The following is a 456,879-nucleotide window of genomic DNA, read 5'->3' on the forward strand; positions in this document are numbered from 1 at the left end:
GGCCTCGCTTCAGCAAATTGGGTATGTGATAGTTTCGGTGTTTTGTGAGATTCGAACTTTCGGTTCGTTTCGTCTTCACACACCGCAATCTGGCCTCTTTCGAGTTCACAAATTGCTTGGGTGTTATATGGTCAAGCCTCACGGGCAATTAGTACAGGTTAGCTCAACGCCTCACAGCGCTTACACACCCTGCCTATCAACGTCGTAGTCTTCGACGGCCCTTCAGGGGACTCAAGGTCCCAGTGAGATCTCATCTTGAGGCAAGTTTCCCGCTTAGATGCTTTCAGCGGTTATCTTTTCCGAACATAGCTACCCGGCAATGCCACTGGCGTGACAACCGGAACACCAGAGGTTCGTCCACTCCGGTCCTCTCGTACTAGGAGCAGCCCCTCTCAAATCTCAAACGTCCACGGCAGATAGGGACCGAACTGTCTCACGACGTTCTAAACCCAGCTCGCGTACCACTTTAAATGGCGAACAGCCATACCCTTGGGACCGGCTTCAGCCCCAGGATGTGATGAGCCGACATCGAGGTGCCAAACACCGCCGTCGATATGAACTCTTGGGCGGTATCAGCCTGTTATCCCCGGAGTACCTTTTATCCGTTGAGCGATGGCCCTTCCATACAGAACCACCGGATCACTAAGACCTACTTTCGTACCTGCTCGACGTGTCTGTCTCGCAGTCAAGCGCGCTTTTGCCTTTATACTCTACGACCGATTTCCGACCGGTCTGAGCGCACCTTCGTACTCCTCCGTTACTCTTTAGGAGGAGACCGCCCCAGTCAAACTACCCACCATACACTGTCCTCGATCCGGATAACGGACCTGAGTTAGAACCTCAAAGTTGCCAGGGTGGTATTTCAAGGATGGCTCCACGCGAACTGGCGTCCACGCTTCAAAGCCTCCCACCTATCCTACACAAGCAAATTCAAAGTCCAGTGCAAAGCTATAGTAAAGGTTCACGGGGTCTTTCCGTCTAGCCGCGGATACACTGCATCTTCACAGCGATTTCAATTTCACTGAGTCTCGGGTGGAGACAGCGCCGCCATCGTTACGCCATTCGTGCAGGTCGGAACTTACCCGACAAGGAATTTCGCTACCTTAGGACCGTTATAGTTACGGCCGCCGTTTACCGGGGCTTCGATCAAGAGCTTCGCGTTAGCTAACCCCATCAATTAACCTTCCGGCACCGGGCAGGCGTCACACCCTATACGTCCACTTTCGTGTTTGCAGAGTGCTGTGTTTTTAATAAACAGTCGCAGCGGCCTGGTATCTTCGACCGGCGTGGGCTTACGCAGCAAGTGCTTCACCCTCACCGGCGCACCTTCTCCCGAAGTTACGGTGCCATTTTGCCTAGTTCCTTCACCCGAGTTCTCTCAAGCGCCTTGGTATTCTCTACCCAACCACCTGTGTCGGTTTGGGGTACGGTTCCTGGTTACCTGAAGCTTAGAAGCTTTTCTTGGAAGCATGGCATCAACCACTTCGTCACCCAAAGGGTAACTCGTCATCAGCTCTCGGCCTTAGAATCCCGGATTTACCTAAGATTCCAGCCTACCACCTTAAACTTGGACAACCAACGCCAAGCTGGCCTAGCCTTCTCCGTCCCTCCATCGCAATAACCAGAAGTACAGGAATATTAACCTGTTTTCCATCGACTACGCTTTTCAGCCTCGCCTTAGGGACCGACTAACCCTGCGTCGATTAACGTTGCGCAGGAAACCTTGGTCTTTCGGCGTGGGTGTTTTTCACACCCATTGTCGTTACTCATGTCAGCATTCGCACTTCTGATACCTCCAGCAAGCTTCTCAACTCACCTTCACAGGCTTACAGAACGCTCCTCTACCGCATCACTTACGTGATACCCGTAGCTTCGGTGTATGGTTTGAGCCCCGTTACATCTTCCGCGCAGGCCGACTCGACTAGTGAGCTATTACGCTTTCTTTAAAGGGTGGCTGCTTCTAAGCCAACCTCCTAGCTGTCTAAGCCTTCCCACATCGTTTCCCACTTAACCATAACTTTGGGACCTTAGCTGACGGTCTGGGTTGTTTCCCTTTTCACGACGGACGTTAGCACCCGCCGTGTGTCTCCCATGCTCGGCACTTGTAGGTATTCGGAGTTTGCATCGGTTTGGTAAGTCGGGATGACCCCCTAGCCGAAACAGTGCTCTACCCCCTACAGTGATACATGAGGCGCTACCTAAATAGCTTTCGAGGAGAACCAGCTATCTCCGAGCTTGATTAGCCTTTCACTCCGATCCACAGGTCATCCGCTAACTTTTCAACGGTAGTCGGTTCGGTCCTCCAGTTAGTGTTACCCAACCTTCAACCTGCCCATGGATAGATCGCCCGGTTTCGGGTCTATTCCCAGCGACTAGACGCCCTATTAAGACTCGCTTTCGCTACGCCTCCCCTATTCGGTTAAGCTCGCCACTGAAAATAAGTCGCTGACCCATTATACAAAAGGTACGCAGTCACCCAACAAAGTGGGCTCCCACTGCTTGTACGCATACGGTTTCAGGATCTATTTCACTCCCCTCTCCGGGGTTCTTTTCGCCTTTCCCTCACGGTACTAGTTCACTATCGGTCAGTCAGTAGTATTTAGCCTTGGAGGATGGTCCCCCCATATTCAGACAAAGTTTCTCGTGCTCCGTCCTACTCGATTTCACTTCTAAGATCCTTTCGCGTACAGGGCTATCACCCACTATGGCCGCACTTTCCAGAGCGTTCCGCTAAAATCAAAGAAGCTTAAGGGCTAGTCCCCGTTCGCTCGCCACTACTAAGGGAATCTCGGTTGATTTCTTTTCCTCAGGGTACTTAGATGTTTCAGTTCCCCTGGTTCGCCTCTTGCACCTATGTATTCAGTACAAGATAACCATCTTATGATGGCTGGGTTCCCCCATTCAGACATCTCCGGATCAAAGTCTGTTTGCCGACTCCCCGAAGCTTTTCGCAGGCTACCACGTCTTTCATCGCCTCTGACTGCCAAGGCATCCACCGTATGCGCTTCTTCACTTGACCATATAACCCCAAGCAATCTGGTTATACTGTGAAGACGACATTCGCCGAAAATTCGATCTTGCTCATGAGAGCAACTCACAAATTTTACCTTAGCCTGATCCGTTACCAGTGAAAGTAACGTTCAGTCTATCTTTCTATCACATACCCAAATTTTTAAAGAACGAACTAGTCAAAGACTAGAAATCAACATTCACCATCGTACTGATGGAATGCTCATTTCTAAGCTTTATACAATCGAAGCAGTAGTGGTGGAGCCAAGCGGGATCGAACCGCTGACCTCCTGCGTGCAAGGCAGGCGCTCTCCCAGCTGAGCTATGGCCCCGTATTTCTACAGGCGTTTCCCACACAAAATTGGTGGGTCTGGGCAGATTCGAACTGCCGACCTCACCCTTATCAGGGGTGCGCTCTAACCAACTGAGCTACAGACCCAATTTCGGGCTGCTTCTTTCGTCTTCTTCAATGAATCAAGCAATTCGTGTGGGAGCTCATGAAGCAGCTGCGGTCGTCGATTAAGGAGGTGATCCAGCCGCAGGTTCCCCTACGGCTACCTTGTTACGACTTCACCCCAGTCATGAATCACACCGTGGTAACCGTCCCCCCGAAGGTTAGACTAGCTACTTCTGGTGCAACCCACTCCCATGGTGTGACGGGCGGTGTGTACAAGGCCCGGGAACGTATTCACCGCGACATTCTGATTCGCGATTACTAGCGATTCCGACTTCACGCAGTCGAGTTGCAGACTGCGATCCGGACTACGATCGGTTTTGTGGGATTAGCTCCACCTCGCGGCTTGGCAACCCTCTGTACCGACCATTGTAGCACGTGTGTAGCCCAGGCCGTAAGGGCCATGATGACTTGACGTCATCCCCACCTTCCTCCGGTTTGTCACCGGCAGTCTCCTTAGAGTGCCCACCATTACGTGCTGGTAACTAAGGACAAGGGTTGCGCTCGTTACGGGACTTAACCCAACATCTCACGACACGAGCTGACGACAGCCATGCAGCACCTGTCTCAATGTTCCCGAAGGCACCAATCCATCTCTGGAAAGTTCATTGGATGTCAAGGCCTGGTAAGGTTCTTCGCGTTGCTTCGAATTAAACCACATGCTCCACCGCTTGTGCGGGCCCCCGTCAATTCATTTGAGTTTTAACCTTGCGGCCGTACTCCCCAGGCGGTCAACTTAATGCGTTAGCTGCGCCACTAAGAGCTCAAGGCTCCCAACGGCTAGTTGACATCGTTTACGGCGTGGACTACCAGGGTATCTAATCCTGTTTGCTCCCCACGCTTTCGCACCTCAGTGTCAGTATCAGTCCAGGTGGTCGCCTTCGCCACTGGTGTTCCTTCCTATATCTACGCATTTCACCGCTACACAGGAAATTCCACCACCCTCTACCATACTCTAGCTCGACAGTTTTGAATGCAGTTCCCAGGTTGAGCCCGGGGATTTCACATCCAACTTAACGAACCACCTACGCGCGCTTTACGCCCAGTAATTCCGATTAACGCTTGCACCCTCTGTATTACCGCGGCTGCTGGCACAGAGTTAGCCGGTGCTTATTCTGTCGGTAACGTCAAAACACTAACGTATTAGGTTAATGCCCTTCCTCCCAACTTAAAGTGCTTTACAATCCGAAGACCTTCTTCACACACGCGGCATGGCTGGATCAGGCTTTCGCCCATTGTCCAATATTCCCCACTGCTGCCTCCCGTAGGAGTCTGGACCGTGTCTCAGTTCCAGTGTGACTGATCATCCTCTCAGACCAGTTACGGATCGTCGCCTTGGTGAGCCATTACCCCACCAACTAGCTAATCCGACCTAGGCTCATCTGATAGCGCAAGGCCCGAAGGTCCCCTGCTTTCTCCCGTAGGACGTATGCGGTATTAGCGTCCGTTTCCGAGCGTTATCCCCCACTACCAGGCAGATTCCTAGGCATTACTCACCCGTCCGCCGCTCTCAAGAGATGCAAGCACCTCTCTACCGCTCGACTTGCATGTGTTAGGCCTGCCGCCAGCGTTCAATCTGAGCCATGATCAAACTCTTCAGTTCAAACATCTTTGGGTTTTGAGAAAACCCTAAACTTGGCTCAGCAATCGTTGGTTACATCTTTGATTTCTCGCGGAGTAACTTGTGATGCTGATAATCTGTTGACTAGCAGTCTGACTCCACAAGCACCCACACGAATTGCTTGATTCAGTTGTTAAAGAGCGGCTGGCTGAGTCTTTCGTCTCAACCGAGGCGCGCATTCTACAGCGCCCCGTGTATCTGTCAAGCGGTTATTTTCAGAAGTTTTCAAAGTTTCCTTTGCAACTTCAACCACTTGCGCTTCCGATCTCTCGTTAGCGGGAGGCGAATTCTACAGCGTTACTCGCTGCTGTCAACACCTCTTTTTCACCGCTTTCGACCGAGAAGATCGAACCGCCGATAGAGCCAAACAACACCGCTCTACCTGCTCCTTCCGGGCTTCGATGAACTGAAGCCCAACACCTTCGAAACTTACTTAACTCATTGAATCTCAAGGAGTTTTCCGTTTCGACTGCGCCGGAAGTGGGGCGAATTATAGACTTCCAGAATCTGCCGTCAACCCTTAATTTGATTTTTCTATCTATAATCCGAAACCACACTTAAATCTGCCCGGTATATAGACGGAATCGTCGCACATGCGCAATATACTGCTCAATGCAGCCTCCCCCGCCTTTATTCTGGACGACACTTCGTAATGACACCCCCTCCACATCGCAGCCTGGCCTCCACCCTGTATCCGGTTGCCCTGCTATTAATAGCCATGGCCTCCATCCAATCGGGAGCCTCCCTCGCCAAAAGCATGTTCCCGGTAGTGGGCGCACAGGGCACAACGACGCTGCGACTCATTTTTGCCAGCCTCATCATGCTGTTATTGCTACGTCCCTGGCGCGCCAAGCTCACCGCCCAATCCCTGCGCACCGTGATCGTTTATGGAATGGCACTGGGCGGCATGAACTTTCTCTTCTATATGTCGGTTCGTACCGTTCCACTGGGCATTGCCGTGGCACTGGAGTTCACCGGGCCCCTGGCAGTTGCCATTTACGCCTCACGCCGGGCAATCGACTTTCTCTGGATCGCCCTGGCAGTCGCTGGCCTGCTTCTGCTTATACCGACCGGAGCGACCAATGCCGGTATTGACCTGCTTGGAGCCGGCTATGCGCTGGGCGCAGGTGTTTGCTGGGCGTTGTACATCCTGTTTGGCCAGAAGGCTGGCGCGGACAATGGTGTGCAAACCGCCGCATTAGGGGTGATGATCGCCGCCCTGTTCGTCGCACCGATTGGGATCGTGCACGCAGGCGCCGCACTGCTCACACCGAGCCTGATTCCAATCGCCATCGGCGTCGCCATTCTGTCTACGGCCCTGCCCTATACCCTGGAAATGATCTCCCTGACCCGAATGCCAGCCCGCACTTTCGGCACTCTGATGAGCGTCGAACCGGCAGTCGCGGCCCTGTCGGGGCTGGTCTTTCTCCAGGAGTACCTGTCCTTGGCCCAATGGCTAGCCATTACCTGCATTATCCTCGCGTCGGTCGGCGCAACGATGACCATGGCCAACACCGCAAAGCCTGCCGTCGCGGCAGATTGAAGCAGGATTTAACGAAGGTCTGGTATTTGCCACGCATTTAGGCCATGTTTAGACCGCTAACCCAATGTCAGACATGGATTTTTCATACAGGACGTCATGAACGCTTCAAGCAAGAGCGAACACAATCGTACGTGGACACAAGATCCACGACGGTTATAAGGATGGGAATGAAACGAATTTTGATACTGATCGCCGTACTTGCAGTAGCGGGCTGTGCGGCAACATCGAAAACTGAAGTCAAGCGCGGTAAAAAAGGCCTGCACATCAATTGCTCCGGCCTGTCCTCATCCTGGGATCAGTGCGCCGCCAGCGCTGCCAACTCATGTGCTCCCAAGGGTTACAAGGTCATTGCCAAGTCCGGCGATGCCGTCGAGGAACCCGGGGATTATCCCTTCGGGCTCAACCCCGCTGGCTATACCAGCCGCAGCATGATCGTCATCTGTAAATAGGCCATGTCAGTCGAGCCCTTGCTCGGCCATTCGGCGCCTGATCTCCTCATGACTGGACTTGAGGACGTCACGCTGGACCTGCGGCGTGACCAGCATCCGCGCAACGACCAATGCTCCCACGCATTGAGACAGGATGGCCCAGGCCAGACTGTCGCTTCCCAATATCCGCGCCCAGCTTTCGTGCAAACGACATATCCATGTTTGCGCCGCCTCCCTCACCTCGACATCCGATCGCGCGATCTCGGCACCCAGTACTGGCAACGCACACCCTGCTTCGGGCTGCTCAACGTGGCCCATGCTCAAGTACTGCTTGAGGCAGCGCTCCAGCTTCATTGAGTCCATGGCACCGTCGCCACTCAGACGATCCAGGCTTTGGGCCAACTCCCGCTCAACAATGGCCTTGAAAAGCTCATCCTTCGATGAGAAGTGGCTATAAAACGCACCGCCGCTCAACCCGATCGCTTTCATCAAGCCATCGACACCGACCGTGGAGAAACCCGACTTCTTGGCAGAGACGGCACTGCTGGCGAGCAGCTTCTCGCGGGTTTCCATTTTGTGATTGGCTGAATATCGCATGGTCCTGCCCCTGATTGCTCACCTTGACGCTTGCCGGATCTTAGCATAACGTCCGTTCAGTTAACGATCGTTTACCAATGAGGCTGACCATGAATAACAAGAAGGTCGTACTGGTTGTTGGCGCAGGCGATGCCACGGGTGGCGCGATTGCCAGACGCTTTGCACAGGAAGGCTTTGTTGCCTGCGTTACCCGCCGTAGCGCCGACAAGCTCGCGCCACTGGTGGATGGAATCCGCGCCCAAGGCGGCGAAGCCCACGGGTTTGCCTGTGATGCGCGTAAAGAAGACGACGTGATCGCACTCATCGAACAAATCGAGAACCAGATCGGCCCGATCGAAGCCTTTGTGTTCAACATCGGCGCCAACGTCCCCTGCAGCATCCTCGAAGAAACCGCACGCAAGTATTTCAAGATCTGGGAAATGGCCTGTTTCTCAGGCTTTCTCAATGCACGGGAAGTGGCCAAGCGCATGGTCAAGCGCCAGCGCGGGACGATTCTGTTCACCGGGGCAACGGCGGGATTGCGCGGCGCTTCGGGGTTTGCCGCATTCGCGGGCGCCAAACATGGCATCCGGGCACTGGCCCAGAGCATGGCCCGTGAGTTGGGGCCGCTGAATATTCATGTGGCCCATGTGGTGGTGGACGGCGCCATCGACACCGACTTCATCCGCGATAATTTCCCGGAAAAATATGCCACCAAGGATCAGGACGGCATCCTGAACCCTGAACACATCGCCGACAATTACTGGTACCTGCACAGCCAACCCCGCGACGCCTGGACCTTCGAACTGGACCTGCGGCCCTGGAGCGAACGCTGGTAAACCCTCCCCTCACAACAACAAGAGAGCAGATCCCATGAGCAAATCGGTGGAGTTTTACTTCGATTTCGGCAGCCCGACCACGTACCTGGCCTACACCCAGTTGCCGACGCTGTGCGCGCAGACCAACAGCCAGTTGATCTATCGTCCGATATTATTGGGCGGCGTCTTCAAGGCAACCGGCAATGCATCACCGGCGACAGTGCCGGCCAAGAACCCTTACCTGTTCAAGGATCTGAATCGCTTCGCCAAGCGCTACGGGGTCGCCTTCAAGTTCAATCCACACTTTCCCATCAATACACTGCAACTGATGCGCGCGGTGACTGGCATGCAGTTGCGCCAACCTGAACGCTTCGAGGCCTTCGTCGATTGCCTGTTCCGCGCCTTTTGGGTGGATGGCCGCAACCTCAATGACCCGACGACTGTCGCAGCGGTCCTGAACGAGGGCGGTTTCGATGCCGTCTATGTGCTGGCCTTGACGAACGACGAGCAGGTCAAGCAAGCACTCAAGACCACCACTGAAGAAGCCGTCGCACGGGGCGTGTTCGGCGCCCCGAGCATGTTTGTCGGCAACGAGTTGTTCTTCGGCCAGGATCGGTTGGACTTCGTCCGTGAAGCCCTCGCCTGACCCTCTACTTCAAATCGCCATCGTTCGCGTGTTGAGCCACTGCAGTGCGTCACCGTCCAGCAACGGGCTCAAGCGACGCTGAACCTCGGCGTGGTAGGCGTTGAACCAGTCTTTTTCGTCCTGGGTCAGCAGCGAAGGTTCCAGGCAGCGGGTGTCGATCGGGCACAGGGTCAGGGTTTCGAACTCAAGGAACTCGCCGAACTCGCTGCTTCCTGCTTCACGGTTCAACACCAGGTTCTCGATGCGCACACCCCAGCGACCGGGACGATAAGTGCCCGGCTCGATGGAGGTGATCATGCCAGCCTGCATCGCCGTTTGCGGCGCGGCAGCGGCTTGATAGGCAATCACCTGCGGGCCTTCGTGGACATTGAGGAAATAGCCGACGCCATGGCCGGTGCCGTGGCCGTAATCCACCTGCTCCGCCCAGATCGGTGCACGGGCGATAGCATCCAGCAACGGCGAAAGGATGCCCCGCGGGAATTTGGCCCGGGACAGGGCAATCACGCCCTTGAGCACGCGTGTGCAATCACGTTTCTGCTCAGCAGTGGGTGTGCCAACCGGCACCATGCGAGTGATGTCGGTGGTGCCTCCCAAGTACTGGCCGCCGGAATCGATCAGCAACAGACCATCACCTTCGATGACCGCATGGGCTTCTTCCGTGGCGTGGTAATGAGGCATCGCGCCGTTGGCGTTAAAGGCGGCGATGGTGTTGAAACTCAGGGAGACGAAGTCCGGCCGGCGCGTGCGGGCGGCGGTCAGGTGCTCGTCGATGGTCAACTCGGTGATGCGCTCGCGCCCCCAGCCCCCTTCCAGCCAGGCGAAGAACTCACAGAGCGCCGCGCCATCCTGCTCCATGGCCCGACGGATGTGTTCGGCATCGGCCAGGCTTTTGCGGGACTTGGCCAGCGTCGTTGGATTGAGACCTTCGACCAGCTTCACGCCGCTGCCCAGGTTATCCAGCAAGCCGACCGTCACCCGCGCCGGATCGATCTGCAGGCTTGCGCCGTCCGGCACTTCACGCAATGCGGCATCGGCTTCGCTGTAATCGCGCAGGGCCACGCCATCCTGTTCAAGAACGGCACGCAGCGCTGCGTCAACCTTGTCCAGGGCCACGAACAGCGTTGCCTGTTGCTGGCTGATCAAGGCGAAGGAGACGAACACGGGGTTGAACGACACATCCGCGCCGCGCAGGTTGAACAACCAGGCGATGTCATCCAGCGTGGCGATGAAATGCCAGTCGGCACCACGCTCCTTGAGGGATTCGCGCAGCTTGGCGAGTTTCTCGACCCGGCTGACGGTCGCCTGGGGAGGCAAATGGGCATAGACCGGCTGATCCGGCAAGCTTGGGCGATCGCTCCAGACCGCCTTGAGCAGATCGATGTCGGTGCGCAACCGTGCGCCGCGTTCCGCAAGCTTGCCGCCCAGGGTGCGGGCCGATGCCACGGCCATGACCGCACCGTCAACGGCGACCACTCCACCCTCAGGCGTTTGTTCCGCCAGCCAGTCCAGAGGCCCAGGCTGGCCGGGAATGAGCTTGACCAGCTCGATACCACTGCCCTCCAGCTCCTTGGTGGCCTGCTCCCAATAACGGCTATCGGCCCAGACGCCAGCGAAACTGCCGGTCACGATCAAGGTACCCACCGAGCCGTGGAACCCCGACAGCCATTGCCGCCCCTGCCAATAGCCCGGCAGGTATTCGGACAGATGCGGGTCGGCCGATGGCACCAGCAGCGCATGAATGCCCTCTCGGCTCATCAGTTGGCGGATTTGGGCCAGGCGCTGGGGAACCAGTCCATGGGACAAGGGCTCGGTGCTCATTGTTTCTCCTGCTCATTGATATTGTTGTTCGATGCCGAAGACGGCTTATGGGGTCGTGGCCCAGAACGCCGGCGCTGTCGCGCACGCCGCCTGGATCAGCCGCACCGCCTCGTCGATATCCTGTTCGGTGGTAAAACGGCCCAGGCTCAAGCGAATGGTCCGCCCGGCCGCGCGCGCATCGTGCCCCAGGGCCAGCAGCACGTGGGACGGGCTGTTCTGCGCCGAATTGCAGGCCGAGGTGGCGGAAAATGCAATCGATGCGCCCAACGTCGCCGGGTTGAACTCACCTTCGTTGAAGGTCAGGCTCAGCGTGTGGGGAATCCGACGGCTCGCACTGCCGTTTATACGCACACCGGGCAAGGCCAGCAGCGGCTCAAGCAAACGATTGCGCAACCGGGCGATTTTTGCGAGTTCTTCGTCGAATGCCTCGGCTGCGAGTTCGAATGCGGCGCCCATGGCTGCGATCTGGTGGGTCGCCAGGGTCCCGGAGCGCAAACCGCCTTCATGCCCACCGCCGTGAATCTGCGCCGACAACCGTGGCCGGGCACGGTCGCCGACGTAGAGCGCACCGATGCCCTTGGGGCCGTAGATCTTATGCGCGGAAAAAGACATCAGGTCCACCGGCCAACGAGACAGGTCGATCTGCACCTTGCCGGCGCCCTGGGCCGCGTCCACATGAAACAGCGCACCGTGCTCGCGCACGATCTCGCCGATGGCGATGACATCGTTGACGGTGCCCAACTCATTGTTCACCAGCATCAGCGACACCAGGAACGTGTCTTCGCGCAGCGCCTCGCGAACCGCTTGCGGACTGATCAGGCCCTCGGCGTCCGGCGCCAGCCAGGTCACCGCGACGCCGCTCTCTTCAAGCTGGCGCGCCGTGTCGAGAATCGCCTTGTGTTCGATCAGACTGGTGATGACATGGCCGGCGGAACCACCGCGCGCCTGGGCCACCCCTTTGAGGGCCAGGTTATTGGATTCGGTAGCGCCGGACGTCCAGACGATCTGTTCGGGCTGAGCCCCGACCAGTTGCGCCACCTGCTGGCGGGCGCGCTCTACCGAGCGCCGGGCTTCCTGGCCAAAGGCATGGGAACTGGAAGCCGGGTTGCCAAAGTTGCCGTCAAAGCCCAGACACTCGACCATGACCCGGATGACCCGCTCATCCACCGGCGTGGTGGCGGCGTAGTCGAAATACAAAGGACGTTTTTTCATAGGAAACTCGCAGAGCCTGCTCCGGGATCAGGCGCCCTCGTTGGGTTCGAGACTAGCAATACCTGATCAAAGACCTTAAAGAAGTCGGACTTCGTTTAAAAGTGCGTAGGAACGCTCCTGAACAGCGAGCTTAGCAGGCATCGCGGCGAAGCTCAGCCCTCAACTGATGCTTTCGAGCAACAACGGATACAGCGAAGCGACCAACAGCAGCGCCATGCCCCAGTTGAACACGCGTAGCCAGCGACGATCACGCAACAGGTTGCGCAACAGGCTGCCGCACACCACCCACAGGCTCACGCTTGGCAGGTTGATCAGGGCAAACACCGCCGCAATCACCAACACGTTGAAGAAATAACCCTGGAGTGGCGTGTACGTACTGATGGCACCGATGGCCATGATCCAGGCCTTGGGATTGACCCATTGGAACGCCGCTGCGCCCCAGTAGCTGATCGGCGTATTGTCTCCCGGCTGGTTTTCCGAAACCGGACCGGAGTGGGCGATTTTCCACGCCAAGTACAACAGGTACGCCGCGCCGATGTAGCGCAGCGCGGTATAGAGCAGTGGATAAGTCTGGAACACCGCGCCCAGGCCAAGGCCCACCGCCAGCACCAGGGAAAAGAAGCCGCAGGTAATACCCAGCATGTGAGGAATGGTGCGGTTGAAACCGAAATTGACACCCGAGGCCAACAACATGGTGTTGTTAGGGCCAGGCGTGATCGAGGTCACCAGGGCAAACAGGGCGAAGCCCAGCAGCAGGTCAAACGAAAGGGTCATGTCAGGTCAGTCCATCAGGGCAGGTCAGTCAAGTCATGACCCTACCCCACGCCTTGGCGCAAACCCACGGACAGTTGGGCAAAACTTTAAGCGGTACAGTCCCTCAGCTTGACCGGCCTGGCTGTTGCACGACCCGCTCGGCACTCATCTGGCCCTGATCGTCGAAACCCACGTTTTTCTGCGACGAACCAAGCAGCTCGGCTTTTTTCGCGTGGTACTCATCGAACGAGAGGCCGCGGCGATTCAAGGCCTCAAGAGCCAGTTCGCGGGTCTCGTCGGCGGTGTAGGGGCGCAGCTCCGGGGAAGAACTGGCGCAACCACCCAGGAGGGTGGCGGTCAACAGCAGCAAAACAGCAAAGGTACGGTTCATGGCAAGTGTCCGGTGTACTGGAGTTGGGCGATGAACAAAGGCTACCCGCCAGCCCTGCGCGGCAGAAATCAACCCTCTCAATAGTGGCTATTGCCTTTGCGGATCAGCCGCTGCACTCAGTCGACCAACTGGCAATGCAGCGCGTTGTCCGGGCTGCGCTCGATGTTGCGCAGCACTTGGAACGAGCCGAACGTCACGGCTTTGGCTCGATGAGCCTGGATCAGCCGCCAGAAATCCTGCTCGCCACTTTCGAAGCTTTGAAGCGCCGCCTCGCCTGCCTCGCGGGTTTGCCACTGCAAATAGTTGAGCACCCGCCGACCATCCTCGCTGGCCTGGATACTGGCACTCAGGAACCCCTGGTGATCCCGAGCCAGGCGCTCGGTTTGTTCCGACAAGGCGGTTACCAGCGCCTGCTGCCATTGCGGTTCGATATCGAATTCCATCAACTGGGTGAAGCTGCGATTGTTCCTTGGTAATTGCATGAAAGGTCCCCTCTGCACGTAAGGCGGATCTTGCGACCCGAACGCGTGCAGGGTAAAACCTCAAGTTAACTTTAGGTCAAGCAGTGAATTGAAGCGATGACGCAGATCGAAATCCACAAGGAACTCACCGTCGGCCAAGTGGCCGCCCGCAGCGGCGTGGCGGTCACGGCCCTGCACTTCTATGAATCCAAGGGGCTGATCAAAAGCACGCGCAACCAGGGCAACCAACGTCGCTATTCACGGGCAGTATTGCGCCGCGTGGGGCTGATCAAGGTTGCCCAGCGCCTGGGCATTCCCTTGGCGGAAATCGGCGAGGCCTTGAAAAACCTGCCGGACGACCGTGCGCCAACGGCCGCCGACTGGCAGACCTTGTCGGCGCAGTGGAGCCGGGACCTGGACGAGCGCATCAACCAATTGGTGGCGCTGCGTGATCGACTCAACGGCTGCATCGGCTGCGGATGCCTGTCGATGGAGGCTTGCCCGCTGCGCAATCAGGGCGACGTGCTGGGAAAACACGGGCCAGGGGCTCACCTGTTGGAGCAGCCGTGAAGCGTTCGTCGGGACATGAGCCCGTCCACGGCGGCTGGCCTATAGTGGATGGGCGCAAAACCGACGAAGACTCTCTTCGCCTCCCATAACAACAAGGAGAACCGTCATGGGCGTCAAAGCCATTCCCGAAGGTTTCCATAACATCACGCCCTACCTGGGCATTCAAAAAGCTGCCGAAGCCATCGACTTCTACAAAAAAGCCTTCAATGCCACCGAGGTCATGCGCCTGGCCATGCCCGACGGCGGCATCGGGCATGCCGAACTGCGGATCAACGGATTTCCGATCATGCTCGGCACGCCTTGCGACCAAGGCCCGCTGAGCAATCCGGACAAATCGCCATCGGTCGGCCTGCATTTATATGTCGAGGACGTGGACAGCGCATTTACCCAGGCCATTGCTGCCGGTGGCACAGTGATTTCAGAGGTCAAGGACCAGTTTTACGGCGATCGTACCGGCACCTTGAAAGATCCCTATGGGCATCTGTGGTTCCTGGCGACGCACAAGGAAGATCTGAGCCAGGAACAGATCGAGCAACGGGCCAGGGAGATGTTCCAACAGCAAGGCTGATTTGCCCTTGCTCCCGCAGGGTTTCGCCCCGTCGGAGCTGTGTAGGAGCTGTGTAGGAGCTGTCGAGTGCAACGAGGCTGCGATCTTTCCCCAGTCACTTGAATCTCAAGCGAAAGATCAAAAGATCAAAAGATCAAAAGATCAAAAGATCGCAGCCTTCGGCAGCTCCTACCACGCGAAACATTTTCTTTCATCTTCCCCTTCAGGATTGCGATCGCTCGTTCGTCTTAATTAGATGCAGCAGGCCGCGTCGGCAAAAGCCACGGTCTGCTTTTTACGGTTCACGGTACTGCGAAGCCCGTAATACCGAACCTTTCATCGAATCAAGACGTTCAATCATGTCGAAGAAGTCCCGCTCCAAACTCTGGTTCCTGGTCCATAGCTGGCTGGCATTGCCCATCTGGTTTTTCGTGCTCATCGTTTGCGTCACTGGCACCCTCGCGGTGGTCAGCCAGGAGATTGTCTGGCTGGTCAACCCCGACATGCGCGCCAGCAAGCCCTCGGACGATGCCCAACTGCTCAGCTATGACCAGGTGATCGCCGCGATCAAGCAAACCCAGCCGCACACCCAGGTGCAAGGCATCGTCCGCCCGGACGAGTCGCACTTTGCGCTGGAGGTCAGCGTCACCTACCCCGACGGACGCCCCGACAAGGTCTACGTCAACCCCTACAGCGGCGTCATCCAAGGCTCGGCGCCGACATTCAACTTCAGGGGGTTTACCCGTGCCCTGCATGGCTGGTGGCTGGTGCCGTTCACCAACGGCTACAGCTGGGGCTGGTACCTGGTGTCCTTGTTGGGGCTGCCGTTGCTGGCCTCGTTGGTGACCGGGCTGGTGGTCTACAAGCGTTTCTGGAAAGGCTTTTTCCGTCCGACGCTGCGGATCCGCCACGGCGCCCGAATTTTCTGGGGGGATTTCCACCGACTCAGTGGTATCTGGTCGATCTGGTTCATCGCGGTGATTTCCGTTACGGGCACCTGGTTCCTGATCGAAGCCTTGCTATCGGACAACCAGATATCCATTTCCAGCGAGCCGGTCATCCCGGTGGTGGCCCGTGAAAACGTTCCGTTGTCAGCCGATGGTCTTGCACCGCAGCAATTGAACCTGGACCGGGCCATTGAAATCGCCCAGCAACGCATCCCGGGCCTGGAAGCGAGTTTCGTCAGCCTGCCCGGCAATGCCTACAGCCATCTCGAAGTCGGCGGCCGCGGTTGGTATCCACTGATGTTCCAGACCGCCACCATCAATCCCTACACCGGTGACGTCGCCGCCTCACGACTGCTGTCCGACCGCACGACCCTGGAATTCGTCACCGAATCCATGCGCCCGTTGCACACCGGCGACTTCGGTGGCCTGTGGATCAAGCTCATCTGGTTTTTCTTCGGTTTGGTCCTGAGCATGATGGTTCTCAGCGGGCTGCTGATCTGGACCAAACGCACGGCCCTGGCCACCGCCAATGCCCTCAAGCGTAGCCAGAAACCCTCCCGTGAAACCCGCATCGCGCAGGCATTGCAGCCGTCGGTCCACCGTGAGTCGTCGGAGGGCAGCCTGTGAATCCGTCCAATACCACTTCATCACCGTCACGCCTGAGCCTGTTCTGGCATAAATGGCGCTTCCACCTCAACGTGCTGTTGTTGCTGATCCCCTTGGGGTTCATGCCCAAATATTTATCCGAAGCCGCGCTGTTTCGCGGGGACGCCGGGCTTGGCGAGCGGGAAGTCGGCGAAGTCCAGGTCGGACCCTGGAGCCTGCGCCTGGCGGAATTTCGCAACGAAGCCCCACGAGTCCAGGGGCCTGCCGGGCCCATGAAGCATTTCAACGCGGCCCTGTGCGAACGCTGTATCGGTCAGGTCAAGGCCACCTACCTGCGCGTCGGCAAACCTCGCAGCCTAAGGGCCGCCGGGGTGATTTTCTTCGGCTCGCCCTATCGCATGAGCGCCTTGTTGCCGGTCCCGCCAAAGACCCAGCCCGATGCCGAACTGTGGATAACCCTCGAGGGTTGGGACGGTTCGATGCACCAGGCCTCCATTCCCCTGAGCCAGGCCTCCCCGGCCACCGTCGCCTGGCTGAAGAACCAAGGACCCAAACCATGACCTTCCGCGCCTTATCCAACGGCCTGGCGTTGCTGTTCTGCGCAGGCGCAAGCACCAGCGCCCTGGCCCACAACCCGATGTGCGAATGCAAGGCCATCGACGCCGAGCAGATCCAATGCACCGGCGGTTTTTCCGACGGCAGCGGCGCGCCCGGAGTGACCCTGGACGTGATCGGCTATGACGAGACCATCCTCGTCCCGGGCAAGCTCGGCGCCGATTCGAAGCTGACCTTCAAGAAGCCGGACGCTGAGTTCTACGTGCTCTTCGACGCCGGCCCCGGCCACGTGGTGGAAATCGACCAAGCCGACATCGAGGCCCCATGACCAACACCACGACTCAAGTCATCCGCCCCGCTGGCGCGGGCCATGAAACCCTGTATGTGTTGCTGCTGTGCCTGGTCATCGTGCTGGTCGCCGGGTCTGTGGTGGCCTGGCATGGCAAAGCCGAAGACACCACGCACCTGGCCTCGAACCAGCTCGACGCCCGCCGCGACCTCAGCGCCGCCGAGCAGGGCATCTACGCTGACCTGCGGGTGACCCTGGATGAAATCCGCTTGCTGCGCGAAGACCAATCCACCCTGCCCGGCCCGCAAACCCTGGCCGAAGAAGGCTTCGCGCCGTTCGCCCAGGACGCCAGCGCTGTCAGCCGGGGCGGCCACGCCTGGCAACTGCTGCAGGACCAGGCCTACTTCGGCGCCAGTGCCAATTCTTCCGTCGCAGGTTCGTTTCTGATGCGCATCGGCGAAGCGTCCGACGCTGCGCCGGACATCTGGCTCAACCGCAGCAATGGCCTCGCGACACCTACCGCGCTGGACGACGCCGCTTTGTCCGCCGCCGGCTGGCAACAGATCGTCGCGCAATTCGATGCCGGCGTAACCCGCCAGCACCGGCACTGACCCCACGCCTTCATTCGAGAGAAGACCGTTTGCCCATGCCTATTGCATCCCAACGCCGCCCCTTGCTGCGCCTGCTGCTGATCGGCCTGCTGGCCTGCCTGTTCACCTCGCCGGTGAGCGCCGAAACAGCCAAGCGCCTGCGCATCGGCATCACCCTGCACCCTTATTACAGCTACGTGGCCAACATCGTCGGCGACAAGGCCGAGGTCGTGCCGCTGATCCCGGCCGGTTTCAACCCCCATGCCTATGAACCACGGGCCGAGGACATCAAGCGCATCAGCGGCCTCGACGTGATCGTGCTCAACGGCGTGGGCCACGACGACTTCGCCGACCGCATGATCGCCGCCAGCGAAACCCCGAACGTGAAAGTGATCGAGGCCAACGAAAACGTGCCCCTGCTGGCAGCCACCGGCACGGCGGCCCGTGGCGCGGGCAAGGTCGTGAACCCGCACACGTTCCTGTCCATCAGCGCCTCCATTGCCCAGGTCAATAACATCGCCCGGGAGTTGGGCAAGCTCGACCCGGACAATGCCAAGGCCTACACCCAGAACGCCCGCGCCTACGGCAAGCGCCTGCGGCAGATGCGCGCCGCTGCCCTGGCGAAGCTGACCCAGGCCCCCAATGCCGAGTTGCGGGTCGCCACGGTGCATGCCGCCTACGACTACCTGTTGCGCGAATTCGGCCTGGAAGTGACCGCCGTGGTCGAGCCGGCCCATGGCATCGAACCGAGCCCGAGCCAGTTGAAGAAAACCATCGACCAACTGCGCGAGCTGGACGTGAAGGTGATCTTCTCGGAGATGGATTTCCCGTCCACCTACGTCGACACCATCCAGCGTGAATCGGGCGTGAAGCTGTACCCGCTCTCACACATTTCCTACGGCGACTACAGCCCCGAGAAGTACGAAAAGGAAATGGCCGGCAACCTCGACACCGTGGTCCGGGCCATCCAGGAGTCTGGCGCATGACCGTCCAGGAAACCCTCACTCTGCAGCGCGTCGGGCCCTTGATTGAGTTCGCCGACGTCAGCCTGAACCTGGGCCGCACCACCATTCTCGACAGCGTGGCGTTTCAGGTCGAGCCCGGCAGCATCCATGCCTTGGTGGGCCCCAACGGTGGCGGCAAGAGTTCGCTGATCAAGACCTTGCTGGGGCAGATGCCGCACCAGGGACGCTTGAGCCTGCAATGGCCAGGCGAGCCCGGTGTGATCGGCTACGTGCCCCAGGCGCTGGAGTTCGACCGGGGCCTGCCCTTGACGGTGGACGATTTCATGGCGGCGATGTGTCAGCGGCGGCCGGCCTTTCTCGGCTTGAGCAAGCACTACGCCGGCGCCATAGAACAGGCCTTGGAGCGGGTCGGCATGCAGGACAAGCGCAAGCGGCGCATGGGCGCGCTGTCCGGCGGCGAGCGTCAGCGAGTGTTGCTGGCCCAGGGGCTGATTCCCTCGCCGCAATTGCTGGTGCTGGATGAACCGATGTCGGCCCTGGACGAGGCCGGCATCCAGGTGTTTGAACGGTTGCTGCAGGACTGGCGCCAAGCCGGGATCACCGTGCTGTGGATCGAACATGACCTGGAAGCCGTCGGGCGTCTGGCCGACCGTGTCACCGGCCTGAACCGCCGGGTGCTGTTCGACGGTCCGCCCCGTCAGACCCTGACTCCAGAACGCCTGCTGACGCTGTTTTCCACCCATCCGCGCACGAACGGGAGCGCTGCCTGATGAGTTATGAAGCCTTTCGTCTGATGGTCCAGGGCTGGGCTTCGGCCGGTTATCTGCCCGAAGCGCTGGCCTATGGGTTCGTGGTCAATGCCTTGCTGGCCGGGCTGTTGATCGGCCCGGTGCTGGGCGGTCTCGGCACGCTGGTGGTGGTCAAGCGCTTCGCGTTTTTCTCCGAGGCGGTGGGCCATGCGGCGCTGACCGGCGTGGCCATCGGCATCCTGCTCGGCGAACCCTACACCGGGCCTTACGGCAGCCTGTTCGGCTACTGCCTATTGTTCGGCATCCTGCTCAATTACCTGCGCAACCGCACCGGCCTGGCGCCCGACACGTTGATCGGCGTCTTCCTGTCGGTGTCCCTGGCCCTGGGCGCCAGCCTGCTGTTGATCCTGGCAGGCAAGATCAACGTGCACATCCTGGAGAACGTACTGTTCGGCTCGGTACTGACGGTCAATGGCAATGACCTGCTGGTGCTGGCGGTGGTCGGCTCGCTGGTGACGGCCCTGGCCTTGCCGCTGTACAACAGCATCATGCTTGCCAGCTTCAACCCGCAACTGGCGGCGGTGCGCGGGGTGGCGGTCAAGACGCTGGACTACTTGTTCGTGATCCTGGTGACGCTGATCACCGTGGCGGCGGTGAAAGTCATTGGCGCCATTCTGGTGGGCGCGTTGCTGGTGATCCCCGCTGCGGCGGCGCGCTTGCTCAGCCAATCATTGAAAGGCTTTTTCTGGTGTTCAGTGCTGATCGCCACCGCCAGCACCTTGTGCGGGATTCTCGCGCCAATTGTGTTCGACCTGCCGATCCCGTCCGGCGCTGCGATCATCCTGGTGGCCGGCATCGCCTTCGCCCTGAGCGCCATCGCCCGCGGTGTCGTCCCCAGCCTCAAAGGGAATCTTGGATAAATGGTTTTTTCATTGCGACAACTGATCCTGGCCGTGGCGTTGTGCGGCGTGGCCGTTACTTCGTCATTCGCCAGCGAAAAGGTCCGTCTGCTGGCATCGCTGCCGGTCACCTACGGATTGGGCGAGGCCTTGCTCAAGGGCACCGAGGTCAGCCTGGAGCGGGCCGCGCCCGCCAATCTGCCTGGCACCCGGCAGAGCGCCTACTTCAGCGGCCGTGGCGCGCCGGCGTTGAGCAAACTGGCCAGCGATGCTGACGGGGTGATCGGGCTGCGCTCGCTATGGCCGGGCGATCCGCTGTACCCCATGGCGCGACGCAGCAATATCCGCATCGTCGAGGTCGATGCCGCGCGCCCGGTGGACGGTGCCCTGCCCGGTATCGCCGTGCAACCGGGCATGGCCGACGGCCTGGCGAGCCAGCCGTGGATGGCCAGCCATAACCTGGGGCGCATGGCCGACGTGATCGCCGCCGATCTGGTGCGCCTGGCCCCGGCGGACAAACCGAAGATCGACGCCAACCTGGCAACCCTCAAGCAGCGCCTGCTCAAACTCAGCGCCGACAGCGAAAAACGCCTCGCCAGTGCCGATAACCTGAGCGTGGTCAGCCTGAGCGAGCATTTCGGCTACCTGATCAGCGGGCTCAACCTGGACGCAATCAGCACCGATACCCGGCCCGACGCCGAATGGACAGCCGAAACCCTCAAGCAGTTGAGCGCGACGTTGAAAGACAATGACGTGGCGCTGGTGCTGCATCATCGCCAGCCTTCGGATGCGCTGAAGGCAGCTATCACCGAAGGAGGTAGCCGGCTGCTGGTGTTGAGCACCGATGGCGCCGATCCGGTGGCGGAACTGGAAAGCAATGTAGGACTGGTGGTCACCGCACTGACGGGAGGCTGACGGCCATCCCTTGTGGGAGCGAGCTTGCTCGCGAAGAGGCCGGCACATCCAACATTGATATCGGCTGACACACCGCCATCGCGAGCAAGCTCGCTCCCACAGGTTTGATCGTGGATGTTCGAAGATTCTGTGTTCACCACACATCCACTGTGGGAGCGAGCTTGCTCGCGATGAGGCCGGCACATCCAACATTGATATCGGCTGACACACCGCCATCGCGAGCAAGCTCGCTCCCACAGGGTTCAACTCAGCTCGGGGCTTGCCCCGGCACCCGCACAAACCCTTCCATCAACACCCGCGCGCTGCGGCTCATGATGGCTTTTTTCACGACCCATTCGCCGTTGACCTGGCTGGCCTCGGCGCCGACGCGCAGGGTGCCGGAGGGGTGGCCGAAACGCACGGCGTTGCGTTCGATACCGCCGGCTGCCAGGTTTACCAGCGTGCCGGAGATCGCTGCGGCCGTGCCGATGGCGACCGCTGCGGTGCCCATCATGGCGTGGTGCAGCTTGCCCATGGACAGCGCCCGTACCAACAGGTCAACGTCCCCGGCCGCCACGGCTTTTCCGCTGGATGAAACGTAGTCCGCCGGCGGCGCGACGAACGCCACTTTCGGTGTGTGCTGGCGCTGGGCGGCTTCGTCCAGGTGCTTGATCAAGCCCATGCGCAGAGCGCCGTGAGCGCGAATGGTTTCGAACATGGCCAATGCCTTGGGATCGCCGTTGATGGCGCCCTGCAATTCGGTGCCGGTGTAACCGACGTCCCGGGCATTGATGAAAATCGTCGGGATCCCGGCGTTGATCAGCGTCGCCTTGAAGGTGCCAACACCGGGCACTTCCAAGTCGTCCACCAGATTGCCGGTGGGAAACATCGAACCACCACCGCCCTCTTCCTCGGCGGCCGGGTCCATGAATTCCAATTGCACTTCGGCCGCCGGAAAAGTCACGCCGTCGAGTTCGAAGTCACCGGTTTCCTGCACCGCGCCGTCGGTGATCGGCACATGGGCGATGATGGTCTTGCCGATGTTGGCCTGCCAGATCCGCACCACGGCCACGCCGTTCTGTGGGATGCGACCGGCGTCCACCAAACCACTGCTGATAGCGAATGAACCGACCGCCGCCGACAGGTTGCCGCAGTTGCCACTCCAGTCCACGAACGGCTTGTCGATGGACACCTGGCCGAACAGGTAATCGACATCGTGGTCGGCCCGGGTGCTCTTGGACAGGATCACAGTCTTGCTGGTGCTGGACGTCGCACCACCCATGCCATCGATCTGTTTCTCGTACGGATCGGGGCTGCCGATCACCCGCAGCAACAGGGCATCCCGGGCCGGGCCAGGGACACGAGCCGCTTCGGGCAGGTCTTGCAGGCTGAAGAACACGCCTTTGCTGGTGCCGCCACGCATATAGGTAGCGGGAATTCTGATTTGCGGTGCGTGAGCCATGATGCTCCTCAAGCGGACACGCCGGGTGTCCGCAGCTTTGATTTAGACGGCAACCGCCGATTCAAGGAAGTCCTGGGCAAAGCGTTGCAGCACGCCCCCGGCTTCATAGATCGACACTTCTTCAGCGGTATCGAGGCGGCAGGTCACTGGCACTTCGACGCGCTCGCCGCTCTTGCGAGTGATGACCAGGGTCAGCGTCGCACGCGGGGTGCGTTCGCCGATCACGTCATAGGTTTCACTACCGTCGATGCCCAGGGTCTTGCGATCGGTGCCGGGCTTGAACTCCAGCGGCAACACGCCCATGCCCACCAGATTGGTGCGGTGGATACGCTCGAAACCTTCGGCGGCGATCGCCTCGACACCAGCCAGGCGCACGCCCTTGGCCGCCCAATCCCGGGACGAACCCTGGCCGTAGTCGGCGCCGGCAATGATGATCAGCGGCTGCTTGCGCTCCATGTAGGTCTCGATGGCTTCCCACATGCGCATGACCTTGCCTTCCGGCTCGACCCGGGCCAGGGAGCCCTGCTTGACCTTGCCGTTTTCCTGGACCATTTCGTTGAACAGTTTCGGGTTGGCGAAGGTGGCGCGTTGCGCGGTCAGGTGGTCGCCGCGGTGGGTCGCGTAGGAGTTGAAGTCCTCTTCCGGCAGGCCCATTTTCGCCAGGTATTCGCCGGCGGCGCTGTCCAGCATGATGGCGTTGGACGGCGACAGGTGATCGGTGGTGATGTTGTCCGGCAGCACCGCCAGCGGGCGCATGCCCTTGAGCGGTCGCGCACCGGCCAGCGCGCCTTCCCAATACGGCGGACGACGGATGTAGGTGCTTTGTGGGCGCCAGTCGTACAGCGGCGTCACTTTCGACCCGGTGTCTTCCTGGATGGCGAACATCGGGATGTACACCTGGCGGAACTGCTCCGGTTTCACCGAGGCCTTGACCACCGCGTCGATTTCTTCGTCGCTCGGCCAGATGTCCTTGAGGCGGATTTCCCGACCGTCCACCACACCCAGTACATCCTTCTCGATGTCGAAGCGGATGGTCCCGGCGATGGCATAAGCGACCACCAGCGGTGGCGAGGCGAGGAACGCCTGCTTGGCGTACGGGTGAATGCGCCCGTCGAAGTTGCGGTTGCCCGACAACACGGCGGTGGCGTACAGGTCGCGGTCGATGATTTCCTGTTGGATCACCGGGTCCAGCGCGCCGGACATGCCGTTGCAGGTGGTGCAGGCGAACCCCACCACGCCGAAGCCCAGCGTCTCGAGTTCGGACGTCAGGCCCGCCTCATCCAGGTACAGCGCCACGGTTTTCGAACCCGGCGCCAGGGACGACTTGACCCACGGCTTGCGGACCAGGCCCAGGCGGTTGGCGTTGCGCGCCAGCAGGCCGGCGGCGATCACGTTGCGCGGGTTGCTGGTATTGGTGCAGCTGGTAATGGCGGCGATGATCACCGCACCGTCGGGCATTTGCCCCGGCACATCGTCCCATTGCCCGGAAATGCCTTTGGCAGCCAAATCCGACACCGCGACACGGGCGTGCGGGTTGCTGGGACCGGCCATGTTGCGCACCACCGACGACAGGTTGAAGCTCAGGCCCCGCTCGTATTGCGCGCCCTTGAGCTTGTCGGCCCACAGGCCTGCCTGCTTGGCGTAGGTCTCGACCAGTCGCACCTGCTCGTCTTCACGGCCAGTGAGCTTCAGGTAATCGATGGTTTGCTGGTCGATGTAGAACATCGCCGCCGTGGCGCCGTATTCCGGGGCCATGTTGGAAATGGTCGCGCGGTCGCCTAAGGTCAGGGCACTGGCGCCTTCGCCGAAAAACTCCAGCCAGGCACCGACGACTTTTTGCTTGCGCAGGAATTCGGTCAGCGCCAGCACCATGTCGGTGGCGGTGATGCCCGGTTGCAGCTTGCCGGTCAGCTCGACGCCGATGATCTCCGGCAGGCGCATCCACGAGGCGCGGCCGAGCATGACGCTTTCGGCCTCCAGGCCACCGACGCCGATGGCGATCACGCCCAGGGCATCGACGTGGGGCGTGTGGCTGTCGGTGCCCACGCAAGTGTCGGGGAACGCCACACCGTCACGCTGCTGGATCACCGGGGACATTTTTTCCAGGTTGATCTGGTGCATGATCCCGTTGCCCGGCGGAATCACATCGACGTTCTTGAAGGCCTTCTTGGTCCAATTGATGAAGTGGAAGCGGTCTTCGTTGCGCCGGTCTTCGATGACGCGGTTCTTGGCGAAGGCTTGCGGGTCGGAACCACCGCTTTCCACCGCCAGGGAGTGGTCGACGATCAGTTGGGTCGGCACCACCGGGTTGACCTGCGCCGGATCACCGCCCTGCAAGGCGATGGCGTCGCGCAGGCCAGCCAGGTCCACCAGCGCGGTCTGGCCGAGGATGTCATGGCACACCACGCGCGCCGGGAACCACGGGAAATCCAGGTCGCGCTTGCGCTCGATCAGTTGCAGCAACGACTCGCCCAGCGTAGCCGGGTCGCAGCGCCGTACCAGGTTCTCCGCCAGCACGCGGGAGGTGTACGGCAGGCCGTCGTAGGCGCCGGGACGAATGGCATCCACGGCCTCGCGAACGTCGAAATAATCCAGCGAAGTGCCGGGCAGCGGTTTGCGAAATTCTGTGTTCATCGTCAGGACTCGGGTCACGGTGGTTTCAGAAGGTTGGCGCCGGACTTGAAGCGCCCCCGGCCACTGTGGGAGCGAGCTTGCTCGCGATAGCGGTGTATCAGTCGACATTAATGTTGAATGTCAGTGCGCAATCGCGAGCAAGCTCGCTCCCACAGGGTTTCGGGGGTATCCAGTTCCTGCGGCTAGAACCCTCCAGCTCAGCGTTGTTCGATTGGCACGAACTTGCGCTGTTCGACGCCGGTGTATTCGGCGCTCGGTCGGATGATGCGGTTGTTGGCGCGTTGTTCGAACACGTGGGCGGCCCAGCCGGTCAGGCGCGAGCAGACGAAAATCGGCGTGAACAGCTTGGTCGGGATGCCCATGAAGTGGTACGCCGAGGCATGGTAGAAATCGGCGTTGGGGAACAGTTTCTTCTGTTCCCACATGGTCTTGTCGATAGCTTCGGAGACCGGGAACAGCACCGTGTCGCCCACTTCATCGGCGAGTTTTTTCGACCAGCCCTTGATCACCTCGTTGCGCGGGTCGTTGTCCTTATAGATCGCGTGACCGAAGCCCATGATCTTGTCCTTGCGCGCCAGCATGCCGAGGGTGCCCTCGATGGCCTCCTGCGGCGAGCTGAAGCGCTCGATCATTGCCATCGCCGCTTCGTTGGCACCGCCATGCAGCGGGCCGCGCAACGAGCCGATGGCGGCAGTGATGCAGGAAAACAGGTCCGACAACGTGGAGGCGCAAACCCGGGCGGTGAAGGTCGAGGCGTTGAATTCGTGCTCGGCGTAGAGGATCAGCGAAACATTCATCACCTTGACGTGCAGCTCGCTCGGTTTCTTGCCGTGCAGCAAGTGCAGGAAATGGCCGCCGATGGACACTTCGTCGGTCACGCATTCGATGCGCTGGCCTTCGTGGCTGAAGCGATACCAGTAGCACATGATCGCTGGGAACGCGGCCAGCAGGCGGTCGGTCTTGTCGTGCTGCTGGGAAAAGTCTTCCTCGGGTTCCAGGTTGCCCAGGAACGAGCAGCCGGTGCGCATGACGTCCATCGGGTGGGCGTCGGCGGGAATGCGCTCCAAAACCTCTTTCAGGGCTTGGGGCAAGTCCCGCAACTGGCGCAGTTTACCGGTGTAGGCGTCCAGCTGTGCCTGGGTCGGCAGCTCGCCGTACAGCAGCAGGTAGGCCACTTCTTCAAATTGCGCATCTGCCGCCAGGTCGCGAACGTCGTAGCCACGATAGGTCAGGCCGGCGCCCGACTGGCCTACGGTGGACAATGCGGTTTGCCCGGCCACCTGGCCACGGAGCCCGGCGCCACTGAGTACTTTTGCTTCGGCCATTTGCTGTCTCCATTTTTTAGATTTGTAGAGATTGGAAAAAGATCGCAGCCTCGTTGCACTCGACAGCTCCTACACAGCTCCTACGCGGCCCCACCCTGTAGGAGCTGTCGAGCGAAGCGAGGCTGCGATCTTTTCATTTCTTCGCCGCGAACAACGCATCGAGCTTCTGCTCGAAGGTGTGGTAGTCGATGCGATCGTAAAGCTCCATGCGGGTCTGCATGGTGTCGATGACATTCAGTTGCGTGCCGTCGCGGCGGATCGCGGTGTAGACGTTCTCGGCCGCTTTGTTCATGGCCCGGAAGGCCGACAACGGGTACAGCACCAGGGACACGTCGGCACCGGCCAGCTGTTCGGTGGTGTACAGCGGGGTCGCGCCGAATTCGGTGATGTTGGCCAGGATTGGCGCTTTCACGCGGCTGGCGAACAGCTTGTACATCTCAAGCTCGGTGATGGCCTCCGGGAAAATCATGTCGGCACCCGCCTCGATGCAGGCCGCGGCGCGGTCCAGGGCTGATTCCAAGCCTTCCACCGCCAGGGCATCGGTACGGGCCATGATCACGAAGCTGTCATCGGTGCGGGCATCGACGGCGGCCTTGATGCGGTCGACCATCTCTTGCTGCGAGACGATTTCCTTGTTCGGGCGATGGCCGCAACGCTTGGCGCCGACCTGGTCCTCAATATGAATGGCCGCCGCGCCGAACTTGATCATCGACTTGACCGTGCGCGCCACGTTGAACGCCGAGGAACCGAAACCGGTGTCCACGTCCACCAGCAGCGGCAGGTCGCACACGTCAGTGATACGGCGCACATCGGTCAGCACGTCATCCAGGCCGGTGATGCCCAGGTCCGGCACGCCGAGGGAGCCGGCCGCCACGCCGCCACCCGACAGGTAGATCGCCTTGAAACCGGCGCGTTTGGCCAGCAGCGCGTGGTTGGCGTTGATCGTGCCCACCACTTGCAACGGATGCTCGGTGGCGACCGCATCGCGGAAACGCTGGCCTGGCGTGCTCTTGCTGGAACTCATGACTCACCTCGTTCAGTGGCGGCGCTGTCCTGGAAATGACGCGCAATGTTGCGTTTGGACGCACCGATGTGCCGGCGCATCAATAATTCAGCCAGTTCGCCGTCACGGTCGGCGATGGCGTCTAGAATCCGGTGGTGCTCGGCAAAGGCCTGGCGCGGACGGTTGGGCGTGGTGGAAAACTGGATGCGGTACATGCGCACCAGTTGGTACAGCTCGCCGCAGAGCATCTGCGTCAGGGTGCGGTTGCCGCTGCCCTGGATGATCCGGTAATGGAAGTCGAAATCGCCTTCCTGCTGGTAATAACCGACACCGGCCTGGAACGCCGCATCGCGCTCGTGGGTTTCCAGCACCCGGCGCAGCTCGTCGATTTCTTCCAGGGTCATGCGTTCGGCCGCCAGGCGGCAGGCCATGCCTTCGAGGGATTCACGGATTTCGTAGAGTTCCAGCAGCTCGGCATGGCTCAGCGACACCACCCGGGCACCGACGTGAGGCACCCGCACCAGCAGGCGCTGGCCTTCCAGGCGATGAATCGCCTCGCGCAGCGGCCCGCGGCTGATGCCGTAGGTGCGCGCCAGCTCGGGCTCGGAGATCTTGCTGCCGGGGGCGATCTCGCCTTTGACGATGGCGGCCTGGATACGTCGGAAGACGTTCTCGGAAAGCGTCTCCGAATCGTCTTGGGCCATCACCGGGGTTTCGAGCTGATCGAGCATATTGTCGACACCTTGCAAATCAATACGGCAAAAACTAACCAATAGCGGCGTTAACGTCAAAGCAAAAATCAACATTGTCGACAATCGTCTAATAAGCTCACCCGCCATAACCGCTCGTTTGAATGCGTCGTAGCGTCCGGCCAGCGGTGGCGTCAGAAAACCACCGTGCTAGAATGCCGCGCGATTTGCCGCTCTCCTTTTATAGGGAAGGCTGCCCAGGGAGCTTGTGCAGTAATGCCAGGGCCTGAACCGATAAACGGAACGCTGCGCACCAGGATCTATGACACTCAAGCCCTTCACCGCTGCTCTTTATTTCGTGTGCCTGCCGGGGCTTGCCGTGGCGGGTGAAAAAACCGTGTACGGCCTCAACGAATATGCCGCCCTGCAGGGCATCGACCTGGAGGTCGCCGCCAAGCTCGACACCGGCGCCAAGACCGCGTCCCTCAGCGCCCGGGACATCAAGCGCTTCAAGCGCAATGGCGAGTCCTGGGTGCGCTTTTACCTGGCCATTGACGCGGCCCACTCGCACCCCATCGAACGTCCGCTGGCCCGGGTCAGCAAGATCAAGCGCCGCGCCGGTGACTACGACCCGGAAGAAGGCAAGAAATACACGGCCCGGCCGGTCATCGAACTGGACATCTGCATGGGCTCGGCCCTGCGCAGCATTGAAGTGAACCTGACCGACCGTAGCGCCTTCCAATACCCGTTGCTGATCGGTTCCGAGGCGCTCAAGCGCTTCGACGCGCTGGTCGACCCCAGTCTTAAATACGCTGCCGGCAAACCCGCCTGCGCCAATGCCGCTCAAACCGCAGAGTAATTCCAATGCGCTCCCTTACCCTCCATCTGAAAATGCTGATCGCCATCCTGGTGGTGCTGGGCCTGTCGGTGACGGCCTATCAGATTTTCGTGCTCGGCATTCCGGTCACCGAAGACGCCACCGACGACTTGTGGAACATCGACGCCAAGGTCGAGTTCGTGCCCAATGCCAAGGACCCGGTGAAGATCCAGATGTTCGTGCCACCGCTGAGCCGCGACTACGTGAGCCTCAACGAGAGTTTCATTTCCAATAATTACGGCGTAGCGGTGAACCGGGTCGACGGTAACCGCAAGGTGACGTGGTCGGCCCGGCGCGCCAAAGGTAACCAGACCCTGTATTACCGCCTGGTGCTGACCAAGCGCTACAGCGCCGAGAAAACCAAGGTCAAGGGCCCGACCTTCCGCGACAGCATCGCCGTCGAAGGCCCGGAGAAACTGGCCGCCGAAGCCCTGCTCGCGCCGATCCGCCAGCATTCGGCCGACGTCGAGACGTTCATCAGCGAAGCCATCAAGCGGGTTAACAACCTCAACGACGACAACGTCAAGCTGTTGCTGGCCGGCGACCCGTCCTCGGCCAACAAGGCGCGCATCGTCGAACTGGTGCTGTCCATCGCCCACGTGCCGGTGGAAAAGGTCCACACCATCCGCCTGGTGGCCGAGCAGCCGCAGACACCTGAGCTGTGGCTGCGCAGCTTCAACGGCACCGACTGGCTGTATTTCAACCCGGACACCGGCGAACAGGGCCTGCCCACCGACCGTCTGCTGTGGTGGACCGGCGATGAAAACCTGATCACCGTCGATGGCGGCAAGAAAGCCACCGTCACCTTCAGCATGAACAACAGCGAAATGAACGCCATTCGCCTGGCCAAGCTGACGGACGAGAACACCGACGCCAACTTCCTCGAATACTCGCTCTACGGCCTGCCGCTGCAAACCCAGCAAACCTTCATGATCATGGTCATGATCCCGATCGGCGTGCTGGTCATCCTGATCCTGCGCAACCTGATCGGCCTGCAGACCCTGGGGACTTTCACCCCGGTACTGATCGCCCTGGCCTTTCGCGAGACCCAACTGGGTTTTGGCATCATCCTGTTCTCGGTGATCACCACGCTGGGCCTGTCGTTGCGTTCGTACCTGGAGCACCTCAAGCTGCAAATGCTGCCGAGACTCTCGGTGGTGCTGACGTTCGTGGTGGTGCTGATCGCCGCCATCAGCCTGTTCAGCCATAAGCTTGGCCTGGAGCGCGGCTTGTCGGTGGCGTTGTTCCCGATGGTGATCCTGACCATGACCATCGAACGCCTGTCCATCACCTGGGAAGAGCGCGGCGCCGGCCACGCTATGAAAGTCGCCATCGGCACGCTGTTCGCCGCGTCCCTGGCACACCTGATCATGAGCGTGCCGGAACTGGTGTACTTCGTGTTCACCTTCCCGGCGATCCTGCTGATCCTGGTGGGCTTCATGCTGGCCATGGGTCGTTATCGCGGCTACCGCCTGACCGAACTGGTACGGTTCAAGGCCTTCCTCAAGGCAGACTCCTGATGTTCGGCTTCTGGAAGACCTGGAAGGCCCTGGAAGCCCGGGGCATCATGGGCATCAACCGGCGTAACGCCGACTACGTGCTCAAGTACAACAAGCGCAGCCTGTACCCCATCGTCGATGACAAGATCATCACCAAGGAACGGGCCATCGCCGCCGGCATTCATGTGCCGGAGCTGTACGGGGTGATCTCCACCGAAAAGGAAATCGACAAGCTCGACGAGATCATCGGCGGGCGCACCGACTTCGTGATCAAGCCGGCCCAAGGCGCTGGCGGCGACGGCATCATCGTCATCGCCGACCGCTTCGAAGGCCGCTATCGCACGGTGTCCGGCAAGATCATCAGCCATGAGGAAATCGAGCACCATGTCTCCAGCATCCTCACCGGCCTGTACTCCTTGGGCGGGCACCGTGACCGGGCACTGATCGAATACCGCGTGACGCCGGACCAGATCTTCAAAAGCATCAGCTATGAAGGCGTGCCGGACATCCGCATCATCGTGCTGATGGGCTATCCGGTGATGGCCATGCTGCGCTTGCCAACCCGCCAGTCCGGCGGCAAGGCCAACCTGCACCAGGGCGCCATCGGCGTGGGTGTCGACCTCGCCACCGGCCTGACCCTGCGCGGCACCTGGCTGAACAACATCATCACCAAACACCCCGACACCACCAACGCGGTGGACGGCGTGCAACTGCCCTACTGGGACGGTTTCATGAAACTGGCCGCCGGTTGCTATGAGCTGTGCGGGCTGGGCTACATCGGCGTCGACATGGTGCTGGACCAGGAAAAAGGCCCGTTGATCCTGGAATTGAACGCCCGGCCAGGCCTGAACATCCAGATCGCCAACGACTGCGGCCTGACCTTGCGCACCCACGCGGTGGAAGCCCACCTGGAAGAACTCAAGGCCCGCGGCGTTACCGAAACCGTGGAAGAGCGCGTGGCGTTTGCCCAGGCGTTGTTTGGGCATATTCCGCCGGTTGAAGGCTGACGGCTGACGGCTGACGGCTGACGGCTGAAAATTGAACCTTGCTCCCGCCGGGTTCTGTAGGAGCTGGCGAAGCCTGCGATCTTTTGATCTTGATCTTGATCTTGATCTTTCGCTTGCGACTCAATTGTCTGGGACAAGATCGCAGCCTCGCTTCGCTCGTCAGCTCCTACACAGCTCCTACGGGCGCAATCCTGCGGGAGCAAGCTCCCTTGCCACAGATATCGTCGATCCTTCCAGACATGCCCATCTCCGACATCCCTCTAGGAGCAAATCCTACAGAGGGATTACAATCGCTCCCCCGCCTGAACGGCTGACCTGCCCCGCCCATGCCAACCTGCTCCGTACACCCGCTGCCCTACCGCGCCAACCCTGCCGAGTATTTCGCGGCGATCCGTCATGCCCCCGGCAGCGTGCTGCTCGACAGCGGCCGGCCGAGTGCCGAGCGCGGGCGTTACGATCTGCTCAGCGCCTGGCCGCTGGCGCAACTGGCGGTGTTGCCGGACGAGAGCGGTAGCGACTTCTTGCAACGCCTGCGCATTCAACTGACACAACTGGGCGACGCGGTACTACCGACCACGGTGCAATTGCCCTTTGCCGGCGGCCTGATCGGCTATTTGAGCTATGACTTCGGCCGTCACCTCGAAACCTTGCCGTCCCACGCCAAGGACGACCTGCAACTGCCCGACGCGCGTTTTGGCGTGTACGACTGGGCGCTGGTCAGCGATCACCAGGCCGGCACCAGTCAATTGGTCTTCCACCCCCATTGTGGCGAAGGCGAACGCCAGCGTCTGATCGCGCTGTTCAGCCAGCCGACTGCGGCATCCGTTGGCGTCTTCAGCCTCGAAGGAGCGATGACCCCCGACCTCAGCGCCGAAGCCTATCGACAGGCCTTCGAGCGTATCCAGGCGTATATCCAGGCGGGTGACTGCTACCAGGTCAACTTTGCCCAGCGCTTTCGCGCGCCCTGCCAGGGCGATGCCTGGGCCGCTTACCAAGCTCTGAGGGCGGCGTGCCCAACACCGTTTTCCGGCTTCCAGAGCCTGCCCGATGGCGGCGCGGTGCTGAGCCTGTCCCCCGAGCGCTTCGTCAAGGTCAGCGAAGGCCAGGTGGAAACCCGGCCGATCAAGGGCACCCGGCCCCGCGGCACAACACCCAGCGAAGACGCGGCCCACGCCGCCGAGCTGCTGGCCAGCCCCAAGGACCGGGCGGAAAACCTGATGATCGTCGACCTGCTGCGCAACGACCTGGGCCGCACCTGCCGCATCGGCTCGGTGCGGGTGCCGGAGTTGTTCAGCCTGGAAAGCTACCCGAACGTGCATCACCTGGTCAGCAGCGTGACCGGCGAGTTGGCTGTGGATAAAGATGCTCTCGACCTGATCGCTGGTAGCTTTCCCGGCGGCTCGATCACCGGGGCGCCGAAAATCCGCGCCATGCAAATCATCGACGAACTCGAACCGACTCGACGCGGCCTGTATTGCGGCTCGTTGCTGTACCTGGACGTGCGCGGGGAAATGGACAGCTCCATCGCCATCCGCAGTTTGCTGGTCAAGGATGGGCAGGTGTGCTGCTGGGGCGGCGGCGGGATTGTCGCGGACTCGGACTGGGAGGCCGAGTATCAGGAGTCGATTACCAAGGTGAAGGTGCTGCTGGAAACCTTGCAGAACCTCTGAACAGCCCCCTGGCCTGACCCAAGACCTTGTGGGAGCGAGCTTGCTCGCGATTGCGTTGGGCCAGCAGCCTTTGTGCTAACTGATACACCGCTATCGCGAGCAAGCTCGCTCCCACAGGGGTTGGGGTTACAAGCTCAGGCTGCGGTTCGAAGCCTTGAGGAATTCCTGCTTCAACTCGGCAAAGCTATGCACCGCCGGGAATTGCGGGAATTCACGAATCACGTTTTCAGGCGCATGGAACAGAATCCCGGCATCGGCTTCGCCCAGCATCGTGGTGTCGTTGTAGGAATCTCCCGCGGCAATCACCCGGTAGTACAGGCTCTTGAAGGACAGGACCGACTGGCGCTTGGGATCTTTCTGACGCAACTGGTAGCCGGTCACCCGCCCGCTGTCATCAGTAATCAGCCGATGACAGAGCAATGTCGGGAAGCCCAACTGGCGCATCAATGGCTGGGAAAACTCGTAGAACGTGTCGGAAAGAATCACCACCTGGAAGCGCTCGCGCAGCCAGTTGACGAACTCGATGGCGCCGTCCAGCGGCTTGAGGGTGGCGATGACTTCCTGGATATCGGAAAGCTTGAGGCCGTGTTCATCGAGGATGCGCAACCGTTGCTTCATCAGCACGTCGTAGTCGGGAATGTCCCGAGTGGTTGCCCTGAGGGAGTCAATCCCGGTTTTTTCAGCGAAGGCGATCCAGATCTCCGGGACCAGTACACCTTCCAGGTCGAGACAGGCAATTTCCACAAGACACTCCCATTTTTTCTGATGTTTATTGGTTGAGCGAACAAAAGGCTTGCCGACTCTAGCCATTCGTCGAAGCCTGCGCAACGCACAGGAACGCGCCAGCCCCGACAGCTTTTGTTACCATCAGCCCTATATAGAGCGCCCAGCGCCACCGACCTGTAGGAAACCGCCCTGATGAGCCCATCGTTTGACGTCGTGGAACTCGCCACGACCTATGCCAACAAGTCCCCGCAGGACATCCTCAAACTGGCCTTCGCCGAATTCGGCGACGAGCTGTGGATATCCTTCAGCGGCGCCGAAGACGTAGTGCTGGTGGACATGGCCTGGAAACTGAACAAGAACGTCAAGGTGTTCAGCCTCGACACCGGCCGCCTGCACCCGGAAACCTATCGTTTCATCGACCAGGTGCGCGAGCACTACAAGATCGACATCGAGCTGGTTTCGCCGGACTACACGAAACTTGAACCCTTCGTGAAGGAAAAAGGCCTGTTCAGCTTCTACAAGGACGGTCACGGCGAGTGCTGCGGCATCCGCAAGATCGAACCATTGCGGCGCAAACTGACCGATGTCCGCGCCTGGGCCACCGGCCAGCGCCGCGACCAGAGCCCCGGCACCCGCAGCCAGGTGGCGGTGTTGGAAATCGACACGGCGTTTTCCACCCCGGAGCGCACCCTGTACAAGTTCAACCCCCTGTCGCAGATGACCAGCGAAGAAGTCTGGGGTTACATCCGCATGCTGGAACTGCCTTACAACAGCCTGCATGAACGCGGCTTCATCAGCATCGGCTGCGAGCCCTGCACCCGCCCGGTGCTGCCAAACCAGCACGAGCGCGAAGGCCGTTGGTGGTGGGAAGAAGCCACGCAGAAAGAATGCGGGCTGCACGCCGGGAACATCATCGCCAAATCCAAGACCGTCTAAGCGCCCGCCGCACCCTGTACACAAAAATGTCACTGCAAGTGGCATTTTTGTGTGCACTTATTACGTTACTGCCCCCAAAGGTTACACACACCTTCCCGCCTCGCCTGCCCTCCTTACTCCAGTGGCGTTCGCCAAAAAATAAATACCTGTTTAAACGGTCAGTTTTAAATCACGGTATTTCAGTTACTTATTCAAAGATCATAACGAAACGAAATTAGCGCTTCTTCGGATAGATCCGTAAGTGGCATAGATCTGGCTTGAGTCGACACGTGTTTTGTATACAACTTATATAAAACATACACACACTTTAGATCCGCAAGCCTGAAGCGCCCTATCCCGTACAGGCTGCAGATGCCCCGTAATCAATGATGCTCGACCGCCGCGACGAAGATTTGTCGAGCCCCGCGCTCATGCACAGTCATCGCTGCGCCGAGAATCAGGAGCCTGCCGGAATGCGTACAAGTCTCTCCAATAACATCGCGCTGGATCTGCCCTCCACCACCACGGCCCTCGACGACAACACTGCCGCGTCCCTGGCCCTGAGCCCGAGGCTGCACAACAAGGACCTGGCGCCGACCAAGGCCGAAGGTCGACGCTGGGGTCGCTACAGCATCTTTGCCCTGTGGACCAACGACGTGCACAACATCGCCAACTACTCCTTCGCCATCGGCCTCTATGCCCTGGGCCTGGGTGGCTGGCAGATCTTGCTGTCCCTGGGGATAGGCGCGGCGCTGGTGTATGGCTTCATGAACCTGTCCGGCTACATGGGCCAGAAAACCGGGGTGCCGTTCCCGGTGATCAGCCGGATCAGTTTCGGTATCCACGGTGCGCAGATTCCTGCCTTGATCAGGGCGGTCATCGCCATTGCCTGGTTCGGTATCCAGACCTACCTGGCGTCGGTGGTGTTTCGCGTATTGCTGGTGGCGATCCACCCGGGCTTCGCCGACTACGACCACGATTCGATCCTCGGCCTGTCGAGCTTGGGCTGGGTGTGTTTCGTGGCGATCTGGTTCGTGCAACTGGTGATCCTGGCCTACGGCATGGAAACGGTGCGCCGCTACGAAGGTTTTGCCGGCCCGGTGATCCTGGTAACCGTCGCGGCCCTGGCCGGTTGGATGTACACCCAGGCCGACGCCACCATTGCCTGGTCGATCCGCGAACCGCTGACCGGTGGCGAGATGTGGCGCAATATCTTTGCCGGTGGCGCGCTGTGGCTATCGATCTACGGCACCTTGATTCTCAACTTCTGCGACTTCGCCCGCTCCTCGCCGTGCCGCCGGACCATCGTCGTCGGCAATTTCTGGGGCCTGCCGGTGAACATCCTGGTGTTTGCCGGGATTACCATCCTGCTCTGCGGCGCGCAGTTCCAGATCAATGGGCAAATCATTGAAAGCCCGACCCAGGTGATTGCCTCGATCCCCAACACCTTCTTCCTCGTGTTGGGCTGCCTGGCGTTCCTGATCGTCACCGTGGCCGTGAACATCATGGCCAACTTCGTCGCCCCGGCCTTCGTGCTCAGCAACCTGGCGCCCAAATACCTGACCTTCCGTCGCGCCGGGTTGATCAGCGCCGCCATTGCCGTGCTGATCCTGCCGTGGAACCTCTACAACAGCCCGTTGGTGATCGTGTATTTCCTGTCCGGCCTCGGCGCCCTGCTCGGGCCGCTGTACGGGGTGATCATGGTCGACTACTGGCTGCTGCGAAAAGGCCGCATCAACGTGCCGCAACTGTATAGCGAGGACCCAAACGGTGCGTATTTCTACAGTAATGGGGTCAACCTGCGGGCGGTGGCGGCATTCATTCCGGCGGCGCTGATCGCGATTATCCTGGCGCTGGTGCCTGGTTTTGACAGCGTGTCACCGTTCTCCTGGCTGATTGGCGCTTCGATTGCAGGGCTGCTGTACCTGATCATCGCCAAGCGCCAGCCGTATTACGAGGACGTCAGCGGCGAATCCATCGCTGTGGATAACGTCAATCATTGATCGCTCGAACGGCCCGCCAGGTTCGGGCCGCTTACTTTTATGTGTTAAGGAGGACAGTTCATGCGAATTCTTGTGGTCAACGTCAACACCACCGAATCCATCACCCAGGCCATCGCCCGCCAGGCCCAGGCCGTGGCCGCGCCGGGCACCGAGATCGTCGGGCTCACGCCGCATTTCGGTGCCGACTCCATCGAGGGCAATTTTGAAAGCTACCTGGCGGCCATCGCGGTGATGGACCGCGTGATGTCCTACGACCAGCCGTTCGACGCGGTGATCCAGGCCGGCTATGGCGAACACGGTCGTGAAGGCTTGCAGGAACTGCTGAACGTGCCGGTGGTGGACATCACCGATGCCGGCGCGAGCACCGCCATGTTCCTCGGCCACGCTTATTCGGTGGTCACCACCCTGGACCGCACCGTGCCGCTGATCGAAGACCGGCTCAAGCTGTCCGGCCTGTTCGACCGCTGCGCCTCGGTACGGGCCAGTGGTTTGGCGGTGTTGGAACTGGAGCAGGATCCGCAACGGGCGGTTGAAGCCATCGTGCAACAGGCCGAACTGGCAGTGAGCCAGGACAAAGCCGAAGTGATCTGCCTGGGCTGCGGCGGCATGGCCGGGCTCGACGAGCAGATCCGCCAGCGCACCGGCGTGCCGGTGGTCGATGGGGTGACGGCGGCGGTGACCATTGCCGAAGCGCTGGTACGGCTGGGGTTGTCGACCTCGAAAGTGCGCACCTACGCGACGCCTCGGCCCAAAACCATCATTGGTTGGCCGGGGCGGTTTGGGCGGTGAGTTCATGACTTTAGACTGAGGTGCCTCGAATCGCGAGCAAGCTCGCTCCCACAGGGTTGGTTGTGTTCACAAAAATCAATTGTGGGAGCGAGCTTGCTCGCGATTCGGCCCAACGCGGTCCAGAGCCCAGCTCAAACCGCACTAAACCGCCGCGCCAACCCCTGCTCGGCAAACTGCTCGATGATGAAATCCACAAACGCCCGGGTCTTGCCTGGCAACAGCTTGTGTTCGGCGTAGTAGATGGAGATGTTGCCATCGTCGACATACCAGTCCGGCAGCACCCGCTGCAGTGCCCCGCTTTCCAGAAAAGGAACGGCGATCGGCATGCTCACCAGACCGATACCCAGGCCTTGGGTGGCGGCCGCGCAGTCGGCTTCCGAATCGCTCATGGTCATGCGCGTCTTGAGCGTCAGCGGGCTGTGTTCCCGATTGCGACTGGTCAGTTGCCAGGAACGCACGCGCCCGGTTTGTGGGGAACGAATCAGGATGCCTTGATGCTGTGACAGATCGTCCGGCTCTGTCACCGCGGCATGGGTTTGCAGGTAGCCGGTCGAGGCAACCAGCACCCGATGAGCCACCGTCAATTTGCGCGCCACCACCCCCTGGGGCAGCTCGAAACCGCCGCCGACGGCGGCATCGAAGCCCTGGCCGATCAGGTCCACCTGGCGATTATCGAAATGCCAGTCCGGGTTGATCGCCGGATAACGTCGCAGAAATTCCCCCAGCAACGGCACGACATACAATCGACCGAACGCCGTGCCCATGCTCACCTTCAGCGTCCCCGCCGGTTGCCCGCCGGCGCTGGCCAGAGTGGCGACGGCGTTCTGGATGGTGTTGAAGCTGCTGCCAACTTCTCCCAAGAACAACTGGCCGGCTTCGGTCAGCCTCAGGCTGCGGGTGCTACGCTGGAACAGGCGTACGCCCATTCGCGCCTCCAGCTTGGCGACGCTTTTACCCACCGCGGCCGGGGTCACGCTCAGACGTCGCGCCGCCTCGGCAAAGCTGCCGACTTCGGCGCTGCGCACGAAGCATTCGATACTGTTGAAGGTCTCCATGAGCCTCACTCTAAACTTTTGGTTTAGACAGACTATAGCAATGACGGTCTACACAGCCCACGGCACCTTCTTGATACTCGCCCCATCACCGCGGCATCTCGCCCCGGCACTTTTTGGAGATCATCATGAGTAACCAAGCACTGAGCGGTAAAGTCGCCTTGATCCAGGGCGGTTCTCGCGGCATCGGCGCCGCCATCGTCAAACGCCTGGCAGCAGAAGGCGCCGCCGTGGCCTTCACCTACGTCAGCTCTGGCGCAAAATCTGAAGAACTGCAGAACAGCATCACCGTAGCAGGCGGCAAGGCCCTGGCGATCAAGGCCGACAGCGCCGACGCCGAGGCCATCCGTAACGCCGTCGCGGCCACCGTCGAGGCTTTTGGCCGGTTGGACATCCTGGTCAACAATGCTGGCGTGCTGGCGATAGGGCCGCTGGATGAATTCAAACTCGAAGATTTCGACCAGACCCTGGCCATCAACGTGCGCAGCGTGTTCATCGCCACCCAGGCCGCTGCGCCGCACATGGGCGAAGGGGGTCGGGTCATCAACATCGGCAGCACCAACGCCGACCGCATGCCCTTCGCCGGCGGTGGGCCCTACGCCATGAGCAAGGCCGCACTGGTTGGCCTGACCAAAGGCCTGGCCCGTGACCTCGGCCCGCGTGGTATCACCGTCAACAACGTGCAGCCCGGCCCGGTAGACACCGACATGAACCCGGCCGACAGCGATTTCGCCTCCAGCCTGATGTCGCTGATGGCCGTCGGGCGCTACGGCAACGTCGATGAAATCGCCAGCTTCGTCGCTTACCTGGCAGGGCCGGAGGCCGGTTACATCACCGGTGCCAGCCTGACCATCGACGGTGGTTTCGGCGCCTGATCCAGGCATGAAAAAACGCCGGTCATGGCTTTAACCATGACCGGCGTTTTGCTGTGTAACGCGACAGTGTCAGGCCCACTCCAACTCCGGCAGACCGCAAAGGCTCGGCTGGAACATTTTCAAGGAGCGAATGATCCCGTCGGCGTGGGCGTATTTTTCATCCGCCATGGCCGAATCCGGAATGGCAATGGCGGTCATGCCAGCGGCTTTCGCCGCCGTCACGCCGAACGGCGAATCCTCGAACACCAGGCAGTCGCGCGGCTCGACACCCAGGCGCCGGGCAGCCGTGAGGAAGATATCCGGCGCTGGTTTCGCCGCCCCGACCTCAGGGTCATCCGCCGTCACGATGAAGTCGAACAGCGCGAACCAGTCCCGATGCAAGGTGGTTTTCAGTGCGAAGGTCGGGCTCGACGAACTGGTGCCCACCGCAATGGGAACGTTGTGGGCTTTCAAATGCCGCACCAGCTCCTCGGCGCCGGGCATCCCCAGGGCATGAGGAAAACGCTCGCGCATCAAGGGCTCGCGGATGACCAGGAACTCTTCGGGGGTGATCGGCAATTCCAGCGCCTGGACGACGTAATTGGCCAGGTCCGTGGCCCCGCGCCCGATGATGTTCTGCTTGACGCTCCAATCGAACGTGCGCCCGTAGCGCTCGGCGATGATGGACGTGACCTCGGTGTAGATCCCCTCGGTGTCCAGCAACAGTCCATCCATGTCGAAAATCACAGCTTTGATCGGGCCAAACTCTTTCAGCGGTGCATTCATCGCATCTGATCCGTTATCAACACAACATTCCAGGGATGGCTCAGGTGCGGCCAGGGCAGCGTGTTCGCCTTAAAGGATTCAGCAGGATAACGAAGGGGGCTTGGAGGCGGCAATGGGCAATCTATGAATGGGTTTTTGTGGCGAGGGAGCTTGCTCCCGCTCGGGTGCGCAGCGACCGTTGGATCGTGGGGTCGCTTCGCGACCCAGCGGGAGCAAGCTCCCTCGCCACAGAAAGCGGATGGGTGTGGAGGGATGGTTATTGACCCGAGCTGCCGGAGCCGCCCGATCCCGAGCCACTGCTGCCCGAGCTGCCGCCGCTGTCGCGGGTACCGGTTCCTCCGTTGCTCCCACCGCCGGCGTCGGCACCGCCCATCGTGCTGCCTCCACTCATCGAACCGCTGCCGGTACCGGGGCTGGTGCTGCTGCCGTTGGCATCGCCGCCGTTCCCGCCGCTCACAGAGCCCGGGGGCAAGGCGTTACCGTTGGCACCGGAATTGGAGCCGGCCTCCATTTCCGTGGAAGGTGGCATCCCGCCCTTGTCCACGGGGGGCGTGCCGCCCGAAGATTCTGCCAAGGCAGCCAGTAAACTGAGCGAAAGAATCCCGGCGAGTGTCAGCGCTGTCATGTTGGACTTCATCATGGTGAGTCTCCTTTTCAAGATCCTTACCTGATGTGTGGCACGCGTGGCGGGACGATGGTGCCGCTGAATCGACAGACGGGCCTGCGATCAGCTCGGCTTGCCGGAGGCATCGTCACCGGCGATGTCCGGGTCATCCGGGCTCGCTTCGATCTCCTCATCGTCGCTGGGGACCTGCTCGACGCCCGCATCGTCATCGGGTGGACGCTGGTCGCGGCTCAGGGAGTTGGTGGGCGAAGGCAGCGGGTATTCCGGGGTTTCATCCTCCTCGATCAAGGGAACTTGGGCGTCATCCATCAGGGAACCGGGGTCTTCATTACCTGGGTCATTGACGACAGGCGTGCCCGAGGAGTCGTTCTCGTCCTTGTCTTGCGTTTGCGGCGTCATGGTACACCTCGCAATTGTTGATGGATGTATGAGTTCGAAGCGGGGGGATGGCAATCGTTCCGGAGATTTTGATTTGCCGTTCTGGGGGGTATGTTTCAGTGGGAGTGTATATCCATTTCCTCGGTAACGGCCGCGTATGGTTCCGCTCTTACAGCGGCTCACTTTTGAGAAGCCCGGGAGCCGGCCCAGTCAAAAGTAAGCAAAACGCTCATGCCCCACCGCGAGGCGGCCTGACAGCCGATCTGGTTCTTGATGGAGACCGCGTTTCTCCTGTGGGAGCGAGCTTGCTCGCGATAGCGGTATTTCAGTTACATAGATGTTGAATGTGCCGATGTCATCGCGAGCAAGCTCGCTCCCACAGGTTTTGTGGTGTAAGTGGATTTTGTGTCTGCTGAAGATCCAATGTGGGAGCGAGCTTGCTCGCGATAGCGGTAGTGCAGTTGCATAGCGGCTGGACTTGCCTGCTGGACTTGCCTTGGGTACTTAGCCCGCCAACCCAAAAAAGCCCAAAAAAAACGGCGCTTCCCATTGCTGAAAGAAGCGCCGTTTTTTCCAAGCGAACAGCATCACGGCACAAGGCCGGGTCTATTCATCCAAGCATCCGCTTAACGATGCTTTCTCTTGTGCTTGTACTTCTTGCCACTGGAGTGACGGTCGTTGTCATTGGACAGGTTGCTGCCCAACGCGCCGCCCGCCGCGCCGCCGATGCCTGCGCCGATGGTGGAACCGGTGGAGCCGCCCAGACGGTTACCGACAACCGAACCACCGGCCGACCCCAAGCCACCGCCAATGGCCGCTTCGGTGCGGCTGCCCTTGCGAGCGCCTACGGCACTGCCGGCTGCGCCGCCAACGCCCGCGCCAATCGCGGCGCCGGTGCTGCCGCCCATCTGCTGGCCGACCACGTTGCCCAATACACCGCCCAGACCACCGCCGACCGCGGCGGTACCATCGCCGGCAGCCATCGCGCCCTGGGCAACCACCAACCCCAGTACCAAGGTGGACAAAGTCAAACGCATGATAGAAACCTCAAAAATGCCGCATCGGGGAGAAATGGCCGGTGCGCGCGGGCGCGAGTTTACGCCAGACAGCGTCAGCCATGATGGTTGGACAACGAAACGGGGGTTTATTTTATGACAGGCAAAAAAAAGCCCGCTGGGGAAACGGGCAGGTACTGCTTTCTAACGGATGAGCTGAGACTACGTACCTGCTTGTGAAAGAAACGTGAAAGAAAATGCCAGTTGAGAAAAGATGAAAAATATTTACGCAAAAGCCGAAATCGCCCTGTAGGAGCTGCCGAAGGCTGCGATCTTTTGATCTTTCGCTTGAGACTCAATTTGTCTGGGGAAAGATCGCAGCCTCGTTGCACTCGACAGCTCCTACGCAGCCCGGCGGGAGCAAGCTCCCCTACCACGATCCGCCGTCACTTTCTGACCGGGACCCTGGGCAAGAACTTGGCCTTCTCCCCTCGCTGTACTTTGGCCACCTTCGTCCTGATGGACTTGATCGGCTCGTCACCGAAGTCCGCATGATAGGCCGACTGGCCACACTGCAACCCCTCATTGATCGGATACGCGGCAGTGTTCTCCTCGCTGTACGGTGTTCCCATTGCCTTTCCCCTTTCATCGAGGCCCATACCGGCAACAACCGGTTGCCTGACAATATCGACCCTCACGACAATGAGACTAGTCGGTCATCAACAGACTGTTGATTCAACAAAGCCGTTGGCCGACGAATGGAACTCACTGTTTCAGAAAGGAAACACTCATTCAGCCCCCAGGATCGTCCGGTTTAAAACCCGGGAAACCTGATCGGCCGAATAGGGTTTGGACAAGAATTCAAAGCCCTCATGGCCGCTGTGGGCCAACTCTTCGCTGTAACCAGAAGTCAGCACAACCGGCAAATCCGGGCGCCGCTGGCGCAGTTCCCTGGCCAGGGCAATGCCGCTGATGCCGGGCATCACCACGTCAGAAAATATCGCGTCGAACGCCATCGCATCCGGGCCGACCATTTCCAGCGCTTCTTCGGCGTTGGTCGCCCAGGCGGTTTCGTAGCCCAGGTCCTGGAGGATCTGGTTGGCAAAACGCCCCACCTCCAGGTTGTCTTCCACGATCAATACCCGACGCTTGCCCTTTTCCGGCAGCAGATGCGTGTGTTCTTCCCGGACAGGCTCATGGTTTTTCTCGGGCGCCACCTCCGGCAGGTACAAGGTGAACACCGTGCCCTCGCCCACCACGGTCGAAACATCGACGTTGCCACCGGACTGCTTGGCAAAGCCAAACACCTGGGACAAGCCCAGCCCCGTGCCCTTGCCCACTTCCTTGGTGGTGAAGAAGGGTTCGAAGATGTGCTCGAGCACTGGCGAGTCAATACCGGTACCGGTGTCCGCCAGGGTAATGGCAGCAAAGGATTGCCCGGCCCCGGCATGACCACGGATCGGCGGCATGCCACCGCCGCAACTGAGCCGAAGCCACAGCGTGCCCTGGCCATTCATGGCATCCCGGGCATTGAGGGCCATGTTGATCAGCGCCGTCTCGAACTGACTCAGATCCGCGCGGATGTAACAGGGCCGATCGCACAGCTCGACGTGGACCTGGATCCGCGCCCCGGTGACGGTTTGCAGCATGTCCCCCAGGCTCTGCACTTGCTTGCCCACATCGATGACTTGCGGCTTCAACGGCTGGCGCCGGGCAAACGCGAGCAACTGGCTGGTCAGCTTGGAGGCGCGCTCCACAGTTTCGGACACCGCCGTCATGTAGCGTTGCCGACGTTCCTCGGACAGGCTGGGCATGCGCAGGAAGTCGACCGAAGAACGAATGATCGTCAGCAGGTTGTTGAAGTCATGGGCCACACCGCCGGTGAGCTGGCCGATGGCTTCGAGCTTTTGCGATTGGCGCAGCGCCGCTTCGGTCTGTTTCAAGCGCGTGGTGCGCTCCTCGACCCGTTCTTCCAGCGTCGCGTTCAATTCGGCCAGGGCCGCCAGGCCTTCGCGCACGGCAGCGTCGGCACGGGCGCGCTCGATGTGGGCCCAGGATCGCTCGGTGACCTCCATCAGCAGCGCCAGGTCGTAGGATGACCAGACCCGCGGCGCTTTATCGTGGATCGCCATCAACGCGGTCAATCGCCCGCCCTTGATCAACGGCACGCAGATGGTGGCCGCGATGCCAATGGCCTGGAACGTCGCCGCTTCCTCCGGCGCCAGTTCCTTGAGGTTATCGTTGATCACCAGCGGCTTGCCGGCCCGCAGGTTAGTGACTGCCAGTCGGCCAAAATCAGCCAGTCGATAATGCCCAAGGATATGCGGCGAGCCCACCCTGGCCCAATCACCACGAATGGTAAAGCCGTCCTCGTCTTCATCCATGTCCGCGTAGGCACAATTGGACAGGTTCAGGTGCGCCGCCAGGATCCGTGTGGTGGCCGCCATGATGCTTTGCGGGTCGGTGGCATTCGCCACGGCATTGCCGATGGCATCGAGCACCGCCAGCCGCTGGGTCATGAACACCGTGGACGTGGTCTCGGTAACCGTATCCAGCATGCCCACGACCTTGCCGAACTGGTCACGGATGGGGCTGTAGCAGAACGTGAAATAAGCCTGCTCAGGACCGCCGCCGCGCTCGATGACCAGGGGGAAGTTCTCTATATAAGTCGCTTGCCCATCGAAGGCGCCCTGCACGATCGGCCCGATATCGCTCCAGACCTCCTGCCAAACCTCATCGAACGGCCGCCCCAGCGCCTCGGGCTTGCTGCCGAGGATCTGCAGGAACGCATCGTTGTACAGCGTAATCAGGCCCGGCCCCCATACGATGGCCTGGGGAAAATGCGAGGCGAGGCTCAGCGCCACGGTGGTCTTCAATACATCAGGCCAGTGGGCAAGCGGCCCGAGCGGCGTGTCCTCCCAAGGATGGCGGCGAACCCGCTCAGCCATTTCTCCATAGCTCTGGAGCCAATCTGTCATTGCGTTCGATCCTTCTGAGCCGCCAATACCAACGAGGGGGAAAAGCTTGTGACCCCAAGCAGGACTGTATTATCCCGCGCCGGGTGGGAATGCGCGATTGGATTGTGGGATGTGTCGGGGGGCAAATGGGAGATGAAAGGCGAAAATGGGGGGTGTGGCTACAGAAAGGTCCTACATATCGTTGGGAATTGGCCTGCCTATCCATCTATTGCGTCGTTTTTGTGGGGGAGTCTATAGTTTTGCCGTCGCCCAGATGGCGACCGGGTTTGGCGACCCGCAGTGGGCAAAACTATCCAGTGGAGCTTACTTATGAACCGATATATGGGCCTTACCAGCAACACCGACGACCAACCCCTCTACGTCGACACCACCGCCCCGCTACACATCCTGCTCGACTCAGCCGCTTACCGAATCCGTGCCGCTACCCAGTTCCTGGAAAATTTGGCGATGCGCGATGAACAGACGATCGACCCCGCGACCTTGCAAGATCTGGCGCAGCTTTGCTGCATCCCACTGCGTGATGGGTGCGACGTGATGGATGTGATTGCACGACGCTTGGATGCGGCACCGGCAGGTTCCACTCTATAAGCCTGCCAGCCGACAACCTGTGGCGAGGGAGCTTGCTCCCGCTTGAACTGCGTTGTAGGAGCTGTCGAGTGCAACGAGGCTGCGATCTTTTCACTGCCAATTGAGTTCGGAGCGAAAGATCAAAGGATCGCAGCCTCGTTGCACTCGACAGCTCCTACACAGCTCCTACAGGGCCCCTGACTCATCAAGGGCTGGTGGTCCCACTTTGGTTTGCATACTAGCCTTCCAAATGCCCGCACAAGGACGTGGAGAAAACCATGCCTGACCGCAAACAACTCCACCAAGACGGCTACGCCCTGCTCCGTCAAGCAATCCCGACCGAGTGGCTGGCCGACCTTCGTGCAGTGTTTGATGCGGGCGTGAAACCGTCGGATCAATGGCCAGTGCCCCGCGGCATGGACTGGCGCTATTCGATGCTGGATGACGATTCAACAATTCAGGCCGTGTGTCGTCTACCCCAGCTACTGTCGGTGGCGGGAGAGTTGATCGGCGAGCGATTCTTCCTCTCCCAAGTGGAAGGCCGCGAGCCTCTTGCCAGTGGCGGCCACCAACAACTGCACCGCGACTTGTCGGCCCAACGGCCAGGCGACATCGCCATCGCCCTGGCTTTTTTCGACGATTACGGCCCCGAGAACGGCGCGACACGGATCGTCCCCGGCAGCCATCGACCTGAGCCGGGCGCCCCACCTTTCGACTTCAATGACGAGTCACGCGCCGTACAGCTTTCCGGCTCTGCCGGTGACATCCTGGTGTTCGATGTCGATCTGGTGCACGCGGGCAGCCTGAACGTGATCGGCGCACGCCGTCGTTCCATTCTGATCAGTTATTTCTCGGAGTCGCTCTACGCGTCACACCTGGAAACCGTGGTACTGCGCAATATTCGTATGGACACCAGCGACCGGTTCGCCCCTTCGGAGTTTGCTTTCGGGGGCGAGGTTTTTGGTCGATAAAAGTTGTGCGCAGCGGTTCGAATCTGAGCTTTAATGCCCATGCTTATCGACACCCCCATTCGTCTAATCAAGGAAGAAACGACATTGAAAACAGCTTTCGGCGCCCTGTTGTTGGCTTGCCTGACAACTACCGCATTTGCTGACGAAAACCCCGTCGGTTTCCAATCCTCCACCCTGCCGGATCCGCATAATGGCCGCGCACTGGAGATGGTCGTTTGGTACCCCAGCGCAACGACCGAAACCCCGCAACTGATCGCCGATAACGCGGTGTTTGTCGGCGCTGCTGCCGTGCGTAACGCACCACCCGCTGCCGGCGAACATCCATTGGTGGTGCTCTCCCACGGCTACAGGGGCAACTGGAGCAACCAGATCTGGCTGGCCAGCTCGTTGGCCCAGAAGGGTTACATCGTCGCCGCCATCAACCACCCCGGCAGCACCACCCATGACCGCAGCCCGCAAGCAGCGGCGCAGTTATGGCAGCGGCCCGGCGATCTGCGTCGAGCCATCGATGCGGTCACGACTCAGCCTGAAAAATTTGGCCGGGTCGCCAATGGCCGAATTGCAGCCGTGGGCCATTCACTCGGTGGTTGGACCGCCCTGGAAATCGTCGGCGCTCGCTTCGACCCAGAGCGCTTCGCCCAAGACTGCAAAGCCCATTCGCAGTTATCCAGTTGCTCCGTTTACGAACAGATGAACCCCGCCAGCACCGCTGAATCAAAGGCCGAACTGGCCGCCGATTGGCGTGATAAACGCGTTACTGCGGTGGTGACATTGGACCTGGGCCTTTCACGGGGCATGACCGATAAAAGCTTGACCGCGCTGCCTGTCCCCGCCCTGGTGATCGCGGCTGGCGTACCGTCGCGAGAACTTCCCGCCGAGTTGGAATCTGCCAACCTGGCCAAGCGCCTGCCCTCGGCGTCAAGCCGTTACATCGAGATCAAAGACGCAAGCCACTTCAGCTTCACGTCGATGTGCAAACCTGGTGCGCAGGGGATGCTCGAAGAGGACGTGCCGGGGGATGGAATCATTTGTCGGGATGGTGATGGCGGTCGTGCTCGCGGGGTGATTCAGCAGCAGGTTGTATCGCTGATCGCGGAGTTTCTGGCGCAATCACCTGCAGACAAAAAAGACAGTTTGTAACCGGTGGAACTGACTCGCTGCGGCTTAACGAAAAGGCCGTGGCAGTCATTTGGCATTCATGGAGGATTCTGATCGATGGCACGCGTGGGTTTGATACTGACACCCGGTTTTGCGGACTGGGAATATGCTTTCATCGCTGGAACTGCGTCCCCTTTTTACGGGATCGACGTCAGGTTTTTCGCTCCTGCTACGGGGCAGTTCCGTTCCCAGGGTGGATTGGCCGTAACGGTTGATAGCAATTTGCATGAATGCCTGGACTGGAAACCGGACGTTGTCGTGGTCATTGGTGGAATGGTCTGGGAACGTGCAGAAGCGCCCGATATTGGCGATTTTCTTCAGGCGAGTCGATCACGTGGAGCGACAATTGCCGGTATCTGCGGAGGAACGCTGGCACTGGCCAGGGCTGGGCTTCTCGACACGGTTCCTCATACCTCGAACAGCGCCGACTTCTTGCAAAAGAATGCCGTGGGTTATGAAGGCAATGAGTTTTATCGAAGCAGCCCAGTAGCTGTGGTTGCGGACCGCATCATCACGGCTCCAGGCCCTGCTCCCGTGAGCTTCACCTGCGCAGTGTTCGAAGGTGCCGGGTTATCTTCAGAGATCATTGCTCAGTTCAGATCGATGTTGGCAGCGGAACATGGGTAAGCGCTTCGCCCCACGTGAGCGTCTGTCAAAGTCACGTGCCCGACCCGGCCGGATTTGTTTTATGGAAGTAAAAGTAAATCCCCCTTTTCCACCACTTTTCCCACAGGCATGCTCGGCACATTAAGCCCGACTTTCACACGGTCCAGCGCCACGATTGTCTTGAACCAGGTAACGTTGGAATTTTCGGCAAACAATCGCCGCGCCAACGCCTGGTATTCGTTCATGCTGGCAACGGTTAATACCAGGACGAAATCCACTTCGCCGGTGACGTAGTAGCACTGCTGAACTTCGGGCACCGCGAAGTGTGCCTTCATCGCCTCCAGTGCCTCGATGCTGGTGCGCTCTGCCATCACTTCCACAATGATCGTGATCGGCCGTCCTACGGCGGTGGGATCCACGATGGCTACGTTGCCCGTGATGACGCCCCCCGCTTCCATCCGCTTGATGCGACGCTGAACGGCGGCCGTGGAAAGATTGACCTGCTCAGCCATGAGGCGCAGCGGCATCGTGTTGTCGCGCTGGACGAGGTCCAGGATGGCCCGGTCGAACTTGTCCAACGATTCAAGTGCTGCGTCGTTTTTGGCCATGGTAAACCCGTGAGAAATTTTCTCGAAAACTAACAGAAAACCGCACCCCTTTATCTAGCCAAGAGAAATATTATCTTGCCAGCAGTCTGCGTACGCAGCCTTAGTCGCAACACACACAGGATATTATTGGCATGCTCGCACTGTTCCATCTTTCCCCTGTCCTGTTGGTGACAGCCATGCTCGTGGTGCTGCGCCGGCCACCCGTGCACGCCGCCATTGCAGGCACTGCATTAGTCATGGTGCTCTGGCTCGCCGGTGCTGCTGACGCGTGGCGCCTAGGCAGTATGGTGGCCGCTGCTCAAGATACGGCCGTGCTGTTTGCAAGTACGGCTTTCGTGATCGTTCCAGGTCTGGTCTTCGTGATTTTTATCGAGCGCATGGGCGTGAACCTGGCGCTTAGCCAATGGGTGCGGTCGCTGGGGCTTGGACGCGGCGATCAAGTCGTGTTTATCGTTCTTGGACTGGCACCGTTGCTCGAAGCGATGACCGGCTTCGGCGTGTCGTTGATCGCCACGGTGCCCCTGCTGCTCAGTCTCTTCGAACGTCGGGTCGCGCTACGAATAGCACTGACCGGCATGGCAATCATGCCCTGGGGAACGCTGGGCCTGGCATCGGTCATTGGTGCTTCGTTGGTTCACCTGGACGCACCCACGCTGGCGTCGACCTCGGCACTGACCAGCGCACCGGTTTTTTTGGTCCTCAGTGCAATCGCGCTATTTCTTGCAGGCGTTCGTGACTCGCGGGAATGGAGGGCGCTGGGCGCTTTCTGGCTGCTGTTTGTGGGCGTGCTTTACAGTGCCAGTCGGTGGCTGGGGCCGGAAGTGGCCGGCGTGGCCGCGGGCCTGGTGACGGCCGCAGCGGTACTCTCTGCGGGGCTGTGGCGCTTGCGCCGCAACGATAGCGAGCGCGGTACGGTGCAATGGCCGCGCCAGGCATGGCCGTATCTGGTGCTGATTGTCTGCATTGTCGCGTTGAAGATGGTGTGGGCGATCACCTCTTGGCAGGATCACTGGCTTGTACAGGGCGCCCAGGTCACCTGGAAGCCACTCGCCTCACCAGGCCTGGCACTGGTTCTGGTGCTGATCGGGCTAGGGTTTCACACACGCCACACCCAACACCAGACAGCACTCGACGTCAGCATGCCTGCTGCGTTGGTGGCGCGGGCGAAGCGACCACTGTTGACCATTTTCTTCTTCCTCGCGATGTCGCAGATGATGGTGAAGGCCGGCTTCCTCGCGGGTTTGATGCAACTGCTGGCGGGCCTGTCGCCCGCCGCCGCGACGTCGCTGGTTGCCCTGTTTGGCGCGCTGTCAGGCTACATGACCGGGTCGAATGTTGGCGGCAATGCGATCTTCATGCCGGCCATCGCGATGTTGCCCGAATCCTCTCGCCTGTTGCTGGCTGCCGTCCAGAACAGCTCGGCCGGGCATGCTGCGCTGGGCTCGCTGTCGGTTGTCATGCTGATCCTGGGACTTGCCAAGACCCAGGCCAAGGAGGAAGGCGAACTGGTAAGGTTTGGCTTCACGCTGGTCTGTCTCAATACCGCGTTAGTCGCGTTGGGCGCGGCGGTGCTGAGTGGATGGTTTGGATAGCGGGGTATTGGCAGATGGGCACCCCTTTCTGCCATTGTTCGAGTCCCCTTTTTTCTCTTTCCCAAGAGTTTCTGACTTAACTATCCTACGCCCCCACCCCAAACGGATTCGCCACGATGTATCTGCGTTCAAGCGTGTTGTGCCTGTGCCTTTTCAGCAGCCTGAGCCAGGCCGCTGTTAACTGTTCGGCCCTGGCGGAAAAGATCTCCGGAACGGTGCCTGAGTTTCATCCGTCAGTGCAAGGCAAGGTCATTGGCACCGGGCGCCTGCATTTCCACGAAGCGCCGGATGAAGCCTGTGCCAATAAGAAGATTTTCGTCATACCCGGCGACTCTCTCACCGTTTACTCCAGCCTTGAAGACGAATCATGGCTGGAAGTGAACTTCATCGCCAAGAGCGGCGACGACTATACCGGTTGGGTAAAGGCTGATCGGGTCGAGATTGGCGCACCTTATGGGGCACCAGCGGAGGATGCCGACGATGAGCCGGCGGGTGATGCCCAATAATTGTCTTTTTCATTTTTGAAGCGCAGGAGAAACGATGACGGGTTCGCCAGAAGAGAACGGTCAATTCCCGGCCAGCACACCCGGCGACCTAGACGTGGCTGATGGCACGGGTTTCGACGCCTGGGCTCGCGTCTGGGCGGAGCTTGGCGTCGGATGCGCGTCACGAGAGGCGTACGAAGAACTCATTCGGCATTACTGCGAGCCCCACCGCGCCTACCACAACCTCCAGCATCTGAAGGAATGCCTTCAAGTGCGCCGATTCGTCAACGCGGCCTGCCAGGCCCCCGCCGAAATCGACCTCGCGCTGTGGTTCCATGACGCGATCTACGACCCCCTTCGCAGCGACAACGAGCTGCGCAGTGCGCAATGGTTGGACGACGTGGCACGTGATAGCGGCCTGGGCGATGAAACGCGACGCAGGCTTTACGACCTGATCATGGTGACGCGACACGATGGCGCCCCGAAGTCGGCAGACGAAGCGGTGTTGGTGGACACGGATCTGGCGATCCTTGGAGCGTCGTTCGAACGGTTCGAGGAATACGACCAACAAATTCGCCACGAGTACCAGTTTGTGCCTCTGCCTGTGTACCGCCAAAAGCGGCGCCAGGTCCTGGAGGGATTCCAGGCGCGCGGGCGGATCTATACGACCGCAGCGTACTTCGACGCATTCGAGCAGCAGGCACACGCAAATCTTGCACGCGTCATCGGCCGCCTCGACTGAGGACTGGATTCAAGCGGCGAAGGGATAACTTACTCCCCTGACTGCACTCGCTTCATCGCTTCGAGAAGCAGGCCCTCAAAGTACTCGCTCCCATCTCGTTCCTGCTCTTTTTAGCGGCCAATACAGTTACCGTCAGTTTGCCCGCGCCGAGAGTCGTATCGTGCTAGATCTACCCGGTTGCCTGCACTTGAGCATCACGCTGCGTCAATGCCTGTTGCAACCGCCAAACCACCGCTACACCAGGACAATACGTTTCAGCTTGGCGTTCAGTGCGGCGAACGCCGCTTCGGTACTGGCCTTGTGGTTGGTGATGAGCACGTCGATGCGTTCTGGCGGGCAGAAAGCGACGCGGCTCTCCACGCCAATCTTGCTGTAATCGGCGAGGATGACTACGCCTTCGGCATTGTCGGCCATGGCGCGCGCCACTTCGGCTTCGCGGTGGTCGTAGTTGCTGGCACCGCGCTGGGCGTCGATGCCGACCGGCGACAACAGCGCCAGGTCGGCTCGATAGCGGGCAATTTCCGCCACCGTGGTGCTGCCGACCGTCGCCGGCGCACGATCGTCGAGTGAACCGCCCAGTACGAGCACCTCGTTATGCCGACCGCCCGACGCAGCGGGGTTGCGCAGTTGCAGTGCCACGTTGAACGAGTTGGTGATCACGGTCAGCCCTCCCAGCTTGGCCAGCTCTTCGGCAAGGATGACGGTGGTGGTGCCCGCGTCGATGAACACTGTCTGCCCATGTGACAGCAGACTGACTGCGGCGCGCGCGAGGTCACGCTTGAACTTGACGTTGCTTTGCGCCCGCTCGGCGATGGGCGCTTCGTCCTCGACGCGGATGGCGCCGCCGTGTATCCGCTTCAACTCTCCCTGTTCTTCCAGAGCGACCAGGTCGCGCCGCACTGTCTCGCGAGAAACATTCAGGTCCGTGACGATGCGGTCGGTGGTGACGCGCTGCAAGGTCGATAGCAGTGCGCGGATCCGCTGGTAACGCTCTTCTTGCCACATACCGTGTGTCCCTGCTGTTCGAGCACGCATTGTGGAGGGGCGTCAGTCGCTGTCAAGTTTGGCGCGGCCCCAGGATCAATGCGCTGACACGGTTTGCGCGGCATGCTTGTGTAATATTGAGGCAATATTGTTTTTTTGTGTATTTGGAGCTAGCCTCGTGGCCGGACGGTCTCTTCCCCTCGTCCGTATTTCGAAACACGCTTTCGCCATCGCCTCGGTTGCAACCTCTCGTCTAGAAGTAGGAGCTATGCCATGCAGCGTCGCCAGTTTCTGAACACCCTCGCCACCGTTTCCGTCGTCTCTCCACTGTTGTTGTCATCCCGCATAACGCAAGCCGCCACGCCTGCGGCCACACCGAGTGCACTGGACCCAGCGCGCTGGTCGCCGCTTAACCAAAAGCGTCTGCAAGCAGTGATCGATCAGCACGGCGTAAAAAGCGCGTCCTACCGTCCTGACCAGCGCCCATACGCGGTGTTCGACTGGGACAACACCTGCATCATGAACGACTGTGAAGAAGCGCTGCTGGTCTACCAGATCAATCATTTGCAGTACAAGCTGACACCTGATGAGTTCGCTGCCGTGGTGCGTCAGGACGTGCCGAACGGCGCGTTCATGAAGGACTACACCACGGTGGACGGCAAGCCGGTCAAGATGGAAGACATCGCCAGCGATGTGGAAGCGGATTACCGCTGGTTGCACGCCAACTACAAGGGGCTCGCTGGCGACAAGAGCCTGGAAGAGATCCAGACCAGCGAGCAGTACAAGGATTTTCTCGCCAAGCTCTACTTCATGTACGACGCGATCTGCGAAAGTTACCCGGTGGAGATCGGCTACAAGTGGATTCTGTATTTCTACAAGAACATGACCACGGCTGAGTTGCAGGCGATGGCCGAGGCTTCCAACAACTACGCCATCGGCGACGCGCTGCGCAAGGTCAAGTACGAGAGTTCGCGCACATTACCGGGCAGGGCCGGGGTGGTGGCCGATACCCACTTCCATGGCATTCGTATCCATGAGGAGATTCGCGGCCTGATGCACACGCTGCGCGCCAACGGCATCGACGTCTATATCAGCACCGCCTCGATCGACGATGTGGTACGCGTATTCGCGGGCAATCCTCATTACGGATACGGCGTGCCGCCTGAGAACGTGATCGGCCTGCGCATGGCGATGGAAGACGGCAAGTACACCACTCGTTATCAGCCAGACTGGCACTTCAATTACGGTCCGGGCAAGACCGTCGGCATCAAGAACGTAATGGTTAAACAGAAGGGCTATGGCCCGGTGTTGGTGGCTGGCGACAGCGATGGCGATGCCTGGATGCTGCGCGACTTCAACGATACGGCGGTGGGGGTGATCGTCAACCGCATGAAGAAGGGCGAGATCGGCGCCGACAGCCAGCAGGCCGCTACCCAACTGGGCAAGCCGGACGCCCGCTTCGTCCTGCAGGGGCGCGACGAGCACACCGGCCTGATGATTCCAGACGAGAAATCGCTCAAGTACGGTAAAGACGAGCTTAAGCTGCTGGCTTGATGGCACGGGCTCGCGGGTGGCCGGCGGCCATCCGCGAGCAGCAGTGCAACTCGCCTTGTATCTGCGGGAATGATGATTCTGCGTCGGAAAATCGCTACCACTGCCGGCCCGAGGGAGTCTGTAAGTAGGACACTACCTTGGGGCTGGCACACTCGTCCCGTCCCGCACCTGCATCAGCGCAAACCCCAGCAGATTCAAGCCTTTCCACAGATTAGGATTGTTCGCATCCGCGTTGTCCTGTGCGAGCCCTATACCCCAGATGTTATCAACCGGGCTGGCTTCGACAATAACGCTCGAACCAGTTTGTAGAAGGTATTCGTGCAACTGCGGATTCTGAGAGAACTTGGCCTGGTTCGCTCGAACGACGATGTCGTATCGGTGTTGCAGCCAAACCTTATCATTGAAGCCGCGCACGTTGCGGCCCAGTGCTTTGGCGGCATTAGGAGTAGGAGCGTGGAGCACCTGCGCACGAATGTCCTGATCGCCGAACAAGGCCGCTTTCTCGGCCATCATGAAGTGTTCGGCTGTCGGGTAATGTTGCCCCTCGACAATGAACCCGGCCTCGAACCATTGGCTGAAGCACGAAGCCGTAACGGCAATTTTGCTGCGCTGGTGCCCCCAGAAAAACGTAAACGTCAGATGTTCTCCAGAGTTGAAACGGACGCACAGTTCTTTCACATGTTCAGAGTCGTTCAATGAGATGTCCTTGCTGACTGAAGATCGAAGTTACAGCTACTGTGCTGACCAAGGCCGCTTCGTGTCTATAGCGCCCACTTGCATCGCTCATAGCTTACGAAATGGTGGCGACGGCTTGGGAAGTAGAGGTAAACAGCCTCCAGGGAACAAGACCGGAATTCATCCACCCAATCAGTCTTCAGATCAACCGATCCACAACCCTCGTATTCCACAATTCCCGATACCGCTCCCGCCACCCCGGACTGCCCTTATCCAACCACTCCAACGTCGCCTCGATACTCTCAGGGCTGATCATGAAGTGATTGATATGCTCCTCGATCCGCTCTTGCGATAAATGCAGCGAATCCAGATAGCCATTGAAAGAATCCGCCAGCACCACGTACTCATCGCCCTGCTGACGGCGACCGGTCCAGGCAGGCAAGCCCGCGACCATCGCCGCCACGTCCTGGCGCCCTTCCCGCAGGTCCAGCAGCAAGATACTCGCGCCGCCGTCGCGACCGATCGGCAGCAATCCCGTTGCGGGGAAGCCGGGCTGGGCCCGCAGTTGCTCCAGTTCGAAGGGGTTGGATTCATACTCTTTGTCCGGGTCCAGCCCGTACAGCGAAAAACTAAGCAGTTCCTCGTCGCCATTGGCCAGGGTCGCCAGCACATCGTATTCCACGTAGGCGCCGTTGCAGGTCTTGAGGAACTGGCGATAGTCGTCCGGCAAGCGAGCCCCCAGGCTGCTTTCCAGTTGCGTGATGGCACGCTCGGTGGCGCCTTCACGGGTGTCTTCGAGGATGAGTCCGCGGTAGTCAGTCATTGATGTCTCGAAAAGGTATTGGGTCCTGAAGGTCTTGAAACACGCCGCGCCGCACAATCAGTCCGACACGTCGATAACAAGTGCTCCGCTCACTCGCTGGCCAGATGTCTCTCGATCAGCCTCGCCGCCTCATCTGCGTGAGTAAAGCCCAGGCTGTGATCGGCGCCAGGGAAAACGTGCAGTTCAGCACGGGGCAATAGTTGGGCAAGGTACTGGCCGACGCGAACGGGGCTGATCGGATCAGCGTCGCCCCAGAGCAGCAGGACCGGCATGCGCAACTCGACCAAGCGGGACGTGAGGTCAGTGCGGTCGTCGAGAAACCAACTCGGCAGCGTCGAGTTGGCCGCCGCAAAATCCGGGCGCCAGTCCTGCGCGCCCAGCGCCGACATGTCCACCCCGCCCGAGGTGACGGTCAGCACCAGGTGGGTGATCAGCTCAGGGCATTCAAGTGCTGCGAGCACAGCGACGATACCGCCCATGGATTGCGCCACCAGCGCTGTGGGTCGGTCGATCTCGGCCAGCACACGCGCCACCAGGTCACTCATGCCGGTCACGTCAGGCACGGGCGGCGTGTCTCCAAAGCCGGGCCAGCCGATGTGTACTTGCTGCGCCGGGTGGGCCAAGCGCTCGGCGACCGGACGCCAGAACTGGGTGTTGCCTGAGGCGCCGGGCAGGAAGATGAGTTTGGAGGGGGATGCGGTCACGGGTTCGTCCTTGAAGATGGGGTTGAAAGAGTCAGCAGGAGGCCAAAGGGATACCGCCAGGTTCTATGATCGCTTCGGAACGAGAGCTGTCATCCATAGCTACCCTTCGTGAAAGAGAGATCGTGGACGACAGCAGCCATTGCGGCTTTCGTTTTGGTCAGTGAGGCCGAATCCTTCTATGCTCAGCCATTATGCGCAAGGAATTACCTTGATGGGTTACCTGATTCGAAACGCTATGGCTGCCGATGCCCCGGCCATCAGTCAAACGATCATCAATGCTCTGCGCCAGTCCAATGCCCAAGACTACTCATCCGAAATTATCGATCAAGTGGCGCAAAGTTTTTCTCCCTTGGCAATTCTTCAATTGTTGGCTCAACGTCAGGTACTCGTAGCAATAGTCGACAATCATATTGTTGCAACGGCGAGTCTTGATCAGGACGTTGTCCGAAGCGTGTTTGTCGAGCCGAGCTATCAAGGGCAGGGTCTCGGGAGACACCTGATGGAGCGGCTTCAATCGATCGCCATAGATGCAGGTCTGAACCTGCTACGGGTTCCCTCTTCAATCACCGCAGAAGGCTTTTATGCTTCGCTTGGCTTTATAAAAGTCAGGGATGAGTTTCACAAATCTGAGCGCACGATCATCATGACGAAAATCTTGGACCTGTAGCACTGCAGCGACCCATCGGCATCGGGGACAGACCACGATATTGATGACGCTGATAATCCGTAAGGCGTCGCTGCTGCCCTTCGAGACAGACTGAGATCGGCCAGAAGCGGACCATCGAAGATATCCGCGTTGATAGATATATTGATAACGTGTGTAATTGCGTCGTCACTCGCCTACTGTTCAATAATATGCACCTCAGCGCACTCACCTTTGCTCGAATGAACCGCCCAGGTTCCTCATCGGACGGGTGTACCTCCACTGAGCGTACCTACCTGGACTTTCGCATCAACGGGCGTTCCGTTCTGGATCTCCTTACGACGGCTGACGGTGGTCACTCTGATTTCATGACTCGCTTTGTCGGAGGCTTTCCCCAGCAAAGCCAAACATTTGTCGCCAGCCTTCTAGTCTGCGACCTACCCAGAGGGGGGGATGCCCGAGTCGTCATTTATATCTGCCCGGAGTGCGGAGACATTGGATGCGGAGCTTACTCTGTCGAGATTCACATGAGTGATACCCGCATTGTCTGGGATTCATTTGCTTATGAGAACGGGTATGAAGCCCCCCGCCCAATTTACGACGTCGGGCCGTTCGTGTTCAACACTGACGAGTACAAGCGGGTCATCATCGGAGCACCAGAACTGTGCTGAGGGACTTCTCTTGGATATCGACAGGTTACTGAAAAAGCGGCAACTGAACGTTCAAGAACAGAATACGATCACTGCACATGAAATCGCGATGACCGCTAGCGTTTGGCGGGACCGGGAAATTCCTGCTTGCCTGGCCGAGTACGCCGAAGAACAAGGTGTAGTCTGGTCAGATACCATCGTCCTCGAATTGGAAATAGATTTTCCCGGCATGCCCCGCCTATTCGGGCTACTGCTCACTCAATCCGAACGATTCATTGCGTTCGAGATTGACACCGATATCGCACACCGAAAGCTTCAAACGGTGGAGCGCTGGGAGGACATCTCTGCTCATCAGGACTACTCAGTGTCGAAGAGAGGTGTGAGAAAAGGATTCGCAGCTATAGCACTGGACGTAAGGCGGCAACTCATTGCGCTGCCGCAAGACTCCGCCATCCGACACACAACTTGATATCGCATGAGGTCTTTGACCGAAGTGAGTCTAGGGGCCCGCTTTCAGCCGATCGTGTTGAAAAAGTCGGTTTTTCCAGGCTGCCCGCGTATTGACTGCTGAAAACGCCTTTCTTGCGCGCAGCTACGTGAAATCTGAGCCCCACCTTACTCAAAATAAAAAGTTCAATCTCAGGCGCGTACTTTTCTGCAGTGAAAACGGTGGCCGACTTTTTCAACAGAATCGGCCAGAGGCGGTCAGTGGATTTAGGGTGCTTGCGCCTCTAGTTGTAGCTTTGTAGGATCCTGCGAGCGCACCGACAATAGCGGTTCACATGGACAGCACGTCAAGTCTGGAAATCGAGGGCGTTGATTTAAATTCCAGACTGCGATTGCGCTGCTATCAGATATGGAGATTCTTCTACTTTGAATTATGGACAAGCTGTTGCAGTCGTCGAAGCCTTTCAAAATCTTGCACACAGAATTGACATTGAATTTCCAGAGCGCCTCGCAGCACTCATGGGAATAGCGCATACACCCCCTTCAAAGGCTGCACTGAGTAGCCTTGTAGATTTTCACTGGCTCGATGCCGAAGAAGCCGAACGAGAAATCAATGAGTGGCTTAACCCTGATGACCAACAAGGTCGAACCTTTCTTCCCTTTGCGGCTACAGGCGGCGGTGAGCCTTACTGCCTGGTTCGATTGGAAAACGGGACTTCGGGGATTGCTCAGGTACTTCATTTTGCCCAGCCATCTCCACTTGCCCATGCCGACATCTCGTCGTTCGTGACAAGGGAATACGTGCGCGTCGCTACGGACTTATCTTGGCTACCGCCTCAGATGGACTTCAGTATCGCACTGAAAAGTGAAGTGGCATTGATCGAAACGGCTCTACTACCCGCAGACTATGCGTTTCTTGAGGCCCTGTTTAGTCGACAGTGTGTCGCCATAAATTACCAGGCTGGCGCTCGAGGCATCTCGAAAATTGTCAAAGCCTTCATCTCTCAAGAAGAAGAGGAATCGTTAGCCGCCCGACTACGCCATCCCAACCCAACCGAGTTCGAAGCTCTTCGTGCTTGGATGCGCTGATGTGTTTCCACTAGGAACCAAGCCAGTGCCGGCCAACACTCACCACTTGCCAATATCCGTTTTGGGTTGTTGCTCGTCCCAATAGACAACAATCGGCCAAGAGCGCTCATTCCACAAGCGCTTCGAAACGCACCCTGAGAGGGGCGCCTTCCCCTATTCAGTGGGGCGTATTCGAGTTGAGCCAATGGACAGCAATGTGGATATCGGAACAGACCTTATGAGCCAGCGTTACACAACCAAGGTAGAGCAGCTGTGGACGGTCAAGGCTAAATAATATGTACGATTCATCTACGACCTTGTGCAAGCGCTAGGTGCAAAAACGATAAGAAGGCGCCGAACCGCATCAAAGCACCGCAAACACCTATTCACACGAAATTTTTCAGGTATATAATCTCGCAAACCGAAACCTGAGCACGACTAAATGACCCCCAACCCAGATGCTATCGCCGCTTTGCTAATCGCCAACGTTCCGCGTGACCTTGTGATGGGTGTCGAAGACGCCTTCGCCGCCGGTGCGCTACAAGCCTTCGGGTTGACGAAAGAGGTCAGTAAAAAGCAGCGGAAAACTGCGCTGGGGTACATGCGGCACATCCAGATGAACGAGCGCTTCAGTGATTTGCTGGAAGCATCCAACGCTGAGCTGATTTCCTCCCAAGGCAACCGCGTGATCGTGGGCGAGGCTGGGATGTTCAAATTTGCGCGCTTGAACATGAGTACGACGAACTGGAATCGCCCCACTCGTAGCACCATCCGACGTTCGCTGGCTGAAGCGAATGAAGCCATGAGCCAACTGGTGCAGCCGTCTCTTTTTGGGCCACAGGATGTGACCTCGGGGGCGTTTTTCTTCGTCGCACGCTTCAGTGGATCACTGCATCACCATCCCGAGAAGCCACTGCAGATCTACATCGCAGTGCCCAATCCGAAAATGGACGGGTGGCTGTTTCGGGAACCTTTGTGCCAGTTCCTGGATCGCTATGAGGCGGCTCCGAAACAGGCCGACAACGCAACAGTAAAACTCAAAACGGGCTTCATCGAGCTCGGAGGACAGGAAGAAACATGAGCCGGGGCATTACAGATTTTCAGCCAGGTCGATTGATTCAAGCATTGGCTGCCCGCGCGCTTTCGCAAGTACAACTCGCTGCCATGGTCGGCGTATCGCCGGCCACGATCAGCAAGTGGAAGTCTGGGCAGCAGGCACCCGAAGCGGAGGCGCTAAATAGCCTCTCCAAGGTCATCAATGTCAGCCCTGAATGGTTCACCCGTCCTCTTCCTAAGAAAGGGTCGCTGCCTCTTTTCCGAAGCAATGCGTCTGCGCACGTCTCTGCGAGGGCGATGCTGGAAGCCCGGCTAGAATGGACGCAGGACATCGTCTTGGCGATGAACGAATTCGTGGACTTTCCGGACGTAAATCTTCCGGTCAGATCGTTCATCGATCCTCAGCAAATCGCCAATTCCGACATCGAAGAAGCGGCCAGTGAATGCAGAGACTTCTGGAGTCTTGGCCGTCGTGCAATTCCTGATTTGGCACTGGCTGTGGAGGGTGCCGGCGTTATCGTAGTACGGGAAGAAACAGGTATCGCGCCGATCGAAGGCCTTTCTGCATGGAGCTACGAACTTCAACGGCCACTGATACTTCTGTCAGCCGATAAAGGTAATGGATTTCGCAGTCGATTTGACTTGGCGCACGAGCTCGGCCACCTCATCCTTCACAAAGGCATAGACCGCTCAACCGATCCCGAGCGCTACAAGTTGATGGAGTCACAGGCTCACCGGTTCGCCGGAGCTTTCCTACTGCCAGCAGAATCGTTTGCAGCCGATGTGAGGACTCCGGTCACACTTGATAGCCTACTATTGCTCAAGCAGCGCTGGGGCGTCTCCGTTGCGGCCATGATCATGCGCCTCGAAGCGCTCAAGATCATAGATGCTGACGAAAAACTTGTTTTGTTCAAGCGCCGCTCTGCCAGATGGGGAGCTAAATCAGAGCCAGGTGATGATGCACGCGCGCCTGAACAACCTCGGCTACTCAAGCGCACCATTGAGTTGTTGTCGTCTTCTGGGGTTATGCCGATCGAGTCGGTATCGAGCTATATCGGTTTGGCTGCAAATGATGTCGAAAAGCTGGCGGGCTTGCCGGAGCGTTATCTGTCGGGGAAGGCTTCTGTTTTCCATCTAGCGAAGCTTAAGTCCATGGTGAGCGGCGACTCGGCGGTTAAGTCTGACGACAGTGCTGTAGTGCTCCCCTTCAATCGGGGTAAATGATTCAAATCCGCCGCTAGACGAACGCCCACTGTTGGGCGCTCGTGTCATTGTTTGAAATTCTGACCAGGTTATTGCATATGTTGGCCAAGAAGCCTGCGGACTAGAGACGCTGGGGTTACGTCATGCGTGTGATTTGCAAGAAACGGGCTCCAGCGCTCCAATCCCCACCAGGGCCAAGCTGATGAAGAGATAGGTAAACGACGACATGGGCTTCACGATGGATCTAGATAAAATGCAACAGAATGCTCGGCACGCCGCTGCCGCGAATATTTTTGCGACCATGTCGTCGGAAGAAAAAAGTGAGCAGCTTCTTGCGCAAATTCGAGCGCAGACCGATGCTCAGATTGAGCTCACCGCCCGCATCGAAGGCATACCCGCCGAGCAGATGGACATCTATCGTGCCATGATCCGAGGTGAAGATAACGCCTTCATCCAAGAGGCAACCAGCGTCGACGGTCTGCTGCATCCGGGGGACATTATCCTGTGCACAGGTAGTACGTTTGGCGCAAAAGTCATCACGAAAGGGCAAAAGTATGCTTACGAGCACGCTCGCTCAAGCCATGTGGCGCTGATTCATGCGGACTATGTTTGCATTGATGCCATGCCAGGCGCCGGCGTGTCTAATCGGCTGATTTCCGAAGTCTTGACCGATGTGAAACCAGACTGGCGGGTGATCCGCTGTAAAAAGCTAGTTCCTGAGCACACCGATGCTGTCTACCGGGCCTGCGCGTTCTACCTCGCTCAACCCTACAAGATCCTCCCAGCTAAAAAGCCGATGAAGGCGGCAGCCTATTGCTCCGAGCTCGCACGCAAGGTTTTCTTGCACACGGGCATCACCGGCATCGGAATCCCCAATGACAGCGTTCTGAGCCCAGGGCGGTTTGATGCATTGGCCGACAATCACTCTGAATGGGACGATGTCACCGAGCATGTTAGACCGGCGATCGGGTTCTGCATGAAGTACCCCCAACTCATGAAGGGTGCCTCACGGCTGATGATCGAAGGGCTAAAGTTGAATCGAAAGCGCTTTGAGGAGCGTAGGGAGCAAGTCAAAGAGATCCAGCGTCTGGCAAGCAAGAAACTGATCAATAAGGATAAAGCCAAAGAGCTCGTGAAGAAGATCCGGGACATCGAAAACAACATGAATCACGCGTTTTGGGATCATTCTAAGTAAGCATGGCCGGTCGAGCCGAGCCCTCATCTCACCGTAGGGTCTAGGTGAATTCGCCGGACACTTGCTGTCAAGGCACGCAAGCCCAAGGGTCAGCGGGACAGATGCGGCAAGGCCTCCGGGGGGTTCGACGCAAATCATCTGAGGCCGAAGAGAACGGTCGAGTGGCTAGGTGGCTTCCACGCTTCATAATGGCACTGTAGAATCAATCGTGAAGGGGTGGGTATTTCCTCTCGTGCGAACGAGGGCGGTTCTGATAATTAACAGCTTCGGCTGTTGGGTTTCGGCCCACTGATCCCTACGGGATGTTCAACGGTACTCAAATCCCCCACCCCTTCACCCCTTTCTATGGAGAGATGTGCGTGAAAAAGGACAGCGTCTGGTTCACTTACAAGGCACGCATTCAGGCTCATAAGCGCCTGGAGTGGCTAGACTTTCACTCGCAACTCTTGCTGGTATGGTACGCGATCCTCAGCACAGCGCTGGGTGTGCTGACAATCAGACACAGCACTATCCTTGGCCCCGATACAGATGTCGTTGCGACGATCCTTTCGGTTGCTCTGCTCGGCATTTCGCTTGCGGTTGCGAACCGTGACTTTCGAGGCCGAGCAATGCTAATGCGCACCAACTATCTGGAGCTGCAGAAGCTCCATCGGGGACTGCCTGATGGCTCACCGACCGCTATATCCCCTGCGCCAACGCCGGCACAGGTCACCAGATATGACGAACTGTTGGCTGAATCGGAAAATCATCGGGAAATCGATGATCGGATCGCACGCGTTTTTGCCAGCGGCCTCACCACTCGAATGCCCACAGGCTTTGAATACATTGCTGCCATATTTTGGCTGACGATGCGATTACTGATCACAGCGTTGCTCTATGCACTCCCGGTACTGGCAGGCCTCTACTCTTTCTGGAACAAGCCATGAGCGCGGCGAGAAGCTTTAAAAAGGTATTTACCCGAAAGCGTCTCCAGGAAATCTACACCGATAAAATCAAAAACTCCGGGGCCATCGGCCTCGACCGAATGCGTCCGGCTAACCTCGATAAGCAGTTAAGCGCGGAGCTTGATCACATCATTGAGAAGGTTCACCAGGGTGAATATCGCTTCACTGCCTACAAGGAAAAACTGATTCTCAAGGGGGCCTCGTCGCCGCCTCGGCAGATATCCATTCCAACCGCCAGAGACAGGATCGTCCTACGTGCGTTGTGCAATTGCCTATCTGACGTTTTCCCCATGGCGAAACTCACCCTCCCCCAGACCGTCATCGATTCCCTGAAAACTGCGCTCCATTCCGGCGTGTATGCCGAATACGCCAAAATTGATCTTAAAAGCTTCTACCCATCCATTCCTCACGAATTGGTCGCCGCCGCCACGCGAAAAAAAATTCAGAAACCCGAGTTCAGACAGCTGATTACCGACGCGCTCACAACGCCCACGGTTCCTGAATCCAGGGGAAGTAAAGGAGCCGATCGTCCTACAGTCGGAGTTCCGCAAGGCCTCGCGATTTCAAATGTGCTCGCGGAGATTGCGCTGCAAGGCATTGATACCCTCTTCGAGTCTCGGACGGGGATTTGGTACAAGCGTTACGTTGACGACATCCTGATCTTGGGGCCGGCAGGAGTGGCGCGCTCTACGGCTAATGAGCTCATCGCAGAATTGAAGGCCTTGAAGCTCAATCCGCACGACTTCGAACCGGGATCGAAGTCCAAGGTAGAGAGCTTAACCGACCCCTTCAGCTTTCTGGGGTACCAGATCGAGGGCGGCCAGGTGCTCATTCGCCACGAGAGTATTCTCAGATTCGAGTCATCGATCGCCAAAATCTTCACGGCATACCGGCACAAACTGACGACAGCCCGACGTCCTGCTGATAAGGAGCGCGCCCTGGCCTACTGCCAGTGGAAGCTAAACCTGAGGATTACTGGCTGCATATTCAAAGGCAAGCGCCTCGGCTGGGCTGCCTATTTCTGCCAAATCACCACGACTTCCCAGCTGCGTGCCATCAATCACACGGTCAGGAAGCTCACAGACCGCTTTTGCCCAAGCGGTGAGATCCATCCGAAGTCTCTGATCAAGACTTTCTACGAGCTGCAGCGGGGCATGAAAGCGAATAACGGATACATACCGAACCTCGATGCTCTCACGATCAGCCAGAAGCGCGAGAAACTTGCCATGTGGCTTGGCGATGACGCGCTGAAGCTGAGCGACGCGGAGGTGGAACGCAGGTTTGAAATCAAAGCCAGCAAGGCTGTGCGAGAGCTAGAAGAGGATATCGCTCAAACCTCCTGACCACGCTAGCCGCTGGAGAGATTAGGTGTCGATACCGGGGCCTGGATCAAAGTTTCGCACTGGCGGCAGGGCCAGTTTCCGCGCACATGCTGTTCGACGGTGAACACACCGGGCGTGTAATCGAGCTTCTCGCTGGTGTCCTCGCCGATGCGCTGAAGCTGGCAGCCGCAGGCGCACTGGGTGTTGTCCGGCTCGTGGCGGATCACGGTGCGCGGGAACTGCGCAGGCAGCGGAGCACACTTGGGCTTCTCACGTGGCTCGGCCCGTGCAGGTGACGGATTGACCGCCTTTAGCTCGGCTTCGATGGCCGCAAGATCGGTATCGAGCAGATCGTCGAGGAGGCTGCCTTAGTCAGGGCTCAGCTGTTCACTGGGCCTGGCAAACTTGTGCCGCTTGAGGATTGCGATCAATCTTACTTCTCTGGTTTGCATGGCTTGAATCACTCGTCATTCCTTAAACGCTGTGAACGCTGCCATTCGCCCCCAGTATTAGCAATGTTCTTGCCCGCGGAAGATGTAGGTGGTGGCCCTGCTGATTTGTAAGACGTACAGCTCGGACGCTTACGATTATGGCAACGTCCTACATATGATTGGGAATCCCCTTCCCTATCAATCCCTTGCGTATTTTTTACTGTGGCGACTATAGTCTTGGCGTCGCCCAAATGGCGGCCGGGTTTGGCGACCCGATTGACACAAGTGCAACGGTGCTTTCTGCTGTGGCAGAAGCACCCTTGTGCTCACAGAAACTGCTTTATGGCAGCTGTGCGCGGGAGACCTTCGGGTCTGCCGGCTCCTTGTGTCTCCGGTTCGCCAACCTGCGTACAGCTGTCACCCTTTGTTTGGCGACAAAGCGTGACAGTTCATTCATGACACAAGGAATAGATATGAACCGATATATGGGCCTTACCAGCAACGCCGACGACCAACCCCTCTACGTCGATACCACCGCGCCGCTACACATCCTGCTCGACTCAGCCGCCTACCGAATCCGTGCCGCTACCCAGTTCCTGGAAAATTTGGCGATGCGCGATGAACAGACCATCGACCCCGCGACCTTGCAGGATCTGGCACAACTTTGCTGCATCCCCCTGCGTGATGGGTGCGACGTGATGGATGTGATTGCACGACGATTGGATGCGGCCCCGGCAGGTTCCACTCTATAAGCCTGCCAGCCGACAACCTGTGGCGAGGGAGCTTGCTCCCGCTGGGCTGCGGAGCAGCCCCTTTTGTGAGCGCTTCGCACTCAAGCGGGAGCAAGCTCCCTCGCCACGCATTCATCGCTCTTAAGTGCGCATTACAGAGCTGTAGGTAGAGAGCTTTCCAATGACCCAAACAGCTACTGATAGCGGTCCGAAAGCTTGCTAAAGCCCACGATGGAAGCTTCGTATCGGGGCGCTTTTGGCTGGATGCTATCTAGGGCAAAGAATTGCTTCGCCCCATGGACCAGAAAGAGGTATCACTTATGCGTTAGAGTCTTGAGCAGCACGAAAAGCCCAGTCACGCGCAACTTTCAATCCAAACTCGTCACTCAAGAAATTACTGTTGGTAGTAAAGCTCTCGAGCCTCCTCTCTCAGACGTATAGCTTTTTCGTGATTGGTTTCGCTACCCTTATTCTTGATCACCGTCACGCCCGGAACTTTCGGTTTCAGGCTGTCGAGGTATTCCTCCTGAGCCCTTAAGCGTCGCTTGATACGACCATCCCTTGTATCTTCATCAGCGGAATCCCGAACTACAGTCGACGAGTTAGCAGGCAAATTCCGATCTACGCGTTGGATTTTTCGTTGCTCAGATGATGGTTTGATGGGCTCCCCCATGTTGTTGATTTTCAGCTCCTGTAGTTCTGCGCTCCCGCTTGCGGTTCCGCACCCGAAGTTCGAGAAAACCACGTGACCATCCGGGGTCGTGCATTTGTACACATCCGCAGCTTGGACAATGGAGCTACAAAGGACCGCGAGTGCCAAGTGCGAAGTCCATTTCATGACTCACTCCCAAAAAGACTAGACGACACAGTGATCTGCTGTGACGCTCCCAGTTTCTGAATCCAATAATAAAAAAGCACAGTTACATGATGATAGCCGTAATGACCAAGATCGCTGTCGGGTACGCACTATTATTGGAAAGGGAAGGACGAGCTTTCGGAGGTTCTCCTCTGGCAGGTGGCTGCCCCTCAGGGAGCGCCGCAATCGAGCCGAAGCAGGCTGTCAGATTCCTGTGCAACGGTATGTCTCGGGGTATGAAGCTCTGTTTAAAGAGGCGCTACCTCGTAACACTAAGGCGGATTTGTGCGCCATCGGGTAAACCGTCGATTTCCTCAGCAAGGTAGCCTGAAACTGCCACCAGCTCATGAAGTGAGATGATCGCCAGATTACTCTCCTCGTACTTCCCACCCAACACGGCAGGGATTTTCAGACAGTACTTGTACCCAGGACGAAGCAGGCCGAGTTTATCCCTTGCCTGGTTGACCAACGCCTCCATGTACCAATCATGCAAAAACTCCTGACTCTGAGCGAGTGCGTCAAACTCCGCGCGATCATTGGCAACACGATTGCAGCAAAGATCTTCGGGACACAGGCGCCAGTAACTACCTGCTGCATCTTTGATGATGAGGTTGCCAAAATCGTTATCCCCAATAACTACTGCAGGTTTGAGCCCAACCCAGCCCCATGCTTTTTCGATTTCTTCAATCAATTCCATGGGTGCTTCACTGTCCTTGAATATCCAATGCGACGGTTAGTCCGCTTCTAATCAATTGCCGCTAAGCCTCACACCACACTCGCCCGATGCAGGCTGCTCATATGCCCAACACCCGCCGCCTGCAAACGGCTCACCAGATCCTCCCGCGCCGCTCGCCCGCCGGAACGCACATACTCCAGCTCCGCCGCCGTAATCAATACCACCGGCACCAATCTGACCGGAGACAAGGGCATGTCATCCAGTTGGGTAGGAAAATCCGGTGCCGGCGCGCCGAGCAGAACGCCGGTGGAGTCGTCATCGGTCACGAAGAGCTTGGGCAGTTGATCGCTCATGTGATGCGATTGGCTGAGCCCGGGCAGCTCAAGGGATAGCGTCCCGTATTGGTCGAGTTGGTGGGTGATGCCGCCAGCGTCGGCCACCGTTTTGGCGACGTGCTCCAGCAGCTCGAAGGCCCAGCTGCCTTTGAAAGGATCGACCTCCCCCACGGGGCCATAGGCGTGCTCGGGGATATCCGCGGTTTCGACGAACAATTCCATCTCGAAGCCGTTGCCCATGCCTTCCGTATCATCGAACGGATCGGACAGGCCTTCAGTGGCGAGAATGATCGTGTCGCCACGGCGAACCACACGGTAGGCCTGGCGGGTCGAAGGCCAGTACGGGCCGCCGGAAAAAGTCGGGCTGATCAGGTAGGCAAGGACATCCCGCTCGACCGTGCCGACAGCGCTCCAATGACGATCCAGGCACGCTGCACCGGCTTCTCGAACGGCCAGATTGGCCGCTTCAGCCTCGGTCAGGTCGCCAAGCTCGTGGGGTTGCGGCGCGGGCTGGTCGTCTTGGGTTTCAGGGGTTTTCGATGAACCGAAGAGCTTCTTGAAGAAATTCATGGGCGTTCCTTGCTGGATGTTCGCTCAGCCTCACCCGTGACAGCGCTCGCTGATCCGATGGCAGGCGTTGGGCGCATTGTGGCGTGTTGGCGTTGATATGAAAACGCGGGCAGGCACTTGCGAGCAGTTTCGACGAAAGGCGTGACAATCAGGCTATACACCGTCAGGTAACGCTGGTGGTCCTGTTCTCCGGTGCCGAAACGCAAGTGCTCAGGCTGCGAGTTGGTGACATAGAGCGTGCCGAACATCCAGTCCCACAGCGACAGGTTGACGCCGAAATTGCGGTTGAAATGACGCGGTGCATCGCTGTGGTGAATCTGGTGCTGGGCCGGACTGTTCAGCACATGTTCCAGCACCGGGCCAAAGGACAGCCAGACATGGGTGTGACGCAAGTTGGCCGCCAGGCTATTGAAGATGAACACCAGGTACGTCACGCCGAACAATGTGTAGCGGCTGATCTCACCACCACAGGCGTACCAGAAGCCACCCGCGAAGAGGCCCATGCAGGCGGTGATGCCGAGCTTCTCGACGATCTTTTCCAAAAAATGCATCCGACTGGCCGTAGCCGGCACCAGCACTGGCGCCGAGTGATGAACCTTGTGAAACGCCCAGAGCCAGCGTGAATGAAACGCCCGGTGCGCCCAGTAGTGGACGAAGTCCTTCACCAGGAACACCCCCAGCCCATAAAGCAACGCGAGCGAAAAATTCTCGCCGAGGCGCGGACGCGCGCCCCAGAGGTTGCTGAAAAAAGCCGAGTAATCTCCGGAGCGCAGGATGTACGGATCGACCAGATGAACAATGGGCAACACCAAGGCAATCTTGAGAATCGCCCGGACGAAGTAGTAGCGATAGTCCAGCAACGCCGAACGATGCAGGTAAACCCCACGACCACCGATGAATTGCCAGAACGAACGAGCGTCAGTCAGGCCACGGTGTTTTCTGAAACGGAACAGGCCATAGGCGACACCGTAGGAGGCGCAGAGAAACAGGACGCCGAACCGACCGTTCAAGTTGAAAATGTCGAGGAACTGCTGGGTGATGGGGGAGATTACCCATGCGCCCAGGTGTTGATAGACAAGGGAAAACGCATCCACGAAAGGCCGGTCTCTGTCGAAGGAGCGGCATTGTAAATCAGTCGCGTTGGGCTGGGCTTGGGTTTTCAAGCATTTTCTGGGGGTAGCCGCTCAAAAGAATCTAAGGTCGACCCGATCTAACGCGACGCATGTGGATGAGTGCGGTTCTACGATTATCTGGAGAAACTCGCTCTTCGACAGCGAAGGGCAAAAAGCCCAGCTTTGGATAAAGCAGCAAGCCTGCCGTGTTTTCATTGAAACACGATACCTGCACCTCAGTGGCGTCATAGCGGTCGAACGCCAGGGCCGTCATCGTTTCCACGAGAAAACTGGCAACACCTTTACCTCGAGCCTCTTGGGCAACGATGACATTACCGATACAGCAAACCCCACCTGTTTCAGCCCGATAGAAGTTAGCAAAACCAATGACACGGTTCCCTGCCTCGATGACCGTCGAATCGAATCGTCGAGCGATAGCTTCAGACAACTGAGCCTCAGTCAGAGGGTATTGAGCTTTCGGGAACATATAGAACAGTTCCCGAGCGTCCTGCGCAAAGCTACAGAGGGTCTTGATGTCATCAGCCATCACTGGCCTGCTTTGCAATATCATTGGGCGTCCTTGAGATCTATGCACTTAGTGCCCTGGCTCACCAGATTTTGCTCAAACATCTGTCGGGGCGCCAGGACCGGACCGATTCCAAAAGGATGAATATGACATTGACGGTCGAACGTTTGGTCAGGATAGCAATGACCAATCCAATCAACGCGCAGATCACCTCGCGCTTGCCTTCACTCGGGTTGAATCAATGCATACTTACGGCTGGCTGCCTGTTCCAAGCCGTCTGGAATCATCAGTCGCAACGGCCACCCGCTTGGGGCGTGAAGGATTACGATGTTTTTTACTTCGACCCTGACCTGTCTTGGGAAGCCGAGAATGAAGTCATCAACGCCGCCCAGCGTCTCTTTCAGGACCTGGACGTCAACATCGAGGTCAAGAACCAGGCCCGCGTCCACCTTTGGTACGGTCAGCGGTTTGGCAAACCTTATCCTCAGCTTCAGTCGGCCAAGGATGGCATTGATCGTTACTTGATTGCGGGAACGTGTATTGGGTTGGATGTTGAAACCGGTGACGTCTATGCGCCCTATGGCCTGGACGACATAGAGCAAGGTGTTCTTCGTATCAATCCAAAGAACCCCCAGCCAGATCTGTTCGGTGAGAAGGCGAAGAGTTATCAAGCTCGCTGGCAGTGGCTCCGAATCATGGATGACCTTCACTGATCCGACTCACTCCAGGAGCGAAGCCGACTTGAGCAAATCGTAAAGTCCTTCAGGCACCAGCGGTGATAGGGCGGTGAAACTGGCACTGGAGCACCACGTTGCTCTGAACGATGCACCGTCGCTTTCAAAGCCTTCCAACCAGGTTTTTTCGTAGAGATCAGCGTCGTCGAACCTTGCGTCATAGACCTGGACGATCTCGTGCCCAGGCTTGCCGGCGTAGGTAAAAATGCTTTCCAAAGTGCCAATCAGCCGAAGGTCACTGATCGAGGCACCCAGTTCTTCTTGCACTTCTCGGACAATGGCATCGTGGCTCCTCTCGCCGAATTCAATACCACCACCAACGGGACGAAAAAACATCTGCTGTTTGTTGGCGTCGTAAAACTGGTTGACCAGTATTTTTCCATGATGATGAAAGATACAAAGAGCTAGGGGGCGAATGCGTTGCTCCGACATGAATAAAACTTCCTTTTGATTTAATGATTCACAACGTCCTGCAAATCCCAGTATCAGGGTTAGAACACCCGACTCAGCCTTGACTCATCGTCCCCGAAAAACTCACCTCCACCGGCCCGATAAGAAAGACCGCCCCCACGCCATCCCATTGCACGGTCACACACCCGCCATCACATTCAACCTCGACGGTGCTGTCCAACAACCCACGACGAATCCCATTAACAACCGCACCGCACGAACAGGACCCCGAACCCAGCGCAATACCCGCCCCGCGTTCCCAGATGCGCAACCGAATATGCGTGCGATCAATGATCTGGACGAAATGCACATTGGTCTTGAGCGGGAACAGCGCGTTGGTTTCGATGGCCGGGCCGATGGTCGCGATATCAACGCTAGCCAGGTCATCGACAAAATAAGTGCAGTGGGGATTTCCCATGCTGCACGCGGCTGGACTGCCGGCAAGTGGCAAGGCGGAGGTGTCCAGTTCTTGCGCCAAAGGAATGTCCGACCAGCCGAAAAGCGGCGCGCCCATATCGACGGAAATGTCGCCGGTTGGGGTACGTTCGCACGTGAGCAGACCACGGTTAGTGCGCAGCACCAGCGAAGTAATATTGGCTTCGCGCATGAGCAGGTCCGCCGCCCCCCGCGTCGCGCTGCCGCAAACATCCAGCGCAGAGCCATCGGCGTTCCAGAACATCACGCGCGCATCGGCATCGTCGCAATCGAGCAACACCGCGAGTTGGTTGAAGCCTACGCCCCGGTTACGGTCACCCATTCGCTGGGCCATGGCACCCGTCACCGGGCTGGCTGCATTGCGCGAATCGACAATAACGAAGTCATCGCCATTGGCATGCATCTTATGAAAGCTCAGTGGCATGCAAACGCTCTGCTGGCGATGGAAATGGAATGAACGTAATGAAAATTGCAGGTCGCTTGAACGTTCCGGGCATACAACATGGTTCGATTGAGTGACGGTTGCATGGGTTCTTCCTTGATCATTGTGGGTGTTGCGCCTGCTCATATGCCTTGGTCATGACCTCCCAGGTCTTGGCGTCGGCAGGAATCAGATGCTCGATACGCAATGAGCTCATCGTGATGTCGAGCGGCATGCCGAAGGTGGTGAACGTTGACATGAACTTCAGCTCCCCATGGAGAGACTCGACTCGCGTCAGTAACAGCGGAGGCAGCTCGTTAACCAGCGCCGCAGAGCTGTATGGGGCCGGCAGGCTCTTCAGAATCTCAGCCAACGCGGGATTACTCAAGGCTTCCCGAGATGCCCGTTGCCAGGCCACTAATCTTATTTCCTCGGCGTTACTCAAATGATCGCCCAAGCCACCGGGTTGCAGCAGTGTCACCAAGAGGTTGAGCCCATCGGCTGCATCCCTGGCAAGACCCACCAGATCGAACAGAACACCCGCGCTGGTGTTGGCTGCAAGGATGTCCCATTGGGCACCCAGAACAATCGCCGGAGCGGGGTTATTGGCGTGAAGTACATGATTAATGGCATCACGTACCACTTCCATTGACGAAGACGTGAGCGGCGTCGTTTCGTAGCGAGGGGCATAGCCACTGGCAATGAAGATGTCGTTGCATCGCTCCAAAGGTACATCCAGGGCAGTCAACAAGTTATGCAGCGTGCCGGGGCTTGGTTTGGCGCGCCCCGTCTCGATGCAACTGAGGTGACGCTGAGAGATACCTGTGATCAGTGCGCAGTCCAGCTGACTCAGTCCGGCCTGTTGGCGCAAGTGACGCAGTTGTTCACCGGCTGAGGTTGCTGGCGTTGTTCGAGAAAAAGGTCGACTGGTCATCCGTTGACTCTGGCATTGCGGGGGAGCGGCGTCGATGACCTCTGAGGTCATTGAAACCATGACGGTCAAATCACTAGCCTACCTCCACTGATCAATGAACTTGTCCAAGGAGGCAACGTGAAGAAACCTTACATCGCACTTGTCACGCTGCTGTTTTTTTCCGTGTACACGGCGAGTACTTTGTTTCTCGCCGAGCAATCGCTCCTGGCGTTCGGCATCAGGCTCATGTCTAGCCCGGACACCACGCAGGTAGTCATTGATCTCTATTTGCTCGCTTGCATGGCGTGCATCTGGATGTACCGGGACACCCGTGCGAAAGGCAGGTCGCTCACATCGCTGCTGCCTTACCTCGTGATCACGGCCATCTTCGTATCAATCGGTCCACTGTTGTACATCGTCGTTAACGGATTTGGACGTCAATCGCCGGTGACAGGTACTCATGATTACCCACCGTCTTAAGCAATGCACCACAGCGGCCCCATCATGCGCATGCCTCCAGGCGCTCTAGCACTTCAAACCGCTCGATCATAACCGCACAGGACAACTACCGCTCAAGGCCAATCAACGAGCACCGCTTTCGGATCCCCCTGACGCATCTGGGCCAGTTCAGCATCCGCCTTGGCTTGCGTCGCGTGGCAGAACTCGAAGGCGTTCTGTTTCTTGCCGGTCGGCCCCTTGGCCTCGGCCATGCACACAACAGCGCCCGGTGCGCAAATGGCACTGTTGAGTTTGAAATCACCCCAAACGCCGGGCTGTTCCTGCTTCACCTTGGCGATGTAGCTCTTGAGCGACGGTTGCATGTCGCTCGCGGCCCCGGCGATCAATTTGACCGGGCTGACGCTAGCGCCGTACGTATGCTGGGTGGACAGCACGGCGGTGCAGTACATTGCAGCGGCCGGGATCATCGCCGTGGCACCGTTCGCCATCACCGTCGGGGTCACCGAGACTTGAGTCCCGCCAGGCCCCACCAGAACCGGAACGATGCTGAACGCGTTGTTTCGCCAGACTTTCAGGTTGACCCGCGAGCCGATTGGCGCTTTTGCAACGGCCACCCTGAAATCGATTGAGTCGGCAATAAGCCCGTTGTCCACCGCCACGATCACGTCTTGAGACAAGATCCCGGCCTGTTGCGCACCGCTCCCCGGAACAGTCGCCAAAACCACAACCCCAGCGGGGGGAAGTGACAGGGCCATGGCCCGCTTCGGATCGATGGTGTCGATGTTGGCGCCGATCCGACCGCGAGGCAAATTGGCTGGCTGGCAACTTTTTTCAAGCCATACCTGGCTGGCCGCTTCTTTTCGAGCCGTGGCGACCTGCTTCATGATCGGCTCAGCGCTCGCCTGGTACATCGGCACCTCGCTGAGGGACATTTCGATGTACTCACAGGATTTGGAGCGATACCGGTCTGGCGTTTCCCGGGTCACCAGTTTTTGCAGGTCAATGGGAGGCAGGCCTTGGGGCGCAGCGATGGTGGAGGTCGCGGGAGAGACACTGGCGGAGTCCGCTGTCGCGACCGAGGAAACCACGTAGGCGCCGGCCGCCAGGCCTACGGCACTGGTCATTACGCTGGTGTCGACTCCACCCGGCATGGGAAGGAGCATCGCACCGACTACCGCAGCCTCACCGAGACCGCCATCAGAGGCACAGCCAGCCAAGGCAGTGAATGACAGCGCAACGGCGAGCCTGGTGCTTGATTTGAAGGCAGGAGCAGACATTTCGCTTCTCAGTGATGGATTCGAATGGATCGTGCCGCATCATGGCAAAGTGCCTTTAAGTTGTATATCGAATGCATGTTTGCCCGAATGCCGCTCGTCTCAATCACCACGCCAGCGAAGCGCCTGGTTGCGGTTGGACAGGATGATGGCCAAATAGTACCTTGCCTGGACCCACCTGAACGCCCCGATCTCAGAGAAGCCCATGTCAACAAAATGCCTTGCCGCAATACTGGTGCTCTCCCCTCTCCTGGCGTCTTGCGTCAACCCCATGTACAGCGCCGCCGAGCGAGCCGAAACAGCGGAATACCTGCGCAAGGTCAGAGACCCGGCGACCTACTACGCCATGGATTGTGAGACGTTCCTGGCCACCAAACGGGGCTGGGAAAAATACCCCAACATGGCGGCCGACCCCGTCAACCTGGTGATCCAACAGGTCGCCACACAACGCGACTGTTCAGCCAGCGGCGCTCCTGTGCCCAGCGCGGCTGCAGTGCAACCGACGCCCGTGACGCCAGCGGCAATGCCCGCACCGGTGTCCAATCAGTCAGGAGCCTTGGGCCTGCACATCACCCCTGTTACACCGACGGTGGCTCGGCAATTCGGCTTAACCGGCGTCAGCGGTGTATTGGTCGTAGGGCCAGTGCCAGGAAGTGGCGCGGAAAAAGCAGGCATATTGGCCGGCGATATCGTTTTGCAAATTGCCGGGACCCTGGTCAATAGCCCGGCCGAGCTGACAGCTGTCGCCAACCGTATTCGACCTGGTTTCACCGCGCCACTGAAGGTATGGCGCAATCGGACCCCCATCGACGCGCTGGTGGAAATAGGCGAATCATCGGGCTTGGCACCCTCGGTAGCGACTGCGCCTCCGGCGGCTGCCGCACCGACGCTCCCCTTGGCTGCTCCCGTTACATCGCCAGCAAGCAACAGCGCGACCAATACTTCGTTCTGTTTTGCCCTGTTCGAGGCCAGACAAGTCCAGGGGCTGAGCGACTATCCATCAAGAGGCCTGATCACCCCCGTCTGGCAAGGCCCGGCATTGAGCGGTACGCCGGCTCGGCTCGCCATGCCAGAGTTCCAGGCATTCACTCGGGCCCAAGGCTACGACGTAAAAATGCAACCGATGTTCTGCCAGCCAATCGGTGCCAGCGAACAGTGCCAGGCGCTGGGGTCGGAGAGCTTCATGCTGACCGACCGCAGCTTTACCGCGATGGTCAATTGCACTGAAACCTTGCAGGGCGTGGAAACAACGCGTGGTCTACTGCTCAAACAGTGGCCTTATCTACAGACCACGGCGTGGCGTCCTTTGGCGGGTAAATAATGGCTATCTCTCAAGCCAATCTTCCCGCGTCATTTCCCAGACTTCCTTAAGCAACGTCCCACAAACGAAGTCCCCCTGCTGCGTCGCAATCATGCGCATGCCTTCATGTTCCGAAACTTTACGTGAAGCCTGGTTGCCCACTGCCTTGGGCACCTGCATGACGGGGCGCCCCAGGGTTTCAAACCAATAGGTGTTGATCGCCTCGCACGCTTCGCGCATGTAGCCTTTCCCCTGCCACTGCGGCGACAACCAGAAACCCCGGTTGTTGCCAGGCTGGTCGTAGAGGCTGATGCTGCCGATGCTCTGTATCGGCTCTTCGGCAATACGGATCATCCAGTGCCACTCGCGTCCGGCTGCCATAGCGGGGAGCGCATGGTCGCGCACGTAGGCCAGCGCGCCGTCATCCGGGTAAGGCCAGGGTACGCGGCTGTCCAGGTAACGGACCACTTCCCAATGGGGAAATAGCTGTTGGATCGCCGGTGCATCTGTCAGCTCAAGGGGGGTTAGGATGAGGCGGCGGGTTTGGAACGTGGGGATGGGGCTCATGCTGAAACTCCTTTTTCAACGTTATGGCGTCCTTGGAAAACCCTCCACGCTAAAAGTTATCCGTCATCCTGCACAGCTTGCTGTCCTCCAAGGATAAAGGGGGAAGCTCAGTCGTTTTCACGGACAGTTGCTTGAGAGTCACCGTGCACTTGTATCGCCCCGCGGCGTCCAGTTGGTAGTCCGCCCCTGCTTTAGGGACAAAGCGGAACATGTTGTAGCATTGAGCACCGATGTAATGAAACGCGATGGGCTGCCCGGCAGGCACCAGCAACTCAGTCATCACCGTGGAAGATGAGTGTTTATCGTCATCTGGCATGCCCAGGCTTTCGCCATTGCGATTGGCGTAACCATCGCGGAACGCCACCATGACCCCGGCGCCCGGCAGGCGGAAGTCCACGCAATCGGACTTGGGTACAGCCCTGACCATGCCATCGCTGATCACCCGCAAGCGCGCTGTCTCACCACCGTCTGGCGTTGAATAGGGCGTGGAGAAAGAGCGGACATCCGACAGCGCTCCACAGCCGGTGAGCAGGGTCAGTAAGGTGAAGTTCCAGGTCTGTCGCAGGACGCGGGACGTAATGCGCGGGCGAATGTCAGTTCGGGAGTTGAGGGGGCGTGGCGATTGGCTCACGATGATGCTCCATGCGGGTCAGATATCCATGGCCAACGACGGTCGAGATGAACGCGATGCCAGCGCGAGATTTTATAGAGGGTTCGGGGATTGGCTGCAATGGCCGATGTATCAGGGCGCGTGTCATCCTGAACTTCCGTGAATCGACAACCAACCCCGCCCCTTGATCAGCAGATGATTGCCCTACCCCTTATCCGGTTCTTTGGCTGTCTTTCTGCGGCCGTTCGAAGTCACCACGTTGTATTCACTGGCACCGGCCTCTTCAACTGAATATGCGACCGGAGAGCCCTCGTGCAAAACGTAATGAGCTGAAGTGTTACTAACGGAAAGAGGGACAGTTTCGATATGAGCCGTCACCTTTGCTGAGGCCGCGGTCAAGAAAGCACTCGGCTCCATCGCAAACTGCAGAAGCTGCAGACGGATAGCACCATCAACTTTTCTAAGCTCCTAGAGTGCCTTCGGATCCCATTCGACATCGTAATCAACGCCCATTGACGATATCAGCCTCAGCCTCGCCAATAAGCTCGTCAAAAGACACCCGAACAGGTGTTTCGTTGGCCTCGATGCGTGCCTTGACCACTTGCGCCAATTCCAGTTCTTCCAAGCGATCAACCATCGCCTCGTAGACACTAGCCGGGACCATGTAGCCCATGACCCGGTTATGGTTCAACACCGCCACCGGCGCGCCGTTGGCGCCGTTAAGGACGGATGATGGGTTTTTTTTGAGTTCGGATACGCTGACGGCCACATCAGCCAAAACGATTTGCATGGAGGCGGCTCCCGCTTAAATAGGTCGTTATTTTGGTCTTTATTGACTGATCGAGCAAGCACAGCCATCGCACACCTGAGACCTACCTGCCGCCCCCTAGCTCAACAGAGCACATCCATCAATTTGACCGCAACGCCGCAACTCTTGCGCCTCACCCCGTCACACCACCCTGCGGCACCTTCCCAGCAAAACTATCCACCAGACTCGCCACCACCATCTCCCCCATCCGCGTGCGGGTCTGCAACGTCGCGCTCGCGCGGTGGGGTTGCAGCACCACCTGTTCATTGCCAAACAATGCCTCAGGCACATGCGGCTCATCGACAAACACATCCAGCGCCGCACCGGCGATTTCACCAGCGGTCAGCGCCGCGACCAGGTCGGCCTCGTTGACCAGTTTGCCCCGGGCCACATTGATCAGATACCCACCCTGGCCCAAGGCGCGCAGCACCTCGGCATCGATGATGGCTTCAGCCTTGTCTGCGGCGGCCGCGAGGATCAGGGCATCGCTGTCGCGGGCCAGTTGCTTGAGGTCGGCGACGAAGGTGTGGTTCACGTCGCTCATGGGTTGCAGGTCGGTGTAGCTGATCGGGCAACCGAACGCGGCGGCGCGGGTTGCCACGGCGCGGCCGACCCGGCCCATGCCAACGATGCCGATGCGCATGCCGGACACCTGCCGGGCCAATGGCAGCGGGGCCAGTGGCGTCGGGCTCTGGGGCCATTGGCCGGAGCGCACGTAACGGTCACCGGTGCACAGCCCGCGACACACCGCAATCAATAGGCCAATCGCCAGGTCGGCGACATCCTCGGTCAGCGCGCCGATGGTGGCCGTCACACGGATTCCGCGATCCCTGGCGTAGGCCAGGTCCACGGCATCGGTGCCTACGCCGTTGACTGCCACCACTTCCAGCTTGGGCAGTTGGGCCATGAGCGCCTGGCTGATGCCGGTATGCCCGCCAGTGATCACACCGCGAATATTGGCACCGTGTTCTTGCAGATAGGCTTGTTTGTCGGCCTGCTCGAAATAGCGCCGCATCGTGAACAGCTCGTTGAGCCGGGCGTTGATTTCAGGGATCAGGATCGGGCTGAGTTGCAAGACTTCTGGCTTCATGTAGACCTCGTAACAGAATAAAAAAGACTGGCTCAACCGCGACCGGCAAACGGCATGGCCGTGGCCATGACGGTCATGTTCAGGACGTTGGCCGACAACGGCAGGCCGGCGATGTAGCGCACCGCATCGGCGACGTGCTTGACGTCCACCATCGGCTCCACCGCGATGCTGCCGTTGGCCTGGCGTACGCCCTTGGTCATGCGCACGGACATTTCAGTGAGGGCGTTGCCGATGTCGATCTGGCTGCAGGCGATGTTGTATTCACGTCCGTCCAGGGCCAGGGATTTGGTCAGCCCCAGCACCGCGTGTTTACTGGCGGTGTAGGCGCTGCTGAGCGGTCGTGGGGTGTGGGCCGAGATCGATCCGTTGTTGATGATGCGTCCACCCTGGGGCTGCTGCCGGCGCATCAGGCCGAAGGCACCACGGGCGCAAAGGAAAACGCCGTTGAGATTGGTGTCGATCACGTTTCGCCACTGCTCGAACGTCAGCTCATCCAACGGCACGGCGGGCGCGTTGACCCCGGCGTTGTTGAACACCACGTCCAGGCGTCCATAGACCTCGGCGATGGTTGCAAACAACCCATCGACACTGACCGGATCGCGCACATCGGTGGGCACCGCCAAAGCTTCGCGACCCTGGCTGGCCGCCAACTCGGCCAATGCCTGCAAGGGCTCTGGCCGGCGACCGGCCAACACCAGTGTGTAGCCGTCCTCCATCAGGCCCAGGGCCACCGCACGACCAATCCCGCTGCCGGCGCCAGTCACCAAAGCCACTTTCAATGTGTTGGACATGTGGGTTCTCCTTTCTCGAATTCAGTAAGACAAACGCGGACCGACGCGCATTTCCAATTCGCCAATGCCATCGATGCCGGCCGTGATGACATCACCCGGCTGCAATACATCGACGCCTGCCGGACTGCCAGTCATGATCAGGTCGCCGGCCCGCAGCGCCACCGATTGGGAGATGCGGGCGATCACTTCACTGACCGACCAGATCTGGCTGTCGAGGCTGTCGCGCTGGCGCTCCTCGCCGTTCACGTTCAGCCACAACTCGCCATCGGGGTGCCCCGCCCGGGAGACCGGGACGATGGCGGTCATTGGCGCGGCGCCGTCGAACACCTTGGCGCCCTCCCACGGCAAACCGTTGCGCTTGGCCATGCGCTGGACATCACGCCGGGTCAGATCCAGACCCGCCGCGTAACCCCACACATAAGCCAACGCCTGGCTCTCAGGGATGTTGGCGCCGCCCTCACCGATGGCCACGACCAATTCGATTTCGTGGGCAAACTCCTCGGTTACCGATGGAAACGTCACCTCACCCGCCGCTTCCACCACGCAGCTGGCTGGCTTCATGAAGAACACCGGTGGCACTCGGGATTCACCCTGGGTATCAGGCCAGGGATAGTTGCGACCCACGCAAAAGACCCGGCCAACGGGAAAACGCTGCGGGGTGCCGACAATAGGCAAGGTCACTGGCAGGTCCGGGGTAAAGACATACTCGGGCATGTTCATCCTGATAAAAGTCCTGTTGGAAGGGTCAGCGTACGGCGGCAATCCCTGGCGAAGTTGGAGGAATACCGCCTCGTGTTGGAGAAAAACGGTTTTTTCCGCGTTCAGCGCACCTTGAGTTCAATGCGATACAAACGGCCAAGCAGCAACGAATAGGACAAGGTGCCGATCAGCGCCACGCCGCCGATGAACCAGAAGGCCAAGGCGAATGAGCCGGTCTTGTGGACGATTGCGCCAATCACGATGGGGGTGACAATCCCGCCGATGTTGGCCGCCAGGCTGGTGATCCCACCGGTCAGCCCGATCAGTTCCTTGGGCGCCACTTCCGACACCGCCGCCCACGAGGATGAAGCGATGCCCTGGGCGAAAAAAGCAATCGTCAGCACGGCGATGCAGAACACGTTCGAGTCGGTGAAATTCACCAGGACGATGGACATGCCCAGCATCGACCCGACCACCAACGGCAACTTGCGGGCGAAGGACAGCGAGTAGCCACGGCGGATCAGCAGGTCGGACACGATCCCGGCGAGCAGGATGCCCACCGTCGCGCCCACGAACGGCAGCACGGCGAAGATCCCGGCCTTGATCATGGTCAGTTGACGCTCTTCGATCAGGTACGTGGGGAACCAGGTGAGAAAGAAGTACAGCGCCGACGTGCTGGCGAACTTGCCGATGCAAATCGCCCAGACCTGCCGATAGCTGAACAGCTCGGCGATCTGCCGCCAGTTGAAGCGGGTGCGCTCCTGGCTGCTCTTGACCAGCCCTCCCCCGGCTTCGATGTACTTGAGTTCTTCCTTGCTGACTTTCTTGCAGTTCATCGGGTCGCGATACAAGAACAGCCAGGCCACACCGAAGACGATGCCGAGTGCGCCGGTGCTGTAGAACACATGGCGCCAGTCATAGGTGGTGGCCAGCCAAAGCAGCGCTCCGGTAAACAGCGCCGTGCCCAAGTACTGGCCGCAGACATAAATGCTACTGGCCAGGCCCCGCTCCCGCGCCGGGAACCACACCGTGACCGCCCGGCTGTTGGCCGGAAACGCCGGCGCTTCCATAGCGCCGACGGCCAGGCGCAGACCGAACAGCGAAGCGAAGCCCGTGGCCAAGCCCTGGCACACGGTGACGGTCGACCAACTGATCAGCGACACCCCGTAGGTGAACCGGGAACCGAAGCGATCGGCGATGAAGCCGGCCGGCACCAGTGCGATCGCGTAGGTCCAGGCAAACGCGGAAAAAATCAGGCCCATCTCGATCTTGTCCAGGCCCAGGTCCTTGGCGAGGAACGGCGCGGCAATCGAGATATTCACCCGGTCGATGTAGTTGATGATCGTCGCGATCAACAGCAACGACAGCATGAACCAACGCCGCCGCGACGGCAGACGCTCTGGCACTGCGGCGTCCCGGGCGCCGGCAACCACCGGTGCGGCGGCGGTCTGGGAGGTGTGGGAATTCGACATGAGTGGACCTCGTTATTGTTAGAAGCGTCGAAATGTTTACGAGCAGCCGAAATCAATGCCCTCGATGCCGGGGCAGAACAATCGCTACTGGAATGAGAGGTACGAACAGCCGGTGTCAGGTGTTCGAAGAGGCCTTGCAACAGGATCTGTTGCAGGAGCGGTCGGGAGGGTCAGCGTGAAGCAGGAACAGGTTCATGATGTGCGCACCTTTTGATTGTTTTTGGATGGAGGGTCGGGTTGCGTGGCTCAACAGTGGTCGTACAACAACTCAAAATCAACTGAGCTGTTAGATCATTTTCCCCGTTTAAAACCGCGTCCAAGGAACCTGTCCAAAAAAATCAGATTGGTGAATTTTTTATCATTCCTGCTACAACAAACTTAACTATTTGTTTTTAAAAGATAAATTAACAATCTAAAACTTATCGTTTTTGGACAAGCGCCCTCCATTTTCGAGAGGCAGAAAATTAACGCCAATAGCTTTGTCATCGTATGACTTCTTGAAAATCATCCAGATGCACCGTCACAATCGTCATCACCGTCATGCACCGCAAAGGATTCCCAGGAGATGTCATCACCGAGCCGAGTCCCCACCTACGTCATGCAGCAACGCAGCGAATTGACGGATTTCTACATCCGCGACAAAAAGGGCCGGCGCGCCGAAACCAGCCCGCACCGCCACGAGTACTTCCAGATCCAGATCAACCTTGGCGGCGACACCGTGCAACACATTGGCAACGTCGAACGTCCGTTTCCGCGCAACACCCTGGCCTTCATCCTGCCCCACCGCGTGCACGTGATTCCGCACCCGGCCGAGAGCAACTTCATGGTGATCAATTTTTCCCAGACGTTCCTGCTGCCGCATTTGCAGTGCGACCCGATGGACCTGGAAGAGGTCTCGATTCTGCTGGCGCCGGAACTGTCGCCGTTCCGTTTCCAGGAACACTTGGACTTCATTCTGGGGGATGAGGATTTCGCCAAAGCCTGCGCGCTGATCGAGCAGATGCGTGGCCTGGACCAGAACCGTCAGTTCGGCACCCGCGAGATGCTCAAAGGCTTGTTGCTGCAACTGATCGGCAGCGTCTGCGCCTTGTACGCCGAGCCGCTCAAGCGCTTGGCCGAAGAGAACGCCGCCGAAGTCAGCCGACGCGATGCGCTGGGCCGGATGTCCGAGTACCTGCGCAAGAACATCGCCGATCCTGACCTCAACCTGATCAAAGTGGCCGCGGCGACTTACTTGTCGCCGACGTACCTGACCCACTGGCTGCGCAAGGAAATCGGCAAGACCTTCACCGAACTGGTGCTCGAACGCCGGATGCATGCGGCGCGCAATTACTTGCTCAATGGCACCCGCCCCGTAGGCGAAGTGGCGAGGTTGTGCGGGTTTGCCGACGAGGCATATTTTTCCAGGCGGTTTCGCCAGATACATGGGCAGCCGCCGGGGCAGTTCAGGCGGCAGCAGTTGAATCCGGACAGTCCGCAGTTGCCGTTGAACACATAAGCCGACAGTCGCGGATACGGGTCACCGCAAGATCAACACCGCGGCCACCGCAATCACGGCCACCACACCAAAGACCATCCGCGCGATCCAGGGCGCGGTGAGCCAGACGCCGGTCACCCCGGCAATCTGCCCCACGTTCTTTTCGGTCAGGCGGAAACTCGGCTCCCGGAAAGGATTGCCGCAATGTGGGCAGGCGTAGGCCTTGTCGGAAATTCGGGAAGCGCATTCAGGGCAATCGATCAGACTCATGTGCGACCTCAGGGAGAGACGAACTTGGGGTACTGACAAAGACCACGCATTTCCGGTTTTTGTTCTGAATCGAGTAGACCTTTTGAAGAGCACGCTACGCAAAAGCGAACTGCTTCACAGCCAACAAGATAGCCCAGCCACTACTGTGGGGGTTTTACGCGCCGCATAAGATCGTTCAACACGTAGGTGTCCAGGAAGGCTGTGACTTCAATGACCTGACCATTCTTGAAGGTCATGTGCCACAGGTAGGTGTTGTTGTAGGGTTTGTGATCAAGCGCCGTGGCTGTTCCATTCCACAGAACAACCACGACATCATTCTGGGCAACGATGCTCTGCACCGTGGGGACAATCGGTGTTGTCAGTCGCGCAGTAATCGGCCGCACGACTTGGGCCAGCTCAGCCTTGCTGTTATAGACACCGGAAACAGGACTCGTCCCGGCCACGGTCCATTTCGCATTGGGCGCCAGCAGATCGAACACCGTGCCTTTGCCCTGCTGCCAGTGAGTGAACGCCTGGCGGACCAGAGTCGCATTCGCGTGCTGGGTGTTTTCCGAAGCCCAGACGTTGTTCGTAAAAAATATTAAAGACAGTGCAAGCGCCTGGACGCGCCAAGCAAAATTCATCCATCTGGTCATGATGTTCTCTCACAGCAATGCAGTTGATAAGGCGCTCTTCCAGGAGGACCTTAACGGCATGTGCCCAGAAACCTTTGCCCGATACTGCTGTGAGGTTGTCTGATGCTGTTTGGTAATCAGGCCACTGTGGGAGCGAGCTTGCTCGCGATAGCGGTGGATCAGTCACTTTGATGTTGGATGTATGGCCGTCATCGCGAGCAAGCTCGCTCCCACAGGGGGGCGGTGCTTATTCCTGGATACTCCACATGCCTTGTGTATTTTTCAGACGGCAGAAACCACAAAACCCCTGGTTTTCTTGGAAAACCAGGGGTTTTGTGTGTATCGAATGTGGCGGTGAAGGAGAGATTCGAACTCTCGATACAGTTTCCTGTATACACACTTTCCAGGCGTGCTCCTTAAGCCACTCGGACACTTCACCGTATCTCGGCAAACTGTTCAGTCTGTCGAGGCGCGCTAATGTAGTCGAAAGCTTTTCCGATGGCAAAGGTTTTTTTCAGAATTTTCATGCGGTTAAGCTTGGTCGGGCATTTCAAACACGCCTGGGCATGGCAAACCGGCCAATCTTCGGGGCTATGCAGGCGCTGCTCTATAGATGAAGGCGAAGCAGGATGGGCGGGCCAGGCTGTTTGCAGAGCCTGAGGCTGACCGGTGAGTCAGTCACGGCGCTTTACCTGACCTGCGGCGGTGGGTAACGTCTGCGTCACTTCTCTTACAAGGAATAGCGTCATGAGCGACTTGATTGCCTACCATCTCGACGACGGTATCGCGACCCTGACCTTGAACAACGGCAAGGTCAATGCCATCTCGCCAGATGTGATTGCCGCGTTCAACGCTGCGCTGGACCAGGCGACGGCGGATCGGGCGGTGGTGATCATTACCGGGCAACCGGGGATTTTGTCGGGCGGTTACGATCTGAAGGTAATGACCGCCGGTCCCAAGGAAGCGGTGAACCTGGTCACAGCCGGCTCGACCCTGGCCCGTCGCCTGTTGTCGCACCCCTTCCCTGTCGTTGTCGCTTGCCCGGGGCATGCGGTGGCCAAGGGTGCGTTCCTGCTGCTCTCGGCGGACTACCGCATTGGCGTGGAAGGGCCGTTCAGCATCGGGCTGAACGAAGTGCAGATCGGCATGACCATGCACCACGCTGGTATCGAGCTGGCCCGTGATCGCCTGCGCAAGTCGGCGTTCCATCGCTCGGTAATCAATGCCGAGATGTTCAATCCGCAGGGTGCTGTGGATGCCGGCTTCCTCGACAAGGTGGTGTCGGCCGAAGAACTGCAGGGCGCGGCCCTGGAAGCGGCGCGTCAGTTGAAGAAGATCAACATGTCCGCCCACAAGAACACCAAGCTGAAAGTGCGCAAGGCTCTGCTGGAAACGCTGGACAGTGCGATTCTCCTGGATCAGGAGCATATGGGCTGAGGCTTGTAGGAGCTGTCGAGCGGAGCGAGGCTGCGATCTTTTGATCCTTCGCTCCGGACTCAATTGGTAATGGAAAGATCGCAGCCTCGCTCCGCTCGTCAGCTCCTACGGGCCCACCGAGAGCAAGCTCCCTCGCCACAGGTGCAGTCCTCCCCTAGAGCCGGGCTTTTTCCTACGCGCGTCGTTTAAAAGTCCGCAACCGCTCTAGGCCGCTTCTGTCGCCTTATTTCGCAACATGCGCTTAAACATCGTCCATTTCCTACATCTATAGGGGCAATTGCCGAAAACAGTGCACATCCGTACACTGCGCCACCTTTTGTCCCGATGGGGCCTGTAGATGCTGTTTGTATTGCGTATGTTGTTGATGGGCCTGCATTTTGTATTGGCTGGCGTGCTCGGGGTGATTGTGGGCCTGTGCCGGCCGTTCAACCCGGACAACAGCCGTTTATGCGCAAGGTTGTACGCGTTGCCAGCGATGTGCATTTTGCGCCTGCGGGTCCGGACGCAAGTCGACACGCTGGTGAACAAGCCCAATGGCTGCGTTATCATCGCCAACCACCAATCCAACTATGACCTGTTCATGTTCGGCAACGTGGTGCCGCGCCGTACCGTGTGCATCGGCAAGAAGAGCCTGAAATGGGTGCCGCTGTTCGGGCAATTGTTCTGGCTGGCGGGCAACGTGTTGATCGACCGCGGCAACGCGATCAAGGCCCGAAAGTCGATGCTGACCACCACCCATACGTTGCAGCATGAGGACACCTCGATCTGGGTTTTTCCGGAAGGCACGCGCAATCTGGGCAAAGACCTGCTGCCCTTCAAGAAAGGCGCCTTCCAGATGGCAATAGCCGCCGGAGTGCCGATTGTTCCGGTGTGCGTGAGCAGCTACATCAAGCACATGCGCCTCAATCGCTGGCGCAGCGGTGACATCCTCATACGTTCATTGCCGGCGATTCCTACGGCCGGATTGAGTATGGATGACCTGCCCCGGCTCATTGCCCAATGCCGTGAACAGATGCGCGAGTGCATCGCGACAATGGACCGGCAGCTGCAAACCGCCTGAATGGAAACCCGCCCCCTCGGCGGGTTTTCTTTTGCCGCCGAACTCCGCAGATTTTGCTGACTCTCAAGCTACAGGGCGCGTTAAGCTGGACGCTGCCTGCCACTGCCATTTTCAATAAGAAGTGAACCACCATTATGGGTAGAGTCGTTGCTGCTGCGGTCTACAGCGCCGGTAAGAAAGTCACCAATATCACCCTCGACGAAGGCAGCGCCTGGGCTGCCAAACCTGGTCATTTTGTATGGATCGGTCTCGAAGAGCCCAGCGCCCTGGAGCTGACCAACCTGCAGCGTCAATTCAACCTGCACGAACTGGCGATCGAAGACGCCATGGAGAAACACAGCCGTCCCAAGTTGGAGACCTTTGGCGATGCGCTGTTTATCGTCACGTATTCGCCGATACGCAAGGACGGCAAGCTGCAGTTCATCGAAACCCATATCTTTGCCGGCAAGGGCTACATCATCACGGCTCGCAACGGCCATTCCGCGTCCTACGCCCACGTCCGGCAGCGCTGTGAGGCGCGTCCGCTTTTGCTGAAACACGGGGAAGATTTCGTTCTCTACGCCATCCTTGATTTCGTGATTGAAAACTACCAGCCAATGGGTGAAGCCATTCACGCCGAAATCGATGAGCTGGAACACAATGTCATGTGCAGCTCCCTGAACGAACGGGACATCCAGAACCTGCACAGCTTGCGCCGCGACGTATTGCGCCTGCGCCGTTATGCGGCGCCAATGGTGGAGATCAGTGAAGAGTTGCAGCGACTGGACTTCCCCTTCATCGACAAGAACATGAGCCCGTATTTCCGCGACGTGCAGATTCATGTCACGCGGCAAATGGAAGACCTGACGACCCTGGCCGACATCGCCAGCCAGACCATCGAAGTCGGCGTGTTGCTCGAAGCGTCGCGCCAGAGCGTGGTGCAGCGCAAGTTTGCAGCTTGGGCGGCGATCCTGGCGTTTCCCACGGCTGTGGCCGGGATCTATGGGATGAACTTCCAGGACATGCCGGAGCTGAGTTGGCAATACGGCTATTTCGCGGTGCTGGGGGTTATTGCGGTGGGCTGCTCGTCGCTGTGGTGGAGCTTCAAGCGATCGGGTTGGTTGTAGGCGAACAGTGGAATTTGTGTGGGATTCATCGCGAGCAAGCTGAACTGGCCTAATAATTCCGGACACCTCTTAAGGGCGATATGATTTCGCCAATTTGGAGGTTCCATGAAAGAAAGAAGAGTCTTTTCCCGCGAGTTCAAACATCGTGCGGCCAGCATGGTGATTGATGACAACTGTTCAGTACAGGAAGTCTGCGCGTCGCTGGACATCAGTGCTACCGCGTTACGACGGTGGGTGGACCAGGTTCGCAAGGAACAAAAAGGTCAGCCAGTTCAAGGCACCAAGGCCATTACTGAGGATCAACGGCAGATTCAGGATCTGAAAGCCAAGATCAAACGCATGGAAATGGAAGCCGAAATCTTAAAAAGGCTACCGCTCTCTTGATGTCGGATCCCGATCGTTTTCGATGATCGCGGAGCTAAGAGAGTCATTCCCGACCGCCATCCTGTGTCGCGTTTTCGATGTGAAGCGCAGCAGCTTTTACGAATGGCTACAGCGGCTCTCGCGGCCTAAGATCGAGCGCGAAGAACTCAAGGGGAAGGTGGTTGAACTGCACAGCGAAAGCCGGGAAGCCATGGGGTCCAGAACGATCAGCAAGCATCTGAAGGCCCAAAACATAGCGGTCGGCAGAAGCCTTGTTAGAACACTGATGAGGGAAGCCAACATTGTCAGTAAACAACGCCAGCCTCATCCATTCAGGTCCAAAGGAGTTGAAGCATTTGTCGCACCCAATCTGCTCAAGCGTAATTTCAAGCCGACCGTGGTCAATCAGGTCTGGTGTGGCGACGTTACAAGCTTGATGGTGGGTAAACGCTGGGTTCATCTGGCCATCGTGATCGACTTGTTTGCTCGCCGGGTCATTGGTTGGGCATTTTCGCTGGTCAATGACGCCAACCTGGTCAGCAAGGCGTTACGCATGGCGATAGAGCTTCGAACATGCCCACCTGGATTGATGTTTCATTCGGATCAGGGCTGTCAGTACACCAGCCGCAAGTTTCAAGAAGAGTTGATGCGCAATGGCATTTTGCAAAGCATGAGTCATCGCGGGCAGTGCTGGGACAATGCTCCAACAGAACGTTTTTTCGGCACCCTGAAGTCAGAATGGGTCCCTCGCAACGGTTACAGCACGAGCGAGGAAGCACAAACCGATATGGTGCGCTTCTTCATGTACTACAACCGCACCAGGCTCCACAGCTACAACGACTACCTATCGCCAATAGCCATGGAGCAAAAAGCAGCATAAACACCGTAACTGGTGTCCGGATTTACTTGACCAGTTCAAGCTCGCTCCCACAGGGGATTTGCGTCGTACACAGATCCAGTGTGGGAGTGAGCTTGCTCGCGATAGCGGTGGATCAGTTGGCCTGATGCTGGATGTGCCGCCGTCATCGCGAGCAAGCTCGCTCCCACATTAGAGAGTGGTGATCTTTAGCCTTGGGTGGCTTCGGCCTGCGGCTTGTGAGCGACGAAACGCATCATCCACTCCGCCACCGTGGTGCCGTGGTGCTCGTGGGCAAGGCTCGCCACGCCCTGGCTATAGATCTGCTCGCCGAGGTGCTGCTGGCGAATCTCCAGCAAGGCCCGGGAATAATCGTGGATGAACTCTGGGTGACCCTGGAAGCACAGCACCTGGTCGTTGATGTGGTAGGCGGCAAACGGGCAGAAATCGCTGGAAGCGATGACCGTCGCGCTTTCGGGTAATTCGGTGACCTGGTCCTGATGGCTGATCAGCAAGGTCAGTTCTTCCATCACCGGGCTCATCCAAGGTGCCTTGGCGGCGAGTTTGTAGCGATGGGTGCCGACACCCCAGCCTTGGGTGGCACGCTCGGTCTTGCCGCCCAGCAACAACGCCAACAGTTGGTGACCAAAGCACACACCGAGCAATTTATCGCCGCGCTGGTAACGCTCCAACAGGTAAGTCTTGAGGGTTTGAATCCAAGGGTCGGTGCCGAAGGAGTCAGCCTTGCTGCCGGTCACCAGATAAGCGTCGAACTGCTCGTCATCGCTGGGGTAATGCCCCTCCATCACGTTGTACACAACAAATTCGGCCGCAATGGGCTGCTGCGAAAACAGGCGCTGGAACATCTGCCCGTAACCCTGATATTGGTCGACCAGTTCCGGACGCAGGATATCGGTTTCCAGAATGCAGATGCGTAGCGACATAAAAAATACCTGACACGATGATGGGAATATTGCACACCCCAGAGCCTGCCCTGAAACACGGTCCCAAGGCAAGCCCCTTCCCGGGTCTGTCAGAACAGTTCGTGGCGGGCGGCTTTCTCCAGCAACAAGGCCGGCGGTGAGAAGCGCTCGCCATATTGCTCGGCCAGATACTGGGCGCGACCGACAAAGTCTTGCAGGCCGTATTGATTGATAAACTGCAGCGCACCACCGGTCCAGGCGGCGAAACCGATGCCGAAGATCGAGCCGACGTTGGCGTCGGCCGTCGAAGTCAGCACTCCCTCCTCCATGCAGCGCACGGTTTCCAGGGCCTGGATGAACAGCAGGCGATCGCGGATATCCTGCGGGGAAATCTGCCCGTCGGCTTTCTCGAAGCGGCTTTTGAGCGCCGGCCACAGGTACTTTTGCCCATCGGCCGGGTATTCATAGAAACCGGCACCGGCGGCCTTGCCCGGTCGCTTGTATTCGTTGAGCAGCAAGTCGATCACGGCGAACGCCGGGTGCTCAATCGGCGCTTTCTCTTCTGCGCGCAGGTCCTTGGCAGTTTGCGCGCGGATATGGCTCATCAGGCTGAGGGAAACTTCGTCAGAGATCGCCAGAGGCCCGACCGGCATCCCGGCCTTGCGCGCTTCGGTCTCGATCATCGGCGCACTCACGCCCTCGCCGAGCATGGCGATGCCCTCGTTGGTAAAGGTGCCGAACACCCGCGACGTAAAGAAGCCGCGACTGTCGTTGACCACAATCGGCGTCTTGTTGATCTGCAGGACAAAATCGAACCCCCGGGCCAGGGTCGCGTCACCGGTGCGTGCGCCCTTGATGATCTCCACCAAAGGCATTTTCTCCACCGGGCTGAAGAAGTGCAGGCCGATGAACTTCGTCGGGTCTGGCACAGCCATGGCCAGGCCGGTGATGGGCAAGGTCGAGGTGTTGGAAGCGATCACCGCATCCTCGCCCACCACCGCCTGGGCGGCGGCCGACACACTGGCTTTCAGGGCGCGATCTTCAAACACCGCTTCGATGATCAGGTCGCAGCCGGCCAGGTCGGCGTTGCTGTCGGTGGGGTGAATCCGCGCCAGCGTGGCTTCGCGTTGCTCGGCGGTGAGTTGACCGCGTGCGACCTTTTTATCCAGCAACGCCGCCGAACGGGCCTTGCCCTTCTCGGCCGCCGCCAGATCGACATCCTTGAGTACCACTGCGATGCCGGCCACGGCGCTGACATAGGCGATACCCGCCCCCATCATGCCCGCGCCGAGCACGCCGACTTTTTTCGTCAGATAAGGCGCAAAACCCTGTGGGCGGGAACCACCGTCCTTGATCTCGTTGAGCTGGAACCAGAAGGTGCCGATCAGGTTCTTCGCCACCTGGCCGGTGGTCAGTTCGGTGAAGTAACGGGTTTCGATCAGGTGCGCTGTGTCGAAATCAACCTGGGCGCCCTCCACCGCTGCGCAGAGGATTTTCTCCGGTGCTGGCAGGCAACCCTGGGTCTTGTTGCGCAGGATCGAAGGGGCAATTGCCAGCATTTGCGCAACTTTCGGGTCAGACGGCGTGCCGCCCGGCAGTCGATAGCCCTTTGCATCCCAGGGTTGGATGACGCTGGGGTTGGCAAGAATCCAGGCCCGGGACTTGGCCAGCAGCTCGTCACGATCCTTCGCCAGCTCATCGATCAAACCGGCCTGCAGCGCTTGTTGCGCATTGACCTTCTTGCCCTCGAGCAGATACGGCAAGGCCTTTTCCAAACCGAGCAGGCGCACCATCCGCACTACCCCGCCGCCACCCGGCAACAGGCCAAGCGTGACCTCCGGCAAGCCGAGCTGCAGCGACGGCAGGTCCAGGGCCACGCGATGATGGCAGGCCAGGCAGATTTCCCAACCACCGCCGAGGGCCGCGCCATTGATGGCCGCCACCACGGGTTTGCCCAGGGTCTCCAAGGCTCGCAGTTGCGCTTTAAGCAGCAGGACCATGTCGTAGAAAGCCTTGGCCTCGGGCTTGCCGACCTTGATCAATTCGTTGAGGTCACCGCCTGCGAAGAAGGTGTGCTTGGCCGAGGTGATGATCACACCGGCAATCGAGTCCTTTTCAGCCTGCAAACGGGCGACGCAGGCGGCCATGGCCTCACGGTACACCGCGTTCATGGTGTTGGCGCTCTGGCCCGGCATGTCCAGGGTCAGGACGACGATCCGGTCCTGGCCGGTTTCGTAACGAATGGCATCGGTCATGAAAAAGTGTTCCTTGAAGTCGGGCTCAGAGGCGTTCAATGACGGTGGCAATGCCCATGCCGCCGCCGACACAGAGGGTCGCCAGGCCATAGCGCAGGCGACGCACCTCCAATTCGTCGAGCAACGTGCCAAGGATTGCGCACCCCGTGGCGCCCAAGGGGTGCCCCATGGCGATGGAGCCGCCATTGACGTTGACCTTGGCGGGGTCGATGGCCATGTCCTTGATGAACTTGAGCACCACCGAGGCGAAGGCTTCGTTGACTTCGAACAGGTCGATGTCCTCCACCCGCAACCCGGCCTTGGCCAGGGCCTTGCGGGTAGCCGGCGCCGGGCCGGTGAGCATGATGGTCGGGTCGGTACTGGTGACAGCGGTGGCGACGATCCGCGCCCGGGGCTGCAGGCCCATGGCGCGCCCCTTGGCTTCGGAACCGATCAACATCAGTGCCGCGCCGTCGACGATGCCGGAACTGTTGCCCGGTGTGTGCACGTGATGGATTCGTTCGACATGACTGTAGACACGCAGCGCTGTGCCATCGAAGCCCATCTGGCCCATGGCCTCGAAGCTTGGCTTGAGCTTGCCCAGGCCGTCGAGCGTGGAGTCGGCGCGGATGAATTCGTCGTGGTCCAGCAGCACGATGCCATTCTGGTCCCGCACGGCGACCAGGGATTTATTGAACGAACCGTCACCCCGGGCACGCGCCGCTTTTTGCTGGGAATGCAGCGCATAACCGTCGACATCCTCACGGCTAAAGCCTTCCAGCGTGGCGATCAGGTCGGCGCCGATGCCCTGGGGAACGAAGTGACCGTGCAGGTTGGATTGCGGGTCCAGCGCCCACGCACCGCCATCGCTGCCCATGGGCACCCGGGACATGGATTCGACGCCGCCGGCCACCACCAGGTCTTCGAAGCCGGAACGCACTTTCATGGCCGCCAGGTTCACCGCTTCCAGGCCCGAGGCGCAAAACCGATTGAGTTGCACACCGGCCACGCTGACATCCCAATTGGTCACCAGCGCAGCGGTCTTGGCGATATCGGCCCCCTGTTCACCCACCGGGGTCACGCAACCGAGCACGATGTCATCGACCTGGCTGGTGTCCAGATCCATGCGCTGCTGCAAGGCGCTGAGCAGGCCGCCCATCAGGTTCACCGGCTTGACGCTGTGCAAGGCACCATCGGCCTTGCCCTTGCCGCGGGGCGTGCGTAATGCGTCGAAAATCAAAGCTTGGATCATGACGTCCTCGAAACCACGGGGTAATGCGATGCCTTCAACCATAAGCCCAGCGGCGCCGGATTCAATGACCACAGCGCTCAATGGCGTTGACGGCCACGCTCAGACGAACGGTAGCGAGCTATCGGGTTAACCGATTCAGGAGGGCAAGCTGTCTAGCAAAAGGGCCGGCAGGAAGGTGGCAATAGGCCTCATACCTTTTTTAGAGCAACCTGTACCAAGCTGATATGAATTGGATCTAAGCCAAGGCCGCCGCGGCCCCTAATGTAATCCTTGTACAAGAAAGTCGTCGGGTTTTGCCGAGGCGCTTGTCGAACAGGAAGTGCAACGCCAGCCGCCATGGATATGCAGGCTGGCTTCTAGGAAATAACAATAAAGGCGGGTCAGCCATGTTCAAACATTCGAAAGTTCGCCAAGCCGGACTCATTCTCTTTGCCACGACGCTGCTGTTGATTTTGCCGAATATCACCAAGGTGATTGGCTGAATCCTGCGCGAGGGCATCTGCATCATCCATTAGTTGTGTCGCCAAAAAATGTAACGGGTTCTCTGTTCGAGCCGCGATGGCTGTGCCAACCTTTGCGGCCCCCCCCTCGACATGGAAGGCGATCGACTTGAAAGCTCTTATTGTGTTCGGGGCGTTGCTGCTCAGCACGCCCCTTTATGCCGCGCAACTGGTGCTGGAGTTGGGCGCGGGCACGCGCACCTGGCAAACCGAAGAACTGCTCAAGCACCCGGACGCTCAAACGGTCCAGATCGCTGATGACGCTTCCTACAAGAAACCGATGAGCTATCGAGCCGTGCCGCTGACGGCACTATTGACGGGCGTCCAAGCGGACGACCACCTGCAAGCCGTGGCCCTGGACGGCTTCGCTGCCGAAATGCCTGCGGCACCGTTACTCAACAAGAGTGGGGCCCGGGCCTGGCTGGCGATCGAGGACCCGGCCAAGCCATGGCCGTCGCTGGGGGAAGGCAAGCACAGCGCCGGGCCTTTCTACCTGGTCTGGACCGATCCGCAGGCTGGCCATATAAGCCCGGAGCAATGGCCCTACGCGGTGGCGACTATCAAGCGCCTGTCGGCCGTGGCCGAACGCTTCCCCGCCCTGCTGCCGGCGCCCAGCCTGGCCAAGGACGACCCGGTCAATAAAGGTTTCGAACTGTTCCAGAAAAACTGCCTGGCGTGCCATCGGCTCAATGGCGCGGGTGATGCGCAGTTCGGCCCGGACCTGAACATCCCTTTCAACCCGACCGAATACTTCTCCGGGGATTTCCTCAAGCGCTACATTCGCGACCCGCAAGCGCTGCGTCACTGGCCCCAGGGCAAGATGCCCGGGTTCTCGGCTGCGGTGCTGGCGGATTCGGAGCTGGATCTGCTGGTGGGTTATTTGAAGCATATGGCGGGACGCAAGCAGCCATTGGCCCCGTGAGATTGCTTTTTTTGTGGCGAGGGAGCTTGCTCCCGCTGGGCTCTGTAGGAGCTGCCGAAGGCTCGGGCCGCGTTCGGACGATCTTTTGATCTTTCGTTTGAGATTCAAGTGACCGGGGAAAGATCGCAGCCTCGTTGCACTCGTCAGCTCCTACAGGGCGCAGCCCAGCGGGAGCAAGCTCCCTCGCCACAAAAGCTCCCCCTCTGGAGAGTTATTGCTGTTGCACCGTAATCACCGGCGCCGGTGGCACGACCAGCTTGGCATGCATCTGCTCACAACCGCCGCCACGGCGCATGCCACGCACCGGGCAGGCGTCCAGGTAATCCAGGCCCACGGCCAGCTTCAGGTGGCGCTCCGGACGGGCCAATTGGTTGGTCACGTCGAAGCTGTACCAGGCGTCGTCAAGCCAGGCCTCCGCCCAGGCATGGCTTGCCAGGTGTTCGCTCTCTTCGCTGAACAGATACCCCGAGACATACCGCGCCGGCACCCCCAAGCTACGGGCGCAGGCCAGGAAGGCGTGGGTGTGATCCTGGCACACCCCGCTACGTCCGGCAAAAGCCTGGGCCGCACTTGTCTCCACTTCAGTGGTGCCAGGTGTGTAGATCATGTGCTGGTTCAGCCCGTGCATCAGGTCGATCAGCGCCGTGCGATCGCGACGCTGCTGGCACTGCTGCGCAGCGAAGGCTCGAAGGGCCTCGTCTGCTTCCGTTAGCCGGGTGAAGCGCAGGAACGGCAGCGCCGATTGGCTCTCGTGCTCGGCTTCACGCAACGGATCGATATCCACCTGTCCACGGGCGCCGATGATGACCGTTTCGTGGGGTTCGTCCAGGGTCAGTACGTGAAGGATGTTGCCGAACGGGTCCAGCTGCGCCCGCACCGGCCGGGGCAAATCCAGTTGCCAGCTCAGCACATGCTGGCGTTCGCTGTCGTGGGGCGTCAGGCGCAGGTACTGGATGCTGGCGCGCACCTGATCTTCATAGTGGTAGGCCGTTTCGTGGCTGATCGAGAGTCTCATATGACCTCCAGGTAGGAACTGTGAATGGCATTGCCCAGTTCACGGACCAGTGGGATGAATTCGGTGAGCCAGGCATGCAGGCCCCCGTCGAGGATTTCGTTGATGCCGGTGTAGCGCAGGCGCGCGTCCATTTCCGCCGCCAGCCGTTGTGCCTGCCGACCGTTGGTGCCCGGCAGGCTCGCGAGGATCTGGTTGATTTCTTCGGTACAGGCGCGCAGCGAACGCGGCACGTCGGCGCGCAACAGCAGCAACTCGGCCACATGCCGAGCGCCCGGGGCGTCACGGTAGATCTCGGTGTAGGCCTCAAAGGACGACAAGGCCCGCAACAAGGCGCTCCATTGGTAATACGCGTGGGCCGTGCCATCGCTGACCGTGTCGGCCTGGTCACCGGCCATTTCGTAGCGGGCGTCGAGCAAGCGCAGGGTGTTGTCGGCCCTTTCGATGAAGGTCCCCAGGCGAATGAAGCGGAACGCGTCGTTACGCATGATGGTGCCGTAGGTTGCGCCACGAAACAGGTGGGATCGCTCCTTGATCCACTCACAGAAACGGCTCATGCCGTAGCGATTCAAGCCTTGCTCGGCGATACCGCGAATTTCCAGCCAGGTGGCGTTGATGTTCTCCCACATGTCGGCGGTGATTCGCCCACGTACCGCGTGGGCACTGGCTCGCGCGGCACCGAGGCAGCTGTAGATACTGGCCGGGTTGGCCGCTTCCAGGGCAAAGAAATGCAGCAGGCGCTCGGCGTGCAGCTCGCCGTGTCGCTCCCGGTAATCATCCAGCGTGCCGGTGATCAGCAATGGCATGGCCAGCTCGTGCAGGCCGTCGCCACGCCCGTCCTGGGGCATCAGTGACAACGAATAGCTGACGTCGAGCATCCGTGCGAGGTTTTCCGCACGCTCCAGGTAGCGCGACATCCAGTACAGGTCCGAGGCGGTTCTACTCAGCATGGCAGCACCTCAATCCTCGACGACCCAAGTGTCCTTGGTCCCACCGCCCTGGGATGAATTCACCACCAGGGAGCCTTCGCGCAGCGCCACCCGCGTCAGCCCACCAGGCACCACGCGGGTCTCGCGCCCCGACAGCACAAACGGCCGCAAATCGATGTGGCGCGGAGCGATGCCGTTTTCGACAAAGGTCGGGCAGGTCGAGAGCGACAGCGTCGGCTGGGCGATGTAGGCGTGCGGCTTGGCCTTGATCCGCTCGCGGAAAGCATCGATCTGCGCCGTCGTCGCGGCCGGCCCCACCAGCATTCCATAACCGCCGGAACCCTGGGTTTCCTTGACCACCAGGTCGGGAAGATTCGCCAGCACGTGGGAAAGCTCGGCAGGATTACGACATTGCCATGTAGGAACGTTCTTCAGGATCGGCTCTTCGTCCAGGTAAAAACGGATCATGTCGGTGACGAACGGGTACACCGACTTGTCGTCCGCCACGCCCGTGCCGATGGCATTGGCCAGCACCACGTTGCCGGAACGGTAGGAGGACAACAGGCCCGGCACCCCGAGCATCGAGTCCGGATTGAAGGCCAGCGGATCGAGAAACGCGTCGTCGAGGCGACGGTAGATCACATCCACCGCTTTCGGGCCGTCGGTGGTGCGCATGAACACTTTGTCATCGCGTACGAACAGGTCGGCGCCTTCCACCAACTCCACGCCCATCTCCCGGGCCAGGAACGCGTGCTCGAAGAACGCGCTGTTGAAACGCCCCGGCGTGAGCACCACGACGCTGGGATCGTCCAGCGGGCTGGAGCTTTTCAGGGTGTCGAGCAGCAGGTTCGGATAATGGTCGATGGGGGCAATGCGCTGGGCGGCGAACAGTTCGGGGAACAGGCGCATCATCATCTTGCGGTCTTCGAGCATGTAGCTGACGCCGCTGGGCGTACGAAGATTGTCTTCGAGCACGTAGTACGTGCCGTCACCGTCGCGCACCAGATCGACACCACAAATGTGCGCGTAGATGTCACGGTGCAGATCCAGCCCCTGCATCGCCAATTGGTACTGCTCGTTGGCCAGCACCTGCTCGGCGGGAATGATGCCGGCGCGGATGATCCGTTGTTCGTGGTAGAGATCGGCCAGGAACATGTTCAGCGCCTTGACCCGCTGGATGCAGCCACGTTCGACCACCCGCCATTCACTGGCCGGGATGCTGCGCGGGATCGTGTCGAAAGGGATCAGCCGCTCGGTCCCCTGCTCGTCGCCGTAGAGCGTGAACGTAATGCCAGCACGATGGAACAACAGGTCGGCTTCGCGCCTGCGTTGCGCCAGCAGCTCGTCAGGCGTTTCAGCCAGCCAGCGGGCAAACGCCTGGTAATGCGGACGGACCTGGCCGTTGGCATCGTACATTTCATCAAAACCGCTGCGGATCATGCCGTGCTCCTTGTCACCCTGGCAGCAAGGCTTCGCAAGCCCCGTGCCATCGGCATAAACGCTTTATGATCAACGGGTTGGATTCTCCTCTGAGAGGCCGTGCACTTTTCTAGTGCAACAAATGCCCCCACCCCGCTGCCCCCGCTTCATTGCGACGCAGGGGCGTCGCTCTGCTGAGCATAGTCTCGGAAAAACGACGCGGCTTGATCTGGATACAGTTAGGTACAAAACCTGGCGGTTGTGGTGTTGGCGGGTGCATGACATTCCCTGTGGGAGCCGAGCTTGCTCGCGATGGCGTCGGCACATTCAACATTGATGCAAGCTGACCCGCCGTCATCGCGAGCAAGCTCGGCTCCCACAGGATTCTTGCGGAGTTCACAGACATGAAAACGGCCGACACAAAGGTCAGCCGTTGCTGTGGTTGCGGTGAGTAACTGTCAGGCCTGCAGGCGCCGGATCTCTTGCTTGACGCCCCAGCCCTCGATCACACCACCCAAGGGTTCGACGACTGCCTCAAAGTCTTGCTCGAAGTCTCCTATGTCATCGTAAGTGGCGTACATCACCCGGCTCAGTTCCAATGACCAAGCCCCGTCGTCCCGTGCACTGATCTGCGCGTTCAGCGACTCTCCCCGAAAATGACCTGCCGCCCTGCGCGCCCGCTCCTCGTCCGGGAAAATGGCGTAGAACTCAATGGGATGGAATCGGGAAAAATCGAAACCGCCTTCTTTCATGCGGCGCAACACGCTGGTGCTGATGTCTTCTTGATAGGCTGTGCTCATGAAACGTCCTCCTGAAACCAATGGATAGACTTTCCGTCTTCCCGTGCGTGAAGCCCTCAGGCTGCAAGCGGTACGGCATCAAATGGCCGTCGGGACACAAGCATGTAGCTGACAAGACCGGACCTTGGCGATCCTTTCGCTGATCTCAATTGCAGAGTAGCCGTAAGTGGCAGCCGCTGCCAAGCGAGACCAGGCACCGTTTCATGAAATCGGTGTAATGCTGATGATTTCAATGCTGTGCTGGGACTTGAGGTTCTTGACGGTGGGATCCTCAGTACGACCTTCCAGGTCGTTGAGGTCCAATTGGGCGGAAACGGGCAGCAATTTTTCGCGAATCAGTTGTGCAGCCTGCTCCATCGTAGGCTCCTGCTCGTAGTCGAACTGCTCGGCGATGGCTTCGCCATGATCATCCACGAAAGTGATTTCCCACTTTTGCATCGGTGTCTCCTTGATCAATTCAGGGCCTGGCTTACCTTTATCTCGACATTGAGGGCCGGACAATCGTTCCGCCGGGCGTCTGGACGGCACACATGAAAAGACCGCCTCTGGGGCGGTCTCTTGCAGTGCAGCCGTGGCCGATCAGTTCTCGGCGCGTTCCTTCAGGGCTTTCAAGGTGTTGAACGGTGCATCCACCACGAACTTGTTCGCCAGCCAGGACGGCACGTCACCCCCTGGTTCGGTGTGGACCTGATAGGTCACTTCGATCTGGTCAGCGCCCTTTGGCGTGAACTTCCAGAAACCGTCGACCTGGGTCACTCGCACGAAACCTTGCTCTTCGGGCAGGTATTTCGGCACACCCTTGAGCTTGCGGGTCAGGCTGCCATCGGCGCCCTCCTCGGTGGTCACTTCCAGTATCGAGTCCCGGGACGTCACCGGCCACGGCGTGTTGAACTGAGTGTAGGTCCAGCTCTGATTGCCTTCGTGCTTGAGCAGTTTCTGGCTCTTGCATTCATGAATCCAGGCGCAGGCACCGGAAACGTCTTCCTGCAGGGCCCGCAGCTTGGCCATGGTGGTTTTCATCACCGTCACGCCGCGATAGGCCTTGTACTTGGAGCCCGCCACCTCACTGAGGGAAACCTTGATACCGTCCTTCTCCTTGGCAACCTGCCAGTCCTCTGCCTGAGCGGTGGCCGTTGCCAGCAACACGGTCAACCCACACAACACAGCCATACGATGCAGCGAACCCATAGTTCTTTTCCTTATTGTCCAAGTTCGTTCAGTTAGGATCCGTTCATTGACTCATTACGCTGCCGTAATTTGCTCCCACCAACCGATCAGCCGGATGGCCTCTTCACTGCTGCTGCCGCAAACCTCGATGTCGGCTTCGAACGCCGAGCACACCGCCGGACGCTCCGGCTGGCCGAAGATCCGGCACAGGTTATCGACCGACAATTGCGCGCAACGTTCTCCCGCCGGCTTGCCTTGGGGCATGCCAGGGATAGGTGAGCTGATGGAAGGGGCGATGCAACAGGCGCCACAGCCTTCACGGCATTTCATGACGACAACATCCTCACGACAGGTAATGGTTAGTAACAGAACACAGAGTAACGGCTAAAACACTCGTTTTAAATTACCGTCTGCGTGTTTTTTTGACCACGGCGGGATGACCGAATGGTCAGCGACGAACTGCAGGCCTGCCGAAGGCTTATTGCTTGAATTCAAAATCCAGCGCCGCGCCTTCCACCTCATTACGCTCCTGGTTGCGCAGTGGCAGCTGCATTTCATTGCTCAACAAACGGCCATTGAGCTGAAACGGCCCAGGTTTCTCACCGAACATCGACGGCAAGAGGGGTTCACGCTTGAACTGCATCACCTTACCCGGCGGTTGCAGTTTATCGACCATTTCATGGGGCAAGCTCAAATCCAGCTTGGCCGGCGGCAATGGGGTCTTGGCGACCTCGTGGGCGGATTTGCTCTTGGAGGCGATGGGCGCGCGTTTTTTTTTCGCGGGTGCCACCTTCTTGGCGGAAGGCTTCTTGGTCGCTGTGGTTTTTTTCGGCGCATCCTTCGTGGCACTGGCAGCCGGTTTTTCCTGCGCTGGCGCTGCCGCGACGACGCCTCCCATGTGGAAGACGCTCAACAGGCCGATCAAAATCCAGGCAGCAGGAACAATGGCTTTCATAGATACAACGGCATTGACGGCAGAGACCCCCATGCTCGCCTGATAATGAGGCGCTGACAAGCACATCGAGCTAAGCCACTGACGTCTAAAGAAATCCGTTGGCCGTCTCTTGGCACAATTGAGTGGCCAACATCCCGAGCGTCATCAGGGCTCGCTCCGCCTCACGGTTCCAGGGCGTACCGCAGTTCAAGCGAATGCAGTGGTTGAACTGCTCGGTGTTACTGAAAATCAGCCCTGGCGCGATGCTGATGCCTTGTTGCAACGCCCGCACATGCAACTCCTGGGTATTGACCCGCCCCGGCAGGCTGACCCACAGGATGAAGCCTCCAGTGGGACGGCTCATCTGCGTGCCTTCGGGGAAGTACTGCTGCACCGCCAGCTGAAAGGCGCTGAGGTTCTTGCGGTACTCCTGCCGGATATAGCGCAAGTGCCGGTCATAGCCGCCGTTTTCCAGGTACGCGGCAATGCCCATCTGCGTGACGCTGCACGCCGAATGCGTACTGAAGGTCTGGAGCCGCTGGATTTCCTGCTGGAATTTCCCCGCGATCATCCAGCCGATGCGCACACCCGGCGACAACGTCTTGGAAAAACTCGAGCAGTAGATGACCCGATCCAGTCGGTCGTAGGCCTTGAGGGCCTTGGTGCGCCCCTGCTCGAACATCAACTCGCCATAGATATCATCCTCGACGATCTGGATGTCGAAGTCCGACGCCAGGCGCAGCAGTTGCTTTTGCCGCTCTTCCGGCATGGTGCCGCCAAGAGGATTGCTCAGGCGCGTGGTCAGCACCAGCGCCTTGATCGACCATTGGTTGGCCGCCAACTGCAAGGCCTCCAGGCTCATGCCGGTGACCGGGTCGCTGGGGATCTCGATGACCTTGAGGCCCAACAAATCCGCCAGTTGCAGCAAGCCGTAATAGGTCGGCGACTCGGCGGCGATCAAGTCCCCCGGCCGCGTCAGCACCCGCAAGGACATCTGCAAGGCATCGACGCAACCGTGGGTGATCACCACCTCGGAAGGGTCCACCACGACGCCGGCATCGCGCATGCGAATCGCCACTTGGCGGCGCAATGGCTCGAAACCCGGGCTGAACATGTAGCTGAACGCCCGCGGGCTGTGGAAGCGTGTGACCTTGGCCAATTGCTGATGCAGGGCCCGGACCGGCAGATAGTCGACGCTCGGCACCGCCGCTCCCAGGGGAAACACCCCTTCGCGGCGCGACTCGACCAATACTTGCTGGATGATGCTGCTGCGCGTCACCAGCCCCGGACGCTCGACCCGGGCAATGTCCGGCGTCGGTGCCGTCAGGGCCGGCGTCTGGTGCACGTAGTAGCCCGACTGCGGCCGCGCGCGGATCAGCCCCTGGTCTTCAAGGTTGGCGTAGGCCTGCAGCACCGTGGCATGGCTGACGTTGAGCTGCGAGCTCATCTTGCGCACCGAAGGCACGCGTTCACCGGGCTGATACACACCGCGCCGGATATCTTCAGCCAGCTGTTGAGCAATACGTTGATAGAGCAGAAGGTTGGTCATGACGCAGCACTCGATTTCACGGGCATTTTATTCTTGTCGGAAACGATACCGGAACAGTTTAGAAGTGTACTGGGACAGTTGCCAGATTACTCGACAGTACAGTGGAGTGACAGCTCTAACTGTACTCATCGTGCATCGATTGCAGGGCCAAAAAAACCCGGCGCCTTTTGCAGGGGCCGGGTTTTCCAGTGACGCAGCCCTCAGCGGGCGGCGCCGAGCTGGCCTTTTTCGTCGGAGAACACAATTTCAACGCGACGGTTCTGTGCCCGGCCGCGCTCGGAAGCGTTGACGTCCACCGGGTATTCATCGCCGTAGCCTTCGACCTGGATACGCTTTTCGTCTATCCCCAGGTCCACCAGCACATCCGCGACCGCTTGGGCGCGGTCGCGAGACAGCTTGAGGTTTTCCTGCTTGCCACCGGTGCTATCGGTGTACCCCTCGATACGGACCACACGCTTGGGGTTGAGCTGCAGGAACTGCACGATCTTGAGCACGACCCGGTTGGCCGAGTTCTTCAGTTCCGCTTCGCCGGTATCGAACAGCACGTCACCCAGGGTCATCACCAGGCCGCGATCGGTTTGCGTGGTCGCCATCGCCATGATCTGTTCTTCAAGCCATTTGCCCTGCTGCTGCACGCTCAGCAACTTGGATTCACGCAGGGCCAATTGCAGGCGCTGGCGTTCCAGTTCGAGCTTAGCGGCACGTTCTTCGTTGACCACCTGGTTGCTGTGCTCCCGGGCGATCGCACTGTAGCGCTGGCTGAGGTAGGCGTAATGCTGCACATCTTCGCCGCTGCCCCAGTAGCTGGACAAACGATCAGCGCGGGCCAGGGATTCGCCAGCGCGGATCACGTCCCGGGGCGCGGCACGCAATACGTTCGCGTCTTCCTTGACCTTCTGGAAGTCGGTGCTGGCCTGCTCAAGCGCCGCTTCGCTACGCTGGCCGGCGCAGCCATACAAGCTGGCCACGCCGACGAGGACCAGGCTGCCCAATACGTGGGAGTGCTTCATTGGGCATCCTCCCGCAATTGTTTGTGCAAGCGCTTGATGCGGGTGTCGAGCACGTTCAGTTGCTCCTGGCTCTTGAGGGTCAGCACCTTCGCTTCGGCCAAGCGGGCGTCGAGTTCGGCCTGCTCGGCCCGCATGCGCGCCTTCTTGTAGGATTCGTCGGCCATGTTGGATTTGGCGCGGGCGAACTTTTCTTCTGCCAGTTTCAATTCGGGCACTTCGTCGGCAGTAGCGCCAACGGCCCGGGCTTGCTCCAGTGCCTGTTCGGTCAGGCGGATCTGTTCATTCGGCGCCGGATCGGCTGCGCAGCCCGCCAGAGCCAGAACGGCCAGGGCAGCGAAAAGAGGTCGAATAGTCACTAATGTTCCCTACTGTTTTGGGGCACTGACAGATGGCTGCAACTGTGTATTCCAACGTTCGAGATTGCGTTGCAACACAGCCTCCGCCAGGCCGGACGCGGCCAATTCTGTCATCTTTTGCGCCAGCTGTCCGCGTAACCATGGGTCATTGCAGGCGGAGTTATGGGAAATCGCGAGGAACAGCCCGGGTTTGTCCACCGGTTGCGGTGCGGCTTGCAGGTCGTTGGCCATCCCCAGTGTCTGCGCCATTGCCAAGCCCGAGTAGCGCCCCGCCAGGACATATTCCACCTCGCCCAGCAGCAGTTTCTGAAAGGCCTGGGTCAGGTTGGGCGTGCGCACCAAGGACAATTGCTGCTCGGCAAAGATACCGAATCCCTGGGTCATGCGGGCCTTTTCCGACAAGGCCCCGGGATGACCGTGAAGGTCTGCGGGCTGGTTGATGACCAGCGTCGAGTCCTTGCGGGTCCAGACCAGGTAATCGTTTTCGAGCAAGGGCGGATGAACGTAATCCAGCACTTCAAGCCCGGTAACGGTCAGTGGCGCGTCGGTGAGCAGGTCCATGCGTCCGCTGCGCACTTCGTCCAACGCCTGGGCGCGCTTGCCGGCATACAGCAGTTCGATCTTGATCCCCAGTTCTTGCGCGACGTGCGCCAGCAGGTCGGCACCGGCGCCAATCAAGTGCTTGGGGTCCTGGGGGTCCTGCCAGAGATAGGGCGGTGCATCCGGGCTGCCGGTGGCGATCAGTCGTTCACATTTGCCGGCGGCAACAGACAGGCCTGGCACGAACGCCAACGTCCACAACCACGACCAGCCAGCCAAACGACGCAGATCCATGGCAATACGCTCCTCTGAGGCAGAAATAAAAAGCCCGGCCAAAGGGCCGGGCTCTTTATAAGTGAAGACGCCGGATTAGACCAGCTTCTCCAGCTCAGGGATGGCTTCGAACAAGTCCGCCACCAGGCCGTAGTCGGCCACTTGGAAGATCGGTGCTTCTTCGTCCTTGTTGATCGCAACGATCACCTTGGAGTCTTTCATGCCAGCCAGGTGCTGGATCGCGCCGGAGATACCGACGGCGATGTACAGCTGTGGCGCAACGATCTTGCCGGTCTGGCCGACCTGCATGTCGTTGGGTACGAAACCGGCGTCGACCGCGGCGCGGGAAGCACCGACGGCAGCGCCTAGCTTGTCGGCCAGGGCGTAGAGGTGCTTGAAGTTGTCACCGTTCTGCATGCCACGCCCGCCCGAAACGACGATCTTGGCGGCGGTCAGTTCAGGACGATCGGACTTGGCCAGTTCTTCGCCGACGAAGCTGGAAATGCCGGCGTCATGGGCAGCGCCTACCGCTTCAACGGCAGCCGAGCCACCTTCGGCGGCAACCGGGTCGAAACCGGTGGCACGGACGGTGATGACCTTGACCGCAGCGTTCGATTGCACGGTGGCAATGGCGTTGCCGGCGTAGATCGGACGCTTGAAGGTGTCGGCGCTTTCTACCGAGATGATTTCGGAGATCTGGTCGACGTCCAGTGCAGCGGCCACGCGCGGCAGGATGTTTTTGCCGTTGGAGGTGGCGGCAGCCAGGATGTGGCTGTAGCCCTTGCCAAGCTCGGCAACCAGTGGCGCAACGTTTTCCGGCAGCTGGTGAGCGTAGGCAGCGTTGTCAGCCGACAGCACTTTAGCCACGCCAGCGATTTTCGCAGCGGCTTCAGCCACGGCGCCAGCGCCTTGGCCAGCGACCAGCACGTGAATATCGCCACCGATTTTAGCGGCAGCCGCAACAGTGTTCAGCGTGGCCGGAGCCAGCGCCTTGTTATCGTGTTCGGCGATTACGAGGATAGTCATGATCAGATCACCTTCGCTTCGTTTTTCAGTTTCTCGACCAGTTCAGCCACCGACTTGACCTTGATGCCCGCGCTGCGTGCAGCCGGCGCTTCGACCTTGAGGGTCTTGTTGGTGGAAGCGGTGGAAACGCCCAAAGCGTCAGGCGTCAGCACTTCAAGCGGCTTCTTCTTGGCTTTCATGATGTTTGGCAGCGACGCATAGCGCGGCTCGTTCAAACGCAGGTCGGTAGTGACGATCGCTGGCAGTTTCAGGGAAACGGTCTGCGCGCCGCCGTCGATCTCGCGAGTCACGGCAACGCTGTCGCCGGACACTTCGACTTTGGACGCGAAGGTGCCCTGACCGTAGCCGCTCAAAGCAGCGAGCATCTGGCCGGTCTGGTTGTTGTCGCTGTCGATGGCTTGTTTGCCGAGGATCACCAGCGATGGCTGTTCCTTGTCGACAACAGCCTTGAGCAGCTTGGCCACGGCCAGGGAGGTCAGGTCTTCGGCGGATTCGACGAGGATGGCGCGATCGGCACCCAGTGCCAGCGCGGTGCGCAGTTGCTCCTGGGCGGTGGTCGGGCCGATGGAGACGACGACGATCTCAGTCGCCACGCCTTTTTCCTTCAGGCGTACGGCTTCTTCTACAGCGATTTCGCAGAAAGGGTTCATCGACATCTTGACGTTGGCGAGGTCGACGCCGGAGTTGTCCGCCTTGACGCGAACCTTGACGTTATAGTCGACCACTCGTTTGACAGCTACAAGAACCTTCATGGATTCCTCGTTACTCTCCGGTGAAAAAAAGTCGCCTAGGCGAACCTGGCGGTTGATGCTCATGGGCGCAAGGGCACCTCTAAAAACGCCGGCATGAACCACACATGACCCAGCTCACGGGAGTGAAGACCATTCGTCAGTGATGACTGATGAGTCATTCATTATCGCGGCGTGTAAACTGCGCGTCGGAACCACGCAATGCGTCACTTTGTGCTGCCTTCGCCCTGTTTTTAGAGGTGCTCTTGAAACCAACAGTCAGCCTACGGCGAGCGCAAAACCGCCCGTATCTTGACCGGAACGCCTATTCCGGTCAATACGGCAAAATGGTCAGTCATAAGCCGTACGTCTGTGATTTATCTGGGCTGCGGCAATTTCAAACAAACGTTTGTATTGGACCCTGAGAGTGGTGTAGATATAATGCGCCGCTTAAGAGAGACACGCGTTTCATCCATTGTCGCTTTCGTCGCTTTTCGCGAAGGAAACAACGGATGCAACGCCAAACCTCCAATTAGAAAAAACTGTGAGCCTTGAGTAGGAGATAGCCCTGTGGAACGCGAATACATGGAATTCGACGTGGTAATCGTCGGTGCCGGCCCCGCTGGCCTGTCTGCCGCTTGCCGACTGAAACAGAAGGCCGCCGAAGCCGGTAAGGAAATCAGCGTCTGCGTGGTCGAAAAAGGCTCCGAGGTCGGTGCGCACATCCTCTCCGGTGCGGTGTTCGAGCCCCGCGCCCTGAACGAACTGTTCCCGGACTGGAAAGAACTCGGCGCCCCGTTGAACACGCCCGTCGTGCGCGATGACATTTATGTCCTGAGAAACGCCGAGGCCGCGAGCAAAATCCCTGACTTCTTTGTGCCCAAGACCATGCACAACGAAGGCAACTATATTATTTCCCTGGGCAACCTGTGCCGCTGGCTGGCCCAGCAGGCCGAGAACCTGGGCGTGGAAATCTACCCGGGCTTCGCCGCCCAGGAAGCGCTGTTCGACGAGAACGGCGTGGTTCGCGGGATCATCACCGGCGACCTGGGTGTCGACCGCGAAGGCCACCCGAAGGAAGGCCTCTTCACCCCTGGCATGGAACTGCGTGGCAAGTACACGCTGTTCGCCGAAGGCTGCCGTGGCCACATCGGCAAGCAACTGATCAAGCGCTTCAACCTCGACAGCGAGGCCGACGCCCAGCACTACGGCATCGGTCTGAAGGAAATCTGGGAAATCGATCCGGCCAAGCATCAACCCGGCCTGGTGGTGCACACCGCCGGCTGGCCGCTGGACATCATGGGCACCGAGAACACCGGCGGCTCCTTCCTCTATCACCTGGAAAATAACCAGGTGGTGGTCGGCCTGATCGTCGACCTGTCCTACAGCAACACCTTCCTGTCGCCGTTCGACGAGTTCCAGCGCCTCAAGCATCACCCGGTGCTCAAGCAGTACCTGGAAGGCGGCAAGCGTGTCAGCTATGGCGCTCGTGCATTGGCCAAGGGTGGTATCAATTCGCTGCCAAAAATGGTCTTCAAGGGTGGCGCATTGATCGGCTGCGATCTGGGCACCATGAACGTGGCCAAGATCAAGGGTAGCCACACCGCGATGAAATCCGGCATGCTCGCCGCCGAGGCCGTGGCCGATCGCCTGTTCGCCGAGTCCGAAGGCGGTGATGAACTGACCAACTACGTCGACAGCTTCAAGAGTAGCTGGCTGTATGAAGAGCTGTTCGCCAGCCGCAACTTTGGCCCGGCGATGCACAAGTTCGGCCCGATTATCGGCGCCGGCTTCAACTGGTTCGACCAGAACATCCTTGGCGGCAAAATGCCGTTCACCCTGCACGACACCAAGCCGGACTATGCCTGCCTCAAGCTGGCAGCCGATTGCAAGAAAATCGACTACCCGAAACCGGACGGCAAGATCAGTTTCGACAAACTCAGCTCGGTGTTCATCTCCGGTACCAACCATGAAGAAGAACAGCCTTGCCACCTGAAGCTGACCGACCCGAGCATCCCGATCAGCAAGAACCTGCCGCTGTACGACGAACCGGCCCAGCGCTACTGCCCGGCCGGCGTGTACGAAGTGGTGACCAAGGAAGACGGCGAGAAGCGCTTCCAGATCAACGCCCAGAACTGCGTGCACTGCAAGACCTGTGACATCAAGGACCCTTCGCAGAACATCACTTGGGTGTCGCCGGAAGGCGCTGGCGGACCGACTTACCCGAACATGTAAGCCGTTGCGCTGAACATCAAGGCTCCCGTAATGGGGGCCTTTTTGTTGCCTCCGATTCAAGCAACACAACAGTCCAAATGTGGGAGCGAGCTTGCTCGCGATAGGGATTTTTCATTCAACACAGATGTCGACCGACACACCGCGATCGCGAGCAAGGGATTTTCAAAGACTCAGGCGGCGCGCTCTTCCCCGGGGTTGCGCTCGAAGTAGCGCTTGTACTCCCGACTGAACTGCGACGAGCTCTGATACCCCACCTGGTGCGCGACCTGGGCCACGCCCATGCCCTCGGTGATCAACAGCCGCTGGGCCTTGAGCAGGCGCAAACGCTTGAGGTACTGCACTGGCGACAGCAAGGTGCTGCGCTTGAAATGCTCATGGAAGGTCGAGGCGCTCATGTTCGCGCAACTGGCCAAGGTCTCGACGTTCAGCGGCTCAGTGAAGTGCGCATGCAAATGGCTCAGGGCCGCGGCAATCCGGGCGAATTGACCTTGCTGCTCCACCAGCGCCCGCAACACATCGGCCTGGGGCCCGCGCAACGCGACGAACAGCAACTCCCGCAGCCGCGCCTGGCCCATGACCTGGCACTCCAGTGGGTCGTGCAAGCAACGCAACAAGCGTTCGACGCACCCACGCATGGCGTCATCGAGCACGGCGCAGGTCATCGATTCCAGCGTCTGCGGCGCCAGGCTCCGCCCCGGCACCAGCCCCATGGCCAGTACCAACTCCCCAAGCAGCGCCCGATCGATCGCAACGGAAACCCCAAGCAGCGGAGCATTGGGCATGGCGTAGGTTTCGCATTCGAAGGGCACCGGCAAGGCCTGGATCAGATAGTGCCCAGCGCCATATTCCAGTGTCCGCGGCCCCAGGTACGCCAATTTGCTGCCTTGGGCGATGATCACCAGGCTCGGCTCATAGAGCTGCGGGCCACGGGCGACGTCCTGGCTGGCCCGCAGCGCATGTACGCCGGGCAGTGGCGTCGGGACGAAGCCGTCACGGGTCGCCAGGGGTTCTATCAGTGAAACCAGCGTGGCGTTGGCATCAAGATGACGGGTCAACAACATGGGCAAAAACTTCACGAAAAATGGGATGAAACCATCATCGCAGGTCTGGCGTCACATAGGATCAGATCCTGGCCAAGACCGGAGGATTAGGCATGACACGCGGAGGAATCGCCATCGCCGCCGGCCGCCAGGACTCCCAGAATGGAACCCCTCACCGTTCACTGCTTAGCGAGGTCCATCATGTACACAGCCATCGGATATGCCGCCCAGTCGGCCACCACTCCCCTCGCCCCCATGAAGTTCGAGCGTCGCAGCCCGCGAGCCGACGATGTGGCGATCGACATTCTCTACTGCGGCGTCTGCCATTCCGACATCCACCAGGCCCGCAATGAATGGGGCATCGCCGTTTACCCGCTGATGCCCGGCCATGAAATCATCGGCAAAGTCACCGCCGTCGGTGCGAATGTCACCCGCTATAAAGCAGGCGATTTGGTCGGCGTGGGCTGCATGGTCGACTCTTGCCGCGAGTGCGAAGCTTGCCGCGCTGACCTGGAGCAATACTGCCTGGAAGGCATGACCCAGACCTACGCCAGCCCGGACCGCGTGAGTGGCGGCCACACCATGGGCGGTTACTCCAACAGCATCGTGGTCAGCGAACACTTCGTACTGCGCATTCCGGCAGCACTCGACCCGGCCAGCGCCGCACCACTTCTCTGCGCTGGCATCACCACCTACTCGCCCCTCAAGCACTATGGCGTGAAGGCTGGCGACAAGGTTGGCGTGCTGGGCATGGGCGGCCTGGGCCACATGGGCATCAAGTTCGCCAAGGCCATGGGCGCGGAAGTCACGTTGTTCACCCGCTCGGCGAGCAAGGCCGAAGAAGCCCGTCGCCAGGGTGCAGACCATGTGATCGTGTCCACCGACGCCGCACAGATGGCCGCCGCAGCCGGACGATTCCACTTCCTGCTGGACACCATTCCGGTGCAGCACGACCTCAATCCCTACCTTGACACGCTGCGTTTCGACGGCGTGCACATCATCGTGGGCCTGGTCGAGCCGATCGATCCGCCGGTACACGCGGCAAAACTGATCATGGGTCGCCGCGTCCTCGCCGGCTCGCTGATCGGCGGTGTCGCAGAAACCCAAGAGGTGCTGGATTTCTGCGCCGAACACAACATCAGCTGCGACATTGAAATGCTCGACATCCGCCAGATCAACGAGGCCTACAGCCGCATGATCGCCGGGGATGTGAAATACCGCTTTGTCATCGACATGGCCACGCTCAAGGCCTGACGCTCGTCAAGCCTTGGCGCCCAGTTCCGCCGACAGCCGGGCTGTGACCCCTTTGACCAGGGGAATCAGCTCGGCCATCTTTTCCAGCGGCATGTACGGCACGGTGCTGGCGATGCTGATACCGGCAACAATGCGCTTGCCGGCGTCACGGATCGGCGCCGCCACACAGCGAATCGACGGTTCGTTGTCTTCCAGGTCGAAGGCATAGCCCCCTGCCACGTACTCCACCATCCGTTGCTGGAACTGTTCCCAGGATTGTTCCTGATGCTGGGGCCAGAACTGATTCTTCCCACCCGCTGGCAGGCTGATTTCATACAGCCGCTTCCATTGTTCCTGCGAGTCATCGAGCATCAGCGCCTTGCCGATCCCGGTGCGCGCCAACGGCATGCGATGGCCTACGCGCGAGCGCATTTCCGGACCGTTGCGCCCTGGATTTTTCAGCAGGTACAAGACTTCGTCGCCCTCGCGAATCGCCAAGTGCACGGTGTCCCCGGTGAGCGCCGACAGCTCGTCCAGGTACGGCCCCGCCAGGCTCACCAGTGGCAACTCTTCCCGGGCCTGAAAGCCCAGTTCGATCAGTTTCGGCCCCAGCAGGTAACCCACTTGCGGCACCACGCGCAGGTAACGCTCGTCCACCAGGCAACTGGCCAGGCGATGGGTGGTGCTGCGGGTGGTGCCGATCAGCCGGGCGATTTCCTTCAAGTCACGGGCGCCGCTGGCGACCGCCTGGACCACACCCAAGCCACGCAACAATGTCTGCGTGCCTGTGGGCGCGGCGTCCTTGGTGATTTTTGGATCGTCTTGCTGCATAGCCGGCCTTCAACAGTGAGCGGGGAACGGGCGGCATTATGGTCGCCCGCCCCGTCGGACTACAACTCGATGCGCTCGACCTTCCCGACCAGCAGGATGTAGGACAGCGCGCCAGCCAGTGCCAGGACAGCGATATAGGTGATGGCCGGGGCAAACGAATCGCCGCTGGCGAGGAAGCCAATGACGATCGGCGTGGCGATGGCCGCCAGGTTGCCGATGAAGTTGAACACCCCACCGGTCAACCCGAGCAGTCGCGCCGGCGCCAGTGTGGAGACCAGCGACCAGGTGATCGACGCCAGGCCATTGCCGAAGAACGCCAGGGCCAGGAAAGCGATCACCAACGGCGTCGACTCGACAAAGTTGGCGCCGATGATCGAGGTCGAGATCAGCAAGCCGCCAATGATTGGCAGCTTGCGCGCGAACCCCACGGTCGCGCCGCGGCGAATCAGCCAGTCGGAAAAGAACCCGGAGCACAGCACGCCGACAAACGCCGCGAGGAACGGCAACGACGCCAGCAAGCCGGACTTGATGAAGTCCATGCCGCGATATTTCACCAGGTAGGTCGGGAACCACGTCAGGAAAAACCACAGCGTGGAGTTGAGGCAGAACTGCCCCAGGTAAATGCCCCACAACTTGCGTTGGGTCAGGACGATGCCCAGGTCGGTCCAACTGAATTTCGCCTTGACCTTGGCGGTATCGGCCTGGATATCCACCAGCCCGCCGCCTTCGCGGATCAATTCGATTTCGGCGGCGTTGGCGCCTTTGAAATCCCGTGGCTCGCGATACACCGCGTACCAGATCGCCGCCCAGAGAATGCCCACCGCGCCCGTGGCGACAAACACCATGTGCCAACCGAAGGCGTGTTGCAGCCAGGCCAATACCGGGGTCAGGAAGGCCAGCCCGACAAACTGCCCGGAGGTATAGAAACCGATGGCCGTGGCCCGCTCGCGCTCAGGAAACCAGGTGGTGACCACGCGGCTGTTGATCGGATAAGCCGGCGCTTCCAGGGCACCGACCGCCATGCGCAGCACGAACAGCGCGATGAAACTGGCGGCAAAACCCAGCATTACCGTGGCCACCGACCACAACAGCAGTGCCACGCTGTACAGAATGCGCGGCGGCACTCGATCTACCAGCCAACCACCGGGGATCTGCATGGCAGCGTAGGTCCAGCCGAACGCCGAGAAAATCAGCCCGACGTGGATCGGATCGATGCCCAGGTCGCTGGTCAATGCGGGGGCGGCGATCGAGAGGTTGCTGCGGTCCAGGTAATTGATCACCACGGTGATGAACAGCAGGACCATGATGAAAAAACGCTTGCGGCTGGGCGTCACCAACGACGCCTGCGCGCTCAGGGTGTGCGCTTGCATGTGAGGTGCCTCTTTTTATGTTTATTGAGGAGTCGAGCACGCCCGATCGTTCCCACGCTCTGCGTGGAAACGCCTCTACGGACGCTCCGCGCTCGGCTCTTGAGGGACGCGGAGCGTCCCTGGCTGCATTCCCACGCAGAGCGTGGGAACGATCAAACCAAGAGAGTCAGGGCTCACTCACCACTCGGCAAAACTGCCATCGGCATGCCGCCAGATCGGGTTGCGCCAGCGGTGGCCGATGGCTGCGCGTTCGATGACGTATTCCTCGTTGATCTCTATGCCCAGGCCCGGACCATTGGGGATTTTCACGAAGCCCTTGTCGTAGTCGAACACCTGTGGATCCTTGATGTAATCCAGCAGGTCGTTGCTCTCGTTGTAGTGGATACCCAGGCTCTGTTCCTGGATGAACGCGTTGTAGCAGACCGCATCCAGTTGCAGGCACGCCGCCAGGGCGATCGGGCCCAGCGGGCAGTGCAATGCCAGCGCCACGTCGTAGGCCTCGGCCATGTTGGCGATCTTGCGGGTTTCGGTGATGCCGCCGGCGTGGGACGCATCCGGCTGGATGATGTCCACGTAGCCTTCGCTGAGTACGCGCTTGAAGTCCCAGCGCGAGAACAAGCGCTCGCCCAGGGCAATCGGGGTGCTGGTCAGCGGCGCCAACTCCTTGAGGGCTTCGTAGTTTTCACTGAGCACCGGCTCTTCGATGAACATCAGCTTGTAGGGGTCGAGTTCCTTCATCAACACCTTGGCCATGGGCTTGTGCACCCGCCCATGGAAGTCCACGCCAATGCCGACGTTCGGCCCCACCGCATCGCGCACCGCCGCGACGTTGGCCAGGGCCAGGTCGACTTTTTCATAGGTGTCGAGAAACTGCAGCTCTTCGGTGCCGTTCATCTTCACCGCCGTGAAGCCCCGCGCCACGGCTTCTTTCGCCGCCCGGGCGGTGTCCGCCGGCCGGTCGCCGCCGATCCACGAATACACCCGGATCTTGTCGCGCACCTGGCCGCCCAGCAGGTCGCTGACCGACACGCCCAGGGCCTTGCCCTTGATGTCCCACAGCGCCTGGTCGATACCGGCCAGGGCACTCATGTGAATCGCCCCACCGCGGTAGAAGCCGCCGCGATAGAGCACGGTCCAGATGTCTTCGATGTTGCGTGGGTCTTTGCCGATCAGGTAGTCGGACAATTCCTCGACGGCAGCCGCCACTGTGTGGGCACGCCCTTCGACCACAGGCTCGCCCCAACCGGTCACGCCCTCGTCGGTCTCGACCTTGAGGAAGCACCAGCGCGGCGGAACGATAAACGTGGTCAGCTTGGTGATTTTCATCTTGTTGTCTCTCTTGTCAGATGCAGCGCACGGGGCGCTGGAAAAGTCTTCAGTTCAAGGCGTTCCATGCGGCCACGTAGGCCTTGGCCCGCACCGCCACTTCATCCGCTGTCAGGCCCGGCTTGAACAGCCCGGAACCGAGGCCGAAACCCTTGACACCGGCTTCGACAAACACCGCCATGTTGTCCGGCGTAATCCCGCCCACCGGCACCAACACAGTCCCGGCCGGCAGTACCGCGAGCCAGGCCTTGACCACCGCCGGGCCCATTTGCTCGGCGGGGAACATCTTCAGTACATGGGCCCCTTCAGCCAGCGCGGCAAAGGCTTCGGTGGGCGTGGCGACGCCTGGCGACAGGTACAAGCCCGCCGCTTTCGCCGCGCGCAGCACCTTCGGATCGCTGTGGGGCATGACGATCACTTGGCCGCCAGCGGCTTTCACCTGCTCGACCTGTTCGGGCGTGAGCACGGTACCGGCACCGATCAGGCAATCGGCGGGCAAGGTATTGCGCAGGATGCGGATGCTTTCGTACGGTTCGGGGGAATTGAGCGGCACTTCGATGACGCGAAATCCGGCGCTGTACAGGACCTCGCCGATGGCTGCCGCCTCTTCGGGACGCAGACCACGCAGGATCGCGATCAGCCCGTTGTGCGCCAGTGCTTGTGTGAGCATGTGAGACCTCCAGTCAGGTTCAGGGGACGGTGGAATCGAGCAACCCGGCCGCTACGGCCAGTTGCCACAAACCGCGTTCGGTGGCCTGTTCGGCCAAGACCACCCGGGCGAAGCCGCAGGCGTCTAGGGCCCGTTGATAACGGACACAGAGTTGGGAGTTGCCGATCAGCACCACCGTCGGCAGGTGCAGGCTGTCGCGGCGACGGCGTTGCACCTCGGCCAGCGCCGTCAGCTCATGGCCGATCAGCAGGCCCGAGAGGTAATCGGCCTGGGCGCTGGCCTCCAGTTCGCCGGTCAAGCCCAGGCTGCGAGCGCTGAACACCGTGGACAACGGCCCGATCCGGCCGTCCACCGACAACGCCACCTGTACGCCACGATCAAAGGCCACGCCATCGAAGGTCGTACTCCGTTGCTGGGTGCGGCCAAGAATGCTGTGGTCACTGAGCACGGCGAAGATCTCGCCGGTCATGAAGGTGTCGAAATGCACGATGCAGCCATCGGCCACTTCCACCCATTTCGAATGACTGCCGGGCAAACCGATCAGCACCGCTTCGTCCGGCAGGCTGTGCAAGGCGCCAAGCACCTGGGTTTCTTCACCGCGCATGACATTGGGCAAGCGTGAACGCTGAATCACGCCGGGCACAATGTGCACATCGACACCGCGAAGGCTGCGAACGGTTCGTAGGGAATGTCCGAGATTGGCGACGTTGGCGGGTGTGTCGCAGTACGGCGCTTCACGCCAGCCCTGAGCGCTGCCGACCATGCCGCAGGCAATGACAGGCAAGCCAGGCTGCGCATCGAGCCAATCGCCGCAGGCCTCGTCGAAGGCCAGTTCGAAACCGTCGATGCACACCCGGCCGGCCACGGTTCGCGGCCCGGAAGGCAACTGCATGATCCCCGATGACAGCGAGCGCTGCTCGAGCACCTCGCCACCGGCTGCGAGTTTGTAAGCCCGTAATGAGGTGGTCCCCCAATCGAGCGCGATCAATTGCGCCTGCATCCGCTTCACCTGTTCTGTTTTTTGGCAGTGAGTGGAACGGACTATAAACCTGGGCGCGACAATATCTCAATATATAAATATCACTCCCATATATTGGGATCTAGTAAACCAACCACAAAGCCAATCGCCATCCGTCCAAGACCCTGCTACGTTTCTGAACGGACGCCAAACAACTCAGGGAAAAAGTGATGGGACAACAGCTGAAAATCCTCGGCCGCACTTCCTCGATCAACGTCAGGAAAGTGCTGTGGACCTGCCAGGAACTGGAAATCGCCTACGAGCGCGAAGACTGGGGCATTGGTTTTTCTTCGACCCAAGACCCGGATTTCCTGGCCTTGAATCCCAACGCCCAGGTGCCGGTGATCATTGATGAGAACGGTGTGCTCTGGGAGTCGAACACCATTTGCCGCTATCTGGTGGGCAAACATGGGCGCAACGACCTGCTGCCTGTCGAACCTGCCGCACGGGCGCGTGTCGAGCAGTGGATGGACTGGCAAGCCACAGAGCTCAACCCGTCATGGGGTTACGCATTCCACGCCCTGGTACGCAAGAATCCGGACTTCCAGGACCCACAGCGAATCGCCGCCGGCGTCAAAGGCTGGAACGAGAAGATGGGTTTGCTGGAGCAGCAGTTGAACCGCACCGGCGCCTACGTGGCCGGTACGGCGCTTTCCCTTGCGGATGTGCTCATCGGCTTGTCGGTGCACCGCTGGCGCCAGGCGCCCATGGAGCGTCCCGACTATCCGGCCGTGGCGGCCTACTGCAAACGCCTCGAACAGCGACCGGGGTTTGCCGAGTACGCATCCGCCGCGCACTCATGAAGTGCTCAGTTGCCGTTAGCGAAATCCCGTAGCACCTTGCCGTCCATTCGGTAGCGCACCCACTCTTCCTGTGGTTGCGCGCCGAGGGATTTGTAGAACTCGATGGCCGGCGTGTTCCAGTCCAGCACACTCCATTCGAAACGCCCGCAATCGTTGTCACAGGCAACTTTCGCCAAATGGCGCAGCAACGTCTTGCCCGCCCCGCCACCGCGCTGGTCAGGCGTGATGTACAAGTCTTCGAGGTACAGGCAGTTGCTGCCCAGCCAGGTGGAATAACTGAAGAAAAACACCGCGAAACCGATTGGCACGCCATCACGCAGGCAGATCAACCCGTGGGCCGTTGCGCCTTCGCTGAACAGGCTGCGCTCGATGTCCGCCACACTGGCGATGACTTCGTGGCGGGCCTTTTCGTAATCGGCAAGCTCGGTGATGAAGGCAAGGATTTGAGGCGCATCGCTGGGTTGCGCAGGACGGATCTCGATGGACATGAACAGGCCTTGTAGCCAATTGAAAGCGCCATACTAAGCCGCCACGGGGCGCTCGTCACATATGAAAATGAACATCATCCACGAACCCACGAAGTACCGACATACAAAGGATCTGTCATGACCGCTGCCGTCTTTGCACCTTTTCAAACCGTCGCTGCCCAGTTGCTGCCTCACGCACTGGAGCCATCGGAGGATGGCGCTCACGATCTGTCACACCTGCAACGGGTCTGGCACAACGTACGCTTGCTCCACCGTCATGAAGGCGGTGACCTGCTTATCCTGCTGGCGGCAACGTTGCTGCATGACTGCGTGGCAGTGGAAAAGAATTCACCGCTGCGCGCCCAAGCCTCTCGCCTGGCAGCGGATAAGGCATCGACACTGTTGTCGACACTGAACTGGCCAAACGAAAAAATCAGCGCCGTTGCCCATGCCATCGAGGCTCACAGTTTTTCGGCCAATATCGCAGCAATCACACTCGAAGCCAAAATTCTCCAGGACGCCGACCGCCTAGACTCATTGGGCCTGCTCGGGGTGGCGCGCACATTCTATGTGGCCGGACGCATGGGCAGTGCGCTCTATGACCCTCAGGATCCGCAGGCCAAATCCCGGGATTACGATGATCGACGTTTCTGCCTCGATCATTTCCAGACCAAATTGTTGCACCTGGCCGACGGTTTCCAGACTGCCACCGGGCAACACATGGCGCTGACCCGTCACGAAAAACTAAAAAACTTCATGGAGCAATTCATGGAAGAAGCCGGACTCGACGACTAGACCATTCGTCGCACCCGAGGCACCAACCCAAATCCAGCGAGGCCCAAGATCAGGTAAGCATTCTGAAAAATGGAGGCGACACCCATGATCACTTCAAGGCTGACCGCGTTCACCTTCGCCGCGTTGCTGTCCTCGGTAGCCTTCGCGGCTTCGACCTCCGGCACCGGGCCGACCGATCCCGTGCAAGCGCCCAACTCCCCCGCCACGCAAGGCCTGCCCAAATTGAACACCGACGGTACCGGCGGCGGCCTGAACAATGGCCAGCCACCCGCCACCGGCACTGATCCGCGCGTGCAGGGTAATGACACGGGTCGTCAGGGCGGCATGAATACACCGGACTCGACAGCGCCTGATAACGCCGAGACCGGGGTGGGCTCGAAAACCACGACCGGTGGTTCGGGCTCCGAAGGTGGCTCCGCCAGCCAATAGCCTCTGCCCGGACATTTGAGGAGGAACATCCCATGCCTCGTGGAAGCAAAGACAAATACACCGCCGAGCAAAAGCGCAAGGCCGCACACATTGAAAAAAGCTACGAGAAAAAAGGTGTGTCCGAGAACGAAGCCGAGGCACGCGCCTGGGCGACCGTGAACAAGCAGTCCGGTGGTGGCGAACGCTCCGGTGGTTCGGGCAAGGAAAAGCCGGCAACGGCCAAGAAAACCGACCGCAAGGAATCGGCCCGCCGCGCCGCCAAGACCCGCGAAGGTCACCCGCGTACCAGCAAAGCCTCCCATGCGACTCAGACGGTGGACAGCCTGATGAAGGAGGCGCGGGCGAAAAACATTCCCGGGCGCTCGAGGATGCGTAAGCAGGAATTGGTTGAGGCGTTGCGCAAGGCGGGGTGATTGGTGGCGTCAGGGAGGACGCTATCGCGAGCAGGCTCGCTCCCACACTGGGTTCTGTGCTGTGTCGAGGTTAAAAGGGGGTGGGGGGGGTGTTTGGGGTTCTGCGCCCTGGCACAAAAACCTGTGGGAGCGAGCTTGCTCGCGATGGCGGTGGATCAGGTTAGAAGGTGTTGAATGTACCGACGCCTTCGCGAGCAAGCTCGCTCCCACAGGGGATCTGTGCTGTGCCGGGGTTCTGCGCCCTGGCACAAAAACCTGTGGGAGCGAGCCTGCTCGCGATGACGGTAGATCAGTCGCCGGTAATCCTGCCGTCTAGCGCTGTTTCAAGCGGTCGATCACCACCGCCAGCAGCAGGATCGAGCCGCGGATGACGTATTGGTAGAAGGTGTCGATGTTCTTCAGGTTCATCGCGTTTTCGATGATCGCCAAAATCAGCACGCCAGCGATGACGTGGCGAATCATGCCAATGCCACCGCTCAACGACACCCCGCCCAGCACGCAGGCCGAAATCACCGTCAGTTCGAAACCCTGGCCGATCATCGGCTGGCCCGAGGTCATGCGCGACGCCAGGATGACCCCGGCCAGAGCGCCGATCAAACCATGCACGGCGAAGATGATGATCTTGGTGCGATCAACGTTCACCCCCGCCAACAACGCTGCTTCCTGGTTGCCACCGATGGCCATGGTATTGCGCCCGTAGGTGGTGTAATTCAGCAGCCAACCGAAAAACAGAAAGCAGGCAATGGTGATCAGGATCGGCACCGGTACGCCGAACAATTGGCCGTTGCCGAACACGAAGAACGATTCCTGCGACACACCCACCGCTTTGCCGTTGGCAAAGATGTAGGCCAGGCCGCGGACGATCTGCATCGTTGCCAGGGTGGTGATCAACGCGTTGACCCGCAGCTTGGCGATGACGATGCCGTTGATCAGGCCGACGATCAGCCCCATCACCAGCGCTGCGCTGACGCCGAGGAACACGCTGTTGGTGTCGCGCATCACCACCGCCGCGACGACGCCGGCACAGGCAATCACCGAACCGACCGACAAGTCGAAGTGCCCGGACGCCAGGCAATACAACATGGTGCAGGCCGCGATGCCGGTGGTGGAAATCGCCAGGCCCAGGCCGCGCATGTTCAGCGGCGACAGGAAGTTGTCGATCATCAGGGTGCAGAGCACGAAGATGCCGATGGCCGCCAGCAGCATGACCCAGTCATCCAGGAAACGGCGCAGGTCCAGGGGTTTGCGTGCCGTTGGCAGTGCATTGTTTTGAATGGTCATGATTTACCTCTCAGTTCGCCGCGTCGGCAACGCGTTGGCGCGGCAGCGCCAGTTGCAGCAGGTTGGATTCGTTGGCCTGGTCACGCGGCAGCTCGCCGCGCATGGCCCCTTCGCAGAGCACCAGGATTCGGTCGGAAATGCCCATCACTTCCATCAGGTCGCTGGACACCACAATCACCGCGATACCGTCGGCTGCCAGGTTGTGGATAATCTGGTAGATCTCCGCCTTGGCGCCGATGTCGATGCCGCGAGTAGGCTCGTCCAACAGCAGGACTTTCATCGGCATCGACAACCAGCGACCAAGAATCGCCTTCTGCTGGTTGCCGCCGGACAGGTACATGATTTTCTGGCTGGCCGCCGGGGTCTTCACTTTCAGCGACTTGATCTGCTTGTCGGCATTGCCCCGCTCCCAGTCGCCACGCAACAGGCAGCCGAGCGTGGAATGAGACGGGCGCGCACTGATGTTGATGTTCTCGCCCACACTGCCCAACGGGATGATGCCTTCCTTCTTGCGATCCTCCGGGCAGAGCAGCACGCCCGCGGCGATGGCATCCCGAGGTGAACGCAGTTTCAGTTCCTTGTCGTGCAGGACGAGACTTCCTTCGCGCTGACGCTCCAAGCCACTGAGCAAGCGCAGCAGCTCGGTACGACCGGCGCCGACCAGCCCGAACAAGCCGAGAATCTCGCCCTTGTGCACCTGGAAACTCACCGGTTCGCGCAAGCCCGGCCCCAACAGGCCCTTCACGTGCAGCGCCACATCGCCGCGCTCCCGAGGACGGTAGTCATAGATGTCCTGGATATCGCGACCGACCATGCACGTGACGAGTTGATCATGGGTCAACTCGCTCATGTTCTCGAAGGTCCGCACGTAACGACCGTCCTTGAACACCGTCACCGCATTGCAGATGCGAAACACCTCTTCCATGCGGTGGCTGACGTAGAGCACCACTTTGCCCTCGTCTCGCAGCCGGCCGATGATCGCCATCAAACGGTCGATTTCCCGGGCAGAGAGGCTGCTGGTGGGCTCGTCGAAAGCAATGACGTGGGCACCACGAGACAAGGCCTTGGCGATTTCCACCAATTGGCGCTGGCCGAGGGACAGGCGACCGACTTTTTCCTGGGGGTCGATTTCGTCGGCCAGGCCTTTGAGCAGTGTCAGCGCCTGTTGGCGCAGCACGCCACGATTGACCAGGCCGAAACGTGCCGGCAAATGGCCAAGAAACAAATTCTCAGCGACGGTCATTTCCGGCACCAGGTGCAGCTCCTGGTGAATCACTGCCACACCGCTGGCGATGCTGTCAGCAGTGCCTTTGAACGCCATCGTCTGTTCGCCGATCTGCAAGTCGCCGCTGCTCGGGATGTAGGCACCGCCCAGGATCTTGAGCAGCGTGGACTTGCCGGCGCCGTTTTCACCCATCAAGGCATGGACCTGCCCCGGATGGGCCACGAAACTGATATTGGCCAGCGCCTGCACGCCGGGAAAGGACTTGCCGATCCCGTTGAATCGCAAGCTGCCGCCGATGTTGTGTTGCCGTGTCGCTGTTTGCGCTTGCATAACCACCTCGAACTTACAGAGATCAAGCGACCCCGCCACTCAAGTGACCAGGGCCGCTTTTGAATCAACCGGCCGTCAGTTCCACAGGCCGATTTTTTCCAGCTCTTGCTTGAAGTTCTCCCGGGTGATCAGCGTCACCTCGTCCATGGCGGTGTACTTCGGCGGCTCCTTGCCGGTGGTGATCCACTCGTACATCATTTCGGCGGTCTTGTAGCCTTCGATGTGCGGGCTTGGCAGCATCGAACCGAAGAAGCCGCTGTCAGGTTTCTTCAATTCACCGATAGCGTCGGTGCCGTTGATGCCGATGCCGATCACGTTCTTGGCATTGAACCCGGCGGCTTCGGTGGCGCGCACGCCGCCCAGCACGGTGTTGTCGTTCATGCCGCCGATGATCAGGTTTTTCGCGGCGCTTGGCAGCTTCACCAAGGCCGAGTTGGTGGAGTCCATGCTGCCGGGTACGTCGAGGGTTTTCAGGGCTGCTGTGAGGATGTGATCTTTCGGCATACCGGCATCTTCAAGCGATTTGATCGAACCGTCGGTGCGCTTCTTGCCAGTGTCCAGTTCGTTGTAGGTGTTGATCACCGCATAGGTTTCTTTCCAATCCCAGCCGCGTTTTTTCGCTTCAGCGGCCATGGCGGCGCCCTGCTTCTGGCCGACTTCGAACGCGGCCATGCCCAGGTACGGTACGTCTTCCATGAACTTGCCATCGGAACCGACGAAGCGGTCGTCGACAGCGATCACTTTCATGTCATTGAGCTTGGCCTTGGCCACGATGGCCGGGCCGAGGGATACGTCCGGCGGGCAGATCACGAAGCCCTTGGCACCGTTGGCGGCCAGGCTGTCGATGGCCGAGAGGGTTTTCTCGCCGTCGGGTACGGCGATCTTGATCAACTGGAAGCCTTTATCCTTGGCCGCCTTCTCGGCAAACGCCCATTCGGTCTGGAACCAAGGCTCCTCGGCCTGCTTGACCAGGAAACCAATTTTTACCGCCTCGGCCGCCAGCAAGTGGCTGCTGAGGCTGACGGCGGTAACCGCCAGGGCGGCGCGACACAGGGAACGGATCCCACGACGATGTTTCATAGTTGACTCCTTGTTTTTTTTATTGAAAGCCAAACGTCCAGGTTTCTGCTCCACCGTCGGTGGAAATGCGCAGGCTGGGCGGTTACATCAAGTTGCTACACAGCATAGGCCTGAATAGTCATATCGTATGATGATTGGATTACAGGCGAAGTTTCCCACTGCAATCCAGGAATATTCAGTCGTGGTACATGACCGAACGTCCCCCATCGATGGTGATGCATGAGGCATTGATAAACGGTGCTTCGTCACTGGCCAGGAACACGGCCGTCATTGCCACTTCGATCGGTTGCCCGACGCGCCGTGGCGGGTGCAGATCCAGCGCACGCTGGCGTTCGGCATGGGGATCGGCAAAGCCGTTCCAGTAGTCGACGTTCAGTTGGGTTTCGATATAACCCGGGGCGATGGCGTTGACGCGTACCCCTTTGGGCGCGTATTCGATGCCCAGGGCGCGAGTCAGGCCGAGCAGGCCATGCTTGGCCACCGGGTAAGGGAAACAGCCGGGAATGATGTGGGACGAATGGACCGAGGCAATGTTGATGATGCTGCCCACGCCCTGCTCGATCATCTGTGGCAACACCGCCTTGCAACCGTACCAGGCGCCATCCAGGTCGATGGCGAAGCAGCGACGCCAGTCCTCTTCGGTCATTTCCAGTGGGTCGCGGAAGACATTGACGCCAGCGCAGTTGACCAACACATCGATGCGACCGTGCAGCTCAAGGGCGCGCCGGGCCATGGCCTGCAAGTCCTGCGGCTTCGACACATCGGCCTGCAGCGCTTGCACATCGGCCCCGCGCTCACGCCAGTGGGCGGCCACCGCCTCGACCTTCTGCGCCTGGATATCACTGATCACCAACCGGGCCTGTTGCGACGCGAACGCCGCGACGATGGCCTCGCCAATGCCTTGGGCGGCACCGGTCAACAGCACGACCTTGTCTTTCAGGCGCTCGCCCTTCGGTGGCTCCGGCACGGGGGGCAAGACCAAGGGCTCAGCCATGGTTTACGCCTCCTGCTCGCGGGCACGACAAAAACCGGGCATCCACGGATGACCGGCGCAAAGACGCTTGAAAAAACAGTGGCCGGCGTACGCCACCGGGGCGTACGGGGAAAGATCGTTGCATCACTTCACCTGTTTTGTTTTTTTAGTGTGAGTGCGTATTGCCGATGGAGCCGACTATAAACCCGGCCACCAAATAATCTCAATATATATATTTACATCCCATATTTTGGGATTCAGCCTGCAAACCTTGTACACGCCACGCCAGGCACATCGACACGCATCGACAGCACGGCACCGTCCAGCGGATGACCCAATGGGCTCGCCGCGCTGGTGATGTACAGCGTCTTGAGGTCTTCGCCGCCGAATACACAACTGGTCGGGCGGCTGACGGGCAGTTCGATCACCCGATCGACCTGTCCATCCGGGCTCAGCCGCAGCAGGCAACTGCCGTCCCAGCGAGCGTTCCAGATATAGCCCCGGGCATCCATCGCCGAGCCATCCGGGCCGCCACGGGGATGGGGGCCGAACCAGACCTCGGCAGGCGCCAGGTTGCCCTCAGGGTAGATAAAGTGCCGATACAACGTGCCATCCAGGCTCTCGCCGAAATACACCGTGGTGCCATCGGGGCTCCAGAGCAACGTGTTCGGAATACCCAGCCCGCGCAGCAAGGGCATGACCCTGCCATCACCGGCGACGCGAAACAGCCCGCCGGAACGCCGCTCGATCGGCAAGTCCTCGCCTTCGTCACCGATATTGTTCTGCATGGTGCCGAGCCAGAGTTGACCCAGGGCGTCGCAACGGGCCTCGTTGGGACGATTGCCTGGCTGGGGATCGGCCATGCACAGCAGCGTCAGGCGCGGTTCCAGGCCCGGAGAATCGAGATCAAGGCGGTAGACCCCACTGCTCAGGGTCACCAAGGCGTCGCCACTCTGGGTCGGAATGAAAGCGGACACATGCTCGGGCATCTGCCAGATCTGTACGTTGGCGCCGATCAGCCGCAGTGCCTGCTTGCCGGCGATATCGACCCAATACAACGCCTGGGTCGGCTCGTCCCAGAAGGGCCCTTCGCCCAACTTCGCCCGGTGTTCCGTCACAGCCGTCCACTTCATTGAAACCTCCCGTTCCCGGCTTGCCCGGCAGCGTCTGTTCGACCGGCCATGACATTGGGGTAAAAGCGTTTGATGGCCAGGTCAGCGTTATCGATCAGGGTCATGCAGGCCCAGACGCCCCGCGCCGCGTCACGGGCGGCGATAGCGTCAGCGATGTCCTTGTGGATGGGCAAAGTGCGGCGCAGCTCATCCGGGTCGGCCGCCGATACTTCGAACGACACCGCCAGCAGCGCTCCGAGGGCCGGGACCATTTGCTCGATGAACTGATTATGGCTGGCCGCGAGGATGCACTCATGGAAAAACTGGTCGGCACGGTTGTAATCGGCGCCGCTGTCCACGGCGCGCTCCAGCGCATGGTAGGCCAGGCGGATCGCCTGCACCTGATCAGCCGTGGCCCGCTCACAGGCCCAGCGCACCGCCATCGGCTCGATGGTGCGACGCAGGTCCAGCAAGTCATCGACAAAATTTTCCGGCAGGCCGCTGCGTGACAGCCAGCCAACCACTTGGGGGTCGAACAGGTTCCAGCGCCGCACCGGCAATACCCGCGTGCCGACTTTCGGCCCGACTTCCAGCATGCCTTTGGCCACCAGGGTCTTGATCGCCTCGCGAATCACCGTGCGACTGACGCCCAGTTGCTCGCCCAAGTCCGCTTCGACCTTGATGGTTTGCCCAGGCTTGACCTGGCCGGCGGCTATCCAGCCCCCCAGCCAATCGACGGTCGATGCATGAAAACTGCTGGACATGAAAACCCCGCGGGCCGCTCTTATTGGAGGCCCACGCTAATCATCATACGATTGAGTGTCAATTTGAATTTTGCATACCCCTGTGGGAGCGAGCTTGCTCGCGATAGCGGTGGGTCAGTTAAGGAGGTGTTGGATGTGCCGGCGTCATCGCGAGCAAGCTCGCTCCCACAGTAGATTCCGGGCGTTCACATTGTTTGTGTTCACCACACATCTGGTGTGGGAGCGAGCTTGCTCGCGATAGCGGTAGGTCAGCTGGAGAAGAGGTTGGATGTGCCGGCGTCATCGCGAGCAAGCTCGCTCCCACAGTAGATTCCGAGCGTTCACATTGTTTGTGTTCGCTACACATCTGATGTGGGAGCGAGCTTGCTCGCGATAGCGGTGGGTCAGTTAAGGAGATGTTGGATGTGCCGGCGTCATCGCGAGCAAGCTCGCTCCCACAGTAGATTCCGGGCGTTCACATTGTTTGTGTTCGCTACACATCTGATGTGGGAGCGAGCTTGCTCGCGATAGCGGTGGGTCAGTTAAGGAGATGTTGGATGTGCCGGCGTCATCGCGAGCAGGCTCGCTCCCACAGTAGATTCCGGGCGTTCACATTGTTTGTGTTCGCTCACATCTGATGTGGGAGCGAGCTTGCTCGCGATAGCGGTGGGTCAGTGGAGAGAGGTTGGATGTGCCGGCGTCATCGCGAGCAAGCTCGCTCCCACAGTAGATTCCGGGCGTTCACATTGTTTGTGTTCGCTACACATCTGGTGTGGGAGCGAGCTTGCTCGCGATAGCGGTGGGTCAGTTAAGGAGATGTTGGATGTGCCGGCGTCATCGCGAGCAGGCTCGCTCCCACAGGGGTTATGGTTCCAGGCCTATGGGGAAAAATTCGCCGCTGCTCCACACGCCCAACCAGCGCTGCCCGTCGATCTCGCGGCTGACCGCCAGCTCTACCAGTTGGTAGAAGACATTGCGATGGATCAGCGCTTCGAGATTGCTGCGCACATGCACGTAGGGCGCAGGTTCCTGGGTCTGGGGATCGATCACCACCCGCAGCGGATGCTCGGCACCGGCCTCGGTGGTTTCCTCGACATTGGTGGTGAAGCGCAACAATTGCCCTTCCCCCTGCCCTTCGACCTCAAGGGTCACGGCCACGAACGGCGCGTCATCGACCTTGATGCCGACTTTTTCCACAGGGGTAATCAGGAAGTAATCATCGCCGTCGCGGCGGATGATGGTGGAGAACAGCTTGACCATCGGCTTTCGCCCGATGGGCGTACCCAGGTAGTACCAGGTGCCGTCCCGGGCGATGCGCATGTCGATGTCGCCGCAGAAGTCGGGATTCCACAAATGGACCGGCGGCAGGCCTTTGGTCTTGGGGATCTGCCCCAGCAAGTCATTGGCTTTTTGCGGTCCGCTCATGGTGACTCCTGATTATTTATTCGTCGCTCATCCCCAGCAGGCTACGGGCATATTCACGCAAAGGCGTGGCGATGAGGTCTTGTGGCTGCTTGTCGTGCAACGTCAGTAAACCGCCACGACTCTTGATCCGTGCAGTATCAATCAAATACTGGGTGCTGGTCTCGATCAACATGATTTGAATCACGCTGGTATCGACACCCAAGCGATCCAAGGCTTCTTCATCCTGCCATTCGTCAGTGTTGCCGATGCGGTTGTCAGCCTTGGCGAAGCGGGTGTACAGCAAATAATGGGCGCCGGCGGAACGGGCCTCGCCCATGGCCTGGTCGAGGCCTTCGGGAACGCGGGCGCGACGGACCATGGGGAAATATTCGATGAAGCCATTGAAGGCTTCTTCGGCCACGACGTTGGGACGCGGATAAGCGCTGCCTGGCGGAGCGAAAGCGCCCTGGGCGATGTAGATGAACGAGTCGGGCTGAATACGCAGGTTGTTCACACGACGGCTGTCGCTATGGTCCAGCAGGCCGGCGTCGCTCATGTGATAACGAACGCCCTCTCCCATGTCGCTGACATTCATGCAGCCACCAAGCGCCAAAATGGCCAGCAGCAAAACCAGGCTACGCATCCTACCCTCCAAAGAACCGGTGTCGGAAAACCGGCGAATGGTCGTGGGATGCAGCTTTTGCGCCAGCTTGCAGGATGAAGGTGCGCAGTAACCCGTAGGAGCTGCCGAAGGCTGCGATCTTTTGATCTTGATCTACTGGGCGTTCACTCACGACTCAATGGTTTGGGTAAAGATCGCAGCCTCGTTGCACTCGACAGCTCCTACAGCTCCTACAGCTCCTACAGCTCCTACAGCTCCTACAGCTCCTACAGCAGAGTGCACCTGGTCGAGTCGGTCAGCCGCCGATGATTTTCATGATGGTCGCCCCGCCGGAGAATGCCACTTCCTGCTTGTCCCCCAACGCCTTGACCAACAAGCGCTGAAGCGCCGGCAAGGCCTGGTGGCGGGGCTTGTCCAGCAGATCGCCGACGAAGTGACGGTTACTCGACGACAGGCAGCCATGCAGCCAACCCGTGGAAGACAACCGCAACCGTGAGCAGGTACGGCAGAAAGGCACGCTTTCGTTGGCGATCACGCCAAAGTGCCCCAGCCCCGGTATCTCATAGCGCACCGCGGTAGCATCTACCGGCGCATCGGCTTGCAGGTATTCGTACTGATCGCCGATCAGGCTGAGCAGTTGCTGGAGGCTGACGAATTGTTGCAGGAAGGCGTTGGAGTCGCTGGCCAGGTGTCCCATGCGCATCAACTCGATGAAACGCAACTCATAGCCACGTTCCAGGCAGTATTCGAGCAAAGGCATCACCTGGTCCAGATTCTGCCCGCGCAACGGCACCATGTTGACCTTGATCTTCATCCCGGTGGCCCGGGCCTGCTCCATACCATCAAGCACAGTCGCCAGGTCGCCGCCACGGGCGATACTGCGAAACGCGGCAGGGTCCAGGGTGTCGAGGGAAACGTTGATGCGACGGATACCGGCGTCTACCAGCAAGGGCAGTTTTTTCGCCAGCAACTGGCCATTGGTCGTCAGGCTGATGTCCTCCAGGCCCATCTGCCCCACCGCCATCATGAAACGTTCGAGCTTGGGGCTGACCAACGGTTCGCCGCCAGTGATGCGCAGCCGCTCGATGCCGGCGGCCTCGATCAAATAGGCCACGCCACGCGCCATGGCCTCGGCTGACAGCTCATCCTGCGCAGCCACCAACCGCTTGCCGTCAGGCACGCAATAGGTACAGGCGTAATTGCAGGCTGAGGTCAGGCTTATCCGCAGATTACGGAAACGCCTGCCTTGACGGTCAACGATCATGGATCACTCCGGCACGAGAAAAAACGGACTCACGAAAATTGACCTAGAAATCAAGATTTCGCAAGACCCAAGCCCGAGTATATTACTGGGACACTGCGCCATGTAAGCGGACATGGCGCAATAAGACAGCTGAATGTCTTGGCCTGTGCGGCCTTAGCTGCTCGGGACGTCAGTATCGCGCTTGCGCTTGTTGCCCATGCGCACGCCGATGTCCATCAGGAACTGGAAGAAACCTTCCTGGTCTTCCAGCACGTTGCTCCAGAACGGCGAGTGATACAGCGCCACAGCGCCGTGCACCAGCGCCCAGGCAGCGCAGTAATGGAAATAAGGCGGCACGTCTTCGAGCTTGCCTTCGCTGATCCGGCCCTTGATCAGCAGGGTCAGACGTTCGAAGTTCGAGGCGCGGATCTTGTGCAGCTCCTCGACCATCTCCGGCACCTGGTTGCCCTTGACCACCTTCTCTTCCAGGCGATCGAACAAGCGGTAGCGCTGCGGGTCGCGCATGCGGAACTCGAAGTAGGCCCGGGACAGGGCCTCCTTGTCCTTGTCCACATCGGCCGAGTGCAGCAGCTCGTTCAAATCGCGCTCGTAGTCGAGCATCAGGCGCAGGTAGATCTCCGCCTTGGATTTGAAATGTTTATAAATCGTGCCTTTGCCGATACCCACGGCATCCGCAATCATCTCGACGGTGACACTGTCTTCACCCTGGTCGAGGAACAACTTGAGCGCGGTGTCGAGAATTTCCTGCTCGCGGCGGCGAAACTCACGGACCTTACGGGGTTCTTTGTGCATAAGAAAAAGGTCTGAAGGGTCAAAATTCGAAGCCGGGTATTATGCCTAACTTACGCAAAAATGCACGGATCATCCGTTCTCGGCCACTGTTCTTCACAAAACCGTACACACCCGGCTCGCCGTTTCCCACGCCAATGCGCCGCGCCTGCGAGCTTTGGCGACAGTGAGAACTTATCCGAAGCGAGCGTATTCCAAATTTGTTTAAAAACCGCCCCGGCCAGACTGGACGGGTTGGCATACTGATCAATACTTGAACTGTCAGCGCGACATCTCCCCCAAGTGACGCGCTGATGAAGGTACCAACGGACCGCGTACCTTTGTTTTACTCCTAATGGTCTTAACCCGGATTCACCCCCCAGAACCCGGGTTTTTTTTGCATGGAATTCAGGCTTGCGCCGCACGCACGTGAGCCAGTGGAAACAATTGCTTAAAATTTTCCGTCGTCTGCTCGGCAAACCGTTCGTAGGACTCACCGCGCAGCATCGCCAGGAACTCTGCCACTTCCCGTACGTATTGCGGAAGGTTCGGCTTGCCACGATAGGGAATGGGCGCCAGGTAAGGCGAGTCGGTCTCCACCAACAGCCGATCAGCCGGCACCTTGCTGGCTACGTCGCGTAATGCATCGGCATTGCGGAACGTGACAATCCCGGACAAGGAAATGTAATAGCCCATGTCCAGGGCGGCCTTGGCCATGTCCCAGTCTTCGGTGAAGCAATGCAGCACCCCGGCCTGGGGCAGCGCGGCGTCACGCAGCAAGGCCAGGGTGTCGGCCCGGGCGCCACGGGTGTGGATGATCACCGGCTTGCCGGTTTGCCGGGCGGCCTCCAGGTGCAGTCGGAATGACGCCTGCTGCACGTCGGCAGCTTCCGGTTCGTAGTGATAGTCCAGGCCGGTTTCGCCGATGGCGACTACCCGTGGATGGTCCAGCTCACGCAACAGCCAATCGAGCGCCGGCGCGGCATCGGGCTGGACATCCAGCGGGTGGACACCGACCGAGCAATCGACATCGGCATAACGTTCGGCCAGGGCCTTGACGTCGGCGGCGTTGTCGACGGTGACGCCGATACACAGGAAATGACCGACACCCCGCTCACGAGCCGCGTCCAACGCAGCATCCAGGGAGCCGCCATGGGCAGCGAGGTCGAGACGGTCAAGGTGACAATGGGAATCTACAAGCATAAAAGGCCGGGCTACATCGTATGAGTGGAACGGTCGGACTTCAGGGAGCCGGCCAAGTGGGTTTCGATCTGATTGCGGGCGGAATTGTCGCCGTCGCTGAATTGCACGCCGACGCCGGCGGCCCTGTTGCCCTGGGCGCCTTTGGGGGTTATCCAGATCACCTTGCCGGCGACCGGGATCTTTTCCGACTCATCCATCAGGCTCAAGAGCATGAACACTTCATCACCCAAGCGATAATTCTTGTTGGTCGGAATGAACAGGCCGCCGTTCTTGATGAAGGGCATGTAGGCGGCGTAGAGCACCGACTTGTCCTTGATGGTCAGGGACAGGATGCCGTTGCGTGGCCCGGGACTGACAGGTTCGTTCATGCTGATCTCCGCTGCGATTGAGCTGAGTTTAGGCGGTACCTGTCAGTTTCGACCAGGCAAACTCGCCCACTGCACCAACAGCGCCTCGAGCAACAGCACCCGGTTGAGGTTCGCTTTGCCCAGCACCTTCTGACGTTGGGCAAGAATCCAGTCCTGAATGTTCAAGATTTTATCCTGGCTGCTTTTTTGCGCCAGGTACTGGATCACCTTGCGCATGTCCGCCAACCCCAAGCCTGTCTCGTCCTCGGTCAATTGGTAACGCAGGATCAGGCTCGACCAGTCGCAGAACCAGTCAAACAGCAAGAGCAACGGGATCGCGTTCCAACCCTCGGCCAGTTGCGTGGGGGATTGCTGCTGCTTGAGCAGTTTCTTGACCCCGTCCACCACCAAAGCTCGCTGCTCCCGCACGCCCTGGGCCTGAAGGCTGACAGCCGCCAGGGGCGAGCCGGCCGCCAGGGTCAGCAGCTCGACACGCTCTTCGTCGCTGCTGTCGGGCAAGGCCTGGGCCAGCCACTGCAAGCTCATCGCCTCGCTCGGCAGCGGGCAGGCCTGTTGCACGCAGCGACTCTTGATGGTCGGCAGCAAGCGACTCGGCTGGTGGCTGACCAGCAACAGCACGGTGTCGCCAGAAGGTTCTTCGAGACTTTTGAGCAAGGCGTTGGCAGCGTTGATGTTCATCGATTCGACGGGTTCGATCAGCACCACCTTGCGCCCGCCCATCTGCGAGGTCTGGACCACGAAGCTGACCAAGTCCCGAACCTGGTCGACCTTGATCGCCTTGTCCGCTTCTTCCGGTTCCAGCACGTAATTATCGGGATGGCTGCCCGCCTTGAGCAGCAGGCAGGACTTGCACTCGCCGCAGGCATTCGAGACACCCGGGCGCTGGCACAGTAGGCTGGCCATCAGGCGCTCGGCCAGTGCCCGCTTGCCGATGCCGGCCGGGCCGTGCAACAGATAGGCATGGGCATGCTGGGCACGACCGGCCAGTTGCTGCCAGAGGCTGTCTTGCCAGGGATAGGCTTCAGCCACGGACACGCTCCAGCAAACGCGGCAGCAAGCCGTCCAGGGACTGCTGGACCTGGGTCAGCGGTTGCGCGGCATCGATCAGCAGGTAACGTGCCGGATCGGCCTTGGCGCGACTCAGGAAGGCACTGCGCACGGCATTGAAGAAAGCCTGGCCCTCAAGCTCGAAACGATCCAGGCGACCACGGGCACTGGCGCGGGCCAGGCCGATTTCCACCGGCAGGTCGAACACCAGGGTCAGGTCTGGTCGCAGGTCACCCTGGACGAAGGTTTCCAACGCGGCGATGCGCTCCACGGACAAGCCCCGGCCGCCGCCCTGGTAGGCATAGGTCGAATCGGTAAAGCGATCGCAGAGCACAACGGCGCCACGGGCCAGCGCCGGGCGAATCACCTCGGCCAGATGCTGTGCCCTGGCCGCGAACACCAGCAACAGCTCGGTGTCGGGGTTCATGACCTCTTCAATGGGTGCCAGCAGCACCTCGCGAATTCGCTCGGCCAGCGGCGTACCGCCCGGCTCGCGGGTCAACACCACCTCGATGCCGGCAGCCCGCAGGCGTTCGGCCAGGTATTCGCGGTTAGTGCTCTTGCCGGCGCCTTCCGGGCCTTCCAGCGTTATAAACAAGCCAGTCACAGGCGATCCTTAATCAAAGTCATTGCGGGCTCGGCGGCTCGCTGGCATCCGGTTCGGGAGCAGGCACTTGGGGCGGCACCTGGGGCACGGCTTCCGGCGCCGTGTCGGGTGATGCCGCGGGAATGGGTGCCTGCTCGTCCGGTGTTGCCGGGGCCGGACTGGAGCGGTAATCGGCACGGCGCTTGAGTTGGAATTCGCGCACCGCGTTGTTGTGCGACTCCAGGTCATCGGAAAACACGTGGCTACCATCACCGCGCGCGACGAAGTAAAGGCTATTGCCCGACGCCGGGTTCAATGCCGCATGAATCGCTTCGCGCCCCACCATCGCAATCGGCGTCGGCGGCAAGCCCGGGATCAGGTAGGTGTTATAGGGGTTTTCTTCTTTCAGATGGGCGCGGGTGAGTTTGCCGGTGTAGCGCTCGCCCAGGCCATAGATCACCGTGGGATCGGTCTGCAGCAGCATGCCCAGGCGCATGCGCCGAACAAAGACGCCGGCAATCTGCCCGCGTTCCTGGGGTACGCCGGTTTCCTTCTCCACCAACGACGCCATGATCAGCGCTTGATACGGCTGGGTGTAAGGCACATCGGCGGCACGCAGTGCCCACTCCTTGGCGAGCACGTCTTCCAAGCGGTCGTAGGCTTTTTGCAGCAGGTCGACATCCGAGGTGCCGCGCACGAAGCGATAGGTGTCGGGGAAAAACCGGCCTTCGGGAAATATCCCGGAGTGACCAAGACGGTCCATGACCTGGGCGTCGCTCAAGCCGGTGAGGGTCTGCTGGAGCTTTTCATCCTTGGTCAGCGCGGCGCGCACCTGACGGAAATTCCAGCCCTCCACCAGCGTCACGCTGTACTGCACCACTTCGCCGCGTTTCCAGACGCCGATCAGGCCCTCCATGGTCATGCCCGGCACCATCCGATATTCACCGGAATGCAGTGGCTGGTCGGCAAGATTGAAGCGCCAATAGATCCGCAGCCAGAAGGCGTCCTTGATCAGGCCATCGGCTTCGAGGCGCTTGAGGGTTCCGGTCGGGGTGGTCCCGTTGGGCACGTCCAGCAATTCTTCCTGGGTGATGTTCAGCGGCTGTTGCAGCGCCGAATGAATCTTCCAGGCCGAAGCGCCCAACAACAGCCCTGCCAGAACCAGTCCGGTCTCCAGCAGCAGCAAGAATTTACGTCTCACGAATCAAACATCCAATAGCGCACGGGCAAGGGTTTGCAGTTTACGGGTGAGCGGGCCAACCGACCAGCGCGCCGAACTGCATCCGCGTACCGGCCACACGCCATAAACGCTGTTGCAGACGAAGACTTCATCAGCCTGGTGCAGCTGTTCGAGACTGATGTCCGTGATTTGCGTGGCGATGCCCAGGGACTTGGCTTGAAACAATAATTCTGCACGCATCACGCCGGCCACGCCGCAACGGCTCAGGTCCGCCGTGAACAACACGCCATCGCGCACCAGGAACAGGTTGCTGAACACACCTTCGATCACCCGTCCGGACGTATCCAGCATCAAGCCTTCGGCGTACTGCCCATCGTTCCATTCGGCACGGGCCAGCACTTGTTCCAGGCGATTGAGGTGCTTGAGGCCGGCGAGCAAGGGCTGCTCGGACAACCGCACGCTGCAGGGAAACAGCAGAACGCCTTGTTCGGCATGGGCGGCGGGATAAGCGGCGGGTGGGCTCCCTTGCAAGATGCGTCGGGCCGGGGTCGAGGGATCTGCGGCATAACCGCGCAGACTGTCACCACGGGTCACGATCAGCTTCAGCACGCCGGCGCCCAGGCAGCGGGCATAGGCATTCAACTCGGTGCTCAACGCGCTCATGTCGACGTTGAGCGCCAACCGCTGGCAACCGGTTTCCAGGCGTTGCAGGTGACGCTCCAGCAACACTGGCGCGCCATCGTGCACGGCGAGGGTCTCGAACAACCCATCGCCGTAAGCCAGGCCGCGATCTTTCAGCGACAGGACGTCGGCCGGCTGACCGTCGACCCAGCTTTCCATCAACCGGCGAACCGGCGGAACACCAGCGAACCGTTGGTCCCGCCAAAGCCGAAGGAGTTGGACAGCACCACATCGATGTCCATGCTACGGGCAGTGTGCGGCACGAAGTCCAGGTCGCAGCCTTCGTCCGGCTCATCGAGGTTGATGGTCGGCGGCGCTGTCTGGCTGTTGATCGCCAGGACGCTGAAGATCGCTTCCACCGCCCCAGCCGCACCCAGCAGGTGACCGGTCATGGACTTGGTCGAGCTGACCGCCAGCTTGTAGGCGTGTTCGCCGAACACGGTCTTGATCGCCTGGGCTTCGGCCAGGTCGCCGGCCGGGGTCGAAGTGCCGTGGGCGTTGATGTACTGCACCTGCTCGCCGTTGAGTTTCGCATCACGCAAGGCGTTGGCGATGCAACGGGCAGCACCGGCGCCATCGGCCGGTGGCGACGTCATGTGGTACGCATCGCCACTGGTGCCAAAACCGATCAGCTCGGCGTAGATGGTCGCGCCGCGCGCCTTGGCGTGCTCCAGCTCCTCGAGCACCAGCGCACCGGCACCGTCGGACAGCACGAAGCCATCGCGACCCTTGTCCCACGGCCGGCTCGCGCGGGCGGGCTCGTCGTTGCGGGTCGACAGCGCACGGGAAGCACCAAAGCCACCCATGCCCAGGCCGCAAGCCGCCATCTCGGCGCCACCGGCAATCATCACGTCGGCTTCGTCGTACATGATGTTGCGCGCGGCCATGCCGATACAGTGGGTACCGGTGGTGCACGCCGTGGCAATGGCGTAGTTAGGTCCCTGGGCACCCAGGTGGATGGACAGGAAACCGGAAATCATGTTGATGATCGAGCCCGGCACGAAGAACGGAGAAATCCGTCGCGGCCCCGATTCGTGCAGCGTGCGGCTGGTTTCTTCGATATTGGTCAAGCCGCCAATACCCGAACCCATGGCCACGCCGATGCGTTCACGGTTGGCGTCGGTGACTTCCAGCCCGGCGTTGCGCACTGCCTGGAAACCGGCTGCCAAGCCGTATTGAATGAACAGGTCAAGCTTGCGAGCTTCCTTGACCGACAGGTATTCCTCGACATTGAAGCCCTTTACCGAGCCGCCAAAACGGGTGGAATAGGCAGAAAGGTCGGTGTGTTCGATCAGACCAATGCCACTGCGGCCAGCCAGAATGCCCTGCCAACTGCTCGGCACATCCGTGCCCAGTGGCGACAACATACCCATACCGGTGACTACGACGCGTCTACGCGACACAGCACTCTCCTTTTTCTAATGACGACTTTGCATCAGGCCTAAAGAAAAAACCGCACGCCGTGATGGCAGTGCGGTTTTTCCATGACAGCTAGCGACGACTAAAAACGATTACGCCTGGTGGCTGGTAACGTAGTCGATAGCAGCTTGTACAGTAGTGATCTTCTCAGCTTCTTCGTCAGGAATCTCGGTCTCGAATTCCTCTTCCAGAGCCATCACCAGCTCAACAGTGTCAAGGGAGTCGGCACCCAGGTCTTCAACGAAGGAAGCGGTGTTCACAACTTCTTCTTCTTTAACGCCCAGTTGCTCGGCAACGATTTTCTTGACGCGCTCTTCGATGGTGCTCATACCTTGTTTTCACTCCTAATGGACAAATTCAGGCAGCTGGCCGGTGGGTAAGTGTATAGAAGAACTTTTCGGTTTTTCAACCGAAAGCTTCACTCCTCAAACCCTGCGGCCCGCCGTCTATAAATTGATTGCAGCTTTATAACGGATTTTAGACAGCTCGTATGACATTTTTTTGAAGCAATCCGTCACATTTAACTCATGTACATCCCGCCGTTTACCGGGATTGTAGCCCCGGTCACGTATGCCGCACCGTCCGACGCAAGAAAAGCGACCACGGACGCGATTTCTTGAGCTTGCCCCAGACGACCCAGGGGAATCTGCGTCAACAAGGCTTCACGCTGTGCTTCTGGCAGTTCACGGGTCATGTCGGTGTCGATGAAACCCGGTGCAACCGAGTTTACCGTAATCGAGCGCGAACCCACTTCACGCGCCAGCGCACGGCTGAAACCTTCCAGACCGGCCTTCGCCGCAGCATAGTTTACTTGGCCTGCGTTGCCCATGGCACCCACAACCGAACCGATACTGATAATTCGACCCCAGCGAGCCTTGGTCATGCCACGCAAAACGCCCTTGGACAGCCGGTACAGACTGTTCAGGTTGGTGTCGACGACATCGAACCATTCGTCATCTTTCATGCGCATCATCAGGTTATCGCGGGTGATACCGGCATTATTGACCAGGATCGCCGGCGCACCGAACTGCTCCTGAATGCTTGCCAGCACCGCCGCAACGGATTCGTCGCTGGTGACGTTCAGCTCAAGGCCGGTGCCTTGAATGCCGTTTTCCTTCAGGGTCGCAGCGATACGCTCGGCGCCCGAAGCGGAAGTCGCGGTGCCGATAACGATGGCGCCTTGACGACCCAGTTCCAGGGCGATGGCCTGGCCGATGCCACGGCTTGCACCGGTCACCAGTGCAACTTTACCTTGCAGACTCATGCAAGCTTCTCCTGTTCAGGCCTGCGCTGCACGGGCGGCAGCGAAGGCGTCTGGGGTGTTGAGGTTGGAAGTCGACACGCCTTCGGCGCAGCGTTTGTTCAGGCCTGCCAGCACTTTGCCAGGGCCGCATTCGACCAGCTCGGTCGCGCCCTTGGCCGCCAGGGCCTGCACCGATTCGACCCAGCGAACCGGCTTGTAGAGTTGCTCCAGCAGATCACGCTTGAGGGTCTCGAGATCCGGCGCCACGTTGGCGCTGACGTTCTGCACCACAGGGATCTGCGGGGCCTTCCAGTCGATGGCGGCAATGGATTCGGCAAAGCGCTCGGCAGCCGGACGCATCAGCTCGCAGTGCGACGGCACGCTAACCGGCAGTGGCATGGCGCGCTTGGCACCACGGGCCTTGCAGCCCTCGATGGCGCGCTCGACAGCAGCCTTGGCGCCGGCAATGACCACTTGGCCCGGGGAGTTGAAGTTCACCGCACTGACCACATCGCCTTGCGCCGCTTCGGCACAGGCGGCCAGCACATCGGCGTCTTCCAGGCCGAGGATCGCGGCCATGCCGCCCTGCCCGGCCGGAACCGCTTCCTGCATCAACTGGCCACGACGCTCCACCAGTTTCACGGCGTCGCCCAGGCTCAGGCTGCCAGCGGCTACAAGGGCGCTGTATTCGCCCAGGCTGTGACCGGCGACGAATGCCGGACGCGCGCCGCCTTCAGCCAGCCACAGGCGCCACAATGCGATCGAGGCGGTCAGGATGGCTGGTTGGGTTTTATCGGTTTGATTGAGGCGCTCTTCCGGCCCTTGCTGGGTCAGTGCCCAGAGGTCATAGCCGAGCGCAGCGGAAGCTTCTTTGAATGTTTCGAGGATCAGCGGGTATTGCGCGCCCAGCTCGGCCAGCATGCCGAGGGACTGCGAGCCCTGTCCTGGAAAGACGAATGCGAGGGAAGCAGACATGAAAACAAAGCCCCTAATGATCTTGTCGTCAAAAATTGACGCCCCTGGGGGCGTTAGCAAACTGAAAGTTGGATGGCGGCTTGAACCGACCGGTCACATTTAAGCATTGTCGGACGAAAACGCCTAAGTTAACAAATCCTCGAGGCGACCGTGCAGGCGCTCCGGCAGGTTTTCCTGGATCTCGATCACCGCCCGGTTGATCGCGCTCTGGAAACCCTGCACGCCCGCCGAACCGTGGCTCTTGATCACGATCCCCTGCAACCCGAGGAAACTCGCACCGTTGTGCCGCGCCGGCGCCAGGTCGGCCTGCAACCGACGCATCAATGGCAGCGCCAGTGCGCCGACTGCCCGCGAGGCGAAGCTTTGCTTGAACAAGGCCTCGATGCGCTGGCCGATCATGGTCGCCAGGCCTTCGCTGGACTTGAGCAGGATATTGCCAACGAAGCCATCGCACACCACCACATCGGCCTCGCCACGGTACAAGCCATCGCCTTCGACGAAGCCGATGTAGTTGATGCCGCGCGCGCCCTGCAGCAGCGTGGCCGCCAGCTTGACCTGCTGGTTGCCCTTGATGTCTTCGGTGCCGATGTTCAACAACGCCACACGAGGACGCACGATGCCCAGGGTTTCCGCCGCGACCGAGCCCATCACCGCAAATTGCAGCAAATGCTCGGCACTGCAATCGACGTTGGCCCCCAGGTCGAGCAACTGACAAAACCCACGCTGGGTCGGGATCGCCGCCACCATCGCGGGCCGGTCGATACCCGGCAAGGTCTTGAGTACGTAGCGCGACAGCGCCATCAGCGCACCGGTATTGCCAGCGCTGACGCATGCCTGGACCTTGCCATCGCGCAGCAGCTCAAGGGCTACCCGCATCGAGGCGTCAGGTTTGCCGCGCAGGGCCTGGGCCGGCTTTTCGTCCATGGTGATGATTTCGGACGCCGGAGCAATCGTCAGGCGCGCGCGATCGACAGCCGATTGGCCGCTGAGCATTTCTTCCAGGAGGGAGGGTTGACCGACGAGGGTCAGGTGCAGCGAGGGCGTAGCATTCAGACAAGCAAGGCTGGCCTGAACAATGCTGCGGGGACCGAAGTCCCCGCCCATTGCGTCAATCGCGATGACTTGAGCGGACAAGTGATTACTCGTCAGCGCCCTTGTCGATCACTTTACGGCCACGGTATACGCCTTCTGGCGATACGTGGTGACGCAGGTGAACTTCACCAGTGGTTTTTTCTACGGACAGGGTGCTAGCCTCGAGAGCGTCGTGCGAACGGCGCATGTCACGGGCAGAGCGGGATTTTTTGTTCTGCTGAACAGCCATAATTGATTAACTCCTAAACGTTTGGGTCACGCTTTAACTGCGCCAATACACTGAACGGGTTGGACCGCGTTACCTCGTCCTCGCTCGGTTCGGGCTCATCTGCTCCCGCCGGCTGCTGGCATTCTTCCGGATGATGAGCAGGCACAATGGGCAAGGCGAGCAGAAGCTCCTCCTCGATCAGTGACTGCAGATCCAATGGATCTTCGCCCAGTTCCAGCACGTCATAACCTTTCGGCAACGACTGGGTATTCGCACCCTCCTTCACCACGGCGTAACTGCATTCGCTGTGGATCGGCAGGGTGACCAGCTCAAGACAACGCTGGCAAACCATTTTGACTTCAGTGTCGATAAAGCTGTGGATTACCACAGATTTACGTTCATCTCGTTCAAAAACGAATTTGGCCTGGACCGTACCGACATTGTCGGAAAGCGGGTCGCAGAGTCTCTTCAAATCGGCCAGCAGCAGTTCACCTTGAAGGGTGGTGCCACGGTCAGCCAATTTGCGCGGGTCAACGTGAGGTGGAATCGGGTCATTCAACATAGGCGCAGCATTATAGGGATGCCCCCGGCCATGTCAAAGGAAATTCAGCCCTGTCCGTCACTTGCGCGCCTCGCTAGAATTCGCCCCTGCCTTTTGGAGCCACCCATGCTGCCTTTATTACTTGCCTCAAGCTCGGTCTATCGCCGGGAATTGCTTGCCCGCCTGGGACTGCCGTTCGTCTGCTGCTCACCCGACATCGACGAAAGCCATCGCCCCGGCGAGCTCGCCCTTGAACTGGTCAAGCGCCTGGCCCGGGAAAAAGCCCTGGCACTGGCCGACAGCCACCCGGCACACCTGATCATCGGTTCAGACCAGGTCGCCGTGCTCGGCGAACGCATCCTGGGCAAGCCTCACACCTTCGAGAACGCTCGCGAGCAACTGCTGGCTGCCAGCGGTACCAAGGTCACGTTCCTGACCGGCCTGGCACTGCTCAACAGCCAGACCGGCGCCTGCCAGGTCGACTGCATTCCGTTTACCGTCACCATGCGCACCCTGGACCCAGAGCGCGTCGAACGCTACCTGCGGGCCGAGCAGCCTTACGACTGCGCCGGCAGCTTCAAGGCCGAAGGACTTGGCGTGAGCCTGTTCCAGAGCACCGAAGGGCCAGACGCCACCAGCCTGATCGGCCTGCCGCTGATTCGTCTTGTGGATATGTTGCTGGCCGAGGGCGTGCAGATTCCCTGACCTGAGAATCATCCGTGGCGAGGGAGCTTGCTCCCGCTCGGTTGCGCAGCGACCGCAGAAATTTGGGGCCGCTTCGCAGCCCAGCGGGAGCAAGCTCCCTCGCCACAAGGGCCAGCACCAGCCGCCCCCTGCATTGAAGCTCCCAATACGATCAGCGCAACGCAGGCCCCTGGAAGCCCATCCACATCGCCAGATGCTCGGCGATGCTTGCCCCCAGCTTTTTCGAGAAGCGATCGAACGGTGACTCTTCGATCGTGAAGTCCACCAGATCCTTCTGACCAATCACATCCCGCGCCACCGAACTGGCACTGCCCAAGCCGTCGATCAGACCCAGCGGCAACGCCTGCTCCCCCGACCAGACCAGCCCGGAGAACAACTCAGGATGCTCTTTGTCCTTCAGGCGCTCGCCCCGGCCTTTCTTGACGCTGGCAATGAATTGCTTGTGAGTGGTGTCGAGCACGCTCTGCCAAAAAGCGGTTTCTTCAGGCTTTTGCGGCTGGAACGGATCAAGGAAGGATTTATGCTCGCCGGAGGTATACACCCGACGCTCCACGCCCAGCTTCTCCATGGTCCCGACAAAGCCATAGCCGGCCGCTGTCACACCAATGGAGCCCACCAGGCTGGCCTTGTCGGCATAGATCTGGTCCGCCGCACTGGCAATGTAATAGGCACCGGAAGCACCGAGATCGGAAATGACCGCATACACCTTGATATCCGGGTGCAATGCGCGCAACCGCACGATCTCGTCGTAAACGTATCCCGATTGCACCGGGCTACCACCGGGACTGTTGATGCGCAGCACCACGCCCTTGACCTTCGAGTCCTCGAAGGCAGCCCGCAAGCTACCGACAATATTGTCGGCGCTGGCAGGCTCTTTGTCGGCGATCATGCCCTCGATATTGATCAAGGCGGTGTACGCCGAGCCGGCGACAGCGCCTTTCTCCATGTCCATCAGCGGCGTGAACAACGCCAATGCAACAAAGAGATAAGTAAAGGTCAGCAACTTGAAGAAAATACCCCAGCGACGGGAGCGACGCTGTTCCTGCACGCTGGCGAGCAAGGTTTTCTCCAACAGCTTCCAGCTTTTGTCATCCCCGCTCTCGGCGCTCGCCTTGACAGGTGCTTTCCATTCATCGGTCATGCGCGAATCCCCAGCAAAACTTAAAGAGCCCGCTGGCTCAGCCAGGCGTGCAACTCAGGAAAATGATCAATGGCCAGTCGCGGCTCGAATGCCCGTAGCGCCTCGATCGGTTGAGCGCCGTAGCTGACCGCCACCGACCCCATGCCGGCGTTGTGCGCCATCTGCAGGTCGAATGACGAATCCCCCACCATCAGCGCCTGCTCCGGTCGCACGTTGCAGTGCGCCAGGATCTGCTCGAGCATCAACGGGTGCGGCTTGCTGGCGGTTTCGTCCGCAGCACGGGTGATATCGAAATAATCCTCCCAACCATGGGACTTGAGCACTCGATCCAGCCCGCGACGAGCCTTGCCGGTCGCGACAGCCAGGTGATAGCCCTCGGTACGCAGAGCCTCCAGCGTACCCGCCACGCCATCGAACAACGGTGAAGGCTCGGCGTCCAGCGCGATGTAGTGATCAGCGTAATGCTGGCGAAAAACCACCAGCTCATTGTCGTCAATTTCCGGATACAGGCTGCGAATGGCTTCTGGCAACCCGAGACCGATGATGCCCTTCACTGCCAAGTCGTCGCACCGGGCAAACGCCATGCGGTCCGAGGCGACATGCATCGCCTCCACGATCCGACCAATGGAGTTGGCCAGAGTGCCATCCCAATCGAAAATCAGCAGCTTGTAGTCAGGATGCACTCAACCGCTCCACGGTCTTGGCCCACATGTCATCCACCGGGGCCTGCAATTTCAGCTCGCCACCATCGGGCAGTGGCACAGTCAGCATGTAAGCATGGAGAAACAGGCGCTTGCCGCCCAGATCGCGGATTTCCTTGGTGAAATCGTCATCGCCGTATTTGCTGTCGCCGGCAATGCAATGCCCGGCATGCAAGGTGTGGACACGGATCTGGTGAGTACGCCCGGTCACGGGCTTGGCCTCGATCAGGGTGGCGAAGTCGTCGAAGCGGCGCAGCACCTTGAACACCGTCAGCGCCTCCTTGCCCTCCTCGTTGACTTCGACCATGCGTTCGCCGGAACGCAGGTTGCTCTTGAGCAACGGCGCACGGACTTGCTTGATGGAGGTTTCCCAGCGGCCACGCACCAGCGCCATGTAGCGCTTATCGATGCCGTCGCCGCGCAATTGCTCGTGCAGGTGGCGCAACATGCTGCGTTTCTTGGCGATCATCAGCAGGCCGGAGGTGTCGCGGTCGAGGCGATGGACCAGCTCCAGCTCCTTGGCGTCCGGACGCAACTGACGAAAGGCTTCGATCACACCGAAATTCAGGCCACTGCCGCCGTGAACCGCAATGCCCGCGGGCTTGTTGATCACGATCAGGGCTTTGTCTTCATAGATAATCGAGGCTTCAAGGCGTTGCAGCAGCCCCTGGGCCAGGGGCACCGGCTCATCGCGCTCGGGCACGCGAACCGGCGGCACGCGCACGATGTCACCGGCCTGGAGCTTGTACTCGGGCTTGATCCGACCTTTATTCACCCGCACTTCGCCTTTGCGCAAAATGCGGTAGATCAAGGTCTTGGGCACGCCTTTGAGCCGGGCCAGCAGGAAGTTATCGATTCGTTGGCCGGCATATTCCGGCGAGACCTCGAGCAGTTGAACGCCAGGGGTCGAAGGGGCAGTAGTTGTCATGGCGGCGATCATAACAATTTTTTATGGAATTGAAGCACTTAATCATTGCTGCTATAGTCGCGAACGCCGCCAAAAGTGGCTGGCCAGTGGACTAACGGTCAAAAACCGGCCCTGACCAACGCAATTCACGAGGACGAGAGGCCGTCCTACGGGGCTTTCGCTACGTAACGGTAGAGTTTTCAGGTGTAACGAGCGCAGGTGACATGAGGCCTGAAATACGCCGCAAAGCAGAGTTTTGACTCGCCTTGCGCGCCACATTCACGGCCAGTTCACAAAGTGCAGTCAGCTGCGGACGACCCCGAGCGAATGCTTCGGAAACAACGCCTAAATTAGCCATGATGCGTGACCTCCCCTTCCGGAGCTCACGGTAAATGCCAACCCGCTGCGGATTCTGCGCGCGGCAGCACCCGAATTATCAGGGATACGTGTAGGGTGGAGATGTACAACCGTCGGACTGTGTAGCACTAGGCTTATATTTAGACGCTTCATCTCGTCCACAGGCGCCGGTTGATTCCTCCTCCTGACTGAGTGCTTGAGTACCAGCAAGCAGGACGCGTCCGTCGCGACTTCGCCATCATTGGGTCGAACTCGCTGGACACTGGAGTGGCCTTGCCATCTCCAGGACGCACCTGACACCGACCGTGAGAAGTCGTGTGTGCCGAACGCCGTTTCCGGCAGCCCGGAAACCGACGGTACTACATGAAAAGAATGCTGATTAACGCAACTCAACCCGAAGAGTTGCGTGTTGCACTGGTAGACGGCCAGCGCCTCTACGACCTGGATATCGAATCCGGTGCACGCGAGCAGAAGAAGGCCAACATCTATAAAGGCCGGATTACTCGCATCGAACCAAGCCTTGAGGCTGCCTTTGTCGATTTCGGCTCCGAGCGCCACGGCTTCCTGCCCCTCAAAGAAATCTCCCGCGAATACTTCAAGAAGGCCCCTGAAGGCCGCGTCAACATCAAGGACGTCCTGAGCGAAGGCCAGGAAGTCATCGTTCAGGTCGAAAAAGAAGAACGTGGCAACAAGGGCGCCGCCCTGACCACTTTCATCAGCCTGGCCGGCCGTTACCTGGTCCTGATGCCGAACAACCCTCGCGCCGGTGGCATCTCCCGCCGCATCGAAGGCGAAGAGCGCAACGAACTGCGTGAAGCCCTGAACGGCCTGGTTGCCCCGGCTGACATGGGCCTGATCGTGCGCACTGCCGGCCTGGGCCGCAGCAGCGAAGAAATGCAGTGGGACCTCGACTACCTGCTGCAACTGTGGACCGCCATCAAAGAAGCCTCGCTGGATCGCTCCGCGCCGTTCCTGATCTACCAGGAAAGCAACGTGATCATCCGCGCCATCCGCGATTACCTGCGCCAGGACATCGGCGAAGTGCTGATCGACAGCGTCGAAGCCCAGGACGAAGCCCTGACCTTCATTCGCCAGGTGATGCCGCAGTACGCCAGCAAGATCAAGCTCTACGAAGACAGCGTTCCGCTGTTCAACCGTTTCCAGATCGAAAGCCAGATCGAGACCGCCTTCCAGCGCGTCGTCGAACTGCCGTCCGGCGGCTCCATCGTCATCGACCCGACCGAAGCCCTGGTGTCCATCGACATCAACTCGGCCCGCGCCACCAAAGGCAGCGACATCGAAGAAACCGCCCTGCAGACCAACCTTGAAGCGGCCGAAGAAATTGCCCGTCAGTTGCGCTTGCGCGACATCGGCGGCCTGATCGTCATCGACTTCATCGACATGACGCCGGCCAAGAACCAGCGCGCCGTGGAAGAAAAGGTCCGTGAATGCCTGGAAGCCGACCGTGCCCGCGTACAGGTCGGTCGCATCTCGCGCTTCGGCCTGCTGGAAATGTCCCGTCAGCGCCTGCGTCCATCCCTGGGCGAAAGCAGCGGCATCGTGTGCCCGCGTTGCAACGGCACTGGCATCATCCGTGACGTCGAGTCGCTGTCCCTGGCGATCCTGCGCCTGATCGAAGAAGAAGCCCTGAAAGACCGCACCGCCGAAGTTCGCGCCCAGGTGCCGATCCCGGTGGCCGCGTTCTTGCTCAACGAAAAACGCAACTCGATCACCAAGATCGAACTGCGCACCCGTGCCCGTATCGTCATCCTGCCGAACGATCACCTCGAGACGCCGCACTTCGAAGTGCAGCGCCTGCGCGATGACAGCCCGGAAGCCCACACCAACCAGTCCAGCTACGAAATCGCTGCTGCCGCTGCCGAAGTGGAAGAAGTCCAGCCGGCCGCCGCCGCCACTCGTACCCTGGTTCGCCAGGAAGCCGCGGTCAAGACCGCTCCGGCCCGCGCCAACGCTCCGGTTCCGACCGAAGTGGCCGCTCCGGTTGCCGCCCCGGCCGCTGCACCAGAGCCAAGCCTGTTCAAAGGCCTGGTGAAGTCGCTGGTCAGCCTGTTCGCCACCAAGGAAGAACCTGCTGCCCCGGCCGTCGTCGCCAAGCCTGCCACGACCGAGCGCCCTGCCCGCAACGAAGAACGTCGTAACGGTCGCCAGCAGACCCGCAACCGCAACGGTCGTCGCGACGAAGAACGCAAGCCTCGCGAAGAACGTGCACCGCGTGAAGAACGTGCGCCACGTGAGCCGCGTGAAGAGCGTCAGCCGCGCGAAGCCCGTGAGGAAGCGCCAGCCGTAGCCCGCGAAGAACGTGCACCACGTCCGCCGCGTGAAGAACGTCAGCCGCGCGCACCGCGTGAAGATCGCAAGCCACGTGGCGAGCGTGAAGAACGTGTTCGCGAACTGCGCGAGCCACTGGATGCCGCCCCGGCTGCTGCCGCCACCGCCACTGCCACTGCCACCGCTGAAGAGCGTCCGGCCCGCCAGCCTCGTGAAGAACGTGCACCGCGTCCGCCACGTGAAGAGCGCCAGCCACGCGCCGAGCAGGCAGCCGCCGCTGCCAGCGAAGAAGAAGTGCTGAGCACCGAAGAGCAGTTGCAGGAAGACGGCCAGGACACCGCCGAAGGCGATCGTCCACGCCGCCGCTCCCGTGGCCAGCGTCGTCGCAGCAACCGTCGTGAGCGTCAGCGCGACGCCAACGGCAACGTGATCGAAGGTTCGGAAGAGTCCGAGTCCACCGAGAACGCCGAAGCGCCAAGCGCTGCGGACCTGGCCGCCGGCCTGGCCGTGACTGCGGCCGTTGCCAGCAGCGCAATCAGCGCCCCGGCCGAAGCCCAGGCTCACGAACAAGCCGAACGCGCTACCGCGGCGGTGGAAAGCGCGCCGGTTGAAGCGCCTGTGGTCGAAGCCACTACCCCGGTAGAAGCCACTGCTTCGCCAGAAGTGGAAGTCGCCCCAGCCCGTGAAGCCCAGGTTGCTGAAACTGAAGTGGTCGCCGAGCCTGCACCGGTCGTCGAGCAGCCAGTGGTAGCCGCTGAGCCGGCCTTCGAAGCACCGACCGAGGAAAAGGCCCCAGAGCCTGCCCGCGAGGAGCAGACTGCGTTCAACTGGACCGCCGAGCCAGCTGCACCGGCACCTGTTGTCGAGCCAGAACCGACACCAGAGCCCGTGAAAGCGGTCGAGCCTGAAGTGGTCGAGCCTGCTCCAGTGGTCGAGGCACCCGTGGTTGTCGAAGTACCTGCCCAGGTTGAAGAGCCAGAACCTGCCAGCGCCTTGACCGCGAATGGCCGCGCGCCGAACGATCCGCGTGAAGTGCGTCGTCGCAAGCGTGAAGCCGAGCGTCTGCAGAAGGAAGCCGAACAAGCTGCCGCTCAAGCGCCTGCTGCCGAGCCAGCTCCAGCCGTGGAAGAAGTCGCCGAGGCAGCCCCTGCCCCGGTCGCCGAGACCCCGACTGAATCGACTCCGACATTCGACGAACCTCAGCACACCGCTGAAGAAGTCGCGCCGCGTCACACTGAAGCCCTGGAAAAAGAGCACGAGCCTAAACCTCACGCCTGATTCCACCGCCCAGTAAAAAGCCCCGCCTGGTCATGCCAGGCGGGGCTTTTTTATGCCTTCATACTTATCCACAGTGGATCTGAGCCCAGGCACAAGACTTATGCCAACTGAAAATCCAATGTGGGAGCCGGGGCCGGACACAAGTCTTATATACACTGAAGATCCAATGTGGAAGCCGAGCTTGCTCGCGATGGCGCCGGATCAGCTTGCATCAATGATGAATGCCAGGCCGCTATCGCGAGCAAGCTCGCTCCCACAGGGCGCCCTGGGTCGGATACAAGATTTATGCACCACCGAAGATCCAATGTGGGAGCCGAGCTTGCTCGTGAAGGCGCCGGGTCAGCTTGCATCAGTGTTGAATGCCAGCTCGCTGCCACAGGGTTCTGCGTCGTTTGTTATTTGAAGGCCAGTGCCTCTGGCACATCGACATCCCACGTCACGCCTGGGTCATCCACCGGAACTTCGACCACTTGCGCGCCGGCAAACAATACCTTGGCCCCTCGATCGCCGGTCAATGCCATCAGTTTCGGCCCAAACCCACGACCGAATCCCACCGGATGCCCGTACTCCCCTGCAAGGACCGGCACGCTGATGCCGTCCGCACGGATCCCCGCCACCACCTGTTCGATGCTCGACGGCAGGATGAAGGGCATGTCGCCCAACACCATCAGCCAGCCATCAAGGTCCGGGCAGGCCTGGACGCCTGCGGCAATGCTGTCGCCCAGGCCGGGCGAGTCCAGTTCCACGAAATCGCAGCCATAGGCCTGGGCCATGCGAATGGCTTGCGGCCGGTCCCTGCTCGTCACCAGCACGCGCTTTTCCAGGGAGGCAGGCAGATTCACCAGCACCTGCTCGATCACCGACCGCACGGCACCGTCACGCCCTGTGCAATCAGCCAGCAATTTATCCTTGTCCGGACCTGCAATACGGCGGAAACGGCTGCCCGATCCGGCCGCCAGAATGATCACGCCAATCGACTCACTCATACGCCCTCCTCGCCCACGGCTTACAGCGACTTTTTCTGCCGCAGTTCAACGCCATTCTTGATGGCCACGATTTCGGCCAGCAGCGACAAGGCGATTTCCGCCGGGGTGTGGCTGCCAATGTGCAAGCCGATGGGTCCATGCAAGCGTTCAATGGCCTCTGCTGACAAGCCTAGCTGAGCCAGGTTATCCCGGCGCTTCTGGCTGTTGACTCGCGAGCCCAGGGCACCGACATAAAAAGCCCTGGAGTCCAGGGCCGTGAGCAGCGCCATGTCGTCCAGGCGTGGGTCATGGGTCAAGGCCACAATGGCGGTGCGCTCGTCGGTCTGGATGCTCAGCACCGCTTCGTCGGGCATCCCCGAGACGAAGCGGCCATGCTGCTCTTCCCAACCGTAGACAAACTCCTTGCGCGGATCGCAGATCAACACTTCGAAATCCAGCAACCGGGCCATTTCCGCCACGTAGCGCGACAGTTGCCCGGCGCCGATCAGCAGCAGCCGCCAACGTGGACCGTATATGGCCCGCAGGACCTGCCCATCGAACACCAGGGCGTCGGTCTTGCTGGCGGGGGTCAGGACCACGTTGCCGCTGGTCACCGTTAGCTCACGGGCAACAATCTCATGGGCTTCGCAACGTTCCAGCAATTGCGCAACCCAGTGTGGATCGCCCACCCGCTCTTCGGTCAGGCGCAGGGTGCCGCCGCACGGCAGGCCGAAGCGCGCCGCTTCTTCGCGGGTGACGCCATAGGTGATCAGTTGCACCGGCGGACCGTCCGCCGGAATGCGACCGTCGTGCAGCCGGGCGATCAGGTCATCCTCGACACAACCGCCCGACACCGAACCAATCACCACGCCATCTTCGCGCAGGGCCAGCATCGCCCCCGGCGGCCTTGGCGCTGTGCCCCAGGTCTGGACCACAGTGAACAGCACCACCCGCTGCCCGGCGCGGCGCCACTCGAGCACGCTGCGCAGGACGTTCAGATCAACGCTGTCCATCAGGCCTTCGCCTGCTGCCAGCCCTGCAGCTGATAGCGCACAGGCAGGCTACGAATACGCTTGCCAGTGGCGGCGAAAATCGCGTTGCACAGCGCAGGCGCAATCGGCGGCACGCCCGGCTCGCCGACACCGCCCAACGGCACCTCACCCGGCGGCGTGACCAGATGCACCGCCACTTCCTTGGGCGCCAGGGACATGCGCGCCACTTCGTACATATGGAAATTGTCCTGCTGCACCTTGCCGTCCTTGAAGCTGATTTCGCCTACCATGGCATTGCCCAGGCCCATGACGCAGGCGCCCTCGAACTGGGAACGGATGCGCTCTGGGTTGATCTGCGGACCGCAATCCACGGCGATGTCCGCCTTGTGCACGATCACCGTGCCGTCGTCCTTGACCTCCACTTCGATCACCGCCGCCACGTAAGTGACGAAGCTGTAGTGCACCGCCAACCCCAGGCCACGGCCCTTGGGCAGCTCCCGCCCCCAACCGGCGGCCTTGGCAGCGGTTTCCAGCACCGTGCGAATCCGCGCGGTATCAATCGGATAACGCTCGGGGGATTCGCCATAGTTCCATTCTTCGCTCAAGGTACGCGGATCGATCTTACGGTCCGGCCCGAGCAATTTGACCTGGTACTTCAGCGGATCCTGGCCGGCCTTGTGGGCCAATTCGTCGATGAAACTCTGGATCGCGAAACCATGGGGGATGTTCGACACCGAGCGATACCAGCCCACCCGGGCATGGGCCACCGCTTCGGGATTCTCCAGGCGCAGGTTCGGGATGGCGTAGGCCATGTTGGTCACGCCCATGCCTATTTCGAACGGCGCCTCGTGGGTCATGCCCGGCGCAAACAGTGCGGTGATGCTCGGCGCTACGGTGCGGTGCAACCAGCCGGACGGCATACCGTCCTGGTTCAGGCCGGCCTTGAGGTATTCGGCCGATACCGTGTGGAAATACGAGTGATGGATGTCGTCCTCGCGGGTCCATTGCACCCGTACTGCCTGGCCGGGAAACTCCTTGGCGAGCACGGCCGCTTCGACGACAAAATCGGGTTTTGACTTGCGTCCGAAACCGCCGCCCAGCAACGTGATGTTCACCGTGACCTTCTCGAAAGGAATGCCCAGGCGTTCAGCGACACGTTCACGGGTTACCTGCGGGGCCTGGCTCGGTGCCCAGGCCTCGCATTGGCCGTCCTTGAACCGGGCAACGGCAACCATCGGTTCCATCGGTGATTGGGACAGGTGCGGCAGGTAATACGATGCTTCCAACGTCGAATCAGCCTTGGCCAGAGCGTCGTCGAGATCGCCGCTGCTGCGCACGACTTTTCCGGGCTTGAGGGCCGCCGCTTCCAACTCCTTGCGATAGGCAATGGAGTCATAACCGGCATTCGGGCCGTCGTCCCATTGGATTTTCAGTGCTTCGCGGCCCTTGATCGCCGCCCAGGTGTTCTTCGCCACCACCGCCACGCCGCCCAACGGCTGGAATTCCGAGGGCAGCGGGCGCCCTTCGATCTGCACCACCTTGACCACACCCGGTACTTTCAGCGCCGCGCTGCTGTCCACGCTCTTGACCTTGCCACCATAGACCGGCGGACGCGCGATGACGGCATAGAGCATGCCGTCGAAATGCACATCAGCACCAAACACAGCACGGCCATTGACGACGTCCGCGCCATCGATGGCCCGGCTCGCCTCCTTGCCGATGTAGCGGAACTCCGATGGCGACTTGAGGCGCAGGCTGTCACGCCCCGGTACCGGCAAGGCACTGGCAGCAGCGGCCAATTCGCCATAGCCCAGTTCACGCCCCGAAGGCTGGTGCAGCACTTTGTGCAGTTGGGCATGGCATTCACTCACTGGCACCTTCCACTGCGCAGCGGCGGCCAGTTCCAGCATGGTCCGCGCAGCGGCACCGCAACGGCGCATCGGCTCGTACCAATGACGCATGCTGCGCGAGCCGTCGGTGTCCTGGTTGCCGAAGCGCGCCTCATCGGCCGGCGCCTGTTGCACCTTCACACGCGCCCAGTCGGCCTCCAGCTCATCGGCCACGACCATGCTCAGGCTGGTGCGCACACCCTGGCCCATTTCCGAACGGTTGCAGATCACGGTCACGCTGCCATCGGCGGCAATGCTGACGTACACCTTCGGGTCGTCGACCGCGCCATGGGGCATGCCCTCGGCACCGAATTTCTTTTCCTCGGCAAAGGCCTCCGGCAGGCCCCACGTGGCCGCCAGCACCAGCACACCGGTGGCACTCGCGCCTTTGAGGAAGCCGCGACGGCTGAGGTTGCTCAGGACAAAATCATTGGGCAAGCGGCTCATGCCTTGGCCTCCTTCAGGTGAGTGGAGGCCTGGCGAATCGCGGTCTTGATCCGGTTGTAGGTGCCGCAACGGCAGATGTTGCCGACCATGGCTTCTTCGATCTGCTCATCACTCGGGTTGGGGTTGGTCTTGAGCAAGGCGGTCGCCGACATGATCTGCCCGCCCTGGCAGTAACCGCACTGGGCCACCGCCGTGTCGAGCCAGGCCTTCTGGACGATTTGCCCAACCGGATCGACATGAAGTTCGTCGATGGTGCTGACATTTTGCCCATTCACAGAACCGATTGGCGTAATGCAACTGCGCGCCGGGGCGCCGTCGATGTGGATGGTGCAGGCGCCACACAGGCCCATGCCGCAGCCGAATTTGGTGCCGTTGTAACCGGCCACATCCCGGATAGCCCACAGCAGCGGCATGTCCTCGGTCACATCCAGTTGATGGTCTTTTCCATTGAGTTTCAGGGTAATCATGGGCACGCCCGCATAGTGATCGAGTTATGGGGTCGAGCAATCTGCCGCCGGGTTGACGGTTCGGTTGTCGCAGACTGGCTCAGGCTGATCGGGCTCTCTTATGCCGGCGCACGCAGGCGTCTGCATCGGGCCTTTAGGATGCAATGGTCGCATCGTTAGGAAGCTAAATTAACCCAGGATCACGCAAAACGCCCTGCACAATCCTGCACAAATGCTTGTGTGCAGGGTGTGCAGGGCGTTTTTTCAGACGCTTGCGTGAAAGTCGCTCAGTACCGATTGGGTTCCATTTCCAGCTCGACCTGGAAACGCTCGGCAATGTCTTTCTGGATGCGCAGGGCCAGGTCCAGAAGTTGCGGGCCCGTGGCGTTGCCGTAGTTGACCAGCACCAACGCCTGCAACTTGTGCACCCCGGCATCACCTTCGCGAAAGCCCTTCCAGCCGGCGCGCTCGATCAGCCAGCCGGCAGCGATTTTCATCTGCCCTTCAGGCTGTGGATAAGCCACCAGGTCAGGGTATTGCAGCTTGAGGTGTGCTACGTGCGCGGCCGGCACCAGCGGGTTCTTGAAGAAGCTGCCGGCATTGCCCAGCACGGCCGGGTCCGGGAGTTTCTCGCTGCGGATGCTGCAAATGGCCCGGCTCACATCGGTGGGTGTCGCCTGCTCGATGCCCTGCTCGGTCAACCGCTGGCGAACCGGACCGTACTCCAGATGCAAGTGTGCGGCGCGGCTGAGGGCGAAGCGCACCCGCAGGATCAACCAGCGACCTGCTTGCTGTTTGAACAGGCTGTCGCGATAAGCGAACCGACAGTCTTCAAGGCTGAAATCGCGCAGCTCACCGGTCTGGCGATCCAGCGCGGTGAGGCCGGCGAAGACGTCCTTGATCTCCACACCGTAGGCGCCGATGTTTTGCATCGGTGCCGCGCCCACAGTGCCGGGGATCAGGCTGAGGTTCTCCAACCCGGACCAGCCCTGCGCCAGCGTGTGCTGGACGAACGGGTGCCACGGCTCCCCTGCTTCGGCTTCGACCACTACGCGTTCGCCGTCATCGCTGAGCAAGCGAATACCGTGGCTGGCCATGCGCAGCACCAGCGCGTCGATGTCGCCGGTCAGCAGCAGGTTGCTGCCGCCGCCGATTACCAACAATGGCACGGCATGTTCGGTGGCATACGCCAACGCCTCGCGAACATCACCATCGCTACGGGCTTCGGCGAACAACCGGGCAGTGACGTCCACACCGAAACTGTTGAAGGACTTGAGGCTGACGCCCGCCCGAACCTGCAAGGTCATAACCGCCCCTTCAATTCGATCACCAGGCGATCGGTAGCGCGTTCGATCAAGTCCAGCACTTGCTCGAAGCCTTGTTCGCCGTCGTAGTACGGGTCCGGCACATCGTCGAGCTCGGCTTCGTAGCGCCGCAGGAACAGGTCCAGCTCGGCCCTGCCATTGGCCGGTTGCAGGGCCTTGAGGTTGCGCAGGTTGCTGCTGTCCATCGCTAGGATCAGGTCATAGGCAGCGAAATCAGCGCGGGTCACCTGTTGCGCACGCTGGGCCGACAAGTCGTAGCCACGCTTCAGGGCCGCCGCCTGGCTGCGCTTGTCCGGGGCCTTGCCGACGTGCCAGTCACCGGTGCCGGCGGAAGCGACTTCCACCTGCCCGGCCAGCCCGGCCTCACGCAACTTGTGGCGCAGGATACCTTCGGCGGTGGGCGAGCGGCAGATGTTGCCGAGGCAGACAAACAGGACCCGCATCAAGCCTCCAGCAGGCGACGAACGCGCTCGAGGTCTTCGGCGGTGTCGACACCGGTCGGCGGGGCGATCAGCGCATCGGCGACGTGGATCCGCACGCCGTGCCACAGGGCCCGCAACTGTTCCAGGGCTTCAGTGTTTTCCAGCCAGCACGGGCCCCAGGCGACGAAGTCCTGGAGGAAGCCGGCGCGGTAGGCATAGATGCCGATGTGGCGGCGGTATGGCACGCCTTCCGGCATCACGTCACGGCTTTGGGCGAATGCGTCCCGCGCCCAGGGCAACGTCGCGCGGCTGAAGGTCAACGCCAGGCCATTGAGGTCACTGACCACCTTGACCACGTTGGGGTTGAACAGGGTCTGCACATCCTCGATAGGCTCGGCCAGGGTGGCCATGCGCGCCTCGGTGTGGGCCGCGAGGTTGGCGGCGACCTGATCGATCACGCTCGGCGGGATCAACGGCTCGTCACCTTGCACATTGACCACGATAGCGTCGGCGGCAAGACCGAGTTTCGCCGCGACCTCAGCCAGGCGGTCAGTGCCGGAATTATGGTCTTCACGAGTCAGCACGACTTCGGCGCCAAAGCCTTTGCAGGCCTCGACGATGCGCGCATCGTCAGTCGCCACCACCACACGCTGGGCGCTGCTTTTGCAGGCCTGCTCCCAGACATGCTGGATCATCGGCTTGCCAGCAATCGACAGCAACGGCTTGCCGGGCAGGCGCGTCGAAGCGAAACGCGACGGAATGACAACGGTAAAGGCTGCGGTCATTTATCCAGGCGCTCGTCGGTGGTCAGGGTGCGAGCTTCGCTTTCGAGCATCACCGGGATGCCGTCGCGAATCGGGTAAGCCAGGCCGGCACCCTTGCTGATCAGCTCGGTCTTGTCGGCGCTGAGCTTGAGCGGGCCTTTGCAGATCGGGCAGGCCAGAATATCGAGCAATTTGGTGTCCATGGAATTCCCCTGGATAAAAGGTTTTAAGGCAAAAGCCGATCCGGCAACAGGCGCATCAACTGCGTATCGAACCAGGCCGCGAAGGCCGGCGACGGCGCGGCGTCTACCGCCAGGTACCACCAGTCGGGTGCGGCGAAGGCACGGCATTTGACTGCGTCCTTTTCCGTCATGACCACCGGCAGCGATGGCGTGAAATTCAAGGCCTGGGCGTTGTATGCGGCGTGGTCGGCAAACCCATGCGGTATTGGCCGCCAGTGTAGCGTTTCGAGGGTCTTGAAGAAACGCTGGGGATTGCCGATTCCGGCCACGGCATGCAGGGCCTGGCCGGGTGGAAAATGCTCAAGGGAGCACCGCTCGCCGCTGGCCAGGTTCACCAGCGCGGTGGGGCGCAATTGGAAGGCGAAACCGTCTTCGCGGTCGGCACTGGCGCCGTTGTACAGCACGGCGTCGACCGATTGCAGGCGCTCGACCGGCTCGCGCAATGGCCCTGCAGGCAGGCAACGGCGGTTGCCCAGGCCACGGGCGTTGTCGATCAACACCAGCTCGAGGTCGCGGGCCATCCGATAATGCTGCATGCCGTCGTCGGACAGGATCAGGTCCAGCGGCTCGGCCTCCAGCAGCGCCTGGATCGCGCGACTGCGATCAGGGTCGATCATCAACGGCACACCGGTGCGCTGGACGATCAACAGCGGTTCATCACCAGCGACGTCGGCGCCCTGCTCGGCCGTTACCCGCCAAGGCAGTTGCGGCGGCTTGGCGCCGTAACCCCGGCTGACCACCCCGACCCGCAGGCCACTGCGCTGGCAGTGCTGGATCATCCACAGGATCAACGGCGTCTTGCCGGTGCCGCCAACCGTGATATTGCCGACCACGACCAACGGCACGGGAGGCTGGTAGATCTGGCCTTCACCCGCCAGGAAACGCTCGCGCTTGCCCACCACCACCCGGCGGTACAACCACTCCAGCGGCCGTAGCAAGGTCAGCGCCGGGTGACCTTCATACCACGCGGCAAGCAATCGATCGGACATGGCCATCAGGGTGCGGGGGCCGCCTCGACCGTGGTCATGCGCAGATGGCTGAAACCGAGCTTGCCGGCCGCGTCCATGGCGGTGATCACTGATTGATGAGGGGTCTTGCCGTCGGCGCTGATGGACAGCGGCAGGCTGGTGTCGCCGCCAGACTCTTTCTGCAAGGCATCGATCAGGCTCGCCAGGTCGCTCTTGGGCAGCAATTGGTTGTTCACCGAGAACGCCCCTTCGGCGCTGATGGTGATATCCAGGTTCTTCAGTTGCTGGTCTTCGGCCGGCGAGCCGCTGATGGCCTGCGGCAATTCAACCTTGAGCTGGGTTTCCCGGGTGAACGTAGTGGTCACGACGAAAAACAGCAGCAGGATGAACACCACGTCGATCAGCGACGCGAGGTTGATCTCGATGTTTTCCCGTGGCTTGCGGCGGAATTTCACTTCTTGCCCCCAGCCAGGTCCACGTCACGGTCACCTTGCACCACCTCGACCAGCTTGATCGCTTCCTGCTCCATGCCGACCACCAACTCGTCGACGCGGCGTTGCAGGAACCGATGGAAGAACACGGCCGGAATACCCACCATCAGGCCGGCGGCGGTGGTGATCAATGCCTTGGAAATACCCCCCGCCAGTACTGCGGCGTTAGTGGTCATGCCGGAGCCGGTAAACGCACTGAAGATGTCGATCATGCCCAGCACCGTACCCAGCAGGCCCAGCAGCGGGGACATGGCGGCGATGGTGCCCAGGGTATTGATGTAGCGTTCCAGCTCATGGATGACCCGCGCGGCAGCCTCCTCGATGCACTCCTTCATGATCTCGCGACCATGCTTGGAGTTCGCCAGGCCGGCGGCGAGGACTTCCCCCAAGGGCGAACTGGCTCGCAGCTCCTTGAGCTTGTCCTTGTTCAGCTGCTTGTCCTTGATCCAGACCCAGACCTGCCCGAGCAGATGCTCCGGGGTCACGCGGCTGGCCCGCAGGGTCCACAGGCGTTCGGCAACGATACCCAGTGCCACGATGGAACTCAGAATGATCGGCAACATCATCCAGCCGCCGGATTTGACCAATTCCCACACAGTGACTGCCCCCTCGAAAAAGTGCGCCACTTTATCACACAGACTCGCCTTGCAGACCCGCCCCACCGATAAGCGCATCAGCCGATTGCGCTGGATCAATATTGCCCCGCTGGCCCGACGGCTGGCGGATCACGCCAGTAGCGGCGATGCCCGGCCTCGGTGCGCGGCAGTTCGAAAGCGCCCAGTTGCAGACGAATGGCGCCCTGCTCGGCGCTGTCGTAGACCGCCAGGCCCGAGCGTCGATACCGAGCCATCACCTGGGGATGTGGGTGGCCGAACGCGTTGCCCTGCCCTCGGGAGATCAATACCGAATGCGGCTGGAGACGCGACAGCAACGCCATCGACGACGAACTGCGGCTGCCGTGATGCGGCGCGGCCAGCCACTGGATCGGCACCGCCAGGGCCTCGTCGAGCAAGGCGCGCTCGGCCGGGGTGTCGATATCGCCGGTCAGGAGCAGGCGTTCACCGCCGGCCTCCACCAGCAAGACGCAGGACTTCTGGTTGCTCTCGACAGCAGAGGCCCACCGCCACAGCTCGAACCTGACCCCGTCCCATTCCCAGCGTCTGCCACTGTCGCAAGGCCCGGCCAGCAGCTCGGCGGGCAGCGCGTCGGGATCGCCGCTGATCACCTCCATCGTCGGCAGCCCATTGCGCACGGCGCGGGCACCGCCAGCGTGATCGGCGTCGGCATGGCTTAGCAACATCAGGTCCAAGCCGCGCACACCCAGTTTGCGCAAGGTCGGCAGTACGACCCGCTCGCCCGCGTCAGCCTCGCCAAAGCGCGGCCCGGCGTCGTAAAGCAGGGCGTGCCGCCGGGTCCGCACCAGCACCGCCAGCCCTTGGCCCACGTCCAACTGCCAGATCTCGGCGTGCCCTTGCGGCAGGTGTTCTTGCGGTGGAAAAACCATCAGCAACACCATCGGCCACCCCAGTACACGTAGCGGCACACCTTTGGGCAACAGCAGCAAAAAAGCACCGAAGGCGGCGATACCCAAGGCCCAGGGCGGGACTGCGGCAGGAACCCACGCCGGCATTCGTCCGGCAACCAGCGTCAGCCCCTTGAACAGCAGATCGAGCAGCCCGCCGGCGATCCACAACAGGCCTTCGCCCATGAACGGCACCGGCAACAACGCCGTGCCAAGCAGCGCTGGCGGCAATACCAACAGGCTGATCCAGGGCACCGCCAGCAAGTTCACCAACGGCCCGCTGAGGCTGACCGGCAAGCCCACGATCAACAACAACGGACACAGGCCAAGCGCAACCAGCCACTGGGCACGGGTCCAGGTTTGCCACCAGCGCCAGGGCCCCAGGCGAGCGCCAAAGGTGAACATCAAGATGGCCACGGCTGCAAACGACAACCAGAACCCCGGCCGCAAGCTGGCAAGCGGGTCGAACACCAGCACCCCGACGAAGGCCAGCAGCCATGCCCACCACGGATCTGGCTGTTTGAAACGCAAGCGCCACAGCAACACCAGGCCGATCATCGCGCAGGCCCGCCGCACCGGCACCTCGAAGCCGGCGAGCAAGCCGTAGCCCAGGGCGGCACAGAAGGCCAGCCCACAGGCCCAAGGCAACCAGGCCAGACCCACCGGCCACAGGCCATAACGCGCCGCACCGGCCACCAACAAGTACACCAGGCCGGCAAGCAGGCCGATGTGTTGCCCAGAGATCACCAGCAAGTGGACGGTGCCGGTGTCTTGCAGCACCTGCCAATCCTCGCGACTCAACCCGCCGCCGTCGCCCAGGACCAGCGCCGCCAGCGCACCGGAGCGGCCATGGGCATCGACCTGTGCCAGGGCCTGGCGCACCTCATCGCGCCAGGCCCCCCGGGCCGCTTGCAGGAGATGGCCATCTTTGATCGTACCGGTCGCGCCGATGCCGCGGCTCAACAACCAGGCGGCATAGTCGAAGCCGTGCGGGTTCAGCAGCCCGCTGGGCCGCTTGAGCTTCACCGCCAATCGCCATCGTTCGCCGCTGTTGACCGGCGGCCCACCGAACCAGGCGAGGCGCATCGCCGTCGGTAGACGGCTACGGCGTGAATGGACATCGGCCAGTTCGAAGCGCACCACGCCTTCGCCCTGTTGCGGCAAACCGACCACTCGCCCCTCGACCCAGCGGGTTTCGCCGTCAAGCGCGATGGGTAACCGGTCGTCCAGCGCAAACTGCGCCGACAGGCAGGCCCAGGTCAGCCCGAACAGGAAAAAACCCAGAGGGTAGCTTCGAAACGGCAACGCCATCAGCGCCAGCACCGGCATGGCTGCAATCAGCCACAACGGCGGCAGTGCCGGCAAAAAAATCGGGGCCAACAGCCCCAGTGCAAGCGCGACTAACCCTGTGCGCATAACCCGTCCTTGAGAGTGCCCTCTTCAGGCATAGACGGTCTACGGCACCGCTGGCGTTATCAATTGTCACAAAGTCTGAATCTGTCAGCCGTAGAATCCGGACATACTTGCGGCCTTACTGCGTTGAACCGACCGAGAAGCCTTATGCCCCGGCGCCTTTTCAAACGTTACATGCCAGACCCAGAGAGCATTCGGGAACATAAATCCTTACGTTTTCTCGGCACCCTGCTGCACGATCCCAACCTTTGGCACCTCAATCGGCACTCGGTCGCCCGGGCGATGGCTGTTGGCCTGTTTGCCGCCTTCTTGCCGATCCCGTTGCAAATGTTGCTGGCCGCCGCACTGGCCATCACGGTGCGCGGCAACATGCCGATTGCGGTGAGCCTGGTGTGGCTGACCAATCCGATCACCATGCCGGCGGTGTTCTTCTGCACTTACCAGACCGGCGCCTGGCTGATGGACGTGCCCGCCCGGACGCTGCCCGAAGAGCTGACCTGGGAATGGATCAGCGGCCAGTTGTCCACCTTGTGGCAGCCGTTCCTGCTCGGCTCGGTTGTGACCGGCCTGGTACTCGGCGCCCTCGCCTACTTCGTCACCATGAGTTACTGGCGCTGGTGGGTGGCCCGACAGTGGAAGCGGCGCAAGAAAAGCCGGATGTGAAATGCAAAAAGGCCTCCTGGGAATGGAGGCCTTTTTTTGTGGAGTTCGTACTGACGCCATCGCGAGCAAGCTCGCTCCCACAGGGGGATGGGGTCAGGTACGCATCCCGCGCCCGCTGACCAGCAACCGCGCGCAACCGATGTAAAGCACCAAGGTCGCCACCAGCATGAAGGTAATGGCGATGCTGATCTTGATGTCCGACACCCCGAGAATGCCATAGCGAAAGGCGTTGACCATGTGCAGCACCGGGTTGGCCAGGGACACGGTCTGCCAGAACGGCGGCAGCAGGGAAATCGAGTAGAACACCCCGCCCAGGTAGGTCAGCGGCGTGAGCACGAACGTCGGGATGATGGAGATGTCATCGAAGTTGCGCGCAAACACGGCATTGATGAAACCCAGCAGCGAAAAGATCGTGGCCGTAAGCACCACCACCAATACCGTCACCCCCAGGTGATGCACCTGCAAATGGGTGAAGAACAACGACAGCAGGGTCACGATCAGACCCACCGCCAGGCCGCGCAGCACACCGCCCAGGGTGTAGCCGATGAGGATCGTATGGGGCGACACCGGCGAGACCATCAGTTCTTCGATCGAACGCTGGAACTTGCTGCCGAAGAAACTCGACACCACGTTGCCGTAGGAGTTGGTGATCACCGACATCATGATCAGCCCCGGCACGATGTAGTCCATGTACGTGAAGCCGCCCATATCGCCGATCTGCCGGCCGATCAGGTTACCGAAGATCACGAAGTACAAGACCATGGTGATGGCGGGCGGCAGCAGCGTCTGCGGCCAGATCCGCATGAAACGCCGAACCTCACGGTAAACGATGGTATTGAGGGCGATGAGGTTGGGGCGCAATTCGGAACTCATGCTCATACCGCCACCTTCGCCAGATTTTTCTCCACCAGGGACACGAACAACTCCTCGAGGCGATTGGTTTTGTTGCGCAGGCTCTGCACTTCAATGTTCTGCAGGGCCAGTTGGGCGAACAGCCCGGTGATCCCCACGGCCTTGTCCACCTGGACTTCCAGGGTGTGGCTGTCTACCAGGCGGGCCGGATAACCCATGAGCTGGGGTGCCGTCGCCAGGTCGTTTTTCAGGTCCAGCAGGAAGGTTTCCACATGCAGTTGGCTGAGCAACTGGCGCATGCTGGTGTTCTCGACGATGGTGCCGTGGTCGATGATGCCGATGTTGCGGCACAACTGCTCAGCCTCTTCCAGGTAATGGGTGGTGAGGATGATGGTGATGCCTTTCTGGTTCAGTTCGGTGAGGAAGGTCCACATCGAACGACGCAGTTCGATGTCCACGCCGGCAGTCGGTTCGTCGAGGATCAGCAGACGCGGCTCATGCACCAGCGCGCGGGCGATCATCAGGCGACGCTTCATGCCGCCGGACAATGAACGGGACGGCACGTCGCGCTTATCCCACAGGCCCAGCTGGGTCAGGTACTGCTCGGCGCGCTCGTTGGCGATCTTCGGCGGGATGCCGTAGTAACCGGCTTGGGTCACGACGATGTCGAAGGTCTTTTCGAACTGGTTGAAGTTGAATTCCTGGGGCACCACGCCAATGCAGCGCTTGAGGGCGGCAGGCTCGCGGTCCAGGTCATGGCCGAAGATATTCACCGTGCCGCTGGTCTTGTTCACCAACGTGGAAAGAATACCGATGGTGGTGGATTTGCCGGCACCGTTGGGGCCGAGCAAGGCGAAAAAGTCACCTTCGGCGACGTCCAGATCGATACCACTCAAGGCCTGGAAACCGTTGCCGTAGGTTTTGGTTAGCTGCCGGATGGACAGAGCGGAACTCATATCGGATTACGCACCAAGAAGGGAGGGAGGAAAAGAATAGATAAGGGCGGGCGGCGAGCAATGCAACCACGGCGCACGAAGGCAATGGTGCTTGGCGTCGCCGCACAAGTACAGTCAAGTGTGTCGATAGTAAGTATTAAGTCAACGCGGTCATGACAGCCTTGCGGTAGGCCGCACGCTCCTGCAACCGCGCGTACCAGGCCTGCACGCCAGGTAGCTCGGCGCGCTGGATGGGCATCTCGAACCAGGCATAAATGAAACTGCCCAGGGGAATGTCGCCCATGCCGATTTCAGCACCCGACAGGTAGGGCTGCTCACTCAAGGTCTGCTCGACCATCGCCAGCAAGCCGTCGCACTCTTTGATCGCCGCGTCGATGGCCGCCCAGTCCTGTTGCTCGGCCGGGGTGCGCAAGACGCCCCAGAACACCGTGCGAAACGGTGCGGCAAAACTGGAGGTGGTCCAGTCCATCCATTTTTCAGCCTGGGCACGTGCCTGTACGTCAGCGGGATACCAGGCCGAACCCGACGCATGGCGAGCAGCCAGGTAACGCACGATGGTGTTGGATTCCCAGAGCACGAAGCCGTCGTCTTCGATCATCGGCACCCGGCCATTGGGGTTTTTCGCACGGTACTCGGGCGTGTCCACCACACCGAATGCCCCGCCCGCATCAATGGCCTCGTAGGCCAGCCCCAACTCTTCTGCGCACCACAACGCCTTGCGCACATTCGATGAATTTTTCCGGCCCCATATCTTCAGCATCACGGCGTCCTCGATGGATAAATGCCGCAGCAGCATACGCCGGATCAGGCGCGACTCAAATCGCCCTGCAGGTCGCCGAGCAAGCGCGGCACCTGCGCGCCGAACAGGTGCGGGTAGCATTTCTCCAGGTGTTCGAAGAAGAACGCTTCGGGCACATCGGCGAACTGGCCGTGGTCGGTGAGGTACTCCATCAGCTTCGCCCCTTGCCGATTAAATGGGTGGAACACGCTGTCGTGGCGACCGTCGAATTCCAGCGGGGCCACGTCGAACAACTCGCACAGCCCCTGGTTGAATGCCGGCGTGGCCTTGACCCAGCGGTCGTTCAGGTACAGCTCGGTATAACCGTGCATGGCGAACACGTCGCTCCTGAGCAATTCCAGCAAGCGCGGTGTGGACAAGTGATTGCGGACATCCGCCAGGCCGATGCGCGCCGGGATGCCGCAATGCCGGGCGCAGCCGGCCAGCAAGGTGGCCTTGGGCACACAATAGCTTTCGCCGACAGCCAGCGCGTAACTGCCGCGCAGGGTCGCCGGGTCGCGACTGAAAGTGTAGGGGTTGTAGCGCACTGCCTCGCGCACGGCGTAATACAGGCTGACCGCTTGCGCCAGCGGGTCGCGGTCGGTGCCGCGGTGGGTTTCGGCGAAGTCGATGACCGCGAGGTGATCGCTGTCGATGAAGGGGCCGGGGTTCAGGTATTGCTGCATAAAAGGAAGGCCTCTGGAGAAACATCACCGCTTGCCTCGAGTTTATCCACAGCCCTCAGCCAACGATAACGGCATTCCGGCCAAACAATGGCGTTTTCTCACCTTGTTAACGAACGATTTCCCACGGCTGTTGCCAACCAGACTGGCGCAATGCACCCAGGGTTTCCCACGAAATCAATCACATCGCGCTGACCGCCGGTTTTGCAGATGCCGTCTAAGCTCTGAAGGTCGGTTTTGCCTTGGTTCACGGAGGATTACATATGCTGTTGTTGTGGATACTGGTCCTGGTCGTCGGGATCGCCTGGCTGGCGCATCGGCGCACCGACCCGCTGCCCGCGCTGGGTATCGTCGCGGTCTATCTGTTGGCCATGGGTATTTTCAGCCATGCGCCCGGCTGGCTGCTGCTGATCCTCTGGGTGGTACTCGCGGCTGTCGCCGCCCCGCTGCTGCTACCGGACCTGCGCCGCAAATACTTCAGTGCACCGATGTTCGAGTGGTTCCAGAAAACCCTGCCGCCCATGTCCGAGACCGAGCGCGACGCCATCGACGCCGGCACGGTGTGGTGGGACGGCGAACTGTTCAGCGGCCGCCCGGACTGGGACTTGCTGCTGGCCTACCCCAAGGTGCAACTGACCGAGGAGGAGCAGGCGTTCCTCGACGGCCCCACCGAAGCCCTCTGCGCAATGGTCAGCGACTGGCAGATCGGCCAGGCCATGGACCTGCCGCCTGAAGCCTGGGCTCATATAAAGGAGCACGGGTTCTTCGCGTTGATCATTCCCAAGGAATACGGCGGCAAAGGCTTTTCTGCCTACGCCCATTCCCAGGTGGCAATGAAACTGGCCACGCGCAGCGGCGACCTGGCCTCCACCGTGATGGTCCCCAACTCCCTTGGCCCGGCAGAACTGCTGTTGCACTACGGCACTGATGAGCAACGCGACCATTACCTGCCGCGACTGGCCCGTGGCGACGATATTCCCTGCTTCGCCCTGACCGGGCCGCTGGCCGGTTCCGACGCCGGGGCGATGCCCGACACCGGCATCATCTGCAAGGGTGAATGGGAAGGCCAGGAAACATTGGGCCTGCGCCTGAACTGGGAAAAGCGCTACATCACCCTCGGTCCGGTAGCCACCCTCCTGGGCCTGGCCTTCAAGGCGTATGACCCCGACCACCTGCTGGGTGAGGAAGAAGACCTGGGCATCAGCCTCGCCTTGATTCCCACCGACACCCCTGGCGTGCATATCGGCCGCCGTCACCTGCCCCTTGGCGCCGCGTTCATGAACGGGCCGAACTGGGGCAAGGACGTGTTCATCCCGCTGGACTTCCTCATTGGCGGCCAGGACATGCTCGGCAAGGGCTGGATGATGCTGATGAACTGCCTGTCGGTCGGGCGTTCGATTTCCCTGCCGGCGGTGGGCACCGGTGCGGCGAAGTTCACCAGCCTGGTGACGGGCCAGTACGCCCAGGTGCGCGAACAGTTCAACGTACCGTTGTCGGCGTTCGAAGGTATCCAGGAAGCCATGGCGCGCATCGGTGGCAACGCCTGGATGATGGATGCTGCGCGCATGCTTACCGCCAACGCCGTGGACCTGGGGGAAAAGCCTTCGGTGCTGTCGGCCATTCTCAAGTACCACCTGACCGAACGCGGCCGCGAGTGCATCAGCCACGCCATGGACGTGCATGGCGGCAAGGGCATCATCATGGGCCCGAACAATTACCTGGGTCGCAGTTGGCAAGGTGCGCCGATCTTCATCACGGTCGAAGGCGCGAACATCCTGTCGCGCAACCTGATGATCTTTGGTCAGGGCGCCATTCGCTGCCATCCGTTCGTGCTCAAGGAAATGGCCCTGGCAAGCCGTGAAGACAAGGACCAGGCGCTGGTCGAGTTCGACGCCTTGCTGCTCAAGCACATTGGTTTTGCCGTGAGCAACGCCGCCAGCACCCTGGTGCTCAACCTCGGCCTGGGGCATTTCGAGAAGGCCCCCGGCAATGGCTTGAGCCAAGGTTATTTCCGCGCCCTCAACCGGCAGGCTGCGGCGTTCGCCCTGCTGGCGGACCTGAGCATGATGCTGCTGGGGGGCGAACTCAAACGCCGGGAACGCTTGTCGGCCCGCCTGGGCGACGTATTGAGCAACCTGTACCTGGCGTCCGCAGCGCTCAAGCGCTATCACGACCTGGACTCGCCGGACCACATGACACCGCTGTTCACCTGGGCCATGGAGGAAAGCCTGGGCCAGTCGGAGCGTGCGCTGGATGAACTGCTGGACAACTTTCCGAACCGGGTGCTGGGCTGCCTGTTGCGCCTGGTGGTGTTCCCCTTCGGTCGTCGTCACAAGGGCCCGAGCGACAGGCTCGACGCCGAGGTGGCGGCGGTCATTGGTCGGCCCAAGGGTGACCCGACCCTCGAAGAGTTGCTGCAGGGCTGCTATCGCCCACAATCAGCCGACGACCCGGTGGGCGCCCTGCAACACGCCGCCGACCTGCTGGCCGCCGCCCATCCGCTGCACAAGAAACTGCACGTGGCGCTCAAGCAGGGTCAGCTCAACCCAGCGCCGGGCGAACCCCTCATCGACGCAGCCCTGGAAGCGGGTGTGCTGCAAGCCGGTGAAGCGCAGACCTTGCGCGCGGCCGAGGCGGCGCGGCGCAAGGTCATCGATGTGGATGACTTCGATAAGGAGGAGTTGACGCTGGCGCAGGACAAGGTCCGTTGATCCTGACGACAGGCTACGCTCGTGAGCTACAGCTCTTCACCTATAAAAGCCGGCGCAAGGGCTTTATACTCCTGCGCCCGTTTTGCTCTTGAGGACTTATCTCGTGTCCAATGTCGTTGCCGATCACCTTGTCTTGCTTGACCACTTGCGCAGCATCCTGGTCGCCGTGGGTGAGGCCGAACAGGTGCCCGAAGAAAGCCACGCCCTGTTTCTGGAGCGCTTCGACGAGTTGCGCGCGCAACTGCCCGTCGACCCGATCGAAAGCCAGTACCTGGGCCAGGATCTCCTGTGCCAAGTGATCGTCCGTTATCCACAAATTGCCCACCTGGTGCCTCGCGACCTGCTCTGGTACTTCGCCGGCGACTGCCTGCACTACATGCCCGACGAAGAAATCGCCCTGTACCAGGCCCTGGAGGAGCGTCGTTTCGAAGCCGAGCAAAACGACGAGCCTTTCGACTGGAACCAGGAAAAGCAATTGCTGGCGATGTCGGAGCAGGACAGCAAGCACTGATTACGATCCGTCATGCAAAGGCCCGCACGGTTAACCCGGCGGGCTTTTTTTTGCCTTGCCAAAGTGTGTTGCCTGGACGGACCTCATCGCGAGCAAGCTCGCTCCCACAGTTGGATCGGTGTACGACTGAGAGAGCCTGGTCGGCTGCCAGGCCGCCTCGCGAGCAAGCTTTGCTCCCACAGATCGGAAGGGTGTACGACCGCAAGAGCCAGGTCGGCTATCAGGCCGCCTCGCTTTTGCTTTTGATCTGGAGGCCCCGTTAACCACGATGGCCGAACGCAGGCATTGTGGAGTGGGCAACCCGGCATGGATGCCGGGATAGCCGCGCTGGGCCATGGATGGCCCTTCGCGGCGGGCCCACGGAGCAATGCCGGAGAGAGGGCATGCCGAGCCTAGGCGAGGCACCGAGTGGTGGGGCAAGCCTTTTTTGCTTACTTTTTTGGCGTCTGAAAAAAAGTGAGCCGCCGTAAGGGCTGAACCCTAAGTAGCCGTTACCGCAGCAACGGATATGTACCTGGTCAACAAAATCCATGTCGACTGACACCCCGCCATCGCGAGCAAGCTCCCCACTGGTTTGTGGTTGATCATAAAACTCATGTACGCAGCGGCTTCTGTGGGAGCGAGCTTGCTCGCGATGAGGCCGGTCAAAACAACCCATCACTCTCCGGCAACTCATAACCCGTCGCGACCTGGCTGGGGCCACTCCCGCCGCCCACCGTGCTCAAGGTCGGCTCTTTCTCCAGGCACGCCACCAGATAATCAATGAACACCCGCAGCTTGGGCGGTAGGTAACGAGTCGGTGAATGCAGCAACCACAAGCCACCGTGGTAGGAAGCCAGGAACGTCCAGTCGGCCAATACCTGCACGATCAAGCCTTGCTCCAAGGCATGACGGGCGGTGAAGTACGGCAGGCTGCCAATGCCGATGTGCTGCAAGACGGCCCCCAACCGCACGCCCGTGTGATTGGCCGCGTAGCGCCCATGCACGCCGACGGTGACGGACTTGCTGCCTTTCTTGAATTTCCAGCGCGCGTCGTTCGGGGTTGCCCCCAGGTAAATGCAGCTGTGTTCCAACAAGTCGTGAGGATGCGTGGGCGTACCGTGTTCGGCCAGGTATTGCGGCGTGGCGCAGAGCAGGTGATCGATGGTCAGCAACTGACGCCCCACCAGCCCGACCGGAGGTTGATCGGTAATCCGGATGGCCAGGTCGACATGATCGTCGATCAGGTCAACCTGCCGATCCTCCAGGAACAGCTCCACATCGACCTTCGGATAACGACGCAAGAATTCGGGCATGTGCGGATGAATCACGAAACGCCCCACCGCCTTGGGTACGCTGACGCGGATGCGGCCTTCAGCCTCCTGGGTGAACTGCCCGCTGATTTCCATCACCGACCGAGCGGCAGCGACCATTTCCTGACAGCGCTTGAACACCTCTTCCCCACCATCGCTCAAACGCAACTTGCGGGTGGTGCGTTGCAACAAACGGGTCGCCAGGGCTTTCTCCAGGCGAGAAATACTGCGGCTGATGGCCGATGGTGATGAACCTGACTGGCGGGCCGCCTCGGAGAAACTGCCGGTCTCCACGACCTTGACGAAGATGGCCATTTCGGCCAGCAACGGCAATGGTAGATTTGTGCTCATGGCGCAACAGTCCTTTGAAATTTGAACGGATTATCACCCTTTTATGCCCTACTTATAATCCCGTCACAATTTCTGATGTGGGTATGGCACATGACGCTTCGCCTCTTTTTCCATAGCGATGACCTCAAGGCCAACGTGGAAGTCCTGGATTGCAGCCCCCGGGAACATGAATTTGCCGTGGTGCTGCACGCCACGCTGTTCCATCCCCAGGGTGGCGGTCAGCCCTGCGACACCGGATGGATCGGTGAAAGCCAGGTGCTGCGCGTGGTCCAGGAAGGGCCACAGATCGTCCATTACGTCGACCGCCCGGTGGCCTTGGGCACGGCTGCGATCCGCGTGGATGCGCAGCGCCGACAGTTGAATGCGCGTCTGCACTCGGCTGGGCATCTGATCGGCCATTTCGCCGAGACCCGTGGCTGGACGCCGATCAAGGCCCATCATTGGCCCGGTGAAAGCCGCGTGCAGTTCCAGCCAGGGGAAAATCCTCAGGAACTGGACATCTCGATCATTCAGCAAGGCATCGACGAATGGATTGCCAACGACCTGTCGCGCTTGATCACGTTGCGCGAGGGCCTGCGCGAAGTCGGTTTCGGTGAGCTGGCCGCCTACGGTTGCGGCGGCACTCACGTGCAGCACCTGCAGGAACTGGGAACCGTCACCATCGCCTCGCTTTCGCAAAAGAAAGGAACACTGTCAGTGCACTACCACGTGGCCTGATATCCGCCAGCCCCTGCGACCCGCAATGGCTCGCAGGCCTCGCCTCCCCCTGTCAGGTCTGGCTCCTGCAAATCCCCTTCACAACACAAAAAGACAGATTATTGACGCCCGCTTGCGCGAGTTTTTCCCTTCCGTCACTTTTTAGTCATTTTTTTTATTTAAGGCGTGGCGCTTTGCCATGCTTGAACTACCGTCAAACAGAAGCGATGACAGGGTCGGCAAAACGCTCCTGAAGCGACCTGATCGACACCGTCTTTGCCTTCGTAAATCCCGGATCCCCCGGGTACCGAAACGTTGTTTGCAAGCAGCCTGTCGTTCAGTCAGGCCGGTGAAATGCGCCCGTTTGCTGGTAAGCGACGCGGCCTGAAACCGGAACCAATGAACGATCAGGTTAGATGGAAAGGGGTAGCCCGGGCCTCTTAAGTGATCCGCGGCAAATAGTTAAGCCTAGGGATGGTCTCTTCATCGAGGATCACTTCATGACCCATCGTACTGCTCCCGTTCTAAAACATTTCCTTCATGGCCTGTTCTGGATGGGTCTTGGCTTGGATGCGGCCCAGGCCGCAGCGGCAAATTGTTCGCAGCTGGACAATTTGCCGGCAACCTTCGAGGTCGGCCAAGGGCTCCAGAGCGAACTGCGCATCCTCGCCCCCGTGACGAAGTTGGCCGTCGGCGACCCAAAAATTGCCGATGTGCAGCCCAGTGGCAACGATGCCTTTATTCTCACGGGCCTGGCGCCCGGCGCCACCAGCCTGATGGTCTGGACCGACTGTTCGAAAATACCGCGCCAGAGCATGGTCTTTGTCAAAGGCCGGGCCACCGAGGCGCTGACCGGCGCGGCGAGCATCCCGTCCGAAGATCCGATGCTGCTTGCCCAGGTACAGACCGACATTCGTTTCGTTGAAGTCAGCCGGACCAAACTCAAGGAAGCCTCGACGTCGATTTTTGGCAGCCGTGGCAACTTCCTGTTCGGCTCGCCGAGGACCTTGCCCACCGTCGGCGGTATTGTCCGGCCTTCATTGCCGGTCAATAACGACATGTTCAACCTGTCTTTTGCCACCGGTAAAACGCTGTTGATGATCAACGCACTGGAAGGCAGTGGTTTCGCCTATACCCTGGCGCGGCCGAGCCTGGTGGCCCTCAGCGGGCAAAGCGCGAGCTTCCTGGCCGGCGGCGAAGTGCCGATCCCGGTGCCCAGTGCCGGCAGCGACAACGTGTCAATCGAGTACAAGGAGTTCGGCATTCGCCTGACCCTGACCCCCACCGTCATCGGCAAGAATCGCATCGCGCTGAAGGTGGCGCCGGAAGTCAGTGAGCTGGACTTCACCAACGCGGTGAACATCGCCGGGACACTGGTGCCTGCACTCACGGTGCGTCGTACCGACACCAGCATCGCCTTGGCCGATGGCGAAAGCTTCGTCATCAGCGGCCTGATCAGCACCCGCAACAGCTCCCAGGTGAACAAGTTTCCGGGGCTGGGCGATATACCGATTCTCGGCGCGTTCTTTCGCGACAACTCCATCAACCGCGAAGAGCGCGAGCTGCTGATGATCGTCACGCCGCACCTGGTCCAACCGTTGGCCGCCGACGCGCAACTGCCAACGTTGCCGGGCGAGCAACTGCGTAATTACGACCCGAATTTCTACCGCATGTACTTCCTCGAACATGGCGAGTTCGACAACCGCAGCGGGCTTTCCCAATGAGCCGGCGCCAGACGTGCGAAGCACCTATTGTCCAACGGCTTGCCAAGGGGCATTCAATGAAAGCAGTGATCGCAATAGCGGCGACCTTGATGCTCGCCGGCTGTGCCAGCAACGGCGTAGTGGCTTCACGCTCGACCCAGTGCGCCAAGCCCGAATCCGACCAGGAACTGGCCCTGAACATGGCCGAAGACATGGCCAACGAAGGTCGTTTGTACGCCAGCCTGGCGAACCTCGAACGCTTGCCCGATGACTTGGTCCAGGTCCGCCTGCGCAAGGCTCGGGTGCTGCGCCTGATGGGTCGCAACGAGGCCGAACCGTTGTACAAAAGCCTGCTCGGGACATGCCTGGCCGCAGACGGTGAACATGGTCTTGGGCAGTTGGCGGCTGCCAGAAATGACAATGCGACGGCTACGCAATACCTCGAACGCGCAGCGAAAATGGCCCCGACCGAAGGCAAGATTCGCAACGACCTGGGGGTCGTCTACCTCAACCAACGACGCATTTCAGAAGCCCGCTTCGAGTTCATGACCGCGATGGAGCTCCAGCAGTCAGACACGCTGGCAGCGCTCAACATGGTGACCCTGCTGATCTACCAGGACAACTGGAAGCAGGCCGCCGAGCTCGCGAACATGGCCAAGCTGAGCCCCCAACAAGTGGCAGATGCCCAAGCCCGTGCGGAAAAAATCAGGGGTTCGGCCGCTAACGCCGTGACGTCACAAGCCAACCGCCTGACCGAGGTTGTCGACGCCTCAACTGGCGCGGTCAAGTAGAGCGTTACGAGGAGTCCAAGAAATGATGACCAAACAATTGATGATTGCATGCATGGTGAGCCTTTCCAGCAGTGCCTGGGCCATTGACCCGGGCCCCTCTTCGCCCGCACAGCAAGGCACCGAGAGCTGGATGCAACTGCAGATTCGCGGCGTGGTGGCCTCCACCAACCTGCAAACCGCCTCGGCCGCCGAACGCGAGATGGCCATGCAGCGTTGGCTCAACAGCTTCAACTACCCGATCCCGGAATTCTTTGACCAGGACTCGGCAGGAGAAATCACCAGCAGCAAATGAAGCATGCTGGAAACGAAAGACCGCGGCCTCTGGAAGTACCTACATTTGATCCGATGTAGGTACTTCCGGAGGCTGCGGTCTTTTGGCTTGAACGGTCGGCTGACTAAAGGCGCAAGATTGTAGGAATAAAAAACCTGTGGGAGCGAGCTTGCTCGCGAAGAGGCCTTCATATCCAACATCCATGCAAGCTGACCCACCGCTATCGCGAGCAGGCTCGCTCCCACAATGGATCGGGGTACGACCGGGAGAGCCAGGTCGGCTGTCAGGCCGCCTCGCGAGCAAGCTTTGCTCCCACAGATCTGATGGCTCCCACAGATCTGATGAGGTGTACGACCGGGAGAACCAGGTCGGCTGTCAGGCCGCCTCGCGAGCAAGCTTTGCTCCCACAGATCTGATGGTTCCCACAGATCTGATAAGGTGTACGACCGGGAGAACCAGGTCGGCTGTCAGGCCGCCTCGCGAGCAAGCTTTGCTCCCACAGATCTGATGGTTCCCACAGATCTGTGGGGTGTACGACCGGGAGAGCCAGGTCGGCTACTAGGCCGCCTCGCGGTGGACGTTGATCTCGGGCGCCCCGTTAACCACGCTGGCCGAACGCAGGCATTGCGCAGTGGGCATCCCGGCATGGATGCCGGGATAGCCGCGCTGGGTCATGGATGGCCCTTCGCGGCGGCCCACGGAGCAATGCCGGAGAGAGGGCATGCCGAGCCTAGGCGAGGCACCGAGTGGTGGGGCATGAAGCGTTTTGCTTACTTTTGACTGGGCCGGCTTCCGGGCTTCTCAAAAGTGAGTCGCCGTCAGGGCGAAACCCTAAGCAGCCGTTACCGCAGCAATGGATATGTACTCGATCAACAAAACCCTGGCCAACTGTCAGGCCGCCATCGCGAGCAAGCTCGCTCCCACAATGGGACTGTGGTGAACACAAGCCCCATGAACACCCACCGATCTACATATTCCCGAAGGCCCTGAACACACCGATCATGGCCGGACCAATGGCAACCAGGAAGAAGCTCGGCCACAGGCAGAAAATCAGCGGAAAGATCAGCTTGGTGCCAATCTTGGCCCCCATTTCTTCGGCAGCCTGGGTACGCCGGTCGCGAAACTCATCGGCGTAGATCCGCAGGGTATCGGCCACGCTAGTGCCGAAACGGATGCTCTGCGCCAGCAGGCTGACCAGACCCTGGATATCCTCCAGGCCGGTACGCACGGCCAGTTGCTTGAGGGCCTCGGTGCTGGTGATGCCCGCCCGGATCTGCGCATTGACCAGCGCCAGCTCCTCGGCCAGTTCAACCTGGCTGACCGACATCTCTTCAGCCACCCGCTCGATCGTCGTGGGCAGGGCCAGGCCCGACTCGACGCAAACCACCATCAGGTCCAGCGCATCCGGGAATGCGGCACGCAGCCGGCCTTGCCGTGCCTCCTTGCGTTTGCCGACGTAGATCGCCGGCAGCAACCAGCCAATGCCCGCCACAAGGGTCACCGCCAGCAGGCCGATGGCCACTGAAACCTTGACCATCGGCAGCAGCAACAACGCAACGCCGACCATCAACAACGGCAACATCAGGCGCACCGCCCAATACATCTGCACCGCCGAGGCAGACCGGTAACCGGCATGGGTCAGCAAGGTCTGGGTCGCGGACGTGTGGGCCTGATCGGTCGAGGCAAAGCGCTGGCCAACCCGTTCCAGCAAGAGCTGCAGGTTACTGGGCGCCTCCTGCCCCACAGTGTTGCCAGCGTAACCGCGCTTGATCAGCGCCAAGCGCCGCTGCACCGGATCCTGCAAGCCCAACATCAATAGCATGAGCGCGACGACCGCCAACACCGTGCTGACGCCGACCACGGTGACGAACAACAGGCGTGCCAGCTCTTCGTTGCCGGTAAACCGACTCAACAATCCGAGCAAAAAGTCCATGACTGAAACCTCTCGGCGCAACAGCGCTTATACCTGGATCCGGATGATCTTTCTTATCCAGAAAATCCCGATCAACATGGCGCAGAACGCGCCGATGATCAGCTTGTGCCCTATGGGGTCATTGATCAGTACTGGCATGTAGCTGGGGCTGGTGAGCACGATGGCGATCGCCAGCACGAAGGGGATCGCCACCAGCACCCAGGCCGACATGCGCCCTTCCGCCGACAGCGTCCTGATCTTGCGCTGGAAACGAAACCGCCCACGAATCAAGCGACTCAGGCGCTCCAGCACTTCGGTCAGGTTGCCACCGGTCTCACGGTGGATCAGGATCGAGGTCACCAGCATCATCACCGTCATGCTCGGCATGCGCTCCAGCAGGCCGAGCATGGCCCGGCGCACATCGTTGCCATAGTTGATGTCGGAAAACGTCATGCCGAATTCCTGGGCGACCGGTCCTTTGTGCTCCTCGGCGACCAGGCGCAGGGTTTCGTTGAACGGATGCCCGGCGCGCAGGGCCCGGCACATGGCGTCCAGCGCATCCGGCAAACCCTCCTCGAACGCGGCGAAACGCTTGTTGCGGTCACGCAGGATTTTCAGCACCGGCACCCAGGTCAGCGCAAATGCCGCCAGCAGCGCCAGCCACCAGACGGGCGAGACCATCAGCACCAAGGCACCGGCCGCCGCCCCCAGGATCAGACCGAGCAGCATGACCCGATAAGCCCGGTATTCATGCCCGGCCTGCTCGATCAGTTGGGTCAGGTTGGCCATGAACGGCAGCTGTTCCAGGCGGGCCTCCAAGGGTGACAGCCGCGTCAGGTATTTCTGCCGCAACACGGTCTGCATGTTGGGCAAGTGGTTGGCTTTCTCCAGCACATGCAGGCGCCCGCGAATGCGCTTGCGCATCTTGCCGGCTTCGCCGAACACCGGCACCACCACGCCCTGGGACAGCAGGAATACGGCGATGAACACCATGCCGAGGAAAATCAGGATGAATTCACTGGGGATATTGCTCATGACGTCCGGCCCTCCATCCACTCAGGGCGAAACAGGGTCAGTGGCAGTTCGATGCCGCGCTTGGCCAGCACATCGCGGAAGGCCGGGATCATGCCACTGGGCCGATACTCCCCAAGCACCTCGCCGTGCTCGCCGATGCCCTGGCGCACGAAGGAGAAAATTTCGGTCATGGTGATGATCTCTCCTTCCATCCCGTTGATCTCTTGCATGCTCACCACGCGTCGCTTGCCGTCTTCTTGACGCTCCAGTTGGATCACCACATCAATGGCCGAGGCAATTTGTTGACGCATGGCCTTGATCGGAAAAGTCGCCCCGGTCATCGACACCATGTTCTCGACTCGCCCCAGGGCATCCCGCGCGGTGTTGGCGTGAATGGTGGTCAGCGAACCATCGTGACCGGTGTTCATCGCCGTGAGCATGTCCATCGCCTCGGCGCCGCGCACCTCGCCAATGACAATGCGGTCCGGACGCATCCGCAGGCTGTTGCGCACCAACTCCCGCTGGCTCACCTCGCCGCGCCCCTCGATGTTCGACGGCCGGGTTTCCAGGCGTACCACGTGGGGTTGCTGCAGTTGCAACTCGGCCGAATCCTCGATGGTGACGATGCGTTCGTTATGGGGAATGAAACTGGACAGCACGTTGAGCATGGTGGTCTTGCCGCTGCCGGTCCCGCCGGAGATCAGCACGTTCAGGCGCCCGCGAACGATGGCCTTGAGCAGCAAGGCAATGGCCGGGGTCATGGTGCCGACCTGGATCAGGCTGTCGGTGTTGAGCAGGTCCACGGCGAAGCGCCGGATCGACATGCTCGGACCGTCGATGGCCAGCGGTGGAATGATCGCGTTGACCCGCGAACCGTCCTTGAGCCGGGCGTCCACCAAGGGCGAGGACTCGTCGATACGTCGCCCCAGGCTGGAAACGATGCGGTCGATGATGTTCAGTAAATGCTGGTCGTCGCGAAAACGCACGTCGGTGCGTTGCAACTTGCCGAAGCGCTCGACGTAGACCGAGGCAAACCCGTTGACCAGGATGTCGGACACGCTATGGTCGGCCAACAGCGGTTCCAGCGGCCCGAGGCCGAGCACTTCATCGGTGATCTGCTTGATGATCAGTTGCCGGCTGACGGTACTCACCGGCGCCGAATGTTCCTCGAGCAGGCGCTGGCAGATATCGCGTATCTGCCGCGTGGCCTCGACTTGTTCCAAGGCATCGAGCAACGACAGGTCCATGACCTTGAGCAGTTGCTGGTAGATCTTTTCCCGCCACTCGGCCTCCACCGGCGTGACCTGGCTGCGGGTTTCGTAAAGCACGTCGGGGATGGCCTGCTCCCAGGCCATTAACGCGTCTGTCGGGTCAGGCAGGCCGTCGCCGGGCTGGGCGCCCACTGAAGCACCAGGTTTGGCGGGCTGTTTGCGCAAGCGGTTACGAAAGTCGCTGATCATGGGTCATCCCCCGAAAAAACGGTTGAAGGCACGTTTAAGCAGGCCCTTGTCTGTGGCCATCTGGTGACCGACCAGGTCTTCGGTCAAATCGCGCAGGGCGGCGGTGATTGCCGCCTTCGGCGCATGCAGCCCCAACGGCACGCCAGTGTTCTGACTCTGGCTGACCAGGTTGAAGTCATTGGGCAATTTCGACAGGTTCGTGCAACGCAGGGCCTCGCCGATATCCTTGAGACTGACAGCAGCGTTTTTGTCATAGCGGTTGATCACGATCTGCAATTGATCCCCGCGCACGCCCAGGTCTTCGCGCAGGATCCGCACCAGGGCGCTGGCATCGCGCAGGTGGCTGACGCTCTGTTGCACCACCACGTACACCCGGTCCACCTGTTCCAGCACCGAACCGGTGAGGTGATCGATCTGCCGCGGCAGGTCCACCACCACCCACTCATAACTGGCGCGGGCCAGTTGCAACAGGGCGTCAAGCTGTTCCGGTTGGGCGTCCTGGGGCAGGCACAATTCGCCAGCCCGGCCACCCAGTACGTGCAGGGTCGGGCTGAAGTGGCTGCAAAAACCCCGCAGCGCGACGCTGTCCATGTCATCGATCTGCTGCAGTACTTCCAGATGGCTGTGGGACTGCGCCACGTCCAGGTAATGGGTCACGCTGCCAAATTGCAGGTCCATGTCCAGCAGCAAGGTATTGCCTGCCCGGGCGCTGAGCTGCTGGGCCAGGTTGCAGGCCACCAGGGTTCCGCCGGAGCCGCCCTTGGCGCTGATCACGGCGACCAGCTTGCCTTCGTTGCCGTTGCCGAGGCGGACTTCCGTCACCAGGCGATTCAGCGCCGCTACCAATTCGGTATCGGCGATAGGTTCAGGCAGCACATCCCGGGCGCCGGCCTGCATCGCCAGGCGCATGCCCTCCTGCTCACCCAAGGGACCACATACCAGCATCGGCGGACGTTCATGGGCCGGACGTTGCAGCAACGCCGACAGTTCTTCGCGCCACAGGTGGCTGACGCGTAGCAGCAGCAGATCGGGCATGCGGTCCAGGCCGTAGAGCGGGTCGACATGGCCGTTGCTGACCAGGCGCGTGCTCACTTCAAGGCCAGGCATGCGCTGGCAGACGCATTGCAGGTCGCGCAGCGACGTGGCATCGCGACTGCTGATCAGTATCCGCAGCCCGCCTCTGCCAGTCGCGGTCGAAAGCGGAGTTTCCTTGGTGTTCAGCATGGTGTGATCTCCCCGGAATCGGAATGACGCCCAAGGCTTTCGCGTGGCAAGGTTGCCCTGAACGTGGGCAAGGTGATGGGCACGCCTAAGCCGGGAATGAACAGGTTGAAAACGAAGTTCTGCACGCTCAGCCGGACATAGCGGATGGCTCTAAAGCCGGTGGTGCCGGTGGTGTTGGCGGGGTTCGCCACCACCGCTCCGTTGACGTCCAGGTAGGTCAGCGCCAGGTTCGAGGTCGCCAGGCTACTGATCAGTTGACTGGTACCGGCGTCCGTCGCGGCGTTGAAGATGGCCCGGCGTAACACTACCGGGTCGCTGATATTGCACACCGCCGCCAAACGCACACCACGACGCGCGGCTTCATCCAGGGCGTTGACCGTAAAGTACAGCCGGCCCATTTCCACCACGCCAAACAGCAGGATGAAGACCAGCAAACCCACGAAGGAGAACTCCACGATGTAAGTGCCGCGCATGTGTTTGTTATTCATCACAGCGCCCTCATGACAGTGGTTGCGACCAACTGGATGCCCAGTGGAATGGCATTGCCGAAAAATCCTGGAATCGAACCCGTGCAGTTACCCGCACCAATCACCGGGCAGAAGGTATAGGTAATAGTGACGCGCACATGATCGATGCCCACGGCGGCGACCTGCACGTTAGCCGTGGTCAACCCTGACACCGCGGCGGTGCCGGCAGCGCTGGGCACGCCATACACCGCAACGTTTTTTGTCTGGGTCAGCAACGTGTTGTTCAGCGTGATACCGCCCAGGGTGGTATTCCACGCCTGGCTGGCGACGAAGCGGTCGGCATCGCGACTGGCCTGCAGCAGCACGTTGTACTGGTAGAGCATGCGACCGAACTCACCGAAGGCCAGCAGCAACAACAGCAGCAATGGCAGCACCAGGGTGAACTCCACCAGCGCCACGCCTTGCTCGGCTTGCGGTGGCTTGAATCGGGCAAGTCTCATGACGCCTCCTACGAGTCGGTGCTCGGAGTGCCGCTGCCGTTGAGATAGGTTTTGTAGAGCTGGATGATCTGCGGGCCGGCATCGCTGGACGGCGTGGGGCCGGGGACGTTATCGCCCTCGCACTCCTTGACGAACTGGCCAAAAACCAGGGAGTCCGAGCCCCCGCCATCCACCGGCTGCACGACGAAATAGCAGCCGAACCCCAGGACCGGAATCGAGGTGGAACCGCCCTGCTTGCCGGTGCAATTGCCAATCACGATCTTCAGCATCCGACGTTCGAAAACCCCGTTGCTTTGGCAGCCGCTCGCCCCTCCCGCTACACAGGCGGCAACCTTGGTCCGCCAATCGTTGTAGTCCTGTATCGCCTCGCCGCCCGCCGAGAGATCGCCGTTGCTCGAAGTGACGGCTTTGCCTTTGTATTGCGCCTGGGAGAGCACATCGTTGTAGGTCATCGCCGGGGTGCTCGACGTAGTGACCAGGTCCGGTGGGTAGTCCGAAGAACTGACCGGACCGTTGTAGATACCGAAGCGCGTGTTCATGCCTTGGGACGTTGGGCCGGCTTTATTACCTGGTGCAGTCTGGACGTTGTCGCCGACACTGCGGCAAACCGAGCCACCGCCGGCAAGATCCTCCCGGACTGCACTGCCGCCTGAGCCGAAATCCAGCAGTTGGAAATTCCCCGGGCCGATGGGCGACGAGTTCCCCGCCGCCGTTTTCAAGACTTCCAGGTCGCCAAATTGATACCCCCAGAAGTTGCCGGCGGCCGGGTTGTATTGAGTGGCATCGCCACAGACCATCAACGGCGCCAGGTCACAAGGAGAGGTCGGACTGGGACCCGCAGTGGCAATCGCCGCCACGCGCTTATTGCCCAAGCCGGCGCTGCCCATCGTTTGCACGAAACTCCAGAAGAACCCGCTCAACTGATAGCTGGACACCGACACCCGTACGTATTTGGCATCGGTAGGCCCGGGATAGGAGAACGGGCCGTAGACGCTGCTGGAGAGCTCCACCACGGCAAACGCACCCGGGTTGCCGGCGACGGCGGTTGCCAGCTCGGTGTTGCCGGCGGCGTTGGCGTTTCTGTTGAGCGTGTCCAGGGCCGCCGCGCGGGTGCTGCTGGCCATGTTGATGCCGCCACTCACCTGGCTCAGGGTCTTGGCGCCGCCCAAGGCCGCGGCATCCACCGCATTTTGCAGGCGCGTCTTGTTCAGCAGCATGTGCCCGCCATCCAGGGCCAACGCCGCCATCATCGAAATCGCTACCAGCGCGATCACCATCAGTACACTCACCGCCCCTCCCTGGCGCCGGATATTGGCATTCATCATCGAGCCCTCATACAACGTTTGAGGATCGGCATCGCCACGGCCCGTAACGGCCTGGCATGGAGGCGTCACTCAGCGAACATTGATCACGCTGCTTTCAATCCCACGGATCAACGTGATCGCCCCGCCTTGCGGCTTGGCACTGCGCAGCACCACAGGTTTTGGCACCGGGGCCGCCGCCATCGCCATGACCGGCGCAGGGGCTGGCGGCGCAACGGCCACGGCCTTCTTCTCCAGGTTCAACGGGTTGCGCAAGGCCAATTGCAACTTGCCCTCGGTCTGCGCAGTGACCAGCAATTCCGCTTCGGTGGCGGACATTTCCAGCGTCACGGCCCGCACCACTACGGGTTGGGTCTTGTCCGTGCCTGCGGTCTGGTCCACGGCCAGTACCCGCAGGTTTTCCAGGAGAGTCCGGGATGTCGCACTGTTGCTGCCGGCACTGGTGGTCTTGGTCGCCAAGACATCGACTCGGTTGCCGGGCAAGAGGAAGCCACCCACGCCGACCACATCATCCACACGCACCGATATGGCCCGTTTGTCCGGTGCGATCAGCGAAGCCAGGGTGCTGCCGCCCAAGTGCTCGCTCAGCCGCGCACCCCGCACGATGTCGCCGCGCAGGATGTCGAAGGTGGCGATCTTGCCCACGGCCTGTTCGCTGGAATCGAAGGCGTCGTCCGGGATCGTGTCCATGGGCATGCGCACGGTCGTGACTTGCTGGGCCTCGACCATTTGCCCGAAGGGGATTTCCACCGTGGCGACCACCACGCTTCGCAAGTGATCGTCGGGGGTCGCGTTGAGTCGCGCGCTCAGCCAGGAGTCAGCCATCCATGCGGCACCAAGGCCCATTACCAGGGAAATGCCTATCAGCGGAAGCGTACGAGAGCTCATGTCGGTATCTCCAGATCAAAGGAAGTCGAGCTGAACGAAATAGTTGTGCCAGGCCCATTCCAGCTCTTGCGGCGACAGGGGCCCGGAACCGCCCAGGTAACGCTGGCGGTCGAGCGCCATGTTCAACAGGTCACGGGGATGGCAAGGCACCAGCGGCATGCCTTCGGCTGCATACAACCGCTGCAGGACATAGCGCACCAGCAGCGGGTCATAGGGGATGCCCAAGCGTTCGCACTCCTGGCGCCAGATCTGTTCGTATTCCTCGGGCTTGAGGTAGCCGAACTGCACCTTGTAGCCAATGCGCCGCAGGAAGGCCTCGTCGGCCAATTCGAGGGGATTGAGGTTGGTGGAAAACACCAGCACCAGGTCGAACGGCAATTCGCAATGCCGGCCGCCGCCCAGGTTGATGAAGTCGCGCTTCTCCTCCATGGGCACGATCCAGCGATTGAGCAATTCGGCCGGGGCCATGCGCTGGCGGCCCATGTCATCGATGATGAACAGGCCATTGCTGGCCTTGAGCTGCAACGCCGCCTGGTATTGCCGGGTGAACGGGTCGTAGCGCACGTCCAGCTGTTCCATGTTCAGCTCGCCGCCGGTAATGACGATCGGGCGTTTGCAGCACAGCAGCCGGCGGTCGATGCCTTCGTTGAGCATCAGGTTGTTCGATTGGCCGTTGTCATCCAGGCGCTGGTGCACCTGCGGGTCGTAGATCTCGATCACCGACTCGTTGATGACGATGGCATGGGGCACCCAGATCGCCTCGGCGAACAGCCGGATCAATCGGCTGCTGACATAGGTTTTGCCCGTGCCCGCCGGGCCGTAGATCATGATCGCCCGCCCGGAATTCAGGGCGACGCCCAACTGATCGAGCATGCCTTGGCTCAACACCATGCCGGCCAGCGCCTGGTGCATGTCCTTGGCGGTGATGCGGCCATGGTGAATGGTCTGGATCTTGATCAGCGAGCGATAGGTGCTCACCGGGAACGGCGCCGCGCCGATGTAGCCGCTACGGGCCAGGGCGTCACGCGCCGAACTGCGGCCGCGCTCGGTCAGGCCATAACGCAGCGTCTGCCCGCCTGATTGCCCCAACTGGCCCAGTACTTCGACGCGACCGTCCTTGCGCAGGAACGCCAGGACTTCTTCCAGTACCGCGCCGGTCAGGGCCAGGCGCTCCACCAGCCGCGACATGTCCAGCACACCGGCATCGTGCAGGTGCTTGCACACCAACTCACCCAGGAAGCTGTCGGTCAGGCCGGTGTCGCGAATGGTGCAAGGTTGTGGCGCCAGGCGTTGGACCGCTTCCCGTTCGCTGGGGTAGGCATCGCTATCGTTGATGACGTGCATGACTAGACTCCCCAGCCGCCGGCAACCAGTTGCCAGTAAACGCTGTTCAAAGTACCGATCAGGATCGCAATCGAATAAGGAAAGGGTTTGCCGGCCACCTCATCGGAAGTCGGCGCCAGGTAGGCCTGGGCTCGCACAATCAACCAGTAGCGCCCCAGGGTCTGGAGCAATTGGCCCCGGGCCAGGACGATCAGGAAACCGCACACACCGCCGGCGATCAGGCTGAACAGCGCCGCCCACAGTGCGTAATGAAAAGGCAGGAAGCTGCCGACCATGGTCATCAGCTTGACGTCACCGGCGGCCATGCCACCGACCGCGTACATAGGCAGGAACAGCCCGAAACAGATCAGCATGCCCAACAGGCTGTCGCCCAGGCCACCGATCCCATCGGCGTACACCTGGCCGGCCAAGCCCAGGGCAAGGCCCAACAGGACCAGGGTGTTGGGGATGCGGTGGCGAAGCAGATCGCTCACCACCGCCACACCCAGCAGTCCTAGCAGCAGTACCGTCGACACCAGCAGTTCCATGGACATGATGCATCTCCCTAGTGTGATTAGCGTTAGCAGGCGACGTTGCTATTGACGACCTGGCACAGCGCCCGGATCTTGGTATCCACGGCGCCGCCCAGAAGGACGAATGCCGCCGCCACCAACACCGTGATCAAGCCACCCGCCACCGCGTATTCAACAATGGTCAGGCCGTCTTCATCTTTGGCGAACTTGCTGATCGAAGTGCTTATTGTCTGGAGAGTCATTTCATGAACCTCACGCTGGTAAGAAGTACTGCTAGAACCTGGTTGGAGGGGGACAGCGCGAAGTCCATTTGATTTATTCGTTGTACTCACTGCAAAAGAGTCGCAAGCGTTATTCCTTGAAAGTTACCGTGTCCCCGTCACCGCAAGTTGTCGCTGTCAGCAGGCAACGTTGCCGTTGACCGCCTGGCACAGTGCACGGATCTTGGTATTCACGGCACCACCCAGAAGCACAAAGGCTGCGGCCACCAATACGGTGATCAACCCACCGGCCACGGCGTATTCCACAATGGTCAGGCCGTCTTCATCTTTGGCGAACTTCAGTACCGAAGCCTTGATAGTTTGAAGAGTCATTTCGCACACCTCATTGGGGTTGTTTTTCAAAGAGGCAGTACATTGCGAACTGCCTGATGCAACCCTAGTCAGCAGGTGGTCATAGCCGTTAGGAGGATTTTGCACATCGCTAGGATTTTTTTGCGGGGGATGAGAAACGCCAGGAGGTCGGAAAATCCATCCGTGCCGCAGCGCAAACGGGCGCCCGCGAGCGTCTCGTGGCAGGGACGGCGCTAAAAGACCGGGTTTTTATAAAAATTTATTCGGCGAAGTGATAGCACTGTGACAATACTGCTAGCTAAAGGGCAGGAAGAACCTCTGGGTAGTCGTCCTATGGCGCCAAGTCTGACTGAAAAACCAAAGCTGTTATGGTTCGATCTGACTCACGATCGGTCCACCCAGGAACTCGTCTCCCAGTTCCAGGACAGCTGCGACTGCACGCTGGCAAAGAACGCCATGCTGCCCAGCGGGGAACAGGTCGACATGATCTGCATCCACTTCGATCGCCCGGACACGCCGGGCCTGCGGCGCCTGTTGGAGATCAAGCGGACCGTTCCGGCCATCCCCATCACCATGTTCACCGTGCAGCACTCCGAAGAACTGGCGGTGTGGGCCATGCGCTCCAGCGTCTGGGAATACATGGTGGTGCCCCTGTCTACCGCCGAGAGAAGGCGCTACCTGACGGCCGTGGTGCAACTGTGCGAGTTGCGTCGCAATACCAATGGCCGGGCAAAGACCTCGCAGATCGACCACTCCCCGACCCTGCCGGACAGTATCCGCCTGACCTCCGGGCACCAGAAACACCAGGCCCTCAGCCACATCATGCTGTACATCGACCAGCATTTTCGCGAAAGCATCGATCAGCGCGATCTGGCCAAGCGCTGCGGCATGACCACATTTCGCTTCAGCCGGGTGTTCAAGGAAGCCAACGGGCTCGGCTTCACCGACTACGTGCTGAACAAACGCATGAGCTTTGCCAAGGAACTGCTCGACAACAGCCAGATGCCCATCACCAGCATCGGCTACGAGGCCGGCTTCAAGGACCCGTCCTACTTCGCCCGCGCCTTCAAGCAATACGCCAGTTGCACCCCCAGTGAGTACCGTCTTGCGTACCAGGTACGCAGCGCACGTCCTGCGCCATCCTCTGTGGATGAAGCGGCTCTGGAAGCGATTGAAAACCTGGTGCACAGTCTTGAGGGGTGAGCCCTATTTGTTTAGCAAGGCACGTAGTCAGTGCGCAGCACCCAGGCTCATGGGGCGAGCTTTCTTCTCTCGATAGGAATGGACAGGACAATGCTGGTCCGCGTCTCTCCGTACGCGTTGATTTTCGCAATGATGTCCTCGATTTCAGCCATGGATCTGGCGTAGATCCGGATCAGATAGGAGTCGTTTCCCGTGATGTGCAGGCACTCGACGACTTCGGGTATGTCGGTGAGCGTCGCGATCAGTTTGGATTTCGCCGGCTTGAGGGTGGTGATGCCGACGACAGCCGATATGCCGTACCCCAGCTTGGTGGGATCTAACTGAGCGCAATAGCCCTTGATGACCCCTGAGTCTTCAAGTTTACGCAACCTGTCATTGGTGGCAGGAATAGAAAGACCTGCGTGCTTGGAAAGCTCTGTGATGGAAATGCGACCACAGTCCTGTACCTTACCCAGGATTTTGACGTCTATACGATCCATGTGCGTTTTCCCCGGTTAAAAGTATAAATTTTAATGAAAAGCGCGCGTTTTTCATTAAAAAAAGCATGCACCAAAATAAAGCAGGACGCTAGTCTATTTCCAGCCTGAAAGCCGAGGGCAATCAATAGCCCTGCTCTTTAGCGTGACGCACTCATAATAAAATATTCTCTCCAGGGATGGTATTCGCATGGAAGATGAAAAGATAAAGTGTGGAAAAAAGTCATACTCTTTCACCCAGCACATTGGCACGCAAGTGCTAAATCTTCGCCGCTTCAAGAAGGACCAGATCCTCATGTACTTGACGGGGGTCGGCTTCTTTTCGCTGGGTGCCAAGTGCTTCATCATCAGTCAACTGGGTACCGATCCATTAGACGTCTTGATCATTTCCATCGATAAAATACTTATGCTTGGCATGGGCATTTGTTCGGCTATCGTGTCCCTCTTCTTCCTCACATGGTGGATGCTCTGGAACAAAAAATACCCGCCGATAAGTCCCTTTATTACAACAACACTGACCGGTCTGTTGATTGATCTCTGGTCATGGTTGGGGCTCGGAGAGTATTTGATCGCGAGAATGAATGAGTACACGTTATTGGCGACGGGACTGATGTTATGTGCCTACTCCTCCGCGTTGATCATCATGAGCGGTATTGGAATCAGAATCATGGACCTGGTGGTCCTGACCATGGTCTCCAAGTGGGGCTGGTCATTCACCAAAGCCAAAATGATCATTGAAATCGGCATCTTTTCGAGCGGATGGCTTTTAGGCGGCCCGTTCGGCGTGGGAACGATTGCATTCCTGCTAGTGATCGGCCCGCTTATTCAACCCTTCATGAACATGAATGCCAAGCGCTTTTCTCTCAAGAACTATGGATTGATTCGCGCTTCATCCGCCTACTAATACCCATAAAGATAGTTGCCATCCATGGCAGCGGGATTGTTTCGCCTCGACTTTTTCAACCGATGATATTGATAGCAACTTCCGTGATGAGGACTGAGAAAGATGGACACTACAAAAAATAAGAACTGGACCTTGGAAAGCAGCCCGGCAAAACTGGAAGAAATACTTCCGGGGGGCGTCGTCAAGTGTCATCTCTCCCCACGAAACTGTGTCATACAGGAGGGCAAGGTAGGTTTTTGCAAAGTGCGCGGAAACCGCGGCGGCAGACTCGTTACATTGAACTACGGCAAAGGCGTTCACAGCACGGAAGAAACGATTGAGACCGAAGCCGTTTTCCACTTTGCCCCTGGAGAGCGGATCCTGTCCCTGGGCAATATCGGCTGCATGCTCAACTGCGGTTATTGCCACAACTGGAAGACCTCGCAAGCCAAGTACGTCACCGACAAAGACGTTTACTACTACACCCCTGAACAAGTTGTGGAAACCGCACTCAAGCACGGAATACGCGTCATTTCCTGGACGTATAACGATCCCGTTGTCTGGCATGAATTCATCCTCGACACGGCAAAGTTGGCCAAGGAAGCGGGCCTGATCAACCTGTATAAATCGGCGTTCTTTATCAGTGAAGAAGCCATTGATGAATTACTGCCGGTCATCGATATTTTCTCGATTTCGCTGAAATCCATTTCCCCGGAATACTACCGCAAGGTCACCACCGGCTGGGTAGAGCCAGTCCTGGCAGGTATCAAGAAGGTCTACGACGCCGGCAAATATGTCGAGGTCAGCACCTTGATGGTGACCGACATCAGCGACGACGAGGAAACGGCCCGGAAAATCAGCCAGTGGGTATTGGATGAACTGGGCCCGAATGTGCCGCTGCACTTCGTCAGGTTCCACCCCGATTACAAGATGAGCAACAGCATCCGTACCCCTGTGGACCGGCTGCTGAAGGCTCGGGACGTTGCTCGGAGCATGGGCGTTGAGCATGTCTACCTGGGCAACGTGAATGACGTCGAGGGAACCAATACCAGCTGCAACAAATGTAACGCCCTGCTCGTCACCCGCTACGGTTTGAACGCTGAAATCATCGGGCTGGACAGCAAGGGTTGCTGCTCTCAATGCGGGCACGATGCGCATTTCAAATTGCTCGGCGAGCATCAGGCGAACGCCCCTGTCGAGCTGCGCGAGGACGCGCTGAGCGCTTACGAGAAACGCAAGTTCGAGTGGCATGGGGATATCGTGTCGCTGCACGCCCAAGTGCTCAATACCGAAGATTTCGAACAGACCGTCTACCTGCGGCGCAACTATACGGACGGGCACAACAGCGATTGGAAATCACTGACGCTGCGGCCACACGAAAGCTATCGATTCATTATTGCCAAGGCACGCATCGATGAAACCGGTCCTGAGGTCTGGCTGCCCAACGGGGTGAACTCGAACCTTCATGAAGTATTCGACAGGGCTCACTTCCCCACGGAATCGATTGAAGAAATTGGTATTTCGCAAAACGACATTACCCCGACCATTGGTTACGAGGGCAAGCAGAACATGTATGAACAGGTCATCAAACTGGTCAGCCAGGCATGAAAGTGTCTACTGAAATACTTCATATCAAGGTCGATGACCGGGACGCGCGCCCTTCGGTCACGCCTATTTATCAGTGCAGCGCCTTCAGCGCTGACTCGGCCTTCTTCTACTCAAGGAAGGCCAATCCCAATGTGAGTGAATTGGAACAGGTTGTCGCATCCTTGGAGGGCAGCGAATATGCCCTGGCCTACAGCACCGGGATGAGCGCCATCTACATGGTGTTGGAACTGTTGAAACCGGGTGCTTCACTGGTCATCAACAAATACATCTATGGCTGCTCTTATAAATTGTTCCAGCGGTATGCGGCACGTATCGGCGCAGACCTGACGATTCTGGATCTCACCACGGCAGACGGGTTGAAGGCATTGCCGGCGAACGTCGACATGGTCATTTTCGAAACACCGACCAATCCGTTCCTGAAAGACATTGATATTCATGCAGTCAGCCGGGCCGTCAAGCAAATCAACCCGCAGGCGCTGGTAGTCGTTGACAATACCTGGGCCACGCCGATATTCCAGAAGCCGTTGAATTTTGGCGCCGACATTTCCCTGTACAGCGCAACCAAATACTTCTCTGGGCATAGCGATGTCATGGGCGGCCTGGTTCTGGTCAACAACGAGAAGATTTATAACCGCCTGCTTGAAGGTCGCTTTTACTCAGGCACGATATTAACCCCCAATAGCGCATGGCTGCTTCGCAGAAGCATGCAGACGTTCAACCTGCGCATGGAGAAACACAGCCAGACGACATCCAGCATGCTCAACTATCTGCGCGAGCTGCCTTTTATTGAGCATGTCTATTACCCACGCGTCGATGGCAAACAACTGACCGGTTATGGCGGCATTGTGTTTGTTGATATTCGGCCCGATCTGGTTCCCTTCTACAAAACGTTCACCAGCGCGCTCAAATGGTTTGGCACGGGCACTGGGATGGCCTGCGTGACATCAATGGTTGCCCAGCCCTTCAGTGGCAGCCATGCCTCGATGACGGATCGGGAAAAAGCGGACATGGGCATCGAGAAAGGCCTGGTTCGATTGTGCTTTGGCCTGGAGGACCTGGAAGACCTCAAGGAGGACCTGCTGCAAGCATTCGAAGCCACGCAGAGCAAGGTCGATCAAGAACGCTCACTCGATCCTGCGTAGCGGGTGTTGATCATGAGCAACGGGCCTTCAATGGCTCGTTGCTTTTTTTATGGAGAAGCGAAGTGTCCAGCGCATTCGAAAACACGATATTCGACGACCCCATCCTGAACGTCATCCACCTACTGAACTCCATTGCCCAAGAAAACCCGGAGGCCATTTCACTGGCCTCCGGTCGACCCGATGATGAGCAGTGCGACCCTTCGCTCATCGACAGGGGCCTGGCCCAATACAAGGATCACGTTGCCGGCACCGAACAGTCACTGGCGACGCTGCTTTGCCAATATGGAAAAACCTCTGGAATCATCAATGAAATAATCGCCAACCATTTGCAGGTGGATGAAGCGATCAACGTTTCCAACCCTGAAAGCATTGTGGTGTGCATGGGCTTTCAAGAAGCCTGCACCTTGACGCTCCTGTCCATTTTTGAAGGCGGTGGGGTTTTATTGGTACCTGACCCGGTGTTTTCCGGGATCACCGGCATCGCAAAATTGCTGGGGATAAAAGTAGCCCCCGTCCCCATGGCTGCCTTTCTTGATCCGATCGCCCTGCGCAGGCTCATCGAAGCACTGGAATCCAGAGGTGAAAGAATCAAGGCGCTTTATGCAATTGCGGACTTTAGCAATCCTACCGCCGACAGCCTTTCCCATGACAACAGGAGAGCCATGCTCTCCCTGGCCGATGAAAAGAATTTTTTCATCCTCGAAGACACCGCCTACCGTTACTTCAGGTACGACGGCGATGCCATTGCGTCCATGAAGTCCATCGACAGCCGTCGGGTATTCTTGCTGGGCTCGTTTGCCAAATCGATTTTCCCGGGCTTGCGCATGGGCTATGTGGTCGCCCCAGAGGGCACGGGGGTCATGTCCTTCAGCGGCCGATTGAGCAAGGCCAAAAGCCTGATCACGGTGAATACCCCCGCTCTGTGCCAAGCGGTTGTCGCAGGCTTGCTGATCGAGCACGACTACTCGTTGAAAGGGCTGAACCAACCCAGGGTGTTGTCTTACACAAAGAAAAGAAATCACATGCTTGAATGCCTTGAGCGCGAATTCCCATTCAAGGTCGGCGCCCAAAGAGCGGTCAGCTGGAATCATCCGGCAGGCGGCTTCTTCATCAACGTGCAGCTGCCTTTCGCCTTTGGATATTCTGAAATGCGCGAATGCGCCAGGTTGTTCAAGGTGATTGTATTTCCCACCACCTTGTTTTCGCTGATGAATGAGGCCACCACCCAGGTCAGGCTGTCGTTCAGCAATGCAACCACCTCGCAAATCACCCAGGCGATAGGCCGTTTCAGGGCGTACGTCGAGTTCAAGCTGCAATAAAACGTCTGCGTGTATTGCAGGGGGAATACCAAGGCTTATGCCTCGCTCAGCGAGGCATAAGCTCCGGGTCAGGCTCCCGTGGCCAGCATGACGCCAGTGGCGACCTGGTAGGCCCCCAGGACGGTGATGGTTGCCCCTGAAAAGTAGTTGATCAGCCTTAGCTTTGATTCGGCAATCCGCGCCTTGAAAATGGAGGAGAACCCACTCAACCCCAGCCACCAGGCAGCCGAGCCCAGGAAGATACCGGTCACCATCGGCAGCAAGGCGTGCTGGCCGCCTTGGTCACTGGCCATACCATCACTCAACGCGGCAAATATCGCGATAAACGACAAGATGGTCATGGGGTTGGAAAGCGTCAGGAACAGCGTCGTCGAGTAGGCTTTGAACATATTGGCCCGCTCACCCGCCATGGCCGTCGAGCCGCCCTTCGATCGTATTGTCTGATAACCAATGTAGGCGAGGAACAACCCACCAAAAATACACAACCAGGGTTTAAAGCTGATGAGCGTCGCAATGATGGCGGTGACACCCAGGGCACCGATGAATCCATAGATCGAATCGGCTGTGGCCGCGCCCAATCCCGTCGCGAAACCGGCTCTCCACCCAAGCATCAGACTTCGCTGTATGCACAACAGCCCAATGGGTCCCACAGGGGCTGCAATGCACAGCCCAATGACCATCGATTTAACGAATATCAGCATAAATGCATCTCCAGAAGGGGTACTGGAAGGTTAGGAGAAGTGCATTTCTTTAGGAATGAACTATTAATCTTACTAAGCGTTTTCCCTTAAATTTTGCAGGAAGTATTCTCCACTCCCCTTCAATATTAAGGAAAATCGTCGCCAGCCCCCTCATACAAGGCAAATCGCTGGTTAAAGGCCCTTGAGCGCCGGATACATAACCCTGGGCATTGAGATGGCTTTTTTACGCGCATAAAAAAACGCCGCTCAAATGAGCGGCGTTTTTTTGAATTTGGAGCGGGAAACGAGACTCGAACTCGCGACCCCGACCTTGGCAAGGTCGTGCTCTACCAACTGAGCTATTCCCGCAAATGGCGTCCCCTAGGGGACTCGAACCCCTGTTACCGCCGTGAAAGGGCGGTGTCCTAGGCCACTAGACGAAGGGGACACGCTGCCCGGAACACATGGTGTGTGTTCCAGTGCCCAGATCCGCCTCCGAAGATTTGGCTCTGGTTTCACTCAGCGCTGCCCGAAAGCAACGCTGTTTAAAATTGGAGCGGGAAACGAGACTCGAACTCGCGACCCCGACCTTGGCAAGGTCGTGCTCTACCAACTGAGCTATTCCCGCATTGGCGTCCCCTAGGGGACTCGAACCCCTGTTACCGCCGTGAAAGGGCGGTGTCCTAGGCCACTAGACGAAGGGGACACACGTACAACATTCACTGCTTAGAGCGTTTAGCTGAGTGCTTTACGCTGTAAGTGGCGCGCATTCTATGGATGGATTGAAGGGTCGTCAACCCCCAGATATAAATTTATTTAAATCAATGACTTCGCCCGGTTTGGGGGCAATCCGGACATTTTGTCCGCCCGGTCTCTGACGCCTATATTCTGTCAGCCGCCGAGACGCTATAGTCGCGCCCGGCAAATGATGGCAATGTGCATCCACCCGTTTATGCTTCCTATAAACAGCACGACGCCCGTCTAATCGCGTCGCTCGGGCCTATGCGCTTAAAAGCCAAGCCACTACACTGATGACATGCGTACCACAATAAAGAGGTCTTACCGGTGACACCACTCATGATCACCCTGCTCGTCGTAGCCGGGATCGCCCTGTTGATCGCCATTGGCTACATGAACCACGTGGTGGAAAACAACAAGCTGGAAAAGGCCCGCACCAAGGTAGAACTCAACGACCGCATGCGTCGCTGTGGCGAGCTCACCGAAACCTTCCCCGGGCAGTTGATGACCCCTGCCCTGAAGTTGTTGATGACGCGCCTTGAGATGAACGCCTGCCAGCGTTTGCTGAACCTGGACAAGACCAATTCCGCGGTCAAGGCACGCCTGGACGAATTGAGCGCACTGGCCGCCCAAGGTGAATCGATCCCGGTGAACAATCCACCGGCACCGATCCTGACAGAAGCCAAGGCCAAGGACGTACGTTTTCTGCTCGAGGCCTTGCACGGCCAGATCACTCGCGCCGCCCAGGACGGTTTCCTGCCGTCTAACGAAGCCAAGCGCTGGATTCGCGAAGTGCGGCACATCCTGGTACTGCTGCACATCGAGTTCTTCAACAACCTCGGCCAGCAAGCCCTGCAGCAGGAACAACCCGGGCAGGCCCGCCTGGCCTTCGAGCGCGGCGTGCAGTACCTGCGCAAGCAACAGGAACCCCAGGTCTACGCCGAACAACTGGCCTACCTGGAGAAACTCCTGGCCCGCGCCAATGCCCAGGTCCTGGCCAGCACCCAGCCGGTCGAAGGCGAGGTCAACCAGTTGACCGAAGGGCTGAAGGACGCCGAAGTCAACGACGAGTGGAAGAAGAAGAAGGTTTACGACTGAGATTACTTGGCTGGATCAAGCACCCTTGTGGCGAGGGTGCTTGCTCTCGCTGGGCCGGTCCGACGCCGCGGGCTTCGGGCGTAGCAGCTCTTTAATGATGAGTGCTCCGCACTCAAACGGGAGCAAGCTCCCTCGCCACAGGGTATATGTCGAGCCACCACCGGCTCACAACTTGAAATGCCCCACCATCCCTTTCAGCTCAACCCCCAACTGCGCCAGCTCGATGCTGGAAGCGGCATTGCCGCGCATCGCCAGGGACGATTGATCGGCGCTGGCGCGAATGCTGGTGACACTGCGATTGATCTCCTCGGCCACCGAACTCTGCTGCTCGGCCGCCGCCGCGATCTGTTGGTTCATCTGCTGGATCAGCGATACCGCCGCCGCAATACTGCCCAAGGCGCTTTCGGTCTGCAGTGCATCGCTGACCGCCATCTTCACCAACTCGCCGCTGCTCTGGATCTGCTGCACGGAAGCCTGGGCCGCTGAACGCAGGGCACTCACCAGTCGCTCGATCTCCTCGGTGGACTGTTGCGTGCGCCTGGCCAACGCCCGCACCTCATCGGCCACGACCGCAAAGCCCCTGCCCTGCTCCCCGGCCCGGGCCGCCTCGATAGCGGCATTGAGTGCCAACAGGTTGGTTTGCTCGGCCACGCTCTTGATCACACTCAGCACCGTGCCGATGTTCTGGATCTCGGCGCTGAGGCTCTCGATGCTGGAGCTGGCCGACGTGGCCGAATCGGCCAACTGCTCGATGCGCACCATGCTCTGCCGCACCACCTGCTGGCCACTTTCGACCTTGTCGTCGGCGGTCTGGGCCGCTTGTGCGGCTTCCTCGGCGTTGCGTGCCACATCATGCACAGTCGCCGTCATCTGGTTCATCGCCGTGGCGACCTGCTCGGTTTCCTCTTTCTGGCTGCTGACTTCCAGGTTGGTCTGTTCAGTCACGGCCGACAGCGATTGGGCCGAATTGGCCAACTGCTCGATGCCGGCCTGCAGGCCGCTGACGATACTGCTCAGCCCCGCGCCCATCTGTTGCATCGCCTGCATCAACTGACCAATTTCATCCCGGCGCGTCACCTCGACCGTGGCGCTCAAGTCACCCGACGCAATCTGCCGGGCCACGCGAATGACACTGCGCAGCGGCGTCACGATCAGCCGGGTTATGACCCACGCCGCGATCAATCCCACCAGCAACGCCAAGGCCGACGAACCGATGATCAGCAGCGAATTTTTCTTCAGCTCGGTCTGCATGGCCTGGTCTTCGGCACTGAAGGCCTGGTCAACCCGCGCCACCACTTGGTCGGCCCGCTCGTGCAGTTGCTGGTAGACGACTTTTTCCTTCGCCAGCAGGCCGGTGTATTCGGCCAATTGTTCATTGAACCCGGCGATATGCCCGGCCACTTCATTCAGCACGGTCTGGTAACCCGGGTCCTTGACCGTGGTCTTGAGCACTTCGGCCTGTTTCATCGCCTGCTCGGCCTGTTCGATGCTGCCTTCTCCGGCGCCCTCGACATTGCCTTTGCGGCTCTGGTCCAGGCGGACCCGTGCTTCGTTCATGGCCTGCAACATCAAGCGTGATACTTCGCTGACCTGGTTAGCCTGCTCGATGAACTCGGCACCCTCCTTGCCCTCGGAATCTTTCAAGGTATAGGCGCCGTCATCCGCCAGCCCGGCCTGCAACACATCCAGGTTATTGGCGACACTGGACACCGACCAACTGGCCATTTCCAGCGCCAGGTCCTTGCTCTGGCTCAACCCGACAAATTCGTCGAACGCCTTGCGATACGCGGCCAGCGCCTGCTCCACGTCGTTCATCACTGGCACGTTGGCAGCCGACTGCACCTTGAGTTCGTTCGCCTGGGCCACCAGCCCATCGACGCCCTGGCGCAGGGCGTCGGCCGTCTTGGGATCGGAGCGCGAGGCGTATTCCTGCTCCAGCAGCCTGACCTTGAGCAACCCGCTGTTGAGGGAGGACATCTGTTTCAGGCCATCGAAGCGATAGCTGATGGTCTGCAGGGACCAGACACCGATGGCCGCGACCACTGCGGTCAGCAACAGCACCAGGACAAATCCGATACCCAGTTTCTTTGCCATACCGAGGTTGGCAAAACGTCCTTGCACGGCCGAAATCATTGCGCTCAGTCCTCTGCCAGCGTGTGTTGATTGCAGATTCGCAACGAGACGCCCTGCAACACAAGATGCTGGCGTCGGAATAATGGCAAAAAGCTACAGCCGCGTCGTTTTCAGGACACTAGAGGTCGATCCAGAGCCGCGGCCCGGAAGAACGCCAGCGCCCTGGGGTCACGGGCATACGCCACGTTGATCCGTAGCCAGTCGCTGTCGGCGCCCGAAGGGCTGAACGCGGTACGCGAAGACAACAGCACGCCGAACCGCCTGGCCAGACGTTGTACTCCAGCGTAGTCACACAATGGCGGTCTTGCCCAGATGAAAAGCCCACCGACCGGTTTGCCAAAGACCTCCCAGTCGGCGTCTTCCAGTACCTGCAACAGCGCCGCCATATCGGCACCCAGACGCTGCCGCTGGCGCTGGACCAGCTTGCGATAGGCACCATTGGCCAGGAGGCAGGCAAGGACCGACTCACAGAACCGCGAGCCACCCATGCTGGTAATGCCCTTGACCTCGCTCAGGCGCGCGATGATGGAAGGCCCGGCCACCACGAAACCGACGCGCAACGAACTGCTCAGGGTTTTCGAGAAGCTGCCCACGTAGACCACCTCCGGATCCAGTGCCGCCAGCCGGGTCCGTGCCGAGCTCTGGAAATCGCCATAGGCATCGTCTTCGATCACCAGTACGCCGTGTTCCTTCGTTAATTGCAGCAGCCGTTGAGCGACGGCCGGAGCCAGGCTGGTGCCGGTCGGGTTATGGCAGGCGCTGTTGACGAACAGCGCAGTGGGCCGGTGCATCGCCAGCAGGTCTTGCAGCGCATCGACGTCCGGGCCGCGCGGGGTCCTGGGCAGTTCGATCATGTCGATGTCGTGCAACCTGAGCAGGTCGAACAGGCTTGAATAGCCGGGGCTCTCCACGACCACGCAGGAACCCGGCGGCAACAGTGTCCGTACGATCAGGTCCAGCCCGTGGGTCGCTCCGGTGGTGGTCAGGATCAGGTCTTTATCGGCCTCGATATTGAATTGTTTCAAGCGCCTGGACAGTTGCTCACGCAGGGCAGGCAGCCCCAACGACGTGCTGTAGTTGAACAATCCCGCCATGTCGGTGCGAGTGACCTGACGGATCGCGTAGCCCAGGTCATCGCTTTCACGCCAGCTCTCGGGCAGCCCGCCACACCCCAGCTTCAATTCCCATTGCGAGCTGTCGCCCCCGTCGGTGAACGTGTCTTGCTGTCGATTCTGATCGGTGGGCTCGGGCGGAGGGGGTGGGGCGACAAAAAAGCTGGAACCATGGCGGGACGCCAACAGGCCTTGGGCGACCAGGCGTTCACACGCCTCATTGACGCTGGACTGGCTGAGCAGGTTCTCCCGCGCCAGTTGGCGCACGGATGGCAGCCGAGTTCCCGGTTGCACCGCATCCTGTCGGATCCAGCCGGTCAGCGCGTCAACGATTTGCTGCACGACAGGCACCAGGGCCTGTCGGTCGATTCTCAACTCCATGAGTAACCAAGCTCCTAAGCGTTTGTTTTATTTCCGGAAACAGTTAAGCACAGGCCGCTACGGGACGATGTACGACAACGTCGCCAAAACCGTCGATTCTCACCCTTTGAAACACATTGAGGGCCGTTCCGAGGTTTTTTCGGCCTCACACGAAAAAGCCCGCAACCAGTGCGGGCTTCGTCCTACAAGCTAATGGGCACGACCTCAGAACGCTGTGACGCCGCCGTCCACCGCCAGGGAATGGCCCGTGGTGAAAGCCGCTCCGTCGCTGCACAAATACAGCACGGCGCTGGCGATCTCCTCGACTTTGCCGATACGCCCCACCGGGTGCATGGCATTGGCGAACTCGCCCTTCTTCGGGTCTGCTTCATAGGCACGACGGAACATGTCGGTGTCGATCACCGCCGGACAGACTGCATTGACGCGGATTTTCTTCTTGGCGTATTCGATGGCGGCCGATTTGGTCAGGCCGATCACGGCATGCTTGGACGCCGCATAGATGCTCATCTTCGGCGCTGCCCCCAAGCCCGCCACCGAGGCGGTGTTGACGATCGCCCCGCCACCCTGGGCCAGCAGCAATGGCAGTTGGTATTTCATGCACAGCCAGACGCCCTTCACATTGACCCCCATGATCGCGTCGAACTCATCGAGGGTACCGTCGGCCAACTTGCCCTTCTCGATCTCGATCCCGGCGTTGTTGAAGGCGTAGTCAAGGCGACCGTAGGTCTTGATCACTTCGTCCATCAGTTGCTGCACATCGTTTTCCAGCGTCACGTTGCAGCGCACGAACACCGCTTCGCCGCCCGAATCACGAATCGACTGCACCGTGCCCTCGCCGCCCGCCACGTCCAGGTCGGCCACCACCACTTTCAGGCCCTCTGCCGCGAACGCCAAGGCAGTGGCCCGGCCGATACCAGCGGCAGCGCCGGTAACCACGGCGACCTGTCCGGAAAACGTCATGCTCATTGTCTGTTCCTCGAAGAATGCGGGAGATGCCGCCAGTCTAGTCACAGGTCCCGAGGGCGCGGCAGCACTATCCAACTGCCGTTTGAGCACTCATGGGCGCCAGTGATAAGGCCCCCAGGCGAACTATCACTGGGTTGGATCGAACTGCATTCGCTATGTCAGCAAACCTTGCGACAAGCGCTTCGAAGGTCTATCAACAAGGCTTCATTCATCTTGAGTGCCCGCCATGACTGCCCAGACCAATCGCCAGTTCCTGCTCGCCAAACGCCCGATAGGCGCGGCGACCCGCGAGACTTTCACCTATCAGCAAGTACCGGTCGGCGAACCGGCAGCCGGCCAGATCCTGGTGAAAAACGAATACCTGTCCCTGGACCCGGCCATGCGCGGCTGGATGAACGAGGGCAAGTCCTATATCCCGCCGGTCGGCATCGGCGAAGTGATGCGGGCATTGGGTGTCGGCCAGGTAATTGCCTCCAACAACCCGGGGTTCGCCGTCGGGGACTACGTAAACGGTGCGCTGGGGGTGCAGGATTATTTCCTCGGCGAGCCAAGAGGTTTCTATAAGGTCGATCCGAAACTGGCACCGCTGCCACGTTATTTGTCCGCACTGGGCATGACAGGCATGACCGCCTATTTCGCCCTGCTGGACGTCGGCGCGCCCAAGGCTGGCGAGACCGTGGTGCTCTCCGGTGCCGCCGGTGCGGTGGGCAGCATCGCCGGGCAGATCGCCAAGATCAAAGGCTGTCGCGTGGTGGGCATCGCCGGCGGGGCCGACAAATGCAAGTTCCTGGTCGATGAACTGGGTTTCGACGGCGCCATCGACTACAAGAACGAAGACGTCCACGCAGGCCTCAAGCGCGAATGCCCCAAGGGCGTGGATGTGTATTTCGACAACGTCGGGGGCGACATCCTCGATGCCGTGCTCAGTCGCTTGAACCTCAAGGCCCGCGTGGTAATTTGCGGCGCAATCAGCCAGTACAACAATAAAGAAGCGGTAAAGGGTCCCGCCAACTACCTGTCGCTGCTGGTCAATCGGGCGCGCATGGAAGGCTTCGTGGTCATGGACTACGCCGCGCAGTTCGCCGCCGCCGGGCAGGAAATGGCCGGCTGGATGGCCAAGGGGCAGCTCAAGAGCAAGGAAGACATTGTCGAAGGCCTGGAGACATTTCCCGAGACACTGACCAAATTGTTCAGTGGGGAGAACTTCGGGAAGCTAGTGCTCAAGGTCTGACACAAAACCACTGTGGGAGCTCGCTCCCACAGGTTCACTCCCACACCAAGGGATCTTCGGGGTCAGGTCAGGCCAGTTCAGCCACGACCGCCGCCAGCGCCCTGGCCGGATCGGCGGCCTGGCTGATCGGACGGCCGATCACCAGGTAATCGGAACCGGCGTCCAGCGCCTGGCGCGGAGTCAGGATGCGACGCTGGTCGTCCTGGGCGCTGCCCGTCGGACGAATCCCCGGCGTCACGAGTTGCAGCGACGGGTGAGCCGCTTTCAGGGCGCTGGCCTCCAGGGCCGAACAGACCAGACCGTCCAGGCCGGCCTTCTGCGCCAGCGCCGCCAACCGCAGCACCTGCTCCTGGGGCTCGACGTCCAGGCCGATCCCGGCCAGATCCTCGCGCTCCATGCTGGTCAGCACGGTCACGCCGATCAGCAACGGTTTCGGGCCGCTGCGCTGATCCAGCACTTCACGGCAGGCCGCCATCATGCGCAGGCCACCGGAGCAATGCACGTTGACCATCCACACGCCCATCTCCGCAGCGGCCTTGACGGCCATGGCGGTGGTGTTGGGAATATCGTGGAACTTCAGGTCCAGGAACACTTCGAAACCCTTGTCGCGCAGGGTCCCGACAATTTCCGAAGCACAACTGGTGAACAGTTCCTTGCCGACTTTGACCCGGCAAAGCTTGGGGTCCAACTGGTCGGCCAGCTTCAGGGCGGCGTCACGGGTGGGAAAATCCAGGGCGACGATAATGGGCGTCTGGCAGGCGGACATGAGCGGGCTCTCAGGCAAGTCGAAATCGGCGCGCATTGTAGCGGAACGAGCGCCCGTGCGGGACCCGATGATCGGTAAATCTCATCATCCCCCCAGCAGCATGGACGATACCGGCCTTTGTGTCGAAGCCGATACATTCATGACATGCGTACAACACGTCGACACGCTACCGTCCGCCACCGCAACCCGTCCTTTCAGCGCTTCACGCCTCGCGGCACGAAGCCTATGCTGAGGGCTCAACCTCGCCACCTGCTTTGCGGTTGGCAGCCTACCTGGCAGATGATGCATCCATGCAGAACACCCCTGTTGCAAATTCTGGCGATCAAAAAGTACCCGACGATGACAAGCGCTGGAACACCCGCGCGCTGATCGTCGATGACGACGTGCCGATCCGCGAGCTGCTGGTCGATTACCTGGCCCGCTTCAGCATACGCGCCAGCGGCGTGACCGATGGCGCGGCCATGCGCCAGGCAATGCAGGCCGAGCACTTCGACGTGATCGTGCTCGACCTGATGCTGCCAGGTGAAGATGGCTTGCAGTTGTGCCGCTGGCTGCGCGCCGAATCGGACATCCCGATCCTGATGCTCACCGCCCGCTGCGAGCCCACCGACCGCATCATCGGCCTGGAGCTGGGCGCCGATGACTACATGGCCAAGCCGTTCGAACCCAGGGAGCTGGTGGCGCGTATCCAGACCATCCTGCGCCGGGTGCGCGACGACCGCAGCGAGCAGCGGGCCAATATCCGTTTCGACAACTGGCGACTCAACAGCGTGCTGCGCCAACTGATCTCCGCCGATGGGCTGGTGGTGCCGCTGTCCAATGCCGAGTTCCGCCTGTTGTGGGTCTTCATCGAACGGCCACGCCGAGTGCTCAGCCGCGAACAACTGCTGGACGCGGCTCGCGGGCGCTCCATCGAGGCCTTCGACCGCAGCATCGACCTGCTTGTATCACGCCTGCGCCAGAAGCTGGGCGACGACCCCAAGGCCCCGCAACTGATCAAGACCGTGCGCGGTGAGGGCTATTTGTTCGACGCGCGGGACATCGGTTGATGCAACTGCGCCTCGACTCCCTGTTCGGCCGCCTGTTTGGCGTGCTGTTGCTGGCGATTGTCCTGGCGCATCTGTTGGCGTTTGCCTGGTTTTCTCACTACGACAGGCCGCCTCCCGGGCCTGCGCCGGAATTTTCCCGACAAGCCGAAGGCCCCCCGCGCTTCGGTCCGCCCCCCAGCCGCCCTCCGCGGCCCTGGTTCGGCGGGCCGGTGGTGCCACTGACATTTCAGTTCGTGTTCCTGATCATCGCGGCCTGGTACGGCGCCAAGCTCCTGACCCGACCCATCCAGCGCCTGAGCGATGCAGCCGAACGCCTGAGCGAAAACCTCGACAGCCCGCCGCTGGATGAAAACGGTCCCCGTGAGGCGCGACAGGCAGCCCATACGTTCAACCTGATGCAGCAACGGATTCTCGAGCAGGTGCAGCAGCGTTCGCGCATGCTCGGCGCGGTGTCCCATGACCTGCGCACGCCGCTTTCGCGGCTCAAGCTGCGCCTGGAGCAGATCGATGACATCAAGCTGCAAGGCCAGATGCGCCAGGACCTGGACGACATGATCGGCATGCTCGATGCCACCCTCACCTACTTGCATGAACAGCGCACCAGTGAAGCGCTGCAATGGATGGACGTGCAGGCCTTGGTGGAATCGTTGAGCGAAAACGCCCAGGACCAGGGCGCCGATGTGCAGGTCAGCGGTACCTGCGCGCCGCTGCAGGTGCAACCGATGGCGCTGCGTTCGTGCCTCAACAACCTCATCGACAATGCCCTGCGCTACGCCGGCCGTGCCTTGATTAGCCTGGACGACCAACACAAGCAGGTGCTGATTCGAGTCATCGACCATGGTCCCGGTATTGCGGCGGACAAACGCGAAGCGGTGTTCGAGCCGTTCTTTCGCCTGGAAGGCTCGCGCAACCGCAACTCCGGCGGCGTCGGCCTGGGCATGACCATCGCCCGGGAAGCCAGCGAACGCCTGGGCGGGCAATTAACCCTGGAAGAGACACCAGGGGGTGGGTTGACGGCGGTGATCAGCCTGCCTCGTCTCTAAGCCCTCTTATCTCCCCTGTGGGAGCGAGCTTGCTCGCGATAGAGGCCTGTCAGGCACATCAAGGTGGACTGATACACCGCCATCGCGAGCAAGCTCGCTCCCACAGGGGCGAACGCTGTGTATTTCTCTCGGTACAAACTCCACATACCCCCGACAACTCCCCCGCAGAGGCTGCATAAGCCGGTGCACCCACCGGCTATCCCAGCCCAAGGAGAGCGCCCATGATTGGTAGCGTCAGCAGTTACTTGACCCATACCAGCACCAGCAGTACCACCACCAGCAGTGCCCGCAGCCAGCAGTTTCAAAAGGAACTGCTGAGCAAGCTCGACAGTGACGGCGACGGTTCGGTCAATCAGGAAGAGTTGAGCACCGCCCTGTCGCAAAAAAGCGACGATGGCATCCTGGTCAGCCTGAGCGACAATTTCGGCGACCTGGACAGTGACGGCAGCGGTGACCTGAGCAGCGAGGAAATGGCCGCAATGGCGCCGCCACCTCCACCGCCACGGGACCAGGCGCCGAATACCGAACTGGCCGATGCGCTGCTCAGTGTCCTGGACACCGACGGTGATGGCGTGGTCAGCAGCGATGAGTTGAGCAACGGCCTGGCCAGCACTGGCAGCGATGCCGACAGCCAGCAAGTGTTCTCGGCGTTGGACAAGAATGAAGACGGCACTGTCAGCCTCGACGAACTTGCCGCCAGCCTTGCGCCACCGCCACCACCGCAACAGGCCTCCAGTGAAGAGCTGTTCAGCCAGCTCGATGCCGATGGCGACGCCACCGTCACCGCCAGCGAACTGAGCAGCGCCTTGCAGGCCGGTCGCCGCAGCGACAGCTCCACCGAACAGGCCAATGTCAGCGAAGCGTTGAACAGAATGATCGCCAACCTCAGCCGGCAATACTCGCTGGATAACGTCGCCACTGTAGGGAAACACCTGAACGTGGCGACCTGATTCACTCGAACCTGGCCCTTCGGGCGCCAGGTTGGCGGTTGATGGGTCGACAATAACCCTGTGGCGAGGGAGCTTGCTCCCGCTGGGCTGCGCAGCAGCCCTGAAGCCAGCCGACACGGTGCATCAGACGGATCGAGGTCATAGGTTTGGGGTCGCTTCGCAACCCAGCGGGAGCAAGCTCCCTCGCCACAAGTGTTCGGGCCACAGGTACTCGGCATTCAAGCTATCGCGCCTGGCTTTTGCTCCAGTCCGTCAACAGGCTATACGCCACCGCCAGCAGGGTCGGGCCGATGAACAGGCCGATGAAACCGAAGGCAATCAACCCGCCGAACACCCCCAGCAGCACGATGACCAAGGGCAGGTTTCCGCCACGGCTGATCAGGTAAGGCTTGAGCACGTTGTCCACGCCACTGATGATGAACGTGCCCCAAATGCCGAGGAACACCGCCATCCCGTACTCACCCTTCCACGCCAGCCACGCCGTGGCGGGGATCCACACCAGCGGTGGCCCCATGGGGATCAGGCTCAACAGGAACGTGACGATACCCAGTACCAGCGCCCCCGGGACCCCGGCGATCAGAAAGCCTATCAGCGCCAGCACGGCCTGGGCCGCCGCGGTGCCAATCACGCCGTTGACCACCCGTTGCACCGTACCAGCCACCAGCTCGATGTAGTAACCGGCACGGTCGCCGATCAGACGCTCCAGCAACCCGTGGACGAACACCGCCAGGCGCGGGCCGTCGCGATAGAAAAAGAACACGAACACGATGCTCAGGGTCAGCTCGAGTATGCCGCCGCCAATCTGCGCACTGCGCGCCAGCAGCCAGTTGCCGACCTGCCCCAGGTAAGGCCTGGCGGACACCATCAGCGCGGCCCCCTGCTGGTCGATGCTGTTCCAGATGCCGACCAGCCGTTCGCCCACCAGCGGTACACCGGCCAACCAGGTCGGGGCTTCGGGCAAGCCGTCGACCTGTGCGTCCTTGATGAACGCGGTGGCATCGCGCACATGGTCAGCCAGGTTGAAACCCAGCCACACCAGCGGCACCGCCACCAACAACATCCAGCCGACTGTCAGCAGCGCCGCCGCCAGGGATTCGCGACCATTGACCCAGCGGGTCAGCAGGCGCATCAGCGGCCAACTGGCGAACGCCAGCACCGCCCCCCAGAACAGCGCCGACCAGAACGGCGCCATGACCCAGAGGCTTGCGCCGAACAACACCAGGAGCAGGATCTGCACCAACAGCCGATCGTTATTGATCATGTAGGGTCTCGAAAAAATGAACAGGAGCGCGGCAGCGGCGTGAAACCCGCTGCCCCGAGACAGCTTAGCGCAGCAACTCCAGGTGCAATCCCGCCGCCTCGCCGCTGGCGGCCTCCATGCGCGCCGCCCGAACGCCCTGGCCCGCCAGAGCCTCAATCCAATCCTCAGCCCGGGGACCGGCGATATTGACCCGCAAGCCCGTGTCCAGGTTCAGCGCCCGGGACAACAGGCGCAACCAGGTGTCGTCTGGCTCACCGGCAAGACGCGGCAAATCCAGGACCCCAGTGTCCTTGAGCTGGCGCAGCAGCGTGGCCGACGTCGGCAGCAAGTCCCCCAGCGCTGCGTTCGCCTCGAACTGCTCGACATGCAGGTAGGCCTTGCGATTGCCGCGGGTGATGGCATACAGCGCAATCAGTGTGCTGTCCGCCGGTGGTGCCAGGCGCAACAGCAGGAAGGCCTGGTCGTTGTCGGCGCCATAGAGCTTGGAGTTGCCGAAGACGTCGTTGGCCCACAGGCTGCTTTCGCCGCAATCGCGGGCCTGGCACCAGAACAACAGCTCGGCGCCCTGTTTCTGCAACGCTTCGCGCGCTGCGGTAAAGGCCTGGGTGGCGGAATGTTCCGGCGGCAGTTCGTAAGTAACAGACGTGACGTTCCCACGGGCATCGACCTGGCCGTCGAAACGCAACTGGCCGCTGATCTTGCGGATCGAGCCCATGGGATAGACGCGTTCCATGTCGCTGGTTTGCCGGTAATCGACAATCTGCGCGTCGGGCATGCGCGGCACACGCTCCAGGTCGCGACTGCCTGGCACATCGACGGCGAACGACGCCGGGCTGAAGCAGGCCAGCACCAGCAGGACGAGTGAGTGAACGGATAATTTCATCGGGTCGGCTTGGCCTGGGACGCTTGGACGCAACGGGCGTCGTCGATGCACCGCGAGGCTGATAAACAGAGGTCTGTCATGGTTGTCTCCCTTTCAACCCGCCCAGCCTCGACAGTTGCCCGCCGCAAGTCAAGGAACGGTGAAGAACCGATTGAAACAGTCTGCTACAAGCGTGGCACCGACCTCGTCGTTCAGATGTAGATGATGGCCGCCGGGCAACTGCTCATGACTGAAGGGTAGACGCTCCAGCAACTCCGGGTGCTGGGCGAGCATGCCGTCGGCTGCCACCACCAGATGCGCCGGACAACCGACCCGCGCCACGAACGCCATGGCCTGTTCATCGGTCAGGCGCAAAGGCGATGGCAAGGTCAGGCGGTTGTCGGTGCGCCAGGTATAGCCCCCGGGCACCGGCATCAGGCCGCGCTGGGCCAGCAATTCGGCGGCCTCGCGACTGACCGCCACCAGCCCCTTCATCCGTGCTTCGATGGCCCGTTCGAGGGTTTTGTAGACCGGCTTGCGTTTCTGCTGCAGATCCAACTGGGCTTGCAGGGCCATGCCCATGCGCTCGGCCGAATTATCGCCTTTGGCTGTCGGAGGAATGACCCCGTCGATCAGCCCCAGGTGCGTCACCCGCTCCGGCAGGGAGCCGGCCAGCACCAGCGAGACAATGGCACCCATGGAGTGCCCCAGCAGGGCGAAACGCTTCAAGCCCAGTTGCTCGGCGACTTGCAGCACATCATGGGCGTAGTCCCAGAGGGCATAACCGGCACCGGGCGGCCGATGCCCGGAGTGACCGTGGCCGGCCATGTCCAGGGCAATCACCCGCAGGCCCTCGAGCCTGGGCGCCAGGCGGGCGAAACTGTTGGCGTTGTCCAGCCAACCATGCAGGGCAATCACCGGCAGCCCATCTTCCGGCCCGAACAGGTGGGCCGCCAGTTCGATGTGCGGCAGGCTCAGGCGGACTTCCTCGACCACACTCATGCGCTGTGCCCTTCCCAGCGCTGGAACAGGTTCTTGAGCAGGTTGGCCGTGTCCTGTGGACGTTCGAGGGGGAACATATGGCCGCCGGGCATGCTCAGGGATTCGCCATGGAGCATACGCCCCACCGAACGGGTGTGATGACGCATCACCACGCGACTCTGCCGACCGCGCACCACGGCCAGCGGCACCTTGAGCTTACGGGGCCGCCCGGGGCTGGTGTGCGGCACGCCGCGGTAAATGCTGATTTCGGTGGCAGGGTCGAAGCGCAGCCGTAACCGGTCGCCGACTTGTTGCAGACCGTGTTGCAGGTAGGCGTCGAAGCAATCCGGATCAAAGCTGCGGAACAGGGTCTTGCCGGCAAAATACTGCCGGGCCGATGCCAGGTCAGCGAACTCCTCACGCCGACCCAGGGTCCGGCCCGCTGGCGTCAGGCGGTCAATGAAGCCCAGGCGCTTGGCGGCCAGGATCACCCACTGGTCGGTACGGGTCAGCAGCGGCGAATCGAGCATGACCACGCCCCGATACAGCTCCGGGCAGCGCAACGCCGCGTGCAGGTGCAGCACGCCGCCCAGTGAGTGACCGACGCCCCACACAGGCGTCGGTTGCTGCTCCAGGTGATGGATCAGTTCGTCCACCAGGTTGTGCCAGTTATCGTCCACCGGAAAACGCGGGTCATGGCCGTGCAACTCCAGATGCGCGACCTGGTACTGCGGCGCCAGCGCGGCGAACAGCTTGCCGTAGGTGGCCGAGGGAAAACCGTTGGCGTGGGCGAAAAAAATCTGTTGCGACATGACAGCCGATCCATTGGGGAACTGGGGCAGATTGTCCGCAGAACCCGACGGCACGGCAATGACCGTAACTGACAGGAATGATGACAGTCGGGCTTGGGCTATGGGGTTGTATGAGCGATGAAAACCTGTGGCGAGGGAGCTTGCTCCCGCTGGGCTGTGTAGGAGCTGTCGAGTACAACGAGGCTGCGATCTTTCCCCAGGCACTTGAGTCCCAAGCGAAAGATCAAAAGATCGCAGCCTTCGGCAGCTCCTACGGCGCAGTCCAGCGGGAGCAAGCTCCCTCGCCACAAGAGCTTCCCCGCCACAAATGCATTCGGGTTCAACGCGCCGGCGGCTGCTCGCCCAGCGGCACCACGGCCATGGTCAGGCGCGACACGCAGTTGACCTTGCCCTCGTCATTGACCAGGCGGATGTCCCAGACCTGGGTGGTGCGGCCCAGGTGGACCATCCGGGCCGTGGCGGTCACCCGTCCGCTGCGCACACCGCGCAGATGGTTGGCATTGATCTCCAGGCCCACGCAATAGAACTTGCTGGCATCGACACAGAGATAGGCCGCCATGGACCCGACCGTTTCGGCCAGTACCACCGAGGCACCGCCATGCAGCAGGCCGAACGGCTGGTGGGTGCGATGATCGACCACCATGCTGGCGGTCAGGGATTCGTCGTCGAAAGACTCGAAACGAATGTCCAGCATTTCGCTGATGGTATTTTTACCGGCAGCGTTCAGTTGCTCGATGTTGGGGGTGGTGCGCCACAGACTCATCGTTGCCCTTCCTGTGTGGTTGTTTATTGCATTCAATCCTGCACAGCACTGAGGGAGCAAGGCTTGCCCGCGATGCAGACGCTGGGGTGGATCAGGTATTACAGACGCTTGAGCGTCATCGCCCCGGCCAGCGGCATGTCGCCTTCCAGCTCGGCCAGGCCGGCGGTTTGCACCTGCTCGGGGTGTTGCAGATGGCCGTGCTGCAGAAAGCCCAGCAGGCTGCCCACCAAAGGGTTATGGCTGACCAGCAGCACATTGTCCTGGTCCTCGAGGCGTTCCAGGACTTTTTGCGGCCGGGTGTCCGGCGTGAGCCAGTTCACCGTGATCAGCTCAGGCTGAAAACCCAGTGCCTCGCGCACCAGTTGTGCGGTCTGCTGGGCGCGCAGATAGGGACTGGCGTAAATCGCGGTCAGGGGCTGGCCGATCAATTGCGCGGCACTGCGCAACACCTCCTCGCGACCGTGAGCCGTCAGGGCCCGCTCTGGATCGGGACGGGCACCGTACGGCTCAGCCTCACCATGACGCAACACCCACAATCTCATAGCTTCGGCTCCTCGTCCCGGGCCGGATGCGGGGCCGGCGCCACAGTGTGAGGCGCTTCACCTTCAGGCGTGCGCGGGGTCGGCCAGTCCGCGAACGGCCAGGGTTTCTGATCGCTGTGAAAGGTACCGAAACGACCGATCTGGGCCAGGAACTGGCTCAGGCTGTCGCCGAAATTCATCAGGCTGGCACTGGGAGCGCCGTAGATCAGCCGATAGATCAACTGCACCAGTACCACGGCGCCGAGGATGAATTGCGCCACCTGCCAGACCAGCAGGTAAATCACCATCCACAGCACACGCAGCAGGATGGATTCGTATTGGGGTTGTCCTTGCGGATCGTTCATGGCTCGCTCCTGCTTGCGGTCAATAAAGGTTCAGTTGAAACCGCTGGTGGAAATGAAATCGACGTCGGTCTTCGGTTCGCCACGCATCAACAGCTCGATCACCTGTTCAAGCGTGCGCCCTTCGAACAGGATCGCGTGCAGCCCGGCGACCAGCGGCATGTACACCCCCGCCTCCTGGGACTTGGCCTTGAGCACCTTGAGGGTATTGACCCCTTCGGCCACTTCACCCAGGCGCGACACGGCCTCGTCGAGGCTCAAGCCTTGGCCGAGGGCAAAACCGACCTGGTAGTTGCGGCTCTTGGGCGAGGAACAGGTGACGATCAGGTCGCCCACGCCGGCCAACCCCAGGAAGGTCATCGGATTGGCGCCCTGGCTGACGGCAAAGCGAGTCATTTCCGCCAGCGCACGGGTGATCAGCATGCTCTTGGTGTTCTCGCCCATGCCCAGCGCCACCGCCATGCCGGCGATGATGGCATAGACGTTCTTCAACGCCCCGCCCAGCTCCACACCGAAACGGTCGGCACTGGCGTAGACCCGAAAGGTGCGGCCATGCAAGGCCGCCTGGACCCGCTGGCAGAGCTCCTCATCCTCACTGGCGACCACGGTGGCGGTCAGCGCGTGCTCGGCGATTTCCCGCGCCAGGTTCGGCCCGGAGATCACACCGATCCGAGCCTTGGGCGCGATTTCTTCGAGAATCTCGCTCATCAGCTTGAAGGTCTTGGCTTCGATGCCCTTGGTCAGGCTCACCAACAGCTTGCCGCTCAAGCGTTCTGCGTAGGGCGCCAGCACCGAACGCAAGGCGCTGGATGGCAAGGCGACGAAGAACAGGTCGCTGCCCTCCAGGGTTGCCTGCAAGTCAGTCACCGGTTCCACTTCCGGGCGGATCTTGATGCCCTTGAGGTAACGCGGGTTCTCGCGATTGACCCGGATGGCCTCGGCCTGCTCCGGGTCACGCATCCACTGGCGCACCGGGTGACCATTCTCGGCCAGCAGGTTAGCCACGGCGGTGCCGAAACTCCCGCCTCCCAGGACCGCAATCGGGCGCTGTTCAGTCATATGCAATCCGTTCATCCATACCAAGTGGCAATGCGGGGCATTATACGGAGCGGCCAGAGCGCGACCAGCCCCGGCAACAATTACCACCAGCTGTAGGAAGCTGACCATCAATTCCTAGGAAAATGCTGTCAACGCGAATGGAAAAGTCGTTCAGCTCGGTTAACATGCCCGCCATCCACCCTATCTCAAAGGCTGTGCCGTGTCCGTTGGCCCTTCCCGTCCAGGCTCGTCCCTGCTATTGGCACTGATCATCAGCCCGCCAGTGCTGGGCGACGACCTGTTCGTGGACAGCCAGCCCATGCCCCAGGTGCTGACGGCCACGCGCCTCAAGCAATCACCAGCGGCAGTGCCAGGCAGCATGACCGTGCTCGACAGCGAGTTGATCAAGGCCAGCGGCGCCCGCGATATCAGCGAACTGCTGCGCCTGGTGCCGGGCATGATGGTCGGCAACATCAGCGGCAACCAGGCCGCGGTGAACTACCATGGCACCAACGCCAGCGAAGCCCGCCGCATGCAAGTGCTGATCGACGGCCGCTCGGTGTACCGCGCCGGCCTGGCCACGGTGGACTGGAGCGATATTCCGGTGGCCATGGAGGACATCGAGCGGATCGAAGTCTTCCGCGGCCCCAACACCGTCAGCTACGGCGCCAATGCGCTGATGGCGGTGGTCAACATCATCACCCGTGCCCCGGCCGACAGCCACGGCACCCGGTTGAAAATCACCCGTGGCCAACGCGGCATCAGCGACTGGTACGCCAGCCAGGGCAGCGGTTGGGACGGCGGCGACCTGCGGTTGTCGTTGTCCGGCCAGGAAGACGATGGCTTTGACAGCGACCGCAACGGCGCCGATTACCGCGACAGCCGCCGCCTGAACCGCGTCAACCTGTCCGTCAGCCAGACGTTGAACGAGCAGCAAAGTATCGATTGGCAGTTGAACGCCAAGGACGGGACCAATCAGCGGCCCTACACCTACCACCCGGTGTTCGCCGGGATTACCGCCGCCGGCGACAATTCCGACGTCATCGCCAAGGACTACGCCGGCTCACTGCGCTGGAACCTGGACCTGGACCCCGACCACAGTCTTTATGTACAGGGCTCGATCCAGCACTGGGATCGCCAGCAGACCTGGCGCGCCTGCGACGCCGAGGTGTCCTTCAGCCCGCAATTGACCGACCTGTGGCAGCTCAACCCCTACTATGCCGAGAAGCTGGCGCGCAATATCCCCAGCTACATCAGCAGCGGCGCGCCAGCCGGCACGCCACAGGAACAGGCGTTGGCCAATCAGGTACTCGACCAGTGGCGCAACGGTGCCTCGCAAACCCTGTGCGGCGACATCGACCAGAGCGCCCGGGAATCGCGCTACGACCTGGAGATCCAGGACACCCTGAGCCTGTCCGACAGCCTGCGACTGGTCACCGGCGCCAACTATCGCTATGACCGGGCCGATTCGCAGACATACTTCAACGGCACCCTGGACGACACCACCTGGCGCCTGTTCGGCCAGCTCGAATGGCGGGCCACCGAGCATTGGTTGTTGCAGGGCGGCGCGATGTTCGAAGACACCCGCCTGACCGGCAGTTCGCTGACCCCACGGGTCGCGGTCAACTATCTGATCACCCCGCGCCACGGACTGCGGGCGGTGTACTCCGAAGCCGTGCGCTCCCCGGACATGTTCGAGAACAACGTCAACTGGAGCTATCAAGTCACCAACCTGCAACCCGCCGCCTTCGGCCAGAACAGTGCCCGTTACTTCGTCCGGACCCGCGGCCCGGGCAACCTGGAACAAGAGCACATGCGCTCCCGGGAATTGGGCTACAACGGTTATTTCGTGGACCTGGGGCTGGCGGTCGACGTGAAACTGTTCCATGACGAAATCACCGACATGATCAGCGAACCGTTGCGCAACAATCAGTACATCGCCAGCAACAGCAACGAATCGCAATTCTCCGGGGCCGAAACCCAGGTCGACTGGCGCGTGACCAGCGCCGACCGCCTGCGCCTGACCTATGCCTATGTCGACGCCCAGGCCAGCAACCCCCTCGACGAACAACTGACCGCCCGCAACAGCGGTTCGGCCGGCTGGCTACGGGACTGGGGCCAAGGCTGGAACAGTGCGCTGTTCTATTACGCCGCCGACGCCCTCAATGGCTATCGCTACGAACGGGTAGACACCCGCCTTGCCCGACGCATTCCCCTGGGCAAGGCCAGCCTGGAACTGGCAGGAGTCCTGCAGCAGCGCCTGGACAACCAGCCCACCACGTTTATCGACAATCGCTACGACTCCCGCCATGTCGTGTACTTCAGCGCGGAGTTGTCTTTCTAGATGTCCCGACGCCCACCCCGCAAGACGCCATTTCATGGCCGCCTGACGCTAGCCCTATGCCTGGTGTTTGCCGGTTGGCTGGCGACCATCGAGGCCCAGGCCGCCGAGATCCTGCTGACCGGCGCCGAGGACAGCCCCGGCGTGCAATCTTTCACCCATGCCCTGAAAACCCTGCGCCCTGAAGACAGCGTGCGGTTTACGCCGCTGGCCAACCTGCCAGCACCAGACAAGCTGCCGGGCAATGTCCGCCTGATCCTGCTTGACCTGCCCAGCCTCGACTGGCGCCTGCAAGACGCCCGGGGCCCGGCCACCCTGGTGCTGCGCATCAGCCGCCAGCAAGCCCGTGATCGCCTGGGCGAAGCAACGCCTGCGCACCTGAGCCTGCTGTGGAGCGATCCACCGATGGCGCGGCAATTGCGGCTGATCCGCGCCATCCTGCCGCAGGTGCGACGGGTCGGCGTACTCTACGACACCCACAGCGAATTCCTGCTCAAGGACATTCAACAGGCCGCGGCACCGCTGGGCCTGACCCTCGTCAGCGAACGCTGGGACGACACCAATGACAGCCGTTCCCTGCAAAACCTGCTGGGCCAGAGCGACGTGCTGCTGGGTCTCGATGACCCCGACTTGTACAACCCCAAGACCGTGAAGAACCTGTTGCTCAGCAGCTACGCCCGGCAACGCGCCCTGATCGGGCCCAGCGCCGCATTCGTCAAGGCCGGCAGCCTGGCCAGCACCTATAGCGACCAACAAGACTGGCTGGCGATTCTCGACGAGTTGCTCGACCGCCCCGCCACCACCTGGCCGCGCACCCTGTATCCGGACCGTTTCAAGGTCCTGGGCAACCGGCAGGTCTCCCGCTCACTGGGGATCGAACCGATTGATGCCGAATCCGTCGCGGCAACGTTGGCCGAAGGAGAACACCGCCCATGACCTTGCGTCGCCGTTGGGACATCAACACCCGAACCCAGCTCATCGCCCTCGGCCCGGCGTTGCTGCTGACTGTGCTGCTGATCAGTTTCTTTACCTTCGTGCGGATCCAGGACTTGCGCCAGGAACTCAATCACACCGGGCAACTGATCGCCAACCAACTGGCCCCCGCCACGGAATACGGGGTGATTTCCGGCAATAAAGAAGTGTTGGAAAGCCTGCTCACCGCCACCCTGGCGACCCCACACGTGCGCTTCCTGGAGATCCAGGACAGCACCGACAAGGTCCTGGTGTACGTCGAACAACCCGAGCAAACCCGCAGCCGTGGCCAGCAGGTTGAAGTCTTCCAGGCCCCGGTGCGCCTGCAGCGCATCGCCCTGAACAATGATTTCCTGCAGGGCAACAGCCCATCCGTGGAGGCCTCCGGCGAAGATTACCTGGGCCGCGTGATCGTCGGCATGTCCAGCGACGCCTTCAGTCAGCGGCAACAGGAGATTCTGTTCAAGGCCGCGATCCTGGCGTTGTTCGCCCTGCTGTTCACCTTCCTGGTGGCGCGCCGGCTGGCGACCAACCTGTCCCGGCCGATCCGCGACATCGGTAACGCGGTCAAGGCCATCCAGCAAGGCGACTACAGCACCCCGCTGCCCATCGTCGATGACGCCGAGCTGGGGGCCTTGTCGCGGCACATCAACAACCTGGCCGATGGTTTGGGGCAAGCCAGCCGCGAACAGCACCAGGCCATGGCGCAGTTGATCAAGACCCGTGAAGAAGCGGAAAAAGCCAACAGCGCCAAGTCCGAATTCCTGGCGATGATGAGCCATGAACTGCGCACGCCCATGAACGGCGTACTGGGCATGCTGCAGTTGCTGGAAACCACCCGCATGACCGACGAACAGCACGAGTACACGGCGCTGGCCTCGGAATCCACCGAACACCTGCTGAAGGTGATCAACGACATCCTCGATTTCTCGCGCATCGAACGCTCGGCCCTGGAGCTGGAGCACATCCCGTTCAACCTGGCAGAACTGGTGAGCAGTTGCGCGCAGTCGTTCCAGCACAGCGCCGCGCAGCGCAAACTGGGCCTGGACCTGCTGGTCCCGGACGACCTGCAGGCCTTGCAGGTCCAGGGCGATCCGACACGGATACGGCAGATCCTGGTCAACCTGATCGGCAATGCACTGAAATTCACCGAGCAAGGCCGTGTCACCGTGCAATGCCAGTGGCAGGCCCTGGACCACGAACTGCTGTGGTTCACCTGCGCAGTGCGCGACAGTGGCATCGGAATCCCGGCCGAGAGCCTGGAGCGCATGTTCGACGCCTTCCAGCAGGCCGACAATTCGATCTCCCGGCGCTACGGCGGCACCGGCCTGGGCCTGCCGATCGCCCGTACCCTGGCCGAGCGCATGGGCGGGACGCTGCGGGCCCAGAGCGAAGAAGGCCAGGGTTCGGTGTTCACCCTCGAAATCCCGCTGGCCCTGTCGCGCCAGACGCCAGTGACCCTGGCGCCGCGCCTGCCTATCGGCAGCGGCGATGGCGAAGGCGAAGGCCGCAACGTATTGCTGGTGGAAGACAATCCGGTCAACCAGACAGTGGTCGAAGCCATGCTGCGCAGCCTGGGCTTCACCGTCAGCATCGCCACCGATGGCGCCCAGGCTGTACGCAGCGCCGAAAGCCTGATTTTCGAGGCGATCCTCATGGATTGCCGTTTGCCCATCATCGATGGCTACGAAGCCACGCGGCAGATCCGTCAGTTGCCGGGCTGCGGCGAGGTGCCGATCATCGCCCTGACGGCCAACGCCTTGCAGGGTGACCGCGAAGCCTGCCTCGCGGCGGGCATGAACGATTACCTGGCCAAGCCGTTCAAAAGGAACGACCTGCAGCAGATTCTGCAGCGCTGGGTGAATTAGAACAGGTCACTGGACCATCTGTGACTGGCGTGAAAGGCGAAAGTGCGGCAGTCTTAAGCACCCGAACAAGCCTCGATTGGGGCTTGAATAAAAATTTCAGTGCACAGGTGTACATTCATTTCCCGTGTGCTGTGACTTTCACTACAACGCAATAGTCTATGAGTAGGCTGTCGATTCGAGGCATGAACGCTTCGGTCGGCCGGGAAGATTTGCCCCACCCTGCCGCATGGGACTATTGAGGAGCTCGCATGACCAAACAAAACGCCTTTACCCGGGAAGATCTGCTGCGCTGCAGTCGCGGTGAGCTGTTCGGCCCAGGTAACGCGCAACTGCCCGCCCCGAACATGCTGATGGTGGATCGCATCACCCATATCAGCGAAGAGGGTGGCAAGTACGGCAAAGGTGAATTGGTCGCCGAGCTGGATATCACTCCGGACCTGTGGTTCTTCGCCTGCCACTTCGAAGGTGATCCGGTCATGCCGGGCTGCCTGGGCCTTGACGCCATGTGGCAACTGGTCGGTTTCTTCCTCGGCTGGCAAGGCCTGCCGGGTCGCGGTCGCGCCCTGGGCTCGGGCGAAGTGAAGTTCTTTGGTCAGGTCCTGCCGACCGCCAAGAAAATCACCTATAACATTCATATCAAGCGTGTCCTCAAGGGCAAGCTGAACATGGCCATTGCCGATGGTTCGGTCGCCGTGGATGGTCGCGAGATCTACACCGCCGAAGGCCTCCGGGTTGGCGTTTTCACCTCCACTGACAACTTCTAAGGGTTATCCGCATGCGCCGCGTCGTTATCACTGGTCTGGGCATCGTTTCGTGCCTGGGCAATGACAAAGAGACCGTCTCCGCTAACCTGCGTGCAAGTCGCCCTGGCATCCGGTTCAATCCGGAATATGCCGAAATGGGTCTGCGTAGCCAGGTTTCCGGCTCCATTGACCTTCCCCTCGAAGAGCTGATCGATCGCAAGATCTACCGTTTCGTCGGCCACGCGGCGGCTTACGCCTACCTGGCCATGAAGGACGCCATCGCTGACTCCGGGCTGACCGAAGAGCAGGTTTCCAACCCGCGCACCGGCCTGATCGCCGGTTCCGGTGGCGCCTCCACCTTGAACCAGATGGAAGCGCTGGACATCCTGCGCGAGAAAGGCGTCAAGCGCGTTGGCCCGTACCGCGTCACGCGGACCATGGGCAGCACCGTTTCCGCCTGCCTGGCCACGCCGTTCAAGATCAAGGGTTTGAACTACTCGATCTCCTCCGCTTGCGCCACCAGTGCCCACTGCATTGGTAATGCGGTCGAGCAGATCCAGATGGGCAAACAAGACATCGTGTTCGCCGGTGGCGGCGAAGAAGAACATTGGAGCCAGTCGTTCCTGTTCGACGCGATGGGCGCCCTGTCCAGCAAGCGCAACGACACCCCGGACAAGGCTTCCCGCGCCTACGATGCAGACCGTGACGGCTTCGTCATCGCTGGCGGCGGCGGCATGGTGGTGGTCGAGGAGCTGGAACACGCCCTGGCCCGTGGCGCCAAGATCTACGCGGAAATCGTCGGCTACGGCGCCACTTCCGACGGCTACGACATGGTCGCACCAAGCGGTGAAGGCGCCGTGCGTTGCATGCAGATGGCCATGTCCACCGTTGATGCACCGATCGACTACCTGAACACCCACGGCACCTCGACTCCGGTCGGCGACGTCGCGGAAATGAAAGGTGTGCGCGAAGTGTTCGGCGACAAGGCCCCGGCCATCAGCTCCACCAAGAGCCTGTCGGGTCACTCCCTGGGCGCCGCCGGCGTTCACGAAGCGATCTACTGCATGCTGATGATGGAAGGCAACTTCATGGCCGGTTCCGCCAACATCGACGAACTGGATCCGGAAGTGGCCGACCTGCCAATCCTGACCAAGACTCGCGAAAACGCCACCATCAATACCGTGATGAGCAACAGCTTCGGCTTCGGCGGCACCAACGCCACCCTGGTCATGCAGCGCTGGCAGGGCAAGTAAGCCCCGTCGCTACGCCACACACAAAAACGCCCCGACTGGTTCGGGGCGTTTTTTTGCCTGGCAAATATGCCTGAGCTCATTGTGGGAGCGAGCTTGCTCGCGATAGCGGTGGATCAGCCTGCATCAATGTTGAATGTGCCGCAGCCATCGCGAGCAAGCTCGCTCCCACAGTGCTCCCTCAATCAGCGCACGACAAACCGCTGCTGCGTCAGCAGCCGATCCCCCTGGAACACCATGAACCGCCACTCGCCCGGCACCACTTCGTGGCTTTCGGTGAATTCGTAGGCCATGACATCCTGAGGCGCGCCGGGCACCAGTTTCTGGATGACCTCGAACTTGTCGTGGCGCACGCCATCGGGGGTGCGGATGCCGGGAGTGAAGTACAACAGAGTCAACGGCTGGTCATCCGCGACCTTGCCGGCCAACTGGTAGCGCATGCCGAACTTGGTGCCCAGCTTCGCCGGCACGCTCTCGGTCTGGCGGATCTGCTCGTTGCTGCGCCGCAGGACCCGCTCTCCCGATTGCAGCTCGGCTTGCGGCCCGTCGAAAACACCGTACTCCACCGGGCCTTCGACACGGACTTCGGCCTGTGCCAGGCCGCAGGTCAACAACAGCGCGACCAGTGCGCTTGAACGGGTGAGGTGCATAGTGCGCTCCTTGATTGAGATGAGCGCGAGGGTATGACGCGGGAGTGACAGGCTGATGACAAAGCGATGTTGGCCATGCCAGCTATAACTTGGGGATAGGGTTGACCTGTGGCGAGGGAGCTTGCTCCCGCTCGACTGCGCAGCAGTCGCCAGATTTGGGGCTACTGCGTAGCCCAGCGGGAGCAAGCTCCCTCGCCACAAAAGCGGACTCAGCGGGCCACTGAGCGCGGCAATACCGAAAGAAAGTTATCCCGCGCCACCTTCCGCGCCACGTCTTGCGGCAAGGCATCGAGAAACGGATCGAAGCTGCGCAGCTCCTTGCCCAACTTGTTGAACCGTCCGACGACATCCGAACCCACCATGAAGCGCTCAGGAAAGCGCTCCACCAGCGTTAGCCACTCATCCCGCGGCTTACCCGCCTCGTCCAGCAAGTACGGCGTGAGCACGCTCCAGGACAGGTCTATGTACAGATTGGGGTAAGCCTCGAGCATGCGGGTCAGGGTCGGCAACAGAAAATCCAAGCGGGTCTGGTGGCGATGGATCTCCATGCTGGTACCGGCGTGAGCCCAGATGAAGCGCGTATGCGGATGATTGCGCAACGGCTCCTCGATTTCTGCCAGGTACAGCGGATTTTTCTCACGCTTGGAAGTGATGTTGGAATGCAGCATCACCGGCAAGTCGTTCTCGGCCGCCAGGTGATAGATCCGCGTCATGGCTTCATTGTTGGCCCGCGGGGTGTCGCCCGAGGTCAGCGCCGTCAGGTCGTCGTGGCGGGTGAAGACCTCGCCGATGCCTTGCCACAAACCCGGGTAGAGATCGAGCATGCGCTGGATATGGGCGGCGGAGTTCTTGTCGTTGGGGTTGAAGCCCGACAGGAAGGGATGAAAGTGCCGGCGCTGCTCGTCGGTCAGCTTGCTCACCGCCGCGGCGACAATCACGTCGGTGGCGCTATACCAATAGGCATCCGCATCGTCACCGGCGTAATAGCGCGGACGCTTGGGCTCGTCCTCATGCCATTTCTTGGCCACCGGCACACCGGAAATCATCACATGCTCAATGCGATTGTCCGCCATCGCCTGGAGCAACTTGGGCATGCCGGCGGTTTCCTGGAAGAAATCGACGTAATGCAGGTGCGCATCGCTGTAGGCATATTCGCGAGCCACGGCGCCGCTGCTGGAAACGACCAGTAGCCAGGCGCAGATCAAACGGTTCAGGGGCACGGGCAGTCTCCAGAAGCCTTGAACAGCGTAGACCCTAACCGTCCCGCCTGGGTTCAAGGCGTATCTGCCGTGTCTGCCGACGACGGGTTATGCTTCGTGCAACCGTTGTTCAACCTGGAAGACAACATGAGCACTCCCCTGACCGTTCGCCCCCGCGCCGAAGATGTCGAAGGCCAGCCGATTCTTCGCCCGCTGCCGTCCGCCAAATGCCGCAGCGTCGGGCCTTTCGTGTTCTTCGATCACATGCTGCAAACCACCTACCCGGCCGGCAGAGGCATGAACATCCGCCAACATCCGCATATCGGCCTGTCCACCCTCACCTACCTGTTCCAAGGAAAACTCCAGCACAAGGACAGCCTGGGTTCCGACCAGGTGGTGGACGCCGGGGATGTCAGCTGGATGACCGCCGGCAGCGCCATCGCCCACGTCGAGCGCACCCCAGAGTCATTGCTGGGCAGCGCATTCGTCATGCATGGGTTGCAAGTCTGGCTGGCCTCGCCCAAGGCCCACGAACAAGGCCCCGGGCACTACAGCCATCACCCGGCACACAGCCTGCCGGTCAGCGAGAACCTGGGGGTCAGCATCCGGATGATCGCCGGGTCAGGCTTTTGCCTGGAATCGCCGGTGCCGGTGCTGTCGCCAACGCTGTATGCCGAGTTGATGCTGCAAACCGCGACGACCTTGCTGATTCCCACCGAACATGCAGAGCGGGCCCTGTATGTGCTGAGCGGCGAGGCGTCATTGGATGGCGAGCCGATAGAAGCCCATTCCCTGGTGATCCTGCCGACAGGGGAAGAAATGACGCTGTTTGCCGACAGTGACTGCCATGCCGTGCTGTTCGGCGGTGCGCCCCTGGACGGACCGCGACGGATCAACTGGAACTTCGTTTCCAGCGACCCGGCCCGGATCGATGAGGCCCGCCGGCGCTGGGCCGCTGGAGACTGGCCGACGGTGCCGGGGGAAAGCGAGCGGATCGAGTTGCCCTAGCTTCATAACATCCTGTGGCGAGGGGGCTTGCTCCCGCTTGGCTCTGTAGGAGCTGGCGAAGCCTGCGATCTTTTGATCTTGATCTTTCGCTTGAGGTTCAAGTGACTGGGGAAAGATCGCAGCCTCGTTGCACTCGACAGCTCCTACACAGCTCCTACACAGCTCCTACAGGCCCAGCGGGAGCAAGCTCCCTCGCCACAGGTTCAACTTGAAGCATTCAGCCCCTGAACACTTCATCCAACAAATTATGCATCGACCTGAACGCCCGCCCGGCGACCTTGGCGTTGTACATCATCTTGCCCGGCACATTGGCCTGCGGGTCGGTGAACGAATGCACCGCACCGCCGTAGCTCAGCAGTTGCCAATCCACCCCGGCGGCGTTCATTTCATCTTCGAAGGCCGGTAGCTGCTCTTTCGGCACCAGCGGGTCCGAGGCGCCATGCATGACCAACACCGCGCCCTTGATGTTCTGCGCGTCGGCCGGGGTCGGTGTATCCAGGGTGCCGTGGAAGGAAATCGCCGCCTTCAGCGGTGCGCCGCTGCGGGCCAGTTCCAGGGCGCAGCAGCCACCGAAGCAAAAGCCGAACGTGGCCAGCCTGGAAGCGTCGACCTGCGCTTCGCCCTGGCTCTGCAGTTGCTCGAGCGCCGCCTGCATGCGCTTGCGCAACAACGCCCGGTCGTTCTTGAGGGGCATCATCGCCGCTCCCGCCTCATCGGCATTGCTCGGGCGAACCGCCTGCCCGTACAGGTCGGCGATCAACACCACATAACCGTTCGCCGCCACCGATCTGGCGATGTCCTCGGCCCCCGCCCCTACGCCCATCCAATTCGGCGCCATCAGCAAACCCGGGCGCGAGCCCTGTTGGCTGACGTCGAAGGCCAGGCGACCTTCATAACTTTGACCATCGATCTGATAGACCAGCGAACGAACCGTAACCTGACTCATGACGGACTCCTTTTTGACTGAACACCAGAAATGAAAAAACCCGCCGAAGCGGGTTTTTCCTGCACTTACTTTAAGCTGACAGCTCAACCAACAGCTTGTTCAGGCGACGCACATACGCCGCCGGGTCCTTCAGGCTGTCGCCAGCCGCCAGGGCCGCCTGGTCGAAGAGGATGTGCGACAGATCGCCGAAACGCTCTTCGCTCTGCTCGTTGTCGAGTTTTTCCACCAGCGGGTGGGCCGGGTTGAATTCGAAGATCGGCTTGGAGTCCGGGACTTTCTGGCCGCTGGCTTCGAGGATCTGGCGCATTTGCAGGCCCAGGTCCTGCTCACCGATGGCCAGGATCGCCGGGGAATCGGTCAGGCGGTGCGAGACACGCACTTCGCTGACAGCATCGCCCAGGGCCGCCTTGATTCGCTCGACCAGGCCTTCCTTGCTCTTGGCGACTTCTTCGGCGGCTTTCTTGTCTTCTTCCGAATCCAGGTTGCCGAGGTCCAGGTCACCACGGGCCACGTCGACAAAGCTCTTGCCGTCGAACTCGCTGAGGTAGCTCATCAGCCATTCATCGATGCGGTCGGTCAGCAGCAGCACTTCGATGCCTTTCTTGCGGAAGACTTCCAGGTGCGGGCTGTTCTTGACCTGTGCATAAGTTTCACCGGTCAGGTAGTAGATCTTGTCCTGGCCTTCCTTGGTGCGGGCCAGGTAATCGGCCAGGCCAACGATCTGCTCGCCATCGTCACCCTGGGTCGACGCAAAACGCAGCAGGCCGGCGATCTTCTCTTTGTTGGCGAAGTCCTCGGCCGGACCTTCTTTCATCACCTGGCCGAAGTTTTTCCAGAAGCCCTTGTACTGCTCGGGCTCGTTCTTCGCCAGTTTTTCCAGCATGTCCAGCACGCGCTTGGTCAGTGCCGACTTCATGGAATCGATGATCGGATCTTTCTGCAGGATTTCCCGCGAAACGTTCAGCGACAAATCGTTGGAGTCCACCACACCCTTGATGAAGCGCAGGTACAGCGGCAGGAACGATTCCGCCTGGTCCATCACGAACACACGCTGCACGTACAGCTTCAGGCCGCGTGGCGCTTCGCGCTGATACAGATCGAACGGCGCACGGGCCGGCACGTACAGCAACGAGCTGTACTCCAGCTTGCCTTCGACCTTGTTATGGCTCCAGCTCAGCGGGTTCTCGAAGTCGTGGGCGATGTGCTTGTAGAACTCCTGGTATTCCTCGTCTTTCACCTCGGTGCGCGGACGGGTCCACAAGGCACTGGCGCGGTTGACGGTTTCCCATTCCACTTCAGGCTTTTCTTCGCCTTCGGCAGCGGTGACTTCCTTCGGCAGCTCAATTGGCAGCGCGATATGGTCGGAGTACTTCTTGATGATGTTGCGCAGACGCCAGCCATCGGCGAACTCGTCTTCACCGGACTTGAGGTGCAGCACAATGCGGGTGCCGCGATCAGCCTTGTCGACGGTGGCGACTTCAAACTCGCCCTCGCCCTTGGACGACCAGTGCACGCCTTCGCTCGCCGCGAGGCCGGCACGGCGGCTGAACACTTCAACCTGGTCGGCAACGATGAACGCGGAATAGAAACCGACGCCGAACTGACCAATCAGGTGGGAATCTTTCTTCTGGTCACCGGACAGGTTCTTCATGAAGTCGGCGGTGCCGGACTTGGCGATGGTGCCCAGGTGCGTGATCACCTCTTCGCGGCTCATGCCAATGCCGTTGTCTTCGAGGGTGACGGTTTTCGCGTCCTTATCGAAGCTCACACGGATTTTCAGCTCAGCGCCGCCTTCCAGCAATTCTGGCTTGGAAAGGGCTTCGAAACGTAATTTGTCGACAGCGTCAGAGGCGTTCGAAATCAACTCGCGAAGGAAAATTTCCTTATTGGAATACAGCGAGTGAATCATCAGGTGCAGCAGTTGCTTCACCTCGGTCTGGAAGCCCAGGGTTTCCTTTTGAGTTTCCACGCTCATGGTCATCAAACTCCAAGTGGATGGTGGTGTCCGCCTCGCTGAGATTGGCGGCGGGATGTCCTCAAGGTGGGGGCAACGCTGATGATTTCAAGGGCGATCCGGTTTTGACGGCTCCTGGATCTTGAAATGCGCCCGGGCGGTGGCGATGGGTTGTGCCTCGGCGTCTTGCCAGGCGGTGATCGCGACGTTGGCGACCCGCCCCTGGCACCTGGCCGGGTGCTGACGGAATGTGTTGCGAAGAAATTGCCTGAGCCACGGATAATCGCTGCTTTAATACCCGACGGCGGTTCACGAAGAACAATGGCCGAGTAAAAAGGAGCGTCAATGCATCAGGTAAAGCTGCCATTAGGTGGAGCATTATGGATGGCAGCAAGCCTGCTTTCATTCATAGGCATGGCTGTCGCGGCACGAGAGCTTTCCAAGTTCATGTCGATCTTCGAGATCCTGTTTTTCAGGTCCCTGGTCGGACTGATCATTGTTTTTCCGGTTATTTACCAACAGCGCGCCAAGCTCAAACAAGCCCGAGACCTGGGTCTGCAGATTGGCAGGAACGCGGTTCACTTCGCCGGACAATATGCCTGGACCATTGGCGTGGCATCGCTTCCGTTGGTTAAGGTCTTTGCCCTGGAGTTCACCACCCCGATATGGGTTTCCCTCCTGGCGTTTTTATTCTTGAAGGAAAAACTCTCCACCGCCAGGGTATTCGCCGCCATCGGCGGTTTCCTGGGTGTCCTGATCGTCCTAAGGCCCGGCCTTGATAGCATTGAACCCGCCGCGTTCATCGTTCTTCTGGCCGCCATGGGCTACGCGACATCCATCATCATGGTGAAAAAACTGACGTTGACCAGCAGTCCCGCCATCATCGTGATCTGGATGGTGCTTCTACAATTGCCCTTGGGCCTTGGTCTGTCCCTGGCACAATGGCGTACCCCTACGCTCGCCTGTCTCCCCTGGATCCTGCTGTTGGGTATAACGGGTTTAAGTGCGCACTTCGCCATGGCCAAGTCACTGAGCGTCATGGAGGCCTCCATTGCCATCCCGATTGATTTTTTCAGGGTGCCCCTCATTGCCGTCGTTGGTTTTTTTCTCTACGGCGAGCCTCTCGAAATCTGGGTATTGGTCGGCGCGGTGATTATCTTCGCCTCAAACTATCTGACCTTCCGGGTCGAACAAAAGAACATGCCATCGTCAACTTCACCAAGCCCCGAGTGATCAGCTCAAGGACGATCCGGTTTTGACGGCTCCTGAATCTTGAAATGCGCCCGGGCGGTGGCGATGGGTTGTGCCTCGGCGTCTTGCCAGGCGGTGATCGCGACGTTGGCGACCCGCCGGCCCTGGCGCCAGACCTGGCATTTGGCATAGGTGTCGCGAAACTGTCCGGTGCGCAGGTAATCCAGGGAGAAATCGATGATTTTCGGTATGCCCGGCGTGCCAGTGGCGATCAACAGATGCACGGCAGCGGCCAGTTCCATGAAACCGGCGATGACCCCACCGTGGATGGCCGGCAGTAAAGGGTTACCAATGTTGTCTTTGTTGGCCGGCAGGCGAAACAACAAGTCGTCGCCCTGGCGCGTGCATTCGACGCCGATGAGTTGGGCATAGGGAATCGAGGCGAGCAGCAGCGCATAGTCGCCCTGCTCGCAGGCGCGGCGCAGTTGTTCCTGGAGGATATCGGTCATGGCTGGCCCACAGCGGTCATCGGAACGCCCTTCCCCATTCCCCTGGCATGCTGGCCCAGGCGCATGAATGTCCCCACCACATGGGCGATGGGTTGCTCGGGATCGTCCTGGTAGGCGAAACCCCGGGTGAAGATCACGTCCGGGGTCACTCGATAGCATTGCGCGAAGCCGTAGACGTCCTTGTGGGGCTCGGCAGCGTGCATGTAGTCGATGCGCAGGTCGAGGGTGGGACAGACTTCGAATTGCGGCAGCACACACAAGGTCGACATGCCGCACGCGGTGTCCATCAACGAGGTCAACGCCCCGCCGTGGATGATGCCCGTCAGGGGATTGCCGACGATTTGCGGGCTGAACGGCAGGATGACCGTCAGCCCGTCACGACTGGCACTGTGCAACTTCAAGCCCAGCACCTGGCAATGCCTGAGTGCGGATAAAAAACGTGTTGCACGCTCAAAAACGGGGTCTTCGGCCATTCGATTAACGCTCCAATGAGTGACGAGACCTGACCACAGGCGCGATGCACAAAGTTCCATCGCAGTGCAAAGTTATATATCTGTTACACAACAGGAACTTAATCCGAGGGGAGGCGTTCAAAAGGCCAGTAGTTATTTCCATAAGGAGAAACACCCCATGCGTAAGACTTTTGCTATTGCCTTGATGTTGGCCGCTTCCCTCGGCCTCGCTGCCTGCGATAAAAAATCCGAGGACAAAGCTCAAGATGCCCAACAACACGCTGAGCAAGCTCAGCAAGACATGAACAAAGCACAGGATAAAGTGAACGACGCGGCGAAAGAAAACGCCGAAGCCGCCAAAAAGCAGGCTGAATCGAACGAAGCGGCCGCGAAAGAAGCAGCCCCAGCTACTCCAGCGACTCCAGCTAAAACCAACTGATACGGTTTTAGCAGCAAAAGAAAACCCGCCTGGTGCGGGTTTTCTTTTGCCTGCGATTTGGCGGCGCCGCCTGTCAGGCTGCTTCCTTGCCCACCTCGGACACGGGTGCTTCGGTGGGGGTATAGACCATCACGTCCAGTACATCGGAGTGAAACTCGCGCTGATACAGCACGAACACCACGCCAGCACTCATCAACATGAATAACCAGGGGCTGACGAACCACGCCAACATGGTCATGCCGAAATAATAGGCACGCAGGCCGAAGTTGAACTGGTTGGCGGCCATGGAGATCACTCGCGCTGCCCTCAGCGCAAAGGCCTTGCGCTCCTGCTCCGACACATGGCGCTCGCCGATCATCGGTGCCGAGCCAATCAGGACCGCCGCGAAGTTGTACTGGCGCATGCACCAACTGAACGTGAAGAACGCATACACGAACACCAGTGCCAGGCACAGCAACTTGACCTCCGCCATGCCCTGGGACGCCTGCTGCACCATGGGTATGTCCGCCAGCAACGACACCGCCCGATCGGACGCCCCGAGTACCGTCAGGATACCGGCCAGGATGATCAATGTGCTGGAGGCAAAGAAGGATGCGTTGCGCTCCAGGTTGCCGATCACGCTGGCATCGGCGATACGGTTCTCACGCAGCAGCATGCGGCGCATCCAGTCTTCGCGGTACAGGTGCATCACGCTGGCCAGGCACGCCGTGTCGCGCGCCTTCCAGGTGGCATAACGGGTGTAGCCCGCCCAGCAGATGATGAACCAGGCGGCGGCAAGCAGGTGGATCAGGTTGGCTTGGATGAATGACATTCGATTTCCTGTGTGTCTAAAAACATGACGTCTAAAGCCAGACTTGCCTTGAAATGCCGACCTGTGGGAGCGAGCTTGCTCGCGATGGCGTCGGATCAGTCAGCCATGAGGTAGCTGATAGACCGCTATCGCGAGCAAGCTCGCTCCCACAGGGTTCTGTGCAGGTTTTTCAAGACACTGCTTCGACGTTAGCCCACGGAAAAAGACACTGCACTCAAAAAAAATGCCCCGTATCGATTGATACGGGGCATTTCAGTTCTTGCCGATGGATCTGCCAGTAGGCCGCTTAAGCCAACGCTTCGCTGCGCTTGCCCAGCAGGCGATCGCACACCACCGCGACCGCCAGGGTCATCACCGAAGGCACCAGCCAGGCCAGGCCCTGCTCGCTCAGCGGCAGGTGGGCCAGTTGCGCCGGCATCCAGTCCGCCAGGCCAGCGCCCTTGAGCGCATCGATCAGGCCAAACAGGAACGACACCAGCATCACCGGGCCAACGATGCGCCCCTGCTCGTGCCAGAAGTCCTTGCAGAAGCTCAGGGCCACCAGGGCGATGCACGGCGGATAGATCGCGGTGAGGACCGGAATCGAGAACGCGATCAGCTTGGTCAGGCCCAGGTTGGAGACCAGCAGCGAAAAGGCCGCCAGGATCACGACCAAGGTCTTGTAGGACAGCGGCAGGACGCGGCTGAAGTACTCGGCGCAGGCGCAGGTCAGGCCAACTGCGGTCACCAGGCACGCCAGGGAGATGAGTACGGCGAGGAAACCACTGCCCAGGCTGCCGAAGGTGTGTTGCACGTAGGCATGCAGCACAGCGGCGCCGTTGGTTGCGCCCACTGCCACCTCATGACTGCCCGAACCCAGGCGGAACAGGCTGACGTAGACCAGCGCCAGGCCCACCCCGGCAATCAGCCCGGCGATGATCGCATAGCGGGTGATCAAGGCCGGCGACTCGACGCCCCGGGAACGGATCGCGTTGACGATGACAATACCGAACACCAAGGCGCCCAGGGTATCCATGGTCAGGTAGCCGTTGATGAACCCTTGGGAGAACGGTGCCGCGATGTACTCGGGGGTCGCCACGCCGACATCGCCGGCGGGCAAGGCAAACGCCGCGATGCCGAGCACGGCCAGGGCGATGATCTTCAGTGGCGCGAGGAAGCGCCCGACGGTGTCCAGCAGGCGGCCCGGGTAGAGCGAGATGAAAAACACCAGCAGGAAATACGCTGCGCTATAGAGGAACAGCGCCAGCGGGCTTTCACCGGTAAACGGCGCCAAGCCGACTTCGAACGAAACGGTGGCGGTACGCGGCGTGGCGAACAACGGGCCGACGGCCAGGTAGCACACCGCCGCCAGTACACCACCGGCGAGCTTGCCGATTGGGCTGCTCAAGGCGTCCATCGCACCGCCCACCTTGGCCAGTGCAACGACCGTGATGACCGGCAGCCCGACCGCCGTGATCAAGAAGCCCAGCGCCGCCATCCAGACATGAGGTCCGGACTGCAAACCGACGATAGGCGGGAAGATGATGTTGCCGGCCCCGACGAACAGGGCAAATGTCATGAAACCTAGCGCCAGGATGTCCTGGCCTTTCAACACTTTCATTAAGGAAACCACACTACTGAATCGGAATTTAGAGAGGGATTTCCCTTATGGATGAGGGAAATGCTGCCGATCCGTATGGGACCGACCCGTTTAGCGCGGCGCTTCCTTGTGGGCAGCGGTCGCAAAAATGGCTGCTAGCCTAACGAATTTAGCGAGAAAGCGCACTGTTAAGGGGCGAACTATCCGATGCACGACGTTCGTGTGTCGCGTTTACGCATCTATTTTTCCGGGTCGCTCTAGCGTGTACAGGCCGCAGCAGTACCCTTGTGGCGAGGGAGCTTGCTCCCGCTGGGCTGCGCAGCAGCCCCAATACAGGCAACCGGATCTATTCAGGTAAAACGGTACTGTCTGGTTTACGACTGCTGCGCAGCCGAGCGGGAGCAAGCTCCCTCGCCACAAGAGCCCTCGGCGGCTGCACAGGCATAGGGCCAGAAACGACAAAGGCCACCCGAAGGTGGCCTTTGTTGCTGGAACGAAAAGGTCAGCCGAAGCTTACTTCTTCATTTCCCAGCCAGTCAGCTCGGCCAGGGCCTTGCCGATGTCTGCCAGCGAACGCACGGTTTTCACGCCTGCGTCTTGCAGTGCAGCGAATTTCTCGTCTGCAGTGCCTTTGCCGCCAGAGATGATTGCGCCAGCATGGCCCATGCGCTTGCCCGGAGGAGCAGTCACACCAGCGATGTAGGAAACAACCGGCTTGGTCACGTTGGCCTTGATGTAGGCAGCCGCTTCTTCTTCAGCCGAACCGCCGATCTCACCGATCATGACGATCGCTTCGGTCTTCGGGTCTTCCTGGAACAGCTTCAGGATGTCGATGAAGTTCGAGCCTGGGATCGGGTCACCGCCGATGCCGACGCAAGTCGACTGACCGAAACCGGCGTCAGTGGTCTGCTTCACAGCTTCGTAGGTCAGGGTGCCGGAACGGGAAACGATACCGACCTTGCCTGGCAAGTGAATGTGACCTGGCATGATGCCGATCTTGCATTCGCCTGGAGTGATCACGCCTGGGCAGTTAGGGCCGATCAGGGTGATACCCAGCTCGTCGCACTTGACCTTGGCTTCCAGCATGTCGATGGTCGGGATGCCTTCGGTGATGCAGACGATCAGCTTGATGCCGCCGAACGCCGCTTCAAGGATGGAGTCCTTGCAGAAAGGAGCTGGAACGTAGATCACGCTGGCGGTGGCGCCAGTGGCGGCTACAGCGTCTTTCACGGTGTTGAACACTGGCAGGCCCAGGTGCTCGGTGCCGCCCTTGCCCGGTGTTACGCCGCCAACCATCTTGGTGCCGTATTCGATGGCTTGCTGGGTGTGGAAACTACCTTGCGAACCGGTAATACCCTGGCAGATAACCTTGGTGTCTTTATTGATCAGGACGCTCATTATTTGCCCTCCGCAGCTTTGACAACTTGTTGAGCAGCGTCGGTCAGGCTGGTAGCAGCGATGATGTTCAAACCGCTTTCTGCCAGTACTTTAGCGCCCAGCTCAGCGTTGTTGCCTTCAAGGCGAACAACAACCGGGATTTTCACGCCAACTTCTTTCACGGCGCCGATGATGCCTTCGGCAATCATGTCGCAGCGAACGATGCCGCCGAAGATGTTGACCAGTACTGCAGCGACGTTGGTGTCGGACAGGATGATCTTGAACGCTTCGGTTACGCGTTCCTTGGTAGCACCACCGCCCACGTCGAGGAAGTTGGCTGGCTTGCCGCCATGCAGGTTGACGATGTCCATGGTACCCATGGCCAGGCCAGCACCGTTGACCATGCAGCCGATGTTACCTTCCAGGGCTACGTAGTTCAGTTCGAACTTGGCAGCGTGCGCTTCGCGCGGATCGTCTTGCGACGGATCGTGGAAAGTCTTCAGCTTAGGCTGACGGTACATGGCGTTGGCGTCGATGTTGATCTTGGCATCGAGGCAGTGCAGGTCGCCGTCGGCCTTGATCACCAGCGGGTTCACTTCCAGCAGTGCCAGGTCGTGATCCTTGAACAGCTTGGCCAGACCTACGAAGATCTTGGCGAACTGAGCAACTTGCTTGCCTTCCAGGCCCAGCTGGAATGCCAGCTCGCGACCCTGGAATGGCTGTGCGCCAACCAGTGGATCGATGGTGGCCTTGAGGATTTTCTCAGGGGTATCGTGAGCGATTTTCTCGATGTCCACGCCACCTTCGGTGGAAGCCATGAACACGATGCGGCGGCTCGAACGGTCAACGACAGCGCCCAGGTACAGCTCTTTAGCGATATCAGTGCACGATTCAACCAGGATCTTGGTGACTGGCTGACCGTTGGCGTCAGTCTGGTAAGTCACCAGACGCTTGCCCAGCCACTGCTGTGCGAAGGCTTTGGCGTCTTCTTTGCTGCGAACCAGCTTGACGCCGCCCGCTTTACCGCGACCACCGGCGTGAACCTGGGCTTTGACAACCCATTCGCTGCCACCGATTTTGTCGCAAGCTTCTGCTGCCGCTTCCGGGGTGTCTACCGCGTAACCGGTGGATACTGGCAGGCCGTACTCAGCGAACAGCTGCTTACCCTGATACTCGTGAAGATTCATGCTTATTACCGTCTTCGTTAGGTACTGCGCATTCGGTGCTGCACCGTTCTGGTGCCGCACCACCTGTGACTGCTGCTTGCGTAGCGTTCCAGTTAACCGGTTCGGCTACGCAAGGCTGCGTCCAGCGGATATTCCGCGGTGAGTCTTGCTCGCAAGGCTCACGACGGGCCATACCGCCGTGGTTTCTTATTGTCTATTAACGCTTCTTGCGGTTGGCCACGTGAATGGCGCCGCCATTTACGGCCAGGGCCGCTTCGTGCAAGGCTTCGGACAGGGTCGGATGGGAGAAGACCATCATGCCCAGATCTTCAGCGCTGGTGCCGAATTCCATGCCGATCGCGCCTTGCTGTACCAGCTCGGCAGCGCTTGGGCCAATGACGTGAACGCCCAATACGCGATCCGTCTTGGCATCGGCGATGACTTTCACGAAACCACCGGTATCGTTGGCTGCCATGGCACGGCCACTGGCTGCAAACGGGAAGGTGCCGACGTTAACTTCAACGCCTTCGGCTTTCAAGGCCTGCTCGGTCTTGCCAACCCATGCGATTTCCGGGTGGGTGTAGATAACCGAAGGGATCAGGTCGTAGTTCATCTGGGCTTTGTGGCCCTTGATGCGCTCGACAACCATGATGCCTTCTTCGGATGCCTTGTGTGCCAGCATCATGCCGCGAACCACGTCACCGATGGCGAAGACGCCCGGTACTGCGGTTGCGCACTGGTCGTCGACGGCAATGAAGCCGCGCTCGTCGATTTCCACGCCGCTATCGGCAGCCAGCAGGTCGGTGGTCACAGGACGACGGCCGACCGCGACGATCAGCTTGTCGAAGGTGATGGTCTGTTCGCCGTTGGTGTCGGTGTAGGTCACCACGACTTCTTCGCCGTTGACCTTCGAACCGGTGACGCGAGCGCCCAGCTTGATGTCCAGGCCCTGTTTGGTCAGGGTTTTCAGCGCTTCCTTGGAAACCGCAGTGTCAGCGGCCATCAGGAAGGTGTCGAGGGCTTCCAGTACGGTGACTTGCGCACCCAGGCGCGACCATACCGAACCCAGCTCGAGGCCGATCACGCCAGCGCCGATCACGCCCAGGCGTTTTGGCACGGTCTGGAATTCCAGGGCACCGGTGGAATCGACGATCACGTTCTGGTCGACCGGAGCCGGTGGAATGTCGATCGGACGCGAGCCTGGCGCCAGGATGACGTTCTCGGCTTCGATCACTTCAACCGAGCCGTCTGGCTTGGTCACTTCGACTTTCTTGCCCATCAGCAGCTTGCCGTGGCCCTGGATCGAGGTCACGCCATTGGCCTTGAACAGGGTGGCAACACCGCTGGTCAGGTTCTTGACGATGTTGGCCTTGCGACCCACCATCGCTGGCACGTCCATCTTCACGTCGCCCGTGCTGATGCCGTGGATCGCGAAGCCGTCTTGGGCTTCGTGGAACTTCCAGGAGCTGTCCAGCAGCGCCTTGGAAGGAATGCAACCGACGTTCAGGCAAGTACCACCGAGGGCCAGTTTGCCCTCCTTGTCGGTGTATTTCTCGATGCAGGCAGTGGTAAGGCCCAGTTGCGCAGCCTTGATGGCCGCTACGTAGCCGCCAGGGCCCGCACCAATCACTACCACGTCGAATTTCTGAGTCATGAGTCATTCCTTTTCGAATCAAACCGGACGATCACTTGTGATGACCGTCGAGGGACGAAACCGGTTGTTTCAGCAAGAGGCCGGTCAAAACAGACCGGCCCTCGCGGCGAAAATCAGATATCCAGCAGCAGACGAGCCGGATCTTCAAGCAGGTTCTTGATGGTTACCAGGAACGTCACGGCTTCTTTACCGTCGATCAGGCGGTGATCGTAGGACAGTGCCAGGTACATCATCGGACGAATCACGACCTGACCATTGATCGCCATCGGACGCTGCAGAATGTTGTGCATGCCCAGGATAGCCGCTTGTGGCGGGTTGACGATCGGGGTCGACATCATCGAACCGAATGTACCACCGTTGGTGATGGTGAACGTACCGCCGGTCATCTCTTCGATGGACAGCTTGCCGTCACGGGCCTTCTTGCCGAAGGTGGCGATGCCGCCTTCGATTTCGGCCAGGCTCATCAGTTCGGCGTTACGCAGTACTGGAACCACCAGGCCACGGTCGCTGGAAACAGCAACACCGATGTCGGCGTAGCCGTGGTAGACGATGTCGGAACCGTCGATCGACGCGTTGACGGCCGGGAAGCGTTTCAGCGCTTCGGTGGCAGCCTTGACGAAGAACGACATGAAGCCCAGGCGTACGCCGTTGTGGGACTTCTCGAACAGATCCTTGTACTTCGAACGCAGGGCCATGACTTCGGTCATGTCGACTTCGTTGAAGGTGGTCAGCATCGCCATGTTCGACTGGGCTTCTACCAGACGCTTGGCCACGGTAGCGCGAACGCGGGTCATCGGAACGCGTTTTTCAACGCGATCACCGGCAGCGAACACCGGAGCGGCAGCGGCAGGTGCGGCAGGCTTGGCTGGCGCGGCGGCCGGAGCGGCTTTCTTGGCGGCAACGGCTGCAACCACGTCTTCCTTGGTCACGCGACCACCCTTGCCGGTGCCGGCAACGGAAGCGATGTTGATGCCGTTCTCTTCAGCCAGCTTGCGAGCAGCAGGGGCAGCGACCGGATCGTCTTCACCACCAGCGGCTGGAGCAGCAGCCTGGGCGGCAGCCGGTGCAGCAGCGGCGGCTGGAGCGGCGGCGGCGCCGCCCTCTTCGATCGAGCCCAGGACCTGGTTCGACAGAACGGTAGCGCCTTCCTCGGCAATGATTGCGCCCAGCACGCCGTCAGCTTCGGCCAATACTTCCAGCACGACCTTGTCGGTCTCGATGTCGACGATCAGGTCGTCACGCTTGACGGCCTCGCCTGGTTTCTTGTGCCAGGTGGCAACGGTGCCATCGGCAACCGATTCCGGGAATGACGGGGCTTTGATTTCGATAGCCATTATCTGTGGGTCCTTAAAATTCGGTTTCAGTCAGCGCGAAGGCGTTAAACAGTGAAGGCATCTTGCAGCAGTTTTTCCTGCTGCTCGGCGTGCATCGACGCATAACCACACGCAGGTGCAGCAGAAGCATCACGGCCGGCATATTCCAGGCCCAGGGCCTTGTTGTGGTTGCCGATGCTGCGACGCAGGTGATGCTGGCTGCTGTACCACGCGCCTTGGTTCATCGGTTCTTCCTGACACCACACCACGTGGGTGAGGTTGGTGTAAGGCGCGATGGCCTCCATCAGGTCTTCTTCCGGGAACGGGTAAAGCTGCTCGATCCGCACGATGGCGATGTCTTCGCGGCCTTCGGCACGACGTTTTTCCAGCAGGTCGTAGTAGACCTTGCCGCTGCACAGGACCAGGCGAGTGACCTTCGCCGCGTCCAGGGTGTCGATTTCCGAAATAACGGTCTGGAACGAGCCTTCGGCCAGATCCTCGAGCGTGGAGATCGCCAGTTTGTGACGCAGCAGCGACTTCGGTGTCAGCACGATCAGCGGCTTGCGCAGCGGACGGATGACCTGACGACGCAGCAAGTGGTAGATCTGTGCTGGCGTGGTCGGTACGCAGACCTGGACGTTGTGCTCGGCACACAGTTGCAGGTAACGCTCCAGACGCGCCGAAGAGTGCTCCGGCCCCTGCCCTTCATAACCGTGTGGCAACAGCATGGTCAGACCGCAGAGACGGCCCCACTTGTGCTCGCCGCTGGTGATGAACTGGTCGACAACCACCTGGGCACCGTTGGCGAAGTCGCCGAACTGGGCTTCCCAGATCACCAGCGCCTCAGGCGTGGTGGTCGAGTAACCGTATTCGAACGCCAGCACGGCTTCTTCGGACAGGAACGAATCGTACAGGTCGAAACGTGGCTGGCCCTTGTACAGGTTTTGCAGCGGGACGTAGGTACCCGCGTCTTTCTGGTTGTGCAAGACAGCGTGACGGTGCGAGAACGTACCGCGACCGATGTCCTGACCCGTCATGCGAATCGGGTGACCTTCGAACGCCAGGGTCGCGTACGCCATGGTTTCGGCGTAACCCCAGTTGATCGGCAGGCCGCCGGCTTGCATCTTCTGCCGGTCTTCGTAGATTTTCGCGACCTGGCGCTGAACCACGAAGCCTTCCGGAATTTCCAGCAGCTTGGCGGACAGTTCCTGCAAGGTTTTCAGATCGAAGCGAGTGTCGTGACGCGCGGTCCAGGCGTGGCCCAGATACGGACGCCAGTCCACGAACAACTCTTTGTTCGGCTCTTTGACCAGGCTTTTTACCACGTGCAGACCGTTGTCCAGCGCGTTGCGGTATTCGTCGACTTTCGCCTGAACACGCTCAACGTCCAGCACACCGCTCTGGGTCAGATGATCGGCATACAGCTCACGGGTGGTGCGCTGTTTGGTGATCTGCTGATACATGATTGGCTGGGTGCCGCTTGGCTCGTCGGCCTCGTTGTGACCGCGACGACGGTAGCAGACCAGGTCGATCACCACGTCACGCTTGAACTGCATGCGGTAGTCGATGGCCAGCTGGGTCACGAACAACACGGCTTCCGGATCATCACCATTCACATGGAGGATCGGCGCCTGGATCATCTTCGCAACGTCGGTCGCATACTCGGTGGAGCGCGAGTCCAGCGGGTTGCTGATGGTGAAACCGACCTGGTTGTTGATCACGATGTGCACGGTGCCGCCGGTCTTGAAACCGCGGGTCTGCGACATCTGGAAGGTTTCCATGACCACGCCCTGACCGGCGAATGCCGCGTCACCGTGGATGGAGATCGGCAGTACCTTCTCGCCGGTAGGGTCGTTACGACGATCCTGACGGGCGCGAACCGAACCTTCGACCACTGGAGAAACGATTTCCAGGTGAGACGGGTTGAACGCCATGGCCAGGTGCACTTCGCCACCTGCGGTCATCACGTTGGACGAGAAGCCCTGGTGGTATTTCACGTCACCGGAACCCAGCTCGACCTTCTTCTTGCCTTCGAACTCGTCGAACAGCTCGCGCGGGTTCTTGCCGAAGGTGTTGACCAGGACGTTCAGGCGACCACGGTGGGCCATGCCGATCACGATTTCCTTGGTGCCGTAGGAACCGGAACGCTGGATCAACTCGTCGAGCATCGGAATCAGGCTCTCGCCGCCTTCCAGACCGAAACGCTTGGTACCCGGGTATTTGGTCCCGAGGTATTTTTCAAGGCCTTCGCCGGCGGTGACGCGCTCAAGCAGGTGGCTCTTGATGTCGACAGAGTACGTCGGACGGCCGCGCACGCTTTCCAGACGCTGCTGGAACCACTGGCGCTGCTCGGAATCGGTGATATGCGTAAATTCAGCGCCGATGGTGCGGCAATATGTCTGCTGCAACGCTTCGTGAATTTCGCGTAGGCTCGCTTCCTCTTTGCCGATGAACAGGTCGCCGGCACGGAAGGTCGTATCAAGATCGGCATTGGTCAAGCCGTAGTGATTGATCGACAGGTCTGCAGGTGCAGGACGCTGCCACAGCCCCAGCGGGTCAAGCTGGGCTGACTGGTGGCCACGCATCCGGTAGGCCTGGATCAGTCGCAGCACTTCAACTTGCTTCTTCTCGTGTTCACTGCTCACGCTGCCGGCAGATACCGGTTGAGCGCGGCGCTGGTTCTTTGCCAGCAACACGAAATGATCGCGAATCGTCGAGTGCGAAACATCAGTGGCAGAGTTACCGTCAGCCGGCAACTTCTGAAAGTAGGTGCGCCATTCTTCTGGCACAGCGTTAGGGTCGTGCAGGTAGAGCTCGTAAAGCTCTTCCACATAGGCAGCGTTACCACCGGAAAGGTGGGCACTGTTCCACATGCGCTGCATCACGCTTTCTTGCATGCTTGGTCACCCTCGATTAGGGGAACACCACCGGCGAAAACACCGAGCAAACTTGCAGAAGTCCGAGTGCAGCGACTAAAACAAGCCACTTAGGATCACGCTGATAGTCCGGGTACCAGCCCGGATGCCCCTGCTTGTCTCATTTCTTCAAAATAAGAACCGCCGCTTTGTGAGCGGCTGTTCTGGTTATAGCCTGAGCGCGGGTTGAAGCCCGCGCCTGGCCTTCTACGGGTAAAGCGGTCCTACGGGTACAGCAGCTGAATCACACGCCGCTTTGCAGCAGCATGTTACGAATGTGACCGATGGCCTTAGTCGGGTTCAGGCCTTTCGGACAGACGTTGACGCAGTTCATGATCCCGCGGCAGCGGAATACGCTGAACGGGTCATCCAGCGAAGCCAGACGCTCGGACGTCTTGGTGTCACGGCTGTCTGCCAGGAAGCGGTACGCTTGCAGCAGGGCGGCCGGGCCCAGGAACTTGTCCGGATTCCACCAGAAGGATGGGCACGAGGTCGAGCAGCAAGCGCACAGGATGCACTCGTACAGACCGTCGAGCTTCTCACGCTCTTCAGGAGTCTGCAGACGCTCGATGGCCGGAGCCGGCGTGTCGTTCTGCAGGAATGGCTTCACCTTCTCGTATTGCTTGTAGAAGATGCTCATATCGACGACCAAGTCACGGATAACCGGCAAACCTGGCAGCGGACGAACGATCAGCTTGTTGCCCTTGACCACGGCAGACAGCGGCGTGATGCAAGCCAAGCCGTTCTTGCCGTTGATGTTCATGCCGTCGGAGCCGCAAACGCCCTCACGGCAAGAGCGACGATAGGAGAAACCCTCGTCCTGCTCCTTGATCAGGGCCAGCACGTCCAGCACCATCAGGTCTTTACCACCGGTGTCGACCTGGAAGTCCTGCATGAACGGCGCAGCGTCCTGATCAGGGTTGTAGCGATAAACACTGACTTGCAACATAGCGGTCACCCTTAATAAGTCCGGACTTTTGGTTCGAAAGTCGGAACAGTCTTCGGCGAGAAGTTCACGGCACGCTTGGTGACGCGCTTATCACCCGGGAAGTACAAGGTGTGGCACAGCCAGTTTTCGTCGTCACGGTCTTCGAAGTCTTCGCGGGCGTGGGCGCCACGGGACTCTTTACGCACTTCTGCGGCGATGGCGGTGGCTTCGGCCACTTCCAGCAGGTTCTGCAACTCCAGCGCTTCGATACGGGCAGTGTTGAACGCCTGCGACTTATCGTTGATCTTCACGTTGGCGATTCGTTCACGCAATTGCGCCAGCTGGGCAATACCCTTCTGCATGTATTCGCCGGTACGGAATACACCGAAGTAGTTCTGCATGCAGTTTTGCAACTCGCGACGCAGGGTCGCCACGTCTTCGCCTTCGGTACGCTCGTTCAGAGCGGACAGACGCGCCAGGGCGGCTTCGATGTTGGCGTCGGTGGCATCGTCATATTCGATACCGTCGGACAGCGCTTTTTCCAGGTGCAGGCCGGCAGCGCGACCGAAGACCACCAGGTCGAGCAACGAGTTGCCGCCCAGACGGTTGGCACCGTGGACCGATACGCACGCCACTTCACCCACTGCGAACAGGCCAGGGATGATTGCGTCCACGCCTTCGGCGTTCTGGGTGATTGCCTGGCCATGAATGTTGGTGGCAACGCCGCCCATCATATAGTGGCAGGTTGGAACTACTGGAACTGGCGCGACGACCGGGTCGACGTGAGCGAAGGTCTTGGACAGTTCGCAAATACCTGGCAGGCGGCTGTGCAGCACTTCCTCGCCCAGGTGGTCGAGCTTGAGCATCACGTGGTCGCCATTCGGACCGCAACCGTTGCCAGCGATGATTTCCTTAACCATCGAACGGGCAACCACGTCACGACCGGCAAGGTCCTTGGCGTTCGGAGCATAACGCTCCATGAAACGCTCGCCGTGCTTGTTGATCAGGTAACCACCTTCACCACGGCAACCTTCGGTCACCAGTACACCGGCGCCGGCGATGCCGGTTGGGTGGAACTGCCACATTTCGATGTCTTGCACCGGAACGCCAGCACGCAGGGCCATGCCAACGCCGTCACCGGTGTTGATCAGGGCGTTGGTGGTGGATGCGTAGATACGGCCTGCACCGCCGGTCGCCAGTACGGTGGCCTTGGCGCGGATGTAGGTGGTTTCGCCGGTTTCGATGCAAATCGCGATCACGCCGACGAAGGCGCCGTCCTGGTTCTTCACCAGGTCAACGGCGTAGTACTCGTTCAGGAACGTGGTACCGGCTTTCAGGTTGCCCTGGTACAGGGTGTGCAGCAGCGCGTGACCGGTACGGTCGGACGCCGCGCAAGTACGCGCAGCCTGGCCGCCCTTGCCGTAGTCCTTGGACTGGCCACCGAACGGACGCTGATAGATACGACCTTGCTCGGTACGCGAGAATGGCATACCCATGTGGTCCAGCTCGAACACTGCGGCCGGGCCTTCCTGACACATGTATTCGATAGCGTCCTGGTCACCGATGTAGTCGGAACCCTTGACGGTATCGTACATGTGCCAGCGCCAGTCATCGTTCGGGTCGGCCGAAGCGATGGCGCAGGTGATGCCACCCTGGGCGGAAACAGTGTGCGAACGGGTAGGGAAAACCTTGGTGATCACGGCAGTCTTGTGACCGCCCTGTGCCAGTTGCAGCGCTGCGCGCATGCCGGCACCGCCACCACCAATGATGATAGCGTCGAAAGAAATCGTTGGAATGTTAGCCATGGATCAGATACCCCAGAGAATCTGCACACCCCAGACGAAGTAAGCGAACATCGCAACGCCGCATACTGCCTGGAAGAGGAAACGTACGGCAGTCGCCGACTTGCCGAACGCCATTGGCGTCAGGTAGTCGGTCGCGATGGTCCACATGCCGACCCAGGCGTGAGCGCCCAGTGCGACAAGTGCCAGCAGACTGAAGATACGCATCCAGTTGTTTGCGAACAGTTCATGCCATTGGGCGTAGCCCAGGCCTGGGTTTGCTACGACATATCCGATCAGGAAGATGAAGTAAGCCGCGAGAACGACCGCAGACACACGCTGCGCCATCCAGTCATAGAGGCCCGAACGCGAAAGGTTCGTGACGTTGGTTACCATATCCAGACTCCTGCCAGAACGATCAGCACCGCAGACACGGCGATAATGATTTTCGAGCCCAGCTTGCCGCCTTCCAGCGTCTCACCGATGCCCATGTCCATGATCAAGTGGCGCACACCGGCAACCAAGTGATACAGCAAGGCGGACAGGATGCCCCAAATCACTAGCTTGGCTAGCGGACTGGTCAGACACGCTTTCACCTGACCGAAGCCTTCTTCCGAATCGAGCGACTTGTCCAATGCATAAAGCATGATGGCCAGGCTGACGAAGAGGATGACACCGGAAATACGGTGAAGAATGGACGTGTAAGCAGTGACTGGGAGTTTGATGGTCCTTAGGTCTAGGTTTACAGGTCGTTGGCTTTTCACGGCTTTTTTTTCACACTGAAGAGCCCCTAACAATCAGGGCAAAGTTGTTGGGGCGCGCACTGGTCAGGTACTCACCACCCAGGGAGTGACGACCCCCAAGAAAGCAGGCCCAAAAGCCCCTGGCGGTCGGTGGCCGAGTATAGACAGTTAGGCTACTAATGACAACGCGTTCACCTTCCCCTAATAGCGCATTGCACATACGGCGCAAAAGGCGTAAACGGCAGGTAATTTCGCGGAAAAAGTCCGGTTAAAGCCTTCTGGAGCAAGACTTTAGGCAAATTGACATTCGGATTTATCTCACTATAGTGGTGCGGGCCCTGCGTGGGGGGTCTGTCTGATGATTCCAAGCATTAATAGGAGGCCACATGGCTGACAAAAAAGCGCAGTTGATCATCGAGGGCGCAGCCCCCGTCGAGCTGCCCATTTTAACCGGCACCGTTGGTCCCGATGTAATCGACGTACGGGGCCTGACGGCCACGGGCCGTTTCACCTTTGACCCAGGTTTCATGTCGACCGCCTCGTGCGAATCGAAAATCACCTATATCGACGGCGACAACGGCATCCTGCTGCACCGCGGCTACCCGATCGAGCAACTGGCTGAAAAATCGGACTACCTGGAAACCTGCTACCTGCTGCTCAATGGCGAGCTGCCAACCGCAGAGCAAAAGGCCCAGTTCGTCAGCACCGTGAAGAACCACACCATGGTTCACGAGCAGTTGAAGACCTTCTTCAACGGCTTCCGTCGCGATGCCCACCCGATGGCCGTGATGTGCGGCGTTGTCGGCGCCCTCTCGGCCTTCTACCACGACTCCCTGGACATCAATAACCCCCAGCATCGCGAAATCTCCGCGATCCGCCTGGTGGCGAAGATGCCGACCCTGGCAGCCATGGTCTACAAGTACTCCATGGGTCAGCCCATGATGTACCCACGCAACGACCTGACCTATGCAGAGAACTTCCTGCATATGATGTTCAACACCCCGTGCGAGATCAAACCGATCAGCCCGGTGCTCGCCAAGGCCATGGACCGGATCTTCATCCTCCATGCCGACCACGAGCAGAACGCCTCCACGTCCACCGTGCGCCTGGCCGGCTCCTCGGGTGCCAACCCGTTCGCCTGTATCGCCGCCGGTATCGCCGCGCTCTGGGGCCCAGCCCACGGCGGTGCCAACGAAGCGGTACTGACCATGCTCGATGAAATCGGCGATGTCTCGAACATCGACAAGTTCATCGCCAAGGCCAAGGACAAGAACGATCCGTTCAAGCTGATGGGCTTCGGTCACCGGGTCTACAAGAACCGCGACCCGCGCGCCACCGTCATGAAGCAGACCTGCGACGAAGTGCTCAAGGAACTGGGGATCACGAACGATCCGCAACTCGAACTGGCCATGCGCCTGGAAGAGATCGCCCTGACCGACCCGTACTTCATCGAACGCTCGCTGTACCCGAACGTCGACTTCTACTCGGGGATCATCCTCAAGGCGATCGGCATTCCAACCAGCATGTTCACCGTGATCTTCGCCCTGGCGCGGACCGTCGGCTGGATCTCCCACTGGAAGGAAATGCTCTCCAGCCCGTACAAGATCGGCCGCCCGCGCCAGCTGTACACCGGCTACGAGTCGCGTGACATCACCCAGCTGGAAGACCGCAAGTAAGGCCTTCCTTGCTATAGGTCCCAAGCTGTACTGAAACAGCCCCTGCTTCTTATATAAGAGCAAGGGCTGTTTTGTTTGTGCCCTCTTTGATATCTGCTGCGACTGGTCCGACACCTTCGCGAGCTAGCTCGCTCCCACATTGGACCCTGTGTATGACGCAAATCCCCTGTGGGAGCGTAATGTTGTTCACTTAAGGAAACGGCGCTTTTCCGAGGGAGCGCCGTTTCCTTTGGGGTTGGGTTGGATTGGATTGGGTACATATCCGTTGCTGCGGTAACGGCTGCTTAGGGTTCCGCCCTGACGGCGGGTCACTTTCGAAAAGCCCGGAAGCCGGCCCAGTCGAAAGTAACCAAAGCGCTCATGCCCCACCACTCGGCACCTCGCTTAGGCTCGGTGTGCCTGAACGAAGGCATTGCTCCGTGGGCCGCCGCGAAGGGCCATCCATGGCCCAGCGCGGCTACCTCGGCATCCATGCCGAGGTACCCACTGCGCAATGCCTGCGTTCGGCCAGCGTGGTTAACGGGGCGCCGAGATCAACGTCCACCGCGAGGCGGCCTGGCAGCCGACCTGCCTCTGGCGGCAGTACTTCAATCCAACTGTGGGAGCGAGCCTGCTCGCGATAGCGGTTTCATAGTCGATGGAGATGTTGGATGGGCCGGCGTTATCGCGAGCAAGCTCGCTCCCACAGGAGAAACGCGATCACCCAGAGCCAGGTCGGCTATCAGGCCGCCTCGCTTCTGATCTTGATCTGGGGCGCCCCGTTAACCACGCTGGCCGAACGCAGGCATTGCGCAGTGGGCATCCCGGCATGGATGCCGGGATAGCCGCGCTGGGCCATGGATGGCCCTTCGCGGCGGGCCCACGGAGCAATGCCGGAGTGAGGGCACACCGAGCCTAAGCGAGGTGCCGAGTGGTGGGGCACAAGCGCTTTGGTTACTTTCGACTGGGCCGGCTTCCGGGCTTTTCGAAAGTGACCCGCCGTCAGGGCGGAACCCTAAGTGGCCGTTACCGCAGCAACGGATATACACCCTTCCCCCAATGCCTTAAGTGAACAGCATTACCTGTGGGAGCGAGCTTGCTCGCGATGACGACAGCCCTGCCCCCCCCCTTAAACCCGGCACAAAAAAATACCCCAGCCTCTCGACCGGGGTATTTCCTCAAGCAATACGCTTGCAACTTACCGTATCAGTGGTTAACCGCCCCACTCGCCCCCAGGCCCGTCTGCGAACGCACGAACTGCGGGAAGAACAGCGCCCGCTCGTTTGCACCTTCAGCCGACTTGTCGGTAATGGAGAAGAACCAGATGCCGACGAAGGCGATGGCCATCGAGAACAGCGCAGGGTATTCATACGGGAAGATCGCCTTCTCGTGACCCATGATCTGCACCCAGATGGTCGGGCCGAGGATCATCAGGCCCACGGCACTGACCAGGCCCAGCCAACCGCCAATCATGGCGCCACGGGTGGTCAGCTTCTTCCAGTACATCGAAAGCAGCAGTACCGGGAAGTTGCAGCTCGCCGCAATGGAGAACGCCAGGCCGACCATGAACGCGATGTTCTGCTTCTCGAACAGGATGCCCAGGCCAATCGCCAACACCGCCAGGGCGATGGTGGTGATTTTCGAAACGCGAATCTCGTCCTTCTCGTTGGCCTTGCCTTTCTTGATCACGCTGGCATACAGGTCATGGGACACCGCCGAGGCACCGGCCAGGGTCAGGCCCGCTACCACCGCCAGGATGGTGGCAAAGGCTACCGCCGAGATGAAGCCCAGGAAGATACTGCCACCCACAGCGTTGGCCAGGTGCACCGCCGCCATGTTGTTGCCGCCGAGCAAGGCACCTGCCGCGTCCTTGAAGGCCGGGTTGGTGCTGACCAGCAGGATCGCGCCAAAGCCGATGATGAAGGTCAGGATGTAGAAGTAGCCGATGAAACCGGTGGCATACAGCACGCTCTTGCGCGCTTCCTTGGCGTCGCTCACGGTGAAGAAGCGCATCAGGATGTGCGGCAGGCCTGCGGTACCGAACATCAGCGCCAGACCCAGGGAGAAGGCCGAGATCGGGTCCTTCACCAGGCCGCCAGGGCTCATGATCGCCTCACCTTTAGGGTGAACCTTGACCGCTTCGGCAAACAGCATGTTGAAGTCGAAGTTGACGTGTTTCATGACCATCAGGGCCATGAACGAAGCACCCGACAGCAACAGCACCGCCTTGATGATCTGTACCCAGGTGGTGGCCAGCATGCCGCCGAACAACACGTAGAGGCACATCAGGATACCGACCAGGATCACCGCAACGTGGTAGTCCAGGCCGAACAGCAGCTGGATCAGCTTGCCGGCACCGACCATTTGCGCGATCAGGTAGAACGCCACCACGACCAGCGAGCCACAGGCGGACAGACTGCGGATCTGGGTTTGCCCAAGGCGATAGGACGCCACGTCGGCAAAGGTGTATTTACCCAGGTTACGCAGGCGTTCAGCGATCAGGAACAGAATGATCGGCCAGCCCACCAGGAAGCCGATCGAGTAGATCAGGCCGTCGTAGCCGGAGGCGAACACCAGTGCGGAGATCCCCAGGAAGGACGCCGCCGACATGTAGTCACCGGCAATGGCCAGGCCATTCTGGAAACCGGTGATCCGCCCGCCCGCCGCATAGTAGTCAGCGGCCGACTTGTTGCGCTTGGAGGCCCAGTAAGTGATGCACAGGGTCGCACCGACGAAAACCACGAACATCACGATGGCCGAGACATTCAGAGGCTGTTTCTGCACGGCACCGGTCAGGGCTTCAGCCGCCCAGGCGCCCGGGGCAAACGCTGCGATGCTCAATAGAGCCAGTAGACGCCGGATCATTGCTGAGCCTCCTTGAGAATCGCATTGTTCAGGTCGTCGAACTCGCCGTTGGCGCGTCGTACGTAGATAGCGGTCAGGACGAAGGCCGAGACAATCAGGCCGACACCGATGGGAATGCCCCAGGTGATGGTGGACTCAGGCGTAATCTTGGCCCCGAGAATGTGTGGCCCGTAGGCGATCAGAAGAATGAAGCCGGAATACAGCCCAAGCATGATCGCCGAGAGAATCCAGGCGAACTTTTCCCTTTTTCTCACCAGCTCCTTGAAGCGCGGGCTGTTTTGAATCGAGAGGTAAATGCTGTCGTTCATTGTTTTTATCCTCGCAGCACAGATTTAATTGGAACAGCCCTACTCTATGCGGCTCAAGGCCAGGTTCCAGACGACCTTAGTATTAGAACGACATGACGGTTTTGCCAGTTTTCCGCAAAAAAACCCAAGCCCCTCCCCTGTGGGAGCGAGCTTGCTCGCGATGGCGGTAGCACAGTCAGTGTAGATGCAAGCTGACACACCGCTATCGCGAGCAAGCTCGCTCCCACAGGGGGTTGGGGGAAACAGGAATTTCGGGCACAAAAAAACCGCATGACACACGGTCATGCGGTTTTTCGGAACAGCTAAACCAGGCCGATTATTTGCCGGTCCACTCCTTCACGCGATCCGGGTGCTTGGCAACCCAGTCCTTGGCGGCGGCGTCAGGCTTGGCGCCTTCCTGGATCGCCAGCATGACTTCGCCGATCTCGTCTTTCGAAGCCCATTGGAATTTCTTCAGGAAGGCGACCACTTCCGGTGCCTTGGCCTCCAGTTCCTTGCTGCCGATGCTGTTCACGGTTTCAGCCGCGCCGTAGACGCCTTTCGGGTCTTCCAGGAAGCGCAGTTTCCACTTGGCGAACATCCAGTGCGGCACCCACCCGGTGACGGCAATGGATTCGTTTTTCTTCTCGGCACGGGTCAGCTCGGCAATCATGCCGGCGCCGGAACTGGCCTTGAGTTGATAACCGGTCAGGTCGTAATCCTTGATGGCCTGTTCGGTCTTGAGCATTACGCCTGAACCGGCGTCGATGCCGACGATGCGTTTCTTGAAGGAGTCGTCGGTCTTGAGATCCTCGAGCGACTTGGCCTTGACGTACTCCGGCACGATCAGGCCGATTTTTGCGTCCTTGAAGTTGGGGCCATAATCGACCACGTTGTCCTTGTTCTTGGTCCAATAGTCGCCGTGGGTCACCGGCAGCCAGGCCGAGAGCATCGCGTCGAGTTTACCGGTGGCCACACCTTGCCACATGATCCCGGTCGCGACCGCTTGCAGCTTCACATCGTAGCCAAGCTTCTGCTGGATGACTTCGGCGGCCACGTGAGTGGTCGCGACGCTGTCGGACCAGCCGTCAACGTAACCGATGCTCAAGGTTTTGTTTTCGGCGCTGGCCAGGGTGGAGCTGATCGCCAGTACCAGTGCGGCACCTGCGCCCAAGAGTCGTCGCATCTTCATCGTTACTTCCCCGAAAGTGCTGCGCCCGACGGATGTCGGGCAGCGTCAACGTATTGTTATGGTGCACAGCGCCCCCATCACGTTCGCCTGAAACCAGCTCGAACGCCAGTGGAGTACTGACTCGTTGATCATCGACCTGCGCCGATCCGGAACCTGCTCTGTCTGCGACGTCGAGGCAACGAGAAACGACATCAGAACGCCAGCTTTCAGTTCCGGGCATTTGTAGCTCCGTCACACGTGAAATTTAGCGGTCAAATCCGGCAAACGCCAGATAACTAGCCGCCAGCACGCACGACCGTGTATCGTCCCGCTACTATCGCGCCCCGTCCGTGCCTGTTTTGTGCCCATCATGGCACTTGGCTCTGCTTCGGTGGTCATAGCCTGCGAACCTCATTCGGCACCTTCCTCTAAGGGATCCAGTCATGCTCCGTTCCTTGCGCTTCGCTGCCCTTCTCGGCGGCCTTATCCTGAGTGCGTCCGCGCTGGCGGCAGATATTGACGCCGCCAGCTATGGCTACCCCTTGACCAACCCGTTCGAGGCGACCATCGCTACCACGCCACCGGACCTGCGCCCGGAGTTGCCGCTGATCGAAGACATCGACCAGGCAGACCACAGCCTGACCCTGCGCCCGGAACGCGAGTTCATCCTGCCGGACAACTTCTGGCCAGTGAAAAGCCTCACCTACCGCATGGCCACCCAGGACAAACCCGCGCCGCTGATCTTTCTCATCGCCGGCACCGGTGCGCGCTTTGACAGTAGCATCAATGAATACCTCAAGCGCCTCTACTACAAGGCCGGCTACCACGTGGTGCAGTTGTCCTCGCCCACCAGCTTCGACTTCATGAGCGCCGCTTCGCGCTTCGCCACGCCAGGCATTTCCAAGGAAGACGCCGAAGACATGTACCGGGTGATGCAAGCCGTGCGCGCGCAGAACCCCAAGCTGCCGGTGACCGAGTATTACCTGACCGGCTACAGCCTAGGTGCCCTGGACGCGGCCTTCGTCGCACACCTGGACGAAACCCGGCGCAGCTTCAATTTCAAGAAGGTGCTGCTGCTGAACCCGCCGGTGAACCTCTACACCTCGATCACCAACCTGGACAAACTGGTCCAGACCGAGGTCAAGGGCATCAACAACACCACCACCTTCTATGAGCTGGTGCTGAACAAGCTGACGCGCTACTTCCAGCAAAAAGGCTACATCGACCTCAACGATGCCCTGGTCTACGACTTCCAGCAGTCCAAGCAACACCTGAGCAACGAGCAGATGGCCATGTTGATCGGCACCTCGTTCCGTTTCTCGGCGGCCGACATCGCGTTCACTTCGGACCTGATCAATCGGCGCGGGCTGATCATCCCGCCCAAGTTCCCGATTACCGAAAGCACCAGCCTGACGCCGTTCCTCAAGCGCGCGCTGCAATGCGATTTCGACTGTTACCTCACCGAGCAGGTGATTCCGATGTGGCGCGCGCGTACTGACGGCGGCAGCCTGTTGCAACTGGTCGACCAGGTCAGCCTGTACGCGCTGAAGGATTACCTGCACGACAGCCCGAAGATTGCCGTCATGCACAATGCCGACGACGTCATTCTCGGTCCGGGCGACCTGGGCTTCCTGCGCAAGACCTTTGGCGATCGCCTGACGGTTTATCCGCTGGGCGGCCACTGCGGCAACCTTAACTACCGCGTCAACAGCGACGCCATGCTGGAGTTCTTCCGTGGCTAAATATCTGCTGCTTATCGCTGCGTTAATGAGTGCGGGCATGGTCCACGCCGACAACAGCAAGGCCAATGCGCCTGTGGTGGTGGATTCGGACGGCTTCAAGGAGCCGTCGAGCAAGCTCAAGTTCAACCCGGGCCTGGACCAGCGCGAATTCGAGCGCTCGACCCTCAACGCCCTGAACGTCTATGACCCGTTGGAGTCCTGGAACCGCCGCGTCTACCACTTCAACTATCGCTTCGACCAATGGGTATTCCTGCCCGTGGTCGATGGCTACCGCTACGTCACGCCAAGCTTCGTGCGCACTGGGGTGAGCAACTTCTTCAACAACCTGGGGGACGTGCCAAACCTGATGAACAGCCTGCTGCAATTCAAGGGCAAGCGTTCGATGGAAACCACGGCGCGCCTGCTGCTCAACACCACCGTCGGCATCGCCGGCCTGTGGGACCCAGCCACCGCCATGGGCCTGCCGCGCCAGAGCGAAGACTTCGGGCAGACCCTGGGTTTCTACGGCGTACCGGGCGGCGCCTACTTCGTGTTGCCGATCTTTGGCCCGTCGAACTTGCGCGACACCTCAGGCCTGCTGGTGGACTACACGGCCGAATCGGCGATCAACTTCCTGAACGTCTCGGAAGTCAGCTCCAACCACCCGGAGCTGCTGCTTCTGCGCGGCGTGGACAAGCGCTACCAGACCAGCTTCCGCTACGGGCAACTGAACTCGCCATTCGAGTATGAGAAGGTGCGCTACGTGTACACCGAGTCGCGCAAGTTGCAGATTGCCGAATAACTTTCGGCCACCCCAAAACCCACTGTGGGAGCGAGCTTGCTCGCGATAGCAGTCTGTCAGGCAACATTAATGTTGGATGCCAGGCCCTCATCGCGAGCAAGCTCGCTCCCACGGGGTTATGAGTTGTCAGTTTTAGCCTTTGAGCGTCTTCCAGATCTTGCCCACCGCCAGCACACCGACCAACACCACCGCCCCCGCGACAATGCCCGCCACCGCATTGAGCAACGTCGGCACGATAAACCCGGCACCACCGGCGCTGGCCGTCACGCTTTCGATCCAGTGATGCACCGCTGGCACGCCATGGGTCAGGATGCCGCCGCCCACCAGGAACATCGCTGCCGTGCCGATCACCGACAGGCTTTTCATCATATAGGGCGCTGCACTCAGGATGGCGCCGCCGATGCTTTTGGCGGTCTGCCCTGGCTTTTGCGTCAACCAGAGCCCCAGGTCATCGAGCTTGACGATCCCGGCCACCAGGCCATAGACGCCAATGGTCATGACGATGGCGATGCCCGACAGGACGATCACTTGCTGGGTCAGCGCGGCGTCGGCAACAGTGCCGAGGGTGATGGCGATGATTTCCGCTGACAGAATGAAGTCGGTGCGTACCGCGCCCTTGATCTTGTCCTTTTCAAAGGCCACCAGATCGACCGCCGGATCCGCCACGGCCTCGACCAGTTGCGCATGTTCAGCCTGGTCTTCGGCCGGGCTGTGGAGGAACTTGTGGGCCAGTTTTTCGAACCCTTCGAAACACAGGTAGGCGCCGCCCACCATCAACAGCGGCGTCACCAGCCAGGGCACGAAGGCGCTGATCGCCAGCGCCGATGGCACCAGGATCAACTTGTTGATGAACGATCCCTTGGCCACCGCCCACACCACCGGCAGTTCCCGCTCGGCCCGTACACCAGAGACTTGCTGGGCATTGAGCGCCAAGTCATCGCCGAGCACGCCAGCGGTCTTCTTGGCGGCCATTTTGGTCATCAGCGCAACATCGTCGAGCACGGTGGCGATATCGTCGATCAGTACCAGCAAACTGCTTCCGGCCATGGAGGGGCTCCTTGAATAATAATGCCGCGCAGCATACCGCGAGCCGCAGCGCCTTGTGGCCTGTACTGTTAATTCGAGTACTCAAATTCGAGTGCCAGTGCTTGCCAGGCAAGGCGCCATGACGAGTCGTAGCCCGCTACGGCGAGGAATGGTAACGCAGCTTGGCAAGCACTGGCGCCGAAGTTGAGTGCACGAATTAGCCACACAGGCCACCAGGGGCATTCTTGAGCGCCGCGCGAGGCCGGTGCTACCATGCGCCACCGCCAGAACAGGCAAGGAACCCCTGGGTTTATGAGCACTATCCGCGAGCGCAACAAAGAATTGATCCTGCGTGCCGCCAGCGAAGAGTTTGCCGACAAGGGCTTCGCCGCGACCAAGACCAGCGACATCGCGGCCAAGGCAGGCCTGCCCAAACCCAACGTCTACTACTACTTCAAATCCAAGGAAAACCTCTACCGCGAGGTACTGGAAAGCATCATCGAGCCGATTCTCCAGGCTTCGACACCGTTCAATGCCGACGGCGTGCCCGGCGAGGTACTGAGCCACTACATCCGCTCCAAGATCCGCATCTCCCGCGACCTGCCCTTCGCCTCGAAAGTCTTCGCCAGCGAAATCATGCACGGCGCCCCCCACCTGAGCCCCGACCTGGTGGACCAACTCAACGCCCAGGCCCGGCACAACATCGACTGCATCCAGACCTGGATCGACCGCGGCCAGATCGCCCCCATCGACCCCAACCACCTGATGTTCAGCATCTGGGCCGCCACCCAGACCTATGCCGATTTCGACTGGCAGATCAGCGCCGTGACCGGCAAGGCCAAGCTCGATGAGGCGGATTACGAAGCGGCGGCGCAGACGATTATTCGGTTGGTGTTGAAGGGGTGTGAGCCCGACTGATGGACCGAGCTGCCTTCATCGCGAGCAAGCTCGCTCCCACAGGGGACCGCGGTGCCCTTGTGGGAGCGAGCTCGCTCGCGATTGAAGACAACTCGATTTCAAGTCAAAGCCAAATGGCATCCCACAGCGGATAGTCGCCAAGTCGCTCTACCAGGCCTGCCCGCAGTGGATTTGCCACAACATAGCGAGCCAGCTTTACCAAATCCTCTTCCCGCCGCAAAGCTCGATCGTGGTAACCCGGTTGCCAAAGGCTGCCTCTGTGCCCTGTGGACATGTTTACCGCCCGAGCACTCAAGGACTTGGTTTTTTGCATCAACTCATTCAGCGAGCCTTGCTGCAATTCAATCAACCAATGGAAATGGTCAGGCATGATCACCCAAGCCAATGACTTCGCCCATCTCTCATCCTGGGCACACCTAAATTGCTCAACGACCAATCGACCTAAAGCGAAATCCTTGAAAATCGGCTTTCGCTCTGCCGTCTTAGTGGTCAATAAATAGATTCGATTCAACTCACCGTAACGACCGGTGTGCAAGCGATGTGAAGCAGGTAGATCAGGCATTCCTTCGCCTCTCCAATGATCAGGTCATCAAAGGCTAGGCCTGTAGATTTTTGAATGCCGGACAGACTCTTGGCTGGATGTGTCTGGTAGATCGTCATCGCGAGCAAGCTCGCTCCCACAGGGGATTTGCGACGTTCACACATTTTGTGTCGATCACCAGGCCCTGTGGGAGCGAGCTTGCTCGCGATGACGTCAGTCAATTCACCGCAAAATCAAACAGTACCCCCCGCATCCGCCCTCAACCGCAGCGCCTCCACCGCCCTGACCGCCACCTGCTCATCCACATCCGAAACATCACCACTGACACCAATCGCCCCCAGCACCTTCCCATCCTGATCCCTGATCAATACCCCACCCGGGGCCGGTACGACGTTGCCCTGCCCCAGCCCGTTCAATGCCGCGAAAAACGCTGGGCGTTGCTGGGCGTCCTGGGCGAGCAGGCGTGAGCCTTTGCCCAGGGCGATGGCGCCCCAGGCCTTGGCGATGGCGATCTGCGGGCGAAGCAGGCTGGCGCCGTCTTCGCGTTGCAAGGCAACCAGGTGCCCGCCGCTGTCCAGGACCGCGACGGTCAGGGGTGCTGCGCTGATTTCACGACCGGCGACAAGGGCTTGCCCGGCCAGGTTGACGGCGATTTTCAAGGTTAGAACGCTCATGGGTGCTGTCCTTCTTTTGTTATGGGAGAGCCTTGTGGGCTTCACTTTCAGCAAAACCGAACACAACAAATAGAACACAACAATGCATATTTTTGTATACAATAATTTTCATAAAGCACCTTAATCGATGGAAGACCGCAGCAAAACCTGGCCTTCCGACGAATGAAACAGCTGCTTGAGGAAATGGATTGACCTGCGCCGTTTACCGTGAATACACTCTGCGCAAAGCCACTTGTATACAATTACAAAACGTAAGAGGCACAAAACAATGAGCAAAATGAGAGCAATCGAAGCCGCCGTTCTGGTAATGCGCCGTGAAGGCGTGGACACCGCCTTCGGTATCCCGGGTGCCGCGATCAACCCGCTGTACTCCGCCCTGCAGAAGGTGGGTGGCATCGATCACGTCCTTGCTCGCCACGTTGAAGGCGCCTCGCACATGGCCGAGGGCTACACCCGCACCAAGGCTGGCAATATCGGCGTGTGCATCGGCACCTCGGGCCCGGCCGGCACCGACATGGTGACCGGGCTCTACAGCGCCTCGGCCGATTCGATCCCGATCCTGTGCATCACCGGGCAAGCCCCCCGCGCCCGTATGCACAAGGAAGACTTCCAGGCTGTGGATATCACCAGCATCGTCAAACCCGTGACCAAGTGGGCAACCACCGTGCTGGAGCCCGGCCAGGTGCCGTATGCCTTCCAGAAGGCGTTCTTTGAGATGCGCTCCGGCCGTCCGGGCCCGGTGCTGATCGACCTGCCGTTCGACGTGCAGATGGCCGAGATCGAATTCGACATCGACGCCTACCAGCCACTGCCCCTGGCCAAACCCGCGGCCAACCGCGTGCAGATCGAGAAAGCCCTGGCGATGCTCAATCAGGCCGAGCGTCCATTGCTGGTGGCTGGCGGCGGCATCATCAATGCCGATGCCAGCGAACTGCTGGTGGAGTTCGCCGAGTTGACCGGCATCCCCGTCATCCCAACCTTGATGGGCTGGGGCACCATCCCCGACGATCACCCGCTGATGGTCGGCATGGTCGGCCTGCAAACCTCCCATCGCTACGGCAACGCCACCTTGCTCAAGTCGGACGTGGTGCTGGGCGTCGGCAACCGCTGGGCCAACCGTCATACCGGTTCGGTGGACGTCTACACCGAAGGCCGCACGTTCATTCACGTGGACATCGAGCCGACCCAGATCGGCCGCGTGTTCACGCCCGACCTGGGCATCGTCTCCGATGCCGCCTCGGCCCTGACGGTGTTCATCGAAGTGGCCCGTGAATGGCAAGCCGCCGGCAAGCTGAAAAACCGCGACGCCTGGTTGCAAGACTGCCAGCAACGCAAAGCCAGCCTGCAACGCAAGACGCACTTCGACAACGTACCGGTCAAGCCACAGCGTGTGTACGAAGAAATGAACCAGGTGTTCGGCAAGGACACCTGCTACGTCAGCACCATTGGCCTGTCGCAGATCGCCGGGGCGCAGTTCCTCCACGTCTACAAGCCACGCCACTGGATCAACTGCGGCCAGGCCGGGCCGTTGGGCTGGACCATTCCGGCCGCGCTGGGGGTGGTCAAGGCCGATCCGAGCCGCAAGGTCGTGGCGCTGTCGGGCGACTATGACTTCCAGTTCATGATCGAAGAGCTGGCGGTGGGTGCGCAGTTCAAGCTGCCCTACATCCACGTCGTGGTGAACAACTCCTACCTGGGCTTGATTCGCCAGGCCCAACGCGGGTTCGACATGGACTACTGCGTGCAGCTGTCCTTCGACAACCTCAACGCCCCGGAACTCAACGGTTATGGCGTGGATCACGTTGCCGTGGCCGAAGGCCTGGGGTGCAAAGCGCTACGGGTGTTCGAACCGTCCGGTATCCAGCCAGCCCTGCGCCAGGCCCAGGCCATGATCGAGGAGTTCAAGGTGCCGGTGATCGTCGAGATCATCCTGGAACGGGTGACCAACATTTCCATGGGCACCGAGATCAACGCCGTCAATGAATTTGAAGATCTGGCGCTTGTGGGCAACGATGCACCGACTGCCATTTCGCTACTCGACTGACTGCCGACGCCCTCCTGTGGGAGCGAGCTTGCTCGCGATAGCGGTGGGTCAGTGCCGGTGATGTTGGCTGTACTGCCTTCATCGCGAGCAAGCTCGCTCCCACAGGGGTGCGTTCACATTATTTAAGGAGACCACCATGCCGCGTTTCGCCGCCAACCTGTCCATGCTGTTCACCGAGCAGGATTTTCTCGCCCGTTTCGAAGCCGCCGCCAAGGCCGGTTTCAGTGGTGTCGAATACCTGTTTCCTTATGCCTACAGCTCCGCCGAACTCAAGGCCTTGCTCGACGCCAACGGCCTGACCCAGGTGCTGTTCAACCTGCCGGCCGGCGACTGGGCCAGGGGTGAGCGCGGCATTGCCTGCCTGCCGGACCGGGTCGAGGAATTCCGCGCCGGTGTCGACCTGGCAATCGCCTACGCCCAGGTGCTGGGCAACACCCAGGTCAACTGCCTGTCGGGGATTCGCCCGCAGAACTGCAGTGAAACCCTGGTGGAAAAAACCTTCGTCGCCAACCTGAAATACGCCGCCGAGAAGCTGCAGGCCAAAGGCATCAAGCTGGTGATGGAAGCCATCAACACCCGCGACATTCCCGGCTTCTACCTGAACAACACCGCCCAGGCCCTGTCGATCCGCGAGCAGGTGGGCAGCGCCAACCTGTTCCTGCAATACGACATCTACCACATGCAGATCATGGAAGGTGACCTGGCCCGGACCCTGTCGGCGCACCTGGGCGAGATCAACCACGTGCAACTGGCGGACAACCCGGGACGCAACGAGCCGGGCACGGGCGAGATCAACTATCGCTTCCTGTTCGAACACCTGGACCGCATCGGCTACACGGGTTGGGTCGGCTGCGAATACAAGCCGCTGACCACCACCGAAGCGGGATTGGGCTGGCTGAAAACCTTGTGGGAGCGAGCCTGCTCGCGATAGCGGTAGTCCAGCCCACATCGTTGTTGAATGTAGAACCGCCATCGCGAGCAGGCTCGCTCCCACAAAAAAACCGTCTCCCATTTGCTTGAAGCAGCGATAACAACAAGAGGATTTCCCCATGGCTAAAATCGGATTCATCGGCACCGGCATCATGGGCCACCCCATGGCACTGAACCTGCAAAAGGCCGGTCACAGCCTGTTCCTGTCCCAGCACCACGACACGGCCCCGGCCGACCTGCTGGCGGGCGGCGCGGTAGCGTTGGCCAACCCGAAGGAAGTGGCCCAGGAAGCGGAGTTCATCATCGTCATGGTTCCGGACACCCCGCAGGTCGACGACGTACTGTTGCGCGCCGACGGCGTGGCGGCGGGCGTGGGCGCGGGCAAGGTGGTGATCGACATGAGCTCGATCTCCCCCACCGCCACCAAGGCCTTCGCGGCGAAGATCAATGAAAAAGGCGCGCAGTACCTCGACGCTCCGGTATCCGGCGGTGAAGTCGGCGCCAAGGCCGCGACGCTGAGCATCATGGTCGGTGGCGACAGCGCCGCCTTCGAGCGTGCCCTGCCGCTGTTCCAGGCCATGGGCAAGAACATCACCCTGGTGGGCGGCAACGGTGATGGCCAGACCGCCAAAGTCGCGAACCAGATCATCGTTGCCTTGAACATCCAGGCGGTAGCCGAAGCGTTGTTGTTCGCCTCGAAAAACGGTGCCGACCCGGCCAAGGTCCGTGAAGCGCTGATGGGTGGTTTCGCTTCGTCGAAGATCCTCGAAGTGCACGGCGAACGCATGATCAAGGGCACCTTCGACCCGGGCTTCCGCATCAGCCTGCACCAGAAGGACCTGAACCTGGCCCTGCAAGGCGCCAGGGAACTGAACATCAACCTGCCCAACACCGCCAACGCCCAACAAGTGTTCAGCACCTGCGCGGCCATTGGTGGCAGCAACTGGGATCACTCGGCGTTGATCAAGGGGTTGGAGCACATGGCCAATTTCTCCATCCGCGATAACTGACACACCAAAGAACCCTGTGGGAGCGAGCTTGCTCGCGATAGCGGTGGATCTGCCTGCATTGATGTTGAATGTAAAACCGCTATCGCGAGCAAGCTCGCTCCCACAGGTAACCAAGTCGCCTCAGCCAATAATAAAAATCGGGAGCCCGCCATGTCGGTCGATCCGCAACAACTGCTGCGCGAGCTGTTTGCCACAGCCATCGACGCGGCCCATCCGCAACACGTCCTTGAACGCTACCTGCCCAGCGACCGCAGCGGTCGGGTGATCGTCATCGGTGCCGGCAAGGCCGCGGCGGCCATGGCGCAAGTGGTCGAGCGCTGCTGGCAGGGCGAAGTGTCTGGCCTGGTGGTGACCCGCTACGGCCATGGCGCGCCCTGTCAGAAAATCGAAGTAGTGGAAGCCGCCCACCCGGTGCCTGATGCCGCAGGCCTGGCCGTGGCCCAGCGGGTGCTGGAAATGGTCAGCAACCTCAGCGAAGACGACCGGGTGATCTTCCTGCTGTCCGGCGGCGGTTCTGCCCTGCTGGCCTTGCCCGCCGAAGGCATCACCCTGGCCGACAAGCAATCGATCAACAAAGCCCTGCTTAAATCCGGCGCGACCATCGGCGAGATGAATTGCGTGCGCAAGCACCTCTCGGCGATCAAGGGCGGGCGCCTGGGCAAGGCCTGCTGGCCGGCGACGGTGTACACCTACGCGATCTCCGATGTGCCCGGGGATCTTGCCACGGTCATTGCCTCCGGCCCCACCGTGGCCGACCCCAGCACGTCGGCCGAAGCCCTGGCGATTCTCCAGCGCTACCGGATCGAGGTGCCGGCCTCAGTGCGCAACTGGTTGCACAGCCCGGCATCGGAAACCGTCAAGCCCGGCGACCCAAGCCTGGCCCGCAGCCACTTCCAATTGATCGCCCGCCCCCAGCAGTCATTGGAGGCCGCGGCAGTGAAGGCGCGCCAGGCCGGTTTCAGCCCATTGATCCTCGGTGACCTGGAAGGCGAATCCCGGGAGGTGGCGAAAGTCCACGCCGGCATCGCCCGGCAAATCGCCCTGCACGGCCAGCCACTGGCGACGCCGTGCGTGATCCTCTCCGGCGGCGAAACCACCGTCACCGTGCGCGGCGACGGTCGTGGCGGGCGCAATGCAGAATTCCTGCTGAGCCTGACCGACAGCCTCAAGGGTCATCCTGGCATCTACGCGCTGGCCGGCGACACCGACGGCATCGACGGTTCCGAAGACAACGCCGGTGCCCTCATGACCCCGGACAGTTATCGCCGCGCCGCCGCGCTGGGCCTGTGCGCCAGCGACGAGTTGGACAACAACAATGGCTACGGCTACTTCGCCGCCCTGGATGGGCTGATCGTCACCGAACCGACCCGCACCAACGTCAATGACTTTCGCGCCATCCTGATCCTCGAGAACCCCGAACATGACGCCTGATAAAAAGGTCAAGATCCTCGCGACCCTCGGCCCCGCCACCCGCGGCATCGATGACATCCGCGCGCTGGTACAGGCCGGCGTGAACATCTTCCGCCTGAACTTCAGCCACGGCGAGCATGCCGACCACGCCCAGCGCTACCAGTGGATTCGCCAGGTCGATCAGCAGCTCAATTACCCGCTGGGTATCCTGATGGACCTGCAAGGCCCGAAGCTGCGGGTCGGCCGGTTCGCCGACGGCAAGGTCCTGCTGCAACGCGGCCAGGCCCTGCGTCTGGACCTGGACCCGACGCCCGGCGATCAACGCCGGGTCAACCTGCCCCACCCGGAGATCATCGCGGCCCTGGAGCCCGGCATGGACCTGCTGCTGGACGACGGCAAGTTGCGCCTGCGCGTGACCGCCAGGCACAGCGACGCCATCGACACCGAGGTGCTCAACGGCGGCGAGCTGTCGGACCGCAAAGGCGTGAACGTGCCCCAGGCCGTGCTTGACCTGAGCCCGTTGACCAGCAAGGACCGGCGCGACTTGAGTTTCGGCCTGGAGCTGGGCGTGGACTGGGTGGCGTTGTCGTTCGTCCAACGTCCCGAGGACATCCGCGAGGCCCGGGCGCTGATCGGCGACAAGGCGTTCCTGATGGCAAAGATCGAGAAACCGTCGGCGGTGACCCAACTGCGGGAAATCGCCGAATTGAGTGACGCGATCATGGTTGCTCGCGGTGACCTGGGTGTCGAAGTCCCGGCCGAGAGCGTGCCGCAGATCCAGAAGAACATCATCGGCACCTGCCGCGCCCTCGGCAAACCGGTGGTGGTGGCGACGCAGATGCTCGAGTCGATGCGTTTCTCCCCGGCGCCCACCCGCGCCGAAGTCACCGACGTGGCCAACGCCGTGGCCGAGGGGGCCGATGCGGTGATGCTGTCGGCGGAAACCGCTTCAGGGGATTACCCCCTCGAAGCCGTGCAGATGATGAGCAAGATCATCCGCCAAGTGGAAAACGGCCCCGACTACCAGGCGCAATTGGACGTCAGCCGGCCGAAAGCCGAAGCCACGGTGTCGGACGCGATCAGTTGCGCGATCCGGCGTATCAGCAACGTGCTGCCGGTGGCGGTGCTGGTGAACTACAGCGAATCGGGCAGTTCCAGCCTGCGGGCGGCGCGGGAACGGCCGACGGTGCCGATCCTCAACCTCACGCCGAACCTGCAGGCCGCTCGCCGCCTGACAGTGGCCTAGGGCGTGCACTCGGTGGTCAACGATCGGTTGAAGCAAGTGGATGAAGTCTGTTCCACCGCCCTGGAAATCGCCCAGGCCCAAGGCATGGCCCAGCGCGGCGATACCTTGCTGATCACGGCGGGCGTGCCGTTCGGGCAGCCGGGGTCGACCAATTCGCTGCGCATTGAGACCCTGATCTAGCGGCTCTACTGGCCCCATCGCGAGCAAGCTCGCTCCCACAGGGTTTTGTGAATGCCACAAGTCCAGTGTGGGAGCGAGCTTGCTCGCGATGAAGTCGACTCAGTCCCTCTGACACACCTACTATGCCCAACACCCCCTGCCCCGACTGGGCCACCGCCCTGCTCAACGGCTTCAGCCAAGTCTTCCTCCAGCGCCATCCGTTGTGCGGCCTGCTGTGCCTGCTGGCGATCCTGCTCACTGCGCCCGCTCTGTTCGGCGGTGCGTTGCTGGGTGGGGTGGCCGGGTTGCTCACGGCCCAGCGACGCGGTTACGCCAAGGCCGACCGGCAAGCCGGGCTGTTCAGCTACAACGGCATCCTGCTGGGCTTGCTGCTGAGCCTCGCGTTGCCCTGGTCCGTCCTGTTGCCACCGTTGATCCTCGCCACAGGCGGTCTCAGCGCGATGCTGACCCAGCAATGGCTCAAGCGCACCCGAGGCCCTCGATGCCTGCCCGCCTACACCGCGCCTTTTGTAGGGTTGGCTTGGCTGCTGATGAGTTTCACCCTGCCGCCGCCCCCAACCACCTCGATTGAAATGACAGTACCCAACCTGCTGGCCGCGCATTTGAGCGGTCTGGGCCAGGTCATGTTTCTTGGCCACCCGGCGGCGGGTGCGCTGATCGCGGCGGGCCTGCTGCTGGCCGACCGTCGTGCCGCCGTTTGGGCATTGTTCGGTTCCGCCGCCGGCCTGGCCTTCGCCTTGTCGCAACATGAAAACGTAACCGCCCTTTGCGGGCTGGGTGGCTACAACCCGGTGTTGGTGGCGCTGGCCCTCAGCCAACAGCGCCGCCATGCCTGGCTGCCACTGGCGGGCATTCTCCTGGCGCTCATGCTTGCCCCAGGTTTTATCACCCTCGGCCTGCCTCCCCTGACGGCACCGTTCATCCTCGCGTGCTGGTTGATCCAGGCCACCGGCCGGGCGTGGCGCCAGGCCAACCTCGACAGCGCGCCTTGCGCTCTGCAGGGCAATCGCCCTAGGCTTCGCTGATTCCGGTTCAGGCGACGATTATGCAAAGCAGCAACAACTGGCGCGAACGCCTCTACGTGATCATTTTCCAGACCGACACCGTCGCCGGTCGACGCTTCGATAGCACCTTGCTGTTGATCATCCTCGCCAGCCTGGTGATCGTGATGCTCGACAGCATCGACAGCGTGCACAAAAACTACGCGGCCCTGCTGGCCGGTATCGAGTGGGGCTTCACCTTCGTCTTCATCGTCGAGTACGGCCTGCGCCTGTACTGCTCGCCCAAGCCGCTGCGCTATGCCTTCAGTTTCTACGGGCTGGTGGACCTGCTGGCGATCGTGCCGGGAATCCTGGCGCTGTACTACAGCGATGCCCAGTACCTGTTGATCATTCGGATCATCCGCATGCTGCGGATTTTCCGCGTGCTCAAGCTCAGTCCTTACCTCAAGCAAGCCAATTACCTGATGGCGGCGCTGCGGGGGAGCAAGCAGAAAATCATCGTGTTCCTGGTCAGCGTCTCGACCCTGGTGACCGTCTTCGGCACGCTGATGTACGTCATCGAAGGTCCCGAGCATGGCTTTACCAGCATTCCCAAGGGCATCTATTGGGCTATCGTGACACTCACCACCGTGGGCTTCGGCGACATCGTGCCCAAGACGCCGCTGGGCCAGGTGGTGTCATCCCTGGTAATGATCACCGGCTATTCGATCATCGCCGTGCCGACGGGTATTTTCACGGCTGAACTGGCCACCGCCATGCGCGGCGACCAGCTCCAGCACGATTGCCCGGTGTGCAGCAAAAACAACCACGAACACGGTGCCGCTTTCTGCTCCCGTTGTGGCAATGCGCTGTTTAAGAAATTGGAATAAGCAAAGCACTTTTTGATGCTTGAAGGTCTATAGGCTTGCAGCTAGTGTGCTGGCTAATTGCCCGGAACCCCCGTTGATAAAAAGGAATTCGTAGTGAAGAACTTCTTTGGCGCCGCCCTTCTCGCCACTGGCCTGACCTTTGGCAGCCTGGCCCACGCCGCCCCGACCCTGCTCAACGTTTCCTACGACGTGATGCGCGATTTCTACAAGGACTACAACGCAGCCTTCCAGAAGCACTGGCAGGCCGAGCACAACGAAAACATCACCGTGCAAATGTCGTTCGGCGGCTCCAGCAAGCAGGCGCGCTCGGTGATCGACGGCCTGCCGGCAGATGTCATCACCATGAACATGGCGACCGACATCAACGCCCTGGCGGACAACGGCAAACTGGTGCCCGAGAACTGGGTCACCCGCCTGCCGAACAACAGCGCGCCGTTCACCTCGGCCACGGTGTTCATCGTGCGCAAAGGCAACCCGAAAGCCTTGAAGGACTGGCCTGACCTGCTCAAGGACGGTGTGCAGGTGATCGTGCCCAACCCGAAAACCTCCGGCAACGGTCGCTACACCTACCTCTCGGCCTGGGGTTACGTGCTGAAAAATGGCGGTGACGAGAACAAGGCCAAGGCCTTCGTCGGCAAACTGTTCAAGCAGGCGCCGGTACTGGACACCGGCGGTCGCGCCGCGACGACCACTTTCATGACCAACCAGATCGGCGACGTGCTGGTGACCTTTGAAAACGAAGCAGAAATGATCGCCCGCGAATTCGGCCGCGACCAGTTCGAGGTGATCTACCCGAGCGTTTCCGCCGAAGCCGAGCCACCGGTCAGCGTGGTCGACAAAGTCGTCGAGAAAAAAGGCTCCCGCGAAGCCGCCGAAGAGTATCTCAAGTACCTGTGGTCGCCCGAAGGCCAGGAAATCGCCGCCGCCAACTACCTGCGCCCACGGGACCCGGCGGTACTGGCCAAATACACCGACCGCTTCCCGAAAGTGGACTTCCTGTCGGTGGAAAAAACCTTCGGCGACTGGCGCACGGTGCAGAAGACTCACTTCAATGACGGTGGGGTTTTCGACCAGATCTACAGCGGGCAGTGAGGCGCTGATTCGAATAAAAGGGCGACCTCCGGGTCGCCTTTTTCATTCATCGGTGGGTAGGGAGGCTTTTGTGGCGAGGGAGCTTGCTCCCGCTGGGCGCGCATCGGCCCCATTCTGGCGGTTGCTGCGCAACCGAGCGGGAGCAAGCTCCCTCGCCACAAGAGCACTCCCTTATCTCCTGTGGTGCTGCCTATCATCAACCGCAGGCATGACAGCTATCGATCACAAGCCCTGTTCCTGCCCCCTCTAAGTCTTTAGCCTCACGCCATCCTTCCAATTGATCGACGAGATTGCCATGAGTGCTCATTCACCTACCTCACCCGGCAGCCCGCTGACCCGCGGCATGGTCCTGCTCTTCGCCTTCTGCTGCGGTGCCATCGTCGCCAACATCTACTACGCCCAACCGATCATTGAACTGATCGCTCCCGACGTCGGCCTGAGCAGCACCATGGCCAGCCTGATCGTTTCGCTGACCCAGATCGGTTATGCCTTGGGCCTGTTTTTCCTGGTGCCACTGGGGGACTTGCTGGAAAACCGTCGGCTGATGATCATCACCACCGTGGTGGCGATTGCCAGTTTGTTAGGGGCAGCGTTCACCGATCAACCGAACGTATTCCTGCTGGTTTCGCTGTTGGTGGGGTTCAGCTCGGTGTCGGTACAAGTCCTGATTCCGCTGGCCGCACACCTGGCGCCGGAGGAGACCCGGGGTCGGGTCGTGGGTGGGATCATGGGCGGCCTGCTGTTGGGGATCCTGCTGGCGCGGCCAGTCTCCAGCGTGGTGGCCGATCACTTCGGCTGGCGGGCCATGTTCATCATCGCCGCCGCGTTGATGGCCGCCATCTGCATCGTCCTGGCACTGACCGTGCCCAAGCGCCAGCCCGACCACAGCGCCTCTTATGGCCAACTGCTGGGCTCGCTCGGCACCCTGCTGCGTCAACAACCGCTGTTGCGGCAACGGGCGTTCTACCAGGCCTGCCTGTTTGCCACGTTCAGCCTGTTCTGGACCGCCGTGCCGCTGGAACTGTCACGCAACCATGGCCTGTCCCAGACTGAAATCGCCTTGTTCGCCCTGGTCGGTGCCATTGGTGCCATCGCCGCGCCCATCGCCGGTCGCCTGGCGGATGCCGGCCATACCCGCATCGCATCGCTGCTGGCGATGCTGTTCGCCAGCCTGAGTTTCCTGCCGACGTTCATCCATCCGCTCTACAGCGTGATCGGCCTGGCGGTGACCGGCGTGGTCCTGGATTTCTGTGTGCAGATGAACATGGTCCTGGGCCAGCGCACCATCTATGCCCTCGATGCCAAGAGTCGCAGCCGGCTGAATGCGCTGTACATGACCAGCATCTTCGTCGGTGGCGCCTTCGGCTCATCGATTGCCAGTGCGGTGTACGAACACGGCGGCTGGTTGTGGGTGGTGATTGTCGGCAGTGCCTTCCCACTGTTGGCCTTGCTGCGCTTCTTGAGCACCTCGCGCAAGCAGTCCCTGGCTACGGCCTGAATACCCCACGCATAAAAAAGCCCGGTCGCCTTCAGCGCCCGGGCTTTTTGGTGGAGCGTGTCAAATCCGCACGTTGCCACGCGGCCCGGCAATCGCCCAGATGATCAGGCCCAGTACCGGCAACAGCAGGATCAGCAGCACCCAGAGGATTTTCATCCCGGTTTCCGCGCCACTCTTGAGTACGTTGATGATCGCCCAGATATCGAGCGCCAGGATGATCAGGCCGACCAGGCCGTTGAAAGTGGAACCCATGGTGTCGCTCCCAAATGGTGATGTGCACACTTAGGATAGCGGGCCCCAGGCAAGGGTTCCGTTTTATTGCTTCAGACGTGGACCGCGACCTTGAGGGCTTCCAGGGACGGCGTGGCAGCAATGCCGACCTCGGCACACAGCTCCAGCACCCGCGGCACGTCGTTGCCGTACACCAGCACCATTTGCAATTCATCGTCGAGCAATTGGCTGAAGTTCATCAGCACGTAGCCGCCGTTTTCCTTGTTCAGGCTGCTCATCTGGATCTGGATGCGGTTCAGCGCGGTCAGGGCTTCGGTTTTCGCCAGTTGCTTGGGCTTGAGGTTGAACGCCACGCCGGGGCCGAACGAGGCGACGATCTGTTCGAACAGGTCCACGTAGGTGTCGGCCTGGAACAGCACGGTGTCCGGCAGGCTGCCCACCACGATCCACTCACCCAACGGGATCGGGAACGTGTCGTCGTAGTTGATATCGGGGTTGGCCGCCAGGAAAGCCATCGGATCGGCGTAGGCCTGGGCCGCTTCGTCAGCGATTTTCGCGATGTCCGCCTCGCCGAGGCAGCCGGAGCTGATTTTACCGATGAGTTCGATGAGGGCGGCTTTCATGGGGTGAATCCTGTGGCGAAGGGTGTTTTGAGGGCGGGCAGGATAACGCATCATATCGGTCCGTAGGAGCTGCCGAGCGAAGCGAGGCTGCGATCTTTTGATCTTTCACTTGAGATTCAACTGTCAGGGAAAAGATCGCAGCCTCGCTTCGCTCGGCAGCTCCTACAGGGCCAACAACTTTTCCAACTGCGCCGTGGTGTCCACCGCGCCCATGGTCTTGGCGGCATCGAGAGCCGAGACGCCGTTGGCATCCTTGGCTTTCGGGTCGGCACCTTTGCCGATCAGGTAGTCGACGATTTCCACGCGGTTGAACATCGCCGCCATCATCAGCGCGGTACGACCATCGAAGGAGGCGCCTTCCACTTGCGCGCCGCCATCCACCAACGCCGAAACCACTGCCAGGTCGCCCTTGAATGCCGCGCCGGCAATCGGGCTCTGGCCGTTGTCGTTGCGGATTTCCGGATCGGCCTTGTGCTCCAGCAACACCTTCACCGTTTCCACATGCCCGTGGTAAGCGGCCAGCATCAACAAGGTGTCGCCCTTGTGGTTACGCAGGTTGGGCGGCAGGCCCTTGCTCAGCAACGCAGCCATCATGGCCGCATCACCCTGGCGTGCGACGTTGAACACCTGCTCGGCAAACTCCGCAGCCTCTTCCGGGGTCATCTGGCGGCTTGTATCGGACATGGGAAACTCCACTCGGGTCTTCGCAAAGCGGCTAGTTTCCCGAGGGACCCGGGCGCTGTCATCCCTTTTTTCACTGTGCCCGTCATAGCCAGAATCAATAACGCAATTGTCCGCCCTGAATCCGAACGGCCAACTGCCGATCCACCCGCACGTAAGTATCGGTGCCCGGCAGCCAGGCGAAGATCGGCTCATCCCCGGTAACGCATGGGTCGAACGCTTCGGCCTTGAGGCGGGTCTTCTGGTACTTGAAGGTGCCGGTGGTGTCCATTTTCACCTTGATACGCAGGAACAGCGGCACGGCATAGGCAGGCAGCTTGCATTGCAGAAACTGCAACAACTCGCTGAAATCCAGGGTCGCCAGGGATTCGGACGGGGTGATTGCCGCCATGCCGGCACGGCCATTGGTGCCATTGATCTCCACGCCATAGGCCACCGCCTCGGCCACCTGCGGATGTTGCAGCAGCACATTTTCAACTTCCGTGGTGGAGACGTTTTCGCCTTTCCAGCGATAGGTATCGCCGAGTCGATCAACGAACTGCCCATGCCCGAAACCAATGTTGCGCAACAGGTCTCCGGTATTGAAGTAACGGTCGCCCGGGGCAAAGACATCCCTGCAGATGGTTTTTTCGGTCAAGGCCTGATCGGTGTAGCCATCCAGTGGCGCCTTCTCGTCGATCCGCGCCAGCAACAGGCCCGGTTGGCCCCTGGGCACTTTTTGCATGCGACCTTGCAGGTTGCGCACCGGCAGGCCGCTGGCATGGTCGTACTGCACCAGCTCCCAGCCCATCAGGGAAAACCCGATGGTGTTGTCGAAATTCAGGATGTTGGTGAAACCGATATTACCGTCGCTGGCGGCATACAGCTCACAGATATGGTCGATGCCAAACCGGATCTTGAAGGTCGACCAGGCCCCGGGCCGCAGGCCGTTGCCGATCATTTTCTTCACACCGTGGTGACGGTCATCGGCAGCGGCAGGCTGGTCGATCAGGTAGCGGCACAACTCACCGACATAACCCAGCGTGGTCGCCCGGTAACGGCGCACGTCGCTCCAGAACTGACTGGCGCTGAACTTGCGCCGAATCGCGAACCCCGATGCCCCACAGATCGCCGCGCCCCAGCACACGCACAGGCCGGTGGCGTGGTACAGCGGCAACGTGCAATACACGACATCGTCGGGCTGCATGTCCAAGGCGATCAGGCCGAAGCTGGTGGACGTGCGCATCCAGCGACCATGGCGAAACACCCCGGCCTTGGGCAGCCCGGTGGTGCCCGAGGTGTAGAGATAAAAACACGGGTCGTTGCAGAAGACCTGCCGACTGCACGCCGGGTTATCGCTTGGGTAATCCTCGCTGCCAGCCATCAGGTCGATGAAACCGGACGGGGCATAAGACGAGATTTCGACCCTGTCCTGATCCGCCAGCCACCAGGTCCTGCTGCTCGACAGAGTGGTTCGCTCTCGTATGTCGTTGAAGGCCGCAACCCGTTCATCCCCGACCACCACCGCGACCGGGTTGACCAGGGCCAGGCTGTGCACCAGTGCGTCGCCGGTTTGCGAGGTGTTGAGCATGGCACTGACCGCGCCAACCTTGGCCATCGCCAGCACGCTGATCAACAGCTGTGGCCGGTTCTCGATGAATATCGCCACGCAATCGCCCTTGCCGATGCCTTGGGCCAGCAGGTAATGGGCGATGCGATTGGCCTGCGCGTTGACCTGTGCATAACTCAACACCGTCTCGCCGCACAGCAGTGCCGGGCCCTGGGGATTGCGTTGCGTGGCCTGTTCGAAACACCAGCCCAGGCCGCAAGGCTGGGTCGAGTCCTGGACGTTGGCCTGCTTCATGCCCTTGACGATCCGGGGGACGGCTTTGGCAATGGCAGGCAGCTTGCGCAGCATCATGCCCCAGGTAATCGCGTCGCTGGGTGTTCGACTCATGGTGATCTTCCCCGTTCGACCGCGTGGGTCTCGGTTCTTGTTGTCGGGCAGCAGGTGATTGGGCTCGAAAGTACGCCGGCGATTGCGGCGCTGTACACGCGGTTTTTGCAATGTTTTGTATCCGCTGCCCGATATAGGCGAAGCGTGAGCGCCGCAAAACGATTTGGTTCCAAAAATCATTGGCCGACCACGCAAAATGCAGGATGCACGATGGCTATTCATGCAAGATGCACGAAATCAAAAATGCAGGAAAAATATAACTAACTGTTTTTTAAGGGTTTTATACAAAGCCGAATGCTGGCACAGACAGTGCAACTTCCCCTCCACGGTTTGCCATACCATGGAGCAGTCAACTATGAACATGATTCAAGAAAAGTTTGCGTCCCTGTTTTCCAACTACGAAGTGACCACCCAGCCCCGCCCGGATGGCGGCATTCTGCTGACCTTGCGCAATAGCGACGGCAAGCTGTTCAAACGCACGATTTCCTATGCTCAACTGCACGCTGGGGATCAGTTGTCCTGGGCGATCAGCGCGATTCGTCGTGACCTGGCTGAACAGGCTAGCGAGTTGCCACAGATCACCTTGTTGCAGAGCCAGCATCGGTTTGCTTTGCCGACTTACCATAGCGCTTGAGCCTGCTGGAAAAACGCGGTGCTGCTTGCTTGAAAAAACGGCGCTTCTTTCAGAAATGGGAAGCGCCGTTTTTTTTGCGCATTCTTTTGGGCGAGCCCGCTTTTGGTTTTAGTGTGTATATCCGTTTCTTCGGTAATGGCTGCTGACGGTTCCGCTCTTACAGCGGGTCACTTTCGAAAAGCGCGAAAGTAACCAAAGCGCTCATGCCCCACCACTTGGTGCCTCGCCTAGGCTCGGCATGCCCTCACTCCGGCATTGCTCCGTGGGCCCGCCGCGAAGGGGCCATCCATGGCCCAGCGCGGCTATCCCGGCATCCATGCCGGGATGCCCCTCCACAATGCCTGCGTTCGGCCAGCGTGGTTAACGGGGCGCCCGAGATCAACGTCCACGCCGAGGCGGCCTAACAGCCGACCTGGCTCTCCCGGTCGTACACCCGTTAGATCTGTGGGAGCAAAGCTTGCTCGCGAAAGCGCTGGGTCAGTTTGCGGTGATGTTGGATATTGCCGGCCTCATCGCGAGCAAGCCCGCTCCCACAGGGGATCTTGGATGTTCATGAGTTATGTGTTCACTGCAGCCCATTGTGGGAGCGAGCCTGCTCGCGAAGGCGCTGGGTCAGTTTGCGGTGATGTTGAATGTGCCGGCCTCATCGCGAGCAAGCTCGCTCCCACAGGGGATCTTGGATGTTCATGAGTTATGTGTTCACTGCAGCCCATTGTGGGAGCGAGCCTGCTCGCGAAGGCGATGTCACAGTCGATGAAGATGTTGGATGTGCCGGCCTCATCGCGAGCAAGCTCGCTCCCACAGGTTTTGCGGTGCACATGGATTTTGTATCTGATGAAGATCCAATGTGGGAGCGAGCTTGCTCGCGATAGCAGTAGCTCAGCCACATAAAAATGCCGGACATGCCCCGCTCTTGCTTTGCTTTGGATCTCGATCTTGATCTTGATCTGGGCGCCCCGTTAAACCACGCTGGCCGAACGCAGGCATTGCGCAGTGGGCATCCCGGCATGGATGCCGGGATAGCCGCGCTGGGCCATGGATGGCCCTTCGCGGCGGCCCACGGAGCAATGCCGGAGTGAGGGCATGCCGAGCCTAGGCGAGGTGCCGAGTGGTGGGGCAAAGCGTTTTTGCTTACTTTTGGCGCTCTTCCAAAAGTGAGCCGCCGTAAGGGCGGAACCATAAGCCGCCGTTACCGAAATAACGGATATACACACCCCCTAAGAACGCAGGTCAATCCTCCAAACGAGGAAACCGCCGAGCAATATCATCCCCCGTAACCTCAGCAACCAACCCCTGCAAATCACCAGACAAACGAATCGTAACGAAATGCGGCCGCTCCCCCCCGTCAAACCAATGCGGCATACCAGCTGGCACCGTTATCAAGTCGCTCCTTTCACACAGCACCGCATAGACATAATCCCCAACGTGCAGGTTAAACAAGCCACGACCAGCAACGAAAAATCGCACTTCATCCTGGCTATGGCGATACTCATGGAGCTCCCCAGCCTGTTCCGGATGATCACTGCTGACACTGACGACATCGACTGCCACATAACCCCGCTCAGTCATCAACCCATCGATCCGAGCCTGGTAAGCCGCAATGATGCCCTCCTCACTGGCACCCGGCTGGATTTTCACCGCAGCTTCCCAACGGGCAAAGTGGATACCTTGTTCAGCCAGGGTCGCGGCGATGTCCTCGACGTGGGTCAACACCTTGTTCGGGATGTCAGGACTCGAAACGTGATAGACGGACAGGCTGCTCATGACAAAGGCTCCAGCAAATTAACGGTTCGAAGGCTCATGGCCGGTCCTCTTGCATACGTGTGGCAATGATAACGGCTGCCGCGAAAGCCGCGAGGCTGGCGAGACTGAACGTCCAACTGGCACCCAAGGTGTTCCAGCTATAGCCGGAATACAACGCGCCCAAGGCCCCGCCCGTGCCGGCCAGCGCCGCATATAGCGCCTGCCCCTGGCCTTGCTGGCGAGGCCCGAAGCTGCGTTGCACAAAATGGATGGCCGCGGCGTGAAAGCTGCCGAAGGTCGCCGCATGCAGCACCTGGGCGAACAACAATACCCAGAGAAACTCGGCCAGCGAGCCCAACAACAACCAACGCAACGCCGCCAGCAGGAAGCTCGCCAGCAGCACCCGGCGCACGGAAAACCGCGTCAGGATCCGGCTCATCAGCAGGAAGACCAAAACTTCCGCCACCACGCCAAGGGCCCAGAGCAGGCCGATCAACCCGCGACTGTAGCCCAGGTGTTCGAGGTGCAAGGTCAGGAAGGTGTAATACGGCCCGTGGCTCACCTGCATCAGGCCCACACAGGTATAGAACGCCAGCACGCCAGGGTTGCGCAGTTGCCGCAGGAAGCCCTCCCCCGCGATGCGCGGCCCCTGCAGTGGCTGGGCGTTGGGCACCCAGAAGCTGGCGAGCACGATGCCGGCCATGATCAACACCAGCGCCACCGGGTAGATATCCAGGCTCAGCCATTCGAACAAGCGGCCGAGCACGACCACGGTGATGATGAAACCGATGGAACCCCACAGGCGGATCTGGCTGTAGCGCGAGGCCTGCCCGCCCAGATGGGCCAGGGTAATGACTTCGAACTGCGGCAACACCGCGTGCCAGAAGAACGCATGCAGCGCCATGACCATCGCCAGCCAGGCGTAGCTTTTATCGATGAAGATCAGCGAGAAGGCCAGCAGCGTGCAGATCGCGCCAAAACGCACGATCGCCAGGCGCCGGCCGGTGTAGTCCCCCAGCCAGCCCCAGATGTTCGGCGCCACGCAGCGCATCAGCATGGGAATCGCCACCAGCTCGCCGATGCGCGCCGCACTGAACCCCAGGTGATCGAAATACAGCGCCAGGAACGGCGCCGTCGAACCGAGCAGCGCGAAATAGAACAGATAGAAACTGGAGAGCCGCCAGTACGGCAGTGCCGCCACGGTCGTCAGGCCACGGCGGTCGGCAGGCCAACCATCAAAGCTGCCCCAGCACCGGAGTGCTGACGCGAACGTCGGCGTTCTGGCCGCGATGACGCAGCAGGTGATCCATCAGCACGACGGCCATCATCGCCTCGGCGATGGGCGTGGCACGGATGCCGACGCACGGGTCATGACGGCCCTTGGTGATGACGTCCACCGGGTTGCCATGGATGTCGATGGAGCGGCCCGGCGTGGTGATGCTGGACGTTGGCTTCAAGGCCAGGTGCGCCACGATTGGCTGGCCCGAGGAAATGCCGCCAAGGATGCCGCCGGCATTGTTGCTCAGGAAACCTTGCGGAGTCAGTTCGTCACGGTGCTCGGTGCCGCGCTGGGCGACACAGGCGAAACCGGCGCCGATCTCCACGCCTTTTACCGCGTTGATGCTCATCAGCGCGTGGGCCAGCTCAGCGTCGAGGCGGTCGAAGATCGGCTCGCCAAGGCCCGGCATCACCCCTTCAGCGACCACGGTGATCTTCGCACCGACCGAATCCTGGTCCCGGCGCAGTTGGTCCATGTAGGCCTCGAGTTCCGGCACCTTGTCCGGGTCGGGGCAGAAAAAGGCGTTCTGCTCCACCGAGTCCCAGGTCTTGAACGGGATTTCGATGGGGCCCAACTGGCTCATGTAGCCACGGATGACGATGCCCTGGCTGGCCAGGTATTTCTTGGCGATCGCCCCGGCCGCCACGCGCATGGCGGTTTCCCGCGCCGAGCTGCGACCGCCGCCACGGTAGTCGCGCTCACCGTATTTGTGGTGGTAGGTGTAGTCGGCGTGGGCCGGGCGGAACAGGTCCTTGATGGCCGAGTAGTCCTTGGACTTCTGGTCGGTGTTGCGAATCAACAGGCCGATGGCGCAGCCGGTGGTGCGCCCTTCGAACACGCCGGAGAGGATTTCGACTTCATCGGCTTCCTGGCGCTGGGTGGTGTGGCGGCTGGTGCCGGGCTTGCGGCGGTCCAGGTCACGTTGCAGGTCGTCCAGGGAAATCTCCAGGCCCGGCGGGCAGCCGTCGACAATGGCGACCAACGCCGGGCCATGGCTTTCGCCCGCGGTGGTGACAGTGAACAGCTTGCCGTAGGTATTGCCGGACATGCAGGGTGCTCCGTGAAATCGCTGAGAGACTCAACCTTGGATTCGTAATGCGCGCCAGTATACGCAGGCTCCCCGCGTAGTTCATCCTCGAACCTTATCGGCGACCACCAGTCCAACCGGCACCTTCGCAACTAATGGCGTGATGATGTTAAAGCTGCTTGCCTTAAGCCTTACTTTGTTCACCGGCCTGTTTTGCGGCCTGGCCCAGGCCACGGTGCTGCAACGCCCGATCAGCCTCGACACGGGCAATGGTGAGCTTTTCGGCTCGTTGTTGCTGCCCAAGTCCGACACGCCGGTGCCGGTTGTCCTGATCATTTCCGGGTCAGGTCCTACGGATCGCGACGGCAACAACCCCGAGGGCGGGCGCAACGACAGCCTCAAGCGCCTGGCCTGGGTCCTGGCCAGGCACAACATTGCCAGCGTGCGTTATGACAAGCGCGGCGTAGCGGCCAGCCTCGCGGCGACACCGGACGAACGCAACCTGAGCGTCGAGGCCTATGTGGCCGATGCCGTGGCCTGGAGCCACAAGCTCGCCGCCGATCCGCGCCTGGGCCCGTTGATCCTGCTGGGCCACAGTGAAGGCGCGTTGATCGCCAGCCTCGCCGCGCCCCAGGCCAACGCGGCGGCGGTGATTTCGCTGTCTGGCAGCGCCCGGCCGATCGACCAGGTGCTGCGCCAACAACTGAGCAACCGCCTGCCACCGCCGCTGATGTTGCGCAGCAACGAGTTGCTCGACAGCCTCAAGGCCGGTCGGCTCGACGATAACGTGCCGGCACAGTTGCAGGTCATTTTCCGCCCCAGCGTACAGCCCTACCTTATCTCGTTGTTCCGCCAGGACCCGGCCCGGGCCTTCGCAGCATTGAAAGTGCCAGCCTTGATCACCCAGGGCAGCAACGATATCCAGGTCAGCGTCGATGACGCCAGGCAGTTGAAAGCCGCCAAGCCCGACGCTGAATTGGCGCTGATCGAGGGCATGAACCACGTGATGCGTATCGTGCCCAACGACGTGAAACGGCAACTGGCGTCCTACAAGGATCCCAATCTGCCCCTGGCGGCCGAGCTCGGTGCGCGAGTTCTGCGTTTTATTGACTCGTTAGCCGCGCGTTAGGCGGTTTTAGTCGATTTAGCTTCAGGACTGGCAAAAACGGCCGATAGCCCGGTGTCGGGCAGCGCTATGGCTGCCGACCAGCCGGCCTGGACAGGATTTTGCCGTTATGACTGAAACTCAAGCTTCCCCCGACACCGCCGCCGAAGCCCCCGCCTCGCCTGCGGTAGAGCTGCCGTGGGCCGACGTGCATACCGAGCATCACAAAATGCTCCGGCTGGCGCCGCTCAAGACCGACCGCGCCACCGGTGCGCGGCCATTGCGGTTTGTCGAGTTCAGCTATGCCGAGCGCCACAGCAAGGAACGCAGCCTGCTGCGCATGAGCATCCTGTTGCCGAACCAGCGCGTGCGCAAGGAACAGAATCACTTGGACGTCTGGGCCGACCACGTCGAGAAACGCTTGTTTTTTTCCCCGGACAACCTGCAAGTCGAGCCGTCCAACCGTGGCATCGGCCGTTTCCTGGCGGCCCAGGGTATTACCTGGGCCAAGAAACGCTGGTCGGCCTACCAGGTGCACGGCACCGACCTGGATAACAAGGACGCCCTGAACGAAGACACTCGCCTGCGCCGCGACCGCTTTCTCAAGGCCCTGGGTTTCGAGGTGGTCTACGCCGACGCCCAGCACCTCAAGGGCAGCGTCAAGCCAACCCACGTTGGCGACCTGCTCGGAGACTGGAACACCGAGAAGCTGCAGTTCGTGGAAATCCTTGAAGCGGCGCAGATGCTGCAACAGGCCGAGCAGAACCTGGCGGAACAGGAAGTCAAACTCAAGCAGCAGGACGAAAAGGTCACCAAGTTCAAGCGCGAAGACGCCGGCCTGCGCTTCACCATCACCTGCCTGGTGGCCTTCGCCATGTTCCAGGCGGGATTGCTGATCTGGATTGCGACACGGCACTAAGCCCGACAGCGCCTGAATAACCCTGTGGGAGCGAGCTTGCTCGCGATAGCGGTGAATCAGCCAACTTCAATGCTGCTGATCCGACGCCATCGCGAGCAAGCTCGCTCCCACAGTGGGTGTGTCCAGATGGATAAGGGGGATCAAACCCGCGAAGCAAACAATCCCTGGTGCTGGCGGCACTGTTCGGCGCTGAGCATGAACACGCCATGGCCACCGCGTTCGAAGTCGAGCCAGGCGAAATCGACTTCCGGGTACAACGCCTCGACGTGCACCTGGCTGTTGCCCACCTCGACAATCAACAATCCCTTCTCGGTCAGATGATCGGCCGCCTCGGCCAGCATTCGGCGCACCAGGTTCAAGCCGTCATCGCCACAGGCCAGGCCCAGCTCCGGCTCATGCTGGTATTCCTGCGGCATGTCGGCGAAATCTTCCGCATCGACGTAGGGCGGGTTCGACACGATCAAGTCGAAACGTTGCCCCGGCAGACCGTCGAAGCCATCGCCCTGGACCGTGAACACGCGCTCGTCGACGCCATGGCGCTCGATGTTCTGGTTGGCTACTTCCAGCGCTTCGAACGACAGGTCGGCCAGCACCACCTCGGCCTCCGGGAACTCATAGGCACAGGCAATGCCAATGCAGCCGGAACCGGTGCACAGATCAAGAATTCGTGCCGGTTCCTGGCCCAGCCACGGCTCGAAATGCTTTTCGATCAACTCGCCGATGGGTGAGCGCGGAATGAGCACGCGCTCGTCGACGATGAAAGACATCCCGCAGAACCAGGCCTCACCTAACAGGTAGGCTGTCGGGATGCGCTCGGCAATACGCCGACGCAGCAGACGCTGCACATGGACCAACTCTTCGTCTTCAAGACGGCAGTCCAGGTAGCTGTCGGCAATTTCCCATGGCAGGTGCAAAGCGCCCAACACCAGTTGCCGGGCTTCGTCCCACGCATTGTCGGTGCCATGACCGAAAAACAGATCCTCCCCATGGAAACGGCTGACGGCCCAACGGATATGGTCGCGCAGGGTACGGAGACGGGAAGTGATCACGGCGGCAAACTCCAGAAAAATCGACGGGCGAGTCTACCAGCCAAACGCGGCCCCACCCAAACACGCCCCGATGACGAACGAAAAACCCCGGACCAATCGTAGGAATTATCCGTTTTTTGATCCGCCTATTGAACAAGACGAGCATCTTGACAAGGCTGTAGGCCAGCAACGGCGGCCCTTGCGATGGAAGCGATTCACAGAACCGCTCAGCCAGAGGAGAATGTCGCAAAAGCCCCACTCGAAGGAGCCCCAGAATGTCCGTTCCAAAAACGATGTTTCAACTCAGCGGCCGTGGTTATGCAGCGGCCAACCTGAGTCAAGCGACCCTGATCATCATCGATGCCCAGAAAGAATACCTCGCCGGCCCCCTGGCCCTGAGCGGCATGGATGCAGCCGTCGCGAACATCAAGCAATTGCTCGGTGCGGCCCGTGCAGCCGGTCGGCCGATCGTGCATGTGCGCCACCTGGGCACCCATGGCGGGCTGTTCGATCCACAAGGCGAGCGCGGGGAGTTCATTCCCGGCCTCGAACCCCAGGCCGACGAAACCGTGATCGAAAAGCTGCTGCCCAGCGCGTTCCACGGCACCGAGTTGAAAAAGCGCCTGGAAGACTTCGGCCCCCTGGACCTGATCGTGTGCGGGTTCATGAGCCACTCCAGCGTCAGCACCACCGTGCGTGCCGCCAAGAACCTGGGCTTTCGCTGTACCCTGGTGGAAGATGCCTGTGCCACGCGCGACCTGCCGTACAAGGGCGGCGTCCTCAGTGCCGAACACGTTCAGCAGACCGAAATGGCGATCATGGCGGACAACTTCGCCACCCTGGCGTTGACCCGCGACTTCACCTGATGTCCTTCGATGAGCGGCCCGTGACGCCGCTCATCCGCAAAAGCCTCTCATTTGCCGCAATTACCGGAGTATCAGGAACAACCCGAACATCTTCCGGTCGAAGGGCCGATACCCATTGAGGAAGGTCGGAATGAAGTTATCCGATGGTTTTGACGCACGTCGCTTGCGGCCCAAGGGCCCGAGCAACTGGCGGTTTCGTTTTGGCGCGGCGATCGCCGCGCTATTGGCAACACTCGGGGTACTGCTGGCCATGGCCGGTGCCGCCAGCCTGCTGGGCCGCCCGCCCGCACTGGGCGAGTTGAATGCCACCCCAATGGGTTCGGCGATCATCCTGGCAGTCGGTCTTTTCGTGTTGTTGCTGGGCGTCTGGCTCTGGCGCCGCTGCCGCCGTCGCGCCCGCCAATCCCTGGAGCTGGCCATGGCTCCGCACCTGATGAGAAAGCACGACTGACCCGCCATCCGACGTTTTGTCGCGCCTGATCCCGCCAGAGTTGGGTAAACTGGCCGGCTTCGCGGAGGCTGACATGCAAGACGATGACTTTTCCCTGTTCAAAAGTGCGATTCAGGGCGTAAAACCGATCAAGCACGACCGTGCCGAGACCGGCAAGCCCAAGGCCGATCGCGCGCAAATCGCCAAGCTGCGCCAGGCCGCCACCGTGCGTACCGACGCCACGACCGTGGATGGCTTGTCCGATCAGTTCGTGATCGACGTCGGGCCGGAAGACGAGTTGATGTGGGCACGCGACGGTGTCCAGGAAAGCCAGATGCGCAAGCTGAAGGTCGGCCAGATCCCCTTCGAGGGCAGCCTCGACCTGCACGGCATGAGCGTTGAAAAAGCCCGGGAAACCCTTTGGGCATTCCTGGCCGAAGCCACCAAGTTCGAAATCCGCTGCGTGCGCGTCACCCATGGCAAAGCCGTGCGCCTGGACGGCAAGCGGCCGATGATCAAGAGCCACGTCAACACCTGGCTGCGCCAGCACCCGCAAGTGCTGGGCTTCACCTCCTGCCAGGCAAAACACGGCGGCGCCGGGGCGGTCTACGTGATGCTCAAGCGCACCATGATGGAAGGTCGCGACGAATAGCCCTCGATTGCCGAGCTTGCAGCGCCGTGTCCGCCACCGTACCCTTGCCCTTTGCGTAAAATCCCACAGGTAGTTTCATGTCTCTGGAACAGAATTACACCGCGATTCTCGGCCAACTGGGCGAGGACGTTTCCCGCGAGGGCCTGCTCGACACGCCCAAGCGTGCTGCCAAGGCCATGCAGTACCTCTGCCGCGGTTATGAACAGACCCTGGAAGAAGTCACCAACGGTGCCTTGTTCAGCTCCGACAACAGCGAGATGGTGCTGGTCAAGGACATCGAGTTGTACTCGTTGTGCGAACATCACCTGCTGCCTTTCATCGGCAAGGCTCACGTGGCCTACATCCCGAGCGGCAAGGTGCTGGGGCTGTCGAAAGTCGCGCGCATCGTCGACATGTACGCGCGTCGCCTGCAGATCCAGGAAAACCTCAGCCGCCAGATCGCCGATGCGGTCCAGCAAGTGACTGGCGCCCTGGGCGTGGCGGTGGTGATCGAGGCCAAGCACATGTGCATGATGATGCGTGGCGTGGAAAAGCAGAATTCCTCGATGATCACCTCGGTGATGCTCGGTGAGTTCCGGGAAAACGCCGCCACTCGCAGCGAATTCCTCAGCCTCATCAAGTAATCCGCCGCATGAAGAAAACCGGCATTGATCGCCGGTTTTTTTTCGCCTGTGAAAAATCAGGTAAGCTGCGCGCCCTCTTCTTCCCTGCCGCGAGGCTTAATACCGTGATCGTCAAAGCGCTTCGGGTTGGCTTGGGCCAGCTCATCATCTTCATCGACTTCATCACCCGCCCGGGCAAGCAAAAGCGCCCGGCCGAGGCCCAGGCGCAGGTCGAGCAGGCCGCTCGCAGCCTGACGCTGTATCAGTTCCACGCCTGCCCGTTCTGCGTGAAGACCCGCCGCACCCTGCGCCGCCTCAATGTGCCGGTGGCCCTGCGCGATGCGAAAAACAACGAACAGGATCGCCAGGCACTGTTGGAGCAAGGTGGCCGGATCAAAGTGCCGTGCCTGCGGATTGAAGAAAATGGCGAGACCACCTGGATGTATGAGTCCAAGGTAATCATTGATTATCTGGATAAGCGGTTCTCTGCAGCCTGATAGTTTTCTGGTGTGGCGACTGGCCTCATCGCGAGCAAGCTCGGCTCCCACAGGGGACAGTGGTGGATGGCCCACTGTGGGAGCGAGCTTGCTCGCGATGGGGCCCGGACAGCCACCGGCAAAGCCCCCTGATATCAGGCTGCTTTTGCAGCCAACGCCTCCCGCACCACCCCCGCCAACCGCTTGAGCCCTTCATCCAACCGCGCCGGATCGATGTGGCTGAAGTTCAAGCGCAAGTGCCCCGGGTGCTGGTCCGGTTCAGGAAAGAACGGCTCCCCTGGCATGAACGCAACGTCGGCCGCCAGCGCAGCGGGGAGCAAGGTGCGGGTGTCCAGCGGCTGCCTGAGGGTCAGCCAGAAAAACAACCCGCCCTGGGGCACATTCCAGTCCGCGATATCAGAGAAATGCTTTTGCAATGCCGCCTGGAACCGATCGCGACGGTCCCGATAGAAATCCCTCAACTCACTCAAATGGCTGCGGTACTGCTCGGTGCCGATCCATTGCAGCGCCTGCCACTGACCGATGCGATTGGTGTGCAGGTCCGCCGACTGCTTGAGTCGCAGCAGATGCGGGAACAGATCCGGGCTGGCGATCAGGTAGCCCACCCGTAGCCCCGGCAACAGGGTTTTCGACACGGTGCCGGTGTAGATCCAGCTGGCCTTCTTCAAGCGACTGACAATCGGCGTGGCACTGCCGCCATCGAACGTCAGCTCGCGGTAGGGTTCGTCCTCGATCAGAGTCACGCCAAACTCGTCCAACAGCGCCGCCACCGCATTGCGCTTGGCCTCGCTGTAGCGCACCGCCGAGGGGTTCTGAAACGTCGGGATCAGGTAGATGAACGCTGGCCGATGCTGCTCCAGCCGGGCCCGCAACTGTTTCAGGTCCGGGCCGTCGGCCTCCAGGGGCACGGTGATGCAGTCGGCGCCGAACAGCTGGAAAATCTGCAACGCCGCCAGATACGTCGGCGCTTCGAGCATCACTGGCGTGCCGACGTCGATGTGCAGCTTGGCCGCCAGGTCAAGGGTTTGCTGCGAGCCGCTGACCACCAGCACCTGACTCGCCTCACAGGCCACACCCAGCGCCCGCGCCTGGGCCGCCAGGGCTTCGCGCAGGGCGGGTTCGCCTTCGCTCATGCCGTACTGGCCCATGGACAACGGCATAGCCGCCCATTCCACTTTCGGCAGCATGGCTTCGGCCGGCAGGCCGCCGGCGAACGACATCACTTCAGGGCGCTGCGCCGCCGCGAGGATTTCTCGAATCAAAGAACTTTTGAGGCGCGAGACACGTTCGGAAAAAGCCATGGAGGTCACCTGTAGCGGGGCACGGGAGGAATGAGTCAAACTGGTTGACCGAAATTACGCCGACCTCCGTGGATACGTCAATATGCTTGACCTTAAAAATCCGACTTCCCAACAAATGGCCATGGAAGCGTTCTTCTTCGGTTACCAGGCGTTCACCGCCAAGGCCGATGAAATGCTCGAGCGCCGCGGGTTGAGCCGGGTGCACCAGCGCATCGTTTTCTTCATCGCCCGCTACCCATCATTGAGCGTGAAGGAGCTTCTGGCATTGCTCGGGGTAAGCAAGCAGGCGCTGAACATGCCGTTGCGGCAGCTGATGGAAATGCACCTGGTGAACAGCGTCGCGTCCGAGACCGACAAGCGCAAGCGACTACTGGAACTGACGGCCGAGGGCGAACGCTTCGAGCAGGCGTTGCGGCGTGAGCAGGTGAAATTGCTGGAGCGGGTGTTTGCCGAGGCCGGGGAAGCGGCGGTGGATGGGTGGCTGGCGGTGAACCTGGCACTGGGGAAATCCAGTGATTGAAGGCGCCTGATCCGACGTCATCGCGAGCAAGCTCGCTCCCACAGGGTTCATTCCTGCATTTCACCACAGTCCACTGTGGGAGCGAGCTTGCTCGCGATAGCGCCCTCAAGGGCGATATACCCCTATCGCCCGACATTTCGTCGACAACATAGAAAACATTATTTGCTTTATTTGTATACAAAAGCATAATTCGCTTCGTGCGAGTTCCTGACCATCAGGTCAACATACTTCGCCAGCCTTACCTGCCTCAGCGCATCGCAGCCACCCCAGGGCGTATGCGGTGCTGGAAATAACAATAAGACTCTTGAGGAGTACTCGCTGTGGAAAGCCGCAAACCCGAAGCCCGGACGCTGGACCTCTCGCCGCCACTACGCAGTGGCTGGCTGGAGCGCATCTTCAAACTCAGCTTGCATGGCACCACGGTGAAGACCGAGCTGATTGCCGGCCTGACGACCTTCATCACCATGGCCTACATCATCTTCGTCAACCCCAACATCATGGCCGACGCCGGCATCGATCACGGCGCCGCATTCGTCGCCACCTGCATCGCCGCGGCCCTGGGTTGCCTGCTGATGGGCCTGTACGCCAACTGGCCGGTGGGCCTGGCGCCAGGCATGGGCCTGAACGCCTTCTTCACCTACACCGTGGTCGGCACCATGGGCTACAACTGGGAGACTGCGTTGGGCGCGGTATTCGTCTCCGGTGTGTTGTTCATGGTCCTGACCCTGTCACGGGTACGGGAGTGGCTGCTCAACAGCATTCCGGTAAGCCTGCGGTTCGCCATGGGCGCGGGGGTCGGGTTGTTCCTCGGGCTGATCGGCCTGAAAACCGCCGGGATCATTGTCGACAGCCCCGCCACCCTGATCAAGCTCGGCTCGTTGCGGGAGCCCGGCCCATTGTTGGCCGCGGTGTGCTTCCTGATGATCGCCGTGCTCAGTTATCACCGCGTGTTCGGCGCGATCCTGATCAGCATCATCGCCGTGACCCTGGCCGGTTGGGGCCTGGGATTGGTGCAGTACAACGGCGTCATGTCGACACCGCCGAGCCTGGCCCCCACCTGGATGGCGATGGACGTGGCCGGTGTGTTCAACGTCAGCATGATCAGCGTGGTGCTGGCCTTCCTGTTCGTGCACATGTTCGACACCGCCGGCACCCTGATGGGCGTTGCCCAGCGCGCCGGCCTGGTGAAAGCCGATGGCAAGATCGAGAACCTGTCCCGCGCCCTGAAAGCCGACAGCGCCTCCAGCGTATTTGGCGCCATGGTCGGCGTGCCGCCGGTGACCAGCTACGTGGAAAGCGCCGCCGGCGTGGCGGCAGGTGGCCGCACGGGGCTTACCGCCGTGACCGTCGGTGTGCTATTTATTGCCGCCATGTTCTTCGCACCGCTGGCCGGGATGATCCCGGCCTACGCCACGGCCGGGGCCTTGATCTACGTTGCCATGCTGATGATGGGCGGCATGGCCCACATCGAATGGGACGAGGCGACTGACAGCATCCCGGCCATTGTCACGGCCATCATGATGCCCCTGACGTTCTCGGTCGCCGACGGTATCGCCCTGGGTTTCATCACCTATGTGGTGCTCAAGGCCGGCACCGGTAAACACAAGGAAATCTCCGTCAGCCTGTGGGTGCTCTGCGCGATCTTCATCGCCAAGTTCATCTTCTTGTAAGCGACAACATATCCACCCGCCTCACCCAATGGGTGAGGCTTTTGTACATCAGGAGCAAAGCAATGAATCTGGAAACCTGGCTGTTGTTCAGCGGTGCCGCCTTGGTGGTGATCCTCATCCCCGGCCCGTTGTCGCTGTTGATGATCGGCAATAGCCTGAACTACGGCCTGCGCCGCTCGTATCCGGCATTCCTGGGTGGCGTGATCGCTTCGATCTGCTTGCTGAGCGCCTCGGCGCTGGGGCTCGGTGCGTTGTTGATGGCCTCGGAGCAGCTGTTCAGTGCCCTGAAGATTGTCGGGGCCCTGTACCTGTTTTACCTGGCCTGGCAGAGCTGGCAGCAATCACGCCAACCGTCCCAAGGCGCCGACGTGCCCCAGGCCGCCGCCGTCCCGCGCTTTCGCGCCCTCTTCGGCCGGGCGTTCGTATTGGGCGCCAGCAACCCGAAGGACATCCTGTTCTTCGCCGCGTTCCTGCCGCAATTCTTGAGCGCCGAACAAGCGTTCCTGCCACAACTGCTGATCATGATCGCCACCTGGACCGTACTCGACCTGCTGTGCAAATTGGCCTACGGCCTTGGTGCCCATGGCGCCGCGCGGTATCTGCGTACGGGTAAGGGCCAGGGCTGGTTCAACCGGGTCAGTGCCGGGTTGTTTGGCGGTGCGGGGGCGGCGTCGTTGTTGAGCCGCTAAAAAAGCAAAAGCAAAAGCATCGCGAGCAAGCTCGCTCCCACAGTTTTTTTGTGAGCGGCAAAATCCAGTGTGGGAGCGAGCCTGCTCGCGATGAGGCTCTCCAAGACGCCACATATCCACGGACGAAAAAAAGCCCGCAGTGTGAGCGGGCGAAAAACCAAAGAAGCGCCATGCGCAGTCGCTTCCAGGACAAGGCAGCCGCTTGGGGTCAGCTGCCTCGATAGGTGGAATAGGCGTAAGGCGAAATCAGCAGGGGCACGTGGTAATGATCCTGCTCGGCCGAAATGCCGAAGCGCAGCACCACCACATCCAGGAACGCCGGCTCGGACAACTGGACACCACGGGCGCGGTAGTAATCGCCGGCATGGAATTGAATCTGATAGACGCCCGAACGGTAGTCATCCCCTTGCAGCAGCGGCGCGTCGCAGCGACCGTCGCTGTTGGTCAGCGCACTGGCGACCAGCTGCAGTTGCGAACCTTCCACGCGGTACAACTCGACCTTGATTGAGCTGCCCGGGCAGCCGTGTGCAGCATCCAAAACGTGAGTAGTCAAACGTCCCATTGATTGTGCGCGCCTCGCTGCTATGCAGTCCGGCCCGACGCCTCCTGAATCAGTTGAAAGACAGGCCGCACCGTTTCGGAGCACGAAACGCCACGGCGATGAGAGAATTAAGACACTTTAAAAGAAAATTGTACACAATAAAAAACAGATATTTAGTCCACGCGCGTTCCGACAAAGGTTCCTGCCCAATCTTAAGCCAAACCAACGGATACGCCATTCTTGAAGCCATTAATTGACCAGGTGGGCAGGTTTCTTGCAGTGTAGACAAACCAGGGACAGCGGTGAAAAATGCAAAAAATCAGGCTTACAAATCGCACATAAAGTTGTATACAATCACTCCATCGTCGTGACGCCAGCCTATGATCCATCGCCAGGGCGCCACCCACATGGTTCGAACAAGAAGGAAAACTGCAGTGAGCGCTGACTACCCACGCGACCTGATCGGTTACGGCAGTAACCCTCCCCATCCCCAGTGGCCGGGCAATGCCCGCATCGCCCTGTCCTTCGTGCTCAATTACGAAGAAGGCGGCGAGCGCAACATCCTGCATGGCGACAAGGAATCCGAGGCGTTCCTCTCGGAGATGGTCGCGGCGCAACCGCTGCAGGGCGAGCGCAACATGAGCATGGAATCGCTGTACGAGTATGGCAGCCGCGCCGGGGTCTGGCGGGTCCTCAAGCTGTTCAAGGAATTCGATATCCCGCTGACCATTTTCGCCGTGGCCATGGCCGCCCAGCGCCATCCGGACGTGATCCGCGCCATGGTGGCCGCCGGTCACGAAATCTGCAGCCACGGCTATCGCTGGATCGACTACCAATACATGGATGAGGCCCAGGAGCGCGAGCACATGCTCGAAGCGATCCGCATCCTCACCGAAATCACTGGCGAGCGTCCGTTGGGTTGGTACACCGGTCGCACCGGCCCCAATACCCGCCGGCTGGTCATGGAGGAAGGCGGTTTTCTCTATGACAGCGACACCTACGACGACGACCTGCCCTACTGGGAACCGAACACACCCAACGGCAAGCCGCACCTGGTGATCCCCTACACCCTCGATACCAACGACATGCGCTTCACCCAGGTGCAGGGTTTCAACAAGGGCGACGATTTCTTCCAATACCTCAAGGACGCCTTCGACGTGCTGTATGCCGAAGGCGCCGAAGCCCCCAAGATGCTCTCCATCGGCCTACATTGCCGGCTGATCGGCCGCCCTGCCCGCCTCGCGTCCCTCAAGCGCTTCCTTGAATATGCCAAGGGTCATGAACAGGTCTGGTTCAGCCGCCGCGTCGACATCGCCCGCCACTGGCAACAGACTCACCCGTGCCCGCAAGCTTCGAAACCAGGAGCTTCGAAATGACGGCCTTCCAGACTCTCAAGCCTTCCACCTTGAACCGCGAAGCGTTCGTTAAAGCCTTCGCTGATATCTACGAACATTCGCCATGGGTCGCCGAAAAGGCTTTCGACCTGGGCCAGGCCCCGTCGATCGACCAGATCGAAACCCTGCACCAGCGCATGAGCGACATCCTGCTCAGTGCCGATCACGCCAGCCAACTGGCGCTGATCAACGCTCACCCGGACCTGGCAGGCAAAGCCGCCGTCCAGGGCCAACTGACCGAAGCCAGCACGAACGAACAGGCCGGCGCCGGTATTCACCAATGCTCGAGCGATGAGTTTCAGCGCTTCACCGAGCTGAACGACGCCTACAAGGCCAAGTTCAAGTTTCCCTTCATCATGGCGGTAAAAGGCAGCAACCGGCATCAGATCCTCGCGGCGTTCGAAACGCGCATCCATCACTCGGTAGACACCGAATTCAAATGCGCGCTGGCAGAGATCAACAAGATCGCGTTGTTCCGATTACTGACCCTTTAGCGAGCAGCCCTGCTACCCCAGGTCCTGCAAGCATCCCCAGCCAACTTATTTAAAGGCAGACAAGAAGAATGAAAGCTTACGCCGTACCTTTCGAGAAGTTCGTCAACCTGGCCGACGCCCGCCTCGGCACCAAGATCATTTCGGTCACCGATGACTGGTTCGCCGACGCCAACCGTTTGTTCCAACCGACCCCAGCCGTATGGAAGGAGGGCGTGTTCGATGACAACGGCAAGTGGATGGACGGCTGGGAATCGCGGCGCAAGCGCTTCGAAGGCTACGACAGCGCGGTGATCCGCCTGGGTGTGGCCGGCTCGATCAAAGGCGTGGACATCGACACCTCATTCTTCACCGGTAACTACCCACCGTCGGCCTCCCTGGAAGCCTGCTTCCTGACCGAAGGCGAACCAGACGAAAACACCCAATGGACTGAAGTGCTGTCGGCCGTCGAGTTGCAAGGCAACAGCCACCACTATCACGAAATCAACAACGACCAGGCCTTCAGCCATCTGCGTTTCAACATCTACCCCGATGGCGGCGTGGCCCGGTTGCGGGTCTACGGCATTCCGTACCGCGACTGGTCAGCCGTGGGTGACAACGAACAGATCGATCTGGCCGCAGCCCTCAATGGTGGCCGTGCCCTGGCCTGTTCCGACGAACACTTCGGCCGCATGAGCAACATTCTCAACCCGGGTCGTGGCGTCAACATGGGTGATGGCTGGGAAACCGCCCGTCGTCGTACCCCGGGCAATGACTGGGTCATCGTCGCCCTGGGCCATGCCGGCGAAGTCGAGAAAGTCATCGTCGACACCCTGCACTTCAAGGGCAACTACCCCGACAGCTGCTCGATCCAGGGCGCGTTCGTCAAGGGCGGCACCGACAGCCAGATCGAAACCCAATCGCTGTTCTGGCGTGAGCTGTTGCCCAGCCAGAAACTGGAAATGCACGCCGAACACACCTTCGCCGAGCAGATCAAGGCCCTGGGGCCGATTACTCACATTCGCCTGAACGTGTTCCCGGATGGTGGTGTGAGTCGCCTGCGGGTGCTTGGCAAGGTATCGAAGTAAACGACGCACCTGTGGCGAGGGAGCTTGCTCCCGCTGGACTGTGCAGCAGTCCCATTTTTTGAAAAGCGGGGTCGCTTCGCAACCCAGCGGGAGCAAGCTCCCTCGCCACAAAAGCTGAACCACAACACAGAATTTTTGGATAAGAAGACCAGCATGCGCACACTCAAGATCGAACCGTTGACCAAAGAAGCCTTCGCCCCATTCGGTGACGTGATCGAAACCGATGGCAGCGATCACTTCATGATCAACAACGGTTCGACCATGCGCTTCCATCGCCTGACGACGGTGGAAACCGCCACGCCAGACGACAAGGCGATCATCAGCATTTTCCGCGCCGACGCGCTGGACATGCCGCTGACCGTACGCATGCTGGAGCGCCATCCGCTGGGCAGCCAGGCGTTCATTCCGCTGCTCGGCAACCCCTTTCTGATCGTGGTCGCGCCACTTGGCGATGCACCTGTATCAGGTTTGGTCCGCGCCTTCGTCACCAACGGCAGGCAGGGCATTAATTACCATCGCGGCGTCTGGCACCACCCGGTGCTGACGATCGAAAAGCGGGATGACTTCCTGGTGGTTGATCGCAGTGGCACAGGCAATAACTGCGATGAGCATTTTTTCAAAGAGGATGAGTTATTGATCCTCGCCCCCCACCAATAAGAGAAGGTCCGATCACGCAAAAACAAGCGTGACGGGCGAGAGGTAAAGACTGTGGAAGCACATATGCTGGAATGGCTGAACCTGAGCGTACGCTGGGTTCACATGATCACTGGCGTGGCCTGGATCGGCGCGTCGTTCTACTTCGTCTGGCTGGAAAACAACCTCAATCGCGTCAACCCCAGGAGCGGTCTGGCCGGTGACCTGTGGGCCATCCACGGTGGCGGTATCTACCACCTGGAAAAATACAAACTCGCGCCACCGTCCATGCCGGACAACCTGCACTGGTTCAAGTGGGAAGCCTACTTCACCTGGATGTCGGGCATCGCGCTGTTGTGCGTGGTGTTCTATTGGAACCCGACTGTCTACTTGCTGGCTCCCGGCAGCAGCCTGAGCGGCCCCGAAGGCGTCGCCCTGGGCCTCGGTTCGTTGCTCGTCGGCTGGTTCGTCTATTCCTTCCTCTGCGACTCGGCCCTGGGCAAGCGCCCTGCCCTGCTCGGCGTGATCCTGTTCGTGCTGTTGATCGCCGCGGCCTACGGGTTCAGCAAGGTGTTCAGCGGTCGCGGTGCCTACCTGCACGTCGGGGCGGTCATCGGGACGATCATGGTCGGCAACGTGTTCCGCATCATCATGCCGGCCCAGCGTGCGCTGGTGGCGGCCATCGCCGAGAACCGCACGCCCGATCCTGCACTGCCGGCCAAGGGTTTGTTGCGTTCGCGCCACAACAACTACTTCACCCTGCCAGTGCTGTTCATCATGATCAGCAACCATTTCCCGAGCACCTACGGCAGCCAGTACAACTGGCTGATCCTGGCCGGGATCGCCGTGGCGGCGGTGTTGGTGCGCCATTACTTCAACACCCGCCATGACAGCAACCGGTTTGCCTGGACGCTGCCAGTCGGTGCCCTGGCGATGATCTGCCTGGCTTACGTTACCGGTCCCAAGCCCATCTCCAGCGCACCCGACGTGGCCAAGGCACCCGCCGCCATCGAGTACCAACCGCTACCGGAAACGGCGGTGGGTGGTGGCGCGAAACCGGCGACAGCCCCCGCCGCACCGACAGCGGCGCCCACCCAGGCCGCCAACGCCCAGGGCCCGTCGTTCGAAAAGGTCCATAGCGTGATCCAGGAACGCTGCTCGGTCTGCCATTCGGCCAAGCCCACCAGCCCGCTGTTCAGCGCCGCGCCGGGTGGAGTGATGTTCGATACGCCAGAGCAGATCCAGCAACAGGCCGCGCGCATCCAGGCCCAGGCCGTGACCAACCAGATCATGCCCTTGGGCAACATCACCCAGATGACCCAGCAGGAACGCGATCTGATCGGCGCGTGGATCAACCAGGGCGCGCGGACCAACTGAACCTCGCGCGCCAATAACGTCACACGTCATACCGCTGACAGGCCGGCCGGCACACCACCGGTCGCCCGTCAGCGACTGCCTGCGCCTCAACAATAAAAACAAGAGGAAAGCACCTGATGATCCAGTCCCGCCAGTACGCCCCAAATTCGCCACGGATGCGCCGTTGCAGGGCACTTGAGCCCCTTAAGGCAAGCCCGTATCCTGCGCGGCCGTTCGAAACCGGCCGACACAAAAACCCCCTCCGATCCTGACCGGCCCGCCAACTTATCCAGGCGCCGGCGGATAGAATAAGCGCCCTTCTGAACACACCTTTTTCGACTGTTCCAAACAGCTGGATGAGTCTTTTCCGGGTTTGCCCCGGCCTTGGCTCAGCTCTTGCTATCAGCATTTGCCACGCGCAAAAAGCTGACCGAACGGATGTTTTTTATCCGAGGAAAAAGGCGCCACACCAGAGCGCTGACCTGAAAAAAAAGCGGTACCACTTACCTTTGGGAGCAAACCGAATGAAACGTACGTGCACCAGCCTGATACTCGCAGGAGCCTTGTTGGCCGGGGGCCAAGCGATGGCCGACGACCTGTTCCAGTGGCAGAACAACAGCCTGACCTACCTGTATGGCAAGGATTTCCAGGTCAACCCGCGCATCCAGCAGACCGTGACCTTCGAACACGCCGACGCCTGGAAATACGGGGACAACTTCTTCTTCCTCGATCGGATCTTCTACAACGGCCAGGACGACAGCCAGTCCGGCCCGAACACCTACTACGGCGAGTTCAGCCCACGCCTGTCGTTCGGCAAGATCTTCGACCAGAAGCTGGAACTGGGCCCGATCAAGGACGTGCTGCTGGCCATGACGTATGAATTCGGCGAAGGCGACAACGAGTCCTACCTGATCGGCCCGGGGTTCGACCTGGCGATTCCCGGCTTCGACTACTTCCAGCTGAACTTCTACAACCGCCAGACCGAAGGTCCACGCGCCGGCGACAACGTCTGGCAGATCACCCCGACCTGGGCCTACACCATCCCCATGGGCTCATCCGACCTCCTGATCGACGGTTTCATCGACTGGGTGGTGGACAACGACACCAATTCCAAGGGCACCTACCACGCCAACCTGCACATCAACCCGCAGATCAAATATGACCTGGGCAAGGCGTTGAAGCTCGGTGCCAAGCAGTTGTATGTGGGCGTGGAGTATGACTACTGGAAGAACAAGTACGGGATCGAAGACAGCGACGGGTTCAAGACCAACCAGAGCAATACCAGCTTCTTGCTGAAGTACCATTTCTGATCCTGGGATCTACATCCGCAGCAATACCCTGTGGGAGCGAGCTTGCTCGCGATAGCGGTGGGTCAGCCTGAGTCGATGCTGAATGTGCCGCCGTCATCGCGAGCAAGCTCGCTCCCACATTGGTTGTGTGTTGGGCTCAGTTTAAGCGTCCACCGCAAACCCCTTGTGGGAGCGAGCTTGCTCGCGATAGCGGTGGACCTGCTTGCATCAGTCAGGACAACCCCAAAAACCGACTCAACGCCTCACGCTGCGCCAACGCATCCTGGCGTCCCAGCTCGATCAGTTCGCTGCAATAGCCCGACTCGAACAACAGATAACTCAGCACCCCCGCGCCGCTGGTCTTGGTCGCGCCCGGTCCGCGCAAGAATAACCGCAGCGCACGGGGCAGTTCCTGGCGATGGCGGGCGGCGATTTCGTCGATCGGCTGGCTTGGGGAAATCACCAGCACGTCCACCGGCGCCGCGCCGAGGGCGTGGGCCGGTACGTCGTCGGGTAGCAGGTGACTGAACCCGTTCAGACGCTCAAGCAACTCGATGTCGCTTTCCAGGCTGTCAATGAACGTGCTGTTGAGCATATGGCCGCCGATCTGCGCCAGGGTCGGTTGCAGGCCGGTGTAGCTGCGCTCGGCGGGATCCTGCCCACCAGCGCCACGGGGGTTGCCGCTGACACCGATCACCAGCACCCGATTGGCCCCCAGGTGCAAGGCCGGGCTGATGGGCGCTGATTGCCGTACCGCGCCGTCACCGAAGTATTGCGGGCCGATCCTGACCGGCGCGAACAACAAGGGAATCGCCGAGCTGGCCAGCAGGTGCTCCACTGATAACTGCGTCGGCACCCCGATACGTCGATGTCGCAGCCAGGCATCGATGGTCCCGCGCCCTTGGTAGAACGTGACGGCCTGGCCGGATTCATAGCCGAATGCCGTCACCGCCACCGCGCGCAGTTGCTGCTCGGCGATGGCCAGTTCGATACCCGAAGCGTGGAATTGGGCCTGGAGCAGCTCGCGCAGCGGCGAGCTGTCGATCAGCGCCACCGGCAACTTGGCCCCCAGGCCCAACAGGCTGTGGCTGATGAAACGCATCGCCTGGGCGATCACGCCTCGCCAGTCGCTGCGCATGACCTGATGGCTGTGCACCGCTTGCCAGAACGCCGTCAGCCGCTCGATGGCGGTCTTGAAGTCCATCGCCCCGCTAGCCAGGCTGACTGCGTTGATCGCCCCGGCCGACGTACCGACGATTACCGGGAACGGGTTGTCCGCACCGTCCGGCAACAATTCGGCGATGGCCGCCAGTACGCCTACCTGATACGCCGCTCGAGCCCCGCCGCCGGAAAGAATCAAACCTGTAACCGGTTCAGCTGGGGTCATCGCAATGCTCCGTGCTCAAGGTGCTGCTGAAAAATGGCGGACTACCGGCTCAACCGCGTTTGTCGTACAGCTTCGGCTCGCCCGGCGGACGGCTCTTGAAGCGCCGGTGGGCCCAGAGGTATTGCTCGGGACAATCACTCACCGACTGCTCGACCCACTGGTTGATGCGGATGCAATCGGCTTCCTCGGTCTCGCCCGGGAAATCCGTCAGCGGGGCCTGGATCACCAGGCGATAACCGCTACCGTCGGCCAGGCGTTCCTGGATGAAGGGCACCACCAGCGCCTTGCCCAGGCGGGCGAACTTGCTGGTGGCGGTGACCGTCGCGGCCTGGATGCCGAACAACGGCACGAACACGCTCTGCTTGGCGCCGTAATCCTGGTCCGGCGCATACCAGATCGCCCGTCCGGCCCGCAGCAGCTTGAGCATGCCGCGCACGTCGTCACGCTCCACGGCCAGGGAGTCGAGGTTGTGCCGCTCGCGGCCGCGGCGCTGGATGTAGTCGAACAGCGGGTTCTTGTGCTCGCGGTACATGCCATCGATGGTGTGCTGCTGGCCGAGCAACGCCGCGCCGATTTCCAGGGTGGTGAAATGCAGCGCCATCAGGATCACACCCTTGCCCTCGCGCTGGGCCTGCTTGAGATGCTCCAGCCCTTCGACATGGGCCAGTTTCGCCAGGCGCGAACGCGACCACCACCAACTCATGGCCATTTCAAAAAAGGCGATGCCGGTGGAGGCAAAGTTTTCCTTGAGCAGACGCTTGCGCTCGGCGGCGGACTTTTGCGGGAAACACAGCTCCAGATTGCGGCGGGCGATGCGCCGTCGGTCGCCGGCCACTCGATACATCAGCGCACCCAATGCGCGACCGACCCGCAGCAACAGCGGATAAGGCAATTGAACGATCAGCCACAACAGGCCCAGGCCGCACCACAGCAGCCAGAAACGCGGATGAAAAAATGCAGCTCGAAAACGCGGGCGATCCATTACAGCTTCCATTAAGACATGGGCCGCGCATTCTACATTGTTCGACCCGGGTTGCGGCTGGCGGACGATCTCGTTATAAGTCTCGGCACTTTTAGTGACAAGCCGTTGTACGCCGACCATGAGCCAAACCGAACCGCTAGACCAAGATCCCGTGTTCCAGTTGAAGGGCAGCATGCTCGCCATTACGGTGCTGGAGCTGGCCCGCAACGACCTGGAAGGCCTCGACCGGCAGTTGGCGGCCAAAGTCGCCCAGGCGCCGAACTTCTTCAGCAATGCACCACTGGTGCTGGCCCTGGACAAACTGCCGGCCGGCGAAGGCGCGGTGGACTTGCCAGGCCTGATGCGCGTTTGCCGCCAACACGGCCTGCGCACCCTGGCGATCCGCGCCAGCCGCATCGAAGACATCGCCGCCGCCATCGCCGTGGACATTCCGGTGCTGCCGCCGTCCGGCGCCCGGGAGCGCGTGCTGGAACTGAGCCCGGTCGAAGCCAAGAAAGTCCCGGAAAAACCACCGGAACCCACCATCAAGCCGACACGCGTCATCACCTCGCCAGTACGCGGCGGGCAGCAGATTTACGCCCAGGGTGGCGATCTGGTCATCGTGTCCTCGGTCAGCCCGGGGGCGGAACTTCTCGCCGATGGCAACATCCATGTATACGGCCCGATGCGCGGCCGCGCGCTGGCCGGCGTCAAGGGCGATACGAAAGCCAGGATCTTCTGTCAGCAATTGAGCGCTGAACTGGTCTCCATCGCCGGGCAGTACAAGGTCTCCGAGGATTTGCGCCGCGATCCGTTGTGGGGGGCCGGCGTTCAGATCAGCCTGTCGGGCGACGTGTTGAACATCATTCGGCTTTAACGGATACTGCCGCATTTTCCAAGCATCTCTAAAACGAGCGAAAACGGCTTAAACGACGTAGGAAAAAGGATCAGGCAGTGTTTACCGGAGGTAGACCCCGCCCGACATCCGATTCCAGCCAAGCCTGTCCAATTGCAGCAGTTTTCCAGAGATGTTTTTCAGGGGCTGAAAAAGTCCTTTTTCCTTAGGGGTGAAACACCTTGGCCAAGATTCTCGTGGTTACATCCGGCAAGGGTGGTGTGGGTAAGACCACCACCAGCGCCGCTATCGGTACCGGTCTCGCTCTGCGCGGCCACAAGACAGTCATCGTCGACTTCGACGTCGGCCTGCGTAACCTGGACCTGATCATGGGTTGCGAGCGTCGCGTGGTCTACGACTTCGTCAACGTGGTCAACGGCGAAGCGAACCTGCAACAAGCCCTGATCAAGGACAAGCGCCTTGAGAACCTCTACGTGCTGGCCGCCAGCCAGACCCGCGACAAAGACGCGCTGACCCAGGAAGGCGTGGAAAAAGTCCTGATGCAACTCAAGGAAGACTTCGAGTTCGTGGTGTGCGACTCCCCGGCCGGTATCGAGAAAGGTGCCCACCTGGCCATGTACTTCGCGGACGAAGCGATTGTCGTGACCAACCCGGAAGTGTCGTCGGTCCGTGACTCCGACCGCATGCTGGGCCTGCTGGCGAGCAAATCCCGTCGCGCCGAGAAGGGCGAAGAGCCGATCAAGGAACACCTGCTGCTGACCCGCTACAACCCGCAACGGGTCAGCGATGGCGAAATGCTCGGCGTCGAAGACGTCAAGGAAATCCTCGCCGTCACCCTGCTGGGTGTCATTCCCGAATCCCAAGCGGTACTCAAGGCTTCCAACTCCGGCGTGCCGGTGATTCTCGACGACCAGAGCGACGCCGGCCAGGCATACAGCGATGCCGTTGATCGCCTGCTGGGCAAAACCGTGGAGCATCGTTTCCTCGATGTAACGAAGAAGGGTTTCTTCGAGCGCCTGTTTGGAGGTAGGTAATGAACCTTTTTGACTTCTTTCGTGCCAACAAAAAGCCCAGTACCGCCTCGGTCGCGAAAGAGCGTCTACAGATCATCGTGGCGCACGAACGCGGCCAACGCAGCACCCCTGACTACCTGCCGGCCTTGCAGAAGGAACTGGTGGAAGTGATCCGCAAATACGTCAACATCGGTAGCGATGACGTGCATGTGGCACTGGAAAGCCAGGGCAGCTGCTCGATCCTGGAACTCAACATCACCCTGCCGGATCGCTGATAGATCCTGCGGTAGCCACGGCGGCTCGGGCTCAGCGCCCTTGTGTAGGAGCTGGCGAAGCCTGCGATCTTTTGATCTTGACTTGAACTCAAGGAAGCTCGGAAAAGATCGCAGGCTTCGCCAGCTCCTACATATAGGACGACAGGCCCGAGCCGCCGTTGGCGTTTGTAACGAGACTGTTTTCAATGCCCCTGTCCAACATCCGCATCATTCATCAGGACGCCGCCGTCCTGGTGGTCGACAAGCCGACCCTGTTGCTCTCCGTGCCCGGCCGGGCCGACGACAACAAGGACTGCCTGATCACCCGCCTGCAGGAAAACGGCTATCCGGAAGCGCGAATCGTGCACCGACTGGACTGGGAAACCTCCGGCATAATCCTGTTGGCCCGCGACCCGGACACTCATCGCGAACTGTCCCGGCAATTTCATGATCGCGAAACCGAAAAAGCCTACACGGCGCTGTGCTGGGGCCAGCCGGAACTGGACAGCGGCAGCATCGACCTGCCCTTGCGCTACGACCCGCCGACCAAACCTCGGCATGTGGTGGACCATGAGCACGGCAAACACGCCCTGACCTTCTGGCGCGTACTGGAACGTTGCGGCGACTGGTGCCGGGTCGAACTCACGCCGATTACCGGGCGCTCGCACCAATTGCGCGTGCACATGCTATCCATCGGTCATCCGCTGCTGGGCGACGGACTCTACGCCCACCCGCAGGCCCTCGCTGCCTGGCCGCGCCTGTGCCTGCACGCCAGCATGCTGAGCTTCACCCATCCGCAAAGCGGTGAGCGCTTGCGCTTCGAGTGCCCGGCACCGTTCTAAATTCGATAAAGGCTTGGCATGCAGGTTATTGATTTTCAGGAAACGCCCGTCAAAAAAGTCCGCCATCAGTTGCTGTACCTGGTCTATGGCGACAAGGACGCTTATCGCCACGAGGCCAAGTTCAGCATCCTGACTGCCCTCGCCCACGGCAATCCGTCGACCCTGCCCACCATCAGGATCCTGACCGACCGGCCTGAGGACTATCAGGGCTGGCCGGTGGAGACCCTCGCGTTGAGCCCGCAGTTGCTGACCGAGTGGCAAGGCAATAATGGTTACATTCACCGGCGCAAAGCCTGCGCCATCGAGGCCAGCCTGACACTGGCGGAAAAAACCCTGTTCGTCGACACCGACACGCTGTTCCTCGCCGATCCCGACCTGCTGTTCAAGCAAATCCAGCCAGGGCAATACCTGATGGACAGCTTCGAATACAACTGGGACTACGTCTGCAAGCGCGAGGATTACCTCAAGTTGGGTACGCGCCTGCGCCGCCACGGCATCACCCCGGACAACAGCTTCAAGCTCTACAACAGCGGGCTGTGCGGCGTGACTGACAACGACGCTGCGCTGCTGGGCCAGGCCGTCGAGCTGATCGATGAATGGACCGAAGGTGGCTTCGACATCCACACCATCGAACAGATCGCGATCTCGTTCACGCTACGCAACCAGACCATTAACGAAACCAACAAACACGTCTATCACTACTTCGCCGAGAAACGCTTCTTCCACACCATGTTGGCGCACTTCTTTGCCCAACACGGCGAGGCGTTCAGCGCGCAGTTGATCGAGCGTTGCCATGACGTACCGCGCACCCGACCTTTCCCCTCTGCCTGGCGGCGGCTGAAGATCAAATGGAAATTGCGCCACCAGCGCGGCGCCTTGCACAAGATCGGTCGCGACCTGCTGTATGGCAGCGCAGCACCGGAGCATCCCTACTACAACCTTTGCCGCCACCATTGGTGGGATTCGGCATCGCGGGAGATTCTCCGCCTGGACCCGGAGCGCCAGCAACAGCTGTTCGGCCAACTGGAGCACTGGCCGCAGCACCTGCCAGAACCGTCCAAGGCACAAGACAAGCCCTTGATCATGGCGCACTTGCGCAAGCGGATCGCTGTCTCGGGCTGATCGATCGCCGGACCACAGAACAATCCGTGACGGGGGATTGGGTCTGCAATGCAGGCGGTCGATGGGGTAAACTGCCGCCCATTGCTGTCTGGAGTTTCTTATGCGCGCAGAGTTGAACCAGGGCCTGATCGACTTTCTCAAGGCCTCCCCTACCCCGTTCCATGCCACCGCCAGCCTTGCCAAACGCCTGGAGGCGGCAGGCTATCAGCGTCTTGACGAACGCGAGACCTGGGCCACCGAGGCCAACGGTCGCTACTACGTCACGCGCAACGACTCCTCGATCATCGCCTTCAAGCTCGGCCGCAACTCACCGTTGCACGATGGCATCCGCCTGGTCGGCGCCCACACCGACAGCCCCTGCCTGCGGGTCAAGCCGCAGCCGGAACTGCAACGCCACGGGTTCTGGCAACTGGGCGTGGAAGTCTACGGCGGCGCGTTGCTGGCGCCGTGGTTCGACCGCGACCTGTCCCTGGCCGGGCGCGTGACCTTCCGCCGCGATGGCAAGGTCGAAAGCCAGTTGATCGATTTCAAGGCGCCGATCGCCACGATTCCGAACCTGGCCATCCACCTCAATCGCGAAGCCAACCAGGGCTGGGCCATCAACCCGCAGAATGAACTGCCGCCGATCCTTGCCCAGTTCGCCGGGGACGAGCGCGTTGATTTCCGGGCTGTGCTCACCGATCAACTGGCCCGCGAACACGGCCTGAATGCCGACGTGGTACTCGATTACGAGTTGAGTTTCTACGACACGCAAAGCGCTGCGGTCATTGGCCTGCACGGCGATTTCATCGCCGGTGCGCGCCTGGACAACCTGCTGTCGTGCTACGCCGGCCTGCAAGCGTTGCTGAACGCTGACACCGAAGAAACCTGCGTGCTGGTGTGCAACGATCACGAAGAAGTCGGCTCGTGCTCGGCCTGTGGCGCCGACGGCCCGATGCTGGAACAGACCCTGCGTCGCCTGCTGCCTGAAGGTGAAGAGTTCGTCCGCACCATTCAGAAATCCCTGCTGGTGTCGGCGGACAACGCCCACGGCGTGCATCCCAACTATGCCGACAAGCACGACGCCAACCACGGCCCCAAGCTCAACGCCGGCCCGGTGATCAAGGTCAACAGCAACCAGCGCTACGCCACCAACAGCGAAACCGCCGGGTTCTTCCGCCACCTGTGCATGGCAGAAGAAGTGCCGGTGCAGAGCTTCGTGGTGCGCAGCGACATGGGCTGTGGCTCGACCATCGGCCCGATCACCGCCAGCCAGCTGGGCGTGCGCACCGTGGACATCGGTTTACCGACCTTCGCCATGCATTCGATCCGCGAACTGTGCGGCAGCCATGACCTGGCGCATCTGGTGAAGGTGCTGAGCGCGTTCTACGCCTCTCGCGAGTTGCCATAGTTGCAGTTGCAGCTAAACCCTGTGGCGAGGGAGCTTGCTCCCGCTGGGCCGTAGGAGCTGTCGAGTGCAACGAGGCTGCGATCTTTCCCCTGACACTTGAATCTCAAGCGAAAGATCAAAAGATCGCAGGCTTCGCCAGCTCCTACAGAACCCAGCGGGAGCAAGCTCCCTCGCCACAATGATGTCCGCCTCAAGATTCGAGGAGGCCGTGACATACATCAGCACACCCCGGCAAAACCCCAACTAGACTGGCCCTATCCTTCCCCGACAAGGCTGTCGCCATGATCTCGATGTCTTCGTTCAACGCCATGCTGGTGCCCATTATTGCCGGCATGATCCTGCTGGCCATCGGCTTCAACTTCCGTGACAAGAGCGTCGGGGTCTTTGCCATGTGGATCGGCATGTTGCTGATCCTCGCCACGGTGGTGATCAAGATCCTGAGCAAGCTCAACGAGTCGCTCTGACCCTGCCTCAGGCTGCGGGCGATTGTTCCGGTACAGGTTGCTCCGGCACATCCACGCCGACATGGATCGCATCGTGTCGCCAGAATTCCAGGTCGCAATCGATCAGCCGCTGGTGCTGGTCATAGTTGACCCGTGCGATGCGAAGCCCGGGGCTGCCCACCGAAACCTTCAACGCCGCTGCCGCTTCCGGCTGTAACGAGGTGGGCACGATTTCAAACTTCACCCGGCCGTAGTGCAGGTCGTAATGGCGGGCGTACAGTTCGGTGATGGACTGGTTGAGGTCAAACCCCAAGATGTCCGGAAAATACTGCGGGTTCAGGTAGTGCTCGACGTACAGCACCAGCCGTTCGTCGATACGCCGCACGCGGCAGATCTGGATCACGCTGGACAATGCCGGCAACTGCAACCAGGCGCACACCGCCGCCGAAGCGGGTTGCAGACGCGCCGAGATCACTTGGGTAGAAGGCACACGCCCCTGGGCTGCGACCATGGCGTGGAAATGGCTGCGCTGCATCAGGTTGTAGGCCAGGCGCGGCGGCGAGACGAACCAGCCCCGGCGCTCCTCCCGATAAATTTGCCCCTGGGCTTCGAGCTGCAACAACGCCTCACGCACGGTAATCCGCGTGGTCCCGAACAATTCACTGAGCTTGCGCTCGGCCGGCAATTTGCTGCCAGGCGCCAGCAACCCGTGGTCGAGCTGCTCTTGCAAGACCTGTCCGATGGCTGTCACCGCTTTGGTTGCATCGATGCGCATCAACGTTACCTATCTGGACTAGACCAGCACTGTTTCGGGGCAAGATCGACTGTCCATCGACCCGCTTCTTGGTCCAGCAAGCCTAGGCACTGCACATGACTGGCAGATGACAGAGCCGCCGAACGGTCGTTTTGCAAGCGTGCAAATTAACGGCCAAGTCCTTTCATATCAGCTGTTTAACCATGGTCTACGCTTAATTTGCAGCCAACCTCCACGAGCCGGGCATTTCCTGGTCCCTCCAACACCGACATCAAAATGTCACAGGGCTCGCCTACATTGGCTCAGGTATTGCTGACCTAGACCAACACAACCGCAATCGCAGCGTTGAAAACGCCCATAGGAGCTTCGGATGAAACAGCTTTTCCTGGCATCACTGTTAGGCTCGACCATTGCCATGTGCACCGCCGCCATGGCCGCTGACACCGATCTGAAAACGTTGGAAGCCGCTGCGAAAGCGGAAGGCGCCGTGAACAGCGTCGGCATGCCCGATGACTGGGCAAACTGGAAAGGCACCTGGGACGACCTGGCCAAGGTCTACGGCCTGAAACACATCGACACCGACATGAGCTCGGCCCAGGAAATCGCCAAGTTCGCCGCCGAGAAAGACAACGCCAGCGCCGACATCGGCGACGTCGGTGCAGCGTTCGGCCCGATCGCGGTCAAGCAGGGCGTGGTCCAACCCTACAAGCCAAGCACCTGGGAACAAGTCCCTGCCTGGGCCAAGGACCAGGACGGCAACTGGGCATTGGCCTACACCGGCACCATCGCGTTCATCGTCAACAAGAAGCTGCTGCACGGTTCCGAAGTGCCGACCAAGTGGGCGGACCTGAAGACCGGCAAATACAAAGTCTCCATCGGTGACGTGAGCACCGCCGCCCAAGCCGCCAACGGCGTGCTGGCCGCGGCCCTGGCCAACGGTGGCAACGAGAAGAACGTCCAGCCGGCATTGTTGATGTTCGCCGAAATCGCCAAGCAAGGGCGCCTGTCCATGGCCAACCCGACCATCGCCACGATGGAGAAAGGTGAAGTCGAAGTCGGCGTGGTCTGGGATTTCAACGGCCTGAGCTACAAGGCCAAGATGGCCAACCCGGATGACTACGTCGTGCTGATTCCGTCCGACGGCTCGGTCATCTCCGGCTACACCACCATCATCAACAAATACGCCAAGCACCCGAATGCCGCCAAGCTGGCTCGCGAGTACATCTTCAGCGACGCCGGCCAGATCAACCTGGCCAAGGGCAACGCCCGTCCGATCCGCGCCGAGCACCTGACCCTGCCGGAAGAGGTCAAGGCCAAGCTGCTGCCGAACGAGCAGTACAAAGGCGTGACCCCGATCAAGGATGCGGATGCTTGGGAGAAGACTTCCAAGGCGCTGCCGCAGGCGTGGAATGAACAAGTCATCGTCGAGATGAAGTGAGGCGCTAGCTCCCGCTCGGCTATCCACTGGGCACCCAAATGTGAAAGCAATCCCTGTGGGAGCCGAGCTTGCTCGCGATAAACGATGACACGGTCTTGCAGTTGAACCGTGTCGCCTTCATCGCGAGCAAGCTCGCTCCCACAGAAGCTGGCTTGCGCATCAGGTTCCCGGGGATTCGAGCTTTCTGGTATCTGCCCGGAGTCCCGGTACCCATGAAGCACAACGTCATCCTGGTGGTGCTCGACGGTCTCAACCATGAGGTCGCCCGGCATGCCATGGGGCATTTGCAGGCTTACGTCGGCGCAGGACGCGCGGCCCTCTACAAACTGGAATGTGAGTTGCCCGCCCTGTCCCGCCCGCTCTATGAATGCATCCTCACTGGCGTCGTGCCCATCGACAGCGGGATCGTGCACAACAACGTCTCGCGCCTGTCGAACCAGCGCAGCATTTTCCACTACGCCACCCAGGCCGGCTTGAGTACGGCGGCTGCGGCGTATCACTGGGTCAGCGAGCTCTACAACGTCTCGCCCTTCGTGGCCGGTCGTGATCGTCACACCGACAACCCCGATTTGCCGATCCAGTACGGGCATTTCTATTGGAATGACCACTACCCCGATTCCCATCTGTTCGCCGACGCCGAACACCTGCGCCAGCGCTACTTGCCGAACTTCCTGCTGGTGCACCCGATGAACATCGACGACGCCGGGCACAAGCACGGCCTCGACACCCCGCAATACCGCAACAGCGCCCGCTCGGCCGACATCAACCTGGCGGTCTACCTGCAAGACTGGCTCGACGCCGGTTACCAGGTGCTGGTGACCTCCGACCACGGCATGAACAACGACCGTTCCCACAACGGCCTGCTGGCCGAAGAACGGGAAGTACCGCTGTTCGTCCTGGGCAGCGGCTTCAGTTTCGATCCCGCCGCCAAGCCCCGGCAGACCGAACTGTGCGGCACCATTTGCCAATTGCTCGGCGTCGCCCACGACAAACCCTATTGCCAGGAGTTACTCAAGTGAACGCCATGACGCGCGGCAAATGGCTGGCAGCGTTGTGCCTGGTGCCCTTCGCGATTTTCTTCATCGTGTTCCAGATCGCCCCGCTGCTTTGGGTGCTGGTCAACAGCCTGGAATCGGAAGAGTTCGGCTGGGGCCTGGCCAACTTCAGCAAGATCTTCAGTTCCAAGTTCTACCTGCAAGCGATCCAGCACAGCCTGGAGATCAGCTTCTGGTCCAGTGTGTTCGGCATCGTCATCGCCGTGCTGGGCAGCTACTCCCTGCGCCAGGTGGATTCGCGGCTACGCAACTTCGTCAACGCTTTCGCCAACATGACCAGCAACTTCGCTGGCGTGCCCCTGGCCTTCGCCTTCATCATTTTGCTCGGGTTCAACGGCAGCATCACGATCATGCTCAAACAGGCGGGGATCATCGAGGATTTCAACCTGTACTCCAAAACCGGGCTGATCATCCTCTACACCTACTTCCAGATCCCCCTGGGCGTGCTGCTGCTCTATCCGGCCTTCGACGCCCTGCGCGAAGACTGGCGCGAATCCGCCGAGCTGCTGGGCGCCAACGGCTGGCAGTTCTGGCGCCACATCGGCTTGCCGGTGCTGACCCCGGCGCTGCTGGGCACCTTCGTGATCCTGCTGGCCAACGCCCTCGGCGCCTACGCCACGGTCTATGCGCTGACCACCGGCAACTTCAACGTGCTGCCGATTCGCATCGCCGCCATGGTCTCCGGCGATATTTCCCTCGACCCGAACATGGCCAGTGCCCTGGCCGTGATATTGGTGGCGTTGATGACCGTGGTCACCATCGTCCATCAGTTGCTGCTCAAGAGGAGCTACCATGTCTCGCGCTGAACCGGGCTCCGTCGGACTCTATCATCGGGCGGTGGTGTACCTGCTGTTCGCCATCCTGCTGCTGCCCCTGGCCGGCACGCTCGTCTACTCCATCGCCAGCAGTTGGTCGGCCACCGTGCTACCCAGCGGCTTCACGTTCAAATGGTATGTGCAGTTGTGGAGCGATCCGCGTTTTCTCCACGCCTTCGGCCAATCGCTGCTGGTCTGCGTCGGTGCGCTGGTGCTCTCGGTGGTGTTGATCCTGCCGTTGCTGTTCGTGGTGCATTACCACTTCCCCAGACTCGACGCGCTGATGAACATCCTCATCCTGCTGCCCTTCGCGGTGCCGCCGGTGGTGTCGTCGGTGGGGCTGTTGCAACTCTACGGCTCCGGGCCGCTGGCGATGGTCGGCACGCCATGGATCCTGATCGGCTGCTACTTCACCGTTGCCCTGCCGTTCATGTACCGGGCGATCACCAACAACCTGCAAGCCATCAACCTGCGCGACCTGATGGACGCCGCCCAACTGCTCGGCGCCAGCACCTTCCAGGCCGCATTCCTGGTGGTGCTGCCGAACCTGCGCAAGGGCCTGATGGTGGCGCTGCTGCTGTCCTTCTCGTTCCTGTTCGGCGAATTCGTGTTCGCCAACATCCTCGTCGGCACTCGCTATGAAACCCTGCAGGTGTACCTGAACAACATGCGCAACAGCAGCGGTCACTTCACCAGTGCGCTGGTGATTTCCTACTTCTTCTTCGTACTGGTCCTGACCTGGGCGGCCAACATCTTGAACAAGGACAAAAGCCAATGAGCTACGTCAGCGTCCAACACCTGCAAAAAAGCTACGCCGGCACGCCGGTGTTCAGCGACATCAATTGCGAGATCCGCAAGGGCGAATTCGTCACCCTGCTCGGCCCTTCCGGTTGTGGCAAATCCACGCTGTTGCGCTGCATTGCCGGCCTGACCGCAGTGGATGCCGGCCAGATCATCCTGGACGGGCAAGACATCGTCCCATTGAGCCCGCAGAAACGCGGGATCGGCATGGTCTTCCAGAGCTACGCCTTGTTCCCCAACATGACCGTGGAACAGAACGTCGCCTTCGGCCTGCGCATGCAAAAAGTCGACGCCTCGGACAGCCACAAGCGTGTGCTGGAGATCCTGCGCCTGGTGGAGCTGCATGATTTTGCCGGCCGCTATCCCCATCAACTGTCCGGCGGCCAATGCCAGCGCGTCGCCCTCGCCCGCTCCCTGGTGACCCGGCCGCGCCTGTTGCTGCTGGACGAGCCGCTGTCGGCCCTGGATGCACGGATTCGCAAGCACTTGCGCGAACAGATCCGACAGATCCAGCGTGAGTTGGGCCTGACCACGATCTTCGTCACACACGACCAGGAAGAAGCCCTGACCATGTCTGACCGGATTTTCCTGATGAACCAGGGAAAGATCGTACAAAGCGGCGATGCCGAAACCCTTTACACAGCGCCAGTCGACGTCTTTGCCGCCGGTTTCATCGGCAACTACAACCTGCTGGACGCCGACAGCGCGACCAAACTGCTGCAACGGCCGGTGAGTGGCCGTATCGCCATCCGTCCGGAAGCCATCGAGCTGAGCCGCAACGGCGAGGCCGATGCGCTGATCCGCAGCCACAGCCTGTTGGGCAACGTGATTCGCTACCGGGTCGAGGCCCGTGGCGTGGAACTGGTGGTGGATGTACTCAATCGCTCGGCCGCCGACCTGCACCCCGATGGCGCACGCCTGTCACTTTCCATCGATCCGTCGGCGCTGTGTGAGGTAGCCTGATGGCTGTATCGATTTTGAAGCTGATCTTGAAGAGGAAAACGCGCTGATGGCCCTGGCAATTTTTGATCTGGACGAAACCCTGATCCACGGCGACTGCGCCACCCTCTGGAGCGAACAGATGGGGCGCCTGGGCTGGGTCGATCCCGAGTCGTTCATGCAGCGCAACAACGCGCTGATGGACGCCTACAGCCACGGCAAGCTGAGCATGGAAGAGTACATGGACTTCAGCCTGGAACCGATGATCGGCCGCACACCGGAAGAAATCGAGCACCTGGTGGCACCGTGGGTGGAAGACTTCATCGAGCCGATCATCTTCAGCGACGCCACCAAGACCATCGCCGAACACCGCAAGGCCGGCGACCGGATCCTGGTGATCTCGGCCTCGGGCACGCACCTGGTCAAGCCGATTGCAGAGCGCCTGGGCATCGACGAGATCCTGGCGATCGAACTTGAAGTGGCCCATGGGGTGTACAGCGGCAAGACCGTGGGCACCCTGACCTACCGCGAAGGCAAGATCGCGCGGCTGCTGGACTGGCTGGATGCCGAGGAGGAGAACCTGGAAGGCGCGAGTTTCTATTCCGACTCGCGCAATGACCTGCCGCTGTTGCTCAAGGTCGATTACCCGCACGTAGTGAACCCCGACCCGGTATTGAAGGCTCATGCCGAATCGGCCGGGTGGCCAATCCATACCTGGAAATAAGCCCTCTGTGGGAGCGAGCTTGCTCGCGATAGCGGTGGATCAGCCGGCATTGATTTATCTGATACACCGCCATCGCGAGCAAGCTCGCTCCCACAGGTTCAGGTTCAGGTTCAGCCCAACAGCAGCCACAGGCTCCAGCCGAGCAACAACACACCGCAGAGACGACTGAGCCAGAGTCCCTGCGGCAGGTTTTTCTCCAGCAAGATGAAGGCACCGATCACTGCCACCCAGAGCAGGTTCATCACGCCGACCACGAACAGCAGGCCCATCAGGGCCCAGCAGCAGCCCAGGCAGTAAGCGCCATGGGCCAGGCCCATGCGCCAGCCGCCGAGCACGTCGGGGCGCCAGTAGCTGAGCAGAAAATGCAGCGGTCCGCGACAATGCTCAAGGCAGACCGCCTTGCTTGGCAGCCATTGATAGACGCCTGCGACCAACAGCAGGCCGGCGCCCAGCGCGGTACTGGTGCTGCGCATCCCCGGACTGAGCAGGGCGAGCTGCTCGAGCGCCCATTGCAGCGCCGTGGCGCCCAGGGCAAAACCGGCCCAGACCAGGACATAGGCGCCGCAGAACAGCAGCAGGGCCAGGTGTCGCCGCGGTGCCGGCATGCGCTTGCGCAGCATCTGCTGGTAGATCAACAGCATGGGCAAGGTGCTGGGCAGCATCATGCCGACCATCATCACCACCCACATCGCGAACATCAGCAGCGCATCGGCCAGGCTCCAGGACATGAGCATGCCGCCCATTGCCGTATCAGCCATGCCGCCCGGCGCACTCATGTCGCGAGCCATGCGCAACAGCAGCAGCCAGGCCAGGGCGGTCAGCGCGAGCAGGCAGAGCAGGAGCAGCCACTGCTCGCCTGTCAGTCGCTTGCTCGGCGTCACCGCCTGAGGTTCTGCCATTACGGCTCTATGCCATGGCCGGTGAAGTGCACGTGGGCGAGGTGGCTATGACTGCCCTGGGATTGCAGTTTGAGGGCTGAATGCGTCTGGTAGCTGCCGCTGGCCACTTCGGCCTCAAGGAACTCGAAGCCGTTGGGCAAGGACAGGCGGACTCGATGAGGTGAGCCGTCGACCGGGCTGCGGATCGGCTCGCCGCTGGCCTGCAGCACGCCTGGAATGTCCAGGTGCGCCAAGCGCTGATCGACATCGATGGAGAGGGTGATGGGCACGAACAGCGGTTCGAATGCTTCACTCATGGTGCTACTGAACACCTGAAACACGTTGGCCCCGGGGTCGCTCTCCAAGCCAGAAAGAATGGTCAGCAGGGCCTGGCGTTGTGCCTCGTCGGCGCGTTCATCGATGAACACCTGGCAACTGCCGTTGCCCTCATGGATGGCACCCGGCCAAGCGAAGGTGGCGGCCCAGCACAAACCGTCCAGCGCTACCTGATTGAAATACCCGTGTTCCACTCGCATCGACGCCACCGCCTGGCAGTGACCCTGAGTCGGGGGTGCATTGAATTGACAGGGGCAGCCCCAATTGCAGTTGCAGGCAATGAATTCGACGCCCTGCATGCGCCATTCGGCGATGGCCATGATCAACCTCTTCACCTGGCGGGTGAAATGAAAGCTGCGGTTACCCCATCCCCCATTAGTTAACGCTAGCAGGGCCCGCGCATCGGATACGGGCTGCCGACCGAAGGTGCAAGCCACCGTCGATAGGGATGAGGTTGCCAGTCATGTCGGCGCGGGCCTGCAAATGTTCCTGCAAATAAAGACATCTGTGGGAGCGAGCTTGCTCGCGATGGCTTTGGATCAGCCGGCATTGATTTAGCTGACACACCGCCATCGCGAGCAAGCTCGCTCCCACAGGGCCGAAATCAGCTCAGGCTCTCATCGATCACCAACACCAGCTTCCCGGACACCTGGTTGGTCGCCAGCTCCGCAAACGCCGCTTCGGCGTCCTTGATGGCGAAGGTCTTGGCCAGTTGCGGGCTCAGGCGCTTGTCGGCAAACAGCGGCCACACCTGTTGGCCCAGCTCGCTGATCAGGTCGGCCTTGAACTGCTCGTCACGGCTGCGCAAGGTCGAACCGAGCAATTGGATGCGTTTGCCCAGCACCTGCGCCAGATCGAGTTCGGTCGAGCGCCCGCCCATCAGACCGATCAATACCCAGCGGCCGTCAACTGACAAAAGTTTCACGTTGAGTTTGGCGTAGCTACCGCCCACCGGATCGAGGATCACGTCGAACGGACCGAGATCGTTCAAACTCTCCAGGCCGTCGGTGCGCACCACGCCACCCTGGGCGCCCAGGGCCTCGCAATAGGCCAGCCGCTCGGTCGAACCGACACTGACCCAACATGGGTTGCCGAACGCCTTGCACAGCTGGATCGCGGCCGAACCGACGCCACTGGCCCCGGCGTGCAACAGTACTTTTTCACCCGGCTTGAGCGCCGCCAGCTGGAACAGGTTCAGCCACGCAGTGCCGTAGACCTCCGGCAGCGCGGCCGCTTCAGTCAATGACAGGCCCTCCGGCACCGGCAATACATGCCGGCCATCGACCACCACCTCCTCGGCCATCCCACCGCCGGCCAGCAACGCGCAAACGCGGTCGCCCACCTGCCAGGACGAGCCCGGCCCGACCTCGCTGATCACCCCGGCGCACTCCAGCCCCAACACCTGGCTGGCGCCGGGTGGCGGCGGGTAAAGTCCGGCTTTTTGCAGCAAATCGGCCCGATTCAGGCCGGCGGCTGCCACACGAATACGAACTTGCCCGACATCACACGCCGGGCTCGGCTCATCTGCCCATACCACTTGGCCTTCAACGCCTTGCAATGCTTTCACGGTGCCTCCATAGTGAGTCTCGACTGGGCCCGCTGCTTCAACGCCGGGCTTTCTTGCATTATGCGCCCGGGCCACATGGAACCGGCGACTTCAAAGACGGCCTAATATGCGTTATCAATTGTCCCTGCGTCGAATCAGCATGAAGCATCTGTTCCCCAGTACCGCCCTCGCGCTAGTCATTGGCCTCGGCCTGTTACCGTTGTCGAACGATACGTTCGCAGCCAACAGCTGGGACAAGCTTCAGCCCGATCGTGACGAGGTGATTGCCAGCCTTAACGTGGTCGAGTTGCTCAAGCGCCATCACTACAGCAAGCCGCCGCTCGATGATGCGCGCTCGGTCATCATCTACGACAGCTACCTGAAGCTGCTCGATCCGTCGCGCAGTTATTTCCTGGCCAGCGACATCGCTGAATTCGACAAGTGGAAAACCCAGTTCGACGACTTCCTCAAGAGCGGCGACCTGAACGCCGGGTTCACTATCTACAAGCGCTACCTGGACCGCGTGAAGGCGCGTCTGGACTACGCCATTGCCGAGCTGAACAAAGGCGTCGACAAAATCGATTTCAATACCAAGGAAACCTTGCTGGTCGATCGCAAGGATGCCCCTTGGCTCAAAAGCACAGCCGAACTCGACGACCTGTGGCGCAAGCGCGTCAAGGACGAAGTGCTGCGCATGAAGATCGCCGGCAAGGATTCCAAGCAGATCCAGGAAACCCTGACCAAGCGCTACAAGAACCAATTGGTTCGCCTGGACCAGACCCGCGCCGAGGACATTTTCCAGGCGTACATCAACACCTTCGCCATGTCCTACGACCCGCACACCAATTATCTGTCGCCGGATAACGCGGAAAACTTCGACATCAACATGAGCCTGTCCCTGGAAGGCATCGGTGCGGTGCTGCAGAGCGACAACGACCAGGTGAAAATCGTGCGCCTGGTCCCGGCGGGCCCTGCGGACAAGACCAAACAGGTCAGCCCGGCGGACAAGATCATCGGCGTCGCCCAAGGCAACAAGGAAATGGTCGACGTGGTCGGCTGGCGCCTGGACGAAGTGGTCAAGCTGATCCGTGGTCCGAAAGGCTCGGTCGTGCGCCTGGAAGTCATCCCGGCCAGCAATGCGCCGAACGACCAGACCAGCAAGATCGTGTCCATCACCCGTGAAGCGGTGAAGCTGGAAGAACAGGCAGCGAAGAAATCAGTCCTCAACCTCAAGCAGGATGGCAAGGACTACAAGCTCGGCATCATTGAGATCCCGGCCTTCTACCTGGACTTCAAGGCCTTCCGCGCCGGGGATCCGGACTACAAGAGCACCACGCGCGACGTCAAGAAACTGCTGACCGAGCTGCAGAAGGAAAAAGTCGACGGCGTGGTCATCGACTTGCGCAACAACGGCGGCGGCTCCCTGCAGGAAGCCACCGAGCTGACCAGCCTGTTCATCGACAAAGGCCCGACCGTGCTCGTGCGTAACGCCGATGGTCGAGTGGATGTGCTGGAAGACGAAAACCCCGGTGCGTTCTACAAGGGGCCAATGGCCTTGCTGGTCAATCGCCTGTCCGCTTCTGCCTCGGAGATTTTCGCCGGCGCCATGCAGGACTATCACCGTGCGCTGATCATCGGCGGCCAGACCTTCGGCAAAGGCACCGTGCAGACCATCCAGCCGCTCAACCATGGCGAACTGAAGCTGACCCTGGCGAAGTTCTACCGGGTTTCCGGCCAGAGCACCCAGCACCAGGGCGTGCTGCCTGACATCGATTACCCGTCGATCATCGACACCAAGGAAATCGGTGAAAGCGCCCTGCCCGAAGCCATGCCGTGGGATACCATCCGGCCTGCGATCAAACCGGCCGTGGATCCGTTCAAGCCGTTCCTGGCCCAGCTCAAGTCCGAGCATGACACCCGCACGGCCCAGGATGCAGAGTTTGTCTTCATCCGCGACAAGCTGGCCCTGGCGCAGAAGTTGATGCTGGAGAAAACCGTTACCCTCAACGAAGCCGACCGTCGCGCGCAGCATGCCGACATCGAGGCCAAGCAACTGGTCATGGAAAACCTGCGTCGCAAGGCCAAGGGCGAAGAACCGCTCAAAGAGCTGAAGAAAGAGGACGAAGACCTGATCACCGAGCCAGAGAAAACCAAGCCGGAAGACGATGCCTACCTGAGCGAGACCGGGCGGATCCTGCTGGATTACCTGAAACTCAACACGGCGATCGCCAAGCACTAAGATGATGGCCATTTAATGGTGATGCTCGTCGGAGTGTCATCAAACTGACATCAGTCTGTCGTGAAATACAGGACTGGGTGCCGCGCACCCGGTCCTTTTTTTATCGCCAGAGATTGCCATGACCACGACAGAACAGCTGAGTGCCTTGAGTTCGATCCTGGCTCAAAGCGGTTTGCACAGCCTGTTCCAACCGATCATCTGCCTTTCCGAACGGCGCATCGTGGGTTATGAAGCCTTGACCCGCGGCCCCTCCAACAGCCCGTTGCACTCCCCCATCGCGCTGCTTTCCGTGGCCCGCCAGGCCGGCCGCCTCAGCGAACTAGAGTTGGCCTGCCGCCGCAGCGCCTGCCAGCGCTTCAACGAGCAAAAACTCCCGGGCAAGCTGTTTCTCAACGTCTCGCCCGAGTCGCTGCTGGAGTCCGCGCACCAGACCGGGCGCACACTGCAACTGCTGCAGGACCTCGGCATTGCCCCCAGCCAGGTCGTGATCGAACTGACCGAACAAACCCCTATCGATGACTTCCAGCTCCTGCAAACCGCGCTGCATCATTATCGCGCGATGGGTTTCTCGATTGCCCTGGACGACTTGGGCGCCGGTTATTCGAGCCTGCGGCTGTGGTCTGAATTGCGGCCCGACTATGTGAAGATCGACCGGCATTTCATCGACGGCATCCACCAGGACGCCCTCAAGCGCGAGTTCGTGGGCTCGATCCTGAAAATCGCCCGGGCCTCCCGCGCCCAGGTGATTGCCGAGGGAATCGAACTGCCGGAAGAACTGGCGGTGCTGATCGAAATGGGCGTCGACCTGGTCCAGGGCTATCTGCTGGCCCGGCCTCAGGAACAACCGTCACGCGATGCCAGGGCGCTGATGCCCAAGCAGGACAGCGGCGTGGCGACGTTGAACGATGAGGTCAACGACCTCAGTGCGCTGCTCAACGAACAACCGGCAGTGGCCCACAACACACCGACAGCCACCGTGCTGGAAGCATTTCGGCGCCAGGCCAACCTCAACTCCCTGGCGGTGCTGGATGATCAAGGGCAGCCCTGCGGCATCGTTCATCGCCATTCGCTCTCGGATGCCTTGCTCAAGCCCTTCGCCACCGACCTGTTCGCCCGCAAACCCATCAGCCGCTTGATGAGCGACGACTTTCTCGCCGTGGAGTTGAACCAGTCGCTGCAACAAGTCAGCCGCCTGATCACCAGCCGCGCCCGACAACGCATCGAAGAAGACTTCATCATCACCCTCAACGGCGGTTACCTGGGCCTGGGCCGGGTGATCGATGTGCTCAAGCTCATCACCGAACTGAAAATCCAACAGGCCCGCTACGCCAACCCCCTGACCCTGCTGCCGGGCAACGTCCCGATCCAGCAATGCCTCACGCGCCTGCTGCAACAACGGCAGGAATCGGTGATCTGCTACGTGGACATCGACAGTTTCAAACCCTTCAACGACATCTACGGCTACGGTCGCGGCGACGAAGTCCTGCTGTGCCTGGCCCAATGCCTGAACGAACGCATCGACCCCAGCCGCGACTTCGTCGGCCACATCGGCGGCGACGACTTCCTGCTGGTCCTCGGCCCGGAAGACTGGCGCAGACGCCTGGACCAGCTCCTCAGCGACTTCCAGACCCACTGCCGCCGCTTCTACCGCCCCGAGCACCTGGAGGCGGGATGCTTTACAGCGTTGAACCGACAGGGCGTTCGACAGGAGTTCGCGTTGTTGTCGCTGTCGATTGGGGTAGTGCACCTGCGCGCCGAGGCCTGTGAGGAATTGGATGCCAGCCAGTTGGCGGAACTGGCTTCGCAGGCCAAGCATCATGCCAAGGAGATTTTGGGAGGGAGTGTGTATTTGGTGGAGGGTTTGGCGGAGCGGGAGTCTGTGGTGGGGTTGGGTTTGACGGTGTGAAGCATCTGGCGCGGCCCCGTGGCGAGGGAGCTTGCTCCCGCTGGGCTTTGTAGGAGCTGGCGAAGCCTGCGATCTTTTGATCTTGCTCTTTCGCTTGAGATTCAACTGTCAGGGAAAAGATCGCAGCCTCGCTTCGCTCGGCAGCTCCTACAGGCCCAGTAGGAGAAGGCTCCCTCGGCACGAAAAACGGTGCGGTGGTGGGGTGATTAAACATTTGCCTTATCTGAACTACCAGGTTGCAGGATCTTCCTGGCTGGCTTTATCAAGCTCCTCGCTCCACTCTTCTGCTAGATACTTATAGATATCCTCAAAGAAAACTCTGAAATCCTCCATTTCATCCCATCCCGGCGGAAGGGCTGAATGTGAAACCACTTCGTGTTCGAACACCTCACCGAAGTCATACTCCGGATCGTCGAGTGCAATTGCGAGCACACAAAAAAATAAAAATTTGTGACGATAGCTTAGATTTCTAAAACGATGGATCACGTACTTATAAATCAACTCTTTCCGATCGTCAGCATTATTGAGATCGAACTGCGACAGTTCCTCCCCCAGAGTCTCTTCACAGTCATATATCTCGAAGCCGCCGAGAAAATGTCCGACCTGAGGATCATAGGGACGATCAAGAAACGGATGCATCAACATCAAAACCTCCTACGGGATAAGCGGTGACCGGACGTAGCGTTTCGTAATCGAATCTGACTTCGAATACATTAATTTCGCTTTGAAATATTGGATTCTCTCTGTCATTTACGTTGGGTATGTATCCCTGCCCAACCTTGGGCATATACATGCGCACGACTGGATTCCCTCTTTTGTCTTCGCCGGTAAAACGTGGAAGACCTCTGGCTTCGCGGGTCAGTGCTTCATTTATGGCTTGATGCTGTATTCGAAAACTATTGAATTTGGTGCTACAGTTGGCTCTCCACTGCCTTTGCCTTGAGAATTTCACGTTTTCGGTGCGAGCTTCCGATGAGCTTTCATCAGACATGTACGAACCATATCTTTTTGTTTTCTTCAAACAACTGCCTCCCTAAATCATGTCATTGAACTGAATCTAAATGATATCGACGCAGACAACCCAATAAAATCTTCATAAATTGACGCGAATCCTTAACATCATCATCAAAATAGGTCGTTATCTTAGAAAAGATCTCATCAAAATCGGATCCCCCCTCCAAATAAAACGAAATTTTTTCGATAAACCATTCACGCTCATGACTTTGAAATGCCAAAAAATCCGGCTTAAGCAAGTGATCAAATAATTCCGCCAACTCAGAGTCTGAGTTAACATCCTTCGAAACGATATACGCCTCTCTAGCCTCATCTATTGTATTTTCAATATCAAATACAAAAAGGAGACTTCTTAGCACAACCATATCAGACGACTTCGTCATCATTCAAATTCCGTGTAGCTAGTTATTGGAAAACCTGCATTATTCAGTATCACTACTGCTTTCGTTTGTTGCCCATACTGCAATCCTTCTTTCTTGTAACCTTCCCCTATCGTTTTTCCAAATTCAATCGGCTCGCGAGATTGTTGAAGGCCGCTTTGCCTAAAAACTAGTTTCGCCCTATATATAGCGTTCAATTGATCTCTATGGCTTATGAAGCGTGTCGCTGCAGAGGGAATCTTCGCCTGACCTATTTTATTGCCTTGGGTATAAATTTCTATTTCGCCTGTTCCAGGATTTCGCCCTGTCGTAACGCGTTCCAGCTGAGCATCCGTCGTAGTTTGAGCACCGTGTTTTTGTAAGAAATGCGCTTTGTCGATAGATCGCTCCATCTCATCCAAGCGCCGGTAGGCATTCGCCTCCGCCAACTCATCAATCCGCGCCCGCCGCTGCTCCGCCGTCATCGGCAGCCGCGGTTCCCCCTCATCCACCCCAACCTTAGCCGCCGGATCCTGCTCCCCAACCGCCGGCCTACACCCACCCTTCCCCGGGCAATCCACCAACCCCAACGGATCCACCCACCCCGTCGGGTTCAGGGTGTACCGATACCCATTGAGCCCACCCACCAACTTGCTCGGGTCGGGCGTCAGGTAACGGCCGGTCTCGGGATTGTAGTAGCGGTGCCGGTTGTAGTGCAGGCCGCTTTCGGGGTCGAAGTATTGGCCCTGGAAGCGCAAGGGTTGCTCAAGCTGTTCGCCGCCGCCGTGCTGCAGTTCAGTGAGTTTGCCGTAGCCGTTGTAGCGCGCCGACCAGACGATCTGGCCGCTGTAGCTGGTCAGTTCCTGGGGCGTGCCCAGGTGGTCGAGGTGGTAGTAGAACGGCGTGGCTTTTTCCGGGCCTTCGCCATCAAGCATCGCCAGCGGGCGGAAGGTGCCGGGTTCGTAGACGTAGCTGCGGTGGTGGCGCGGGCTGTTTTCGGCGACGACCTGGTCGCCCTGCCAGAAAAATTCCGTGGTCAGGCCGTCCACGGTCTTGCTGATGCGTCGGCCAAAGGCGTCGTAGCGGTAGGACGTTTCGCGGCCGTTGGCCGTGGTGACGCCAATCAGGCGGTGCTGGCTGTCGTAGCGGTAGGCGCTGACCAGGGCCTGGTCGCGGCGTTCGCGGATCAGGTTGCCGAAGGCGTCGTAGTCGTAGTGGCGGTCGCCCTCCTTCAGCAGGCGGTTGCCCTTGAGGGTGGTCGGGCCGGGGCGGTCCTGCATCATCAGGTTGCCGGCCGGATCGTGGCAGAAGTGTTCCGGCGGTTCGCTGTGGGAAAAGTCGATGCGGGTCAGGCGATCCAGCGGGTCGTACTGGTAGCTGCGGCGGCTTCGGTTGTCGGAAAGGGTTTGCAGGTTGCCCTTGGCGCTGTAGGCATAATCGCGCCAGAACAGTTGCTGCTGTTGGCTCTGCCACACGGTCTGGGCCTTGAGGCGGCCCTGTTCGTCGTAATCGTAGTCACTGAGCAGCCGGCCCTGCTGGCGTTGCCGTTCGCGTCCGCCGACAAAGCGGTGTTCGGTCAGGCGCGTGCCGTTGAGGTCGATGGCGGTCAGTGCGCCACCTGGGGCATGGTGGTAGTCGAGCTGGCTGTCGTCCGGCAGGCGCAGGTGGTTGAGGCGCCCGCAGGCGTCGTAGCGATAACGCAGGGTGCCCCAGCCCTGGTGCTCGCAGACCAACCGGTCCTGGGCGTCGTACTCGAAGGCCAGCGGATGATCGCTGCCGTCGTTGACGTGGACCAGCCGGCCCAGCTCGTCGTAGCGGTATTCGATGGCCTGGCCGTCGGGCAAGGTCTTGACCCGCAGCCGCCCAGCCGCGTCGCGCTGGTACTGGGTGAGCCGTTGCGAACCGTCCTCGCCGTGCTCGGTTTTCTCCAGCAGGTGGCCGTTGAGGTCGTAGGCGTAGGCGGTGCGTTGGCCGTCGAAGCCGACTTGCTGTCGGATCAAGCCGTTGGGCGTGTAGTCCAGCTGATATTTTTCGCCGGATTCGTTTTCGATTTCGGTCAGCAACAGCCGCGCCGAGTCGTAGCGGTACTTCAGCTCGCTGCCGTCGGGGTTCAGGCGACGGCTGACCAGGTGCAAGTCGTCGGCGTATTCGTAGCGGGTGACCCGCCCTTGTTCATCGCATTCGGCGGTGACCTTGCCGTAGGCGTTGTAGCGCCAGGTCCGGGTGGCACCGTTGGGCAAGGTCACCTGCAGCAGGCGGCCGACGGCGTCCCATTGGTAGTGCGTGAGCGCGCCGTGTTCGTCCTGACGGCTGAGTAAACGCCCCAGGGCGTCGTAGGAAAAACACCGGCGACTGCCGTCGGGCAGGATCTCTTCGGTCAGTTGACCCAGGCGACTCCAGGTGAAGCGATGTTCGCCGCCGTCCGGGGCATACGTCGCCAGCAGTTGCCCATGGGCGTCGTAGGCATATTCCGTGCGCCGGCCGTCCGGATCGATGAGGACGATCACCTCGCCGCGGGCATTGCGCCGGTAGGTCCACACGGCCTTGCCGCGCGAACGAGTGTGCAGGAAACCGTTGCGGTATTCGTAGGACGTCGGCGCCTCGTCCGGGGAAGCAGCGCCACCAGCCGTCCGACGTCGTCGTAACGGTATTCGGTCACGGCGCCCAGCGGGTCCTGTTCGGCGATCAACCGACCCTGTTCGTCATAGGCCTTGAGGTGCTCGCCGCCGTCGGGCTCGACCTTGCGCACCAGCCGCGCCCGCTCGTCGTGGACATACACCTCCTGGCTACCATCCAGGTGCCGGACCGTGACGCTGCCGTCTTCGCCCCAGGTGTAGCGACTGTCCATCTGCGCAAACGAGGCCCAATGCCGTACGCAGCGGGACGCCGGTCCGACGCCTTGCCATTCCCAATAAAAACTCGCGCCACCGGCCAGTTGTCGCTGGAGGATGACGTGCTGGTCGTCGTAGTCGTAGCGTTCGCTTTCACCGGCGGCATTGGTCGCTTCGATCAGTCGGAAACGTCCGTCGTAGCGGTAGGAAACCAGCGTCTGTTCGGTCCGCCAGGCTTCGTCGAGGGTAATAGCGGGATGGAAGCTCTGGTAATCGACGGCGATCAGGTGGCGCTGCTCGTAACGCAGGCGCAGGGCGCGCCCGGCGCCGTCGTCCAAACGGCAGATGTCGCCATGGATGTTGCGCTGGAGGGTCAGGCGGTTGTCGTAGCGGTCGCTGAGGGCGCTCAGGTGGCCGTCGCGAAAGTGCAGGAATGCTGCGTTTTCGCCGGGCTGGGCGACGATCAGTTCGTCTGCCTCGGCCCCCAGGTAGATCGCCGCGCGAGCCAGGCTGTTGTGGATCGCCGGACGCTGGGCGTTAGGCAGTGGAAAGATCGTGCGGCGGTTTTCCTGGTCGACCCAGGTGACCTGCTCGCCCTCAAGTTCCAAGCGATGGGCCAGGGCATGGCTCCAGCCACGCCCGAGGCCGACGTCCAGGTCAGCGGCGCTGGTGCGGTACAAACGGGTGAAGACGAACGGCAAGCGACCATCGAGGGTGCCATCGTCGAGGGTCAGCAGTTCTTCGCCGGTGACCATCGACACCGGACAGCCGCTGGTCTGGGTCTGGGACGCGGTGTCGGCGGGGTCGCCATTGGGGTTTTTCGACTGGGCGGGGGCGTCGTCGTGGGGTTCGTGTTTTTTCAGCGTGGTGTTGCGCTGCGCATCCCAGCGCAGTTGCATCCGGCCCTTTTTCACGCCAGCCGCGATACCGCGTGCCGCCACGGTTTTGTAGCGATCCACGTAGGTCATGAAGCCGTTGACCACCGCGAAGATCGCACGGATAAAACGCTGCATGGCGTTCAGCAGGGTTGCACCGTGCCTGGCCAACCGCATCGACAGGTAGGCAATCCCGGCCCCTGCCCCGGCAAAGGTCAAGACCACACCGATCAGCAAGTCGATTACCAGTTGCACCGCCACGGTCGAGAGCCCTTTGGCCGTTTCGCCAGCGACTTCACTAGGCGGCAACATCTCCAGCCAGAGGCTGGCAGTGCGCACCAACAGGCACAGTGCCGCTTCGTCGCTGGCCAGCAGTTGCAGCTTGGCCATCACTTGCGGCGTGTCCTGAGCCAGTTTTTTCAACTGATCAGCGCTTTCGCCCAACCGCTCAACAAACTGACCGGGGTCCTTGAGGATGTCCGAGAGCAAACTGATGCTGTCCCATACACTTTCAATCGCCGCCCAACTGCCGGCGAGTAACCCGTTGCCCACCGCCGCCGCCGAAGTCGACAGCGATTGTTGTGCCCATCGCGGCTTGAAACCCTGCCACTCGCCGCGCAGCCAGTCCGTCAGATCGGTGGTCAGACCATCGTAGGAAGAAAACAGATTCGCGATTTGCTTGGCGGACACCTCGCCCTGAACGTGAACCCGATAGGACTTGCCCGCCTCCCCCGTGAAGGTCCCCAGGCCTTGGGCATCCAGGGTGACTGGAGTGACCTCGCCGCTGGCCACATCCACCACATCCACCACGATGTCGCCCAGCGGGATGTCGTACACCGACTCGAACTTGCTTTCGATCGTCATCGGCCCGCCCTTGGGGCACTGGACGACCGTGGAGAGGAAGTCATCGTCACCGGTGCTGACAGCGGTGGTGCTGTCGCCAAAGCGGATCAGCCGCTCCATGCCCATCAGTGACGGCAAGTCAGCGGCATGACTGGCACGGTCCGCCGCTCGGCTGTACCAGCGCTCGAGCTGCTCGCGGTAGACCGACAAGGTGCCTTTGAAGCTGTCGAGTTCCTGCTCGATTCGGCTCACCTGATCCATCAGGACAGGGCTCGCTCAAGGGCCGGCAGGAAAAAACGGTCGAACATGGGCAGACGTCTCGCAGCACTCAGGGAGCGCGAGACTTTGCCGGGGATGACAGGGGAATTAAGTCAGGGGAAGGAGACAGAGCGCGTAGGGCGATTCGCTAAATTCGTCTGACCTGCACAACGAATCGCCTGTGGATAGCCCTAGATATCGTGAGCCTCAAGTGATTTGAGCTTGATTTCGGCCAGCGGATGCCCGGCTTTCGCCGCCAAGGTCCACCAACGCGCCGCTTCAACCGGGTCCGGCGCCTTGCTGGCTGTGCCGGCCAGGCTGATCACGCCAACCTGGTAGGCGGCCTTGCCATCACCGGCCAATGCCGCCAGCTGCAGCAGGCGAATTCCTTCTTCCCGGGCGCCCAGCCCTTGGCCGCGAAACGTGAGGATATGCCCATAGAAGCTTTGCGCACCGACGTCGCCCAAGTTCGCCATGCGCGAGAACTGACCCTCGAGCCAGGCCCAGCCACGCGGCTGACGAACGAACCAGGACCAATGAAACAACCGACGCGCCAGCCAGTAACCGGCCCGCGCCTTGAGTCGCCAGAGCACTCAGGCCTCCGCCGACTCGGGGTATTCGTATTCAAATACCCGGACCACTTCCGAAGCGTGCCAGGAAGCAGCGGCCACGCCATCGGAAGGCCCGGAAAAACGACCCAAGCGTTCTACACACTCGAAGAACCCCGTGCGCGGCAACCGACTGGCGCCCTGGCTGATCACCAATGAACTGCGCAGCGGCTGTTCCGCCCGGGCGTCCAGCGCCGCCAGGTGTTCCAGGGCCGCGGTCAAGGTCTGCATGGCCGGGCTGGGCAGCTGCAGACGCTCCAGCAACGCGCGGTAGGTCAACAAATGGCGCTGGCGGCGCGCCTGGTCCAACTCACCCAACAACCCATCCCAATGCTGCCGACTGATGCGTACGCTCACGATTCTTCCCTCCAACCCGGCACCGTCAACTCCCAGGCCAGACTGCGCCGAATCGCGGCATCGGGCTGACGCTCGCCGCTCTCGATCAAGGCCAGATAAGACGGGCTGATACCTACCGTGCGGGCCAGCGCCTCGATGGCGATGCCCTTCCCTTCGCGTAAACTGCGTAATTGATCCAGGCCAGGGAGAACCTGGCCCGGTGCCGCCGCGTGACGGACTGTCGCTTCGCGCGGCGGAGCTTGATCGATGCCTGCTGCCTTCAACAACGACTGGTACTGATCCCACGGCAAAACCGCGTATTCGGGCTCTCCGTCACGTGTGATTACTTGAATATCCATGTCTACCCCGTAGGACAACAACACTTAGCGAGCCAGCCTTTTTTCTTAGAAGTGTAATCCTAATACCGGCTAAGGTCGCGGGGCGATGAATTCTCTGGGGCAAGTGCTACCGAATCAGGTTTCTTTCTGACCTTGGAGTTGAAGTTGTTCCGGGGTATCGGGAAGCCTTTCGACCCGGGCAAGCTTCTCGGGCGATTGCCGATAACGCCAGGCGCGGAAAGCCTCGAGTTCAACGTCGAGGGTTTTCATGACCCAGGCCAGCACCGCGATATCGTCGAACATGCCAAACATCGGCAAGATATCTGGAATTGCATCCAGGGGGCTGAGGAAATACATGAGCCCTGCCACCACCGACAGCATCGACTTGGCGCTGACAGCGCGGTATTCGCCCCGCCAGTAGGCCAGGCACAAGGCCTGCAACAGACGCAGGTCTTCCTTGAGCTTGCCCAGTCGTCCGCCCTCTCGGGCGCCTTTGCTGGCGACGGCGAACAACAACGTAGGCAATCGACCGCGGGCCAGCAGGCGGCCTGCCAAGGGCAGAAATCGCGCAAAATTCCACGGGGCCTTCATTTTTTCTCCCACTGAAATGTTATCCACACAAATTGTGGATAACCTTGTGAACAGAGCTGCATTTCACCGCTGAAGCCCCCGTTTCATAAGGGCCCGGCTTAGATCGGGCGTTTTTTACTCACATAAAAAAACCCAATATTTCATTGACTTGACCGGCTGACTGCGTCTAGCACAGCGCCTGTATTGCCTATGACTATACCCTGCATCGTGCGTTCGGTTTTTTTGCCATTTTGCCGAAGCCCAGATGTGACAACGCCCCGCATAAGCGAGGCGTTGTCGTTATAGCAGACGCGATTACTTGGCTGCGTCTTCTTTTGCCGGATCCTTGATCGCCAGCAGTTCCAGGTCGAACACCAGGACCGAGTTGGCCGGGATGGCCGGGCTCGGGCTCTGGGCGCCATAGGCCAGGTCGCTCGGGATGTACAGCTTGTACTTCTCGCCGACGTGCATCAGTTGCAGGCCTTCGACCCAACCCGGGATCACGCCGCTGACCGGCAGGTCGATCGGGCTGCCACGTTCAACGGAGCTGTCGAACACAGTGCCGTTGGTCAGCTTGCCGGTGTAGTGGACAGTCACTACGTCGGTCGGCTTAGGCTGTGGACCGTCGGCTTTCTTGACCACTTCGTACTGCAGGCCGGAAGCGGTGGTGGTAACACCGGCTTTCTTGCCGTTTTCTTCGAGGAATTTCTTGCCGGCGGCTGCCGACTCTTCGCTCATCTTGGCCATGCGCTCTTCGGCACGCTTTTGCAGTGCGGCAAAGGCTTCGACCAGTTCTTCGTCTTTCAGCTTCTGTTCTTTCTTGCCGACGGCATCTTCGATGCCCTGGGCGACCGCTTTGGAGTCCAGGTCATCCATGCCTTCCTGAGCCAGGCTCTTGCCCATGTTCAGGCCAATACCGTAGGAAGCTTTCTGCGCCGGGGTCTTCAGCTCTACGCTGGTCTGCGAGTCGCAACCCGCGAGTACCAGGCCAACCAGGGCCACCGCCGCCGCCAACCGATGCTGTTTCATGCTATTTCCTTGTTCATGCGCCTAAAGGGCAATCGAATAAAGCCGCGAGCTTATCAGGCGGCCACGACCAATGGCTACCGGCATGTGAGCCACAAAGTAATGATAAGTTCAGGTCCGCAAACGCTTTTTAATCCTGGAAGAATGAAGCATCTGTCATCTGTTACGTACAGGGACAAATTGCCGCCCTACACAGGCCAGGGGTAATGGCCACTTGCCCGCCGGGCGGCACTGAGGCATAAGGGCTTATCAAAAAAACAAGGACGTTACCCGTGCGCCTTCTCTCTCGCATCCTCTTGCTGCTCCTCGCGCTGCTGATCATTGTCGTGGCCGTGGTGCTTTATTACGTCGCCAATCCTCGCTTGCCGTTCTACACGCCCGTCGAACAGGTGAATTACCTGGACCAATGGAGTGCCGCCGAGCGCCAGACGTATTACTTCACGCCCCAGGGCACCCAGGTCAAAGGCCTGCGCTACGACTGGTTCACCGCCCTCGAATTACCGTTTTCGCAACAACGCTTCGCATCGCCTGAGTACCTGGCGCGCTTTGGGTTCCTGGTCGATCCGGCGCAGAAAGCCTCGTCGGCCAATCCCGGCAACTTGCCGGTAGGATTTGCGCGGCACCAGAACCCGGGCAGCACCGAGCAGTTCCTGGATATCACCTGCGCGGCGTGCCATACCGGCGAATTGCGCTTCAAGGGCCAGGCGATACGGATCGACGGCGGCTCGGCTCAGCACGTGCTGCCCTCCAGTGTTCCTACATTACGTGGTGGCAGTTTCGGACAAGCATTGGTCGCCAGTCTGGCGTCTACCTACTACAACCCTTGGAAATTCGAGCGCTTCGCCCGCCAAGTGCTGGGCAAGGACTACGACGCCCGCCACGAGGAATTGCGCAAGGCCTTCAAAGTCTCCCTGGATACGTTCCTGCGGGTGGCCTGGAACGACACCCATCGTGGCCTCTACCCCACCGAAGAAGGGCCTGGCCGTACCGACGCCTTCGGTCGCATCGCCAACGCCAGCTTCGGCGACGCCATTTCGCCGCAAAACTACCGGGTGGCCAACGCCCCCGTGGATTACCCGCAGTTGTGGGACATATGGACGTTCGACTGGGTGCAGTGGAACGGATCGGCCCAGCAACCGATGGCCCGCAACGTCGGTGAGGCGTTGGGGGTCGGCGCCACGCTGAATTTCTTCGACGCCCAAGGCAAACCGCTGCAGGGCGATGCGCGATACCCCTCCAGCGTGCGTGTGCGCGACTTGAACAAGATCGAAGAAACCCTGCAACTGCTCAAGCCGCCTGTATGGCCGGAAGCGCTACTGGGCCCCATCGACAAACCTCTGGCCGCCAAGGGCCGAGCCCTGTTTACCGAAAACTGCGCCGGCTGCCATGTACCCAAGGTGGTCCAAGGGCCCGACAGGCCGGTCCAGCAATTGCACATGCTGCCCGTGCAGGTGATCGGCACCGACCCGGGCACTGCCAATAACATCGCTGACCACCGCTTCGACCTGACCAGCCTGCAGTGGGATCCGGCCGAGCTGGCGAAGCTGGACGTGCAACTGCACCCGACCCCGACAGAACCGCTGGACCTGAGCCAACTCACGGTCGCCAAGGGCCTGGCCTACGTTACGGCATTCGTCGAAAACCGCGCTTACCGCGACGCCGGCGTCACCCCCGCCGAGCGCCCGGCGCTGGACGGTTTCGGCTTGCCCATCGGCGTACGTGAATTGCGCGCCTACAAGGCCCGGCCGCTGGCGGGCGTCTGGGCCACGCCACCGTTCCTGCACAACGGCTCGGTGCCGACGATCTATCAACTGCTGTCCCCCCAGGACGAGCGCGCGACCGCGTTCTATAAAGGCAACTTCGAATACGACCCGCGCCACCTGGGCTATCGCACCGAAGCCTTCACCAACGCATTTCTCTTCGATACCCGGATCACTGGCAACCACAACAGCGGCCATGAATTCCGCGCGGGCGAGCGCGGCAACGGCGTCATCGGGCGTCTGCTGCAACCGCAGGAACGCTGGGCCTTGCTCGAGTATTTAAAGGTGCTGGGCGGGCCATTAGAGACGCAACTGTAATGATGAACCCCACAGGTAAAAGGAAGTTTCAATGTTGATCACGCTCTGGCTGCGCCTCGGTGCCTTTTTGGGCAAGACGCTCCTGTGGCTGCTGGGCATCGGGTTGCTCGGCTGGGCACTGTCCACGGCCTGGTTTGCCTGGCAACACAAGGGACCGGTCCCGGACAAGGAACAGGTTGCGCCCGGCGAAGCGGCCATGACCCAGGACATCATCCAGACCGCTATTCGCATCGTCGATCAGCACCGCGAAAGCACACGCTACCTGCGCGACGCCCACGCCAAGGCCCACGGCTGTGTCATGGCCGAAGTCCAGGTGCCGAGCGACCTGCCGGCACCGTTGCGCCAAGGGGTATTCGCCGAGCCGGGGAAGGTCTGGCAGGCGACGATTCGCCTGTCCAACGGCAACGCCTATCCGCAGTTCGACAGCCTGCGCGATGCACGGGGGATGGCGATCAAGCTGATGAACGTACCGGGCAAGCAACTGCTCGCTGACCGGCAATCACAAGGTGAGCAGGATTTCGTGATGTTCAACCATCCGAACTTCTTTGTCAGTGATGTCGCCGAGTACCGTCAGAATGTGGCCGCTCAGGCTGACGGGAAGAAGGCGATGGCCTTTTTTCCGAGCCTCGACCCGCGCAGTTGGCAGATTCGGCATTTATTCATCGCCCTGGCGACCCTCTCACCGCCACCGGCCAGTCCGACCCAGACCACTTACTTCTCGGTATCGCCCTATAAGTTCGGCGAGGCCAACGCCAAGTTTCGCGTCGCACCGGACCCGGACAGTTGCCCAAGCTACACCTTGCCTCCGCAGAATCAGGACCTGCCGAACTTCTTGCGTAGCGCATTGAACCAGCAGTTATCCACCGACCGGGTGCCGGCGTGTTTTGTGTTGCAGATCCAGCGTCAGGATCCGGGCAAGTACATGCCGATCGAAGACACCAGTATTGAGTGGCAGGAAAGTGATGCGCCGTTCGAGACCGTGGCGCGGATCAAGGTGCCGGCTCAGGATTTTGATACGCCCAAGTTGAATCTGGCTTGTGATAATCAGTCGTTCAATCCTTGGTTTGGGATTGAGGCGCATCGGCCTATTGGTGGGATCAATCGCTTGCGCAAGGCGGTGTATGAGGCGGTCAGCGATTATCGTCATCGGCGGAATGCTGAGCTGTAGAGGTTGGATTGGGGTGTATATCCGTTTTTTTGGTAACGGCTGCTGACGATTCCGCTCTTACAGCGGCTCACTTTTGAAAAGCGCAAAAGTAAGCAAAACGCTCTTGCCCCACCACTCGGTGCCTCGCCTAGGCTCGGCATGCCCGAACGAAGGCATTGCTCCGTGGGCCGCCGCGAAGGGCCCACGGAGCAATGCCGGAGTGAGGGCACACCGAGCCTAAGCGAGGTGCCGAGTGGTGGGGCATGAGCGCTTTGGTTACTTTCGACTGGGCCGGCTTCCGGGCTTTTCGAAAGTGACCCGCTGTAAGAGCGGAACCCTAAGCAGCCGTTACCGCAGCAACGGATATGCACACCACTCCAAAAAACAAAGAGCAAAAAAAACGACGCTCTCCCCTCGTAAAGGAAAAGCGTCGTTTCTAGTAGCCACCTGGCGTTCAGCATTCCAGATAACCGAATATGGCGCAGCGGACGGGACTCGAACCCGCGACCCCCGGCGTGACAGGCCGGTATTCTAACCGACTGAACTACCGCTGCGCGTAACACTGAAAGTTTGGTGGGTGATGACGGGATCGAACCGCCGACATTCTGCTTGTAAGGCAGACGCTCTCCCAGCTGAGCTAATCACCCTTCACTTTCGATGCGGGGCGCATTCTCTCACAGTTTTTTGTAACGTGCTGATTTAATTAGCAAATTCAGCAAAAAAAATATGAGCAACGCACACCACAGGAACTGCAAACAGCAAAAAGCCCGCGTTAGCGGGCTTTCCGTGGTGACCTGGCGTTCAGTGTTCCAGGTTACCGAATATGGCGCAGCGGACGGGACTCGAACCCGCGACCCCCGGCGTGACAGGCCGGTATTCTAACCGACTGAACTACCGCTGCGCGTAACACTTTGAACGAATGGTGGGTGATGACGGGATCGAACCGCCGACATTCTGCTTGTAAGGCAGACGCTCTCCCAGCTGAGCTAATCACCCTTCGCTTTCGGTGTGGCGCGCATTCTACGGAGCACTCTTTGAGCTGGCAAGCACTTTTTAAATTAATTTTTTCAGGCCTTCCAAAGGCTTAGCGAAGGGTTGGCCTATGGCGCTGCGAAGAGAATAATGCCCCCCTTTGTATAAAGGAGAGACTCACCCCATGTGGTTCAAAAACCTGCTTATCTATCGCCTGACCCAAGATCTGCCTTTTGATGCCGAGGCGTTGGAAACTGCACTGGCCAGCAAACTGGCGCGTCCATGTGCAAGCCAGGAGTTGACCACTTACGGTTTCGTCGCGCCGTTTGGCAAAGGCGAAGACGCACCACTGGTGCACGTCAGCCAGGATTTCCTGCTGATCGCCGCGCGCAAGGAAGAACGCATCTTGCCGGGCAGCGTCGTACGCGATGCCCTGAAGGAAAAGGTCGAAGAGATCGAAGCCGAGCAAATGCGCAAGGTCTATAAAAAGGAACGGGACCAGCTCAAGGATGAAATCATCCAGGCGTTCCTGCCCCGTGCGTTCATCCGTCGTTCGTCCACTTTCGCCGCCATCGCGCCGAAACAGGGCCTGATCCTGGTGAACTCGGCCAGCCCGAAACGCGCCGAAGACCTGCTGTCTACCCTGCGCGAAGTCATCGGCTCGCTGCCGGTACGTCCACTGACAGTAAAAATGGCCCCGACCGCCACCATGACCGACTGGGTCAAGACCCAGAAAGCCGCGGACGATTTCTTCGTGCTGGATGAATGCGAACTGCGCGACACCCACGAAGACGGCGGCATCGTGCGCTGCAAGCGCCAGGACCTGACCAGCGACGAAATCCAGCTGCACCTGAACACCGGCAAGGTCGTCACGCAACTGTCCCTGGCCTGGCAGGACAAGCTGTCCTTCGTGCTCGACGACAAGATGGTGGTCAAGCGCCTGAAGTTCGAAGACCTGCTGCAGGACCAGGCAGAGCAGGACGGTGGCGACGAAGCCCTCGGCCAACTGGACGCCAGCTTCACACTGATGATGTTGACGTTCGGCGAGTTCCTGCCGGCGCTGGTTGAAGCCTTGGGTGGGGAAGAGATTCCGCAGGGGATCTAAACCCCACCCCTCCCCTGTGGGAGCGAGCTTGCTCGCGATAGCGGTATGACAGCCACCGAGATGTTGACTGACACACCGCCATCGCGAGCAAGCTCGCTCCCACATTAGTATTCGGTGTTCTTATTAATAAGGATCAGGTCATGCGCGCACTGGCTGCATTGAGCCGCTTTGTCGGCAATACCTTCGCTTACTGGGTTCTGATTTTCGCGGTGGTGGCGTTTCTGCAGCCGGCCTGGTTCATCGGTCTAAAAAGCGCCATTGTGCCGCTGCTGGGCCTGGTGATGTTCGGCATGGGCCTGACCCTCAAGCTCGAAGACTTCGCCGAAGTCGCACGCCATCCCTGGCGCGTGGCCCTCGGCGTGGTCGCGCATTTCGTGATCATGCCCGGTGTGGCCTGGTTGCTCTGCCAGGTGTTCCACCTGCCACCGGAAATCGCCGTCGGCGTGATTCTGGTGGGCTGCTGCCCAAGCGGTACCTCGTCGAATGTCATGACCTGGCTGGCCCGTGGCGACCTGGCCCTGTCGGTAGCCATCGCCGCCGTCACGACCCTGCTCGCGCCGCTGCTGACCCCGGCGCTGATCTGGCTGCTGGCCTCGGCCTGGCTGCCGGTATCGTTCATGGAGCTGTTCTGGTCGATCCTGCAAGTAGTGCTGCTGCCAATCGTGCTGGGCGTGGTGGCGCAGCGGCTGCTGGGGGACAAGGTGCGTCATGCGGTGGAGGTGTTGCCGTTGGTGTCGGTGGTGAGCATCGTCATCATCGTCACCGCCGTCGTTGCCGCCAGCCAGGCAAAAATTGCCGAGTCGGGGCTGTTGATCATGGCCGTGGTGATGCTGCACAACAGCTTCGGCTTTTTGCTGGGTTACTTCACCGGGCATCTGTTCAAGCTGCCGCTGGCCCAGCGTAAATCCCTGGCGCTGGAAGTCGGCATGCAGAACTCCGGCCTGGGTGCTGCGTTGGCGAGTGCACACTTTTCGCCACTGGCGGCGGTACCCAGCGCACTGTTCAGCGTCTGGCACAACATTTCCGGTGCCCTGCTCTCGACGTACTTCCGGCGCATGAGCGAAAAACAGGACCGTGAACTACAGGCCCGTCAAGCGGCGGACTGAAGGACAATCTTGACCGAGTCGTCAGCATTGGGCACTCTTGCGCCCAATGCGGGGACGACCCCGCAACGCTAGAGCGATCATTATCCGGGGACGACCCCATCCATCGATGAGGTGTGTGATGTCCTGGATCATTCTGTTTTTTGCCGGCCTGTTCGAAGTCGGCTGGGCTGTCGGCCTGAAATACACCGACGGCTTCAGCCGCCCTCTCCCCACTGCACTGACAATCGCCGCCATGGCGATCAGCCTCGGCCTGCTCGGCCTTGCAATGAAAGAACTGCCGCTGGGTACGGCCTACGCGATCTGGACCGGGGTCGGTGCCGTGGGCACGGTGATCGCCGGGATCATTTTGTTTGGTGAGTCGATGGCACTGGTGCGCCTGGCCAGCGTGGCGTTGATCGTTGCAGGGTTGATCGGGCTCAAGGTCAGCACCTGAGCCCTCCCTGTAGGAGCAAGACCTTCCAGGAACAGTGGAACTTGTAGGAACAAAACCTGTGGGAGCAAGGCTTGCCCGCGATAGCGATCTCAGGGCCGCCATCGCGAGCAAGCTTTGCTCCCACAGGCCTTCTCCCACAGTTTTTCGTTCTAGCGGACAGTCCCACGCAACTCCCCCACCAACGCCTGCAACTTCGCCGGCTCAGCCACTTCCACCGCGACCGCCGAACCCGCCACCAGCGTCACCCGCGACCAGAACCGACGAAACAGCCCTTTGGCCGGGTCGCGACTGAAGAAGCTGCCCCACAAACCCTGCAACGCCAGGGGAATCACCGGTACCGGGGTTTCCTGGAGGATGCGTGTCAGTCCGCTCTTGAACTCATTGATCTCACCGTCGCCAGTCAGTTTTCCTTCAGGGAAGATGCAGACCAGCTCGCCGTCCTTCAGGTATTGGGCGATTCGCTTGAAGGCTTTTTCGTAGATGTGAATGTCTTCCTGGCGCCCGGCAATCGGGATCGTCCCGGCGGTACGGAAGATGAAATTCAACACCGGCAGGTTGTAGATCTTGTAGTACATCACGAAGCGAATCGGCCGACGCACCGCGCCGCCAATCAGCAAGGCATCGACGAAGGAGACGTGGTTGCAGACCAACAGCGCAGCGCCTTCATCCGGGATCGCCTCCAGGTTGCGGTGCTCCACGCGGTACATGGAATGGCTCAGCAGCCAGATCATGAAACGCATGCTGAACTCGGGAACGATCTTGAAGATGTAGGCGTTGACGCCGATGTTGAGCAACGACACCACCAGGAACAACTGCGGGATCGACAGCTTGGCCAGGCTCAGCAGCACGATGGAGACGATGGCCGAGACCACCATGAACAACGCGTTGAGAATATTGTTGGCAGCAATCACCCGCGCCCGCTCGTTCTCCACCGTGCGCGACTGGATCAGCGCGTACAGCGGCACGATGTAGAAACCGCCAAAGACACCCAGGCCCAGGATGTCGATCAACACCAGCCAGGCGTGACCGAAACCGAGCACTTCAAGCCAACCATGGCCCTCGACGCTGTCGGGGATTCCACCGGAATGCCACCACAACAGCAGACCGAACACCGTCAGCCCGAACGAGCCGAACGGCACCAGGCCGATCTCGACTTTGCGCCCGGAAAGCTTTTCGCAGAGCATCGAACCCAAGGCGATCCCCACCGAGAACACCGTCAGGATCAAGGTCACCACGGTTTCGTCACCGTGCATCCACTCCTTGGCATAGGCGGGGATCTGCGTCAGGTAGATCGCACCGACGAACCAGAACCAGGAGTTGCCGACAATCGAACGAGACACCGCCGGGGTTTGCCCCAACCCCAGTTTCAGGGTGGCCCAGGATTGGCTGAAGATGTTCCAGTTCAGGCGCATTTGCGGCGAGGCCGCGGCCGCGCGCGGAATGCTGCGGCTGGCCAGGTAACCGAGCACGGCAACGCCGATGATCGCGGTGGACACCACGGGTGCGTATTGCGCCGAGGACATCATGATCCCGGCGCCGATGGTGCCGGCCAGGATCGCCAGGAACGTGCCCATCTCCACCAGGCCGTTGCCGCCGACCAACTCTTCCTCACGCAAGGCCTGGGGCAGGATCGAGTACTTCACCGGGCCGAACAACGCCGAATGCGTGCCCATGGCGAACAGCGCCACCAGCATCAGCGACAAGTGATCGAACAGAAACCCTGCTGCGCCGACCGCCATGATGGCGATTTCGCCGAGCTTGATCAGACGAATCAACGCGTCCTTGGCGAATTTTTCCCCGAACTGCCCTGCCAGAGCGGAGAACAGAAAGAACGGCAGGATAAACAGCAGCGCGCAGAGGTTGACCCAGATCGAGCGGTCCCCCTCGATGGTCAATTTGTAGAGGATGGCGAGGATCAGCGACTGCTTGAAAATATTGTCGTTGAACGCGCCCAAGGACTGCGTGATGAAGAACGGCAGGAATCGCCGCGTGCGAAGCAAGGTGAACTGCGAAGGGTGACTCATCTTCCATGTTCCTGAGTGGCGTGGACGCTTATTGGAGTGAACGTTTTTCGATCCAGGCCACACATTACCTGTCTTTAGCGATTATTTCGCCAGCCCTGCAATACAGGGCGACACAAACAACTCACCGTGCCAGGCGCCCTGCACCGTACGCCGCCCGACGATCAGCCACATCACCACCAGCATCGCCACCAGCACAGCCCCGAACACGCTGAAAAAACCCAGGCCCAGCAGGTCCGCAAGCTTCAGCGTGGTCAGCGCGTATACGCCCAGGGGAAAGGTAAAGCCCCACCAGCCGAGGTTGAAGGGAATGCCTGCGCGCAGGTAGCGCGCGGTGATCAGCAGTGCCATCAACATCCACCACAACCCCAACCCCCACAGCGTGATACCGGCCACCAGGCCCAACCCGGCGGCGATTTCGCCCACGCCGGGCAGGCCATTGGCGGCAAAAATCAGCGGGGCATCGTTGCCCAGCAGCAACATGCCCAGGGCGCCGGTGCCGATCGGGCCGAGGGCCAGCCAGCTCGAGGCGGCCATGTTTTCGTGAGGCAGTTTGTGCAGCGCCATGCGCAACAGCAAAATCGTCAGGATGCTGAACGCCACCGGCAGGGAAAAGGCCCAGAGCACGAAGCTGGTCACCAGCATGACCAGTTGCCCATGAGCGTCGGCCAGATGCGGCGCCAACAGCCCGCCACTGGCCGCCGCGACTTCGGCAGCCACCACCGGCAAGAGCCACACGGCGGTCATCTGGTCGATGCGGTGTTCCTGGCGGGTGAACATCAAGAACGGGATCAGCACACCACAGGCCAGCGACATGACCACGTCGATCCACCATAACGCCTCTGTCACCGCCACCACGCCCTCCCCCCAGCGCGGCAGCCCAAATACCAAAAAGCCGTTGATGATGGTCGCCAGCCCCATGGGAATGGTGCCGAAAAACATCGAGACCGTTGAATGGCCGAAAATCCGTCGCGCTTCGTCGAAGAACAGCACCCAACGGGCCGTGTACAGGAGGGCGAACACCACGAACAACAGCGTGTTGAACAACCACAAACCCTCACCCAAGAGGCGCAGGCCCGGCACATTCCCAGGCCATTGCGCCAAGGCCAGCGCCAGCACTCCGGTGCCCATGACCACGGCAAACCAGTTAGGCGTGAATTGGCGAATGGCCTCCAGCGGCCTGGGCAAATGGCTCAATGGACGCAAGCGGTTTTTTGCAGCGCAGCATGTCATGGCGAACTCCTGTCCTCGGATGAGGTGGAGCCATGCTAGAGCCGGATCGAATATCTATATAACGGGTAATTTCTCTATATGTTATCGATTTCACAGATAATTATCAGACGCTGCCTTCGGTCTCGATCACCAGGATTCTCGCTTCGCCCAAGGGCCTGGCCACATGTTCGGTGCCCACCGAGGCGTAAAAAATGTCCCCGGCCCCCAGCAAGGTCTCCTTTTCGACACCCTCTTCCCGATAGCACATCCGCACTTGCCCATCGAGCACCACGAAGACTTCCTCGCCGTCGTTGATGTGCCATTTGTACGGCTGGTCGGTCCAGTGCAGGCGCGTGGTGATGCCATTCATGTTGGCGATATCCAGCGCCGCCCAGGCGCGGTCCCCGATGAAGGATTTGCTGCGAATGATTTTCAAGAGATCGTCCGAAAAAAAGACCGAGGCGCCAAGACTAACCCACTGCCAGCGGCGCCTGCACCCTTGGTTTCAAGGCCGCGCGCCATCGCTGACCGGTCTCATGGATTGACGTAACCCCAACAGCGCAGCGACACACAGCACAATCAACACCGCGCCATAGCCATCGGTGGTCGGGATCAATCCGAACACTCGCGTCAGGTTCCCCGCCAGCAGCGACGGCAGGCTGAAGGCCAGGTAACTGAGGACATAGAACGCCGACATCAAACCGGCCCGTTCGTGGGGCAAGGCCAGCGGCATGATGCTGCGCAGCGCCCCCAGGAATCCTGCGCCAAAGCCGCCACCGGTGACCAGCGTGCCAATGAAGAACAATGGCAAGCTAGCGCCATGCACCGCCGCCAGCACCAATGCCAGGCCAATCACCAGCAAGCTCGCGGACAGGCGCAACATTTTGTCTGCACCTTGGTTGCGCAACAGGTAGATGGATAACGCGCCGCTGAGGGTCAACACCGCCACCAGCGCGCCACCGATCAGGTTGGAGGTCGATCCGGTTGCCGCCCGCACCAGGGACGGTGCCAGTGACAGGTAGAAACCGCCCACGGCCCAGGCCGCCAGGTCCAGCGGCAAGACCCGCCACAAGGCTTGCCGCGCCTGGGGCGGCACATGCAGGGTTGGCCGCAGGGACTGCCAGGCACCGGGTTGCGGGCTGACGCTTTCCGCCAGGCGCCAGAGGTAAACGGCCTGGGCCAGGAACAAGCCCAACAGCAGCCAGTACGTCAGTTGCAAGGGCAAGGGCGCGAACTCAGCCAGCAGGCCACAGCCCAGCGCCCCGCACGCCATGCCCAACAGCGGCGCGACACTGGTGATCAATGGGCCTTGGCGACGGTCGAAATCCAGCAAGGCAGCCCCCAGCACGCTGGTGGCCATGCCGGTGGCAAATCCCTGGATCAACCGGGCACTGATCAACCAGGCAACGCTGTCGGCGCTGATGAACAGCAGCATCGCCAGCATATTGAGCAACAATGCCGCGAAGATCACCGGTTTGCGGCCCAGGTAATCCGACAGCGATCCCACGGTCAGCAAGGCCGCCAACAGACTGAACGCGTACACACCGAAAATCAGCGTCAGGACGGCCGGGGAAAATTGCAATTGTTCCTGGTAGAGGTGGTACAACGGCGTCGGCGCGCTGGACGCGGCGAGAAAACCGAGCAAGGTGAGCGCCAGGAATATCAGGCTGGCGCGGGTCGAAGCTGGACGGGACATGGGCACGCTCCACAGGAGTATTCGCAAAAGCTAATTTTTTGCTTTTGTGGAGTGTGCTACCGGTGTGCGCTTAAAGCAAATTCTTTGTGTTAAGGTCTGACGCATGGCAATTAAAGAAGGTTTACGCCCAGGCGGTAGAAGCGCCCGGGTCCAAGAGTCGATTCATTCGGCGGTCCGCGACCTGCTGCAAGAGCAGGACCGCGCGACCCTGACCGTGCCGCAAATCGCTGCGCGTGCCGGGGTGACGCCGTCCACCATCTACCGACGCTGGGGTGATCTGCCGGCGTTGCTGGCCGACGTCGCCATCGCTCGTTTGCGCCCCGACAGCGAACCTGCCAACACCAGCAGCCTGCGCGGCGACCTGCTCGCCTGGGCCGAACAGTACCTGGACGAAATGAGTTCCGAGCCCGGTCGCAACATGATGCGCGACATCCAGGCCTGCGCCACGCCGGGGTATTGCGTGGGGATCATCAGCCGTCAGTTGCAGATCATTCTGGAGCGCTACCCCGATGAGCCCAATCCAGGCGTCGAACGGCTGATCAATGTGATCGTGGCGCCGACGGTGTTTCGCATCCTCTTTGCTACCGCGCCACTTGAGGTTGGGGAGTTGTATCGGTTGGTGGATATTGCGTTGGCTCAGTAGGCCGCCATCGCGAGCAAGCTCGCTCCCACACTTGATCTGCTGCGAATACAAAATTTATGCTCGCCCAAGACACAGTGAGGGAGCGAGCTTGCTCGCGATGAGGCCAGCAAAACCCCTGCATAACCCAAGAATCCCCCCGCCTGCGACACCCCACCACGCCTCGACCTTGGTCGACACTGACGAACCCGAGCGGGCATGCGAGACTGTCCTGCCGGGCTCAAGTCCCGGTGTCTCTGTCCGGGAGTTTCCATGTCGCTGTCCAGCGGGCTGATCGCCGTTGTCGCCTTGGCCTATATGGCCATCATGTTCGCCATCGCCTTCTACGGCGACCGGCGCAGCACACCGTTGCCGCCACGGGTGCGGGCCTGGGTCTACAGCCTGTCGCTGGCGGTGTATTGCACCAGCTGGACGTTCTTTGGCGCCGTCGGCCAGGCCGCCGAACAGCTCTGGGCATTCCTGCCGATCTACCTCGGGCCGATCCTGCTGCTGGTGCTGGCGCCGTGGGTCCTGCAGAAAATGGTGATGATCAGCAAACAGGAGAACATCACCTCCATCGCCGACTTCATCGCCGCCCGCTATGGCAAGTCCCAATCCCTGGCAGTGGTGGTCGCGCTGATCTGCCTGGTCGGCGTGCTGCCGTACATCGCCTTGCAGCTCAAGGGCATCGTGCTCGGGGTGAACCTGTTGATCGGTGCCGGCGCCGATGCCATGGGCACCCGCGCCCAGGACACCGCGCTGATCGTCTCGCTGATCCTGGCACTGTTCACCATCGTATTCGGTACCCGCAACCTGGACGCCACCGAACACCACCGTGGCATGGTGCTGGCGATTGCCTTCGAATCCCTGGTCAAGCTGTTCGCCTTCCTGGCGGTCGGTGCATTCGTGACGTACGGCCTGTACGACGGCTTCGACGACCTGTTCAACCAGGCCATGCTCGCCCCACGGCTGGAGCAATACTGGAAAGAAACCATCAACTGGCCATCCATGGTAGTGCAGACCGGGGTGGCGATGATGGCGATCATCTGCTTGCCGCGGCAGTTCCACGTGACCGTGGTGGAGAACATCGAGCCTCAGGACCTGCGCCTGGCCAAGTGGGTGTTCCCCGCCTACCTGGCCCTGGCCGCGCTGTTCGTGGTGCCCATCGCCCTCGCCGGGCAAATGATGCTGCCCAGCTCGGTACTGCCAGATTCGTTCGTCATCAGCCTGCCGCTGGCCCAGGCCCATCCGGCCCTGGCGTTGCTGGCGTTCATTGGCGGCGCCTCGGCGGCTACCGGCATGGTGATCGTGGCCAGCGTGGCGCTGTCCACCATGGTCTCCAACGACATGCTGTTACCGTGGCTGCTGCGCCGCAACAACGCCGAGCGGCCTTTCGAAGTGTTTCGCCAGTGGATGCTGTCGGTGCGTCGGGTGAGCATCGTGGTGATCCTGTTGCTGGCCTATGTCAGCTACCGCCTGCTGGGCTCGACGGCGAGCCTGGCAACCATCGGCCAGATCGCCTTCGCCGCCGTGACCCAACTGGCCCCGGCCATGCTCGGCGCGCTGTACTGGAAACAGGCCAACCGCCGCGGTGTATTCGCCGGCCTCGCCATGGGGATTTTCCTGTGGTTCTACACCCTGGTGTTACCGATCGCCGCTCACAGCCTTGGCTGGTCGCTCAGCAGCTTCCCGGGCTTGGCCTGGTTGCACGGCAATCCATTGAACCTGCCGATTACCCCTCTGACCCAAGGGGTGGTCCTGTCCCTGGCCGGTAACTTCACGCTGTTTGCCTGGGTGTCCGTGCTCTCGCGCACACGCGTCTCGGAACACTGGCAGGCCGGACGCTTCATCGGCCAGGAAATCAGCGCCCGCCCCAACCCCCGCTCAATGCTGGCGGTGCACATCGAAGACCTGTTGCAACTGGCCGCGCGCTTCGTCGGCGAGGAGCGGGCGCGGCAGAGTTTCATTCGCTTTGCCTACCGCCAGGGCAAAGGCTTCAACCCGACCCAGAACGCCGACAGCGAATGGATCGCCCACACCGAGCGCCTGCTGGCCGGTGTACTCGGGGCCTCTTCGACAAGGGCTGTGGTAAAAGCCGCCATTGAAGGTCGGGAGATGCAGCTCGAAGACGTCGTCCGGATCGCAGACGAAGCCTCAGAAGTGCTGCAGTTCAACCGTGCCCTGCTGCAAGGCGCCATCGAGAACATCAGCCAGGGCGTCAGCGTGGTCGACCAGTCCCTCAGGCTGGTGGCCTGGAATCGTCGCTACCTGGAACTGTTCAAGTATCCGGACGGCTTGATCAGTGTCGGCCGGCCCATTGCCGATATCATCCGCTACAACGCCGAGCGTGGTCTCTGCGGCCCAGGCGAAGCCGAAGTCCACGTCGCCCGACGCCTGCACTGGATGCGCCAGGGCCGCGCTCATACCTCTGAACGATTGTTCCCCAACGGCCGGGTGATCGAGCTGATCGGCAACCCGATGCCCGGTGGCGGTTTCGTCATGAGTTTCACCGACATCACCGCGTTCCGCGAGGCCGCACAAGCGCTGACCGAAGCCAACGAGGGGCTGGAGCAACGGGTGGCCGATCGCACCCGGGAATTGTCACAACTGAACCTGGCCCTGACCGAAGCCAAGAGCACCGCCGAAGCGGCCTATCAATCCAAGACCCGGTTCCTGGCGGCGGTCAGCCACGACCTGATGCAACCGCTCAACGCCGCGCGGCTGTTCTCTGCCGCGCTGTCCCACCAGCACGAGGGTTTGCCGAGCGAGGCCCGGCAACTGGTGCAGCATCTGGACAGTTCGCTGCGTTCCGCTGAAGACCTGATCACCGACCTGCTGGACATCTCCCGCCTGGAAAACGGCAAGATCAACCCCGACCGCAAGCCGTTCGTCCTCAACGAGTTGTTCGACACCTTGGGCGCCGAGTTCACGGCACAGGCCCAGGAACAAGGCCTGAAATTCCGAATGCGGGGCTCGCGGCTGCGGGTCGACAGCGACATCAAGTTGTTGCGGCGGGTTTTGCAGAACTTCCTCACCAACGCCTTCCGCTACGCCAAGGGCCCGGTGCTGTTGGGGGTACGTCGGCGCAACGGCGAGTTGTGCCTGGAGGTCTGGGATCGCGGGCCGGGCATCGCCGAGGATAAGCTGCAGGTCATTTTCGAAGAGTTCAAACGCCTGGACAGCCACCAGACCCGCGCCGAAAAAGGCCTGGGCCTGGGTCTGGCCATCGCCGACGGGCTCTGCCGCGTGCTGGGCCATACCTTGCGCGTGCGCTCCTGGCCGGGGCGTGGCAGCGTGTTCAGCGTCAGCGTCCCCTTGGCCCATACACAGGTCGTCGCACCGAGCCCCGCGGCTGAACTCAACGGTCATTTGCCAATCGGTGCCCAGGTGCTGTGTGTCGACAACGAAGACAGCATCCTGATCGGCATGAACAGCCTGCTGACACGCTGGGGTTGCCAGGTGTGGACGGCGCGCAACCGGGAAGAATGCGAGCGTTGGCTGGCCCAGGGCGGTCGACCGCAACTGGCGCTGGTGGATTTTCATCTGGACGACGGCGAGACCGGCACCGAACTGATGGCCTGGTTGCGCACGCGCATGGGGGAACCGATTCCCGGTGTGGTAATCAGCGCCGACGGCCGACCTGAGATGGTCGCCCAGGTGCATGCCGCAGGCCTGGATTACCTGGCCAAGCCGGTGAAGCCGGCGGCGTTGCGGGCGTTGTTGAGTCGGCATTTGCCGTTGTAATGATGTGTCCCCGTGAGCACAGCGTGCCCTCTATGGACACACTGTTCACCCTGTGGCGAGGGAGCTTGCTCCCGCTTGAGTGCGCAGCACTCACAAAAAAAGGGGCCGCTGCGCAGCCCAGCGGGAGCAAGCTCCCTCGCCACAGGGTTCCGCTTCAGCCTTGGGATCTGCTTCAGCCCTGGGTTTTCTCGCTGGCTTCTTCCGGCAACTCAGGCAGCCCATCCGCATCGGTCATCGCCCGTTCGAGCAATTCGCTGGGCAAGCTCTTGCTGGCCCGAGCGCCGAGCAGTTTGAGCTGTTCGCTGCGGCTGATCAGATTGCCGCGCCCTTCCGTCAGCTTGTTGCGCGCAGCACTGTAGGCTTTGTCCAGCTGCTGCAAGCGACTGCCAATCTCGTCCAGGTCCTGGATGAACAAGACGAACTTGTCATACAGCCACCCGGCCCGCTCGGCGATTTCCCGGGCGTTCTGGCTCTGGCGCTCCTGCTTCCACAAGCTGTCGATCACCCGTAGGGTCGCCAGTAATGTGGTCGGGCTGACGATCACGATGTTGCGGTCGAAAGCTTCCTGGAACAGGTTCGGCTCGGCTTGCAGGGCGGCGGAAAACGCCGCTTCGATCGGCACGAACAACAACACGAAATCCAGGCTGTGCAAACCGTCCAGGCGTTTGTAGTCCTTGCCGGCCAAGCCTTTGACGTGGGCGCGCAACGACACCACATGTTGCTTGAGGGCGAGTTGGCCAATGGCGTCATCTTCGGCGGCCACATATTGCTGATAGGCCGTGAGGCTGACCTTGGAGTCGACCACCACCTGCTTGTCGCCAGGCAGGTAAATCAACACGTCCGGCTGGAAACGCTCACCGTCCGGGCCCTTGAGGCTGACCTGGGTCTGATACTCGCGGCCCTTCTCCAGGCCGGCATGTTCGAGCACTCGCTCCAGAATCAGCTCGCCCCAGTTGCCCTGGGTCTTCTGGCCCTTGAGTGCCCGAGTGAGGTTGGTGGCCTCGTCGCTCAAGCGCAGGTTCAGCTGTTGCAAGCGCTCCAGCTCCTTGCCCAGGGAAAAACGTTCCCGGGCCTCGGCCTGATAACTTTCTTCGACGCGTTTTTCAAAGGACTGGATGCGCTCCTTCAGCGGATCGAGCAACTGACCCAGGCGCTGGTGGCTGGTCTCGGCGAAACGCTGCTCACGCTCATCGAAGATTTTTCCGGCAAGCTCGGCGAACTGTGCCCGCAACTCGTCGCGCGAACCTTGCAGATCATCCAGGCGTTGCTGATGGCTTTCCTGCTGCTCACGCAGTTCGGCATGCAACGACGCCGCCTGGGCATCGAGCCGCCGCAGTTCCGCTTCCTTGTTGGCGCGCTCGAGGTTCCAGGCGTGGGCCGCATCCCGGGCGTTGTCGCGCTCGATCTGCAACAACTCGACTTCACGACAGGCCGCGGCAAGCTCGGCTTGCTTGGCGGCGTTGGCCTGGCTCAGGTCGCTGATCTCATCGCGGCAGGCATCGAGCTGGGCATTGAGGCCGTCGTGGGCCATGTGCGCAGTGGCCAGGCGTTCTTCCAGCAGGGCCTGTTCGGTCTGCGCAGCGCCGGCCTGGCGTTGCAGGTGCCAGGCCAGTGCCAGCAACGGCACCGCAGCGCCCGCCAGGCCAAACAACAGGCTGGTCAAATCCATAGCCATGACAATTCCTGCCGATCAAATAAAGCCCGAAGGTTAACCAAGCGGCCGGGGGTTGCCCAGCTCGGTCTTCGTTTTCAGCCTTTGATTTCACCGAGGGCCCGGCGGGCTCGATCATCGCCGGCCCGCGCAGCCTGGCGCAGCAGGTCCTGGCCGATGCGGCGATCCCGGGCGTTGCCGCATTCACGGCACATCAATTGTCCGAGGCGACTTTGTGCGGCCACCACGCCTTCACGGGCCGGTTGCTTGAGTAAACGGCCGGCCAGGTGCTTGACGCTGGGGCTATCTCCCAGTCGCGGGCTGTCGAGCAGCCACTCGGCCACCCGCATCGAAATACGCTTGGGTGGGGTAACACCATGGGGTGTGGAGGTAACAGGATTTGATACGGAGCGAAACTTCATAAAACACTGTGGGATAGATCGGAAGGCGCGCCACTCTACTCCTTTTTTCGTAGGGGTAAAGCCGAAAAAAACCAGCACGCCCGTGCTAGAGCAAGCGCTTGGGACAATCCACAGAAGCTGTGGATAACTCAGTGGACAACCCACCCTGAACTCGCGCAAAGCCCTGTGGAACGGGGCCTGCGCTCAAACTGACGATTTTTTCACCAGTAAAAAAAAGCGATGTTTTTCATTGACTTAAATTTTGGATGCAGGCACCCACCCCGGATTGTTTCGACATGACAGTACAGTGACACGTGGTGCAGCGAGTGTGCACAAGTAACAGCCGAATGGGTTATAACGCTGTGCTTTTTTGGCGCATCTGGCGGTAAAACCTGGGGATAACCCGTGGCGAGGGAGCTTGCTCCCGCTGGGGCGCGAAGCGGCCCTGTTTTGGGGCTGCTACGCAGCCCAGCGGGAGCAAGCTCCCTCGCCACGAGAATATTACTAGGCTGTTCTCTTAACTAGTCGGCATCAGGGTTAGGCCCTACTTGAATATTTTTTAACCAACGCCCTTCCCTTCACAAGCTCGATCCGTTAGTATCCGCAGCGTTAGTACCAAGCTGAAAGTCAATTCCGGGTCGAACACATCTCCACGGTCAGCCATCCTTCAAAGGACGCCTCACCGAAAAAAGGAGACCGGCCCCCTCGATGGTTTCCAGGTAAACCTTGCGTCAACATAGCCTTTGATCGAATGCAAAGGGTGTTGCCAGGCTAATTACTCTGACCGAACCAACCTGCAAAATTGATCAGGATCTTCACCCCGGGCCCAGAACCTTTGCCCTCGATGTGTTGCCTGCCCTCCTAAGTACCTACCTGCCAGCCCAAGCGCGCACTTTATATAGCGCTCAAACTGGCTGCTTTGTTCCAGTCGGGTTCTTCGTTCGACCAATGGTGGTCGACGTTACTGGAACGTTTTAACGTTGCACGGTTCTTAACCGTGTCATTTGTAGGAACACCCATAACATGTCTACTCAAATCCACGCACAGGATGCTATCCGCACCCTAACCAACGCTTTTGCCCCGATGAACTGCCTGATCATGGCCGCTCGCAAAGGCTGCTTCAGCTTCACCCTAGTCAACGAACACGGCATCGCCCGTCACAGCGAACGCCTGTACCCCGATCAGTACTCCAGCGCCGAACCGCTGCAGGCCGTGATCGAGCGTACCCGCCAGGCACTGGTTGCCTGAGACGCCAGAAAGGCTGAAACCCCAAAGGCCCCGCCCAAAAAGCGGGGTTTTTTATTGCCTGGAATTCCTCGATTAAGCGAAACGGCGTAAGTACCAAGGGATATAACAGTTATAACCGTTCGTTGAAGATGTTTTAAAAACAGTCCTTTACAACGTAAATATGACACTACACTTCAAGTCAAGCGGCATGATCCGCTTCCGGCGGGGCCTGGACCGATCCACCGCTGCCAAGCCCACACTCTTCAGGCTCCGCCCATTTCACACTTCGAGGGTTTTATGGGTATCGCTGCCAGCGAACTGTGTCGATATGTGATCCGCCCGACGCTCCTCTACCTTGAGCGTCACAGCGCAACTGCGGAATCCTTGTTGCTGGGTATTGCCGCCAGCCAGTCCGCCCTGGGTTCAGCCCTGCATGATCGCCGCGGGCATGGCCTGTATCGCATTACCGAGCCCCGACACCAGGCACTCTGGGACCATTACCTGGCGCTGGACCCGGAACGTGCCAGCCTGGTACGCGGCCTGGCCAGCCAGCACGCCTTTCTCAGCGGCCCGCACCTGGAATTGACCGTCAACCTGCGCTATGCCACCGCCATTGCCTGGCTGCTGGTGGAGGAACAGAACACTCCGCTTCCCGAATCCGATGACCTGCTTGGCATGGCCCGCATCTGGCGACAAACCTTTCACCCCCAAGGGCGCCTGCGAGATTTCACCTGCGCCTGGCGAAGCTGTGTTTCACCACTGAATCAGGTCGCTTGCTGATGGGAAATTTGGAAACTTCCTGCAACGGTCGCGAATCTGGTCGGATTGTCCTACAAAACCCCTCTAAATCAAGCGATAAGGGCTATAGCGCTTGCACGAAAATGTTGGTAATTTTCGCCCCGGTGATCATCAGGAGTTCTAACAATGAAAAAAATCATGCTCAAAACCACCCTTGGCCTTGCCGTGACCTTGGCATCCACCCAACTTTTCGCCAGTGGCTTTGCCTTGAACGAACAAAGCATCAGTGGCATGGGCACTGGTTTCGCAGGTCGTTCTTCCGCTGCCGATGACGCCAGTACCGTGTTTGGCAACCCTGCCGGCATGTCGCGCCTCAAGCGCCAGCAAGTCACCGGTGGCTTCGCCGCCATTGATGCCTCCACCGATATCGACGATGCCAGCGGCACCCAGTCCGGCACCAACAAGGGCGACATGGTCCCGCTGACCGGTGTTCCGATGGGCTATTACGTCAAGCCTATCGATGATCAGTGGGCGTTCGGCCTGGGTGTCTACGCACCGTTCGGCTTGATCACCGACTATGAAAATGGCTTCCAGGGCGGCAACTTCGGCAGCAAGAGCGAAGTGAAGGTCGTCACGTTCCAGCCAACCGTCAGCTATGCCTTCAACGACAAGGTATCGATCGGTTTCGGCCCGACCATCAACCGTATTTCCGGCTCCCTGGAATCGACCCTGACCACACCACTGTCGCCTAATGACGGCGACGTGAAGATCAAGGGCGACGACATTGGCTATGGCTACAATATCGGCGTGCTGGTCCAGGCGACCGACACTACTCGCGTTGGTCTGACCTACCACTCCAAGGTCAAGTACAAACTCGAAGGCCACACTGAGGTAAATCCGGGAGCCGGCACACCTGCCTTCCTGCTCGACAGCGGTCGCTACGATGCCTCGCTGGATATCACGACTCCTGAATCGGTGGACTTTTCGGTCACCCAGCAAATCAACGATGCCTGGACCGTCTACGCCGGTAGCACCTGGACTCGCTGGAGCCGCCTGAAAGAAATCACCGTGAACAATGAAGGTGTGACTGGCCCCCTGGCTCCCAACTTCTTCACCAACATCACCGAAGAGCAAAACTGGCACGACACCTGGGCCTACGCCATCGGTACTTCCTACCAGTTGAACAAACAGTGGGTACTGCGTACAGGCCTGTCTTTCGACCAGGCGCCAACCAACAACGCCGACCGCTCGCCACGCATCCCTACTGGCGACCGGACCATCTTCAGCCTCGGTGCCGGCTGGAGCCCAACCGACGACCTGACCATCGACGTGGCTTATTCCTACCTCAAGGAAGAAAAAGTCAACGTCAGCGGCAGCAACGCCCTCGGCCAGTCCTACAACGCCAAATATGAAAACAGCGCCAACGGTTTCGGTGTCGGTGCAACCTACCGCTTCTGATGTTTCACGGCGAACCTGAACCACTCGCCACCTGAAGCGAAAAAAAGCCCCGCACTCTGCAAAGAGGCGGGGCTTTTTCGTGGGCGGCGATCAGGGTTTTGAGGCAATGGCCGTCTCTACCGCCTTGATGAAATCGGGATCGTCAGGCTTGATCCGGCTGGAAAAACTGCCAACGACCTTGCCCTGGCGGTCCACCACGTACTTGTAGAAATTCCATTTCGGCGCGCCGGATTGTTCGGCCAAGTGCTTGAACAGCGGTATCGCATCCGCGCCGCGCACCGGTTGTGGTTCGGTCATGGTGAAGGTCACACCGTAATTGACGTAGCAGACCTTGGCGGTTTCAGCACCATCCTTGGACTCCTGCTTGAAGTCATTGGACGGCACACCCAGCACTTGCAGCCCTTGGTCCTTGTAGCGCTGATTGAGCGCCTCAAGGCCTTTGAACTGCGGGGCGAACCCACAGAAGCTGGCAGTGTTGACCACCACCAGCGGCTTGCCGGCGAAGCGCTGGCACAAATCAATGGTTTCCTTGGCCCGCAGCTTGGGCAACGACCCCTCCAGCAACGGTGGGCAACCGGCGGCCCAGACTTGCCCGGTCACAGCCAGCAATAGGGTGGGAACAGCAAACCAGCGCATCAACATGTCAATTTTCCTTAAAAGCACGTCAGACCACGACGTTACTCGCAGCGTCCGATGCCGTCCATTATTCAGCAGTTGCCCATGCCCAGCTGCATCAAGGCCAGCCCGCCCTGATGCCAGCCCCACCAGGCGAACGCCAGCAGCAGGCCGGCACCGGCAGCGATCAACCACGGGGCGACGCGACTCATGCTGCGCCGGCCTGGACTTGCAGGCGCGCCACCGGACGTTCACGTACTGGCCAGTTCAACGCCGCCGCCAATAGGCTGAGCAGGATCGACACCTGCCAGATCAAGTCGTAGCTTCCGGTGCGGTCGTACACCACCCCGCCCAACCAACCACCGAGGAAAGAACCCAACTGGTGGAACAGGAACACGATCCCACCCAACATCGAGAGATTTCGTACACCAAACAGGGTCGCCACGGTGCCGTTGGTCAACGGCACGGTCGACAGCCACAGCAAGCCCATCGCCATGCCAAACAGGTACGCCGTCGTGGTCGTCACCGGTAGCCACAGGAACAAACCGATCACCACCGCCCGCACCAGGTACAACCCGGTCAGCAGGCGCGGCTTGGACATGCGCCCGCCCAGCCAGCCGGCGGTATAGGTGCCGAAGATATTGAACAATCCGACCAGGGCCAGCACGGTGGTGCCGACGCTGGCGGGCAGGTGCTGGTCCACCAGGTACGCCGGCAAATGCACACCAATGAACACCACTTGGAACCCGCAGACAAAAAAGCCCACCGCCAGCAGCCAGAACCCGGAGTGACTGCACGCCTCGCGCAAGGCTTCGCCCAGGGTTTGCTCATGGCCGGCGACTGGCAACGGCGCGTCCTTGAGCATGCTCACCAACGGCACGATCAACGCCACCAGCAACCCCAGCACCAACAACGCCGCCGACCAACCGAGCCAGCCGATCAGCCCCAGCGTACCGGGCAGCATGGCGAACTGGCCGAAGGATCCGGCGGCACTGGCGATACCCATGCCCATGCTGCGTTTTTCCGGCGGCACGGCCCGTCCGACCACCCCCAGAATCACCGAGAACGACGTGCCCGACAGGCCGATGCCAATCAAAAGGCCCGCGCTCAACGACAAGGACCATGGCGAGTCGGCCATGCCCATGAACACCAGGCCCAGCGCGTACAGCACGCCACCGATCAGCACCACTTTCGCCGCACCGAAGCGGTCGGCCAGCGCACCGGTGAACGGCTGCGCCAGGCCCCAGATCAGGTTCTGCAAGGCAATGGCAAAGGCGAACACCTCGCGGCCCCAGCCGAACTCGCTACTCATGGGCGCCAGGAACAGGCCGAAGCCATGCCGCACGCCCAGGGACAACGCCAGGATCAGCGCGCTGCCCACCAGGACCCAACCACAGGTACGCCACATCGAGGTCATTCTTGTTCTCCAGTCGCGGGTATATACCCACTTATCATCGAACGAACCGGCTTCACGCCAGTTCATCCAGCAAGGCTAGCAAAGTCGCGCGCTTTTCCGCGCCCAGCTTATCGATCAGTTTCTGCTGCGCCGCTTCCCAGGCCGGCAACGCCGCCGCCAGCCGGGCCTGCCCCGTTTCAGTGAGCACGACAATGCGGTTGCGCAGGTCGTCACCCTCGGCCAGCGCCACCAGCCCCTCGCCTTCCAGCACCCGCAGGTTACGCCCCAGGGTGCTGCGGTCCAGGCCCATGGCCTCGGCCAGGGAAGAAATACTCGGCTGGTCCAGGCGCGCCAGGTTGCTCAGCAAAGAATACTGGGCGACGTTGATCCCGAAGCCGTCGAGGGCGCCGTCGTAATACCTGCTGACGCCACGGGCGGCACGACGCAGGTTGATGCACAGACATTGGGAAGGAAGCATGGTGCGTGTATATACCCGGGGTTGGCGGAATGCAAATTTAAATGAGGCGTTTCGGTCTTGCTCATTTAAGGATTGATTGAATCCATGGCGAGGGAGCTTGCTCCCGCTTGAGTGCGAAGCACTCATCAAAGAGGGGCTTGCTCGCGATAGCGGTAGGTCAGCTTGTAGTGATGTTGACTGTGCCGCCGCCTTCGCGAGCAAGCTCGCTCCCACAGTTTTTCCGGGTCGTGCACAGAACTCGCAGCGCCGCGCCCTTCCCGTCATCCGTTCTTGCGCTTTTGCTCGCGGTCTCATGCGCATAGAAAAAAACCATGATTATCAAAGGCTTTTGCCTCAAAGCCGTTCCGATAACCCTTGATTGATATTCACCACCTGTAATGTCTGACAGGTTTCAGGTGGCTTGAATCGAGATATAACGACCCCGTGCCTCCAGCCCTGCCTCAGGGCTTGAAGACGGGTCGTGTGAACCATGCCATCAAGAAGTAGGAAGATTCCGCCGCCCCCACGCCATCATTGATGATGAATGGGAGTTTCAGTCATGTACCACAGCACCGCGATTTCTGGACGTTCGTCGCCATACCAGGACCATCACCACTCCACGGAGAGCAACCAGCCCCAAGCGATTCGACTCACCAAACGGGAAAAGGAATTCCTGCAGTGGAGCGAGGCCGGCAAATCGTCCTGGGAGATCTCCATGATCGTCGATTGCAGCGAAGCCAACGTCAATTATCACTTCAATAACATCCGCCGAAAATTCGGCGTCAGTTCGCGGCATCTCGCGGGCAAGATAGCGCGTGAACAGGGCTTGATTAACTAACCATCTGTCTGATTCGTTGCGCCTGAATCGCCTTGGCGTCTTCAAACACATGCGCTGGTGGCTGCTTCGGTATCGAGGGATCATTGTATCTTGGGGGCAACTCAGATGGCGGGACGGCGTCGTAAGGCGGCGGAGTGTCAACCCGGCTCGATGATACTCTCGGCACACCCCGTTCCCCACCCCTTCGAGGAGCGTTAGCAGGTGCGCGCGCGCCCCTTTCCCCTCTGGAGAGACTGGTGTTTCCATTGTCCGCTGCTGTTCTGGCGTAGACATTTCGGGCTCGAGGAGGACGAGCTCGGTTGGCAAATCGACTGGGCGCCCGGGCTTTTGGAAATAGATTTCCAATTGCAGCGACGCCCGCAATCGCACTAACCACCGACAACGCTATCTGCGTCTTGCCCTCTGTGACAGCGGCTCCAATACCGGTCCCGATCGCTATCACTCCGAAAATAAATGCACCTATTCCAAAATGCCCGCTCGGATCAACCTTACCCGGATCCCCCTGACAATACGCATAAGCATTCACCCCTCCCGCCCCAAACGGGCTCCAACTATCCGGGCTCTGAAACCTCATCAACACCGGATTGAACGCCCGATAGCCCTTCCCCAGCAGGTACCAACCCGTTTGGGTTTCCCGCCGCTCACCGTTGTAACCCAGGTGGCTGCTGACCGACGCTTCATCCGCGCGATGGCCATACGGTGCATAAACAACCTCCTGCGTTGCATTGCGATTGATTTCCCACAGCACGCTGTTCTTGTCATCACCGGCCAACAATAACGACTTTGGGTCAGCACCCGCCTGGTGCTCGGCGAGCACGACGCCATCTGCGCGTAGGAAACTGCTGCTGTTGGCGCCTTTGACCTGGCTCGTCAATTCACCGTCCTGGTAAAAGCGCTGCTCTTTCCCGCTCCCATCGTCCAGGCCGGTCAACGTGTCCAACGGGTCGTAGCTATAGCCAGCGGGGGGCTCGCCCGACAGACCACTGACGGAAATCAACCGGCCGAGGGGGTCGTATTCGAGCGTCCGGTTTTCTTCGTCGCGGATAAGATGACCGTCTAGGTTGTATGCCAACTCGATGTCAGGGTAATCCGCATGATTATTAGCGACGCGAAGCAGTTGCGTCGGATCGGAAGTGGTGTCGTAAGTATAAATCGCCCTGTTGATGCCACCGGTAAAGTAGGTCAGCGCCAGTTTGATATTGTCCAGTTCGTCAAACGAAAACACCTGACGGGTAATGGACTTGTTATACGGATCAATGGGCGGCTGGGTGCCAGTACACGTGTAGTCTGTCAGACGCCCGCGCAAGTCATAGACATAGGATTCGTCACGCAGCACGACGGCCCCCTGACGCAAAGTCCGCTGTTTCAGACCATCGACATCGTTGTAGACCTGACTCAGTTGCTGTTCGACCCCGTCGAGGTCGAAGGTACGCAAGGTTTCGCGACCAAACTCATCATACTGCAACGTAATGCCTACGCTTTGCCCACTGAAGCTATCGCGGGTGTGGATACTTGCCGTCTGGCCCAGCGAATCGTAGGTAAACGTCGAGACAGTCGTGCCCAGTTGCGTTTGCTCCAGACGTCCTTGAGCGTCATATTCATAACTCTGCTCCTGCTCCAAGACATCCGTGTAGGCACACAAGCGACCGAGCCGGCTGTAACGGTAATGCATGGTGTATTCATTGCCTTCCACGATTCGCCGCTCGCTTTTCGGCTCGCCGGTACTGTAGTACTCGCGGGTGAGCTGCAAGCCTTGTTCCTGGCAACTGGTCAGGCGTGCGTTCTTCCGGTCGTACTCGTAATCGGCCGAGATATTCCCCGTCAGGCTCCGCCGTAGCGGTTCGGTGCCCAGCTCCGGCTGATATTCGTACTCGATGACTTTGCCGCTGGGGGTGGTCACCGTATGAGGTTGTGTTTGCCCGGGCTCGTAGGTGAACACCTGCTCGCGACCGCCCGTAGTCGAGCTGATCATGCGATCAAGACCGTCGAACAGTTGGGTCCCAAGCTCAATACCATTGACGCTGATCGAAATAGGCAGGTCTTCGCGGCTGTGCTCGGCGTAGCTGCGCCGAACCACGGCGGTGTCCGGCAGCGTGTTTTCGGTGAGCCGGTCGAAAGCGTCGTAGCTATAAAGCGTCTCGCGCTCCAGCACTGAGAATCCGACTATCTCTTTCACGGCCCGCCCAAGCCCGTCATAAAAATTCCGTTGCAAACTGACAGGCTGCTCGACCAAATCGAACCGTTCGATACGGGTCGGCTTTTCGAACAAATTGAGCCAGGTTTCGGTGACACCACTGATTTTCGGGGTAGGTAATAAGCCTTCGCGCCAACTGCGCTGAATCGGCCCTTGCGACTCGGACGTACCGATCGGGTCAGTCTGCTCGAACGTCTTCACATCGTCCGGGCCGGTGACACAATATTGCGCGCCCCAGTCGTCGTATTCGTATTCTGTTGTCAGAATCCGTACATCTTCACCCAGCCAATCGTGCTCGGCTTCCTTGATCAAATTACCAAACACGTCGTAGCCCGCAGCATAGATCTGGCGAGGCGTGCTGGCGCGGCTGGGGTTATCGGCGTCATCCCGCTCTTCGTAGATCGCCCGGTTGAGCCCGTCGAACTTCGTACACGTTTTGACCTGCTTGACGTCAGACATCCATTGTTCGGCCTGGTCCCCGGCATTGGCACAAAGAAAGTACTCATAGCTGCGGTGTGCCATAAAAGCAGTACCGGGCGCCACAGTTTCACGGGTCACTCGCCGTAGCGCGTCATATTCGTAATGGATTTCTACGTTGTTGTCATCGCGGTTGAGCAGTGGTTCGCCATTGAGCATCGAATGCCACAACGTGACGATTTTTTGTACGTTTCTTCCACCTTGTTCGTGGTCGAAACCGGTCAGGGTTTCAACCGTCTGCAGCACGCTTTCCTTGAACACCGGGCTGTCGAGCGTGCTATACGCATAGTCGGTGACGGTCGACTTGCCATTCAAGGTCACTGTCTGGCGCGAGACGCGGCCATGCAGGAACGCATCGGTGCGGTCGTCGACATGCTCGAACAGCGTGCGTTCCAGTTCGATTTCGGTGGTGCCAAGCTGCACCAGGGTCTGGTTTTCAACCGTGAGCCATTGTTTCAGAAGCAAGTCTTGCGGCGGGCACTCCTCCGGCAGGCTGTCCCCCAGTTCCGGCAAGCCCTTGTAGCGATAACGGGTGCATAGCATTGGGGCCTGGCCGTTGGGGGACGGGGCCGGGGCGACGGTTTGCTCTTTCAGGTTGCGCACAAAGCCTTCGGGATCGGCTGGACAGCCATCGCCCCCTGAGGCGGGATACCAGACGTTGGTTTCGATAACGCCATTGGCAAGGGTTCGGACCCGCAGGTTGCCGTGTGTGTCATACGTGTTGCTGACAGTTTCGCTGCGCCTGCGGCTCGGATTATTGAGTAACGACCAACTGGTTCTGACGTTCCTGGGCAATTGGCAGTCGTTGGGTTGCCTGTCGAACTCGACGTTCGGGGTCAGGGAGTATGTGGTCTCGACCGTCTTGACGTTATTGTTCTGAGTGGTGGTTTCGTGAGTCAGGAGATGGAACTGGTTGAATTTTCGCTCGATTATTCGTACCGCACGCTCTTGCGGTTCCGAGTCATCGAGGACCCCGAGGGTTTCAATACTTCCATACTCGTAGGTACCAATGTACTTATAGAGATTGTCGAGGCCATCGTCATCCCACGACAGACGAAGTCCGTAACCCAGAAAATTCGTTTCGGTGTCGCTGTCAAAGAGCTTATATGTGTAGCGTACGTCGATCTCCGGCTGGCCAAAGCCTGGGACGGTGAGGTGTCGGGTGACACGAGGCAGCGGCGCGCGACCGCTGCCTTCCGGGAACTGATGGCCGGCGTCTTGATAGAACATTTCCTCGCGCCCGCCAGCAGGTGTCTCCACCCAAGTAATGCAGAGGTGATCGCGAATCAGGTTGTAGCCAAAACGCCAGGACGCCTCGTTCTCGGTCGGCAGGGTGATGCGCGTGACATATTTGTCAGAGCCCCCCAGGGTCATAAAGAAGCGCGCCAACGGGGTCCCATCAGGGCCGGCGAACGGCTGCAGCAACACTTCGACGGAGGTGCTCTGGCGCTCGATCGTCAGCAGGGTCTGGTCCGAATCGTCCTTGACCCAGGCCAGTATGTAATTAGCGCCACCGAACAACGTATAACCGAGCGTGACCTTGTGCCCCGTGGGTGAACGAATCTCCACAGGCAGGGCCACCCGGTTCTGGGTGCTGCCCATGACTTCGAGTATCTCGACCAGGCCGGACTTGTGCACGACCCGGTAGTGATCCTCGTCCTGATGGAAATGAAAACTGTCGAGTTTTTTTTCCTTCATCACCAACTGCCCGCTGACACTATCGCTGCCGGTGACCTTGAAGGTTTCACCGGTGCTCAGGGACAGGATCTGGTTGCCAGGCGTGTACTGGGACAACTGCAGGTTCCAGCCATAGCCGTAGCCACTGTCTTGCCTGTTGAGTGGGTTGTACGCCAGGTTCAGCGGAACACCGGGACCTTGCAGGTGATTGGTTTTCACGTCGGGCAAACTGATTGCAAACGTATATTGCCCGGTGCGGGGGTCAACGCCGCCCTCTATAAAACTCATAAAGTTGAAGGCATTGGAATGGACTGAATTCGAGATGGTCATTTAGTAGTCCTCACGCACTTGAAATTTATAAAGTCTCGATAGGGCATCGCCATTAACATTCAGTGACCAGCCATTACCCGCCCATCGCCCGAGTCTCAATATTCATTTATCTGCCTACTATTTATTGCGCAGGCGTGAACAGCGAATGCACCAATCTATTGCGGTCACCCACAGTACTGGGCGGAAGGAAAGAAATCCGTCGGATGTGTGGGTTTCCACGCTTGTCGAACAACATCACCGCCAAGTCTCGGGACAGTTTGTCTCGAGATTGATTTCCTTGACGGATATAAGGGATGCGATCAGAACGATGCAAGCTGATGACCAACAGGCCATCTTCAAATACCGAGCTGTTGACATCAATATCAAGCGACTCGTCCTTGACGACATCCTTGAGCGCGTCATCGAACTTCACCTTATCGAGCGGCTCCCCTTTCAGCGGATCCTTGAAGATATACCCTGTCCAACTGAACATGGTTTCGGCCAGTTGCTCGCTCTCCCAACGAATGGTCGACGTCGAGATCGACATATGCACATCGTTTGCGTCAACGGACACGAACTCCAGTGCCTCGAAAGCAGTCCCTGACAAAACCAGATTCCCCACGTATCGCAACTTCCAGTAATCGACAGTGCGCAAATGAAAGTCGAAGTCATCATCTTCCGGATCACCCGGGCCACCTGACCCTCCGTCGACCCTGACTCGCTCGAATTCGTAGTCACTCGGTTGAAACTGCGGGATTGCACGCGGTGTAATTTCGATCTTACTGTTGGGATCGGTATAATCGGTCGACTTAATCCATCTAGTAGGTCTGTCCTTCTGAAACTTCGCATGAAAAGTTTTTACGGCGTTCGCTGTGTCCCGCGTATGGAGATAGATATCGATCCTACTGATGGCTGCACTGGGCGAGTTATCTTGCGTTGCAACTCGGGGTTCGGCCAGATCAAAACGATTCTCAACCAAACGGCTGCGCCACTTCTCGCGATCCGATACTGGCATCCCCTCATGGGGTTCATCGACAGGTTCTATCTCATCGCCCACCCCATCGTCCACCAGCCTCATACTGGCCTTCTCGCTTACGCTCAACGGGTACTCCCTATTATCGACAGGGGTCGTCTCAACCACGATCTCCGTCTTGAGCTGTTGATAGCCATTGGCATACAACGAGCCAAGTTTTCCCCCTTCGAGCCCGCCGGGCACCTTTATAGTGAATTGTGAAAGCGTTTCCCAGGTAGGCTCCGGCTCCAGTTCGGAAAGTTCAACGACACTGTAGCCACTGGACAAAACCACTCCGTTGCTGACGATTTCGCATTGCACGACACTGCTGGAGGCCGGGCCCTGTGCCGATGCGGTGAAATGCCCAGTGGAACTGACAGTACCGTCACCGCTGATCACTTTCCAACGCCTGGGAAGGCCGGGCAGCAGCGTGGCATCATCCCTCAGTTGCAAGTCCACAGACTTCCTGACCGCGGGAACATAGGCCGGATCGATACGAAGCTGTTGTTGCGCATTCAGCAGCACCAGGGATAACCGCCGTGTCTCGGCACCTGTGACTTCAATCTGTTGAACGACCAGGCCTTTGGTTCTCGATCGGGCGTCCGGTGTAAACGTTGCCTGGTTACCCTGATGAGTCAGGGTTCCATATTCGGGCATGAGCGGGGCCCAGGTCACATTCGTGGCGTTCATCGTTGTCGCCTTCAACACGATGGGTTGTGATTGCGCCCTGGTGGGATAAACCGATGTTCGCGGCGCCACCGTCACACTGTCATACACCACTAACAGCAAGGCCGATGCGGTGTAGGTGATACCGCCAGCGACATATTTGGCGGTCACCACCACATGTAGCGAGTCATGTCCGATAAGGTTCCTGGCGGCAGCGGTGTACAGCCCGTCGGTAATCGTGCCGTGTCCCGGGGCGGTATGACTCTGCAAGCTGACAGCTTCCCACTCGCTGGCCTGGATTACCGCTCCATTCCAATTACGTAACGTAAAGCGCTGCGTGCCGCCAGCCTGGATGGTCTGGAACGTGGGCTCCAGCGAAATACGGGTCCGTTTCGCATTGATGTTACCGAACACCCCCAGATCGGTAGGTATGTGTCGCTCGACCTCTTCAAATACATTGTCGCCGGGAAACACCAAATTATTGAGTACATCCAGCCGGCCATTCTCGATGTAAGGAATCATCGCTTCAGAAAGGATCAAGGCAGCCGAATATCGATCACTGCCATCGGGCTCCTGATCATCGGGAAGCAAATACGGGAAGCTGCTGTCCGGCGGGAAGCGCCCATCGGTCGCATTGCCCGCAAGCCGTATGAAAATCACCACCCCCCCTTCACCAAAATTCAACGCGCCCCTGACCTTCGCTCCGGGGGCCGCCTGGGTGAGAATCCGAAATGAAGTGGGGGTCAAATAGCTGTAGCCTTTGAGCTCAAGCATTCCCAGCTGAAAGACACTCCGATGCGCCGGCAAATCCTCGAAACTTTCTTTCAAGAAATCAGACAGCCGCGTATTCGTTGCCTCGTCATCACCGGCCAGGTTGCAGCGAAAGTTAACCCCCTCAGACAAGTTCAGCTTCACCTTGCCCTGCTTGTCGATTTCACCGACCACCATGGACAGGTCAATGTCCATTTCCAGTGTAAAGCCCTGCGCTTCACTAATATTGAATGTCGACGATAAGGCCTTTACCGCGCCGGCGGGATGACGCGATGCGGCATAATGACCACTCAAGATATTCATCGTCACTACGGCTGTCGAATTGGTCAGCGACGCAGTATTGAACGATAACCGCGGCTGACCCAACATAATACCTTCCAACTCAATGGAACGACTTTGAAGATCGTCTAAAAAAACTTGCCCACTAAAAGCCGGCAGGAAGCCGTACCCATTGAATCGCTCAATATATTGCTGTTCCAACAAACGATTCAAGCGACCGCGGCTGAAGATTGAAATAGCACCCCACCCTTGGGTGACAGAACCCTGCCGCATACGCGCCAGCAAACTTTCTAACGAATTGACAGACATGATATTGCCCTCTGATTCATTTAAGAAGCAAAGCAATAAACCGTGTTAGTTAGCCAAAGCGTCAAGCACGGAAGGAAAACTCGAAAGGGGTAGCGGCAAAATTATATAGCCCTCGAACGTACCGAAATCACCGCCGTCCACCGCCACCGTAATCAGAACAAATCGCTCTTTGGCCGCAAAGTCATCGCTATACAGTCCCGTCGCCGCATCGATCGATCCCGGCCCACCGAGTGGCAGCGACCATTGACCGCTTTGGTGTTGATCATTGACAAAGACCTGCAATTGAATCTGCCCTTCTGGCAAGTCCGGATTGTCTACCGGCTTAATCGTGGCCCCGGGCTCGCTCTGAAGTACCAGAACATAGGCAGACTGGATTTGAGCGCCCTGGCTCACCTCTATTTCATCGAGCACATAGGTTTTTTCGGCCACCTGTGGGCCGGCGATGTAAGTGTGATCACCCTCTGGTTTGTCGCTGGGAACTATTTCGCCGCTTTCACCCGCAACGGGATTCTTGATGGCCCAGCTCAGTACGCTCCCGTCCAGGTGACCTGCCGACAGCTCTACCCACTGGCCGTGATAACACACCTGGATTTGCGGATTGACGGTAATCGGGTTCGTCAGGACCGTGAGCAATGTCACGCTCCGCTCGCCAGTAAGCGGGTCACTGGCAATGACCAGCACCCGGTTGAACGAGCCATTGATCGCATGGGCCGGTGGCGCTTGGTACAAGCCTGTTCGCTCGTCGATAGCGCCCGGGTTGCTGCCGCTGCCCGAAAGATTTTCCACCGACCAGCGCAGGTCGCCATGTTCAGGTTCCGTGCTCAGTTGCAGCGGTCTGCCGGCCGCGACCCTGGGCTGCTGCTCGACAATGGCAAATGACGCGCCGGACGTATTGATCTGACCAAACATCGCCAAGTCGAAGGGCAAGGAGGCATGGCTCGGTTGCGCGATGCTGCTGCCCGCTATTTCCATGCCCGCCAGGAAGGTTTCCGACGCGGTAGTCGTCAGGGTGGTGGCGTACCGCTCAAGCAGTGCCCTTTTCACCGTATTGGCGACGAAATCCTTGATCTGCTCCAGATCCGCGGGCTCAATCGTCCCGGGAAGCCCGGACACGTGGCTCACCTCTTGCGTATCGGTATACGGCACGAAGAACTCACCTTCCATGGCCGAAACGCCGGACTCATCCGCCAGCAAACGGAACTCATGCTGCAAGTCGATGTTGAAGGTAGCCGTATGGGAACTCCAGGTGGTTCCACTCAAAGGCCGGTATCTGAACGACAGGGAGAATGTGCCTTGCCAACGTTGAAGCACCTCATTCTGAGCTAACTCGACCGTCAGCGGCGAGGCCCCGCCCGTAGCCGAAAGATTGAAGGTCTCGGACTCGAACTCATAATCAAGGCTCTGATAACTGCCCGCCGCCGCCTGCAGGGCGCCGCGCGTGGCCACCATTTTTGCCAACGCACCGTCCTGGTCGACGGTACGCTCGAATTCGGCATCTTCAAGTAACTGCACGAGTGCATGGCCGAACGCAGCGCGATGAATCAACCCTTGTGAAAACAGCGCCGTACCCGAATAGGTTTGCTGCGCGTCATCATCGGGAATCAGGTACCGGAAGCCGGAATCATCGCCAGGAAATGTACCTGGGCGACCATCGACCATACGCGTGAACAACAGCACGGCACCGTCTTCGGTCCCGGGTGTCAACGCCTGCACATCACGAGCCTGGGTCCGCACATCGACGTTGCTGGCGAACATGAATGGATTCCCCTCGCTGGGGAAGGTACCCAGGGCATAGACCCGCCGGTTTGCGTCCAGCCCCTGGAACCAGCTCTTCAAAAGCGCCCCGGCTTCGCGTTGCTCCTTCGGGGTACCGAACAACTTCAGCAAGACCTCCTCACTGTTGGCCAGATCCAACCTCACACCTTGGGCATCTGCCGTCATGATCAAGTCCAGCGTCACTTGCGATTCATTCAGGGGATCGAGGGCGGTGAGGCGGGTGACTTTCTTTTGACCCTGGGCGGTCTCCACCATCATATGGAGCCCCTGCGCCACCGACAGGCTCAAGAATGCCCGAGTACTCTGAAGGCTGGCGTGTTCAAAGGACAGTGCCGGCGCAGCCAATCGGAACCCCGTCAAGTAATGGGTAATATTGGTCTCGGGGATGTCCACGGAGCCTGTAAAAACGCCCAGGTCCGTGCCCTGGCTTAATCGAGTGATATGGTCTTGCTGCAACCCCTGGTTAAGTTTGCCGCCCTCCAGGGCGACAATGAGGTCCCAACCGCGCATTTGGGAGTTGCCGTTCATCCATGCCAATAAACTTTCCAACGAATTACCGGCCATGACATTGGCTCCAAAGGGATAGGCACAAAATAACAACGGTAGTGTCGAGTGCTTGATGAGCGATATTCATTGACTCAACGCCTCGAGCAACTGCGGGAACTCAACCAGGGGCAATGGCAAGATCAGATGGCCTTCGAACTTGCCAAATCCACCACCATCCACCAGGGCGAAAATCAGCACGAATCGTTCGGTGGCCGTCGGGGCCACACGGTACAGGCCCGTTGAATCGATCGAACCTGGCCCCCCCAAAGGAAGGCTCCACTCAGCGGCCATAGGATTACCATTGACGCGGGTCTCCAGTTGAACCTGCCCCAGCCCAATATCGCTGTGGAGAATCCCAACCGGCGCGCCAGGGCCTTTCTGCAGCGCCAGAACATGGACAGATCGGGTTTTATTCGTCCGGTTGTTTTTGACTTCTATCTCATCGAGTACATAAGTTTTATTCGGCACCACCGGCCCGTGGTGATAGGTGTGATCACCCTCAGATTCGTCGCTGGGCCGTACCTCACCACTTTCGTTCGCGACAGGGTTCTTGATCGACCAGATCAATTCGCCTTCCTTCAACGCACCGGCCGCCAGCTCGACACGGGTTCCGACGTCGCAAATCTGGATCAAAGGATGAACTGACAGTTCGTCAAGCAACACCGTTACCAAGGCCGAACTGTGGTAGTCCGAACTCGGGTCCGTTGCCGTGACCCGCACCCGCTTGAAACGCCCCTCGATCGAGGCGGCCGCTGGAGCCTGGTACAACCCGCCGGCACTGATAGTTCCTGGACTGCCAGAGTCTTCAGGCAGGTTTTCCACAGTCCACTGCACCCCATGGATAACCGGCTCGGTGCTGAACTGTTGGGTTTCGCCTTGCGACATCAGCGGCCGCATCGGGCTGATCACGAAAGAAGTCTGGGTGGGATTGACTCGGCCGAACAAACCAATATCGTAAGGAAGAGCAATATCGAGATGTTGAATTGCCTGACCAAAATTTAATCGAACAGTATTCTCTACCAAGGCAGTGAGCGATAAATTAACCGGAACAGTTTCTTCCAGTGTCGATTCGATCAATGCCTTTAAATCCCGAGCATCAACCAACTCACGCAACTTTCGAGCCAGATAAGCCCAGTAATCAACAGGTAACCCCTTAGCCTCTAGCGGAACAGCAAGCAGATCGGGCAGAGAAATATCGGCGACAACATCGCAACTCATTCGCTTCAAAACAAAATCACCGAACTCAACAACAACCTTATAAGTCGCCATCATGGAAACTTCATAACCCATAGAATAAGTAACATTCTGAGGCGGGTTAGTACGAACATACCCCGCCATAGTACTCTCTCCAGAGTACTCCCACCGCAAAACAACGCCATCTTCGCTTTTTTCAATAATCAGAACGTTGGCAGCCAAGATTTCTAGACCATGATGCCCCATACCACATTCAATCCCGCCAGGATACTCCGGATCAGCAAGCGTCTCATAATAATAAAGTTGAGGAATAACAATCCGCCCTCCTAGTGCAATTGCAGAAACCAGCTCGCGATCACTGTATGTATATTCAAAATTACGATTTCCGATCATTTCCCCGATACTTTCAGCCAGCAGCGACATCAACATCCGTCGGCTATCGAACAGTACGGTAGCCGAGTAGTCTTTACCGGCATCATCGGGAATCAAATACCTGAAACCGGAATTAGCGCCCGGATAATCCCCTTCGTTGCTACCTTCCATACGTACGAAGGCCAGGATAGCGCCGTTACCGTGTTCGGACGATTGTGGATCCCGGGCAGCCGCTCCGCTCGCCTGGGTGCGTAAACCAAATGATTGCGGATGCATCAAGTCATTCGTTCCGCGCTCGATCCTGCCCAACGGCCAAATACGCTTATCCGGAGCAAGCCCATTGAACAAATCCTTGAAAAAATCCCCTCCCAACCGTTGTTCGGTTGGTGACTGGGCAAAGGTCAATCTGAAATTATCGCTTCGGCTCAAATCCAATATGATTCGCCCATCGACATCGACATTACCCGGCACTTGATTCAGCAGCAAATCCAAATATAACTTCGGACCTTGCAGCGAATCTATCTCATCCACCATGACCGCCGTCCATCCAGCGCTTTCCTTTTTTAGTGTAAGCTGACTTCCGCCTACGACAGACATACTCAACATAGCTTTGGAATCATTGAGATCGGCATTCTCGAAGGACAGTAACGGGACATCCATCACAAAATCATGAATGACTTGCACCCATTGATTTTCGACAATCGTCACTTCCCCCCTGATCGGAGGCAGATAACTTCCGGCATCGAACCGACGTATGTACTCCTGGCTCATCAATAAATTCGATTTACGTCGCTCCAGGGCAACAATCATCCCCCAACCTAGCATCCGTGAAGTCTCTTTCATCCAAGCCAGTAACGTCTCGAGTGAATTACTTGACATGATCTCGTCCTCATCAAATTGAATCGTTTCCCGCTGCGCGCTACTCCACCAACTGCGGGGATATCATGGGAAAGCTCTTATAGGAAAAGCCGTCATCGAAACTGGTTTCGACGAACACATCGAACTGGTTATTAAGTTGCAGCCTTTGAAGAAAGGAACGGGGCAGGCTCGCAAATAACTCCCCGGCGAAGTATTCTGAGTCGGTGACCGTCTCGGCATCGCCCCCGCGCAAGTCGAACCTTTCCTCGCCTCCGCCTATCACGAGGCCGTTGGCGTATATTTTCACCCGCTGGCCGCGTTCCATGTAGGTCCATGATTCCAAGCGAAAGGTCACCCCAGCCTCGGTTACCGTAGCCAAGGAAATTCTATTACTCGGCGAAGGCGGGGAACTGATTTGAAGGGTCGGCCAGCCGCGGTCCACGTCCTTGATTTCCAGATCGAACCCCCCCGACCTATACGGCTGCTCCCCAGGCGGGGTCACTTTATAAAACACGTCCAGGCGCTTGCCCATGTTCGCCGGCACAAAGCCTGGAGGGATGTAGAAACGCCTCGCATTACCGGCCGTAGGATCAGCGATATGACGGCCGGTATCGCCATAGCCTTCCCAGTGCATCTGAACCTCGTCGTCCAAACCAATCACTGCCTCATCCGGAACCTTGACGTAGACCCCCCCCGTGATATTCCTGGCAAACAAATAGCCTCGGTACTCATCATCCTCACCGTCCCGGATCACGCCCTCGATAAGGGGGTGTGGCAGATTCAGGGGCTGGCGCAACGTCAGTGACAATGGCATCGAAGTACCCGCACTGCCCACCCGGGCATACTGGTACATCAGCTCTATCGCCTTGCCGTGATTGGCCGACAACCACTCGTAATCAACATCGACTTCAAGTACCTGGCTATCAACCGTTGACGGATCGACGCGCAATGTCTTGATCACCTGCGGATCGCCCGAGGCATACAGCACCACCTCATCCTCCACCTGGATACCGGGGTAGATTTCAATGACCAGCTTGATGCCATTGGGATATGCCTCGGGATCAAGCATGTCGCCGGTAAAACCCTTGACCCTGGGCGCAGGCAACAACGGGGTTTGCGGCGCAACGAAACGCAGCGCCTGCTCATCGGAGAGCGTTGGCACCGTCGGGGTGGCATAAACGACGCTGTAGCTCATCAACGCAGAACCGCCATCGATGATTTGCAGCTCACTGAGCGGCACCGTCCATTGCAGGGGCTGCCCTATGTCGCCATCGACCAGAACTTTCCGACGCGTGAAATCCTCCCAGGGGACACCGTCATCGAAGAATCTTTTCAGGGTAAACGTCACGGTGTCACCCACTGACATCGCCCTATAGGGTGGCGCGACCACCGTGGCACCCGCATCTCCCACCGTCGTCAAGTCCACCTCGCAATCATGGGATTCCTTGAACTGGGGAACCGGGAGTAACACCGAGAAGACTTCGGACTGAGGTAGCACGGCTGCCATTATTTGAACTCCCTAGAGGCATGTATCGATGGCCAGTTATTTCACTGTCGCAACAATCGAGTTGCCTCCCTTTTACGCCTCGTCTATCGATCTGCCCACTATCAGAACTGTTAGGTTACCCGGAGTTATCCAGTTGCTATTGTCTCGTCGGACGTCGGTATTTATTCCCTGGGATCCACTTTCAGCTGCTGTAGCCGGTACTGGCGTTGTTTATGTCCGACTGCACATCGATCGACGTTTTTTTATTACCCTCGATGAGGTTCATATCAATGACTGCCGCCAGTTCTGTTCATTCCAATGCACTTAACTTCATGAGTTCCGTACAGAACGGTGTTGATCCTCGCACCGGTCTCTACACGATAGCGATCAACTTCCCCGAAGTTAAAACCAATGATTTACGCGGTCCGGGTTTTGCCCTGGCGCTGGCGTACAGCTCGCTCAACAGGCAAGACAGTGGCTACGGCTATGGCTGGAACCTGCAGTTGTCCCAGTACACGCCTGGCAACCAGATCCTGTCCCTGAGCACCGGTGAAACCTTCAAGGTCACCGGCAGCGACAGTGTCAGCGGGCAGTTGGTGATGAAGGAAAAAAAACTCGACAGTTTTCATTTCCATCAGGACGAGGATCACTACCGGGTCGTGCACAAGTCCGGCCTGGTCGAGATACTCGAAGTCATGGGCAGCACCCAGAACCGGGTGGCCCTGCCTGTGGAGATTCGTTCACCCACGGGGCACAAGGTCACGCTCGGCTATACGCTGTTTGGCGGCGCTGATTACATACTGGCCTGGGTCAAGGACGATTCGGACCAGACCCTGCTGACGGTCGAGCGCCAGAGCACCTCCGTCGAAGTGTTGCTGCAGCCGTTCGCTGGCCCTGATGGCCGCCCGCTGGGGCGCTTTGCCATGAACCTGGGAGGCGCTGACAAATACGTCACCCGCATCACGCTGCCGACCGAGAACGAGGCGTCCTGGCGTTTTGGCTACAACCTGATTCGCGATCACCTCTGCATCACTTGGGTGGAGACACCCGCTGGCGGGCGCGAGGAAATGTTCTATCAAGACGCCGGCCATCAGTTCCCGGAAGGCAGCGGTCGCGCGCCGCTGCCCCGTGTCACCCGACACCTCACCGTCCCAGGCTTTGGCCAGCCGCCGATTGATGTCCGCTATACCTACAGGAGCGAAGATCCGGAGAAAGGCGAGACCAATTTTCTTGGCGCCGGGCTTCGTCTGCTCTGGGATGACGACGGCCTCGACAATCTCTATAAGTACATTGGCACCTACGAATACGTGTGCGTTGAGACCCTTTGGGTCCCCGATGACACGGAACCGGAGGCACGTCCGGTACGAAAAATTGAACGCAAATTCAACCAATTCCACCTGCTGACCCACGAAACGACGACCCAGAACAATAACGTCGAGACGGTCGAAACCACGTATTACCTGACCTCCGGCGTCGAGTTCGACCAACAACCCAAGTATTGCCAGTTACCCAAGACGGTCAGAACGACCTGGTCGCTACTCGATAATCCAAACCGCAGGCGCAGCGAAACCGTCAGCAACACGTATGACACACACGGCAACCTGCGGGTCCGAACCCTTGCCAATGGCGTTATCGAAACCAACGTCTGGTATCCCGCCTCAGGGGGCGATGGCTGTCCAGCCGATCCCGAAGGCTTTGTGCGCAACCTGAAAGAGCAAACCGTCGCCCCGGCCCCGTCCCCCAACGGCCAGGCCCCAATGCTATGTACCCGTTATCGCTACAAGGGCTTGCCGGAACTGGGGGACAGCCTGCCGGAGGAGTGCCCGCCGCAAGACGTGCTTCTGAAACAATGGCTCACGGTTGAAAACCAGACCCTGGTGCAGCTTGGCGCCACCGAAATCGAACTGGAGCGCACGCTGTTCGAGCATGTCGACGACCGCACCGATGCGTTCCTGCATGGCCGCGTCTCGCGCCAGACAGTGACCTTGAATGGCAAGTCGACCCGCGTCGATTATGACTACCGCAAATTTGACAGCCCCCAATTCAGCATGCCCGTGCAGCAAACCACGGAAACGACGAGCACTACGTTCGATAACGCCAGGAAAACCACTGTTCGCCAACATTCGCGACTCACATCGCAAGAACTGATGAATCGGATAGACGGCGTGGAAACTCACTATTACTACGACGTCCTGAATCGATTGACGAAGGAAGTCGTCGCCCCTGATACCACCTACGCGGCCACCCGCAATTATGAATACACCCTCAGCGCCACCAGCGGGCAACAGGCCGAGCACTTGAGCATCAACGCCAGGCAAATCAAGACACGCAGTGTGCTCGACGGATTGGGTCGCTTGATTTTCCAGGAGAGCGACCATATCGGTAGCGATAACTCGAACCGGACGCGACAAACCTATGCGGCCCTTTATAACGCCTGGGGGAATTTGGCTGAAGAGACCGAATATGACTGGCTCGACGGAGAATCTCGGGCGCTCGAGAGCACTTTTCACTATGACGACTGGGCGCAGCAATGCTATGTGATCGGCCCTGATGGGGTCGAGATCCACCAGAGCCTGGACCCCATCGGTACGTCCGAGTCCCAAGGACCGATCCAGCGCAACTGGAGCCAGAGTCCCGGGCCGGCCCCGATGATCAGCGGCCTAAGCGAGACTTGGCTCAACCTCTTCAGCAAGCCCTCTCGAGTCAGGATCCTGAATTCAGCGGAGCAAGAAGTCGCCAAAGAAACCTACCTCTACGACGGCCTGGGCCGTTGCACCGAGCACACAGACGCATCGCAATACACCACCCATTTCGTTTATGACACCTGGTCACGCCTGGTCACTAGCACACTGCCCGATGACAGTATCGTCAAACGCAGCTATGCCGAACACAGCACCTTGGAATTACCGGTGGGCATGAGCGTAAGCGCTGACGGCGTGACCGAAACCAGCGTGGGCGAACAACAGTTCGATGGCTTGGGACGCCTGACCCGGACCACGGTCGGCACACGCACGGAGCGCTACACCTACGACACTGAGCAAATGCAGATAAAGACCAGGATCACCCCCGCAAACGACACGATTGAATACGACTACAACCTGGCACTCACCGACGAACCCGTCAGCAGTCGTGCTCCAGATGAAGACGTGGACTTTACCTATCACTCGACCAGCGCGCGCCTGACCCATGCACGTAATGAGCAAGGTCGCCGCGAGTACGAATACAACACCACCAACCAGTTGCGCGTCGAGCGTTGGGTCGACAATCGAAACACCGTCTGGGAGACCCTTCATTCAAGTTCCATGCAAGGCCGCCAGCTCAAGCGCACCGACTTGAAACAAGACCATAGCGCCGGCCTCGACACTGTCTACGGCTACGATGACGCCGGACGGTTAAATAGCATCCAGCAAGGTCAACTTGAAGCCACGTTCGAATACAACAGCCTGGGGCAACTCTATCGCACCACCACCCAGGACCGGGCGGCGGACAGTACCCTGGTGACCCAATTGCAGTATGACGATCAAGACCGCGAGATATTGCGCACGCTCACCTTGAACCAGCTGTCGCCACGCACCCAGGCGCAAACCTGGCAAGTCGACGGCCTGCTGAAAACCCGGCACCTGCAGCAGGACGGGGTCACTCTGCTCAAAGAGACGTTTACCTATGACCCCCGTGGCCGGCTGGTCAAGCATGAATGCGAGGGCAGCACACTGCCCAGGGACAGCGAAGGGCGGGAGATCCGCAGCCAGATCTTCGCGTTCGATGCCCTTGACAATATCAAGCTGACGCTGACGACATTCGCCGACGGTAAAACCGAACGGGCCATGTTCGCCTACACGGACGAGAATAACCCCTGCCAGCTACAGGGCATTACCTATACGCCGCCAAGAACGACTGCGAACCCGACGTTCGCCTACAACCTCAATGGCTGCCAACTCAACGATGAACGGGATCAACGCCTGAGCTATGACAGCCAGAACCGCCTGTTGAGTGTCGAAAGTGCCGCCGGCCAAGTCGTCAGCCAATACCGTTATGACGGCCACGATCATTTGGTCACGTCAAAACAAGGCAATGAAAGTGAAACCTTGCGCTTCTACCAAGAAGAACAACTGAGCAATGTCGATCAGGACGGCCGCCAGACCCACCTTCTCTACCACGCCGAGGGTCCCCTGGGACAACAGGCCTCGGACAACTCACAGACCTTATTGTTGCTGACCGACGCCAATCAGAGCGTTATCGGTGAAAGCCGACAGCGAGACCTGCGAACTGCCGTCTACAGTGCGTACGGGGAACGCCACAGTGACAACACGCTGCGAAGCCTGCTGGCATTCAACGGCGAAGTGCGCGATGAAGCCAGCGGCTGGTACTTGCTGGGCCGCGGCTACCGGGCCTACAACCCGGGACTGATGCGCTTCCACAGCCCGGACTCGTTCAGTCCGTTCGGCAGCGGCGACGTGAATCCCTACACCTATTGCCTGGGCAACCCGATTGCCCTGCGTGACCCCACGGGGCATGAGGCGATCGGTTGGAGTGGCAGACTGCGACGGCCGGATGAGGACATTACCCTGCCATCAGTTGGCGGGGGGGGTATTGAAGGCTGGATTTCCGTGGCGGTGGGGGCGGTGTTCGTGGCGATTGGCGTCGCTACATTCATTGGTTCATTAGGAACTTCAGGCCCAGTCTCCCTTGCAATGATCGCAGTGGGTACCGCTCTCTCGGCAGGCTCCACCATCGCTAGCGCAGTGGCAATCGCGGACAACAATGAGGAAGCCGGTAAATGGGGGCAGTATTTGGGTTACGCGGCGGTGGTTGCGTCGGCGCCCCTGATTGCTCAGAGTGCTTTCAAGGGCGTAAAACAGATCGTAAAACCTGCTAGCGCTGCGGGTAAGAATGGCATTGTTGCACCGGTCACTCGACAAGCAGCGCTAGGAATAACAAAGAGTACGGTTCGCATCATAAAAAAATCTCCACTCGGGAAAAAGCCATTCCAGATACCTCGTCCCACTTTAAATCGGGGTGGCGTTAGCGCTGATACTGTGGATAGCAATTGGTTCACAATGCCGCATGCCCGGTCAGGAAAACCCGTCACTATAAATGTAAGCGCCTATGTGAAAGAAATGCATAGAAGGATGAAGGATTGGCAAAATAACCGTATTGGAGTAAACATGCGCCCGACTGCAGGAGCTAAGGATATGTACCTCCCGAATACGGAACTCCGTAAATAAAAGCCCCTATTACCTTCGGCGACAAAACAATCTGTTTTGCCGCCGAAGTCTGGACAGCCCATCCATACCGACAAACCCGCTACCCAGGCAAATCTCAAGCAACCAATGTCGGCGTCAACCTCGGAAAGTCTTTCCAAGTCTGCTTGGCATCGAAGCTCATGCTCACCCGCACCTCAAGCGGACTACCAATCTTGAAACGTTGCAAATCAGTCTTCGAAATTTGCCCGGCAGAAATGCGCTGAGCCACCTCCGGGACCGGGGACTCGGTCAGCACCGGAACCCTGACCTGTTGATTGCCGCTGTCGACTCCTCTTACCTCGACCGTAAGGAATTGGTCGACGGCCATGAAGGTCCAGCGTTCGAGTGTGAAACTGGCATACCCACCATCCGCAATACTCCCCAAGCTCAACCTGCCGCCGGAAACCTTGTCGCACTGAATGGTCGGCAAGCCATTCAACTCATCGACTCGCAAACTGTAGTTGTTCGACTCATGCGGTTCGACGACCCCGGGCTCGAATACCTCGTATCGCACGGAAATCGTCTTGCCCAGGTGCTGGGCGATCTTGTCGTTCGGGATTTTATAGTCCCGCGAGCCTGCGGGGTTCGGAGTGTCGGTACGATACGCCCCCACGGTACCCGGCTCGGCCCATTGCACGAACACGCCCTCGCCGTCGTAAATGACCGCCTCCTGCGGAATGATCACCGTCACGCCATTGACCGCATTAAACGGGTCCAGTACACCGCTCGATGATCCGCCCGGCGCTTCCTTGACCTTGGCAGGCGGCAGGGTACGGGGAATCGGCGTGGCATCGACATCCAATACAACCGCCACAGACCTAGGGCTGACATTACCCGCGCGGTCCTGCACCTCATACCACACATACCGGGACCCATCGCCCCTGTCCTGTATTAAATCGGCGCTGATCGTAACCACGACGGGATCAGAAAAATTCTGGTCATCAAGTTCGATGACACCGCCTTTATCCAGGGTGCCTGGTGTAGATCCCCAGTACCAGGTGATCCGATCCCAGGGTCGGGGGTCCGTGTATCCCGGGAGATTGGCCTTGACCTCATCATTGTTCTGCTCAAGGTAGCGGGCAGTGAGTTTATTGGGCGGAAGGACTTCGGCAGGGAAAACCAGCTTGCTGTCAGCAGCAAGGACAGGCGGCGTCGTATCGAGGGTAATCTCCAACTCGGCAGAGTCGTCAGACTCATTGTTATAAGCCGTCGCCCTGTAGTGCAACCGATGAAGCCCGTCATTACCACGCAGTAGTCTTTGGGGCAACGTCACATATCGGTCTGACGGCTCTATGAAAGCGTTCCAAGTTCGGCGATCTACCCAATTCTGGGCACCGTCAAGGAACAGCTCAACCGACTCCTCACCCAACGTCGGATCAGAATTGTCCCATAACACGAACCAAACCTTCAGATCATCATGCGTGGCGGCTTCTGGAAGCAGATTGATTTCACCGCCCGGAATGTTATCTAACAGTTCATCTATGCGGGGTGGAAGTAATTCTCTAGGGTTATCGGAAGACGACTTATCTGCTGACTCGCTCATGAACAAGACTCCTCAAAGAAGCACGAGGACAATGGCCGCAGCCGGTATCCTCGCATCGTGTAAAGAACATTGAACGTGCCGTGCAGCGTCAGCCCATTGAATTACCAGAGATAGCGCACGCCCACGTTGGCCCCCCACGGCTGCTCGATCTTATTGCCGTTGCTGTAATCGAAATCGGCGTGTACCGACACTTTGTCAGTCAACGTCATCGCCACACCCGCACCCAGCTCACCGCGCGAACCGGAGAGGTCATTGCTGAACTTGTTATCGTTGACCTGCACGTCGTTGTTATTGGCGAACTCGTGCACATACGCGGCACGCAGGTACGGCTGCAGCACATTGCCTTCGCCCAGATCGAAGTTGCGCCCAACCGTCGCACCGACCTTGCCCAGCAACGAGTGCGTGCGGTCGCCTTCGGCGGACAAGCCGTTATCCAGGCGATAGTCCTTGCCCTCGATGATCACGCCCGAAAGCTGTGTATACGGTTCGACGAAGTAGTCGTCTTCCAACTTGATGTGACGACCGAACTCCAGGGAGCCACCGACGCCGTGGCTGTCGTAGCTGCCCTTGGCCTTTTTGCCATCGCTCAGGCGGACGTCGGATTCGTTCTGGAAGCGGTTGAACTTGAGCACACCGTCGAAGTAATAGCCGCTTTCCTCGTCCAGCCACGTGGTGTAGGCACCAAGGTAGAAACTGTCGACTTCACCGGTGGTACCGCGACTCAAATCCAGGTCGGACTTGCTGTAGCCACCCATCACCCCCACCAGCCACTGCCCGTCACCGACCGGCAACGGCGCATCGGCACCCAACGACAAGCCCTGCTGGGTTTGCTTATAAGCCACGCCGGAACTGGCGCTGACATCGAACTTGTTACCATAAGCACGCATCCAACCACCGGCCTTGCCTTGGTCCCGGCGCACTTCGCCCATGCGGCTGCGCAAGGTGCTGAGTTCGCCGTACCAGACCGTGGGTGCGGCATTGAACAGCGCCATCACCGATTGGGTACCGGGGCTGATGATTTTCGAAGCGGTGTTCAGGTACCAATCATTGTCGCCTTGCTTGATCAGGTTGTAGGAGTAGGCCCCCAAGTCCACCTCACCACCCGCCAGGGAAAACTGGGCATCGCCACCGCCGATGTGAACCACCGGGATGGAAGCGGCGGCGCCGGGTTCCGAGCCACTGCTGTCGAGCGCCACCAGGTGATTGCCGGTGGCTGTCCCGGTCACCGTCAAGGTGTCGACCTGGCCGGTGCTGAAGTTGGTGTGCATGAAGAAGGTGCCGTTGCCCGACAGCTCGCCCACCGTCAATTTGTAGAATTCGCCCGGATTGCCGAACTGGATGCCACCGCCGTTCATGGAGAGTTTTTCGACCTCGCCATCGCCGACCATGATCCAGCGGGCTTCGTTGTTGACGGCCAGGCTCTCGACGTTTTCCAGGCGACCGGTGAGCGTGGCGAAGTTATCGAACACCACGTTGGCGCTGCTGCCATCTTCCACGATGATGTCGCCGACCAGTTGACTGTTATCGGCGCTGAAATTCGCCGAAGAGCCATTGACGACTTCCAGCAGGGTGCCGTTACCGCCCACCAGGGTAGAGCCGTTGTTGACCTGGATATTCACCCGTTCGGTGTTGGTCTGGGTCTGGCCGTCGACGATGATCGCCGAGCCGGCCAGCCCTTCGACACGGGAATTGTCCAGGATCAACGCGTTGTCGGCGGACAGGTTGAGATCGGCGAACAGGTACACACCGTTGAGCCCACCGATGATGGTGCTGTCGGTGGCGGCGATCTTGCCGCCGAAGCTACGCACGCCAATGCCATCGGCGTTGCTGCCAGTTACGGTGGAGCCTGCTTCGAGTGTCAATTGGCTGAGGGCACTGAGGGTTGCCCCCACTTGTCCACCGATGATCTCACTGTCGCTGACCACCGCGGTAGATCCGCCGCTGGCCGTTTGCGCCAGCCGCAGCCCGATACGGCTGCTGACAATTTTGCTTTTATTGGCGATGGTCGTTTCACTGGCAGACAGATCGACTCCGTTGGTCGTGCCCTGAGCGGTGACCTGAGTCCCGTTGAGGGTGATATTCGACCCTGTGGTCGCCCGGATCTGGTGCGTCGTGGCGCCATTGGCCGTCAGCTTGCTTTCGTTCTCCACCAGGTAATCATCGGGCGTGGTGGTGGCGTCGATGGTCTTGGACGCACCATTGTCGATGAGTGTCTGCGCCAGGCCGGTCGGGCTGAGCAACAGCAACGGCGCGAGGGTTGCGAGCTTGAGAAAACGCGCAAGCGGCGTGATAGAGAATGAGTGGCTAACGGGCATGGATAACTCCTGGATAAACAAGCTGTCTGGCAACCGTCGAGCCTGGCGTTTACCGTCTGGGTCCGAACGATCAAAAGGCGGCAATCCTAAGCACTCGCTTCCTGGATATATGTAGGATTTATCCTTGTGTTTGTGAGACTTTTCTTATTGCTTCTACATGAAATATCAATGTTGGCGCCTTTCCTATGGCTCCCCCCAGCAGGCACATCCGGGCAGCAGACGCCCGGGTGCCGGCTTCGAGGTTAAGGCCTTGGGATCTCGCACGGATCATTCGGTCGGTGGAAAGCCGTGCGGGTTGTCAACGGCGTCGATTCAAGCGTCTCCGAGCCGTCATCGTGGAAATACTGGATCTTCGCCCGGCCCCTGCGATTCGATGCGGCGTTCTCGTCATAAAGCGGCAGGATATGGGTCGTGTAAGGTTCCACCCGGATGGTGAAGCCGCTGACAGGTGCACCGGCGGTGCCCAGCACGTAAGTCCGCTCAAATTCCGCGCCGAGGATCGGATCTTCAGGTGCGTTCAAATCCTCCCCTCTCATGGGGGTGAAGACGAACGTGATCTCGTCACCATCCTCAAGCACTCCGGTTAGGTCAGGGATGGCGACCTGGAGCGCGCCATCGGGATCAAGCACCGAGCAGCCTGGATAACCGGTCGGGTTAGGGATGGTGGGAAAACTCGCAGGTGGCAGCTCAACCGCAATGGCATTGACATCGACCAGGGTTGGCGTGGATTCGAGATCATTCTCAATGCCTGGCGCGCTCAATTGATAGTGCACCGGCACGGCCTGGCCATTGCCACCGTCCTTGATGTAGTTCCAAGGGATGTCGACGGTTTGATCCTGGCCAGGTACGTGATCAGGATCTGTATCATCGAAGGTGATCCGGGCCTCAACGACACGCGTGCCATTCCAGAAAAAATCGATGACATGACCGTTAACCGCCTCGGCGTACCAGGTAAAGGTGAATTTCGCGTCCTCGTCCTTGTCGGCCCGCGTCAACTCGTTGGTCCGGCTATCATCCCAATTCTTGACTACGCCTACCGTCAAGCTTGGATGCACCGGATCCGGCCAATCGGGAGATGGCCAGGGAACCCAGGGGATCGGCACCTCGAAATTGACCTCGATATCGGTGTCTTCAGGTCCGAATGGCCGACCTTTACGCACGACGTGATAACTGACGTTGGTCGTCTTGTCGCCGGTGGTGTTTTCGCCGTATTCCTCGAGCATGAGGAGTTTCGGTTCCACCAGTATCTCGATCTTGGGAGGTGGATTGGGGCCAACGGGTTGGTCGGCCAAGGTTGTATTTCCCCACTTCAACCGAATGTCGTCGTAGCTCTTGGGATCGTCATACATGGGAATCCACACGCTCACCCCCGACAAAGCATGCTCAACCACCAAAGGGCCCGGATCTGCCTGGGGGACTTCCGGAACTTTTAGATTGGTCGGTAGCGGCCCGAAGGTGAGGCTTATTTTCTGCCAAAGCGACAGAGCGCTGGGATTGGTCGCCTTGTCGATCAGGACGTAGATGAACACGCATTCGGCATCGCCAAACGCACGAATACGATCGCCGTCGATTTCGATCGGAGTGTCTGAGGTGCCCGGGGGGGGAACATCGTTGAAGAAAATCGGGGAGAGTCCATTCAGGTCCTCGGGAATGTCGGCGGCATCCACCAGGTAAACGGCGATTTTATCCGTAGCTTGCCAATCAGCGTAACCAGGAATTGTGGCAGTCAAACTGCTGCCAGGCGCCAGGTTTGTGTCGTCGAGGTACACGTCCGAAAACTTCAACGCCTCTGGCGGGTCGTGTCTATAAGGTGGTTGTTGATCGATAACGATCGGGGATATTGGTGAATCGTCTTCTTCATCCTGATAAGAGTGGTGGCGATACATAAGACGACACGCAGCAAGTTGCGGAAGATCCCTCGGCTGGATGAGCATCTCGTAAGGAAAGGTTTCCGTAAAGTCGGTAGCACCTGCCGGGATTACAAATTCATGATCAGCCACGACTTCAAAACGACCCGTGCCCCGATCAAGCAGAACTTCAATTTTTTCCGGGGCCTGGGGAGGTGGCAAGTTAGCCCACTTGGGAATTTTTACCTTCATTCCGTTCTTCAGACTGGGACCGTTGATCAGACCAGTCGCAATGTCGACTATAGGATGATCGATGATTATCGACTGATCGCCCAACCCCGACCGGTGCTCGGTGCGCATCCTGAGATAAGCGCTGTGCGCCTCACGTCGCGCCAGTCTGTTATCCGCATTTGCCATGCTATCGCTCTCCCATTGACAACGTTCAGCCGTTGAAACGTCAACGGCCATCCAATTTTCCTGGCAGATCGATAACACCGGACACGACACAACGCTTCCCATCGCTCTGCGCGGCAGCTGAGGCCTTGAGCGAATTAAGCCCGCGTTTTCAATGACGCGATACTGTCAGAGTTGACAGGTCGCCGGGACAAGATCAGGACAAACTCAGCGCAACACCACCCCCACCAACATCGCCATCTCAAGCAATTCCAGCAACGCCCCGGCGGTATCCCCGGTGCAGCCCCCTAGCCTGCGCAGCATCATCTGGCGCAAGCCGATAAAGACCGCCGAGGCGGCCAACAGGGCAACGACACCTGCCCAACCCGCCACCAGCACGCCTCCCAGCGCGCACACCCACAACACCTGCCAACCCGCACGGCGGGGCAGATGATCGGCGAGGGCCTGGCCCAGGCCGCCGGCACGCACGTACGGCGTGGTCAGGAACAGGCCAAGCAACGCGGCACGCCCCAGCACCGGCACGACGATCAAGGTCAACGTCTGTCCCTGCTCGATCAACGCCAGCAGCGCGGTGAATTTGAGCAGCAGCACCAGCACCAGGGTGATCACCGCGATCGGCCCACTGCGCGGGTCTTTCATGATCAGCAACGTACGCTCGCGGTCGCCGAAACCGCCCAACCAGGCATCGGCGCTGTCGGCCAGGCCATCGAGGTGCAGGCCGCCGCTGAGCAACACCCACACGCTCAGCAACAGCGCGGCGTGCAGCAGCAACGGCGTGCCCAGCAGCAGTGCATTGAACAGCCACAGCAAAACACCGAACAACAACCCCACCACCGGATAGAACAACAGCGAACGGCCCAGCTGTTCAGGCTCGGGCATGCCAGGCAGGCGTACCGGCAGACTGCTGAGAAACTGCAAGGCGATCCAGAAGGGCAACATCGTCAATCCGCCTCTTTGAGCACGGGCCCTGCCGACACCGTCAGGGAAAACAGCGCGCCATGGCCGACTTCGACATTGAGCAATTGCTCCCGAGGCAGGCCGCGGGCCTGGGCCAGCAGCAGGCGCATCACACCGCCATGGCTGACCAGCAAGACTCGCTCACCGGCATAGGCCGCGTGCAGGCGTTCGACCGCCGCCAGCACGCGGCTGGAAAACGCCAGCACCGGCTCGCCTTCGGGGGGCGTGAAGGCATAGGGATCGGCCCAGAACTGGCCCAGTGCCTCGGCGTCGGTGTCCATCAGCGCCGCTGCGCTACGGCCTTCCCAGGCGCCGAAATGCAGCTCTTGCAGGTCTTTGTCCAGTTGCACCGGCACGCCGAGTCGGGCACCCAGTTGCTCGGCAAAGCGGGCGCAACGCTGCAACGGCGAACTCACCAGGCGATCCCAGGGGCCGCCTTGCTCGACAGCCGTGTGCATCTGCTCCCAGCCCCTGGCCGTCAAGGCATCGTCGAGGCTGCCGCGCAAGCCACCGCCCAGCTCGGTTTCGCCGTGACGCAGCAGGTCCAGGCGCAAGGTCATGCCGGGCGATCCGCCACGGCCGCTTCGGCAAACGTCGCCATTTGCCCGTGAAGGTCACAGGCCAGGCGCAACAGCGGCACTGCCAACGCCGCGCCACTGCCCTCGCCCAGGCGCAGGCCCAAATCCAGCAGCGGTTCGGCGCCGAGGGTTTCCAGCACGTGGCGATGGCCCGGCTCGGCGCCACGATGGCCGAACAGCAACCATGGCCGGCACGCGGGATTGATCCGCACCGCCACCAGGGCCGCAACGCTGCAGATGAAGCCATCCACCAACACCGCGACGCCCTGCTGGGCGCAGGCCAGGTACGCACCGACCAACGCGGCGATTTCAAAACCGCCGAGGTTGAACAGGGTCTGCAACGGGTCGTGGCCCTGGGCCGCGTGCAGCGCCAGGGCCCGTTCGATCACCTGGGCCTTGCGGCTGACACCCGCCGCGTCCAACCCGGTACCCGGCCCCACCAGATGCGCCACCGGGCATTCGAGCAAGGCGCAGGCCAGGGCGCTGGCGGCCGTGGTGTTGCCGATGCCCATCTCGCCACCAATGAACAAGTGCGTCCCGGCCGCGACCGCACGCGCCACGCTGTCGCGCCCAGCTTGCAGGGCCTGCTCGCCCTCGCTCACCGTCATGGCTGGGCCCTGGACAAAATTCGCCGTGCCCGGCCCGACGTTCAGGTGCCGTACGCCGGGCAGGTCCAGCGAAGGCGTGACGGTGCCCAGGTCCACCACTTCCAGCGACGCGCCCAGTTGCCGCGCCAGGACGCTGATGGCCGCGCCGCCGCTGACGAAGTTGAGCAGCATCTGCCCGGTGACTTCCTGGGGATAGGCCGATACGCCTTCGGCGACCACACCATGGTCACCGGCAAAAATCGCGATCCATAGCTGATCGAGGCTCGGTTTGACCTGCCCTTGCAGGCCGGCCAGTTGCACCGCCACCGACTCCAGCCGGCCCAGGGAACCCGCCGGCTTGGTCAGTTGTTGCTGACGGGCCGTGGCCTGCTCCAGGGCCTGGTTATCGACGGGCTTGCACGGGTCCAGCCACCAGCAATGATTCATAACGCAGTACCTTTGAGAGTCAGGGGCAGGCCGGCGACGGTCAGCACGACGCGCTGACAACGTTCGGCCAAGGCTTGATGCAGCCAACCGGCTTCATCGACGTAACGGCGAGTCAGCTCGCCCAGCGGCACGACACCCATGCCGGTCTCGTTGCTGACAAAAATGATGTCCCCGGGCAGCGTGGCCAGGCAGTCCAGCAGCGCCTCGCGTTCGGCGTTCAGTTGCTCGGGGTCGTCGAGCATCAGCAGGTTGGTCAGCCACAGGGTCAGGCAATCCACCAGCAGGCATTGCCCGGGGGCGGCGTTTTCCCGTAGCACCCGCGCCAGGGCCAGGGGTTCTTCCACTAGCGCCCATTCGGTCGGGCGCCGCGCGCGGTGTTGCGCGACGCGCGCGGTCATCTCGCCATCCAGGGGTTGGCTGGTGGCGATGTAGGTCACTGGCAATTGGGTGTCTGTGGCGAGTTTTTCCGCCAGGCGACTCTTGCCGGAGCGGGCGCCGCCGAGGATCAGTTGCAGCATGGGTCATTACCTTTTATTTGACGGTGTGGCGACTGGCCTCTTCGCGAGCAAGCTCGCTCCCACAGTTGATCCAGGGTGTACATGAATTCGGTGATCATCAGAGATCCAAAGTGGGAGCGAGCTTGCTCGCGATGAGGCCGGTACAGCCACGTCAAATCCCACAGAGTTCACGCAACAACCGAGTATCCAAATGCTGTTCCACCAGATCCGCCAACCGCTCGATGTCCCGCTCGCGCAACCCGTGGTAATCCACCGCCTGCACATCCTGCAACCCGGCCCAGCGCAACAACGCGCTACTGGCCGCCGGCGATTCAAAGAGCCCATGCAGGTAAGTGCCGAACACCTGCCCGTCGAGACTCTGGGCACCGTCGCAACGGTCATCCTCCAGATGCACCGCGGGGTTTTCCAGGGCCGGGCCAGTGGTCACGCCCGCGTGGATCTCGTAGCCGCTGACCTCAGCCTCTTCCAAGGCCAGTCGCCCGCGCACATTGCGCAATTGCTTCTCGTGTTCCAGGGTCGTTTCGAAGTCCAGCAGGCCCAGCCCGGCACTGGAACCGGCCGCGCCTTCGAGCCCCAACGGGTCGTGGACCTGCTGGCCGAGCATCTGCAAACCACCGCAGATGCCCAGCAGCTTGCCACCGTAGCGCAGGTGACGATTGATCGCCGTTGCCCAACCGTTGGCGCGCAAGTAGGCCAGGTCGCTGCGCACGCTTTTCGAACCGGGCAGGATGATCAGGTCGGCCGCCGGGATGGGCTGGCCGGGGCCGATGAATTGCAAGTCGACCTGCGGGTGCAGGCGCAGTGGATCGAAATCGGTGTGGTTGCTGATGCGCGGCAACACCGGCACCACCACCTTGAGCACCTGTTCAGCCTTGTCGGTTTGGCGTTGGTCGAGGCCATCCTCGGCTTCCAGGTGCAGGTCCATCACGTACGGCAACACGCCGATCACCGGTTTGCCGGTGCGCGCTTCCAGCCAGTCCAGGCCCGGTTGCAGCAAGGCGATGTCACCGCGAAAACGGTTGATGATGAAGCCCTTGACCCGCGCCTGTTCGCTGGGCGAAAGCAACTCCAGGGTACCGACCAGATGAGCGAACACCCCGCCACGATTGATATCGGCGATCAGCAGCACCGGGCAATCCACCGCCTCGGCAAAGCCCATGTTGGCAATGTCACCCGCGCGCAGGTTGATCTCGGCCGGCGAGCCGGCGCCCTCCACCATCACCACCGGATAGGCCGCGCTCAAGCGCGCGTGGGAGGCCAGCACGGCTTGCATCGCGATGGCTTTGTAATCGTGATAGGCCACCGCATTCATGGTGGTCACGGCACGGCCATGGATGATCACCTGGGCGCCGGTGTCGCTGTTGGGCTTGAGCAGCACCGGGTTCATGTCGGTGTGCGGTTCCAGCCCCGCCGCCTGGGCCTGCACCGCCTGGGCGCGACCGATTTCGCCGCCGTCGGCCGTCACGGCGCTGTTGAGGGCCATGTTCTGCGGCTTGAACGGCACCACGCTTACACCCTGGCGTCGGACCCAGCGGCATAAAGCCGTGACCAAGGTACTTTTGCCGGCATCGGACGTGGTGCCCTGCACCATCACTGTGGTCATCGGGTGTCCTTGGCGTAGGCCTCTAAGGCCCGTTCGAGGCGCAGGAATTCGCTGTCATCGGCCGGCAGCCCGAAGCGCAGGCTGCTGGTGTTGGTAAACAAGCGCAGGAGAATGCCGCGATGGGCCATGAAATCATGAAGCCCCAGGGCGTGTTCGGTGACCAGCCATTGGAACAACCCGCAGCCGCCCTGCGGCTTGAAGCCGTGGCGTTCGAGCATCAGCGCCAGGCGTTGGCTGGTGGCTTCGCAGCGTTGGCGCTGGTAGGCGTGGGCATCAGTGTCCAGCAGGCACGCCTGGCCCAGCACCCGGGTCGGCCCGCTGACGACCCACGGCCCGACCTGTTCGGCGAGCAACTTGAGCAAGCGGCGCTCGGCCAATACAAACCCCAGGCGAACCCCGGCCAGGCCAAAGAACTTGCCGAACGAGCGCAGCACGATCAACCCGACCAGATGGGTGTGCGCCGCCAGGCTCAGCGCCGGCGTGACGTCCATGAAGGCCTCATCCACCACCAGCCAGCCACCGCGCTGGGCCAGGCGCGCATGCCAGTCCAGCAAGCGCTCGGGCGCCAGGCTCAGGCCCGTGGGATTGTTCGGATTGACCACCACCAGCACGTCGAGGCTGTCGAGAAAGAAATCCACCTCCGACTCCAGCACTTCGCGAACGATGTAGCCGCTGCGGCGCCAGGCTTCGGCGTGCTCGGCGTAACAGGGCGACAAGACACCGACCTTGCCGGCCCGGCGCAGGCGCGGCAACAGCTGGATCGCCATCTGCGAACCGGCCACCGGTAGCACATTCAGCGCGCCGTAATAATCGCAGGCGGCCTGTTCCAAGCCGTCATCGGTTTCCGGCAGGCGCGCCCAGGCCCGCAGGGGAATCGCCGGGACGTCGAACGGCCAAGGCGCCAGACCGCTGGACAAGTCGAGCCAATCCGCTTCGGCAATGCCGTATTGCCGGGCTGCGTTGCGCAAACGGCCACCGTGCTCAAGCATAAAACTCAGCTCCCAGGCAGAGAATCAGCAGCCATAACCATACGCCGCGCTGGACCAATTGCCAGCCGCGATCAATGGCGTCGGCACTCGCCGGCACGCCCTCGCCCAGCGCTGGACGTTGATGCAGTTCGCCGTGGTAAACCGCCGCCCCGCCCAGCTCGACACCCAGCGCTCCGGCACCGGCGGCCATCACTGGTCCGGCGTTGGGGCTGTCCCAGGTCGGCCCCTGGGTGCGCCAGCACTTGAGCGCCAGACGGGTTTTGCCGAGCAGCGCGTAGGTCAATGCCACCAGGCGCGCCGGAATATAGTTGAGCACATCGTCGATTTTTGCCGCCGCCCAGCCGAAGCGCTCGAAGCGTTCGTTGCGATAACCCCACATGGCGTCGAGGGTATTGCTCAGGCGATACAACACCACGCCGGGCGCGCCGGCCACGGCGAACCAGAACAACGCGGCGAACACCGCGTCGCTGCCATTTTCCAGCACCGATTCGGTGGCGGCGCGGGCCACGGCGGTTTCATCCAGCTCAGCCGTTTCGCGGCTGACCAGATAGCCGACACGCTTGCGCGCCTCCTCCAGATCGCCGCTGCGCAACGCCCGCGCCACCGGCTCGACATGTTCACCGAGACTGCGCAGGCCGAGGGCACAGTACAAGGCGAGGATCTCCACCAGCCAGCCCACCATTGGCGCCCACGAAAGGGCCGTGGCGAGCAAGGTCAACGGCACCACGGCAATGATCCACGCCGTCACCCCATGGCTGCGCCAACCACGTCCGCCGGAATTGAAACGTTGTTCGATGCGATCGGCAAAACCGCCGAACGCCACCAGCGGATGCCAGCGTCGGGGCTCGCCCAGCAATGCATCCAGCGCCACTGCGGCGGCACTGAGCAACGCCACACTCATGGGCTCACTCCCCAATGGTTTTCATACAGCAGTTCATTGAGCGGACGCGGTTGCGCCCACCCTTCCAGGGCGAGCATCGGCGCCGGGTAAAAACCCTCGACCGGGCCCAAGCAGAGGATCGCCAGCGGCTTGGCCCCAGCGGGTAGGCCCAGCAGGTCGGCCAGGGCCTGGGGTTCGAACAGCGACACCCAGCCCATCCCCAGCCCTTCGGCGCGGGAAGCCAGCCACAGGTTCTGGATCGCGCAGGACAGCGAGGCCAGGTCCATTTCCGGCAAGGTCCGGCGACCGAAGATGTGCCGCTCACGATCTTCCATCAACGCCGCCACCAGCACTTCGGCGCAGTCGTCGACCCCTTCGACCTTGAGCTTCATGAATTCATCGCTGCGCTCACCCAGGGCCTCGGCGGTGCGAATGCGTTCCTGCTCCACCAGTTCGCGGATCTGTCCACGCAAGGCGCGGTCACTGATGCGGATGAAGCGCCATGGTTGCATGAGGCCGACGCTGGGGGCCTGGTGCGCGGCTTCCAGCAGGCGGCGCAGCAAGGCCGGCTCAACCGTGCCACCGCTGAAGTGGCGCATGTCGCGGCGTTCGGCGATGACGCGGTAGATAGCGTCGCGTTCGGCCTGGGAGAAAGCGGTGTCGGTCATGGCCTCTTCGCGAGCAAGCTCGCTCCCACATTGGCTAGCGTTGCACTTGAGATCACGGGGTCCCCTGTGGGAACGAGCTTGCTCGCGATAGCGGTCTCAGGATCAGGCGCAAACAACGCAGCAATCGCCTTGGGATTGGACGGGAAATAAAAATGAACATAGGAAGCCGTCATCCGCCCCTGCCGGAACACCGCTTCCGCCCCGCGCCCGCCATTGGGGCTATGGCCACGGGCAATCGGTTCAAGCTCGGTGCTGGTCAGGGAATGATGATAGGTATGCCCACGCAAGGTGCCTTCCGGCAAATCCACCGCTTGCAGCGCCAGGGCTGCCAGGCGCTTTTGCATCTGCGCATCACCGGCCAGCAAACCCAGCAGTTCGGCGCGCACGCCTTCGACATCGGTCAATGAATCGAGCAGATACAACATGCCGCCGCATTCGGCGAGCAACGGTTTGTCGGCGGCCTGGTGAGCACGGATCGCTGCCAGCATCGGCGCGTTCCCAGCCAACGCAACGTGGTGCAGTTCCGGATAACCGCCAGGCAAATAAAGGCTGTCCGCCTCGGGCAGTTCGCTGTCATGAATCGGCGAAAAGAAACACAACTGCGCGCCCATGGCCCGCAGCAGATCAAGGCTGGCGCCATAGGTGAAGGCAAACGCTTCGTCACGGGCCACAGCAATGCGCACCCCGGCGAGCCACGGCTCAACGGTGATCACCTCAGGCGCGGCGAACTCCACCGCTGGCGGCAGCGCCACTTCGCAACTGCCGGCCAGGGCCTCGGCGGCCACGTCGAGGCGCGCGTCCAAGTCGTTCAACTCGCTGGCCTGGACCAACCCGAGATGACGACTGGGCAATTCGATGCCGGTTTCCCGAGACAGCGCGCCGTACCAGCGCAGGCCTTCGGTCAGGCTGCCTTCGAGCAATTGCGCGTGGCGCAAGGTGCCGACCCGGTTGGCCAAGACCCCGGCGAACGGCAGGTCCGGTTGATAACGCGCCAGGCCCAGGGCCAGGGCGCCGAAAGTCTGGGCCATGGCCGTGCCATCGATCACCGCCAACACCGGCACGCCAAAATGCCGCGCCAGGTCGGCGCTCGACGGGGTGCCGTCGAACAGCCCCATCACCCCTTCGATCAGGATCAAGTCCGCTTCGGCAGCGGCTTCCCACAACAGCCGGCGACTTTCCTGCTCGCCGACCATCCACATGTCCAATTGATAGACCGGCGCGCCACTGGCCCGCTCCAGGATCATCGGGTCGAGAAAATCCGGGCCGCATTTGAACACACGCACCTTGCGTCCCTGGTTGCGATGCAAGCGGGCCAGCGCCGCAGTGACGGTGGTCTTGCCTTGGCCCGAGGCCGGCGCTGCGATCAGCACCGCCGGACAGCGGCGGCGGGTCATGGCGGGATCGCTCACAGTTCGACGCCTTTCTGCGCCTTGATACCTGCCTGGAACGCGTGCTTGATCATGCCCATTTCAGTCACGGTGTCGGCCAGCTCGATCATCTCGGGCTTGGCCCCACGACCGGTCACCACCACATGCTGCATCGGTGGGCGGGCCTGCAGATCGCTCAGCACCTGATCGAGGTCGAGGTAACCGTGCTTGAGGGCAATGTTCAACTCGTCGAGCACCACCAGGCCGATGGACGGATCGCTGAGCAACTGGCGCGATACCGCCCAGGCGGCTTCGGCGGCGGCGATGTCGCGCTGGCGATCCTGGGTTTCCCAGGTGAAGCCTTCACCCATGACGTGAAAGCGCACCTGCTCCGGGAAGCGGCGCAAGAACAGCTCTTCACCGGTACTGTTGCGCCCCTTGATGAACTGCACCACGCCGCACTGCATGCCGTGGCCCATGGCCCGGGCCAGCATGCCGAACGCCGAGCTGCTCTTGCCCTTGCCGTTGCCCGTCAGCACCAGCAACAAGCCGCATTCATTCGGCGAGTTGGCGATGCGCTCGTCGATCACGGCTTTCTTGCGCAGCATGCGCGCCAGGTGGCGTTCGTCGCGATCGGATGCATCGATCGTGGGGGAGTCGGTCATGGGGAAGCCTCCGTTGGGATTGGATAACGGCGGGCGGGCACAAAAAAAGACGGCAACAAGCCTGGCATCGCCCACCGTGATGCCGTTGGATGAATCAGGCCGGTCTCCGGGCTCATGAGCGGCGCAATGCCGGTCTGTGCGCCTTCCCATGTCTGGCGACACAGTGGCTTGAGCACAGCGTTGACTCATTTACCGTTGCGGGGGCAGCGCCGGGTTCGTGTGCACTCACCGGCTTCCCTGTTTCACTCTGTCGACCACAGCCACAGAGCACCTGAAACAAGCGGCGAAGGTTAGAGGGTTGGGGGTGGAGCGTCAATTAAAGCCGCCTGTCGGGGCGATCATTGGCGCCGATCAATAAAATGACGGCAATCTTGTGGGATTCTGCGGCAAGTGATATCAAAGCGACATTACGACCCGATATCACAAGAACAAGAGGGCAAAAGCATGCAAGGGATGATCATCAGCAATCCAAAACTGGAATTCCTGCGCCCGGCGCTGGAACGCTGGTTTGACTGTATCGACCGCTACAACGCGGTGCGTGGCGATAACGACACGCCTTATTGGTTCGATGAAAAAGCCAACCTCGGCTTGCTCTCGGCCGCAGCCTGGATGGCCGAGATGGTCACGCTGCAGAACGCCCCGACCCGCAAGCAGAATGAAGAAGGCGAACGCAACGTCAGCGCCGATCTGTTCATCGCCAGCACCGAGGAGCGCGCCTTCATCCAGGCCACCCAGCGCTGGCCCAAGGTAAGCAACCTGAACCTGACCCAGCCGCTGCTGGAAGCCACCAGCGATGCCAAGCGCATCAGCTACGCCAGCGATCTGAAGCTGGGCTGCCTGTTCGTCTCGCCGCAAAAAGCCCAGCAAAGCGCCACGCCCGAAGAATTGCAGGACATGATCGACGACCTGCAGAAGGAAAACACCTGCGCCGTGGCCTGGTACTTCCCTTACGCCTACCGCAAGTTGCGCAACGAAGCCGGGCATTACCATCCTGGCATCGCGGTGCTGTTCAAGCAGGCCCACGGTTGATTCATTGCACACTGGGAACTGTGGAAGAAACTGTGGGAGCGAGCTTGCTCGCGATAGCGGTGTGCCAGTCAACATCAACACAGGCTGATACACCGCCATCGCGAGCAAGCTCGCTCCCACACTGGATTTTCAGCATGCACAAAATCCAGATACTGCCTGGCTGACAGGCCTACCCACGGTTGAACCATCGCGCGTCTACGCTCCTCTATGAATAACTACATGCATTCATAGGGAAGCCAGCATGCTCAAGCCCCCCCACCTCCTGATCGTCGCCCTTGCCGCCGGACTTGTCGCTTGTGGCGAGTCGTCCACCTTGCAAGTGTCCGACGGCACCGGCCCTGCGCCGAAACTGCCCGAACCGAACAAGACCCTGATCCCCACCGTCAACATCGCCGAAGCCGTCGGCTGGCCGCAAGGCGCCAAGCCAACCCCGGCCCCGGGCCTGCAAGTGGATGCATTCGCTGAAGGACTGGACCATCCGCGCTGGCTCTATGTGCTGCCCAATGGTGATGTGCTGGTGGCCGAAACCAACGCCCCGCCCAAGCCGGACGACGCCAAGGGCATCCGGGGCTGGGTGATGAAAAAAGTCATGGGCCGCGCCGGCGCAGGCGTACCCAGCCCCAATCGCATCACCCTGTTGCGCGACGCCAATCACGACGGCATCGCCGAAACCCGCACGGTGTTCCTGGAAAACCTCAACTCGCCGTTCGGCATGACCCTGGTCGGCAATGACCTCTACGTGGCCGATACCGACCGGCTGATCCGCTTCCCCTACAAGGACGGTGACACGCAAATCCAGGCGCAGCCGACCAAGGTCGTCGATCTGCCCGGCGGCACACTCAACCATCACTGGACCAAGAACGTGATTGCCAGTCGCGACGGCAGCAAGTTGTACGTCACCACCGGTTCGAACAGTAACGTCGCGGAAAACGGCATGGAGGCGGAAGAAGGTCGCGCCGCCATCTGGGAAGTGGACCGTGCCAGCGGCAATCACCGCATCTTCGCCTCGGGCTTGCGCAACCCCAACGGCCTGGCCTGGGAACCCCGCAGCGGCGCACTCTGGACGGCGGTGAACGAACGGGATGAGATCGGCAGCGACCTGGTGCCGGACTACATCACGTCGGTCAAGGACGGGGCCTTCTATGGCTGGCCCTACAGCTACTACGGGCAGAACGTCGATATCCGGGTCGAACCACAGAACCCGGCCCTGGTGGCCAAGGCCATCGCCCCGGACTACGCCGTCGGCCCTCACACCGCCTCATTGGGCCTGACCTTCGCCGAGGGCAGCAGCTTGCCTGCACCGTTTACCGAAGGGGCTTTCATCGGCCAGCACGGCTCCTGGAACCGCAAACCCCACAGTGGTTATAAAGTGATTTTCGTACCGTTCAACGGTGGCAAACCGGTGGGGCAACCCGTGGATGTGCTGACCGGCTTCCTCAACACCGCCGAAAAAGCCCAGGGCCGGCCAGTGGGCGTAGTGATCGACAAGCAGGGTGGGTTGTTGGTGGCCGATGATGTGGGGAACAAAATCTGGCGTGTTTCGAAGAACTAAGGACTGGAACCGAACCGTGGCGAGGGAGCTTGCTCCCGCTGGGCTGCGCAGCAGCCCCAAGCCTTTTGCGGTTGCTGCGCAACCGAGCGGGAGCAAGCTCCCTCGCCACAAGAGCCACTCCAGCAGAGTCGATCTTCTTAATCGTCAGGGATTACGCGCCAGATGCTCCGGCTGCAGCACACGCTTGGCGCCCAGGTAAGCCCTCTGCCAATAAGCCTTGGACAGGCTATCGAGCTTGACCGTGCCACCCGTGGCCGGCGCGTGAACAAAACGCCCCTCACCGACATAGATACCGGCATGGCTGACCTGGGCGCCGCCGTTGGTGGCAAAGAAAATCAAATCGCCGGTCTGCAAGGCTTCCTTGCCGACATCCGGGGCGCGCATGCCGATCATCTCGCGGGTGGAACGCGGCAGGGAAATGCCCGCAGCGTCGCGGTACACATAGCCAATCAGGCCACTGCAATCAAAACCCGAATCCGGCGTGTTACCACCCCAGCGATAAGGCGTGCCCACCAGGCCAAGCGCCCGGAAGAGCACATCTTCGGCGGCCGGGGAAAAGGGTTGCGCGGGAGCAAAGACCACCGGAGCCCGCACTGGAGCAGGCGGCGGTGGAGTGCGGCTGGCGCACGCGCTGAGCAGCGCGGCGAGGAACATGAGAGCGAGGCGGGCCGGCGTCGACATATGCAGAACAATCCTGATCTGGATGCGGCTTTTCTGCCGTGGGCATGAAAACAAATCCGCCTGCGGAGTACGCAGGCGGATTGCCATCAAACAATGATCAGGATTCTAGCGACTATATGGCAAACTTCAAGTAAGACTTTAAGTTTGCCTTACAAACTGTGTGCTTACTTGCGGGCAGTGACCACAGTCGGTGCCATGGCGAGGGCGCGCTTGGCTTCGATGAAGGTCTTGTTCCAGTAGCTGTCGCCCAGGCTGTCGATCCGCACGCCACCGCTGCGGCGGCTGCTGGAATGGATGAACTGGTTGTCGCCCAGGTAGATACCGGCGTGGCTGACACGACCGCGACGACCGTTGGTGCTGAAGAACAGCAGGTCACCGGGTTCAAGTTGGTTGCGAGCCACCAGTGGGGCGTTCACGTTGATCATTTCGCGAGTGGAACGCGGCAGGTTCATGCCGGCCTCTTCGCGGAACAGATAACCGATGAAACCGCTGCAATCGAAGCCGGCTTCAGAGGTACCACCAAAACGGTAGCGGGTACCGATCAACGACATCCCGCGTTCCAGGATGCTGTCAGCCAGTACTGGAAGCTGGTAAGGCTTGCTGCCGGCGAAGGCTGCGAGCTCTTTGTCGGAGGCCATTTCTTCCTGGAACGCAACGGAGGAAGACTGGGCGGTAACGGAGTTCTTGACCTGAGGTTGTGGCGCTTGCTGGGTCACTGGAGAGTGGGCAGCGCAACCAAACAACAGGGTAACAAGTGCGAGAGGCACGAGGGGTGCGAAGCGATTTAGCATGGGCACGACCGTGGCTGAAGTAGTAAAGATGGCGAGACTATGCCTTCTATCAACCTCATTTGCAAATTCAATCGATGCAAATGTGACTTCTCGGTTTTACGTTTACATCTAAGCGCTTAAGCCCATTTTGAACGTCACGTGGCCTGCAGCCCAGCAGGACCGCGGGTTTCGCCGCGCCCAGAACAGGCCAAGAGCCACTACTTGCAACGGTTCTACCAGCCCAAAGTTTCTTTCAAAAAAGGAATAGTCAGCTTGCGCTGGGCCTGGAGTGAGGCCTGGTCGAGGCGTTCGAGCAGTTCGAACAACGCGCTCATGCTGCGGGTGCCCCGGGTGAGGATGAAATGCCCGACTTCGTCGGTCAGGTGCAGGCCACGCCGGGACGCGCGCAGCTGCAAGGCACGAAGTTTGTCTTCGTCGGACAGCGGGCGCATCTGGAAAATCAGCGCCAGGGTGAGACGGGACTTGAGGTCCGCCAGCTTCACCGGCAGCTCCCGTGGCGACGTCGACGCGGCGATCAGCAAGCGCCGACCGCTGTCGCGCAACCGATTGAACAGATGAAACAGCGCTTCTTCCCAGTCAGCCTTGCCGGCCACGGCCTGGAGATCGTCCAGGCAGACCAGTTCGTACTGCTCAAGGTTGTCGAGGATTTCAACGCCGCGATCGAGCAACTCGGCCAACGGCAGGTACACCGCAGGTTCGCCCAATTGCTCGAACCGCAGGCACGCGGCCTGCAACAGATGCGTGCGCCCTACCCCGTCCTTGCCCCACAGATAGATCAGGCTTTCGGTCCAGCCGGCGTCGGCTTCGCAAAGCCGCTCGACATAGCCGAGTGCAGCGGCATTGGCGCCTGGGTAGTAATTGATAAAGGTGGCGTCATCACGCAGACGCACACCTAGGGGCAGCTGAATCGGTTTCATGCTGACTGAACAGTTCCTCGGGAACCGTTAGTGGCCTCTGTGTAAAGTGCGCAAAGTTTATACCCGTGGCGCGGACCGCACAATGCGCCGGACCACGAGCAAAATCAAAGGTTTGCAGCGGTAAGACAGCGGAGCGGCGGTTTCCCTGACGCTCCGCCCGACATTCGCCCTACAGATCAGGGTCTTCGGCGCCGCTATAGATGTCCGAATCCTTGTACAAATCGTGCATATGACGCACCAGCACCATGATCACCGCCGCCACCGGCAGCGCCAGCAGGATCCCGGTGAAGCCGAACAACTCGCCCCCCGCCAGGATCGCGAAGATCACCGCCACCGGATGCAGGCCAATACGATCGCCCACCAGCAGCGGCGTCAGCACCATGCCCTCCAGGGCCTGACCGACCATGAACACCGCGACGATGCCCACCATCGGGTACAGGTCGCCGCCGAACTGGAACAATCCGGCGATCAATGCCGCGCCAATACCAATCACAAAACCCATGTACGGCACGATGGCGGCCAGGCCGGCGATCAGGCCGATCAACAGCCCCAACTCCAGTCCCACCAACATCAGGCCTGCCGCATAGATGAAACCCAGGGCCACCATCACCAGCAGTTGCCCGCGCACAAACGCCCCCAACACTTCGTGGCATTCGCCGGTCAGGGTCATGATGCGTTCTTCACGATGACGCGGCAGCAGGCTGCGAATCTTCGCCATCATCAGATCCCAGTCCCGCAGCAGATAGAAGGCCACCACTGGAATCAGCACCAGGTTCGCCAGCCAGCCGATCAACGCCAGGCCCGAGGCCGTGGCCTGGCTCAACACCACGCCGACGATGTCGGTGGTCTGGCCCATGTGCTCGCTGATAGCCGCCTTGACCTTGTCAAACTTCCAGAAACCGTCCGCCAACCCCAGCTTCGACTGCACCCACGGCACCGCGCTGTGCTGCAACCAATCGAGCATCTGCGGCGCCAATTCGTACAGGCGCAACAGTTGCTTGGCGAGCATCGGGATCAGCACCAGCAACAGTGCGCCCACAATCAAGGTGAACAACGCAAACACCGCCACAACGCCCCAGGTTCGCGACAGGCCGAGTTTTTCCAGGCGATCCACCACCGGGTCGAACAGATAGGCCAGCAGCAGCGCAACCAGGAACGGCGTCAGGATCGGATGCAGCAAATAGATAAGCGCAATCAGCAGGGCAACCCCGCCCAACCAGAACCAACGCCGCGTATCGACCATGAACCACTCCTAGCTATATAAAGAAAGAAAACCTACCAGCGGAACCGCAGATTGGCTGCCGGCGCCGGCACAGGTGCTGCAACCGGGGCCAAGCCATCGGCGGCGGGCGGCGCCACTGGCACTGGCGCGACGGCCTCGCCGGGCGGGATCTCCTGCAGTTTCGCCAGGGCCAACTGCGCCTTCAGTTGTTCGGCACTGCCGTTGACCCGATAGACGATCCGGTCGCCTTCGACCCGCTGCAACTGCCCACCAAATGGTTCGAGCAAACGCCCAAGCGCCGCATACCGCTCAAGGTTCATACCCTGCACCTCCAGCAACTGTTCAGTCGCCACGCCCGGCTTGGCGACGAAGCGTGGCGCCAGGCGCTGGTTCACCGCCAGCATCACCGCGTCAGCCAGTGCGGCCGGATCGGCGCCCTGGGCAGTGCCCTGCTCACGCTGATCGCCCAGCCACAGGCGCCAGATGCCGTGCCACTGTCCACCCTCTTCCTTGGCATGGACCGCCAGCAAGGCGTCTGTCGCGTAGCGCTCCGAGGCATCGCGCAAAGGCGCCGGGTCGCTGCCTTCCAGGTTGGGTGCGGTGGCAACGATCTGCTCGCTCAAGTCCGCCAGCGGCAGGTGCAATGCCAGCCCCCGATGCTGGGCGGCACGCCGCAATGGCGTGGCGCTGGCCTGGCCATCGCCCACCAGGCTGGAGCCCTCGGCAGAGTCGTTCAGCCACCAGCCCAGGATCGATGGCCGGTTCGCGCCCCACAGCGACAAGCCTGCCGAGCGCAATGCCCGGTCGGTACTCGCCGGGTCGAAGTCCACCTTGAGGCTTTCCGGCGGGCCGGCGTCGTAGCCATATTGAAGAATGATCTGTTGCGGGTCCTTGCGGATCGCCGCCAGGCCAGGATTCTGGGCAGCCTTGGCGTCGCCGGTCAGGCGCAGCACCAGGGTGTCCAGGGCGCGCAGGGTCGCCTGGTTACGCTCCTCCGGGGTCTGGTTGCTGACCGGTTCGAGCACCTGATAGAGGCCATTGACGGTTTCGGCATGGCTCGCCAGGCTGATCAGCGACAAGCAGCTCACGGACAAGAATTTGAACAAACGCATGGAAGATTCCCGGACATAACGGCTGGAACAGGCCGTGTGAAGAAGATTGAGCATGGCTGTGACCACAGCACCCGGCAAAACATTCACACGCCCGGTGGAAGTTTCGCACGGTCATCACCATAACCGGTTACCGCTACACCTTATACAGACGCGCTACGCAGTACCAATATAAGAAATATCGGTTTTTTTCCGTGGATATGTCCCTGCCCGTCGGCGCGAGGATGGCCGCTGCCCCTCAAGCCTGATAAAATCGCGCGCCTTCGCAGACCGGCAATGGCTGGGCTCCCGGAATAATTAGTACAACGGTTATTCAATGGCCCCGGCGTCGGTCGTTACCCAGAAATCCCCCCCTAAAGGCCTGGATCATGAGCAAGCAACCCTCCCTGAGCTACAAGGACGCCGGTGTAGACATCGACGCCGGTGAAGCATTGGTCGAACGCATCAAGAGCGTCGCCAAGCGCACTGCGCGTCCGGAAGTCATGGGCGGCCTGGGCGGTTTCGGCGCCCTCTGCGAGATCCCGGCCGGCTACAAGCAACCGGTCCTGGTCTCGGGCACCGACGGCGTCGGCACCAAGCTGCGCCTGGCCCTGAACCTGAACAAGCACGACAGCATCGGCATCGACCTGGTGGCCATGTGCGTGAACGACCTGGTGGTCTGCGGCGCCGAGCCGCTGTTCTTCCTCGACTACTACGCCACCGGCAAACTGAACGTCGACACCGCCGCCCAGGTCGTGACCGGCATCGGCGCTGGCTGTGAGCTGTCCGGCTGCTCCCTGGTCGGCGGCGAAACCGCTGAAATGCCTGGCATGTACGAAGGCGAAGACTACGACCTGGCCGGCTTCTGCGTCGGCGTCGTGGAAAAGGCCGAGATCATCGACGGCTCGAAAGTCGCCGCTGGCGATGCCCTGCTCGCCCTGCCGTCCTCCGGCCCGCACTCCAACGGCTACTCGCTGATCCGCAAGATCATCGAAGTCTCGGGTGCCGACATCGAAAACACCCAGCTCGACGGCAAGCCACTGGCCGATCTGCTGATGGCCCCGACCCGCATCTACGTCAAGCCGCTGCTCAAGCTGATCAAGGACACCGGTGCCGTCAAGGCCATGGCCCACATCACCGGTGGTGGCCTGCTGGACAACATCCCGCGCGTGCTGCCAAAAGGCGCCCAGGCCGTGGTCGACGTAGCGAGCTGGACCCGCCCGGCGGTGTTCGACTGGCTGCAAGAGAAAGGCAATGTCGATGAAACCGAAATGCACCGCGTGCTGAACTGCGGCGTGGGCATGGTCATCTGCGTGGCCCAGGAGCACGTCGAGACGGCCCTGAACGTACTGCGTGAAGCTGGCGAGCAGCCTTGGGTCATCGGCCAGATCGCTATCGCGGCCGAAGGCGCTGCACAGGTCGAGCTGAAAAACCTTAAGGCGCACTGATGTCCGCAACCTGTGACGTGGTGGTGCTGCTGTCCGGCACCGGCAGTAACTTGCAGGCCTTGATCGACAGCACACGGACCGGCGACAGCCCGGTCCGTATCCGCGCGGTGATTTCCAACCGCGCCGATGCCTACGGCCTGCAACGCGCCAAAGAGGCGGGTATCGACACCCGCGTCCTGGATCACAAGGCGTTCGAGGGCCGCGAAGCCTTCGACGCCGCGCTGATCGAGCAAATCGACACCTTCAATCCGCAACTGGTGGTCCTCGCTGGCTTCATGCGCATCCTCAGCGCTGGCTTCGTGCGTCACTACCAGGGCCGCCTGTTCAATATCCATCCCTCGCTGCTGCCCAAATACAAAGGGTTACACACTCACCAGCGGGCGCTGGAGGCCGGAGACACGGAGCACGGCTGCTCTGTGCACTTTGTCACCGAGGAACTCGATGGCGGACCACTGGTCGTACAGGCAGTAATACCGGTAGAGTTGCACGACACGCCGCAAAGCCTGGCGCAACGGGTTCACGCCCGCGAGCACCAGATCTACCCGATGGCCGTGCGTTGGTTTGCCGAAGGAAGGCTGACCCTCGACGATCGCGGAGCCTCACTGGACGGCCAGTTGCTCGCCGCCAGCGGCCATTTGATTCGATACTAGGAGATTTTATGCGTCGCGCCCTGCTCTTCGCTTGCGCTCTGCTTGCCTTGCCCCTGGCACAGGCTTCGGAACTACAACCGTTCTCCGCCAGCTACACCGCCGACTGGAAACAGTTGCCCATGAGCGGCACCGCCGAGCGCAGCCTGACCAAGGAAGCCAACGGCACCTGGAAGCTGAGCTTCAAGGCTTCGATGATGATCGCCAGCCTGACCGAAGAAAGCACGCTGACCCTGGACAAGGACACGCTGCTGCCACAGTCCTACCACTTCGAACGCGGTGGCCTGGGCAAAGCCAAGAAGGCCGACCTGGACTTCGACTGGAACACCAAGATGGTCACCGGCACCGATCGCGGTGACGCGGTCAAGCTGCCGCTCAACCGTGGCATGGTCGATAAATCCACTTACCAGTTGGCCCTGCAGCACGACGTGGCGGCCGGCAAGAAAAGCATGAGCTATCAGGTCGTCGATGATGGCGAAGTCGATACCTATGACTTCCGCGTGCTGGGCTCGGAAAAAGTCGACACCAAGGCCGGCCAGATCGATGCGATCAAGGTCGAGCGCGTGCGCGACCCGACACAAAGCAAGCGCATCACCGTGCTCTGGTTCGCCAAGGACTGGGACTACCTGCTGGTGCGCCTGCAACAGGTCGAGACCGACGGCAAGGAGTACAACATCATGCTCCTGGACGGTACGGTCAACGGCAAGGCTGTGAAAGGCAGTTGATCGACACCGATAACACCAAGCCCCGCCGATGCGGGGCTTTTTATTGCCCGGATTCCAAACTCGCGCCCCACAGGTTCGAGTGCATAGAGGAGCAACGGCCACTTTTATAAACCTCACCCATACGGGTGAAAGTCATGAAAAATCTGCGCTTTACGCCCTTTTTAAATCCAATATATTTTAAATTTAATTTATTTATGGCTGCGCCGAAGGTTTCGTGCGAACGCAACTTAGTTTCCCCTTAATCGGCACAGAGGTATTAGTTTTTTTCTTTACCAGCACAACCCCTCTCACTGCAACTGAGCCCTCTGGAATACTTTTCAATTCCTCCAAGTTAACCCAACGAGTAGTAATAGGATGAATAATGGTTTTTATTTCGAAATTCCACTCTTGCGTAGAGCCGTCGCACCTTTCTGATTCAAACCGTATCGTCGTGGCCGAAGGTACATTATCAAGTTGAAAGTAAGTCATCTGATCATTTTTACATCCATAATACTGCATATCATAATAGCCATCTTTATCAGTAGGAAGACTACAGGAATCGCCTGTCCCTCCTTCTCTCTCAGAAAACTTAACGACCCCCTTTGGCATATCAGCAGCCATTACTGAATAGCCCCCCACCCAGCTGGATATAACGACAAACCCAACAAATATAACGTTGGAAAGATTCATCATATAACTCCTCTGACTACCACCCGCCATGGACTTCTACGACTGTTTCATCTCGAAAACAGACTAAGCACTGTCGACTATCACCCAAACACATCCCGTCGCGCCGCACTGGATAGAAGTAAACAAGATTTTGGGGAACGGGGTAACTGTCAGAGTTGACAGGTGCGCTAAAAAATCTCTTGCAGGCATGCCAATCGTCGAGCTTGTCCTGTTGCGACGGCTTGACCCTCCGCTTTGGGGGGAGGGATTGTCATTGACTGTGATGGCCTCTTCGCGAGCAAGCTCGCTCCCACAGAGGGCTTGCGCTCCCTCAAGGCTTGCCGCTGCAACATGAAACCTTTTTCATGAACAATACCTGCGACCGAATGCCGCGCACTGCCTGGCCTGCAGGATTGCTGCGCTTTCCATGAAAATTTCTTAACGCGCCGAAGCATTTACTTAGCACGCTACCAAAATCTATAACAAAGTCCTGCACACGCCTTGCTGCAGATAACAGAGATTGGAGCTTGCAAGATGACTGTGAAAGTAACTGAACGCGACGACGCTCACATGTCCCACGAAGGCATTGCCGCCGGTATCCGGATCTGGGATGTGCATCAACAGGATTTACTGGTGGGGATGTTCCACTCCGAAACGGACGCCCACAGCTACAAGGCCGAGCTGGAGTGTGAGGAGCGGCAGCGCTCGCGTGAGATGGCAGAATCCTGAACGATAACAACACCCCCTGTGGGAGCGAGCAAGCTCGCTCCCACAGGTGTTGTGTTTCAACTCAATGGCATTGCTTCCTGCTTACCACATCAAATCATCAGGAATCTGATACGCCGCGTACGGATCATCGGCATCCACTTCTTCGGTCTGGGTGTTGAGCTGGACGATGCGCAGGGGGTCGCGTTCCTGGATCTTCAGGGCCGCCTCCCGCGGGATCACTTCGTAGCCGCCGGCATGGTGGACAATCGCCAGCGAGCCACTGCTCAGCTTGTTGCGCATCAGGGTGTTGACCGAGATGCGCTTGACCTTCTTGTCGTCGACGAAGTTGTAATAGTCCTCAGTGGTCAGCTTCGGCAGGCGCGAGACTTCGATCAATTGCTTGATCTGCGCGGCCCGAGCTTTCTGCTCGACCTTTTCCTGCTGCTGACGGTTGAGTTCCTGGTCGCGCTTGACCTTCTCGGCCAAAGCTTGCTGGGCGGCACGCTGCTGGGAGTCATCCAGTTCGATCTGGCCTTTATGGGCCAGGCGTTGCTGCTTCTGTTTCTCTTTGCCGACCTGCTTGGCCTGCTTTTGGTTGACCAGCCCTGCTTTGAGCAACTGGTCGCGAAGGGAAAGGCTCATGGTGCTTACTCACTTAGGCAACGGCCTCAGCCACAGCTGGGCAAATTCTTTTCCTGACGTTTGGCTTCGCCCCACAAGGCGTCCAACTCTTCGAGGGTGCAATCTTCCATGGGACGGTGGGTGTCGCGCAATGCCTGTTCGATAAATCGGAACCGCCGCTCGAACTTTCCGTTGCCGCCACGCAGGGCGGTTTCCGGGTCGACCTTGAGGTGGCGAGCCAGATTCACCACGCTGAACAGCAGATCGCCGATCTCGTCGCTGATGGCCACCGGATCGTTGTCGGCCATGGCTTCGAGCACTTCGTCCAATTCCTCCCGGACTTTGTCGAGCACCGGCAACGGGCCTGGCCAGTCGAAACCGACCTGAGCCGCACGCTTCTGCAACTTCGCCGAACGGGACAACGCCGGCAGCGCCCCCGGCACATCGTCGAGCAACGACAACTGCTCGGGCGCAGCGGCTTTCTCGGCCCGCTCCTCTGCCTTGATTTCTTCCCAGCGCTGCTTGACCTGCTCTTCGCTCAGGCGCGGGATATCCACAGGCGCATACAGGTCACCGGTAGGAAACACATGGGGATGACGGCGGATCAACTTGCGGGTGATGCTGTCGACCACGCCGGCGAACTCAAAGCGGTTTTCTTCCCGGGCCAGTTGGCTGTAATACACCACTTGGAACAACAGGTCGCCCAACTCGCCCTGCAAATGATCGAAGTCGCCGCGCTCGATGGCATCGGCCACTTCGTAGGCTTCTTCCAGGGTATGAGGGACGATGGTCGCGTAGGTTTGCTGGATATCCCACGGGCAGCCGTACTGCGGGTCCCGCAGGCGGTTCATCAGGTGGAGCAGATCTTCAAGGCTGTACATCAATCCATCCCATCACAAAAAAGCCCTGTGGGAGCGAGCTTGCTCGCGATTGCGGCTTTTCAGTCACTACATCCTTCATCGCGAGCAAGCTCGCTCCCACATTAATCACGGGGTCACCCCGGCGTCCGGTTACGCCGGGTCTCGATGATGTTCGGCAACTGGGAAATCCGCCCCAACAACCGCCCCAGCGCATCCAGCCCCGGAATCTCGATGGTCAGGGACATCAGCGCGGTGTTGTCTTCCTTGTTCGAACGGGTGTTGACCGCCAGCACGTTGATCCGCTCGTTCAGCAACACCTGGGACACGTCACGCAGCAGGCCGGATCGGTCGTAGGCGCGGATGACGATGTCCACCGGGTAGGTGAGCACCGGCACCGGGCCCCAACTGACCTGGATGATCCGCTCCGGCTCGCGACCGGACAGTTGCAGCACCGAGGCACAGTCCTGGCGGTGAATGCTCACACCACGGCCCTGGGTGATGTAGCCGACGATCGCATCCCCCGGCAATGGCTGGCAGCAGCCGGCCATCTGGGTCATCAGGTTGCCCACGCCCTGGATCTGGATATCGCCGCGCTTGCCTGGCTTGTAGCCGGTGGCCTTGCGCGGGATCAGCTCCAGTTGCTCGTTGCCCCGCTCCGGCTCCACCAGTTGCTGGGCCAGGTTGACCAACTGCGCCAGGCGCAGATCGCCGGCACCGAGGGCGGCGAACATGTCCTCGGCGGTTTTCATGTTGGCTTTTTCGGCCAGCTTGTCGAAATCCACTTGCGGCAGGCCCAGGCGACCGAGCTCACGCTCGAGCAGGGTCTTGCCAGCGGCGACGTTCTGGTCGCGAGCCTGCAACTTGAACCAGTGGACGATTTTCGCCCGTGCCCGCGAGGTGGTGATGTAGCCCAGGTTCGGGTTCAGCCAGTCGCGGCTCGGCGTACCGTGCTTGCTGGTGATGATCTCGACCTGTTCACCGGTCTGCAGGCTGTAGTTGAGCGGCACGATCCGCCCGTTGATCTTGGCGCCACGGCAGTTGTGGCCGATCTCGGTGTGGACCCGGTAGGCGAAGTCCAGCGGCGTCGAGCCCTTGGGCAGGTCGATGGCGTGGCCGTCGGGGGTGAAGATATAGACCCGGTCCGGCTCGATATCGACCCGCAGCTGTTCGGCCAGACCGCCGATGTCACCCAGCTCCTCATGCCACTCGAGGACCTGGCGCAGCCAGGAGATTTTCTCTTCGTAGTGGTTGGACCCGGACTTGACGTCGGTGCCCTTGTATTTCCAGTGGGCGCAGACGCCCAGCTCGGCCTCCTCGTGCATGGCATGGGTGCGGATCTGCACTTCCAGTACCTTGCCCTCGGGGCCGATCACTGCGGTGTGCAGCGAGCGATAGCCGTTTTCCTTGGGGTTGGCGATGTAGTCGTCGAACTCCTTCGGAATGTGCCGCCACAAGGTGTGGACGATCCCCAGCGCGGTGTAGCAGTCACGCATTTCCGGGACCAGGACGCGAACGGCGCGAACGTCGTAGATCTGGCTGAATTCCAGGCCCTTGCGCTGCATTTTTCGCCAGATCGAGTAGATGTGCTTGGCCCGGCCACTGATGTCGGCTACCACGCCGGTGGCCTGCAACTCTTCGCGCAGTTGGGTCATCACATCGGTGATGAAACGCTCGCGATCCAGGCGCCGCTCATGCAACAGCTTGGCGATCTGCTTGTACTGATCGGGTTCCAGGTAGCGGAAGGACAGGTCCTCCAGCTCCCACTTGATATGACCGATGCCGAGACGGTGGGCCAGGGGTGCATAGATATCGAACACCTCCCGGGCGACGCGATTGCGTTTTTCGTCATCGGCAGACTTCACGGCGCGGATGGCGCAGGTGCGTTCGGCCAGCTTGATCAGCGCGACGCGCACATCGTCGACCATCGCCACCAGCATCTTGCGCAGGTTTTCCACCTGGCCCTGGGTGCCCAGCACCATGGACTGGCGCGGGCTGAGGCTGGCGCTGATGGCGGCCATGCGCAGCACGCCGTCGATCAGCTTGGCCACCACCGTGCCGAAGCGCTGACTGACCATCGGTAGCTGGATCTGCCCTTCGCGCACGCCGCGGTACAGCACCGCCGCCACCAGCGAATCCTGGTCGAGCTTGAGGTCAGCGAGAATTTCGGCGATCTCCAGGCCCGTCTGGAAACTCGAGGTGCCTTCGGACCACAGGTTCTTCGCCGCATTATGTTGCTGCTCCGCCTCACGAGCGAACTCGCAGGCGGCCTTCAAGGCTTCGCGATCCAGAGCCATGTCGACGCTGACCGCATGATCGAGCCAAGCCTCGAGATTGATACTGCCGTCGGTGTTGATCGGCTGGTGTGCTCTCACCTGTACCATCTTTACTTACCTTCCCTACGACGCAGATTCAATGCGTCAACTTCGCTGACCTTCATGCCCGTGTTTTCGCCCAGGACTGTGGCGGGTTGGCACGAACGGGTCAGTCGGACAAGCCATCCTGGCTCGCTTCAAATAACGCCATGGCCTCGACATGCGCCGTTTGAGGAAACATATCGAGAATCCCGGCACGTTTTAACCGGTAGCCCTGCTTGATCAGTTCGACCGTATCCCGGGCTAAAGTTGCCGGGTTGCACGATACATAGACCAACCGTTTGGCACCCAGGGACGACAGCTTGCGCACCACCTCGAAAGCACCGTCACGGGGTGGGTCCAAGAGTACCGCAGAAAAGCCTTCGCCGATCCATTCGGCATCAGCCAGAGGCTGGGATAAATCGGCCTGAAAAAAGGCCGTGTTATTCAAATTGTTGCTGACGGCATTGGCCGCCGCACGATCCACCATGGTCTGCACGCCTTCGACAGCCACCACCTGGCGCACGCTTTTGGCCAGCGGCAAGGCAAAGTTGCCCAGGCCGCAGAACAGATCCAGCACCCGCTCCTCGGCTCGCGGTGCCAGCCATTGCAAGGCCTGGGCGATCATCGCCTCGTTGACCCCGGCGTTCACCTGGATGAAGTCCCCGGGCCGGTACGCCAGCTCAAGGTCCCAGGCATCCAGGCGAAACCCCAGGGCCTGCCCAGGCTCGACCGGTTGCGGCTCACCTTCACCGTGCAGCCACAACTGGGCTTCATGGAACGCGCAGAAGTCCTTGAGGATCGTCAGATCGGCCTCCGACAGCGGCGCCATGTGGCGCAGCAATACCGCGAGGGACGAACCGGCGAACAACTCCACATGCCCCAGCGCCTGGGGTTTGCTCAGGCGACGCAGCATCTCCGGCAGGCGGCTCATGATCGGCTGCAAGGGCTGTACCAGCACCGGACAATCACCGATGGCCACGATGTCCTGGCTGCCGACGGCACGGAAACCGACTTCGAGTTTTTTCGCTTTCTGGTCCCAACGCACCGCCACCCGGGCGCGACGTCGATAACCGAATTCCGGCCCGCTCAACGGCGCCGCCCATTCCTCTGGCGCCACCCCGGCCACCCGCGACAGTTGCTCGGCGAGCATGCGCTGTTTCAGGGCGAGTTGTTCGTCATGGGGCAAATGTTGGACGCTGCAACCGCCGCAGCGACCGGCATGGATGCACGGCGCCGCACGACGCAGTTCACTGGACAGGAACACCCGCTCGGTACGCGCCTCGACCACTTTGCCATGGGCCCCGAGCACCCGCGCCTCGACCTCTTCGCCGGCCAGGGCACCGATGACAAACCAGGTGCGCCCCTCGACAAAGGCGATGCCGCGGCCATCGTTGGCCAGACGCTCGATGGTCAAGCGCTGCTTTTTACCGGTGGGCACTTGCGGGGCCCGGCTTCCGCCGCTGGGCTGGAAGCGCAAGCCTCTTTCTTGTTTGGCCATCAGTTGGGCGCGTCGAAAATGCCGGTCGACAGGTAACGGTCGCCACGGTCGCAGATGATCGCGACGATCACCGCATTCTCAACTTCCTTGGACAGGCGCAGCATCCCCGCCACGGCACCGCCCGAAGACACGCCGCAGAAGATGCCTTCTTCGCGCGCCAGGCGACGGGTCACGTCCTCGGCTTCGCTCTGGGCCATGTCGATGATGCGGTCCACGCGCTCGGCCTGGTAGATCTTCGGCAGATACTCCTCGGGCCAACGACGAATGCCGGGGATGGCCGAGCCTTCCATCGGCTGCAGGCCGATGATCTGCACGTTCGGGTTCTGTTCTTTGAGGTAGCGCGAGGTGCCCATGATGGTGCCGGTGGTGCCCATCGAGCTGACGAAATGGGTGATGGTGCCGTCGGTCTGGCGCCAGATCTCAGGGCCGGTGGTGGTGTAGTGGGCCTCGGGATTGTCGCCGTTGGCGAACTGGTCCAGCACCTTGCCACGACCCTCGGCCTGCATGCGCTCGGCCAGGTCCCGGGCGCCTTCCATGCCCTCCTCCTGAGTCACCAGGATCAACTCGGCACCGTAGGCCGTCATCGCTGCCTTGCGCTCGGCGCTGGAGTTGTCGGGCATGATCAGGATCATCTTGTAGCCCTTGATCGCCGCCGCCATCGCCAGGGCAATCCCGGTGTTGCCGGAAGTCGCCTCGATCAGCGTGTCGCCGGGCTGGATCTGCCCGCGCAATTCGCCACGGGTGATCATCGACAGCGCCGGCCGGTCCTTGACCGAACCCGCCGGGTTATTCCCTTCGAGCTTGAGCAAAAGCGTATTGGTGGTCACGCCGGGCAAGCGTTGCAAACGGACCAGCGGAGTGTTGCCGACGCAATCGGCGATGGTTGGGTACTGCAGAGTCATGGCGTATTCGCAATCCGGACTGCGGGGGCGCCTATCATACCGGCAAACCTGGCGCGGCCATATCACGCAAAGTAAGGGGGTTATGGCTTATAGGAATAAGCGAAGCGAAAGCCGAGGGAGTGCTCGGTTCTTCCTTGACGGTGATTCCATAAACCATAACCCCATCGCCTTGTGAATTTTACAAAGATCGCCCGCCCGCAAATCGCTACACTGCGCAGGTAATGCGTGCCGGATGCGCGCACCGCTCAATCAGACGCTGGATGCAGGAGACAAGTGTGCTCAAGAAACTGGGAATCAAAGGCCGCGTGCTGTTGCTGACCCTGTTGCCAACCAGCCTGATGGCGCTGGTCCTGGGCGGCTATTTCACCTGGATGCAGCAATCGGAGCTGCACGTCCAGTTGTTGCAACGTGGTGAAATGATCGCCGAACAACTTGCGCCGCTGGTCGCCCCGGCCATGAGCCGCCAGGACACCGATCTACTGGAGCGCATCGCCACCCAGTCCCTCGAACAGGCGGACGTGCGCGCCGTAACCTTCCTCGCCCCCGACCGCATACCGCTGGCCCACGCCGGCCCGACCATGCTCAACCGGGCGCCGGAGGGCAACAGTACGCAATTGCTGCAACGCACCGGCAACGACGCCACGCGCTACTTGCTGCCGGTATTCGGCAAGCACCGCAACCTGGCGGGCGAACTGATTCCCGAAGAAGCCGACCGCCTGCTGGGCTGGGTCGAGCTGGAGTTGTCCCACAGCGGTATGTTGCTGCGCGGCTATCGCAGCCTGTTCGCCAGCCTGCTGCTGATCGGCGCCGGCCTGTGCCTGACCGCGTTGCTGGCCCTGCGCATGGGCCGCACGATCAACCGCCCACTGAGCCAGATCAAACAGGCCGTGGCGCAACTCAAGGACGGTCACCTGGAAACCCGTCTGCCGCCGCTGGGCAGCCAGGAGCTGGACGAACTGGCCTCGGGCATCAACCGCATGGCCAGTACCTTGCAGAACGCCCAGGAAGAATTGCAGCACAGCATCGACCAGGCCACCGAAGACGTGCGCCAGAACCTGGAAACCATCGAGATCCAGAACATCGAGCTGGACCTGGCTCGCAAGGAAGCCCTGGAAGCGAGCCGGATCAAATCCGAGTTCCTGGCGAACATGAGCCATGAAATCCGCACGCCGCTCAACGGTATCCTCGGCTTTACCCACCTGTTGCAGAAAAGCGAACTGACCCCGCGCCAGCTCGACTACCTGGGCACCATCGAGAAATCCGCCGACAGCCTGCTGGGGATCATCAACGAGATCCTCGACTTTTCGAAGATCGAGGCCGGCAAGCTGGTGCTCGACAACATTCCGTTCAACCTGCGCGACCTGCTGCAAGACACCCTGACCATCCTCGCCCCCGCCGCCCATGCCAAGCAGTTGGAACTGGTGAGCCTGGTCTACCGGGACACGCCGCTGTCGCTGGTGGGCGATCCACTGCGCCTCAAGCAGATCCTCACCAACCTGGTGAGCAACGCCATCAAGTTCACCCGCGAGGGCACCATCGTCGCCCGGGCCATGCTCGAAGACGAGCACGAAGACAGCGTGCAGTTGCGCATCAGCATCCAGGACACGGGTATCGGCCTGTCCAACCAGGATGTGCGAGCGCTGTTCCAGGCGTTCAGCCAGGCTGACAACTCGCTGTCGCGGCAACCGGGGGGCACCGGGTTGGGCCTGGTGATTTCCAAGCGCCTGGTGGAACAGATGGGCGGGGAAATCGGCGTCGACAGCACACCGGGCGAAGGCTCGGAGTTCTGGATCAGCCTGCGCCTGCCCAAGACCCGTGACGATGCCGAGGACCTGCCCGGCCCGCCTTTGCTGGGCCGGCGTGTAGCGGTGCTGGAGAATCACGAACTGGCCCGCCAGGCCTTGCAGCACCAACTCGAAGACTGTGGCCTACAAGTGACGCCGTTCAACACCCTGGAAAGCTTGACCAACGGCATCACCATCGCCCACCAGACCGATCAGGCGATCGACCTGGCCGTGCTGGGCATCACCAGCAACGACATGCCACCGGAGCGCCTCAACCAACACATCTGGGACCTTGAGCATCTGGGCTGCAAAGTACTCGTGCTGTGCCCCACCACCGAACAGACCCTGTACCACCTCTCGGTGCCCAACCCTCACAGCCAGCTCCAGGCCAAGCCGGCCTGCACCCGCAAGTTGCGCCGCGCGCTTTCCGACCTGGTCAACCCGCGCCCGACCCGCAGCGAACCCCACGAACCGGTTTCCAGCCGCGCCCCGAAAGTGCTGTGCGTGGACGACAACCCGGCCAACCTGCTGCTGGTGCAGACCCTGCTCGAAGACATGGGCGCCAAGGTGCTGGCCGTGGAAAGTGGCTATGCGGCGGTCAAGGCCGTGCAGAAGGAAACCTTCGACCTGGTCTTGATGGACGTGCAGATGCCCGGCATGGACGGTCGCCAGAGCACCGAGGCGATCCGCCAGTGGGAAAGCGAGCGGCACTGCACGCCGCTGCCGATCGTCGCCCTCACCGCCCACGCCATGGCCAACGAAAAGCGCGCCCTGCTGCAAAGTGGCATGGATGATTACCTGACCAAACCCATCAGCGAGCGGCAACTGGCCCAGGTGGTGCTCAAATGGACTGGCCTGGCCCTGCGCAACCAGTCACCGGAGCGCAGCGGCGATGCCCCGGGCGGCAGCGAACTGTTGGTGCTCGATCACGAAGAAGGCCTGCGCCTGGCCGCCGGCAAGGCCGACCTGGCGGCGGACATGCTGGCGATGCTGCTGGCCTCCCTGGAAGCCGACCGCGAAGCGATCCGCCAGGCCTGCGAGGCCAACGATCACAACGCACTGATCGAACGCGTCCACCGCCTGCACGGCGCCACCCGCTACTGCGGCGTACCGCAATTACGGGCGGCCTGCCAGCGCAGCGAAACCCTGCTCAAGCAACAGGACCCCAAGGCCGCCGCCGCCCTGGAAGAATTGGAGCGGGCCATCAACCGCCTGGCCAGCGAGGCGCGTATCAGCGCCTGATCCAGGGCAATACCCCGGGAATCGGAATCACTGAAAATCCACGCTCCGACCCCGGACCGTAGGAGCTTTCGAGCGAAGCGAGGCTGCGATCTTTTGATCTTTCGCTTGCAACTCAATTGTCAGCGTAAAGATCGCAGCCTCGCTTCGCTCGACAGCTCCTACGGGCCTGTTTTTTCTGCCAGGAGGCCGCCATGCGCGTGATTTTTTTCAGCAGCCAGACCTACGACCGCGACAGTTTCACCCAGGCCCCGAAGCCCGCAGGCCTTCAATTGCAATTCCAGCCCGCCCGCCTGAACCTCGACACCGTGGCCCTGGCCGAACGGCATGAAGTGGTGTGTGCCTTCATCAACGATGACCTCAGCGCCCCGGTGCTGGAGCAGTTGGCCGAAGGCGGCACGCGGCTGATCGCCCTGCGCTCGGCCGGCTACAACCACGTCGACCTGCTCGCCGCCCAGCGCCTGGGCTTGAGCATCGTCCGGGTGCCGGCCTACTCGCCCCATGCCGTGGCCGAACATGCCGTGGCATTGATCATGGCCCTCAATCGCTGCCTGCACCGCGCCTACAACCGCACCCGGGACGGCAATTTCAGCCTGCATGGGCTGACCGGGTTCGACCTGGTGGGCAAGACGGTCGGGGTGATCGGTACCGGACAGATCGGCACGACGTTCGCACGGATCATGGCCGGCTTCGGCTGCCAGTTGCTGGCCTACGACCCCTACCCCAACCCGCAGGTCGAAGCCTTGGGCGCCCGCTACCTGCCCTTGGCCGAGCTGCTCGCGCAGGCGCAGATCATCAGCCTGCATTGCCCGCTCAATGAACAAAGCCGACACCTGATCAACACCCAATCGCTTGCTGCGATGCAACGCGGCGCGATGCTGATCAACACCGGGCGCGGCGGCCTGGTGGACACACCGGCCTTGATCGAGGCGTTGAAAAGCGGCCAGCTGGGCTACCTGGGCCTGGATGTCTACGAGGAAGAAGCCCAGCTGTTTTTCAAGGACCGCTCCGACCTGCCCTTGCAGGACGACGTGCTGGCCCGGCTGTTGACCTTCCCCAACGTGATCGTCACCGCCCACCAGGCGTTCCTGACCCATGAAGCCTTGGCTGCGATTGCCATGACCACCCTGGACAACATTGCCGCCTGGGCGGCCGGCACGCCGCAAAACCTGGTGGACAGCTAACCCTTGAACCAGCACAAACCCTGTGGGAGCGAGCTTGCTCGCGATAGCGGTGTATCACAGCCAGCCTCGATGTTGACTGACACACAGCCATCGCGAGCAAGCTCGCTCCCACAGGGGATGGAGTTTCGTCGGCCTGATCTCCAGATGCCCGCCATCGAGACCATCCAAAGCCATGCCCCGTGCTAGCATGTCGCGCCTATTTGGAGGACCCATGGCCGAACACGATTTCCGCTACACCCTGATGAACCCGCAGCACACCTTGACCGAAGTCCGCGCACTGGCGCCGGGCCGCTACCAGGTCACCGGCAATGGCGGTTCGATCCAGGCCAACGATGTATTGCTCGTCACGCTCAAGGGCAGCAAGGACTTGTCCATGCGCCTGACCGTGGACACCGTGCGGCACCTGCTCAAGCCCATGGGCCAATGGACCGCCATGACCACCGGCCCGGTGTTCGGCGAACTGGCGATCCACACCTGGCAGGTCAACTGCGACAGCTGCGCCAAGGAACTGAGCTTCGAATTCGCCGTTGATGCCAAGCTCGGCGTCAAGGCCCAGAAACCGGCCGCCACCGCACGGATCGCCGAACTGGGCTGGACCGCCGTGGGTGAAAAACACCTGTGCCCGAAATGCCAGGAAGCCGCCTGATGAAACGTTTGGCCCTGTCCGCGTCGATCGGCATGAGCCTGATGGGGTGTGCCGCTGAACCTGTGCAGCTGCAACATAACCGCAGCTACATCCTGGAGTGGATCGGTGAGCGGCCATTGATGGACTACAGCCACCTGACCATCACCCTTGGGGATGACGGTCGTGCCTATGGCAACGGCGGCTGCAACCACTGGTTCGCGCCCTATACCCAGGAGGGCCACCGCTTGAGCTTCGGCAAGATCGGCAGCACGCGCAAACTCTGCGCCCCGGCGGTGATGGAGCAAGAAACGCGCTTCTTGCAGGCGCTGGAAAAGGTCGAGCGCTGGGACATCTCGCCCATCGAGCAGATACGCTTCTGGCCGGCCCAGGGCAAGCCGCTGCGGTGGTGGCTGGAAGAGGGCTGAGGCTGACCGCTGGACTGCCCTGTAGGAGCTGCCGAAGGCTGCGATCTTTTGATCTTGATCTTTCGCTCAAGATTCAATTGTCTGGGACAAGATCGCAGCCTCGTTGCACTCGACAGCTCCTACAGCGCCTGCAACGCCTGCAACGCCTGCAACGCCTCAAGCTTGGCCATCACCCCCGCCGCCGTCTGCTCCCCTAGCAACTGCTCGCGCACCTTGCCCAGGTTATCGATGATGTACGTCACCGGTAGCCCTTCGCTGCGAGGCAGGTCGAAGATCTCGGCCGGATCCCGGGCCAGCACCGTGAAGCGAATCCCCATCTTGTCGCTGGCACTCTTGAGTTCTTCGCCCTGCACCTGGTCGAAGTTGACCCCGAATACACCGACGTTGCGCCCCTTGAGCTGTTCGGCCAAGGCATTGAATTCCGGGATTTCGGTACGGCACGGCGCACACCACTCGGCCCAGTAGTTGAGCACCACCCATTGTTTGTCCAGCCGCTGCGAAGCAATGGCCTGGCCGTTCTGGTCCACGCCGTAGTCGTTCCCGCAACCGGCGAGCAACAAAATCCCGATGAATGTCAGTGCCGCCGTCAATCGCCTTGCCATGTGCCAATCCTTGTCTGAATGTGAACGCTGCTGCGACCCGTCGCCTCTCTCAGGTGCTAGGGGCTTCGCGGCACAGTAGAATAGCCGCCACCTTACGCAAGATGCGACCCGCTCATGACCGATCTGACGCTTTATCACAACCCGCGCTGCTCGAAATCCCGCGGTGCGCTGGAACTGTTGGAGGCCCGTGGCCTGACGCCCACCGTGGTCCGCTACCTGGAAACCCCGCTCGACGCCGCGCACCTGGAACGCCTGCTGGGCAAGCTCGGCATCACCGCCCGGCAATTGCTGCGCACCGGCGAGGACGAATACAAAGACTTGAACCTGGCCGACGAAAGCCTGAGCCAAGCCCAGTTGATCGCGGCCATCGCCGCCCACCCGAAACTCATGGAACGGCCGATTCTGGAAGCCGGGGAAAAGGCCATGATCGGCCGTCCGCCGGAGAAGATCCTGGAGATCCTGCCGTGACCACGCCGTACATCCTGGTGTTGTATTACAGCCGCAGTGGCTCCACCAACGAAATGGCCCGGCAGATCGCCCGTGGTGTCGAGCAGGCCGGGCTGGAAGCCAGGTTGCGTACGGTGCCGGCCATTTCTGCCGAGTGCGAAGCGGTTTCGCCAGACATCCCGGAACAGGGCCCGCTCTACGCCAGCCTTGATGACCTGAAGAACTGCGCTGGCCTGGCCTTGGGCAGCCCGACCCGTTTCGGCAACATGGCCGCGCCGCTCAAGTACTTTCTCGACGGCACCAGTAACCTGTGGCTGACCGGCGCACTGGTGGGCAAACCGGCCGGGGTGTTCACCTCCACCGCGAGCCTGCACGGCGGCCAGGAAACCACCCTGCTGTCGATGATGCTGCCGCTGCTGCACCACGGCATGCTGATCACCGGCCTGCCCTACAGCGAATCAGCCCTGATCGACACCCAGGGCGGTGGCACGCCCTACGGACCGAGCCATCACGCCGGGACCGACGGCAAAAGCGGCTTGAACGAACATGAGGTCGCCCTGTGTCGCGCCTTGGGTTTGCGCCTGGCGAAAACCGCCCTGTTGCTGGAGAACGGCCGTGGCTAAGAAGCCGAAGATCCTGCCTTCGATCCAATGGCTGGAACCGCGCGTACGCATCGCCCGCGCACTCAGCCTGCTGTGCTTTTTCGGCCTGGTGGGGTTGCTCAGCGCCTACTACCTGCTGATCGCCGACCTGCACGGCGCGCGCCCCTGGGTGATTCTGCTGATCGAACTGGTGCCGCTGCTGATACTCGCCCCCGGCATGCTCACCGGCAGCGCCCGCGGACACTCGTGGATGTGCTTCGTGGTGAACCTGTATTTCATCAAGGGCGCACTGGCAGCCTATGACCCGAACCGGCAACTGTTCGGCGTGCTGGAAATGGCGGCGAGCGTGGCGGTGTTCTGCTCGGCGTTGTTGTATGTGCGCTGGCGGTTTCAGTTGAATCGGCGGCTGGCGGGCGAAGGCGAGGTCTCCGTCGCCTGATACGCCGCTATCGCGAGCAAGCTCGCTCCCACAGGGTTTTGGAACGCCAAAGATCCAGTGTGGGAGCGAGCCTGCTCGCGATGGGCGCGGCGCGGTCTCAATGATTGACGGTGAAAGCCAGCATCATCGAAATCTGCGACATCGGCCGCCCGCCACTCTGTTCATGCCACTGGTTGAAGGCATTCTGCACCGTCGCCAGGTCTCGCTGACTGGTGGGGACTTTGTCGATGATGTCCTGGGCATTGAGCGCCGCCACGACGTCATAACTGGGCGAGAAGGTGTCCTTGCCCATCATTCGCAAGAAGCGCGGTGCCGACTGGCCGCCCAGTTGATGGCCGTGCTTTTTCAGGTAGGTCCACAGGCCGACGATGTCAGTCACCGGCCAGTCGGCGACCAGCGCGCCGAAGCTGCCCTTTTCGTGGGCCACGTCCAATATCATCTGCGCGTTGCGCGGCACGCTCTTGAGCTTGCCCAGGTGGCGGATGATCCGCGTATCCTGCATCAATCGCTCCAGATGCTCAGCCCCCATCAGCACGACTTTTTCCGGGTCGAACTTGAAAAATACTTCCTCGAACGCCGGCCACTTGGCGTCCACCAGGCTGTGCTTGAGCCCGGCGCGAAAGACCCGCAGCGCCATGGTCGAGAGGTAGCGGTCGTCGCTGATCTTGCGCAGTTGCGCCGGGGTATTGGGCACCGGCAGACGGGCTTCCAGTTCAGCCGCCGAACCGAAGCGGTTCAGACAGTACTCGTGCAGCCACTTGTAATCGCGCATGCCCTCTCCTGGGGGTTAAAAATGAAAACGGCGCTTGAAAGCGCCGTAATAACTATCGGTAGAGTCAGAGATTCACCACATTGACGAACCGCGGCGTGGCGTTTTCGTCGATGCGCAGGTTAGTGAAGTCGAACAGGTTGCGATCCGCCAGTTGCGACGGAATGACGTTCTGCAAGCCGCGGAAAATACTCTCGGTACGGCCCGGCGTCTTGCGCTCCCACTCCTGGAGCATCTCCTTGACCACCTGGCGTTGCAGGTTTTCCTGGGAGCCGCACAGGTTGCAGGGGATGATCGGGAATTGCTTGAAATCCGAATAGGCCTGGATGTCTTTCTCACTGCAATAGGCCAGCGGGCGGATCACCACGTTGCGCCCATCATCGGCGCGCAGCTTGGGCGGCATGGCCTTGAGCGAGCCGTTGTAGAACATGTTCAGGAAAAAGGTCTCGACAATGTCGTCGCGATGGTGCCCCAGGGCCATCTTGGTTGCGCCGATCTCGTCGGCGAAGGTGTAGAGCGTTCCGCGCCGCAGGCGTGAGCACAGCGAACAGGTGGTCTTGCCTTCGGGAATCAGTTCCTTGACCACCGAATAGGTGTCTTTCTCGACGATGTGATATTCCACGCCCAGCGACTCAAGGTAAGCCGGCAGCACATGCTCGGGGAACCCGGGCTGCTTCTGGTCCATGTTTACCGCGACGATGTCGAACTTGATCGGCGCAACCTTCTGCAGATGCATCAGCACATCGAGCAAGGTGTAGCTGTCCTTGCCGCCGGACAGGCAGACCATGACCTTGTCGCCGTCCTCAATCATGTTGAAATCGGCGACCGCCTCACCGGCCAGGCGGCGCAGGCGCTTTTGCAGTTTGTTCTGGTTGACCGTAAGAGTGCCCATGACGCGAAATCCGTGAGGTGTGACGAAGGGCCGGCATTTTACGCAAAAACCGGCTTTCGGCGAAGAGTTGATGCACCACTGTTGTGGTCAGGGTTTGTGGAGCAAAGCTTGCTCGCGAAACAGACGCCTCGGTTTCTGAAAGACCGCATCGCTTCCATCGCGGGCAAGCCTTGCTCCCACAATCGCCTCGCTACAAGGTGAATTTCTTTGCCAAGGGTTGTGTACAGACCCATCGGCGATTAGCACCACGGCCAACAGCGCGATTTGCTCTAAGCCCCCCATCCCCCTCGGGGTGACTCCTTTCTATACTGCGACATAAGGTCGCACACACTTACAGACCTTCACTTACCCGGCCATTTGGCCCGTAGGCGCTCCGTTGGGGGGCGATGGCAATAACAAAGGAGTGACTGACTATGATCCATCATGTCGTGGGGCTCTTTACCCACCCTGATCAAGAATGGAAAGAAATCCGTGGCGATCAGGAGGAAAGCATCAGCCACATGTACCTCACCCACACGCTGATCCTGGCGGCCATTCCCGCGATATCGGCGTTCATCGGCACCACGCAGGTGGGATGGGTCATTGGCAATCGTGCACCGGTCATGCTTACCCAGGAAAGTGCGCTGTGGATGACCGTCATGTCGTACCTGGCCATGTTGGGCGGTGTGGCAGTGATGGGCGCCTTCATCCACTGGATGGCCCGCACCTATGACGCCAACCCGAGCCTGGCCCGTTGCGTCGCGTTCGCCACCTACACCGCGACACCTTTGTTCATCGGCGGCCTGGCGGCGCTCTACCCGCACATGTGGCTGGGGATGATTGTCGGCACGGCGGCAATCTGCTACACGGTCTACCTGCTGTATGTGGGCTTGCCGACGTTCATGAACATTCCCCAGGACGAAGGTTTTCTGTTTTCCAGTTCGGTGCTCGCCGTCGGCCTGGTGGTGCTGGTCGCCATCATGGCGTTCACGGTGATTGTCTGGGGGCTCGGCGTCGGCCCGGTCTATACCAATTGAAGGATTGAAACGATCCCGATAGTACCCTCCAATAAGAAAGCAGGATCTGCCGACACAGGCCGCCGCAAGGCGGCCTTCCTGTGTTTGAGCCGCTCGAAACGACCACTGGGCGCCTGGACGATTCGCAACGACCGACGCTTGCGGCATACTCGGGCTTCTGGAGACCCGTAAAGCATGCTCGAGCAACTCAATACCCGCGTCGAAGAGTGTTACCAACAAGCCGAATCCTTTTTCAAACGTCCTTTCAAACGCCCAGTGGTCAGCTTCAAGTTGCGTGGCCAGAAGGCTGGTGTTGCGCACTTGCATGAAAATCTGCTGCGCTTCAATCCACAGTTGTACCGGGAAAACGCCGAAGACTTCCTCAAGCAGACCGTCGCCCATGAAGTCGCGCACCTGATCGCCCATCAACTGTTTGGCGAACGCATCCAGCCCCATGGCGAAGAATGGCAACTGATCATGCGCGGGGTGTACGAACTACCGCCCAACCGCTGCCACACCTACGAAATCAAACGCCGCAGCGTGACCCGCTACATCTACAAATGCCCCTGCGACGGCAGCGACTTCCCGTTCTCGGCCCAGCGCCACAGCCTGGTGCGCCAGGGGCGGCGGTATTTGTGCCGGAGCTGCCGCAATACCTTGGTGTTCAGTGGAGAAACCCGGGTCGAGTAGTCAGGCTTTGTGGTGTCTGGGCTGGCCTCATCGCGAGCAAGCTCGCTCCCACACTGGATCTTCGGCGTTCACAAATCCCCTGTGGGAGCGAGCTTGCTCGCGATGAGGCCCTAAAGGGCACTACAAAATCACCTTGGCATCCCGCAATTGAGCGATCCGCTGCGCACTAAACCCCAACTCCCCCAACACCTGATCCGTATGCGCCCCCAACTCCGCGCCAATATACCGAGGCTCGGGCAACCCTTCGGAAAATCTCAACGGGCAAGCCATCTGCGCCTGGCTCGAACCATCGCCGCGGGGCACCTGTGTCACCAGCTCCCGAGCCTGTAACTGCGGATGCCGAACAGCTTCCTCCAGGCTCAGGACCGGCTCGACGCAGGCATCGATCCCGGCAAACAGGCTGCACAGCTCGGCAAAATCGTGTTTTTCAAACTCGCCTTGCAGCGCCTGCTTAAGGGCGTGTTGTTGTTCAGGCTTGGGCGACAACCCCTGGGCCGCCAGTTCCGGCCGCCCCAAGGCCTCGCACAGCGCCTGCATGAACACCGGCTCCAGGCTACCCACCGACATCCAGCGACCATCGCGGGTGCGGTAATAGTCATAGAAGCTGCCGCCGTTGAGCATCTGCTTTTCCCAACCCGGCTCGACACCGCAGGCCAGGTAACCGGCACCGGCCATGGCGTTGAGGCTGAACACACAGTCAGTCATGCTCACGTCAAGATGCTGCCCCTGACCGGTTTGATGGCGGGCGATGACCGCCGCCAACAACCCGATCACCCCGTGCAACGAACCACCGGCGATGTCCGCCGCCTGGATCCCCAGCGGCAACGGACCGCTGTCGGCGCGGCCGGTGTGGCTGGCCAGCCCCGCCAGGGCCAGGTAATTGATGTCGTGACCGGCGCGGTCCTTGTAGGGCCCGGTCTGGCCGTAGCCGGTGATCGACACATAGATCAGCCGCGGATTGATCGCCTTCAAGGCCTCGTACCCCAGGCCCAGTCGCTCCATCACGCCGGGGCGGAACTGTTCCAGCAGGATGTCGTAGTCCTTCAGCAATTGCGTGACCACCGCCAACGCTTCCGGTTGCTTGAGGTCCAGGGCCAGGCTGCGTTTGTTGCGGTTGAGGTAGGCGTGGCTGGCCGAGGTGCCCTGATCGTGGGGCGGCAGCACCCGCAGCAGGTCCTGGCGGGTCGGCGACTCGATGCGCAACACCTCGGCCCCCATGTCCGCCAGCAACAGCGAGGCGAACGGGCCGGGCAACAGGGTCGAGAAGTCCAGAACCTTTAGCGATGCCAGTGGGCCTTGCATGGGCGATCTCCGAGAGGGTGATGGTTGAAGACTAGGCAGGGGTTGGTGATGGGGCAATTACCGCAGCTGTCACAGGAGATGACCATTGCGCTCATGGCTGGCGCAGATCCCTTTGTGGCGACGCAGGGCTGTGGGAGCAAAGCTTGCTCGCGAAACAGACGCCTCGACTTCTGAAAGACCGCATCGCCTGCATCGCGGGCAAGCCTTGCTCCCACAGAGTGTGGGATACATCCCCTCGACGCAAAAGCACTCTCACCCCGAGAACTCCGGCCCATGAAAAAACCCGCCGAAGCGGGCTTTTCATTGCAGCCTGAAGATTACTTCACAGCGCCTGGAGCAGAGGACTCAGCCGCTGCAATCTGCGCCGACGCGATCTGCTCGTCATCTTCACGAACGTCGGAGATACCGCGACCACCGGAAGCCAGCTCGGTGTGCAGTTGATCTACGTTCAGTTCCTTGACCCACTTGGCAACCACGATCGTGGCGACGGCATTGCCCACCAGGTTGGTCAGGGCGCGGGCTTCGGACATGAAGCGGTCGATACCCAGGATCAGTGCCAAGCCGGCCACCGGCAAGGTGCCCACGGCCGACAGGGTGGCGGCCAGTACGATGAAGCCGCTACCGGTCACGCCAGCAGCACCTTTGGACGACAGCAACAGCACCAGCAACAGGGTGATCTGGTGAGTAATGTCCATCGGGGTGTCGGTGGCCTGGGCGATGAACACCGCAGCCATGGTCAGGTAGATCGAAGTACCGTCGAGGTTGAACGAGTAGCCAGTCGGGATGACCAGGCCTACGACCGACTTCTTGGCACCCAGGCGCTCCATCTTGATCAGCAAGCGTGGCAGGGCCGATTCCGACGAGGAAGTGCCCAGCACGATCAGCAGCTCTTCACGGATGTAGCGAATCAGCTTGACGACGCTGAAGCCGTGGGCGCGGCAGATGGCGCCCAGTACTACCAGCACGAACACCACGCAGGTGATGTAGAAGCAGATCATCAGCTGGCCCAGTTGCACCAGCGAACCGACACCGTAGGCGCCAATGGTGAACGCCATGGCACCGAACGCACCCAGCGGAGCCAGCTTCATGATCATGTTGATGATGATGAACATCACGTGGGCGAAGCGATCGATGAAGTCCAGCACTGGCTTGCCGTAGGCACCCAGGCGATGCAGGGCAAAACCGAAGATCACCGAGAACATCAGCACTTGCAGGATGTCGCCGTTGGCGAACGCGCCGACGATGGTGTTCGGGATCACGTTGAGGATGAAGGCAATGATGCTCTGGTCTTTACCGGCCGAGATGAAACCGGCGATCTTGCTGGTGTCCAGGGTCGACACATCGATGTGCATGCCGGCGCCCGGTTGCACGACGTTGACCACGACCAGCCCGATCAGCAGGGCGATGGTGGAAACGATTTCGAAGTACAGCAGCGCGTAGCCGCCGGTCTTGCCCACCGACTTCATGTTCTGCATGCCGGCGATGCCGCTGACAACGGTACAGAAGATGATGGGGGCGATGACCATTTTGATCAGTTTGATGAACCCGTCGCCGAATGGCTTGAGGGCAACACCGGTCTGAGGGTAGAAGTGGCCGAGCAAAATGCCGATGGCAATGGCTACGATCACCTGGAAATACAGGGATTTGTACAGTGGCTGACGAGTCGTCATGGCAAACCTTCCTCAAGAGTCCCGTTTGACGACATCCACCTGTCGTCCACGGCACCTCAATTGCGAACCCTCCTGCGCTGGAGGGATTTGTTTTTTTCGGCTGCACGCGGCAGACCTACGTAACCCATCGCAAAGCGCGTGCCATTTTTGCGAAACCCCCTACATCCGGTATAGCAGACGGGTTAGCGGATTTCACATGGATTAAACGAGGTGTATAAGGTGGCGGATTTCCGCCTACAGGCCGTTTACTGTTCCGGGATTTGGCGGATATCCGCCTTGTTCAGCCTCCCTCCCCTGCTACCATCGCCCGCTCAACGGACGGACTTCAGCCATGCGCCAACGCACGATCGCCAGCCATTTCGCCCGCGCAGCCCTGGGCGGCGCGCGTCGGCAAGGCTTCGACTATTTGCCTTTGCTGCAACAGCTGGGCATCAGCCCAGAGCTGTTGGATGAGCCGCGCGCACGGATTGCACCCGAGCAGTTCGCGCGCCTGTTGCAGGCGCTGTGGCTGGCATTGGGGGACGAATACCTGGGGTTCGGCAGGGCTGCGAGTAAACCCGGGACGTTTGCCATGATGTGTCACGCGTTGATCCACTGTCGGACCCTGGGCAAGGCCCTTCAACGCGGCTTGCTGTTCTACAGCCTGTTCCCCGACGCGCCGAGCCTGACCCTGGAAGCCGAAGGCGAGCGAGTGCGGCTGGTGCTGGACGATTCGACGCTGTGGGACCCGGATCACTTCCTGACTGAAAGCTTGCTGGTAGTCTGGCATCGCCTAGCCAGTTGGCTGATCGGCCAGCGGATCGGCCTGGAACAGGCGACCTTCGGCTACACCAAACCCACCCACGGTGCCGAATACGACTTACTGTTTCCCTGTCCGCTGGTGTTCGAAGCGCGCAGCAGCAGCCTGTTGTTCCACAGCCGTTACCTGGATATGCCACTGCTGCAGGACGAACGCACCCTCAAGCATTTCCTCGAACGCTCCCCCGCCGACCTGCTGTCGCGCCCGGACGATGGCCACAGCCTGAGCAGCCAACTGCGCCGCCTGCTCAGCCGCGACACCGCCCGCTGGCCCGACCTGGACACCGTCGCCGGCCATCTGCACATCAGCCCGCAGACCTTGCGCCGGCATTTGCGTGAGGAAGGCACCAGCTTCCAGGAACTCAAGGATCAGCTGCGGCGGGATATCGCCATCTACCATCTGGGGCGGGCGGACTTGTCGTTGCAGCAGATTGCCGAGCAGTTGGGGTTCTCAGAGCCATCGGCGTTTCACCGGGCGTTCAAGAAGTGGACGGGGCTGACGCCGGGGGCTTACAGGGAGTTGGAGAACTGATTTCTTGAGTGGTTTTTTGTGGTGTGCTGACTGGCCTCATCGCGAGCAAGCTCGCTCCCACACCGGATTTTCGGCGCTCACAAATCCCCTGTGGGAGCGAGCTTGCTCGCGATGAGGCCCGCACACACACCGAAAACACTCCAGTCAAACCACCGGAAAATGAATCCTGAACGCCGCCCCGCCCAACTCTGAATCCCCCAGGGTCAACTTGGCGCCGTAGCTCTCGATGATGTCTTTCACCACGGCCAGCCCGATCCCCTGCCCCGGATGCTGGCGATCCAGTCGCTCGCCCCGCTGGAGAATCCGCGCACGTTGATCCGGTGGCACCCCCGGCCCGTCGTCCTCGACACTCAACTCCGTACCGCCGAGGGTCTGGTGCACGCTGACGCGCACCTCGCCCAGGCACAGCCGATAGGCGTTTTCCAGCAGGTTGCCGAGCATCTCCAGCAAGGCGCCCTGTTCGATCGGCACCTGGCAGTGCTCCGGCAGATCGAAACTGACATTGACCCGTTTGTCGCGATAGACCTTGTCCAGGGTGTCACACAAGCTTTGCAGCACTGGGCGCAAGCGCACCTGATGACGCACCAGCCCGCTTTTGCGCAGGCTGGCGCGCTGCAACTGGTAGCCGATCTGCTGGCTCATGCGCTCGATCTGGGATTGCAGCACCCAAGCCTGTCCACGGTCCTCGGGGCGCCGGGCCATGTCCTCGCTGACGCCCTGCAACACCGCCAACGGGGTCTTCAGGCTGTGGGCCAGGTCATCGAGGGAATCGCGATAACGGCTGCGTTGTTCCCGCTCGCTGTACAGCAGCCGGTTGAGGGAGCCGGTCAGGCGCAACAGTTCCCGGGGATGTTCGGTACTGAGGCTTTCCCGGGCCCCGCTTTCGATTTCGTCCAGTTCCTGGCTCAAGCGCCGCAGCGCCCGAAGGCCCCAGGTCAGGCCGATCCACAACAGCGCCAGCAACACCAACAAGGCCGCGCCAAAGCCCAGGTAGAGATTGTCCCGCAGCCCCTGCAGGGTCACTTCGTAGTCGCGCACCGGTTGCAGCGTGACGATGCTGAACGCCGCGCTCTGACCGCCGAGCAACTTGATCTCGACGTCATAGACAAAAAACTCCTGGCCGTCGTTTTCGCGAATGCGCGCGAACTGGTTGCCCTGGCCGTCATAGCGCGGCGTGTAGTTGATGTTTTCTTCCTGGGTGGCCTTCGACCGCCAGACCAATCGCCCCTCGCGATCATAGATGTAGCCCAGCAGGCGGGCATCGGCGAGGTTGAAACGCTCATCGGGCAATTGCGCCGGCATCTTCAAGCGGTTGTTTTCCACTCGGGCGGCGGAAATCAGCGTGGTCACGTCCGAGGCCAGGCGTTGCTCGATGGATTCCTGCAACGCCAGGCTGAACGCGCCCTGCATGGCCGGCAACAAGGCCAGCATGAACAGCACCGCCAGGGTCATGGCGGCCAGCATCAACCGCAGGCGAAGCGAACGAATCACTGGCAGCGCTCGTTGAACAGGTAGCCCAGGCCGCGCACGGTATCGATCGGCTTGAAGCCAGCCGGCGCTTCCAGCTTACGACGCAGGCGCCCGACCAGCACTTCGATGACATTGGGATCACGCTCGTCGTCATCGGGGTAAAGCTGCTCCATCAAGCGGTCCTTGGCCACCACCTGCTGGTGATGGCGCATGAGGTATTCGAGGATGCGGTATTCGTAGGCTGTCAACGCCAGCGGCTCCTCATCGAGGGACGCCTGCTTGCGATTGAGGTCGAGCAGCAACGGACCGGCGACGATGGTCGATTGGGTAAAACCACTGGAGCGGCGCAACAGGGCATTCAGCCGGGCCTCCAGCTCTTCGAACTGAAACGGCTTGACCACGTAGTCATCGGCACCGGCGGCCAGGCCTTCGACCTTGTCCTGCCAGTTGCCGCGGGCGGTGAGGATCAGGATCGGAAACGTCTTGTCCTGCGAGCGCAGCCGACGGATCAGCTCCAGCCCGCTGATGCCCGGCAGGCCCAGGTCGATCACCGCCAGGTCATGGTTGAATTCCCGGATCTGGTACAAGGCCTCTTCGGCATTGGCCACGGCCTGCACCACATGGCCGCTGTCGGTGAGACGGGTTTGCAGGTGGTGACGCAACAGCGCTTCGTCTTCGACGACCAGTAATTTCATGGAGCCTCTCCCCAGGCAAATCAAACAATCCAGTGCGGCGCACTTCAACGAAAGGCGCCGGATCGTCTTCGACCGATCCGGCTGGATACGCTCACCATCGACCGCTTAGAACGTGTAGTTGGCGGACAGGTACGTCTGGGCGCTGCTGGTCAGGTCCAGCGAGCCAACCTTGTCGCCACCGTGCGGGCTCATCTCGGTGCTGGCGTTGCTGCGCAGGTAACGGTAACCCAGTTCAACCGAGGTGTTTTGCGAAATTTGTTGCAGCACGCCGCCCTGCAAGCCCACGGCGTAGCCGATGTCGCTGTCGCGGCTGAAGCCGGGAGAATCCTGGGTCAGCTTGGTCAGGCCCGCCGTGCCGCCACCGAACAGCTTGGTGCTGCTGGTGACCGGATAGAACACATCGTAGCTGCCCAGCAGGTTTTCCTGGCGCAGCTTGATGCCGTTGTGGGTGCCCGAGACGTTGTCGTAGGTGGCGTAGTAGCGGCCCTGGTCGTTTTGCTTGCCCAGTCGCAGGCCATACGTGGTGTCCTTGCCGATGACGCCGTCGGCGTTCGGGTTGTTCAGGGCGTTGTCCAAGGCGTTGGATTTCTTCACCTTGTCGCTGGTCTGGCCGAGGGTCAGGCTGGCGAAGTTGTCATCGGCGTGGGCCAGGGCACTGGCGCCCAGCACGGTGAAAGCCAGCAGCAGTTTTTTCATGGCAGTCATGATCAAGTTCCTTTGCAACGTGGGTGAATTGTGAAGTCGCCGTCACCTTAACCAGCGATCCCTGAACACCCCTTGAACGTTCTCTGAACCTGCGCTGAATGAATCGACTAGAGTGTCCTGTCCCAGCACTTTTTAAGGAGATCCATCATGCGCAGGCTGCTTGCTGTTGTACTTCTGGCCATTAGCGGCGTGAGCCACGCCGCCATCCAGACCCAGGAGCTCCCCTACACCAGTGCCGACGGCACCAAGCTGATCGGCTATTACGCGTATGACGACGCCGTCAAAGGCCCGCGCCCGGGCGTGGTGGTGGTGCATGAATGGTGGGGGTTGAACGACTACGCCAAGCGCCGTGCCCGTGACCTCGCGGGCCTGGGCTATAGCGCCCTGGCCATCGACATGTACGGCGACGGCAAGAACACCGAGCACCCCAACGACGCCATGGCCTTCATGCAGGCGGCGCTCAAGGACGGCGCGGCGGCCAGTGCCCGCTTCCAGGCCGGTCTCGACCTGCTGAAGAAACAACCCCAGACCGATCCGGACAAACTTGCCGCCATCGGCTACTGCTTCGGCGGCAAGGTGGTGCTCGATGCCGCACGCCAGGGTGTGCCGCTGGCCGGCGTGGTGAGTTTCCACGGTGCGCTGGTGACCAACACCCCGGCAACGCCTGGCAGCGTCAAGGCCAAGATGCTGGTCGAGCATGGCGCCCTGGACAGCATGGTCACCCAGGACAACGTCACCGCGTTCAAGAGCGAGATGGACAAGGCCGGCGCCGACTATAAATTCGTCAGCCTCAAAGGCGCCAAGCACGGCTTCAGCAACCCCGATGCCGACCGTTTGAGCCACGGCGAACATGGCGGGCCGGACATTGGCTACAACAAGGAAGCCGATGAGAAGTCATGGGCGGATATGCAGAAGTTCTTCAAGAAAATCTTCTAATACATCCCCTTGTGGCGAGGGAATTGTGGGAGCAAAGCTTGCTCGCGACCCAGGCAACTCGTTTTATGGAGGACCACATCGCCTTCGTCGCGGGCAAGCCTTGCTCCCACAGCAAGCTCCCTCGCCACAAGAGCCGGCCCCTGCTCCATACACATGCCCCCCACTACCCAGCCTCAGGCCAACCCGGCAAAATGCCCGGCATGAACACACTCCCTACCCTACCCGCCTGCTGCTCGCCCCTGGACGAGCACTGGCTATTGCCCGATGCCCTGCCCGATACGGTGCTGCTGAGCACGCGCTTCGACCCGTTGTTGCTGGTGGGCGCCGACTTCTCAAGCAGTGCCATCGAGCCCCCGGCGAGCATCCAGCGCTCGGTCGCCAAGCGCCAGGCAGAATTCCTGGCCGGGCGGATCTGCGCCCGGGCGGCGTTGCAGCGGCTCGACGGCCTGACCTGCGTGCCGGCCATCGGCGAAGACCGCGCCCCGGTGTGGCCGGCCCATGTCAGCGGTTCGATCACCCACAGCACGGGTCGGGCAGCGGCCATCGTCGCGAAAAAAGATCACTGGCAAGGGCTGGGCATGGACGTGGAAAACCTCCTCGACCCCGAACGCGCCGAACGCCTGGCCGGTGAAATCCTCACCCCGCCAGAGCTGCAACGCATGACCAAGCTCGCCCGCGATGACCGGGCCTTGCTGGTGACCCTGACCTTTTCCGTGAAGGAAAGCCTGTTCAAGGCTCTGTACCCCATCGTCAGGCAGCGCTTTTATTTCGAGCATGCCGAGGTGCTGGATTGGACACGCGACGGACAAGTGCGCCTGCGCCTGCTGACGGACCTGTCGACCGAGTGGCGCCATGGCAGTGAGTTGCAGGCGCAGTTTGGAGTGAAGGATGGGCAGCTATTGAGCCTGGTGGGGATCAGGGCCTGAGATCTTGGGTGTTTTCGAGGGCCTCATCGCGAGCAAGCTCGCTCCCACAGGTTGAACGCATGCCCATGTGGGAGCGAGCTTGCTCGCGATGAGGCCAGTACAGGCCCCCCACCTATCAAGACCTGTCCTGATGCCTCGGCCAACTCAAGCTGAAGCACGCCCCGCCCAGGCTCTTGCTCTTGCCGATCAGCGCCCGGCCGTCATGCCAGTGGATGATCCGCCGCACGATCGACAGCCCCAGCCCATGGCCGCCCGACGCCCGGGCGCGGCTGTCGTCCAGGCGCAGGAAGGGCTTGAAGATCCGCTCCCATGCCGCTTCCGGCACACCGGGCCCGTCGTCTTCCACATCCACCCGGCAGCGCAGCTGGCCCACCTGGTAGCTGACGGTGACCCGGGAGCTGGCGTGGCGCATGGCATTGCCCACCAGGTTCTGCAGGGCACGATGCAGAAAGCGTGGCTCGGCCTCGACCCAGGCGCCGTCGCAATCGGCGGCCGACAGGCATAGACCGCGCTCGACCGTGATCCCGGTCCGCAATGGTCCCAGCTCATCGATCACTTGATTGACCAGCGCATCCAGATCCACCCGCTGGAAATTCAGGGCCGGTGAACCCTGCTCCAGCCGCGCATAGGTGAGCATTTCGTCCACCAGCCGATCCAGGTCTTCGATGTCGTGATCCATGCCCGCCAGGTATTTGTCCCGGGCCTGGGGCGTGGTGGCGCTGCCGAGCATTTCCAGGCCGAAGCGCAGGCGCGCCACCGGGGTACGCAATTCGTGGGACACCGCCCGCACCAGCTCACGCTGGATCGCCAACAGTTGCTGCAGGTGCTCGGCCATGCCATTGAACGCCGCGGCCAGTCGCCCGACCGAGTCGGCGCCTCGGGCCGGCACCCGGGTTTCCAGGCTGCCCTGGGCGATCTGCGTGGCGGCCGACTCCAGGCCACGCAAGCGCCGCTCCAATTGGCGCACCAACAGGTAGACGATCAAGCCGATCAGGCTCAAGCCCAGCGCCGCGATCAGCACCAGCCATTGCGGCGGATAAGGGTTCATCTGGTACAGCGGCCCGATCTCCAGCACCCACGGCGTGCCGACCATGCCGGCGAAGACCCGGATGGAATCGCCGCCCTTGCCCAACGCCATCACCGTATCGCCCTCGGACACACGACGGCGCTGGTCTTCGTCCATGTCCGCCTGCTCGGCGGTCATGAGTCGCAGGTCGAAACCAAAGCCTTTTTCCTGCGCCAGTTGCGCCAGCCGTCTGGGTTGTTCGGCCACCGGATAACGCACCAGCTCATCAGCCAACAGGTAAATGGTTGCGCGGGCCAGTTGTTCGCTGATTTGCTGGACTTCCCCCACCAACATCAGTTGCTCGCCATCGCTGACCAGCCGATAGACTTTCGCCGCATGCGGCCCGGTCTGTTCGACCAACGCCTGGCCACGCAGTACGCGGGTGCGCTGGCCGAGGTCGAGGTCGGTCTGGGCAAAGGTCTGCAACGCCAGGGGAATGCCCAGCAGGCGCTCCCACACCAGCAACGCCCGCCGCCGCTCGGTGTCGTTCATCGGCCGCAGGTTGTCGGCCATCAACGAAAACGTGCCGTGGGCCAGGCGCTCGCGGTATTGCTCACTGCGGGTCTGGTTGAGCAGGTGCAAGGCCAGTACACCGAGGACCGCCACCAGCACCAGTGCCGCACACATGCCGCCATAAATACGCAGGAAGATCGAATTCACGGTGCCAGGTCTACGCAGGCTTCAGGAACGAACAGGTAACCTTTGCTGCGAATGGTCTTGATCAACCGTGGATGGTCCGGGTCGTCGCCGATCTTGGGGCGGATGCGTGAAATGCGCACGTCGATGGAACGGTCCTGGCCGTCATAACCAATGCCGCGCAGGGCGGTAAAGATTTCTTCCCGGGACAGGATGCGCCCGGCATTGGACACCAGCAGCCACAGCAGGTCGAATTCGGCGCTGGTCAGCTCGATACCGTCGCCCTGCAACCAGGCTTCGCGCAGGGCGTCGTCGACCACCAGCGGGCCGAATTGCAGGCGTCGCGGCTTCTGCGCGGCGCTCGGCTCCGGTTCGCTGCGCCGCAGCAAGGCCTGGATACGCGCCAGGAGCAATCGCGGGCGAACCGGCTTGCAGACGTAGTCATCGGCGCCCAGGTCCAGGCCCTGGATCTGATCGGTGTCGTCGGTGCGGGCGGTGAGCATCAGGATCGGCCCGTCATAATGCCCGCGCACCTTGCGACAGATGCTCAGGCCGTCTTCGCCGGGCAGCATCAGGTCCAGGACCACCAGGTCCGGCTGCTCGGCAATGATCCGCGCCGCCGCCACCGCGCCGTCGCCTTCGATGGCGACACGCAACCCGTTGCTTTCGAGGTACTCCCGGGTCAGCTCGGCCAGACGCTGGTCATCCTCGACGATCAATACCTGCCAGGCTTCTTGTTCCACTGGGGGACCTTTTGGCTGATTAGCTAAATAAGGAAGGCGTGTTGCCAATATCACTGACAAGGCGCGAACCCTGTGGGAGCGAGCTTGCTCGCGATGGCGGTGTGTCAGGCACCCTTGGTACGGCTGACCCTACGCTATCGCGAGCAAGCTCGCTCCCACAGGTTATGGTCCTGCGTCACTCCCGTCTTTTTGTCATGTTAAAGGAGGATAAACACCCCCATGCACGGGCCGATTGTATAAACGTCACCTGCGTAGAAAACAAGCGGACAAATGCGTTTCGATCGGCTGGGTTTTATGTGGTAATGTCCGCGCCCGCAAAAATCACCGGGCTGTTTTCAGATCGTCGAAACCGATGAAAAAAGGTCCACTCCAGCTAGGTCGCGGCCTACAGAGCCGTTCCACGTTTCGCACACAAATTACGCACAGGCTTATCCACAGGTAGTACGTTGCATACCCCCCAAAAACGCATTATCTTGTAGCCCGCCGCGCAAAAAACCCTACATGTAGGGTTTCAGGCCAAAAACCAAACACAAGTCGGACAGAGAATTCAAGCGCTTTTCTTGCTTCTGTCCAACTGAAACAGTGCATTTCCCCAAGCCCAGACCGCCCCTGCGGATGGCAACTGTTTCCAGGTCGAAAACGACCGAAACGGTACGGGTGTTGCAGTCAATTGCTGCCACCCCGGCAACCCGGTTTCGAGCCCCGCTCGCAACCTGAGAACTTCGGATGGAAGCGGTATTAAACGCCTGCTTCCTACTGTCCCGAAGTTGTTATGCCCGGCGCCAGTCGGTTGTAGTGCTTCAGGACGGAACGGTGGGCACCGTGATGGTGCCCAAACAAACATAGAGAACGTGGAGACACCCATGCACACCGACACAACTCGCGAGAACCCGCAGGGCACCGCGCCGCTGGCCGCCGATTCGAACCCGGATCTGTCCGCCACCGCGCCGGGCCAACTGCGCGTGATCAAGCGTAACGGCACTGTCGTTCCTTACACCGATGACAAGATTACCGTCGCCATCACCAAAGCGTTTCTCGCAGTTGAAGGCGGCACCGCTGCCGCTTCGTCGCGAATCCACGACACCGTGGCCCGCCTGACCGAACAAGTCACCGCGACCTTCAAGCGTCGCATGCCCTCGGGCGGCACCATCCACATCGAAGAAATCCAGGACCAGGTCGAACTGGCCCTGATGCGTGCCGGCGAGCAGAAAGTGGCCCGCGACTACGTGATCTACCGTGACTCCCGCGCCAAGGAACGTGCTATCCGCACCCCGGCCGACGCTCCGGTCCAGGCCCACCCATCGATCCGCATCGCCCGCGCCGACGGCAGCCTGGCGCCGCTGGACATGGGCCGCCTGAACACCATCGTCACCGAGGCCTGCGAAGGCCTGGAAGAAGTCGATGGCGACCTGATCCAGCGCGAAACCCTGAAGAACCTCTATGACGGCGTTGCACTCAAGGACGTCAACACGGCCCTGGTGATGACTGCGCGGACCCTGGTGGAGCGCGAGCCGAACTACTCCTTCGTGACCGCCCGCCTGCTGATGGACACCCTGCGTGCCGAAGGCCTGAGCTTCCTGGAAGTCGCCGAGAGCGCGACCCACCACGAAATGGTCGACCTGTACGCCAAGGCGTTGCCAGCTTATGTTGCCAAGGGTATCGAGTTCGAATTGCTGAACCCGGTCCTGGCCGAATTCGACCTGGAAAAACTCGGCAAGGCGATCAACCACGAGCGCGACCAGCAGTTCACCTACCTGGGCCTGCAAACCCTGTACGACCGTTACTTCATCCACAAGGATGGCGTGCGTTTCGAACTGCCGCAGATCTTCTTCATGCGCGTGGCCATGGGCCTGGCGATCGAAGAGAAGCAACGCGAAGACCGTGCGATCGAGTTCTACAACCTGTTGTCGTCCTTCGACTACATGGCCTCGACCCCGACCCTGTTCAACGCCGGCACCCTGCGTCCACAGCTGTCGAGCTGCTACCTGACCACCGTTCCGGATGACCTGTCGGGCATCTACGGCGCCATCCACGACAACGCCATGCTGTCGAAATTCGCCGGTGGCCTGGGCAACGACTGGACCCCGGTTCGCGCATTGGGCTCGTACATCAAGGGCACCAACGGCAAATCCCAGGGCGTCGTGCCGTTCCTCAAAGTGGTCAACGACACCGCGGTCGCGGTCAACCAGGGCGGCAAGCGCAAGGGCGCGGTCTGTGCCTACCTGGAAACCTGGCACATGGACATCGAAGAGTTCATCGAGCTGCGCAAGAACACCGGTGATGACCGTCGTCGTACCCACGACATGAACACCGCCAACTGGATCCCTGACCTGTTCATGAAGCGTGTCTTCGATGACGGCAAGTGGACCCTGTTCTCGCCATCCGAAGTGCCGGACCTGCACGACCTGACCGGCAAGGCTTTCGAAGAGCGCTACGAGTACTACGAAGCCCTGACCGAGTACAACAAGATCAAGCTGTTCAAAGTCGTCCAGGCCAAAGACCTGTGGCGCAAGATGCTGTCGATGCTGTTCGAAACCGGCCACCCATGGCTGACCTTCAAGGACCCGTGCAACCTGCGCAGCCCGCAGCAGCACGTGGGCGTGGTCCACAGCTCGAACCTGTGCACCGAGATCACCCTGAACACCAACAAGGATGAGATCGCGGTCTGCAACCTGGGCTCGATCAACCTGCCGAACCACATCGTCGACGGCAAGCTGGACACCGCCAAGCTGCAACGCACCGTGAACACCGCCGTGCGCATGCTCGACAACGTGATCGACATCAACTACTACTCGGTGCCACAGGCGAAGAACTCCAACTTCAAGCACCGTCCGGTCGGACTGGGCATCATGGGCTTCCAGGACGCGCTGTACCTGCAGCACATCCCGTACGGTTCCGATGCCGCGGTCGAGTTCGCCGACAAGTCCATGGAAGCGGTCAGCTACTACGCGATCCAGGCTTCCTGCGACCTGGCCGACGAGCGTGGCGCCTACGAGACGTTCCAGGGTTCGCTGTGGTCCCAGGGCATCCTGCCGCTGGACTCGCAACAGATCCTGATCGCCCAGCGCGGCCAGAAGTACATCGACGTTGACCTGAACGAATCCCTGGACTGGGCACCGGTTCGCGCCCGTGTGCAGAAAGGCATCCGTAACTCCAACATCATGGCCATCGCACCGACCGCCACCATCGCCAACATCACTGGCGTGTCGCAGTCGATCGAACCGACCTACCAGAACCTGTATGTGAAATCGAACCTGTCGGGCGAGTTCACCGTGATCAACCCGTACCTGGTTCGCGACCTCAAGGCCCGTGGCCTGTGGGACTCGGTCATGATCAACGACCTGAAGTACTACGACGGTTCGGTGCAGCAGATCGAGCGTATCCCGCAAGAGCTCAAAGAGCTCTACGCCACTGCGTTCGAAGTGGACACCAAGTGGATCGTCGACGCCGCCAGCCGTCGCCAGAAGTGGATCGACCAGGCTCAATCGCTGAACCTGTACATCGCCGGCGCGTCGGGCAAGAAGCTGGACGTGACCTACCGCATGGCTTGGTACCGTGGCCTGAAAACCACTTACTACCTTCGTGCCCTGGCCGCCACCAGCACCGAGAAGTCGACCATCAACACCGGCAAGCTGAACGCTGTTTCCAGCGGCGGCAACCACGGTGACGATTCGGTCCTGGCTGCTCCAGCAGGCCCTGCGCCAGTGCCAAAGGCCTGCGCGATCGACGAGCCGGATTGCGAAGCTTGCCAATAAGCTGAGCGAGTGGGCGCGTAAAGGCGCCTACTCAAAGAAGCCCCCGATAGACCGCTGGTTTATCGGGGGTTTTCTTTTGCCTGGAGAAAAGTTGGCGCCTGTCCCGACCCCATCGCGAGCAAGCTCGCTCCCACATTGGAATGCGTACACATAACCCTGTGGGAGCGAGCTTGCTCCGGGCGGCGATCCGACGATGAGGCCGGCACAGGCACCACAAAAATAGCCGCCCACAAAAAAGCCCCTCTTTCGAGGGGCTCCTTGTGCAGCCTTCAAACAACCATCGATATCAGGCCATCTGAATGATGGTCTGCATGATGGTGCTCTGGGTGGAAATGGTCTTGGCGTTCGCCTGGTAGTTGCTCTGGGCCTTGATCAGCTCGACCAGTTCGTTGGTCAGGTTGACGTTGGACTCTTCCAGGGAGTTGGAGACGATCGAACCCAGGGTGCCGGTTTGTGGAGCATCGTAGCCTGGGATACCCGAGGCAAAAGTTTCCTTCCAGCTGGTGCCGCCTATTGGCTGCAGGCCTTGCTCGTTGGTGAAGCTGGCGAGGGCGAGCTGGCCGATCGGCTTGGTCTGGTTGTTGCTGAAGTTGGCCAGCAATACACCGCTGCCGTCGATGGTCAGGTTGGTGATCTGGCCAGTGGCGTAGCCGTTCTGGGTTGGGATCGACCGGGCGGTGTCAGCGTTGAATTGGGTGGTGTTGCCCATGGAAATCGTGATGGTCGGCGCACTGGCGGCGCCGTTGGCGGTCCATACGCCGTTGGTCACAGTGCCGGGAACCCAACCGGTCAGTACCAGATCGCTATTGACCGTCGCTGGCGGAGTGGTGACCGTGGTCAACTTGCCGCTCGAATCGAAGTTCATGGTCGAAGGAACCGGCGCAGTCGCACCCGTCGTGGTCGGCAAGCTGCCGTTCAGGTTACGACCATCGATCAAGGTATAGACATTCCAAGTGTTGCCGGCAGTCTTGACCATGTACTGGTCCATGGAGTGCTGGTTGCCCTGGGTGTCATAGACCGGGGTAGTGAACTGCTTGGTGAACGTGGCCGTGTCAGCCGGATTGAACGCCGCAGTGATCGGCGTCGCCGTCGAGTTCAGGTTGATCGTCGACGAAACCAGGCTGGTGGCAGTCGGCGGCAGGTTCGAGGTGTCGATGCGCAGGTCGGTCAGGATACCGTTCTGGATCTTGCCGTTGGCATCCACGCCATAGCCCTGCAGGCGCGACGTGCCGTCGCTGTTGGTGATGAAGCCTTCCTTGTCGGTCTTGAAGGTACCGGCACGGGTGTAGCTCAGGGAACCGTCGTTGCTCAGGACAAAGAAGCCCTGGCCCTGGATGCCCATGTCCAGCACGTTGCCGGTGTTGTTCACATCACCCTGGCCGAACTGCTGGGAAACGTTGGCCAGGCGTACGCCGTTGCCGACGGTCTTGCTACCCGAACCCAATTTGGTGGCCGAGTAGACGTCTTCGAATTCCGCGCGGGACGATTTGAAACCGGTGGTCGCCACGTTGGCGATGTTGTTGCCGGTCACGTCCAGCTGTTTGTTGGCTGCATAGAGACCGCTAAGGCCGATGTTGAAAGACATGTTGACTCCTTTTGCCGGTTAGTCGGCTCTACATACCAATAGTTTGTACTTTGGACAGGGCAATGCTGCCCAGCCCGGCCAGGTTGAGCATCAGCTCACCGCCCGTCTGGCTGATCGTCACGCTGCTGACCGTGGCCGGCAGGTTGGTGATCAGCGACGTGGCCTTGCCGTCGATGGTGGTCGAGGCCGCGAAGGTGTAAGTGCCCGATTCAACGACCGTGCCCGCATCGTTCTTGCCATCCCAGATGAACGCGGAGTTGCCGGCGTTCTGGCTGCCCAAGTCGATGGTGCGAACGGTCTTGCCGTCCTTGTCCACGATCTTGACCGCGACGGAGGACACCGATGCCGGTACCACCACCGTGCCGTTGAGGCTCTTGGAGGTATCGACCACGGCTTTGTCGCCCGGAGCGATGACCGAGCGACCGACCAGCGACGAGGCTTGCAGGGCCTGGGACGAGTTGTAGTTGCCGGCGATACCGCTCACGGTGTCGTTAAGGGTGGTGATGCCTTCCAGGCTGCTGAACTGCGCCAGTTGGGCAACGAACTCGCCGTTATCCTGTGGCTCCAGCGGGTTCTGGTTTTTCAGCTGGGTCACGAGCAACTGCAGGAACGCATCCTTGCCCAATTCCTTCTTGCCGGTCGCCGCACCGGTCGCCGCGCCGAGGGCATCGGTGGTGGTGTTGGTCTTGACCGAGGAATTGGCCAGGATCTCGTTCAGGCTCAAGCCGCTGGTAGTGTTGGTAACGCTCATGTGAATCGCCCCTTATCACTGACCGAGGGTCAGGACCTTCTGCATCATGGTTTTGGCGGTGTTCATCATTTCGGCGTTGGTCTGGAACGAACGACTGGCGGAAATCATGTCGGCCATTTCTTCGACAACGTTGACGTTCGGGTAGTAGACATAACCCTTGGCATCAGCGGCCGGATGGTTCGGCTCATAACGTGCTTCGAGGTTGCTCTGGTCTTCGACTACGCCAAGCACCTGTACGCCCTGCCCGGCCGCGTCCTGCTCCTGGAACAGCGAGTCGCTGCCGCCGGACTGGCCGCCCTGGAACATGGTGGCGAATACCGGGTGGCGGGCGCGGTAGGTCTGGTCGATGCTCGACGAAACGGTCTCGGCGTTGGCGATGTTACTGGCGACGGTGTTCAGGCGAGTGGTCTGGGCACTCATGGCACTGCCGGCAATGTTGAATACGCTAGCAATCGACATGGCTTACTCTCCGCGCAGGGCCGATACCAGCCCTTTGAACTTGCTGTTGAGCAGGGTGAAGCTGGCCTGGAAGTTCACGGAGTTTTCCGCGTAGTTGGACTGTTCCAGTTGAGCGTCCACGGTGTTCTGGTCGATCGAAGGCTGCATCGGCGTGCGATACATCAGCGATTCGTCGCCATTGCCCAGGCCTTCGGCTTCGATATGCCGGCTGTTGGTCATGTTCAGGGCGAAGCTGCCGTTCTTGGTCTTCTCGTTCTGCTCGGCGAGCACTTTGGAGAAGTCCAGGTCCCGAGCCTTGTAGTTCGGGGTGTCGGCGTTGGCGATGTTGTTGGCCAGGACTTCGGCACGCTGGGCGCGGAAGCTCAGGGCCTGTTCGTGGATACCGAGCGCTTTATCGAAGCTGATGCTCATGTCGGAAACCTTTGGGTGACCAGAATGTACGTACGATGGACTTAGCAAGCGCCGTGCCACTTTGGAAAAGCCCATAAACTGGGGCTTTGCGGGCATCGGCAAAGCGGCAATGCCAGAAAAGCGGCAACTGGCTTCCGCCGGCTGCCGCTTTTCTGCCGCTTTCGCCCAGGCAATGGGGATCAAATGTGGGAGCGAGCTTGCTCGCGATAGCGGTGTGTCAGTCAACATTGATGTCGCCTGCAATACCGCTATCGCGAGCAAGCTCGCTCCCACAGGGATAATGGTGATGGGGAGGAAATTAGCGGGCAAAAAAAACGGGAGCCCGTGGGGACTCCCGTTTTTTTGACAGTTCAAGCCAATCACTTCGCCTGGTAAATGATCCCCGGGCTGCACTGGACCATCTGGTAATGATCCGGCAAACCGTTCAACGCCTCGGAGGCGCCGAGGAACAGGTAGCCGCCCGGCTTGAGCGTGCTGTGGATGCGCAGCAGGATGTCTTTCTTCACTTCGGCAGAGAAGTAGATCAGTACGTTGCGGCAGAACACGATGTCGAACTTGCCCAGGCTGGCATAGCTGTCCAGCAGGTTGAACGAGCGGAACTCCACCCGGCTCTTGATCGGCGCCTTGACCACCCATTTACCCGGCCCTTTCGGATCGAAGAACCGTTGCAGGCGATCCGGCGACAGGCCACGGCCGATGGCCAGGCTGTCGTACTCACCGGTCTTGCAGTTATTAAGCATGGTCCCGGACAGGTCGGTGGCGACGATCTGCACGCCGCCTTTCAACTGGCCGAGGTTGGACCGCTCGAACTCATCGATGGACATCGACAGCGAATAGGGTTCCTGTCCCGACGAACAGGCCGCCGACCAGATCCGCAGACGCTGGCCTGGGCTCGCCTTGATGGCCGCCGGCAGCACTTTGTTCTTCAACACCTCAAACGGATAGGTGTCGCGAAACCACAGGGTTTCGTTGGTGGTCATCGCGTCCACCACCATCTCGCGCAAGCCACTGCGCGGCTGGGTCTGGATACGCTGCACCAGTTCGCCCAATGACTTGAGGCCCTGTTGCTCCATCAATTTATTGAGACGGCTCGACACCAGGTACTGCTTGTTTTCACCAAGCAAGATGCCACAGGCTTTTTCCAGGAAGACCCGGAACTGTTCGAAATCCAAATTACCCGTAGACAAGATACCGCCTCTTTCATCGTGTTGACTTGCCGGGCGCACAACGCGCCCAACCTTTTATTCTGCTGCTTTGATCCGCTCGACGACCCGGGAAGCCAGGTCATCGGGACGGAATTTCGCCAGGAAATCGTCGGCGCCGACCTTCTTGACCATCGCCTGGTTGAAAACCCCGGACAACGAAGTATGCAAGATGATGTGCAGCTTTTGCATGCGCGGGTCGCTGCGGATTTCCGACGTCAGGGTGTACCCGTCCATCTCCGGCATTTCGATGTCGGAGATCATCATCAGGAACTCTTCCTCAGGCTTCTTGCCCTCGTCGACCAGTTTGCGCAGGTAATCCAGCGCCTGTCGCCCGTCATTCAACGCCACCACCTCGACGCCAATCGTTTGCAGGCAACGGGTCACCTGCTTGCGGGCCACCGAAGAGTCATCGACGGTCAACACCCGCAGCGAAATCGCCTTGTGCTGGGTTTCGGCATCCACCACTCCCATGGAGATCGCTTCCGGCGTGGGCGCTACTTCGGCGAGGATCTTCTCCACGTCGATGATTTCCACCAACTGGTTATCGACCCGAGTCACTGCCGTGAGGTAGTGATCGCGGCCGGTGCCCTTGGGCGGTGGATGGATCTCTTCCCAGTTCATGTTGACGATGCGCTCCACCGAGCGGACCAGGAAACCCTGGGTCTTGGTGTTGTACTCGGTGATGATCACAAACGGATTGCTCTGGTCCAGCAGCCGACCGGAACCGGTCGCCATCGCCAGGTCGAGAATCGGGATGGTCGCACCCCGGATATTGGCCACACCGCACACGACGGGGCTGGACTTGGGCATCAAGGTCAGCTTGGGGCATTGCAGCACCTCGCGAACCTTGAACACGTTGATCCCATACATTTGTTGGCCGTCGAGACGGAACAACAACAGCTCCAGGCGATTCTGACCGACCAGCTGAGTGCGCTGGTTTACCGAATCCATTACTCCCGCCATGCCCTGACTCCTACCTAACGCTAATGTGTCCGACGCGCATTCATTCACTAAACGGCACGGGGCTTGCTATTGAACCGGCATGAACGCACAAACGACATTTTCTCGACGCCTGACCACTCACTGCCGCCACTGGCTCGGTGCACTGCTGGCTGTCTGCCTGTTCACTTCGGGCGGTCCTGCCCTTGCTGCTGTTCCGGTTACCTTGCCTGATCTCCTTATCGGCGTCACTCAGGGCTTTCTTGAATTCACCGTAGAAGACTATCTGGCTACCAGTCAAACCGAAGGGCGTTACGAAATCGAAGTCAACCAACTCGACCCTCGCCTGCGCATGCCGATGTGCGACAAGGAATTGACTGCTTCGCTGGAGAGTCCCGCTCGCCCGCTGGGCCGCGTCACGGTGAAGGTTCGTTGCGACAGCGCCGCGCCCTGGACGGTGTTCGTGCCCGCTCAAGTGCGCCTGTTTCGGGAAATTGTCACCACCACTCGTCCGCTCAAGCGGGCCGGGATCGTCGAGCCCCAGGACGTGATGTTGCGTGAACGGGACATCAGCCAGATCACCCAGGGCTTCCTGACCTCCGTCGATCAGGCCATCGGGCAGAAACTTGTCCGACCAATGGTCGCCGATCAGGTCGTGACGCTGGTGCATCTGGAGCAGGCCGAGGTGGTCCGCAAGGGCGACCAGGTGGTGATCACCGCCCGCAGCGGCTCCCTGGCCGTGCGGATGCCCGGCGAAGCCCTGTCCAACGGCGGCATGAGTGAACAGATACGGGTAAAAAACCTTAATTCCCAGCGCGTGATCAAGGCGCAGGTGACGGCCCCAGGCCAAGTGGAAGTGGCGATGTAGTGATCAGGTAGAGGAGGTAGAAAGCTGGCGCTTGATCCCGGTGTTCCCTAGACTGTGCCTTACGCAAAGGCAAGCGCAGACGTGCGCACGTTCATTTCATAAATGAGCCTAAAGTTTTTTTGGGGATGGCCGAAAACATGGCAAGCGTCCAAATACCCAGAGGTTTTTTACCATGGTCATCGATTTCAATCGTTTAAACAGCTCTTCACCGCTGACAGGCACTACGCGTACCAGCGCCACCAAAGAAACCGCCGAAGCCGGCAAATCCGCGCCGCTGCCTACACCCGCCGAACAAATCAGCAACGGGGAGTCGGTACACCTCAGCACTGAGGCTCAGCAGTTGCAGAAGGTCACTGACAAGCTGCGCGATCAACCTGTCGTCGACAACGCCCGCGTGGCCGAGTTGAAAGCAGCAATCGCCGATGGCAGCTACAAAGTCGACAGCAACCGCGTAGCCAGCAAACTGCTCAACTTCGAAGCCCAGCGCTAGGCCGCCGCCTGCGCCAGGCTTTTGGACGCTAAGACCCAAGGCCAGCCATGCACGACACTACTTTATTGCAACTGATCATCGACGACTTCGTTCCAGCGCAACAATTGCTGGAGTTATTGCAGGCCGAATCCTTGGCACTGCACGGTCGTGACATGCCTTTGCTGGAAACTATCCTGGCGCAGAAACAGGCACTGATCATCTTGCTCGACCAGCATGGCCGCAAGCGCAGCGAGATCCTCACCAGCCTCAACCTGCCCGCCAGTCCTGACGGCCTTGAGCAGCTGGCCAGCCAGTCGACCGTCGGCGACCAGTTGCGCTCCCAGAGCAAAGTGCTCAACGACCTGCTCGCCCAATGCCAGGCAACCAACGCTCGCAACGGCCAGTCGATCCTGATGCAGCAGGCCGCCACCGCCAACCAGTTGCGCATTCTCAACGGTGGCGAGATCCCGACGCTGTATGACGCTAGCGGTTCAACGGCCAGAATGGTCAAGCACCGCCCGCTCAGCCAGGCATGAAACGAACAATGCCTTCGCTCTATCAACGCGCGATACATGCTGGCAAAATGCCGGCCATTCGTAGTCGTATTTTGCCTGGAGATTGACTCACCGTGTTCAATGCCTCAAACGCGGATGATGCTCCGCAGCCCCCCAAGGTCCTCACCACACCCCTGGAAATCGCCGGCAACCTGCGGATGCTGCAAGATAGCCACGACCCGCTGATCATTACCTTCCATGAACGTACCCAGCGCTTCCAGAGCTACCTGGTCGACGTCGACCGCGAGACCAACTCCATCGCCCTGGATGAAATGATTCCCCGGGATGGCGAGCGTTTCCTGCTGGCCGGCGAGCCTTTTCGTGTCGAGGGTTTCCATGACGGCGTGCGTATCGCATGGGATGGCAAGGGCCCACTGACCATTGATGAATCCAGCGACGGTCGCTGCTATCGCGGCGCCCTGCCCGACGAAGTGGTCTACCACCAACGTCGCAACGCCTTCCGCGCCGCCCTGAAACTGGCACAGCTGGTAAGCGTTGAACTGGGCGGCGACAAGATGAAGTCCCCGGTGGATGGCAAGCTGCTGGACATTTCCGCCACCGGTTGCAAGTTACGCTTCGAGGGCGACATCACAGAGCGCCTGCAATTGGGCCAGGTGTATGAGCGTTTCATCGCAGCCCTGCCGTTTGGCAACATGACCGCCCCAGTCGAGCTGCGCTACCTGCATTTCGAAGAAAGGATCAACACCACGTTCGCCGGTGTACGCTTCCACAACATCAGTGGCCTGGTGCAACGGCAGGTCGAGCGGTTCGTCTACCAGCTCCAACGAGAAGCCCGGCGCTTCGATAAAGACGACCTCTGATTTTCGAGGCATAAAAAACGGGCAGTCCCTTGCGGCGACTGCCCGTTTTTTTATGCCTGCTTCAAGGTCTGGCCTGGGTAAAACTCGGTGTCTCAGGCGTCTCGGCTTCAGTTTCAGCCTCCGCCGCAGTCTCAGTGGCCGGCTCAGGCTCCACGTCCGGATTGGCCGGCGCCTGCATTTGCTCCTGCACCACCTGCTCATCCACCCGCGGATCAAGACACGCCACCAAAGGCGAACTCGACATGCTGTCCGGCATCGCCACGTGATGCAGCGGTGCGTCATCGACCTGATGCAAGTTGGTCACCGCTTTCGGCCGGATCCGCCACACCAGCACCAAGGCAAAGAAGGCGAAGAAGGCGTAGAGCATCTGGCTGCCGAACATCTTCATCAGCACGCCGGCCACCAGCGGCCCGATGCTGGCCCCCACGCCGTAGGTCACCAGCAGCATCGCGGTCAGGGACACCCTTCGATCAGCTTCGACGTGGTCGTTGGAGAACGCTACCGCCAGCGGATACAGGCAGAACTGCACCAGCGAACAGAAGAACCCCGCGACGAACAGCACCTCCAGCGGCACCGTCGGAAGAATCGCCAATGGCAGCGCACAGATCGTCAGGACCAGCGCAAAGCAGCGGATCAGCAGCGCCCGGTCATATCGATCGGACAGCCAGCCCAGGGGCCACTGCACCAGCAGTCCGGCGAAGATGCAGCTACCCATGAACAGACCGACCTGCTCGGTCGACAGGCCCTGCTGAGAGGCATACAGGGGCGCCAGGCCATAGAACGAGCCGACGATCAACCCGGAGCCCAGCACAGTACTCAATGACTGCGGCACACGCTTGATGAAGAAGCGCGGCTCCATGGGCGCCGGATGCAGCGCCGCCGGGTGAATCCGCCGGGTCAGTGTCACCGGCACCAGGCACAAGGCGAAGCACAGCGCCACCAGCATCAACAGCTCAAGCCCCAGGGCCGGGTGCATGACCAGGATCAACTGACCCAGCACCAACCCCAGGTACGAGGCGATCATATAGCCGCTGAACACCACCCCACGCTGCTTGGCATCGGCTTGCTCGTTGAGCCAGCTCTCGATGACCATGTACTGGCACATCATCCCGAGGCCGACAATCATCCGCAGCACGATCCAGGCCGGCAGCCAGTCCACTAGGCCATGGCCCAGCACTGCCGCCCCGACAATCCCGGCGCAGGCCGAATAGGCGCGGATGTGGCCGACACGAGCGATCAGCCGGTGGCCGATCTTGCCACCCAGCACCAGGCCGAAATAGTTGGCAGCCATCAGCGCACCGACCCAGAGGCTGTCCACATGGTCGGCGGCCAGGCGCAAGGCCAGGTAAGTACTCAAGAGGCCCGAGCCGATCAACATCATCAGCGAGGCGAAATAAAGCGCTCGAAAAGGTTTCCAGATTTGGCGCATCGGCGTTCCGAGCGGCTCCTTGAGGTGAGTAAGGGCTACCTGTTGAAGATAGCCCGAATGCGACGGTTCGTTAGGCCTGGGCCGCCAGGACACGCCGCTCCCAGGGCGTGATTTCATCGAAGAAGCTGGTCAGTTCCAGGGTCTTGGAGGCGATGTAGCCTTCGATGAACTCCGTACCGAACAGTTCCTTCGCCAGATGACTACGCTTCAGACGCTCCAAGGCGGCATGCAAGGTACATGGCAGCGACAGATTATCCGGCACTTCGAATTCACCCTGGATCGCCGCGCTCGGCTCCAGCCGATGTTCAATCCCATACAGCCCGGCGGCCAGGCTGGCGGCAATCGCCAGGTAGGGGTTGGCATCGGCCCCCGGCAAGCGGTTCTCGACCCGCCGGGCCACTGGCGAACTGGCGGGAATCCGCAACCCGGCCGAACGGTTGTCGTGGGACCAGCAGGCATTGTTCGGCGAGGCGAACGGGTGGCACAGGCGCTGGTAGGAATTCACGTTCGGCGCGAACAACGCGGTGAAATCCGCCAGGCACGCCTGTTGCCCACCGATGAAATGCCGGAAAGTCGCCGTCGGTTCGCCTGCCTCGTCGCTGAACACGTTGCGACCGCTGTCCGCCTCGACGACGCTCTGATGGATGTGCATCGAACTGCCCGGCGTGTGGGCCAGGGGCTTGGCCATGCAGACCACGGTCAGGCCGTGCTTGAGCGCCACTTCCTTGAGCAGGTGCTTGAACAGGAAAGTCTGGTCGGCCAGCAACAGCGGGTCGCCGTGCAGCAGATTGATCTCGAACTGGCTTACGCCCATTTCATGCATGAAGGTGTCGCGAGGCAGGCCCAGCGCCGCCATGCATGCATAGACCTCACTGAAGAACGGGCGCAGGCCATTGTTGGAGCTGACGCTGAACGCCGAATGGCCGTCTTCGCGACGTCCATCCAGGCCCATCGGCGGCTGGAACGGCTGGGTCGGGTCCGGATTGGGGGCGAACACGAAGAATTCCAGTTCGGTCGCCACCACCGGGGCCAGGCCAAGGGCGGCATAGCGCGCGACAACCGCCTTGAGCTGGCCGCGCGTCGAGAGCCGGGAGCTTTCACCGGTCAACTCGTCGGCATCGCAGACCGCCAGGGCACGGGGCTGCTGGCTCCAGGGCAGGCGATGAATCTGTTTCGGATCGGCCACCAGCGCCAGGTCGCCGTCGTCGCTGCCGTAGAAACGCGACGGCGGATAACCACCCATGATGCATTGCAGCAGCACGCCCCGCGCCAACTGCAACCGCCGGCCTTCGAGGAAACCCTCAGCGGTCATTACCTTGCCCCGCGGCACGCCATTCAAATCCGGTGTGACACATTCAATCTCATCAATGCCCGTCAGTCGCTGCGCGAGTGAACGCTGGCCATCGGTCGTCATGACGCAATCCTTGTTATGTGCGAGCCGCGAACGGCAACCCGTACAAAATAGGCTTCGGCTGTTCGGAATATCAAGCACCCACAGACAATTAAAATCTTGTGCAATACGAGTGTGGGAGCGAGCTTGCTCGCGATGGCTTCGGCTCAGTCAATATTGAGCTGACTGATACATCGCTATCGCGAGCAAGCTCGCTCCCACAGGGGATTTTGCTGTTTTTTATAAAGCGCACGCTCAGGGCAGGTAAAGCCGGAACACCCCACCGCCCAACACACCGCCATTGGCAATCTCGGTACGCCCGCTCACGCCGCCGCGCTGGTGCAGCCCGGCGATCCGCGCGGCGAAGTACAGGCCCAGCCCGGTGCTGCCGCTGCTGTGGTTGATACCCTGCACGTACTCGGCCTGACGCTCGATCATCTCTGGCGGGTAACCTTCGCCGTCGTCATTGATCGTCAGCACCAGTTGCCCGGCCTCATCGCTGACACTGATCAGCAGCGCCTGGCGCGCATGGCGAATGGCATTGTTGATGCAGTTGTCGAGCACCGAAGCAATCAGTTCACGGTCGAAAAAGCCCAAGGGGCTGAGCGGATCTACGTCATAGGTGACCATGATCCCGCGACTGCGGAACACGTCCTGATGGCCGGCCAGTTGCGCCTCGATGAAGTCATCCAGCTCATGGTAGGCCGGGTGCAGCGGCAACTGGTTGACACCGAGCTTGTACAGCCCCAGCAGTTGCACCAGCAAACCATTGAGATGGGCGAACTCGAACTCGATGACGCCTTGCTCCGAGGTCTGGCGCTCGGCGTCGGGCAGGCGCTCGAGCCATTGCGTATGCGTCTGCATGAGCAAGGTCAGGGAGTTCTTCATGTCGTGCACGGTCGACGCGATCACCGTGGAAAAATCGAGGGCCTGTTCGCTGTCATTCATCGCCAAATGCCTTGCTTCGCAGTTTTTGATAACGCGCAAAACGCGCATCGGTGTCGGGCATCATGCCCACCAGTTTCAGACAGGCGCGGCACTCCAGCAGCAGTTCCGACTCCACGCTGGTGTCGGTGCCATGCAGCAGCGATTGCGCCATGTTCAGGGCAATACTGATGTTCTTCGGTTGCATCTTCAGGGCGCGGCGGAACAGCTCCCGCGCCTCCGGCAACGCGCCGGTCTTGTAGACCCGCACGCCTTCGCGGTTCAACTCGGCGGCGGCATTGCCCTGGTTGAGGATGTTCGGATCGTCGGTCAGCTTGGCGATGCCTTGCATCACCGTCGGGTCATCACCGTAGATTTCCGCGCAGTTCTTGAGCATCGACTCGCCGGCACTGGTCTGGCCAAGCATTTGCAACTGCTTGGCCACCAGCAACGCGGCCTCGGCGCTCATGAATTGCTCCATGCCATCGAGGCGCTGCAAAGCCTGTTCGGTGAGCTTCTCGGCAGTTTCGGCATCGTTGAGCAACAGGCTGGTGGCCTTCATCAGCCGCGCCCGAACCTGCAGCCCCGGGTCGTTGAGGTTCTCCTTCGCCACGGCGCTGAGCGTGGTGTTGATCTCCAGCCGTGTTCGGGTATCGAGGCCTTTTTCGCTGCCCTTGCTGATCAACGCATGGGCCAGGCCGAGGTTGCTTTCCGGGTCCTTGAAGCGCGACTGCGCGCCCTGCCCGACCGCCTGGCGATAGGCCCGGGAAGCCGTGTCGTAGTCTTCGTTGGTCATCGCCAGCTTGCCCAACAACGATTGGCGACGCACCGCCAGCGGCGACAGGCGCACCGCCTCTTCCAGCACGTGCTGCGCCTGTTTGGTGTCACCTTCGGCCACCAGCACGTCGGCCATGCCGTCGTACAACGCCGGCATCATTGGAAAGACTTTCAGGGCCTTTTCATAAACGGCCTTGGCCTGCGCCACCTGGCCACGCTTGAACATCAACTTCCCAAGCCCCACGTAGGCCCACGGCAACGGGCGATCCGCGATGATGGAGTTGTATAGCCGCTCAAGGGCCTCGTTCTGATTCAGGTCGCGCAACGCATCGGCTCGATAACGCAGGCACAACGGTCCGTAGCGCGGATCCTGCTTGCACAGGGCGATACAGGCATTGAGCACTTCCATCGGCTTGCCACGATCGAGGGCTTGCAGGATCGGCTTGAGCAGGGTCTTGCGCTGCTCGAGCCGCTCCAACCGCTGGGCCAGGCCGGAGCGGTTGAACGGTTTGGTCAGGTACGCATCGGGCTCATGCTCCAGGGCACTGAGCACCATCGCCTGGCTGGTCTCGGCGGTCACCATGAGGAAGACACTTTCATGGCTGATCAACTTTTCGACCATCAGGTCTTCAAGCACCTGCTGGCCATTCTTGCGCCCATCGCCCAGGTGATAGTCCTGCAAGATGAAGTCATAGCGTTTCTGCGAACACATGCGCAGCGCCACTTCACCGGTGTCGGCGGTGTCCACGTCCTTGACGCCCAGCTCACGCAGCATGGAGCGGATCGAACTGCGGAAATCCGAGAAATCATCGACGATCAAAAAACTTTTTTGGTGGTACGCCAGCATCGAGGATGTCCAGGCAAGTAAGAAAATAACCCAATGGCATAACAACGAAACGCCGTGTCACAGCCCCGAGGCGCGCAGATGATAGCCACCAACCAGCAACGTTCAAGGGATTTCAGCAACCGCTTGGCCTGGCTGAGTCGTGACGCACATTGCGAGCCGAAACGTTGGAGAGAAACGGGCTCATCGGGTTATCGGCAGGAGATGGCGTTCCGTTAAGGGGAAGGTGTGGGAGAAACCGAGTGCGAAGGATCAGCTAAACACAGAACCCGTGGCGAGGTTGTTGATCGTTCGGGAGATGGGGATGCGAGCAGGAAAAGTCAGCGACAATTTCGCTAACCCATTGTTTATAATGGTGTCCCAGGGCAGGTTCGAACTGCCAACCTTCCCCTTAGGAGGGGGATGCTCTATCCAATTGAGCTACTGAGACACGAGTCGACCACGAGAGACGCGGTGCGCAGGACGGCGTGCATGTTAACGACCTGCCCTGCGTTTGTCATGTCGCCCATGGCTTTTTAAGTGTAGGCAAATAGTAGTCCCTGTAAGGCTGACAGATCCTGGACGTCGAGCTTAGGCCGCCATTCATCTGTCCTGGCTCGCTTATCCTAGTAAATCGGCCATTTGCCACTATCCTGTACAAGACAGGGACGGCACACGTTTTTGTCCATTTCCGTTATCCGCCAGACGGTATGGCACATAGACACAATCCGACGGTCACAGATGCGAACCTGTTGTTTTTTACCAACCAGTCCGCATTTTTTGATGAAGGGTACTGGCAGAACGCCTTTACCCGGATCAGAATTTGTCACAGAATTGGCGCCAATGATCTGGCAATTTTGAGGCATGATGCGGGCCTCTTAACAATTCAGGTTGAACATTTGGCAATGGAGCTTGTCCTATCGACATCCTGCGGCCAATCCCGAGAACCGCTCCCCTGAACTAACCGGTTAAATATATGCGCCCAATGAAACAGGCAATTTATTCCAGCCGTACGGCTGACAAGTTCGTCGTACGTCTGCCAGACGGAATGCGGGAACGCATTGCCGAAGTGGCTCGCAATCATCACCGCAGCATGAACTCTGAAATCATCGCGCGTCTTGAGCAAAGCCTTATTCAGGAAGGCGCGCTGGGTGAAGAGTTGAGCATGCGCCTGGACAGCCCAGAGCTGTCATTGCATGAGCGCGAACTGCTTCAACGCTTCCGACAACTCTCCCATCGCCAGCAGAACGCCCTCGTTTCGCTGATTGCCCATGACGCAGAAATGGCCGCAGACGCGACCTGATAGCCCAAAAATACTCAAGCCAGCCTCGTGCTGGCTTTTTTTTGCCTGGCGTTTGGCCTCAAGCCTGCTTTTCAAGCACTCATCAGAGCCATCGATCCAACACCACTGCTGATCCATGGCAGTGATGCTAAATTGATCCGCTAAAAAGTATGGGCATGGAGGCCTGCATGACAGGTCACGCATTCAAGATTCAAAGAATCCCAGGGCTGGGCGTGGAAATCGTCGAGGCCGATTCAGATCGAACGTTTGTCCGGCATATGCACGAGCATTTCGGCATTGGCTTGCTTGTGCGCGGAGCGCAACGCTCAGCCAGCGGCCGAGGCCAGGTAGAAGCGACGGCTGGCGACCTTATATCGGTCAATCCGGCCGAAGTGCATGACGGCGTCCCCATCGGAAACGGAACGCGTCGTTGGCAGATGCTGTATTTCGACCCGCCGTTGATTGCGCAGGCATTCAAGGATATGGCGCACGATGGGGGCATCTGCGCCCAGGAATTCGCCTATCCGGTACTGCAAAGCCCGCGTGCAGCAGAATTGTTCCGCACTTTGTACCAAGCCGTCGCTCAAGCCGAGGAGTTTGGCGATCACTTGAAGATCGAAGAAACGCTCGTGCTTTTGCTCGAACATCTGCTGGATCGCTCCATGCCGATAGCGTCTTTGCCGGAGGTCGCGGCAAACCGTGCAAAAGCCTTGATCGACGACGATCCGCAGTCGTCCATGTCGCTTGCCCTGCTCGCCAGGGAGGCCGATTTAAGCCGCTTTCAACTGGTACGCGCCTTCACCCGCCTGACCGGTTTGACACCCCACGCCTATCTGCTGCAACGACGCATCCACCGAGTACGACAACTGATCGCTGCTGGCATGCCGCTGGCCGATGCGTCCCTGGCCAGCGGTTTCGCCGATCAGAGCCATATGACTCGATGCTTCGTGCGCAGCTTTGGATTCTCACCGGGCATGTACGTCCGGTAAGGACACCCATAGCGACCTGCAATTTCGTTCAAGACGCCCCTTCTCACTGCAGGCAGGCTGGAGACTTCATAACTGCCAAGGTCGGCGTCGCATGAACCTCGAATTTTTTATCACTTCCCTGATCGTGGCAGCTTCGCCTGGCACTGGCGTGGTCTATACGGTGGCGGCCGGCCTGGCCCGGGGCTGGCGCGCAAGCGTGGTAGCGGCATTGAGTTGTACCCTGGGGATTGTGCCGCACATGCTGGCAGCCATCACGGGCCTCGCTGCACTGCTGCACACCAGCCCATTGGCCTTCGAGATCGTCAAGTACCTGGGCGTCGCTTACCTGTTGTGGATGGCATGGAACACGCTCCAGAGCCATGGGGCATTGCATATTGATCCGCACAAGACTCCGCGATCGAATGGCGCGGTGATTTTGTCGGGCATCTTGATCAATCTGCTGAATCCAAAGCTGTCGATTTTTTTCCTGGCCTTTCTACCGCAATTTCTCGCGCCAGGAGAAACGGATGCCATGTGGCGCATGCTGCAACTGAGCTTCATCTTCATGGCGATCACCTTTGCCGTCTTCGTCATCTATGGCGTGCTCTGCGCATCGATGCGCCGCCATGTTCTGGAGCGCCCATCCGTGTTGCAGTGGATACGCCGGCTATTCTCGGCAGCTTTTTTGTTACTGGCGACGCGATTGGCGTTGATGCAGTGATGCGTGGGGGATTTTGCGTGATGAACAAAACCGCCAATAGGTTAGTGCTCGGAGATTTTGATCTGCCGTTCAGGGGGGCAAACGACACAAAAACCTGTGGGAGCGAGCTTGCGCGTGATGAGGCCGGCACATCCAACATCACCGCAAACTGACCCTCCGCCTTCGCGAGCAAGCCCGCTCCCACAGGAGAAATGCGGTCTCATCAAGAACCAGGTCGGCTATCAGGCCGCCTCGCGGTAGACGTTGATCTCGGCGCCCCGTTAACCACGATGGCCGAACGCAGGCATTGTGGAGTGGGCATCCCGGCATGGATGCCGGGATAGCCGCGCTGGGCCATGGATGGCCCTTCGCGGCGGGCCCACGGAGCAATGCCTTCGTTCAGGCATGCCGAGCCTAGGCGAGGCACCGAGTGGTGGGGCAGAAGCGCTTTGGTTACTTTCGACTGGGCCGGCTTCCGGGCTTTTCGAAAGTGACCCGCCGTCAGGGCGGAACCATAAGCAGCCGTTACCGCAGAAACGGATATACACACCGATCAAACACCCCCCAAAAGAAGCGCAAAAAAAAACGGCGCTTCCCATTTCTGAAAGAAGCGCCGTTTTTCTATGTAGACAGTATTACGCCAAACAGGCGGGTTTCTCGATGAGCGACTCAGAGCAGGAAAATCGTCGCCAACCCCAGGAAGATGAAGAACCCGCCACTGTCAGTCACCGCGGTAATCATGACACTGGCGCCCATGGCAGGGTCACGGCCCATGCGGGCCAGGGTCATGGGGATCAGGACCCCCATCAATGCCGCCAACAACAGATTGAGCGTCATCGCGGCCGTCATGACCACCCCCAGCGACCAGCTGCCATAGAGCAGATAAGCCACCACGCCAATCACACCACCCCAAATCACGCCGTTGATCAGGGACACAGCCAGTTCCTTGCGCATCAATCGCGAAGTGTTGCCGGTACTGACCTGGTCCAGCGCCATGGCACGGACGATCATGGTGATGGTCTGGTTGCCAGAGTTGCCACCGATACCGGCGACGATGGGCATCAGCGCCGCAAGCGCCACCAGTTTTTCGATGGAGCCTTCGAACAGGCCGATGACCCGGGAGGCAACAAACGCGGTGATCAGATTGATCGCCAACCAGGCCCAGCGGTTACGCAGGGATTTCCAGACCGAGGCGAAGATGTCTTCTTCTTCGCGCAGACCGGCCATGTTGAGGACTTCGCTTTCGCTTTCCTCACGAATCAAGTCGACCATTTCATCGATGGTCAGACGACCGATCAGCTTGCCGTTCTTGTCGACCACCGGCGCCGAAATCAAGTCATAACGTTCGAACGCCTGGGCCGCATCATAGGCGTCTTCGTCCGGGTGAAAGCTCACCGGATCGCTGGCCATCACCTCGGCCACCTGTTTTTCCGGGTCGTTGACGAGCAAACGCTTGATGGGCAGAACGCCCTTGAGCACGCCGTCGTAGTCGACCACAAACAGCTTGTCAGTATGCCCAGGCAGTTCCTTGAGGCGACGCAGGTAGCGCAATACCACTTCAAGGCTGACGTCCTCTCGGATCGTCACCATCTCGAAGTCCATCAGCGCACCGACCTGCTCCTCGTCGTAGGACAACGCCGAACGCACACGCTCACGCTGCTGGCCGTCGAGGGCTTCCATCAGTTCGTGGACAACGTCCCGCGGCAGTTCGGGCGCAAGGTCGGCGAGTTCGTCGGCGTCCATTTCCTTGGCCGCCGCCAGCAACTCGTGATCATCCATGTCGGCGATCAGGGTTTCCCGAACCGAGTCCGACACTTCGAGCAGGATGTCACCGTCGCGATCAGCCTTGACCAACTGCCAGACCGTCAGACGCTCTTCCAGTGGCAAGGCTTCAAGAATGTAGGCGACGTCGGCGGAGTGCAGATCATCGAGCTTGCGTTGCAGCTCGACGAGATTCTGCCGGTGGACCAGGTTCTCGACCCGGTCATGATGCGGACCTTCCTGGCGATGCGTCAGGTCTTCGACGACACGCTGGCGCTGCAGCAGCTCAACAACTTGAGCGAGGCGATCCTGAAGGCTTTCCTGCGTTTTTTTTACATCTACTTGGGTCATAGGCGAACTCCACTCCCAGCAGTGGAGCACGCCGGAAGGATCAATCAGTCAATTCATGATTGGCAAAACTAAATATTGAGTAACTACTGGGTAAGTCCATGGAGATATTCCAAAGCCCCGGCGGGGCTGACGGGCGCAATCATACACCGCTTGACGCTTTAAAACGCTAAAAAATCATGGCAAGAACAAGCGCTTGCGAGACAAACCTGAACACAGGCTGAACCTGTTCCCTTACGACGACTTATCCAGAAAAGAAAACACACGCCGCGGCAGAAATGCGGCGACTACCCTTCTCTTCTGCACCGTCAAGGAGGACGACCGGATGCACCTCAACCACTGCCTGTTCCTGCTCGCCTGCTTGCCCTGCCTGCCTTTATCGGCTGCCGGGCAGACCGTGCATCGCTGCGAAAACGTCGCAGGACACGTGACATTCACCACCCTGAGCTGCGGCCCGGGAGAAGCCCTGTCGCTACAACAGATCCATCCGTATCGCCCAGGTTCGACCGAACCGACAATCAAACCGACGACCGAGGCGATGCTGCCTGAAGCGGAGCGCGGGCTAACATCCGACAACAAAACCACGCGCAAGGAACCGACCGTGGTTGGCCAGTTCCAGGACCGCTGCGGGAACCTCATCGACGCCAGGCAACGCCGCGACGCCATCCTGGGCCGACGCATCATCGCCGGCATGAGCCAACAGGACGTAGAGAGCGCCCTGGGCAAGCCAGATTCGATCAAAGTTCGGAATTCGAGCACGCGGTATAGCTACAAGGCGAAGAAACGCCGCAGCGCAGAGGTCGTGTTCGATGAGAGGGGATGCGTAAAAGGCAAATCGTAGACAGCAAAAAGCCCGCGTAAAACGCGGGCTTCTTGGTGTTTGGTGCACTCGACAGGATTCGAACCTGTGACCGCTCGGTTCGTAGCCGAGTACTCTATCCAGCTGAGCTACGAGTGCAGGTTGTGGTTTTATACCAGATCACAACTGGTTGAAGCCAAGTTATTTGCATTGCTGCAAACAACTCTTAAATGGTGCACTCGACAGGATTCGAACCTGTGACCGCTCGGTTCGTAGCCGAGTACTCTATCCAGCTGAGCTACGAGTGCATTTGTTGCCGCGCATTATAGGTCGTCAATTCCTTTTGTAAAGCGCTTTTTTCAGTAATTTCAAGCACTTACTGATCAAGCCAGGTTTTGACGCACTAAAAAATAATGGCGGAGAACGGGGGATTCGAACCCCCGACACCCTTTTGAGGTGTACTCCCTTAGCAGGGGAGCGCCTTCGGCCACTCGGCCAGCTCTCCGCAACACGGGGCGTATATTAACCACCTTCATCCCCGTTTGCAAACATAAAAATCGATAAAAATTAATGGCTTGGTTCGTCGTCCTTCTCTTTCTTGATACGCAGGTAAATTTCCTCGCGGTGTACAGCAACCTCTTTCGGGGCATTAACGCCGATACGCACTTGGTTTCCTTTGACGCCGAGCACGGTCACGGTGATTTCGCCATCGCCAATAATCAGGCTTTCTGCACACCGACGGGTCAGAATCAGCATACCTTTCTCCTCACGCAATTCACTTAAGGGACAACAGTCTGAAAAAAAAAGGCATTGGACCTACAACCGAAACGGTCGAAGCCTACAGGCCTAGTATTGACCAGCGCGGGCAAAAGAACAGTTTTGGGACGCGCCATTCAGAAAAACAAAGGGCGCGGTCCAGCCGCGCCCTCCAGACAACGCTTTACTCGCCCGGTTGGGCAGCAGCGTCGAGTTCGAAAGCCGTGTGCAGGGCGCGCACGGCCAGTTCCAGGTACTTCTCTTCGATGACCACGGAAACCTTGATTTCCGAGGTAGAGATCATCTGGATGTTGATGCTTTCCTTGGCCAGGGATTCGAACATGCGGCTGGCCACGCCTGCGTGGGAGCGCATGCCGACACCGACGATCGAGACCTTGGCGATCTTGGTATCGCCCACCACTTCCCGGGCACCGATCTCGCCAGCGGTTTTTTTCAGTATCGCTTCGGCAGACTGGTAGTCGTTGCGGTGCACGGTGAAGGTGAAGTCAGTGGTGTTATCGTGCGAGACGTTCTGCACGATCATGTCGACTTCGATGTTCGCGGCACTGATCGGGCCGAGAATCTTGAACGCCACGCCGGGGGTGTCTGGCACGCCACGGATGGTCAGCTTGGCTTCATCGCGGTTGAAAGCGATGCCGGAAATGATCGGCTGTTCCATGGATTCCTCTTCATCAATAGTAATGAGGGTGCCCGGACCCTCTTTGAAGCTGTGCAGAACGCGCAGCGGAACGTTGTACTTGCCGGCGAATTCGACCGCCCGGATCTGCAACACCTTCGAACCGAGGCTGGCCATTTCCAGCATCTCTTCGAACGTGATCTTGTCCAGGCGCTGGGCCACAGGCACCACGCGTGGGTCGGTGGTGTAGACACCGTCCACATCGGTGTAGATCTGGCATTCGTCAGCCTTGAGGGCCGCTGCCAGCGCTACGCCCGTGGTGTCGGAACCACCACGGCCGAGGGTGGTGATGTTGCCCTGCTCGTCTACACCCTGGAAACCGGCGACGACCACGACACGGCCAGCCTTCAGGTCGCCGCGAATCTTCTGGTCGTCAATCTGCAGAATACGCGCTTTGTTGTGCGCGCTGTCCGTCAGGATACGCACCTGGTTGCCGGTGTAGGACACCGCTGGCACGCCACGCTTGATCAGCGCCATGGCCAGCAAGGCGATGGTCACCTGCTCGCCGGTGGAAACGATCACGTCCAGCTCACGGGGAACCGGTTGCTGGTCGCCGCTGATTTGCTTGGCCAGATCGATCAGACGGTTGGTCTCGCCGCTCATTGCCGACAGCACAACCACCAGGTCATCGCCCGCCTCGCGGAATTTCTTAACCTTGTCGGCGACTTGTTCGATTCTCTCGACAGTGCCGACCGAGGTGCCTCCAAATTTCTGTACGATCAAAGCCATTTCAAAGCCGCCTCTGCCCATGAAGGGCGCCCAATAATCACTCAACAGCAACCGGGCCGGCCACTAGACTGCAAGCCCGGGACGCTGCCTTAAATACCCTGCTCTACAAATGCAACGGTCTGGGCCAGTGCCGCGTCCAGTGCGCCGACGTCGGTACCACCGCCTTGCGCCATGTCCGGACGACCACCGCCCTTGCCGCCCACTGCCGCAGCGGCTTGCTTCATCAAATCACCGGCTTTGAGTTGGCCAGTCAGGTCTTTGGTCACGCCTGCGACGAGAACGACCTTTTCCTCATGGACACTGCCGAGCAGGATCACTGCGCGGCCGAGTTTGTTTTTCAGTTGATCGACCAGCGCCAGCAGCGCCTTGCCATCCTGGCCGTCCAGACGCACGGCCAGCACTTTCACGCCCTTGACGTCCACGGCCTGGGCCGAGAGATCGTCGCCCGCAGCGCTGGCGGCCTTGGCCTGCAACTGCTCGAGTTGCTTTTCCAGCAGGCGATTGCGCTCCAGCACAGCCGATAGCTTGTCGATCAGGTTGTCACGGCTGCCCTTGATCAGGGTTGCCGCTTCCTTGAGTTGTTCTTCGGCCGCGTTGAGGTACGCCAGGGCCGCCGCGCCGGTGACCGCTTCGATCCGGCGCACGCCGGATGCCACGCCACCTTCGCTGATGATTTTCATCAGGCCGATGTCACCGGTGCGGTTGGCGTGGATGCCACCGCACAGTTCAACGGAGAAGTCGCCCATGCTCAGCACGCGCACGTTGTCGCCGTATTTCTCGCCGAACAACGCCATCGCGCCCTTGCGCTTGGCGGTCTCGATGTCGGTTTCTTCGGTTTCCACCGGGGAGTTCTTGCGAATCTCGGCGTTGACGATTTCTTCCAGCGCCTTGAGCTGCTCAGGCTTGATGGCTTCGAAATGGCTGAAGTCGAAGCGCAGGCGCTGACTGTCCACCAACGAACCCTTCTGCTGGACATGCTCGCCCAGCACCTGGCGCAACGCAGCGTGCAGCAAGTGCGTGGCTGAGTGGTTCAGCGACGTGGCATGCCGAACGTCGGCGTCGACATGGGCGGCCACCGGGGCGGCGATCATCAGGCTGCCCGACGCCAGCACGCCGTGGTGCAGGAAGGCGCCGCCGGTCTTGGTGGTGTCACGCACGTCGAAACGCGAACTGCCGGCCTGCAGGTAGCCGCTGTCGCCGATCTGGCCGCCGGATTCGGCGTAGAACGGCGTCTTGTCCAGCACGATCACGCCTTCCTGGCCTTCGCTCAGGATGTCGACCGATTGCCCATCCTTATAGATGGCGACGATCTTGGCCGAGCCGGTGGTGCCCGCATAACCGGTGAACTCGGTGGCCACATCAACCTTGACCAGGCTGTTGTAGTCCATGCCGAAGGAGCTGGCAGAACGCGCACGCACCCGCTGGGCGTCCATCTCACGCTCGAAACCTTCCTCGTCGAGGGTCAGGTTGCGTTCGCGGGCGATGTCGCCGGTCAGGTCCATCGGGAAACCGTAGGTGTCGTACAGCTTGAACACCACATCGCCCGGGACCACGTTGCCCTTGAGCTCGGCCAGGTCCTGCTCGAGGATCTTCAGGCCTTGCTCCAGGGTCTTGGCGAATTGTTCTTCTTCAGCCTTGAGCACGCGCTCGATGTGCGCCTGCTGGGATTTGAGTTCCGGGAAGGCTTCGCCCATCTCGGCCGCCAATGCCGCGACGATCTGATAGAAGAAGCTGCCCTTGGCGCCCAGTTTGTTGCCGTGACGGCAGGCGCGACGGATGATCCGGCGCAGCACATAACCGCGGCCTTCGTTGGAAGGCAGCACACCGTCGGCAATCAGGAAACCGCAGGAACGAATGTGGTCGGCCACCACTTTGAGCGACGCCTGGTTGTCGTTGGTGCAACCGATGGCCTGGGCCGATGCGCTCAGCAGGCTCTGGAACAGGTCGATCTCGTAGTTGGAGTGAACGTGCTGCAGCACCGCACTGATCCGCTCCAGGCCCATGCCGGTGTCGACCGACGGCGCTGGCAGCGGATGCAACACGCCATCGGCGGTGCGGTTGAACTGCATGAATACGTTGTTCCAGATCTCGATGTAGCGGTCACCGTCTTCTTCCGGCGAGCCGGGTGGGCCGCCCCAGATGTCGGCGCCGTGATCGTAGAAAATCTCGGTGCACGGACCGCACGGCCCGGTGTCGCCCATGGTCCAGAAGTTATCGGAGGCGTAAGGCGCACCTTTGTTGTCGCCAATGCGCACCATGCGCTCAGCCGGGACACCGACCTCTTTGGTCCAGATGTCATAGGCTTCGTCGTCGGTGGCGTAGACCGTTACCCAGAGCTTCTCCTTGGGCAGGTTCAGCCACTTGTCGGAGGTCAGGAAGGTCCAGGCGAAGGTGATGGCGTCGCGCTTGAAATAGTCACCGAAGCTGAAGTTACCCAGCATTTCGAAGAAGGTGTGGTGACGAGCGGTATAACCGACGTTCTCCAGGTCGTTGTGCTTGCCGCCGGCACGCACGCACTTCTGGCTGCTCACCGCACGGGTGTAGGCACGTTTTTCCTGGCCCAGGAAGCAGTCCTTGAACTGGTTCATCCCCGCGTTGGTGAACAGCAGGGTCGGGTCGTTGCCCGGAATCAAAGAGCTGGAGGCTACTCGGGTGTGGCCTTGCTCTTCGAAGAAGCGAAGGAAGGCTTCACGGATTTCTGCGCTTTTCATTAGGTTCTTCCACGGAGGCTGCGGCCAAAGGCCTGTGCAAAACGTCAACAGACGAAGCAACGGCAAAGGGCCGCATTATATCGGCCCTGCGCGTGGGGTACAGCGTGTTTATACGATAGAAACTGTCAATTGCCCCGGTTGACGGGTCATTGGCGGGAAAATTCGACGAAAGTGGCGATCACCTGGTCGATTTGCGCCGCGCTCACGTCCATGTGCGTCACCATTCGCAGGCGTGGCGCAGCGCTGAGCTTGACGCCCCGCTCATCGGCAAATGCCTTGATCGCCTCGGCCCGTTCGCCCATTTGCACGTAGACCATGTTGGTCTGCACCGGCTCGACCTCGTAACCCGCCGCGCGCAAGCCCTCGGCGAGCCGCTGGGCATTGGCGTGGTCATCGGCCAGGCGCTGGACCTGATGTTCCAGGGCGTACAGCCCCGCCGCCGCGAGAATCCCGGCCTGACGCATGCCGCCGCCGACCATCTTGCGCAGCCGGCGGGCCTTGCCGATCAGCTCGACGCTGCCGCACAGGACCGACCCCACCGGCGCGCCGAGGCCCTTGGACAAGCACACCGACACCGAATCGAAATGTTGCGTGATCTGCCGGGCGTCGACATTCAGCTTGACCGCAGCGTTGTACAACCGCGCCCCGTCCAAGTGCAGGGCCAGGCCATGTTCCTGGGTAAAACGCCGGGCCCGGGCCAGGTATTCCAGTGGCAGCACCTTGCCCTGCATGGTGTTTTCCAGGGCCAGCAGGCGGGTGCGGGCAAAGTGGAAATCATCGGGCTTGATCGCCGCAGCGACGTGTGCCAGGTCCAGGGAGCCGTCCGCCTGCACCTCAAGAGGCTGGGGCTGGATCGAACCGAGCACCGCCGCACCACCGCCTTCGTATTTGTAGGTGTGGGCCTGCTGGCCGACGATGTATTCGTCGCCGCGCTCGCAGTGGGCCATCAAGCCCAACAGGTTGCTCATGGTCCCCGTGGGCACGAACAGCGCTGCGGCAAACCCCAGGCGAGCGGCCAGTTCGGCCTCGAGGCGATTGACGGTCGGGTCTTCCCCATACACATCGTCACCGGTAGGCGCGCTGGCCATGGCATCGAGCATGCCGGCGGTAGGTTGGGTGACCGTGTCGCTGCGAAGATCGATAACGCTCATGAATCTGGCCTCGGGCTCAAGTGGAGGGAAATCCCTTTCGAAGGGCAATTACTGCGGTCATGGCGAGGAATAATCAAGCCCAGAACGACACGAACCAACAGATTATTCAAATCCCCTGTGGGAGCGAGCTTGCTCGCGATGACGGCGGCACATTCAGCACCGATGCAAGCTGACCCACCGCCATCGCGAGCAAGCTCGCTCCCACAAGGGGTTATGTGTTAAAAATTATCCGCCGTCACACAGCGTGGCGGCAAAACGTTCTCAGGGCGGGGCGCAATTCCCCACCGGCGGTAATTGCACGCAACGTGCATAGCCCGCGAGCGCTTGGTGGTGCACCGGTTTTTGGGGTGTAGCGGCAAGGTCAGCAGACCCGGTGTGATTCCGGGGCCGACGGTCATAGTCCGGATGAAGAGAGAACGGGATTGGCACCCAAGGGCCGACTGCGACTGTCCGTGCGCGGCGTACCCTCGAATCCCCTTCGATTCATGACGCCCTGTTTTTCACACAAACAGGAACCAGAACATGCAACCCACTGCAATCGACAGCAAAAGCAAAAGTCATCCGGGCGAGCGCGTCGCGTTCATCCAGGCCTGCTGGCACAAGGAAATCGTTGACCAGAGCCGTAAAGGCTTCGTCGCCGAAATGATCATCCAGGGTTACCAGGAAAGTGATATCGACTTCTTCGAAGTCGGTGGCGCCTTCGAGATTCCGCTGCACGCCAAGCTGCTGGCCAAGTCAGGCCGCTACGCCGGCATCGTCGCCGCCGGCCTGGTGGTGGACGGTGGCATCTACCGTCACGAGTTCGTCGCCCAATCGGTGATCAGCGGCCTGATGCAGGTCCAGCTGGAAACCGAAGTGCCGGTATTCTCGGTCGTGCTCACGCCGCATCACTTCCATGCTGGGGAAGAACATCAGAAGTTCTTCTTCGAGCACTTCGTGCACAAGGGTCAGGAAGCAGCGAAGACCTGCGCCGATACGTTGCACAAGACCCGGGCGTTACGCCGTAGTGAGCAGCGGGCGGTAGCGGTCTAAAAGCCGCTAAAAAACCTGTGGGAGCGAGCTTGCTCGCGATAGCGGAGTGTCAGTCGCCTTCAACATTGACTGGTACACCGCTATCGCGAGCAAGCTCGCTCCCACAATGGTTTTGTGGGGATTTTAGATCAGGTTTTCATCGGTCGCCGGCACGATCAGGATGCCAGCCCGCAAGCCATTCTTGACCTTGGGGTTCGGAAAGATGATCCGGGCGCCCTCTTCTTCGATCACCCAGCGGGTCTGGGCGATGTCTTCGGCCAGCACGTAGCCTTTCCCCAATTCCGAGAAGTTCTCGATGTCCGTCGGCAGATTCAGGCGGAAGCTGTCGCTGTGCTTGATGATTTCCCGGGCGACGCTAAACAGCTGCAGGCCATCGAGCCCTTCATCCAGCTCCGGCTCGTTGCCCTCGATGATCTGTTGCAGGCGGGTTTCCAACAGGCTGACGTTGACCCCGTCGTTCTGTCCGAATGGCCGGGCCTTGCCCAGTTCCAAGGTGAAGGACTCGGCACCGAGCTGGTCGTAGGTGTAGGCGCTGAACACAATGGACGGCTTGTTCTGCAGCAACACCGCCTCCATGCCCGCGGCACGCAAGCGTGCCAGTTCACGGCGTGAATGCTGGCGACCTTCTTTCCACGGGTAGAGGGCGAACTGCTCGATCTTCGAGCCGCGGATGGCAGTGTGCAGGTCGTAATGCAAGCGACTGCGCTCTGGCCGGCTGAAAAAACTGGCGGCCAAGCGCTCCAGCTCGCAGGCCCGTAGCGCCTCAGGACCGCCGCTCAGCTCATGGCGGCCATTGAACAGGCGGTTGACGTCTTGTTCGACGAAACGCTCTCCGCGCCGGATGGCCTCGGGGTTGCCGAACAGGAACAGAACGCGTGCCCGCGGCTTCAAATGGCCACGGGCGATGTCATGCAACAAACGGTCGAGCAACTCGATCGGCGCGGTTTCGTTGCCGTGGATACCGGCCGACAGCAGCAGGTCCAGGCCGTTATCCCGGGCTTCGGGCGGCTTGACCTCCAGCGCGCCCTCGCTCAACCAGCGCATCCGTACGCCTTCGACAGTCAGTTGAGTCTTCTCCGCCGGTTCACGGCCGGCGAGGGTCAGTTCAAGCAGTTTGCCGAGGGCGAGCATAGCGCGGTTTCCTTAATGGTCGTGGCCGCAATCCGGGCCATGGACATGGTCATCGTCGCCGACGTCCGCCGGTTCCATTTCCAGTTGCAGGCTGACCAGGTTGGTCGCCAATGGACGCAACAACAGGTTGGCGTATTCCTCGTCCCCTTCCTCGACATCGACGCCGATCAGCAACTGACCGCGGCCATCCTGCTGGATCCACAACTCCTTGCCTTGCCACATCACCGCGACGCGGGTGCAGGAGGTTTCCAGTTGGGTGCCGTCGGTGTCTTCAAGGATCAGCTGCAAGGTATCGCTCATGTCTTTACATTCTCGTCTGGGGATAAGGCAACGCGCCCTGCTTTGACTGTAGTCAGGTCGCGCGCGCTTTCAATTGATCTGGAAAGGATAAACCGAGCCAAGTTTAAGGATTTGTGTCAGTTCATCCAGTGCCGCACGGCATTCGAGCAGCAACTGCGGGTCTGCCAGATCATTTTCGGTCATGCGGTCGCGGTAGTGCCGCTCGACCCATTGGGTCAGCGAATCGTACAGCGGCGCGGTCATGATAACCCCTGGGTTGACGGCCGCCAGCTCGGTTTCATTGAGCGCCACGCGCAACCTCAGGCAAGCCGGGCCGCCACCGTTCTGCATGCTTTGCTTGAGGTCGAAGACCTTCACTTCGCGAATCACCCCGCCAGTGCCCGTCAGGCCCTGCAGGTATTGCCAGACACGTTCGTTGCTACGGCATTCTTCCGGCACGATCAACAGCATCGAGCCGTCGGGGCGCGACAGCAACTGGCTATTGAACAAGTAGGAACGTACCGCGTCATCGACGGTGACCGCCGAACGCGGCACACACACCGATTGAAATTTCCCACCGACTTTGGCGAGTTTGCTGCTCAGCTCGGCCAGCATCTTGTCGGTGTCGAGGAACGCATCCTCGTGATAGAACAGCACTTCGCCATTGCCCACCGCGATCACGTCGTTGTGGAACACACCCTGGTCGATCACCGACGGATTCTGCTGGGCGTACACCACGCCCTCCTCCCTCAGCCCATGCAGGCGGGCAACGGCCTGGGAAGCTTCCAGGGTCTGGCGCGCCGGGTATTTCTGCGGCGCGGGATAGCGGGTGTCAAAAGCACTGCGGCCGAACACGAAGAACTCGACACCGGCCTCGCCGTAGGTGCGGCAGAAACGGGTGTGGTTGGCCGCGCCTTCGTCGCCGAACTGCGCCACCGCCGGCAAGGCGGCGTGGTGGGCGAAGTGTTGCTGGTTGGCAAACATCGCCCCCAGCACGCGACTGGTGGTCGGATGCTCGATGCTGCGGTGGTATTTGCAGTTCAGGTTGGCGGCGGTGAAATGCACGCGGCCATCGGCCGTGTCGGCGCTCGGGCTGACCGTGGCGGCGTTGGCCACCCACATGCTGGAGGCCGAGCAACTGGCAACCAGCAACGGCATCGCTTCTTTCGCAGCCTGCTGGATGACCTGGGCATCGCTGCCGGCAAAACCCAGCCGGCGCAGGGCCGCCACGTCCGGGCGCTCCTGCGGCGCCAGCACACCTTGCTGGAAACCCATGTCCATCAGCGCTTTCATTTTCGCCAGGCCCTGCAACGCCGCTTCCTTGGGGTTGGAGGACTGCTGGCTGTTGCTCTGGGACGCGACGTTGCCGTACGAGAGCCCGCCGTAGTTATGGGTCGGCCCCACTAGACCGTCAAAGTTGACTTCATAGGATTTCATCAGCGAGGCTCCACGAGAATCTGTTTTTTATAGGCATCAAATAACAACCGCGGCGCGGCCTTCGCGAGCAAGCTCGCTCCCACAAGGTTCTGCGCAATCCTTTGTGGGAGCGAGCTTGCTCGCGATCGGGGTTCACACCATTCGCACGCCGGGGGTCAGGGCAGCCGGCATGACGAGGCTCGGGGTTTCCAGGGAAGCCACCGGATACGCGCAATAATCGGCCGCGTAATAAGCGCTGGCGCGATGGTTGCCCGAGGCGCCGACACCGCCGAACGGCGCGCTGCTGGCGGCCCCGGTCAGCTGTTTGTTCCAGTTGACGATACCGGCGCGGCTTTGCAGCCAGAACTGCTGGTAACGCTCCTGGGAATCGGACAGCAACCCGGCAGCCAGGCCATATTGCGTATTGTTGGCCTCGGTGATTGCCGCTGCGAAATCTTTGTAGCGGATCACTTGCAGCAACGGCCCGAACAGCTCTTCATCAGGCCGCTCGGCCACGGCCGTCACGTCCAGGATACCCGGCGTCAGCAATGCGGCCTGGGCCTGCGGTTGGGTCATGCTCAACAGCGGCACGGCGCCTTTGCCCAGCAAATGGTTTTGCGCATCCATCAGCGCCTTCGCCGCGGCCAGGGAAATCACCGAGCCCATGAACGGTGCCGGTTGCTGGTCGAAAGCACCGACTTCAAGGGTCGAGCTGACCGCCACCAGGCGCGCCAGCAGGGCATCGCCCCAGGCGCCTTCCGGCACCAGCAGGCGGCGCGCACAGGTGCAGCGCTGCCCGGCGGAAATGAAAGCGGACTGAATAATGGTGTAGACCGCCGCATCGACGTCGGCCACCTCATCCACCACCAGCGGGTTGTTGCCGCCCATTTCCAGCGCGAGGATCTTGTCCGGACGCCCGGAAAATTGTTGGTGCAACAGATTGCCGGTGCGGCTGGAGCCGGTGAAGAACAGCCCGTCGATGCCTGGGTTCGCCGCCAGGGCGATACCGGTTTCCCGCGCCCCTTGCAGCAGGTTCAGTACGCCCGCCGGCAGACCCGCCTCGACCCAGCACTTGACCGTCAGCTCGGCGACTTTCGGCGTCAGTTCGCTCGGCTTGAACAGCACGCTGTTGCCGGCCAGCAGCGCTGGCACGATGTGGCCGTTGGGCAAATGACCAGGGAAGTTGTAGGGGCCGAAAACCGCCACCACACCGTGGGGCTTGTGGCGCAGTACAGCAGTGGCGTCGCCCAGGGGGCCGCTCTTCTCGCCGGTCCGCTCGCGGTAGCTCTGCACCGAAATGGCGACTTTGTTGACCATGCTGGTCACTTCGGTCGCCGCTTCCCACAACGGTTTGCCGGTTTCTTCACCGATGCAATGGGCCAGTTCGTCCGCGTGGCTTTTCAGGGCAGCGGCAAAGGCTTCCAGCACCTGGATGCGTTCATCCAGCGAGCGCCGAGCCCAATCCGGGAACGCCTGGCGCGCGGCCTGCACCGCCGACTCCACTTGCGCGGCCGTGGCGCCGTTGCCCGACCACAACACCTCTTGGCTCACCGGGTTCAACGACTCAAAGAGGTCGCCCTGGCCTTCCAGCCAGCTTCCTGCGATGTACAGCGAGTTCATCATTTCGACTCCCGGGCAGCAGACAACGCGACGGCACGTACCTGGTCACCGGCGTTGAGTTGAAGACGTTTGGCGGTCAGCGGATCGACCACCAGTGTGCCGGCGGCAAAGCGCGCCGGTGCAGCGGTGATGCGGCAGTCTTCGCGCTTGCGGTTATGGATGAGGAACGGCGTGGCGTCATCGCCCGGCGTGCCGATGGCCAGCACCAGCGCCTGGCTGTCACGAATCGCGCGAATCTTGCCGGTTTCGCATTCCACCGCCGGGCCGGCGTCGAAGATGTCGACGTAACCCTGGTAGCTGAAACCTTCGCTCTTGAGCATCGACAATGCCGGTTCCGTGTCCGGATGAACCTGGCCGATCACGGTCCGGGCATCTTCGGACAAGAAACAGGTGTACAGCGGGAACTTGGGCATCAGCTCGGCGATGAACGCCTTGTTGCCCACGCCGGTGAGGTAATCGGCCTGGCTGAATTCCATCTTGAAGAAGTGCCGGCCCAGGCTTTCCCAGAACGGTGAACGCCCCTTGTCGTCGGACATGCCGCGCATCTCGGCGATGATCTTGTTGCCGAACAGCCGTGGGAATTCGGCAATGAACAACAGCCGCGCCTTGGCCAGCATGCGGCCATTGAGACCACTGCGGAAATCGGCATGCAGGAACAGCGAGCACAGCTCGGAATTACCGGTCAGGTCGTTGGCCAGGAACAGGGTCGGGATTTCCCGATAGATGTTCAGTTCCTGGGAAGCGCTGACCGTCAGGCCGACCCGGAAGTTGTACCAGGGCTCACGCAACCCCACGGCACCGGCGATGGCGGAAATGCCCACCACGCGACCGTCATCGTCTTCGAGCACGAACAGGTAGTCCGCGTCACCGCGCCCGGCTTCGCCGCGAAAGGTCTTCTCGGCCCAGCCGACCCGATGGGCCAGGCGCTCTTCGTTGGCCGGCAAGGTGGTCAGGCCGGTGCCCGTGCTGCGGGCCAGGGCGATCAGAGCGGGTAAATCGCTGCTGCGTACGGGACGAACGATCATGCTATCTCCTCAAACGGGTCGCTCACGCCACCCGCGAAACTCAGCTGTAAAGCGTTATACGGCTACCAGACGCACGCTGGCGCCTTCGCCGACGCCCAAGGCTTCGGCCGCTTCCATGTCCAGCGTCACAGGTTTGCCCGGCGCGTAATCGAGCTCGAGCAGCACGGCGCGGTAATCCTGCAATTGGGCATTGGCCACCAGGTACTGGCGGCCGGCCCCCTTGACCGGTTCGCCGATCTTGACCGGCACCACGCGGCTCTGGGCGATCGAGCGGATGCCCGAGACACGAGCATGCAAGGTCGGGCCACCGTCGAAGATGTCGATGTAGTGATCGGTCTCGAAACCCTCGCGCATCAGGATGTCGAAGGTGATCTGCGCCCGCGGATGGACCTGGCCCATGGCTTCCTGGGCGGCGTCCGGCAACAGCGGCACGTAGATCGGGTAATGGGGCATCAGCTCGGCGAGGAAAGTACGGCTTTTCAGCCCGCACAGGCGCTCGGCGGCGGCGTAGTTGAGGTCGAAGAAGTTGCGACCGATGGCGTCCCAGAACGGCGAGTCGCCATTCTCATCGCTGTAGCCGACGATCTCGGTCACCACCGAATCGGCGAACCGTTCCGGGTGGCTGGCGACGAACAGCAGGCGCCCGCGGGAATTGAGTTCCGACCATGGCGAACCCACCAGTTCCGGCACCACGTAAAAACTGGTCAGCAAGCTGTTGCCAGTCAGGTCGTGGCACTGGGAGAGCACGTGGATCTTGTTGTGGATCTTCAGCTCACGGGAGGCATGAACAAAAGTCTCGTTGCGAAAGCTGTAGAACGGTTCGGAATAACCGGCCGACGCGACGATGGCCGAACAGCCCACCAGCTTGCCGGTGGTAGTGTCTTCAAGGACGAAGAAATAGCTCTCTTCACCGTTGAAGCTGACTTCGGCGGCGAACGAGGCTTCGCTTGCGGCGATCTTGTCGCTCAGGCGTTCCACGTCATCCGGCAAGGAAGTGACACCGATCGGACTGTCCGCAGCCAGACGCTGTACCTCGCCCAGATCAGCCATTTGCGCGGGGCGCATCACCAGCATGGTGTCACTCCTTAACTTGAAATAAAGGGTTCGACCGTGGGGTCGATACACAGAAAAAAACTAAACGAACACCCTGGCCCGCATTGCATCTGCGGCGGTCTTCGATTTTTCAGCCGCTGCAAGACTCCTGTGGGAGCGAGCTTGCTCGCGATAGCGCAGTGTCAGCCAACATTCATTTCACTGAGGCACCGCTATCGCGAGCAAGCTCGCTCCCACAAGGGGTCCGACTCAGCCTTAGGCTTGGGTCAACTTCGCCGCGGCCCGCTCGAAGCGATCCAGGCCTTCGTCGATGTCGGCGTCTTCCACCACCAGGCTCGGAGCAAAGCGAATCACGTCCGGACCGGCTTGCAGGATCATCAGGCCTTCCTGTTCGGCGGCGTTGAAGATGTCCTTGGCCTTGCCTTTCCAGGCGTCGTTCAGCACGCAGCCGATCAGCAGGCCCAGGCCACGCACTTGGGTGAACAGGCCGTACTTCTCGCCGATCTGCTCCAGGCGAGCCTTGAACTTGTGATGCTTGGCTTTGACACCCGCGAGCACTTCAGGGGTATTGACCACATCGATCACCGCTTCGGCCACCGCGCAGGCCAGCGGGTTACCGCCATAGGTGGTGCCGTGGGTGCCGACGACCAAGTGCTTGGCCAGCGCTTCGGTGGTGAGCATCGCCGCGATCGGGAAACCACCGCCCAGGCTCTTGGCGCTGGTGAGGATGTCCGGGACCACGCCGTAATGCATGTAGGCGAACAGGTGACCACTGCGGCCCATGCCGGTCTGCACTTCGTCGAACACCAACAGCGCGTCGTGGGCATCACACAAGTCGCGGGCGCCTTGCAGGTAGGCCTGCTCGGCCGGCAGCACACCGCCCTCGCCCTGGATCGGTTCCAGCACCACGGCGCAGGTCTTGTCCGAAATAGCGGCTTTCAAAGCGGCCAAGTCGTTGTAAGGAACGTGGGTGATGCCAGTAATTTTAGGTCCGAAGCCGTCGGAGTACTTCGACTGCCCACCGACGTTGACGGTGAACAGGGTACGACCGTGGAAGCTATTGAGCGCGGCGATGATTTCGTACTTCTCGCTACCGAAACGATCGAACGCGACACGACGGGCCAGCTTGAAGGCGGCCTCGTTGGCTTCGGCGCCGGAGTTGCAGAAGAACGCGCGCTCGGCAAAAGTCGCGTTGACCAGTTTATGGGCCAGGCGCAGGGCCGGCTCGTTGGTGAATACGTTGGACACGTGCCACAGCTTGTTGGCCTGTTCGGTCAGTGCACCGACCAGCGCCGGGTGGGCATGGCCCAGTACGTTAACTGCGATACCGCCAGCAAAGTCGATCAGCTCACGACCGGATTGGTCCCATACGCGGGAACCGGCGCCACGCACAGGTATGAAGGCAGCAGGTGCATAGTTGGGAACCATAACCTGGTCGAAATCGGCGCGTTGTACCGCGGCTTGCTCAACGGACATCGGAGTCTCCTGATGAGGAACACCCGCCTGGAACTGGCGGGCTTGGTAAGGATTGTAAGGACAGTTTTCAGCCCGGCCTTGCCGCCAAGCGACAACTTCTTATAGCGCCAACCCACGTTTTTCGCGGGTTTACGGCAATGCGACAAATAGCGTCGCAAAGGCGCAGTTTAAACGTTGCTGGTGTATTTGAGGGGCTGGCTTCCACATTTCCCTCGGCCATGCAAAACACTTGTGGCGAGGGGGACTTATCTGTGGGAGCAAAGCTTGCTCGCGATGCAGGCGCCTCGGTTCACCAAGGACCGCGTCGCCTGCATCGCGGGCAGGCCTTGCTCCCACAGAAGCGTGTTGTGCCACTAGCCGCGCTCGGACGGCACCGAGGACAATTCGAACGGGCTGCTGCTGCGGCGCTGGTTGCGGTCTTCCCGCGGCGTGGCGCCGAAGAAGTTGCGGTAGGCGCTGGAGAAGTGCGGCCCTGAGGAGAAGCCACAGGACAGGCCGATCTGGATGATGGATTTGCTGGTCTGCATCAGCATCTGCCGGGCCTTGTTCAGGCGCAGCTCCAGGTAATACTGGCTAGGCACGCGATTGAGGTATTGCTTGAAGATCCGCTCCAGCTGTCGACGGGATACACAGACATGCTGGGCAATCTCGTCGGTGGTCAGCGGCTCTTCGATGTTGGCTTCCATCAGCAGCACCGCCTGGGTGAGCTTTGGATGGCTGGAGCCAAGACGGTTCTGCAACGGGATGCGCTGACGCTCGCCGCCCTCGCGAATGCGCTCGACCACCAATTCTTCCGACACCGCACCGGCCAGCTCCGCGCCATGATCGCGAGCCAGCACCGCCAGCAACAGGTCGAGCACCGACATGCCGCCGCAGGCGCTCAGGCGGTCGCGGTCCCAGTCAAACAGATGGCTGGTGGCGATGACCTTCGGGAAACGTTCGGAGAAATCATCCTGCCAGCGCCAATGCACGGCGGCACGGTAACCGTCGAGCAAACCCAGCTGGGCCAGGGGATAGACGCCGGCAGACAAACCGCCGATCACACAACCGGCACGCACC

The 456,879-nt window shown here is 60.3% G+C and carries 421 protein-coding genes, 15 tRNA genes, 2 rRNA genes, 5 pseudogenes and 2 riboswitches (1 of these 445 running past the window's edge); of the genes and pseudogenes, 168 read left to right on the plus strand and 275 right to left on the minus strand.

Annotated elements, in window-relative coordinates; translation table 11 throughout:
* Positions 1-127 precede the first annotated feature (127 nt).
* The 4 genes from QMK47_RS19995 to QMK47_RS20010 form a co-directional block, all read right to left on the minus strand.
* Positions 128-3,019: ribosomal RNA gene (locus QMK47_RS19995) — 23S ribosomal RNA — on the minus strand.
* A 246-nt stretch (positions 3,020-3,265) separates the two neighbouring features.
* Positions 3,266-3,341, minus strand: a tRNA-Ala gene (locus QMK47_RS20000).
* Between the two features lie 30 nt (positions 3,342-3,371).
* Positions 3,372-3,448 (minus strand) — tRNA-Ile (locus QMK47_RS20005).
* A gap of 81 nt (positions 3,449-3,529) precedes the next feature.
* Positions 3,530-5,066, minus strand: a 16S ribosomal RNA gene (locus tag QMK47_RS20010).
* Together the 16S and 23S rRNA genes with 2 tRNA genes alongside form the textbook arrangement of a ribosomal RNA operon.
* Positions 5,067-5,736: 670 nt before the next feature.
* Between QMK47_RS20010 and rhtA the strand changes: the two genes are divergently transcribed.
* A complete protein-coding gene (gene rhtA, locus QMK47_RS20015; protein ID WP_024619799.1) occupies positions 5,737-6,627 on the plus strand; it encodes a threonine/homoserine exporter RhtA in 891 nt (296 codons plus the stop codon).
* Positions 6,628-6,794: 167 nt separating this feature from the next.
* On the plus strand, positions 6,795-7,076 hold the full coding sequence (locus QMK47_RS20020; protein WP_014337379.1) for a hypothetical protein: 282 nt from the start codon (positions 6,795-6,797) through the stop codon (positions 7,074-7,076).
* Between the two features lie 6 nt (positions 7,077-7,082).
* Here the strand turns inward: QMK47_RS20020 and QMK47_RS20025 are convergent, their stop codons facing one another.
* Positions 7,083-7,652, minus strand: a complete 570-nt coding sequence (locus tag QMK47_RS20025; RefSeq protein ID WP_320389209.1) for a TetR/AcrR family transcriptional regulator — start codon at positions 7,650-7,652, stop codon at positions 7,083-7,085.
* Between the two features lie 89 nt (positions 7,653-7,741).
* On the opposite strand from QMK47_RS20025, the gene QMK47_RS20030 reads away from it, so the two are divergent.
* Both QMK47_RS20030 and QMK47_RS20035 read left to right on the plus strand, forming a co-directional pair.
* Positions 7,742-8,470, plus strand: a complete 729-nt coding sequence (locus QMK47_RS20030; RefSeq protein WP_253476678.1) for an SDR family oxidoreductase — start codon at positions 7,742-7,744, stop codon at positions 8,468-8,470.
* A gap of 34 nt (positions 8,471-8,504) precedes the next feature.
* Positions 8,505-9,095, plus strand: a complete 591-nt coding sequence (locus QMK47_RS20035) for a 2-hydroxychromene-2-carboxylate isomerase (RefSeq protein ID WP_253476680.1) — start codon at positions 8,505-8,507, stop codon at positions 9,093-9,095.
* 9 nt (positions 9,096-9,104) lie between these two features.
* Here the strand turns inward: QMK47_RS20035 and QMK47_RS20040 are convergent, their stop codons facing one another.
* The 5 genes from QMK47_RS20040 to QMK47_RS20060 form a co-directional block, all read right to left on the minus strand.
* Positions 9,105-10,913 (minus strand): aminopeptidase P family protein, encoded by a 1,809-nt coding sequence (locus QMK47_RS20040; RefSeq protein ID WP_320389210.1) that lies wholly within the window; start codon positions 10,911-10,913, stop codon positions 9,105-9,107.
* A gap of 45 nt (positions 10,914-10,958) precedes the next feature.
* The gene (locus QMK47_RS20045; RefSeq protein WP_214509796.1) at positions 10,959-12,125 is read right to left on the minus strand and encodes a cysteine desulfurase family protein; all 1,167 of its coding nucleotides are present in this window, start codon (positions 12,123-12,125) and stop codon (positions 10,959-10,961) included.
* Between the two features lie 159 nt (positions 12,126-12,284).
* Positions 12,285-12,899, minus strand: a complete 615-nt coding sequence (locus QMK47_RS20050; protein ID WP_253476686.1) for a LysE family translocator — start codon at positions 12,897-12,899, stop codon at positions 12,285-12,287.
* A 103-nt stretch (positions 12,900-13,002) separates the two neighbouring features.
* Positions 13,003-13,269, minus strand: coding sequence for a hypothetical protein (locus QMK47_RS20055; RefSeq protein WP_018600280.1), 267 nt, complete (start codon positions 13,267-13,269; stop codon positions 13,003-13,005).
* 116 nt (positions 13,270-13,385) lie between these two features.
* Complete coding sequence (locus QMK47_RS20060) at positions 13,386-13,751, minus strand: antibiotic biosynthesis monooxygenase (protein ID WP_253476687.1); 366 nt, start codon at positions 13,749-13,751, stop codon at positions 13,386-13,388.
* 96 nt (positions 13,752-13,847) lie between these two features.
* On the opposite strand from QMK47_RS20060, the gene soxR reads away from it, so the two are divergent.
* The 10 genes from soxR to QMK47_RS20110 all read left to right on the plus strand — a co-directional run bounded on the left by soxR (position 13,848) and on the right by QMK47_RS20110 (position 21,362).
* Positions 13,848-14,300, plus strand: coding sequence for a redox-sensitive transcriptional activator SoxR (gene soxR / locus QMK47_RS20065; protein WP_320389211.1), 453 nt, complete (start codon positions 13,848-13,850; stop codon positions 14,298-14,300).
* A 106-nt stretch (positions 14,301-14,406) separates the two neighbouring features.
* Complete coding sequence (locus QMK47_RS20070; protein WP_258688906.1) at positions 14,407-14,868, plus strand: VOC family protein; 462 nt, start codon at positions 14,407-14,409, stop codon at positions 14,866-14,868.
* Between the two features lie 338 nt (positions 14,869-15,206).
* Positions 15,207-16,421 (plus strand): PepSY domain-containing protein, encoded by a 1,215-nt coding sequence (locus QMK47_RS20075; RefSeq protein ID WP_320389212.1) that lies wholly within the window; start codon positions 15,207-15,209, stop codon positions 16,419-16,421.
* Positions 16,418-16,960: a thiamine pyrophosphate-binding protein gene (locus tag QMK47_RS20080; RefSeq protein WP_258688908.1), complete on the plus strand. Its 543-nt coding sequence runs from the start codon at positions 16,418-16,420 to the stop codon at positions 16,958-16,960. The genes QMK47_RS20075 and QMK47_RS20080 overlap by 4 nt, the downstream gene beginning before the upstream one ends.
* Positions 16,957-17,283 carry a hypothetical protein gene (locus QMK47_RS20085; protein WP_253476695.1) on the plus strand — a complete coding sequence of 109 codons (327 nt, stop codon included), beginning with the start codon at positions 16,957-16,959 and terminating at the stop codon, positions 17,281-17,283. Before QMK47_RS20080 ends, QMK47_RS20085 begins: the two co-directional genes overlap by 4 nt.
* On the plus strand, positions 17,280-17,855 hold the full coding sequence (locus tag QMK47_RS20090) for a DUF6162 family protein (RefSeq protein WP_258688909.1): 576 nt from the start codon (positions 17,280-17,282) through the stop codon (positions 17,853-17,855). The genes QMK47_RS20085 and QMK47_RS20090 overlap by 4 nt, the downstream gene beginning before the upstream one ends.
* A gap of 35 nt (positions 17,856-17,890) precedes the next feature.
* Complete coding sequence (locus QMK47_RS20095) at positions 17,891-18,820, plus strand: metal ABC transporter solute-binding protein, Zn/Mn family (RefSeq protein WP_214509788.1); 930 nt, start codon at positions 17,891-17,893, stop codon at positions 18,818-18,820.
* Positions 18,817-19,569 carry a metal ABC transporter ATP-binding protein gene (locus QMK47_RS20100; protein WP_253476700.1) on the plus strand — a complete coding sequence of 251 codons (753 nt, stop codon included), beginning with the start codon at positions 18,817-18,819 and terminating at the stop codon, positions 19,567-19,569. The genes QMK47_RS20095 and QMK47_RS20100 overlap by 4 nt, the downstream gene beginning before the upstream one ends.
* Complete coding sequence (locus QMK47_RS20105) at positions 19,569-20,468, plus strand: metal ABC transporter permease (RefSeq protein ID WP_320389213.1); 900 nt, start codon at positions 19,569-19,571, stop codon at positions 20,466-20,468. The genes QMK47_RS20100 and QMK47_RS20105 overlap by 1 nt, the downstream gene beginning before the upstream one ends.
* The gene (locus tag QMK47_RS20110) at positions 20,469-21,362 is read left to right on the plus strand and encodes a metal ABC transporter solute-binding protein, Zn/Mn family (protein ID WP_320389214.1); all 894 of its coding nucleotides are present in this window, start codon (positions 20,469-20,471) and stop codon (positions 21,360-21,362) included.
* A 247-nt stretch (positions 21,363-21,609) separates the two neighbouring features.
* Here QMK47_RS20110 and prpF read toward each other — a convergent pair whose 3' ends face one another.
* From prpF to QMK47_RS20135, 5 genes are all read right to left on the minus strand, one after another.
* On the minus strand, positions 21,610-22,803 hold the full coding sequence (gene prpF / locus QMK47_RS20115; RefSeq protein ID WP_253476712.1) for a 2-methylaconitate cis-trans isomerase PrpF: 1,194 nt from the start codon (positions 22,801-22,803) through the stop codon (positions 21,610-21,612).
* A 42-nt stretch (positions 22,804-22,845) separates the two neighbouring features.
* On the minus strand, positions 22,846-25,437 hold the full coding sequence (acnD, locus tag QMK47_RS20120; RefSeq protein WP_320389215.1) for a Fe/S-dependent 2-methylisocitrate dehydratase AcnD: 2,592 nt from the start codon (positions 25,435-25,437) through the stop codon (positions 22,846-22,848).
* Positions 25,438-25,634: 197 nt separating this feature from the next.
* Entirely contained in the window at positions 25,635-26,762 is a 1,128-nt protein-coding gene (gene prpC, locus QMK47_RS20125; RefSeq protein ID WP_320389216.1) for a 2-methylcitrate synthase, read from the minus strand.
* 133 nt (positions 26,763-26,895) lie between these two features.
* Complete coding sequence (gene prpB, locus QMK47_RS20130; protein WP_258688914.1) at positions 26,896-27,786, minus strand: methylisocitrate lyase; 891 nt, start codon at positions 27,784-27,786, stop codon at positions 26,896-26,898.
* Positions 27,783-28,496: a GntR family transcriptional regulator gene (locus QMK47_RS20135; protein ID WP_003204063.1), complete on the minus strand. Its 714-nt coding sequence runs from the start codon at positions 28,494-28,496 to the stop codon at positions 27,783-27,785. Before QMK47_RS20135 ends, prpB begins: the two co-directional genes overlap by 4 nt.
* A gap of 280 nt (positions 28,497-28,776) precedes the next feature.
* Here QMK47_RS20135 and QMK47_RS20140 point away from each other — a divergent pair, with 280 nt between their 5' ends.
* From QMK47_RS20140 to pabB, 4 genes are all read left to right on the plus strand, one after another.
* Complete coding sequence (locus QMK47_RS20140) at positions 28,777-29,313, plus strand: ATP-dependent zinc protease (RefSeq protein ID WP_214509781.1); 537 nt, start codon at positions 28,777-28,779, stop codon at positions 29,311-29,313.
* 5 nt (positions 29,314-29,318) lie between these two features.
* On the plus strand, positions 29,319-30,851 hold the full coding sequence (locus QMK47_RS20145) for an inactive transglutaminase family protein (RefSeq protein ID WP_253476718.1): 1,533 nt from the start codon (positions 29,319-29,321) through the stop codon (positions 30,849-30,851).
* A complete protein-coding gene (locus tag QMK47_RS20150; RefSeq protein WP_013693958.1) occupies positions 30,851-31,837 on the plus strand; it encodes an alpha-L-glutamate ligase-like protein in 987 nt (328 codons plus the stop codon). The genes QMK47_RS20145 and QMK47_RS20150 overlap by 1 nt, the downstream gene beginning before the upstream one ends.
* Positions 31,838-32,163: 326 nt before the next feature.
* Entirely contained in the window at positions 32,164-33,507 is a 1,344-nt protein-coding gene (pabB, locus tag QMK47_RS20155; RefSeq protein WP_320389217.1) for an aminodeoxychorismate synthase component I, read from the plus strand.
* Positions 33,508-33,633: 126 nt separating this feature from the next.
* On the opposite strand, the gene thrH is transcribed toward pabB, so the two are convergent.
* On the minus strand, positions 33,634-34,251 hold the full coding sequence (thrH, locus tag QMK47_RS20160; protein WP_320389218.1) for a bifunctional phosphoserine phosphatase/homoserine phosphotransferase ThrH: 618 nt from the start codon (positions 34,249-34,251) through the stop codon (positions 33,634-33,636).
* 174 nt (positions 34,252-34,425) lie between these two features.
* On the opposite strand from thrH, the gene QMK47_RS20165 reads away from it, so the two are divergent.
* From QMK47_RS20165 to QMK47_RS20175, 3 genes are all read left to right on the plus strand, one after another.
* Complete coding sequence (locus QMK47_RS20165) at positions 34,426-35,169, plus strand: phosphoadenylyl-sulfate reductase (RefSeq protein WP_013693959.1); 744 nt, start codon at positions 34,426-34,428, stop codon at positions 35,167-35,169.
* 452 nt (positions 35,170-35,621) lie between these two features.
* Entirely contained in the window at positions 35,622-37,151 is a 1,530-nt protein-coding gene (locus QMK47_RS20170) for an NCS1 family nucleobase:cation symporter-1 (protein WP_214509778.1), read from the plus strand.
* Between the two features lie 60 nt (positions 37,152-37,211).
* Complete coding sequence (locus QMK47_RS20175) at positions 37,212-37,940, plus strand: aspartate/glutamate racemase family protein (RefSeq protein WP_018600232.1); 729 nt, start codon at positions 37,212-37,214, stop codon at positions 37,938-37,940.
* Between the two features lie 131 nt (positions 37,941-38,071).
* Here QMK47_RS20175 and QMK47_RS20180 read toward each other — a convergent pair whose 3' ends face one another.
* Complete coding sequence (locus QMK47_RS20180) at positions 38,072-38,995, minus strand: LysR family transcriptional regulator (protein ID WP_320389219.1); 924 nt, start codon at positions 38,993-38,995, stop codon at positions 38,072-38,074.
* 125 nt (positions 38,996-39,120) lie between these two features.
* Here QMK47_RS20180 and QMK47_RS20185 point away from each other — a divergent pair, with 125 nt between their 5' ends.
* The gene (locus tag QMK47_RS20185) at positions 39,121-39,867 is read left to right on the plus strand and encodes a 3-oxoacyl-ACP reductase family protein (protein ID WP_253476724.1); all 747 of its coding nucleotides are present in this window, start codon (positions 39,121-39,123) and stop codon (positions 39,865-39,867) included.
* A 69-nt stretch (positions 39,868-39,936) separates the two neighbouring features.
* On the opposite strand, the gene QMK47_RS20190 is transcribed toward QMK47_RS20185, so the two are convergent.
* The 5 genes from QMK47_RS20190 to QMK47_RS20210 all read right to left on the minus strand — a co-directional run bounded on the left by QMK47_RS20190 (position 39,937) and on the right by QMK47_RS20210 (position 45,608).
* Positions 39,937-40,632, minus strand: coding sequence for an HAD-IA family hydrolase (locus QMK47_RS20190; protein WP_014339428.1), 696 nt, complete (start codon positions 40,630-40,632; stop codon positions 39,937-39,939).
* Between the two features lie 256 nt (positions 40,633-40,888).
* Positions 40,889-41,272: a hypothetical protein gene (locus QMK47_RS20195; protein ID WP_320389220.1), complete on the minus strand. Its 384-nt coding sequence runs from the start codon at positions 41,270-41,272 to the stop codon at positions 40,889-40,891.
* 87 nt (positions 41,273-41,359) lie between these two features.
* Positions 41,360-41,566 carry a hypothetical protein gene (locus QMK47_RS20200; protein WP_253478620.1) on the minus strand — a complete coding sequence of 69 codons (207 nt, stop codon included), beginning with the start codon at positions 41,564-41,566 and terminating at the stop codon, positions 41,360-41,362.
* A gap of 695 nt (positions 41,567-42,261) precedes the next feature.
* Entirely contained in the window at positions 42,262-42,672 is a 411-nt protein-coding gene (locus QMK47_RS20205; protein ID WP_003204097.1) for a glycine zipper domain-containing protein, read from the minus strand.
* A gap of 746 nt (positions 42,673-43,418) precedes the next feature.
* Positions 43,419-45,608: a response regulator gene (locus QMK47_RS20210; RefSeq protein WP_320389221.1), complete on the minus strand. Its 2,190-nt coding sequence runs from the start codon at positions 45,606-45,608 to the stop codon at positions 43,419-43,421.
* Between the two features lie 309 nt (positions 45,609-45,917).
* On the opposite strand from QMK47_RS20210, the gene QMK47_RS20215 reads away from it, so the two are divergent.
* From QMK47_RS20215 to QMK47_RS20230, 4 genes are all read left to right on the plus strand, one after another.
* Positions 45,918-46,196, plus strand: coding sequence for a short-chain dehydrogenase (locus tag QMK47_RS20215; protein ID WP_320389222.1), 279 nt, complete (start codon positions 45,918-45,920; stop codon positions 46,194-46,196).
* A 257-nt stretch (positions 46,197-46,453) separates the two neighbouring features.
* Positions 46,454-47,146 carry a phytanoyl-CoA dioxygenase family protein gene (locus tag QMK47_RS20220; RefSeq protein WP_320389223.1) on the plus strand — a complete coding sequence of 231 codons (693 nt, stop codon included), beginning with the start codon at positions 46,454-46,456 and terminating at the stop codon, positions 47,144-47,146.
* Positions 47,147-47,230: 84 nt separating this feature from the next.
* Complete coding sequence (locus tag QMK47_RS20225) at positions 47,231-48,286, plus strand: alpha/beta hydrolase family protein (RefSeq protein ID WP_320389224.1); 1,056 nt, start codon at positions 47,231-47,233, stop codon at positions 48,284-48,286.
* Positions 48,287-48,361: 75 nt separating this feature from the next.
* Positions 48,362-48,931, plus strand: coding sequence for a DJ-1/PfpI family protein (locus QMK47_RS20230; RefSeq protein WP_320389225.1), 570 nt, complete (start codon positions 48,362-48,364; stop codon positions 48,929-48,931).
* A gap of 59 nt (positions 48,932-48,990) precedes the next feature.
* On the opposite strand, the gene QMK47_RS20235 is transcribed toward QMK47_RS20230, so the two are convergent.
* The gene (locus QMK47_RS20235) at positions 48,991-49,518 is read right to left on the minus strand and encodes an Lrp/AsnC family transcriptional regulator (protein WP_320389226.1); all 528 of its coding nucleotides are present in this window, start codon (positions 49,516-49,518) and stop codon (positions 48,991-48,993) included.
* 131 nt (positions 49,519-49,649) lie between these two features.
* On the opposite strand from QMK47_RS20235, the gene QMK47_RS20240 reads away from it, so the two are divergent.
* The 3 genes from QMK47_RS20240 (at position 49,650) to QMK47_RS20250 (ending at position 52,337) form a co-directional block, all read left to right on the plus strand.
* Positions 49,650-51,110 carry an L-lactate permease gene (locus QMK47_RS20240; RefSeq protein WP_258688925.1) on the plus strand — a complete coding sequence of 487 codons (1,461 nt, stop codon included), beginning with the start codon at positions 49,650-49,652 and terminating at the stop codon, positions 51,108-51,110.
* A 116-nt stretch (positions 51,111-51,226) separates the two neighbouring features.
* A complete protein-coding gene (locus QMK47_RS20245; protein WP_214509769.1) occupies positions 51,227-51,616 on the plus strand; it encodes a hypothetical protein in 390 nt (129 codons plus the stop codon).
* Positions 51,617-51,650: 34 nt separating this feature from the next.
* Complete coding sequence (locus QMK47_RS20250; protein ID WP_320389227.1) at positions 51,651-52,337, plus strand: hypothetical protein; 687 nt, start codon at positions 51,651-51,653, stop codon at positions 52,335-52,337.
* 234 nt (positions 52,338-52,571) lie between these two features.
* Here QMK47_RS20250 and QMK47_RS20255 read toward each other — a convergent pair whose 3' ends face one another.
* The gene (locus QMK47_RS20255; RefSeq protein WP_018613693.1) at positions 52,572-53,342 is read right to left on the minus strand and encodes a DeoR/GlpR family DNA-binding transcription regulator; all 771 of its coding nucleotides are present in this window, start codon (positions 53,340-53,342) and stop codon (positions 52,572-52,574) included.
* 252 nt (positions 53,343-53,594) lie between these two features.
* Here QMK47_RS20255 and QMK47_RS20260 point away from each other — a divergent pair, with 252 nt between their 5' ends.
* Positions 53,595-54,875 carry an HAD family hydrolase gene (locus QMK47_RS20260; protein WP_320389228.1) on the plus strand — a complete coding sequence of 427 codons (1,281 nt, stop codon included), beginning with the start codon at positions 53,595-53,597 and terminating at the stop codon, positions 54,873-54,875.
* A 132-nt stretch (positions 54,876-55,007) separates the two neighbouring features.
* Here QMK47_RS20260 and QMK47_RS20265 read toward each other — a convergent pair whose 3' ends face one another.
* From QMK47_RS20265 to QMK47_RS20275, 3 genes are all read right to left on the minus strand, one after another.
* Positions 55,008-55,571, minus strand: a complete 564-nt coding sequence (locus QMK47_RS20265; RefSeq protein WP_320389229.1) for an NADAR family protein — start codon at positions 55,569-55,571, stop codon at positions 55,008-55,010.
* A 178-nt stretch (positions 55,572-55,749) separates the two neighbouring features.
* The gene (locus QMK47_RS20270) at positions 55,750-56,373 is read right to left on the minus strand and encodes an SMI1/KNR4 family protein (RefSeq protein ID WP_320389230.1); all 624 of its coding nucleotides are present in this window, start codon (positions 56,371-56,373) and stop codon (positions 55,750-55,752) included.
* 89 nt (positions 56,374-56,462) lie between these two features.
* Positions 56,463-57,077, minus strand: coding sequence for an alpha/beta fold hydrolase (locus tag QMK47_RS20275; protein WP_320389231.1), 615 nt, complete (start codon positions 57,075-57,077; stop codon positions 56,463-56,465).
* Between the two features lie 211 nt (positions 57,078-57,288).
* Between QMK47_RS20275 and QMK47_RS20280 the strand changes: the two genes are divergently transcribed.
* The 9 genes from QMK47_RS20280 (at position 57,289) to QMK47_RS20320 (ending at position 65,626) form a co-directional block, all read left to right on the plus strand.
* On the plus strand, positions 57,289-57,744 hold the full coding sequence (locus tag QMK47_RS20280; RefSeq protein WP_320389232.1) for a GNAT family N-acetyltransferase: 456 nt from the start codon (positions 57,289-57,291) through the stop codon (positions 57,742-57,744).
* A gap of 503 nt (positions 57,745-58,247) precedes the next feature.
* Positions 58,248-58,391, plus strand: a complete 144-nt coding sequence (locus tag QMK47_RS20285; RefSeq protein WP_320389233.1) for a hypothetical protein — start codon at positions 58,248-58,250, stop codon at positions 58,389-58,391.
* Positions 58,392-58,401: 10 nt separating this feature from the next.
* Positions 58,402-58,839, plus strand: a complete 438-nt coding sequence (locus QMK47_RS20290; RefSeq protein WP_320389234.1) for a hypothetical protein — start codon at positions 58,402-58,404, stop codon at positions 58,837-58,839.
* Between the two features lie 404 nt (positions 58,840-59,243).
* Positions 59,244-59,906: a hypothetical protein gene (locus QMK47_RS20295; RefSeq protein ID WP_320389235.1), complete on the plus strand. Its 663-nt coding sequence runs from the start codon at positions 59,244-59,246 to the stop codon at positions 59,904-59,906.
* A 421-nt stretch (positions 59,907-60,327) separates the two neighbouring features.
* A complete protein-coding gene (locus QMK47_RS20300; RefSeq protein WP_320389236.1) occupies positions 60,328-60,966 on the plus strand; it encodes a hypothetical protein in 639 nt (212 codons plus the stop codon).
* Positions 60,963-62,165 (plus strand): XRE family transcriptional regulator, encoded by a 1,203-nt coding sequence (locus QMK47_RS20305; protein WP_320389237.1) that lies wholly within the window; start codon positions 60,963-60,965, stop codon positions 62,163-62,165. Before QMK47_RS20300 ends, QMK47_RS20305 begins: the two co-directional genes overlap by 4 nt.
* Positions 62,166-62,370: 205 nt before the next feature.
* Positions 62,371-63,339, plus strand: a complete 969-nt coding sequence (locus QMK47_RS20310; protein WP_320389238.1) for a hypothetical protein — start codon at positions 62,371-62,373, stop codon at positions 63,337-63,339.
* A 359-nt stretch (positions 63,340-63,698) separates the two neighbouring features.
* Entirely contained in the window at positions 63,699-64,265 is a 567-nt protein-coding gene (locus QMK47_RS20315) for an SLATT domain-containing protein (RefSeq protein ID WP_320389239.1), read from the plus strand.
* Positions 64,262-65,626, plus strand: coding sequence for a reverse transcriptase domain-containing protein (locus QMK47_RS20320; protein WP_320389240.1), 1,365 nt, complete (start codon positions 64,262-64,264; stop codon positions 65,624-65,626). The genes QMK47_RS20315 and QMK47_RS20320 overlap by 4 nt, the downstream gene beginning before the upstream one ends.
* Before the next feature lie 8 nt (positions 65,627-65,634).
* Here QMK47_RS20320 and QMK47_RS20325 read toward each other — a convergent pair.
* Positions 65,635-66,033, minus strand: a pseudogene (locus tag QMK47_RS20325) (IS66 family transposase zinc-finger binding domain-containing protein); the annotation flags it as partial.
* Positions 66,034-66,509: 476 nt separating this feature from the next.
* Here QMK47_RS20325 and QMK47_RS20330 point away from each other — a divergent pair.
* On the plus strand, positions 66,510-66,788 hold the full coding sequence (locus QMK47_RS20330; RefSeq protein ID WP_053180799.1) for a hypothetical protein: 279 nt from the start codon (positions 66,510-66,512) through the stop codon (positions 66,786-66,788).
* 373 nt (positions 66,789-67,161) lie between these two features.
* On the opposite strand, the gene QMK47_RS20335 is transcribed toward QMK47_RS20330, so the two are convergent.
* The 5 genes from QMK47_RS20335 to QMK47_RS20355 all read right to left on the minus strand — a co-directional run bounded on the left by QMK47_RS20335 (position 67,162) and on the right by QMK47_RS20355 (position 70,887).
* Positions 67,162-67,605: a DUF4124 domain-containing protein gene (locus tag QMK47_RS20335; RefSeq protein ID WP_320389241.1), complete on the minus strand. Its 444-nt coding sequence runs from the start codon at positions 67,603-67,605 to the stop codon at positions 67,162-67,164.
* Between the two features lie 277 nt (positions 67,606-67,882).
* The gene (locus tag QMK47_RS20340) at positions 67,883-68,320 is read right to left on the minus strand and encodes a T6SS immunity protein Tdi1 domain-containing protein (RefSeq protein ID WP_320389242.1); all 438 of its coding nucleotides are present in this window, start codon (positions 68,318-68,320) and stop codon (positions 67,883-67,885) included.
* Between the two features lie 68 nt (positions 68,321-68,388).
* Positions 68,389-69,204 carry a suppressor of fused domain protein gene (locus QMK47_RS20345; RefSeq protein WP_320389243.1) on the minus strand — a complete coding sequence of 272 codons (816 nt, stop codon included), beginning with the start codon at positions 69,202-69,204 and terminating at the stop codon, positions 68,389-68,391.
* Positions 69,201-70,298, minus strand: coding sequence for a sterol desaturase family protein (locus tag QMK47_RS20350; protein WP_320389244.1), 1,098 nt, complete (start codon positions 70,296-70,298; stop codon positions 69,201-69,203). Before QMK47_RS20350 ends, QMK47_RS20345 begins: the two co-directional genes overlap by 4 nt.
* A gap of 100 nt (positions 70,299-70,398) precedes the next feature.
* Positions 70,399-70,887, minus strand: coding sequence for a GNAT family N-acetyltransferase (locus QMK47_RS20355; protein ID WP_258688943.1), 489 nt, complete (start codon positions 70,885-70,887; stop codon positions 70,399-70,401).
* 101 nt (positions 70,888-70,988) lie between these two features.
* Here QMK47_RS20355 and QMK47_RS20360 point away from each other — a divergent pair, with 101 nt between their 5' ends.
* Positions 70,989-71,555, plus strand: coding sequence for a nucleotidyltransferase family protein (locus QMK47_RS20360; protein WP_258688944.1), 567 nt, complete (start codon positions 70,989-70,991; stop codon positions 71,553-71,555).
* A gap of 6 nt (positions 71,556-71,561) precedes the next feature.
* Here QMK47_RS20360 and QMK47_RS20365 read toward each other — a convergent pair whose 3' ends face one another.
* The 3 genes from QMK47_RS20365 to QMK47_RS20375 form a co-directional block, all read right to left on the minus strand.
* Positions 71,562-72,008 (minus strand): NUDIX hydrolase, encoded by a 447-nt coding sequence (locus tag QMK47_RS20365; RefSeq protein WP_258688945.1) that lies wholly within the window; start codon positions 72,006-72,008, stop codon positions 71,562-71,564.
* A 73-nt stretch (positions 72,009-72,081) separates the two neighbouring features.
* The gene (dapF, locus tag QMK47_RS20370) at positions 72,082-72,885 is read right to left on the minus strand and encodes a diaminopimelate epimerase (protein WP_258691259.1); all 804 of its coding nucleotides are present in this window, start codon (positions 72,883-72,885) and stop codon (positions 72,082-72,084) included.
* A 118-nt stretch (positions 72,886-73,003) separates the two neighbouring features.
* On the minus strand, positions 73,004-73,816 hold the full coding sequence (locus QMK47_RS20375) for a helix-turn-helix domain-containing protein (protein WP_258688946.1): 813 nt from the start codon (positions 73,814-73,816) through the stop codon (positions 73,004-73,006).
* 117 nt (positions 73,817-73,933) lie between these two features.
* On the opposite strand from QMK47_RS20375, the gene QMK47_RS20380 reads away from it, so the two are divergent.
* Positions 73,934-74,275 (plus strand): DUF2834 domain-containing protein, encoded by a 342-nt coding sequence (locus QMK47_RS20380; RefSeq protein WP_258688947.1) that lies wholly within the window; start codon positions 73,934-73,936, stop codon positions 74,273-74,275.
* Positions 74,276-74,367: 92 nt separating this feature from the next.
* Here the strand turns inward: QMK47_RS20380 and QMK47_RS20385 are convergent, their stop codons facing one another.
* Positions 74,368-75,378: a PDZ domain-containing protein gene (locus QMK47_RS20385; protein WP_258688948.1), complete on the minus strand. Its 1,011-nt coding sequence runs from the start codon at positions 75,376-75,378 to the stop codon at positions 74,368-74,370.
* 355 nt (positions 75,379-75,733) lie between these two features.
* On the opposite strand from QMK47_RS20385, the gene QMK47_RS20390 reads away from it, so the two are divergent.
* Positions 75,734-76,849 (plus strand): S1C family serine protease, encoded by a 1,116-nt coding sequence (locus QMK47_RS20390; RefSeq protein ID WP_258688949.1) that lies wholly within the window; start codon positions 75,734-75,736, stop codon positions 76,847-76,849.
* Positions 76,850-76,852: 3 nt separating this feature from the next.
* Here QMK47_RS20390 and QMK47_RS20395 read toward each other — a convergent pair whose 3' ends face one another.
* The 7 genes from QMK47_RS20395 to QMK47_RS20425 all read right to left on the minus strand — a co-directional run bounded on the left by QMK47_RS20395 (position 76,853) and on the right by QMK47_RS20425 (position 82,865).
* Positions 76,853-77,395, minus strand: a complete 543-nt coding sequence (locus QMK47_RS20395; protein WP_258688950.1) for a GNAT family N-acetyltransferase — start codon at positions 77,393-77,395, stop codon at positions 76,853-76,855.
* A 49-nt stretch (positions 77,396-77,444) separates the two neighbouring features.
* A complete protein-coding gene (locus QMK47_RS20400) occupies positions 77,445-78,026 on the minus strand; it encodes a hypothetical protein (RefSeq protein ID WP_258688951.1) in 582 nt (193 codons plus the stop codon).
* A 481-nt stretch (positions 78,027-78,507) separates the two neighbouring features.
* Positions 78,508-78,795 carry a type II toxin-antitoxin system Phd/YefM family antitoxin gene (locus QMK47_RS20405; RefSeq protein ID WP_053189602.1) on the minus strand — a complete coding sequence of 96 codons (288 nt, stop codon included), beginning with the start codon at positions 78,793-78,795 and terminating at the stop codon, positions 78,508-78,510.
* A 151-nt stretch (positions 78,796-78,946) separates the two neighbouring features.
* Entirely contained in the window at positions 78,947-79,903 is a 957-nt protein-coding gene (locus QMK47_RS20410) for a 2-hydroxyacid dehydrogenase (RefSeq protein WP_253476763.1), read from the minus strand.
* A gap of 32 nt (positions 79,904-79,935) precedes the next feature.
* The gene (locus QMK47_RS20415; RefSeq protein WP_214509753.1) at positions 79,936-80,694 is read right to left on the minus strand and encodes an SDR family oxidoreductase; all 759 of its coding nucleotides are present in this window, start codon (positions 80,692-80,694) and stop codon (positions 79,936-79,938) included.
* A gap of 21 nt (positions 80,695-80,715) precedes the next feature.
* The gene (locus tag QMK47_RS20420; RefSeq protein WP_320389245.1) at positions 80,716-81,414 is read right to left on the minus strand and encodes a fumarylacetoacetate hydrolase family protein; all 699 of its coding nucleotides are present in this window, start codon (positions 81,412-81,414) and stop codon (positions 80,716-80,718) included.
* 101 nt (positions 81,415-81,515) lie between these two features.
* Positions 81,516-82,865, minus strand: a complete 1,350-nt coding sequence (locus tag QMK47_RS20425) for an MFS transporter (RefSeq protein WP_320389246.1) — start codon at positions 82,863-82,865, stop codon at positions 81,516-81,518.
* 565 nt (positions 82,866-83,430) lie between these two features.
* On the opposite strand from QMK47_RS20425, the gene QMK47_RS20430 reads away from it, so the two are divergent.
* Positions 83,431-84,363 carry a helix-turn-helix transcriptional regulator gene (locus QMK47_RS20430; protein WP_027911477.1) on the plus strand — a complete coding sequence of 311 codons (933 nt, stop codon included), beginning with the start codon at positions 83,431-83,433 and terminating at the stop codon, positions 84,361-84,363.
* 21 nt (positions 84,364-84,384) lie between these two features.
* Here the strand turns inward: QMK47_RS20430 and QMK47_RS20435 are convergent, their stop codons facing one another.
* The 3 genes from QMK47_RS20435 to QMK47_RS20445 all read right to left on the minus strand — a co-directional run bounded on the left by QMK47_RS20435 (position 84,385) and on the right by QMK47_RS20445 (position 85,665).
* Positions 84,385-84,612: an integrase gene (locus tag QMK47_RS20435; protein ID WP_003204158.1), complete on the minus strand. Its 228-nt coding sequence runs from the start codon at positions 84,610-84,612 to the stop codon at positions 84,385-84,387.
* Positions 84,613-84,752: 140 nt separating this feature from the next.
* Positions 84,753-85,235 carry a nuclear transport factor 2 family protein gene (locus tag QMK47_RS20440; protein WP_258691260.1) on the minus strand — a complete coding sequence of 161 codons (483 nt, stop codon included), beginning with the start codon at positions 85,233-85,235 and terminating at the stop codon, positions 84,753-84,755.
* 340 nt (positions 85,236-85,575) lie between these two features.
* Positions 85,576-85,665, minus strand: a tRNA-Ser gene (locus QMK47_RS20445).
* Between the two features lie 308 nt (positions 85,666-85,973).
* Between QMK47_RS20445 and QMK47_RS20450 the strand changes: the two genes are divergently transcribed.
* From QMK47_RS20450 to QMK47_RS20470, 5 genes are all read left to right on the plus strand, one after another.
* Positions 85,974-86,663 carry a crotonase/enoyl-CoA hydratase family protein gene (locus QMK47_RS20450; RefSeq protein WP_320389247.1) on the plus strand — a complete coding sequence of 230 codons (690 nt, stop codon included), beginning with the start codon at positions 85,974-85,976 and terminating at the stop codon, positions 86,661-86,663.
* Between the two features lie 337 nt (positions 86,664-87,000).
* Positions 87,001-87,723: a 1-acylglycerol-3-phosphate O-acyltransferase gene (locus QMK47_RS20455; protein WP_320389248.1), complete on the plus strand. Its 723-nt coding sequence runs from the start codon at positions 87,001-87,003 to the stop codon at positions 87,721-87,723.
* Between the two features lie 134 nt (positions 87,724-87,857).
* Positions 87,858-88,829 (plus strand): magnesium and cobalt transport protein CorA, encoded by a 972-nt coding sequence (locus QMK47_RS20460; RefSeq protein WP_214509746.1) that lies wholly within the window; start codon positions 87,858-87,860, stop codon positions 88,827-88,829.
* A 105-nt stretch (positions 88,830-88,934) separates the two neighbouring features.
* Positions 88,935-89,213 carry a transposase gene (locus QMK47_RS20465; protein ID WP_320389780.1) on the plus strand — a complete coding sequence of 93 codons (279 nt, stop codon included), beginning with the start codon at positions 88,935-88,937 and terminating at the stop codon, positions 89,211-89,213.
* 22 nt (positions 89,214-89,235) lie between these two features.
* Positions 89,236-90,072: an IS3 family transposase gene (locus tag QMK47_RS20470; protein ID WP_253470111.1), complete on the plus strand. Its 837-nt coding sequence runs from the start codon at positions 89,236-89,238 to the stop codon at positions 90,070-90,072.
* 185 nt (positions 90,073-90,257) lie between these two features.
* Here QMK47_RS20470 and QMK47_RS20475 read toward each other — a convergent pair whose 3' ends face one another.
* The 3 genes from QMK47_RS20475 to QMK47_RS20485 form a co-directional block, all read right to left on the minus strand.
* Complete coding sequence (locus QMK47_RS20475) at positions 90,258-90,992, minus strand: amidotransferase (RefSeq protein WP_003204170.1); 735 nt, start codon at positions 90,990-90,992, stop codon at positions 90,258-90,260.
* An 89-nt stretch (positions 90,993-91,081) separates the two neighbouring features.
* Positions 91,082-93,226, minus strand: a complete 2,145-nt coding sequence (locus QMK47_RS20480) for a 3-hydroxyacyl-CoA dehydrogenase NAD-binding domain-containing protein (protein ID WP_320389250.1) — start codon at positions 93,224-93,226, stop codon at positions 91,082-91,084.
* Between the two features lie 25 nt (positions 93,227-93,251).
* The gene (locus tag QMK47_RS20485; RefSeq protein ID WP_320389251.1) at positions 93,252-94,457 is read right to left on the minus strand and encodes an acetyl-CoA C-acetyltransferase; all 1,206 of its coding nucleotides are present in this window, start codon (positions 94,455-94,457) and stop codon (positions 93,252-93,254) included.
* Positions 94,458-95,066: 609 nt separating this feature from the next.
* Between QMK47_RS20485 and QMK47_RS20490 the strand changes: the two genes are divergently transcribed.
* Positions 95,067-95,879, plus strand: coding sequence for a c-type cytochrome (locus QMK47_RS20490; protein WP_253476780.1), 813 nt, complete (start codon positions 95,067-95,069; stop codon positions 95,877-95,879).
* 211 nt (positions 95,880-96,090) lie between these two features.
* Here the strand turns inward: QMK47_RS20490 and QMK47_RS20495 are convergent, their stop codons facing one another.
* The 14 genes from QMK47_RS20495 to QMK47_RS20560 all read right to left on the minus strand — a co-directional run bounded on the left by QMK47_RS20495 (position 96,091) and on the right by QMK47_RS20560 (position 107,646).
* A complete protein-coding gene (locus QMK47_RS20495; protein ID WP_320389252.1) occupies positions 96,091-96,894 on the minus strand; it encodes a transglutaminase family protein in 804 nt (267 codons plus the stop codon).
* Positions 96,891-97,841: an alpha-E domain-containing protein gene (locus tag QMK47_RS20500; protein WP_003204175.1), complete on the minus strand. Its 951-nt coding sequence runs from the start codon at positions 97,839-97,841 to the stop codon at positions 96,891-96,893. Before QMK47_RS20500 ends, QMK47_RS20495 begins: the two co-directional genes overlap by 4 nt.
* Before the next feature lie 9 nt (positions 97,842-97,850).
* Positions 97,851-99,260 (minus strand): circularly permuted type 2 ATP-grasp protein, encoded by a 1,410-nt coding sequence (locus QMK47_RS20505; protein WP_014339467.1) that lies wholly within the window; start codon positions 99,258-99,260, stop codon positions 97,851-97,853.
* 437 nt (positions 99,261-99,697) lie between these two features.
* Entirely contained in the window at positions 99,698-100,039 is a 342-nt protein-coding gene (locus QMK47_RS20510; protein ID WP_003179463.1) for a ribonuclease E inhibitor RraB, read from the minus strand.
* A 201-nt stretch (positions 100,040-100,240) separates the two neighbouring features.
* The gene (locus QMK47_RS20515) at positions 100,241-100,477 is read right to left on the minus strand and encodes a hypothetical protein (RefSeq protein WP_057452053.1); all 237 of its coding nucleotides are present in this window, start codon (positions 100,475-100,477) and stop codon (positions 100,241-100,243) included.
* Between the two features lie 141 nt (positions 100,478-100,618).
* Positions 100,619-101,227 carry an START domain-containing protein gene (locus QMK47_RS20520; protein ID WP_253476786.1) on the minus strand — a complete coding sequence of 203 codons (609 nt, stop codon included), beginning with the start codon at positions 101,225-101,227 and terminating at the stop codon, positions 100,619-100,621.
* Between the two features lie 54 nt (positions 101,228-101,281).
* A complete protein-coding gene (locus tag QMK47_RS20525; RefSeq protein ID WP_003204182.1) occupies positions 101,282-101,536 on the minus strand; it encodes a YkgJ family cysteine cluster protein in 255 nt (84 codons plus the stop codon).
* A 148-nt stretch (positions 101,537-101,684) separates the two neighbouring features.
* A complete protein-coding gene (locus QMK47_RS20530) occupies positions 101,685-102,161 on the minus strand; it encodes a translation initiation factor 2 (RefSeq protein ID WP_258688996.1) in 477 nt (158 codons plus the stop codon).
* A gap of 85 nt (positions 102,162-102,246) precedes the next feature.
* The gene (locus QMK47_RS20535; protein WP_018613628.1) at positions 102,247-103,689 is read right to left on the minus strand and encodes a PLP-dependent aminotransferase family protein; all 1,443 of its coding nucleotides are present in this window, start codon (positions 103,687-103,689) and stop codon (positions 102,247-102,249) included.
* 200 nt (positions 103,690-103,889) lie between these two features.
* Positions 103,890-104,699: an OmpA family protein gene (locus tag QMK47_RS20540; RefSeq protein ID WP_253476792.1), complete on the minus strand. Its 810-nt coding sequence runs from the start codon at positions 104,697-104,699 to the stop codon at positions 103,890-103,892.
* Positions 104,696-105,055, minus strand: coding sequence for a DUF4398 domain-containing protein (locus QMK47_RS20545; RefSeq protein ID WP_253476794.1), 360 nt, complete (start codon positions 105,053-105,055; stop codon positions 104,696-104,698). Before QMK47_RS20545 ends, QMK47_RS20540 begins: the two co-directional genes overlap by 4 nt.
* Before the next feature lie 9 nt (positions 105,056-105,064).
* Positions 105,065-105,889 (minus strand): substrate-binding periplasmic protein, encoded by an 825-nt coding sequence (locus QMK47_RS20550; RefSeq protein ID WP_320389253.1) that lies wholly within the window; start codon positions 105,887-105,889, stop codon positions 105,065-105,067.
* A 75-nt stretch (positions 105,890-105,964) separates the two neighbouring features.
* A complete protein-coding gene (locus QMK47_RS20555; protein WP_214509736.1) occupies positions 105,965-106,894 on the minus strand; it encodes an electron transfer flavoprotein subunit alpha/FixB family protein in 930 nt (309 codons plus the stop codon).
* 2 nt (positions 106,895-106,896) lie between these two features.
* Positions 106,897-107,646 carry an electron transfer flavoprotein subunit beta/FixA family protein gene (locus QMK47_RS20560; RefSeq protein ID WP_014339477.1) on the minus strand — a complete coding sequence of 250 codons (750 nt, stop codon included), beginning with the start codon at positions 107,644-107,646 and terminating at the stop codon, positions 106,897-106,899.
* A 546-nt stretch (positions 107,647-108,192) separates the two neighbouring features.
* Here QMK47_RS20560 and QMK47_RS20565 point away from each other — a divergent pair.
* Positions 108,193-109,857, plus strand: a complete 1,665-nt coding sequence (locus tag QMK47_RS20565) for an electron transfer flavoprotein-ubiquinone oxidoreductase (protein WP_320389254.1) — start codon at positions 108,193-108,195, stop codon at positions 109,855-109,857.
* 170 nt (positions 109,858-110,027) lie between these two features.
* Here QMK47_RS20565 and QMK47_RS20570 read toward each other — a convergent pair whose 3' ends face one another.
* Positions 110,028-110,918 (minus strand): AraC family transcriptional regulator, encoded by an 891-nt coding sequence (locus QMK47_RS20570; protein ID WP_320389255.1) that lies wholly within the window; start codon positions 110,916-110,918, stop codon positions 110,028-110,030.
* 180 nt (positions 110,919-111,098) lie between these two features.
* Here QMK47_RS20570 and QMK47_RS20575 point away from each other — a divergent pair, with 180 nt between their 5' ends.
* Complete coding sequence (locus tag QMK47_RS20575; RefSeq protein WP_253476800.1) at positions 111,099-112,151, plus strand: NAD(P)-dependent alcohol dehydrogenase; 1,053 nt, start codon at positions 111,099-111,101, stop codon at positions 112,149-112,151.
* 6 nt (positions 112,152-112,157) lie between these two features.
* On the opposite strand, the gene QMK47_RS20580 is transcribed toward QMK47_RS20575, so the two are convergent.
* The 5 genes from QMK47_RS20580 to QMK47_RS20600 all read right to left on the minus strand — a co-directional run bounded on the left by QMK47_RS20580 (position 112,158) and on the right by QMK47_RS20600 (position 117,327).
* Positions 112,158-112,961: an IclR family transcriptional regulator gene (locus QMK47_RS20580; protein WP_253476802.1), complete on the minus strand. Its 804-nt coding sequence runs from the start codon at positions 112,959-112,961 to the stop codon at positions 112,158-112,160.
* Positions 112,962-113,020: 59 nt separating this feature from the next.
* Positions 113,021-114,331 (minus strand): MFS transporter, encoded by a 1,311-nt coding sequence (locus QMK47_RS20585; RefSeq protein ID WP_253476804.1) that lies wholly within the window; start codon positions 114,329-114,331, stop codon positions 113,021-113,023.
* Between the two features lie 177 nt (positions 114,332-114,508).
* Positions 114,509-115,657, minus strand: coding sequence for a galactonate dehydratase (dgoD, locus tag QMK47_RS20590; protein WP_018613609.1), 1,149 nt, complete (start codon positions 115,655-115,657; stop codon positions 114,509-114,511).
* Between the two features lie 49 nt (positions 115,658-115,706).
* Entirely contained in the window at positions 115,707-116,327 is a 621-nt protein-coding gene (locus QMK47_RS20595) for a 2-dehydro-3-deoxy-6-phosphogalactonate aldolase (RefSeq protein WP_320389256.1), read from the minus strand.
* A gap of 19 nt (positions 116,328-116,346) precedes the next feature.
* Complete coding sequence (locus QMK47_RS20600; protein ID WP_320389257.1) at positions 116,347-117,327, minus strand: 2-dehydro-3-deoxygalactonokinase; 981 nt, start codon at positions 117,325-117,327, stop codon at positions 116,347-116,349.
* A gap of 188 nt (positions 117,328-117,515) precedes the next feature.
* Between QMK47_RS20600 and QMK47_RS20605 the strand changes: the two genes are divergently transcribed.
* The gene (locus tag QMK47_RS20605; RefSeq protein WP_320389258.1) at positions 117,516-118,148 is read left to right on the plus strand and encodes a glutathione S-transferase family protein; all 633 of its coding nucleotides are present in this window, start codon (positions 117,516-117,518) and stop codon (positions 118,146-118,148) included.
* 5 nt (positions 118,149-118,153) lie between these two features.
* Here QMK47_RS20605 and QMK47_RS20610 read toward each other — a convergent pair whose 3' ends face one another.
* Complete coding sequence (locus QMK47_RS20610) at positions 118,154-118,636, minus strand: GNAT family N-acetyltransferase (RefSeq protein WP_003204214.1); 483 nt, start codon at positions 118,634-118,636, stop codon at positions 118,154-118,156.
* Between the two features lie 117 nt (positions 118,637-118,753).
* Here QMK47_RS20610 and QMK47_RS20615 point away from each other — a divergent pair, with 117 nt between their 5' ends.
* The 3 genes from QMK47_RS20615 to QMK47_RS20625 all read left to right on the plus strand — a co-directional run bounded on the left by QMK47_RS20615 (position 118,754) and on the right by QMK47_RS20625 (position 120,252).
* The gene (locus QMK47_RS20615) at positions 118,754-119,410 is read left to right on the plus strand and encodes an HD domain-containing protein (RefSeq protein WP_258689008.1); all 657 of its coding nucleotides are present in this window, start codon (positions 118,754-118,756) and stop codon (positions 119,408-119,410) included.
* Between the two features lie 84 nt (positions 119,411-119,494).
* On the plus strand, positions 119,495-119,839 hold the full coding sequence (locus tag QMK47_RS20620) for a hypothetical protein (protein WP_258689010.1): 345 nt from the start codon (positions 119,495-119,497) through the stop codon (positions 119,837-119,839).
* A gap of 32 nt (positions 119,840-119,871) precedes the next feature.
* Positions 119,872-120,252 (plus strand): Rho termination factor N-terminal domain-containing protein, encoded by a 381-nt coding sequence (locus tag QMK47_RS20625; RefSeq protein ID WP_258689012.1) that lies wholly within the window; start codon positions 119,872-119,874, stop codon positions 120,250-120,252.
* Positions 120,253-120,564: 312 nt separating this feature from the next.
* On the opposite strand, the gene araH is transcribed toward QMK47_RS20625, so the two are convergent.
* The 23 genes from araH to QMK47_RS20740 all read right to left on the minus strand — a co-directional run bounded on the left by araH (position 120,565) and on the right by QMK47_RS20740 (position 141,618).
* Complete coding sequence (gene araH / locus QMK47_RS20630) at positions 120,565-121,533, minus strand: L-arabinose ABC transporter permease AraH (RefSeq protein WP_253476812.1); 969 nt, start codon at positions 121,531-121,533, stop codon at positions 120,565-120,567.
* Between the two features lie 10 nt (positions 121,534-121,543).
* A complete protein-coding gene (araG, locus tag QMK47_RS20635) occupies positions 121,544-123,088 on the minus strand; it encodes an L-arabinose ABC transporter ATP-binding protein AraG (RefSeq protein WP_253476814.1) in 1,545 nt (514 codons plus the stop codon).
* Positions 123,089-123,163: 75 nt separating this feature from the next.
* Complete coding sequence (locus QMK47_RS20640; protein WP_253476816.1) at positions 123,164-124,168, minus strand: substrate-binding domain-containing protein; 1,005 nt, start codon at positions 124,166-124,168, stop codon at positions 123,164-123,166.
* A 175-nt stretch (positions 124,169-124,343) separates the two neighbouring features.
* On the minus strand, positions 124,344-125,162 hold the full coding sequence (locus QMK47_RS20645) for an SDR family oxidoreductase (RefSeq protein WP_258689014.1): 819 nt from the start codon (positions 125,160-125,162) through the stop codon (positions 124,344-124,346).
* A 236-nt stretch (positions 125,163-125,398) separates the two neighbouring features.
* Entirely contained in the window at positions 125,399-126,274 is an 876-nt protein-coding gene (locus QMK47_RS20650) for an SMP-30/gluconolactonase/LRE family protein (RefSeq protein ID WP_258689015.1), read from the minus strand.
* On the minus strand, positions 126,271-127,017 hold the full coding sequence (locus QMK47_RS20655; RefSeq protein ID WP_003204233.1) for a FadR/GntR family transcriptional regulator: 747 nt from the start codon (positions 127,015-127,017) through the stop codon (positions 126,271-126,273). Before QMK47_RS20655 ends, QMK47_RS20650 begins: the two co-directional genes overlap by 4 nt.
* Before the next feature lie 843 nt (positions 127,018-127,860).
* Entirely contained in the window at positions 127,861-128,421 is a 561-nt protein-coding gene (locus QMK47_RS20660) for a DUF1285 domain-containing protein (protein WP_258689016.1), read from the minus strand.
* 16 nt (positions 128,422-128,437) lie between these two features.
* Positions 128,438-129,043 (minus strand): DUF4823 domain-containing protein, encoded by a 606-nt coding sequence (locus QMK47_RS20665; protein WP_063324923.1) that lies wholly within the window; start codon positions 129,041-129,043, stop codon positions 128,438-128,440.
* 274 nt (positions 129,044-129,317) lie between these two features.
* The gene (locus tag QMK47_RS20670) at positions 129,318-130,286 is read right to left on the minus strand and encodes a GTP 3',8-cyclase MoaA (protein WP_058544656.1); all 969 of its coding nucleotides are present in this window, start codon (positions 130,284-130,286) and stop codon (positions 129,318-129,320) included.
* 153 nt (positions 130,287-130,439) lie between these two features.
* Positions 130,440-131,078 (minus strand): TetR/AcrR family transcriptional regulator, encoded by a 639-nt coding sequence (locus QMK47_RS20675; RefSeq protein ID WP_003204240.1) that lies wholly within the window; start codon positions 131,076-131,078, stop codon positions 130,440-130,442.
* A gap of 384 nt (positions 131,079-131,462) precedes the next feature.
* Positions 131,463-132,257 carry a TatD family hydrolase gene (locus tag QMK47_RS20680; RefSeq protein WP_320389259.1) on the minus strand — a complete coding sequence of 265 codons (795 nt, stop codon included), beginning with the start codon at positions 132,255-132,257 and terminating at the stop codon, positions 131,463-131,465.
* Positions 132,258-132,268: 11 nt separating this feature from the next.
* Complete coding sequence (locus QMK47_RS20685) at positions 132,269-132,625, minus strand: PilZ domain-containing protein (RefSeq protein ID WP_253476826.1); 357 nt, start codon at positions 132,623-132,625, stop codon at positions 132,269-132,271.
* A gap of 42 nt (positions 132,626-132,667) precedes the next feature.
* Positions 132,668-133,654: a DNA polymerase III subunit delta' gene (locus tag QMK47_RS20690; RefSeq protein WP_253476829.1), complete on the minus strand. Its 987-nt coding sequence runs from the start codon at positions 133,652-133,654 to the stop codon at positions 132,668-132,670.
* Positions 133,647-134,279: a dTMP kinase gene (tmk, locus tag QMK47_RS20695; protein WP_253476830.1), complete on the minus strand. Its 633-nt coding sequence runs from the start codon at positions 134,277-134,279 to the stop codon at positions 133,647-133,649. The genes QMK47_RS20690 and tmk overlap by 8 nt, the downstream gene beginning before the upstream one ends.
* A gap of 19 nt (positions 134,280-134,298) precedes the next feature.
* Positions 134,299-135,459 (minus strand): endolytic transglycosylase MltG, encoded by a 1,161-nt coding sequence (gene mltG / locus QMK47_RS20700; protein ID WP_320389260.1) that lies wholly within the window; start codon positions 135,457-135,459, stop codon positions 134,299-134,301.
* Positions 135,460-135,462: 3 nt separating this feature from the next.
* On the minus strand, positions 135,463-136,278 hold the full coding sequence (pabC, locus tag QMK47_RS20705) for an aminodeoxychorismate lyase (RefSeq protein WP_320389261.1): 816 nt from the start codon (positions 136,276-136,278) through the stop codon (positions 135,463-135,465).
* Complete coding sequence (gene fabF / locus QMK47_RS20710) at positions 136,278-137,522, minus strand: beta-ketoacyl-ACP synthase II (RefSeq protein WP_018613569.1); 1,245 nt, start codon at positions 137,520-137,522, stop codon at positions 136,278-136,280. Before fabF ends, pabC begins: the two co-directional genes overlap by 1 nt.
* A 108-nt stretch (positions 137,523-137,630) precedes the next feature.
* Entirely contained in the window at positions 137,631-137,867 is a 237-nt protein-coding gene (gene acpP, locus QMK47_RS20715) for an acyl carrier protein (protein ID WP_003175607.1), read from the minus strand.
* Positions 137,868-138,058: 191 nt separating this feature from the next.
* Positions 138,059-138,802 carry a 3-oxoacyl-ACP reductase FabG gene (fabG, locus tag QMK47_RS20720; protein WP_018613558.1) on the minus strand — a complete coding sequence of 248 codons (744 nt, stop codon included), beginning with the start codon at positions 138,800-138,802 and terminating at the stop codon, positions 138,059-138,061.
* A gap of 15 nt (positions 138,803-138,817) precedes the next feature.
* A complete protein-coding gene (gene fabD, locus QMK47_RS20725; protein WP_214509719.1) occupies positions 138,818-139,756 on the minus strand; it encodes an ACP S-malonyltransferase in 939 nt (312 codons plus the stop codon).
* 123 nt (positions 139,757-139,879) lie between these two features.
* On the minus strand, positions 139,880-140,890 hold the full coding sequence (plsX, locus tag QMK47_RS20730; protein WP_214509718.1) for a phosphate acyltransferase PlsX: 1,011 nt from the start codon (positions 140,888-140,890) through the stop codon (positions 139,880-139,882).
* A 4-nt stretch (positions 140,891-140,894) separates the two neighbouring features.
* A complete protein-coding gene (gene rpmF, locus QMK47_RS20735; protein ID WP_003179396.1) occupies positions 140,895-141,077 on the minus strand; it encodes a 50S ribosomal protein L32 in 183 nt (60 codons plus the stop codon).
* A gap of 13 nt (positions 141,078-141,090) precedes the next feature.
* On the minus strand, positions 141,091-141,618 hold the full coding sequence (locus tag QMK47_RS20740; RefSeq protein ID WP_014339505.1) for a YceD family protein: 528 nt from the start codon (positions 141,616-141,618) through the stop codon (positions 141,091-141,093).
* A gap of 105 nt (positions 141,619-141,723) precedes the next feature.
* Between QMK47_RS20740 and QMK47_RS20745 the strand changes: the two genes are divergently transcribed.
* Complete coding sequence (locus QMK47_RS20745) at positions 141,724-142,302, plus strand: Maf family protein (RefSeq protein WP_258689024.1); 579 nt, start codon at positions 141,724-141,726, stop codon at positions 142,300-142,302.
* A 151-nt stretch (positions 142,303-142,453) separates the two neighbouring features.
* On the opposite strand, the gene sppA is transcribed toward QMK47_RS20745, so the two are convergent.
* The 3 genes from sppA to rluC are packed head-to-tail and all read right to left on the minus strand — an operon-like array spanning position 142,454 to position 145,072.
* The gene (gene sppA, locus QMK47_RS20750; protein ID WP_253476840.1) at positions 142,454-143,443 is read right to left on the minus strand and encodes a signal peptide peptidase SppA; all 990 of its coding nucleotides are present in this window, start codon (positions 143,441-143,443) and stop codon (positions 142,454-142,456) included.
* A 20-nt stretch (positions 143,444-143,463) separates the two neighbouring features.
* Entirely contained in the window at positions 143,464-144,126 is a 663-nt protein-coding gene (locus QMK47_RS20755) for an HAD-IA family hydrolase (RefSeq protein WP_253476843.1), read from the minus strand.
* Positions 144,116-145,072 (minus strand): 23S rRNA pseudouridine(955/2504/2580) synthase RluC, encoded by a 957-nt coding sequence (gene rluC / locus QMK47_RS20760; protein WP_214509714.1) that lies wholly within the window; start codon positions 145,070-145,072, stop codon positions 144,116-144,118. The genes QMK47_RS20755 and rluC overlap by 11 nt, the downstream gene beginning before the upstream one ends.
* A 699-nt stretch (positions 145,073-145,771) precedes the next feature.
* Between rluC and rne the strand changes: the two genes are divergently transcribed.
* A complete protein-coding gene (rne, locus tag QMK47_RS20765) occupies positions 145,772-148,975 on the plus strand; it encodes a ribonuclease E (RefSeq protein ID WP_320389262.1) in 3,204 nt (1,067 codons plus the stop codon).
* 395 nt (positions 148,976-149,370) lie between these two features.
* Here rne and QMK47_RS20770 read toward each other — a convergent pair whose 3' ends face one another.
* The 12 genes from QMK47_RS20770 to QMK47_RS20825 form a co-directional block, all read right to left on the minus strand.
* Entirely contained in the window at positions 149,371-149,961 is a 591-nt protein-coding gene (locus tag QMK47_RS20770; RefSeq protein ID WP_320389263.1) for a nucleotidyltransferase family protein, read from the minus strand.
* A 20-nt stretch (positions 149,962-149,981) separates the two neighbouring features.
* Complete coding sequence (locus QMK47_RS20775) at positions 149,982-150,953, minus strand: XdhC family protein (protein WP_253476861.1); 972 nt, start codon at positions 150,951-150,953, stop codon at positions 149,982-149,984.
* Positions 150,953-153,268 (minus strand): xanthine dehydrogenase family protein molybdopterin-binding subunit, encoded by a 2,316-nt coding sequence (locus tag QMK47_RS20780; RefSeq protein ID WP_320389264.1) that lies wholly within the window; start codon positions 153,266-153,268, stop codon positions 150,953-150,955. Before QMK47_RS20780 ends, QMK47_RS20775 begins: the two co-directional genes overlap by 1 nt.
* On the minus strand, positions 153,265-153,735 hold the full coding sequence (locus QMK47_RS20785; RefSeq protein ID WP_003204280.1) for a (2Fe-2S)-binding protein: 471 nt from the start codon (positions 153,733-153,735) through the stop codon (positions 153,265-153,267). Before QMK47_RS20785 ends, QMK47_RS20780 begins: the two co-directional genes overlap by 4 nt.
* Before the next feature lie 266 nt (positions 153,736-154,001).
* Positions 154,002-155,021 (minus strand): UDP-N-acetylmuramate dehydrogenase, encoded by a 1,020-nt coding sequence (murB, locus tag QMK47_RS20790; RefSeq protein WP_320389265.1) that lies wholly within the window; start codon positions 155,019-155,021, stop codon positions 154,002-154,004.
* Positions 155,018-155,482: a low molecular weight protein-tyrosine-phosphatase gene (locus QMK47_RS20795; protein ID WP_014339516.1), complete on the minus strand. Its 465-nt coding sequence runs from the start codon at positions 155,480-155,482 to the stop codon at positions 155,018-155,020. Before QMK47_RS20795 ends, murB begins: the two co-directional genes overlap by 4 nt.
* Positions 155,482-156,246: a 3-deoxy-manno-octulosonate cytidylyltransferase gene (kdsB, locus tag QMK47_RS20800; RefSeq protein WP_053189634.1), complete on the minus strand. Its 765-nt coding sequence runs from the start codon at positions 156,244-156,246 to the stop codon at positions 155,482-155,484. Before kdsB ends, QMK47_RS20795 begins: the two co-directional genes overlap by 1 nt.
* Positions 156,243-156,428, minus strand: a complete 186-nt coding sequence (locus tag QMK47_RS20805; protein ID WP_003174668.1) for a Trm112 family protein — start codon at positions 156,426-156,428, stop codon at positions 156,243-156,245. Before QMK47_RS20805 ends, kdsB begins: the two co-directional genes overlap by 4 nt.
* A 23-nt stretch (positions 156,429-156,451) precedes the next feature.
* Positions 156,452-157,462 carry a tetraacyldisaccharide 4'-kinase gene (gene lpxK, locus QMK47_RS20810; RefSeq protein WP_258689035.1) on the minus strand — a complete coding sequence of 337 codons (1,011 nt, stop codon included), beginning with the start codon at positions 157,460-157,462 and terminating at the stop codon, positions 156,452-156,454.
* Entirely contained in the window at positions 157,462-157,890 is a 429-nt protein-coding gene (locus QMK47_RS20815) for an ExbD/TolR family protein (RefSeq protein ID WP_214509707.1), read from the minus strand. The genes lpxK and QMK47_RS20815 overlap by 1 nt, the downstream gene beginning before the upstream one ends.
* Positions 157,887-158,522, minus strand: coding sequence for a MotA/TolQ/ExbB proton channel family protein (locus QMK47_RS20820; RefSeq protein WP_170845976.1), 636 nt, complete (start codon positions 158,520-158,522; stop codon positions 157,887-157,889). Before QMK47_RS20820 ends, QMK47_RS20815 begins: the two co-directional genes overlap by 4 nt.
* A 95-nt stretch (positions 158,523-158,617) precedes the next feature.
* Positions 158,618-160,864, minus strand: coding sequence for a DNA internalization-related competence protein ComEC/Rec2 (locus QMK47_RS20825; RefSeq protein WP_320389266.1), 2,247 nt, complete (start codon positions 160,862-160,864; stop codon positions 158,618-158,620).
* Positions 160,865-161,008: 144 nt separating this feature from the next.
* On the opposite strand from QMK47_RS20825, the gene QMK47_RS20830 reads away from it, so the two are divergent.
* Positions 161,009-161,524 (plus strand): DUF2062 domain-containing protein, encoded by a 516-nt coding sequence (locus QMK47_RS20830; protein WP_003204298.1) that lies wholly within the window; start codon positions 161,009-161,011, stop codon positions 161,522-161,524.
* 93 nt (positions 161,525-161,617) lie between these two features.
* On the opposite strand, the gene QMK47_RS20835 is transcribed toward QMK47_RS20830, so the two are convergent.
* The 4 genes from QMK47_RS20835 to QMK47_RS20850 form a co-directional block, all read right to left on the minus strand.
* Positions 161,618-162,397 (minus strand): ABC transporter permease, encoded by a 780-nt coding sequence (locus QMK47_RS20835; protein ID WP_003204300.1) that lies wholly within the window; start codon positions 162,395-162,397, stop codon positions 161,618-161,620.
* 2 nt (positions 162,398-162,399) lie between these two features.
* Positions 162,400-163,332, minus strand: a complete 933-nt coding sequence (locus tag QMK47_RS20840; protein ID WP_214509705.1) for an ABC transporter ATP-binding protein — start codon at positions 163,330-163,332, stop codon at positions 162,400-162,402.
* 136 nt (positions 163,333-163,468) lie between these two features.
* Complete coding sequence (locus QMK47_RS20845; RefSeq protein WP_320389267.1) at positions 163,469-164,092, minus strand: glutathione S-transferase; 624 nt, start codon at positions 164,090-164,092, stop codon at positions 163,469-163,471.
* 44 nt (positions 164,093-164,136) lie between these two features.
* On the minus strand, positions 164,137-164,796 hold the full coding sequence (locus QMK47_RS20850; RefSeq protein ID WP_253476880.1) for a transglutaminase-like domain-containing protein: 660 nt from the start codon (positions 164,794-164,796) through the stop codon (positions 164,137-164,139).
* Positions 164,797-165,056: 260 nt separating this feature from the next.
* Between QMK47_RS20850 and QMK47_RS20855 the strand changes: the two genes are divergently transcribed.
* Both QMK47_RS20855 and QMK47_RS20860 read left to right on the plus strand, forming a co-directional pair.
* On the plus strand, positions 165,057-167,504 hold the full coding sequence (locus QMK47_RS20855; RefSeq protein WP_320389268.1) for an acyl-CoA dehydrogenase: 2,448 nt from the start codon (positions 165,057-165,059) through the stop codon (positions 167,502-167,504).
* Positions 167,505-167,607: 103 nt separating this feature from the next.
* On the plus strand, positions 167,608-168,015 hold the full coding sequence (locus QMK47_RS20860) for a PA2817 family protein (protein WP_018604120.1): 408 nt from the start codon (positions 167,608-167,610) through the stop codon (positions 168,013-168,015).
* A 644-nt stretch (positions 168,016-168,659) separates the two neighbouring features.
* On the opposite strand, the gene QMK47_RS20865 is transcribed toward QMK47_RS20860, so the two are convergent.
* Entirely contained in the window at positions 168,660-169,658 is a 999-nt protein-coding gene (locus tag QMK47_RS20865) for a LysR family transcriptional regulator (RefSeq protein WP_253476886.1), read from the minus strand.
* Between the two features lie 90 nt (positions 169,659-169,748).
* On the opposite strand from QMK47_RS20865, the gene QMK47_RS20870 reads away from it, so the two are divergent.
* The 4 genes from QMK47_RS20870 (at position 169,749) to QMK47_RS20885 (ending at position 173,140) form a co-directional block, all read left to right on the plus strand.
* Entirely contained in the window at positions 169,749-170,375 is a 627-nt protein-coding gene (locus tag QMK47_RS20870; RefSeq protein WP_258689041.1) for an alanyl-tRNA editing protein, read from the plus strand.
* 479 nt (positions 170,376-170,854) lie between these two features.
* The gene (locus QMK47_RS20875; RefSeq protein WP_253476892.1) at positions 170,855-172,078 is read left to right on the plus strand and encodes a type II and III secretion system protein family protein; all 1,224 of its coding nucleotides are present in this window, start codon (positions 170,855-170,857) and stop codon (positions 172,076-172,078) included.
* 56 nt (positions 172,079-172,134) lie between these two features.
* Positions 172,135-172,848 carry a tetratricopeptide repeat protein gene (locus QMK47_RS20880; protein WP_214509698.1) on the plus strand — a complete coding sequence of 238 codons (714 nt, stop codon included), beginning with the start codon at positions 172,135-172,137 and terminating at the stop codon, positions 172,846-172,848.
* A gap of 22 nt (positions 172,849-172,870) precedes the next feature.
* On the plus strand, positions 172,871-173,140 hold the full coding sequence (locus QMK47_RS20885; protein ID WP_013694011.1) for a DUF3613 domain-containing protein: 270 nt from the start codon (positions 172,871-172,873) through the stop codon (positions 173,138-173,140).
* A gap of 537 nt (positions 173,141-173,677) precedes the next feature.
* Here QMK47_RS20885 and QMK47_RS20890 read toward each other — a convergent pair.
* From QMK47_RS20890 to QMK47_RS20950, 13 genes are all read right to left on the minus strand, one after another.
* On the minus strand, positions 173,678-173,818 hold the full coding sequence (locus QMK47_RS20890) for a hypothetical protein (protein ID WP_320390562.1): 141 nt from the start codon (positions 173,816-173,818) through the stop codon (positions 173,678-173,680).
* Between the two features lie 268 nt (positions 173,819-174,086).
* Positions 174,087-175,052: a type II secretion system F family protein gene (locus QMK47_RS20895; RefSeq protein WP_214509696.1), complete on the minus strand. Its 966-nt coding sequence runs from the start codon at positions 175,050-175,052 to the stop codon at positions 174,087-174,089.
* Between the two features lie 27 nt (positions 175,053-175,079).
* A complete protein-coding gene (locus QMK47_RS20900) occupies positions 175,080-176,066 on the minus strand; it encodes a type II secretion system F family protein (RefSeq protein WP_253476895.1) in 987 nt (328 codons plus the stop codon).
* Positions 176,063-177,505 carry a CpaF family protein gene (locus QMK47_RS20905; RefSeq protein WP_214509694.1) on the minus strand — a complete coding sequence of 481 codons (1,443 nt, stop codon included), beginning with the start codon at positions 177,503-177,505 and terminating at the stop codon, positions 176,063-176,065. The genes QMK47_RS20900 and QMK47_RS20905 overlap by 4 nt, the downstream gene beginning before the upstream one ends.
* A gap of 3 nt (positions 177,506-177,508) precedes the next feature.
* Entirely contained in the window at positions 177,509-178,729 is a 1,221-nt protein-coding gene (locus QMK47_RS20910) for an AAA family ATPase (protein WP_320389269.1), read from the minus strand.
* Positions 178,723-179,217, minus strand: coding sequence for a TadE/TadG family type IV pilus assembly protein (locus tag QMK47_RS20915; protein ID WP_320389270.1), 495 nt, complete (start codon positions 179,215-179,217; stop codon positions 178,723-178,725). The genes QMK47_RS20910 and QMK47_RS20915 overlap by 7 nt, the downstream gene beginning before the upstream one ends.
* On the minus strand, positions 179,217-179,696 hold the full coding sequence (locus QMK47_RS20920; RefSeq protein ID WP_320389271.1) for a TadE/TadG family type IV pilus assembly protein: 480 nt from the start codon (positions 179,694-179,696) through the stop codon (positions 179,217-179,219). The genes QMK47_RS20915 and QMK47_RS20920 overlap by 1 nt, the downstream gene beginning before the upstream one ends.
* An 8-nt stretch (positions 179,697-179,704) precedes the next feature.
* A complete protein-coding gene (locus tag QMK47_RS20925) occupies positions 179,705-181,021 on the minus strand; it encodes a TadE/TadG family type IV pilus assembly protein (RefSeq protein WP_320389272.1) in 1,317 nt (438 codons plus the stop codon).
* 69 nt (positions 181,022-181,090) lie between these two features.
* Positions 181,091-181,906 (minus strand): Flp pilus assembly protein CpaB, encoded by an 816-nt coding sequence (gene cpaB, locus QMK47_RS20930; RefSeq protein ID WP_214509690.1) that lies wholly within the window; start codon positions 181,904-181,906, stop codon positions 181,091-181,093.
* A 15-nt stretch (positions 181,907-181,921) separates the two neighbouring features.
* Entirely contained in the window at positions 181,922-183,250 is a 1,329-nt protein-coding gene (locus tag QMK47_RS20935) for an AAA family ATPase (protein WP_320389273.1), read from the minus strand.
* Positions 183,251-183,252: 2 nt separating this feature from the next.
* Positions 183,253-183,783: a prepilin peptidase gene (locus tag QMK47_RS20940; protein ID WP_320389274.1), complete on the minus strand. Its 531-nt coding sequence runs from the start codon at positions 183,781-183,783 to the stop codon at positions 183,253-183,255.
* Positions 183,784-183,809: 26 nt separating this feature from the next.
* Positions 183,810-184,004: a Flp family type IVb pilin gene (locus QMK47_RS20945; protein ID WP_109754421.1), complete on the minus strand. Its 195-nt coding sequence runs from the start codon at positions 184,002-184,004 to the stop codon at positions 183,810-183,812.
* Positions 184,005-184,160: 156 nt separating this feature from the next.
* Positions 184,161-184,355 carry a Flp family type IVb pilin gene (locus QMK47_RS20950; protein WP_008070254.1) on the minus strand — a complete coding sequence of 65 codons (195 nt, stop codon included), beginning with the start codon at positions 184,353-184,355 and terminating at the stop codon, positions 184,161-184,163.
* 312 nt (positions 184,356-184,667) lie between these two features.
* Between QMK47_RS20950 and QMK47_RS20955 the strand changes: the two genes are divergently transcribed.
* On the plus strand, positions 184,668-185,537 hold the full coding sequence (locus QMK47_RS20955; protein ID WP_320389275.1) for a response regulator transcription factor: 870 nt from the start codon (positions 184,668-184,670) through the stop codon (positions 185,535-185,537).
* A 47-nt stretch (positions 185,538-185,584) separates the two neighbouring features.
* Here the strand turns inward: QMK47_RS20955 and QMK47_RS20960 are convergent, their stop codons facing one another.
* The gene (locus QMK47_RS20960) at positions 185,585-186,016 is read right to left on the minus strand and encodes an Lrp/AsnC family transcriptional regulator (RefSeq protein WP_003204346.1); all 432 of its coding nucleotides are present in this window, start codon (positions 186,014-186,016) and stop codon (positions 185,585-185,587) included.
* Positions 186,017-186,203: 187 nt separating this feature from the next.
* Between QMK47_RS20960 and QMK47_RS20965 the strand changes: the two genes are divergently transcribed.
* The 4 genes from QMK47_RS20965 to QMK47_RS20980 all read left to right on the plus strand — a co-directional run bounded on the left by QMK47_RS20965 (position 186,204) and on the right by QMK47_RS20980 (position 190,965).
* Complete coding sequence (locus QMK47_RS20965) at positions 186,204-186,917, plus strand: YczE/YyaS/YitT family protein (RefSeq protein WP_214509686.1); 714 nt, start codon at positions 186,204-186,206, stop codon at positions 186,915-186,917.
* Positions 186,918-187,019: 102 nt separating this feature from the next.
* Positions 187,020-188,504, plus strand: coding sequence for an AmmeMemoRadiSam system radical SAM enzyme (amrS, locus tag QMK47_RS20970; protein WP_253476921.1), 1,485 nt, complete (start codon positions 187,020-187,022; stop codon positions 188,502-188,504).
* Complete coding sequence (locus QMK47_RS20975; protein WP_253476923.1) at positions 188,501-189,646, plus strand: PLP-dependent transferase; 1,146 nt, start codon at positions 188,501-188,503, stop codon at positions 189,644-189,646. Before amrS ends, QMK47_RS20975 begins: the two co-directional genes overlap by 4 nt.
* 62 nt (positions 189,647-189,708) lie before the next feature.
* The gene (locus tag QMK47_RS20980; RefSeq protein WP_258689051.1) at positions 189,709-190,965 is read left to right on the plus strand and encodes a PLP-dependent aminotransferase family protein; all 1,257 of its coding nucleotides are present in this window, start codon (positions 189,709-189,711) and stop codon (positions 190,963-190,965) included.
* A 68-nt stretch (positions 190,966-191,033) separates the two neighbouring features.
* Here QMK47_RS20980 and QMK47_RS20985 read toward each other — a convergent pair whose 3' ends face one another.
* From QMK47_RS20985 to QMK47_RS21005, 5 genes are all read right to left on the minus strand, one after another.
* Complete coding sequence (locus tag QMK47_RS20985; protein ID WP_214509682.1) at positions 191,034-191,666, minus strand: LysE family translocator; 633 nt, start codon at positions 191,664-191,666, stop codon at positions 191,034-191,036.
* A 272-nt stretch (positions 191,667-191,938) separates the two neighbouring features.
* Positions 191,939-192,014 (minus strand) — tRNA-Gly (locus QMK47_RS20990).
* A gap of 3 nt (positions 192,015-192,017) precedes the next feature.
* Positions 192,018-192,093: transfer RNA gene (locus QMK47_RS20995), tRNA-Glu, on the minus strand.
* 104 nt (positions 192,094-192,197) lie between these two features.
* Positions 192,198-192,273: transfer RNA gene (locus QMK47_RS21000), tRNA-Gly, on the minus strand.
* A 2-nt stretch (positions 192,274-192,275) separates the two neighbouring features.
* A tRNA-Glu gene (locus QMK47_RS21005) sits at positions 192,276-192,351 on the minus strand.
* 371 nt (positions 192,352-192,722) lie between these two features.
* Between QMK47_RS21005 and QMK47_RS21010 the strand changes: the two genes are divergently transcribed.
* Entirely contained in the window at positions 192,723-193,481 is a 759-nt protein-coding gene (locus tag QMK47_RS21010) for a hypothetical protein (RefSeq protein ID WP_253476929.1), read from the plus strand.
* Positions 193,482-193,646: 165 nt separating this feature from the next.
* On the opposite strand, the gene QMK47_RS28795 is transcribed toward QMK47_RS21010, so the two are convergent.
* The 4 genes and pseudogenes from QMK47_RS28795 to QMK47_RS21025 all read right to left on the minus strand — a co-directional run bounded on the left by QMK47_RS28795 (position 193,647) and on the right by QMK47_RS21025 (position 198,073).
* Positions 193,647-194,528: a methyl-accepting chemotaxis protein gene (locus QMK47_RS28795; protein ID WP_371128556.1), complete on the minus strand. Its 882-nt coding sequence runs from the start codon at positions 194,526-194,528 to the stop codon at positions 193,647-193,649.
* A gap of 27 nt (positions 194,529-194,555) precedes the next feature.
* Positions 194,556-195,614: pseudogene (locus QMK47_RS28800) on the minus strand (methyl-accepting chemotaxis protein); the annotation flags it as partial.
* 110 nt (positions 195,615-195,724) lie between these two features.
* On the minus strand, positions 195,725-197,107 hold the full coding sequence (locus tag QMK47_RS21020; RefSeq protein WP_258689053.1) for a PLP-dependent aminotransferase family protein: 1,383 nt from the start codon (positions 197,105-197,107) through the stop codon (positions 195,725-195,727).
* Positions 197,108-197,311: 204 nt separating this feature from the next.
* On the minus strand, positions 197,312-198,073 hold the full coding sequence (locus tag QMK47_RS21025) for an SDR family oxidoreductase (RefSeq protein WP_057451989.1): 762 nt from the start codon (positions 198,071-198,073) through the stop codon (positions 197,312-197,314).
* Between the two features lie 226 nt (positions 198,074-198,299).
* Here QMK47_RS21025 and QMK47_RS21030 point away from each other — a divergent pair, with 226 nt between their 5' ends.
* Positions 198,300-199,304 (plus strand): NADP-dependent oxidoreductase, encoded by a 1,005-nt coding sequence (locus tag QMK47_RS21030; protein WP_253476940.1) that lies wholly within the window; start codon positions 198,300-198,302, stop codon positions 199,302-199,304.
* A gap of 67 nt (positions 199,305-199,371) precedes the next feature.
* On the opposite strand, the gene pyrF is transcribed toward QMK47_RS21030, so the two are convergent.
* On the minus strand, positions 199,372-200,070 hold the full coding sequence (gene pyrF, locus QMK47_RS21035; protein ID WP_320389276.1) for an orotidine-5'-phosphate decarboxylase: 699 nt from the start codon (positions 200,068-200,070) through the stop codon (positions 199,372-199,374).
* Between the two features lie 290 nt (positions 200,071-200,360).
* Between pyrF and QMK47_RS21040 the strand changes: the two genes are divergently transcribed.
* The 3 genes from QMK47_RS21040 to xopAW all read left to right on the plus strand — a co-directional run bounded on the left by QMK47_RS21040 (position 200,361) and on the right by xopAW (position 203,112).
* Positions 200,361-201,119, plus strand: coding sequence for a response regulator (locus tag QMK47_RS21040; RefSeq protein WP_253476945.1), 759 nt, complete (start codon positions 200,361-200,363; stop codon positions 201,117-201,119).
* Positions 201,119-202,162 (plus strand): sensor histidine kinase, encoded by a 1,044-nt coding sequence (locus tag QMK47_RS21045; RefSeq protein ID WP_320389277.1) that lies wholly within the window; start codon positions 201,119-201,121, stop codon positions 202,160-202,162. The genes QMK47_RS21040 and QMK47_RS21045 overlap by 1 nt, the downstream gene beginning before the upstream one ends.
* Before the next feature lie 221 nt (positions 202,163-202,383).
* Positions 202,384-203,112, plus strand: a complete 729-nt coding sequence (gene xopAW / locus QMK47_RS21050; RefSeq protein ID WP_320389278.1) for a XopAW family type III secretion system calcium-binding effector — start codon at positions 202,384-202,386, stop codon at positions 203,110-203,112.
* A gap of 223 nt (positions 203,113-203,335) precedes the next feature.
* Here xopAW and QMK47_RS21055 read toward each other — a convergent pair whose 3' ends face one another.
* The 8 genes from QMK47_RS21055 to QMK47_RS21090 all read right to left on the minus strand — a co-directional run bounded on the left by QMK47_RS21055 (position 203,336) and on the right by QMK47_RS21090 (position 209,733).
* On the minus strand, positions 203,336-204,373 hold the full coding sequence (locus QMK47_RS21055; RefSeq protein WP_003204378.1) for an AI-2E family transporter: 1,038 nt from the start codon (positions 204,371-204,373) through the stop codon (positions 203,336-203,338).
* 64 nt (positions 204,374-204,437) lie between these two features.
* Positions 204,438-205,256 carry a DUF4892 domain-containing protein gene (locus tag QMK47_RS21060; RefSeq protein ID WP_253476953.1) on the minus strand — a complete coding sequence of 273 codons (819 nt, stop codon included), beginning with the start codon at positions 205,254-205,256 and terminating at the stop codon, positions 204,438-204,440.
* A gap of 129 nt (positions 205,257-205,385) precedes the next feature.
* Positions 205,386-206,237 carry an alpha/beta hydrolase gene (locus QMK47_RS21065; RefSeq protein WP_320389279.1) on the minus strand — a complete coding sequence of 284 codons (852 nt, stop codon included), beginning with the start codon at positions 206,235-206,237 and terminating at the stop codon, positions 205,386-205,388.
* Positions 206,234-207,028 (minus strand): alpha/beta hydrolase, encoded by a 795-nt coding sequence (locus tag QMK47_RS21070; protein WP_320389280.1) that lies wholly within the window; start codon positions 207,026-207,028, stop codon positions 206,234-206,236. Before QMK47_RS21070 ends, QMK47_RS21065 begins: the two co-directional genes overlap by 4 nt.
* Before the next feature lie 319 nt (positions 207,029-207,347).
* Positions 207,348-207,791, minus strand: a complete 444-nt coding sequence (locus QMK47_RS21075) for a hotdog fold thioesterase (RefSeq protein ID WP_063324859.1) — start codon at positions 207,789-207,791, stop codon at positions 207,348-207,350.
* Between the two features lie 98 nt (positions 207,792-207,889).
* On the minus strand, positions 207,890-208,333 hold the full coding sequence (gene sixA / locus QMK47_RS21080) for a phosphohistidine phosphatase SixA (RefSeq protein WP_320389281.1): 444 nt from the start codon (positions 208,331-208,333) through the stop codon (positions 207,890-207,892).
* Positions 208,330-208,677: a DUF4389 domain-containing protein gene (locus QMK47_RS21085; RefSeq protein ID WP_003204392.1), complete on the minus strand. Its 348-nt coding sequence runs from the start codon at positions 208,675-208,677 to the stop codon at positions 208,330-208,332. The genes sixA and QMK47_RS21085 overlap by 4 nt, the downstream gene beginning before the upstream one ends.
* A gap of 30 nt (positions 208,678-208,707) precedes the next feature.
* Entirely contained in the window at positions 208,708-209,733 is a 1,026-nt protein-coding gene (locus tag QMK47_RS21090; RefSeq protein ID WP_003204394.1) for an NAD(P)H-dependent glycerol-3-phosphate dehydrogenase, read from the minus strand.
* A gap of 199 nt (positions 209,734-209,932) precedes the next feature.
* Here QMK47_RS21090 and QMK47_RS21095 point away from each other — a divergent pair, with 199 nt between their 5' ends.
* From QMK47_RS21095 to fabB, 5 genes are all read left to right on the plus strand, one after another.
* Entirely contained in the window at positions 209,933-212,056 is a 2,124-nt protein-coding gene (locus QMK47_RS21095; RefSeq protein WP_320389282.1) for a TonB-dependent receptor, read from the plus strand.
* On the plus strand, positions 212,057-212,989 hold the full coding sequence (locus QMK47_RS21100; RefSeq protein ID WP_253476965.1) for an ABC transporter substrate-binding protein: 933 nt from the start codon (positions 212,057-212,059) through the stop codon (positions 212,987-212,989). It abuts the gene before it with no gap.
* Positions 212,986-214,893, plus strand: a complete 1,908-nt coding sequence (locus QMK47_RS21105; RefSeq protein ID WP_320389283.1) for an ATP-binding protein — start codon at positions 212,986-212,988, stop codon at positions 214,891-214,893. Before QMK47_RS21100 ends, QMK47_RS21105 begins: the two co-directional genes overlap by 4 nt.
* A gap of 248 nt (positions 214,894-215,141) precedes the next feature.
* Positions 215,142-215,657: a 3-hydroxyacyl-[acyl-carrier-protein] dehydratase FabA gene (gene fabA, locus QMK47_RS21110; protein ID WP_003204400.1), complete on the plus strand. Its 516-nt coding sequence runs from the start codon at positions 215,142-215,144 to the stop codon at positions 215,655-215,657.
* A gap of 11 nt (positions 215,658-215,668) precedes the next feature.
* Positions 215,669-216,889 (plus strand): beta-ketoacyl-ACP synthase I, encoded by a 1,221-nt coding sequence (gene fabB / locus QMK47_RS21115; RefSeq protein ID WP_014339570.1) that lies wholly within the window; start codon positions 215,669-215,671, stop codon positions 216,887-216,889.
* Between the two features lie 182 nt (positions 216,890-217,071).
* Here the strand turns inward: fabB and QMK47_RS21120 are convergent, their stop codons facing one another.
* Both QMK47_RS21120 and QMK47_RS21125 read right to left on the minus strand, forming a co-directional pair.
* Entirely contained in the window at positions 217,072-217,536 is a 465-nt protein-coding gene (locus QMK47_RS21120; protein ID WP_025214927.1) for a DUF3859 domain-containing protein, read from the minus strand.
* A gap of 209 nt (positions 217,537-217,745) precedes the next feature.
* Positions 217,746-218,756, minus strand: coding sequence for an amidohydrolase family protein (locus tag QMK47_RS21125; RefSeq protein WP_320389284.1), 1,011 nt, complete (start codon positions 218,754-218,756; stop codon positions 217,746-217,748).
* Between the two features lie 126 nt (positions 218,757-218,882).
* Here QMK47_RS21125 and QMK47_RS21130 point away from each other — a divergent pair, with 126 nt between their 5' ends.
* Positions 218,883-219,743 carry a pirin family protein gene (locus tag QMK47_RS21130; protein WP_320390546.1) on the plus strand — a complete coding sequence of 287 codons (861 nt, stop codon included), beginning with the start codon at positions 218,883-218,885 and terminating at the stop codon, positions 219,741-219,743.
* Positions 219,744-219,960: 217 nt separating this feature from the next.
* Here the strand turns inward: QMK47_RS21130 and QMK47_RS21135 are convergent, their stop codons facing one another.
* The 3 genes and pseudogenes from QMK47_RS21135 to QMK47_RS21145 all read right to left on the minus strand — a co-directional run.
* Positions 219,961-220,689 (minus strand): dienelactone hydrolase family protein, encoded by a 729-nt coding sequence (locus tag QMK47_RS21135; protein WP_320389285.1) that lies wholly within the window; start codon positions 220,687-220,689, stop codon positions 219,961-219,963.
* A 70-nt stretch (positions 220,690-220,759) separates the two neighbouring features.
* On the minus strand, positions 220,760-222,664 hold the full coding sequence (gene htpG / locus QMK47_RS21140) for a molecular chaperone HtpG (RefSeq protein ID WP_024617132.1): 1,905 nt from the start codon (positions 222,662-222,664) through the stop codon (positions 220,760-220,762).
* Between the two features lie 87 nt (positions 222,665-222,751).
* Positions 222,752-222,892, minus strand: a pseudogene (locus QMK47_RS21145) (PaaI family thioesterase); the annotation flags it as partial.
* Positions 222,893-222,988: 96 nt separating this feature from the next.
* Between QMK47_RS21145 and QMK47_RS21150 the strand changes: the two are divergent.
* A complete protein-coding gene (locus QMK47_RS21150) occupies positions 222,989-223,876 on the plus strand; it encodes a DMT family transporter (protein WP_320389286.1) in 888 nt (295 codons plus the stop codon).
* A 5-nt stretch (positions 223,877-223,881) separates the two neighbouring features.
* On the opposite strand, the gene QMK47_RS21155 is transcribed toward QMK47_RS21150, so the two are convergent.
* Positions 223,882-224,343, minus strand: coding sequence for a PaaI family thioesterase (locus QMK47_RS21155; RefSeq protein ID WP_253476982.1), 462 nt, complete (start codon positions 224,341-224,343; stop codon positions 223,882-223,884).
* Positions 224,340-224,816, minus strand: coding sequence for a PaaI family thioesterase (locus QMK47_RS21160; RefSeq protein WP_214509659.1), 477 nt, complete (start codon positions 224,814-224,816; stop codon positions 224,340-224,342). Before QMK47_RS21160 ends, QMK47_RS21155 begins: the two co-directional genes overlap by 4 nt.
* 157 nt (positions 224,817-224,973) lie before the next feature.
* Between QMK47_RS21160 and QMK47_RS21165 the strand changes: the two genes are divergently transcribed.
* A complete protein-coding gene (locus QMK47_RS21165) occupies positions 224,974-225,234 on the plus strand; it encodes a hypothetical protein (RefSeq protein WP_053189659.1) in 261 nt (86 codons plus the stop codon).
* Positions 225,235-225,307: 73 nt separating this feature from the next.
* Here the strand turns inward: QMK47_RS21165 and QMK47_RS21170 are convergent, their stop codons facing one another.
* From QMK47_RS21170 to sdhC, 11 genes are all read right to left on the minus strand, one after another.
* Positions 225,308-226,045: a DUF599 domain-containing protein gene (locus tag QMK47_RS21170; protein ID WP_018610109.1), complete on the minus strand. Its 738-nt coding sequence runs from the start codon at positions 226,043-226,045 to the stop codon at positions 225,308-225,310.
* Positions 226,046-226,331: 286 nt separating this feature from the next.
* Complete coding sequence (brnQ, locus tag QMK47_RS21175; protein WP_253476984.1) at positions 226,332-227,645, minus strand: branched-chain amino acid transport system II carrier protein; 1,314 nt, start codon at positions 227,643-227,645, stop codon at positions 226,332-226,334.
* Positions 227,646-228,137: 492 nt separating this feature from the next.
* Positions 228,138-229,022, minus strand: a complete 885-nt coding sequence (gene sucD / locus QMK47_RS21180; RefSeq protein WP_003179236.1) for a succinate--CoA ligase subunit alpha — start codon at positions 229,020-229,022, stop codon at positions 228,138-228,140.
* Positions 229,022-230,188 (minus strand): ADP-forming succinate--CoA ligase subunit beta, encoded by a 1,167-nt coding sequence (sucC, locus tag QMK47_RS21185; protein WP_007919879.1) that lies wholly within the window; start codon positions 230,186-230,188, stop codon positions 229,022-229,024. Before sucC ends, sucD begins: the two co-directional genes overlap by 1 nt.
* Positions 230,189-230,384: 196 nt before the next feature.
* Positions 230,385-231,821, minus strand: a complete 1,437-nt coding sequence (gene lpdA, locus QMK47_RS21190) for a dihydrolipoyl dehydrogenase (protein ID WP_253476987.1) — start codon at positions 231,819-231,821, stop codon at positions 230,385-230,387.
* A gap of 113 nt (positions 231,822-231,934) precedes the next feature.
* Complete coding sequence (gene odhB, locus QMK47_RS21195; RefSeq protein ID WP_253476990.1) at positions 231,935-233,155, minus strand: 2-oxoglutarate dehydrogenase complex dihydrolipoyllysine-residue succinyltransferase; 1,221 nt, start codon at positions 233,153-233,155, stop codon at positions 231,935-231,937.
* A gap of 44 nt (positions 233,156-233,199) precedes the next feature.
* Positions 233,200-236,031, minus strand: a complete 2,832-nt coding sequence (locus QMK47_RS21200; RefSeq protein ID WP_253476993.1) for a 2-oxoglutarate dehydrogenase E1 component — start codon at positions 236,029-236,031, stop codon at positions 233,200-233,202.
* Positions 236,032-236,293: 262 nt separating this feature from the next.
* Entirely contained in the window at positions 236,294-236,998 is a 705-nt protein-coding gene (locus QMK47_RS21205; RefSeq protein WP_003204434.1) for a succinate dehydrogenase iron-sulfur subunit, read from the minus strand.
* An 11-nt stretch (positions 236,999-237,009) separates the two neighbouring features.
* On the minus strand, positions 237,010-238,782 hold the full coding sequence (gene sdhA / locus QMK47_RS21210) for a succinate dehydrogenase flavoprotein subunit (protein WP_253476996.1): 1,773 nt from the start codon (positions 238,780-238,782) through the stop codon (positions 237,010-237,012).
* 3 nt (positions 238,783-238,785) lie between these two features.
* Positions 238,786-239,154, minus strand: coding sequence for a succinate dehydrogenase, hydrophobic membrane anchor protein (gene sdhD / locus QMK47_RS21215; protein WP_003204438.1), 369 nt, complete (start codon positions 239,152-239,154; stop codon positions 238,786-238,788).
* Entirely contained in the window at positions 239,148-239,522 is a 375-nt protein-coding gene (sdhC, locus tag QMK47_RS21220; protein ID WP_003179220.1) for a succinate dehydrogenase, cytochrome b556 subunit, read from the minus strand. Before sdhC ends, sdhD begins: the two co-directional genes overlap by 7 nt.
* Before the next feature lie 365 nt (positions 239,523-239,887).
* Here sdhC and gltA point away from each other — a divergent pair, with 365 nt between their 5' ends.
* Positions 239,888-241,177, plus strand: a complete 1,290-nt coding sequence (gene gltA, locus QMK47_RS21225) for a citrate synthase (protein ID WP_014339589.1) — start codon at positions 239,888-239,890, stop codon at positions 241,175-241,177.
* Positions 241,178-242,362: 1,185 nt separating this feature from the next.
* Here gltA and QMK47_RS21230 read toward each other — a convergent pair.
* From QMK47_RS21230 to QMK47_RS21240, 3 genes are all read right to left on the minus strand, one after another.
* Positions 242,363-244,021 carry a cation acetate symporter gene (locus QMK47_RS21230; RefSeq protein ID WP_212799490.1) on the minus strand — a complete coding sequence of 553 codons (1,659 nt, stop codon included), beginning with the start codon at positions 244,019-244,021 and terminating at the stop codon, positions 242,363-242,365.
* A complete protein-coding gene (locus QMK47_RS21235; RefSeq protein ID WP_003204445.1) occupies positions 244,018-244,329 on the minus strand; it encodes a DUF485 domain-containing protein in 312 nt (103 codons plus the stop codon). Before QMK47_RS21235 ends, QMK47_RS21230 begins: the two co-directional genes overlap by 4 nt.
* A gap of 316 nt (positions 244,330-244,645) precedes the next feature.
* Positions 244,646-245,500, minus strand: coding sequence for a glycine betaine ABC transporter substrate-binding protein (locus tag QMK47_RS21240; protein ID WP_214509653.1), 855 nt, complete (start codon positions 245,498-245,500; stop codon positions 244,646-244,648).
* 422 nt (positions 245,501-245,922) lie between these two features.
* Here QMK47_RS21240 and QMK47_RS21245 point away from each other — a divergent pair, with 422 nt between their 5' ends.
* Both QMK47_RS21245 and QMK47_RS21250 read left to right on the plus strand, forming a co-directional pair.
* Complete coding sequence (locus tag QMK47_RS21245) at positions 245,923-247,221, plus strand: serine/threonine protein kinase (protein WP_253477003.1); 1,299 nt, start codon at positions 245,923-245,925, stop codon at positions 247,219-247,221.
* A complete protein-coding gene (locus tag QMK47_RS21250) occupies positions 247,214-248,002 on the plus strand; it encodes a VacJ family lipoprotein (RefSeq protein WP_258689067.1) in 789 nt (262 codons plus the stop codon). Before QMK47_RS21245 ends, QMK47_RS21250 begins: the two co-directional genes overlap by 8 nt.
* 132 nt (positions 248,003-248,134) lie before the next feature.
* Here the strand turns inward: QMK47_RS21250 and QMK47_RS21255 are convergent, their stop codons facing one another.
* Positions 248,135-249,049 (minus strand): DUF808 domain-containing protein, encoded by a 915-nt coding sequence (locus QMK47_RS21255; RefSeq protein ID WP_320389287.1) that lies wholly within the window; start codon positions 249,047-249,049, stop codon positions 248,135-248,137.
* Between the two features lie 291 nt (positions 249,050-249,340).
* Here QMK47_RS21255 and QMK47_RS21260 point away from each other — a divergent pair, with 291 nt between their 5' ends.
* A complete protein-coding gene (locus tag QMK47_RS21260; RefSeq protein ID WP_214509649.1) occupies positions 249,341-249,946 on the plus strand; it encodes a TetR/AcrR family transcriptional regulator in 606 nt (201 codons plus the stop codon).
* Positions 249,947-250,049: 103 nt separating this feature from the next.
* Here QMK47_RS21260 and QMK47_RS21265 read toward each other — a convergent pair whose 3' ends face one another.
* Positions 250,050-250,508 (minus strand): REP-associated tyrosine transposase, encoded by a 459-nt coding sequence (locus QMK47_RS21265; RefSeq protein WP_253477012.1) that lies wholly within the window; start codon positions 250,506-250,508, stop codon positions 250,050-250,052.
* A gap of 212 nt (positions 250,509-250,720) precedes the next feature.
* Positions 250,721-251,161, minus strand: a complete 441-nt coding sequence (locus QMK47_RS21270; RefSeq protein ID WP_253477015.1) for a GlcG/HbpS family heme-binding protein — start codon at positions 251,159-251,161, stop codon at positions 250,721-250,723.
* A gap of 268 nt (positions 251,162-251,429) precedes the next feature.
* Here QMK47_RS21270 and gcl point away from each other — a divergent pair, with 268 nt between their 5' ends.
* The 9 genes and pseudogenes from gcl (at position 251,430) to QMK47_RS21315 (ending at position 262,441) form a co-directional block, all read left to right on the plus strand.
* Positions 251,430-253,205 carry a glyoxylate carboligase gene (gcl, locus tag QMK47_RS21275; RefSeq protein ID WP_320389288.1) on the plus strand — a complete coding sequence of 592 codons (1,776 nt, stop codon included), beginning with the start codon at positions 251,430-251,432 and terminating at the stop codon, positions 253,203-253,205.
* Positions 253,206-253,341: 136 nt separating this feature from the next.
* Positions 253,342-254,136, plus strand: coding sequence for a hydroxypyruvate isomerase (gene hyi / locus QMK47_RS21280; RefSeq protein WP_320389289.1), 795 nt, complete (start codon positions 253,342-253,344; stop codon positions 254,134-254,136).
* A 118-nt stretch (positions 254,137-254,254) separates the two neighbouring features.
* Positions 254,255-255,145: a 2-hydroxy-3-oxopropionate reductase gene (locus tag QMK47_RS21285; protein ID WP_253477022.1), complete on the plus strand. Its 891-nt coding sequence runs from the start codon at positions 254,255-254,257 to the stop codon at positions 255,143-255,145.
* Positions 255,146-255,295: 150 nt separating this feature from the next.
* Positions 255,296-256,576 (plus strand): glycerate kinase, encoded by a 1,281-nt coding sequence (locus tag QMK47_RS21290; protein ID WP_320389290.1) that lies wholly within the window; start codon positions 255,296-255,298, stop codon positions 256,574-256,576.
* Positions 256,566-257,981: pseudogene (gene pyk, locus QMK47_RS21295) on the plus strand (pyruvate kinase). Before QMK47_RS21290 ends, pyk begins: the two are co-directional and overlap by 11 nt.
* A 122-nt stretch (positions 257,982-258,103) precedes the next feature.
* Entirely contained in the window at positions 258,104-259,006 is a 903-nt protein-coding gene (locus QMK47_RS21300; RefSeq protein WP_258689070.1) for an urea transporter, read from the plus strand.
* Positions 259,007-259,026: 20 nt separating this feature from the next.
* Positions 259,027-259,851, plus strand: a complete 825-nt coding sequence (locus QMK47_RS21305; protein WP_214509640.1) for an ion transporter — start codon at positions 259,027-259,029, stop codon at positions 259,849-259,851.
* Positions 259,852-259,944: 93 nt separating this feature from the next.
* Positions 259,945-260,943: a sulfate ABC transporter substrate-binding protein gene (locus tag QMK47_RS21310; protein WP_253477048.1), complete on the plus strand. Its 999-nt coding sequence runs from the start codon at positions 259,945-259,947 to the stop codon at positions 260,941-260,943.
* A 295-nt stretch (positions 260,944-261,238) separates the two neighbouring features.
* On the plus strand, positions 261,239-262,441 hold the full coding sequence (locus QMK47_RS21315) for an MFS transporter (protein ID WP_320389291.1): 1,203 nt from the start codon (positions 261,239-261,241) through the stop codon (positions 262,439-262,441).
* 60 nt (positions 262,442-262,501) lie between these two features.
* On the opposite strand, the gene QMK47_RS21320 is transcribed toward QMK47_RS21315, so the two are convergent.
* The 4 genes from QMK47_RS21320 to QMK47_RS21335 form a co-directional block, all read right to left on the minus strand.
* Complete coding sequence (locus QMK47_RS21320; protein WP_003204476.1) at positions 262,502-262,693, minus strand: PLDc N-terminal domain-containing protein; 192 nt, start codon at positions 262,691-262,693, stop codon at positions 262,502-262,504.
* Positions 262,694-262,764: 71 nt separating this feature from the next.
* Entirely contained in the window at positions 262,765-263,295 is a 531-nt protein-coding gene (locus QMK47_RS21325) for a hypothetical protein (protein ID WP_253477054.1), read from the minus strand.
* Positions 263,296-263,457: 162 nt separating this feature from the next.
* A complete protein-coding gene (locus tag QMK47_RS21330; protein ID WP_320389292.1) occupies positions 263,458-263,979 on the minus strand; it encodes an ankyrin repeat domain-containing protein in 522 nt (173 codons plus the stop codon).
* Between the two features lie 94 nt (positions 263,980-264,073).
* Positions 264,074-265,912, minus strand: a complete 1,839-nt coding sequence (locus QMK47_RS21335) for a long-chain-acyl-CoA synthetase (RefSeq protein WP_253477057.1) — start codon at positions 265,910-265,912, stop codon at positions 264,074-264,076.
* Between the two features lie 355 nt (positions 265,913-266,267).
* Here QMK47_RS21335 and QMK47_RS21340 point away from each other — a divergent pair, with 355 nt between their 5' ends.
* Positions 266,268-266,546, plus strand: a complete 279-nt coding sequence (locus tag QMK47_RS21340) for a DUF3509 domain-containing protein (protein ID WP_003204481.1) — start codon at positions 266,268-266,270, stop codon at positions 266,544-266,546.
* A 959-nt stretch (positions 266,547-267,505) separates the two neighbouring features.
* On the opposite strand, the gene QMK47_RS21345 is transcribed toward QMK47_RS21340, so the two are convergent.
* The 4 genes from QMK47_RS21345 to aroC form a co-directional block, all read right to left on the minus strand.
* Positions 267,506-267,631: a hypothetical protein gene (locus QMK47_RS21345; RefSeq protein ID WP_256211728.1), complete on the minus strand. Its 126-nt coding sequence runs from the start codon at positions 267,629-267,631 to the stop codon at positions 267,506-267,508.
* A gap of 145 nt (positions 267,632-267,776) precedes the next feature.
* Positions 267,777-268,310 carry an acireductone dioxygenase gene (locus QMK47_RS21350; protein ID WP_320389293.1) on the minus strand — a complete coding sequence of 178 codons (534 nt, stop codon included), beginning with the start codon at positions 268,308-268,310 and terminating at the stop codon, positions 267,777-267,779.
* 34 nt (positions 268,311-268,344) lie between these two features.
* Complete coding sequence (locus tag QMK47_RS21355; RefSeq protein ID WP_320389294.1) at positions 268,345-269,490, minus strand: MFS transporter; 1,146 nt, start codon at positions 269,488-269,490, stop codon at positions 268,345-268,347.
* Positions 269,491-269,524: 34 nt separating this feature from the next.
* On the minus strand, positions 269,525-270,616 hold the full coding sequence (gene aroC, locus QMK47_RS21360) for a chorismate synthase (RefSeq protein WP_253477064.1): 1,092 nt from the start codon (positions 270,614-270,616) through the stop codon (positions 269,525-269,527).
* Between the two features lie 142 nt (positions 270,617-270,758).
* Between aroC and QMK47_RS21365 the strand changes: the two genes are divergently transcribed.
* Together QMK47_RS21365 and QMK47_RS21370 are read left to right on the plus strand one after the other, a co-directional pair.
* Complete coding sequence (locus QMK47_RS21365) at positions 270,759-271,724, plus strand: alpha/beta hydrolase (RefSeq protein ID WP_320389295.1); 966 nt, start codon at positions 270,759-270,761, stop codon at positions 271,722-271,724.
* 106 nt (positions 271,725-271,830) lie between these two features.
* Positions 271,831-272,619, plus strand: a complete 789-nt coding sequence (locus QMK47_RS21370; RefSeq protein ID WP_320389296.1) for a hypothetical protein — start codon at positions 271,831-271,833, stop codon at positions 272,617-272,619.
* Positions 272,620-272,759: 140 nt separating this feature from the next.
* On the opposite strand, the gene prmB is transcribed toward QMK47_RS21370, so the two are convergent.
* On the minus strand, positions 272,760-273,668 hold the full coding sequence (gene prmB, locus QMK47_RS21375; RefSeq protein ID WP_253477072.1) for a 50S ribosomal protein L3 N(5)-glutamine methyltransferase: 909 nt from the start codon (positions 273,666-273,668) through the stop codon (positions 272,760-272,762).
* 254 nt (positions 273,669-273,922) lie between these two features.
* On the opposite strand from prmB, the gene QMK47_RS21380 reads away from it, so the two are divergent.
* From QMK47_RS21380 to QMK47_RS21400, 5 genes are all read left to right on the plus strand, one after another.
* Complete coding sequence (locus tag QMK47_RS21380) at positions 273,923-274,513, plus strand: cysteine hydrolase family protein (protein ID WP_253477075.1); 591 nt, start codon at positions 273,923-273,925, stop codon at positions 274,511-274,513.
* A 130-nt stretch (positions 274,514-274,643) separates the two neighbouring features.
* Positions 274,644-274,964: a hypothetical protein gene (locus tag QMK47_RS21385; protein WP_258689085.1), complete on the plus strand. Its 321-nt coding sequence runs from the start codon at positions 274,644-274,646 to the stop codon at positions 274,962-274,964.
* 73 nt (positions 274,965-275,037) lie between these two features.
* Entirely contained in the window at positions 275,038-275,595 is a 558-nt protein-coding gene (locus QMK47_RS21390) for a Smr/MutS family protein (RefSeq protein ID WP_003204497.1), read from the plus strand.
* A gap of 77 nt (positions 275,596-275,672) precedes the next feature.
* Positions 275,673-276,218, plus strand: a complete 546-nt coding sequence (gene folE, locus QMK47_RS21395) for a GTP cyclohydrolase I FolE (protein ID WP_003204506.1) — start codon at positions 275,673-275,675, stop codon at positions 276,216-276,218.
* Positions 276,219-276,322: 104 nt separating this feature from the next.
* A complete protein-coding gene (locus tag QMK47_RS21400) occupies positions 276,323-276,694 on the plus strand; it encodes a glutathione S-transferase N-terminal domain-containing protein (RefSeq protein ID WP_253478629.1) in 372 nt (123 codons plus the stop codon).
* A 134-nt stretch (positions 276,695-276,828) separates the two neighbouring features.
* Here the strand turns inward: QMK47_RS21400 and QMK47_RS21405 are convergent, their stop codons facing one another.
* On the minus strand, positions 276,829-277,995 hold the full coding sequence (locus QMK47_RS21405) for a PLP-dependent aminotransferase family protein (protein WP_320389297.1): 1,167 nt from the start codon (positions 277,993-277,995) through the stop codon (positions 276,829-276,831).
* Between the two features lie 82 nt (positions 277,996-278,077).
* Between QMK47_RS21405 and QMK47_RS21410 the strand changes: the two genes are divergently transcribed.
* The 3 genes from QMK47_RS21410 (at position 278,078) to QMK47_RS21420 (ending at position 280,874) form a co-directional block, all read left to right on the plus strand.
* On the plus strand, positions 278,078-278,515 hold the full coding sequence (locus tag QMK47_RS21410; protein ID WP_053186408.1) for a MarR family winged helix-turn-helix transcriptional regulator: 438 nt from the start codon (positions 278,078-278,080) through the stop codon (positions 278,513-278,515).
* Between the two features lie 320 nt (positions 278,516-278,835).
* Positions 278,836-280,185 carry an NCS2 family permease gene (locus QMK47_RS21415; protein WP_003204513.1) on the plus strand — a complete coding sequence of 450 codons (1,350 nt, stop codon included), beginning with the start codon at positions 278,836-278,838 and terminating at the stop codon, positions 280,183-280,185.
* A 62-nt stretch (positions 280,186-280,247) separates the two neighbouring features.
* The gene (locus QMK47_RS21420) at positions 280,248-280,874 is read left to right on the plus strand and encodes a LysE family translocator (protein ID WP_214509626.1); all 627 of its coding nucleotides are present in this window, start codon (positions 280,248-280,250) and stop codon (positions 280,872-280,874) included.
* A gap of 208 nt (positions 280,875-281,082) precedes the next feature.
* Here the strand turns inward: QMK47_RS21420 and uraH are convergent, their stop codons facing one another.
* Positions 281,083-281,436: a hydroxyisourate hydrolase gene (gene uraH / locus QMK47_RS21425; RefSeq protein ID WP_014339674.1), complete on the minus strand. Its 354-nt coding sequence runs from the start codon at positions 281,434-281,436 to the stop codon at positions 281,083-281,085.
* A 413-nt stretch (positions 281,437-281,849) separates the two neighbouring features.
* On the opposite strand from uraH, the gene puuE reads away from it, so the two are divergent.
* From puuE to QMK47_RS21455, 6 genes are all read left to right on the plus strand, one after another.
* On the plus strand, positions 281,850-282,791 hold the full coding sequence (puuE, locus tag QMK47_RS21430; protein WP_214509625.1) for an allantoinase PuuE: 942 nt from the start codon (positions 281,850-281,852) through the stop codon (positions 282,789-282,791).
* Positions 282,788-283,303 carry a 2-oxo-4-hydroxy-4-carboxy-5-ureidoimidazoline decarboxylase gene (gene uraD / locus QMK47_RS21435; protein ID WP_320389298.1) on the plus strand — a complete coding sequence of 172 codons (516 nt, stop codon included), beginning with the start codon at positions 282,788-282,790 and terminating at the stop codon, positions 283,301-283,303. Before puuE ends, uraD begins: the two co-directional genes overlap by 4 nt.
* 68 nt (positions 283,304-283,371) lie before the next feature.
* Positions 283,372-284,367 carry an allantoicase gene (alc, locus tag QMK47_RS21440; RefSeq protein ID WP_253477086.1) on the plus strand — a complete coding sequence of 332 codons (996 nt, stop codon included), beginning with the start codon at positions 283,372-283,374 and terminating at the stop codon, positions 284,365-284,367.
* A 153-nt stretch (positions 284,368-284,520) separates the two neighbouring features.
* The gene (locus QMK47_RS21445) at positions 284,521-285,024 is read left to right on the plus strand and encodes an ureidoglycolate lyase (protein ID WP_320389299.1); all 504 of its coding nucleotides are present in this window, start codon (positions 284,521-284,523) and stop codon (positions 285,022-285,024) included.
* Positions 285,025-285,075: 51 nt separating this feature from the next.
* Positions 285,076-286,377: a urate hydroxylase PuuD gene (locus QMK47_RS21450; protein WP_253477092.1), complete on the plus strand. Its 1,302-nt coding sequence runs from the start codon at positions 285,076-285,078 to the stop codon at positions 286,375-286,377.
* A gap of 503 nt (positions 286,378-286,880) precedes the next feature.
* On the plus strand, positions 286,881-287,666 hold the full coding sequence (locus QMK47_RS21455) for an outer membrane protein OmpK (RefSeq protein WP_214509621.1): 786 nt from the start codon (positions 286,881-286,883) through the stop codon (positions 287,664-287,666).
* A gap of 211 nt (positions 287,667-287,877) precedes the next feature.
* Here QMK47_RS21455 and QMK47_RS21460 read toward each other — a convergent pair whose 3' ends face one another.
* Entirely contained in the window at positions 287,878-289,032 is a 1,155-nt protein-coding gene (locus tag QMK47_RS21460) for a patatin-like phospholipase family protein (RefSeq protein WP_258689090.1), read from the minus strand.
* Between the two features lie 49 nt (positions 289,033-289,081).
* On the minus strand, positions 289,082-290,014 hold the full coding sequence (locus QMK47_RS21465; protein ID WP_057452459.1) for a lipid A biosynthesis lauroyl acyltransferase: 933 nt from the start codon (positions 290,012-290,014) through the stop codon (positions 289,082-289,084).
* A 118-nt stretch (positions 290,015-290,132) separates the two neighbouring features.
* On the opposite strand from QMK47_RS21465, the gene minC reads away from it, so the two are divergent.
* The 7 genes from minC (at position 290,133) to QMK47_RS21500 (ending at position 295,934) form a co-directional block, all read left to right on the plus strand.
* On the plus strand, positions 290,133-290,870 hold the full coding sequence (gene minC / locus QMK47_RS21470) for a septum site-determining protein MinC (RefSeq protein WP_057452460.1): 738 nt from the start codon (positions 290,133-290,135) through the stop codon (positions 290,868-290,870).
* A gap of 200 nt (positions 290,871-291,070) precedes the next feature.
* Entirely contained in the window at positions 291,071-291,883 is an 813-nt protein-coding gene (gene minD, locus QMK47_RS21475) for a septum site-determining protein MinD (protein WP_003179114.1), read from the plus strand.
* The gene (minE, locus tag QMK47_RS21480; protein WP_003179111.1) at positions 291,883-292,137 is read left to right on the plus strand and encodes a cell division topological specificity factor MinE; all 255 of its coding nucleotides are present in this window, start codon (positions 291,883-291,885) and stop codon (positions 292,135-292,137) included. Before minD ends, minE begins: the two co-directional genes overlap by 1 nt.
* A gap of 185 nt (positions 292,138-292,322) precedes the next feature.
* Positions 292,323-292,958, plus strand: a complete 636-nt coding sequence (locus QMK47_RS21485) for an RluA family pseudouridine synthase (RefSeq protein WP_003204542.1) — start codon at positions 292,323-292,325, stop codon at positions 292,956-292,958.
* A gap of 18 nt (positions 292,959-292,976) precedes the next feature.
* The gene (locus QMK47_RS21490; RefSeq protein WP_320389300.1) at positions 292,977-294,080 is read left to right on the plus strand and encodes a hypothetical protein; all 1,104 of its coding nucleotides are present in this window, start codon (positions 292,977-292,979) and stop codon (positions 294,078-294,080) included.
* A gap of 100 nt (positions 294,081-294,180) precedes the next feature.
* A complete protein-coding gene (locus tag QMK47_RS21495; RefSeq protein ID WP_014339686.1) occupies positions 294,181-295,470 on the plus strand; it encodes a M18 family aminopeptidase in 1,290 nt (429 codons plus the stop codon).
* A gap of 281 nt (positions 295,471-295,751) precedes the next feature.
* Positions 295,752-295,934, plus strand: a complete 183-nt coding sequence (locus QMK47_RS21500; RefSeq protein WP_214509616.1) for a hypothetical protein — start codon at positions 295,752-295,754, stop codon at positions 295,932-295,934.
* Between the two features lie 7 nt (positions 295,935-295,941).
* On the opposite strand, the gene QMK47_RS21505 is transcribed toward QMK47_RS21500, so the two are convergent.
* Positions 295,942-296,688 carry a UTRA domain-containing protein gene (locus tag QMK47_RS21505; protein WP_063324803.1) on the minus strand — a complete coding sequence of 249 codons (747 nt, stop codon included), beginning with the start codon at positions 296,686-296,688 and terminating at the stop codon, positions 295,942-295,944.
* Between the two features lie 349 nt (positions 296,689-297,037).
* Here QMK47_RS21505 and QMK47_RS21510 point away from each other — a divergent pair, with 349 nt between their 5' ends.
* The 6 genes from QMK47_RS21510 to QMK47_RS21535 all read left to right on the plus strand — a co-directional run bounded on the left by QMK47_RS21510 (position 297,038) and on the right by QMK47_RS21535 (position 302,439).
* Positions 297,038-298,105, plus strand: coding sequence for an ABC transporter substrate-binding protein (locus QMK47_RS21510; protein WP_253477107.1), 1,068 nt, complete (start codon positions 297,038-297,040; stop codon positions 298,103-298,105).
* A gap of 212 nt (positions 298,106-298,317) precedes the next feature.
* Positions 298,318-299,124, plus strand: a complete 807-nt coding sequence (locus QMK47_RS21515) for an alkaline phosphatase family protein (RefSeq protein WP_320389301.1) — start codon at positions 298,318-298,320, stop codon at positions 299,122-299,124.
* Between the two features lie 5 nt (positions 299,125-299,129).
* The gene (locus tag QMK47_RS21520; protein WP_214509815.1) at positions 299,130-299,966 is read left to right on the plus strand and encodes an ABC transporter permease; all 837 of its coding nucleotides are present in this window, start codon (positions 299,130-299,132) and stop codon (positions 299,964-299,966) included.
* Complete coding sequence (locus tag QMK47_RS21525; protein ID WP_013694043.1) at positions 299,953-300,753, plus strand: ABC transporter permease; 801 nt, start codon at positions 299,953-299,955, stop codon at positions 300,751-300,753. Before QMK47_RS21520 ends, QMK47_RS21525 begins: the two co-directional genes overlap by 14 nt.
* A complete protein-coding gene (locus QMK47_RS21530; protein WP_253477113.1) occupies positions 300,750-301,739 on the plus strand; it encodes an ABC transporter ATP-binding protein in 990 nt (329 codons plus the stop codon). Before QMK47_RS21525 ends, QMK47_RS21530 begins: the two co-directional genes overlap by 4 nt.
* Before the next feature lie 46 nt (positions 301,740-301,785).
* Complete coding sequence (locus QMK47_RS21535) at positions 301,786-302,439, plus strand: HAD family hydrolase (RefSeq protein WP_253477116.1); 654 nt, start codon at positions 301,786-301,788, stop codon at positions 302,437-302,439.
* A 110-nt stretch (positions 302,440-302,549) separates the two neighbouring features.
* Here the strand turns inward: QMK47_RS21535 and QMK47_RS21540 are convergent, their stop codons facing one another.
* From QMK47_RS21540 to QMK47_RS21550, 3 genes are all read right to left on the minus strand, one after another.
* The gene (locus QMK47_RS21540; protein WP_320389302.1) at positions 302,550-303,338 is read right to left on the minus strand and encodes a DUF2182 domain-containing protein; all 789 of its coding nucleotides are present in this window, start codon (positions 303,336-303,338) and stop codon (positions 302,550-302,552) included.
* On the minus strand, positions 303,338-303,973 hold the full coding sequence (locus tag QMK47_RS21545; RefSeq protein WP_214509609.1) for a DUF1326 domain-containing protein: 636 nt from the start codon (positions 303,971-303,973) through the stop codon (positions 303,338-303,340). Before QMK47_RS21545 ends, QMK47_RS21540 begins: the two co-directional genes overlap by 1 nt.
* A gap of 284 nt (positions 303,974-304,257) precedes the next feature.
* On the minus strand, positions 304,258-305,220 hold the full coding sequence (locus QMK47_RS21550; protein WP_063324792.1) for a zinc-binding dehydrogenase: 963 nt from the start codon (positions 305,218-305,220) through the stop codon (positions 304,258-304,260).
* 139 nt (positions 305,221-305,359) lie between these two features.
* Here QMK47_RS21550 and QMK47_RS21555 point away from each other — a divergent pair, with 139 nt between their 5' ends.
* A complete protein-coding gene (locus QMK47_RS21555) occupies positions 305,360-307,438 on the plus strand; it encodes a carboxy terminal-processing peptidase (protein WP_214509814.1) in 2,079 nt (692 codons plus the stop codon).
* 118 nt (positions 307,439-307,556) lie between these two features.
* Positions 307,557-309,344, plus strand: coding sequence for a bifunctional diguanylate cyclase/phosphodiesterase (locus QMK47_RS21560; RefSeq protein WP_320389303.1), 1,788 nt, complete (start codon positions 307,557-307,559; stop codon positions 309,342-309,344).
* A gap of 228 nt (positions 309,345-309,572) precedes the next feature.
* Here QMK47_RS21560 and QMK47_RS21565 read toward each other — a convergent pair whose 3' ends face one another.
* From QMK47_RS21565 to QMK47_RS21605, 9 genes and pseudogenes are all read right to left on the minus strand, one after another.
* Positions 309,573-309,989 (minus strand): hypothetical protein, encoded by a 417-nt coding sequence (locus QMK47_RS21565; protein WP_320389304.1) that lies wholly within the window; start codon positions 309,987-309,989, stop codon positions 309,573-309,575.
* Positions 309,967-310,335 (minus strand): hypothetical protein, encoded by a 369-nt coding sequence (locus QMK47_RS21570; protein WP_320389305.1) that lies wholly within the window; start codon positions 310,333-310,335, stop codon positions 309,967-309,969. Before QMK47_RS21570 ends, QMK47_RS21565 begins: the two co-directional genes overlap by 23 nt.
* A 52-nt stretch (positions 310,336-310,387) precedes the next feature.
* Positions 310,388-310,741, minus strand: a complete 354-nt coding sequence (locus QMK47_RS21575) for a hypothetical protein (RefSeq protein WP_413817782.1) — start codon at positions 310,739-310,741, stop codon at positions 310,388-310,390.
* Positions 310,741-315,527 (minus strand): annotated as a pseudogene (locus tag QMK47_RS21580) (RHS repeat-associated core domain-containing protein). Before QMK47_RS21580 ends, QMK47_RS21575 begins: the two are co-directional and overlap by 1 nt.
* Before the next feature lie 188 nt (positions 315,528-315,715).
* Positions 315,716-316,117: a sel1 repeat family protein gene (locus QMK47_RS21585; protein WP_320389308.1), complete on the minus strand. Its 402-nt coding sequence runs from the start codon at positions 316,115-316,117 to the stop codon at positions 315,716-315,718.
* Positions 316,118-316,489: a hypothetical protein gene (locus QMK47_RS21590; RefSeq protein ID WP_003179080.1), complete on the minus strand. Its 372-nt coding sequence runs from the start codon at positions 316,487-316,489 to the stop codon at positions 316,118-316,120.
* On the minus strand, positions 316,486-316,827 hold the full coding sequence (locus QMK47_RS21595; protein ID WP_214509604.1) for a helix-turn-helix domain-containing protein: 342 nt from the start codon (positions 316,825-316,827) through the stop codon (positions 316,486-316,488). Before QMK47_RS21595 ends, QMK47_RS21590 begins: the two co-directional genes overlap by 4 nt.
* 114 nt (positions 316,828-316,941) lie before the next feature.
* Entirely contained in the window at positions 316,942-317,397 is a 456-nt protein-coding gene (locus tag QMK47_RS21600) for a YkvA family protein (RefSeq protein WP_253477134.1), read from the minus strand.
* Positions 317,398-317,691: 294 nt separating this feature from the next.
* Positions 317,692-318,405: an FKBP-type peptidyl-prolyl cis-trans isomerase gene (locus QMK47_RS21605; protein ID WP_003204577.1), complete on the minus strand. Its 714-nt coding sequence runs from the start codon at positions 318,403-318,405 to the stop codon at positions 317,692-317,694.
* A 269-nt stretch (positions 318,406-318,674) separates the two neighbouring features.
* Between QMK47_RS21605 and QMK47_RS21610 the strand changes: the two genes are divergently transcribed.
* Positions 318,675-320,480, plus strand: a complete 1,806-nt coding sequence (locus QMK47_RS21610; protein ID WP_320389309.1) for a di-heme-cytochrome C peroxidase — start codon at positions 318,675-318,677, stop codon at positions 320,478-320,480.
* A gap of 31 nt (positions 320,481-320,511) precedes the next feature.
* The gene (locus QMK47_RS21615; RefSeq protein WP_253477139.1) at positions 320,512-321,648 is read left to right on the plus strand and encodes a catalase family protein; all 1,137 of its coding nucleotides are present in this window, start codon (positions 320,512-320,514) and stop codon (positions 321,646-321,648) included.
* Between the two features lie 456 nt (positions 321,649-322,104).
* Here the strand turns inward: QMK47_RS21615 and QMK47_RS21620 are convergent.
* The 4 genes from QMK47_RS21620 to QMK47_RS21635 form a co-directional block, all read right to left on the minus strand.
* Positions 322,105-322,181 (minus strand) — tRNA-Asp (locus tag QMK47_RS21620).
* 17 nt (positions 322,182-322,198) lie between these two features.
* Positions 322,199-322,274 (minus strand) — tRNA-Val (locus QMK47_RS21625).
* Between the two features lie 177 nt (positions 322,275-322,451).
* Positions 322,452-322,528 (minus strand) — tRNA-Asp (locus QMK47_RS21630).
* A gap of 19 nt (positions 322,529-322,547) precedes the next feature.
* Positions 322,548-322,623: transfer RNA gene (locus QMK47_RS21635), tRNA-Val, on the minus strand.
* A 160-nt stretch (positions 322,624-322,783) separates the two neighbouring features.
* Between QMK47_RS21635 and rdgC the strand changes: the two genes are divergently transcribed.
* From rdgC to sugE, 3 genes are all read left to right on the plus strand, one after another.
* A complete protein-coding gene (gene rdgC / locus QMK47_RS21640) occupies positions 322,784-323,704 on the plus strand; it encodes a recombination-associated protein RdgC (protein ID WP_014339706.1) in 921 nt (306 codons plus the stop codon).
* 140 nt (positions 323,705-323,844) lie between these two features.
* Positions 323,845-324,810, plus strand: a complete 966-nt coding sequence (locus QMK47_RS21645) for a bile acid:sodium symporter family protein (RefSeq protein ID WP_214509599.1) — start codon at positions 323,845-323,847, stop codon at positions 324,808-324,810.
* Between the two features lie 118 nt (positions 324,811-324,928).
* Positions 324,929-325,243 carry a quaternary ammonium compound efflux SMR transporter SugE gene (sugE, locus tag QMK47_RS21650; protein ID WP_014339708.1) on the plus strand — a complete coding sequence of 105 codons (315 nt, stop codon included), beginning with the start codon at positions 324,929-324,931 and terminating at the stop codon, positions 325,241-325,243.
* A gap of 149 nt (positions 325,244-325,392) precedes the next feature.
* Here the strand turns inward: sugE and QMK47_RS21655 are convergent, their stop codons facing one another.
* From QMK47_RS21655 to QMK47_RS21670, 4 genes are all read right to left on the minus strand, one after another.
* Positions 325,393-327,267, minus strand: a complete 1,875-nt coding sequence (locus QMK47_RS21655; RefSeq protein ID WP_214509598.1) for an MFS transporter — start codon at positions 327,265-327,267, stop codon at positions 325,393-325,395.
* An 81-nt stretch (positions 327,268-327,348) separates the two neighbouring features.
* Positions 327,349-328,497 carry a TDT family transporter gene (locus QMK47_RS21660; protein ID WP_320389310.1) on the minus strand — a complete coding sequence of 383 codons (1,149 nt, stop codon included), beginning with the start codon at positions 328,495-328,497 and terminating at the stop codon, positions 327,349-327,351.
* A 103-nt stretch (positions 328,498-328,600) separates the two neighbouring features.
* Positions 328,601-328,912 (minus strand): cupin domain-containing protein, encoded by a 312-nt coding sequence (locus tag QMK47_RS21665; RefSeq protein WP_320389311.1) that lies wholly within the window; start codon positions 328,910-328,912, stop codon positions 328,601-328,603.
* 69 nt (positions 328,913-328,981) lie between these two features.
* On the minus strand, positions 328,982-330,172 hold the full coding sequence (locus QMK47_RS21670; RefSeq protein ID WP_258689106.1) for an MFS transporter: 1,191 nt from the start codon (positions 330,170-330,172) through the stop codon (positions 328,982-328,984).
* Positions 330,173-330,275: 103 nt separating this feature from the next.
* On the opposite strand from QMK47_RS21670, the gene QMK47_RS21675 reads away from it, so the two are divergent.
* A complete protein-coding gene (locus QMK47_RS21675) occupies positions 330,276-330,815 on the plus strand; it encodes a TetR/AcrR family transcriptional regulator (RefSeq protein ID WP_258689107.1) in 540 nt (179 codons plus the stop codon).
* Positions 330,816-331,064: 249 nt separating this feature from the next.
* Positions 331,065-334,535, plus strand: coding sequence for a PAS domain-containing hybrid sensor histidine kinase/response regulator (locus QMK47_RS21680; RefSeq protein WP_258689108.1), 3,471 nt, complete (start codon positions 331,065-331,067; stop codon positions 334,533-334,535).
* A gap of 172 nt (positions 334,536-334,707) precedes the next feature.
* Here QMK47_RS21680 and rmuC read toward each other — a convergent pair whose 3' ends face one another.
* Both rmuC and QMK47_RS21690 read right to left on the minus strand, forming a co-directional pair.
* Positions 334,708-336,096 carry a DNA recombination protein RmuC gene (gene rmuC / locus QMK47_RS21685; protein ID WP_162493988.1) on the minus strand — a complete coding sequence of 463 codons (1,389 nt, stop codon included), beginning with the start codon at positions 336,094-336,096 and terminating at the stop codon, positions 334,708-334,710.
* A 188-nt stretch (positions 336,097-336,284) separates the two neighbouring features.
* A complete protein-coding gene (locus QMK47_RS21690) occupies positions 336,285-336,608 on the minus strand; it encodes a sel1 repeat family protein (protein WP_253477151.1) in 324 nt (107 codons plus the stop codon).
* Positions 336,609-337,610: 1,002 nt separating this feature from the next.
* Between QMK47_RS21690 and QMK47_RS21695 the strand changes: the two genes are divergently transcribed.
* From QMK47_RS21695 to QMK47_RS21705, 3 genes are all read left to right on the plus strand, one after another.
* The gene (locus QMK47_RS21695) at positions 337,611-337,835 is read left to right on the plus strand and encodes a hypothetical protein (RefSeq protein WP_003204606.1); all 225 of its coding nucleotides are present in this window, start codon (positions 337,611-337,613) and stop codon (positions 337,833-337,835) included.
* A 276-nt stretch (positions 337,836-338,111) separates the two neighbouring features.
* Positions 338,112-338,594, plus strand: coding sequence for a hypothetical protein (locus QMK47_RS21700; RefSeq protein ID WP_258689109.1), 483 nt, complete (start codon positions 338,112-338,114; stop codon positions 338,592-338,594).
* A gap of 144 nt (positions 338,595-338,738) precedes the next feature.
* The gene (locus QMK47_RS21705) at positions 338,739-340,010 is read left to right on the plus strand and encodes an OmpP1/FadL family transporter (protein ID WP_214509593.1); all 1,272 of its coding nucleotides are present in this window, start codon (positions 338,739-338,741) and stop codon (positions 340,008-340,010) included.
* A 90-nt stretch (positions 340,011-340,100) separates the two neighbouring features.
* Here QMK47_RS21705 and QMK47_RS21710 read toward each other — a convergent pair whose 3' ends face one another.
* The 3 genes from QMK47_RS21710 to QMK47_RS21720 form a co-directional block, all read right to left on the minus strand.
* Complete coding sequence (locus tag QMK47_RS21710) at positions 340,101-340,652, minus strand: glutathione peroxidase (RefSeq protein ID WP_258689110.1); 552 nt, start codon at positions 340,650-340,652, stop codon at positions 340,101-340,103.
* A gap of 181 nt (positions 340,653-340,833) precedes the next feature.
* On the minus strand, positions 340,834-342,042 hold the full coding sequence (locus QMK47_RS21715; protein WP_214509591.1) for an MFS transporter: 1,209 nt from the start codon (positions 342,040-342,042) through the stop codon (positions 340,834-340,836).
* Between the two features lie 52 nt (positions 342,043-342,094).
* On the minus strand, positions 342,095-342,499 hold the full coding sequence (locus QMK47_RS21720) for a MarR family winged helix-turn-helix transcriptional regulator (protein ID WP_003204618.1): 405 nt from the start codon (positions 342,497-342,499) through the stop codon (positions 342,095-342,097).
* A 538-nt stretch (positions 342,500-343,037) separates the two neighbouring features.
* Between QMK47_RS21720 and QMK47_RS21725 the strand changes: the two genes are divergently transcribed.
* Entirely contained in the window at positions 343,038-343,316 is a 279-nt protein-coding gene (locus QMK47_RS21725; protein ID WP_320389312.1) for a LuxR family transcriptional regulator, read from the plus strand.
* Here the strand turns inward: QMK47_RS21725 and QMK47_RS21730 are convergent.
* The 5 genes from QMK47_RS21730 to QMK47_RS21750 form a co-directional block, all read right to left on the minus strand.
* A complete protein-coding gene (locus QMK47_RS21730; RefSeq protein ID WP_320389313.1) occupies positions 343,309-347,994 on the minus strand; it encodes an RHS repeat-associated core domain-containing protein in 4,686 nt (1,561 codons plus the stop codon). The genes QMK47_RS21725 and QMK47_RS21730 overlap by 8 nt on opposite strands.
* A gap of 121 nt (positions 347,995-348,115) precedes the next feature.
* Complete coding sequence (locus QMK47_RS21735) at positions 348,116-351,010, minus strand: hypothetical protein (RefSeq protein ID WP_258689114.1); 2,895 nt, start codon at positions 351,008-351,010, stop codon at positions 348,116-348,118.
* Positions 351,011-351,055: 45 nt separating this feature from the next.
* On the minus strand, positions 351,056-353,350 hold the full coding sequence (locus QMK47_RS21740) for a hypothetical protein (RefSeq protein ID WP_320389314.1): 2,295 nt from the start codon (positions 353,348-353,350) through the stop codon (positions 351,056-351,058).
* Positions 353,351-353,416: 66 nt separating this feature from the next.
* Positions 353,417-355,777 (minus strand): hypothetical protein, encoded by a 2,361-nt coding sequence (locus QMK47_RS21745; protein ID WP_258689117.1) that lies wholly within the window; start codon positions 355,775-355,777, stop codon positions 353,417-353,419.
* A gap of 40 nt (positions 355,778-355,817) precedes the next feature.
* Positions 355,818-357,263: a hypothetical protein gene (locus tag QMK47_RS21750; RefSeq protein ID WP_320389315.1), complete on the minus strand. Its 1,446-nt coding sequence runs from the start codon at positions 357,261-357,263 to the stop codon at positions 355,818-355,820.
* 269 nt (positions 357,264-357,532) lie between these two features.
* On the opposite strand from QMK47_RS21750, the gene QMK47_RS21755 reads away from it, so the two are divergent.
* Positions 357,533-362,467 (plus strand): RHS repeat-associated core domain-containing protein, encoded by a 4,935-nt coding sequence (locus QMK47_RS21755; RefSeq protein ID WP_320389316.1) that lies wholly within the window; start codon positions 357,533-357,535, stop codon positions 362,465-362,467.
* 94 nt (positions 362,468-362,561) lie between these two features.
* Here QMK47_RS21755 and QMK47_RS21760 read toward each other — a convergent pair whose 3' ends face one another.
* From QMK47_RS21760 to cobO, 13 genes are all read right to left on the minus strand, one after another.
* A complete protein-coding gene (locus QMK47_RS21760; RefSeq protein WP_253477177.1) occupies positions 362,562-364,028 on the minus strand; it encodes a hypothetical protein in 1,467 nt (488 codons plus the stop codon).
* A gap of 101 nt (positions 364,029-364,129) precedes the next feature.
* Positions 364,130-366,343 carry an autotransporter outer membrane beta-barrel domain-containing protein gene (locus QMK47_RS21765; protein ID WP_320389317.1) on the minus strand — a complete coding sequence of 738 codons (2,214 nt, stop codon included), beginning with the start codon at positions 366,341-366,343 and terminating at the stop codon, positions 364,130-364,132.
* A 242-nt stretch (positions 366,344-366,585) separates the two neighbouring features.
* On the minus strand, positions 366,586-368,658 hold the full coding sequence (locus tag QMK47_RS21770) for a hypothetical protein (protein WP_320389318.1): 2,073 nt from the start codon (positions 368,656-368,658) through the stop codon (positions 366,586-366,588).
* 153 nt (positions 368,659-368,811) lie between these two features.
* Positions 368,812-369,543 (minus strand): adenosylcobinamide-GDP ribazoletransferase, encoded by a 732-nt coding sequence (locus QMK47_RS21775; protein ID WP_258689126.1) that lies wholly within the window; start codon positions 369,541-369,543, stop codon positions 368,812-368,814.
* A 2-nt stretch (positions 369,544-369,545) separates the two neighbouring features.
* The gene (gene cobC / locus QMK47_RS21780; RefSeq protein WP_253477188.1) at positions 369,546-370,121 is read right to left on the minus strand and encodes an alpha-ribazole phosphatase family protein; all 576 of its coding nucleotides are present in this window, start codon (positions 370,119-370,121) and stop codon (positions 369,546-369,548) included.
* Positions 370,118-371,173, minus strand: coding sequence for a nicotinate-nucleotide--dimethylbenzimidazole phosphoribosyltransferase (cobT, locus tag QMK47_RS21785; protein WP_253477191.1), 1,056 nt, complete (start codon positions 371,171-371,173; stop codon positions 370,118-370,120). Before cobT ends, cobC begins: the two co-directional genes overlap by 4 nt.
* Positions 371,170-371,691 carry a bifunctional adenosylcobinamide kinase/adenosylcobinamide-phosphate guanylyltransferase gene (gene cobU, locus QMK47_RS21790; protein ID WP_320389319.1) on the minus strand — a complete coding sequence of 174 codons (522 nt, stop codon included), beginning with the start codon at positions 371,689-371,691 and terminating at the stop codon, positions 371,170-371,172. The genes cobT and cobU overlap by 4 nt, the downstream gene beginning before the upstream one ends.
* 151 nt (positions 371,692-371,842) lie before the next feature.
* Positions 371,843-373,294, minus strand: coding sequence for a cobyric acid synthase (locus QMK47_RS21795; protein WP_253477196.1), 1,452 nt, complete (start codon positions 373,292-373,294; stop codon positions 371,843-371,845).
* The gene (cobD, locus tag QMK47_RS21800; protein ID WP_253477199.1) at positions 373,291-374,283 is read right to left on the minus strand and encodes a threonine-phosphate decarboxylase CobD; all 993 of its coding nucleotides are present in this window, start codon (positions 374,281-374,283) and stop codon (positions 373,291-373,293) included. Before cobD ends, QMK47_RS21795 begins: the two co-directional genes overlap by 4 nt.
* Positions 374,276-375,184, minus strand: a complete 909-nt coding sequence (cbiB, locus tag QMK47_RS21805; protein ID WP_053189701.1) for an adenosylcobinamide-phosphate synthase CbiB — start codon at positions 375,182-375,184, stop codon at positions 374,276-374,278. Before cbiB ends, cobD begins: the two co-directional genes overlap by 8 nt.
* The gene (gene bluB / locus QMK47_RS21810) at positions 375,181-375,831 is read right to left on the minus strand and encodes a 5,6-dimethylbenzimidazole synthase (protein WP_253477203.1); all 651 of its coding nucleotides are present in this window, start codon (positions 375,829-375,831) and stop codon (positions 375,181-375,183) included. The genes cbiB and bluB overlap by 4 nt, the downstream gene beginning before the upstream one ends.
* Positions 375,828-377,225: a cobyrinate a,c-diamide synthase gene (locus QMK47_RS21815; protein ID WP_253478632.1), complete on the minus strand. Its 1,398-nt coding sequence runs from the start codon at positions 377,223-377,225 to the stop codon at positions 375,828-375,830. Before QMK47_RS21815 ends, bluB begins: the two co-directional genes overlap by 4 nt.
* An 11-nt stretch (positions 377,226-377,236) precedes the next feature.
* Positions 377,237-377,863, minus strand: a complete 627-nt coding sequence (cobO, locus tag QMK47_RS21820; RefSeq protein WP_214509582.1) for a cob(I)yrinic acid a,c-diamide adenosyltransferase — start codon at positions 377,861-377,863, stop codon at positions 377,237-377,239.
* A 79-nt stretch (positions 377,864-377,942) separates the two neighbouring features.
* Positions 377,943-378,153, minus strand: a riboswitch (cobalamin riboswitch).
* 154 nt (positions 378,154-378,307) lie between these two features.
* Here cobO and QMK47_RS21825 point away from each other — a divergent pair.
* Together QMK47_RS21825 and QMK47_RS21830 are read left to right on the plus strand one after the other, a co-directional pair.
* Entirely contained in the window at positions 378,308-378,892 is a 585-nt protein-coding gene (locus tag QMK47_RS21825; protein ID WP_018612440.1) for a hypothetical protein, read from the plus strand.
* Positions 378,893-379,133: 241 nt separating this feature from the next.
* On the plus strand, positions 379,134-380,444 hold the full coding sequence (locus QMK47_RS21830; RefSeq protein ID WP_320389320.1) for a sorbosone dehydrogenase family protein: 1,311 nt from the start codon (positions 379,134-379,136) through the stop codon (positions 380,442-380,444).
* A 144-nt stretch (positions 380,445-380,588) separates the two neighbouring features.
* On the opposite strand, the gene QMK47_RS21835 is transcribed toward QMK47_RS21830, so the two are convergent.
* The 5 genes from QMK47_RS21835 to QMK47_RS21855 all read right to left on the minus strand — a co-directional run bounded on the left by QMK47_RS21835 (position 380,589) and on the right by QMK47_RS21855 (position 385,167).
* A complete protein-coding gene (locus QMK47_RS21835; protein ID WP_214509580.1) occupies positions 380,589-381,125 on the minus strand; it encodes a C40 family peptidase in 537 nt (178 codons plus the stop codon).
* A gap of 164 nt (positions 381,126-381,289) precedes the next feature.
* Positions 381,290-381,916: a C40 family peptidase gene (locus QMK47_RS21840; protein ID WP_214509579.1), complete on the minus strand. Its 627-nt coding sequence runs from the start codon at positions 381,914-381,916 to the stop codon at positions 381,290-381,292.
* A 212-nt stretch (positions 381,917-382,128) separates the two neighbouring features.
* Entirely contained in the window at positions 382,129-382,833 is a 705-nt protein-coding gene (gene hda, locus QMK47_RS21845; protein WP_003178999.1) for a DnaA regulatory inactivator Hda, read from the minus strand.
* A 169-nt stretch (positions 382,834-383,002) separates the two neighbouring features.
* Entirely contained in the window at positions 383,003-384,076 is a 1,074-nt protein-coding gene (locus QMK47_RS21850; protein WP_253477211.1) for an AI-2E family transporter, read from the minus strand.
* A 32-nt stretch (positions 384,077-384,108) separates the two neighbouring features.
* Entirely contained in the window at positions 384,109-385,167 is a 1,059-nt protein-coding gene (locus QMK47_RS21855) for a DUF2066 domain-containing protein (protein WP_320389321.1), read from the minus strand.
* 365 nt (positions 385,168-385,532) lie between these two features.
* Here QMK47_RS21855 and purM point away from each other — a divergent pair, with 365 nt between their 5' ends.
* From purM to QMK47_RS21870, 3 genes are read left to right on the plus strand one after another with little or no spacing between them, the layout of a single operon-like run.
* Positions 385,533-386,591 (plus strand): phosphoribosylformylglycinamidine cyclo-ligase, encoded by a 1,059-nt coding sequence (gene purM, locus QMK47_RS21860; protein ID WP_018610352.1) that lies wholly within the window; start codon positions 385,533-385,535, stop codon positions 386,589-386,591.
* On the plus strand, positions 386,591-387,241 hold the full coding sequence (gene purN / locus QMK47_RS21865; protein WP_014339750.1) for a phosphoribosylglycinamide formyltransferase: 651 nt from the start codon (positions 386,591-386,593) through the stop codon (positions 387,239-387,241). The genes purM and purN overlap by 1 nt, the downstream gene beginning before the upstream one ends.
* An 8-nt stretch (positions 387,242-387,249) precedes the next feature.
* The gene (locus tag QMK47_RS21870) at positions 387,250-387,963 is read left to right on the plus strand and encodes a DUF3108 domain-containing protein (RefSeq protein WP_003204662.1); all 714 of its coding nucleotides are present in this window, start codon (positions 387,250-387,252) and stop codon (positions 387,961-387,963) included.
* Positions 387,964-388,155: 192 nt separating this feature from the next.
* Here the strand turns inward: QMK47_RS21870 and QMK47_RS21875 are convergent, their stop codons facing one another.
* Positions 388,156-388,632, minus strand: a complete 477-nt coding sequence (locus QMK47_RS21875; protein WP_320389322.1) for a hypothetical protein — start codon at positions 388,630-388,632, stop codon at positions 388,156-388,158.
* Between the two features lie 513 nt (positions 388,633-389,145).
* Between QMK47_RS21875 and QMK47_RS21880 the strand changes: the two genes are divergently transcribed.
* Entirely contained in the window at positions 389,146-389,340 is a 195-nt protein-coding gene (locus QMK47_RS21880) for a hypothetical protein (protein WP_253477220.1), read from the plus strand.
* Positions 389,341-389,421: 81 nt separating this feature from the next.
* Here the strand turns inward: QMK47_RS21880 and QMK47_RS21885 are convergent, their stop codons facing one another.
* From QMK47_RS21885 to cysM, 5 genes are all read right to left on the minus strand, one after another.
* Positions 389,422-389,961 carry a DUF2058 domain-containing protein gene (locus QMK47_RS21885; RefSeq protein WP_214509576.1) on the minus strand — a complete coding sequence of 180 codons (540 nt, stop codon included), beginning with the start codon at positions 389,959-389,961 and terminating at the stop codon, positions 389,422-389,424.
* A 26-nt stretch (positions 389,962-389,987) separates the two neighbouring features.
* Positions 389,988-390,821: a nucleoside triphosphate pyrophosphohydrolase gene (gene mazG / locus QMK47_RS21890; protein WP_253477223.1), complete on the minus strand. Its 834-nt coding sequence runs from the start codon at positions 390,819-390,821 to the stop codon at positions 389,988-389,990.
* Positions 390,822-390,934: 113 nt separating this feature from the next.
* The gene (relA, locus tag QMK47_RS21895) at positions 390,935-393,181 is read right to left on the minus strand and encodes a GTP diphosphokinase (protein WP_214509574.1); all 2,247 of its coding nucleotides are present in this window, start codon (positions 393,179-393,181) and stop codon (positions 390,935-390,937) included.
* 100 nt (positions 393,182-393,281) lie between these two features.
* Entirely contained in the window at positions 393,282-394,652 is a 1,371-nt protein-coding gene (gene rlmD / locus QMK47_RS21900; protein ID WP_320389323.1) for a 23S rRNA (uracil(1939)-C(5))-methyltransferase RlmD, read from the minus strand.
* Positions 394,652-395,554 carry a cysteine synthase CysM gene (gene cysM, locus QMK47_RS21905; protein ID WP_003204682.1) on the minus strand — a complete coding sequence of 301 codons (903 nt, stop codon included), beginning with the start codon at positions 395,552-395,554 and terminating at the stop codon, positions 394,652-394,654. Before cysM ends, rlmD begins: the two co-directional genes overlap by 1 nt.
* A gap of 275 nt (positions 395,555-395,829) precedes the next feature.
* Between cysM and QMK47_RS21910 the strand changes: the two genes are divergently transcribed.
* The 4 genes from QMK47_RS21910 (at position 395,830) to QMK47_RS21925 (ending at position 400,811) form a co-directional block, all read left to right on the plus strand.
* Positions 395,830-398,580, plus strand: a complete 2,751-nt coding sequence (locus tag QMK47_RS21910; RefSeq protein ID WP_253477252.1) for a response regulator — start codon at positions 395,830-395,832, stop codon at positions 398,578-398,580.
* Positions 398,581-398,771: 191 nt separating this feature from the next.
* Positions 398,772-399,761: a 2-hydroxyacid dehydrogenase gene (locus QMK47_RS21915; RefSeq protein ID WP_320389324.1), complete on the plus strand. Its 990-nt coding sequence runs from the start codon at positions 398,772-398,774 to the stop codon at positions 399,759-399,761.
* A 211-nt stretch (positions 399,762-399,972) separates the two neighbouring features.
* Positions 399,973-400,407: a hypothetical protein gene (locus QMK47_RS21920; RefSeq protein ID WP_214509570.1), complete on the plus strand. Its 435-nt coding sequence runs from the start codon at positions 399,973-399,975 to the stop codon at positions 400,405-400,407.
* Positions 400,407-400,811, plus strand: a complete 405-nt coding sequence (locus tag QMK47_RS21925; protein WP_253477258.1) for an META domain-containing protein — start codon at positions 400,407-400,409, stop codon at positions 400,809-400,811. The genes QMK47_RS21920 and QMK47_RS21925 overlap by 1 nt, the downstream gene beginning before the upstream one ends.
* A 119-nt stretch (positions 400,812-400,930) precedes the next feature.
* Here the strand turns inward: QMK47_RS21925 and QMK47_RS21930 are convergent, their stop codons facing one another.
* Positions 400,931-401,413, minus strand: a complete 483-nt coding sequence (locus tag QMK47_RS21930; protein WP_320389325.1) for a TlpA disulfide reductase family protein — start codon at positions 401,411-401,413, stop codon at positions 400,931-400,933.
* A gap of 114 nt (positions 401,414-401,527) precedes the next feature.
* Between QMK47_RS21930 and arsC the strand changes: the two genes are divergently transcribed.
* Genes arsC through QMK47_RS21945 form a run of 3 tightly spaced genes read left to right on the plus strand, consistent with a single transcriptional unit; the run spans position 401,528 to position 402,901 of the window.
* Positions 401,528-401,881 (plus strand): arsenate reductase (glutaredoxin), encoded by a 354-nt coding sequence (gene arsC / locus QMK47_RS21935; RefSeq protein ID WP_018610326.1) that lies wholly within the window; start codon positions 401,528-401,530, stop codon positions 401,879-401,881.
* A complete protein-coding gene (gene wrbA, locus QMK47_RS21940) occupies positions 401,878-402,483 on the plus strand; it encodes an NAD(P)H:quinone oxidoreductase (protein ID WP_320389326.1) in 606 nt (201 codons plus the stop codon). The genes arsC and wrbA overlap by 4 nt, the downstream gene beginning before the upstream one ends.
* The gene (locus QMK47_RS21945; protein WP_214509567.1) at positions 402,476-402,901 is read left to right on the plus strand and encodes a DUF2069 domain-containing protein; all 426 of its coding nucleotides are present in this window, start codon (positions 402,476-402,478) and stop codon (positions 402,899-402,901) included. The genes wrbA and QMK47_RS21945 overlap by 8 nt, the downstream gene beginning before the upstream one ends.
* Positions 402,902-402,998: 97 nt before the next feature.
* On the opposite strand, the gene QMK47_RS21950 is transcribed toward QMK47_RS21945, so the two are convergent.
* Positions 402,999-403,673 carry a DNA-3-methyladenine glycosylase I gene (locus QMK47_RS21950; protein WP_214509566.1) on the minus strand — a complete coding sequence of 225 codons (675 nt, stop codon included), beginning with the start codon at positions 403,671-403,673 and terminating at the stop codon, positions 402,999-403,001.
* A gap of 64 nt (positions 403,674-403,737) precedes the next feature.
* Positions 403,738-404,562, minus strand: a complete 825-nt coding sequence (gene ttcA / locus QMK47_RS21955; protein WP_063324743.1) for a tRNA 2-thiocytidine(32) synthetase TtcA — start codon at positions 404,560-404,562, stop codon at positions 403,738-403,740.
* 413 nt (positions 404,563-404,975) lie between these two features.
* Between ttcA and QMK47_RS21960 the strand changes: the two genes are divergently transcribed.
* On the plus strand, positions 404,976-405,578 hold the full coding sequence (locus QMK47_RS21960; RefSeq protein WP_214509565.1) for a Yip1 family protein: 603 nt from the start codon (positions 404,976-404,978) through the stop codon (positions 405,576-405,578).
* 174 nt (positions 405,579-405,752) lie between these two features.
* Entirely contained in the window at positions 405,753-406,247 is a 495-nt protein-coding gene (locus tag QMK47_RS21965; RefSeq protein ID WP_003204703.1) for a SprT family zinc-dependent metalloprotease, read from the plus strand.
* A 120-nt stretch (positions 406,248-406,367) separates the two neighbouring features.
* On the opposite strand, the gene QMK47_RS21970 is transcribed toward QMK47_RS21965, so the two are convergent.
* Complete coding sequence (locus tag QMK47_RS21970; protein WP_253477267.1) at positions 406,368-407,549, minus strand: CaiB/BaiF CoA transferase family protein; 1,182 nt, start codon at positions 407,547-407,549, stop codon at positions 406,368-406,370.
* A 317-nt stretch (positions 407,550-407,866) separates the two neighbouring features.
* Complete coding sequence (locus QMK47_RS21975) at positions 407,867-409,219, minus strand: dicarboxylate/amino acid:cation symporter (RefSeq protein ID WP_214509563.1); 1,353 nt, start codon at positions 409,217-409,219, stop codon at positions 407,867-407,869.
* Positions 409,220-409,550: 331 nt separating this feature from the next.
* On the opposite strand from QMK47_RS21975, the gene QMK47_RS21980 reads away from it, so the two are divergent.
* Complete coding sequence (locus QMK47_RS21980; protein ID WP_214509562.1) at positions 409,551-410,549, plus strand: AraC family transcriptional regulator; 999 nt, start codon at positions 409,551-409,553, stop codon at positions 410,547-410,549.
* 144 nt (positions 410,550-410,693) lie between these two features.
* Here the strand turns inward: QMK47_RS21980 and QMK47_RS21985 are convergent, their stop codons facing one another.
* The 3 genes from QMK47_RS21985 to QMK47_RS21995 form a co-directional block, all read right to left on the minus strand.
* On the minus strand, positions 410,694-412,040 hold the full coding sequence (locus tag QMK47_RS21985; RefSeq protein WP_253477270.1) for an ATP-binding protein: 1,347 nt from the start codon (positions 412,038-412,040) through the stop codon (positions 410,694-410,696).
* The gene (locus QMK47_RS21990; protein ID WP_214509560.1) at positions 412,037-412,714 is read right to left on the minus strand and encodes a response regulator; all 678 of its coding nucleotides are present in this window, start codon (positions 412,712-412,714) and stop codon (positions 412,037-412,039) included. Before QMK47_RS21990 ends, QMK47_RS21985 begins: the two co-directional genes overlap by 4 nt.
* 105 nt (positions 412,715-412,819) lie before the next feature.
* Positions 412,820-413,419 (minus strand): porin family protein, encoded by a 600-nt coding sequence (locus tag QMK47_RS21995; protein WP_253477273.1) that lies wholly within the window; start codon positions 413,417-413,419, stop codon positions 412,820-412,822.
* 147 nt (positions 413,420-413,566) lie between these two features.
* Here QMK47_RS21995 and QMK47_RS22000 point away from each other — a divergent pair, with 147 nt between their 5' ends.
* Together QMK47_RS22000 and QMK47_RS22005 are read left to right on the plus strand one after the other, a co-directional pair.
* Entirely contained in the window at positions 413,567-414,355 is a 789-nt protein-coding gene (locus QMK47_RS22000) for a dienelactone hydrolase family protein (protein ID WP_253477276.1), read from the plus strand.
* A gap of 200 nt (positions 414,356-414,555) precedes the next feature.
* Positions 414,556-415,281 carry a 4'-phosphopantetheinyl transferase family protein gene (locus tag QMK47_RS22005; protein ID WP_253477279.1) on the plus strand — a complete coding sequence of 242 codons (726 nt, stop codon included), beginning with the start codon at positions 414,556-414,558 and terminating at the stop codon, positions 415,279-415,281.
* Between the two features lie 115 nt (positions 415,282-415,396).
* Here QMK47_RS22005 and QMK47_RS22010 read toward each other — a convergent pair whose 3' ends face one another.
* Positions 415,397-417,007, minus strand: coding sequence for an ATP-binding protein (locus tag QMK47_RS22010; protein ID WP_320389327.1), 1,611 nt, complete (start codon positions 417,005-417,007; stop codon positions 415,397-415,399).
* Positions 417,004-417,726 (minus strand): response regulator, encoded by a 723-nt coding sequence (locus QMK47_RS22015; protein ID WP_253477285.1) that lies wholly within the window; start codon positions 417,724-417,726, stop codon positions 417,004-417,006. Before QMK47_RS22015 ends, QMK47_RS22010 begins: the two co-directional genes overlap by 4 nt.
* 863 nt (positions 417,727-418,589) lie before the next feature.
* On the opposite strand from QMK47_RS22015, the gene QMK47_RS22020 reads away from it, so the two are divergent.
* Positions 418,590-421,481, plus strand: a complete 2,892-nt coding sequence (locus QMK47_RS22020; protein WP_018610285.1) for a ribonucleoside-diphosphate reductase subunit alpha — start codon at positions 418,590-418,592, stop codon at positions 421,479-421,481.
* Positions 421,482-421,767: 286 nt separating this feature from the next.
* On the opposite strand, the gene flgE is transcribed toward QMK47_RS22020, so the two are convergent.
* The 6 genes from flgE to QMK47_RS22050 form a co-directional block, all read right to left on the minus strand.
* Positions 421,768-423,066 carry a flagellar hook protein FlgE gene (flgE, locus tag QMK47_RS22025; protein ID WP_253477302.1) on the minus strand — a complete coding sequence of 433 codons (1,299 nt, stop codon included), beginning with the start codon at positions 423,064-423,066 and terminating at the stop codon, positions 421,768-421,770.
* A 28-nt stretch (positions 423,067-423,094) separates the two neighbouring features.
* Complete coding sequence (gene flgD, locus QMK47_RS22030) at positions 423,095-423,817, minus strand: flagellar hook assembly protein FlgD (RefSeq protein ID WP_214509553.1); 723 nt, start codon at positions 423,815-423,817, stop codon at positions 423,095-423,097.
* Positions 423,818-423,832: 15 nt separating this feature from the next.
* Complete coding sequence (gene flgC / locus QMK47_RS22035; protein WP_003204730.1) at positions 423,833-424,276, minus strand: flagellar basal body rod protein FlgC; 444 nt, start codon at positions 424,274-424,276, stop codon at positions 423,833-423,835.
* Positions 424,277-424,279: 3 nt separating this feature from the next.
* The gene (flgB, locus tag QMK47_RS22040; protein ID WP_214509552.1) at positions 424,280-424,687 is read right to left on the minus strand and encodes a flagellar basal body rod protein FlgB; all 408 of its coding nucleotides are present in this window, start codon (positions 424,685-424,687) and stop codon (positions 424,280-424,282) included.
* 359 nt (positions 424,688-425,046) lie between these two features.
* Entirely contained in the window at positions 425,047-425,874 is an 828-nt protein-coding gene (gene cheR / locus QMK47_RS22045) for a protein-glutamate O-methyltransferase CheR (protein WP_214509551.1), read from the minus strand.
* A gap of 54 nt (positions 425,875-425,928) precedes the next feature.
* Positions 425,929-426,855, minus strand: coding sequence for a chemotaxis protein CheV (locus tag QMK47_RS22050; protein WP_214509550.1), 927 nt, complete (start codon positions 426,853-426,855; stop codon positions 425,929-425,931).
* 79 nt (positions 426,856-426,934) lie between these two features.
* Between QMK47_RS22050 and flgA the strand changes: the two genes are divergently transcribed.
* The 4 genes from flgA to QMK47_RS22070 all read left to right on the plus strand — a co-directional run bounded on the left by flgA (position 426,935) and on the right by QMK47_RS22070 (position 429,543).
* On the plus strand, positions 426,935-427,699 hold the full coding sequence (gene flgA, locus QMK47_RS22055) for a flagellar basal body P-ring formation chaperone FlgA (RefSeq protein ID WP_253477308.1): 765 nt from the start codon (positions 426,935-426,937) through the stop codon (positions 427,697-427,699).
* 172 nt (positions 427,700-427,871) lie between these two features.
* Positions 427,872-428,189 carry a flagellar biosynthesis anti-sigma factor FlgM gene (flgM, locus tag QMK47_RS22060; protein ID WP_253477311.1) on the plus strand — a complete coding sequence of 106 codons (318 nt, stop codon included), beginning with the start codon at positions 427,872-427,874 and terminating at the stop codon, positions 428,187-428,189.
* A 47-nt stretch (positions 428,190-428,236) separates the two neighbouring features.
* Positions 428,237-428,704 (plus strand): flagella synthesis protein FlgN, encoded by a 468-nt coding sequence (locus tag QMK47_RS22065; RefSeq protein WP_214509548.1) that lies wholly within the window; start codon positions 428,237-428,239, stop codon positions 428,702-428,704.
* Between the two features lie 92 nt (positions 428,705-428,796).
* Positions 428,797-429,543, plus strand: coding sequence for a flagellar brake protein (locus tag QMK47_RS22070; RefSeq protein ID WP_253477314.1), 747 nt, complete (start codon positions 428,797-428,799; stop codon positions 429,541-429,543).
* A 61-nt stretch (positions 429,544-429,604) separates the two neighbouring features.
* Here the strand turns inward: QMK47_RS22070 and QMK47_RS22075 are convergent, their stop codons facing one another.
* The 5 genes from QMK47_RS22075 to QMK47_RS22095 all read right to left on the minus strand — a co-directional run bounded on the left by QMK47_RS22075 (position 429,605) and on the right by QMK47_RS22095 (position 435,337).
* Complete coding sequence (locus QMK47_RS22075; protein ID WP_253477317.1) at positions 429,605-430,972, minus strand: MFS transporter; 1,368 nt, start codon at positions 430,970-430,972, stop codon at positions 429,605-429,607.
* A 70-nt stretch (positions 430,973-431,042) separates the two neighbouring features.
* Positions 431,043-432,284: a glutamine synthetase family protein gene (locus tag QMK47_RS22080; RefSeq protein WP_253478635.1), complete on the minus strand. Its 1,242-nt coding sequence runs from the start codon at positions 432,282-432,284 to the stop codon at positions 431,043-431,045.
* 333 nt (positions 432,285-432,617) lie between these two features.
* Complete coding sequence (locus QMK47_RS22085; protein WP_253477319.1) at positions 432,618-433,310, minus strand: sensor histidine kinase; 693 nt, start codon at positions 433,308-433,310, stop codon at positions 432,618-432,620.
* A complete protein-coding gene (locus QMK47_RS22090) occupies positions 433,303-434,910 on the minus strand; it encodes a tetratricopeptide repeat-containing response regulator (RefSeq protein ID WP_253477321.1) in 1,608 nt (535 codons plus the stop codon). The genes QMK47_RS22085 and QMK47_RS22090 overlap by 8 nt, the downstream gene beginning before the upstream one ends.
* 350 nt (positions 434,911-435,260) lie before the next feature.
* A tRNA-Arg gene (locus QMK47_RS22095) sits at positions 435,261-435,337 on the minus strand.
* 525 nt (positions 435,338-435,862) lie between these two features.
* Between QMK47_RS22095 and QMK47_RS22100 the strand changes: the two genes are divergently transcribed.
* The 3 genes from QMK47_RS22100 to QMK47_RS22110 all read left to right on the plus strand — a co-directional run bounded on the left by QMK47_RS22100 (position 435,863) and on the right by QMK47_RS22110 (position 437,857).
* The gene (locus tag QMK47_RS22100; RefSeq protein ID WP_053124387.1) at positions 435,863-436,189 is read left to right on the plus strand and encodes an Arc family DNA-binding protein; all 327 of its coding nucleotides are present in this window, start codon (positions 435,863-435,865) and stop codon (positions 436,187-436,189) included.
* 167 nt (positions 436,190-436,356) lie between these two features.
* The gene (locus tag QMK47_RS22105) at positions 436,357-437,157 is read left to right on the plus strand and encodes an AraC family transcriptional regulator (protein ID WP_253477323.1); all 801 of its coding nucleotides are present in this window, start codon (positions 436,357-436,359) and stop codon (positions 437,155-437,157) included.
* A gap of 91 nt (positions 437,158-437,248) precedes the next feature.
* Entirely contained in the window at positions 437,249-437,857 is a 609-nt protein-coding gene (locus tag QMK47_RS22110) for a LysE family translocator (RefSeq protein ID WP_320389328.1), read from the plus strand.
* Between the two features lie 648 nt (positions 437,858-438,505).
* Here the strand turns inward: QMK47_RS22110 and mgtE are convergent.
* Positions 438,506-439,948, minus strand: a complete 1,443-nt coding sequence (mgtE, locus tag QMK47_RS22115; protein WP_003204768.1) for a magnesium transporter — start codon at positions 439,946-439,948, stop codon at positions 438,506-438,508.
* A gap of 322 nt (positions 439,949-440,270) precedes the next feature.
* Between mgtE and QMK47_RS22120 the strand changes: the two genes are divergently transcribed.
* Complete coding sequence (locus QMK47_RS22120; RefSeq protein ID WP_253478638.1) at positions 440,271-440,786, plus strand: cell envelope protein SmpA; 516 nt, start codon at positions 440,271-440,273, stop codon at positions 440,784-440,786.
* Positions 440,787-440,826: 40 nt separating this feature from the next.
* Here QMK47_RS22120 and QMK47_RS22125 read toward each other — a convergent pair.
* The 7 genes from QMK47_RS22125 to ltaE form a co-directional block, all read right to left on the minus strand.
* Positions 440,827-440,903: transfer RNA gene (locus QMK47_RS22125), tRNA-Arg, on the minus strand.
* A 72-nt stretch (positions 440,904-440,975) separates the two neighbouring features.
* Positions 440,976-441,052 (minus strand) — tRNA-Arg (locus tag QMK47_RS22130).
* A gap of 106 nt (positions 441,053-441,158) precedes the next feature.
* Positions 441,159-441,249: transfer RNA gene (locus QMK47_RS22135), tRNA-Ser, on the minus strand.
* 62 nt (positions 441,250-441,311) lie between these two features.
* Positions 441,312-441,500, minus strand: a complete 189-nt coding sequence (csrA, locus tag QMK47_RS22140; protein WP_003178872.1) for a carbon storage regulator CsrA — start codon at positions 441,498-441,500, stop codon at positions 441,312-441,314.
* A 184-nt stretch (positions 441,501-441,684) separates the two neighbouring features.
* On the minus strand, positions 441,685-442,926 hold the full coding sequence (locus QMK47_RS22145; RefSeq protein ID WP_014339802.1) for an aspartate kinase: 1,242 nt from the start codon (positions 442,924-442,926) through the stop codon (positions 441,685-441,687).
* 89 nt (positions 442,927-443,015) lie between these two features.
* Positions 443,016-445,637, minus strand: a complete 2,622-nt coding sequence (gene alaS, locus QMK47_RS22150; RefSeq protein WP_214509502.1) for an alanine--tRNA ligase — start codon at positions 445,635-445,637, stop codon at positions 443,016-443,018.
* 146 nt (positions 445,638-445,783) lie between these two features.
* Positions 445,784-446,788 (minus strand): low-specificity L-threonine aldolase, encoded by a 1,005-nt coding sequence (gene ltaE, locus QMK47_RS22155; protein ID WP_258689155.1) that lies wholly within the window; start codon positions 446,786-446,788, stop codon positions 445,784-445,786.
* Between the two features lie 253 nt (positions 446,789-447,041).
* A riboswitch (FMN riboswitch) is annotated at positions 447,042-447,210 on the plus strand.
* A gap of 100 nt (positions 447,211-447,310) precedes the next feature.
* Between ltaE and QMK47_RS22160 the strand changes: the two genes are divergently transcribed.
* Positions 447,311-447,820, plus strand: a complete 510-nt coding sequence (locus QMK47_RS22160) for a 6,7-dimethyl-8-ribityllumazine synthase (RefSeq protein ID WP_024618891.1) — start codon at positions 447,311-447,313, stop codon at positions 447,818-447,820.
* A gap of 123 nt (positions 447,821-447,943) precedes the next feature.
* Here the strand turns inward: QMK47_RS22160 and astE are convergent, their stop codons facing one another.
* The 8 genes from astE to QMK47_RS22200 all read right to left on the minus strand — a co-directional run.
* Positions 447,944-448,951, minus strand: a complete 1,008-nt coding sequence (gene astE, locus QMK47_RS22165) for a succinylglutamate desuccinylase (RefSeq protein WP_258689156.1) — start codon at positions 448,949-448,951, stop codon at positions 447,944-447,946.
* A 12-nt stretch (positions 448,952-448,963) separates the two neighbouring features.
* The gene (locus QMK47_RS22170; protein WP_003178862.1) at positions 448,964-449,251 is read right to left on the minus strand and encodes a hypothetical protein; all 288 of its coding nucleotides are present in this window, start codon (positions 449,249-449,251) and stop codon (positions 448,964-448,966) included.
* A 69-nt stretch (positions 449,252-449,320) separates the two neighbouring features.
* Entirely contained in the window at positions 449,321-450,667 is a 1,347-nt protein-coding gene (astB, locus tag QMK47_RS22175) for an N-succinylarginine dihydrolase (RefSeq protein ID WP_320389329.1), read from the minus strand.
* A gap of 132 nt (positions 450,668-450,799) precedes the next feature.
* The gene (astD, locus tag QMK47_RS22180; protein WP_320389330.1) at positions 450,800-452,269 is read right to left on the minus strand and encodes a succinylglutamate-semialdehyde dehydrogenase; all 1,470 of its coding nucleotides are present in this window, start codon (positions 452,267-452,269) and stop codon (positions 450,800-450,802) included.
* The gene (gene astA, locus QMK47_RS22185) at positions 452,266-453,291 is read right to left on the minus strand and encodes an arginine N-succinyltransferase (protein WP_320389331.1); all 1,026 of its coding nucleotides are present in this window, start codon (positions 453,289-453,291) and stop codon (positions 452,266-452,268) included. The genes astD and astA overlap by 4 nt, the downstream gene beginning before the upstream one ends.
* Positions 453,292-453,345: 54 nt before the next feature.
* Positions 453,346-454,365, minus strand: a complete 1,020-nt coding sequence (gene aruF / locus QMK47_RS22190; protein ID WP_092145236.1) for an arginine/ornithine succinyltransferase subunit alpha — start codon at positions 454,363-454,365, stop codon at positions 453,346-453,348.
* Positions 454,366-454,599: 234 nt separating this feature from the next.
* Complete coding sequence (locus QMK47_RS22195) at positions 454,600-455,820, minus strand: aspartate aminotransferase family protein (RefSeq protein ID WP_214509497.1); 1,221 nt, start codon at positions 455,818-455,820, stop codon at positions 454,600-454,602.
* 353 nt (positions 455,821-456,173) lie between these two features.
* Positions 456,174-456,879: the 3' portion of a GlxA family transcriptional regulator gene (locus QMK47_RS22200; RefSeq protein WP_018612661.1), read on the minus strand. The gene runs 275 nt beyond the window's last position; only the last 706 of its 981 coding nucleotides appear in the window; its start codon lies off the right edge, out of view — the gene reads right to left on this strand; its stop codon occupies positions 456,174-456,176.

Source organism: Pseudomonas sp. P9_35, from assembly GCF_034008205.1.
Lineage (GTDB): Bacteria > Pseudomonadota > Gammaproteobacteria > Pseudomonadales > Pseudomonadaceae > Aquipseudomonas > Aquipseudomonas kilonensis.

Excerpts from the sequence above, each read along its gene's own strand:
- rhtA (WP_024619799.1), top strand. The coding sequence starts at position 5,737 with ATGACACCCCCTCCACATCGCAGCCTGGCCTCCACCCTGTATCCGGTT.
- QMK47_RS20020 (WP_014337379.1), top strand. The coding sequence starts at position 6,795 with ATGAAACGAATTTTGATACTGATCGCCGTACTTGCAGTAGCGGGCTGT.
- QMK47_RS20025 (WP_320389209.1), bottom strand. The coding sequence starts at position 7,652 with ATGCGATATTCAGCCAATCACAAAATGGAAACCCGCGAGAAGCTGCTC.
- QMK47_RS20030 (WP_253476678.1), top strand. The coding sequence starts at position 7,742 with ATGAATAACAAGAAGGTCGTACTGGTTGTTGGCGCAGGCGATGCCACG.
- QMK47_RS20035 (WP_253476680.1), top strand. The coding sequence starts at position 8,505 with ATGAGCAAATCGGTGGAGTTTTACTTCGATTTCGGCAGCCCGACCACG.
- QMK47_RS20040 (WP_320389210.1), bottom strand. The coding sequence starts at position 10,913 with ATGAGCACCGAGCCCTTGTCCCATGGACTGGTTCCCCAGCGCCTGGCC.
- QMK47_RS20045 (WP_214509796.1), bottom strand. The coding sequence starts at position 12,125 with ATGAAAAAACGTCCTTTGTATTTCGACTACGCCGCCACCACGCCGGTG.
- QMK47_RS20050 (WP_253476686.1), bottom strand. The coding sequence starts at position 12,899 with ATGACCCTTTCGTTTGACCTGCTGCTGGGCTTCGCCCTGTTTGCCCTG.
- QMK47_RS20055 (WP_018600280.1), bottom strand. The coding sequence starts at position 13,269 with ATGAACCGTACCTTTGCTGTTTTGCTGCTGTTGACCGCCACCCTCCTG.
- QMK47_RS20060 (WP_253476687.1), bottom strand. The coding sequence starts at position 13,751 with ATGCAATTACCAAGGAACAATCGCAGCTTCACCCAGTTGATGGAATTC.
- soxR (WP_320389211.1), top strand. The coding sequence starts at position 13,848 with ATGACGCAGATCGAAATCCACAAGGAACTCACCGTCGGCCAAGTGGCC.
- QMK47_RS20070 (WP_258688906.1), top strand. The coding sequence starts at position 14,407 with ATGGGCGTCAAAGCCATTCCCGAAGGTTTCCATAACATCACGCCCTAC.
- QMK47_RS20075 (WP_320389212.1), top strand. The coding sequence starts at position 15,207 with ATGTCGAAGAAGTCCCGCTCCAAACTCTGGTTCCTGGTCCATAGCTGG.
- QMK47_RS20085 (WP_253476695.1), top strand. The coding sequence starts at position 16,957 with ATGACCTTCCGCGCCTTATCCAACGGCCTGGCGTTGCTGTTCTGCGCA.
- QMK47_RS20090 (WP_258688909.1), top strand. The coding sequence starts at position 17,280 with ATGACCAACACCACGACTCAAGTCATCCGCCCCGCTGGCGCGGGCCAT.
- QMK47_RS20095 (WP_214509788.1), top strand. The coding sequence starts at position 17,891 with ATGCCTATTGCATCCCAACGCCGCCCCTTGCTGCGCCTGCTGCTGATC.
- QMK47_RS20100 (WP_253476700.1), top strand. The coding sequence starts at position 18,817 with ATGACCGTCCAGGAAACCCTCACTCTGCAGCGCGTCGGGCCCTTGATT.
- QMK47_RS20105 (WP_320389213.1), top strand. The coding sequence starts at position 19,569 with ATGAGTTATGAAGCCTTTCGTCTGATGGTCCAGGGCTGGGCTTCGGCC.
- QMK47_RS20110 (WP_320389214.1), top strand. The coding sequence starts at position 20,469 with ATGGTTTTTTCATTGCGACAACTGATCCTGGCCGTGGCGTTGTGCGGC.
- prpF (WP_253476712.1), bottom strand. The coding sequence starts at position 22,803 with ATGGCTCACGCACCGCAAATCAGAATTCCCGCTACCTATATGCGTGGC.
- acnD (WP_320389215.1), bottom strand. The coding sequence starts at position 25,437 with ATGAACACAGAATTTCGCAAACCGCTGCCCGGCACTTCGCTGGATTAT.
- prpC (WP_320389216.1), bottom strand. The coding sequence starts at position 26,762 with ATGGCCGAAGCAAAAGTACTCAGTGGCGCCGGGCTCCGTGGCCAGGTG.
- prpB (WP_258688914.1), bottom strand. The coding sequence starts at position 27,786 with ATGAGTTCCAGCAAGAGCACGCCAGGCCAGCGTTTCCGCGATGCGGTC.
- QMK47_RS20135 (WP_003204063.1), bottom strand. The coding sequence starts at position 28,496 with ATGCTCGATCAGCTCGAAACCCCGGTGATGGCCCAAGACGATTCGGAG.
- QMK47_RS20140 (WP_214509781.1), top strand. The coding sequence starts at position 28,777 with ATGACACTCAAGCCCTTCACCGCTGCTCTTTATTTCGTGTGCCTGCCG.
- QMK47_RS20145 (WP_253476718.1), top strand. The coding sequence starts at position 29,319 with ATGCGCTCCCTTACCCTCCATCTGAAAATGCTGATCGCCATCCTGGTG.
- QMK47_RS20150 (WP_013693958.1), top strand. The coding sequence starts at position 30,851 with ATGTTCGGCTTCTGGAAGACCTGGAAGGCCCTGGAAGCCCGGGGCATC.
- pabB (WP_320389217.1), top strand. The coding sequence starts at position 32,164 with ATGCCAACCTGCTCCGTACACCCGCTGCCCTACCGCGCCAACCCTGCC.
- QMK47_RS20165 (WP_013693959.1), top strand. The coding sequence starts at position 34,426 with ATGAGCCCATCGTTTGACGTCGTGGAACTCGCCACGACCTATGCCAAC.
- QMK47_RS20170 (WP_214509778.1), top strand. The coding sequence starts at position 35,622 with ATGCGTACAAGTCTCTCCAATAACATCGCGCTGGATCTGCCCTCCACC.
- QMK47_RS20175 (WP_018600232.1), top strand. The coding sequence starts at position 37,212 with ATGCGAATTCTTGTGGTCAACGTCAACACCACCGAATCCATCACCCAG.
- QMK47_RS20180 (WP_320389219.1), bottom strand. The coding sequence starts at position 38,995 with ATGGAGACCTTCAACAGTATCGAATGCTTCGTGCGCAGCGCCGAAGTC.
- QMK47_RS20185 (WP_253476724.1), top strand. The coding sequence starts at position 39,121 with ATGAGTAACCAAGCACTGAGCGGTAAAGTCGCCTTGATCCAGGGCGGT.
- QMK47_RS20190 (WP_014339428.1), bottom strand. The coding sequence starts at position 40,632 with ATGAATGCACCGCTGAAAGAGTTTGGCCCGATCAAAGCTGTGATTTTC.
- QMK47_RS20195 (WP_320389220.1), bottom strand. The coding sequence starts at position 41,272 with ATGATGAAGTCCAACATGACAGCGCTGACACTCGCCGGGATTCTTTCG.
- QMK47_RS20200 (WP_253478620.1), bottom strand. The coding sequence starts at position 41,566 with ATGGATGACGCCCAAGTTCCCTTGATCGAGGAGGATGAAACCCCGGAA.
- QMK47_RS20205 (WP_003204097.1), bottom strand. The coding sequence starts at position 42,672 with ATGCGTTTGACTTTGTCCACCTTGGTACTGGGGTTGGTGGTTGCCCAG.
- QMK47_RS20210 (WP_320389221.1), bottom strand. The coding sequence starts at position 45,608 with ATGACAGATTGGCTCCAGAGCTATGGAGAAATGGCTGAGCGGGTTCGC.
- QMK47_RS20215 (WP_320389222.1), top strand. The coding sequence starts at position 45,918 with ATGAACCGATATATGGGCCTTACCAGCAACACCGACGACCAACCCCTC.
- QMK47_RS20220 (WP_320389223.1), top strand. The coding sequence starts at position 46,454 with ATGCCTGACCGCAAACAACTCCACCAAGACGGCTACGCCCTGCTCCGT.
- QMK47_RS20230 (WP_320389225.1), top strand. The coding sequence starts at position 48,362 with ATGGCACGCGTGGGTTTGATACTGACACCCGGTTTTGCGGACTGGGAA.
- QMK47_RS20235 (WP_320389226.1), bottom strand. The coding sequence starts at position 49,518 with ATGGCCAAAAACGACGCAGCACTTGAATCGTTGGACAAGTTCGACCGG.
- QMK47_RS20240 (WP_258688925.1), top strand. The coding sequence starts at position 49,650 with ATGCTCGCACTGTTCCATCTTTCCCCTGTCCTGTTGGTGACAGCCATG.
- QMK47_RS20245 (WP_214509769.1), top strand. The coding sequence starts at position 51,227 with ATGTATCTGCGTTCAAGCGTGTTGTGCCTGTGCCTTTTCAGCAGCCTG.
- QMK47_RS20250 (WP_320389227.1), top strand. The coding sequence starts at position 51,651 with ATGACGGGTTCGCCAGAAGAGAACGGTCAATTCCCGGCCAGCACACCC.
- QMK47_RS20255 (WP_018613693.1), bottom strand. The coding sequence starts at position 53,342 with ATGTGGCAAGAAGAGCGTTACCAGCGGATCCGCGCACTGCTATCGACC.
- QMK47_RS20260 (WP_320389228.1), top strand. The coding sequence starts at position 53,595 with ATGCAGCGTCGCCAGTTTCTGAACACCCTCGCCACCGTTTCCGTCGTC.
- QMK47_RS20270 (WP_320389230.1), bottom strand. The coding sequence starts at position 56,373 with ATGACTGACTACCGCGGACTCATCCTCGAAGACACCCGTGAAGGCGCC.
- QMK47_RS20280 (WP_320389232.1), top strand. The coding sequence starts at position 57,289 with ATGGGTTACCTGATTCGAAACGCTATGGCTGCCGATGCCCCGGCCATC.
- QMK47_RS20285 (WP_320389233.1), top strand. The coding sequence starts at position 58,248 with ATGAGTGATACCCGCATTGTCTGGGATTCATTTGCTTATGAGAACGGG.
- QMK47_RS20300 (WP_320389236.1), top strand. The coding sequence starts at position 60,328 with ATGACCCCCAACCCAGATGCTATCGCCGCTTTGCTAATCGCCAACGTT.
- QMK47_RS20305 (WP_320389237.1), top strand. The coding sequence starts at position 60,963 with ATGAGCCGGGGCATTACAGATTTTCAGCCAGGTCGATTGATTCAAGCA.
- QMK47_RS20310 (WP_320389238.1), top strand. The coding sequence starts at position 62,371 with ATGGGCTTCACGATGGATCTAGATAAAATGCAACAGAATGCTCGGCAC.
- QMK47_RS20320 (WP_320389240.1), top strand. The coding sequence starts at position 64,262 with ATGAGCGCGGCGAGAAGCTTTAAAAAGGTATTTACCCGAAAGCGTCTC.
- QMK47_RS20330 (WP_053180799.1), top strand. The coding sequence starts at position 66,510 with ATGAACCGATATATGGGCCTTACCAGCAACGCCGACGACCAACCCCTC.
- QMK47_RS20335 (WP_320389241.1), bottom strand. The coding sequence starts at position 67,605 with ATGAAATGGACTTCGCACTTGGCACTCGCGGTCCTTTGTAGCTCCATT.
- QMK47_RS20340 (WP_320389242.1), bottom strand. The coding sequence starts at position 68,320 with ATGGAATTGATTGAAGAAATCGAAAAAGCATGGGGCTGGGTTGGGCTC.
- QMK47_RS20345 (WP_320389243.1), bottom strand. The coding sequence starts at position 69,204 with ATGAATTTCTTCAAGAAGCTCTTCGGTTCATCGAAAACCCCTGAAACC.
- QMK47_RS20355 (WP_258688943.1), bottom strand. The coding sequence starts at position 70,887 with ATGATATTGCAAAGCAGGCCAGTGATGGCTGATGACATCAAGACCCTC.
- QMK47_RS20360 (WP_258688944.1), top strand. The coding sequence starts at position 70,989 with ATGACATTGACGGTCGAACGTTTGGTCAGGATAGCAATGACCAATCCA.
- QMK47_RS20365 (WP_258688945.1), bottom strand. The coding sequence starts at position 72,008 with ATGTCGGAGCAACGCATTCGCCCCCTAGCTCTTTGTATCTTTCATCAT.
- dapF (WP_258691259.1), bottom strand. The coding sequence starts at position 72,885 with ATGCCACTGAGCTTTCATAAGATGCATGCCAATGGCGATGACTTCGTT.
- QMK47_RS20375 (WP_258688946.1), bottom strand. The coding sequence starts at position 73,816 with ATGACCAGTCGACCTTTTTCTCGAACAACGCCAGCAACCTCAGCCGGT.
- QMK47_RS20385 (WP_258688948.1), bottom strand. The coding sequence starts at position 75,378 with ATGACCAGTGCCGTAGGCCTGGCGGCCGGCGCCTACGTGGTTTCCTCG.
- QMK47_RS20390 (WP_258688949.1), top strand. The coding sequence starts at position 75,734 with ATGTCAACAAAATGCCTTGCCGCAATACTGGTGCTCTCCCCTCTCCTG.
- QMK47_RS20395 (WP_258688950.1), bottom strand. The coding sequence starts at position 77,395 with ATGAGCCCCATCCCCACGTTCCAAACCCGCCGCCTCATCCTAACCCCC.
- QMK47_RS20405 (WP_053189602.1), bottom strand. The coding sequence starts at position 78,795 with ATGCAAATCGTTTTGGCTGATGTGGCCGTCAGCGTATCCGAACTCAAA.
- QMK47_RS20410 (WP_253476763.1), bottom strand. The coding sequence starts at position 79,903 with ATGAAGCCAGAAGTCTTGCAACTCAGCCCGATCCTGATCCCTGAAATC.
- QMK47_RS20415 (WP_214509753.1), bottom strand. The coding sequence starts at position 80,694 with ATGTCCAACACATTGAAAGTGGCTTTGGTGACTGGCGCCGGCAGCGGG.
- QMK47_RS20420 (WP_320389245.1), bottom strand. The coding sequence starts at position 81,414 with ATGAACATGCCCGAGTATGTCTTTACCCCGGACCTGCCAGTGACCTTG.
- QMK47_RS20425 (WP_320389246.1), bottom strand. The coding sequence starts at position 82,865 with ATGTCGAATTCCCACACCTCCCAGACCGCCGCCGCACCGGTGGTTGCC.
- QMK47_RS20430 (WP_027911477.1), top strand. The coding sequence starts at position 83,431 with ATGTCATCACCGAGCCGAGTCCCCACCTACGTCATGCAGCAACGCAGC.
- QMK47_RS20435 (WP_003204158.1), bottom strand. The coding sequence starts at position 84,612 with ATGAGTCTGATCGATTGCCCTGAATGCGCTTCCCGAATTTCCGACAAG.
- QMK47_RS20440 (WP_258691260.1), bottom strand. The coding sequence starts at position 85,235 with ATGAATTTTGCTTGGCGCGTCCAGGCGCTTGCACTGTCTTTAATATTT.
- QMK47_RS20450 (WP_320389247.1), top strand. The coding sequence starts at position 85,974 with ATGAGCGACTTGATTGCCTACCATCTCGACGACGGTATCGCGACCCTG.
- QMK47_RS20455 (WP_320389248.1), top strand. The coding sequence starts at position 87,001 with ATGCTGTTTGTATTGCGTATGTTGTTGATGGGCCTGCATTTTGTATTG.
- QMK47_RS20460 (WP_214509746.1), top strand. The coding sequence starts at position 87,858 with ATGGGTAGAGTCGTTGCTGCTGCGGTCTACAGCGCCGGTAAGAAAGTC.
- QMK47_RS20465 (WP_320389780.1), top strand. The coding sequence starts at position 88,935 with ATGAAAGAAAGAAGAGTCTTTTCCCGCGAGTTCAAACATCGTGCGGCC.
- QMK47_RS20470 (WP_253470111.1), top strand. The coding sequence starts at position 89,236 with ATGATCGCGGAGCTAAGAGAGTCATTCCCGACCGCCATCCTGTGTCGC.
- QMK47_RS20475 (WP_003204170.1), bottom strand. The coding sequence starts at position 90,992 with ATGTCGCTACGCATCTGCATTCTGGAAACCGATATCCTGCGTCCGGAA.
- QMK47_RS20480 (WP_320389250.1), bottom strand. The coding sequence starts at position 93,226 with ATGACCGATGCCATTCGTTACGAAACCGGCCAGGACCGGATCGTCGTC.
- QMK47_RS20485 (WP_320389251.1), bottom strand. The coding sequence starts at position 94,457 with ATGATCCAAGCTTTGATTTTCGACGCATTACGCACGCCCCGCGGCAAG.
- QMK47_RS20495 (WP_320389252.1), bottom strand. The coding sequence starts at position 96,894 with ATGAGACTCTCGATCAGCCACGAAACGGCCTACCACTATGAAGATCAG.
- QMK47_RS20500 (WP_003204175.1), bottom strand. The coding sequence starts at position 97,841 with ATGCTGAGTAGAACCGCCTCGGACCTGTACTGGATGTCGCGCTACCTG.
- QMK47_RS20505 (WP_014339467.1), bottom strand. The coding sequence starts at position 99,260 with ATGATCCGCAGCGGTTTTGATGAAATGTACGATGCCAACGGCCAGGTC.
- QMK47_RS20510 (WP_003179463.1), bottom strand. The coding sequence starts at position 100,039 with ATGAGCACAGCCTATCAAGAAGACATCAGCACCAGCGTGTTGCGCCGC.
- QMK47_RS20515 (WP_057452053.1), bottom strand. The coding sequence starts at position 100,477 with ATGCAAAAGTGGGAAATCACTTTCGTGGATGATCATGGCGAAGCCATC.
- QMK47_RS20520 (WP_253476786.1), bottom strand. The coding sequence starts at position 101,227 with ATGGGTTCGCTGCATCGTATGGCTGTGTTGTGTGGGTTGACCGTGTTG.
- QMK47_RS20525 (WP_003204182.1), bottom strand. The coding sequence starts at position 101,536 with ATGAAATGCCGTGAAGGCTGTGGCGCCTGTTGCATCGCCCCTTCCATC.
- QMK47_RS20530 (WP_258688996.1), bottom strand. The coding sequence starts at position 102,161 with ATGAAAGCCATTGTTCCTGCTGCCTGGATTTTGATCGGCCTGTTGAGC.
- QMK47_RS20535 (WP_018613628.1), bottom strand. The coding sequence starts at position 103,689 with ATGACCAACCTTCTGCTCTATCAACGTATTGCTCAACAGCTGGCTGAA.
- QMK47_RS20540 (WP_253476792.1), bottom strand. The coding sequence starts at position 104,699 with ATGAAGCACTCCCACGTATTGGGCAGCCTGGTCCTCGTCGGCGTGGCC.
- QMK47_RS20550 (WP_320389253.1), bottom strand. The coding sequence starts at position 105,889 with ATGGATCTGCGTCGTTTGGCTGGCTGGTCGTGGTTGTGGACGTTGGCG.
- QMK47_RS20555 (WP_214509736.1), bottom strand. The coding sequence starts at position 106,894 with ATGACTATCCTCGTAATCGCCGAACACGATAACAAGGCGCTGGCTCCG.
- QMK47_RS20560 (WP_014339477.1), bottom strand. The coding sequence starts at position 107,646 with ATGAAGGTTCTTGTAGCTGTCAAACGAGTGGTCGACTATAACGTCAAG.
- QMK47_RS20570 (WP_320389255.1), bottom strand. The coding sequence starts at position 110,918 with ATGTTGTTGACCCGTCATCTTGATGCCAACGCCACGCTGGTTTCACTG.
- QMK47_RS20575 (WP_253476800.1), top strand. The coding sequence starts at position 111,099 with ATGTACACAGCCATCGGATATGCCGCCCAGTCGGCCACCACTCCCCTC.
- QMK47_RS20580 (WP_253476802.1), bottom strand. The coding sequence starts at position 112,961 with ATGCAGCAAGACGATCCAAAAATCACCAAGGACGCCGCGCCCACAGGC.
- QMK47_RS20585 (WP_253476804.1), bottom strand. The coding sequence starts at position 114,331 with ATGCAAGCGCACACCCTGAGCGCGCAGGCGTCGTTGGTGACGCCCAGC.
- dgoD (WP_018613609.1), bottom strand. The coding sequence starts at position 115,657 with ATGAAAATCACCAAGCTGACCACGTTTATCGTTCCGCCGCGCTGGTGC.
- QMK47_RS20595 (WP_320389256.1), bottom strand. The coding sequence starts at position 116,327 with ATGCTCACACAAGCACTGGCGCACAACGGGCTGATCGCGATCCTGCGT.
- QMK47_RS20600 (WP_320389257.1), bottom strand. The coding sequence starts at position 117,327 with ATGCAGGCGCAATTGATCGCGCTCGATTGGGGGACCACCTCATTACGG.
- QMK47_RS20605 (WP_320389258.1), top strand. The coding sequence starts at position 117,516 with ATGGGACAACAGCTGAAAATCCTCGGCCGCACTTCCTCGATCAACGTC.
- QMK47_RS20610 (WP_003204214.1), bottom strand. The coding sequence starts at position 118,636 with ATGTCCATCGAGATCCGTCCTGCGCAACCCAGCGATGCGCCTCAAATC.
- QMK47_RS20615 (WP_258689008.1), top strand. The coding sequence starts at position 118,754 with ATGACCGCTGCCGTCTTTGCACCTTTTCAAACCGTCGCTGCCCAGTTG.
- QMK47_RS20620 (WP_258689010.1), top strand. The coding sequence starts at position 119,495 with ATGATCACTTCAAGGCTGACCGCGTTCACCTTCGCCGCGTTGCTGTCC.
- QMK47_RS20625 (WP_258689012.1), top strand. The coding sequence starts at position 119,872 with ATGCCTCGTGGAAGCAAAGACAAATACACCGCCGAGCAAAAGCGCAAG.
- araH (WP_253476812.1), bottom strand. The coding sequence starts at position 121,533 with ATGACCATTCAAAACAATGCACTGCCAACGGCACGCAAACCCCTGGAC.
- araG (WP_253476814.1), bottom strand. The coding sequence starts at position 123,088 with ATGCAAGCGCAAACAGCGACACGGCAACACAACATCGGCGGCAGCTTG.
- QMK47_RS20640 (WP_253476816.1), bottom strand. The coding sequence starts at position 124,168 with ATGAAACATCGTCGTGGGATCCGTTCCCTGTGTCGCGCCGCCCTGGCG.
- QMK47_RS20645 (WP_258689014.1), bottom strand. The coding sequence starts at position 125,162 with ATGGCTGAGCCCTTGGTCTTGCCCCCCGTGCCGGAGCCACCGAAGGGC.
- QMK47_RS20650 (WP_258689015.1), bottom strand. The coding sequence starts at position 126,274 with ATGAAGTGGACGGCTGTGACGGAACACCGGGCGAAGTTGGGCGAAGGG.
- QMK47_RS20655 (WP_003204233.1), bottom strand. The coding sequence starts at position 127,017 with ATGTCCAGCAGTTTTCATGCATCGACCGTCGATTGGCTGGGGGGCTGG.
- QMK47_RS20660 (WP_258689016.1), bottom strand. The coding sequence starts at position 128,421 with ATGAGCGGACCGCAAAAAGCCAATGACTTGCTGGGGCAGATCCCCAAG.
- QMK47_RS20665 (WP_063324923.1), bottom strand. The coding sequence starts at position 129,043 with ATGCGTAGCCTGGTTTTGCTGCTGGCCATTTTGGCGCTTGGTGGCTGC.
- QMK47_RS20670 (WP_058544656.1), bottom strand. The coding sequence starts at position 130,286 with ATGATCGTTGACCGTCAAGGCAGGCGTTTCCGTAATCTGCGGATAAGC.
- QMK47_RS20675 (WP_003204240.1), bottom strand. The coding sequence starts at position 131,078 with ATGCACAAAGAACCCCGTAAGGTCCGTGAGTTTCGCCGCCGCGAGCAG.
- QMK47_RS20680 (WP_320389259.1), bottom strand. The coding sequence starts at position 132,257 with ATGCTTGTAGATTCCCATTGTCACCTTGACCGTCTCGACCTCGCTGCC.
- QMK47_RS20685 (WP_253476826.1), bottom strand. The coding sequence starts at position 132,625 with ATGAACGAACCTGTCAGTCCCGGGCCACGCAACGGCATCCTGTCCCTG.
- pabC (WP_320389261.1), bottom strand. The coding sequence starts at position 136,278 with ATGGAAAGCTGGGTCGACGGTCAGCCGGCCGACGTCCTGTCGCTGAAA.
- acpP (WP_003175607.1), bottom strand. The coding sequence starts at position 137,867 with ATGAGCACCATCGAAGAGCGCGTCAAGAAAATCGTTGCCGAGCAACTG.
- fabG (WP_018613558.1), bottom strand. The coding sequence starts at position 138,802 with ATGAGTCTGCAAGGTAAAGTTGCACTGGTGACCGGTGCAAGCCGTGGC.
- fabD (WP_214509719.1), bottom strand. The coding sequence starts at position 139,756 with ATGTCTGCTTCCCTCGCATTCGTCTTTCCAGGACAGGGCTCGCAGTCC.
- rpmF (WP_003179396.1), bottom strand. The coding sequence starts at position 141,077 with ATGGCTGTTCAGCAGAACAAAAAATCCCGCTCTGCCCGTGACATGCGC.
- QMK47_RS20740 (WP_014339505.1), bottom strand. The coding sequence starts at position 141,618 with ATGTTGAATGACCCGATTCCACCTCACGTTGACCCGCGCAAATTGGCT.
- QMK47_RS20745 (WP_258689024.1), top strand. The coding sequence starts at position 141,724 with ATGCTGCCTTTATTACTTGCCTCAAGCTCGGTCTATCGCCGGGAATTG.
- sppA (WP_253476840.1), bottom strand. The coding sequence starts at position 143,443 with ATGACCGATGAATGGAAAGCACCTGTCAAGGCGAGCGCCGAGAGCGGG.
- rluC (WP_214509714.1), bottom strand. The coding sequence starts at position 145,072 with ATGACAACTACTGCCCCTTCGACCCCTGGCGTTCAACTGCTCGAGGTC.
- rne (WP_320389262.1), top strand. The coding sequence starts at position 145,772 with ATGAAAAGAATGCTGATTAACGCAACTCAACCCGAAGAGTTGCGTGTT.
- QMK47_RS20770 (WP_320389263.1), bottom strand. The coding sequence starts at position 149,961 with ATGAGTGAGTCGATTGGCGTGATCATTCTGGCGGCCGGATCGGGCAGC.
- QMK47_RS20775 (WP_253476861.1), bottom strand. The coding sequence starts at position 150,953 with ATGGACAGCGTTGATCTGAACGTCCTGCGCAGCGTGCTCGAGTGGCGC.
- QMK47_RS20780 (WP_320389264.1), bottom strand. The coding sequence starts at position 153,268 with ATGAGCCGCTTGCCCAATGATTTTGTCCTGAGCAACCTCAGCCGTCGC.
- QMK47_RS20785 (WP_003204280.1), bottom strand. The coding sequence starts at position 153,735 with ATGATTACCCTGAAACTCAATGGAAAAGACCATCAACTGGATGTGACC.
- murB (WP_320389265.1), bottom strand. The coding sequence starts at position 155,021 with ATGACCTTGCAGGTTCGGGCGGGCGTCAGCCTCAAGTCCTTCAACAGT.
- QMK47_RS20795 (WP_014339516.1), bottom strand. The coding sequence starts at position 155,482 with ATGCGGGTCCTGTTTGTCTGCCTCGGCAACATCTGCCGCTCGCCCACC.
- kdsB (WP_053189634.1), bottom strand. The coding sequence starts at position 156,246 with ATGACCGCAGCCTTTACCGTTGTCATTCCGTCGCGTTTCGCTTCGACG.
- QMK47_RS20805 (WP_003174668.1), bottom strand. The coding sequence starts at position 156,428 with ATGGACACCAAATTGCTCGATATTCTGGCCTGCCCGATCTGCAAAGGC.
- lpxK (WP_258689035.1), bottom strand. The coding sequence starts at position 157,462 with ATGGCCATGTCCGATCGATTGCTTGCCGCGTGGTATGAAGGTCACCCG.
- QMK47_RS20825 (WP_320389266.1), bottom strand. The coding sequence starts at position 160,864 with ATGCGCACAGGGTTAGTCGCGCTTGCACTGGGGCTGTTGGCCCCGATT.
- QMK47_RS20830 (WP_003204298.1), top strand. The coding sequence starts at position 161,009 with ATGCCCCGGCGCCTTTTCAAACGTTACATGCCAGACCCAGAGAGCATT.
- QMK47_RS20835 (WP_003204300.1), bottom strand. The coding sequence starts at position 162,397 with ATGAGTTCCGAATTGCGCCCCAACCTCATCGCCCTCAATACCATCGTT.
- QMK47_RS20840 (WP_214509705.1), bottom strand. The coding sequence starts at position 163,332 with ATGAGTTCCGCTCTGTCCATCCGGCAGCTAACCAAAACCTACGGCAAC.
- QMK47_RS20845 (WP_320389267.1), bottom strand. The coding sequence starts at position 164,092 with ATGCTGAAGATATGGGGCCGGAAAAATTCATCGAATGTGCGCAAGGCG.
- QMK47_RS20850 (WP_253476880.1), bottom strand. The coding sequence starts at position 164,796 with ATGCAGCAATACCTGAACCCCGGCCCCTTCATCGACAGCGATCACCTC.
- QMK47_RS20855 (WP_320389268.1), top strand. The coding sequence starts at position 165,057 with ATGCTGTTGTTGTGGATACTGGTCCTGGTCGTCGGGATCGCCTGGCTG.
- QMK47_RS20865 (WP_253476886.1), bottom strand. The coding sequence starts at position 169,658 with ATGAGCACAAATCTACCATTGCCGTTGCTGGCCGAAATGGCCATCTTC.
- QMK47_RS20870 (WP_258689041.1), top strand. The coding sequence starts at position 169,749 with ATGACGCTTCGCCTCTTTTTCCATAGCGATGACCTCAAGGCCAACGTG.
- QMK47_RS20875 (WP_253476892.1), top strand. The coding sequence starts at position 170,855 with ATGACCCATCGTACTGCTCCCGTTCTAAAACATTTCCTTCATGGCCTG.
- QMK47_RS20880 (WP_214509698.1), top strand. The coding sequence starts at position 172,135 with ATGAAAGCAGTGATCGCAATAGCGGCGACCTTGATGCTCGCCGGCTGT.
- QMK47_RS20885 (WP_013694011.1), top strand. The coding sequence starts at position 172,871 with ATGATGACCAAACAATTGATGATTGCATGCATGGTGAGCCTTTCCAGC.
- QMK47_RS20895 (WP_214509696.1), bottom strand. The coding sequence starts at position 175,052 with ATGGACTTTTTGCTCGGATTGTTGAGTCGGTTTACCGGCAACGAAGAG.
- QMK47_RS20900 (WP_253476895.1), bottom strand. The coding sequence starts at position 176,066 with ATGAGCAATATCCCCAGTGAATTCATCCTGATTTTCCTCGGCATGGTG.
- QMK47_RS20905 (WP_214509694.1), bottom strand. The coding sequence starts at position 177,505 with ATGATCAGCGACTTTCGTAACCGCTTGCGCAAACAGCCCGCCAAACCT.
- QMK47_RS20910 (WP_320389269.1), bottom strand. The coding sequence starts at position 178,729 with ATGCTGAACACCAAGGAAACTCCGCTTTCGACCGCGACTGGCAGAGGC.
- QMK47_RS20915 (WP_320389270.1), bottom strand. The coding sequence starts at position 179,217 with ATGAATAACAAACACATGCGCGGCACTTACATCGTGGAGTTCTCCTTC.
- QMK47_RS20920 (WP_320389271.1), bottom strand. The coding sequence starts at position 179,696 with ATGAGACTTGCCCGATTCAAGCCACCGCAAGCCGAGCAAGGCGTGGCG.
- QMK47_RS20925 (WP_320389272.1), bottom strand. The coding sequence starts at position 181,021 with ATGATGAATGCCAATATCCGGCGCCAGGGAGGGGCGGTGAGTGTACTG.
- cpaB (WP_214509690.1), bottom strand. The coding sequence starts at position 181,906 with ATGAGCTCTCGTACGCTTCCGCTGATAGGCATTTCCCTGGTAATGGGC.
- QMK47_RS20935 (WP_320389273.1), bottom strand. The coding sequence starts at position 183,250 with ATGCACGTCATCAACGATAGCGATGCCTACCCCAGCGAACGGGAAGCG.
- QMK47_RS20940 (WP_320389274.1), bottom strand. The coding sequence starts at position 183,783 with ATGTCCATGGAACTGCTGGTGTCGACGGTACTGCTGCTAGGACTGCTG.
- QMK47_RS20945 (WP_109754421.1), bottom strand. The coding sequence starts at position 184,004 with ATGACTCTCCAGACAATAAGCACTTCGATCAGCAAGTTCGCCAAAGAT.
- QMK47_RS20950 (WP_008070254.1), bottom strand. The coding sequence starts at position 184,355 with ATGACTCTTCAAACTATCAAGGCTTCGGTACTGAAGTTCGCCAAAGAT.
- QMK47_RS20955 (WP_320389275.1), top strand. The coding sequence starts at position 184,668 with ATGGCGCCAAGTCTGACTGAAAAACCAAAGCTGTTATGGTTCGATCTG.
- QMK47_RS20960 (WP_003204346.1), bottom strand. The coding sequence starts at position 186,016 with ATGGATCGTATAGACGTCAAAATCCTGGGTAAGGTACAGGACTGTGGT.
- QMK47_RS20965 (WP_214509686.1), top strand. The coding sequence starts at position 186,204 with ATGGAAGATGAAAAGATAAAGTGTGGAAAAAAGTCATACTCTTTCACC.
- amrS (WP_253476921.1), top strand. The coding sequence starts at position 187,020 with ATGGACACTACAAAAAATAAGAACTGGACCTTGGAAAGCAGCCCGGCA.
- QMK47_RS20975 (WP_253476923.1), top strand. The coding sequence starts at position 188,501 with ATGAAAGTGTCTACTGAAATACTTCATATCAAGGTCGATGACCGGGAC.
- QMK47_RS20985 (WP_214509682.1), bottom strand. The coding sequence starts at position 191,666 with ATGCTGATATTCGTTAAATCGATGGTCATTGGGCTGTGCATTGCAGCC.
- QMK47_RS21010 (WP_253476929.1), top strand. The coding sequence starts at position 192,723 with ATGATCACCCTGCTCGTCGTAGCCGGGATCGCCCTGTTGATCGCCATT.
- QMK47_RS28795 (WP_371128556.1), bottom strand. The coding sequence starts at position 194,528 with ATGCAGGCGATGCAACAGATGGGCGCGGGGCTGAGCAGTATCGTCAGC.
- QMK47_RS21020 (WP_258689053.1), bottom strand. The coding sequence starts at position 197,107 with ATGGAGTTGAGAATCGACCGACAGGCCCTGGTGCCTGTCGTGCAGCAA.
- QMK47_RS21025 (WP_057451989.1), bottom strand. The coding sequence starts at position 198,073 with ATGAGCATGACGTTTTCCGGACAGGTCGCCGTGGTTACCGGCGCTGCC.
- QMK47_RS21030 (WP_253476940.1), top strand. The coding sequence starts at position 198,300 with ATGACTGCCCAGACCAATCGCCAGTTCCTGCTCGCCAAACGCCCGATA.
- pyrF (WP_320389276.1), bottom strand. The coding sequence starts at position 200,070 with ATGTCCGCCTGCCAGACGCCCATTATCGTCGCCCTGGATTTTCCCACC.
- QMK47_RS21040 (WP_253476945.1), top strand. The coding sequence starts at position 200,361 with ATGCAGAACACCCCTGTTGCAAATTCTGGCGATCAAAAAGTACCCGAC.
- QMK47_RS21045 (WP_320389277.1), top strand. The coding sequence starts at position 201,119 with ATGCAACTGCGCCTCGACTCCCTGTTCGGCCGCCTGTTTGGCGTGCTG.
- xopAW (WP_320389278.1), top strand. The coding sequence starts at position 202,384 with ATGATTGGTAGCGTCAGCAGTTACTTGACCCATACCAGCACCAGCAGT.
- QMK47_RS21055 (WP_003204378.1), bottom strand. The coding sequence starts at position 204,373 with ATGATCAATAACGATCGGCTGTTGGTGCAGATCCTGCTCCTGGTGTTG.
- QMK47_RS21060 (WP_253476953.1), bottom strand. The coding sequence starts at position 205,256 with ATGAAATTATCCGTTCACTCACTCGTCCTGCTGGTGCTGGCCTGCTTC.
- QMK47_RS21065 (WP_320389279.1), bottom strand. The coding sequence starts at position 206,237 with ATGAGTGTGGTCGAGGAAGTCCGCCTGAGCCTGCCGCACATCGAACTG.
- QMK47_RS21070 (WP_320389280.1), bottom strand. The coding sequence starts at position 207,028 with ATGTCGCAACAGATTTTTTTCGCCCACGCCAACGGTTTTCCCTCGGCC.
- QMK47_RS21075 (WP_063324859.1), bottom strand. The coding sequence starts at position 207,791 with ATGAGTCTGTGGCGCACCACCCCCAACATCGAGCAACTGAACGCTGCC.
- sixA (WP_320389281.1), bottom strand. The coding sequence starts at position 208,333 with ATGAGATTGTGGGTGTTGCGTCATGGTGAGGCTGAGCCGTACGGTGCC.
- QMK47_RS21085 (WP_003204392.1), bottom strand. The coding sequence starts at position 208,677 with ATGAACGATCCGCAAGGACAACCCCAATACGAATCCATCCTGCTGCGT.
- QMK47_RS21090 (WP_003204394.1), bottom strand. The coding sequence starts at position 209,733 with ATGACTGAACAGCGCCCGATTGCGGTCCTGGGAGGCGGGAGTTTCGGC.
- QMK47_RS21100 (WP_253476965.1), top strand. The coding sequence starts at position 212,057 with ATGTCCCGACGCCCACCCCGCAAGACGCCATTTCATGGCCGCCTGACG.
- QMK47_RS21105 (WP_320389283.1), top strand. The coding sequence starts at position 212,986 with ATGACCTTGCGTCGCCGTTGGGACATCAACACCCGAACCCAGCTCATC.
- fabA (WP_003204400.1), top strand. The coding sequence starts at position 215,142 with ATGACCAAACAAAACGCCTTTACCCGGGAAGATCTGCTGCGCTGCAGT.
- fabB (WP_014339570.1), top strand. The coding sequence starts at position 215,669 with ATGCGCCGCGTCGTTATCACTGGTCTGGGCATCGTTTCGTGCCTGGGC.
- QMK47_RS21120 (WP_025214927.1), bottom strand. The coding sequence starts at position 217,536 with ATGCACCTCACCCGTTCAAGCGCACTGGTCGCGCTGTTGTTGACCTGC.
- QMK47_RS21130 (WP_320390546.1), top strand. The coding sequence starts at position 218,883 with ATGAGCACTCCCCTGACCGTTCGCCCCCGCGCCGAAGATGTCGAAGGC.
- QMK47_RS21135 (WP_320389285.1), bottom strand. The coding sequence starts at position 220,689 with ATGAGTCAGGTTACGGTTCGTTCGCTGGTCTATCAGATCGATGGTCAA.
- htpG (WP_024617132.1), bottom strand. The coding sequence starts at position 222,664 with ATGAGCGTGGAAACTCAAAAGGAAACCCTGGGCTTCCAGACCGAGGTG.
- QMK47_RS21150 (WP_320389286.1), top strand. The coding sequence starts at position 222,989 with ATGCATCAGGTAAAGCTGCCATTAGGTGGAGCATTATGGATGGCAGCA.
- QMK47_RS21155 (WP_253476982.1), bottom strand. The coding sequence starts at position 224,343 with ATGACCGATATCCTCCAGGAACAACTGCGCCGCGCCTGCGAGCAGGGC.
- QMK47_RS21160 (WP_214509659.1), bottom strand. The coding sequence starts at position 224,816 with ATGGCCGAAGACCCCGTTTTTGAGCGTGCAACACGTTTTTTATCCGCA.
- QMK47_RS21165 (WP_053189659.1), top strand. The coding sequence starts at position 224,974 with ATGCGTAAGACTTTTGCTATTGCCTTGATGTTGGCCGCTTCCCTCGGC.
- QMK47_RS21170 (WP_018610109.1), bottom strand. The coding sequence starts at position 226,045 with ATGTCATTCATCCAAGCCAACCTGATCCACCTGCTTGCCGCCGCCTGG.
- brnQ (WP_253476984.1), bottom strand. The coding sequence starts at position 227,645 with ATGAAAGTGTTGAAAGGCCAGGACATCCTGGCGCTAGGTTTCATGACA.
- sucD (WP_003179236.1), bottom strand. The coding sequence starts at position 229,022 with ATGAGCGTCCTGATCAATAAAGACACCAAGGTTATCTGCCAGGGTATT.
- sucC (WP_007919879.1), bottom strand. The coding sequence starts at position 230,188 with ATGAATCTTCACGAGTATCAGGGTAAGCAGCTGTTCGCTGAGTACGGC.
- lpdA (WP_253476987.1), bottom strand. The coding sequence starts at position 231,821 with ATGACTCAGAAATTCGACGTGGTAGTGATTGGTGCGGGCCCTGGCGGC.
- odhB (WP_253476990.1), bottom strand. The coding sequence starts at position 233,155 with ATGGCTATCGAAATCAAAGCCCCGTCATTCCCGGAATCGGTTGCCGAT.
- QMK47_RS21200 (WP_253476993.1), bottom strand. The coding sequence starts at position 236,031 with ATGCAAGAAAGCGTGATGCAGCGCATGTGGAACAGTGCCCACCTTTCC.
- QMK47_RS21205 (WP_003204434.1), bottom strand. The coding sequence starts at position 236,998 with ATGTTGCAAGTCAGTGTTTATCGCTACAACCCTGATCAGGACGCTGCG.
- sdhA (WP_253476996.1), bottom strand. The coding sequence starts at position 238,782 with ATGGCTAACATTCCAACGATTTCTTTCGACGCTATCATCATTGGTGGT.
- sdhD (WP_003204438.1), bottom strand. The coding sequence starts at position 239,154 with ATGGTAACCAACGTCACGAACCTTTCGCGTTCGGGCCTCTATGACTGG.
- gltA (WP_014339589.1), top strand. The coding sequence starts at position 239,888 with ATGGCTGACAAAAAAGCGCAGTTGATCATCGAGGGCGCAGCCCCCGTC.
- QMK47_RS21230 (WP_212799490.1), bottom strand. The coding sequence starts at position 244,021 with ATGATCCGGCGTCTACTGGCTCTATTGAGCATCGCAGCGTTTGCCCCG.
- QMK47_RS21235 (WP_003204445.1), bottom strand. The coding sequence starts at position 244,329 with ATGAACGACAGCATTTACCTCTCGATTCAAAACAGCCCGCGCTTCAAG.
- QMK47_RS21240 (WP_214509653.1), bottom strand. The coding sequence starts at position 245,500 with ATGAAGATGCGACGACTCTTGGGCGCAGGTGCCGCACTGGTACTGGCG.
- QMK47_RS21245 (WP_253477003.1), top strand. The coding sequence starts at position 245,923 with ATGCTCCGTTCCTTGCGCTTCGCTGCCCTTCTCGGCGGCCTTATCCTG.
- QMK47_RS21255 (WP_320389287.1), bottom strand. The coding sequence starts at position 249,049 with ATGGCCGGAAGCAGTTTGCTGGTACTGATCGACGATATCGCCACCGTG.
- QMK47_RS21260 (WP_214509649.1), top strand. The coding sequence starts at position 249,341 with ATGAGCACTATCCGCGAGCGCAACAAAGAATTGATCCTGCGTGCCGCC.
- QMK47_RS21265 (WP_253477012.1), bottom strand. The coding sequence starts at position 250,508 with ATGCCTGATCTACCTGCTTCACATCGCTTGCACACCGGTCGTTACGGT.
- QMK47_RS21270 (WP_253477015.1), bottom strand. The coding sequence starts at position 251,161 with ATGAGCGTTCTAACCTTGAAAATCGCCGTCAACCTGGCCGGGCAAGCC.
- gcl (WP_320389288.1), top strand. The coding sequence starts at position 251,430 with ATGAGCAAAATGAGAGCAATCGAAGCCGCCGTTCTGGTAATGCGCCGT.
- hyi (WP_320389289.1), top strand. The coding sequence starts at position 253,342 with ATGCCGCGTTTCGCCGCCAACCTGTCCATGCTGTTCACCGAGCAGGAT.
- QMK47_RS21285 (WP_253477022.1), top strand. The coding sequence starts at position 254,255 with ATGGCTAAAATCGGATTCATCGGCACCGGCATCATGGGCCACCCCATG.
- QMK47_RS21290 (WP_320389290.1), top strand. The coding sequence starts at position 255,296 with ATGTCGGTCGATCCGCAACAACTGCTGCGCGAGCTGTTTGCCACAGCC.
- QMK47_RS21300 (WP_258689070.1), top strand. The coding sequence starts at position 258,104 with ATGCCCAACACCCCCTGCCCCGACTGGGCCACCGCCCTGCTCAACGGC.
- QMK47_RS21305 (WP_214509640.1), top strand. The coding sequence starts at position 259,027 with ATGCAAAGCAGCAACAACTGGCGCGAACGCCTCTACGTGATCATTTTC.
- QMK47_RS21315 (WP_320389291.1), top strand. The coding sequence starts at position 261,239 with ATGAGTGCTCATTCACCTACCTCACCCGGCAGCCCGCTGACCCGCGGC.
- QMK47_RS21320 (WP_003204476.1), bottom strand. The coding sequence starts at position 262,693 with ATGGGTTCCACTTTCAACGGCCTGGTCGGCCTGATCATCCTGGCGCTC.
- QMK47_RS21325 (WP_253477054.1), bottom strand. The coding sequence starts at position 263,295 with ATGAAAGCCGCCCTCATCGAACTCATCGGTAAAATCAGCTCCGGCTGC.
- QMK47_RS21330 (WP_320389292.1), bottom strand. The coding sequence starts at position 263,979 with ATGTCCGATACAAGCCGCCAGATGACCCCGGAAGAGGCTGCGGAGTTT.
- QMK47_RS21335 (WP_253477057.1), bottom strand. The coding sequence starts at position 265,912 with ATGAGTCGAACACCCAGCGACGCGATTACCTGGGGCATGATGCTGCGC.
- QMK47_RS21340 (WP_003204481.1), top strand. The coding sequence starts at position 266,268 with ATGAACATGATTCAAGAAAAGTTTGCGTCCCTGTTTTCCAACTACGAA.
- QMK47_RS21345 (WP_256211728.1), bottom strand. The coding sequence starts at position 267,631 with ATGCCCTCACTCCGGCATTGCTCCGTGGGCCGCCGCGAAGGGCCATCC.
- QMK47_RS21350 (WP_320389293.1), bottom strand. The coding sequence starts at position 268,310 with ATGAGCAGCCTGTCCGTCTATCACGTTTCGAGTCCTGACATCCCGAAC.
- aroC (WP_253477064.1), bottom strand. The coding sequence starts at position 270,616 with ATGTCCGGCAATACCTACGGCAAGCTGTTCACTGTCACCACCGCGGGC.
- QMK47_RS21365 (WP_320389295.1), top strand. The coding sequence starts at position 270,759 with ATGATGTTAAAGCTGCTTGCCTTAAGCCTTACTTTGTTCACCGGCCTG.
- QMK47_RS21370 (WP_320389296.1), top strand. The coding sequence starts at position 271,831 with ATGACTGAAACTCAAGCTTCCCCCGACACCGCCGCCGAAGCCCCCGCC.
- QMK47_RS21380 (WP_253477075.1), top strand. The coding sequence starts at position 273,923 with ATGTCCGTTCCAAAAACGATGTTTCAACTCAGCGGCCGTGGTTATGCA.
- QMK47_RS21385 (WP_258689085.1), top strand. The coding sequence starts at position 274,644 with ATGAAGTTATCCGATGGTTTTGACGCACGTCGCTTGCGGCCCAAGGGC.
- QMK47_RS21390 (WP_003204497.1), top strand. The coding sequence starts at position 275,038 with ATGCAAGACGATGACTTTTCCCTGTTCAAAAGTGCGATTCAGGGCGTA.
- folE (WP_003204506.1), top strand. The coding sequence starts at position 275,673 with ATGTCTCTGGAACAGAATTACACCGCGATTCTCGGCCAACTGGGCGAG.
- QMK47_RS21405 (WP_320389297.1), bottom strand. The coding sequence starts at position 277,995 with ATGGCTTTTTCCGAACGTGTCTCGCGCCTCAAAAGTTCTTTGATTCGA.
- QMK47_RS21410 (WP_053186408.1), top strand. The coding sequence starts at position 278,078 with ATGCTTGACCTTAAAAATCCGACTTCCCAACAAATGGCCATGGAAGCG.
- QMK47_RS21420 (WP_214509626.1), top strand. The coding sequence starts at position 280,248 with ATGAATCTGGAAACCTGGCTGTTGTTCAGCGGTGCCGCCTTGGTGGTG.
- uraH (WP_014339674.1), bottom strand. The coding sequence starts at position 281,436 with ATGGGACGTTTGACTACTCACGTTTTGGATGCTGCACACGGCTGCCCG.
- uraD (WP_320389298.1), top strand. The coding sequence starts at position 282,788 with ATGACGGCCTTCCAGACTCTCAAGCCTTCCACCTTGAACCGCGAAGCG.
- alc (WP_253477086.1), top strand. The coding sequence starts at position 283,372 with ATGAAAGCTTACGCCGTACCTTTCGAGAAGTTCGTCAACCTGGCCGAC.
- QMK47_RS21445 (WP_320389299.1), top strand. The coding sequence starts at position 284,521 with ATGCGCACACTCAAGATCGAACCGTTGACCAAAGAAGCCTTCGCCCCA.
- QMK47_RS21455 (WP_214509621.1), top strand. The coding sequence starts at position 286,881 with ATGAAACGTACGTGCACCAGCCTGATACTCGCAGGAGCCTTGTTGGCC.
- QMK47_RS21460 (WP_258689090.1), bottom strand. The coding sequence starts at position 289,032 with ATGACCCCAGCTGAACCGGTTACAGGTTTGATTCTTTCCGGCGGCGGG.
- QMK47_RS21465 (WP_057452459.1), bottom strand. The coding sequence starts at position 290,014 with ATGGATCGCCCGCGTTTTCGAGCTGCATTTTTTCATCCGCGTTTCTGG.
- minC (WP_057452460.1), top strand. The coding sequence starts at position 290,133 with ATGAGCCAAACCGAACCGCTAGACCAAGATCCCGTGTTCCAGTTGAAG.
- minE (WP_003179111.1), top strand. The coding sequence starts at position 291,883 with ATGAACCTTTTTGACTTCTTTCGTGCCAACAAAAAGCCCAGTACCGCC.
- QMK47_RS21485 (WP_003204542.1), top strand. The coding sequence starts at position 292,323 with ATGCCCCTGTCCAACATCCGCATCATTCATCAGGACGCCGCCGTCCTG.
- QMK47_RS21490 (WP_320389300.1), top strand. The coding sequence starts at position 292,977 with ATGCAGGTTATTGATTTTCAGGAAACGCCCGTCAAAAAAGTCCGCCAT.
- QMK47_RS21495 (WP_014339686.1), top strand. The coding sequence starts at position 294,181 with ATGCGCGCAGAGTTGAACCAGGGCCTGATCGACTTTCTCAAGGCCTCC.
- QMK47_RS21500 (WP_214509616.1), top strand. The coding sequence starts at position 295,752 with ATGATCTCGATGTCTTCGTTCAACGCCATGCTGGTGCCCATTATTGCC.
- QMK47_RS21505 (WP_063324803.1), bottom strand. The coding sequence starts at position 296,688 with ATGCGCATCGATGCAACCAAAGCGGTGACAGCCATCGGACAGGTCTTG.
- QMK47_RS21510 (WP_253477107.1), top strand. The coding sequence starts at position 297,038 with ATGAAACAGCTTTTCCTGGCATCACTGTTAGGCTCGACCATTGCCATG.
- QMK47_RS21515 (WP_320389301.1), top strand. The coding sequence starts at position 298,318 with ATGAAGCACAACGTCATCCTGGTGGTGCTCGACGGTCTCAACCATGAG.
- QMK47_RS21520 (WP_214509815.1), top strand. The coding sequence starts at position 299,130 with ATGACGCGCGGCAAATGGCTGGCAGCGTTGTGCCTGGTGCCCTTCGCG.
- QMK47_RS21525 (WP_013694043.1), top strand. The coding sequence starts at position 299,953 with ATGTCTCGCGCTGAACCGGGCTCCGTCGGACTCTATCATCGGGCGGTG.
- QMK47_RS21530 (WP_253477113.1), top strand. The coding sequence starts at position 300,750 with ATGAGCTACGTCAGCGTCCAACACCTGCAAAAAAGCTACGCCGGCACG.
- QMK47_RS21535 (WP_253477116.1), top strand. The coding sequence starts at position 301,786 with ATGGCCCTGGCAATTTTTGATCTGGACGAAACCCTGATCCACGGCGAC.
- QMK47_RS21540 (WP_320389302.1), bottom strand. The coding sequence starts at position 303,338 with ATGGCAGAACCTCAGGCGGTGACGCCGAGCAAGCGACTGACAGGCGAG.
- QMK47_RS21545 (WP_214509609.1), bottom strand. The coding sequence starts at position 303,973 with ATGGCCATCGCCGAATGGCGCATGCAGGGCGTCGAATTCATTGCCTGC.
- QMK47_RS21555 (WP_214509814.1), top strand. The coding sequence starts at position 305,360 with ATGAAGCATCTGTTCCCCAGTACCGCCCTCGCGCTAGTCATTGGCCTC.
- QMK47_RS21560 (WP_320389303.1), top strand. The coding sequence starts at position 307,557 with ATGACCACGACAGAACAGCTGAGTGCCTTGAGTTCGATCCTGGCTCAA.
- QMK47_RS21565 (WP_320389304.1), bottom strand. The coding sequence starts at position 309,989 with ATGTTGATGCATCCGTTTCTTGATCGTCCCTATGATCCTCAGGTCGGA.
- QMK47_RS21570 (WP_320389305.1), bottom strand. The coding sequence starts at position 310,335 with ATGTCTGATGAAAGCTCATCGGAAGCTCGCACCGAAAACGTGAAATTC.
- QMK47_RS21575 (WP_413817782.1), bottom strand. The coding sequence starts at position 310,741 with ATGACGAAGTCGTCTGATATGGTTGTGCTAAGAAGTCTCCTTTTTGTA.
- QMK47_RS21595 (WP_214509604.1), bottom strand. The coding sequence starts at position 316,827 with ATGGATATTCAAGTAATCACACGTGACGGAGAGCCCGAATACGCGGTT.
- QMK47_RS21600 (WP_253477134.1), bottom strand. The coding sequence starts at position 317,397 with ATGAAGGCCCCGTGGAATTTTGCGCGATTTCTGCCCTTGGCAGGCCGC.
- QMK47_RS21605 (WP_003204577.1), bottom strand. The coding sequence starts at position 318,405 with ATGAAACAGCATCGGTTGGCGGCGGCGGTGGCCCTGGTTGGCCTGGTA.
- QMK47_RS21615 (WP_253477139.1), top strand. The coding sequence starts at position 320,512 with ATGTTGATCACGCTCTGGCTGCGCCTCGGTGCCTTTTTGGGCAAGACG.
- rdgC (WP_014339706.1), top strand. The coding sequence starts at position 322,784 with ATGTGGTTCAAAAACCTGCTTATCTATCGCCTGACCCAAGATCTGCCT.
- QMK47_RS21645 (WP_214509599.1), top strand. The coding sequence starts at position 323,845 with ATGCGCGCACTGGCTGCATTGAGCCGCTTTGTCGGCAATACCTTCGCT.
- sugE (WP_014339708.1), top strand. The coding sequence starts at position 324,929 with ATGTCCTGGATCATTCTGTTTTTTGCCGGCCTGTTCGAAGTCGGCTGG.
- QMK47_RS21655 (WP_214509598.1), bottom strand. The coding sequence starts at position 327,267 with ATGAGTCACCCTTCGCAGTTCACCTTGCTTCGCACGCGGCGATTCCTG.
- QMK47_RS21660 (WP_320389310.1), bottom strand. The coding sequence starts at position 328,497 with ATGACATGCTGCGCTGCAAAAAACCGCTTGCGTCCATTGAGCCATTTG.
- QMK47_RS21670 (WP_258689106.1), bottom strand. The coding sequence starts at position 330,172 with ATGTCCCGTCCAGCTTCGACCCGCGCCAGCCTGATATTCCTGGCGCTC.
- QMK47_RS21675 (WP_258689107.1), top strand. The coding sequence starts at position 330,276 with ATGGCAATTAAAGAAGGTTTACGCCCAGGCGGTAGAAGCGCCCGGGTC.
- QMK47_RS21680 (WP_258689108.1), top strand. The coding sequence starts at position 331,065 with ATGTCGCTGTCCAGCGGGCTGATCGCCGTTGTCGCCTTGGCCTATATG.
- QMK47_RS21690 (WP_253477151.1), bottom strand. The coding sequence starts at position 336,608 with ATGAAGTTTCGCTCCGTATCAAATCCTGTTACCTCCACACCCCATGGT.
- QMK47_RS21695 (WP_003204606.1), top strand. The coding sequence starts at position 337,611 with ATGTCTACTCAAATCCACGCACAGGATGCTATCCGCACCCTAACCAAC.
- QMK47_RS21700 (WP_258689109.1), top strand. The coding sequence starts at position 338,112 with ATGGGTATCGCTGCCAGCGAACTGTGTCGATATGTGATCCGCCCGACG.
- QMK47_RS21705 (WP_214509593.1), top strand. The coding sequence starts at position 338,739 with ATGAAAAAAATCATGCTCAAAACCACCCTTGGCCTTGCCGTGACCTTG.
- QMK47_RS21710 (WP_258689110.1), bottom strand. The coding sequence starts at position 340,652 with ATGTTGATGCGCTGGTTTGCTGTTCCCACCCTATTGCTGGCTGTGACC.
- QMK47_RS21715 (WP_214509591.1), bottom strand. The coding sequence starts at position 342,042 with ATGACCTCGATGTGGCGTACCTGTGGTTGGGTCCTGGTGGGCAGCGCG.
- QMK47_RS21720 (WP_003204618.1), bottom strand. The coding sequence starts at position 342,499 with ATGCTTCCTTCCCAATGTCTGTGCATCAACCTGCGTCGTGCCGCCCGT.
- QMK47_RS21725 (WP_320389312.1), top strand. The coding sequence starts at position 343,038 with ATGTACCACAGCACCGCGATTTCTGGACGTTCGTCGCCATACCAGGAC.
- QMK47_RS21730 (WP_320389313.1), bottom strand. The coding sequence starts at position 347,994 with ATGACCATCTCGAATTCAGTCCATTCCAATGCCTTCAACTTTATGAGT.
- QMK47_RS21735 (WP_258689114.1), bottom strand. The coding sequence starts at position 351,010 with ATGTCTGTCAATTCGTTAGAAAGTTTGCTGGCGCGTATGCGGCAGGGT.
- QMK47_RS21740 (WP_320389314.1), bottom strand. The coding sequence starts at position 353,350 with ATGGCCGGTAATTCGTTGGAAAGTTTATTGGCATGGATGAACGGCAAC.
- QMK47_RS21745 (WP_258689117.1), bottom strand. The coding sequence starts at position 355,777 with ATGTCAAGTAATTCACTCGAGACGTTACTGGCTTGGATGAAAGAGACT.
- QMK47_RS21750 (WP_320389315.1), bottom strand. The coding sequence starts at position 357,263 with ATGGCAGCCGTGCTACCTCAGTCCGAAGTCTTCTCGGTGTTACTCCCG.
- QMK47_RS21755 (WP_320389316.1), top strand. The coding sequence starts at position 357,533 with ATGACTGCCGCCAGTTCTGTTCATTCCAATGCACTTAACTTCATGAGT.
- QMK47_RS21760 (WP_253477177.1), bottom strand. The coding sequence starts at position 364,028 with ATGAGCGAGTCAGCAGATAAGTCGTCTTCCGATAACCCTAGAGAATTA.
- QMK47_RS21765 (WP_320389317.1), bottom strand. The coding sequence starts at position 366,343 with ATGCCCGTTAGCCACTCATTCTCTATCACGCCGCTTGCGCGTTTTCTC.
- QMK47_RS21770 (WP_320389318.1), bottom strand. The coding sequence starts at position 368,658 with ATGGCCGTTGACGTTTCAACGGCTGAACGTTGTCAATGGGAGAGCGAT.
- QMK47_RS21775 (WP_258689126.1), bottom strand. The coding sequence starts at position 369,543 with ATGTTGCCCTTCTGGATCGCCTTGCAGTTTCTCAGCAGTCTGCCGGTA.
- cobC (WP_253477188.1), bottom strand. The coding sequence starts at position 370,121 with ATGACCTTGCGCCTGGACCTGCTGCGTCACGGCGAAACCGAGCTGGGC.
- cobT (WP_253477191.1), bottom strand. The coding sequence starts at position 371,173 with ATGAATCATTGCTGGTGGCTGGACCCGTGCAAGCCCGTCGATAACCAG.
- cobU (WP_320389319.1), bottom strand. The coding sequence starts at position 371,691 with ATGCTGCAACTGATCCTCGGCGGCGCCCGCTCCGGCAAGAGTCGCCTG.
- QMK47_RS21795 (WP_253477196.1), bottom strand. The coding sequence starts at position 373,294 with ATGACCACAGTGATGGTGCAGGGCACCACGTCCGATGCCGGCAAAAGT.
- cobD (WP_253477199.1), bottom strand. The coding sequence starts at position 374,283 with ATGCTTGAGCACGGTGGCCGTTTGCGCAACGCAGCCCGGCAATACGGC.
- cbiB (WP_053189701.1), bottom strand. The coding sequence starts at position 375,184 with ATGAGTGTGGCGTTGCTCAGTGCCGCCGCAGTGGCGCTGGATGCATTG.
- bluB (WP_253477203.1), bottom strand. The coding sequence starts at position 375,831 with ATGACCGACACCGCTTTCTCCCAGGCCGAACGCGACGCTATCTACCGC.
- QMK47_RS21815 (WP_253478632.1), bottom strand. The coding sequence starts at position 377,225 with ATGACCCGCCGCCGCTGTCCGGCGGTGCTGATCGCAGCGCCGGCCTCG.
- cobO (WP_214509582.1), bottom strand. The coding sequence starts at position 377,863 with ATGACCGACTCCCCCACGATCGATGCATCCGATCGCGACGAACGCCAC.
- QMK47_RS21825 (WP_018612440.1), top strand. The coding sequence starts at position 378,308 with ATGCAAGGGATGATCATCAGCAATCCAAAACTGGAATTCCTGCGCCCG.
- QMK47_RS21830 (WP_320389320.1), top strand. The coding sequence starts at position 379,134 with ATGCTCAAGCCCCCCCACCTCCTGATCGTCGCCCTTGCCGCCGGACTT.
- QMK47_RS21835 (WP_214509580.1), bottom strand. The coding sequence starts at position 381,125 with ATGTCGACGCCGGCCCGCCTCGCTCTCATGTTCCTCGCCGCGCTGCTC.
- QMK47_RS21840 (WP_214509579.1), bottom strand. The coding sequence starts at position 381,916 with ATGCTAAATCGCTTCGCACCCCTCGTGCCTCTCGCACTTGTTACCCTG.
- hda (WP_003178999.1), bottom strand. The coding sequence starts at position 382,833 with ATGAAACCGATTCAGCTGCCCCTAGGTGTGCGTCTGCGTGATGACGCC.
- QMK47_RS21850 (WP_253477211.1), bottom strand. The coding sequence starts at position 384,076 with ATGGTCGATACGCGGCGTTGGTTCTGGTTGGGCGGGGTTGCCCTGCTG.
- QMK47_RS21855 (WP_320389321.1), bottom strand. The coding sequence starts at position 385,167 with ATGCGTTTGTTCAAATTCTTGTCCGTGAGCTGCTTGTCGCTGATCAGC.
- purM (WP_018610352.1), top strand. The coding sequence starts at position 385,533 with ATGAGCAAGCAACCCTCCCTGAGCTACAAGGACGCCGGTGTAGACATC.
- purN (WP_014339750.1), top strand. The coding sequence starts at position 386,591 with ATGTCCGCAACCTGTGACGTGGTGGTGCTGCTGTCCGGCACCGGCAGT.
- QMK47_RS21870 (WP_003204662.1), top strand. The coding sequence starts at position 387,250 with ATGCGTCGCGCCCTGCTCTTCGCTTGCGCTCTGCTTGCCTTGCCCCTG.
- QMK47_RS21875 (WP_320389322.1), bottom strand. The coding sequence starts at position 388,632 with ATGAATCTTTCCAACGTTATATTTGTTGGGTTTGTCGTTATATCCAGC.
- QMK47_RS21880 (WP_253477220.1), top strand. The coding sequence starts at position 389,146 with ATGACTGTGAAAGTAACTGAACGCGACGACGCTCACATGTCCCACGAA.
- QMK47_RS21885 (WP_214509576.1), bottom strand. The coding sequence starts at position 389,961 with ATGAGCCTTTCCCTTCGCGACCAGTTGCTCAAAGCAGGGCTGGTCAAC.
- mazG (WP_253477223.1), bottom strand. The coding sequence starts at position 390,821 with ATGTACAGCCTTGAAGATCTGCTCCACCTGATGAACCGCCTGCGGGAC.
- relA (WP_214509574.1), bottom strand. The coding sequence starts at position 393,181 with ATGGTACAGGTGAGAGCACACCAGCCGATCAACACCGACGGCAGTATC.
- rlmD (WP_320389323.1), bottom strand. The coding sequence starts at position 394,652 with ATGGCCAAACAAGAAAGAGGCTTGCGCTTCCAGCCCAGCGGCGGAAGC.
- cysM (WP_003204682.1), bottom strand. The coding sequence starts at position 395,554 with ATGACTCTGCAGTACCCAACCATCGCCGATTGCGTCGGCAACACTCCG.
- QMK47_RS21915 (WP_320389324.1), top strand. The coding sequence starts at position 398,772 with ATGCGCGTGATTTTTTTCAGCAGCCAGACCTACGACCGCGACAGTTTC.
- QMK47_RS21920 (WP_214509570.1), top strand. The coding sequence starts at position 399,973 with ATGGCCGAACACGATTTCCGCTACACCCTGATGAACCCGCAGCACACC.
- QMK47_RS21925 (WP_253477258.1), top strand. The coding sequence starts at position 400,407 with ATGAAACGTTTGGCCCTGTCCGCGTCGATCGGCATGAGCCTGATGGGG.
- QMK47_RS21930 (WP_320389325.1), bottom strand. The coding sequence starts at position 401,413 with ATGGCAAGGCGATTGACGGCGGCACTGACATTCATCGGGATTTTGTTG.
- arsC (WP_018610326.1), top strand. The coding sequence starts at position 401,528 with ATGACCGATCTGACGCTTTATCACAACCCGCGCTGCTCGAAATCCCGC.
- QMK47_RS21950 (WP_214509566.1), bottom strand. The coding sequence starts at position 403,673 with ATGCGCGATTACAAGTGGCTGCACGAGTACTGTCTGAACCGCTTCGGT.
- ttcA (WP_063324743.1), bottom strand. The coding sequence starts at position 404,562 with ATGGGCACTCTTACGGTCAACCAGAACAAACTGCAAAAGCGCCTGCGC.
- QMK47_RS21960 (WP_214509565.1), top strand. The coding sequence starts at position 404,976 with ATGATCCATCATGTCGTGGGGCTCTTTACCCACCCTGATCAAGAATGG.
- QMK47_RS21965 (WP_003204703.1), top strand. The coding sequence starts at position 405,753 with ATGCTCGAGCAACTCAATACCCGCGTCGAAGAGTGTTACCAACAAGCC.
- QMK47_RS21970 (WP_253477267.1), bottom strand. The coding sequence starts at position 407,549 with ATGCAAGGCCCACTGGCATCGCTAAAGGTTCTGGACTTCTCGACCCTG.
- QMK47_RS21975 (WP_214509563.1), bottom strand. The coding sequence starts at position 409,219 with ATGACGACTCGTCAGCCACTGTACAAATCCCTGTATTTCCAGGTGATC.
- QMK47_RS21980 (WP_214509562.1), top strand. The coding sequence starts at position 409,551 with ATGCGCCAACGCACGATCGCCAGCCATTTCGCCCGCGCAGCCCTGGGC.
- QMK47_RS21990 (WP_214509560.1), bottom strand. The coding sequence starts at position 412,714 with ATGAAATTACTGGTCGTCGAAGACGAAGCGCTGTTGCGTCACCACCTG.
- QMK47_RS21995 (WP_253477273.1), bottom strand. The coding sequence starts at position 413,419 with ATGACTGCCATGAAAAAACTGCTGCTGGCTTTCACCGTGCTGGGCGCC.
- QMK47_RS22000 (WP_253477276.1), top strand. The coding sequence starts at position 413,567 with ATGCGCAGGCTGCTTGCTGTTGTACTTCTGGCCATTAGCGGCGTGAGC.
- QMK47_RS22005 (WP_253477279.1), top strand. The coding sequence starts at position 414,556 with ATGAACACACTCCCTACCCTACCCGCCTGCTGCTCGCCCCTGGACGAG.
- QMK47_RS22020 (WP_018610285.1), top strand. The coding sequence starts at position 418,590 with ATGCACACCGACACAACTCGCGAGAACCCGCAGGGCACCGCGCCGCTG.
- flgE (WP_253477302.1), bottom strand. The coding sequence starts at position 423,066 with ATGTCTTTCAACATCGGCCTTAGCGGTCTCTATGCAGCCAACAAACAG.
- flgD (WP_214509553.1), bottom strand. The coding sequence starts at position 423,817 with ATGAGCGTTACCAACACTACCAGCGGCTTGAGCCTGAACGAGATCCTG.
- flgC (WP_003204730.1), bottom strand. The coding sequence starts at position 424,276 with ATGTCGATTGCTAGCGTATTCAACATTGCCGGCAGTGCCATGAGTGCC.
- flgB (WP_214509552.1), bottom strand. The coding sequence starts at position 424,687 with ATGAGCATCAGCTTCGATAAAGCGCTCGGTATCCACGAACAGGCCCTG.
- QMK47_RS22050 (WP_214509550.1), bottom strand. The coding sequence starts at position 426,855 with ATGGCGGGAGTAATGGATTCGGTAAACCAGCGCACTCAGCTGGTCGGT.
- flgA (WP_253477308.1), top strand. The coding sequence starts at position 426,935 with ATGAACGCACAAACGACATTTTCTCGACGCCTGACCACTCACTGCCGC.
- flgM (WP_253477311.1), top strand. The coding sequence starts at position 427,872 with ATGGTCATCGATTTCAATCGTTTAAACAGCTCTTCACCGCTGACAGGC.
- QMK47_RS22065 (WP_214509548.1), top strand. The coding sequence starts at position 428,237 with ATGCACGACACTACTTTATTGCAACTGATCATCGACGACTTCGTTCCA.
- QMK47_RS22075 (WP_253477317.1), bottom strand. The coding sequence starts at position 430,972 with ATGCGCCAAATCTGGAAACCTTTTCGAGCGCTTTATTTCGCCTCGCTG.
- QMK47_RS22080 (WP_253478635.1), bottom strand. The coding sequence starts at position 432,284 with ATGACCGCTGAGGGTTTCCTCGAAGGCCGGCGGTTGCAGTTGGCGCGG.
- QMK47_RS22085 (WP_253477319.1), bottom strand. The coding sequence starts at position 433,310 with ATGAATGACAGCGAACAGGCCCTCGATTTTTCCACGGTGATCGCGTCG.
- QMK47_RS22090 (WP_253477321.1), bottom strand. The coding sequence starts at position 434,910 with ATGCTGGCGTACCACCAAAAAAGTTTTTTGATCGTCGATGATTTCTCG.
- QMK47_RS22100 (WP_053124387.1), top strand. The coding sequence starts at position 435,863 with ATGCGCCCAATGAAACAGGCAATTTATTCCAGCCGTACGGCTGACAAG.
- QMK47_RS22105 (WP_253477323.1), top strand. The coding sequence starts at position 436,357 with ATGACAGGTCACGCATTCAAGATTCAAAGAATCCCAGGGCTGGGCGTG.
- QMK47_RS22110 (WP_320389328.1), top strand. The coding sequence starts at position 437,249 with ATGAACCTCGAATTTTTTATCACTTCCCTGATCGTGGCAGCTTCGCCT.
- mgtE (WP_003204768.1), bottom strand. The coding sequence starts at position 439,948 with ATGACCCAAGTAGATGTAAAAAAAACGCAGGAAAGCCTTCAGGATCGC.
- QMK47_RS22120 (WP_253478638.1), top strand. The coding sequence starts at position 440,271 with ATGCACCTCAACCACTGCCTGTTCCTGCTCGCCTGCTTGCCCTGCCTG.
- csrA (WP_003178872.1), bottom strand. The coding sequence starts at position 441,500 with ATGCTGATTCTGACCCGTCGGTGTGCAGAAAGCCTGATTATTGGCGAT.
- QMK47_RS22145 (WP_014339802.1), bottom strand. The coding sequence starts at position 442,926 with ATGGCTTTGATCGTACAGAAATTTGGAGGCACCTCGGTCGGCACTGTC.
- alaS (WP_214509502.1), bottom strand. The coding sequence starts at position 445,637 with ATGAAAAGCGCAGAAATCCGTGAAGCCTTCCTTCGCTTCTTCGAAGAG.
- ltaE (WP_258689155.1), bottom strand. The coding sequence starts at position 446,788 with ATGAGCGTTATCGATCTTCGCAGCGACACGGTCACCCAACCTACCGCC.
- QMK47_RS22160 (WP_024618891.1), top strand. The coding sequence starts at position 447,311 with ATGCAACCCACTGCAATCGACAGCAAAAGCAAAAGTCATCCGGGCGAG.
- astE (WP_258689156.1), bottom strand. The coding sequence starts at position 448,951 with ATGCTCGCCCTCGGCAAACTGCTTGAACTGACCCTCGCCGGCCGTGAA.
- QMK47_RS22170 (WP_003178862.1), bottom strand. The coding sequence starts at position 449,251 with ATGAGCGATACCTTGCAGCTGATCCTTGAAGACACCGACGGCACCCAA.
- astB (WP_320389329.1), bottom strand. The coding sequence starts at position 450,667 with ATGAAATCCTATGAAGTCAACTTTGACGGTCTAGTGGGGCCGACCCAT.
- astD (WP_320389330.1), bottom strand. The coding sequence starts at position 452,269 with ATGATGAACTCGCTGTACATCGCAGGAAGCTGGCTGGAAGGCCAGGGC.
- astA (WP_320389331.1), bottom strand. The coding sequence starts at position 453,291 with ATGATCGTTCGTCCCGTACGCAGCAGCGATTTACCCGCTCTGATCGCC.
- aruF (WP_092145236.1), bottom strand. The coding sequence starts at position 454,365 with ATGCTGGTGATGCGCCCCGCGCAAATGGCTGATCTGGGCGAGGTACAG.
- QMK47_RS22195 (WP_214509497.1), bottom strand. The coding sequence starts at position 455,820 with ATGTCCGTTGAGCAAGCCGCGGTACAACGCGCCGATTTCGACCAGGTT.